The sequence below is a fragment of the Kutzneria kofuensis genome, assembly GCF_014203355.1.
Taxonomy (GTDB): Bacteria; Actinomycetota; Actinomycetes; order Mycobacteriales; family Pseudonocardiaceae; genus Kutzneria; species Kutzneria kofuensis.
Window position 1 is genome coordinate 225,973 of the sequence record NZ_JACHIR010000003.1, and the last position, 377,829, is coordinate 603,801.

328 protein-coding genes and 3 pseudogenes (1 of these 331 only partly in view) are annotated in these 377,829 nt (G+C 71.1%); 150 read left to right on the top strand and 181 right to left on the bottom strand.

The window, feature by feature from the left end; translation table 11 throughout:
* The 6 genes from BJ998_RS43265 to BJ998_RS43290 all read right to left on the bottom strand — a co-directional run.
* A protein-coding gene (locus tag BJ998_RS43265) for a (Fe-S)-binding protein (RefSeq protein WP_184869975.1) crosses the window boundary here: on the bottom strand, positions 1–959 show its start. 1,135 nt of this gene lie to the left of the window's left edge; 959 of the gene's 2,094 nt are visible here — the first part of the coding sequence; the start codon lies at positions 957–959; the stop codon falls past the left edge of the window.
* Positions 960–965: 6 nt separating this feature from the next.
* Entirely contained in the window at positions 966–1,319 is a 354-nt protein-coding gene (locus BJ998_RS43270) for a hypothetical protein (protein ID WP_184869976.1), read from the bottom strand.
* Between the two features lie 188 nt (positions 1,320–1,507).
* Entirely contained in the window at positions 1,508–1,957 is a 450-nt protein-coding gene (locus tag BJ998_RS43275) for a peroxiredoxin (RefSeq protein ID WP_184869977.1), read from the bottom strand.
* Positions 1,954–2,673 carry a DUF1295 domain-containing protein gene (locus tag BJ998_RS43280; RefSeq protein WP_184870288.1) on the bottom strand — a complete coding sequence of 240 codons (720 nt, stop codon included), beginning with the start codon at positions 2,671–2,673 and terminating at the stop codon, positions 1,954–1,956. Before BJ998_RS43280 ends, BJ998_RS43275 begins: the two co-directional genes overlap by 4 nt.
* A 56-nt stretch (positions 2,674–2,729) precedes the next feature.
* On the bottom strand, positions 2,730–4,016 hold the full coding sequence (locus tag BJ998_RS43285) for a class I SAM-dependent methyltransferase (RefSeq protein ID WP_312890663.1): 1,287 nt from the start codon (positions 4,014–4,016) through the stop codon (positions 2,730–2,732).
* Between the two features lie 63 nt (positions 4,017–4,079).
* Positions 4,080–4,553, bottom strand: a complete 474-nt coding sequence (locus BJ998_RS43290; RefSeq protein ID WP_184869979.1) for a MarR family winged helix-turn-helix transcriptional regulator — start codon at positions 4,551–4,553, stop codon at positions 4,080–4,082.
* 80 nt (positions 4,554–4,633) lie between these two features.
* Between BJ998_RS43290 and BJ998_RS43295 the strand changes: the two genes are divergently transcribed.
* Together BJ998_RS43295 and BJ998_RS43300 are read left to right on the top strand one after the other, a co-directional pair.
* Positions 4,634–5,989: an MFS transporter gene (locus BJ998_RS43295; protein ID WP_221339626.1), complete on the top strand. Its 1,356-nt coding sequence runs from the start codon at positions 4,634–4,636 to the stop codon at positions 5,987–5,989.
* Between the two features lie 61 nt (positions 5,990–6,050).
* The gene (locus tag BJ998_RS43300; protein WP_184869980.1) at positions 6,051–7,154 is read left to right on the top strand and encodes a sugar ABC transporter substrate-binding protein; all 1,104 of its coding nucleotides are present in this window, start codon (positions 6,051–6,053) and stop codon (positions 7,152–7,154) included.
* On the opposite strand, the gene BJ998_RS43305 is transcribed toward BJ998_RS43300, so the two are convergent.
* From BJ998_RS43305 to BJ998_RS43335, 7 genes are all read right to left on the bottom strand, one after another.
* A complete protein-coding gene (locus BJ998_RS43305) occupies positions 7,129–8,247 on the bottom strand; it encodes an XdhC family protein (protein WP_184869981.1) in 1,119 nt (372 codons plus the stop codon). The genes BJ998_RS43300 and BJ998_RS43305 overlap by 26 nt on opposite strands.
* Entirely contained in the window at positions 8,244–9,665 is a 1,422-nt protein-coding gene (locus tag BJ998_RS43310) for an NCS2 family permease (RefSeq protein ID WP_184869982.1), read from the bottom strand. The genes BJ998_RS43305 and BJ998_RS43310 overlap by 4 nt, the downstream gene beginning before the upstream one ends.
* Positions 9,666–9,771: 106 nt before the next feature.
* The gene (locus BJ998_RS43315) at positions 9,772–10,254 is read right to left on the bottom strand and encodes a nucleoside deaminase (RefSeq protein ID WP_184869983.1); all 483 of its coding nucleotides are present in this window, start codon (positions 10,252–10,254) and stop codon (positions 9,772–9,774) included.
* 43 nt (positions 10,255–10,297) lie between these two features.
* Positions 10,298–12,565, bottom strand: a complete 2,268-nt coding sequence (gene pucD, locus BJ998_RS43320; RefSeq protein ID WP_184869984.1) for a xanthine dehydrogenase subunit D — start codon at positions 12,563–12,565, stop codon at positions 10,298–10,300.
* The gene (locus BJ998_RS43325; protein ID WP_184869985.1) at positions 12,562–13,908 is read right to left on the bottom strand and encodes an 8-oxoguanine deaminase; all 1,347 of its coding nucleotides are present in this window, start codon (positions 13,906–13,908) and stop codon (positions 12,562–12,564) included. Before BJ998_RS43325 ends, pucD begins: the two co-directional genes overlap by 4 nt.
* On the bottom strand, positions 13,905–14,363 hold the full coding sequence (locus tag BJ998_RS43330) for a (2Fe-2S)-binding protein (protein WP_184869986.1): 459 nt from the start codon (positions 14,361–14,363) through the stop codon (positions 13,905–13,907). Before BJ998_RS43330 ends, BJ998_RS43325 begins: the two co-directional genes overlap by 4 nt.
* Positions 14,354–15,211 (bottom strand): FAD binding domain-containing protein, encoded by an 858-nt coding sequence (locus BJ998_RS43335; RefSeq protein WP_184869987.1) that lies wholly within the window; start codon positions 15,209–15,211, stop codon positions 14,354–14,356. The genes BJ998_RS43330 and BJ998_RS43335 overlap by 10 nt, the downstream gene beginning before the upstream one ends.
* 108 nt (positions 15,212–15,319) lie before the next feature.
* On the opposite strand from BJ998_RS43335, the gene BJ998_RS43340 reads away from it, so the two are divergent.
* Complete coding sequence (locus tag BJ998_RS43340; protein WP_184869988.1) at positions 15,320–16,813, top strand: PucR family transcriptional regulator; 1,494 nt, start codon at positions 15,320–15,322, stop codon at positions 16,811–16,813.
* On the opposite strand, the gene BJ998_RS43345 is transcribed toward BJ998_RS43340, so the two are convergent.
* From BJ998_RS43345 to BJ998_RS43360, 4 genes are read right to left on the bottom strand one after another with little or no spacing between them, the layout of a single operon-like run.
* Positions 16,810–17,046 carry a DUF6480 family protein gene (locus BJ998_RS43345; protein WP_184869989.1) on the bottom strand — a complete coding sequence of 79 codons (237 nt, stop codon included), beginning with the start codon at positions 17,044–17,046 and terminating at the stop codon, positions 16,810–16,812. The genes BJ998_RS43340 and BJ998_RS43345 overlap by 4 nt on opposite strands.
* A gap of 47 nt (positions 17,047–17,093) precedes the next feature.
* A complete protein-coding gene (locus BJ998_RS43350; protein ID WP_184869990.1) occupies positions 17,094–18,557 on the bottom strand; it encodes a serine/threonine-protein kinase in 1,464 nt (487 codons plus the stop codon).
* A gap of 35 nt (positions 18,558–18,592) precedes the next feature.
* Complete coding sequence (locus tag BJ998_RS43355) at positions 18,593–19,660, bottom strand: NADH:flavin oxidoreductase/NADH oxidase (RefSeq protein ID WP_184869991.1); 1,068 nt, start codon at positions 19,658–19,660, stop codon at positions 18,593–18,595.
* Positions 19,657–20,169, bottom strand: coding sequence for an MOSC domain-containing protein (locus BJ998_RS43360; protein ID WP_184869992.1), 513 nt, complete (start codon positions 20,167–20,169; stop codon positions 19,657–19,659). Before BJ998_RS43360 ends, BJ998_RS43355 begins: the two co-directional genes overlap by 4 nt.
* Positions 20,170–20,489: 320 nt before the next feature.
* Between BJ998_RS43360 and BJ998_RS43365 the strand changes: the two genes are divergently transcribed.
* Entirely contained in the window at positions 20,490–21,650 is a 1,161-nt protein-coding gene (locus BJ998_RS43365; protein WP_184869993.1) for a phenylacetate--CoA ligase family protein, read from the top strand.
* Positions 21,651–21,778: 128 nt separating this feature from the next.
* Here BJ998_RS43365 and BJ998_RS43370 read toward each other — a convergent pair whose 3' ends face one another.
* Both BJ998_RS43370 and BJ998_RS43375 read right to left on the bottom strand, forming a co-directional pair.
* Complete coding sequence (locus tag BJ998_RS43370; RefSeq protein WP_312890664.1) at positions 21,779–23,089, bottom strand: M1 family metallopeptidase; 1,311 nt, start codon at positions 23,087–23,089, stop codon at positions 21,779–21,781.
* Positions 23,086–26,913: a Pls/PosA family non-ribosomal peptide synthetase gene (locus BJ998_RS43375; RefSeq protein ID WP_184869995.1), complete on the bottom strand. Its 3,828-nt coding sequence runs from the start codon at positions 26,911–26,913 to the stop codon at positions 23,086–23,088. The genes BJ998_RS43370 and BJ998_RS43375 overlap by 4 nt, the downstream gene beginning before the upstream one ends.
* A gap of 310 nt (positions 26,914–27,223) precedes the next feature.
* On the opposite strand from BJ998_RS43375, the gene BJ998_RS43380 reads away from it, so the two are divergent.
* The 12 genes from BJ998_RS43380 to BJ998_RS43435 all read left to right on the top strand — a co-directional run bounded on the left by BJ998_RS43380 (position 27,224) and on the right by BJ998_RS43435 (position 38,301).
* Positions 27,224–27,937 (top strand): hypothetical protein, encoded by a 714-nt coding sequence (locus tag BJ998_RS43380; RefSeq protein ID WP_184869996.1) that lies wholly within the window; start codon positions 27,224–27,226, stop codon positions 27,935–27,937.
* Positions 27,925–28,305 carry a hypothetical protein gene (locus BJ998_RS43385; protein WP_184869997.1) on the top strand — a complete coding sequence of 127 codons (381 nt, stop codon included), beginning with the start codon at positions 27,925–27,927 and terminating at the stop codon, positions 28,303–28,305. The genes BJ998_RS43380 and BJ998_RS43385 overlap by 13 nt, the downstream gene beginning before the upstream one ends.
* The gene (locus BJ998_RS43390; RefSeq protein WP_184869998.1) at positions 28,268–30,703 is read left to right on the top strand and encodes a beta-glucosidase family protein; all 2,436 of its coding nucleotides are present in this window, start codon (positions 28,268–28,270) and stop codon (positions 30,701–30,703) included. Before BJ998_RS43385 ends, BJ998_RS43390 begins: the two co-directional genes overlap by 38 nt.
* Before the next feature lie 28 nt (positions 30,704–30,731).
* Positions 30,732–31,103, top strand: coding sequence for a cold-shock protein (locus tag BJ998_RS43395; RefSeq protein WP_184869999.1), 372 nt, complete (start codon positions 30,732–30,734; stop codon positions 31,101–31,103).
* Between the two features lie 134 nt (positions 31,104–31,237).
* Positions 31,238–32,437: a cytochrome P450 gene (locus BJ998_RS43400; protein WP_312890665.1), complete on the top strand. Its 1,200-nt coding sequence runs from the start codon at positions 31,238–31,240 to the stop codon at positions 32,435–32,437.
* 456 nt (positions 32,438–32,893) lie between these two features.
* Positions 32,894–33,748 carry a GNAT family N-acetyltransferase gene (locus BJ998_RS43405; RefSeq protein WP_184870000.1) on the top strand — a complete coding sequence of 285 codons (855 nt, stop codon included), beginning with the start codon at positions 32,894–32,896 and terminating at the stop codon, positions 33,746–33,748.
* A complete protein-coding gene (gene menC, locus BJ998_RS43410; protein ID WP_184870001.1) occupies positions 33,745–34,857 on the top strand; it encodes an o-succinylbenzoate synthase in 1,113 nt (370 codons plus the stop codon). The genes BJ998_RS43405 and menC overlap by 4 nt, the downstream gene beginning before the upstream one ends.
* A 150-nt stretch (positions 34,858–35,007) precedes the next feature.
* Positions 35,008–35,421 (top strand): hypothetical protein, encoded by a 414-nt coding sequence (locus tag BJ998_RS43415; protein ID WP_184870002.1) that lies wholly within the window; start codon positions 35,008–35,010, stop codon positions 35,419–35,421.
* Between the two features lie 317 nt (positions 35,422–35,738).
* Positions 35,739–36,158, top strand: coding sequence for a helix-turn-helix domain-containing protein (locus tag BJ998_RS43420; protein ID WP_184870003.1), 420 nt, complete (start codon positions 35,739–35,741; stop codon positions 36,156–36,158).
* Entirely contained in the window at positions 36,155–36,958 is an 804-nt protein-coding gene (locus BJ998_RS48890; protein ID WP_312890666.1) for an alpha/beta fold hydrolase, read from the top strand. The genes BJ998_RS43420 and BJ998_RS48890 overlap by 4 nt, the downstream gene beginning before the upstream one ends.
* Positions 36,951–37,313, top strand: a complete 363-nt coding sequence (locus BJ998_RS43430; RefSeq protein WP_184870005.1) for a DUF4180 domain-containing protein — start codon at positions 36,951–36,953, stop codon at positions 37,311–37,313. Before BJ998_RS48890 ends, BJ998_RS43430 begins: the two co-directional genes overlap by 8 nt.
* Before the next feature lie 13 nt (positions 37,314–37,326).
* Positions 37,327–38,301, top strand: coding sequence for a serine hydrolase domain-containing protein (locus BJ998_RS43435; protein ID WP_184870006.1), 975 nt, complete (start codon positions 37,327–37,329; stop codon positions 38,299–38,301).
* Positions 38,302–38,612: 311 nt separating this feature from the next.
* Here BJ998_RS43435 and BJ998_RS43440 read toward each other — a convergent pair whose 3' ends face one another.
* Genes BJ998_RS43440 through BJ998_RS43450 form a run of 3 tightly spaced genes read right to left on the bottom strand, consistent with a single transcriptional unit; the run spans position 38,613 to position 44,388 of the window.
* A complete protein-coding gene (locus BJ998_RS43440; RefSeq protein WP_184870007.1) occupies positions 38,613–39,311 on the bottom strand; it encodes a cytochrome P450 family protein in 699 nt (232 codons plus the stop codon).
* 8 nt (positions 39,312–39,319) lie between these two features.
* Positions 39,320–42,661 carry a cytochrome P450 gene (locus BJ998_RS43445; protein ID WP_221339628.1) on the bottom strand — a complete coding sequence of 1,114 codons (3,342 nt, stop codon included), beginning with the start codon at positions 42,659–42,661 and terminating at the stop codon, positions 39,320–39,322.
* A gap of 14 nt (positions 42,662–42,675) precedes the next feature.
* The gene (locus BJ998_RS43450) at positions 42,676–44,388 is read right to left on the bottom strand and encodes a fatty acyl-AMP ligase (protein WP_184870009.1); all 1,713 of its coding nucleotides are present in this window, start codon (positions 44,386–44,388) and stop codon (positions 42,676–42,678) included.
* Positions 44,389–44,581: 193 nt separating this feature from the next.
* On the opposite strand from BJ998_RS43450, the gene BJ998_RS43455 reads away from it, so the two are divergent.
* The 14 genes from BJ998_RS43455 to BJ998_RS43520 all read left to right on the top strand — a co-directional run bounded on the left by BJ998_RS43455 (position 44,582) and on the right by BJ998_RS43520 (position 91,814).
* Positions 44,582–44,848, top strand: a complete 267-nt coding sequence (locus tag BJ998_RS43455) for a hypothetical protein (RefSeq protein WP_184870010.1) — start codon at positions 44,582–44,584, stop codon at positions 44,846–44,848.
* A gap of 88 nt (positions 44,849–44,936) precedes the next feature.
* The gene (locus BJ998_RS43460; RefSeq protein WP_184870011.1) at positions 44,937–45,770 is read left to right on the top strand and encodes a LytR/AlgR family response regulator transcription factor; all 834 of its coding nucleotides are present in this window, start codon (positions 44,937–44,939) and stop codon (positions 45,768–45,770) included.
* Positions 45,767–46,144, top strand: a complete 378-nt coding sequence (locus tag BJ998_RS43465) for a hypothetical protein (RefSeq protein WP_184870012.1) — start codon at positions 45,767–45,769, stop codon at positions 46,142–46,144. The genes BJ998_RS43460 and BJ998_RS43465 overlap by 4 nt, the downstream gene beginning before the upstream one ends.
* A gap of 3 nt (positions 46,145–46,147) precedes the next feature.
* Positions 46,148–47,875 (top strand): sodium/solute symporter, encoded by a 1,728-nt coding sequence (locus tag BJ998_RS43470; RefSeq protein ID WP_184870013.1) that lies wholly within the window; start codon positions 46,148–46,150, stop codon positions 47,873–47,875.
* On the top strand, positions 47,872–49,047 hold the full coding sequence (locus tag BJ998_RS43475) for a sensor histidine kinase (RefSeq protein WP_312890667.1): 1,176 nt from the start codon (positions 47,872–47,874) through the stop codon (positions 49,045–49,047). Before BJ998_RS43470 ends, BJ998_RS43475 begins: the two co-directional genes overlap by 4 nt.
* A 1,076-nt stretch (positions 49,048–50,123) precedes the next feature.
* Positions 50,124–67,460 carry a non-ribosomal peptide synthetase gene (locus BJ998_RS43480; RefSeq protein ID WP_184870014.1) on the top strand — a complete coding sequence of 5,779 codons (17,337 nt, stop codon included), beginning with the start codon at positions 50,124–50,126 and terminating at the stop codon, positions 67,458–67,460.
* 11 nt (positions 67,461–67,471) lie between these two features.
* Positions 67,472–67,672 (top strand): MbtH family protein, encoded by a 201-nt coding sequence (locus tag BJ998_RS43485; RefSeq protein ID WP_184870015.1) that lies wholly within the window; start codon positions 67,472–67,474, stop codon positions 67,670–67,672.
* A 90-nt stretch (positions 67,673–67,762) separates the two neighbouring features.
* Positions 67,763–69,004, top strand: a complete 1,242-nt coding sequence (locus BJ998_RS43490) for a serine hydrolase domain-containing protein (RefSeq protein WP_184870016.1) — start codon at positions 67,763–67,765, stop codon at positions 69,002–69,004.
* A gap of 38 nt (positions 69,005–69,042) precedes the next feature.
* Positions 69,043–87,420 (top strand): non-ribosomal peptide synthase/polyketide synthase, encoded by an 18,378-nt coding sequence (locus tag BJ998_RS43495; protein ID WP_184870017.1) that lies wholly within the window; start codon positions 69,043–69,045, stop codon positions 87,418–87,420.
* On the top strand, positions 87,417–88,625 hold the full coding sequence (locus BJ998_RS43500; RefSeq protein ID WP_184870018.1) for an MFS transporter: 1,209 nt from the start codon (positions 87,417–87,419) through the stop codon (positions 88,623–88,625). The genes BJ998_RS43495 and BJ998_RS43500 overlap by 4 nt, the downstream gene beginning before the upstream one ends.
* Positions 88,622–89,821 (top strand): cytochrome P450, encoded by a 1,200-nt coding sequence (locus BJ998_RS43505; protein WP_184870019.1) that lies wholly within the window; start codon positions 88,622–88,624, stop codon positions 89,819–89,821. The genes BJ998_RS43500 and BJ998_RS43505 overlap by 4 nt, the downstream gene beginning before the upstream one ends.
* Positions 89,822–89,903: 82 nt before the next feature.
* A complete protein-coding gene (locus BJ998_RS43510; RefSeq protein WP_184870020.1) occupies positions 89,904–90,428 on the top strand; it encodes a GNAT family N-acetyltransferase in 525 nt (174 codons plus the stop codon).
* A 34-nt stretch (positions 90,429–90,462) separates the two neighbouring features.
* Positions 90,463–91,044, top strand: a complete 582-nt coding sequence (locus tag BJ998_RS43515; RefSeq protein WP_184870021.1) for a TetR/AcrR family transcriptional regulator — start codon at positions 90,463–90,465, stop codon at positions 91,042–91,044.
* Positions 91,041–91,814 (top strand): alpha/beta fold hydrolase, encoded by a 774-nt coding sequence (locus BJ998_RS43520; protein WP_184870022.1) that lies wholly within the window; start codon positions 91,041–91,043, stop codon positions 91,812–91,814. The genes BJ998_RS43515 and BJ998_RS43520 overlap by 4 nt, the downstream gene beginning before the upstream one ends.
* Here BJ998_RS43520 and BJ998_RS43525 read toward each other — a convergent pair.
* From BJ998_RS43525 to BJ998_RS43535, 3 genes are read right to left on the bottom strand one after another with little or no spacing between them, the layout of a single operon-like run.
* A complete protein-coding gene (locus BJ998_RS43525; protein ID WP_184870023.1) occupies positions 91,807–92,742 on the bottom strand; it encodes a hypothetical protein in 936 nt (311 codons plus the stop codon). The two genes, BJ998_RS43520 and BJ998_RS43525, sit on opposite strands and share 8 nt — an antisense overlap.
* On the bottom strand, positions 92,739–93,077 hold the full coding sequence (locus BJ998_RS43530) for a PadR family transcriptional regulator (RefSeq protein ID WP_312890668.1): 339 nt from the start codon (positions 93,075–93,077) through the stop codon (positions 92,739–92,741). Before BJ998_RS43530 ends, BJ998_RS43525 begins: the two co-directional genes overlap by 4 nt.
* Positions 93,078–93,117: 40 nt before the next feature.
* A complete protein-coding gene (locus BJ998_RS43535; protein ID WP_184870024.1) occupies positions 93,118–93,519 on the bottom strand; it encodes a VOC family protein in 402 nt (133 codons plus the stop codon).
* A gap of 160 nt (positions 93,520–93,679) precedes the next feature.
* Here BJ998_RS43535 and BJ998_RS43540 point away from each other — a divergent pair, with 160 nt between their 5' ends.
* Both BJ998_RS43540 and BJ998_RS43545 read left to right on the top strand, forming a co-directional pair.
* Positions 93,680–94,354, top strand: a complete 675-nt coding sequence (locus BJ998_RS43540) for a DUF998 domain-containing protein (protein ID WP_184870025.1) — start codon at positions 93,680–93,682, stop codon at positions 94,352–94,354.
* Between the two features lie 98 nt (positions 94,355–94,452).
* Complete coding sequence (locus tag BJ998_RS43545) at positions 94,453–94,872, top strand: PPOX class F420-dependent oxidoreductase (RefSeq protein WP_184870026.1); 420 nt, start codon at positions 94,453–94,455, stop codon at positions 94,870–94,872.
* Positions 94,873–95,005: 133 nt separating this feature from the next.
* Here the strand turns inward: BJ998_RS43545 and BJ998_RS43550 are convergent, their stop codons facing one another.
* Positions 95,006–97,582 (bottom strand): fibronectin type III domain-containing protein, encoded by a 2,577-nt coding sequence (locus BJ998_RS43550; protein WP_184870027.1) that lies wholly within the window; start codon positions 97,580–97,582, stop codon positions 95,006–95,008.
* A 47-nt stretch (positions 97,583–97,629) separates the two neighbouring features.
* On the opposite strand from BJ998_RS43550, the gene BJ998_RS43555 reads away from it, so the two are divergent.
* A complete protein-coding gene (locus tag BJ998_RS43555) occupies positions 97,630–98,466 on the top strand; it encodes an LLM class F420-dependent oxidoreductase (RefSeq protein ID WP_184870028.1) in 837 nt (278 codons plus the stop codon).
* Between the two features lie 4 nt (positions 98,467–98,470).
* Here the strand turns inward: BJ998_RS43555 and BJ998_RS43560 are convergent, their stop codons facing one another.
* The 3 genes from BJ998_RS43560 to BJ998_RS43570 all read right to left on the bottom strand — a co-directional run bounded on the left by BJ998_RS43560 (position 98,471) and on the right by BJ998_RS43570 (position 102,306).
* Complete coding sequence (locus BJ998_RS43560) at positions 98,471–100,513, bottom strand: NEW3 domain-containing protein (protein ID WP_184870029.1); 2,043 nt, start codon at positions 100,511–100,513, stop codon at positions 98,471–98,473.
* Positions 100,514–100,910: 397 nt separating this feature from the next.
* Positions 100,911–101,375 (bottom strand): hypothetical protein, encoded by a 465-nt coding sequence (locus BJ998_RS43565; protein WP_184870030.1) that lies wholly within the window; start codon positions 101,373–101,375, stop codon positions 100,911–100,913.
* 115 nt (positions 101,376–101,490) lie between these two features.
* Complete coding sequence (locus BJ998_RS43570; RefSeq protein WP_184870031.1) at positions 101,491–102,306, bottom strand: IclR family transcriptional regulator; 816 nt, start codon at positions 102,304–102,306, stop codon at positions 101,491–101,493.
* 32 nt (positions 102,307–102,338) lie between these two features.
* Here BJ998_RS43570 and BJ998_RS43575 point away from each other — a divergent pair, with 32 nt between their 5' ends.
* Positions 102,339–103,556, top strand: a complete 1,218-nt coding sequence (locus tag BJ998_RS43575; protein WP_246490110.1) for a 4-hydroxybenzoate 3-monooxygenase — start codon at positions 102,339–102,341, stop codon at positions 103,554–103,556.
* Positions 103,557–103,586: 30 nt separating this feature from the next.
* Complete coding sequence (locus BJ998_RS43580; protein ID WP_184870032.1) at positions 103,587–104,204, top strand: alpha-ketoglutarate-dependent dioxygenase AlkB; 618 nt, start codon at positions 103,587–103,589, stop codon at positions 104,202–104,204.
* On the opposite strand, the gene BJ998_RS43585 is transcribed toward BJ998_RS43580, so the two are convergent.
* Positions 104,170–105,087, bottom strand: coding sequence for an SDR family NAD(P)-dependent oxidoreductase (locus tag BJ998_RS43585; protein ID WP_184870033.1), 918 nt, complete (start codon positions 105,085–105,087; stop codon positions 104,170–104,172). The two genes, BJ998_RS43580 and BJ998_RS43585, sit on opposite strands and share 35 nt — an antisense overlap.
* Before the next feature lie 103 nt (positions 105,088–105,190).
* Here BJ998_RS43585 and BJ998_RS43590 point away from each other — a divergent pair, with 103 nt between their 5' ends.
* The gene (locus BJ998_RS43590) at positions 105,191–105,997 is read left to right on the top strand and encodes a helix-turn-helix transcriptional regulator (RefSeq protein ID WP_184870034.1); all 807 of its coding nucleotides are present in this window, start codon (positions 105,191–105,193) and stop codon (positions 105,995–105,997) included.
* A 35-nt stretch (positions 105,998–106,032) separates the two neighbouring features.
* Positions 106,033–107,445: a trypsin-like serine protease gene (locus BJ998_RS43595; protein WP_312890669.1), complete on the top strand. Its 1,413-nt coding sequence runs from the start codon at positions 106,033–106,035 to the stop codon at positions 107,443–107,445.
* Here BJ998_RS43595 and BJ998_RS43600 read toward each other — a convergent pair.
* On the bottom strand, positions 107,442–108,995 hold the full coding sequence (locus tag BJ998_RS43600) for a phytoene desaturase family protein (protein WP_184870035.1): 1,554 nt from the start codon (positions 108,993–108,995) through the stop codon (positions 107,442–107,444). The two genes, BJ998_RS43595 and BJ998_RS43600, sit on opposite strands and share 4 nt — an antisense overlap.
* Before the next feature lie 22 nt (positions 108,996–109,017).
* Here BJ998_RS43600 and BJ998_RS43605 point away from each other — a divergent pair, with 22 nt between their 5' ends.
* From BJ998_RS43605 to BJ998_RS43615, 3 genes are all read left to right on the top strand, one after another.
* Positions 109,018–109,656, top strand: coding sequence for an HAD family hydrolase (locus BJ998_RS43605; RefSeq protein WP_184870036.1), 639 nt, complete (start codon positions 109,018–109,020; stop codon positions 109,654–109,656).
* A 176-nt stretch (positions 109,657–109,832) separates the two neighbouring features.
* On the top strand, positions 109,833–112,157 hold the full coding sequence (locus tag BJ998_RS43610) for a ricin-type beta-trefoil lectin domain protein (RefSeq protein ID WP_246490111.1): 2,325 nt from the start codon (positions 109,833–109,835) through the stop codon (positions 112,155–112,157).
* Positions 112,158–112,223: 66 nt separating this feature from the next.
* The gene (locus tag BJ998_RS43615; protein WP_184870037.1) at positions 112,224–114,728 is read left to right on the top strand and encodes a glutaminase domain-containing protein; all 2,505 of its coding nucleotides are present in this window, start codon (positions 112,224–112,226) and stop codon (positions 114,726–114,728) included.
* 84 nt (positions 114,729–114,812) lie between these two features.
* Here BJ998_RS43615 and BJ998_RS43620 read toward each other — a convergent pair whose 3' ends face one another.
* A complete protein-coding gene (locus tag BJ998_RS43620) occupies positions 114,813–115,637 on the bottom strand; it encodes a S1 family peptidase (RefSeq protein WP_184870038.1) in 825 nt (274 codons plus the stop codon).
* A gap of 38 nt (positions 115,638–115,675) precedes the next feature.
* Positions 115,676–115,987 (bottom strand): ArsR/SmtB family transcription factor, encoded by a 312-nt coding sequence (locus tag BJ998_RS43625; RefSeq protein ID WP_312890670.1) that lies wholly within the window; start codon positions 115,985–115,987, stop codon positions 115,676–115,678.
* Between the two features lie 67 nt (positions 115,988–116,054).
* On the opposite strand from BJ998_RS43625, the gene BJ998_RS43630 reads away from it, so the two are divergent.
* The 4 genes from BJ998_RS43630 (at position 116,055) to BJ998_RS43645 (ending at position 120,774) form a co-directional block, all read left to right on the top strand.
* Entirely contained in the window at positions 116,055–116,933 is an 879-nt protein-coding gene (locus tag BJ998_RS43630; protein WP_184870039.1) for an NAD(P)-dependent oxidoreductase, read from the top strand.
* Positions 116,934–117,145: 212 nt separating this feature from the next.
* Positions 117,146–117,643 carry a pyridoxamine 5'-phosphate oxidase family protein gene (locus BJ998_RS43635; protein ID WP_184870040.1) on the top strand — a complete coding sequence of 166 codons (498 nt, stop codon included), beginning with the start codon at positions 117,146–117,148 and terminating at the stop codon, positions 117,641–117,643.
* 154 nt (positions 117,644–117,797) lie between these two features.
* The gene (locus BJ998_RS43640) at positions 117,798–120,041 is read left to right on the top strand and encodes an ATP-binding protein (RefSeq protein ID WP_184870041.1); all 2,244 of its coding nucleotides are present in this window, start codon (positions 117,798–117,800) and stop codon (positions 120,039–120,041) included.
* Positions 120,042–120,201: 160 nt separating this feature from the next.
* Entirely contained in the window at positions 120,202–120,774 is a 573-nt protein-coding gene (locus tag BJ998_RS43645) for an RICIN domain-containing protein (protein ID WP_184870042.1), read from the top strand.
* 50 nt (positions 120,775–120,824) lie between these two features.
* Here the strand turns inward: BJ998_RS43645 and pucL are convergent, their stop codons facing one another.
* Genes pucL through BJ998_RS43665 form a run of 4 tightly spaced genes read right to left on the bottom strand, consistent with a single transcriptional unit; the run spans position 120,825 to position 122,988 of the window.
* Positions 120,825–121,703 carry a factor-independent urate hydroxylase gene (gene pucL, locus BJ998_RS43650; protein WP_184870043.1) on the bottom strand — a complete coding sequence of 293 codons (879 nt, stop codon included), beginning with the start codon at positions 121,701–121,703 and terminating at the stop codon, positions 120,825–120,827.
* A gap of 4 nt (positions 121,704–121,707) precedes the next feature.
* On the bottom strand, positions 121,708–122,025 hold the full coding sequence (gene uraH, locus BJ998_RS43655; protein ID WP_184870044.1) for a hydroxyisourate hydrolase: 318 nt from the start codon (positions 122,023–122,025) through the stop codon (positions 121,708–121,710).
* On the bottom strand, positions 122,022–122,456 hold the full coding sequence (gene uraD / locus BJ998_RS43660) for a 2-oxo-4-hydroxy-4-carboxy-5-ureidoimidazoline decarboxylase (protein ID WP_184870045.1): 435 nt from the start codon (positions 122,454–122,456) through the stop codon (positions 122,022–122,024). Before uraD ends, uraH begins: the two co-directional genes overlap by 4 nt.
* Before the next feature lie 55 nt (positions 122,457–122,511).
* Positions 122,512–122,988 (bottom strand): helix-turn-helix domain-containing protein, encoded by a 477-nt coding sequence (locus BJ998_RS43665; protein WP_184870046.1) that lies wholly within the window; start codon positions 122,986–122,988, stop codon positions 122,512–122,514.
* 101 nt (positions 122,989–123,089) lie between these two features.
* Here BJ998_RS43665 and BJ998_RS43670 point away from each other — a divergent pair, with 101 nt between their 5' ends.
* Genes BJ998_RS43670 through alc form a run of 6 tightly spaced genes read left to right on the top strand, consistent with a single transcriptional unit; the run spans position 123,090 to position 130,011 of the window.
* The gene (locus BJ998_RS43670) at positions 123,090–123,899 is read left to right on the top strand and encodes a hydroxypyruvate isomerase family protein (RefSeq protein WP_184870047.1); all 810 of its coding nucleotides are present in this window, start codon (positions 123,090–123,092) and stop codon (positions 123,897–123,899) included.
* The gene (locus tag BJ998_RS43675) at positions 123,896–124,765 is read left to right on the top strand and encodes an NAD(P)-dependent oxidoreductase (RefSeq protein WP_184870048.1); all 870 of its coding nucleotides are present in this window, start codon (positions 123,896–123,898) and stop codon (positions 124,763–124,765) included. The genes BJ998_RS43670 and BJ998_RS43675 overlap by 4 nt, the downstream gene beginning before the upstream one ends.
* A gap of 3 nt (positions 124,766–124,768) precedes the next feature.
* A complete protein-coding gene (gcl, locus tag BJ998_RS43680; protein ID WP_184870049.1) occupies positions 124,769–126,463 on the top strand; it encodes a glyoxylate carboligase in 1,695 nt (564 codons plus the stop codon).
* Positions 126,464–126,467: 4 nt separating this feature from the next.
* The gene (locus BJ998_RS43685; protein WP_184870050.1) at positions 126,468–127,547 is read left to right on the top strand and encodes a glycerate kinase; all 1,080 of its coding nucleotides are present in this window, start codon (positions 126,468–126,470) and stop codon (positions 127,545–127,547) included.
* 29 nt (positions 127,548–127,576) lie between these two features.
* Positions 127,577–128,905, top strand: a complete 1,329-nt coding sequence (allB, locus tag BJ998_RS43690) for an allantoinase AllB (protein ID WP_184870297.1) — start codon at positions 127,577–127,579, stop codon at positions 128,903–128,905.
* Positions 128,902–130,011, top strand: coding sequence for an allantoicase (gene alc / locus BJ998_RS43695; RefSeq protein ID WP_184870051.1), 1,110 nt, complete (start codon positions 128,902–128,904; stop codon positions 130,009–130,011). Before allB ends, alc begins: the two co-directional genes overlap by 4 nt.
* On the opposite strand, the gene BJ998_RS43700 is transcribed toward alc, so the two are convergent.
* From BJ998_RS43700 to BJ998_RS43710, 3 genes are read right to left on the bottom strand one after another with little or no spacing between them, the layout of a single operon-like run.
* The gene (locus tag BJ998_RS43700) at positions 129,992–130,903 is read right to left on the bottom strand and encodes a 5'-nucleotidase (protein ID WP_184870052.1); all 912 of its coding nucleotides are present in this window, start codon (positions 130,901–130,903) and stop codon (positions 129,992–129,994) included. The genes alc and BJ998_RS43700 overlap by 20 nt on opposite strands.
* A 4-nt stretch (positions 130,904–130,907) precedes the next feature.
* Complete coding sequence (locus BJ998_RS43705; RefSeq protein ID WP_184870053.1) at positions 130,908–131,441, bottom strand: DinB family protein; 534 nt, start codon at positions 131,439–131,441, stop codon at positions 130,908–130,910.
* A gap of 29 nt (positions 131,442–131,470) precedes the next feature.
* Complete coding sequence (locus BJ998_RS43710; protein ID WP_184870054.1) at positions 131,471–132,589, bottom strand: glycosyltransferase; 1,119 nt, start codon at positions 132,587–132,589, stop codon at positions 131,471–131,473.
* A 77-nt stretch (positions 132,590–132,666) separates the two neighbouring features.
* Here BJ998_RS43710 and BJ998_RS43715 point away from each other — a divergent pair, with 77 nt between their 5' ends.
* From BJ998_RS43715 to BJ998_RS43725, 3 genes are all read left to right on the top strand, one after another.
* Positions 132,667–133,047 carry a DUF302 domain-containing protein gene (locus tag BJ998_RS43715; RefSeq protein WP_246490162.1) on the top strand — a complete coding sequence of 127 codons (381 nt, stop codon included), beginning with the start codon at positions 132,667–132,669 and terminating at the stop codon, positions 133,045–133,047.
* A 43-nt stretch (positions 133,048–133,090) separates the two neighbouring features.
* Positions 133,091–133,531 (top strand): permease-like cell division protein FtsX, encoded by a 441-nt coding sequence (locus BJ998_RS43720; protein ID WP_184870056.1) that lies wholly within the window; start codon positions 133,091–133,093, stop codon positions 133,529–133,531.
* Between the two features lie 161 nt (positions 133,532–133,692).
* Positions 133,693–135,516 carry a S8 family serine peptidase gene (locus BJ998_RS43725; RefSeq protein ID WP_184870057.1) on the top strand — a complete coding sequence of 608 codons (1,824 nt, stop codon included), beginning with the start codon at positions 133,693–133,695 and terminating at the stop codon, positions 135,514–135,516.
* A gap of 91 nt (positions 135,517–135,607) precedes the next feature.
* On the opposite strand, the gene BJ998_RS43730 is transcribed toward BJ998_RS43725, so the two are convergent.
* Together BJ998_RS43730 and BJ998_RS43735 are read right to left on the bottom strand one after the other, a co-directional pair.
* Entirely contained in the window at positions 135,608–136,537 is a 930-nt protein-coding gene (locus BJ998_RS43730; RefSeq protein ID WP_184870058.1) for a Gfo/Idh/MocA family protein, read from the bottom strand.
* A 12-nt stretch (positions 136,538–136,549) separates the two neighbouring features.
* Positions 136,550–138,232: a bifunctional 3'-5' exonuclease/DNA polymerase gene (locus tag BJ998_RS43735; protein WP_312890671.1), complete on the bottom strand. Its 1,683-nt coding sequence runs from the start codon at positions 138,230–138,232 to the stop codon at positions 136,550–136,552.
* Between the two features lie 92 nt (positions 138,233–138,324).
* On the opposite strand from BJ998_RS43735, the gene BJ998_RS43740 reads away from it, so the two are divergent.
* The 4 genes from BJ998_RS43740 (at position 138,325) to BJ998_RS43755 (ending at position 145,678) form a co-directional block, all read left to right on the top strand.
* A complete protein-coding gene (locus BJ998_RS43740) occupies positions 138,325–141,087 on the top strand; it encodes a DEAD/DEAH box helicase (RefSeq protein ID WP_184870059.1) in 2,763 nt (920 codons plus the stop codon).
* A gap of 145 nt (positions 141,088–141,232) precedes the next feature.
* A complete protein-coding gene (locus BJ998_RS43745; protein WP_184870060.1) occupies positions 141,233–141,928 on the top strand; it encodes a DUF4333 domain-containing protein in 696 nt (231 codons plus the stop codon).
* A 41-nt stretch (positions 141,929–141,969) separates the two neighbouring features.
* Complete coding sequence (locus BJ998_RS43750; protein ID WP_184870061.1) at positions 141,970–143,157, top strand: GNAT family N-acetyltransferase; 1,188 nt, start codon at positions 141,970–141,972, stop codon at positions 143,155–143,157.
* Between the two features lie 22 nt (positions 143,158–143,179).
* On the top strand, positions 143,180–145,678 hold the full coding sequence (locus BJ998_RS43755) for an MprF family protein (protein ID WP_184870062.1): 2,499 nt from the start codon (positions 143,180–143,182) through the stop codon (positions 145,676–145,678).
* Here BJ998_RS43755 and BJ998_RS43760 read toward each other — a convergent pair.
* Complete coding sequence (locus tag BJ998_RS43760; RefSeq protein WP_184870063.1) at positions 145,668–146,561, bottom strand: oxidoreductase; 894 nt, start codon at positions 146,559–146,561, stop codon at positions 145,668–145,670. The genes BJ998_RS43755 and BJ998_RS43760 overlap by 11 nt on opposite strands.
* Positions 146,562–146,626: 65 nt before the next feature.
* On the opposite strand from BJ998_RS43760, the gene BJ998_RS43765 reads away from it, so the two are divergent.
* Positions 146,627–147,193, top strand: coding sequence for a TetR family transcriptional regulator (locus BJ998_RS43765; RefSeq protein WP_184870064.1), 567 nt, complete (start codon positions 146,627–146,629; stop codon positions 147,191–147,193).
* Here BJ998_RS43765 and BJ998_RS43770 read toward each other — a convergent pair.
* Entirely contained in the window at positions 147,183–147,458 is a 276-nt protein-coding gene (locus tag BJ998_RS43770) for a YggT family protein (RefSeq protein ID WP_184870065.1), read from the bottom strand. The genes BJ998_RS43765 and BJ998_RS43770 overlap by 11 nt on opposite strands.
* A 79-nt stretch (positions 147,459–147,537) precedes the next feature.
* Between BJ998_RS43770 and BJ998_RS43775 the strand changes: the two genes are divergently transcribed.
* On the top strand, positions 147,538–148,803 hold the full coding sequence (locus tag BJ998_RS43775; protein ID WP_184870066.1) for an MFS transporter: 1,266 nt from the start codon (positions 147,538–147,540) through the stop codon (positions 148,801–148,803).
* Entirely contained in the window at positions 148,800–149,297 is a 498-nt protein-coding gene (locus BJ998_RS43780) for a GrpB family protein (RefSeq protein WP_184870067.1), read from the top strand. Before BJ998_RS43775 ends, BJ998_RS43780 begins: the two co-directional genes overlap by 4 nt.
* Before the next feature lie 6 nt (positions 149,298–149,303).
* Here the strand turns inward: BJ998_RS43780 and BJ998_RS43785 are convergent, their stop codons facing one another.
* The 3 genes from BJ998_RS43785 to BJ998_RS43795 form a co-directional block, all read right to left on the bottom strand.
* Positions 149,304–150,233 carry a hypothetical protein gene (locus tag BJ998_RS43785; protein ID WP_184870068.1) on the bottom strand — a complete coding sequence of 310 codons (930 nt, stop codon included), beginning with the start codon at positions 150,231–150,233 and terminating at the stop codon, positions 149,304–149,306.
* 95 nt (positions 150,234–150,328) lie between these two features.
* The gene (locus BJ998_RS43790) at positions 150,329–153,289 is read right to left on the bottom strand and encodes an NACHT domain-containing protein (protein ID WP_184870069.1); all 2,961 of its coding nucleotides are present in this window, start codon (positions 153,287–153,289) and stop codon (positions 150,329–150,331) included.
* 22 nt (positions 153,290–153,311) lie between these two features.
* The gene (locus BJ998_RS43795) at positions 153,312–154,253 is read right to left on the bottom strand and encodes a 5'-3' exonuclease (RefSeq protein ID WP_184870070.1); all 942 of its coding nucleotides are present in this window, start codon (positions 154,251–154,253) and stop codon (positions 153,312–153,314) included.
* Positions 154,254–154,349: 96 nt separating this feature from the next.
* Between BJ998_RS43795 and BJ998_RS43800 the strand changes: the two genes are divergently transcribed.
* Together BJ998_RS43800 and BJ998_RS43805 are read left to right on the top strand one after the other, a co-directional pair.
* Entirely contained in the window at positions 154,350–154,901 is a 552-nt protein-coding gene (locus tag BJ998_RS43800; protein WP_184870071.1) for a winged helix-turn-helix domain-containing protein, read from the top strand.
* Positions 154,898–156,148, top strand: coding sequence for an MFS transporter (locus tag BJ998_RS43805; protein ID WP_184870072.1), 1,251 nt, complete (start codon positions 154,898–154,900; stop codon positions 156,146–156,148). The genes BJ998_RS43800 and BJ998_RS43805 overlap by 4 nt, the downstream gene beginning before the upstream one ends.
* Here BJ998_RS43805 and BJ998_RS43810 read toward each other — a convergent pair.
* Complete coding sequence (locus BJ998_RS43810; RefSeq protein ID WP_184870073.1) at positions 156,116–156,403, bottom strand: hypothetical protein; 288 nt, start codon at positions 156,401–156,403, stop codon at positions 156,116–156,118. The genes BJ998_RS43805 and BJ998_RS43810 overlap by 33 nt on opposite strands.
* Positions 156,404–156,634: 231 nt before the next feature.
* Here BJ998_RS43810 and BJ998_RS43815 point away from each other — a divergent pair, with 231 nt between their 5' ends.
* From BJ998_RS43815 to BJ998_RS48320, 3 genes are all read left to right on the top strand, one after another.
* Positions 156,635–157,780, top strand: a complete 1,146-nt coding sequence (locus tag BJ998_RS43815) for a M24 family metallopeptidase (RefSeq protein WP_184870074.1) — start codon at positions 156,635–156,637, stop codon at positions 157,778–157,780.
* Positions 157,777–158,229, top strand: coding sequence for an Lrp/AsnC family transcriptional regulator (locus tag BJ998_RS43820; RefSeq protein ID WP_184870075.1), 453 nt, complete (start codon positions 157,777–157,779; stop codon positions 158,227–158,229). Before BJ998_RS43815 ends, BJ998_RS43820 begins: the two co-directional genes overlap by 4 nt.
* Positions 158,230–158,508: 279 nt before the next feature.
* Complete coding sequence (locus tag BJ998_RS48320; RefSeq protein WP_184870076.1) at positions 158,509–159,816, top strand: ricin-type beta-trefoil lectin domain protein; 1,308 nt, start codon at positions 158,509–158,511, stop codon at positions 159,814–159,816.
* 16 nt (positions 159,817–159,832) lie between these two features.
* Here the strand turns inward: BJ998_RS48320 and BJ998_RS43830 are convergent, their stop codons facing one another.
* Positions 159,833–160,372: a TetR/AcrR family transcriptional regulator gene (locus BJ998_RS43830; protein ID WP_184870077.1), complete on the bottom strand. Its 540-nt coding sequence runs from the start codon at positions 160,370–160,372 to the stop codon at positions 159,833–159,835.
* Between the two features lie 148 nt (positions 160,373–160,520).
* Here BJ998_RS43830 and BJ998_RS43835 point away from each other — a divergent pair, with 148 nt between their 5' ends.
* Positions 160,521–161,426 carry an MBL fold metallo-hydrolase gene (locus tag BJ998_RS43835; protein ID WP_184870078.1) on the top strand — a complete coding sequence of 302 codons (906 nt, stop codon included), beginning with the start codon at positions 160,521–160,523 and terminating at the stop codon, positions 161,424–161,426.
* Positions 161,427–161,490: 64 nt separating this feature from the next.
* On the opposite strand, the gene BJ998_RS43840 is transcribed toward BJ998_RS43835, so the two are convergent.
* The 4 genes from BJ998_RS43840 to BJ998_RS43855 all read right to left on the bottom strand — a co-directional run bounded on the left by BJ998_RS43840 (position 161,491) and on the right by BJ998_RS43855 (position 165,202).
* Positions 161,491–162,159, bottom strand: a complete 669-nt coding sequence (locus BJ998_RS43840) for an ArsR/SmtB family transcription factor (protein ID WP_184870079.1) — start codon at positions 162,157–162,159, stop codon at positions 161,491–161,493.
* Positions 162,160–162,202: 43 nt separating this feature from the next.
* A complete protein-coding gene (locus tag BJ998_RS43845; protein WP_184870080.1) occupies positions 162,203–163,243 on the bottom strand; it encodes a GDSL-type esterase/lipase family protein in 1,041 nt (346 codons plus the stop codon).
* A 185-nt stretch (positions 163,244–163,428) separates the two neighbouring features.
* Positions 163,429–163,974 carry a hypothetical protein gene (locus BJ998_RS43850; RefSeq protein ID WP_184870081.1) on the bottom strand — a complete coding sequence of 182 codons (546 nt, stop codon included), beginning with the start codon at positions 163,972–163,974 and terminating at the stop codon, positions 163,429–163,431.
* Between the two features lie 268 nt (positions 163,975–164,242).
* Positions 164,243–165,202, bottom strand: coding sequence for a LuxR C-terminal-related transcriptional regulator (locus BJ998_RS43855; RefSeq protein ID WP_184870082.1), 960 nt, complete (start codon positions 165,200–165,202; stop codon positions 164,243–164,245).
* A gap of 354 nt (positions 165,203–165,556) precedes the next feature.
* Between BJ998_RS43855 and BJ998_RS43860 the strand changes: the two genes are divergently transcribed.
* Positions 165,557–166,705 carry a neutral zinc metallopeptidase gene (locus BJ998_RS43860; RefSeq protein WP_184870083.1) on the top strand — a complete coding sequence of 383 codons (1,149 nt, stop codon included), beginning with the start codon at positions 165,557–165,559 and terminating at the stop codon, positions 166,703–166,705.
* 51 nt (positions 166,706–166,756) lie between these two features.
* On the opposite strand, the gene BJ998_RS43865 is transcribed toward BJ998_RS43860, so the two are convergent.
* Positions 166,757–168,163, bottom strand: coding sequence for a KamA family radical SAM protein (locus BJ998_RS43865; protein ID WP_184870084.1), 1,407 nt, complete (start codon positions 168,161–168,163; stop codon positions 166,757–166,759).
* A gap of 102 nt (positions 168,164–168,265) precedes the next feature.
* Here BJ998_RS43865 and kdd point away from each other — a divergent pair, with 102 nt between their 5' ends.
* The 9 genes from kdd to BJ998_RS43910 all read left to right on the top strand — a co-directional run bounded on the left by kdd (position 168,266) and on the right by BJ998_RS43910 (position 178,176).
* A complete protein-coding gene (gene kdd / locus BJ998_RS43870) occupies positions 168,266–169,306 on the top strand; it encodes an L-erythro-3,5-diaminohexanoate dehydrogenase (protein ID WP_184870085.1) in 1,041 nt (346 codons plus the stop codon).
* Between the two features lie 5 nt (positions 169,307–169,311).
* Positions 169,312–170,901 (top strand): amidohydrolase, encoded by a 1,590-nt coding sequence (locus tag BJ998_RS43875; protein WP_376776075.1) that lies wholly within the window; start codon positions 169,312–169,314, stop codon positions 170,899–170,901.
* The gene (gene kamD, locus BJ998_RS43880; protein WP_184870087.1) at positions 170,898–172,466 is read left to right on the top strand and encodes a lysine 5,6-aminomutase subunit alpha; all 1,569 of its coding nucleotides are present in this window, start codon (positions 170,898–170,900) and stop codon (positions 172,464–172,466) included. The genes BJ998_RS43875 and kamD overlap by 4 nt, the downstream gene beginning before the upstream one ends.
* Positions 172,463–173,209, top strand: coding sequence for a lysine 5,6-aminomutase subunit beta (gene kamE / locus BJ998_RS49460; protein ID WP_184870088.1), 747 nt, complete (start codon positions 172,463–172,465; stop codon positions 173,207–173,209). The genes kamD and kamE overlap by 4 nt, the downstream gene beginning before the upstream one ends.
* Positions 173,206–173,592, top strand: coding sequence for a 3-aminobutyryl-CoA ammonia lyase (gene kal / locus BJ998_RS43890; RefSeq protein ID WP_312890672.1), 387 nt, complete (start codon positions 173,206–173,208; stop codon positions 173,590–173,592). The genes kamE and kal overlap by 4 nt, the downstream gene beginning before the upstream one ends.
* Before the next feature lie 234 nt (positions 173,593–173,826).
* Positions 173,827–174,561 (top strand): ANTAR domain-containing protein, encoded by a 735-nt coding sequence (locus BJ998_RS43895; RefSeq protein ID WP_184870089.1) that lies wholly within the window; start codon positions 173,827–173,829, stop codon positions 174,559–174,561.
* Positions 174,562–174,635: 74 nt separating this feature from the next.
* Positions 174,636–175,721, top strand: coding sequence for a hypothetical protein (locus BJ998_RS43900; protein ID WP_184870090.1), 1,086 nt, complete (start codon positions 174,636–174,638; stop codon positions 175,719–175,721).
* A 61-nt stretch (positions 175,722–175,782) separates the two neighbouring features.
* Positions 175,783–177,384 carry an apolipoprotein N-acyltransferase gene (lnt, locus tag BJ998_RS43905; protein WP_312890673.1) on the top strand — a complete coding sequence of 534 codons (1,602 nt, stop codon included), beginning with the start codon at positions 175,783–175,785 and terminating at the stop codon, positions 177,382–177,384.
* A 30-nt stretch (positions 177,385–177,414) separates the two neighbouring features.
* Positions 177,415–178,176: a polyprenol monophosphomannose synthase gene (locus tag BJ998_RS43910; RefSeq protein WP_184870091.1), complete on the top strand. Its 762-nt coding sequence runs from the start codon at positions 177,415–177,417 to the stop codon at positions 178,174–178,176.
* A 150-nt stretch (positions 178,177–178,326) separates the two neighbouring features.
* On the opposite strand, the gene BJ998_RS43915 is transcribed toward BJ998_RS43910, so the two are convergent.
* Both BJ998_RS43915 and BJ998_RS43920 read right to left on the bottom strand, forming a co-directional pair.
* Complete coding sequence (locus BJ998_RS43915) at positions 178,327–178,671, bottom strand: RNA polymerase-binding protein RbpA (protein WP_043714016.1); 345 nt, start codon at positions 178,669–178,671, stop codon at positions 178,327–178,329.
* 451 nt (positions 178,672–179,122) lie between these two features.
* Entirely contained in the window at positions 179,123–179,836 is a 714-nt protein-coding gene (locus tag BJ998_RS43920; RefSeq protein ID WP_184870092.1) for a thymidine kinase, read from the bottom strand.
* A 46-nt stretch (positions 179,837–179,882) separates the two neighbouring features.
* Here BJ998_RS43920 and hypF point away from each other — a divergent pair, with 46 nt between their 5' ends.
* Positions 179,883–182,048: a carbamoyltransferase HypF gene (hypF, locus tag BJ998_RS43925; RefSeq protein WP_376776076.1), complete on the top strand. Its 2,166-nt coding sequence runs from the start codon at positions 179,883–179,885 to the stop codon at positions 182,046–182,048.
* On the opposite strand, the gene BJ998_RS43930 is transcribed toward hypF, so the two are convergent.
* From BJ998_RS43930 to BJ998_RS44020, 19 genes are all read right to left on the bottom strand, one after another.
* Positions 182,049–182,651 carry a hypothetical protein gene (locus tag BJ998_RS43930; protein ID WP_184870094.1) on the bottom strand — a complete coding sequence of 201 codons (603 nt, stop codon included), beginning with the start codon at positions 182,649–182,651 and terminating at the stop codon, positions 182,049–182,051. It abuts the gene before it with no gap.
* A gap of 262 nt (positions 182,652–182,913) precedes the next feature.
* Positions 182,914–183,888, bottom strand: coding sequence for a hypothetical protein (locus BJ998_RS43935; protein WP_184870095.1), 975 nt, complete (start codon positions 183,886–183,888; stop codon positions 182,914–182,916).
* On the bottom strand, positions 183,873–184,541 hold the full coding sequence (gene hypB / locus BJ998_RS43940) for a hydrogenase nickel incorporation protein HypB (RefSeq protein ID WP_184870096.1): 669 nt from the start codon (positions 184,539–184,541) through the stop codon (positions 183,873–183,875). Before hypB ends, BJ998_RS43935 begins: the two co-directional genes overlap by 16 nt.
* Positions 184,519–184,887, bottom strand: a complete 369-nt coding sequence (locus tag BJ998_RS43945; RefSeq protein WP_184870097.1) for a hydrogenase maturation nickel metallochaperone HypA/HybF — start codon at positions 184,885–184,887, stop codon at positions 184,519–184,521. Before BJ998_RS43945 ends, hypB begins: the two co-directional genes overlap by 23 nt.
* Before the next feature lie 42 nt (positions 184,888–184,929).
* Positions 184,930–186,138, bottom strand: a complete 1,209-nt coding sequence (locus tag BJ998_RS43950; protein ID WP_221339630.1) for an RNA-guided endonuclease InsQ/TnpB family protein — start codon at positions 186,136–186,138, stop codon at positions 184,930–184,932.
* Between the two features lie 155 nt (positions 186,139–186,293).
* Positions 186,294–187,367: a hydrogenase expression/formation protein HypE gene (gene hypE / locus BJ998_RS43955; protein ID WP_184870099.1), complete on the bottom strand. Its 1,074-nt coding sequence runs from the start codon at positions 187,365–187,367 to the stop codon at positions 186,294–186,296.
* Positions 187,364–188,491, bottom strand: coding sequence for a hydrogenase formation protein HypD (gene hypD / locus BJ998_RS43960; protein WP_184870100.1), 1,128 nt, complete (start codon positions 188,489–188,491; stop codon positions 187,364–187,366). The genes hypE and hypD overlap by 4 nt, the downstream gene beginning before the upstream one ends.
* A gap of 11 nt (positions 188,492–188,502) precedes the next feature.
* Positions 188,503–188,775 (bottom strand): HypC/HybG/HupF family hydrogenase formation chaperone, encoded by a 273-nt coding sequence (locus tag BJ998_RS43965; protein ID WP_184870101.1) that lies wholly within the window; start codon positions 188,773–188,775, stop codon positions 188,503–188,505.
* A complete protein-coding gene (locus BJ998_RS43970) occupies positions 188,753–189,220 on the bottom strand; it encodes a hydrogenase maturation protease (RefSeq protein WP_312890691.1) in 468 nt (155 codons plus the stop codon). Before BJ998_RS43970 ends, BJ998_RS43965 begins: the two co-directional genes overlap by 23 nt.
* A 2-nt stretch (positions 189,221–189,222) precedes the next feature.
* On the bottom strand, positions 189,223–190,476 hold the full coding sequence (locus tag BJ998_RS43975) for a hypothetical protein (protein ID WP_184870102.1): 1,254 nt from the start codon (positions 190,474–190,476) through the stop codon (positions 189,223–189,225).
* Positions 190,473–191,105, bottom strand: a complete 633-nt coding sequence (locus BJ998_RS43980) for a DUF6084 family protein (protein ID WP_184870103.1) — start codon at positions 191,103–191,105, stop codon at positions 190,473–190,475. Before BJ998_RS43980 ends, BJ998_RS43975 begins: the two co-directional genes overlap by 4 nt.
* Positions 191,098–191,685 carry a DUF5947 family protein gene (locus BJ998_RS43985; protein WP_184870104.1) on the bottom strand — a complete coding sequence of 196 codons (588 nt, stop codon included), beginning with the start codon at positions 191,683–191,685 and terminating at the stop codon, positions 191,098–191,100. The genes BJ998_RS43980 and BJ998_RS43985 overlap by 8 nt, the downstream gene beginning before the upstream one ends.
* Positions 191,682–192,542: a NifU family protein gene (locus BJ998_RS43990; RefSeq protein ID WP_184870105.1), complete on the bottom strand. Its 861-nt coding sequence runs from the start codon at positions 192,540–192,542 to the stop codon at positions 191,682–191,684. The genes BJ998_RS43985 and BJ998_RS43990 overlap by 4 nt, the downstream gene beginning before the upstream one ends.
* Positions 192,543–192,545: 3 nt before the next feature.
* Positions 192,546–194,327, bottom strand: a complete 1,782-nt coding sequence (locus BJ998_RS43995) for a nickel-dependent hydrogenase large subunit (RefSeq protein ID WP_184870106.1) — start codon at positions 194,325–194,327, stop codon at positions 192,546–192,548.
* A gap of 12 nt (positions 194,328–194,339) precedes the next feature.
* A complete protein-coding gene (locus BJ998_RS44000; protein ID WP_184870107.1) occupies positions 194,340–195,383 on the bottom strand; it encodes an NADH-quinone oxidoreductase subunit B family protein in 1,044 nt (347 codons plus the stop codon).
* Positions 195,380–196,033: a D-sedoheptulose-7-phosphate isomerase gene (locus BJ998_RS44005; protein ID WP_184870108.1), complete on the bottom strand. Its 654-nt coding sequence runs from the start codon at positions 196,031–196,033 to the stop codon at positions 195,380–195,382. The genes BJ998_RS44000 and BJ998_RS44005 overlap by 4 nt, the downstream gene beginning before the upstream one ends.
* Positions 196,030–196,257, bottom strand: coding sequence for a HypC/HybG/HupF family hydrogenase formation chaperone (locus BJ998_RS44010; RefSeq protein ID WP_184870109.1), 228 nt, complete (start codon positions 196,255–196,257; stop codon positions 196,030–196,032). Before BJ998_RS44010 ends, BJ998_RS44005 begins: the two co-directional genes overlap by 4 nt.
* Positions 196,254–196,859 carry a D-sedoheptulose-7-phosphate isomerase gene (locus tag BJ998_RS44015; RefSeq protein WP_184870110.1) on the bottom strand — a complete coding sequence of 202 codons (606 nt, stop codon included), beginning with the start codon at positions 196,857–196,859 and terminating at the stop codon, positions 196,254–196,256. The genes BJ998_RS44010 and BJ998_RS44015 overlap by 4 nt, the downstream gene beginning before the upstream one ends.
* A gap of 115 nt (positions 196,860–196,974) precedes the next feature.
* Positions 196,975–198,333: an MFS transporter gene (locus BJ998_RS44020; RefSeq protein ID WP_184870111.1), complete on the bottom strand. Its 1,359-nt coding sequence runs from the start codon at positions 198,331–198,333 to the stop codon at positions 196,975–196,977.
* 138 nt (positions 198,334–198,471) lie between these two features.
* Between BJ998_RS44020 and BJ998_RS44025 the strand changes: the two genes are divergently transcribed.
* Positions 198,472–199,068, top strand: coding sequence for a transglycosylase family protein (locus tag BJ998_RS44025; protein WP_376776077.1), 597 nt, complete (start codon positions 198,472–198,474; stop codon positions 199,066–199,068).
* On the opposite strand, the gene BJ998_RS44030 is transcribed toward BJ998_RS44025, so the two are convergent.
* A complete protein-coding gene (locus tag BJ998_RS44030) occupies positions 199,065–199,847 on the bottom strand; it encodes a glycerophosphodiester phosphodiesterase family protein (RefSeq protein ID WP_184870112.1) in 783 nt (260 codons plus the stop codon). The two genes, BJ998_RS44025 and BJ998_RS44030, sit on opposite strands and share 4 nt — an antisense overlap.
* A gap of 69 nt (positions 199,848–199,916) precedes the next feature.
* On the opposite strand from BJ998_RS44030, the gene BJ998_RS44035 reads away from it, so the two are divergent.
* From BJ998_RS44035 to BJ998_RS44045, 3 genes are all read left to right on the top strand, one after another.
* Positions 199,917–200,264, top strand: coding sequence for a hypothetical protein (locus tag BJ998_RS44035; protein WP_184870113.1), 348 nt, complete (start codon positions 199,917–199,919; stop codon positions 200,262–200,264).
* A gap of 66 nt (positions 200,265–200,330) precedes the next feature.
* A complete protein-coding gene (locus tag BJ998_RS44040) occupies positions 200,331–202,349 on the top strand; it encodes a putative bifunctional diguanylate cyclase/phosphodiesterase (protein WP_312890675.1) in 2,019 nt (672 codons plus the stop codon).
* 37 nt (positions 202,350–202,386) lie between these two features.
* Positions 202,387–203,082 (top strand): VOC family protein, encoded by a 696-nt coding sequence (locus BJ998_RS44045; RefSeq protein WP_184870115.1) that lies wholly within the window; start codon positions 202,387–202,389, stop codon positions 203,080–203,082.
* Between the two features lie 384 nt (positions 203,083–203,466).
* Here the strand turns inward: BJ998_RS44045 and BJ998_RS44050 are convergent, their stop codons facing one another.
* Both BJ998_RS44050 and BJ998_RS44055 read right to left on the bottom strand, forming a co-directional pair.
* Positions 203,467–203,922, bottom strand: coding sequence for a PPOX class F420-dependent oxidoreductase (locus tag BJ998_RS44050; protein ID WP_184870116.1), 456 nt, complete (start codon positions 203,920–203,922; stop codon positions 203,467–203,469).
* A 27-nt stretch (positions 203,923–203,949) separates the two neighbouring features.
* On the bottom strand, positions 203,950–204,576 hold the full coding sequence (locus BJ998_RS44055) for a class I SAM-dependent methyltransferase (RefSeq protein ID WP_184870117.1): 627 nt from the start codon (positions 204,574–204,576) through the stop codon (positions 203,950–203,952).
* Positions 204,577–204,611: 35 nt separating this feature from the next.
* Between BJ998_RS44055 and BJ998_RS44060 the strand changes: the two genes are divergently transcribed.
* Positions 204,612–205,205 carry a TetR/AcrR family transcriptional regulator gene (locus tag BJ998_RS44060; protein WP_184870118.1) on the top strand — a complete coding sequence of 198 codons (594 nt, stop codon included), beginning with the start codon at positions 204,612–204,614 and terminating at the stop codon, positions 205,203–205,205.
* On the opposite strand, the gene BJ998_RS44065 is transcribed toward BJ998_RS44060, so the two are convergent.
* The 8 genes and pseudogenes from BJ998_RS44065 to BJ998_RS44095 form a co-directional block, all read right to left on the bottom strand.
* Complete coding sequence (locus BJ998_RS44065) at positions 205,200–206,108, bottom strand: winged helix DNA-binding domain-containing protein (protein WP_184870119.1); 909 nt, start codon at positions 206,106–206,108, stop codon at positions 205,200–205,202. The genes BJ998_RS44060 and BJ998_RS44065 overlap by 6 nt on opposite strands.
* Complete coding sequence (locus BJ998_RS44070; RefSeq protein WP_184870120.1) at positions 206,105–206,539, bottom strand: MarR family winged helix-turn-helix transcriptional regulator; 435 nt, start codon at positions 206,537–206,539, stop codon at positions 206,105–206,107. The genes BJ998_RS44065 and BJ998_RS44070 overlap by 4 nt, the downstream gene beginning before the upstream one ends.
* A complete protein-coding gene (locus BJ998_RS44075) occupies positions 206,536–207,153 on the bottom strand; it encodes a DJ-1/PfpI family protein (RefSeq protein ID WP_184870121.1) in 618 nt (205 codons plus the stop codon). Before BJ998_RS44075 ends, BJ998_RS44070 begins: the two co-directional genes overlap by 4 nt.
* Positions 207,154–207,198: 45 nt before the next feature.
* Positions 207,199–208,413 carry an RNA polymerase sigma factor gene (locus BJ998_RS44080; RefSeq protein ID WP_184870122.1) on the bottom strand — a complete coding sequence of 405 codons (1,215 nt, stop codon included), beginning with the start codon at positions 208,411–208,413 and terminating at the stop codon, positions 207,199–207,201.
* Entirely contained in the window at positions 208,410–208,772 is a 363-nt protein-coding gene (locus BJ998_RS44085; RefSeq protein WP_184870123.1) for a YciI family protein, read from the bottom strand. Before BJ998_RS44085 ends, BJ998_RS44080 begins: the two co-directional genes overlap by 4 nt.
* Before the next feature lie 21 nt (positions 208,773–208,793).
* Positions 208,794–209,810, bottom strand: a complete 1,017-nt coding sequence (locus BJ998_RS44090) for a tyrosine-type recombinase/integrase (RefSeq protein ID WP_184870124.1) — start codon at positions 209,808–209,810, stop codon at positions 208,794–208,796.
* A 14-nt stretch (positions 209,811–209,824) separates the two neighbouring features.
* Complete coding sequence (locus tag BJ998_RS48910) at positions 209,825–209,947, bottom strand: hypothetical protein (RefSeq protein WP_281393511.1); 123 nt, start codon at positions 209,945–209,947, stop codon at positions 209,825–209,827.
* 80 nt (positions 209,948–210,027) lie between these two features.
* Positions 210,028–210,348 (bottom strand): annotated as a pseudogene (locus BJ998_RS44095) (carboxymuconolactone decarboxylase family protein); the annotation flags it as partial.
* A 426-nt stretch (positions 210,349–210,774) separates the two neighbouring features.
* Here BJ998_RS44095 and BJ998_RS44100 point away from each other — a divergent pair.
* Positions 210,775–211,398, top strand: coding sequence for a Uma2 family endonuclease (locus BJ998_RS44100; RefSeq protein WP_184870125.1), 624 nt, complete (start codon positions 210,775–210,777; stop codon positions 211,396–211,398).
* Here BJ998_RS44100 and BJ998_RS44105 read toward each other — a convergent pair.
* Positions 211,349–212,155, bottom strand: a complete 807-nt coding sequence (locus BJ998_RS44105; RefSeq protein WP_184870303.1) for a putative protein N(5)-glutamine methyltransferase — start codon at positions 212,153–212,155, stop codon at positions 211,349–211,351. The two genes, BJ998_RS44100 and BJ998_RS44105, sit on opposite strands and share 50 nt — an antisense overlap.
* A gap of 65 nt (positions 212,156–212,220) precedes the next feature.
* On the opposite strand from BJ998_RS44105, the gene BJ998_RS44110 reads away from it, so the two are divergent.
* Positions 212,221–213,033 (top strand): phosphotransferase family protein, encoded by an 813-nt coding sequence (locus tag BJ998_RS44110; RefSeq protein ID WP_184870126.1) that lies wholly within the window; start codon positions 212,221–212,223, stop codon positions 213,031–213,033.
* Here BJ998_RS44110 and BJ998_RS44115 read toward each other — a convergent pair.
* A complete protein-coding gene (locus tag BJ998_RS44115) occupies positions 213,020–213,757 on the bottom strand; it encodes an SRPBCC family protein (RefSeq protein ID WP_184870127.1) in 738 nt (245 codons plus the stop codon). The two genes, BJ998_RS44110 and BJ998_RS44115, sit on opposite strands and share 14 nt — an antisense overlap.
* A 93-nt stretch (positions 213,758–213,850) precedes the next feature.
* Between BJ998_RS44115 and BJ998_RS44120 the strand changes: the two genes are divergently transcribed.
* A complete protein-coding gene (locus tag BJ998_RS44120) occupies positions 213,851–214,330 on the top strand; it encodes a GNAT family N-acetyltransferase (protein ID WP_312890676.1) in 480 nt (159 codons plus the stop codon).
* A gap of 55 nt (positions 214,331–214,385) precedes the next feature.
* Here the strand turns inward: BJ998_RS44120 and BJ998_RS44125 are convergent, their stop codons facing one another.
* Positions 214,386–215,036, bottom strand: a complete 651-nt coding sequence (locus tag BJ998_RS44125) for a VC0807 family protein (RefSeq protein WP_246490112.1) — start codon at positions 215,034–215,036, stop codon at positions 214,386–214,388.
* Positions 215,037–215,207: 171 nt separating this feature from the next.
* Between BJ998_RS44125 and BJ998_RS44130 the strand changes: the two genes are divergently transcribed.
* Positions 215,208–216,599, top strand: coding sequence for a protein kinase domain-containing protein (locus BJ998_RS44130; protein WP_246490113.1), 1,392 nt, complete (start codon positions 215,208–215,210; stop codon positions 216,597–216,599).
* Positions 216,600–216,675: 76 nt separating this feature from the next.
* Here the strand turns inward: BJ998_RS44130 and BJ998_RS44135 are convergent, their stop codons facing one another.
* Both BJ998_RS44135 and BJ998_RS44140 read right to left on the bottom strand, forming a co-directional pair.
* Positions 216,676–219,726 carry a UvrD-helicase domain-containing protein gene (locus BJ998_RS44135; protein ID WP_221339632.1) on the bottom strand — a complete coding sequence of 1,017 codons (3,051 nt, stop codon included), beginning with the start codon at positions 219,724–219,726 and terminating at the stop codon, positions 216,676–216,678.
* A gap of 4 nt (positions 219,727–219,730) precedes the next feature.
* Complete coding sequence (locus BJ998_RS44140; protein WP_312890677.1) at positions 219,731–221,272, bottom strand: acyl-CoA carboxylase subunit beta; 1,542 nt, start codon at positions 221,270–221,272, stop codon at positions 219,731–219,733.
* Between the two features lie 55 nt (positions 221,273–221,327).
* Here BJ998_RS44140 and BJ998_RS44145 point away from each other — a divergent pair, with 55 nt between their 5' ends.
* A complete protein-coding gene (locus BJ998_RS44145; protein ID WP_184870131.1) occupies positions 221,328–222,212 on the top strand; it encodes a ferredoxin family protein in 885 nt (294 codons plus the stop codon).
* On the opposite strand, the gene BJ998_RS44150 is transcribed toward BJ998_RS44145, so the two are convergent.
* From BJ998_RS44150 to BJ998_RS44160, 3 genes are all read right to left on the bottom strand, one after another.
* Positions 222,213–222,500 carry a hypothetical protein gene (locus BJ998_RS44150; protein ID WP_184870132.1) on the bottom strand — a complete coding sequence of 96 codons (288 nt, stop codon included), beginning with the start codon at positions 222,498–222,500 and terminating at the stop codon, positions 222,213–222,215.
* A gap of 59 nt (positions 222,501–222,559) precedes the next feature.
* On the bottom strand, positions 222,560–223,195 hold the full coding sequence (locus tag BJ998_RS44155; RefSeq protein WP_184870133.1) for a TetR/AcrR family transcriptional regulator: 636 nt from the start codon (positions 223,193–223,195) through the stop codon (positions 222,560–222,562).
* 117 nt (positions 223,196–223,312) lie between these two features.
* The gene (locus BJ998_RS44160) at positions 223,313–224,047 is read right to left on the bottom strand and encodes an SDR family NAD(P)-dependent oxidoreductase (protein WP_184870134.1); all 735 of its coding nucleotides are present in this window, start codon (positions 224,045–224,047) and stop codon (positions 223,313–223,315) included.
* A gap of 125 nt (positions 224,048–224,172) precedes the next feature.
* On the opposite strand from BJ998_RS44160, the gene BJ998_RS44165 reads away from it, so the two are divergent.
* Both BJ998_RS44165 and BJ998_RS44170 read left to right on the top strand, forming a co-directional pair.
* Positions 224,173–224,532 (top strand): DUF1707 SHOCT-like domain-containing protein, encoded by a 360-nt coding sequence (locus BJ998_RS44165; protein ID WP_221339634.1) that lies wholly within the window; start codon positions 224,173–224,175, stop codon positions 224,530–224,532.
* Positions 224,533–224,554: 22 nt separating this feature from the next.
* The gene (locus BJ998_RS44170; RefSeq protein WP_184870136.1) at positions 224,555–225,967 is read left to right on the top strand and encodes an amidase; all 1,413 of its coding nucleotides are present in this window, start codon (positions 224,555–224,557) and stop codon (positions 225,965–225,967) included.
* On the opposite strand, the gene BJ998_RS44175 is transcribed toward BJ998_RS44170, so the two are convergent.
* Entirely contained in the window at positions 225,964–226,842 is an 879-nt protein-coding gene (locus BJ998_RS44175; RefSeq protein WP_184870137.1) for a LysR family transcriptional regulator, read from the bottom strand. The genes BJ998_RS44170 and BJ998_RS44175 overlap by 4 nt on opposite strands.
* Before the next feature lie 71 nt (positions 226,843–226,913).
* Here BJ998_RS44175 and dapA point away from each other — a divergent pair, with 71 nt between their 5' ends.
* Both dapA and BJ998_RS44185 read left to right on the top strand, forming a co-directional pair.
* Positions 226,914–227,774, top strand: coding sequence for a 4-hydroxy-tetrahydrodipicolinate synthase (gene dapA / locus BJ998_RS44180; protein WP_246490115.1), 861 nt, complete (start codon positions 226,914–226,916; stop codon positions 227,772–227,774).
* Positions 227,775–227,834: 60 nt separating this feature from the next.
* Entirely contained in the window at positions 227,835–228,275 is a 441-nt protein-coding gene (locus BJ998_RS44185) for a phage tail tube protein (protein WP_184870139.1), read from the top strand.
* On the opposite strand, the gene BJ998_RS44190 is transcribed toward BJ998_RS44185, so the two are convergent.
* Positions 228,276–229,589, bottom strand: a complete 1,314-nt coding sequence (locus BJ998_RS44190; protein WP_184870140.1) for an MATE family efflux transporter — start codon at positions 229,587–229,589, stop codon at positions 228,276–228,278. It lies immediately after the preceding gene.
* 69 nt (positions 229,590–229,658) lie between these two features.
* On the opposite strand from BJ998_RS44190, the gene BJ998_RS44195 reads away from it, so the two are divergent.
* A complete protein-coding gene (locus tag BJ998_RS44195; protein WP_184870141.1) occupies positions 229,659–230,180 on the top strand; it encodes a CGNR zinc finger domain-containing protein in 522 nt (173 codons plus the stop codon).
* Here BJ998_RS44195 and BJ998_RS44200 read toward each other — a convergent pair.
* Positions 230,177–231,439: a hypothetical protein gene (locus tag BJ998_RS44200; protein ID WP_184870142.1), complete on the bottom strand. Its 1,263-nt coding sequence runs from the start codon at positions 231,437–231,439 to the stop codon at positions 230,177–230,179. The two genes, BJ998_RS44195 and BJ998_RS44200, sit on opposite strands and share 4 nt — an antisense overlap.
* A 320-nt stretch (positions 231,440–231,759) precedes the next feature.
* Between BJ998_RS44200 and BJ998_RS44205 the strand changes: the two genes are divergently transcribed.
* A complete protein-coding gene (locus tag BJ998_RS44205; RefSeq protein ID WP_184870143.1) occupies positions 231,760–232,524 on the top strand; it encodes a class I SAM-dependent methyltransferase in 765 nt (254 codons plus the stop codon).
* A gap of 134 nt (positions 232,525–232,658) precedes the next feature.
* Here BJ998_RS44205 and BJ998_RS44210 read toward each other — a convergent pair whose 3' ends face one another.
* From BJ998_RS44210 to BJ998_RS44225, 4 genes are all read right to left on the bottom strand, one after another.
* Entirely contained in the window at positions 232,659–233,825 is a 1,167-nt protein-coding gene (locus BJ998_RS44210) for an SPFH domain-containing protein (protein WP_184870144.1), read from the bottom strand.
* Complete coding sequence (locus BJ998_RS44215) at positions 233,825–234,256, bottom strand: NfeD family protein (protein ID WP_184870145.1); 432 nt, start codon at positions 234,254–234,256, stop codon at positions 233,825–233,827. The genes BJ998_RS44210 and BJ998_RS44215 overlap by 1 nt, the downstream gene beginning before the upstream one ends.
* 67 nt (positions 234,257–234,323) lie before the next feature.
* The gene (locus tag BJ998_RS44220; RefSeq protein ID WP_184870146.1) at positions 234,324–235,130 is read right to left on the bottom strand and encodes a DUF3097 domain-containing protein; all 807 of its coding nucleotides are present in this window, start codon (positions 235,128–235,130) and stop codon (positions 234,324–234,326) included.
* Between the two features lie 11 nt (positions 235,131–235,141).
* Positions 235,142–235,987, bottom strand: coding sequence for an acyl-CoA thioester hydrolase/BAAT C-terminal domain-containing protein (locus BJ998_RS44225; protein WP_184870147.1), 846 nt, complete (start codon positions 235,985–235,987; stop codon positions 235,142–235,144).
* Positions 235,988–236,090: 103 nt separating this feature from the next.
* Between BJ998_RS44225 and BJ998_RS49465 the strand changes: the two genes are divergently transcribed.
* Positions 236,091–237,245, top strand: a complete 1,155-nt coding sequence (locus tag BJ998_RS49465) for a bifunctional transcriptional activator/DNA repair enzyme AdaA (protein WP_184870148.1) — start codon at positions 236,091–236,093, stop codon at positions 237,243–237,245.
* Here the strand turns inward: BJ998_RS49465 and BJ998_RS44235 are convergent.
* Both BJ998_RS44235 and BJ998_RS44240 read right to left on the bottom strand, forming a co-directional pair.
* A complete protein-coding gene (locus BJ998_RS44235) occupies positions 237,188–237,961 on the bottom strand; it encodes an isocitrate lyase/PEP mutase family protein (protein ID WP_184870149.1) in 774 nt (257 codons plus the stop codon). The genes BJ998_RS49465 and BJ998_RS44235 overlap by 58 nt on opposite strands.
* Before the next feature lie 26 nt (positions 237,962–237,987).
* A complete protein-coding gene (locus BJ998_RS44240) occupies positions 237,988–238,530 on the bottom strand; it encodes a TetR/AcrR family transcriptional regulator (protein WP_184870150.1) in 543 nt (180 codons plus the stop codon).
* A gap of 42 nt (positions 238,531–238,572) precedes the next feature.
* Between BJ998_RS44240 and BJ998_RS44245 the strand changes: the two genes are divergently transcribed.
* The 3 genes from BJ998_RS44245 to BJ998_RS44255 all read left to right on the top strand — a co-directional run bounded on the left by BJ998_RS44245 (position 238,573) and on the right by BJ998_RS44255 (position 245,004).
* A complete protein-coding gene (locus BJ998_RS44245) occupies positions 238,573–239,043 on the top strand; it encodes a GNAT family N-acetyltransferase (protein WP_184870151.1) in 471 nt (156 codons plus the stop codon).
* Between the two features lie 67 nt (positions 239,044–239,110).
* Complete coding sequence (locus tag BJ998_RS44250; protein WP_184870152.1) at positions 239,111–241,954, top strand: GH92 family glycosyl hydrolase; 2,844 nt, start codon at positions 239,111–239,113, stop codon at positions 241,952–241,954.
* An 11-nt stretch (positions 241,955–241,965) separates the two neighbouring features.
* Positions 241,966–245,004: an AfsR/SARP family transcriptional regulator gene (locus BJ998_RS44255; RefSeq protein WP_184870153.1), complete on the top strand. Its 3,039-nt coding sequence runs from the start codon at positions 241,966–241,968 to the stop codon at positions 245,002–245,004.
* Between the two features lie 39 nt (positions 245,005–245,043).
* On the opposite strand, the gene BJ998_RS44260 is transcribed toward BJ998_RS44255, so the two are convergent.
* Positions 245,044–246,012, bottom strand: a complete 969-nt coding sequence (locus BJ998_RS44260; RefSeq protein ID WP_312890678.1) for an aldo/keto reductase — start codon at positions 246,010–246,012, stop codon at positions 245,044–245,046.
* A gap of 159 nt (positions 246,013–246,171) precedes the next feature.
* Positions 246,172–246,675 (bottom strand): GNAT family N-acetyltransferase, encoded by a 504-nt coding sequence (locus BJ998_RS44265; protein WP_184870155.1) that lies wholly within the window; start codon positions 246,673–246,675, stop codon positions 246,172–246,174.
* 86 nt (positions 246,676–246,761) lie between these two features.
* Between BJ998_RS44265 and BJ998_RS44270 the strand changes: the two genes are divergently transcribed.
* From BJ998_RS44270 to BJ998_RS44280, 3 genes are read left to right on the top strand one after another with little or no spacing between them, the layout of a single operon-like run.
* Positions 246,762–247,337: an ArsR/SmtB family transcription factor gene (locus BJ998_RS44270; RefSeq protein ID WP_184870156.1), complete on the top strand. Its 576-nt coding sequence runs from the start codon at positions 246,762–246,764 to the stop codon at positions 247,335–247,337.
* On the top strand, positions 247,334–248,017 hold the full coding sequence (locus BJ998_RS44275; protein WP_184870157.1) for an SRPBCC family protein: 684 nt from the start codon (positions 247,334–247,336) through the stop codon (positions 248,015–248,017). The genes BJ998_RS44270 and BJ998_RS44275 overlap by 4 nt, the downstream gene beginning before the upstream one ends.
* 13 nt (positions 248,018–248,030) lie before the next feature.
* Positions 248,031–248,786, top strand: coding sequence for an SDR family NAD(P)-dependent oxidoreductase (locus tag BJ998_RS44280; RefSeq protein ID WP_184870158.1), 756 nt, complete (start codon positions 248,031–248,033; stop codon positions 248,784–248,786).
* On the opposite strand, the gene BJ998_RS44285 is transcribed toward BJ998_RS44280, so the two are convergent.
* From BJ998_RS44285 to BJ998_RS44295, 3 genes are read right to left on the bottom strand one after another with little or no spacing between them, the layout of a single operon-like run.
* Positions 248,783–249,646 (bottom strand): alpha/beta fold hydrolase, encoded by an 864-nt coding sequence (locus BJ998_RS44285; protein WP_184870159.1) that lies wholly within the window; start codon positions 249,644–249,646, stop codon positions 248,783–248,785. The genes BJ998_RS44280 and BJ998_RS44285 overlap by 4 nt on opposite strands.
* A gap of 57 nt (positions 249,647–249,703) precedes the next feature.
* On the bottom strand, positions 249,704–250,012 hold the full coding sequence (locus tag BJ998_RS44290; protein WP_184870160.1) for a PASTA domain-containing protein: 309 nt from the start codon (positions 250,010–250,012) through the stop codon (positions 249,704–249,706).
* Between the two features lie 58 nt (positions 250,013–250,070).
* Positions 250,071–251,492 (bottom strand): aminotransferase-like domain-containing protein, encoded by a 1,422-nt coding sequence (locus tag BJ998_RS44295; protein WP_184870306.1) that lies wholly within the window; start codon positions 251,490–251,492, stop codon positions 250,071–250,073.
* Between the two features lie 65 nt (positions 251,493–251,557).
* Here BJ998_RS44295 and BJ998_RS44300 point away from each other — a divergent pair, with 65 nt between their 5' ends.
* Positions 251,558–252,727 carry a trans-sulfuration enzyme family protein gene (locus BJ998_RS44300; RefSeq protein WP_184870161.1) on the top strand — a complete coding sequence of 390 codons (1,170 nt, stop codon included), beginning with the start codon at positions 251,558–251,560 and terminating at the stop codon, positions 252,725–252,727.
* Here the strand turns inward: BJ998_RS44300 and BJ998_RS44305 are convergent.
* From BJ998_RS44305 to BJ998_RS44315, 3 genes are all read right to left on the bottom strand, one after another.
* Positions 252,724–254,430 carry a sigma-70 family RNA polymerase sigma factor gene (locus BJ998_RS44305; protein WP_184870162.1) on the bottom strand — a complete coding sequence of 569 codons (1,707 nt, stop codon included), beginning with the start codon at positions 254,428–254,430 and terminating at the stop codon, positions 252,724–252,726. The genes BJ998_RS44300 and BJ998_RS44305 overlap by 4 nt on opposite strands.
* Positions 254,427–254,753 carry a YciI family protein gene (locus tag BJ998_RS48340; RefSeq protein WP_184870163.1) on the bottom strand — a complete coding sequence of 109 codons (327 nt, stop codon included), beginning with the start codon at positions 254,751–254,753 and terminating at the stop codon, positions 254,427–254,429. Before BJ998_RS48340 ends, BJ998_RS44305 begins: the two co-directional genes overlap by 4 nt.
* Before the next feature lie 63 nt (positions 254,754–254,816).
* Entirely contained in the window at positions 254,817–255,350 is a 534-nt protein-coding gene (locus tag BJ998_RS44315; protein ID WP_184870164.1) for an alpha/beta hydrolase, read from the bottom strand.
* Positions 255,351–255,423: 73 nt separating this feature from the next.
* On the opposite strand from BJ998_RS44315, the gene BJ998_RS44320 reads away from it, so the two are divergent.
* From BJ998_RS44320 to BJ998_RS44330, 3 genes are all read left to right on the top strand, one after another.
* Positions 255,424–255,939, top strand: coding sequence for a TetR/AcrR family transcriptional regulator (locus tag BJ998_RS44320; protein WP_312890679.1), 516 nt, complete (start codon positions 255,424–255,426; stop codon positions 255,937–255,939).
* A 367-nt stretch (positions 255,940–256,306) separates the two neighbouring features.
* Positions 256,307–257,350 (top strand): trypsin-like serine peptidase, encoded by a 1,044-nt coding sequence (locus BJ998_RS44325; RefSeq protein WP_184870165.1) that lies wholly within the window; start codon positions 256,307–256,309, stop codon positions 257,348–257,350.
* A gap of 98 nt (positions 257,351–257,448) precedes the next feature.
* Positions 257,449–257,898 carry a hypothetical protein gene (locus tag BJ998_RS44330; RefSeq protein WP_184870166.1) on the top strand — a complete coding sequence of 150 codons (450 nt, stop codon included), beginning with the start codon at positions 257,449–257,451 and terminating at the stop codon, positions 257,896–257,898.
* A gap of 18 nt (positions 257,899–257,916) precedes the next feature.
* Here the strand turns inward: BJ998_RS44330 and BJ998_RS44335 are convergent, their stop codons facing one another.
* Both BJ998_RS44335 and BJ998_RS44340 read right to left on the bottom strand, forming a co-directional pair.
* On the bottom strand, positions 257,917–258,711 hold the full coding sequence (locus BJ998_RS44335) for an Rv2133c family protein (RefSeq protein WP_184870167.1): 795 nt from the start codon (positions 258,709–258,711) through the stop codon (positions 257,917–257,919).
* Between the two features lie 7 nt (positions 258,712–258,718).
* Entirely contained in the window at positions 258,719–259,285 is a 567-nt protein-coding gene (locus BJ998_RS44340; protein ID WP_184870168.1) for an Rv2134c family protein, read from the bottom strand.
* A gap of 109 nt (positions 259,286–259,394) precedes the next feature.
* Between BJ998_RS44340 and BJ998_RS44345 the strand changes: the two genes are divergently transcribed.
* The 3 genes from BJ998_RS44345 (at position 259,395) to mihF (ending at position 262,844) form a co-directional block, all read left to right on the top strand.
* The gene (locus tag BJ998_RS44345) at positions 259,395–261,338 is read left to right on the top strand and encodes a prolyl oligopeptidase family serine peptidase (protein ID WP_184870169.1); all 1,944 of its coding nucleotides are present in this window, start codon (positions 259,395–259,397) and stop codon (positions 261,336–261,338) included.
* A gap of 215 nt (positions 261,339–261,553) precedes the next feature.
* The gene (locus BJ998_RS44350) at positions 261,554–262,426 is read left to right on the top strand and encodes a S66 peptidase family protein (RefSeq protein ID WP_312890680.1); all 873 of its coding nucleotides are present in this window, start codon (positions 261,554–261,556) and stop codon (positions 262,424–262,426) included.
* A 106-nt stretch (positions 262,427–262,532) separates the two neighbouring features.
* Complete coding sequence (mihF, locus tag BJ998_RS44355) at positions 262,533–262,844, top strand: integration host factor, actinobacterial type (protein ID WP_184870170.1); 312 nt, start codon at positions 262,533–262,535, stop codon at positions 262,842–262,844.
* Here the strand turns inward: mihF and BJ998_RS44360 are convergent.
* Together BJ998_RS44360 and BJ998_RS44365 are read right to left on the bottom strand one after the other, a co-directional pair.
* Positions 262,837–263,925, bottom strand: a complete 1,089-nt coding sequence (locus tag BJ998_RS44360) for a hypothetical protein (protein WP_184870171.1) — start codon at positions 263,923–263,925, stop codon at positions 262,837–262,839. The two genes, mihF and BJ998_RS44360, sit on opposite strands and share 8 nt — an antisense overlap.
* Positions 263,926–263,956: 31 nt before the next feature.
* A complete protein-coding gene (locus BJ998_RS44365) occupies positions 263,957–264,580 on the bottom strand; it encodes a class I SAM-dependent methyltransferase (protein WP_184870172.1) in 624 nt (207 codons plus the stop codon).
* Positions 264,581–264,830: 250 nt separating this feature from the next.
* Between BJ998_RS44365 and BJ998_RS44370 the strand changes: the two genes are divergently transcribed.
* On the top strand, positions 264,831–265,211 hold the full coding sequence (locus tag BJ998_RS44370; protein ID WP_184870173.1) for a hypothetical protein: 381 nt from the start codon (positions 264,831–264,833) through the stop codon (positions 265,209–265,211).
* A gap of 55 nt (positions 265,212–265,266) precedes the next feature.
* On the opposite strand, the gene BJ998_RS44375 is transcribed toward BJ998_RS44370, so the two are convergent.
* The gene (locus BJ998_RS44375; protein ID WP_184870174.1) at positions 265,267–265,587 is read right to left on the bottom strand and encodes an antibiotic biosynthesis monooxygenase family protein; all 321 of its coding nucleotides are present in this window, start codon (positions 265,585–265,587) and stop codon (positions 265,267–265,269) included.
* A gap of 61 nt (positions 265,588–265,648) precedes the next feature.
* On the opposite strand from BJ998_RS44375, the gene BJ998_RS44380 reads away from it, so the two are divergent.
* The 3 genes from BJ998_RS44380 (at position 265,649) to BJ998_RS44390 (ending at position 267,630) form a co-directional block, all read left to right on the top strand.
* The gene (locus tag BJ998_RS44380; RefSeq protein WP_184870175.1) at positions 265,649–266,089 is read left to right on the top strand and encodes a MarR family winged helix-turn-helix transcriptional regulator; all 441 of its coding nucleotides are present in this window, start codon (positions 265,649–265,651) and stop codon (positions 266,087–266,089) included.
* A gap of 5 nt (positions 266,090–266,094) precedes the next feature.
* On the top strand, positions 266,095–267,099 hold the full coding sequence (locus tag BJ998_RS44385; RefSeq protein ID WP_184870176.1) for an acyl-CoA dehydrogenase family protein: 1,005 nt from the start codon (positions 266,095–266,097) through the stop codon (positions 267,097–267,099).
* A gap of 87 nt (positions 267,100–267,186) precedes the next feature.
* Positions 267,187–267,630, top strand: coding sequence for a DoxX family protein (locus tag BJ998_RS44390; RefSeq protein ID WP_184870177.1), 444 nt, complete (start codon positions 267,187–267,189; stop codon positions 267,628–267,630).
* A 173-nt stretch (positions 267,631–267,803) separates the two neighbouring features.
* On the opposite strand, the gene BJ998_RS44395 is transcribed toward BJ998_RS44390, so the two are convergent.
* Genes BJ998_RS44395 through BJ998_RS44405 form a run of 3 tightly spaced genes read right to left on the bottom strand, consistent with a single transcriptional unit; the run spans position 267,804 to position 271,885 of the window.
* Positions 267,804–268,388, bottom strand: a complete 585-nt coding sequence (locus tag BJ998_RS44395) for a PadR family transcriptional regulator (protein WP_312890681.1) — start codon at positions 268,386–268,388, stop codon at positions 267,804–267,806.
* Between the two features lie 29 nt (positions 268,389–268,417).
* The gene (locus BJ998_RS44400) at positions 268,418–269,050 is read right to left on the bottom strand and encodes a class I SAM-dependent methyltransferase (RefSeq protein WP_312890682.1); all 633 of its coding nucleotides are present in this window, start codon (positions 269,048–269,050) and stop codon (positions 268,418–268,420) included.
* A gap of 60 nt (positions 269,051–269,110) precedes the next feature.
* On the bottom strand, positions 269,111–271,885 hold the full coding sequence (locus BJ998_RS44405) for a glycoside hydrolase family 3 C-terminal domain-containing protein (RefSeq protein ID WP_221339637.1): 2,775 nt from the start codon (positions 271,883–271,885) through the stop codon (positions 269,111–269,113).
* Between the two features lie 125 nt (positions 271,886–272,010).
* On the opposite strand from BJ998_RS44405, the gene BJ998_RS44410 reads away from it, so the two are divergent.
* On the top strand, positions 272,011–272,565 hold the full coding sequence (locus BJ998_RS44410; RefSeq protein WP_184870178.1) for a hypothetical protein: 555 nt from the start codon (positions 272,011–272,013) through the stop codon (positions 272,563–272,565).
* Between the two features lie 46 nt (positions 272,566–272,611).
* Complete coding sequence (locus BJ998_RS44415) at positions 272,612–273,157, top strand: AAA family ATPase (protein WP_184870179.1); 546 nt, start codon at positions 272,612–272,614, stop codon at positions 273,155–273,157.
* Here BJ998_RS44415 and BJ998_RS44420 read toward each other — a convergent pair.
* On the bottom strand, positions 273,154–273,996 hold the full coding sequence (locus BJ998_RS44420) for a phosphotriesterase family protein (protein WP_312890683.1): 843 nt from the start codon (positions 273,994–273,996) through the stop codon (positions 273,154–273,156). The genes BJ998_RS44415 and BJ998_RS44420 overlap by 4 nt on opposite strands.
* Positions 273,993–274,532 carry a DUF4865 family protein gene (locus BJ998_RS44425; RefSeq protein WP_184870180.1) on the bottom strand — a complete coding sequence of 180 codons (540 nt, stop codon included), beginning with the start codon at positions 274,530–274,532 and terminating at the stop codon, positions 273,993–273,995. The genes BJ998_RS44420 and BJ998_RS44425 overlap by 4 nt, the downstream gene beginning before the upstream one ends.
* A 108-nt stretch (positions 274,533–274,640) precedes the next feature.
* Here BJ998_RS44425 and BJ998_RS44430 point away from each other — a divergent pair, with 108 nt between their 5' ends.
* From BJ998_RS44430 to BJ998_RS44440, 3 genes are read left to right on the top strand one after another with little or no spacing between them, the layout of a single operon-like run.
* Positions 274,641–275,210: a TetR/AcrR family transcriptional regulator gene (locus BJ998_RS44430; protein ID WP_312890684.1), complete on the top strand. Its 570-nt coding sequence runs from the start codon at positions 274,641–274,643 to the stop codon at positions 275,208–275,210.
* Positions 275,207–276,622, top strand: coding sequence for an FAD-dependent monooxygenase (locus BJ998_RS44435; protein ID WP_184870181.1), 1,416 nt, complete (start codon positions 275,207–275,209; stop codon positions 276,620–276,622). Before BJ998_RS44430 ends, BJ998_RS44435 begins: the two co-directional genes overlap by 4 nt.
* 19 nt (positions 276,623–276,641) lie before the next feature.
* A complete protein-coding gene (locus BJ998_RS44440) occupies positions 276,642–277,109 on the top strand; it encodes a hypothetical protein (RefSeq protein ID WP_184870182.1) in 468 nt (155 codons plus the stop codon).
* A gap of 46 nt (positions 277,110–277,155) precedes the next feature.
* Here BJ998_RS44440 and BJ998_RS44445 read toward each other — a convergent pair whose 3' ends face one another.
* From BJ998_RS44445 to BJ998_RS44455, 3 genes are read right to left on the bottom strand one after another with little or no spacing between them, the layout of a single operon-like run.
* Positions 277,156–278,379: an acyl-CoA dehydrogenase family protein gene (locus tag BJ998_RS44445; protein WP_184870183.1), complete on the bottom strand. Its 1,224-nt coding sequence runs from the start codon at positions 278,377–278,379 to the stop codon at positions 277,156–277,158.
* Entirely contained in the window at positions 278,380–279,405 is a 1,026-nt protein-coding gene (locus BJ998_RS44450; protein ID WP_184870184.1) for a phosphotransferase family protein, read from the bottom strand.
* The gene (locus tag BJ998_RS44455) at positions 279,402–280,046 is read right to left on the bottom strand and encodes an HAD family hydrolase (protein WP_312890685.1); all 645 of its coding nucleotides are present in this window, start codon (positions 280,044–280,046) and stop codon (positions 279,402–279,404) included. The genes BJ998_RS44450 and BJ998_RS44455 overlap by 4 nt, the downstream gene beginning before the upstream one ends.
* Positions 280,047–280,108: 62 nt before the next feature.
* Here BJ998_RS44455 and BJ998_RS44460 point away from each other — a divergent pair, with 62 nt between their 5' ends.
* Positions 280,109–280,543: a VOC family protein gene (locus BJ998_RS44460; protein WP_184870185.1), complete on the top strand. Its 435-nt coding sequence runs from the start codon at positions 280,109–280,111 to the stop codon at positions 280,541–280,543.
* Here the strand turns inward: BJ998_RS44460 and BJ998_RS44465 are convergent, their stop codons facing one another.
* The 5 genes from BJ998_RS44465 to BJ998_RS44485 all read right to left on the bottom strand — a co-directional run bounded on the left by BJ998_RS44465 (position 280,544) and on the right by BJ998_RS44485 (position 287,381).
* Positions 280,544–282,910, bottom strand: a complete 2,367-nt coding sequence (locus BJ998_RS44465; RefSeq protein ID WP_184870186.1) for an ATP-binding cassette domain-containing protein — start codon at positions 282,908–282,910, stop codon at positions 280,544–280,546.
* A gap of 85 nt (positions 282,911–282,995) precedes the next feature.
* Positions 282,996–283,805: a universal stress protein gene (locus BJ998_RS44470; RefSeq protein WP_184870187.1), complete on the bottom strand. Its 810-nt coding sequence runs from the start codon at positions 283,803–283,805 to the stop codon at positions 282,996–282,998.
* A 101-nt stretch (positions 283,806–283,906) separates the two neighbouring features.
* Positions 283,907–284,770: a putative universal stress family protein gene (locus BJ998_RS44475; RefSeq protein WP_184870188.1), complete on the bottom strand. Its 864-nt coding sequence runs from the start codon at positions 284,768–284,770 to the stop codon at positions 283,907–283,909.
* Positions 284,771–285,361: 591 nt separating this feature from the next.
* Positions 285,362–286,246 (bottom strand): class I SAM-dependent methyltransferase, encoded by an 885-nt coding sequence (locus BJ998_RS44480; RefSeq protein WP_184870189.1) that lies wholly within the window; start codon positions 286,244–286,246, stop codon positions 285,362–285,364.
* 61 nt (positions 286,247–286,307) lie between these two features.
* A complete protein-coding gene (locus BJ998_RS44485; RefSeq protein WP_184870190.1) occupies positions 286,308–287,381 on the bottom strand; it encodes a winged helix DNA-binding domain-containing protein in 1,074 nt (357 codons plus the stop codon).
* Between the two features lie 62 nt (positions 287,382–287,443).
* On the opposite strand from BJ998_RS44485, the gene BJ998_RS44490 reads away from it, so the two are divergent.
* Both BJ998_RS44490 and BJ998_RS44495 read left to right on the top strand, forming a co-directional pair.
* Positions 287,444–288,409, top strand: coding sequence for a helix-turn-helix transcriptional regulator (locus BJ998_RS44490; protein ID WP_184870191.1), 966 nt, complete (start codon positions 287,444–287,446; stop codon positions 288,407–288,409).
* A gap of 98 nt (positions 288,410–288,507) precedes the next feature.
* On the top strand, positions 288,508–291,624 hold the full coding sequence (locus BJ998_RS44495; protein ID WP_184870192.1) for an amidohydrolase family protein: 3,117 nt from the start codon (positions 288,508–288,510) through the stop codon (positions 291,622–291,624).
* 59 nt (positions 291,625–291,683) lie between these two features.
* On the opposite strand, the gene BJ998_RS44500 is transcribed toward BJ998_RS44495, so the two are convergent.
* Together BJ998_RS44500 and BJ998_RS44505 are read right to left on the bottom strand one after the other, a co-directional pair.
* Positions 291,684–291,989: an SH3 domain-containing protein gene (locus BJ998_RS44500; protein WP_184870193.1), complete on the bottom strand. Its 306-nt coding sequence runs from the start codon at positions 291,987–291,989 to the stop codon at positions 291,684–291,686.
* 109 nt (positions 291,990–292,098) lie between these two features.
* Positions 292,099–292,365, bottom strand: a complete 267-nt coding sequence (locus BJ998_RS44505; protein ID WP_184870194.1) for a helix-turn-helix domain-containing protein — start codon at positions 292,363–292,365, stop codon at positions 292,099–292,101.
* 77 nt (positions 292,366–292,442) lie between these two features.
* Here BJ998_RS44505 and map point away from each other — a divergent pair, with 77 nt between their 5' ends.
* Positions 292,443–293,210: a type I methionyl aminopeptidase gene (gene map, locus BJ998_RS44510; protein WP_184870195.1), complete on the top strand. Its 768-nt coding sequence runs from the start codon at positions 292,443–292,445 to the stop codon at positions 293,208–293,210.
* On the opposite strand, the pseudogene BJ998_RS49685 reads toward map, so the two are convergent.
* The 4 genes and pseudogenes from BJ998_RS49685 to BJ998_RS44535 form a co-directional block, all read right to left on the bottom strand.
* A pseudogene (locus BJ998_RS49685) lies at positions 293,194–295,109 on the bottom strand (dipeptide ABC transporter ATP-binding protein). The gene map and the pseudogene BJ998_RS49685 overlap by 17 nt on opposite strands.
* The gene (locus BJ998_RS44525; RefSeq protein ID WP_184870197.1) at positions 295,109–295,993 is read right to left on the bottom strand and encodes an ABC transporter permease; all 885 of its coding nucleotides are present in this window, start codon (positions 295,991–295,993) and stop codon (positions 295,109–295,111) included. Before BJ998_RS44525 ends, BJ998_RS49685 begins: the two are co-directional and overlap by 1 nt.
* On the bottom strand, positions 295,990–297,009 hold the full coding sequence (locus tag BJ998_RS44530; RefSeq protein ID WP_376776073.1) for an ABC transporter permease: 1,020 nt from the start codon (positions 297,007–297,009) through the stop codon (positions 295,990–295,992). Before BJ998_RS44530 ends, BJ998_RS44525 begins: the two co-directional genes overlap by 4 nt.
* A 3-nt stretch (positions 297,010–297,012) precedes the next feature.
* Positions 297,013–298,806, bottom strand: a complete 1,794-nt coding sequence (locus BJ998_RS44535; protein WP_184870198.1) for an ABC transporter substrate-binding protein — start codon at positions 298,804–298,806, stop codon at positions 297,013–297,015.
* Between the two features lie 104 nt (positions 298,807–298,910).
* On the opposite strand from BJ998_RS44535, the gene BJ998_RS44540 reads away from it, so the two are divergent.
* Together BJ998_RS44540 and BJ998_RS44545 are read left to right on the top strand one after the other, a co-directional pair.
* Positions 298,911–299,738, top strand: coding sequence for a M55 family metallopeptidase (locus tag BJ998_RS44540; protein ID WP_184870199.1), 828 nt, complete (start codon positions 298,911–298,913; stop codon positions 299,736–299,738).
* A 6-nt stretch (positions 299,739–299,744) separates the two neighbouring features.
* Positions 299,745–301,028 (top strand): M20/M25/M40 family metallo-hydrolase, encoded by a 1,284-nt coding sequence (locus BJ998_RS44545; RefSeq protein WP_184870200.1) that lies wholly within the window; start codon positions 299,745–299,747, stop codon positions 301,026–301,028.
* A gap of 13 nt (positions 301,029–301,041) precedes the next feature.
* On the opposite strand, the gene BJ998_RS44550 is transcribed toward BJ998_RS44545, so the two are convergent.
* The 3 genes from BJ998_RS44550 to BJ998_RS44560 form a co-directional block, all read right to left on the bottom strand.
* Entirely contained in the window at positions 301,042–301,716 is a 675-nt protein-coding gene (locus tag BJ998_RS44550; RefSeq protein WP_184870201.1) for a L,D-transpeptidase family protein, read from the bottom strand.
* 142 nt (positions 301,717–301,858) lie between these two features.
* A complete protein-coding gene (locus BJ998_RS49470) occupies positions 301,859–302,848 on the bottom strand; it encodes a LuxR C-terminal-related transcriptional regulator (protein WP_184870202.1) in 990 nt (329 codons plus the stop codon).
* 67 nt (positions 302,849–302,915) lie between these two features.
* Entirely contained in the window at positions 302,916–303,722 is an 807-nt protein-coding gene (locus BJ998_RS44560; protein WP_184870203.1) for a TrmH family RNA methyltransferase, read from the bottom strand.
* A 106-nt stretch (positions 303,723–303,828) separates the two neighbouring features.
* Between BJ998_RS44560 and BJ998_RS44565 the strand changes: the two genes are divergently transcribed.
* On the top strand, positions 303,829–305,313 hold the full coding sequence (locus BJ998_RS44565; protein ID WP_184870204.1) for an FAD-dependent monooxygenase: 1,485 nt from the start codon (positions 303,829–303,831) through the stop codon (positions 305,311–305,313).
* Here the strand turns inward: BJ998_RS44565 and BJ998_RS44570 are convergent.
* Positions 305,303–305,737, bottom strand: coding sequence for a YybH family protein (locus BJ998_RS44570; protein ID WP_184870205.1), 435 nt, complete (start codon positions 305,735–305,737; stop codon positions 305,303–305,305). The genes BJ998_RS44565 and BJ998_RS44570 overlap by 11 nt on opposite strands.
* Positions 305,738–305,849: 112 nt before the next feature.
* Between BJ998_RS44570 and BJ998_RS44575 the strand changes: the two genes are divergently transcribed.
* Together BJ998_RS44575 and BJ998_RS44580 are read left to right on the top strand one after the other, a co-directional pair.
* The gene (locus BJ998_RS44575) at positions 305,850–306,224 is read left to right on the top strand and encodes a YciI family protein (protein ID WP_184870206.1); all 375 of its coding nucleotides are present in this window, start codon (positions 305,850–305,852) and stop codon (positions 306,222–306,224) included.
* Positions 306,221–307,438 carry an RNA polymerase sigma factor gene (locus BJ998_RS44580; protein ID WP_184870207.1) on the top strand — a complete coding sequence of 406 codons (1,218 nt, stop codon included), beginning with the start codon at positions 306,221–306,223 and terminating at the stop codon, positions 307,436–307,438. Before BJ998_RS44575 ends, BJ998_RS44580 begins: the two co-directional genes overlap by 4 nt.
* Here the strand turns inward: BJ998_RS44580 and BJ998_RS44585 are convergent.
* Positions 307,401–308,306 (bottom strand): sigma-70 family RNA polymerase sigma factor, encoded by a 906-nt coding sequence (locus BJ998_RS44585; protein ID WP_184870208.1) that lies wholly within the window; start codon positions 308,304–308,306, stop codon positions 307,401–307,403. The two genes, BJ998_RS44580 and BJ998_RS44585, sit on opposite strands and share 38 nt — an antisense overlap.
* Positions 308,307–308,380: 74 nt before the next feature.
* Between BJ998_RS44585 and BJ998_RS44590 the strand changes: the two genes are divergently transcribed.
* Complete coding sequence (locus tag BJ998_RS44590; protein WP_184870209.1) at positions 308,381–308,716, top strand: VOC family protein; 336 nt, start codon at positions 308,381–308,383, stop codon at positions 308,714–308,716.
* Here BJ998_RS44590 and BJ998_RS44595 read toward each other — a convergent pair.
* Together BJ998_RS44595 and BJ998_RS44600 are read right to left on the bottom strand one after the other, a co-directional pair.
* Entirely contained in the window at positions 308,697–309,362 is a 666-nt protein-coding gene (locus BJ998_RS44595) for an HAD family hydrolase (RefSeq protein WP_312890686.1), read from the bottom strand. The genes BJ998_RS44590 and BJ998_RS44595 overlap by 20 nt on opposite strands.
* Positions 309,350–309,775, bottom strand: coding sequence for a PPOX class F420-dependent oxidoreductase (locus BJ998_RS44600; protein WP_184870210.1), 426 nt, complete (start codon positions 309,773–309,775; stop codon positions 309,350–309,352). The genes BJ998_RS44595 and BJ998_RS44600 overlap by 13 nt, the downstream gene beginning before the upstream one ends.
* Before the next feature lie 105 nt (positions 309,776–309,880).
* On the opposite strand from BJ998_RS44600, the gene BJ998_RS44605 reads away from it, so the two are divergent.
* Positions 309,881–310,468 (top strand): ArsR/SmtB family transcription factor, encoded by a 588-nt coding sequence (locus BJ998_RS44605; protein WP_184870211.1) that lies wholly within the window; start codon positions 309,881–309,883, stop codon positions 310,466–310,468.
* The gene (locus BJ998_RS44610) at positions 310,465–311,631 is read left to right on the top strand and encodes an MFS transporter (protein ID WP_184870212.1); all 1,167 of its coding nucleotides are present in this window, start codon (positions 310,465–310,467) and stop codon (positions 311,629–311,631) included. The genes BJ998_RS44605 and BJ998_RS44610 overlap by 4 nt, the downstream gene beginning before the upstream one ends.
* Here BJ998_RS44610 and BJ998_RS44615 read toward each other — a convergent pair.
* Positions 311,618–312,772, bottom strand: coding sequence for a tyrosine-type recombinase/integrase (locus tag BJ998_RS44615; protein WP_184870213.1), 1,155 nt, complete (start codon positions 312,770–312,772; stop codon positions 311,618–311,620). The genes BJ998_RS44610 and BJ998_RS44615 overlap by 14 nt on opposite strands.
* 132 nt (positions 312,773–312,904) lie before the next feature.
* Entirely contained in the window at positions 312,905–313,636 is a 732-nt protein-coding gene (locus tag BJ998_RS44620) for a dienelactone hydrolase family protein (protein WP_184870214.1), read from the bottom strand.
* Positions 313,637–313,948: 312 nt separating this feature from the next.
* Here BJ998_RS44620 and eno point away from each other — a divergent pair, with 312 nt between their 5' ends.
* The 3 genes from eno to BJ998_RS44635 all read left to right on the top strand — a co-directional run bounded on the left by eno (position 313,949) and on the right by BJ998_RS44635 (position 318,034).
* Positions 313,949–315,232, top strand: coding sequence for a phosphopyruvate hydratase (gene eno / locus BJ998_RS44625; RefSeq protein WP_184870215.1), 1,284 nt, complete (start codon positions 313,949–313,951; stop codon positions 315,230–315,232).
* A gap of 355 nt (positions 315,233–315,587) precedes the next feature.
* Positions 315,588–316,493: a carbon-nitrogen hydrolase family protein gene (locus BJ998_RS44630; protein ID WP_246490116.1), complete on the top strand. Its 906-nt coding sequence runs from the start codon at positions 315,588–315,590 to the stop codon at positions 316,491–316,493.
* A 410-nt stretch (positions 316,494–316,903) separates the two neighbouring features.
* Complete coding sequence (locus BJ998_RS44635) at positions 316,904–318,034, top strand: coiled-coil domain-containing protein (protein WP_312890687.1); 1,131 nt, start codon at positions 316,904–316,906, stop codon at positions 318,032–318,034.
* 5 nt (positions 318,035–318,039) lie between these two features.
* On the opposite strand, the gene BJ998_RS44640 is transcribed toward BJ998_RS44635, so the two are convergent.
* The 9 genes from BJ998_RS44640 to BJ998_RS44680 form a co-directional block, all read right to left on the bottom strand.
* On the bottom strand, positions 318,040–319,479 hold the full coding sequence (locus BJ998_RS44640; protein WP_184870217.1) for a flavin monoamine oxidase family protein: 1,440 nt from the start codon (positions 319,477–319,479) through the stop codon (positions 318,040–318,042).
* Positions 319,472–319,675 (bottom strand): tautomerase family protein, encoded by a 204-nt coding sequence (locus tag BJ998_RS44645; RefSeq protein WP_184870218.1) that lies wholly within the window; start codon positions 319,673–319,675, stop codon positions 319,472–319,474. The genes BJ998_RS44640 and BJ998_RS44645 overlap by 8 nt, the downstream gene beginning before the upstream one ends.
* A 13-nt stretch (positions 319,676–319,688) precedes the next feature.
* Positions 319,689–320,099 (bottom strand): MerR family transcriptional regulator, encoded by a 411-nt coding sequence (locus tag BJ998_RS44650; protein ID WP_184870219.1) that lies wholly within the window; start codon positions 320,097–320,099, stop codon positions 319,689–319,691.
* Positions 320,096–322,399, bottom strand: a complete 2,304-nt coding sequence (locus BJ998_RS44655; RefSeq protein WP_184870220.1) for an ATP-binding cassette domain-containing protein — start codon at positions 322,397–322,399, stop codon at positions 320,096–320,098. Before BJ998_RS44655 ends, BJ998_RS44650 begins: the two co-directional genes overlap by 4 nt.
* Before the next feature lie 111 nt (positions 322,400–322,510).
* Positions 322,511–324,304 carry a gamma-glutamyltransferase family protein gene (locus BJ998_RS44660; protein ID WP_184870221.1) on the bottom strand — a complete coding sequence of 598 codons (1,794 nt, stop codon included), beginning with the start codon at positions 324,302–324,304 and terminating at the stop codon, positions 322,511–322,513.
* A 19-nt stretch (positions 324,305–324,323) separates the two neighbouring features.
* On the bottom strand, positions 324,324–325,181 hold the full coding sequence (locus BJ998_RS44665) for a PhzF family protein (protein WP_184870222.1): 858 nt from the start codon (positions 325,179–325,181) through the stop codon (positions 324,324–324,326).
* Positions 325,178–326,065 (bottom strand): LLM class flavin-dependent oxidoreductase, encoded by an 888-nt coding sequence (locus tag BJ998_RS44670; protein ID WP_184870223.1) that lies wholly within the window; start codon positions 326,063–326,065, stop codon positions 325,178–325,180. The genes BJ998_RS44665 and BJ998_RS44670 overlap by 4 nt, the downstream gene beginning before the upstream one ends.
* Before the next feature lie 22 nt (positions 326,066–326,087).
* Entirely contained in the window at positions 326,088–327,023 is a 936-nt protein-coding gene (locus BJ998_RS44675; protein ID WP_184870224.1) for a 3-methyl-L-tyrosine peroxygenase-related protein, read from the bottom strand.
* Positions 327,020–327,523, bottom strand: a complete 504-nt coding sequence (locus BJ998_RS44680) for a VOC family protein (RefSeq protein ID WP_246490117.1) — start codon at positions 327,521–327,523, stop codon at positions 327,020–327,022. The genes BJ998_RS44675 and BJ998_RS44680 overlap by 4 nt, the downstream gene beginning before the upstream one ends.
* 223 nt (positions 327,524–327,746) lie before the next feature.
* On the opposite strand from BJ998_RS44680, the gene BJ998_RS44685 reads away from it, so the two are divergent.
* Positions 327,747–328,415 carry an O-methyltransferase gene (locus BJ998_RS44685; protein ID WP_184870225.1) on the top strand — a complete coding sequence of 223 codons (669 nt, stop codon included), beginning with the start codon at positions 327,747–327,749 and terminating at the stop codon, positions 328,413–328,415.
* Positions 328,416–328,462: 47 nt separating this feature from the next.
* On the opposite strand, the gene BJ998_RS44690 is transcribed toward BJ998_RS44685, so the two are convergent.
* The 6 genes from BJ998_RS44690 to BJ998_RS44715 are packed head-to-tail and all read right to left on the bottom strand — an operon-like array spanning position 328,463 to position 340,084.
* On the bottom strand, positions 328,463–329,986 hold the full coding sequence (locus BJ998_RS44690; protein ID WP_184870226.1) for a 4-hydroxyphenylacetate 3-hydroxylase family protein: 1,524 nt from the start codon (positions 329,984–329,986) through the stop codon (positions 328,463–328,465).
* A 16-nt stretch (positions 329,987–330,002) separates the two neighbouring features.
* A complete protein-coding gene (locus tag BJ998_RS44695) occupies positions 330,003–330,548 on the bottom strand; it encodes a flavin reductase family protein (RefSeq protein WP_184870227.1) in 546 nt (181 codons plus the stop codon).
* A complete protein-coding gene (locus BJ998_RS44700) occupies positions 330,535–332,409 on the bottom strand; it encodes an anthranilate synthase family protein (RefSeq protein WP_184870228.1) in 1,875 nt (624 codons plus the stop codon). Before BJ998_RS44700 ends, BJ998_RS44695 begins: the two co-directional genes overlap by 14 nt.
* A complete protein-coding gene (locus BJ998_RS44705) occupies positions 332,406–333,629 on the bottom strand; it encodes a 3-deoxy-7-phosphoheptulonate synthase (protein ID WP_246490118.1) in 1,224 nt (407 codons plus the stop codon). The genes BJ998_RS44700 and BJ998_RS44705 overlap by 4 nt, the downstream gene beginning before the upstream one ends.
* Before the next feature lie 52 nt (positions 333,630–333,681).
* Positions 333,682–338,223 carry a non-ribosomal peptide synthetase gene (locus tag BJ998_RS44710; protein ID WP_184870229.1) on the bottom strand — a complete coding sequence of 1,514 codons (4,542 nt, stop codon included), beginning with the start codon at positions 338,221–338,223 and terminating at the stop codon, positions 333,682–333,684.
* Between the two features lie 43 nt (positions 338,224–338,266).
* Positions 338,267–340,084, bottom strand: coding sequence for a non-ribosomal peptide synthetase (locus BJ998_RS44715; RefSeq protein WP_184870230.1), 1,818 nt, complete (start codon positions 340,082–340,084; stop codon positions 338,267–338,269).
* Positions 340,085–340,842: 758 nt separating this feature from the next.
* Between BJ998_RS44715 and BJ998_RS44720 the strand changes: the two genes are divergently transcribed.
* From BJ998_RS44720 to BJ998_RS44730, 3 genes are all read left to right on the top strand, one after another.
* On the top strand, positions 340,843–341,985 hold the full coding sequence (locus tag BJ998_RS44720) for an FAD-dependent monooxygenase (protein WP_184870231.1): 1,143 nt from the start codon (positions 340,843–340,845) through the stop codon (positions 341,983–341,985).
* Between the two features lie 110 nt (positions 341,986–342,095).
* Complete coding sequence (locus tag BJ998_RS44725; protein WP_184870232.1) at positions 342,096–342,578, top strand: MarR family winged helix-turn-helix transcriptional regulator; 483 nt, start codon at positions 342,096–342,098, stop codon at positions 342,576–342,578.
* Between the two features lie 61 nt (positions 342,579–342,639).
* Positions 342,640–343,593, top strand: a complete 954-nt coding sequence (locus BJ998_RS44730; RefSeq protein WP_184870233.1) for a phosphotransferase family protein — start codon at positions 342,640–342,642, stop codon at positions 343,591–343,593.
* On the opposite strand, the pseudogene BJ998_RS44735 reads toward BJ998_RS44730, so the two are convergent.
* The 3 genes and pseudogenes from BJ998_RS44735 to BJ998_RS48355 all read right to left on the bottom strand — a co-directional run bounded on the left by BJ998_RS44735 (position 343,590) and on the right by BJ998_RS48355 (position 345,753).
* Positions 343,590–344,581: pseudogene (locus BJ998_RS44735) on the bottom strand (IS481 family transposase). The gene BJ998_RS44730 and the pseudogene BJ998_RS44735 overlap by 4 nt on opposite strands.
* Before the next feature lie 132 nt (positions 344,582–344,713).
* A complete protein-coding gene (locus tag BJ998_RS44740) occupies positions 344,714–345,193 on the bottom strand; it encodes a DinB family protein (protein ID WP_184870234.1) in 480 nt (159 codons plus the stop codon).
* A gap of 50 nt (positions 345,194–345,243) precedes the next feature.
* A complete protein-coding gene (locus tag BJ998_RS48355; protein ID WP_184870235.1) occupies positions 345,244–345,753 on the bottom strand; it encodes a hypothetical protein in 510 nt (169 codons plus the stop codon).
* Between the two features lie 131 nt (positions 345,754–345,884).
* Between BJ998_RS48355 and BJ998_RS44750 the strand changes: the two genes are divergently transcribed.
* Together BJ998_RS44750 and BJ998_RS44755 are read left to right on the top strand one after the other, a co-directional pair.
* Positions 345,885–346,421: a PadR family transcriptional regulator gene (locus tag BJ998_RS44750; RefSeq protein ID WP_184870236.1), complete on the top strand. Its 537-nt coding sequence runs from the start codon at positions 345,885–345,887 to the stop codon at positions 346,419–346,421.
* Positions 346,418–347,263, top strand: a complete 846-nt coding sequence (locus tag BJ998_RS44755; RefSeq protein WP_184870237.1) for an NAD(P)H-binding protein — start codon at positions 346,418–346,420, stop codon at positions 347,261–347,263. The genes BJ998_RS44750 and BJ998_RS44755 overlap by 4 nt, the downstream gene beginning before the upstream one ends.
* A gap of 95 nt (positions 347,264–347,358) precedes the next feature.
* Here the strand turns inward: BJ998_RS44755 and BJ998_RS44760 are convergent, their stop codons facing one another.
* From BJ998_RS44760 to BJ998_RS44775, 4 genes are all read right to left on the bottom strand, one after another.
* Positions 347,359–348,174: an SDR family oxidoreductase gene (locus tag BJ998_RS44760; protein ID WP_184870238.1), complete on the bottom strand. Its 816-nt coding sequence runs from the start codon at positions 348,172–348,174 to the stop codon at positions 347,359–347,361.
* 19 nt (positions 348,175–348,193) lie between these two features.
* Positions 348,194–348,778, bottom strand: coding sequence for a TetR/AcrR family transcriptional regulator (locus BJ998_RS44765; protein ID WP_312890688.1), 585 nt, complete (start codon positions 348,776–348,778; stop codon positions 348,194–348,196).
* A 113-nt stretch (positions 348,779–348,891) separates the two neighbouring features.
* On the bottom strand, positions 348,892–349,791 hold the full coding sequence (locus BJ998_RS44770; protein WP_184870239.1) for a GNAT family N-acetyltransferase: 900 nt from the start codon (positions 349,789–349,791) through the stop codon (positions 348,892–348,894).
* A 36-nt stretch (positions 349,792–349,827) separates the two neighbouring features.
* Positions 349,828–350,265, bottom strand: coding sequence for a nitroreductase family deazaflavin-dependent oxidoreductase (locus BJ998_RS44775; protein WP_184870240.1), 438 nt, complete (start codon positions 350,263–350,265; stop codon positions 349,828–349,830).
* A gap of 112 nt (positions 350,266–350,377) precedes the next feature.
* On the opposite strand from BJ998_RS44775, the gene BJ998_RS44780 reads away from it, so the two are divergent.
* Complete coding sequence (locus BJ998_RS44780; protein ID WP_184870241.1) at positions 350,378–350,935, top strand: TetR/AcrR family transcriptional regulator; 558 nt, start codon at positions 350,378–350,380, stop codon at positions 350,933–350,935.
* 4 nt (positions 350,936–350,939) lie between these two features.
* Here the strand turns inward: BJ998_RS44780 and BJ998_RS44785 are convergent, their stop codons facing one another.
* Genes BJ998_RS44785 through BJ998_RS44795 form a run of 3 tightly spaced genes read right to left on the bottom strand, consistent with a single transcriptional unit; the run spans position 350,940 to position 353,210 of the window.
* Positions 350,940–351,752 (bottom strand): pentapeptide repeat-containing protein, encoded by an 813-nt coding sequence (locus BJ998_RS44785; RefSeq protein WP_184870242.1) that lies wholly within the window; start codon positions 351,750–351,752, stop codon positions 350,940–350,942.
* Between the two features lie 59 nt (positions 351,753–351,811).
* A complete protein-coding gene (locus tag BJ998_RS44790; protein WP_221339640.1) occupies positions 351,812–352,645 on the bottom strand; it encodes a class I SAM-dependent methyltransferase in 834 nt (277 codons plus the stop codon).
* A gap of 4 nt (positions 352,646–352,649) precedes the next feature.
* Positions 352,650–353,210 (bottom strand): TetR/AcrR family transcriptional regulator, encoded by a 561-nt coding sequence (locus BJ998_RS44795; protein WP_312890689.1) that lies wholly within the window; start codon positions 353,208–353,210, stop codon positions 352,650–352,652.
* Positions 353,211–353,262: 52 nt separating this feature from the next.
* On the opposite strand from BJ998_RS44795, the gene BJ998_RS44800 reads away from it, so the two are divergent.
* Complete coding sequence (locus BJ998_RS44800) at positions 353,263–354,279, top strand: FAD-dependent monooxygenase (RefSeq protein WP_184870244.1); 1,017 nt, start codon at positions 353,263–353,265, stop codon at positions 354,277–354,279.
* A gap of 40 nt (positions 354,280–354,319) precedes the next feature.
* On the opposite strand, the gene BJ998_RS44805 is transcribed toward BJ998_RS44800, so the two are convergent.
* Positions 354,320–354,793 carry a hypothetical protein gene (locus BJ998_RS44805; protein WP_184870245.1) on the bottom strand — a complete coding sequence of 158 codons (474 nt, stop codon included), beginning with the start codon at positions 354,791–354,793 and terminating at the stop codon, positions 354,320–354,322.
* Between the two features lie 19 nt (positions 354,794–354,812).
* On the bottom strand, positions 354,813–355,265 hold the full coding sequence (locus BJ998_RS44810; protein WP_184870246.1) for a hypothetical protein: 453 nt from the start codon (positions 355,263–355,265) through the stop codon (positions 354,813–354,815).
* A 139-nt stretch (positions 355,266–355,404) separates the two neighbouring features.
* Between BJ998_RS44810 and BJ998_RS44815 the strand changes: the two genes are divergently transcribed.
* From BJ998_RS44815 to BJ998_RS44825, 3 genes are read left to right on the top strand one after another with little or no spacing between them, the layout of a single operon-like run.
* Positions 355,405–355,842 (top strand): helix-turn-helix domain-containing protein, encoded by a 438-nt coding sequence (locus BJ998_RS44815; RefSeq protein ID WP_184870247.1) that lies wholly within the window; start codon positions 355,405–355,407, stop codon positions 355,840–355,842.
* The gene (locus BJ998_RS44820; protein ID WP_221339641.1) at positions 355,839–356,339 is read left to right on the top strand and encodes a hypothetical protein; all 501 of its coding nucleotides are present in this window, start codon (positions 355,839–355,841) and stop codon (positions 356,337–356,339) included. The genes BJ998_RS44815 and BJ998_RS44820 overlap by 4 nt, the downstream gene beginning before the upstream one ends.
* On the top strand, positions 356,332–357,369 hold the full coding sequence (locus BJ998_RS44825; RefSeq protein ID WP_184870248.1) for an MAB_1171c family putative transporter: 1,038 nt from the start codon (positions 356,332–356,334) through the stop codon (positions 357,367–357,369). Before BJ998_RS44820 ends, BJ998_RS44825 begins: the two co-directional genes overlap by 8 nt.
* Here the strand turns inward: BJ998_RS44825 and BJ998_RS44830 are convergent.
* From BJ998_RS44830 to BJ998_RS44845, 4 genes are read right to left on the bottom strand one after another with little or no spacing between them, the layout of a single operon-like run.
* A complete protein-coding gene (locus BJ998_RS44830; RefSeq protein ID WP_184870249.1) occupies positions 357,366–358,472 on the bottom strand; it encodes a macrolide family glycosyltransferase in 1,107 nt (368 codons plus the stop codon). The genes BJ998_RS44825 and BJ998_RS44830 overlap by 4 nt on opposite strands.
* A 1-nt stretch (position 358,473) precedes the next feature.
* Positions 358,474–359,652 (bottom strand): macrolide family glycosyltransferase, encoded by a 1,179-nt coding sequence (locus BJ998_RS44835; RefSeq protein ID WP_184870250.1) that lies wholly within the window; start codon positions 359,650–359,652, stop codon positions 358,474–358,476.
* An 18-nt stretch (positions 359,653–359,670) separates the two neighbouring features.
* Positions 359,671–360,975 carry an amidohydrolase family protein gene (locus BJ998_RS44840; RefSeq protein ID WP_184870251.1) on the bottom strand — a complete coding sequence of 435 codons (1,305 nt, stop codon included), beginning with the start codon at positions 360,973–360,975 and terminating at the stop codon, positions 359,671–359,673.
* On the bottom strand, positions 360,972–361,673 hold the full coding sequence (locus BJ998_RS44845; protein WP_221339642.1) for an alpha/beta fold hydrolase: 702 nt from the start codon (positions 361,671–361,673) through the stop codon (positions 360,972–360,974). The genes BJ998_RS44840 and BJ998_RS44845 overlap by 4 nt, the downstream gene beginning before the upstream one ends.
* 210 nt (positions 361,674–361,883) lie before the next feature.
* Between BJ998_RS44845 and BJ998_RS44850 the strand changes: the two genes are divergently transcribed.
* On the top strand, positions 361,884–363,458 hold the full coding sequence (locus BJ998_RS44850) for a M4 family metallopeptidase (RefSeq protein ID WP_221339643.1): 1,575 nt from the start codon (positions 361,884–361,886) through the stop codon (positions 363,456–363,458).
* Positions 363,459–363,586: 128 nt separating this feature from the next.
* Here BJ998_RS44850 and BJ998_RS44855 read toward each other — a convergent pair whose 3' ends face one another.
* A complete protein-coding gene (locus tag BJ998_RS44855) occupies positions 363,587–364,279 on the bottom strand; it encodes a histidine phosphatase family protein (protein ID WP_184870254.1) in 693 nt (230 codons plus the stop codon).
* A 15-nt stretch (positions 364,280–364,294) separates the two neighbouring features.
* Complete coding sequence (locus tag BJ998_RS44860; protein WP_184870255.1) at positions 364,295–365,341, bottom strand: LLM class F420-dependent oxidoreductase; 1,047 nt, start codon at positions 365,339–365,341, stop codon at positions 364,295–364,297.
* Between the two features lie 72 nt (positions 365,342–365,413).
* On the opposite strand from BJ998_RS44860, the gene BJ998_RS44865 reads away from it, so the two are divergent.
* From BJ998_RS44865 to BJ998_RS44875, 3 genes are read left to right on the top strand one after another with little or no spacing between them, the layout of a single operon-like run.
* Positions 365,414–366,370, top strand: coding sequence for an aldo/keto reductase (locus tag BJ998_RS44865; RefSeq protein ID WP_184870256.1), 957 nt, complete (start codon positions 365,414–365,416; stop codon positions 366,368–366,370).
* A gap of 59 nt (positions 366,371–366,429) precedes the next feature.
* Positions 366,430–367,464: a YncE family protein gene (locus BJ998_RS44870; protein WP_184870257.1), complete on the top strand. Its 1,035-nt coding sequence runs from the start codon at positions 366,430–366,432 to the stop codon at positions 367,462–367,464.
* The gene (locus BJ998_RS44875; RefSeq protein WP_184870258.1) at positions 367,461–367,685 is read left to right on the top strand and encodes a DUF5703 family protein; all 225 of its coding nucleotides are present in this window, start codon (positions 367,461–367,463) and stop codon (positions 367,683–367,685) included. Before BJ998_RS44870 ends, BJ998_RS44875 begins: the two co-directional genes overlap by 4 nt.
* On the opposite strand, the gene BJ998_RS44880 is transcribed toward BJ998_RS44875, so the two are convergent.
* A complete protein-coding gene (locus tag BJ998_RS44880; RefSeq protein WP_184870259.1) occupies positions 367,678–368,535 on the bottom strand; it encodes an alpha/beta fold hydrolase in 858 nt (285 codons plus the stop codon). The genes BJ998_RS44875 and BJ998_RS44880 overlap by 8 nt on opposite strands.
* Positions 368,536–368,617: 82 nt before the next feature.
* On the opposite strand from BJ998_RS44880, the gene BJ998_RS44885 reads away from it, so the two are divergent.
* From BJ998_RS44885 to BJ998_RS44895, 3 genes are read left to right on the top strand one after another with little or no spacing between them, the layout of a single operon-like run.
* Positions 368,618–368,872 (top strand): DUF6412 domain-containing protein, encoded by a 255-nt coding sequence (locus BJ998_RS44885; RefSeq protein ID WP_184870260.1) that lies wholly within the window; start codon positions 368,618–368,620, stop codon positions 368,870–368,872.
* A 45-nt stretch (positions 368,873–368,917) separates the two neighbouring features.
* Complete coding sequence (locus tag BJ998_RS44890) at positions 368,918–369,562, top strand: YidC/Oxa1 family membrane protein insertase (RefSeq protein WP_184870261.1); 645 nt, start codon at positions 368,918–368,920, stop codon at positions 369,560–369,562.
* Entirely contained in the window at positions 369,559–370,056 is a 498-nt protein-coding gene (locus tag BJ998_RS44895) for a tetratricopeptide repeat protein (RefSeq protein WP_184870262.1), read from the top strand. Before BJ998_RS44890 ends, BJ998_RS44895 begins: the two co-directional genes overlap by 4 nt.
* 89 nt (positions 370,057–370,145) lie before the next feature.
* Here the strand turns inward: BJ998_RS44895 and BJ998_RS44900 are convergent, their stop codons facing one another.
* Positions 370,146–371,483 carry a M20/M25/M40 family metallo-hydrolase gene (locus BJ998_RS44900; RefSeq protein ID WP_184870263.1) on the bottom strand — a complete coding sequence of 446 codons (1,338 nt, stop codon included), beginning with the start codon at positions 371,481–371,483 and terminating at the stop codon, positions 370,146–370,148.
* 142 nt (positions 371,484–371,625) lie between these two features.
* Positions 371,626–371,970, bottom strand: a complete 345-nt coding sequence (locus BJ998_RS44905) for a hypothetical protein (protein WP_184870264.1) — start codon at positions 371,968–371,970, stop codon at positions 371,626–371,628.
* Between the two features lie 149 nt (positions 371,971–372,119).
* Here BJ998_RS44905 and BJ998_RS44910 point away from each other — a divergent pair, with 149 nt between their 5' ends.
* Positions 372,120–375,242 carry a TIM-barrel domain-containing protein gene (locus BJ998_RS44910; protein WP_246490120.1) on the top strand — a complete coding sequence of 1,041 codons (3,123 nt, stop codon included), beginning with the start codon at positions 372,120–372,122 and terminating at the stop codon, positions 375,240–375,242.
* Positions 375,243–375,374: 132 nt separating this feature from the next.
* On the opposite strand, the gene BJ998_RS44915 is transcribed toward BJ998_RS44910, so the two are convergent.
* Positions 375,375–377,576 (bottom strand): right-handed parallel beta-helix repeat-containing protein, encoded by a 2,202-nt coding sequence (locus tag BJ998_RS44915; protein ID WP_184870265.1) that lies wholly within the window; start codon positions 377,574–377,576, stop codon positions 375,375–375,377.
* Positions 377,577–377,829: the final 253 nt, after the last annotated feature.

The window sequence follows — 377,829 nt, forward strand, 5'->3', positions numbered from 1 at the left end:
TCCATGATGACCATCTTGGGGGACAACGGCTTCCCGGTGTTCCAGGCCGGGCACTGGGACTGGCAGCGCCCGCACTCGGTGCACGTGGCGAAGTCGAGCATGCCCTTCCAGGTGAAGTCCTCGATCTTGCCGCGGCCGAAGATGTCGTCGTCGCCGGGATCGGTGAAGTCCACCGGCTTGCCGCCGGACTCGACCGGCAGCAGCGGCCCGAGCGCGTTGGGCAGCCGCTTGGTCGACACGTTCAGCGGCGCCACGAAGATGTGCAGGTGCTTGGAATGCACCACCAGCACCAGGAAGCCCATGATCACGGCGATGTTGGCCAGCAGGAACACCGTCTCGATCACGGCGTTCACAGTCGTGCCCAGGGGCGCCAGCGCGTGCGCGATGAGCCAGGTGGCGAACGGCCAACCGCTGTCGCCGAACGGGAAGTTGCCGGTGTTGTACTGCCCCGCCCGGTACAGCAGCAGCGTCACCATCACGCCGGCGATCATCGCCAGCACCAGCCACGCCGGGCCGGTGTGCGAGCCGTAGAACCGGGAGGCGCGCTCCTTGCGTTCGGGCGCGTTGCGCACGCGGATCACGGCGAAGGTGGCCAGCGCCACCAGCACGGCGACGGTGAAGAAGTCCTCCAGGAAGCCCAGCCAGGGTTGCCGGCCGATCCACCAGAACGCGAAGTCCCGCTCGAACAGCGCGCCCCACGCCTCGACGATGGTGAACAGCAGGATGACGAAGCCCCAGAAGGTGAAGAAGTGGGCCAGGCCCGGCACCGACCACTTGAGCAGCTTGCGCTGGCCGAACACCTCACGCAGCTGGGCGCCGACGCGGGCGCCGAGCCGGTCGGTGCGGCCCGAGGCGGGCTGCCCGGACCGGATGAGGTTGGCCAGCCAGAGCACGCGGCGACCGGCGAGCGCCAGGCCGACCACCGTGATCAGCAGACCGAGGACGAGACGAACGATCACCAGGGCTCAGCTCCACTCCGGTCGGAACCAGCCGGCGTAGTACCGGCATGCCTTGCACGCGTAGCGCATCTTCCGCACCCGCCAGTGCCGCTGGTACAGCTCGAAGCCGCGCCAGGGCGCGCTGTGCAGGCCGAGCTGGTCGTAGTGCCGCAACGACGAGCTCGTGTCGCCCTCGAACTGCTCGGTGGCCCAGCCCAGGTGGGCCCGGCGCAGCGCGACGCCGCAGTCGGGCAGCAGGTGCTGGTTGCAAAACCGGTGCAACAGCACCAGGTCGGGCAGGCCGCGGCCGGACGGGCTGTTGTCGAGGTAGTCGACGACGACGTGGCCGGGATGGAACTCGGCGACGTCGTCGACGAGCACGGGTAGTCCACAGTAGACGCACGGGTGCCGAAAGCCCCGCTGAGCCGCAGACGCCGTTGTGATCAAGGCCACAGACCGGAGGTTACTGGTGAGTTGTGACCGGCGCTACTCCCATCCGTATGGCGATGATCGAGAACGGAGCGGCCGTCCGGCCGCTCCGATTGCTCCGTAAGGGTCAACCTGCCTGCTCAGAGGGCGCGCAGGGCCTCCAGCGCCTTGTCGGCGTGTACGGCCATCCGCAGCTCGCTCTTGATGGACGTGATCAGCCGGCCGTCGGCGCCGATGACAAAGGTCTGCCGGCGGGTCAGCAGCGGCCCGAACTTGCGCCGCACCCCGAACTGCGTCGCGACCACGCCGTCCGGGTCGGACAGCAGGGGATAGTCGAACGAGTTGATCGCCGAGAACTCGCGCTGCTTGCCCACGGCGTCGGGGGAGATGCCGACGCGCTGCGCGCCGACGGCCTCGAACTCCGCGCCGAGGTCCCGGAAGTGGCAGCTCTCGGCCGTGCAGCCGCCGGTCATCGCGGCCGGGTAGAAGAACAGCACGACCGGCCCCTTGGCCAGGAACTCGGACAGTCGCCGGGGCTCGCCGTGGTCGTCGAGCAGCTCGAAGTCCGCGACCACGTCGCCGTTGTTCATCGGGTTCCCTCCGGTTTCGGCGGCAGCGGGAAGAACCCGCTGGTCCGCTGCACGTACTCGGCGTAGCCGGGCCTGCCGGCCATGGCCCGCTCGGTCATCGCCTTGCCGGTGCCCCTGGTCAGGAAGAACGTCATGACCAGCGGCGACAGCACGGTCAGCGCGCCGATCCAGTGCTGGCAGGCCACGAGGTAGAGACCCCACCACACGCAGGCGTCGCCGAAATAGTTGGGGTGGCGGGTGTAGCGCCACAGGCCGCGGTCCATGATCCGACCCTTGTTCGCGGGGTCGGCCTTGAACCGGGACAGCTGCCAGTCGCCCACCGACTCGAACCCGATGCCGACGGCCCACACGACCACGCCGAGCCAGGTCAGCGGCCCCGGCGAGGTCTCGTACTGGGCCGCCTGCACCGGCCAGGACACGAACCACATGATCACGCCCTGGACCAGGTAGATCTTCCGGAAGGCGTACCAGTGCGGGTTGCCGGTGACCCGCTTCATCAGCGCCACGTACCGCGGATCCTCGGGCCGGCGGCCGTTGCGCAGCTGGATGTAGACGGCCAGCCGCACTCCCCAGGCCACGGTCAGCGCCGTCACCAGCCAGCCCGAGCCGGAGACGATCAGGCCGACCACGGCGATCACCGCGAAGCCCAGGCCCCACACGGTGTCGACGCCGTCGTGTCGACCTCGGGCGATGGCCACGCCCAGCGCGATCAGCATCACCACCAGCACGGCACCGGCGGTGATGCGCAGGTTGACGAGCAGCCCGGCCAGGTTCACGCGGCGACCTCCCAGTTGCGGCGGGTCCGGGGCATGCCGCTGCGGCCGGACGTCGTGGGCCGGACGGCGAGGATCTGGTCCACACCCATCCGGTTCTCCTGGAACGCCAGCGCGCCGCCGGCCAGGTACAGCCGCCACACCCGCAGCTGCCCCTCGCCGACCAGCGCCGTCAGCTCCGCGGCTCGCTCCTCCAGCGTCCGCGCCCAGGCGTCGACGGTCCAGACGTAGTGCTCCCGCATCGCCTCGACGTCCCGAACCTCGAGACCGGCCCGCTCCAGCATGGCGATGGTCTCGCCGACCGGTCGCATGTGCATGTCGGGGGCCACGTAGCGCTCGATGAACGCGCCGCCGCCGGGCGCCTTCGGGGCGCTCGCGACCCGTGACATCTGCTGGAGCAACAGCCGCCCCTCGGGCTTGAGCAGCCGGAACAGCTGCGCCGCGTACGTGGGGTAGTTGCCGAGGCCGACGTGCTCGCCCATCTCCACGGTCCCGATGGCGTCGAACCCGTCGTCCCGGACGTCGCGGTAGTCCTGCAGCCGCACCTCGACGCGGTCGGCCAGGCCGCGCTCGGCGATCCGCGCCTGGATGAACTCCCGCTGCTGCGCCGCCAGCGTCACCCCGGTGGCGTGCACGCCGTAGTGGGAGGCGGCGTGCAGGATCAGCGAGCCCCAGCCGCAGCCGACGTCCAGCAGCCGCATCCCGGGCTTCAGGTCGAGCTTCCGGCAGATCAGGTCCAGCTTGTCCCGCTGCGCGTCGGCGACGGTGTAGTCCGGCGCATCGGACGTCCAGTACCCGCAGGAGTAGGCCATGCTCGGGTCGAGCAGCGTCCGGTAGAAGTCGTTGGACAGGTCGTAGTGGTGGGCGATGGCGGCCCGGTCCCGGGCCCTGGTGTGCTCGGTCCCGGCCAGCCGCGCCTCCTCGGGCGGCGGCGCCGGCCGGGGGCCGATCACGCCCAGCCGCAGCGCCTGGCCGACGGCCGTCAGGCGGTCGCCCGGTGTAAGTTTCACCCTGCCGAGGCCCTCGCGGCGGGCCAATCCCCAGAACCTCGACAGCCCGTCCCGGAGATCGCCCTCGACGTCGAGGTCACCGGACACGTAGGCGCGGGCCAGGCCCAGCTCGTCGGGGTCCCAGAGCAGGCGGCGCAGCGCCCGCCGGGAGCGGATCACGACCACGGGGGCGTCGGCGGGGCCGGCCACGCTGCCGTCCCACGCCCGCAGCCGCACCGGCAGCTCGACGCCGAGGAACCGGCGCACCAGCGCCGCCAGGGTCTGGGCGATCGTCACTTCAGGCCCCTTCCGCACAACCGTCACGTCGCGTGTTCGCGCGGGACCGACCGCCCGGTTCGATCAGGGCGTGACGAGGTGGTCCACCAGCAGGTTCAGCGCCGGCAGCGCGTCGGCGACGGCCGCCCGGGCCTGCGGCGGGAGCTTGTCCAGCGCGGCCGAGATCCGGCGCTCGTGGGCCTGCTGCCACTCGGCCAGCTGCTTGCGGCCGGCGTCGGTGAGCGACACGCGGGCCACCCGGCGGTCGGACGGGTCGCTGTCCCGGATCGCCAGCCCGCCCTCGACCAGCTGCTGGACCAGGCCGCTGACGGTGTTCGGGGCGAGCCGCTGCAGCGAGGCCAGCTGGCCGATCTTGGCGGGGGCGTGGTCGGCGAGCGCCATCAGCAGCTCGACCTGCGCCATCGGCAGCGCTTCCCACGGGTAGTCGGTCCGGATGCTGGTGCGCAGGGCGCGGCGCAGTCTGGTGACCACCTCGGTCAGGGTTCGGGCGTCGTTCGCGCTCGACGGGGCCTCGTGCTCGGGCGTGACCTGCGACATCCCCCAAGCGTATCGAGGTGGTGACACTTCCCATATCTGTCGGTCCCAGATTATGTCGGTGACCGAGATAAAATGGGCCGGTGGACACCGCGCTGCTGCGCCGCCTGGGCGTCGAACCGGCTCGTCCCCGCGTCGTCGCCCGCTGGCCGCACGCGCACTGGCTGGCCGTCGCCGCCGTCTGCCTCGGCGCCTTCATGGGGCAGCTCGACGCCAGCATCGTCACGCTCACGTTCCCGGCCCTGAGCAGGGAGTTCGGCGCCTCGCTGGCCGGCGTTCAGTGGGTGTCGCTGAGCTACCTGCTCACGCTGGTCGCCCTGCTGCTGCCGGTCGGCCGACTCGCCGACGCCGTCGGCCGCAAGCTGCTCTACCTCTACGGCTTCGCCGTGTTCACGGTCGCCTCCGCGGCCTGCGGGTTCGCCGACTCGCTGCCGCTGCTGGTCGGGCTGCGCGTGGTGCAGGCCGTCGGCGCGGCCATGCTGCAGGCCAACAGCGTCGCCCTGGTGACGACGAGCTCGCCGCGGCAGTCGATGCGGGCGGCGCTCGGCGTGCAGGCGGCGGCCCAGGCCGTTGGGCTGGCGCTGGGGCCGACCTTGGGTGGCGTTCTGGTGGCGAGCGTCGGGTGGCAGTGGGTGTTCTGGGTGAACGTCCCCATCGGACTGGTCGCGATCGCGGCCGGCCGGTATTTGTTGCCGCGCACCCGGCAGCGCACCGCGATGCGGTCGGTCGACTGGCCGGGCGTCGCCCTTTTGGGCAGTTCCTCGACCGGCCTGTTGCTCGGCCTCTCGGCTCTGTCCGGTTTGGACGCCCCGGTCTGGGCTGTAGTAATGCTTTTCATCGTTGCCGCCGCAACAGGTGTCGGCTTCGTGCTCCGGCAGCGCCGCGCGGCCGAGCCGTTGGTCGACCTGAATTTGTTGCGGGACGGCGTGATCGCCAGTGGTCTGGTCGCGGCGATGCTCGGCTACCTGGTCCTGTTCGGCCCGCTCGTGCTCGTACCGGTACTTGGCGGTTCCGTTGTCCGGGCGGGCTTCGTGCTGACCAGCCTGCCGGTCGGCTTCGCCCTGGCCGCGACCTTCGGCGGCAGCCGCTGGCCGGACCGGCTGCGGGCGCTGGCCGGCGGTCTGGTCTGCGTCGCGGCGCTGATCCCGTTGTGTCTGCTGCCTTTGACGGATCCGGTGCTGGCGATCTCGTTGGCGGCGCTGGGGATCGGGCTGGGCCTGTTCACCCCGGCGAACAACGCCACCGTGATGGCGGCGATCCCGGCCGCCTGCTCCGGCGTCGGCGGTGGCCTGGTGAACATGGCGCGGGGCCTGGGCACCACGCTCGGTGTCGCGTCCGTGACACTGGCGTTGCATGGCCACGGCCCGCGCGCCGCCATGATCGTGTTACTTGTCGCCGCATTCGGACTGGTCGTTGTTTCCCGGCGACAGCCAGCTTGACGGGCGTAAGGCTGAGGGGGTGAACTACCGCATCTCAGCCAACGTAGTGGAGGCATAACGGATGCGCACCGTCGTCGCCGTAGCCGGTTGTGCACTCGTGCTTGTCGCCTCCGCCTGCGGCAGCACCGGTTCCAACAGCGCTGCCACCGGACCCGCGACAAACACCCCCAAGCCCAAGGTGGGCGTGATCCTGCCGGACACGGCCTCGTCAGCCCGTTGGGAGGACTCGGACAAGCCACTGCTCACATCCCAGCTCAGCTTCGCCGGCATCGACCCTGACATCCAGAACGCGCAGGGCGACGAGAAGCGGTTCGCCGAGCTGGCCGACAAGATGATCGCCGAGAAGGTGAACGTGCTCATGATCACGCCGCTGTCCACCGACGGCGGCGCGGCCGTGGAGCGCAAGGCGAAGGCGGCCGGAATTCCGGTCATCGACTACGACCGGATCAGTCTCGGCGGCACCGCCGAGTACTACGTCTCCTTCAACAACATCGCGGTCGGCCAGCTCCAGGCCGACGGCCTGCTGCAGTGCCTGGGCAACAAGTCCGGCGCGTCCATCATCGAGATCGAGGGCGCGTCCACCGACAACAACGCCACCCAGTTCCACGAGGGGCACGAGCAGGTGCTCAAGCCGCGCTACGACTCCGGCAGCCTGCGCCTGGTCGCCAGCAAGTCGATCGACAAGTGGTCGCCGGACATCGCGGCCGCCACCTTCACACAGGTGCTGGACGCCAACGGCGGCCACGTCGACGGCGTGCTGTCGGCCAACGACGGCATGGCCGCGAGCATCGAGGCCGTGCTCAAGCAGCGCAACATCACCGTGCCGGTCACCGGTCAGGACGCCACCCTCGGCGGCCTGCAGGCGGTGCTGCGCGGCACCCAGTGCATGACCGTCTACAAGCCGATCGACATCGAGGCGGAGGCCGCCTCGCGGCTGGCCATCGCCCTCGCGACCGGTCGGCACGGCGACGCGGACGACCTCGCCACGGGCAACACCAAGGACCCGAAGGGCAACCGGGACGTCAAGTCCGTCCTGCTGGGACCACAGTCCATCAGCAAGTTCGACGTGCAGGGCCTGGTCGCCAAGGGCGTGGTCAAGACCAGCGAGCTGTGCGCCGGCGACATGGCCGGTTTCTGCTCTAACGCGGGCATTCCCGTCCAGTAGCGGCGTTGTCGTGACCACGTGAGTGGCTCACTTGGCTTCCGTGGCCAAGTGAGCCACTCACGTGCATCGGGGCGTGAATGGGGCCGGAGCCTCCCGTGAGCGCCAGTCCGCTGCCGCCCCGGCCCAGCGCGACGATCTCCGCGGCGATGGCGACCGCGGTCTCCTCGGGCGTGCTGGCGCCCAGGTCGAGCCCGATCGGGGCGCGGAGCGAGGCCAGCTCACGGTCGGTCAGCCCGACCTCACGCAGGCGTGACAGGCGTTGTGCGTTCGTCCGCCGGGAACCCAGCGCGCCGACGAACGCCAGCGGCCGCCGCAGCGCGTCCGCCAGCAACGGCACGTCGAACTTCTCGTCGTGGGTGAGGACGCAGACCACGGTCCGGCGATCGGTCGGCGTTCGAGCCAGGTACCGGTGCGGCCAGTCCACCACGACCTCGTCGGCGTCGGGGAAGCGGGCTGCCGTGGCGAAGACCGGCCGCGCGTCGCAGACCGTCACGTGATAGCCGAGGAACTTGCCCATGCGCGCCAGCGCGGCCGCGTAGTCGATGGCCCCGAAAACCAGCATCCGCGGCGGCCGCGACCACGGTTCGACGAACAGCTCCAGGCCGCCGTACCCCGGACTTCGGTGATACTGCCGGCCGGTCGTGGTCGCGTGCCTGACCAGCTCGGGGTCGATCACCAGGTCACCGACGATCCGGTCGGCGAACACGGCCATGCCCTTGCCCAGCAACGACTCAGGGCCGCCGATCACCCGGACCAGCACCACCGGCTCCGGATCGGCCAGGGCGGCTTCGATCGCCGGGGTTGCCGGCTGCACGAACACCTCCAACTCGCCGCCGCAGGTGAGGCCGACGGCGAACGCGTCGGCGTCGGAGTAGCCGAAACGTTGCCGCTGCGGCAATCCGGTCGACAGCACCTCCCGCGCCAGCTCGTACACGGCGCCTTCCACGCACCCGCCGGAGACGCTGCCGAACGCCTCGCCGTCCGCGGTGACCGCGAGCGCCGAGCCGAGCCCGCGCGGCGCGCTGCCGCTGACGTCGACCACGCTGGCCACGGCGTACGTGCGCCCGGACAGCGCCTCCGACAGGTCTCTCATCGGGCCAGGGCCTCGATCCCGGCAATGCCGAAGTAGGCGACGAAGATCGCCGCGATGACCGCCACCAGCCAGTGCACCTCGCGCCACTGGCCCTTGCCCAGCTTCACCACCACGTAGCTGACGATGCCCGCGCCGACCCCGTTGGTGATCGAGTACGTGAACGGCACGATCGCCATGGTCAGGAACACCGGGATGGTGAAGTCGCTGTCCTGGAACGGGATCCGCCGGCACTGCGCCATCATGATGCCGCCGATCACCACCAGCGCCGGGGCGGCCGCCTGCGCCGGCACGATGGACGCGATCGGCGTGACGAGCATGGTCGCGCCCAGCAGCGCGCCGGTGACGACGCTGGCCAGCCCGGTGCGGGCGCCCTCGCCGACGCCGGCCGCCGACTCCAGGAACACGGTGTTCGGGGCGGAACCCGTGCCACCGCCGACGACCGCGCCGATGCCGTCGACCAGCAGGATCCGGCCCATGCCGGTGACCTTGCCGTCCTTGGTCATGCCGGCCTCGTGGCAGACGCTGGTGATGGTGCCCATCGCGTCGAAGAACCCCGACAGCACCAGCGTGAACAGGAACACCGTGGCGGTGATCGCCCCGGCGGAGGCGAAGCCGCCGAACAGGTCGACGTGTCCGAACAGGGCGAAGTCGGGCGCGGCGACGAGGGTGGTGGGCAGCTTCGGGGTGACCAGGCCCCAGTCCTGGCCCGGCCACAGCGCGTTGGCGATCACGGCGACGACCGTGGCGACGACGATGCTGATCAGCACCGCCCCGGGCACCGCCCGGGCCATCAGCACGATCATCAGCAGCAGGCCGATCGCGAAGACCACCATCGGCCAGCCGACGAGATGCCCGCCCTCGCCCATCCGCACCGGCACGGCGGAATGGGCGGAATCCGGTGTCCTGGTGACGAACCCGGCGCTGACCAGGCCCACCAGCGCGATGTAGAGGCCGATGCCGACCGAGATCGCCGTCTTCAGCGCCGCCGGGATCGCGTTCATGATGCGTTCCCGGATGCCGGAGACGGCCAGCACGACGATGCAGAGCCCCTCCAGCACGACCAGCCCGAAGGCCTGCGCCCACGTCATGGTCGGGGCCAGCTGGAACGCGACGATGCCGTTCACGCCGAGACCGGCGGCCAGCGCGAGGGGAGCGTTGCCGACCAGTCCCATGAGGACGGTCATGACACCGGCGGCGAGGGCGGTCGCCGTGGTGACCTCGGTGATGGTGAGCCGGGCGCCGGTGATGTCGGCCGAAGCCCCTAATATCAACGGGTTGAGCAACACGATGTAGGCCATCGCGACGAACGTGGTGATGCCGCCGCGAACCTCGCGGGCGACCGTGGTTCCTCGTTCCTTCAGGCGGAAACGTCGGTCCAACAGGGCAGTCGTGGGGCGGCGGTCGCGCAACTGGGTCATGACGTACTCCCATGCCGGTGGGCGCGCGGAATCAGGCCGTCCTCGATGACGGCCTGATTCGCGAACGTTTAAGCGGGGGTGCTCCGGTCAGCACGCGCGGCGAGGATCAGTACTCGACGCGGTCGGTGCGGGAAAGCCACGCGGAGAACGGGGTGGTGTTGTCCGCGGTGGACACTTGCAGCACGGGGACGGGCCAGGTGACCCGGGGCTGCTCGAACAGGTCGTAGAAGGCGCGGTCGTCGAAGCCGGCCGCGGCGGCGTCGTCGCGGTCGGCCGCGAAGACCACCCGGTCCAGCCGGGCCCACAGCGAGGCGGCCAGGCACAGCGGGCACGGCTCGCACGAGGAGAACAGGACGCAGCCGGTCAGCCGGAAGTCACCGACCTGTTGGCACGCCTCGCGAATCGCCACGACTTCGGCGTGCGCGGTCGGGTCCAGCGTCGGCACGACGCGGTTGACGCCGGTGGCGATCAGTTCGTCGCCGCGCACGATGACGGCGCCGAACGGCCCGCCTCCGGTGGCGACGTTGGCGGCCGCCAGCCGAACGGCCTCGTCGAGCCACGCCTGGTCGGTGGTCGCAGCGGTGGTCATCGGGAAGTCTCCTGGGTGTTGGCCATGTTGTGAGGTGGGTGGGTCAGGATCGAACCTGTGTCGTCAGGTGTTCCGGCCGGACCGGAACCCGGGTGAGCGCGAGGCCGGTGGCGGCGCGGATGGCCGCGACGACCGCCGGCGTCGACGAGATCGTGGGCGGCTCGCCCACCCCGCGCAGCCCGTACGGGGCGTGCGGGTCGGCCAGTTCGAGCACGTCCACCGGCATCGGCGGGGTGTCGAGCACGGTCGGGATCAGGTAGTCGGTGAACGACGGGTTGCGGACCTTGCCCTGCGAGACCTGGATTTCCTCCATCACCGCCAGGCCGAGGCCCTGGGTGCTGCCGCCGTGGATCTGGCCGACCACCGCCTGCGGGTTCATCGCCTTGCCCACGTCCTGCGCGCACGCCAGCTCGACGACCTTGACCAGGCCGAGGTCGACGTCCACGTCGACGACCGCCCGGTGCGCCGCGAAGCCGTACTGGACGTGGGCGAAGCCCTGGCCGGTGTCGGGATCCAGCGCGGTGGTCGGCCGGTGCCGCCACTCCACGGTCTCCTCGATCACGTCATCGCCCAGCACCGCGACGATGTCCTCGGCGGTGAGCTCCGAGCGTGGCTCGCCGAACCGGGACACCGCCAGCTTGAGCAGCTTCTCCCGGACGGCCTCGCAGACGGCCTTCACCGCGCCGCCGGTGACGTAGGTCTGGCGGGAGGCCGAGGTGGAGCCGCCGTTGCCGACGGTGGTGTCCGCCGGGTGCACGGTCACCTGGTCGATGCCCAGCTCGGTGCGGACGATCTGCTGCTGGATGGTGACGAGGCCCTGGCCGACCTCGGCGGCGGCGGTGTGGATCACGGCGGCCGGCTCGCCGTTGATGACTTCGAGGCGCAGCCGGGCCGTCGAGTAGTCGTCGAAGCCTTCGGAGAAGCAGATGTTCTTGATGCCGACGGCGTAGCCGACGCCCCGGACCACACCTTCGCCGTGGGTGGTGTTGGAGACGCCGCCCGGCATGGCCGTGAGGTCCAGGGGGCCGTCGTGGGCTTCCGGCAGCGGGCGTTCCTTGACCAGCCGGAGCAGTTCGGCGACGGGTGCGGCGGAGTCGACGACCTGCCCGGTCGGCATGACGCTGCCTTCGCTCATGGCATTGCGTACTCGCACCTCGACCGGGTCCAGGCCGAGTGCCGCGGCGAGTTTGTCCATCTGCGACTCGTACGCGAAACCCGCCTGCACTGCGCCGAATCCGCGCATCGCCCCGCAGGGCGGGTTGTTCGTGTACGCGCCCCAGCAGTCGATGGTCACATTGTCCACATTGTACGGACCGATGCCCAGCGTCGCGGCGTTCGCCACCACCGCCGGGGTGCTCGACGCGTACGCGCCGCCGTCGAGGTAGATCCGGCTGCGGACGTAGACCAGCTTGCCGTCCCGGTCCGCCCCGTGCTCGTAGTACAGCTTGGCCGGGTGGCGGTGCACGTGGCCGTAGAACGATTCCTCGCGGTTGTAGACCATCTTCACCGGCTTGCCGGTGTGCAGGGCCAGCAGGCACGCGTGCACCTGGATGGACAGGTCCTCGCGGCCGCCGAACGCGCCGCCGACCCCGGCCAGCGTCAGCCGCACCTTGTCGGTCGGCAGGTCCAGCGCGAAGCAGATCTGCTTCTGGTCCACGTGCAGCCATTGCGTGGCGACGTACAGGTCGACGCCGCCGTCCTCGGCCGGGACGGCCAGGCCGGACTCGGGGCCGAGGAAGGCCTGGTCCTGCATGCCGACCTCGTACACGCCGCTGACCACGACGTCGGCGGTGGCGTGTTGGTCGCCGCGCTCGATGTGCACCTTGCGCACGATGTTGCCGCCGTGGTGCAGCAGCGGCGCATCCGGACCGACCGCCTCCTCGGCGTCCACGATCGGCGTCAGCACGTCGTAGTCGACCTTGATCTTCTTGATCGCCCGCCGGGCCGTCTCCGGATGGTCGGCGGCGACCAGCGCGATCGCCTCCCCGTGGTAGCGGACGACATCCACCGCCAGCACCGGCTGATCGGGGTGTTCGAGGCCGTACAGGTTCGTGCCGGGGACGTCGGTGTGGGTGAGAACCGCCGACACGCCAGGGACTTTCAGCGCCTCGCCGATGTCCACCGACCGGATCCGGGCGTACGGGTGCGGGCTGCGCAGGGTCGCGCCCCACAGCATGTCCTCGTGCCACAGGTCCGACGAGTACGCGAACTCGCCGCGCACCTTGAGCGTGCCGTCCGGGCGGAGCGGGCTGTCGCCCACGCCCCCTGCGGATCGAGTCGATACCGGGGATTCCCTGGTGGGGGAGGTCATCGCAGCACCTCCGCGGCGTTGGCGAGGTCACGGGTGATGGAGTCGAGGTCGGCGGTGCGCAGCTCACCGTCGGCGACGACGCTGCGGCCGCCGACCAGCAGCCGGTCCACCTCCGGCGCGGTGCTGAGCACCAGCGCCGCCACCGGGTCGGCGATGCCGGCGTGCGCGAGGTCGTCCATCCGCCACACGGCGAGGTCGGCGACCTTGCCCGGCTCGATGGAGCCGATCTCGTGCTCCCGGCCGAGGCAGCGGGCGCCACCCATGGTGCCCATCCGCAACGCCTCCCGTACGGTCAAAGCCGTGGGGCCGCCGCGGAAACGGGCCACCAGCAACGCCTGCCGGAGCTCCTCGCCGAGGCCGCCGGACTCGCTGGACGCGGCGCCGTCGACGCCGAGCCCGACCGGCGCGCCGGCGTCCAGCAGCTGCCGCACCGGGGCCATGCCGGCGGCCACGCGGCCGTTGGAACTGGGGCAGTGCGCGCAGCCCGTGCCGGTCTGGCCGAAGCGCTTGATCGCCTCGTCGGAGAGGTGGATCGTGTGTGCCAGCCACACGTCGTCGCCGAGCCAGCCCAACTGCTCGGCGTACTGTGCCGGCGTGCAGCCGTTCTCGGCCAGGCACTGCTCTTCCTCGTCGGTGGTTTCGGCGAGGTGCGTGTGCAGCCGGACGCCGTGGCGACGGGCCAGGACCGCCGCCTGTTCCATCAGCTCGCGGCTGACGGAGAATGGCGAGCACGGGCCTACGGCGATGCGGATCAGGCCGAGCGGATCCGGGTCGTGGAAGTCGGCGATGGCCTTTTCCGTGCCCAGCAACGCCTCTTCGAGATCCTCGACGATGTTGTCCGGCGGCAGGCCGCCCTGCGACTGGCCCCGGTCCATGGAGCCGCGCACGGCGTGCAGCCGCACGCCGAGCCGTTTCGCTTCTCCCACCAACGCACCGATCTGGTCGCCGCCGTTGTCGGGGAACACGTAGTGGTGGTCGGCGATCGTGGTGCAGCCGGTCAGCGCCAGCTTGGCCATGCCGGCGGCGCCGGCCGCCCGGGTGACCTCCTCGGTCAGCCGGCCCCACACCGGGTACAGCGTGGTCAGCCACTGGAACAACGTGGAATCCTGCGCGTAGCCGCGGGTTGCCCACTGGTAGAGGTGGTGGTGCGTGTTGACCAGACCGGGCGTCACCAGGCGGCCGCTGGCGTCGATGTAGTCGTGGTCCTCGGTGGGGCGCTCCGCCTTACCGGCGCCGACGGCCTCGATCATGCCGTCGCGGATGACGATGTGGCCGCCGGAGTGCTCGGTGCCGTTCGCGTCGACGGTGGCGATCGCCGCGTTGTCGATGACGACAAGGCTCATCGGGTGGCCGCCAATCGCACGGCGTCCAGGATCTTCTCGTACCCGGTGCAGCGACAGAGATTCCCGGCCAGCGCCTCCCGGATCTCCGGATCCGACGGGTTCGGCACGCGCTTGAGCAGGTCGTGCGCGGCGACGACCAGGCCCGGCGTGCAGAAGCCGCACTGCACCGCGCCGGCGTCCACAAAGGACTGCTGCACCCGGTCCAGCTGGTCGCCCTCGGCCAGCCCCTCCACGGTGCGGACCTCGCGGCCCTCCGCCTGCCCGGCCGCGACCAGGCAGGCGCACACCGGCGTGCCGTCGAGGTACACCGTGCAGGATCCGCACTCACCCTGCTCGCAGGCGTTCTTCGAGCCCGGCAGGCCGAGCCGCTCGCGCAGCACGTAGAGCAGGCTCTCGCCCTCCCACACGTCGTCGGCCTGCCTGGCCTCCCCGTTGACCGTGACGTTCAGGCGCATCGCGCGTAGTCCTTCCATGCCCAGGTGAGCGTGCGGCGGGCCAGCACGGACAGCGCGTGCCGGCGGTAGGCGGCGGTGCCGCGGACGTCGTCGATCGGCGTGGCCGCCGTGGCGACGAGCTCGCCGAAGCGCCGGGCCACCGCGTCGGCCAGCGGCTTCGGCGAATCCCACGAAAGCTCCTCGGCGGCGAACCGCTCCGCCTCGACCGCGCGGATCGGCGTCGGCCCGGCCGACCCGATGCCCGCGCCGACCCGGTTGCCGTCCGGATGCAGCGCCAGCCCGAACGAGCAGACCGCGATCACCATGGCGTTGCGCGTTCCCACCTTGCTGAACTGCTGCGGCCCGGTGCCCTCGGGCAGGTGGACCGCGGTGATCAGTTCGTCCGGCTCCAGCGCGTTCCGCTTCACGCCCCGGTAGAACTCGCCGATCGGGATCTCCCGCGTGCCCCGCACCGACGCCACCTCCACGGTGGCGTCCGTGGCCAGCAGCACCGGGTGCGTGTCGCCTGCGGGGGAGGAGGCGCCGAGGTTGCCGCCGACCGTGCCGCGGTTGCGGATCTGCGGCGAGCCGACCGTGCGGGAGGCCATCGCCAACCCCGGCAGCCGGTCGCCCAGCTCGGCGATGATCCGGGTGTACGGCACGCACGCGCCGAGCCGGGTGCCGTCCGGCGTGGCCGTCCACTCGGCCAGCTCGCCGACCCGGTTCAGGTCCAGCAGCGCGGCCGGCCGGCGGTGGTCGAAGTTCAGCTCCACCATCACGTCGGTGCCGCCGGCGATGGGCACCGCGTCCGGGTGCTCCGCCTTGGCGGCCAGGGCGTCGGCCAGCGAGGTCGGTCGTAGGAATTCCACGTGACGTAGTACACAGTCCGGCCGCGACGGCTGCTAGCGGCGAAGACGACGAAACGCCGACCCGATCGGGCGGGTCTTTTGGAGGATCCTCCAAGTACCCTGCTCGGCGTGCGCCTGGGCGAACTGCTGGCCGACCCCGGGCTCGGGCTCCGGCTGCTGGTCGGGGACGTCGAGCCGGACCCGGAGTTCCGCTGGATCTACATCACCGACCTGCGCGATCCGCGCCGCTACCTGGGCGGCGGCGAGGTCGTGCTGACCGGCATGCTCTGGTACCACGACCCGCGCGACGCCGAGGCGTTCGTGTCCGCGATCGCCGAGATGGGCGTGGTCGCGCTGGGCGTCGGCACCGCCGAGATCGGGCCGGTCACCTTCGACGTGGTGATGGACGCCTGCCGGCGGCACGGCGTCCGGCTGTTCACCGTGCCGCTGGACGTGTCGTTCACGTCGATCACGCAGCGTGTCGTCTCCGCGCTGGCGGCCGAACATGTTCGCCGGTCGAGCGCCGTGTTGGAGCACCACCGGCGGCTCGTCGCCGCGCTCGGCGCCGGCGGCGGCCTGGACGGCCTGGTCGCCGCCGGCGCCGTCGAGCTGGGCGTGCCGTGCTGGGTGATCACACCGACCGGCCGGGTCGTGGCCGGCGCGACGCCGCTGCCGGACAGCGCTTCGATCGCCGCCGGCTTCGTGTCGGCCGCGCGGCTGCCGGGCCAGGTCGGGTCGTACCGGGTGCTGCCCGTCGGCACCGGTCACCGGCTCGCCGGCTGGGCCCTCGTCGTCGCCGACTGGACCGCCGACCAGCACGACGTCGCCGTCGAGCTGGCCACGCTGATCGGCTTGGAGCGGTCCGCGCTGGCCGCCGGGCGGGTGGTCGAGCGCCGGGCCGCCACGCAGCTGCTGTCCCTGCTGGCCGACGAGTCGACTCCGGCGGCCGACATCAGCGCCCGCTTGACCGCCGCCGGCTTCGGGGCCGAGGACCGGCTGTGCGTGGTGTCGATGACCATCACCGGCGAGCCCGGCCTGGCCCTCGACGTCCTGGACGAGCTGGTCGACGGCCTCGTGGCCGAAGTGGACGGTGAAGCCGTCGCGATCACCTTGTTCGGCAACGATCTGCTGGAGTCGCTGCGTTCCGGCGTCCGGGCCATCGAGCCCGGCCTCGGCCCGTGCCGGCTGGCCCTCGGGGTCAGCGGTCCCGGCCCGGGATCACGCCTGCGGGCGTCGATCGACGAGGCCCGCTACGCCAGGGGAGTGGCCGGGCACAACGCCAACGGCAATGGGGGAGTTCGGGCCGCCGTCGTCGCCGGCTCCGAGCTCGCCTCGCACCAGCTGCTCTTCGGCGCCCTGCCCGACGAGCTTCGCCAGTCCTTCTGCCGGCGGCTGCTCGGTCCCGTCCGGGCCTACGACCGGGAGCACCACTCCGAGCTGCTGGAGTCGCTGCGGGTGTTCCTCGACTGCTCCGGCTCGTGGAGCCAGGCCGCCGCCCGGCTGCACCTGCACGTCAACACCCTGCGTTACCGCATCGGCCGGGTCGAGGAGCTCACCGGCCGTGACCTCTCCCGCTTCTCCGACCGCGTCGACCTGTTCCTGGCCCTGGAGTTGTCCCGCTAGAGGACGCCGGTCAGGTCCAGCGCCGCCCACACCGCCAACGCCACGATGATCACCGCGCCGACGACGATGGCGATGACCGAGGCCATCGGCAGCATCCTGGGCGGATCCGGCTCGTGGAACGAGACGGCCTGGGTCGCGCTGGCGGAGTCGGGCGGCGTCTCACCCGGCGGGACGCCACCGCCGGCTTCGAGGCCCGGGGTGCGGTCGGGTTGGGGGTCGGGCGGAACGGTCATGGCGGTGGGCTACCCGGTTGACGGGGCGCGAACCGCCGGGCCCGCGCTCAGGTGCCGACCACCGAGGAGGCGATCTTCCAGATGCCGTCCTCCTGGACCAGGCCGAACGTGGTCCGCTCGACCGGATTGGTGCCGTTCTTGTAGTGGTAGCTGATCGTCACCACGACGGTGCCGGGCGGCGTCGCCGACATGTTGCTCAGGTCGACACTGGCGATCTGGCCCCAGAACTGCTGGTAGCCGGCGAAGCCACCGGCGGTCCGCTGCTGGTAGGCGGCGGTGAGGCGGCGCCAGCCCTCGGTCAGGTTGCCCGGCATCAGCTTGTAGTAGTCGGTGATCGCGCTGGTCAGCTGGGTGGCGACGTCCGGTGGCGGTGGAGCGGCGCTCGTGGCCGTGGTGGTCGTCGTGGTGGTGGTCGTCGCCGAGGGGGTGGTGCTGGTGGGGGCCGGCGTCGTGGTCGAGGTCCTGGCGGTCGTCGAAGCCGCCGTCGAGGAGGTCGACGGCCCCCCGGCGGTGACGGACGGCTGGGGCTGGTTCAGGGCGTACACGACAACCGCGATGGCGACGACGACCGCGCCGACGACCAGCGCGACGGCGACGAACCGCCGCCGGTCGGGCGGTTCCGGGGAGGCGACGACCGTGGGCTCGTCGACGGGCACGGGCGCGGGGGCCGGCATCTCGGCGGGCATGGTCTCGGCCAGCGCCCCGAGCGCGTCCTGGACCTCCTTGGCCTCGGGGCGGTGCTTGGGATCCCGGCGCAGCATCCACACCAGCGTGGCGGTCAGCGGCACGGCGTGCTCGGGCGGCGGCACCTCCTCGGTGGCGATGCGGTGCAGAAGCGCGACGGCGTTGTCGTTGGTGCCGAAGGGCGGCTGCCCCTCGACGGCGGCGTACAGCATCGCGCCGAGGGAGTAGACGTCGCTGGCGAAGGTGGCGTCCTCGCCCTGCGCCACCTCGGGCGGCAGGTACGCGGGCGTGCCGGCGAGCAGGCCGGCGGCGGTCACGGTCGCGTCGCCGTCGGCGCGGGAAATGCCGAAGTCGGTCAGCTTGGCCACGTTGTCGCCGGTCAGCAGCACGTTCGCCGGCTTGACGTCACGGTGCACGATGCCGGCGGTGTGCGCGGCGGCCAGCGCGGAGGCGATCTGCGCGCCGATCCGGGCGACGGTGCCGACCGGCAGCACGCCGTGCTCGGCGATCAGGTCGGCCAGGCTCTTCGACGGCAGGTACTCCATGATCAGGCACGGCCGGCCCTCGTACTCGACCACGTCGTAGATGGAGATGACGTTGGGGTGGTGCAGCCGGGCCGCCAGCCGCGCCTCCCGCATCGCGCGGTTGCGCCCCTCGTCGGTCTCCAGCTCGGTCATGCCGGTGCGGACGAGCAGCTCCTTGACCGCGACGTCCCGCCGCAACAGCTGGTCACGGGCCTGCCAGACGGTGCCCATCGCGCCACTGCCGACCTTCCTGACCAGCTTGTAGCGCTCGGCGATGAGGTCACCCTCGGTGGCCACAGCCATTCCTCCACTATGCAGACGACGTCGCGGTGTGGCTCCTATCTTTCCAGCCGCGCCCTGACGTACTGGATCGGCCACTCGATGTCGCCGCCGAGCACGCGGGCGGCGTTGAGCGGCCAGTGCGGGTCACGCAGCAGGGCCCGGGCCAGGAACACGACGTCGGCGGCGCCGGTCGCGACGATCTGCTCGGCCTGCCGCGGCTCGGTGATCAGGCCGACGGCGGCGGTCGGCACCTTCGCCTCGGCCCGGACCCACTGCGCGAACGGCACCTGGTAGCCGGGGACGAGCGGGATCCGCTGCGCCGTGGACACGCCACCGGAGGAGACGTCGATCAGGTCCACGCCGTGGTCGGCGAGCAGCCGGGACAGCCGGACGGTGTCGTCACCGGTCCAGCCGCCGTCGGCCCAGTCGGTGGCGGAGAGGCGGGTGAACAGCGGCACCTCGTCGCCGATCGCGGCCCGGACGGCCGTCGCCACCTCCAGCAGGAAGCGGACGCGGCCGTCGAAGTCGCCGCCGTAGCCGTCGGTACGGAAATTGGACAGCGGCGAGTAGAACTGGTGGATCAGGTATCCGTGCGCGGCATGCACCTCGATGGCGTCCACGCCGGCCTGAAGCGCCCGTTTCGCTGCGGCGGCGAAGTCGGTCACGACGCCCTGGATCTCAGCCTCGGTCAGTTCCCGCGGCGTGGCGTAGTCGCCGAATGCCACCGCGCTCGGGGCCACGGACTGCCAGCCGCCCTCGGACGACGGCACGCTGGCGCGGCCGAGCCACGGCGGCCGCGTGGAGGCCTTGCGTCCGGCGTGCCCGAGCTGCATCCCCATCTTCGCGCCCTGACCGTGAACGAAGTCGACGATCCGCCGCCACGCCCGCACCTGCTCGTCGTTCCAGATGCCGGCGTCACGCGGGCTGATCCGGCCCTCCGGCGACACCGCCGCCGCTTCCGTCATCACCAGGCCCGCGCCGCCGGTCGCGAACTGTCCGAGATGCACGAAATGCCAGTCGTCGGGCACGCCATCGGTGGCGGAGTACTGGCACATCGGCGATACCCAGATGCGGTTGCGCGCGGTCAGGCCGCGGACCGCGAACGGCGACAGGAGTGTGCTCATGCCTTGGCCAACACGCGTTCCGTCGACGATGTTTCCAGCACCGCCGGGCCCAGCCTGAGCACGCCGTCGTCCAGCGGCACGCAGCGCACGCCGCCGTGCCCACGCAGGCCGCGGAACGCGCCAGGTGCGACCACCACGTCCATCCACTTGCACGGGTTCGCCGGCCGGTGGCCCTGGAACCGGATCCCGTCGAGGGTGAACTCCTGCCCGACCAGCTCGTCCACGGGAAAGCCACGCAGCACGATGTTGCGGCGCACGGCATGCGGATCCACCGGCTGGGCCAAGTGCAAGGCGTCCAACGATTCCGCCGCGAACAGCGTGACGGCGGCGTTGCGATGCGCGCGGTGGTCGAAGTAGCGGTCGCCGACCAGCCCGAGGCCCGCTCGCACCTCCACGTGATCACGCTCCGCCGGCACCGGGTCCGGCCGCGGCCCGTCCTGCGGACGACCCTCGAAGGCGTGCGTGGGCGAGACGAGCAGAGCGATGATCTCCACCTCGTGCCTGCTCATCAGTCCAGTGTAGGGGAACAGCCGTTCGCCGACGATGTTCGAGCCGAGATCGATGCTGGAGCAACTCCTTGCGCACCAACGGGCACCCGGCCTCGAGCCGAACGGTCGGGCCGGAGAATTTCGTGGGCGTGACTCTTCCCGGGGGACGGTCGCTGATCGATTAAGGTCGGAAGCGACGGAGGGGAGGCCGTTTCATGGGGCGACGTGAGGGCGTTGCGGCTGACGCCGTGCGCCACGGCCGGCTGTTCGGCCGTACCTAACAGGCGTTTCTGGACTACCGCGACCGAACCGGGTCGTTGCGTGAACTGCAACGTGAGCGGTTGTCGGCGCTGTTGGGCCGGATTCTGCTGACGGTGCCGGTGTTGCGGGCTCAGGGCCTGGAGCCGGCCGATGATCCGTTCGACACGCTGGCGCGGCTGCCGATCGTGACCAAGCAGCAGATCCGGGACGACTACCGCGGGCACTTCGCCGAGGACATCGACCCGTCCGACTGTGCCTCGGTGGTCACCTCGGGGACCACCGGCGTGCCGCTGAAGATCGTGCACAATTCCGAGCACTTCGTCCATGTGAACGCCCTCGCGCTGCGGCGCGCCTTCGACTACGGGCTGCCGCTGGACCGGAAGATGCTGCGCCCCTTCAAGTCCGAGTCCGACGACTGGTTCGAGTACACGCTGCCGTCCGCGGGCTTCCTGCGGTTCGCCGAATTCGGGTTCGTGACCGACGAGGCCGAGATCGCCCGCCGCTGCCGAGAGTTCGCCCCCGACGCGGTGTTCACCCACCCCTCACGGGCGTTGGCCTTGCGGGACATGGTTCCCGGCCTGCGGCCGCGGATCGTGCAGACGTTCGGCGAACAGCTCACCGACGGCGGCCGCGCGGCGATCGAGGAGCACTTCCAGGCCCCGGTCCGCGACTGCTACGGGACCAACGAGGCCGGCACCATCGCCGCCCAGTGCCCGGAATTCGGTTCGTACCACATCGAAGGCGAGCGGCTGTGCGTCGAGATCGTCGACGCGGACGGCCGGCCGCTGCCGGACGGCGCCGAGGGCGACATCGTCGTGACCAACATGTTCAACACCGTGATGCCGTTCGTCCGCTACAACACCGGCGACGTCGGCGCCCTGTCGTCCGGGCGGTGTCCGTGCGGGCGGGACCAGAAGGTGTTGCGGCTCATCGCCGGCCGCCAGTACGGCGCCATCACGCTGCCCGACGGAACCCGGATCGACGTGCTGCGGCTGGTGAAGCAGCTCGACCGGTTCCCGCTGGAGCGGCTCCAGGTGGTGCAAGCCGACACCACCGAGCTCACCGTGCTCGTGGTGCCCGCCGCGGGCTGCACGGACGACGACCTGCGCCGGGCGACCGACGCGGCCAACGCCGCGCTGCACCACCGGCTGCCCGTGCGCCTACGCCGCGCCGCGGCGGAGGAGTTCGCGGAGTCCAGTGCCGGCAAGCACCTGAACTTCGTGAACCTGCTGGAGAACTGACCAAGGAAGGAGGGACGGATGTCCATCGAGGACTGGACCAAGATGATCGACGAGATCGACTCGGCCGAGGCCAACGGCGACGCGAGCTGAGCTCGGCGGTGAACCGGGGCGGGAGCGCCCGCCCCGGTTCACTCGAAGCCGCGGGGAAGCGCCGTGTCCTGCAGCCAGGAGCGGAAGAACCGGTCCAGCGGCTTGAGCGAGTGCTCCTGGGCGACGGCGATGAACTTGTCCGTGGTCACCGTCGAGTGCCGGTGCTTCTCGGTCCATTCCCGCAGCACGGCGAAGAACGCGTCGTCACCGAGCCGGACACGCAAGGCGTGCAGGGTGAGAGCACCGCGCTGGTAGACGCGATCGTCGAACATGCGGCGCACGCCCGGGTCGCCGATGCGGATGTCCTGACGCTGGCGGGCCATCTCGGCGTGGGACCGCGCGGCGAGCACAGCGGCGGACAGGCCGCCGGACGCCTCGGACCAGAGCCACTCGGCGTAGGTGGCGAAACCCTCGTTGAGCCAGATGTGCCGCCAGTCGGCGATGGTCAGGCTGTTGCCGAACCACTGGTGCGCCAGCTCGTGCGCGACGAGATGCTCGCAGCCGCGATGCCCGTCCACGTGGTTGGCGCCGAAGATGGACAGCCCCTGCGCCTCCACCGGCACGTCGAGGATCTCGTCGGCGACGACGACGTGGTACTCGGCGAACGGGTAGGCGCCGAACATCGACACGAAGGCGGCCATGATCTGCGGCTGCCGGCCGAAGTCGTGCCCGAACACGCCGACCAGCCGCGGCGGCACGGCGGCTCGCTGCCCGGCGGACACCTCGACTTCGGCGTAGAGCCCGATCTGCACGGTCGCGAGATACGTGGCCATCGGCGCGAGCTGTTCGAACACCCAGGTGGTGCTGCTGCCGCCGACCCGCCGCGACACCAGCGAGCCGTTGGCCACCACGGTGTACGGCGACGGCGTGGTCACCGCGATCCGGTAGGTGGCCTTGTCTCCGGGCTGGTCGTTGCACGGGAACCAGGACGGCGCCCCGATCGGCTGGCTGGCCACCAGCGCGCCGTCCTCCAGCTGCTCCCAGCCGATCTCGCCCCAGTGCGGGCTGCGCACCGGCTTGGGCGTGCCGACGTAGCGGACCTCGACGGTGAACGCCGCCCCGACCGTGACCGGGCGGGCCGGCGTGACGCGCAGCTTGTTGCCGCGATGGCTGTAGCGGGCCGACTTGCCGTTGACCAGTACCCGGTCCACCCGCATGCCGTGCAGGTCGAGGCTGAATCCGGCGAGGTCGGCCCGGGCCTGCGCGGTGATCCGGGCCCGGCCGGCGAGGCGGCCGGGACCCGGCTTGTAGTCCAGTTCCAGGTCGTAGTGCGTGACCCGGTAGCCCCCGTTGCCGTGCTGGGGCAGGTACGAGTCGGCGGACCGGTCCGCGCCGATCGTGCCCCTCACCCGCGCTTGCTCCACGCGGCGATCGGGTTGCCCAGCCAGCGGGTGTTGGCCGGCACGCTCTCGCCGCGCATCACCAGCGAGGCCGGGCCGACGGTGGTGCCCGCGCCGATGGTCGCCCCCGGCAGCACGATGCCGTGCGGGCCGAGCGTCGCGCCCTCGGCCAACGTCACCTCGTCCATGCGCATGATTCGATCATGGAACAGGTGGGTCTGCACCACGCACCCCCGGTTCACGGTCGCACCCACGCCGACGCTCACCAGGTCGGCCTCCGGCAACCAGTATGTCTCCACCCACGCGCCACGGCCGATCCGGGCCCCGAGACCGCGCAGCCAGGCGTTCATCACCGGCGTGCCGGCGACCGAGCCGGCCAGCCACGGCACCGCCAGCACCTCGACGAACGTGTCGGCGAGCTCGTTGCGCCAGACGAAGGAGCTCCACAGCGGGTGCTCGACCGCCTTGAACCGGCCCACGAGCAGCCACTTCGCGGCCACGGCGACGGTCGCGGCGACCAGCCCGCAGGCGATCAGCACGACGCCGCTGAGCAGCGCGGCGACGCCGAACCCGCCGAACCCGGCGACGCCGGCGATGGCGAACAGCGCCAGCACGCCCAGCGCCACGGAGGCCATCACCGGCAGCACGCGGCAGATCTCCACCAGGCCGCGGGCGACGACCAGCTTGGTCGGCGGGTCGAAGGTGCGGCTCTGGTCGCCGTCCTCGACCGCCCGCGGCAGCTTGATCGGCGGCATGCCCAGGTAGGAGCTGCCGGCCTTGGCGCCCTTCGGGGTGGACGACAGCACGCCGACCAGGCCCCGCTTCGGCACCGCCCGGCCCGGCGCGGTCATGCCGGAGTTGCCCAGGAAGGCCCGCTTGCCGATACGCGCGTTGGCGATGCGCAGCCAACCGCCGCCCAGCTCGTAGCTGCCGACCATGGTGTCGTCGGCCAGGAACGCGCCGTCGCCGACCGTGGTCATAGACGGCAGCGCCAACACCGTCGACGCCTCCACCCGACGGCCGACCTTCATGCCCAGCGCCCGCAGCCACACCGGCGTGAACAGGCTGGCGTACAAGGGGAACAGCGTGGTGCGGGCCATGTTCATCAGCCGCTCGGTGGTCCATGCCTGCCAGGCGATCCGGCCGAACACCGGGTGGTAGCCGGGCCGCAGGCCGATCGAGCACAGTCGCACGCCGACCAGCACCAGCAGCGCGTACGCGAGCAGCGAGGCGACGGTCGCCGCCGGCACGGCCAGCAGCGCCGAGCCCAGCGTCGGATTCTCACGCAGGAACAGCGCGACGATGGCCAGGCCGGGCAGCGCGGCCGCGACGGGCAGCAGCCCGAGCGCGAAGGTGGCGGCGCCGTAGGCGAACGCCCAGCGGCGCAGGCGCGGCGGGCGGCTGCTCGGCCAGCGGCGCTCGGCCTTGCCGTCCCGCACGGCCGGCACGCCGGACCAGCGCTGGCCGGCCGGGACCGAGCCGGTGACACCGGAGCCGGGGGCGATCTCCGCGCGCTTGCCGATGCGGGCGCCGGGGAACAGGGTGCTGCGCGCGCCGACGGTCGCGCCGGCGCCGATGCGGATCTTGCCGATGTGCAGCACGTCGCCGTCCAGCCAGTGGCCGGACAGGTCCACCTCCGGCTCGACGGCGCTGCCCTTGCCCAGCTTGAGCAGGCCGGTGACGGGCGGCAGCGAGTGCAGGTCGACGCCGTCGGCGATCTTCACGCCGAGCGCGCGGGCGTACCGGGTCAGCCAGGTGCCGGTGAGGTTGGTGGCGCCGACGGCGTTGGCCAGCTGCTCGGCCGTCCAGAGTCGCAGGTGCGTCTTGCCACCGCGCGGATAGCGGCCCGGCTTGACCTTGCGCAGCAGCAGTCGCGCCCCGCCGGCGGCGATCGCGACGCGGCCGGCCGGATGGAACAGCACCAGCCAGGCCAGCGCGATGGCCCACCACGGCAGGGTCGGTGCCCAGGCCGCACCCAGCAGGTTCAGCAGCGTGCTGCCGGCCGCCGCCGCGACCGTCCAGCGGAGACCGATCAGCGTGGTCAGCGGCAGCATCAGCAGCAGCTGCTTGAACTGCGCGGAACGGGGCGTCGGCGCGACCGTGCGGGCCTTCGCCTCCTTGGCGTCGAACTCGTCGAGGCGCGCGGCCATCGCCCGGAGCGTCGGGAACTGGTAGATGTCGCTGACCGAGCCGCTCGGGTACTTGGCCCGGATCAGCCCCACCAGCCGGGCCGCCGCGAGGCTGCTGCCGCCGCTGGCGAAGAAGTCGGCGTCGGCCTCGGCCGGCGCGACGCCCAGTACGGCGCCCCACTGCTCAGCCAGCCACGCCTCGGTGCCCGCGAGCTGGGAAGTGTCAGTTGCCTGCGGCAGCGGCCACGGCAACGCGTTCCGGTCCACCTTGCCCGACGTGCGCGTCGGCAGCGTCTCCACCTCGGCCAGCAGTGGCACCAGGGCCGCCGGCAGCGCCGACCGCAGCCGCTCGATGGCGGTCTCCCGGTCGAACTCGGCGGTCGGCACGACGTAGCCGACCAGCAGCGTGCCGTTGCGGACGGCCGCCGCGGCGCCGGCGACACCCGGCAGCGCCTGCAGGGCGGCGTCGACCTCGCCCAGCTCGATTCGCCGGCCGCCCAGCTTGACCTGCTCGTCCGCCCGCCCGACGAACAGCAGGCCGGCCGGCTCCGCGCGGACCAGGTCGCCGCTGCGGTAAGCACGGTCCCAGCCCATCGACGGCAGCGGCGCGTACTTCTCCGCGTCCTTGGCGTGGTCCAGGTAGCGGGCCAGGCCCACGCCGCCGATGACCAGCTCGCCCTGCTCGCCCATCGGCACGACCTCGCCCTGCTGGTCCACCACGGTCAGCTCCCAGCCGTCCAGTGGCAGGCCGATGCGCACCGGGCCCTCGCCGGTCAGCTGCGCGGCGCAAGCCACGACCGTCGCCTCGGTGGGGCCGTAGGTGTTCCACACCTCGCGGCCCTCGACCGCGACGCGCTCGGCCAACTCCGGCGGGCAGGCCTCGCCGCCGAAGATGAGCAGCCGCACCTCGTCCAGGGCCTCCGCCGGCCACAGCGCCGCCAGCGTCGGCACCGTGGAGACGATGGTGATCTCCCGCTCGACCAGCCAGGGGCCAAGGTCGATGCCCGTGCGCACGAGGGCACGCGGCGCCGGCACCAGGCACGCGCCGTGCCGCCAGGCCAGCCACATCTCCTCGCAGGAGGCGTCGAACGCCACCGACAGGCCGGCCAGCACCCGGTCGCCGGGGCCGATCGGCTCGTCCACCAGGAACAGCTCCGCCTCGGCGTCCACGAACGCCGCCGCCGCGCGGTGTGACACCGCGACGCCCTTCGGCTTGCCGGTGGAGCCGGAGGTGAAGATGATCCACGCGTCGTCGTCCAGACCCGGCGCGCCCAGCACGCCCAGCGGCGTGCCGCACACGGTGATCTCGCGGTCCGCGCCGATCACCGCGCACACGTCCGCCTCGCCGAAGACCAGGTCGGCACGCTCCTGCGGGTCCTCGAAGTCCACCGGCACGTACGCCGCGCCCGCCGCCAGCACCGCGAGGATGCTGACGTACAGGTCGACCGTGCCCGAGGGTGCGCGCACGCCCACCCGGTCGCCCACCCCGATGCCGTGGCCGGTCAGGGTTTCGCGCAGCCGGTCCACCTCCGCCGCCAGGGCGCGGTAGCTCAGCGTCGTCGTGCCGTCGTCCACCGCCGCCGCGGTCGGGTGTCGCAGCGCCGTCTCACCCAGAATGTCGAGCAGCGTGCGGGCCTTCGCCGCGCCCCGCGTGGTGAACACCGCGTTCTCGACGAGAACGCGCGGATCCTGAACTGCGGTCAATTCAAGCCTCTCCGAGGTGCCGGGTAGCCCGGCGCACCGGTTAGCTTCGTCCACAGTGGACGCACAGCGATCTTGTTCACCGTCGCGGGCCGACGTTGTACTTTACCGGTAGTTGACGGCGAAGTCGCTGTCGGCGTCGTCACAACGGCGTGTCGCGCGTCCCGTGTCAGCTCCTTCCCCTTTCGTGGCAACGGGTTCGGCCACGCGTCGTTCACCCCGATCGGACGAATCGGAGTCCGGTTTTCGGGGAGACCTCCGCCGATCGTGGACCCACACTCGCCGCCACCATTCGAACCGACGGGGAGCGCACATGGCCGAACCGGTGGATCTGCGGGACGAGAAGTTCATCCCGACCAAAGCCGCTCCGGACAGCACGGCCACCAACGAGGCCACCGGCGATCACCACGCGGTGGTTCAGGCCAACACCATCAACGGCGGTGTGGAGCAGCATCACCACGAGCACCAACACCTGCACGCCACCAGCGGTCCGGTCGAGCCGGAGCTGGTCTCCGGCGGCCCGACCCCGGACGAGGTGGCGGCCGCGGGGGAGTTCTTCGTCGAGCGCCACGGGATCGACGAGGCGGAATGGCGGCTGGAACGACGCCAGGTGGTGCTGCTCTCCGGCAACGGCAACGGGTGGTACATCGCCGCGCTCCGGCTGCTCGACAAGAGAAGTCCGAACGGCATCGCCCACCTGAATCCGCCCCGCTCCCTCAAGGAGGAACGCAACCGCAACCTCAAGTCCGGCGTCGGCTACGTGTGGCATGCGCGGCAGCCCTTCGCGGAGTTCGATTTCACCGAGGTGTGTGGGGCCGTCAAGAAAGCCGGCGGGTGGCTCGTGGTGCTGGTGCAGCATCCGGCGGAGGTGCCGTCTGCCTCGACTGGTGGATCGAGTCGCGCACCGGCGTGTGGCGGAAGACCACGGCAGCGATGGTGTACGGGCTGCCGTACGGACTCAGATCGCCGACGGAGTCCCTGGCTCACCTGGAGCGGATCGGCCGCACCGGGAGCGTGCAGCAACTGAACGCGGTCGTGTGGGCCGTGTGCCGGCTGTTCCGCCGCCCCGCCAACCAGATCACGGTGCTCCAGGCGATGTGCCGATGGGTGTACGTGGCGGACCGGACGGAGGGCCTGCGGACGATCCCGCTGTCCGTGGGCTTGCAGTTGGTCGGGATCGAGCCCGATCCGGACTTCGACTTTCCGCCGGCGGAGGCTGACCGGCCGACCGTGCGCCGACTGACGGTCGCGTTGTTCTGGCATGTGCTGCGGGACGAGGGCAGGATTCGACGGTTGTTCCGGCTCGTGCGGCTGCTGGACGGCCGGCCGTGGTGGACGGTCGTGGCAGGGTGGGCGCATGGATCTCGACGAGCTGATCAAGCGGCTGGATCTTGACACGAAGGCCGCCCTGCTGGCGGGGCAGGACCGGTGGTCGCTGCCGGCGGTGCCGGCGATCGGGCTGGCCTCGCTGGTGATGTCGGACGGGCCGATCGGGGTGCGGGGGACGAGGCAGACGCCGGACGACCCGTCGGTGGCGCTGCCGAGCCCGACGGCGCTGGCGGCGTGTTGGGATCCGGAGCTGGCGCGGAGCGTGGGAAGGCTGCTGGCGCAGGAGGCCCGCCGCAAGGGAGTGCACGTGTTGCTGGCGCCGACGGTGAACCTGCACCGGACGCCGCTGGGCGGCCGGCATTTCGAGTGCTACTCGGAGGATCCGCTGCTGACGGGCCTGGTGGGGGCGGGTTACGTGCGGGGCGTGCAGGACGGCGGCGTGGCGACGACGGTGAAGCACTTCGTGGCCAACGACTCGGAGACGCAGCGGTACACAGTGGATGTCCGGGCCGACGACCGCACGCTGCGGGAGCTGTACCTGGCGCCGTTCGAGATCATCGTGAAGCAGGCGCGGCCCTGGGGCGTGATGGCGGCGTACAACTCGGTCAACGGCGCGACGATGACCGAGCACGGCCCGCTGCAGAACGGAATCCTGCGCGACGAATGGGGATTCGACGGGTTCATCGTCTCGGACTGGACGGCTACCCGGCACACCGAACGCGCCGCGCTGGGCGGGCTGGACGTGGCGATGCCGGGCCCGATCACGCCGTTCGGCCCGGATCTGGCGCAGGCGGTCCGTGACGGCCGAGTGCCGGAGGAGGCCGTCGACGCGATGGTGCGGCGAGTGCTGCTGCTGGCGGCGCGGGTGGGAATTCTGGACGGCTTCGAGCCGGCAGTGGCAACGCTGCCGGAGCCGATCGCCGGTGACGGCCTGGCCTGCGAGGTGGCGGCGCGGTCGTTCGTGTTGCTGCACAACAGGGCGGATCTGCTCCCACTGGACGCAACGAAGGCGGCCAAGGTGGCGGTCCTCGGCGGCGCGGCGAAGGACGCCCGGATCCTCGGCGGCGGCAGCGCGGTGGTGTTCCCGGCCGAGGTGATCTCGCCGCTGGACGGCCTGCGGCAGGCGTTCCCGGACGTGACGTACGAACTCGGCGCGGACCCGCGCACGCAGCTGCCTCCGTTGGGAGACAACGCAGATCTCCGCTGGATCGCGCTCGACGGCAACGGTGTCGAGGTGGCGACCGGGCCGCTGGAGCGCGGCGAGATCCGCTGGATCGGCGAGGCGCCGCAAGGCGTCGACCCGAAGCGGGTGCGGTCGGTGGAGATCGCCGGCACGTTCACGCCGGTCGAGACGGGCAAGCAGACGTTCGGCTTCATCGGCCTCGGCCAGGTCCGGCTCACCGTCGGCGACACGGTCCTGTTCGAGGACTCGAACATGCCGGCGGGCGACGACCCGTTCACGGCGATCCTGAACCCCCAGGAACACCGGTTCGACATCGACCTGCCGGCGGGGGAACCGGTCCAGGTGAGTTTCCGGCTCACGCCGCTGGGGTTGGAACGCGGCATCAACAAGTACGTCTGGATCGCCCTCACGCTGGGCCACAGCGGCCCCGAGGCGGACCCGGAGCGGCGCATCGAGCGGGCGGTCGCTGTCGCGCGGGACGCCGATGTGGCGGTGGTCGTGGTCGGCACGACGGACCAGAGCGAGAGCGAGGGCTTCGACCGCACGACGCTGGCGCTGCCCGGCCCGCAGGACGAGTTGGTACGGCGCGTGGCGGCGGCGAATCCGCGCACGATCGTGGTGGTGAACGCCGGTTCGCCGGTGGAGATGCCGTGGGCGGACGACGTGGCGGCGGTGCTGCTGACGTGGTTCCCGGGCCAGGCGGCCGGCGCCGCGCTGGCGGACGTGCTCCGGGGCGTGCGGGAGCCGGGCGGCCGGCTGCCGACGACGTGGCCGAAGCGGACCGAGGACGCTCCCGTGCTGAACGTGACGCCGACCGACGGCGCGCTCCGCTACGACGAGGGCGTGTTCATCGGCTACCGGGCCTGGCAGCGCGGCGACGTGGAACCGGCGTACTGGTTCGGCCACGGAATCGGCTACACGGACTGGGAGTACGAATCCGCCGAATTCGCGCCGGCCGACGACGAGCACATTCTCGGCACCGCGACCATTGTCGTTCGGAATGCCGGTGCGCGGGCGGGACGGGAGGTCGTGCAGGCCTATCTGGCGCCGGCGGAGGCCGATTCCGAGCGGCCGGCGCGCTGGCTGGCCGGCTTCGCGTCGGTGACCGCCGAGCCGGGGCGGCGGGCCACCGCGGTGATCACGGTGCCGCGCCGGTCGGCGCAGGTGTGGCGGGACGGCGGCTGGCGCGACGCGGCCGGCGGGCACGTGCTGGAGGTCGGACGCTCGGTGGCCGACCGGCGACTCACCGTCGATCTCCGGAACGGTACAGTCGCCGGTTGACGGTTGATCGAGGCGAGAGTTGGTGGGTGTGGCGACAGGGCGGGTGCTGCGGTTCGACGACGTGCGGGGCTTCGGGTTCATCGCGCCGGATTCCGGCAGCGAGGACGTTTTTGTGCACGCGAACGACCTCAGCGAGGACAAGTCGGTGTTCAAGCCGGGCACCACGGTCGAATTCCAGATCGAGGAGGGCGACCGGGGCCTGAAGGCCGTCGACGTGCGGCGGACCGGGCGGTCGGCAGGCCGGGGCGGCTCCGGCGGCTCGAGCGGCTCGACGTCCGGGTTCGGCGCGGAGTTGACGGAGGCGCTGCTCGTCGAGGTCCCGGACCTGACCGGCGCGCAGATCCTGCGCATCCGCCAGACGGTGGCGGACGTGGCGCGGGCCCGCGGCATCTCGCTGTAGCGGACGCGGGCGGCGGCCACGGCCGCCCGCCTCCCGGCCGATCGGGCACACTTCGCCCCCCATTGAGTAAACGGTGCTAACTTCCCGATAGACTCCTGGGTGGTTAACGGCGTTTAACTACTGAGGGGAATATTGTGACCACCGGTGAACTGACGGCGTGCCCGTACCCGTTTCCCGAGGCGCCGGCCCTGGAGCTCGCGCCGGAATACGGGGAGTTCCGCCGCGCGTCCGGGCTGGCGCGGCTGGAGATGCCCTACGGCGGCCAGGCCTGGCTGGCGACCCGGCTGACCGACGTCAAGCTGGTGCTGGCCGACCCGCGGTTCAGCCGGGCGGCGGCGCTGGGTCGGGACATCCCGCGGACCATGCCCATGATCGAGTCGACGACAAACATCCTGGCCATGGACCCGCCCGAGCACAGCCGGGTGCGCCGCGTGGTGGCCAAGGCGTTCACCGCGCGCAACGTCGAACGGCTGCGGCCACGGGTGGCCGCGATCATCGACGACCTGCTGCGGCGGATGACCGACGGCAGGACGAGCGCGGACCTCGTCGCCGAGCTCGCGCTGCCGATGTCGGTCACCACCATCAGCGAGCTGCTCGGCGTGCCCGAGGACCAGCGGGACGAGTTCCACGAGTGGTCGACCACGGCCAGTGCGATCTCGGGCGCGAGCATCGACGAGATCGTCGCGGCCACCACCGCGCTGCGGGAGTTCCTGGCCGGACTGGCCGCCGAGCGCGCGAAGCGGCCGGCCGACGACCTCATCAGCACCCTGGTGACCGCCCGTGACGAGGACGGCCGGCTGACCGAGGAGGAAATGGTCTCCCTCGGTACGACGATCCTGTCGGCCGGCCACGAGACCACGGCCAACCAGCTCTCCGGCCACGTCTTCACGCTGCTGACCCAGCGCGAGTTGTGGCAGCGCCTGGTCGACGATCCCGACCTGGTTCCGTCGGCGGTCGAGGAGCTGCTGCGCCTGACGCCGCTGGGTGTCGTGACGTTCGCCCGCATCGCCAAGGAGGACGTCGAGGTCGGCGGCACGCTGGTGCGCGCGGGCGAGAGCGTCGTCATGCAGATCGCCGCGGCCAACCGGGACGAGGAGGTCTTCCGGCACGGTGACGAGCTGGACTTCGACCGCGAAGCCAACCCGCACATCGCGTTCGGTCACGGCGCGCACCACTGCCTCGGCGCGCCGCTGGCGCGGCTGGAACTCAACACCGCGCTGACGGAGCTGGTGCGCCGGCTGCCCCGGCTGCGGCTGGCGGTGCCGCCGAGCGAAGTCGTGTTCAAGAAGGGCGGCCTGCTGCGGGGCCCGGAGTCGCTGCCCGTCGCCTGGTGAACGCGAAACACGGCGCCGTCCACACTGGGACGGCGCCGTGTCTCGTTCCGCATCGGTCGATGTTCCGACCGACTAGTGACGAGGGGCACCTCCGACGAGCTTGGCCAAACGATCGAACAAGCGGGCCGCCCGGGTGGCGGGCCGGGTCGGGCGGCACACGGGCTCGTACGTCCCGCAGTGCAACCGCTCCGCGCCGGTGCTGGTGGTCGCGACCACGGTCGCGTGGCCACAGCCCGGGCACGGGGCGAGAGTGCCATCCGGATCGGGAATGCCTAATACACTCACCAGGCGGCCTCCAGGACCAGTCTGTCCATGCCCCCAGTGTCCCATCCCGGCCGTGGCGGCGGGCGTGGATCCCGCTCCCGGGCGCGTCGCCGGTCCGTGATCAACGCCGGATCTCCCGGTCGGGCCCGACGGTCACTGCTCGGTCCGCGTTTTCTGTGCTAGGCATGACGGATGATCGAGGCGGCGACGGAAGTCCACGAGGCGGCGCGCCGGCGCGCCGAGTCCGCGGCCGAGCTTGCCGGCGTGACCGTGCGGATGCCGCACGAGTTACCCGAGCTGGAGCAGATCGCCGCTCTGTGCAACAAGGTGTGGCGGCCGGATCCGACGATGCCCGTGGTGACCGTGGAGTGGCTGCGCGTGCTCGCCCACGTCGACAACTATGTGGCGGCGGCGTATCGCGGCGAGCAGATGGTCGGCGCAACGGTGGCGTTCTTCGGCCCGCCGAACACCCGCAGCCTGCACTCGCACGTGACCGGCGTGCTGCCGGACGGCCAGATCCGCGGTGTCGGGTTCGCGCTCAAGACGCACCAGCGCGCATGGGCGCTGGACATCGGCGTCCGCACGATCGGCTGGACGTTCGATCCGCTGGTGTCCCGCAACGCGCACTTCAACCTGGCCAAGCTGGGCGCGCGCGGCCGCGTGTACCTGGAGTCCTTCTACGGCGACATGCCGGACGAGCTGAACGCCGGCGACGAGAGCGACCGCCTGCTGGTGGAATGGGATCTCGCCGATCCGACGGTGGCGCGGGCACTGGACGGGAATCCGGCCGAGCGCGCGCCGGAAGCCTTGGTGGCGCTGGACATCGCCGGCGACGAGCGGCCGGTGCCGGGCGAGATCAAGGGCCGCTACGTGGAAGTCCGCATCCCGTCGGACATCTACGCCGTCCGCAAGGCGCGGCCGGAGACGGCGCTGCGCTGGCGGCTCGCGGTGCGGGACGTGCTCGGCGGCCTGCTCGCCGACGGCGCCGTGATCACGGGATTCAGCCGTGAGGGTGGGTATCTGCTGGACCGCGGGGAGGACGCGTGAAGATCGAGGGCCTTGAGCTGCGCTGGGCGTCGCTGCCGCTGGTGGGCACGTTCCGGACGTCGTTCGGCAGCGAGGACCGCCGGGACCTGTTGCTGCTGCGGCTGGTCACCGATCAGGCCGAGGGCTGGTCGGAGTGCGTGGCGATGGCGGCGCCGGTGTATTCGCCGGAATACGTGGACGCGGCGGCCCATGTGATCGAGCACGTGCTGTTCCCGGAGGTGGCCGCACTGTCCGATCCGGACGTTCACGCGGTTTCCCGTGCCATGCAACGGTTCCACGGGCACCAGATGGCGAAAGCCGCGCTGGAAACGGCTTTCCTGGACGCGGAGCTGCGCTCGCTCGACCTGTCGCTGGCCCGCTATCTCGGCGGGGCTGTGGATCGGGTCGCCTCCGGGGTGTCGGTCGGCATCATGGACACGATCCCGCAGCTGCTCGACGCCGTGGCCGGCTATCTCGACCAGGGCTACGTGCGGATCAAGCTGAAGATCGAGCCCGGCTGGGACGTGGAGCCGGTGCGCGCGGTGCGGGAGCGGTTCGGCGACGCCATCCCGCTGCAGGTCGACGCCAACACCGCCTACACCGTCGGCGACGCCCGGCAGCTGGCCAAGCTGGACGACTTCGACCTGCTGCTGATCGAGCAGCCGCTGCCCGAGGACGACCTGCTCGGCCATGCCCAGCTGGCCCGGCAGGTGCGCACCCCGATCTGCCTGGACGAGTCGATCACCTCGGCCAAGGTCGCGGCCGACGCGATCAGCCTCGGCGCGTGCTCGATCGTCAACATCAAGCCCGGCCGGGTCGGCGGCTACCTGGAGTCCCGCCGGGTGCACGACGTCTGCCGGGCCCACGGGGTGCCCGTGTGGTGCGGCGGCATGCTGGAGACCGGCATCGGGCGGGCGGCCAACCTGGCGCTGGCCTCGCTGCCCGGGTTCACCCTGCCGGGCGACACCTCGGCGTCCGACCGGTACTACCACCGGGACGTGACCGAGCCCTTCACGCTGGAGAACGGGCACGTCCGCGTGCCGACCGGCCCGGGAATCGGTGTCACGCCCGTACCGGAGATTCTGCACGAACTGACGACGGACACCCGCTGGCTGCCGGCAAACGGGTGACGAAAAGGAATTGATTGTTCTAGACCTCCGGTGAGCTGGCCGATTCATAAATGTATACGTGGGTGTGTGCTGGGTCTCTCCGCCTTGCGCCACTGAATCGAGTCTGCTCGAATAATGAGGTACAGTCGCCTTGTCACTGGGGGCAAGAAAATGCAGTACCTTCGCCGGGCCGGCGTTCTCGCCGCGTCCGCCGCCGCCGTCATCGCCCTCTCCGCCGGGGCAGCGCACGCCAACCCGCCGTCGCTGTCGGACGTCGTCACGGACGCCACCCTGTCCACGACGACTTTCGTTCCGGGCCAGCAGGTCCACGCGACCTGGAAGTTCAACACCGCGTACGCGCCACAGGTGACCGCCGTCCAACTGTGGCTCGCCCACTCCACGGGGATGGGCCACGCGCCCAACACGCTCATCACCGCGAGCGTCGATCCGAAATCCGGGGAAGCCGACTTCACGGTGCCGAACGTGACGCCGAGCAAGCCCGGCAACATCTGGATTTTCGACGTCATCTGGGACGACAACGGCCGCCAGACCGAGTTGTCGCTGACGAACGTCACCGTGGCGTGAGATGACCGGGTCGGCGTAGCCGCCGCGCCCGCCCGGTCACGACATTCTTCCCCTTTTTCGTCGGCCGCGTTAGTTCAGGCGATTTACTTTGCCCGAGCGGTCGGCGCCAATAGCCGAATACGACAGCGAGGCCGCGGGGCACACGCCCCCCGCGGCCTCGCTGCTGTGCGGGCGGCCTTTTCGGCGCCTCATGGGCGCGCCTCCGCGCCCGCGCCGCGGCCCGAGATCGCACTCGGCCTGCTGCGGACACTACCTTATCCTTCCCTATCCGTCCCTATTTGATTGCAGATGGGGAAGGATGAGGTATTCTGCCCCACGTGTCCCAGGAGATGTACTCGGTCGAGCAGGTCGCGGACCTGCTGGGCCTGCACGTGCGCACCGTCCGCAACTACGTGCGGGAGGGGCGGCTCAAGGCCGTGCGGATCGGCAAGCAGTACCGGATCGCCCGCGACGACCTCGACGCCTTCACCGGCGCCGAGTCCAAGGTCCGGCGCACCCGGCACGTCGAGGTGTCGAGCATCGTCGAGATCGACGCGATCAGCCGGGAGGACGCCGGCCGGATCGCGATGGGCGCGGTGGGGGCCGCCAACACGCGCGGCTACCAGGAGCGGCCGCTGCGGATCGAGACGGCCTACGACGAGGTCCGCGGCCGGCTGAAGCTCATCGTCCTGGGGGACCTGACCACCACCGCGGAGCTGCTGCGGTGGGTCGCACTGCTCGCGGAGGGGGAGACGTGACCGCCACGATCTACAAGACCGAGGCCGGGGGCCACCGGATTCGTCGCCAGTACGAGGAGTGGCTGGCGCACTGGCCGGTCCCGGCCGACCGCCGCACGCTGCCGACCCGGCACGGCGACACCTTCGTCATGGTGTCGGGAACGGAGACCGGCCCACCGGTGCTGTTGCTGCACGGCTCGGGCGGCAACACGCTGACCTGGATGTCGACGGTGGGCCGGCTGGCGGACCGGTTCCGGCTGTACGCCGTGGACGTCATCGGCGAGCCGGGCCTGAGCGCCCCGTCGCGACCGCCCTTGGGCTCTCCGGCCTACGGCGAGTGGCTGGACGACGTGCTGGCGGGGCTGGGGCTGACCGAGGTACAGGTCGTCGCCACGTCGCTGGGCGCGTGGTTCGCGATCGACTACGCCACGCGCCGGCCGGGACGGATCTCCCGCATGGTGCTGACGGTGCCCGGCGGTATCGGACGGCAGCGGTTCGGCAAGATGGCGGCGTTCTTCCTCGGCCGGCTGCTCGGGCGCAAGCAGCCGGAGCCCACGTCGCCGGGGGAGAAGTACGTGCGCATGGTGTTCCAGCACTTCCGGCCGCGGCTGATCATGCCCCTGTTCCCGACGGCCAGGCTGCGGCTGCTGACGATGCCGCTGCTGGTGATCGTCGGCGACCAGGACGAGCTGCTCGACTCGCGGGCCACCCGGCGGCGGCTGGCCGCCGCCGCGCCGCACGCCACCGTGGTGACGCTGTCGGGCGCGGGACACATGCTGCCGGACCAGGCCGAGCGGATCGGAGGGTTCCTCCATGACTGACGGCCTGATCGACATCGACGGGACGAAGGTGTACGTGCTGGCGCCGGACGGCCCGAAGGTGTCGACCGAGCAGGACGCGGTCGACATCATCGGGCAGCTCTGGGGGCAGTCCGTGACGCTGGTGTCGATCCCGGTGGAGCGGTTCGCGGACGGCGTGTTCGACCTGCGGACCACCCTGCTGGGGCACTTCACGCAGAAGTTCATCGGCTACGGCCGCACCCTCGCCGTGGTCGGTGACCTCGGCGAACACCTCGCGGCCAGCGAGCCGCTGCGGGCGTATGTGCGGGAGTCCAACCGGGGCAGGCACATCTGGTTCGTGGACGACATGAACCAGCTGGCGGCCCGGCTCGGCTGACTATCCTGGCCCGATGGACGAACTGGGGGCCGAGATCGACCGGGTCGCGGCGGCGACGTCGTTCTCGGGCGTGGTGCGGCTGGATGAGGCCGGCACGACGGTGTTCGAGCGCGCGTACGGCCTGGCGCATCGCGGGCTGGGCGTTCCGAACACTGTGGACACCCGGTTCGCGATCGCCAGCGGCACCAAGCCGTTGACGGCGCTGACGGTCATGAGCCTGGTCGAGGACGGCACCCTCGACCTGTCGACGACGGCACGGTCCGTGCTGGGCGCGGACCTGCCGTTGATCGACGACGCCGTGACGGTCGAGCAGCTGCTGGCTCACCGTTCCGGCATCGGCGACTACTACGACGAGCACAGCGACCCGTCACTGCCGTTGCCGGCCCAGGACCTGGAGACGACCGAGCAGTACGTGCCCGTCCTCGACGGCCATCCGATGAAGTTCCCGCCCGGCACGGACTTCCGCTACAACAACGGCGCCTTCGTGGTGCTGGCCCTCATCGCGGAGCGGACCAGCGGCGTGCCGTTCCACGACCTGGTGGCGCGACGGGTGTGCGCACCGGCCGGCATGGCCGACACCGCGTTCCTGCGCACCGACGAGCCGGACCGCCGGACGGCGCTCGGCTACCTCGACCGGGATGGCTTGCGCACCAACGTGTTCCAGCTTCCAGTGCGCGGCAACGGCGACGGCGGCATCTACACCACCGCAGCCGACTTCCACGCGCTGTGGCGGGCCTTCTTCACCGGCCGCATCGTGTCGGCGAAGTGGGTGGACGAGATGGTTCGGCCCCGCAGCGTCCACACGGAATCGGCGCGCCGCTACGGTCTCGGGTTCTGGCTGCACGAGTCGTCCGATGTGGTGCTCGTGGAGGGCTATGACCCGGGCGTGTCGTTCCGGTCGGTGTGCGATCCGTCCGGCGCGTTCGTCCGGACTGTGGTGGGCAATACCGCCTCCGGTGCGTGGCCGGTCGCGCGCCTGTTCGGTTGACACCGTTGGAGGTGTCGGCGGCCCCCGGGCGCTGGCTGACATTGCGAGTGGGCGCCGGCACGGTGGAGTTGACGGAACCCGGCGAATCCCGCACTCGGGCAAGCATGGTGTGGGTCGGGGGCGGTGTCGGGTCGGCGGCTCCGGGTGGCGCGAGTCCCGCTCTCGGGCACCGCGCCGAGTCCCGCCCTCGGGCATTTTTCAGCGTGGTTGCGTGGATGGGTGGGCCCGAGGACGGGACTCGCCAGCCCGAGAGCGGGACTCGCGTTCTCGCCGGCCTGGCGATATCCGCTCACGGTGTCGGGGGCATCTGTTCACCGGGACTGCGGCGCCGGACCGACCTGGCCCGCATTGACCGGCACGGTCGCGTAGCCGTTGATGACCACGTCGTCGAGGCGGGTCGGCTCGCCGCTCAGCGCCAGGTTCGGGAACCGTTGGCGCAGCTTGGTGATCGCGGCCCCGACCAGCTCCTCGTGATCGCCGAGCGTGAGGTGGCCGGTGGTGTTGCGGCCGAGATCGAGCTCGTCGGGCCGGTCGAACATCACCGGGTCGCGGTTGGCCGAGCCGACCAGCACGGCGATCGTCTCGCCGGCCTCGATGTCGACGCCGGCCAGGCTGATCGTCTCGTGCGCGGTGCGCAGCGCCATGCCGTAGGGGCCGTCGTGCCGGGAGAGCTCGGCCACGTTCACCCCGACCTGCTCGGGATGCCGGAGCAGGTCGACCACGCCGTTGGCGATCAGGTGCGCGACCGCGTTGTCGCCGGCGACGGGCCGGGCGAAGTCCGCCAGCAGGTCGAAGTCGCCGTCCAGCCGGGCCAGGACGGCGTCGACGTCACCCGGCACCGGCACCGCCGGTGACGGCGTGAGGGCGGCAAGAACGTCGGCGTACCGGCTGATCAGCCACACCCGCCGCCCGTCCGGCAACACGGCCTCGCAGATCGGCGCCTGCGACCGCAGCCACCGGTGCATGGTGTGCCGGTCGTGGATGTACTTGTCGTCGAGCATCACGGCCACGCGGCATGCTATCCCTGCGTCGACAACGGAAGGCCGGCCAGGCCACGAAGCGCCGGGTCCGGCCGGAACACGGGCTCCTCGGCCAGCCGCAACCGGGGGAACCGCGCGGCCAGCGCCGGGAACAGCACCTGGCCCTCGATGCGGGCCAGCGCCGCGCCGATGCAGTAGTGCACGCCGGCCCCGAAGGTGAGGTGCCCGGCGGCGTCGGGCCGGCACAGGTCGAGTCGGTCCGGGTCGGGGTAGCGGCCGGGATCGCGGTTGGCCGCGCCGAGCACTGGAAACACCAGCTCACCGGCCTTGATCCGCTTCCCGCCGAGCTCAAGGTCGACGGTCGCCTGCTGCGGCGTGATGATCGGGGCCGGCGTGTCGTAGCGGAGCAGCTCCTCGGCGGCGGTGCGGGCGATGGACGGATCGGTGCGCAGCAGTTCGAACTGGTCGGGGTTGCGCAGCAACGCCAGCACACTGTTGCCGATGTAGTTGGCGGTGGTCTCCAGGCCGGCGTTGATCAGCGAGATCACGTTGGCGACCATTTCGTCCTCGTTCGCCCAGCCGCCGGCGAACCGCTCGTCGACGGTCAGCCCGCGCACGTACGTGGTCAGCTCGTCGGCCGCGGCCATCGCCCGGTACGCCACCGCCGCCGGATCCTCGCCGAACTGGGCCTGACCCAACACGGCCATGATCTCGCGACCCCACCGTGCGACTTGTGGCTGGTCGGCTCGCGGCACGCCGACGAGATCCATCACCACGCGGCCGGGCAACGGGTACGCCACCTCGGACATGAACTCCACCGGCCCCGGCCGGTCGATCTGGGCCAGCATCTCGGCGACGGTCTTCTCGACGTCGGCCCGCAACGCCTCCATCGCCCGGCCGGTGAAGCTGCCGGCCAGCACCCGCCGCATGCGCTCGTGCCGCTCGCGGTTGCTGAACGGCAGGCTGGAGTCGAGCCAGTCGATGAACGGCCGCAGGTCGTCCAGGACGTCCGCGGGCAGCCGGGGCAGCAGCGTCGACGTCGACGGGCGGATCACCGACGGGTCGCGGAGCAGCGCCGACACCTCCGCGTGCCGGGTCAGCACCCAGCCGTCGAGCGCCTCGTCGCGGTACACCGGCGCCAGGTCGCGCAGCAGGTGATAGAAGGGGTAGGGATCCCGCAGGAAGTCCGGGTCCATCGGGTTGAGGTGGATGCTCGACTCGATCCGGGCCTGCTCCGGCGGTCGGGGCGCGGGGATCCGGGTGATGCAGTCGCGGACGGCGGCGGCGAGCGCGGTCAGGTCCGGCGGCGCGAACGCCGTGAAGTGGTTGCCGGGCACGGTGATCACCGACAGGCGGCCGAGGGACACGTGTTCCCAGCCGTTGGCCGGATCGTCCAGGCGCAGCTGGATGTGCCGGTCGTCGAACAGCACCTGTGGGAAGCCGCCCGCGGCCTTGATCAATGTGACGGCAAGATCGGACGGCCCCGGCTCGTAGCGCACGACCGCTTCGAGTTGGGCCTGGTAGACGCGCATGATGGCGGCGATGTGCTCGTCCGCCGGCCCGCTCGCGCCGAGGAACCGGCCCAGCTCGCGGCGCTGCTCGGCGGGGGAGAGCGACTGGTCGACGCGCCGGCGCGGGGCGTCCGCGCCGCGGAAGGCGAGGGTGCGCATCCGCCACAGTTCCTCGATGATGGCCACGTCGTCGGCCGGCGGCTCGGGCTGGCCGGGCTCGGCCAGGTAGGTGTCGATCAGGATCACCTGCGCGACCTCGTCGCCCTGCGCCCGCAGCACGCGGCCGACCTCGTACGCCACAAGGCCGCCGAAGGAGTGCCCGCCGACCAGGTACGGCCCGTGCGGCTGGATCGCCTTGATCTCCTCGACGTGGCGCCGGGCCAGTGCCGACACCTCGTCCAGCGGCTCGTCGACGCCGTCGAAACCGGGGCTCTGCAAGGCATAGAACGTCTGCTGCTGGCCGATCGCCCGCGCCAGCGGCAGCAGGTAGTAGGCCGCGCCGACCGCGCCGCCGACGCAGAAGAACGGCCGGGGCGGCGTCAGCGCCAGCGCCAGGCTCTGCGGTCGGGCGACTTCGGCGCCGTGCTCGTCGAGATGCCGGGCGACAGCGTCCAAAGTGGGCAGTTCGAGCAGCAGCGAATGCGGAATCCGATAGCCGAGCCGCTCCGACAGGTCGGCCAGCACCGTCGCCATCGACAGCGACTCCAGACCCAGCGTCGCGACCGGCGCGTGTGGGTCGACCGGGCGCTTGGTTTCGGCGGAAACGCGCCGTGCCAACCACTCCGTGAGGTCGGTGCCGAAGTGGCGGGCGACGAACTCCTGGGCATAGTCGAGGTTGCACTCGACCAGCTCGAACGCCGGCAGGCTGCCGACGTGATACGTGCGGTGCCGGCCCTGGAGTTCCTCGATCCTGTCGTAGATGCCGTCGGCGAGGTCGGCGCAGCCGAAGCGCGGCATGTACTTCCACCGCCGCTCCTCGAACACCTCGGCGACGTCCGCCGGCCCGTAGGAGTAGCAGGCACACACCTCGCTGTCGGGATACCGGTGGTGGAACGAGACGTCGCCGTACAGCGTGAAGGCGAGCCGCGGCTGGTGCGGCGCGGTGCAGAACGTCGTGCGGTAGTCGTGATAACGGATCCTCGACGCGATGTCCCGTTCGTCCTCGCGGGCGTCCAGCACCGGCAACAGCTGGTCCAGCGGCACCGTCAGCACAAGGTCGTCGAACTGCAGCGTCTCGGCGCCGACGGTCACCAGCACCCGGTTGCCGTGCCGGCGGATCGCGGAGATCGTCACCCCGCAACGGACATCCTTCAGCGAGGCGGCGACGCGGTCCCACACCTGCCCGAAGCCGCCGGCGACGGTGAACGGGCGGGTCAGCCGGTCGCACAGCAGGCCGGTCATCTCGGCGTACTTGACCAGGTACAGAGCCGGCAGATCGCCGCGGAGGCGGCCGTAGCCGGAGGACGTGTAGCCCAACCCGAACGCGTCCTCGAACTCCGGCAGCTCGGTGAGCCACTCCCGCGCCGGCATCGCCAGCGCACGGGCCGAATGCGCCAACCCGGCCGTCGCGATGTCCGGGAACCGCTCGGCGCGCAGCTCCTTGTACCGCTGCCGGCCCTCCTGCGAGAGGAACGGCTGCCGGGTGACCGGCGTGATGTCCTCAGTGGACAGGCCGAGCTCGGTGAGCAGTTCCCGCAGGCGTTTGTACATGCCGGTGCACACGTGGCCGCCGACATCGAACACGTGCCCGTCCAGCGTCACCGAAGCACACTTGCCGCCGACATGTCCGGCCGCTTCCAGCACCGTCACGGCATGCCCGAGCCGCTCCAACTCCCGGGCGACGGTCAGGCCGCTGACTCCCGCCCCCACAACACAAACTCGCCTCACGCGGGCACGCCCTCCCGGGACAGAAACTCCTCCCGGCACGCGCTGCGCCGGATCTTTCCGCTGGTCGTCTTGCGCACCAACCCCTGGGGCCCGACCACCACCCGTGCGCACGCCAGCTGGTGATCCCGCTGCACGCACTCCGTCACGGCCTCGACGATCGCCCGCTCGTCGGCCCGGCGGTTCCGCGTCTCCACCAGCACGACCAGCCGCTCGCCGTCCTCGGCCGGCACCGAGAACGCCGCCACCCCGCCCGGCCGGATCGCCGGATGGCAGTCGCGCACGCTCGCCTCGATGTCCTCCGGGTGCAGGTTCCGGCCACGCACGATGATCAGGTCCTTCAGCCGCCCGGTGACGAACAGCTCGTCCCCGTGCAGGAAACCGAGGTCACCGGTGCGCAGGTAGTGGGTCGGGTCCTCGCCGCCGGCCACCCGGGCCCGGAAGGTTCGCTCGGTCTGCTCGGGCCGGCCGTGGTAACCGAGGGCCTTGGTCGCCGAGCTGACCCAGATCTCCCCGACCCGGCACGGCGGCAGCACCTCGTGCGTGTCCGGATCGACGATGCGCAGCCGGGCGTCGAACTTGGTCAGCCGCCCGCAGCCGACCAGGGTCGTCGCCGGCCGGTCGGGCAGCGCCGGCACCGCGCGGCCCGCTTCCAGGCTGACCCGGTCCAGGCGCAGCGTGCCGCGGCCGCCCATGGTGACGCTGACCGTGTGCTCGGCCAGCCCGTACGCGGCGTAGAAGGCGTCCCGGCGCAGGCCGGTGCCGGCGAACGCGTCGAAGAAGGCCGCCACGGTGTCCGGCCGGATCGGCTCCGCCGCCGACATGAACACCCGGACGGAGCCCAGGTCCCAGCCGGCCCGTTGTTCCACAGTCGTCTTGCGTACCGCCAGGTCGAAGGCGAAATTCGGGGCCGCGGTGTGCGTCGCCCGCACCCGGGACATCACCTCGAACCACACGGCCGGGCGACGCAGGAACGCCAGCGGCGACAGCAGGCGGGTGTGCGCGTTGCCGGCCAGCGTGGACATGATCACGCTGATCAGGCCGAGGTCGTGGTACTGCGGCAGCCAGAACACGCCGCGCGCCCGCTCACCCAGCCCCAGGTCGACGGCGTTCGCGGTGACCTCGGCGATCAGGTTGCCGTGCGTGACGACCACTCCGCGTGGCGATCCCGTTGAGCCGGACGTGTACTGCAGCAGCGCCGGCTCGTCGGGATCCACCGGCGAACGCCACCCGACCGGAGCAGTCGCCGGGCGGCAGTTGTCGGTGTGCCGCCAGGTGATCCGCGGCCAGCTCGGCTTCGTCCGGTCGAACACGCCGGCCACCGCGCCGACGCTGCGCGCCCGGTCGTACGCCCTGGTGGTGAGCACCGCCCGCGGCCGGCAGTCGGCCAGCACGGCCGCGAAGGCCGGCAGCGTCTGGCGCAGCCGGAACGGGTCCGGCGGGTACACCGGCACCGGCACGGCGCCGGCGATCAGGCAGCCGACCAGGGCGATCACGAACTCCGGGCCGGGCGGGTAGACCAGCACCGCGCGGTCGCCGGGCTCGAAACCCCAGCGCCGCAGGGACTCCGCCACCGCCTCGCCCCGGGCCACGGTCCCGGCGGCGGTCAGCGACACGCGGTCGGCGCCGTCGTCGTCGACGAAGGTGAACAGTGTTCGGTCCGGGCTGTCCTGGGCGAGCGCGCGCAGCGACGCCACCGCCGAATACTCCAAGCCAGTCACCGTCCTCGACAACACCGTCACGACCGCTCGCCCGCTGATCGCGCCCCCGTCCCCGCACACCGTGCGGCAGGTGTCGTCCGGCGCGCAAGCACCCCGGCCGGTCGTGTCGCCGAAAGCTACATCTCTACTGTTGGTGTGCTCGACGGTCGTCCACTGTGGAACATCTGGGGGAGTGGCGGTGCGGATGGACGAGGATCTATCCCTCCCGGACGCGTGCCCGGGCAGCGCTCGGGAGCTGATGGCGGCGATCGCGGACGCGGCCCGGATGGCCTGCGCGCTCACCGACCTATTGACCACGCTGCGGGCGCCGACCAGACGGCTGGCCGGGACCGGCGCGGCCGCCTCGGTCGAGGTGGCCCGGAGGCGGTCCGAAGAGGCACTTCTGGAGCTCGAAATCGCCCTGGGTGACGTGCGGGCGGCTTGTGGACGTACGATACGTCCGAACGGGTGAGCACCCTGGCGGACCCGTCCGCCCGGGGCGAGTGTCGATCCCCTGCTGGCCGCCGCTCAGGGTTGCGTGGTGACTAAGGTTGCGAGACATGAGTCCAGCGTCGTGTCCGGAGTGCGACGGGCCGTCGGCCCGGCCGCTGCGAGTGCTGGCCGTGGACGACGAGCTGCCCGTGCTCGAGGAGATCGTCTACCTGCTCGGCGCCGACCCGCGGGTGGGCACCGCCGAGGGCGCGCAGGACTCCACCGAGGCGCTGCGGCTGCTGCACCGCGCCGCCGACGCCGACCGGCCGGTCGACGCCGTGTTCCTGGACATCAAGATGCCCGGCCTCAACGGCATGGAGCTGGCCCGGGTGCTGACCCGGTTCGCCAGCCCACCGGCGCTGGTCTTCGTCACCGCCGACGACCAGTCCGCTGTGGAGGCGTTCGAGCTGAAGGCGCTGGACTACGTGCTCAAGCCGATCCGGCCGCAGCGGCTGTCCGAGGCCCTGCACCGGGTGGCGCACAAGGTGATCGCCAGTTCGGTGCACGTGCCGGCGCAGCAGGTGGCCGAGCCGCCGGCCGTCACGCCCGACGACGTCATCCCGGTCGAGCTGGGCGGCATCACCCGCTTCCTGCGGCTGGCCGACGTGCGCTACGCCGAGGCGCAGGGCGACTACGCGCGGCTGCACACCGCGAACGGCAGCTACCTGGTCCGGACGCCGCTGACCGGGCTGGAGGAACGCTGGCGCGACGCCGGCTTCGTGCGCATCCACCGCAGCCACCTGATCGCGCTGGCGCACGTCGAGGAGCTGCGGCTGGACGGCGGGCAGCTGTCGGTGAAGATCGGCGGCGCGATGCTGACCGTGAGCCGGCGGCACACCCCGCAGCTCCGGGACCTGCTGATCAAGCGGGCCCGGCCGCACGCGATGCGAGCGGGCAAGTGAACGGCGAGCGGCCGAAGCGAGTCGTCGTCACCAGCCCGTGGACCCGGGCGGCGCGGCGGTCGCGGTCGTACCCGATCGTGCGGGAGATCGACGAGCAGTCCGAGGTCGGCGCGCTGTACATGCGGTCGCTGATGCGAACCCAGCTGCGCCTCGGCGTGCTGGTCGTGCTGCTGGTGTGCGGGCCGCTGGCCGCGCTGCCCGTGCTGTTCAGCGTGTTCCCGCTGACGAAGACGGTGGTGGTGCTGGGGCTGCCGCTGCCGTGGCTGGTGCTCGGGCTGGCGGTGTACCCGGTGGTCGTGCTCGTCGGCTGCTACTACGTGTGGCGGGTGGAGCGCACCGAACGGGAGTTCGCCGACCTAGTCGAGCAGTCCTGACCGGTGAGCAGCACCTACTCCGCGGTCTTCGTGGCCCTGGTGCTCGTCGCCGCCGTGCTGATCGGCGGCTACGGCCTGCGGATCTCCCGCACGACCTCGGACTTCTTCGTCGCGTCGCGGAGCGTGTCGCCGTGGTGGAACGCCTCGGCGATCGGCGGCGAGTACCTGTCGGCGGCGTCGTTCCTCGGCGTCGCCGGGCTGATCTTCGCGTACGGGCCCGACATGCTGTGGTACCCGATCGGCTACACGGTCGGGTATCTGGTGCTGCTGGCGCTGGTCGCGGCCCCACTGCGGCGGTCGGGGGCGTACACGGTGCCGGACTTCGCCGAGGCGCGGCTGGAGTCGCGGCGGGTGCGGCGGATGGCCAGCGTGCTGTCGGTCGGCATCGGGTGGCTGTACCTCGTGCCGCAGCTGCAGGGCGCCGGTTTGACGCTGACGACGGTGACCGGCGCGCCGGGGTGGCTGGGAGCGTTGCTGGTGGCGACGGTGGTCGCGGTGAACGTGATGGCCGGTGGGATGCGGAGCATCACTTTCGTGCAGGCCGTGCAGTACTGGCTGAAGCTCACCGCGTTGGCGGTGCCGGTGGTGTTCCTGGTGCTGGCGTGGCGAGATGCGGGCGCGCCGTCCCTGGACGGCTCGGTGCCGGCGGTGTTTTCCAGCGACACCAAGGTGACCGTGCAGACCACTGTGGACGTCGAGGTGCCGTCCCGGGTGTCGGTGGTCGTGAACGGCACCGTGGACGGGCATTCGGTGGCCGGCTCCACGGTGTCGCTGGGGCCGGGACCGCATCGGGTTTCCGCCGGAGCTGTGTTGGACTTTCCGGCTCACTCCGTTGTGCCGCAGGTGAAGGGCATTCCCACCGACACGAACGCGATGTGGGCGCAGCCGCTGGGCGGCGAGGGACACGGCGACCCGTTCTACGTCACGTACTCGCTGATCATCGCGACCTTCCTGGGGACGATGGGTCTGCCGCACGTGGTGGTTCGCTTCTACACCAACCCGAACGGCCGGCAGGCCCGGCGGACCACTGTCGTCGTGCTGGCCCTGCTCGGCGTCTTCTACCTGCTGCCGCCGGCCTATGCCGCCCTCGGGCGGCTCTACACGCCCGAGCTGTTGTTGACCGGGCAGACCGACGCCGTGGTGCTGGTACTGCCGTCCCGGCTCGTCGGCGGCACGTTGGGGGAGTTGCTCGGCGCGCTGGTGGCCGGCGGGGCGTTCGCGGCGTTCCTGTCGACGTCGTCGGGGCTGACGTTGTCGGTTGCCGGCGTGCTGTCGCAGGACGTGTTGCTGCTGCGGGGACTTCGCGGGTTCCGGCTGGCGGCGTTCTTCGCGGCCGTCGTGCCGTTCGGCGCGGCGCTGCTGGTCTCCGGGATGTCGTTGGCAGACGTGGTCGGGTTGGCGTTCGCCGTCGCCGCGTCGTCGTTCTGCCCCTTGCTGTTGCTGGGGATCTGGTGGCGGCGGCTCACCCCGTTCGGCGCGATCGCCGGCATGGCGGCCGGCGGGGGACTGGCGTTGGCGGCGGGGCTGGTGACGCTGCTGATCCCGCCGCGTTCGGGGCTGGTCTACGATCTGCTCAGCCGGCCGGCGGCGTGGAGCGTGCCGCTGGGCTTCGCGGTGATGATCGTGGGGTCGCTGCTGACGCCCCGGTCCGTGCCGGCCTCGGTGAACCGGACCATGGTGCGGCTGCACGCCCCGGAGGCGCTCGGGCTGGCCCAGGAGGAGACGCCGTGACGACCGCTGTGCTGGCGGGGCTGCTGTGCGTGATGACTCTTGCCGTGCTGGCTTTGCTGTGGCGGCTGCGGAGCGCGCTGCGCGAGTCCGGCAATGCCATCGACCGGGCCACGTACGAGACTCTGCACACGGCCTGGTCCGCCGCGCCGCCGCTGCGGGCCGGGCTGGTGCCCGAGGCCGCCCGCCGGTCCGCGCCGCATCTCCGTGCCCTGCTGGACACGCCGGCGCTGGCCTTGACCGACGGCGAACGGGTTCTGGCCTGGGACGGCATAGGTGAGCAACACTCGGATCAGGTTCTGGAGATCATAGCGCCGGCGTTCACCCACGGCCGTTCCCACGTGACGCGGGTCGAGTGCGACGATCCCGAGTGCCCGCTGCACTTCGCGGTGATGGTTCCGTTGCATGTGGACGGTCGCATCGCCGGCGTGCTCATCGCCTACGCCGTCGAGGCCGCCGCCGGGCTCGTCCGCGCCGCCAACGAAGTCGCCCGGTGGGCCGGCGGACAGCTGGAGTTGGCCGAGCTGGACCGGTCCAAGCAGCGGTTGATCGAGGCCGAGGTGCGGGCGCTGCGGGCGCAGATCTCCCCGCACTTCATCTTCAACTCGCTCACCGCCATCGCCTCGTACGTGCGGACCAACCCCGAGCGGGCCCGCACCCTGCTGCTCGACTTCGCCGAGTTCACCCGCTACTCGTTCCGGCGGCACGGCGAGTACACCACCCTCGCCGAGGAGCTCAGGTCCATCGACCAGTACCTGTCGCTGGAGCGCGCCCGCTTCGGCGACCGGCTCCAGGTCACCCTGCAGATCGCCCCCGAGGTGCTGCCCGTCGCCGTGCCCTTCCTGTGCATGCAGCCGCTGGTGGAGAACGCCGTGCGGCACGGCATGGAGGGCAAGGTCGGGCCCGGCCACATCGCCATCCAGGCCGCCGACGCCGGCGCCGAGGCCCACATCAGCATCGAGGACGACGGCGTCGGCATGGATCCGGACCGGCTGCGCCGCACCCTGGCCGGCGAGCCCGACGAGCAGACCGGCATCGCCCTGGGCAACATCGACGAGCGCCTCCGCCAGGTCTACGGCGACGAGTACGGGCTGGTGGTCGAGACGGCGGTCGGCGCCGGCACCAAGATCCACCTGCGGGTGCCCAAGTACCGCCCCGGCATCCACGCCGACTGACACCTCGGCGACCAACTCCCCCCGGCTGCGGGAACGACCCACGAGTCCCGCATTCGGGTAGCCCTGGTGCGGGACGCCGTGGGCGTGGTGATACCCGGCCTTGGCCCCGCGTAACCGCCCCGAAGCCGCAATGTCGCCGCCCGAAGCCCTAACGCCTCCGCATCGAAGCCCTAACCTCCCGACCGAAGCCCTAACCTCCCCGGCCCGAAGCCCTAACGTCCCGCCCTGACGTTCTAACACGCCCGCGCCGAAGCCCTAACGTCCCGCCCCGGCGCTCTAACACTCCCGCCCCGAAGCCGCAACGCGAGCCTCGCGGTTGGTTGCGGAGTGAAGTAACGGTGTTCGTTGCCGGAATGAGGCTTTCGTGATTGGCATGTGGCTCGGCCGTCACAAATTCCACGGGAATGCGATCTGTGTCACTGTAACGGCACGTTCGTGACCTGCTGCACGTGCATACTTCCTACTCGCGGGTAGGAAGTGTAGGATTTACCTGGCGTCAAGTCGGATGACCTTGAACTAGGGGTCCGAATAGATAGCAGGGCGTGAGCGAATCCCCGATGGGGTTACCTCTAGCGGGTTAGGCCGTGCGAGCGGGTGTGGATGTCTTATGCTCCACGTCGGTGTTACGCGTTTTAAACCACCCCGATGGAGTAATCTGCCACGCCAGAGTGAAGTTCGATCATTTCGATCGAGTTCCCACCTGCGTGTTCCGGCTCTCGAACTGAACCCCCGGGGATACTCCATTCGGCGGTAGAATTGGCTGCATTCCTTGGGCACCGTTGCCTACGGATCTCGATGGTTGTGGTGGCCCCAACTGTCGAGTTCATCGATCGCGGTCCGGTGACGACGGGACCCGGCTTGTCCTTTCCGTGGCACCCAGGCGAAGGGGAATCGCCGCAACGGTGGCGCACGTGGAGGACCCGGGTGGGCGTCGGCGCGTGGCCGTGAATTGACCTCACCCTCCGGGCAGGCACGCGCCCACGAATGCGGTACCGGCGCGCCCTTCCCACCCGCTCGGACGACCAGTGCCGTGACCGGCTCTGGTGATGCCCTGTGCCCGAAAGGTGCCCTGATCGATGTCGGTCCCACCGGAGTGGAACGCCACTGACCGGCCCGTCCCCGCCCGCACCCTGGCCCAGCTGGTCGAGGCGCAGGTCGCGCGCACCCCCGGCGCGGCCGCGTTGCTCGGCGCGGACGGCACGGTCAGCTACGCCGAGCTGAACGCCCGCGCCAACCGGCTCGCGCACCTGCTCGCGGGCGGCGGCGCGGGGCCGGAGCGGGTCGTGGCGCTGGCCCTGCCGCGGTCGGCCGACCTGGTCACGGCGCAGCTGGCGGTGGCCAAGACCGGGGCGGCGTTCCTGCCGGTGGATCCCGACTACCCGAGCGAGCGCATTTCGCTCATGTTCGACGACGCCGATCCGGTGCTCGTTGTCACGCGGCGCGCACTGGCCGACCGGCTGCCCGCTGTGCCGATGATCACCATGGACACCCCGGGCCTGCTGGACGAGCATCCGGACCGGGACCTCCAGTGTCCACAGTGCACCGACCACCCCGCGTACGTGATCTTCACCTCCGGATCCACCGGGCGGCCCAAGGGTGTTGTGGTCACGCACGCCGGCCTGGCCAGCTTCGCCGCGGCCGAGATGGACCGCTACGAGGTCCGGGCCGGCGACCGCGTGCTGCAGTTCTCGTCGCCCAGCTTCGACGCGTCCATCCTGGAACTCTGCATGTCGCTGCCGGCCGGCGCGGCGCTGGTGGTGCCGCCGCCGGGGCCGCTGCTCGGCGAGCGGCTGGCCGAGGTGCTCCGCAAGGAGCGCGTCACGCACGCCCTGATCCCGCCGGTGGCGCTGGCGACGGTGCCGGCCACCAAGCTGCCCGACTTCCGCACGCTCATCGTCGGCGGCGACGCGTGCACGGCCGACCTGGTCCGCCGCTGGGCGCCGGGCCGCCGGATGATCAACTCATACGGACCGACCGAGTCGACGGTCGTCGCCACCTGGAGCGACCCGCTGACGCCGGGCGGCACCCTACCCATCGGCCGCCCGATCTGGAACACCAAGGCCCATGTCCTGGACGAACGTCTGCGCCCGGTCGGTGTCGGCGTCACCGGGGAGCTGTACGTCGAGGGTATCGGCCTGGCCCGCGGCTACCTTGAGCGTCCCGGCCTGACGGCTTCCCGGTTCGTCGCCAGCCCGTTCAGCGCCAACTCCTCTGGGCCAGGCGGCCGCATGTACCGCACCGGCGACCTCGTCCGCTGGACCGCCGGCGGCGTGCTGGAGTTCGTCGGCCGCGCCGACCACCAGGTCAAGATCCGCGGCTTCCGGGTCGAGCTGGGCGAGATCGAGGCGGCGCTGCGCCGGCACCCGCACGTCCGCGACGCGGTGGTGATCGCCCGCGAGGACCGCCCCGGCATGAAGCGGCTCGTCGGCTACGTGATCGCCGACACCGACGCGGACCTGCGCGCCCACCTCGCCACCTCGCTGCCGGACTACATGGTGCCGGCGGCGGTCGTGCGGCTGGACCGCTTCCCGCTGGGCCCCAACGGGAAGCTCGACCGCGAGGCGCTGCCGGAGCCGGACTGGTCGGCCGCGCGCCGCACCCAGTACGTGCCGCCGCGCACCGAGGCGGAGGCCGTGCTCGCCGGGCTGTGGGGAGAGCTGCTCGGCGTGTCGGAGGTCGGCGTCCACGACGACTTCTTCGAACTGGGCGGCGACTCCATCCTCGGCGCCAAACTGCTGGCCCGGATCCGCACCAGCTTCGACGTCGACCTGTCGCCGCGGATCGTGTTCGACGCCCGCACGGTCGCCGGCATCGCCGAACTGCTGCCGCCGCAGGCCCGCGCCGCCGAGGACCGGATCCGCCGGGTGCCGCGGACCGAGCCGGTGCCGATCTCGCCGGCGCAGCGGCGGTTGTGGCTGATGAACGACCTGACGGCCGGCGACACCGAGTACAACTCCGGCATCGGCCTGCGCCTGCGCGGCCCGCTCGACGAACCGGCGCTGCAGGCGGCGCTGAACACCTTGGTGGAGCGGCACGAGTCGCTGCGCACGACGTTCGACACCGTCGACGGCGAGATCGTGCAGATCATCCACGCGGCCGGAACCGTTCCGCTGCAGCGCGTCGACGATGTCGAGGCCGAGCTGGAACGGCCGTTCGACCTGCGCGAGGGCCCGCTGACCCGGGCCTCGCTGATCGAGCTCGGCGAGAACGACCACGTGTTGTTGCTGTGCCAGCACCACATCATCACCGACGGCTGGTCGGTCGGCCTGCTCGTGGACGAGCTGATCACCCTCTACGCCGGCGGCGAGGTGCCCGCGCCGACCATCCAGTACGCCGACTTCGCGCTGTGGCAACGGGAACGACTGACCGGGCGGCTGCGGGAGCGTCAGCTGGCCTACTGGCGGCGCAAGCTCGCCGGCCTGGCCCCGCTGGAGCTGCCGACGGACCGCCCCCGGCCACAGGTCCGGACCACCGCCGGCTCGATCCGCCGCTACGACCTGCCGGCGGATCTCGTGCGGCGGCTGTCCGAGATCGGCCAGGACCACGGCGCCACGCTGTTCATGACGCTGACGGCGGCCGTGCAGCTTTTGTTGGCCCGCCACAGCAATCAGCAGGATGTCGCCGTCGGCACCGTCGTCTCCGGCCGTGACCACGCCGAGCTGGAGCGGGTCGCCGGCTTCTTCGTGAACACGCTGGTGCTGCGCTCCTGGGTGGACCCCGCGCAGAGCTTCCCCGACTTCCTCGCCGACGCGCGGGAAACCGTGTTGGAGGCGTTCGCCTACGCCGACCTGCCGTTCGACCAGGTGGTGGCCGATCTCCAGCCGGTGCGGGACCCGAGCCGAACCCCGTTGGCGCAGGCCCTGATCATTCTCCAGAACGCGATGGTGCCCGCCCGGACGGTCGGCGAGCTGGACGTTCGCGACCACGACCTGCCCCGGCCGCGGGCGCGGTTCGACCTGGTCTTCGAGTTCGTGCCGCGCGACGGCGGCCTGGTCGCCGCGGTGGAGTACAACACGGATCTGTTCGACGCCAGCACGATCGACCGCATCGCCGGCCACCTGCGGGTGCTGCTGGAGGGCATCGCCGCCGACCCGGCGCGCACGGTCGGCGAACTGCCGCTGCTGAACGACGTCGAGCGCCGGCAGGTGCTGACCGAGTGGCAGGGCCCGGTGATCGACGTCCCGGCGGTGACGCTGCCGGAGCTGTTCGAACAGCAGGCCGAGCGCACGCCGGACGCGGTCGCGGTGGTGTGCGAGGGCCGCCGCCTGACCTACCGCGAGCTGAACGAGCGCGCGAACCGCCTGGCCAGACGGCTGATCGAGCAGGGCGCTGGCCCGGAGCGGCTGGTCGCGATCTCCATGCCGCGCACGGAGCAGATGATCACCGCGGTGCTGGCCGTGCTGAAGTCCGGCGCGGCCTATCTGCCGGTGGATCCGAAGTACCCGACGGAGCGCCGGGAGCTGATGATCGCCGACGCGCAGCCGGTCGTCGTGCTGACCGAGATCGGCGAGTTGGGGGAGCGCTCCGACAACCTCGGCGATGTCGGCCTGATCCCGGCTCATCCGGCATACGTCATCTACACCTCGGGTTCGACCGGCCGCCCGAAGGGCGTTGTCGTCACCCACGGCAGCGCGGTCGAGCTGATGGCATGGGCGGCCAAGGACTTCGGTGTCGACGGACTGTCCACTGTGGTCGCGTCGACGTCGCTCAACTTCGATGTCTCCGTGTTCGAGATCCTCTGCCCGCTGATGATCGGCGGCAGCATCGACGTCGTCCGCGACGTGTTGGCGCTGGGCGAAAGACCCGGCGCCGAGTGGAAGGCGAGCCTGGTCAGCGGCGTGCCGTCGGCGTTCGCGCAGCTGCTGGCGCAGGGCGCGGTGTCGGTGACGCCCGAGCATGTCGTGCTTGCCGGCGAGGCGCTGACCGCCAGTGCGGTGCAGGATGTTCGGGCGGCGCTGCCCGGCGTGAGGATCGCCAACATCTACGGCCCGACCGAGGCGACGGTCTACGCCACCGCCTGGTACGACGACCTCGACGATCGGGGCGTCGACCGGAACCCGCCGATCGGCCGGCCCATCGCCAACACGAGGGCGTACGTGCTGGACTCGGCGTTCCGGCCGGTTCCGCCGGGCGTGACGGGCCAGCTGTGCCTGGGTGGCACCGGGCTCGCCCGTGGCTATCTCAACCGCGGCGGCCTCACCGCGGACCGCTTCGTCGCCGATCCGTTCGGCCCGGCGGGAAGCCGGATGTACCTCACCGGTGACCTCGTGCGCTGGACCGCGGACGGCGAGCTGGAGTACCTGGGCCGCGCCGACCACCAGGTCAAGATCCGCGGCTTCCGGATCGAGCTCGGCGAGATCGAGAACGCCCTGCGCGCGCACCCCGACGTCACCGACGCGGTCGTGATCGTCCGCGAGGACAACGGGCACAAGCGGCTCGTCGGCTACGTCGTCGGCGACCAGGAGGCGGACCTCCGCGTGCACCTGGCGAAGTCGCTGCCGGAGTACATGGTGCCGGCCGGCTTCGTGTGGCTGGACAAGTTCCCGTTGAACCCCAACGGAAAGCTCGACCGGGCGGCGCTGCCCGCCCCGGACTGGGAATCCCACGGCACCGACCACGTCGCCCCGCGCACCGACACCGAGCGGGTGCTGGCCGAGGTCTGGGCCGAGGTGCTGGGCATCGCCCGCGTCGGTGTGCTGGACAACTTCTTCGAGCTCGGCGGCGACTCGATCCTCAGCATCCAGGTCGTGTCGAAGGCGGCGCGGGCCGGGCTGACCGTCACGTCCAGGGACATCTTCCTCAACCAGACGATCGCCGCGCTGGCCACGACGGTCGTCGCGGGACAGCAGATCGAGCGGGGGCCGGCGACCGGTGAAGTGCCGCTGACCCCGGTCCAGCGGTGGTTCCTCGACACGAACCCGGCGAATCCCGGGCACTTCACGCAGAGCGTGGTGGCTCGCTTCGACGAGCCGATCGACGCCGAGCGGCTGTCGCGGGCGCTGCAGGCCCTGGTCGACCACCACGACATGCTGCGGGCACGGTTCGTCGACGGTCGCCAGGAGATTGCCGCCGGTGGACCGGCGACCGTACTCGGTGAGCAGGATGCTGTATTCAATCTGGCGGCCGGGCCGCTGATCAGAGCGGCGATCACCGGCGACGACCAGGTCACCCTGTACGTGCACCACCTGGTGGTGGACGGGGTGTCGTGGCGGATCCTGCTCGACGACCTGATGACCGTGTACCGCGACGGCGAGCTCGGCCCGCGCACGACCTCGTTCCAGGAGTGGGCGAGCCGGTTGAGCGCCCACGCCTTCGGCGACGAGGAGCACTGGCGGGCGATCGAGGACGTGCCGGTCCCCGTCGACGGCGACGGCCCGGACACTGTCGCCGACACGCGCGAGGTCAGCGTGCGGCTCGACTCCGAGCAGACCCGGACGCTGCTGCAGGACGTGCCGGGCGTGTATCGGACGCAGGTCAACGACGTCCTGCTGGCGGCGCTGGGCCGGGTGTTGTCGGAGTGGACCGGCAGCCCGCGGGTGGTCGTGGATCTCGAGGGGCACGGCCGCGAGGACCTGTTCGACGGTGTCGACGTCTCGCGCACGGTCGGCTGGTTCACCTCGATCTTCCCGGTGTCGTTGGAGATCGACGGCGACTGGGGTCGGGACCTCAAGGCCGTCAAGGAACAGCTGCGGTCGGTGCCGCACAAGGGCGTCTCGTACGGCGCGTTGCGGTACCTCGCCGGGACCGTGCCGCCGATCGAGCCATCGGTCAGCTTCAACTACCTCGGGCAGTTCGACGGCGCCAGTGAGATGGCGCTGTCCGAGGACCCGACCGCGCCGCGCCGGCACCTGCTGGACGTGGTGGGTCGCGTGGAGAACGGCTGCCTGGAGTTCACGTGGTTCCACGGCGCGCGGCATTCGACGGCGACCATCGAGGGGCTGGCCGCCGCGATGCGCACCGCGCTGCTGGAGATCATCGAGCACTGTGGACAGCCGGGCGTCGGCGGGCGGACGCCGTCGGACTTCCCGCTGGCGGGCCTCGACCAGTCCACCCTGGACCGGCTGGTCGGCGACGGCCGGGGCGTCGAGGACATCTACCCGCTGACGCCGACGCAGGCCGGCATGGTGTTCCACCGACTCGTGGAGCACGGACAGGGCGCGTATTTCCAGCAGGTCAGCTTCACTGCCGATGCTCGTGCCGACGAGCTGGCGGCGGCCTGGCAGACCGTGGTCGACCGGACGCCGGTGCTGCGCAGCGAGATCGTGTGGGAGGGCGTCGACCGTCCGCTGCAGATCGTCCGGCGCGGCGTCACGCTGCCCGTTCGCCGCTACGAAGACGACTTCTCCACGCTGCTGGCCGAGGACCGGGCCGCCGGCCTGGACCTGTCGGCCGCTCCGTTGATGCGCGTCACGCTGGTCGAGCGGGGCGCGGAGACGCAGGTGCTGTGGACGTTCCACCACCTGCTCCTGGACGGCTGGAGCCTGTTCCAGGTGCTGGCGGACGTCATGGCGGCCGTGCACGGCGACGAGCCGCCGGCACGGCGGCCGTTCCGCGACTACGTCGCCTGGCTGTCCGAACAGGACACTGCGGCGGCGGAGGAGTTCTGGCGGCAGCACACCTGCGAGCGCACGCCGCTGCCGTACGACCGGCAGCCCGCGGGTGTCACGGAGTCGACAGCCAGCCTGCGGATCGACTTCCCGGCCGACGGCCTCCGGGAGATGGCCCAGCGCAACGGTTTGACCGTCAACACGGTCGTGCAGGGAGCCTGGGCATTGTTGCTGGCGCGGCACAGCGGTCAGCGGCACGTCTGCTTCGGCAGCACGGTGTCGGGCCGGCCGGCGGACCTGCCCGGCGCCGACGAGATCACCGGCATCTTCATCGCCACCCTCCCGTCCGTTGTGGACGTCGATGAGTCGCAGACCCTGGTGCCGTGGCTGCGGCGGATCCAGGACGAGCAGGCGGCGGCCCGGCGGTTCGACTACGCGCCGCCGACCGGCACCCTGTTCGACAGCATCCTGGTGTTCGAGAACTACCCGGTGGACGCCGAGTTGGGGCTGCGGGACCTGCGCGGCGTCGAGACGACGAACTACCCGCTGGCGGTCGTCGCCTACCCGGGTGACCGTCTGACGCTGGCGTTCGGCTACGACCCCCGGTGCTTCGACGAGACGACGATCGCCGGCCTGGCCGACCGGCTGCGGATGTTGATCGAGAAGATCGCCGCCGACGCCGGTCGGCCGCTGTCGGCATTGCCGATGCTCACCGACGCCGAGCGCAACCTGCTGCTCCGCGAGTACACCGACACCGCCCACCCGCTGCCGGAGCTGAGCGTCGTCGACCTGTTCGCCGCGCAGGTGCGCCGCCGGCCTGCGGAGCTGGCCGTCGACGACCTGACCTACGCGGAGCTGGACCGCCGGTCGAACCGCCTGGCGCATCGGCTGATCGAGCTCGGCGTGGAGCGGGACAAGCCGGTGGCGCTGCTGCTGGAGCGGTCGCCGGAGCTGGTGGTCGCCGAGTTGGCGGTGCTGAAGGCCGGCGGGGCGTACCTGCCGCTGGATGCGCGGGCGCCAAAGGACCGGCTCCGCACGCTGGCCGCCGGCGCAACGGTGCTGATCACCGACGACAAGTGGCGCGCCACCGCGGAAGACGTTCACACCGGCCGGATTGCCATGGTCGGCGAGGGCACTGACGACACATCGGTGAACCTGCCGCTCCACCCGGCCAACCTCGCGTACGTGATGTTCACGTCCGGGTCGACGGGCGTGCCGAAGGGTGTCGCCGTCACGCATCGGGACATCGTGGGGCTGGCGGCCGACCGGTCGTTCCGCCGCGGCCACAACACCGTGCTCCTGCACTCGCCGCAGGCGTTCGATGCCTCCACCTACGAGGTCTGGGTGCCGTTGCTCAACGGTGGCCGGGTGGTTGTCGCTCCGTCGGGTGATGTGGACGCTGCGGTGATTCGGTGGGCGGTCGGTCGGGGTGTGACCGGGATGTGGTTGACGGCTGGTCTGTTTCGGTTGATCGCGCAGGAGGATCCGGAGTGTTTTGCGGGTCTGAGTGAGGTGTGGACCGGCGGTGATGTGGTGCCGGCCGATGCCGTGCGCCGGGTGATCGCGACCGGTGTGTCCGTTGTGGACGGTTATGGCCCGACGGAGACCACGACCTTCGCCTCCCGACACCGCATGTCCGAGCACGTCCCCGACTCGGTGCCGATCGGCTCGCCGTTGGACAACATGCGGCTGTATGTGCTGGACGGCGACCTGCGGTTGGTGCCGCCGGGCATGGTGGGGGAGCTGTTCATCGGCGGCGTCGGCGTGGCTCGCGGCTACTACGGCCAGCCGGGCCTGACCGCCACCCGCTTCGTGCCCGACCCCTTCGGCAGCGGCGACCGGCTCTACCAGACCGGCGACCTCGTGCGATGGCGCGACGGCGTGCTGGAATTCGTCGGCCGCGCCGACGATCAGGTGAAGGTCCGGGGTTTCCGGATCGAGCTCGGTGAGATCGAGGCGGCCATGGCCGCGCACCCGGCCGTTGAACAGGCGGTTGTCGCCGTGCGGACCGACGACGGCCGCAAGCGGCTCGTCGGTTACGTCGTCGGTGAAACCGCTGGGCTGAAGGAGTTCCTGGCCGAGTCGCTACCCGACTACATGGTGCCCGCGGTGATCGTCAGGCTGGCGTCGCTGCCGCTCAACGCCACCGGCAAGGTCGACCGGAAGGCGCTGCCCGCCCCGGACATCGCCGACACGACCAGGGGACACGTCGAGCCGAGCACCGACGCCGAGCGGACGCTGGCCGGGATCTGGGCCGAGGTGCTGCGCCTGGAGCGCGTCGGCGTGGAGGACAACTTCTTCGAGCTCGGCGGCGACTCGATCGTCAGCATCCAGGTCGTCTCCCGCGCCCGCCAGGCCGGCCTGAGCCTGATGCCCGGCGACCTGTTCACGCACCCCACGATCGCCACCCTCGCCGCGGCCGCCGGCACGGCCACCACTGTGACGGCCAGCCAGGACACGGTGACCGGCGACGCGCCGCTGACGCCGGTGCAGCACTGGTTCCTCGACGCCGAGCCGGTGCACGCCGAGCACTTCACCCAGTCCATGACGCTCGATGTCCCCGAGGACAGGGAGGCGCTCGACCGGGCGCTCAACGTCCTGCTGGCGCACCACGACGCCCTGCGCACCACCTTCGGCGCGCGGCAGACCACCCGGCCGGTCTCGGCTGGCCAGGTCCTCGACGGCGCGGAGTTCGACCTGGTCAACGGCCCGTTGTTCCGGGCGGAACTGGTCGACGGCAAGCTGCTGATCGAGGCCCACCACCTGATCGTCGACACTGTGTCGTGGCGGATCCTCGCCGAGGATCTACGGTCGGCGCTTCGCGGCCAGGCCCTGCCGGCCAAGACGACCTCGTTCCAGGAATGGTCCCGGCGGCTGGCCGCCTTCGCCGAGGCCGGCGGCTTCGACGACGAGCTGTCGCACTGGAAGTCCCTGACCGGCGCCACGGAACTCCCGACCGACGCCGACGGCGTCAACACCATGGGCTCGGTGCGGACGATCACCGTCAGCCTCGACGCCGAGCACACCCGGGCGCTGCTGCAGGACGTCCCGGGCGTCTACCGCACGCAGGTCAACGACGTCCTGCTCAGCGCCCTCGGCCGGACGCTCGCCGACTGGACCGGGCGTGACCGCGTGCTGGTCGACCTCGAAGGTCACGGCCGCGAGCAGCTGTTCGACGACGTCGACCTGTCCCGCACGGTCGGCTGGTTCACCTCGATCTTCCCGGTCGAGCTGACCACCGGCGCCGACTGGGACGAGACCCTGAAGGCGGTCAAGGAACGGCTGCGGGCGGTGCCGCGCCGCGGCGTCGGCTACGGGGCGTTGCGCTACCTCGCCGGCTCCGCGCCGGAGATCGACCCCCAGATCAGCTTCAACTACCTCGGTCAGTTCACCGACGACGGCTCGATCGGCGGCTCCGCCGACCCCGGCCAGCGCCGTCCGCACCTGCTCGACGTCGTCGCGCTGGTGCAGCACGACCGCCTCGACCTGACCTGGTACTACTCGGACCAGGTGCACACCGAGGAGACCGTGCGCTCCCTCGCGGACGCGATGGTCGACGCGTTGACCAGGATCGTCCGGCACTGCGCCCGGCCCGGCGTCGGCGGCCGCACCCCGTCCGACTTCCCGCTCGCGCGGCTCAGCCAGTCCGATGTGGACGGACTTGTCGGCGACGGCCGTGGCGTGGAGGACGTCTACCCGCTGACGCCGCTGCAGGCCGGCATGATCTTCCACAGCCTGGTCGACGGCTCCTCCGGCGCCTACTTCAACCAGGTGCAGCTGCGGCTGACCGGCATCGACGACCCGACAGCGTTCGCCACCGCCTGGCAGCGGGTCGTGGACCGGACACCAGTGCTGCGCAGTCGGATCGTGTGGGACGGCCTGGCCGAGCCGGTCCAGGTCGTGCAGCGGGACGTGACGCTGCCGGTCACCGTCCTGGACTGGACCTCGGACGACGTCCACGCCAAGCTGCGCGAGCTGCTGGACAACGACCGCGCACTGGGTATGGATCTCGCCTCCGCGCCGCTGATGCGCGTGACCCTGGCGAAGCTGGCAGCCGGCGAGGTGCTGCTGGTCTGGACGTTCCACCACGTGCTGCTCGATGGGTGGAGCTGCGCGCAGTTGGTGCAGGAGGTGTGCGCCGACTACAAGGCTGCCGGCCCGCTGCCGCGCCGGACGCCGTTCGCCGAGTACCTGCGCTGGCTGTCCACACAGGACGTGGACAAGGCGGAATCCTTCTGGCGCAATGCCCTGGACGGCGTCGAAGGCCCGACGGCGCTGCCCTTCGACCGGCAGCCGGTGGAATCCCACCGGGCCCAGTCGTGCGCGACCGTGCGCGTCGACTACGCGGCCGAGCCGCTACGGGAATTGGCGCACCGCCTCGGGTTGACCGTGAACACGATCGTTCAGGCGGCGTGGGGCCTGCTGCTGGCCCGCCGCAGCGGCGGCGCCGACGTCGTGTTCGGCACCACTGTGTCGGGACGTCCGGCCGACCTGCCGGGCGTCGAGTCGATGGTCGGCATGGTGATCAACACGCTGCCGAGCCGGATCCGGGTGGCCGACGGCGAGTCCGTCGCCGACTGGTTGCGGGCCGTCCAGCGGGAGCTGTCCCAGGCCCGGCAGTACGACTTCGTGTCGCTGGCGCAGCTGCAGGGCTGGATCGGCGCGACCCTGTTCGACAGCCTGCTGGTATTCGAGAACTATCCGTTCGACGAAGAAGCCATTGCCGCGCACGGCATCGGCATGCAGGGCCTGGGCGAGGTGCAGCCGACCAACTATCCGCTCAGCGTGGTCGTGCAGCCCGGCGACACGCTGGCGGTCAGCTTCGACTACGACCCGACCCTGTTCGACGAGCCCACCATCCACGGCCTCGCCGACCAACTCGATCTTGTCCTGAAGGCGATCGTGCGCACGCCCGAGCGGTCGGTCCGGGAGCTCGACCTGCTCACCGACGTCGAGCGCCGGCTCGTGCTACGTGAGTGGAACGCCACGGCCACCGCGCCGAGCTTCGACACCGTCCTGACGGCCTTCGCCCGTCAGGATCCCGAGGCCCTCGCGGTGGATTCCCTGACCTATGCCGAACTCGACGCCCGCGCGAACCGCCTGGCCAACAGGCTGGTCAAACTGGGGGTGGGCATCGAGGACCGCGTCGGCCTCCGGATCGAGCGGTCGGTCGACCTGGTGGTTGCCGAGCTGGCTGTGCTGAAAGCCGGCGCCGCGTACGTGCCGATCGACCTCCGTGCCCCGGCCCAGCGCCAGCAAGCCGTCCTCGACCAGGCCGGCGTGCGCATTGTTCTGAACGATGGCGAGATCGACGTCGACGAGCCGTCAACCGCGCCCGAGGTGCGGGTCAACCGGGCGAATCTCGCGTACGTGATGTTCACGTCCGGGTCGACCGGCGTGCCGAAGGGCGTCGCCGTCACCCACGCGGACATCGTCGACCTGGCCCGAGACCGCTCCTTCGCCACCGGGCACGGCACCACGCTGCTCCACTCGCCGCAGGCGTTCGATGCCTCCACCTACGAGGTCTGGGTGCCGTTGCTCAACGGTGGCCGGGTGGTTGTCGCTCCGTCGGGTGATGTGGACGCTGCGGTGATTCGGTGGGCGGTCGGTCGGGGTGTGACCGGGATGTGGTTGACGGCTGGTCTGTTTCGGTTGATCGCGCAGGAGGATCCGGAGTGTTTTGCGGGTCTGAGTGAGGTGTGGACCGGCGGTGATGTGGTGCCGGCCGATGCCGTGCGCCGGGTGATCGCGACCGGTGTGTCCGTTGTGGACGGTTATGGCCCGACGGAGACCACGACCTTCGCCTCCCGGCACAAGATGAAGGGACAGGTTCCCGACACCGTCCCGATCGGCTCGCCACTGGACAACATGCGGCTGTACGTGCTGGACGGCGACCTGCGACTGGTGCCGCCGGGCACCGTCGGCGAGCTGTACATCGGCGGTGCCGGCGTCGCCCGCGGCTACATCGGCCGCCCCGGCATGACGGCGTCGCGTTTCGTGGCGGACCCGTTCGGCAGCGGTGAGCGCCTCTACCGCACCGGTGACCTGGTGCGATGGCGTGACGGCGTCGTCGAATTCGTCGGCCGTGCTGACGACCAGGTGAAGGTGCGGGGTTTCCGGATCGAGCTCGGCGAGATCGAGGCGGCGCTGGCCGCGCACCCGGCCGTCGAGCAGGTCGTTGTCACGGTGCGGAACGACGACGGCCGCAAGCGGCTCGTCGGTTACGTCGTCGGTGAAACCGCTGGGCTGAAGGAGTTCCTGGCCGAGCGGCTGCCCGACTACATGGTGCCGGCGGCGGTGGTCCAGCTGGACGAACTCCCGCTCAGCCGCAACGGCAAGGTCGACCGCAAGGCGCTGCCGGCCCCGGAGTTGGTGGCCACCGCCGGCTACCTGCCGCCGCGCACCGACAACGAGCGCATCCTCGCCGAGATCTGGGCCGAGGTGCTCGGCGCCGACCGGATCGGCGTGGAGGACAACTTCTTCGAGCTCGGCGGCGACTCCATCCTCAGCATCCAGGTCGTCTCCCGGGCCCGCGCCGCCGGCCTCAACCTGACGCCGCGGGACCTGTTCGCGCACCCGACCGTCGCCGGGTTGGCGGTCAACGCCACCGCCGCCGTCCAGATCGTCGCCGAACAGGGCGCGGTCAGCGGCGAGGTGCCGCTGACGCCGATCCAGCGCTGGTACCTCGACGGCGATCCGACCACACCCGAGTCGTTCACCCAGTCCATGCGTATCGAGTGGCCGCAGGACTTCGACCTCCCGCAGCTGCGCCAGGCACTGTCCACAGTGGTCGCGCATCACGACGCCCTGCGCATGCGGTTCCACCGGATCGACGGCAAGTGGTGGCAGCACAACGCACCCGACGAGCCGGCGGAGATCCTCGACGCCGAGATCGACCTCGCCGACGGCCCGGTGCTCAGCGCCGAGCTGGTCGAGCCGAACGTGCTCGTGCTGACGGCACACCACCTGGTGGTCGACGGCGTCTCCTGGCGCGTCCTGGTCGAGGACCTGGAGGCCGCCTACCACCGGAAGGCGTTGCCGCCCAAGACAACCTCCTTCCGCGAGTGGGCGCAGCGGCTGGACAGGCACGACTTCGGCGCGGAGATCCCGTACTGGACGGGCCTGACCGCCGACCCGACCCTGCCGACCGACGGCAACGGCCCCAACACCTTCGCCACCACCACGACCGTGACCGTCGGCCTGGACGCCATCCAGACCAGGGCGCTGCTGCAGGACGTGCCGGGCGTCTATCGGACGCAGGTCGACGACGTGCTGCTGGCGGCGCTCGGCCGGGTCCTCGCCGACTGGACCGGGCGCGACCGCGTGCTGGTCGACCTGGAAGGCCACGGCCGGGAGCAGCTGTTCGACGACGTCGACCTGTCCCGCACGGTCGGCTGGTTCACCTCGATGTACCCGGTGGAGCTGACCGTCGGCGCCGATTGGGCCGACACCTTGAAGTCCGTCAAGGAACAGCTGCGGGCCGTGCCGAACAAGGGCGTCGCCGGCCTGATCCACGCCACCGCCGAACCGCGGATCAGCTTCAACTACCTCGGCCAGTTCACCGACGCCGGCACGCTCGACTCGTCGATCGGTCCGGACGAGCGACGTCCGCACCAGCTCGACGTCGTCGGCCTGGTGCAGGGCGGCAAGTTGGAGCTGACCTGGCAGTACTCCACGGAACTGCACCGTGAGTCGACCGTGCGCCGGCTGGCGGGCCAGCTCGTCGCCGCGCTGCACGAGATCATCCGGCACTGCGCCGAGCCCGATGCCGGCGGCCGCACGCCGTCCGACTTCCCGCTCGCCGGCCTGGCCCAGCACCAGGTCGACCGGATCGCCGGCGACGGTCGGGAGATCGAGGACATCTACCCGCTCACCCCGATGCAGGCCGGCATGGTGTTCCACGGACTGTCCCAACAGGACCGTGGCCTCTACTTCGAGCAGATCGCCTTCGTGCTCGAGGATTGGCCGGACGTGCAGCGGCTGGCCGAGGCGTGGCAGCGGGTCGTGGACCGGACGCCGGTGCTGCGCAGCCGGATCGTGTGGGACGGCCTGCCGGAGCCGGTGCAGGTCGTCGACCGGCACGTGAAGGTGCCGGTCACCAGGTACGACTGGCGGGGCCTCAACCGCGAGACGCTGCTGGCCGACCTGCTCGACGCCGACCGTGCGCAGGGCTTCAACCTGAGCTCCGGGCCGCTGTTGCGGATCACCCTGGCGCGGCTGTCGCCGACCGAGGTGCAGCTGGTCTGGTCCTTCCACCACGTGCTGCTCGACGGCTGGTCGGTGTTCCAGGTGCTGTCCGACGTGCTCGCCACCGCCGCCGGCCGCGAACTCCCGGTGCGCCGGCCGTTCGCGGACTACGTGGGCTGGCTGCGCCGGCAGGACCTCGACGCCGCCGACCAGCACTGGCGCGAGGCGCTGGCCGGCATCGAGGGTCCGACGCCGCTGCCGTTCGATCGGACGCCGACCACCAGCCACGACACGGCATCCACCGAGTGGGTGTCGGCCCGGCTGGACGAGCGGGCGGCCGGCCGGGTGCAGGAGTTCGCCCGCAGCCGTCGGCTGACCGTGAACGCGGTCGTGCAGGGCGCGTGGGCGCTGCTGCTGTCCCGCTACAGCGGGCAGGGCGACGTCTGCTTCGGGGCGACCGTGTCCGGCCGGCCGGCCGACCTGCCCGGCGCCGACGACATCACCGGCATCTTCATCAACACCCTGCCGGTCCGGGCGTCGGTGGACCCCGGTGTGTCCGTTGCGGACTGGCTGCTGGAGATGCAGCAGGCGCAGGCGGAAGCCCGGCGCTTCGAGTACGTTCCGTTGTCCCGCCTGCAGTCCCTGGCCGGCGTGCCGACGCTGTTCGACAGCGCCGTGGTGTTCGAGAACTACCCGGTCAGCGAGCAGCAGGGCATTCGCGACCTCGACGCCACGGAGGCGACCAACTACGCGCTGACCGTCGTCGGCGTGCCGGGGGAGACCCTGACACTCGGCATCGGCTACGACCCCGAGCTGTTCGACGCGGAGACCGTGCGGCGCATGGTCGGCCACCTCGTCCGCGTCGTGGAAGCCATGTGCGACAACCCGACCCTCGGCGCGATCGACGTGCTCACCGCCGACGAGCGGGAACACCTGCTGACCGGCGTGAACGCGACCGGGCGGGTCGTGGCGCCGGCGGCGCTGCCGGAGCTGATCGAGGCGCAGGCCGCCCGCACGCCGGACGCGATCGCCGTGCTCGCCGACACCACGCTGACGTTCGCTGAGCTCGACCGGCGGGCGAACCGCTTGGCCCGCAGGCTGATCGCCGCCGGCGCCGGACCGGAGAAGATCGTCGCGCTTGCGCTGCCGCGGTCGCTGGAAATCATCGTGGCGCAGCTGGCGGTGCTCAAGACCGGCGCCGCGTACCTGCCGGTCGACCCGGCCTATCCGGCGGAGCGCATCGAGTTCATGCTCGCGGACGCCAAGCCGGTGCTGGTCGTCACGATGCCGGACAGCAACGTGCCTTCGGGCTTCGTGATGGACGGCTCCGAGGAGTCCTGCTCGGACGAGCCGGTGACGCGGTCGCTGTCGCCGAGCAGCCCGGCGTACGTGATCTACACGTCCGGTTCCACCGGCCGTCCCAAGGGCGTTGTCGTGACGCACGCCGGCCTGGCCAGCTTCTCCGCCGCCGAGATCGAGCACTTCGACGTCCGCCCCGGCGACCGGGTCCTGCAGTTCGCCTCGCCGAGCTTCGACGCGTCCGTGCTGGAGCTCTGCATGTCACTGCCGGCCGGCGCGGCGCTGGTCGTCCCGCCGCCGGGGCCGCTGCTGGGCGAGCACCTCGCCGCGGTGTTCAGCGGCCGCGAGGTCACGCACGCGCTGGTCCCGCCGGTCGCGATGGCCACCGTGCCGGAGGTTGCGCTGCCGGCGCTGCGGACGCTGATCCTCGGCGGCGACGCCTGCACGCCGGATCTCGTCGCCCGCTGGGCTCCCGAACGACGGCTGATCAACGCGTACGGACCGACCGAGTCCACTGTGGTCGCGACCTGGAGCGACCCGCTCGAACCCGGCGGCACGCCGCCGATCGGCCGGCCGATCTGGAACACCCGGGTGTACGTGCTGGACGACGAGCTGCGGCCGGTTCCCGTCGGCGTGCCGGGGGAGTTGTACGTCGCCGGCGTCGGCCTCGCCCGCGGCTATCTCGACCGGCCCGGCCTGACGGCCGCCCGCTTCGTGGCGAACCCGTTCGAACCCGGCGCCCGCATGTACCGCACCGGCGACCTGGTCCGCTGGACCGCCGCCGACGAGCTGGAATTCCTCGGCCGCGCCGACAACCAGGTCAAGATCCGCGGCTTCCGGGTCGAGCCCGGCGAGATCGAGGCGGTCATCACCGCCCGCCCGGACGTCAGGGCGGCGGCCGTGATCGCCGCCGACCAGCGGCTGGTGGCGTACGTCGTGGGGGAGACCAGCGGCCTGCGCGAACACCTCGCCGGCCGGCTGCCCGAGCACATGGTGCCGTCGGTGTTCGTGCCGCTGGCGGAACTCCCGTTGACCCCCAACGGCAAGCTCGACCGGCGGGCGCTGCCGGCCCCGACGGCGGCGGAGCTGCCGAGCACCGGGTACGTGGCGCCGGAGACCGAGACCGAGGAGGTGCTGGCCGGGATCTGGGCGGAGGCGCTGCAGCTGGACCGGGTCGGCGCCACCGACAACTTCTACGACCTGGGCGGCGACTCCGTGCGCAGCCTGCACATCACCTCGATGGTCCGCACCGCGTTCGACGTCGAGCTGACGCCGCGCGACGTGCTGGCCAGCGGGACCGTGGCGACGCTGGCCGAGCTCATCGAGGAGCGGGTCCTGCTCGAACTGGAACGCGTCGCCTTCGGCGACGAGGAAATCTGAGAGGAAGTTCCATGCGCGACGACATCGACTACCAGGTGCTGGTCAACGACGAGGAGCAGTACTCGTTGTGGCCGCTGGCCAACGAGGTGCCGGCCGGCTGGCGGCCGACCGGTTTCCAGGGCGGCAAGCAGGAGTGCATGGACCACGTCGACCAGGTGTGGACGGACATGCGGCCGCGCAGCCTGCGGGAGTGGATGGCCGCCAACCAGTAGCACTATCACTTCAGTGACGACTAAAAGAAACCGCGAACGCAATGGCCGGCGGAACGCCGTGACCGGCCGAACAAGCTGGGGAGGACAACCGTGACCTCGACGGTCCGGTCCGCTGTGGACAGAACAACCCTGGAAGGAGCCCTGACCGACCTGCTGGCCCGGCACGACGTGCCGGCGGCGCAGCTGTCCGTGCACACCGGCGGCGAGACGATCACCGTCGGCGTCGACGGCAAGTATCCGATCGGCTCGATCACCAAGCCGTTCACCGCGACGCTGGCGATGCTGCTGGTCGCGGACGGCGACCTCGACCTGGAGGACCGGCTCGGCGAGCACCTGGGGGACCTGGGGCCCAGGGTCGGCCGGCTGACCGTGCGGCAGCTGCTCAGCCACACCAGCGGCCTGCCGGCCGCGCTGGGCGGCGAGACCTCCTCGACGCGCCAGTACCTGCGGGCCTGCCGGGACGCGGAACTGGTGCTGCGCCCCGGACTCGGCTTCTCGTACTCGAACGTCGGCTACGTGCTGCTGTCCCGGCTGGTGGAGGAGATCACCGGCATGGACTGGTGGGAGGCCGTCGACGCGCTGCTGCTCACGCCGCTGGGCATCGAGCCGGCGTTCACGGTCGAGCCCGGCGGCAAGCGGTCGGTGCACACCTTCATGTCGGGACACGCGGGTCGCGGCATCCCCGTCGACCAGACGCTGCAGGAAGTCGAGGCCGGCGCCGGCGCGTTGGCGCTGAGCGCCGAGGACCTCGTGACCTTCGGGCTGATGCACGTCACCGGCGACGGCCCGCTGTCGCCGCAGCTGCTGCGCACGATGCGCCGGCAGGTGCCGGGCGTCGTCCCGTTCGGGCTGGCCAACGGCTGGGGCCTGGGCCTCGCGGTGTTCGACGGCTGGGTCGGCCACGACGGCACCGCCGACGGCACGTCCTGCCACCTGCGCATCGATCCCGCCGGCGGGCAGGTCGTCGCGCTCACCACCAACGCGGTTTCCGGTGCGGCGCTGTGGGTGGATCTTGTCGAGCGGCTTCGCGGGCTCGGCCTCGACGTCGCCGACTACGACCTGTCGCACCGGCCCGACGAGATGCCGATGCCGGCCGGGCTGACCGGCAGCTACGCCAACGGCGACATGGAGTACTTCGTCGACGCCGGCGACGGCGTGCTGCGCGTCGGCGGCGAGCTGTACCCGGAGCTGACGGTGCACGCCGACTGGGCGTTCTCGGTGCTGGAGCCCGAATCCGGCCGGCGCGTGCTCGGCGGCCGGTTCCTGCGCGACCCGTCCACCGGCGTGATCAACGGCCTGCAGACCGGCGGCCGCGTCGCCGCCCGCCGCTGAAACCCGCCGCATCGACTGATTTGGGGAAAACGGACATCATGACGACATCGAGGCAGAGCCGCATCGACGCGCTGCCGGCGGAACTGCGGGAGCAGCTCAGGCGACGACTCGCCGGGCGGGCGAAGGCGGCCGACGGCATCCCGCGCGCCGACCGGTCCTCGGCGCTGCCGCTGTCGTACGCCCAGCAGCGCCTGTGGTTCCTCGACGAGCTGCGGCCGGGGGAGTCGGAGTACAACAGCGCCGTCGCGCTGCGGCTGTCCGGCGACCTCGACGTGCCGGCGCTGACCGCCGCGCTCGGCGCACTCGTCGCCCGCCACGAGTCGTTGCGTACCACGGTGACCGTGGTGGACGGCGTCGCGGTGCAGGCGATCGCGGACGTGGTCGAGGTCCCGCTGCGGGTGGTCGAGGAGCCGGCCGAGCTGGACCAGGTGCTGGCCGACGAGTACTCGCGGCCGTTCGACCTGCGCGAAGGCCCGCTGCTGCGGGCGCTCCTGGTCCGGCTGGCCGCTGAGGACCACGTGCTGCTGCTGACCGCGCACCACGTCGTCACCGACGGCGCCTCGATGGGTATCATGATCGACGAGTTGGGTCGCCTGTACGGCGGCGCGACGCTGGCCGAACCCGCGGTGCAGTACGCGGACTACGCGGTGTGGCAGCGCGGCCGCTCGCTGGACAAGCACCTGGAGTACTGGACTTCGCAGCTGGCCGGCGTGGAGCCGCTGGACCTGCCGACCGATCGCCCGCGCCCGGCGGTGCGGACCTCGGCCGGCGCGGTGCACGACTTCCTGCTGCCGGCGTCGGTTTCCGCCCGCCTGTCGGAGCTGGCCCGCGAGCACGAGACGACCCTGTACGCGGTGCTGGTGGCGGCCTGCCAGGTGTTGCTGGCCCGGTACACCGGCCGGCCGGACATCGCCGTCGGCTCGGTGGTGAACGTCCGCAACCGGCCCGAGCTGGAGCGGATGGTCGGCTTCTTCGTCAACACCGTGGTGCTGCGCTCCACAGTGGACGACGAGGTGTCCTTCGGCGACTTCCTGGCGCAGGTCAGGGAGACGGTGCTGGCCTCGCTGGCGCACGCCGAGGCGCCGTTCGACAAGGTCGTGGAGGCGCTGCGGCTGGAGCGGGACCCCAGCCGGAACCCGCTGTTCGACGTGCTTGTGCTGCTGCACGGGGCTTCCGGCACGCCGCCGGAGTTCGGCGCGCTCGCGGTGGAGCCGGTCGACGTGAGCCGGCGGTCGGCCACCTTCGACCTCAGCTTCGAGTTCCAGGACACCCCCGACGGCCTGGCCGGATCCGTGGAGTACAGCACCGATCTGTTCGACGCGGGCACCGTCGCGCGGATGGCCGAGCACCTTTCCACGCTGTTGATGGAGATCACTTCGGTCCGGCGGGTCGGCGACCTGCCGCTGCTGACCTCCGGCGAGCAGCGTCAGCTGCTCGTGTCGGCCAACGACACCGCGCTGGACGTGACGGCCTCCACCATCGTCGAGGTCTTCGAGGAGACCGTCGCCACGGCGCCGGCGGCGCGTGCCCTTGTGTTCCAGGACACAGAGTTCACCTACGCCGAGCTCAACGCCCGCGTGAACCGGTTGGCACACCACCTGATCGCATTGGGCGCCGGGCCGGAGCGGGTGGTTGCCCTTGCGCTACCCCGTTCGGCCGAACTGGTCATCGCCATGCTCGCGGTGTGGAAGACCGGCGCGGTCTACCTTCCGGTGGACCGCGGACTGCCGAAGGACCGGGTTGGTCTGCTGCTTCGCGACGCCGGCACCACACTTGTGGTGGTCGACCCGGACGACACCACCACACCTGTGGTGGGCGGCCGGGTGGTGCTCGCGGACGCCGACGGAAGGCCCGAGACCAACCCCGAACGTCCACTCCGGACGGACAGCACCGCGTACGTCATCTACACCTCCGGCTCCACCGGCGCCCCGAAGGGCGTCGCGGTCGAGCACCGGAACCTGGTGAACCTGCTGTTCAACCACCGCAACGACTTCGCCGCCGGCCGCCGGCTGCGGGTGGCGACCACCGCGGTGTTCTCCTTCGACACCTCGCTCGAGGGCCCGGTGCTGCTGGCCGACGGCCACGAGCTGCACGTGATCGACGACGAGACCCGGATGGACGCCGACGCGCTCGTGGAGTACGTGGCGGCCAACGGGATCGACTTCCTCGACCTCACCCCGACCTACCTGCGCCAACTGCTCCCGGCCGGCCTGCTGGCCGACCCCCGCCACCGGCCCGCCGTGCTGATGCTCGGCGGCGAGGCGCTCAGCGACGAGCTGTGGCGGGAACTCGCGGCCGTCGACGGGACGACGGCCTACAACTTCTACGGCCCCACCGAGTGCACGGTCGACGCCCTGTCCTGTGTTGTCGCCGGTGATCAGGCTTCGCTCGGCCGCCCGCTGCGGAACATGCAGGCGTACGTGCTGGACGGCTACCTGCGGCCGGTGCCCACCGGCGTGGTGGGGGAGCTGTGCCTCGCCGGCGCCCAGGTTGCCCGCGGCTACCTCAACCGGACGGGCCTGACCGCGGATCGGTTCGTGGCCAACCCCTTCGGTGACGGCGACCGTCTCTATCGGACCGGTGACCTGGTGCGTTGGCGCGCCGACGGCCGTCTGGAGTACGTCGGTCGGGCCGACGACCAGGTCAAGATCCGCGGCTTCCGCATCGAGCCCGGCGAGATCGAGCAGGCACTGCTGGACCTGCCCGCCGTGACGGAAGCCGTGGTGGTGGCGGTCACTTCCGCCGGCCACAAGCGACTCGCCGCGTACGTCGTGAGCAGCGCCGACGGCGACGAGCTGCGCGCCGCGCTGAAGGCCAAGCTGCCCGACTACATGGTGCCGTCGGTTTTCGTGCCGATGGACCGGCTGCCGGTGACGAGCAGCGGCAAGGTCGACCGCAAGGCGCTGCCGGCGATCACCCACGAGCCGACGACCGGACACGTCCCGCCGCGCACCGACAACGAGCGGCTGCTCGCGGAGATCTGGGCCGGCGTGCTCGGGGCTTCGACCATCGGCGTGCAGGACAACTTCTTCGCGCTCGGCGGTGACTCCATCCTGAGCATCCAGGTGGTGTCCCGGGCTCGCGCCGCCGGGCTGCGCCTGACCTCGCGGGACTTGTTCACCCACCAGACGATCGCCGAGCTGGCGCTTGTGGTCCGGACGGACTCCGTCGACGCCGCCCCCGTGATCGCCGGCCCGGCGCCGCTGACCCCGATCCAGCACTGGTTCTTCGAGACCTACGGGCCGCTGAACCACTTCACCATGTCGATGCTGCTCGAACTCCCGGCCGACGTGGACCGGGACCGGCTGGGCCGCGCGATCGACACCGTGATCGCCCACCACGAGGCGCTGCGCACCCGTTTCACCCGCGTGGACGGCGGTTGGCAGCAGGAGCCGGTGGCGGCGCCGACCGGCGTGCTCGAAGTCGGCACGGAGATCAGCCGCGACGGCCTCGACATCACCGCCGGCCGCATGGTGAAGGCGATCTTCCTTCCCGGCGGGACCCCGTTGCTGTTCCTGGCGATCCACCACCTCGTCGTGGACGGCGTGTCGCTGCGGCTGCTGCTCGGCGACATCGAGGCCGCATACGACGGGCAGGCGCTGGAGCCGACCGGCACGGCGTTCTCCCAGTGGTCGCACCGGCTCGGCGGATACGACTTCCAGGAAGATCTGCCGTACTGGCAGAACATCCCCGCCGGTGAGCCGCTGCCGACCGACCGCGTCGGCGAGAACACGTCCGGCTCGACCCGGACGATCACCGTCGGCCTCGGCCGCGAGGAGACCGACGCGCTGCTGCACAAGGTCCCGGACGTCTACCGCACGCAGGTCAACGACGTGCTGCTCGCCGCGCTCGGCCAGGCGCTGGCCGACTGGACCGGCCGGGACGACGTGCTGATCGCGCTGGAGGGCCACGGCCGCGAGGACCTGTTCGACGGCGTCGACCTGTCCCGCACGGTCGGCTGGTTCACCACGCAGTTCCCGGTCTCGCTGGCGATTCCGGCCGGCCGTGACTGGGGCAGCACGCTCAAGTCCGTCAAGGAGCAGCTGCGGGCGGTGCCGCGCCGCGGCCTGAGCTACGAGGCGCTGCGCTACCTCGGCGGGCACCAACTCGGCTCACTCCCGGGCATCTGCTTCAACTACCACGGTCAGTGGGATTCCGGTGCGGCCGGGCTGTTCCGCGGCCAACGCGAATCGACCGGCTTCGACCTCGCGCCGACGGAGCGCAACGGCTACCTGCTCGACGTCGCCGGCATGGTCGAGGAGGGCGAACTGACCCTGACCTGGCTGTATTCCGACAATCTGTACGAGTGGCAGACCGTCCGGCGGGTCGCCGAGGCGATGCTGCGCGCCCTGCGGGAGATCATCGATCACTGTGCCTGGCCGCTGGCCGGCGGCCGCACGCCGTCCGACTTCCCACTGGCCCGGCTCGGCCAGTCCACTGTGGACCAGCTCGTCGGTGACGGCCGGGACGTCGAGGACGTCTACCCGCTGACCCCGCTGCAGGCCGGCATGCTGTTCCACAGCCTGGTGGAGCCGGAGATCTACGTCGACCAGGCCCGGATGGTGCTGGATGGGATCTCCGACCCGGTGGCGTTCGGCCGGGCGTGGCAGGCGGTGGTGGACCGCACTCCGGCGCTGCGCACCCGGCTGGCCTGGGACGGGCTCGACGAGCCGGTGCAGATCGTGCAGCGGCACGTCACCGTGCCGATCAGCTACCACGACTCGGACGACACGGACCTCGACCTGACCCAGGCTCCATTGATGCGGCTGGCGATCGTGCCGCTGGGTGGCGACCGGGTCCGGCTGACCTGGACGTCGCACCACATCATGCTGGACGGCTGGAGCCTCGGGCAGGTGTTCGAGGAGGTCTGCGCCCAGTACGGCGGCCAGGTCGGCACGGTCCGCCGGCCGTTCCGCGACTACCTGTCCTGGCTGGCCACGCAGGATTCGTCCGCCGCGGAGGCGTTCTGGCGGGAGGCGCTCGGCGGGTTCGATGCGCCGACGCCGCTGCCGTACGACCGGCAGCCGTCGCAGGCGCACCAGGCCTGGTCGGCGCAGCCGGTGAAGGTGTCGCTGTCCGAGGAACAGTCCATCCGCCTGCGGGAGTTCGCGCAGCGCAACGGACTGACCGTGAACACCGTCGTGCAGGGCGCGTGGGCGCTGCTGCTGTCGCGGCAGAGCGGCTCGACGGACGTCGTGTTCGGCACCACCGTCTCCGGCCGCCCGGACGACCTGCCCGGCGTCGAGTCGATGATCGGCATGTTCATCAACACCGTCCCGACGCGCGTTCAGGTGCACAGCCAGGAACGGCTGGTGCCGTGGCTGCGGTCGCTGCAGGAGCGGCAGACCGAGGCCCGCCGCTACGACTTCGTGGCGCTGAGCAAGCTGCGCGCCTACAGCGACGTTCCGGCCGGTCAGAGCCTGTTCGACAGCATGGTGGCGTTCGAGAACTACCCGTTCGACGAGCGGGCCGGCGTCGCCGTGCAGCACGTGGAGGCCAAGGACAGCACCAACTTCCCGGTCGTGCTGCGGGCCTACCTCGACCGCCGGCTGAGCTTCGAGCTGGCCACGGATCCCGACCTGTTCGACGTGAGCACGGCCCGGACGATGGCCGACCGGTTGGAGACGCTGATCGTCGGCTTGGCTGACGACCAGCTGCGCAACCTGCCGTGGATGTCCGACGCCGAGCGCCACAACGTGCTCGCCGGCTGGCAGGGCACGGCCGTGGATCTCCCGGCCCCGACCATCACCGAGCTGTTCGCCGCCCAGGTGAGGGCCACGCCGGACGCGGTCGCGGTGACGTTCGAGGGGACAAGTCTGTCCTATGCGGACCTGAACGCCCGGGCGAACCGGCTGGCGCACAAGCTGATCACCGCCGGCGCCGGCCCGGAGACCTTCGTCGCCCTGTGCCTGCCACGAACCGCCGACCTGGTCATCGCCGTGCTGGCGGTGCTCAAGTCGGGCGCGGCCTACCTGCCGATCGACCCGGACTACCCGCACGACCGCATCGAGCGGATGGTGGCGGACAGCAACGCCCTGCTGATGCTGACCTCGGTCGAGGCCGTCGGTGAACCGGACATCGATCCGGCACCGCGGGTGACGCCCGACAGCCCGGCCTACCTGATCTACACGTCCGGCTCGACCGGCGTGCCCAAGGGCGTGGTTGTCACGCACGCCAACGTGACCCGGCTGTTCGCGTCGACCCGCGACCTGTTCTCCTTCGGCGACGATGACGTCTGGACGCTGTTCCACTCGTACGCGTTCGACTTCTCCGTGTGGGAGCTGTGGGGGCCGCTGCTGCACGGCGGCCGGCTGGTCGTCGTCCCGCACGCGATCTCCCGCTCGCCGCGTGACTTCCTGCGTCTCCTGGTCGACGAGCGCGTGACCGTGCTGAATCAGACCCCGTCGGCGTTCTACCAGCTGGAACCGGTCGACGGGCTGGCCCTGCGGTACGTGATCTTCGGTGGCGAGGCGCTCGACGCGCGCCGGCTGGACGCGTGGTGGGGCAAGGTCGAGCTGGTCAACATGTACGGCATCACCGAGACGACCGTGCACGTCACCCACCGGGCGCTCGACCGTTCGGCCGGCAACACCATCGGCGTCGGCCTGCCCGACCTGCGTGTCTACGTGCTGGACGCCGATCTGAACCCGGTCCCGGCCGGGGTGGTCGGCGAGATGTACGTGGCCGGCGCCGGCCTGGCGCGCGGCTACCTGAACCGGCCGGGGCTGACCGCGTCCCGGTTCATCGCCAACCCGTTCGACCCGGGCACGCGGATGTACCGCACCGGCGACCTGGCCCGCTGGCGGGCGGACGGCGAGCTGGAGTACTTCGGCCGCGCCGACCACCAGGTCAAGATCCGCGGCTTCCGGATCGAGCTCGGCGAGATCGAGGCGGTGTTGCTGAAGTCGCCGCAGGTCGCCGCCACCGCGGTGATCCCGCGCGAGGACACTCCCGGACACCACCGGCTGGTCGCCTATGTCGTCGGCGACACCGACGGGCTGCGGGAGCACCTGGCGAAGACGTTGCCGGAGCACATGATCCCGGCCGCTTTCGTCCGGGTGGACGAGATTCCGCTGACCCGCAACGGCAAGCTCGACCGGCGGGCGCTGCCCGCGCCGGAGGTCGTCAGCCGCGGCTACGTCGAGCCGGTCACCCCGGAGCAGCGCAAGATCGCCGCCATCTGGGCCGAGACCCTCGGGGTCGAGCGGGTCGGCCTGGCGGACAACTACTTCGAGCTCGGCGGCGACTCCATCCTCAGCATTCGGATCACCTCCCGGCTGCGCGCCGAGTTCGGCGTCGAGGTGTCCCCGCGTGTCCTGTTCACCGCGCCGACCGTCGCCGCGCTGGCCGCCGCGCTGCCGGAGTCGAGCGACGCCACCGTGATCCCCGTGGTGCCCCGCGACGGCGAGCTGCCGCTTTCCTACGCGCAGCAACGACTGTGGTTCCTGCACCAGTTCGACCCCGACAGCACCGAATACACCACCGTCTTCGCGGTTCGGCTGCTCGGCGACCTGGACCTGCCGAGGCTCCGGTCCGCCCTGACCACCTTGATCGCCCGGCACGAGTCCCTGCGCACCACGATCTCCGACCGTCCGAGCCTGGTCGTGCATCCGCCCCACGAGGCCGAGTTCACCGACGCCGACGGCCCGTTCGACCTGGTCAACGGCCCGCTGCTGCGCATTCGGCTGACCGCGTCGTCGCCGCGTGAGCACGAGCTCGTGCTGTCGATGCACCACATCATCACCGACGGTTGGTCCATCGGCGTCCTCGTCGACGAACTCGCTGCCCTCTACAACGGGCTCGAGTTGCCTGCCGTCGGCATCCAGTACGCCGACTTCGCTTCGTGGCAGCGCGGGCAGAACCTGGACGACCAGCTGTCCTACTGGCGCGACCGCCTCCGGGACGTCCCCGCGCTGGAGCTGCCCACCGACCGTCCGCGCCCGGCCAGCCAGACCCACAACGGCGCCGCCATCGAGTTCGACCTGCCCGTTGTCCGTGTCGCCGACTGCACCCTGTTCATGACTCTCGTCGCCGCCTGCCAGGCGCTGCTGTCGCGGTGGACCGGTCAGGACGACATCGCCGTCGGCACCGTGACGTCCGGCCGTGACAACCCGGAGCTGGAGCGGGTTGTCGGCATGTTCGTCAACACCGTCGTGCTCCGGTCCACCGTGGACGGTCACCTGACGTTCCGTGAATTCGCCTCCGCGGTCCGGGAAACCGTCCTGGAGGCTTTCGCTCACCAGGACGTGCCCTTCGAGCGGGTCGTCGACGAGGTGCAACCCTCCCGCGACACCAGCCGCTCGCCCCTCTTCCAGGCCATGGTCACCCTGCAGAACAGCGGCGCGAAGCTGCCGTCCCTCGACGGCCTCACCGCCGCCGAACTCGCGCTGCCCATGACCACCGCCAGCTTCGACCTCACCTTCGAGTTCGCCGAGGCCGATGCCGGCCTGCGGGGCCTGGTCAACTACAACACCGACCTCTTCGACGCCGCCACCATCACCCGCCTTGTCGGACACCTCCGCACCCTGCTCACGGCTGTCGCCGACGACCCCGACCGCCCGCTGCGCGAGCTGCCGCTGCTCACCTCCGCCGAGGTCGCCCAGCTCGTCGAGTGGTCCGGCACCTCCGCCGAGGTCCCCGCCACCACCTTCCCCGAGATCTTCACCGCCCAGGCGCTGGCCACCCCGCACGCCCTCGCCCTCGTGCACGACGAGACGCGGCTGACCTTCGCCGAGCTCGACTCCCGGTCCTCCCGCCTGGCCGCCGACCTGGTGGATCGCGGTGCCGGTCCCGACCGTTTCGTTGCGGTGTCCATGCCGCGCTCGGCGGAAGCGGTGATCGCCATCCTGGCCGTGCACAAGGCCGGCGCGGCGGTGCTGTATCTGGACCCGGAGTTGCCGGCCGACCGCGCCGAGTTCATCAAGGCCGACGCCGAACCGGTGTTCGTGCTGACCTCCGCAGCCACAGACGCCGAGCCGAGGCCGCTGCCCGCGCCGCACCTCGACAGCGCCGCCTACGTCATCTACACCTCCGGCTCCACCGGCACGCCCAAGGGCGTGGTGATCAGCCACCGCGCCCTCGCCAACCTCCACCACGACCACGGCGACGACTTCGCCGACGGCCGGTGGCTGAAGGTCGCGCTCATCGCCTCCTTCTCGTTCGACGCCGCGTGGGAGGGCCTGCTGCTGATGGCGGCCGGCCACGAGCTGCACATCGTCGAGCCCGAGACCGTGTTGGACCACGACGTCGACCTGATCAACTCGACGCCGTCGTTCATCCGGCACCTGCTCGCCACCGGCCGGCCGATGCCGTCGGTGCTGGTGCTGGGCGCCGAGGCGGTCGACGAGCAGTTGTGGCATGACCTGCGACAACTTCCGGACACCAGGGCCTACAACCTGTACGGCCCGACCGAGTGCACCGTCGACGCGACCATCGCGCCGATCACGGGATCGCGGCCGGTCATCGGCAAACCGGTGACCAACCTCCGGGCCTATGTCCTCGACGATTCGCTGCGGCCCGTGCCCGTCGGCGTCGCCGGGCAGCTGCACATCGCCGGCGTCCAGCTGGCCCGCGGCTACCTCAACCGCCCCGGCCTCACCGCCGCCAGCTTCATCGCCAACCCGTTCGGCACCGGCCGTCTCTACGCGACCGGCGACCGCGTCCGCTGGACCGCCGACGGATCGCTGGAGTACCTGGGCCGCGTCGACGAGCAGGTCAAGATCCGCGGTTTCCGCGTCGAACCGGGCGAGATCGAGGCCGCGCTGCTCCGCTTGCCGGAGGTCGAGCAGGCGGCGGTGGCGGTGCGGGACAACAGGCTGGTCGGATACGTCGTCGGCGACGCCCTTCACCTCAAGGACAAGCTCCGTGAGGCGTTGCCCGACTACATGGTCCCGGACGTCTTCGTGTCCATGGGCCAGTTGCCCACCACTACCAGCGGCAAGATCGACCGGAAGGCCCTGCCGGCGCCGGTGGTCGAAATCGAGGAGTGGGTCGCGCCGCGCACCGAGAACGAGCGGTTGCTGGCGGGAATCTGGGCGGAGGTGCTGGGGGTCGACCGCGTCGGCGTGACGGACAACTTCTTCGCGCTGGGCGGGGACTCGATCCTCAGCATCCAGGTGGTGTCCCGGGCCCGCGCGGCGGGGCTGGCGCTGGTGTCCAAGGACGTGTTCCGGCACCAGACGGTCGCGGAGCTCGCGCGGGTGGTGCGAGCGGAGCAGGCGATCGTCACCGACGCCGGCGGCACCGCGCCGGTCACGCCGATCCAGGCCTGGTTCCTCAACAGCGGCATGGATGCGTTCACGATGTCGCTGGTGGCCGAGCTCGGCGAGGAGATCGACCTCCAGCGGCTGCGGACAGCCCTGGACACGGTGATCAACCACCACGATGCGCTGCGCACCAGGTTCACGCGGGTCGATGGCGGATGGCAGCAGGAGGTCCAGGCCGAGAGTGAGCACGTCGCCTGGAGCTTCGACGCGCCGAAGCTCGCGTTGACGATCAACCACCTGGTCGTCGACGGCGTATCGTGGAGGATAATCCTCGAGGACATGGAGTCGGCGTACCACGGCCGGCCGTTGCCGGCGAAGACCACGTCCTATGTGGACTGGGCTCACCGGATCGCCGCCCACGACTTCTCGGCCGACCTGGCCTACTGGGAGAGCGCGGCCGAGACCGACGGCAGCTTGCCGACGGACCGCCAGGGGACGCCGACCACCAGCGAGACGATCACCGTCCGGCTGGACCCGGAAACCACGGATGCGTTGCTGCGCAAGGTGCCGGAGGCGTATCGGACCCAGGCCAATGACGTGCTGCTGAGTGCGCTTGGTCGGGCGCTGGCCGAGTGGACCGGGCGCAACGAGGTGCTGGTCGGCCTGGAGGGACACGGCCGTGAGGACATTGTGGACGGTGTCGACCTGTCCCGGACGGTCGGCTGGTTCACGGCGGAATACCCGGTGGCGCTGGACATTCCGGCGGGGGACTGGGGCGAGACGCTGAAGGCCGTCAAGGAACAGCTGCGGGCGGTGCCGTCGAAGGGCCTCGGCTACGGTGCGCTGCGGCACCTGCACGGCACGGCGCCGGAGATCAGGCCCGGGATCAGCTTCAACTACCACGGCCAGTGGGGCGACGACCCGAGCGGCTTCTACCGGTCGATCACCGGCGGCGACCAGGAAGGCTCCCGCACCTACCTGATCGACGTGATCGGCATCGTGCAGGACGGCCGGCTGGAACTGGGCTGGACCTACTCACCGGAGGTTCACCATCCGCGAACCGTCGAGAACCTGGCCGAGGCGATGCTGGCCGGGCTGCGGGAGATCGTCGCTCACTGCGCCGAGCACGGCGGCCGCACGCCGTCGGACTTCCCGCTGGCCCGACTCAGCCAGTCCGAAGTGGACACGATCGTCGGCGACGGTCGGGATGTGGAGGACATCTACCCGCTCACGCCACTGCAGAAGGGTCTGCTGTTCCACAGCCTGGTCGACCCCGACCTGTATGTGGACACGCTCCGGATCCGCATGGCCGGCATCGACGACATCGCCCGGTTCCGCCAAGCCTGGCAACGGGTCGTGGACCGGACACCGGCGCTGCGCACGAGGCTGGTGTGGACCGGGGTCGACGAGCCGGTGCAGGTCGTCGACCGGACCGCGGTGCTCACCGAAGGGCCGATCAGCCTGGACAGGTCGCCGCTGACCGGGATCGAGATCGCCCGGATCGGCGACGAGATCGAGCTGGCGTGGACCTCGCACCACGTGCTGATGGACGGCTGGAGCCTGGCCCAGGTGTTCACCGAGGTCTGTGAGGAGTACTGCGGCCGCACGCCGACGATCACCCGCCGGCCGTTCCGCGACTACCTCGAATGGCTCGCCGAACAGGATCACGAGGCCGCCGGGGAGTACTGGCGCGAGGTGGTCGACGGCGTGGCCAGGACGCCGCTGCCGTACGACCGGCAGCCGGCCGAGGCGCACCGATCGCGGTCGAGCGCGTCGACGCGGATCACCGTCGAAGGCCTGTCGGAAGTCGCGCGGCGTAACGGGATCACCGTCAACACCATGATCCAGGCGGCGTGGGGCCTGCTGCTCTCGCTGTACTCGGGGGAGCGGACGGTGCTGTTCGGCACCACGATCTCCGGGCGGCCGGCCGAGCTGGCGGGTGTCGAGTCGATGATCGGGTTGTTCATCAACACGGTGCCGACGCGGGTGGATGTCAGGGACGAGACGGTCCGCGACTGGCTGCGGCGGTTGCAGGACGAGCAGAGCGAGGCCCGGGACAACGGGTTCGTGCAGGTCGGCAGCCAGTTCGACAGCATGGTGGTGTTCGAGAACTACCCGATCAGCGAGCCCGGGGTGTCGGGCGCGCCGCGGGTGCTGTCGGTGGAGTCCGGCGATGTCACGAACTTCCCGCTGTGCCTGCGGGCGTCGATGGACGCCGAGCTGACGCTGGACCTCGGCTACGACCCGGCGCTGTTCGACGCGGAAACGGCCGTTGACCTGCTGGAACGGCTCGGCTTCCTGACCAGCCAGATGGTCCGGGACATGAGCGCCCCCGTTTCGGGTCTACGGTGGGTTCCCGAGAGTGAGCGGGCGCGAGTGCTCGCGGAGGCGGCGGGCAAGCAGACTGCCGTTCCGACGTCTACGATCGCCGCCCTCTTCGCGGAGCAGGCGGCGCGGACGCCGTCGGAACCGGCCGTGACCTGCGGCGATACCACCCTCACCTACGCGGAGCTGGACGGCCGGGCCAACCACCTGGCGCACCGGCTGCTCGCCATGGGAGTGCGGCCCGAGGACCGGGTCGCGCTGTTGCTGGAACCGTCCATCGAGCACGTGGTCGCGGAGCTCGCGGTGGTGAAGGCCGGCGCCGCCTATGTGCCGCTGGACGTCCGCGCGCCGGAGGAGCGGCGCCGGGCCATCGCGGGGGACAGCATCGTCATCGGCCCGGACATGATCACCCGCGACATGACGGCGACGGCCCCGGTGGTCGAAGTCCACCCGGACAACCTCGCCTACGTCATGTACACGTCGGGGTCGACGGGAACGCCGAAGGGCGTGGCGGTCCGGCATCGCGACGTCGTGGCGCTGGTGCACGACGGCCGGTTCGACCAGGGGCACGAGAGGGTGCTGGCGCACTCGCCGCTGGCGTTCGATGCCTCCACGTACGAGCTGTGGGTGCCGCTGCTGCGCGGCGGCGAGGTGGTGCTGACCGGCAACCCGGACCTGACCGTCGAGGACCTGCGGCGGGTCGACGTCACGAGTGTGTGGCTGACCGCCGGCCTGTTCCGGATGATCGCCCAGGACGCGCCGGACTGCCTGACCGGCGTCACCGAGGTGTGGACCGGCGGCGACGTCGTGCCGGCGAACGCGGTCCGGCGGGTGCTCGACGCATGCCCGGGCATCGCGGTCGTCGACGGCTACGGCCCGACCGAAACCACGACCTTCGCCACCGCGCACCGGATGACGAGCGAGGTCCCGGACTCGGTGCCGATCGGCCGCCCGCTGGACAACATGCGTGCCTACGTCCTCGACGCAGACCTCCGGCCCGTCCCGGACGGCGCACCCGGCGAGCTGTGCATCGCCGGCGCCGGCCTGGCCCGCGGCTACCACGAGCAGCCCGGTCTTACGGCGGAACGGTTCGTCGCCGACCCGTTCGACAGCGGGGCCCGGATGTACCGGACCGGTGACATCGTGCGTCGCGTGCACGGCGAGTTGGAGTTCCTCGGCCGCGTCGACGACCAGGTCAAGCTGCGCGGCTTCCGGATCGAGCTCGGCGAGATCGAGACGGCCCTCACCGCCCAGCCGGCCGTCGACCAGGCGGTGGTGATCGTCCGGGACAAGCGGCTCATCGCGTACGTGGTCGGCACCGCCGACCTGGCCGCGCTGCGGACCGTGCTGCCCGAGTACATGGTGCCATCGACCGTCGTCACCCTCGACGAGCTCCCGTTGAGCCGCAACGGAAAGGTCGACCGCCGCGCGCTGCCCGAACCGGCCGCCACCGACGCCGACTTCGTCGCCCCGCGCACCGACCTCGAGGCGACCGTCGCCGGGATCTGGGCCGAGCTGCTCGGCGTGCCGAAGGTCGGCGTCGACGACAACTTCTTCGAGCTGGGTGGCGACTCCATCCTCAGCATCCGGCTCGTGTCCCGGCTGCTGGCCGACTGCGGCGTGTCGATCTCCCCGCGCGCCCTGTTCACCCACCCCACCGTCGCCGAGCTGGTCACGACGTTCGGCGGCGTGGACAGCGAAATCCCCACGGCCCCACGGGATGTGCCGCTGCCGCAGTCGTACAACCAGCAGCGGCTGTGGTTCCTGGACAGCTTCAACCCCGGCGGCAGCGAATACGTCACCTCGCTGGCGATCCGCCTGCGCGGCCCGCTGGACGCCGACCGGCTCGCCGACGCGTTCACCGAGGTCGTCGCCCGGCACGAGGCGCTGCGCACCACCTTCGACGACGGCGTGCAGATCGTGCACCCGCCGCACGAGGTCCGTCTCAACGACACCCGGCCGTTCGACCTGCGCCGAGGCCCGCTGATCCGGCCGCGCCTGGAGCGGACCGGCGACGACGAGCACGTCCTCACCCTGGAGATCCACCACATCGTCACCGACGGCTGGTCCAACGGGGTCATCCTGGACGAGCTGATGGCCTGCTACCGCGGCGAGACCCGGGACGAGCCGAAGATCCAGTACGCGGACTTCGCCGCCTGGCAACGGAACCGCGACCTCGACGGCCAGCTGGCGTACTGGACCGAGACCCTGGCCGAACTCCCGTCGGCCGACCTGCCCACCGACCGGCCCCGCCCGGCCGTCCGCACCACCACCGGCGCCGTGCACGAGACCGTTGTCCCGCAAGAGGTCACCACGAGGCTGCGAGCGATCAGCCGCCGCCACGAGACGACGCTGTTCACCACGCTCGCCGCCGCCTGCAACATCCTGCTGTCCCGCTGGACGGGTCAACGGGACGTGGCCATCGGCACCGTCACGAACGGCCGCGACCGCGCCGAGCTGGAACGGGTTGTCGGCTTCTTCGTCAACACCCTGGTCCTGCGCTCGGCCGTCGGCGGCACCTTCGACGGCTACCTCGACACCGTCCGCCGCAACGTCCAGGATGCCTTCGCCCATCAGGACGTTCCGTTCGAACGGGTCGTCGACGCCGTGCAGCCGCAGCGCGATCCCAGCCGCACGCCGCTGTTCCAGGTGATGGTCGTGCTGCAGAACGCCCCGCAGGCGACGCCGCAGCTGCCGGGCATCGAGGTCGAGGACGTCGCGCTGCCGCTGACGACCGCCAACTTCGACGTGACCATCGAGTTCCAGGAGCAGGACGGCGAGCTGCTCGTCGCCGTCACCTACAACGCCGACCTGTTCGAGGCCGACACCATCGCCCGGCTCACCGAACACCTCGGCATCCTGCTCGACGGCATCGCCGCCGAACCGTCGGCGACGATCGCCGAGCTGCCGATGCTCACCGACGCCGAGCGCCGGCAGCTGGCCGCCTGGAACAACTCGACGATCGCCACCAAGCCGTGCACGTTCGCGGAACTGGTGGAGGACCAGGCGGTCAAGACGCCGAACGCCACCGCCGTCACCGGCGCCGAGACCCTGACCTACGCCGAGCTGAACGCCCGCGCCAACGCCCTGGCCCGGATGCTCATCGACCGGGGCGTCGGGCCGGAGAAGATCGTCGCGCTGGCGCTGCCTCGGTCCGTGCAGATCGTCGTCGCACAGCTCGCGGTGGCCAAGGCCGGCGGCGCGTTCCTGCCCGTCGACCCGACCTACCCGGTCGAGCGCATCACCTACATGCTGGCCGACGCCAAGCCGCAACTCGTTGTCACGCAACGAGACCTCGCCCCGGAAACCGACCTCCCGGTGGTGCTGCTCGACGACTTCGCCGGCAGCGACGAGACGAACCCGCAGCGCCCCAACCGGATCGACCAGCCGGCCTACGTGATCTACACGTCCGGCTCGACCGGCCGACCGAAGGGCGTTGTCGTCACGCACACCGGCCTGGCCAGCTTCGCGGCGGCCGAGGCCGCGCACTTCCGGGTCCGGCCCGGCGACCGTGTGCTGGCGTTCTCCTCGCCGAGCTTCGACGCGTCGATCCTGGAGCTGTGCATGGCGTTGCCGGTCGGCGCCACGCTCGTCGTCCCGCCGCCGGGTCCGCTGCTGGGGGACCAGCTCGCGGAGGTGCTGGCAGACCAGCGGATCACGCACGCGCTGATCCCGCCGGCCGCCCTCGGCACGCTCCCGGACGTCGAACTGCCGGCGTTCGGCACACTGATCGTCGGCGCGGACGCCTGCCCGGCCGAACTCGTCGCCAGGTGGGCCCCGGGCCGGCGCATGATCAACGCGTACGGGCCGACCGAGTCCACCGTGGTCAGCACCTGGAGCGATGAACTGGAGCCGGGCGGCGTTCCGCCCATCGGACGGCCGATCCGCAACACCAAGGCGTACGTCCTCGACGATGCGCTGAAGCCGGTCCCGGTCGGCGTGCCCGGCGAGCTGTACGTCGCCGGCGTCGGCCTCGCCCGTGGTTACCTCGACCGGCCCGGCCTCACGGCGGCGCGGTTCGTCGCCAATCCGTTCGAGGCCGGCAAGCGGATGTACCGCACCGGGGACGTGGTGCGCTGGCGGCGGGACGGCCAGCTGGAGTTCCTCGGCCGCGCCGACGACCAGGTCAAGATCCGTGGCTTCCGGGTGGAGCTCGGCGAGGTCGAGGCGGCGATCCGCCAGCACCCGGACGTCCGGGAGGCGGTGGTGATCGCCCGGGACAAGCGGCTGATCGCGTACGTCGTCGGCGAAACCGCCGGCCTGCGGGACTTCCTGGCCGAGACGCTGCCCGACTACATGATCCCGGCCGCGTTCCAGGAGCTGGACTCCCTGCCGCTCAACCCCAGCGGCAAGGTCGACCGCAAACGGCTGCCGGACGTCACGGTCGTCGCGAGCGGCGAGCGCGTGGAGCCGCGCACCGAGATCGAGCAGGCGCTGGCCAAGATCTGGTCGGACGTGCTGGGCGTCGACGACGTCGGCATCACCGACAACTTCTTCGAGCTGGGCGGTGACTCCATCCTGAGCATGCAGGTGGTGTCCCGGGCCCGGCGGGCCGGCCTGCACCTGGCGTCCAAGGACGTCTTCCTGCACCAGACCATCGAGCAGCTGGCGCCGGCGGTGACCGCCGTGACCAACGCCGACGAGCGCCGGCAGCTGGTCACCGGCCCGGTGCCGCTCACGCCGATCCAGCACTGGTTCTTCCAGCACCACACCGTCAATCCGCACCACTTCAACCAGTCCATGCTGGCCGAGCTCGTCGAGGACGTGGACGAGCAGGCACTGCGGCGGGCGCTCGACGCGCTGTGGCGCCAGCACGACGCGCTGCGGATGCGGTTCGACGGCGAGCAGTACAACGCCCCGCTGGAGCCGATGCCGCAGCTGATCCGACACGAGTTCAGCGAGGACTTCGCCAACGAGGTGCATGCCGGCTTCGACCTGACCACCGGCCCGCTGTTCCAGGCCGTGCTGTTCAACCGGGACGGCAAGCCGTGGCTGTTCCTCGCCGCCCATCACGTCATCGTCGACGGTGTGTCGTGGCGGATCCTCCTCGACGATCTCGACACCGCCTACCGCCAGGCGGCGCGCGGCGAGGAGATCGACCTCGGCCCGAAGACCACGTCGTTCCAGGAATGGTCCAACCGGCTGACCGAGCACGTGCGCGGCGGCGGCCTGGACGAGGAGTACTGGCAGGGCGTCGAGGCCTCCGACCTGCCGGTCGATCACGACGGCGACGACCCGGCGACCGACACCGTGTCGATCATCCTCGACGAGGCCGACACGGATGCCCTGCTGCGCAAGGCGCCGGCGGCCTACCGCACCCGGATCAACGACGTCCTGCTGACCGCGCTGGCGTCGGCGTTGGCGACGTGGACGGGGGAGGAGCGCGTCACCATCGACCTGGAGGGCCACGGCCGCGAGGACGTGCTGGACGACGTCGACCTGACCCGGACCGTCGGCTGGTTCACCACGATCTTCCCCGTCACGCTCAGGGTCGGCGACGGGGACTGGCGCACCCGGATCAAGTCGGTACGCAAGCAGCTGCGGGCCGTGCCGGACAACGGCTTCGGCTACGGGGCGCTGCGTTACCTCGGCGGCGACGTGCCGGCCGTCGAGCCCGGCATCGCCTTCAACTACCTCGGGCAGTGGGACGCGTCCGACGGCCAGGCCGGCGGCGGCTTGTTCGCCGCCACCCACGGCTCCTTCGGCCGCGACCACGATCCGGCCGAGCGCAGGGCGCACCTGCTCGACGTGGTCGGCGCCGTGCAGGACGGGAAGCTGGCCTTCTCGTGGCTGTTCCAGCCGGCCAGACACGAACGATCCACAGTGGAACGAGTGGTGCACGAATTCGCCGAGGCCCTGCGGGCGATTGCCGAGGACTGCCGATGAACCGCTCCTACCGCCTGCTGTGGGCCGGGCAGGCGCTGTCCACCGCCGGCTTCAGCGGCTCCATGATCGCGTTTCCGCTGCTGGTGCTGGCGATCACCGGCTCGCCGGCGGTCTCCGGCTTCGTGCTGGGCGTGGACGCGGCGGCCCAGCTGATCGCCGGCCTGCCGGCGGGCGCGCTGGTGGACCGGTGGAACCGCAAGATCGTGATGCTCTGTTGCGAGGCGGCGCAGGGGATCGTGGTCGCCAGCCTGGTGGTCGCGCTCTGGCTGAACACGGCGACCGTGCCGCACATGATCTTCGTGGCGGCGACGATGGGCGTGTGCCGGGCGTTGTTCCTGCCGGCGGAGAACGCCGCCGTGGCGCAGATCGTGTCGCAGGAACAGCTCTCCACCGCCGTGGCGATGAACTCCGCCCGAGGCGCGCTCGGCCAGCTCACCGGCACCGCGGCCGGCGGGTTCCTGTACGCCGTCGGCCGTGCGGTCCCGTTCGCGGTCGAGGTCCTCACCCACCTGATCAGCTTCGTGGCGCTGCTGTTCGTCCGCGTTCCCTATCAACGGCCCGAACAGCTCGAAAACGGCCACCTGGCCAAGGAGATGGTCGAGGGGCTGCGCTGGGTCTGGCAGCAGCGGCACGTCCGTGCCACCGTGGCCTGCGCGGTCAGCCTCAACTTCTTCTTCTCCGCCTACTACGTGATCCTCGTCGTGCTGGCCAAGGAACGCGACGTCCCGTCCGGCGAGATCGGCATCATGGCGGCGATGCTCGGCGTCGGCGGCCTGCTCGGCGCCCTGCTCGCCCCGACGCTCCAGCGGGCGATCAGCCCGTACCTGTCGATCGCCGGCGTGTTCTGGGTGCTGACCCTGCTCACGCCGCTCGCGTTGTTCATCGACAACGGCTACCTGCTCGGCATCCTGTTCGCGGGCATGGCCCTGCTGCCGCCGACCGCGAACACCACGATCAACACCTCCCAGCTGCTGCTCACCCCGGACCGGCTGCGCGGCCGGATGACCGGCGTGATGGCGGTGATCTCCGGCGTGTCCGCCGCCACCGGCCCGGCCTTCGGCGGCGTGCTCGTGCAGCAGTTCGGCGGCGCCAACGCGATCCTGCTGTGCGCCGCCGGCATCGCCGTGGTCACCGTCGCCGTCACGGTGAGCCCCACCATGCGCGCCTTCCCCGTCACCGACCGAGTCAAGGAGCCCACCCCATGACCCTCGCCCCGCCCCGGTACGCCTTCGAGGACCGCCTTGACCAGTGGATCGAGCGGCGCGCCGCGGAGCCGGTCTACCTGGACGAGGAGAACGGCATGTGGCGGCTGCTCGACCACGCCACCGTCTCCCGCGTGCTGTCCGACCCGGCCACGTTCTCCAGCGACTTCTCCGGTCTCACCCCCGTGCAGGAGGACTTCGAGGCCTTCCGCACCGGCATGTTCCTGACCATGGACCCGCCCAACCACCGCAAGCTGCGCACGCTGGTCAGCCAGGCGTTCACCCCGCGCACGGTGGCCGGCCTGGAGCCGCGGATCCGGGAGATCACCGAGGAGCTGCTGGACGGCGTCGCCGGCCGCGGCCGGTTCGACATCGTGGACGTGCTGGCCTATCCGCTGCCGATCCTGGTGATCGCCGAGCTGCTCGGCATCCCGGCGCAGGACCGGGAGCTGTTCGAGAAGTGGGCGAAGGTGCTGTTCAGTGGTGACCAACTGACCGAGAGCTCCACCATGGCGGAGATCGAGGCGGCGCTGCAGATGATCGCGCCGACCATCCGTGAGATGAACGAGTACGTGCTGGCGCACATCCGGTACCACCGGGCGAATCCGAGCGACGGCCTGACCAGCAAGCTGGTCCGCGCCTCGGTGGACGGGGAAAGCCTGACGGACCAGGAGATCGTCGGCTTCGTGGCGCTGCTGCTGGTGGCCGGGCACATCACCACCACCGCGCTGATCGGCAACGCCACGATCAGCTTCGACCGCCACCCGGCGGCGGCCGACACGCTGCGCGGCGACCCGTCGAAGCTGCCCGCGGCGCTGGAGGAGGTGTTGCGCTGCCTGCCGCCGTTCAACGAACTCGGCCGGCGCACCACCACCGAGGTGGAACTCGGCGGTCGCACGATTCCGGCGAATTCCATCGTCATGGCCAACATCGCGTCCGCGAACCGCGACCCCGGGGTTTTCGCCGACCCCGAGGGCTTCGACATCGCGCGCACGCCGAATCCGCATCTGACGTTCGGCCACGGCATCCACTTCTGCCTCGGCACGCCGCTGGCGCGGATGGAGGGGCGGATCGCGTTCGAGGCGTTGTACCGCCGCTACTCCGCGCTTTCGGTGGCCCGCGACGAGCCCGTGGAGTTCCAGAATCCGGCTATGATCGTGAGTGTTCGCAAACTCCCTCTTGAGGTCGAGCCGCGCTGACCCTCGTTACTCACCCCGTCGGGTATTTTCCTTGCACGATGGGATGATTGCCGCGGTTTCGGCCCGCGGATAGCGTTCGGCCGTGACTCCCACGCTGCGCTCCGAGCGCCTGCTGCTGAGCCCCTACACGCCCGAGGACGAGACCGACTTCGTCGCGCTGTTACGCGACGAAGAGGTGTGCAAGTGGATGGGACAGGAACGACAGCCCGAGGAGACGATCAGATCGCTCTTCGGGCTGCTGTTCACCGAGGTGTACCCGAAGAACATGTTCGACGTGTGGGCGGTGCGGCTGGACGGCCGCTACATCGGCCACGCGGAGCTGAAGAAGACCGGCAACGTCGACGGGCACGAGGTGATCTGCGCCCTGGTCCGGGACGTCTGGCGGATGGGCCTGGGCACCGAGCTGTCCTACCGGGTCGTCGACTACGGCTTCGACGAGCTGGGCCTGGACGCCGTGCACGGCTGCGTGGCCGCCGAGAACACCCGGTCGCTGGCGATGGCGCTGAAGGCCGGCTTCGAGATCGTGCGGGACGTGACCGGCGAGGACGGCAAGGTCACCCGCGTCGTCACGCTGCGCGCCGCCGACCGGCAACTGGCCCGTCAATAATTGCGTGCCCCGCAACTTTTGCTAGGGTGGTGGGGTGTCCGGACTTCGTGAACGCAAGAAGCAGGCCACCCGGGAGGCGTTGAGCTGGGCGGCGCTGCGGCTGGCGGTCGAGCGCGGGCTGGACAACGTGCTGGTCGAGGACATCGCCGCCGAGGCGGGAGTGTCGCCGCGCACGTTCAACAACTACTTCTCCAGCAAGTACGAGGCGATCTCGTCCCGGGCCACCGACCGGATCTTCCGGGCCGGCCAGGTGCTGCTGGACCGGCCGGCCGACGAGCCGCTGTGGGACGCGATCACCGCCGCCGTGCTCGAGGTGCACGCCGAGGCCGCCACGCTGCCGACGCCCGAGTGGCTGGCCGGCCTGCGGCCCGTGCTGTCGTCGCCGGCGATGGCCGGCGAGCTGCTCAAGACCTACGTGAAGATGCAGAAGGGCCTGGCCGCCGCCATCGCCGACCGGCTCGGCGACGGCGACCACGGCATGTACCCGGAGATCGTGGCGGCGGCGGTGGCCGCCGCCGCCCAGGTCGCGTCCGACCACTGGCTGCGCGCGGACCCGCCGGTGCCGATGCTCGGCCTGCTGGAGACGGCGCTCAAGCAGTTGAGGGGGATGCAATGACCTTGTACACCAAGACGTTCGGCCGCGGACCGGTGCTGCTGTTCATCGTCGGCGGCAACGGCGACAGCACCGTGTTCGAGGGGGTCGCTTCGGAACTCGCCGACCGCTACAAGGTGGTGCTGTACGACCGGGCCGGCTTCGCCCGCAGCCCCGTCGACGCCGTGCCGGCCGACAAGCTGGCCGCCGACGTCGAGGACGCTCGGGCCCTGCTGGCCGACGAGCCCGGGTACGTGTTCGGCAGCAGCTCCGGCGCCATCGTCGCGCTGGAGCTGCTGGCCAGGCATCCGTCGGTGGTGCTGAAGGCGGTGCCGCACGAGCCGCCGCTGATCTCGGTGCTGCCCGACCGGGACGAGTGGCTGGCCCGCATGGACGGCGTCTACGACCTGTACGTCAGCGACGGCCCCGACGCCGCCATGGCGTTGTTCGGGCAGCTCGTCGGCATGCAGCGGCAGGCGCCTCCGCCCGGCTTCGAGCCGCCGCCCGCCATGCGGGAGATGTTCGAGCGGATGAAGGTCAACGTGCCGTTCTGGTTCGACCACGAGTTCCGCCCGTACCCCCGGCACGAGCCCGACCTGGACGCGCTCGCCGCCAGCAAGGACAAGCTCGTCCTCGCCAGCGGCGTCGAGTCGCGGGGCCTGCTGCCGTACCTGCCGAACGTCGTGCTGGCCGAGAAGCTCGGCGTCGAGGTGGTGGAGTTCCCCGGCGACCACCTCGGCTACACGCGGCACCCGGCCGAGTTCGCCGCGCAGCTGCACAAGGTCCTCAGCTAGGCAGCGACCGCCAGACCTGCCGGAGAATTCCGAAGCCCGCCAACACCATGAGGACCGGGATGCCGTAGAAGAGCGCGTTCGCGGCAACCGGCGTCCAGAAGAGCGCCGGCCCGAGGATCCCGATCAGGACGTGGTTCACCAGGTTGGAGATGATCGGCAGCGCGAGCACGAACGCCGCGTGCCGGCCGGTCCGCCGGTCCGGCACGCGGCGGCAGGCCAGGTAGCCGCCGAACACGAATGCGGCCGACGCGAGCCAGGGACCCAGTTGGTAGGCCCGGAATCCCACGGCGTACAGGCTCGGCGTGATTGCCGGCAGCACGGCCGACAGGGCGACGCCGGCGAACGCGAACCGGATGCCCCGCCGGCCGACCAACTCCCGGCCGCGCGCCGGACCCGCGGACCACGTCAGGGCGACAGCCGTGAACACGCCGAGCAGCAGCAGGCCGATGTTCTCGTGGTTCGCCGCGTAGTTGACCCGCACCGCCGAAATGATCACCAGGTGCGCCGCGCACGCCACCCAGGCCATCGCCGCGGCGGGGCGGCGCACCCCGAACAACGTCAGGACGGCCACCACCAGCCAGGCCACCCAGGCCGGCCAGTCCGGAACCTGCGTGTACGGCACGGTGACGAAGAGGCCGTCCGTCGTGAACCACCAGGCGATCTCGTGCAGGTCGGGCGCCGCGCCGGCGAGCAGCAGGATCGGACCCAACAGGCCGACGACCGCCATCACGTCCCGCAGTTGGACGCCACCGTCCATGTTGAACATCCGCCGCAGGTGCAGCGCGGCCGCGCCCCGCACGATGTCGAGGTCGTCCCGCCGGCCGCCGTTCGCGGCCATCAGGACCCCGAGCATCTCCTCGCCGTGCCGCTCGCGGTGATCCCGCGGGTACAGGGCCAACAGCCGCCGGTAATGCCGTTCCCTGGTCATGCCGTCCCCCCGACGGTCCGCGCGCGCAGCCGCGTCTCGGCGGCGTGGGTGGTCACCCGCAGCCGGTCCACTTCGGTCGCCAGCCGGGCCGCGCCCTGGTCGGTCAGGCGGTAGTAGCGGCGGAGCCGCCCGTCGACGACTTCCTCGCGGTCCACCGCCACCCAGTCGTCGGCGACCAGGCGGTCGAGGGCGGTGTAGAGCGTGCCGGCGCGCAGCCGGACCCGGCCGGCCGAGATCTGCTCGACGTCGAGCAGGATCCCGTAGCCGTGCTGGGGCCCGGCCGCGAGCGCGGTCAGCACGAGGAACGTCGGCTCTCTCAGCGCGCCGTCTGTCACGTGATCGGTATATACCGATCACCGGACTATGGGCAAGGGGTCAGCCGGCGATGTTGACCAGCCAGTGGATGCCGAACTTGTCCTGGCAGGAGCCGAACACGTCGCCCCACATCTGCTTGTCCAACGGCACGTTCACGGTGCCGCCGTCGATGAGCTTCTCCCAGTAGCCGCGCAGCTCCGCGTCGTCGTCGCCGGACAGGCTCACCGTGATGTTGCTGCCCGGCTTGTACTCCATGCCGGGCGGGGTGTCGGCCGCCATCAGCGTGTAGCCGCTGGGGGTGGTCAGCTGGCCGTGCATGATCTTGTCGGCGAGCTCGCCGCCCTGGCCGAACTGCCCGAAGGTGTTGAGGTTCAGGTCGCCGCCGAACACTGCCTGGTAGAACTCCATGGCCTGGCGGGCGTCGCCGTCGAAGCTGATATAGGGGTTGAGCTGTGAGCCCATGGGGTGCTCCTCGGGTAGGGAACAGGCCGCCATCCTCGCACCGCGGGTGGGGCCCGACAACGCGGCGTGTCCGCCGATCACGTGAAAACCCGAGGTCAGGACTAAGGTCCCTGGCGTGATGCGCCGATCAAGTGGACACCGACTGCGCGCGGAGGCGGCCATGAGCCCGACTGCTCGATCCCCAGAGGACACACTCGTCCACTCGTACCTGTACCTGCGGCGTGCCATCGGCATCATCGGCACGGCGCTGCCGGCGGTGCTGATCATCGGCAAGCTGATCGTCGAAGGCGGCGGACTGCAGGACTCGATCAGCGCCTACTTCTACACCGACATGCGCGGCGTGTTCGTCGGCAGCATGTGCGCGGTGGGCGCGTTCCTGTTGTCCTACCGCGGATACGACGTCATCGACGACGTCGCCGGCAACCTCGCCGGCATCGCCGCCATCGGCGTCGGGCTGTTCCCCACGGCGCCCGAGAACCCGTCGAGCACCGCCGCGCTGATCGGCGTGCTGCACCTGGTGTTCGCGTCGATCTTCTTCCTGACCATCGCGTTCTTCGCCATCTTCCTGTTCCGCCGCTCCAGCGAGATGGGGCCGACCGAGCGGAAGCTGCAACGCAACCGGCTCTACCTGACCTGCGGGGTCGTGATCATCGGGTGCCTGCTGGCGATCGCCGCCGTGCACCAGTTCTTCAACGCGGCGACCGCCGCCGTGCACCCCGAGCTGTGGCTGGAGTCCATCGCCGTGATGGCCTTCGGGATCGCGTGGCTGACCAAGGGCGAGGCCATCCTCGGCGACGTCTTCCCGACGCCCGCCGCGGCCGTGACCGAGGCGTGATCCTTTCCCGGGCCTGAATCCTCCCTGGGCTTGATCTCCAGGATGGTGGAGGTTGCAGACTGGGTTCGCAGCCTCCACCACAGGAAAGGTCGGCCATCGTGTCCTTCACCGACGTCGAGTTGGACTACCTCGCCGCTCAGCCGCTCGGGCGACTCGCCACCGTCCAGCCCGACGGCACCCTCCAGGTGAGCCCCGTCGGCTTCCGGTACAACGCGGCGACCGGCACCATCGACATCGGCGGCTACAACATGGCCGCCAGCCGCAAGTTCCGCAACGTCGCCGCCAACGGCCGCGTCGCCTTCGTCGTCGACGACGTCGTCTCCACCTCGCCGTGGCGGGTGCGCTGCCTGGAGATCCGTGGCTCCGGCGAGGCCCTCCTCGACCCCTCCGACGGCGGCAGCCAGCTGTCCGGCCCCATCATCCGCGTCCACCCGCGCCGCATCATCAGCTTCGGCCTGCAGCCCGAGGACCAGGACCGCGAGCCGCACACCCTCCGCCCCAACAACAGGAACGTCTGATCCGGCCGGATGAGAACTCGGCCGATGACCGGATCTGCCCCGGGTAGAAAAGACCACCACGCCGGCTCGGGCCGGCGTGGTGGCGGGTGTTCTCGTCGGCTCGGCGAGGATCGTGCGAACCTCGCCGCCGACGCTATGAGTTGGTCGTCGCCTTCACGGTCACGGCGGCGCCGGGGCCGTCGGCGGTGACGGCGGCGATGGTGAAGGTGTAGTCGGTGGCCGGCTTGAGGCCGTCGACCACGCGGACCATGCCCTTGGCGGTCGGCTGCGTCACCAGGGCGTCCCGGCCGTTGACGGTGATGGTGCGACCGTCGGACACGGTGATGACGTAGGCGATGACGGGCGTGTCACCCATGTTCGCCGGGGGAGTCCAGTGCAGGCTGACGGCGCTGGACGAGGGGAGGGCCCTGCCGCCGGTGGGGGCGTCGGACAGCTTGCCGGCCAGCGGGCCGGGCGTGACCGGTGCGGCGGGCAGCGAGGGAGTGCTGGCGCCGAAGCGGTTGTGGGCCCGAACGGTGACCACATAGGACGTTCCGTTGGTGAGCCCGTCGACCACGGCGTACCCCTGCTTGCTGAACTGCGCGGCGGGAATGCTCACGGTCTTCCCGCCGGCGGTGATCAGGTAGCTGTCCAGGGGAGCGTTGTTGAAGGCGTACGTGGGGTTCCACGTCACGTAGACCTTGCCGTCGGCGGCGAAGGAGCCGACCCGGGTCGGCTGGGCCGGCGGACCGTCACCGCCGACGTGACGGGAGAGCAGCCCACGGTAGGCGGGCTCGAGGCCGGCATTGTCCACAATGGACTTGGGGGCGGCGGAGGGGTTGTCCAGCAGGTGGTTTCCCTGAGTGATGACGCCCTTGTTGTTGCCGTCCTTGTCGCCCTGGTCCCAGTAGTTGCCCTGGATCAGCGTCGGGTCGTTGTTGCCCAGCTTGTCCCGGTAGTCCACGTGCGTGCTGCCGACGTTGGCGTAGGGCGTGCCGTACACGACGTTGCCGACGATGTTCTCGTAGGTGTTGCCGTTGTCGGTGTAGATGCCCTTGCCCAGCCCCAACTGCCCGTAGATCACGTTGCCGGTGACCTTCTCGCCGGTCTCCAGCGAGCTGCCGGTGATGCCCTGGGTGTAGATGCCGCCGCCGTCGTCCAGCGACAGCATGTAGTCGTGGATCAGGTTGTCCGACACGATGTTGTCGTGCGAGTTGTTGGGCGTCGCGGCGACCTGGATCTTGTCGGGCCAGCCGCCCCAGCCCATCGAGATCGCGGAGTACGCCACGTGGTCGATCTGGTTGTGCGAGATGACGTCGTGCTGGCTGTAGCCGTTGAGGATCGCGACCCCGCCGTGGAACTCCCGCGGCAGGCCGTAGAGGTGGTTGTCCAGCACCTGCACGTCGTGCGTGCTGCCGGTGGTGGGCTGGTCGACCCCGCCGATCTCGATGCCGTTGCCGGAGATGTCGGTGAAGATGTTGCCGCGCACCAGGGTGTTCGCGGTGTTGCCGGCCAGCCGCAGCCCGGCCGCGCCGAGGTGGGTGAACACGGAGTCGCTGAACTCCAGGCCGGTGCTGTCGGTCACGGTGACGTTGCCCGGTTCGGGCGTCCACGACGCGTAGGGGCACTTGCCGTTGGGGACGAACTGGCACAGGCCCTGCACGGCCCAGCCGTCGGGGCCGGTGTTGGTGTAGCCGGCCTGGATCTCGGAGAAGCCCTCCGGCGACGACGGCGTCAGCCATGTCGCGTACGAGTACTGGATCCCGCGGAACGACACGTCGCGCAACCCGGAGGCGGTGATCAGCTGCTCCAGCGCCGGCGCCTCGACGTCGGCGGTGCGCAGGTTCTCACCCGGCCGGGGCATGTAGTAGACGGTGTGCGACGACCGGTCCAGGTACCACTCGCCGGGCGTGTCCAGCACCTCGAACGCGTTCTCCACGTACGTCGGGTGCCGGCCGTTGGTCAGGTCGTACGGGCCGACCATGTTGACGCTGCGTCCGGGAATGTTGGGGAACACGACACGTTTGGTGGAATTGTCCCAGCACGGCTGGGCCATGGTGATGGTGGTGCCGCTCATGGACCCGATCGGGCAGCGCGGTTCGGTCCACTGCCCGAGGCCGTCACGCTGGATGTTCCACAGCGCCTCGCCGGCGGTGTAGACGAACTCGATGTCCGACGGATTCCGCCAACCGGCCATGGTCGGCGCGGACGCGGTGTAGCCGGTCGCGGTCGCCTTCACCGTGACCGGGAGTGGGCCTTGCGCCCGCTGCTCACGCACACCGTTGACGTACAGCTGCCGCGTGTTGTCCAGGCCCTTCGGCGCCGGCGCGGCGAACAGGCCGGGCTTGCCCGGCACCGCGTGCCAGCCGGTGACCTGCTTGCCGCCGCTGATCTCGGTTCCGGGGCTGCCCTGCCAGATCACGCGATGACCGTTGACACCGGAGTCCCGCGCGTCCAGCCGCAGCGGCTGTGACAGATCGAACACCCCCGGCGCGAGGTGCACGGTGATGTCCCCGCCGGCGTGGGGCGCCCGCTCGCGCACCAGCGCCTGCGCGCGTTGCAGCGTGCGGACCGGCTGCTGCGACGTGCCTGGTAGCCGGTCGTTCCCGCTCGGGGACACGTAGACGTCCGCGCCGCGTGACCCGGACGCGTCCGCCGGGGTGGCGGTCAGCGCGACGGCGGAGATCACCGCCGCGGCCGCACCGACCGCCAGCTGGACTGATCGTTTCATGAGGACTCCACATCGTGATCGCACAACGATCGGCGTACGGTGCGTCCATGGACATCGGTGTTGCCGTCTTCGCCACGCCCGATACCGTCGCCCCAGGGCCGCTCGCGCGGCTGGTCGAGGAGCGCGGGTACGAGTCGCTGTTCTTCCCGGAGCACACCCACATCCCGGCGGACCGTCGCTCTCCTTACCCTGGCGGCGGCGAGCTTCCCCGCAAGTACGCCCACACCTACGACCTGTTCGTCACGCTGGCGGCGGCGGCCGCGGCGACGACGAGCCTGCGGGTGGGCAGCGGGATCTGTCTGGTGAACCAGCGCGACCCGATCACCACGGCCAAGGAGGTCGCGAGCGTCGACCACCTCTCCGGTGGGCGGCTGGAGTTCGGGGTCGGCGCCGGCTGGAACCGCGAGGAGATGGAGAACCACGGCACCGACCCGCGGACCCGGATGCGGCTGATGGCCGAGCGGGTCGAGGCCATGAAGGCGATCTGGACCTCGGAGGAGGCCTCCTACGCCGGCGAGTTCGTCAAGTTCGACCGGATCTGGTCCTGGCCGAAGCCGGCGCAGCGGCCGCACCCGCCGGTGCTGATCGGCGGCAACGGTCCGACCGTCGGCGACCGGGTGGTCGAGTTCGGCGACGGCTGGATGCCGAACTACGGTGGCCGAGCCGACGACATCGTGGGCCGCGCGCGGGAGATGCAGGTGCGGACCGACCGGAAGCTGGACTTCGTGCTGATGGGCGCGCCGGCCAAGGCGTCGTCGCTGGAGCGGTTCGAGGCGGCCGGTTTCCGACGCGTCGTGTTCTGGCTGCCCTCGGCCGGCCGCGGCCCGATCGAGCGGGCGCTCGACCGGTTCGAGACGGCGGTGGCTGAGCTGCACGGCGAGTAGGCCCTCAGCCGACGGTGAACGAGCCGAAGTCGGCCCGGCCGTCGACGTATTTGTTGTGGGACGTGGTGAACACGCCGACGTCCTCGGTTCCGGTCGCGGACGGCACGGTGATCGTCGCGACGGTGCTCCAGGTGGTTCCGTCCACCGAGTACTGTCCGGTGAACGCCGTGCCGTCGCGCACCAGCCGCAGCCCCACCGGCGCGGTCACGCCAGCCACGGTCCTGGACGACTCCAGTTGGCCGTTGCCATCGGCGTCCCACTGGAGCTGGATGCCCTTGCTCGGCGTCACCTCCAGCGTGACATAGCCGGCGGAGCTGTCCGCTTTGGACAGATCGTCGCGCGCGATCAGGCCGGACTTGGTGGCGGCGTTGCGGTTCTGCTGCGACAGCACCTGCACGGTGGCCGTGCCGGTGGTGTCGAGGCCCTGCGGCAGGTAGATGGCGCCGTACTGGTTGTTGGTGCCGGACACGTCCGAACCGGCGGCGATGACCGCCAGGCGGCTGCCGAGCTGGCCGAACTGCGGTCGGGTCGTGGAGTCGACGGCGGCGAACGTCTTCAGCGGGGCCTGCACGGGCGTCGGCCGGTGCAGATCCTCGGTGAAGGACTGCCTGCCGTTCAACGAGATCGTGAACTGTTCGGTCGGCAGCGGGGTGTCAACGGCCGGCGGGATCAGCCGGTACGTGACCGAGCGGCTCGCGCCGGGCGGGACAACCGGGATCAGCTCGTCGTGGGAGGGCCGGGCCGACCAGCCGGCCGGCAGCGTCAGGTGCAGCTGGTTCCAGACCGCCGGCAGCAGGCCGTCGTTCGTCACGGTCGCGGTGACGCTGCTGGTGTCCACAGCGGACAGTCCTACCACCACATGCGGCTGCGCCAGGCGCCGGCTGGGGGAGATCCGGTACATCGCGGACGCATGCGCCGGCAGCGCGGCGGTGATCCTGCCGGCGGACTCGGACGTGGTGTGCGCGAACAGGTCCCGCACCTCGTAGTCGAACGCCTTGCCGAGGCCGACCTGCCCAGCCGTGGTGGTGATCGTCGCCGGCGCGTCGGTCTCGTTGAACAGTGTGACCGCACGGCTGCCGTCGACCAGGGGCTTGGTCAGCACCCACAGGCCGTTGGCCGACGACACCGGCCGTCCCTGCGCACCGAGCGGATCCTGGTCCACCGCGATGATCTCCCGGTTGGTCAGGATCTCCTTGGTGGCGGCCGACATCGTGCGCACGTCGGTGCCGACGATCAGCGGCGCGGCCATCTCCGCCCACAGTGCGAAGTGCGACCGGTACTCCACGTCCGACATGCCGCCGTTGCCCACCTCCAGCATGTCCGGGTCGTTCCAGTGGTCCGGACCGGCCAGGTCGGGCAACGTGACGTTGGTGTGGAACAGCGACACCATGCGGGCGTAGTTGTCGTGGATGTCGCCGGTGGTGCGCCACAGGTTGCCGACCGTCGGCCAGGCCGAGTTCGGCACGCCGAAGTCGGTCTTCTCGCAGATGCTGAACACGATGCCGTGGCCGGTCAGCGCGTCCCGCATGGCCTTGTAGCGGGCGATCGTCGCGTCGACGTTCTGCCCGTCGGCGGGGACGTTGCAGTCGTCGTACTTGAGGTAGTCGACGTGCCAGTCGGCGAACAGCCGCGCGTCCTGCTGCTCGTGGCCGAGGCTGCCGGGGAAGCCGCCGCTCTTGGAGCACGTGCGCGTGCCGGAGTCCTCGTAGATGCCCAGCTTGAGGCCGCGGGCGTGCACGTAGTCGGCGAGCTTGGCGATACCGTCCGGGAACTTCTGCGGATCGGCGACGAGGTTGCCGTTGACGTCCCGGTCGGGCAGGGCCCAGCAGTCGTCGATGTTCACGTACTGGTAGCCGGCGTCCCGCATGCCGGTGGACACCAGCGTGTCCGCGGTCTGCTCCACCAGCTGCTGGTCGACGCTGCACCCGAAGGCGTTCCAGTCGTTCCACCCCATCGGCGGGGTCTCGGCCAGCCCGTTGTCCAGCGCGGCGGCCGGGGCCGCCAGTCCGGCCAGCAGGACCGGTACGACCGCTAAGACCCGGAACACATCCGACCTCCTCGCCCGTGACTGAGGTGAAACTAGGGCGGAGAACCTTTACAAGCAACCGTGACCGGCGGTTTTTAGGCCGAACGGCTCAGGCGATGCTGTGATACATCGGATCACTGGCCGGCTGAGTACCACTCGGAGACTCTGGTCAGGCCAGCCCGGCCAGCGCTTTGCGCACCGCGTCGGTGAGCTCGCCCGTCACGTGGTCCCAGGTCGAGGACGCTGAATCGTGTGAGCTGAGGGCGGCGACGATGTAGCGCCGGCCGTCGCCGACGACGCCGGTTGTCGGCGGCGTACTTCGACGTGGTGGACAGTGCCTTCATGACGACGGCACGGATCTTCTCGGGCGCCTGGTCGAGGATGTACCGATAGACCTTGACCACGTCGTCGGCGGTGATCAGGGTGTCGCCCCACCGGCCCGGATCCTCGGGGGCGGCACGTTCGGCAGGCCCATCAGCTGGATCGACCGGCGGATGATCGCGACGTCGCCGTATCGCGTCCACAATTGGTTGGCGATATGGTCATCGCTGCGCACCAGCATCGACGATATCTCGTTCTCGTCGGCGCCGTTCTGCAGTGCGTCGACCGCGATGAGCAGCTTCACGACCGATTCGGCGGGATATCGTGCCGTCGCATTGTCGCTCGTGACGACCTGGCCGGTCGTACGGTCGAACACCACCAGGGAGAAGCGGCCATCGGCTTCCGCTTCGGCGGCCGCCCACCCGGCGGCGCCAGGATCACCGGTGGAAGAGGTGGTCGTCACTCCGGCGGAGGTGGTTGAAGACGACGCCGTCACGACCACGGGGGACGGCTGGCTGCTGGTGGCGCGCACGTGCCCACAACCCACGAGCTCCAGCGACACGACCGCCAATACGAGGCTCGCTGGGATTCGCATGCCGGTTCAGTCGCGGGCATCGCGGAAAGGGGTGTCTGATCTGGTGAAACAACAACGTCACAGGGGTTGTGACATTGTTGTTTCACAATTGGAGGTCCCGGCGGTGGGTCTCGCGACGGACAGTGCGCGCCAGCCGCTGGCTGCTCGGCGCGCCCAGTACCCGGGAAATGCCGCGGGCCGCCGCGACGACCGCCGGCACGATCTCACGCGGCTGCGCGGACTCCGCCGGCACCACCACGGAGATGGCCGCCACCACGGTGTCGTCCGGCCCGCGCACGGGGGCGGCGACCGAGAGCGCCACCGTCTCCACGGTGCCGTCGGTGATCGCGTAGCCGTCGCGACGGACGTCGGCCAGAATTCGTCGGAGCTCCGATGGCCTGGTCTCGGTACGGGGCGTGAGCCGGCGCAGCGGCCCGGCCAGGATCGCCTCCTGCACGTCGACCGGGGCGTGCGCCAGCAGGACCACGCCGACGCCGGTGGCATGCGGGGCGAGGCGGCCGCCGACCCGGGAGATGATCGACACGGCGTCGCGGCCGGACAGCCGCTCCAGGTACAGCACCTCGTGCCCCTCCAGCACGGCGAGCTGCACGTGCTGGTGCGTCGCCTCGTAGAGGTCTTCCAGGAACGGCATCGCGGTCTCCCGCAGGCCGACGCCGCGCGGCGCGAGCGACGCGATCTCCCACAGCCGCAAGCCGATCCGGTACCGGCCGTCGTCGCCGCGTTCCAGCAGCCCGCCTGCGGCCAGCTCGGCGACCAGCCGGTGCGTCGACGTCAGCGGCAACCCGGTCCGCCGGCTGAGCTCGGACAGCGTCAGCGCCGACGCCCGCGCGGAGAAGGCGTCCAGCACGGCGATCAGGCGCGCGCCGACGCTGGCCGGCGAGGTGGTGCGAGGCGGCACGGAGCAACCCTTCCGTTCAACGGAAATCCGCGATGACCGGATCGAGTCTGGCTCCCATGCTGGACGCCGGCAACCAGGAGGAACGAGTGCGCACACAAGTCGGGATCATCGGGGCCGGTCCGGCCGGGCTGCTGCTGTCGCATCTGCTGCACCTGGGCGGCGTCGACTCGGTGGTGATCGAGGAGCGCAGCGAGGACTACGTGCGGCAGCGCGTGCGCGCCGGCGTGCTGGAGAACACCACCACCGACCTGCTGCGCGAGGTCGGTCTCGGCGAGCGGATGGACCGCGAGGGCCTGGTCCACGGCGGCATCTCGCTCCGCTTCGACGGCGCCGACCACCGGGTCGACTTCGAGGAGCTGGTCGGCCGCAACGTCACCGTGTACGGGCAGCAGGAAGTCGTGAAGGACCTCATCGCCGCCCGCAACCGTGACGGTGGCCAGCTCCTGTTCGACGTCAGCGACACCGCCGTGCACGACATCGACACCGACCGGCCGCGCATCACCTTCCGCGATTCCGCCGGGCAGCCACGGGAACTGCTCTGCGACGTGATCGCCGGCTGCGACGGGTTCCACGGCGTGAGCCGGAAATCCGTGCCGCACGAGGCCTACGACCACGCCTATCCGTTCGCCTGGCTGGGCATCCTCGCCAAGGCCGCGCCGACGCGGGAGGAGCTCGCGTACACCTACCACGAACGCGGCTTCGCCCTGTACAGCATGCGTTCGCCGGAGATCACCCGGCTCTACCTCCAGGTCGCTCCGGACGAGAACCTCGACGAGTGGCCGGACGACCGCGTCTGGGCCGAGCTGCACACCCGAATGGCCGTCGACGGTGAGAGTCCCGTCCTCGAAGGGCCGTTGCTGGACAAGGGAATCACCGCCATGCGCAGCTTCGTCGCCGCGCCCATGCGGCATGGCCGACTGTTCCTGGCCGGCGACGCCGCCCACATCGTGCCGCCCACCGGCGCCAAGGGCATGAACCTCGCCGTTGCCGACGTCCGGCTGCTGTCGCAGGCGTTGACGGAACTCCTCCGGCGCAACGACTCCAGGCTCGTCGAGTCCTATTCGGACACCGCACTGCAACGCGTCTGGCGGGCCGAGGCCTTCTCCTGGTCCATGACGTCCATGCTGCACATCCGGCCCGGCGCCGACGCCTTCCAGCGCCAGGTGCAGCTCGCCCAGCTGCGCTACACCGCCGGCAGCCGGGCCGCACTGACCAGCATCGCCGAGAACTACGTCGGCTTGCCCTGGTAATTCGAACACGCGTTCGATAGTGTCGAGGGTATGGCGTTGCAAGCTTCACTGTTCGACCAGGCCGAGGCGCCCGCACTCGGGCCGCTGACCGGCGTCCGCCGCACCCAGCTCACCGAGGGCGCGTGGATCGACGTGCTGCCGGGCTGGCTCACCGGTGCGGACCTGCTGTTCGAACGGCTGGTCGGGCACGTGCCCTGGTACGCCGAGCGCCGCCAGATGTACGACCGGATCGTCGACGTGCCGAGGCTGGTCTGCTTCTACCGAGAGCACGTCCCGCTGCCCGATCCGGTGCTGGACCGGGCCCGGGACGCGCTGACCGACCACTACGGCCCGGAGCTGGGGGAGCCGTTCCGCACGGCCGGCATGTGCTACTACCGCGACGGCCAGGACAGTGTCGCCTGGCACGGCGACAACACCGGCCGCAAGGTGGACCGAACCATGGTCGCCATCGTGTCGCTGGGCGCACCGAGGGCGCTCCTGCTCCGCCCCAAGGGCGGCGGCGAGAGCATCCGGCACATGCTCGGCCACGGCGACCTGATCGTCATGGGCGGCACCTGCCAGCGCACCTGGGAACACGCCGTGCCCAAGACGGCCAAGCCGGTCGGCCCGCGGATCAGCGTCCAGTTCCGGCCACGGGGTGTGCACTGAGCATCTGCTCGGTGACCTCCCACAGCCGCTCGGCGTTGGCCGGGTCCAGCGCCCACGCCGCGACGCCGTGCAGCAGGTCCTCCTCGCCGGAGGCCTCGTTGCAGTCCTCGAAGTACCGCCCGCCGACGCCTTCCAGCAGCGGCGACACCGCCAGCAGCACCGACGTCGCCGCGCCCTGCTGCGGCGTCTTCCAGTCAGAGGTGGAGCTGCGCACCTGGCCACCGACGTAGCGCTGGAGGTTGGTGGCGATCGCGCCCGGCATGAGGGCGTTCGCGGTGATGCCGTCGGCCGCCCACCGCCGGGTCGCCTCCACCGCGAACAACACGTTGGCGGTCTTGGACTGCCCGTAGGCGGCCCACTCCTCGTACGGGCGGTACGCGAAGTGGATGTCGTCGAAGATCACCGGCGACCGCTTGTTGGCGCTGGAGCTGACCACCACGATCCGGGCGTTCCCGGCCGCTGCCAAAGCCGGATGCAGGCCGGTCGCCAGCGCGAAGTGGCCGACGTGGTTGGTGGCGAACTGCATCTCCCAGCCCTCGGGCGTGTGCTGTTCCGGCATCGCCATCACGCCGGCGTTGTTGACCAGGATGTGCAGCGGCCCGTCCCAGCCCGCCACGAAGTCGGCGATGGTGCGCCGGTCGGCCAGGTCCACATGCGCCACCCGGACGTCGCCCCCGATCTCGGCGGCGACGCGCCTGCCGGCCTCGACATCACGGACGGCCAGCGTGACCTCGGCGCCGGCGCGGGCCAGCGTGCGGGCCGTCTCGACGCCGATGCCGGACGCCCCGCCGGTGACGATCGCGCGCCGACTGGACAGCGAGATGCCGGCGGCCACCTCGTCGGCGGTGGAGGCGAACCCGAACGGAGTCGTGATACGTGTCATGGGCATCAGCCTGCGACCGTCCACATGGGCCAGCCAGTGCTCCGTGGATCCTGGTACCGCCAGGGACAGTCACACCGGCCGGACCCGACCTAACCTGGAAAGCATGGACACGCGACTCGGCGAGTACCTGCGGGCCCGCCGCGAACTGCTGCGCCCGCAGGACGTGGGGCTGCCCGAGCAGGGCCGGCGCCGGGTGCCGGGGCTGCGCCGCGAGGAGCTGGCGATGCTCGCCGGCATCAGCAGCGACTACTACCTGCGGCTGGAGCAGGGGCGCGACCAGAACCCGTCCGAGCAGGTGCTGGAGTCCATCGCGCGAGCGTTGCAGCTGGACCAGGAGGCGACGGCGCACCTGCACGCCCTCGCCCGGCCGCACGTGCGGAAGAAGCCGGCCCGCAAGGTGGAAAAGGCGTCCGAGGGCATCCGGCAGCTGGTGATGTCGTGGACGGACACGCCCGCGTACGTGCAGAGCCGACTCCATGACGTGCTCGTGGCCAACCCGATGGCCACCGCGCTGTGCCCCAGCTACCGCGAGGGCGTGAACATGCTCCGGGAGGCGTTCCTCAACCCGGCCGTGCGCGCGATGTACCGGCGGGACTGGGATGCCATCCTCGCCGGCACCGTCGCCGGGCTGCGGGCCCTGGTCGGCCCCGACGTCGACGACCCCGCGTTGGCCGAGCTGGTCGGGGAGCTGTCCGTACGGAGCGAGGAGTTCCGCCGGCTGTGGGCCCGGCACGACGTCCGTCGCCGCACCAGCGGCGTCTCGTACCTCATGCACCCGATGGTCGGCGAACTGGACCTACGGCACGAAAAGCTCGCCGTGACCGGCGCCGACGGGCAGATTCTGGTGGTTTATCACGCCGAACCGGACAGTCGGTCCGCCCAGGCGCTGTCCCTGCTGCGGGCTCTGTAGAGTTCTCCCGTCGTCTCAACGACGAAGGGGGAGAAGTGCGCCGATTAGTCGTGCTCACCGCGGCGGTCGCGGTGGCCGTGCCGGCATTGGTCGCGTCCACGGTGAACGCGTCGGCCGTCGGGGGGAAGCCGACGCTCGACCCGGCCGCGGTGGCCGGCTCGATGAGCTATCTGGAGCAGGCCTACGGCGTCAGTCCGGCCGAGGCGCTGCGCCGATTGGAGCTGCAGCTCGACGCCACGCGGTTGGACACCACGTTGCGCGCCAAGGCTTCCGCCAGCTACGGCGGCATGGCGCTGGACCAGCAGCACGGCGGCGTGCTCACTGTGGACGCCACGGATCCGGCCGCGGTCAAGCCGTTCCTGGCCCAGCTGCCGGACCGCTCGCACGTGCGCACCCGAACCGTGGCGCATTCCCTGGCGGAGCTGACCAGCACCCGCGATCAGCTCGCCCAGCAGGTCGCCGCCGGCGCGGATTCCGAGTACCTGCCGGCCGTCGACCAGCAGGACAACAACGTCGTGCTGTGGCGGCGCACGCCGGGTGCCGCCGCGCCCAGGGCGATGGCCCAGGGCGGCGTCGTCGTGAAGGACCTGCCGATCCCGAAGCCGTTGTCCGGCCCGGTCGACTGGGGCTACTGCCATCCGCTGTTCTGTAGCGACTACGGTCCGATGCGCGGCGGCCTGCGGCTGGACTACACCCGTGACGACGGCAGCATGGGCGGCTGCACCACCAGCTTCAACGTGCGGTCCACCGGCGGCGGCTTCCCGAACAACACCGCCTGGGTCCTCACCGCCGGGCACTGCGCCCAGAACAAGTCGAACTTCACGCCGACCCAGCACAACGGAACGCCGGTCGTGAACCAGCACGGCGTGGAGAAGTACGCCTACCCGTACGACTACCAGTTCGTGCAGTACGTCGACCAGGCCACCGCCGACAAGTGGCTCAACAGCCAGACCCCGCACAACGAGGTCCTGCTGTACTGCCGCCCCGGCGGCCTGGACTCCACGCAGGCGTGCGACGGCGCGGACTCGGTGTCGGCGAACCAGTCGATCACCGGCATCCACCCGCTGGCCGACATCAAGCCCGGCTGGGTGGTCTGCGCCGACGGTTCGGCGTCGAACAGGCGGAACTACCCGCAGGCCGTGGACAGCGGCGCCGGCGTCGACTACCTGCCCGGCACCCGCTGCGGCCAGGTGACGTCCACCGACGTCGGCATCAACACCAACATCTGCGCCCGCCCCGGCGACAGTGGCGGTCCGCTGTTCAGCCAGGTCGACAACACCGCGCTCGGCATCCTGGAGGGCAACCTGCCCGGCCAGAACTTCAGCGGGCCGTGCACCAGCGGCGAGGCCAACAACTACTCGCCGATCGGCACGATCCTCGACGACGTCAACGCGTTCAGCGGCGGCAAGGGCGCGCACTTCGAGGTGATCACCACCCCGAACGGCTAGAACACGAGCCGGTTGGCGGCGCCGATGACCGACTTGTAGGCGCCGCCCCAGGTGGCGCGGGCCAGCGCGGCCCGCGCCGCGTTGCCGCCAGGGCCGCCGTGCACGCCGCCGCCGGGATGGGCCGAGGAACCGGCCAGAAAGAGGCGGTCGACGGGCGTGTCGGCGCGGCCGAGTCCCGGCGTGGGCCGGAAGACGAGCTGCTGACCGATGATCGCCGAACCGCCGCTGACGGTGCCGGTGAAGTCGTCCGGGCCCTGTACGTGCCGGGCGATGATCCGGTCGGCGAACCCGGGGGCATGCTTCTCCACGACCTGCTGGATCTTGTCCGCGAACCGCGTGACCCGGTCCTTGGTCCAGCGTTGTCCTTGCGGCACATGGGTGTACGCCCAGACGGACTCGGTGCCGGCGGGGGAGCGGGTCGGGTCGGCGGTCGTGGTCTGGCCGAGGAGCAGGAACGGGTTGCGGGGCGTGCGACCCATCGCCAGGTCCATGGAAGTGCCGGACATCATGTCCATGTCGCCGCCGAGATGCACGACACCCGCGTGCGCGGCTTCCTCTGCCGTCCACGGAATTGGGCCGCTCAGTGCCCAGTTCACCTTGATGGTGGCCGGATCCCAGTGGAACTTCTGTAGGTCCTTGAGCAGTCGTGACGGAAGGTGTTGCGCCGCAACGAGGTCTCGGTAGAGATGCGGCGCGGGAACATCGGCGAGCACCGCCTTGGTCGCCCGGACGGCGTCGCCCTCGTGGTCCCGGACGCCGACCGCCGTCCCGCGCGCGATCAGGACCTCGGTCACCCGCCGACCACATTCCACCTGTCCGCCAACGGATTCCAGCCTTCTCAGCAAGGCCGCCGTCAGTTGACCCGCGCCGCCCTCGGGCGTCGGATAGCCGAGGTCCTGGCCGACCATCGCCAGCAGCCAGCCGAACACCCCGCTGCCGGCGCTGTCGATCCCGGCGTCGGCGTGCATCGCGTTGCCGTTCACCAGAAGCTTCGCGCCTTCGCCGGCGAACCGCTCCTCGACCAGCACTCGCGACGACAACGTCAGCATCCTCGCCAGCCGCAGCGCGTCCGCGGATCCCGCCGCCCGTAACAACTTCCCGGCCGCGGCCACCGGCGGGAACGGCCGCAGCAGCGCTTCCACCAGCGGCGTCCGCACCTTCAGCCACTCGTCGTGCATCGCCCGCCAGGCGTCCGCGTCACCGACGTCGAACTGAGCCACCGACGCCATCGTCCGCGCGATGTCCCTCGCCAGCACGACCCCGCGCCCGTCCGGCAGCACGTGCGCCAGCACGTCCTCGGCGTGCCGCCACCGCAGCCCGTGCCGCTCCAACTGCAGGTCCGCGAACACCGGCGACGCCGCGGCCAGCGGGTACGACGAGCTGTACAGGTCCGTCACGAAGCCGGGCGCCGTCACCTCCGCGCTGCGCACCGAACCGCCCGGCTCGTCGGTCGCCTCCAGGACCAGCACCCGCCAGCCCGCGTCGGCCAGCAGGTTCGCCGCGACCAACCCGTTGTGCCCGGCCCCGACGATCACCGCGTCGAAGTCCATGCCCCCTCCTAGGATCGGCCTCATGCTCGCCCTCTTCGATCTTGACGGTACGCTCGCCGACCGCCGTGCCGGCCAGCACGCCTGGTCGGTGGAGTTCTGCGCCGACCACGGGTTCGATCCCGCCGAGGTCGACTGGCTCATGGCGGCCGACGGCAACGGGATGGTGACCAAGGAGGAGTACTTCGGCCGGGTCCGTGAGCGCTACGGGCTGGCGAGGTCCGTCGACGACCTGTGGCGGCAGTACCGCGACCGGCAGCCGACGCTGGTCCCCGCGTACGAGGGCATGCTCGACGGCCTGGAGCGGCTGCGCGCCGCCGGCTGGCGCATCGGCGTGGTCACCAACGGCTACGAGGACGTGCAGACCCTCACCCTGACCAGCTCCGGCATCGCCGAGCACGTGGACGGCTGGGCGATCTCCGCCGCCGAGAACGTCCGCAAGCCGGACGTCCGCCTGTTCGAGATCGCGGCCGCGCGGGCCGGCGCGCCGCTCGGGGACGGCTGGATGGTCGGCGACAACGCAGGCGCCGACATCGGCGGCGGCCGCGCCGCGGGCCTGCGCACCGCCTGGGTGCACCACGACCGCTCGTGGCCGGCCGAACTCGACGTGCCGGATCACATCGTCGCCGGGGCGGTGGAGGTGGTTCCGCTCATTCTGCGCTGACGGCGGCCCGGGATCATCCATACTCAACCGGACGTTTCGGACGAGGGGGGTGACGTGCGGGCCGGCCTCAACTGTCAACGCGTCATCCTTGTCCGCCCCTGGGGGACCGGGCAGCATGAGGGGTGCGCCATCGCTGACAACGATGTCAAAGCACCGCCGCCACGGTGCCAGGATGAATGGGGACAACCGTGGCCAGGATGTGGGCGATGCTGCTCGCCGCCGTGACGGCCGTCACGCTGGCGGGACCGACCACCGCCGATGCGGCGACCACCATCACGATCGACGGCACACACGGGGGCCGAACCTTCGACGGCATCGGCGCGATCAGCGGTGGCGGCGGCAACTCGAGGCTGTTGATCGACTACCCCGAGCCGCAGCGCGGCCAGGTGCTGGACTACCTGTTCAAGCCGGGCTACGGCGCGGACCTGCAGGTGCTGAAGCTGGAGATCGGCGGCGACGCCAACTCCACGGACGGCTCCGAGCCGAGCATCGAGCACACCAAAGGCGCGGTGAACTGCGACGGCGGCTACGAGTGGTGGCTCGCCGAGCAGGCCAAGGCCCGAAACCCGAACATCGAGCTGTACGGACTCGCCTGGGCGGCCCCGGGCTGGATCGGCGGCGGCAACTTCTGGTCTCAGGACATGGTCGACTACCTGATGACCTGGCTGGGCTGCGCCAAGCAGCACGGCCTGGCGATCAGCTTCCTCGGCGGCTGGAACGAGCGCGGCTACGACAAGGGCTGGTACGAGAACCTGCACAACACCCTGGCCGCGAAGGGCTACGGCGGCGTCAAGGTGGTCGGCGCGGACTCCGGCTGGGAGATCGCCGACGACATGGTGTCGGACCCGACCTTCGCCAGGTCGGTGGACATCGTCGGCGCGCACTACCCGTGCCGCGGCGGCGACGGCGGCGACGCGATCTCGTGCGGCACGACGTCGAACGCCCTGGCCACGGGCAAGCAGCTGTGGGCCAGTGAGAACGGGTCGCAGGACATCAACACCGGCACCGCCGCCCTGATCCGGTCCATCACCCGCGGCTACATCGACGCGAAGATGACCGCCTACCTGAACTGGCCGCTGCTCGCCGCGATCTACCCCAACTTGCCGTACAGCACGGTCGGCCTCGCGGTCGCGGCGTCGCCATGGTCGGGCGCGTACCGCACCGGCAAGAGCACGTGGGCGACCGCGCAGGTCACGCAGTTCACCAAGCCGGGCTGGCGCTTCATCGACTCCGCCAGCGGCTACCTCGGCACCAGCGGCAGCTACGTCACCCTGACCGACGGCCACGACTACAGCACGATCATCGAGACGTCCACGGCCACCGCCGCCCAGCAGGCGAGCTTCACGATCACCGGCGGCCTCAAGACGAGCACCGCGCACGTCTGGACGACCAGCCTCGGCAGCGGCCCCGACTTCCAGCACAGCGCCGACGTGAACGGCACCGCCTACTCGCTCACCCTGCAGCCGAACACGATCTACACCATCTCCACGACAACGGGCCAGGGCAAGGGCACTGCGGCCAGCCCGGCCGAGCACGGCCTGGCTTTGCCGTACCAGGACAACTTCGACGGCTATGCCAACGGCACGGAAGCCAAGTACCTGTCGGACATGCAGGGTTCGTACGAGGTCCAGCCGTGCACCGGTCGTAGCGGCAAGTGCCTGACCCAGATGGCGCCGGTCCGGCCGATCGAGTGGCAGGACGACTCCGACGCGTTCACCCTGATCGGCGACCAGGACTGGGGCAACTACACGGTTTCCGCCGATGTCCGGCTGGCCGGCGCCGGAACCGTGGAGCTGATGGGCCGTGCCAACGCCCAAGCCCGCCCGCAGTCCCACCAGGACGCCTACTACTTCCGCGTGAGCAACACCGGCGCGTGGTCGATCGCCTCCGGCGACACCACCGGCACGCTCACCACGCTGGCCAGCGGTACCACCACCGCCCTCGGCACGAACACCTGGCACACCCTCGCCGTCACCTTCCAGGGCTCGACGATCACCGGGTCGGTCGACGGCCACCAGGCCGGCTCGGCCACCGACGGCCGGTGGACCAACGGCCAGGCCGGTGTCGGCATCGTCGGCTACGCCACCGACCAGTTCGACAACCTGGCGATCACCCCCGGCACCGGCTCGCCGGCCCGATCCGGGCCGATCACGTCCGGAATCATGGGCAAGTGCGCCCAGGCCGGCGCCCAGGTCGTGATCTCCGACTGCGACGGCTCGGCCGCGCAGACGTGGACCGTCCGCAATGGAACGCTCGTGAACTCCGGGCAGTGCATGGACGTCACCGGCCAAGGCACCGCGAACGGCACGCTCGTCGAGCTGTGGGAGTGCAACGGCGGCAGCAACCAGCAGTGGACGCAGGCGTCGGACGGCAGCCTGCGCAGCGCGCAGTCCGGGAAGTGCCTGGACGATCCGGGATTCTCCACGACCAACGGCACCCAGCTGGAGATCTGGGACTGCAACGGCGGTTCGAACCAGCGGTGGCAGTTGCCGGCGGCTTGACCGGGCGAAACGGCCCGCTCCAACGGACTATAGATCAGGCTGATCAAAGGGGGCACAGTGGAACACATGTCACGACGCTCGGTGCTGAGACTCGCAGGCATGATGGCGGCGGCCGGCGCGCTGCCGATGATGACGGCGCCGGGTGCCGCGGACGCGGCGCCGGCCGGCACCTTCACACCACTGCGCCCGCCGGCGACGCCGCTGGCGGTACGGTCGCCGTACCTGTCGGCGTGGCACGCCGCCGACAACCTGCCCGGGGCTTGGTCGAGTTTCTGGAACGGCCGCACCACCGCGATCTGCGGCATCGTTCGCGTGGACGGGACATCGTACGTGTTCGCGGGCGCGCCGTCGCAACCGGCGATGCCGCAGCTGACGCAGACGTCGTTGCAGGTCACCGCAACCCGGTCGATCTACACGCTGACCGGCGGCGGCGTCACGCTGACGGTCACGTTCTTCTCCCCGGTCGACCCGGAGAACGTGCAGCGGCAGTGTGTTCCGCTCAGCTACGTCACGGTCGGCGTCGCCAGTGCCGACGGCAACCCGCACCGGGTGAGCGTGTATCTGGACATCTCCGCCGAGTGGGCCCACGGCGACAACAACCAGCTGGTGACCTGGCGTGAGCAGCAGACGGGTTCGACGACCGCGCTGACGTTCACGCCGGCCTCGCCCAGCCCGCTGGCCGAGAACAACGACCAGGCGTCGTGGGGAACGGTCGTGCTGGCCGGCGTGAACCGCAGCGGCCTGACGTGGCAGATCGGCCAGGACACCGTCGTGCGCGGCAACGCCGCCGCCACCGGCGCGCTGCCCGGCACGATCGACACGGACATGCCACGCCAGATCTCCAATCGCTGGCCGGTGCTCGGCCTGAACGCCGACCTCGGCTCCGTCGGGTCGAGCACGGCCGAGTTCACCGCCGTGCTCGGCCACATCCGCACGCCGGTCGTGAGCTACCTGACCAACTCGCTGAGTCCATGGTGGACTCACTACTGGTCGACCTGGCAGTCCATGATGGACTGGTTCGTCGCCGACCGGTCCGCCGCGCTGTCCCGAGCGGTCGCGCTGGACGCGCAGCTCAACCAGGACGCCACCGCCGCCGCCGGGCCCAAGTACGCCGCGATCTGCGCGCTGGCCGTTCGGCAGGCCATGGGCGCCACGGAACTGGTGGACCGCAACGGATCCCCGTGGGCGATGCTGAAGGAGATCTCGTCCAACGGCAACATGTGCACGGTCGACGTGATCTATCCGGCGTTTCCGGGCTACCTGTACCTCGGCCCGGCCTACCTGCGGCTGCTGCTGGAGCCGCTGTTCGACTACGCCGAGCACGGCGGCTGGCCGAAGGTGTTCGCCGAGCACGACCTCGGCACACACTACCCGAACGCCACCGGGCACAACGACGGCGAAGAGGAGGACATGCCGGTCGAGGAGTCGGCCAACATGCTGATCATGTCCGCCGCGCTGACCCAGCACCTGCCGGCGGCCGACGCGCGGTCCTTCGCGCAGGCGCACTACGCCATCCTCAAGCAGTGGGCCGACTATCTCGTCGACAACACCCTGGATCCCGGCTACCAGAACCAGACCGACGACTTCACCGGCTTCATCGCGCACAGCGCCAACCTCGCGCTCAAGGGCATCGTCGGCGTCGGCGCGATGAGCCTGATCGCGCGGTTCCTCGGCAACGCCGTCGAGGCCGACCACTACCTGTCGGTGGCGCGGTCGTACATCAGCCAGTGGTTCGACCTCGCCCAGGACCCGTCCGGCACGCACCTGAAGATGGCGTACGACCAGAACAACACCTGGAGCCTCAAGTACAACGGGTATCCCGACGAGCTGCTGGGGCTGGACCTGGTGCCGGAGGCCGTGCACGCCCAGGAGGCCAGCTGGTACCAGGCCAACGCCGGCGCGTACGGCGTGCTGCTGGATCCGCGCAACGACTACACCAAGGCCGACTGGGAGATCTGGACCGCCGCGTGGCTGGCGGACCGCCCGGCGCGGGACACGCTGATCAACGGCGTGTTCAACTTCGCCAACTCCACCAGCGGTCGGGTGCCCGTGTCCGACTGGTACCGGGTCGCCAACGGCACCGTCGTGACCTTCGCCGCGCGTCCGGTCGTCGGCGGCTTCCTCGCGCTGCTGCCGCAGCGACAAACCGGTGTGACGCAATGGGTTCGTATTCAGAACAAGCACAGCGGCAAGCTGCTGGCCGTGCAGGACCAGTCCACCGCCAACAGCGCCGAGGTCACCCAGTACTCGGACAACGGCACGCCCGACCACCTGTGGGCGATCGTCCCCGACGGCCCCGGCGTCGTGCGGATCGTCAACCGCCACAGCGGCAAGGTGCTCGCCGTGCACGTCCAGTCCACCGACGACGGCGCCCATGTGCAGCAGTACGTCGACAACGGCACCCCCGACCACCTGTGGCGCATCGTCGACGCCGGCGACGGCTGGTCGAAGATCGTCAACGTGCACAGCGGCAAGGTGCTGGCCGTGCAGGACCAGTCCACCGCCGACTCCGCCCAGGTCACCCAGTGGTCCGACAACGGCACCGAGGACCACCTCTGGCGCCTCCTCTGACCCCCGCGAGTCCCGCTCTCAGACACACCGAATGGAGGTTTCGGGCAGCCGTGACACGGGTTCACGGCTGCCGGAGGGCCTTGATCAGGTGGTGATCGTCCTCAGGATCCAGGCGAGGTGGGCCGGCACGCTCGTGTAGAAGTTCGGAGCCGTGCCCGGCTCGGTCTGCGGGAACTTGTCGCCGACGGCGGGGCCATGGCTGCACACGCCGAGGAGCAGCCACTGGCCGCCCGCCTTCGCCAGCACGGGACCGCCGGAGTCGCCCGCGGCCGCGTTGGCGTGTCGCGAGACGCTGCCGACACAGGGTTCGTACCACGGGTTCTGCTTGGTCGGGATCGCCGAGTCCATGCACTGCTCCGGCGACAGGATCTCGGTGTCCAACTGCTGGAGCATCTTCGGTGCGGTGTACGTCGTGCAGCCGGCGTCAGCACACATCTTGCCCCAGCCGATTGCCCGGACCGGCTGCGGCTGCGTGGACAGTCCGAAGTGGACGGGCCGCTCCGGCACCGGCGTGTTCAGCTTCACCAGGGCCATGTCGGCCTCGTACCGGTCGGTGCCGTCCTCGGGCCAGCTGCCGTAACCGGGATTGGTGACGATCTTCGTCACGCTCCGCAGGTCGCCGCCGGTGCTGTTGTCGGCCGAGCCGATCCGAACCTGGTACAGCTCCGGGTGTTCCTCGGCGCCGTGGACGCAGTGCCCGGCCGTGATCACCCACTGCGGGGCGATCAGGGAGGCGCCGCACCACTGCCCGAACGGGGAGCCCGGCGGGAACTTCGTCTGCAGCGACGCCATGAACGGATAGGCTCGGTCGGCCGGTCGGCCGCCGATGATCGCCTCCGCCGGCGGGGCAGCGCTCAGGCCGATGAGCAGGGTGACCGTCAACAGCGCGATCATGCGCAGGGTTCGCATGCCGGCGACGCTAGGGTCGCCGACATTTCACCGGCGTATCACCGGGCGAGCGCCGCCAGCACCGCGTCGAGCAGACCGGGAAAGCGGGCGTTGAGGTCTTCGGTGCGCAGCCGCACCACCCGGTTGCGCCCCTCCATGGTCGTCAGCGTGACGCCGGCCTCGCGCAGGACCCGGTAGTGGTGGGAGATCGTCGACTTGTGCAGGTCCAGGTCGGTGCCGGCGTGGTTGCAGATCTCGCCGTCGGTCGAGGCCAGCATCGCGACGATGGCCAGCCGCGCCGGGTCGGACAGCGCGTGCATGACCGCGGCCAGGCTGATGTCGGCCGCGGCCGGGTGGAACGAGGTACGCACGAAACCGACGCTAGCAGACCGTTTTATGGTTTGATGGTCTTGCAACCGTCAAACCAGGGGGAGTGACATGACCAGCGTGACCGTGCTCGGCCTCGGACCCATGGGCCAGGCTTTGACCAGCGCATTTGTCGCCGCCGGCCATCAGACGACGGCTTGGAGCCGCAGTCCGGGCACGCCGGCTCCGGTTGGCGCCGCCCGAGCCACTTCGGCGACCGAGGCCATCGAGGCCGGCGAGTTGACCGTCGTGTGCGTACGCGGGGAGGCGGCCGTGGCGGCGGTGCTCGACCCCATCGACGACCTCGCCGGCCGCGCCGTGATCAACCTGACCTCGGGTTCGCCGGTCCAGGCCCGAGCCCGCGCAGCCTGGGCCGCCGAGCGGAAGGTCGACTATCTCGCCGGCGCGATCATGACGCCCACGCCGAGCATCGGCACGCCCGCCGCGCTGACGCTCTACAGCGGTCCGGAGTCCCTCCACCGCCGCTGGGCCGACACCCTCGCCGCCCTCGGCGGCACCGCGCGCTACCTCGGCGCGGACCCCGGCCGCGCCGCCGCCTTCGACGTCTCGCTGCTGGACATGTTCTGGCAGTCCGTCTCCGGCATCGTCCACGGCCTCGCTCTGGCCCGGGCCGAGGGCATCTCCGGCTCGGATCTCGTTCCGTTCGGCCGAACCATGGCCGGCCTGCTGCCCGACATGGTCACCCGCTTCGCCGGCCAACTCGACCGGGGCGAGTTCCCCGGCACCCGCTCCACCATCGCCTCCGCCGAGCCCGGCCTCGCGCACATCGCCGAGACCGCCGAGTACCACAACATCGATGCCTCGTCCCTGCACGCCGGCCTGACCCTGATCCGGCGTGCCATCGCCGCCGGCCACGCCACCGACGGCCTGGCCCGCCTGGCCGACGTCCTGAACCCCCGCGAGTCCCGCTCTCAGGCACACCGAATGTAGGTTCCCGGCACCCCGCGAGTCCCGCCCAGCGTCACACCGAAACGACGAATCCGTTTCACGCATTCGGTGTGACGGTAAGCGGGACTCGCGGGGGCTCGACCGGTCGCTGCTGCCGGCGAAAACTCGTCGAGAAGAAGTCGCGCCCGGTTGTCGAGAACGTGTCGGCGGCTCCGTCCCAGGGGCGACAGACAACGACAACCGGAGGAGCCGTCATGCAGCCGAACGAGGTCGCCGAGATCCTGAACCGCCCGCTGAGCCGGGAACTGCTGGCTCGGGACCTGTGCCGGCTGGCCTACGTGGCCAAGGACGGCACGCCTCGCACGATCCCGATCGCCTTCACCTGGAACGGCTCGGAGATCGTCCTGTGCACGACCAAGAACGCGCCCAAGTTGCACGCCCTGCGCCACAACCCGGCGGTGGCGCTGACCATCGACACCGAGGTCCACCCGCCGAAGATCCTGCTCATCCGCGGTCGGGTCGAGTTGGACGTCGTCGACGGCATCCCCGAGGAGTACCTGCAGATGAACGGCTCCTACGAGATGACGCCCGAGCAGCGGGTCGAGTGGGAGGCCGAGGTCCGGTCGCTCTACGACGGCATGGTGCGCATCGTCGTGACGCCGACCTGGGCCAAGCTGATCGACTTCGAGACGACCCTGCCCTCGGCGGTCGAGGAGCTGGTCAAGCGGCGAGCCGAACGTCAGAGTGCTTAAGTAACTATGACTTCAGTGACGAGTGAAATCAAATCTGGCGGACTCGAACTACCACGGCCTGACAACGCATGCCGAGTAGCCGCTGCCCACTCATCCCGCGTCCGCGATCGATGGGCGGGCGTGAACTCGCGAGTTTCGCAGGCATCTTTACTATGTGTCGGTGCACGGGGGCCGGATGTCGCTCGGCGAGATGGTGGCAAGACTGCGAAGCAGCCGCGGCTTGTCACAGGAGCAGTTGGCGGAGCAGAGCGGGATCAGCGTCCGCGCGATCGGAGAGATCGAGCGCGGCGCCACCCGGCGTCCGCACCGCGAGACGCTCCGCGCCCTCGCCGGCACACTGGGCCTGACGCCGGAGGAGCACGAGGCGTTCGCGGGGGCCGCCCGGTCGACACCACCGCCGGACACCCGCCGCCGGCGTACGGCGACCCGCCCGGCGCTGCCGGCGCCGGTGACGTCGATCGTCGGCCGGTCCGACGACCTGTCCGCGGTGCTGCGGCTGGTCCAGGACTCCGCGGTCCGGCTGGTCACGATCACCGGTACCGGCGGGGTCGGCAAGACCCGGCTCGCGCTGGAGGTCGGCTGGCGCGCGGCGGGACGGTTCGAATCCGTGCGCGGCCTCGACCTGAGCCCCCTGCGACACCCCGACGACGTCCCGCAGGCGCTGGCGGAGTCCCTGCGCACCCCCGACCCGGCCGCGCTGATCGGCGACGGGCGATGGCTGCTGGTGCTGGACAGCTTCGAACACGTGGCCGCGGCGGCCACCACCGTGGCCACGCTGCTGGCCGGATGCCCGCGGCTGACCGTGCTGGTGACCAGCCGTTCGCCGCTGCGGCTGCGCGGGGAGCACCTGTGGCCGCTGGTTCCACTGTCCACTCCGGACGGTGACGACGCGGCCGGCCTGGCCGACAACGCGGCGGTCCGGCTCCTGGTCGAACGCACCGCAGCGGTCCGGCCGGGATTCACGCTCACCGTGGACAACGCCGCCGCGGTCGCCGCGCTGTGCCGGCGGCTGGACGGTCTGCCGCTGGCCCTGGAACTGGCCGCGGCCCGGCTGCGCACGCAGGCGCCGGCACAGGTGCTCGCCCAGGTCCGCGACCTGCACGGCGACACCGTGGACTTGGCCGACCGGCACCTGAGCCTGCGCCGCACGGTCGAGTGGAGCACGCGCGGGCTCACCGATCTCGACCGGCGGTTGTTCGGATTGCTGGGTGCGTTCGCGGGTGGCGCCGACCCGGTCGACATCGAGGCCGTGCTCGGCGCACCGTCGCTGTCACTGGCGACGCTCGCCGCGCACAGCCTGGTCACTGTCACGGAGCAGGCCGGCTACCCCCGGATCGGCATGCTGGACACCATCCGGGAAGTGGTGGAGGACCAGCTCACCAGCGGCGATGATCGCGACGCGCATGCCGGCCACTTCCTACGCCTGGTCCGCGACGGCGATCCCCGGCTGGCCGACGAGCAGGAGAACGTACGAGCCGCCATCCAGCACGCGGTCGACGCCGCCCCCACGTTGCTGCAGGTGGCAACCGTGCGTGCCCTGACCAACCATTACGTGGCCCGGGGCCGGTTCGCGGAGGGGCGCCGGATGCTGACCGGGGCGGCCGGTGTCGCGCCCACCGAGCAGGCCCGAGCCTGGGCCTTGCACGGCGCCGCGGTCACCGCGAACCAGAGTGGCGACCCGCAGGCGGCTCTGGCCTTGGCCACGGCCGCCGCCGAGACCTTCGGCGCCGACCCGGAGGGCCGGGCCGCGACGCTGACCCTGATCGGCAACGCCCACAAGTTCGCCGGGCGGTACGAGGAGGCCGCGGCCGCCTACACCGGTGTGCTCGATCAGGCCCGGATCACCGGCGATGCCCGCCGGGAGACGATCGCGCTGAACAACTTGGGCGCGCTCGCGCACGACCGCGGCGCGTATGCCGAGGCGATCGGCTATCACTCCGCCGCGCTGAGCCGCAAGCGCGAGATCGGCGATCGGCGCGGCGTCGCGGTGGCTCAACTCAACCTCGGCGCGGTACGGAACGACACGGGTGATCACACCGGCGCGGCAACCCTGTTGACCGAGTCTGCCGCGACGTTCGCCGCCCTCGGCGAACCCGGTTCCGAGGCGTTCGCGCTGGCCCTGCTGGCCCAGTCCCAGGCCGGCCTGGCCCGCTGGGAAGACGCCGCGGCCACCGGTCGGCGGGCGCTGGAACTGGCCCGGAGGGCCGAGCACGCCCAGGCGATGGGGCTCGCGCTGCTCGCACTCGGCCTGACCGCGGCCGCCAACGGCGACCCGGGCGACGCCGACCGCTTGTTCCGCGAGGCGCTGACCTTCCCCATCGGCCTGCCGGACCAGGCTCGCATCCGCGAGCACTTGGACGGCCGGGCCCCGGCCGTGCTCCGGGCCGGCGACCGCTGAGCCGGCCCGGCTCCGGTCGTGCCGTGCGCCGCGACCGCTGAGCCCGGCCGGTTTGATTCTGCCGGCTTTTCCGCCGGTTCGGCCTGGAGTCCGGATTCGGTGATCTCTACTGTTCCCCGCGTCGAGGCGGGCCATCGGCCCGTGTTCATCAAGGAGACGCATGCTGCTTTCACCCCGCGCGATTCGCACCGCGGTGCTGGTTCCGCTCGCGATCGCCGCCGTGGCGCTGACGGGTCTCAGCCCCGCCCACGCCGACCGGACCTATCCACCGCCGGAGAGCGGCGATGTGGTGTTCTTCCAGACCAACAGCGGCACCACCGGCGCCGACATCAGGTGCATGCAGGTCGACAAGGGACGCATGGACGACTTCGCCCCGGTCGATCAGTTCGGGTGCGAGTACGGAGCCAACCAGGCCTGGCGGATGGGCCAGGTCAACGGCGACCCGAACGTGTTCTGGCTGCAGAATGTCGGCACCGGCAAGTGCCTGGACGACTACGCGTTCGGCACGGCCCAGGGCAACCCGATCATCCAGTACACCTGCCTCGTCGGCACGAACCAGCAGTGGCGGATGACCTGGAGCTACAACGACGGGTACGCGGAGTTCCAGAACGTGAACAGCGGCCTGTGCCTGTCGGTGGACGGCCTCAACACCAGCAACTACCGCCGTTTCGTCCAGAACCCGTGCTACGGCTTCAGCAATGAGCGGTTCGACCCGATCTGGCCGGCGCACTGAGTCCGAAACACAAGCCACGCCTGCTCACTGTGCAGGCGTGGCTTGTGTGTCTAGAACGCCGGCAGCGTGTGCCAGGCCAGGCCGGCGTCAGGCGCGTCGTCGCGCAGCACGGTTCCCTCGATCAGCCCGTACGGTCGGTCGGCGGCGTAGAAGACCTCGTTGTTGTTCTCCAGCCCGAACTTGCTGAGGTCCACGACGAAGTGATGCTTGTTGGGCAGCGACAACCGAACCTCGGCGATCTCCGGCCGAGCCTCCAGCACGGCCTCACCCATGGCGTACAGCGTCTGCTGCAAGGACAGGCTGTGCGTGGAGGCGAAGGCGGTCAGCATCGCCTCACGAGCATCGGTGAAGCTCTTGGACCAGTCGACGTCCAGCGACGAGAACCGCCACTGGGCGCTGACGGCGGTGGCGAGGATCCGGTCGTTGGTCTCCGGCAAAGTCGTGTACTTGTCCCGCGGGTAGCCGTGGAACTCGGACCCGGTCGTCTTCAGCACGACCAGATCCCGCAGCCCCGAAACGACCCACGCCTGCGAACCGTCGACGGTCACGGCGGTGGTGCGCTTCTCGTCGGAGCCACGGACGAAAGAGTGGTCGTTGGCGGCGATCCGTCCCCACGGGTGCTCCTCGATCAACACGCGAGCGCCGGTGATCTGCTCGAACGAGCCCACGAAGTGCCGGCCCAGCCGCAGCGCGAACTCCTCGATCTCGCCGACGGGCGCCTCCTTGGCGAAGGCGTAGACGGTGTTCTTCTGCGTGTCGGTCGGCACGACCCCGGAGTTGTCGCCGGTCAGGTGGGTGGCGGCGAGCTCGCCGCGCAGGGACGTGCTCACGGTCAGGTCCCGCAGCTGATGCACGGAGCCGTTGCGGGACACCGTCACCAGGCGGTTCTCGGCCTTGCCGTACTGGTTGGGACCAAGGTGGACGGCCACGCGATCAGCTCCCTCGGTAGCTGGTGAAGGAAAACGGGCTCAGCAGGACCGGCACGTGGTGGTGCCGGCCGGTGTCGGTGATCCGGAACGTCACGGTCACCTCGGGGAAGAACGCCTCGCGCCCGACCCGCGCGAAGTAGGTGTCGGTGTCGAAGACCAGCCGGTAGACGCCGGCCTCGACGTGCTCGGGACCCAGCGAACGGCAGCGGCCGTCGTCGTCGGTGACGCCGTCGCCGATGGTCCGGCCGCCGGACTCCAGCCGCACCAGCACGCCCGCAGCGGGCTGTCCGGAGGTGGTGTCGAGGACATGCGTTGTGATCATGAGACGACCTTCGCCAGGCGCAGCAGCGCGATCTTGCCGAGTTCTCGGACGGTGACGGCCAGTTCGGTGTCGGGATCGTTGGCCAGCCGTGACCGCAGGTCGGCCAGCAGCTCCGCGCCGCCGCGGCCGGCGGCGCAGACGAGGTAGATCCGGCCGAACCGCTGTTCGTACTCGCGGTTGGCGGCGACGAACTCGTCGGCGTTGTCCACTCCGGACTGTTCGGCCCGGGAGGCGGCGCTGCCGGTCTTGTCGCCGATCCGCGGATGGTCGGCCAGCGCGAGCTCGACTTCCTCGGCGGTCAGCGTTGCCGCCTCCCGCTCGGCCACCGCGAGCAGCGCCGCGGGGGAGTCGTAGGGCTGCCCGTCGAGCACCGCCCGCACCCACCGCGGCACGGCCAGGCACGCCGACAGCGCCGCCTCGTCGAGTTTCATGTCCAGCGACGGTAGGAGCGGCGCGACGCTCGTGTCAACAATTTGTTGAAGTCGATCATGAACCGGACCTGTTCAGGTAGTTGTAGACGGTGAATCGGGTGACGCCGAGCGCCTCGGCCACCGCGGGCACGGACCGGCGCATCTCGAACGCGCCGCGCTCCTCCAGCAACCGCACGGCCCGCTGCTTGTCGGCCCGGGACAGCGAACTCAGCGAACCGCCGAGTTCGGCCTCCACTTCGGCGATGACCCGCTCCAGTGAACCGATTCCGGCCGGCGCGGAGTCCTCGCCGCCGGGCACGCCGAGTCGTAACGTCACGCGGGTCGCCCCACCGGCCAGCGCCGCGCGGAAGATCTCCGGCAGCGCGTCCAACACCTGGTCCGACGAGCCGCGCACGGTCGTGCCGAGCGGCCCGAACGTCGTGTCCAGCCCCGACTTTCGCGCCTGCTCGGCGGCCTGCGCCGCGTGCGCGGGCGGCTCGCCGCCGGCCTCGGCGCGGAACGGCTCGGTGGTGAACTCGGCCTCCAGATCCACCGCCGAACCGTAGCGCCGACCGTTGACCGGCCGCAGCGGCGCGTTCTACTCTCTCACTAATCGGAAAACTAATTCCGCGATACGGAAATCGGAGTGATCCGGTGCTTCTCGACGCCAACCTCTCGATCCTGTTCACCGAACTGCCGCTGCTGGAGCGGCCGCGGGCGGCCAAGCGGGCCGGCTTCGACGCGGTGGAGTTCTGGTGGCCGTTCGACACCGCGGACCCGACCCCGGCCGACGTCGACGCCTTCGTCGACGCGCTGGACGCCGCCGGCACGAAACTCGTCGGCCTCAACTTCTTCGCCGGCGACATGCCCGCGGGCGACCGCGGCGTGGTGTCCTGGCCCGGCCGGCAGACGGAGTTCACCGCCAGCGTGGAGATCGCCGTCGACATCGCCCGCCGCACCGGCTGCCGGATCTTCAACGCCTTGTACGGCAACCGGGTCGCCGGCTTCACACCGTCCGAACAGGACGAGCTGGCGACCGCCAACCTGACCGTCGCCGCCACGGCCGTGCAGGCGATCGGCGGCACGATCGTGCTGGAACCGCTGTCCGGCGCGCCGGACTACCCGCTGCTGACCGCGGCGGACGCGCTGGCCGTCGCCGACCGGGTGTCGCTGGACAACGTGACCCTGCTCTGCGACCTCTACCACCTCGCGGTCAACGGCGACGACCTCGACATCGTGACCACCAAGCTGGTCGAGCGCATCGGCCACGTCCAGTTCGCCGACGCCCCCGGCCGCGGCGAGCCCGGCAGCGGGCAGCTGGACCTGCTGCGACACCTGACCACCCTGGCCGCCAACGGCTATCGCGGCCACGTCGGCGCCGAGTACCGGCCGACCGGCGCGACCGCCGACAGCCTCGGCTGGCTGCCGGAGTTCGGCCGCCAGGAATTCCGGGAGGACCAATGAGCAAGATCGGCTTCATCGGCCTGGGCATCATGGGCTCGCCGATGGCCGGCCACCTGGCCGCCGCCGGCCACACCGTGACCGGCTTCGACCTGTCCGAACCGGCCATGGCCAAGCTGGTCGAGGCCGGCGGGCAGCGCGCGGGAGGCGTCACCGAAGCGATTGCCGGCGCCGAGGTCGTGATCACCATGCTGCCGCAGGACGAGCACGTCGAGGCCGTGACCACCGAGGTCATCGCGGCCGGCGGCGACGGACTGCTGCTGATCGACATGAGCACGATCCGTCCGGAGACGTCCATCGCCGTCGCGGAATCGGCCGCACGCAAGGGAATCCGCGTGCTGGACGCGCCGGTGTCCGGCGGCGAGGCCGGGGCCAGGAACGCGGCACTGTCCATCATGGTCGGTGGTGCGGACGAGGACTTCGCCGAGGCGCTGCCGCTGTTCGAGGCGCTGGGCAAGACCATCGTGCACGTCGGCCCGCACGGCGCCGGCCAGGTCGTGAAGGCCGCCAACCAGCTGGTCGTCGGCGGCATCTACGCCCTGGTCAGCGAGGCGATCGTGCTGCTGGAGGCGGCCGGCGTCGACGCGAGGGCGGGCCTGGACGTGCTCGCCGGCGGCCTGGCCGCCAACCGGATCCTGGACCTCAAGCGCGAGTCCATGATCGCCCGCGACTTCCGGCCGGGCTTCCGGATCGACCTGCACCACAAGGACATGGGCATCGTGCAGGCCGCCGCCCGACAGGCGGGAGTCTCGCTGCCGATGGCCGGCCTGGTCGCCCAGCTGGTGGCCGCCGCCCGCGCCATGGGCCACGGCTCGCTGGACCACTCCGCGCTGCTCAAGGTCGTCGAGACCATCTCAGGAAGGGCCTAGCCGATGCCGAAGATCCCCGTCATGCAGGCGGTCGTCGAGGTCCTCGCGTCCGAGGGCGTCGACGTCGTCTACGGCTGCCCCGGCGCCGCGATCCTGCCGTTCTACGCGGCCCTGGAGCAGAGCTCGCTGAACCACCTGATCGTGCGGCACGAGGAGGGCGCCACGCACATGGCCGACGGCTGGGCCCGCACCACCGGCAACGTCGGCGTCGCCGTCGGCACCTCCGGCCCGGCCGGCACCAACATGATCACCGGCCTCTACACCGCGCAGGCCGACTCCGTGCCGATCCTGTGCATCACCGGCCAGGCCGTCTCCACCAAGCTGCACCAGGAGGCGTTCCAGGCCGTCGACATCGTCGAGATCGCCAAGCCGGTCACCAAGTGGGCGGTGCAGGTCAAGGAGGCCGCGCAGGCGCCGTGGATCTTCCGTGAGGCGTTCCGCGTCGCCCGCTCCGGCCGGCCCGGCCCGGTCCTCATCGACCTGCCGCTGGACGTGCAGAAGCAGGAGATCGAGTGGGACGGCGCGATCGACGCCCCGCTGCCGGTCGAGTCCGTCGCCCCGCACCTGCCCCGCGTCGAACGGGCGCTGGACATGCTGCTCGCGGCCGAGCGCCCGCTGCTACTGGCCGGCGGCGGCGTGATCGGCGGCGAGGCGTCCGGCGTGCTGCGCGAGGTCGCCGAGTTGCTGGGCGTCCCGGTGCAGATCACGTTGATGGGCAAGGGATGCCTGCCCGAGGACCACGAGCTGTTCGCCGGCATGGCCGGCATCCAGACCAGCCAGCGCTGGGCCAACGCGCTGTTCCTGGAGTCCGACTTCGTCCTGGCGCTGGGCGCGCGCTTCGGCGACCGGCACACCGGTGATCTGTCGGTCTACCGAGGGGACCGGAAGTTCGTGCACGTGGACGTCGACCCGCTGCAGATCGGCCGCGTCTTCGGGCCGGATCTCGGCGTCGTCTCGGACACGAAGCTGTTCCTGGAGGCGCTGCTGGCCGCCGCCCGTCGACGGGAAGCAAGGCGGTCCTGGCCGCGGTGGGTGGCACGAATCGCGGAGTTGCGCACCGAGCTGCCGCGCCGCGACGACTTCGACACCGTGCCGATCAAGGCGCCCCGGGTGTTCCGGGAGATCAACGAGTTCTACGGTCCGGAGACCTACTTCGTCACCGCGATCGGGCTGTACCAGATCTGGTCCGGCCAGTTCCAGCGCGCGCACCTGCCCCGGCACTACCAGGTCTGCGGCCAGGCCGGCCCGCTCGGCTGGGAGATCCCGGCCGCGATCGGCGTGCGCACGGCCAAGCCGGACGCCGAGGTGGTCGCGGTCGTCGGCGACTACTCGTTCCAGTTCCTGGTCGAGGAGCTGGCGGTGGCCGCCCAGTACGACGTGCCGTTCGTGCTGATCATGCTGAACAACGAGTACCTGGGCCTGATCCGGCAGGCCGAGACCGGTTACAACATGAACTACCAGGTCGACATCCACTACGACGAGTACGGCACGGACAACGTCAAGATCATGCAGGCCTACGGCTGCACCGGCCGCCGCGTCACCGAGCCGTCGGAGATCACCGACGCGCTGGCCTGGGCCCGCAAGGAGGCCGACCGGACCAGCCGGCCGGTGCTGGTGGAGATCATGATCGACCGGGCCGCCAACGCGTCCATGGGCAGCGCGCTGAACACCGTCGTCGAGTTCGAGCCGGTCAGCTGAGGCGATGAAGGTCCTGCTGGCCCCGGACAAGTTCAAGGGCACGCTCGCCGCGGGCCAGGTCGCCGACCACCTGGCGGCCGGCCTGCGGCGGGCCGACCCGGCGCTGGAGGTGCGGGTGGTGCCGGTGGCCGACGGCGGCGAGGGCACCGTGGACGCGGCCTGCGCCGCCGGCTTCGACCGGCTGGTCACCACCGTGACCGGGCCGCTCGGCACGCCGGTCCGCGCGATGCTGGCGACGCGATCGAACACCGCCGTCGTCGAACTCGCGCAGGCGGCGGGCCTCGGCTGGGGCAGCTCGCCGATGACCGCCACCAGCTACGGCGTCGGCGAGCTGATCAGGGTGGCGATGGACCTCGGCTGCTCCCGGATCGTGCTCGGGCTCGGCGGCAGCGCCTGCACCGACGGAGGCGCCGGCCTGCTGCGGGCCCTCGGCGCCCTGGTGCTGGACGTCGACGGAGTGCCGGTCGCGCCGGGTGGTGGCGGCCTGGCCCGCGTCGCCCGGCTGGACCTGGGCGGTCTCGACAGCCGGTTGTCGCAGGTGGAGCTCGTGTTGGCCACCGACGTCGACAACCCGCTGTCCGACGCCGCGCCGGTCTACGGACCGCAGAAGGGCGCCAGCCCGCACCAGGTCGCGGTGCTGGCCGAGGCGCTCGACCGGTGGGCTTCGGTGGTCGGTGGCGATCCCACGCTGCCCGGATCCGGCGCGGCCGGGGGAGTGGGCTACGCGGCGATGGCGGTGCTCGGGGCCGTCCGCCGTGCGGGCGTGGACGTGCTGCTCGACCTGCTCGGATTCGGCGATGCCGTGCATGACGCGGCGCTCGTGATCACGGGCGAGGGCTCGCTGGACGCCCAGTCGCTGCGCGGCAAGGCGCCGGTCGGCGTGGCGCGGGCGGCCAGGGGAGTGCCGGTGGTCGCGGTCGCCGGGGTGTGCTCGCTGACGGCGGCTGACCTGGTCGGCACCGGGATCAGCGCCGCGTACGCGCTGACCGACCTCGAACCCGATCCGGCTCGCTGCCGGGCGCGACCGGGCCCCTTGCTGGAGCTGACCGCTGAGCGCATCGTGAGAGATCACCTATGCTGCTGAGCGGTGGCGAGGAGGATCCCATGTCCACAATGGATCTGACACTGCTGGCGGCTCGCGCGGTCACGCCCGCGGGCATCGTTCCGGTCGCGGTCGGCGTGCGGGACGGGCGGATCGCCGCGGTGGAGCCGCTGGGGACGTCGATACCGGCGGCGAGAACCGTGCAGCTCGGCGACGACGAGGTGCTACTGCCGGGCTTGGTCGACACGCATGTGCATGTCAACGATCCCGGCCGCAGCGAATGGGAGGGCTTCGACACCGCGACCCGTGCGGCCGCGGCCGGCGGCGTCACGACGATCGTCGACATGCCGCTGAACAGCCTGCCGCCGACCGTCGACCCGGACGCGTTGCAGGTCAAGCGCAAGGCGGCGGACGGCCGGGTGCACATCGACGTCGGGTTCTGGGGCGGGGCCGTGCCGGGCAACCTGGCTTCGCTGCCTCGGCTGCACGAGGCCGGCGTGTTCGGCTTCAAGTGCTTCCTGCTGGACTCCGGCGTGCCGGAGTTCCCGCCGCTGACCCACTTCGAGCTGGCCGACGCGCTGCGGGTGCTGCGGGAGTTCGACGGGCTGATGATCGTGCACGCCGAGGACGCCGAGGTCATCGACGCCGCGCCGCCCTCGTGCGGCCGCCGCTACCGCGACTTCCTCGCCTCCCGGCCCCGGCGGGCCGAGAACGAGGCGATCAAGGCCGTGATCACGTTGGCCCGCCGGACCGGGGCCCGCGTGCACATCCTGCACCTGTCCTCGGCCGACGCGCTGCCGCTGATCGCCGACGCCAAGGCCGAGGGGCTGCCCGTCACCGCCGAGACGTGCCCGCACTATCTGTCGTTCCACGCCGAGGCCATCCCCGACGGCGCGACCCAGTTCAAGTGCTGCCCGCCGATCCGTGAGGAGGCCAACCGGGACGCGCTCTGGCAGGGGCTGGCCGACGGCGTGATCGACTGCGTGGTCAGCGACCACTCGCCGTGCACCGAGGACCTGAAACTCCTGGACACCGGCGACTTCGGGCACGCGTGGGGCGGCGTCGCCAGCCTCCAGCTCGGGCTGCCGGCCGTCTGGACCGAGGCCCGTCGGCGCGGCCACGACCTGTCCCACGTCGTCTCGTGGATGGCCACGAATCCCGCCTTGCTGGCTGGATTCGCCCGCAAGGGGCGCCTTGCCGTCGGCGCCGATGCCGACCTGAGCGTGTTCGCGCCCGACGAGCCGTTCACCGTCGACGTGCACAAGCTCGCCCACCGCAATCCCGTCACCCCCTATCACGGTCGGGACCTGATCGGCGTCGTGCGCACCACCTGGCTGCGCGGCCGCGAGGTCACCGGGACCGACCCGTTCGGACAGCTGTTGACCAGAGGAGATTCATGACACCGGCTTGGACCGCGCTTCCCGACCTCGCCTCCCGCCGGTTGGGCGGCGGCGTGCCGTGGGCGAACGACGAGTTCTTCGCGGAACGGGAGAACCTGATCAAGCCGGAACCGCCCGTGTTCCAGACCCACACGTTCGGGCACAAGGGCCAGGTCTACGACGGCTGGGAGACCCGGCGGCGCCGGGAACCGGGCGTCGACCAGGCCATCGTCCGCCTCGGCGTGCCCGGCGTCGTGCGGGGCGTCATCGTCGACACCGCGTTCTTCACAGGCAACTACCCGCCCGAGGCGTCCGTCGAGGCCTGCGCCCTCGAGGGCTATCCGAGTCCGGCCGAGCTGGCCCTGGTGCAGTGGCACCCCATCGTCTCCCGGGCCAAGCTGGCCGGCGACGCCGAGAACGTCTTCGACGTCGACTCCGACCGGCGGTGGACCCATGTCCGGCTCACCATCTACCCCGACGGCGGCGTCGCCCGGCTCCGCGTGCACGGTGATCCGGTCGCCGACCCGCGCCTGCTGGTGGGCACCGTCGACCTGGCCGCGCTGGAGAACGGCGGCGAGATCCTCGACGCCAGCAACGTCTTCTACTCCAAGCCCACCAACCTGATCTCCCCCGGCCTGGCCGCCGTGATGGGCGACGGCTGGGAGACCGCCCGCCGCCGGGACGACGGCAACGACTGGGTGCTGCTCCGGCTGGCCGCCGAGGGCGTTGTCACCCTGGCCGAGCTCGACACCAGCCACTTCAAGGGCAACGCCCCCGGCTGGGCTTCGCTCAGCGGCTGCGGCGACCGCGTCGACGACCCCGGCTCGTGGTTCGAGCTGCTGCCCAAGACCCGGCTTCAGCCCGACACCCGCCACCGCTTCGTACTCGACGGCGACCGCCCCGTGAAGCACGTGCGGTTGGACGTCTTTCCCGACGGCGGCATGGCCAGGCTGCGCCTCACCGGCACACCGACCGAGGCCGGCCGGTCGTACCTGCTGCGCCGCTGGTTCAACGCTCTGCCGGCCGACCACGCCATGGCGGTCTTCGACAACAAGGCCGTGGTCGACGCCCGGCCGCTCGACGCGGACCAGCCGCTGCCGCACGTGCTCAGTCGGCTGATTCGTTGATCACCCCGAACGGCACGTGCACGCCCGGCACCTCCCGCGAGGTGAGGTTCAGCGGCTGGTCGTCGAAGAAGATGTGCGGCTTCAACACGTCCAGGATCGCCGCTTTCCCCACGCCGCCAAGGAAAAACGCGTCATTGACCATCACGCCCCAGCGCTTGAGGCTCAGCACGGCCCGCTCGTGCGCGGGCGCGCCGCGGGCCGTGACGATGGAGACCCGAACCCGGTTGCGGTAGGACGGGTTGGCCAGCCGGTGCTGCTCCTCGCGCCGCTGGATCCGGTACACCGCCGCGAGGAAGTTCTGCAGCGGTCCCGGTTCCAGCGGCGTGACGGCGTTGGCGGCCTCGTGGCTCTGGAAGCCGTCCAGCCCCTCCGCCTGCATCACCCGCTCCGACTCGTCGCTCGCCAGCACGCCGTCGAAGTCGAAGGCGATCCGCAGCTCGTCGTCCTCGTCGTCGACGAAGGTGGAGTCCAGGACTCGGCCGGCCGGCAGGCCCATGTCGACGGCCTGCCGCACGTCCTTCTCGTTGGCGGACAGGAAAAGGCACATGTTCAGCGCCGGCATGAACCGGTACGGCGCACGCCCCTGGGTGAAGATCGCCCGCGAGATCGGCAGTTGGTGATGCGCGATCGACCTCATCACGCGAAGCCCGGTGTCGGGGTCGTTCTGCGACAGCACGATGACGTCCACCGGGCTGATGTCATTGAGCGACAACAGCCTGCGCACGAACGGGTACGCGACCCCGGTCTTCAGCGGCTCGTCGCGGTGCTCCTCCTGGAAACGCCGGTACGCCTCCTCGCCGTCCTCCCGGAACACCCGGTCGGAGTCGGCGAGGTCGAACAGCGCGCTGGAGGCGACCCCGACGACCAGGTGATCCCCGAGGTCGTACGCCATCCGCCTATTCTGCCCCGGCGGCGTTGACCGCGTCGACCAGGTCCGGGGCCTTCGCGCCGTCCAGGGACTCGCGGATGATGTCGGCGTGGCCGGCGTGCCGGGCGATCTCCTCGATCAGGTGCAGCAGCACCCAGCGGGCGTTCCACTGCGGGGCGAGCTTGTTGCGGCACATGACGTCCAGCGACGGCAGCGCGTTGACGATCTCCTCGGTGCGCGCGGCCGTCTCGCGGTAGGTGGCGATGTGGCCGGCGACGGTGTCCTCGGGGCCGAGCACGAACTCCTTCGACCAGTCCGACGGCGGCCACTCGCCGGGCAGGTCCTGGCCGTCGAGGCCGGCGAGGATCCAGCGGCGCTCGGTCCGGATGGCGTGCCGCAGCAGCGCGAGCACCGACAGTTCGCTGGCGGTGGTCGTCTTGCCGGCGTCCGCGTCGGTCAGCCCGTGCACGCTGGCGATCAGCGCGTTGCGCTGCGTGGTCAGGAACAGCAGGAGAGCCGCACGCTCGTCATTGCCGGTCGGGGGAGTCATCAGTGTTGCCATGCGCTCATCCTCACCTAGGTACCTGACAACTACTGGCAGGTTTTCGCGGTACGTCCCTTCCACGCGCCGCCCCTGCCCAGCCAGTGCCGGCGTGCCGAGTCGACCGTCATCGCCGTGTACAGCACCGCGACGACCGGCAGCGCCGGCGCCAGCCACACCGGCAACCGGTAGAACCTCAACATAGGCAAATACGTGCCCGCCATGACCACCCAACCGAGTAGTCCCAGCAGCCGTACGTCCGTCGGGCCGACCACCACCGCCAGCGGCGGCGCCACGAAGATCAGCAGCAGCCCGAGCACGCACCCGGTCAGCAGCAGCGGTGACTTCCGCAGCTGTGTGTACGCCGAGCGGGCCACCATGGTCCACAGGTCGGCCAGCCTCGGGTACGGCCGCCGGCTCGTGATCGACGTCGTCAGCCCCAGCCAGGTCCGGTGGCCGCCCCGCTTGATCAACCGCCCGAACGCCACGTCGTCGATCAGGGCGTCCTTGATCGCCGCCAGCCCGCCGGCCGCCGCCAGCGCCTCCTGCCGCACCAACATGCAGCCGCCCGCCGCCGCCCCCACGCGGGACCTCGGGTCGTTCACCTTGCCGAACGGGTACAGCAGACTGAAGAAGTAGACGAACGCCGGCACGATCAGCCGCTCCCACACGGTTTCCGTACGCAGCAACGCCATCTGCGACACCAGCGCCCGGTCGTCGGCCAAAGCCGCCGCCACCAGCTTCCGCACCCCGTCCGGCGGATGCGCGATGTCGGCGTCCGTGAACAGCAGGTACTCCCCGTCGCTGGCGGCGCCAACCCCCGTCGCCATCGCCGCCACCTTGCCCGCCCACCCCGGCGGCGGTCCCTCACTGCGCACGATGTCCAGCCGCCCCGTGCCCACCGCCAGCGCTGCCTCCGCCGTCCCGTCCGTGCTCGCGTCGTCCACCAACACCACTCGGAACGGCCCCGGATAGTCCTGCCCCAGCAGCGTCGGCAGCGTCTCCGGCAGGATGTCGGCCTCGTCCCGGGCCGGCACCACCGCCACCACCGCCGGCCACCTCTCCGGCGCCCCGCCCGCCGGCAGGCGCCATGCCGTCCGCCAGAAGCCCCCGTGCGCCAACAGCAGATACAGCCACGCCAGCGCCGCCACCCCGGTCACGATCACCACGCCGGCGAGTATTGCCGATCATGACCGGTTTCACCCGTCGCGACAGACCCCGGCCCGGGGTGGAGACTGGGCCCGTGATGATCCGGAAGAGCACTCTCGGCCAGAGATCCACCGTCGCCCGGCTGATCGCCGCGATCGAGCACCGCAAGCTGACGATCTTCGCCCACATCGACCACGCCGAGCACGCGCGGCAGGCCGAGCTCGAACTGCCGCCGATCAACGTGGTGGTCTTCGGCAACCCGCACGCGGGCACGCCGCTGATGGCCGCCGATCCGCGCGTCGGCCTCGACCTGCCGCTGCGGATGCTGGTCTGGGAGGACGGGCCGGGGTTGGCTTTCGTCGGCCACCACGATCCGCGGGAGCTGGCGGGCGAGTACGACCTGGCCGAGCAGAAGGAGACGCTGGACCGGATGGCCGAGCTGCTCGACGCGATCTCGGCCGAGGCGGCCGGCTCCTGAATCCCGGGACGCGGCCGCCCCGGCCGTGACAGAGTGGCCTTTCGTGCGCACGAAGTACGTGGTGATGGCCGTTGCCCTCGGCGTGGCGGCGGTCGTGGGGATCGGGCTGATGGTCTGGTCCTCGGTGACGACGTCGACCCGGGCGACCGGCACGCAGCGGTGCCTGAAGCCGGACGAGGTGGACATCTACCTCCACACCGACGACGAGTTATCCCAGGCGCAGGCCAAGGTTCGGGCCAGCCACCCCGACGCCGAGTCGGACACGCAGACCAAGCAGCAGTCGTACGAAGAGTTCCTGCAGCTGTTCAAGGACCAGCCGGACGTGCTCAGGACGGCGCGGCCGGAGGCGATGCCGGCGGTGGTGAAGGTGCGGCCCGAGCCCGGCGCCTCTGCCAGCGCGCTGGGCGACGCGCTGGCGCAGGAGTTCCCGCCGCCGGCGGAGATCCACCGCCTCATCTGCAGCGAGCTGCAGGGGTCGCACTGAGGTCGGTGAAGCAACGGGGATCGATGTAACCATCGGCCACGGCTTTGGCGGTCCGTGTAGCGAAGCCCCGTCGGGAAAGGGATCAACCCGACGAATGGCCGGTTCCCGGTGGTCATACCCGCTCATAGAGTGCCCCCAACGGGTGACTCTGAGGAGGGAATATGACAGGGCGGTTACGCGCGCTCGTGGCCGGCGTCGTGCTGGTGGCACCCTTGCTCACGGTGACGGGGGCACCGGCGACGGCGGCCGAGGACACGTCGTACAAGGTCCCGTCGATGCTGCGGCAGCAGGCCGATCAGGTCGCCCATCTGGGTGTGGCCAGGGCCAGACAGCTGTCCGCGAACACGGTGGAGGTCGACCAGGCCGGCATCGGCGTCCAGGTGTACGCCGCCGACCCGGTGACCGCGGACCAGGAGAACCAGCTGCGGTCGCTCGGCGTGACCGTGAAGACCAACGCGGCCAAGCTCGCCCCGGTTCCGGGGGCTGACCTGCCGAACGCCGGTCTGGTCAGCACGGTCGTGCCGGCCGACAAGCTCGACGCGGTGGCCGCGCTGCCGTGGGTGGCGACGCTCCGGCCGAGCCTGCGGCCGGTCACGGACGTCGGACCGAGCACGGCGGAGGCCGTCAAGCTGCACAAGGCGGACGTCGCCCAGCAGCGCGGCCTGACCGGGTGGGGCGAGACGGTCGGCGTGATGTCGGGGGATGTCGACCACGTCGCCGACGCCATCGCCCGCGGTGAGCTGCCCGCCGACGTGAAGGTGCTCAGCCAGGCCTCGTACGACGACGACGAGGGCACGGCGATGATGGAGATCGTCCACGACATCGCGCCGGACGCGAAGCTGATGTACGCCACCAGCGGCGAAACCCTGGCCGACTACGTCAAGGGCTTCCACGACCTCGCGGCCGCGGGCGCCACGATCATCACCGAGGACCTGGCCTTCGACGACGAGCCCGCCTTCCAGCAGGGCCTGGGCGCGACCACCGCGGAGTCCCTGGCCAAGCACGGCATCTGGGTCTCCTCGTCGGCCGGCAACCTCGGCAACCGGCACGCCCCGCGCGTCCCCGCGAAGGGCACCGGACGCACCCCCGACGACCAGGCCAGTCCGCAGACCAACTGCCCGTCGCCGATCCACAACACGGTGGACCTGCGCGGCACGGACAACACGTACAACCTCAACCTGCTGCCCGGCGCCTCGGTGATGCCGACGCTGCAGTGGAGCGAGCCGCGCGCGGTCTACCCGACCACGGGCCAGGGCGGTTTCACCGACCTCAACCTCTACCTGGTGGACGCGGCCGGCAACTGCCTGGCGTGGAGCAACGCCAAGCAGGCCAACGGCGTCGGCGACACGCTGGAGCAGTTCACGTACACCAACACCACCGGCGTGGCCCAGGCGGCGCGGCTCGTGGTGGACGTGGCCGGCACCTCGTCGGCCCGGGCCGTGCCCACCCTCGACCTGCGCTGGCGCGCCCTGTCGTCCGGCGTGCAGACCATCGACCCGCCGGACCGCGCGGGCTCGCTGAACCCGGACTCCAACTACCTGGGCTACGCCACGAGCGCGGCGGCCACCAACGCGAGCGTCTCCGTCGACCCGACGACCAGCCCGCTGGAGGCCTACAGCGCGGCCGGCCCCGTGCAGTTGATCACCACGACCCACTGCCCGGGCAAGGGAATCGGCCCGTGCAAGGGTGTCCCCGGCGGGCACGCGCGGACGGCCCCGGCGCCGAGCTACACGGCGAGCGACGGTGTTCAGGTCAGCGGTGTCGGTCCGTTCGGCTCGGGGACCTGCCCTGCGGTGAAGGCAGGTGACTGCCGCTTCTACGGCACGTCGGCGGCCACTCCGAGCTCCGCCGGTGTCGCGGCGCTGACCAGGCAGGAGTTCGGCGGGAAGTGGGTGTCGCCGGTGCTGCTGAACGTGATCCTGAAGGCGCGGGCCGTGCACCGGGACGGTGACGGCTGGGGCGCGGGCGTTCTGAGCGCAATCTAGTCGTGGCGGAAGGGTGTTCAGGATCGGTTGCCGGCCTGAACACCCTTCCACGAGGCGCTCGACCAGATCGTGCACCGCGGACGCTGGTGACTCACGCGTAGAAGGCCTCGACCGCCTCCTGCACCCGCAAGGCGTCGGCGAAGTCGGCGAGGTCCGCCGGACGGGTTCCCCGAATCGCCTGCGCGAACAGGGAGAGCCGGGTCGACTCGGCGCCGGTGCCGTCACCGCTGAGCTCGACCGGCGTCCACGGCCCACCGTCGGAAGTGGACAGGTGGACCCAGTTTCGCAGCCGGTAGGAACGCTTGGTGCCCCACAGGATCCACTCGTAGCTCTCCGCGGCGGCGACGCCAGCGTATCCCGACACCTGCACGGACACGTCGCCGGCGCGCAGCAGACCCCGTGCGGCGACCTCGCTTCCCTCGGCCGGATAGTCCACAGTGGCCTGAACGGTTCGCACCGGGCCGACCAGGCGGTCCGTCAGATAGGCGAAGTGGGAGAACACCTCCCGGATGAAGCCGCCCTCGGCCCGCTCGCCGACCCACGCCGCCGGCGCCTGGAACGGCCGCGGCCACTGCGGAAACGTCATCCGCACGTCCACGCCGAGCAGCCGACCGGCGTCCGGGATCGCCTTCTCCAGGTACAGGGTCGCGTTCGTGTTGGACAGCGGGAAGTTCACGGCGGTCACCCCGCCCGCGGCGACCATCTCCCGCCCCTCGGCGAGGTCCACGGCCAGCGGCTTCTCGCAGAACACGGCGACGCCGGCGCGAAGCGCCTGCAGCGCGTACTGGGCGTGCAGGGAAGGCGGAGTCGCCACGTAGATCGCGTCCACGCCGTCCACGACCTCGGTCGGTGCGACGAAGGCGACGTCGGGATGCTCGGCCCGCAATGCCGCTACGACCGCGGGATTGGCGTCGGCCGCCCGCGTGACGACGAAGTCGGGATGCTGGAGGGCCTGGTCGAAGGTGCGGCGGCCCATCACGCCGAGACCGATGACACCCAGCCGGATCGGTGTTGCTGTCACGAACGCATTCTCCTATTTGGCGTCGGCGTAGCACTCGACGGCGGCGATATCCAGCGGAAACCGGGCCGGCGTGTCGCCGAAGACGACGCGGCCGGCCGTCGCGGCCGCCTGTTCGAGCACGGTCGTCACCTCGGCGGCGTCCTCGGCCCGGCAGTGCACGATCACCTCGTCGTGCTGGAAGAACACCAACTCCGGCCGCGCCCCCTCGACGCCGACACCGGTCAGCGCGGTCCGCAACGTCGCCAGCAGCGCCAACGCCCAGTCGGCGGCGCTGGCCTGCACCACGAAGTTCCGGGTGAACCGCCCCCGTGCCCGATTCCGGGCGCCGGAGTCGGCGACCTCCTCGACGGGCTCGGGGTCCAACGAGCCCCCGGTCCACCCCGACGTCGCCGGGGGACAGGTGCGCCCCAGCCACGACCGCACCAACCCGCCGGACTCGCCGACCTGCGCGGCCTTCTCCACGTAGTCGACGGCCCGAGGGAACTTCCGCCGCAACGCGGCGACCAGCGCCCCGGCCTCGCCGCTGGTCTGCCCGTACAGCGCGGCCAGCATGCCGATCTTGGCTCGCGGCCGGTCCCCGCCGAACGCCTCGTCGGCGAGCGCCCGGTACAGGTCGCCGGAACTGCCCGCCCGCGCCAGTTTGTCGTCACCGGCCAGCGCCGCCAGCACCCGCGGCTCCAACTGTCCGGCGTCCGCGACCACGAGGACCCACCCGGGATCGGCGATCGCCGCCCGCCGGACCCGCTTGTGGATCTGCAGCGCCCCGCCGCCGCGGGTGGCCCATCGCCCGGACACGACGCCGCCGGGCACGTACTCGGGCCGGAACCGGCCGTCGTGCACCCACGCCGACAGCCAGGCCCAGCCGTGCGCGGTGTAGATCCGGTACAGCTCCTTGTACTCCAGCAGCAGCGGCACCGCCGGGTGATCCACTTCCTTCAGCACCCACGACCGGGTGGACGACAGCCGGATGCCGACCCGCGCGAACGCCTTGAGCACCTCGGCCGGCGAGTCCGGGTGCAGCCGGTGGTCGCCGAGCGCCGCCGCGATCCGCTCGGACAGCTCGCCCAGCTTCCGTGGCGGCACCCCGTACGCCTGACGCGCCCCCAAGATCTCCGTGAGCAGCGCCGAGTGCACGTCCGCCCGCCACGGCAGTCCCACGTGCCCCATCTCCGCCGCCGCCAACGCGCCCGCCGACTCCGCCGCCACGAGCAGCCGGAACCGCCCCGGCAGCGCCGTCTCATCGATCCGCCGCAGCTGCGATGCGTGCACGGCGACCAGCACGTCCAGCGGATCCGCCCCGCCCAGCGGGTCCGCCGGCTGCTCCGCGTCGAACAGGGTCGGCTGGGTGTCCCGGGACCGGGGCGGTTTGTCCGCCGGCACCGGCCCGCCGGTCAGCCGCGCCCACGCCGCCGGCACGCTCCGCGGCTCGCCCCACCGACCGATATATCCCAGGAGGAGCGTCTCGGTCAGTTCCACGTCGTGGCAGCGCTCCACCCGCACCCCGGCGGCCAGCAGGCGGGGATAGATGTCCATCGTGTGCGCCCACACCCAGCGGGGCGCCGACTCCTGCTCCACCTCCGCGACCGCCGCCACGAGGTCGTCCCAGGCGCGCGCGGCGCCGACCGGCTCACCGTCCTCGGTCAGCTCCTGCGTCAACGCCCCACCTGCGTCGATGGGCACCACGGCAACCCGCACGGGGACATCTTGACAACAACCCCTGACAGTTTGGGACCACGCCCGTGTAGATCTTGGACGCAACTGTCGGGCTTGTATGAAACTCTGGTGTCGTGGCTTCCAGCGCATCACCGGGCCGGTCCCCGGCCGAGGCATACGCGGCGTCCAAGCGCCGCGCCGCCCGGCCCCGGCTGACCGACTTCGTCTCGGTGCTCTCCTTCGAACTCGACCCGTTCCAGCGCGAGGCCTGCGAGGCCCTCGAGGACGGGCACGGCGTGCTGGTCTGCGCCCCGACCGGGGCGGGCAAGACCGTGGTCGGCGAGTTCGCCGTGCACCTCGCGCTGGGCCAGGGCGCGAAGTGCTTCTACACGACGCCGATCAAGGCGCTGTCCAACCAGAAGTTCGCCGACCTGACCGCGCGCTACGGCGCCGACAAGGTGGGCCTGCTGACGGGTGACTCCTCGATCAACGGCGACTCCCCGGTGGTGGTGATGACCACCGAGGTGCTCCGCAACATGCTCTACGCGGGCTCCTCGACCCTGGACAACCTCGCCTTCGTGGTGATGGACGAGATCCACTACCTGGCGGACCGGTTCCGCGGCGCGGTGTGGGAGGAGGTGATCCTGCACCTGCCGGAGACGGTGAAGGTGGTGGGCCTGTCCGCGACGGTCAGCAACGCCGAGGAGTTCGGCGAGTGGCTGGTCGAGGTCCGCGGCGACACCGCTGTCGTCGTCGACGAGCACCGCCCGGTGCCGCTGTGGCAGCACATGATGCTGGGCGGCCGGGTCATCGACCTGTTCGCCGACGACGGCGGCAACGAGGCCCGGATCAACCCGACGCTGCTGCGCCGGGCCGAGGAGCTGGGCCGTCACCACGTGCCGTTCAGCCACGGCCGCGGCCCCCGAGCCGCCCGGGCCAGGGGCGGTGGTCCGCGGTTCCGCCCGCCGTCACGGGTGGACGTGGTCGGCCGCCTGGAACAGGCCGGCCTGCTGCCGGCGATCGACTTCGTGTTCAGCCGCGCCGGCTGTGAGGCGGCCGTCACGCAGTGCGTCCGGGCCGGCATGCGGCTGACGTCCCCGGAGGACGTCGAGGTCATCCGCGGCATCATCGACGAGCGCACGAAGGACCTGCCCGAGGGCGACCTGATGGTCCTCGGCTACTGGGAGTGGCGGGAGGCCCTGGAGCGGGGCATCGCCAGCCACCACGCCGGCCTGCTGCCGGCGTTCAAGGAGACCGTCGAGGAGCTGTTCGTCCGCGGCCTGGTCAAGGTCGTCTTCGCCACGGAGACGCTGGCGCTGGGCATCAACATGCCGGCGCGCACGGTCGTGCTGGAGAAGCTGGTCAAGTACAACGGCGAGGCGCACGTCGACCTCACGCCGGGGGAGTACACGCAGCTCACGGGGCGGGCCGGCCGGCGCGGCATCGACGTGGAGGGCCACGCCGTCGTGGTGTGGCAGCCGGGCATCGACCCCAAGCAGGTCGGCGGCCTGGCCTCCACCCGCACCTATCCACTGCGCTCCAGCTTCCGGCCCGGCTACAACATGGCCGTCAACCTGGTGCACCAGGTCGGCGCGCAGGCGGCCCGGGAGATGCTGGAGCAGTCCTTCGCCCAGTTCCAGGCCGACCGCTCGGTGGTGGGCCTGGCCCGCCGGATCGAGCGCGGCAAGGAGGCGCTCGCCGGCTACGCCAAGTCCATGACCTGCCATCTCGGCGACTTCAGCGAGTACGCCGAGCTGCGCCGCAAGCTCACCGACCGGGAGAAGGCGCTGTCCCGGCAGAACAGCGCCACCCGCCGCGCGGCGGCGGCCGAGTCGCTGGAGCGGCTGCGCAAGGGCGACGTCATCGCGGTGCCGTCGGGTCGCCGGTCGGGCATCGCCGTGGTGATCGACCCGGGCCTGGACCCGCTGGGCGAGCCCCGACCGTTCGTGCTGACCGAGGACCGCTGGGCCGGCACGCTGTCGGTGGCCGACTTCCCGGCCCCGGTGGAGGCACTGGGTCGGATGCGGCTGCCGAAGAACGTCGACTGGCGGTCTCCGCGCATCCGCCGGGACCTGGCCGCCAGCCTCCGTGAGACGGGGATCACCCCGCCGCACCGGCAGGGCCGCCGCGGTCGGGCCGACGCGCATGACGACGTCGAGCTGGCGGCGCTGCGCCGGGCCATGCGTGCCCACCCGTGCCACGGGTGCAGCGACCGGGAGGCGCACGCCCGCTGGGCCGAGCGCTACCACCGGCTGCTGGCCGAGACCGAGCGCCTCGAACGCCAGGTCGCGTCCACCACGCACTCCCTGGCCCGGGCGTTCGACCGCATCCGCGGCCTGCTCCGGGAGCGCGGCTACCTGGAGGCCAACGGCGACGGCGTCACGTCGGACGGCCGTCGGCTGGCCCGCCTGTACAGCGAGTCGGACCTGCTGGCGGCGGAGTGCCTGCGGCACGGCGTCTGGGAGAGCCTGACGGTCCCGGAGCTGGCGGCGGTCGTGTCGTCGCTGGTGTTCGAGGCCCGCCGGGACGGCCCGATGGACCCGCGGCTGCCCACGCCGGAGGTGGCGGCGGCGATGCAGGAGACCATGCGGCTGTGGGCGTCGATCGAGGACGACGAACGCCGCCACAAGCTGGACCGCACGCGGCAGCCGGACACCGGCTTCGCCTGGCCGGTGTACCGCTGGGCCCGTGGCGAGGCGCTGGAGAAGGTCCTCACGGCGGCCGAGACCAACGGACAGGAGGTGTCGGCGGGCGACTTCGTGCGCTGGTGCCGGCAGGTGATCGACCTGCTCGACCAGCTGCGGGACGTGGTCGGCAAGGGCGAGCCGGTCGGCGCGACGGCCGCCGAGGCGGTCAAGGCCCTGCGCCGCGGGGTAGTGGCGATGGGCACCCTCTGAACGGCGGATTCGGGCCCGCTCCGATGGTGGCAGCGTGCGGGGGCGACACGCGTTTGTCCAGGGCGGCCACGCGGTGGGGGCGGGCTGTGGTTTGATCGCGGCCAAGCGGCCGGATGTCGGAGTTCAGCAGAGCACGGAGGCAACAATGACCAGCCCGTACGGACCGTCCGGGGGCAACGACCCGCAACAGTGGGGCCAGCAGCCCCAGGGTGGGTACCCCGGCACACCGTCCGGTGGCTTTCCGGCCCAGCCCCAGCAGCCTCCGCAGCAGTGGGGCCAGCCCAACCCGTACGGCCAGCCCCAGCAGCCGCAGCAGCCCCAGCCGGGGCAGTACCAGCAGCCCAGCCCGTACGGCGGCCAGCCCGCCTACCCCCAGCAGCAACCGCAGCAGCCCGGTTTCAACCCCTACGGCCAGCCGGCGCAGCAGACCGCGCAGTGGGGCCAGCAGCCGGTGCCCGGCCAGCAGCCGCAGTGGGGGCAGCAGCCCGGCCAGTTCGGCGGCGGCTTCCCCGGCGCGCCCGCGCCCAAGGGCAACCGCAAGGGCCTGGTCATCGGCATCGTCGTGGTCGCCGTGCTGATCGTGATCGTGGTCGTCGTGCTGCTGGTGGCCGGCGTGTTCACCAAGAAGGTCTTCGACACCGCCAAGGTGGAGCAGGGCGTCACCGGCGTGCTGACCGACAACTACAAGCTCAAGGCCAGCGACGTGAAGTGCCCGGACAACGAGCCCGTGAAGGCCGGCACCACCTTCACCTGCCAGGTGACCGTGGACGGCGCGCAGAAGAACGTGCAGATCACGGTGAAGAGCGACGACGGCCACTACGAGGTCGGGCAGCCCCAGTAATCCCCGGTGATTCGGTTACCTGCCGTAAGTAGAGTCGGGTCATGACGATGCCGCCGCACGATGTCCGCACGCTCAGCGGCGAGGAGGAGCTGCGGGCCGCGCACGCTCTGTTCCGGTCCTGCCTGCACACCCCGCCGGCCACCGACGAGGACTGGCCGGCCGCGTACGGCTCGATGGACCGGGCGACGGTGCTCAGCGCGTTCGACGACTCCGGGATGATCGGCACGCTCACCGCCAACAGCAGCGTGCTCGCGCTGCCGGGCGGCAAGGTCGTGCCGATGGACGCGGTGAGCCGGGTCGGCGTGCGGGCGGACCGCACCCGCCGCGGCGTGCTCAGCGAGGTGATGCGGACGCACCTGGACGGCACGTCCGCGCCGATCGCCACGCTGCGCGCCACCGAGGGCGCGATCTACCGGCGGTTCGGCTACGGCGTGGCCACCCGGACCCGCACGGTGCAGATCGACACCGGCCGAGCGCGCCTGCACGATCGCGCGCCGGTGGCCGGCGATGTCCGGCTGGTGCGGGACCAGGACGAGGTCCGGCGGCTGCTGCCCGAGCTGCTGGAGCGGTGGGGCACGGTCCGGCCGGGCGGCATCGTGATGTCGGCCGGGTTCTGGCAGCTGGTGCTGAAGCGGGAGGGCTACCTCCGCCTCGCCGTGCACGAGGACGGCGTCGCCTGCTTCAAGGTCGAGGAGGACAAGGGCGGCGAGCACTACTCGTACTCGATGGAGGTCGGCGCCCTGTTCGCCGCCACCCCGACGGCGACCGCGACGCTGCTGAAGTTCCTGCTCGGCATCGACCTGGTCCGGCGCGTCGAGTTCGTGAGCCGGCCGCTGGACGAGGAGTTCGAACTGCTGCTGGCCGACCCCCGGGCGGTCAGAACCACCGAGATCGAGGACGAGACCTGGCTGCGGCTGGTGGACGTGCCGGCGGCGCTGGCCGCGCGTACCTACGGCGAGGCCGAGCCGGTGGTGATCGAGGTCGTGGACGACCTGCTGCCGGCCAACCGGGGCCGCTACCTGGTCGGCCCGGACGGCGCCGAGCGCACCGACCGGGACGCCCAGCTCCGGCTGGGCGTCGCCGACCTCGGCGCGGCCTATCTCGGCGACCGGCCGCTGAGCCAGTTCGCCGACGCCGGCCTGGTCGACGTGCTCGACGCGGCGGCGCTGCCGGCCGCCGACCGACTGTTCCGGCTCGACCGCGCCCCCTGGTGCGGCACCTACTTCTGACGACTTTCCCGCCTGGAGCCTCATGACCACGCTCGCCAGCTGGCGGCACGGTATCGATCGGATACTGGGGCCGGACCGGGTGCTGGTGGCACTGCGGCGCGCCCCGTTCACCGTCGGCCTGATCGGCTTGCTGTGGCTGACCGCGATCGGCACCGGCAGCCTGCCCGGCGGCCCGCCGGACAACCTGTTCGACGTGGTCGCCGTGTCCTGGGACGACCTGGCCGGCGGCCGGCTGTGGACCGTCATCACCAACGGCATGTGGTGTTTCGACCTCGCCGGCTACCTGGCGACCACGGTGCTGCTGCTGGTGATCGGCGTGCCGGCGGAGCGCCGGCTCGGTGCCGGGCGCAGCATGCTGGTGCTGCTGGCCTGCCAGGTCGCCGGCGTGCTGCTGGCGATCCCGCTGGTGCAGCTGGCGGCGCTGACCGGCGAGCCGTGGACGTCGTCGATCGCCGCGGACACGACACTCGGCATGTCGCCGGGCATCGTCGGCCTCGGGCTGGCGCTGAGCGGCCGGCTGGGCGCGCTGTGGCGCCGGCGGCTGCGGCTGTTCCTGCTGGTCGGCGCCGGCGTGATGGTGCTGTACTCCGGGACCATCCAGGACGTGGCGCGGCTGGCCGGCGGCCTGGTCGGGCTGGTGATCGGGCTGACGATGCTGGGCCGGCCGCCCCGCGTCGTGATCAACGCGTCGTCGCGGTCGGAGACGAAGGTGCTGGTCGCGCTGCTCGTCGCGGCGACCGCGCTCGGCCCGATCGCGACCCTGTTCTCCAAGACGGCGAACGGCCCGCTCGGGCTGCTGCAGATCATGTTCGCGTCGCCGGCCGTCGACGCCGCGACGGTGGCCGAGAACTGCGCCAACGGGTTGCAGGACACCTCCGGCTGCCGCCTGGTCACCGCCGAGACGCTCGGCACCGGCATCGGCTCCGCCGTCACGTCGATCGGGCCGGCGCTGCTGCTGCTCGCCGTCGCCGAGGGGCTGCGCCGCGGCCGCCGGTTCGCGTGGTGGCTGGCGCTGGTGTTCAACGCCATGCTCGGCCTGAGCTGCGTCGTCTTCATCGGCGGCTACCTGTACGGCACGGACGCCAGCCTGAACGACGTCATCCCGAACATCCCGCCGATGCTGCTGCCGTTCGCGGTGTGCGGGCTGTTGCTGGGGACGCGCGGCCTGTTCACGGTGACCGCGCCGCAGCGGACCTACCGCCGCCTGGTGGTCGGCCTGTTCGCGACATTCGTTGTCACATCAGCGGTGTACGTCGGCGTCGGCTACCTGGACCGGGCGCACTTCAAGCCGGTGCCGGACCTGACACTGCTGCTGACCGACCTGCCGTCCCGCTACCTGCCGCCCGGCTACGCCCTGCTGGCAGACATCGACTTCCTGCCCACCGGCGGGTTGGCGATCCTGGTGTGGGAGTACACCGGCACGGTGTTCTGGGTGGTGCTGCTGATCGGGCTGCTGATCAGCTTCTGGCGGGCCAAGCCCGTGCAGGACGCCGAGGCCACCGTCGCGGCCCGCAAGCTGATGGAGCGCAATGGCGGCTCCTCGTTGGCGTACATGACAACCTGGCCCGGCAACCAGTACTGGTTCACGCCCTGCCGGCAGGCCGCGCTGGCCTTCCGGGTGTCGGCGACGGTCGCGTTGACCACCGGCGGCCCGATCGGCGAGCCGGACCAGCATCGCGAGGTCGTCCTCGGCTTCCAGCAGTTCTGCGCCGACAACGGCTGGACGCCGTGCCTGTACAGCGTCACCGACGAGGTGCGGGACGCGGCCGTGGCGCTGGGCTGGCGGGCCGTGCAGGTGGCCGAGGACACCGTGGTTCCGTTGGCGGACCTGGAGTTCACCGGCAAGAAGTGGCAGGACGTGCGCACGGCGCTGAACAAGGCCGGCAAGGAGGGCATCACCGCCGAGTGGCTGTGCTACCCGGACGCGCCGCTGGCGATCACCGACCAGGTGCGGGCCATCTCCGAGGAGTGGGTGGCCGACAAGGGAATGCCCGAGATGGGCTTCACCCTCGGCGGGCTGGACGAACTCGCCGACCGGTCGGTGCGGTGCCTGATCGCGGTGGACCGGGACCGGACCGTGCACGGCGTCACCAGCTGGCTGCCCGTGTACGAGGACGGCGAGGTCGTCGGCTGGACCCTGGACTTCATGCGCCGCCGCGGCGCCGGCTTCCGCGGCGTCACCGAGTTCATGATCGCCTCGGCGGCGCTGTCGCTGAAGGAGGAGGGCGCCCGGTACCTCAGCCTGTCCGGTGCGCCACTGGCCCGGCTGGACCGTGGCGAGGACGTCTCGTCCCTGCAACGGATTCTGGACGTCACCGGGAAGGCGTTGGAGCCGGTGTACGGGTTCCGGTCGCTGCTCAGCTTCAAGGCCAAGTTCCAGCCCGAGTACCGGCCGCTGTTCATGGCGTATCCGGACGCCTCGGCGCTGCCGGCGATCGGCAACGCCATCGGCCGCGCCTACCTGCCGCACCTCACGGCGCGGCAGGGGCTGCGGCTGGTGTCCAAACTGCTCAAGAACTGAGGTAGCGCACGTCGGTCAGCTCCTCGGACAGCTCCCACAGCCGGCGGCCCACCCGCGGGTCCGTCGCCTTGGACGAGGGCTTCTCCGGGCGCGGGGCTCCCTTGGTGCGCAGGAGATTGCCGGGGCCGACCAGGGTTCCGCCGGGCAGGTTCGGCACCGTCGCCGCGTAGAGCGTGGGCATCGCGCCGCCGGCCATGTCCTGCACGAGCGGCTTGGCCAGCACGTCGACCACCGGGTTGCCCAGGCTCTGGCCCGGCTCGAGGGCGAAGCCCGGGTGCGCGGCGTAGCTGTGGACGTCGGCGCCGGCCAGCCGGCGGTCCAGCTCCAGGGTGAAGATCATGTTGGCCAGCTTGGAGTTGCCGTAGGCGCGGCCGGCAAGATACCGGCGCTCGTGCTGCGGGTCGGCGAAGTCGAACGGGAAGAACTTGTGGGCCAGGCTGGTGATGTTGACGACCCGCGAGCCCGGGCGCAGTGCCGGCAGCAGCAGGCCGGTCAGCGCGAAGTGGCCGAGGTGGTTGGTCCCGAACTGGGCCTCGAAGCCGTCCTTGGTGGTGCGGCGCTTGGGCACCATCTTCTCGCCGGCGTTGTTGACCAGCAGGTCGATGTGCTCGTGCGCGGCCAGCACCGCCTTGGCCGTCTCCCGGACCCCGGCCAGGTCGGCCAGGTCGAGGTGCACCAGGTCGACCTTGGCCGCCGGCAGCTTGCGCTGGATGCTCGCGACGGCCTTCTCGCCGCGCTCCGGGTTGCGGGCGGCGAGCAGCACGTGCGCGCCGTGCTCGGCCAGGCCCAGCACGGCGTGATAGCCGATGCCGCTGTTGGCGCCGGTCACCAGCGCGGTCTTACCGGTGAGGTCGGGCAGGTCGGCGGGACGCCACGAAGTCATGACCCAAAAGTGGCACAAGCTGCCACTTGGCGTCAAATGACACTTTCTCCGGTAGCATGACCCGGGTGACGAAGCTGTGCGGGCTGCGGGAGCGCAAGAAGCAGCAGACCAGGATCGCCCTGGTCGACGCCGCGCTGGCGCTGTTCGAGGCCAAGGGCTTCGAGGCCACCACCGTCGAGGAGATCGCCGCCGCCGCGGACGTCTCGCCCCGCACCTTCTTCCGGTACTTCACCGCCAAGGAGGGCGTGCTCCTCGCCGTGCACGACGAGGAGTTCGACGGGCTCCTGACCGCTCTCGACGGCGCGGCCAGCCTGGCCGAGGCCGTGATCGGCACCATCGGCGGCGACCACGAGCGGTTCCGCCGCGTGCAGGAGCTGCTCGCCCGCACCCCGGCGCTGCGCGCCGTCTTCCTGGAGCGGGCCGTCGAGCAGGAGCGGCAACTCGTCGACAAGCTCGTACCCGCCGAGGCCTCCGGCGAACAGATCCTGCGCACCCGGCTGCTCGTCGCCGCCACCTACGCGGCGCTGCGGGTCGCCATCGAGAACTGGCTGACCACCCCCGACTCCAACTGCGCGTCTCACGTCAGCCAGGCCCTGGCCATGCTCGACCAGGGCCTCGCCGTCACAGGCTGAACAGGATGCCGCGCAGGATGAGCGCGGCGACGAACACCACGGTGAAAGCCAGGTCGATGCCGATGCCGCCGGCGCGGATCGGCGGCATCACCCGGCGCACCGGCGCGATCACCGGCTCGGTGCCGGCGTGGGCCAGCCTCCGGGCGCGGACCGTCCAGTACGGGCCGCGACCGGCGAGCGACACCCAGTCCAGGATCATCCTGACGATCAGCAGCAGGATGAACAGCGTCACCACGAACCCGAGCAGCGTTGCGATCAGGCCCATCTCGTCTCCTTCGTCTCACCCGTCCAACGTTCGGGCCGGTGGGGAAGTGTCCGATTCGACCTGTCGATACGCTCAGCGAATGATCTCCGGCGACGTGGGGGAGCGGGCCGTGGCCAGGGCCACCTGGCGGCTGGTCCCGCTGATGGCCGTCTGCTACTTCTTCGCCTACCTGGACCGGACCAACCTGTCCGTGGCGGCGTTGACCATGAACAAGGAGCTGGGCCTGTCCGCCACGGCGTACGGGTTCGGCGCGGGGCTGCTGTTCGTCGGCTACGTGCTGCTGGACGCCCCGAGCAACCTGATCCTGCACCGGGTCGGCGCGCGGGTGTGGATGGCCCGGATCATGGTGGTGTGGGGGATCGTGGCCGCCGCGTGCGCCGCCATCCAGGGCGAGGTCAGCTTCTACGTGCTGCGCTTCCTGCTCGGCGTCGCCGAGGCCGGCTTCTTCCCGGGCATGATCCTCTACCTGAGCTACTGGTTCCCGGCGGCGCGGCGGGCCACCGTCACCGGCCTGTTCATGATCGCCGTGCCGCTGTCCACGGCAGTGGGCGCGCCGCTCGGCGGGCTGCTGCTCGGCCTGGACGGCGCTTGGGGGCTGTCCGGTTGGCGGTGGTTGTTCCTGCTGGAGGGCGTGCCGTCCATCCTGCTCGGCGTGCTGCTGCTGTGGTTGCTGCCGAACCGGCCGGCCGACGCCCGCTGGCTGAGCGCCGACGAGCGGGCGTGGATCACCGAGACGCTGGCCCGCGAGGAGTCGGCGGTGCCCGAGCTGCCGGTGCGGCGGGTCGTGCTGCACCCGCGGGTGATCACCCTCGGCCTGGTGTACTTCGCCATCGCGTTCGGCCTGTACGGGCTCGGGTTCTGGATGCCGACCATCCTCAAGTCGTCGCTGGGTCTGGGGAACCTGTCCGTCACTCTGTTGACGGCGGTGCCGTACGCCATTGGGGCCATCGCGATGGTCTGGTGGGGTCGTCGGTGTGACCGGATCGGGCGACCTGTGCCGCACACCCTGGCCCCGATGGCCGCTGGCGGCGTACTGCTGGCCGTGTCCGCCTTCCTGACGTCCGCCCCGTGGCTCGGCTACGCCGGGCTGTGCGCGTGCGCGATCGGCGTGATGGCCGCGTTCCCCTGCTTCTGGACGCTGCCGTCCGCGTTCCTGTCCGGCGCCGCCGTGGCCGCCGGCATCGGGGTGATCAACTCCATCGGCAACCTGTCCGGCTTCCTCGGGCCGTACTGGGTCGGGTGGATGACCGACCTGTTCGGCTCCAGCCAGTGGGGCCTGGTCACCATCGGGGTGGTCATGGTCGCCGGCGCCGTGCTCGTGTCCCGGCTGCGGGTGGCGTCGTGATCGAGATCGTCGTCTACGACCCGCGCTGGCCGTCGCTGTTCGCCTCCGTGCGCGACCGGCTCACCGGGCCGCTCACCGGCCTGGTCGACCGCATCGAGCACGTCGGCAGCACCGCCGTGCCCGGCCTCGCCGCCAGGCCCACCGTCGATCTCACCGCGGTCGTCGAGTCGCTTGATCATCTGCCGGCGGTGATCGGCCGCCTGGCCCCGCTCGGCTACTGCCACGAAGGCGACCTCGGTGTCCGAGGGCGGCACGCATTCACCACCCCTCCCGACGCCCCGCCCCATCACCTCTACGTCTGCGCCGCGGACGACCCCGGTTTCGCCGACGTCCTCGCGTTCCGCGACTACCTCCGCACGCATCCCGACACCGCCCGGGCCTACGCCGAGCTCAAGTACTTCCTGGCCGAGCGGTTCCGGGACGACCGGGCCGGCTACACCGCCGCCAAGTCCGCGTTCATCAACCGCATCGTCGCCACCGCGACCAGGAGCTGACCGCTGTCACTGGTAGCTGACGAACTCCGGCTGCGGCCTCATGCCCAGCACGTCCGGCGCGCCCAGCAGCGGGTGGTCCTGGGTGTAGAACAGCTTGAATCCCATGTGGAACTTCTCCGGCGCGGCGATGGCGTGGTAGATGTCCATCTTGGTCTCCACGCCGCCGAAGCCGTCCAGGTGCTGCACCAGCGCGAGCTCCGGGTGCTCGGCGATGCCCTGCAGGTCCGTGACCATCGAGGCGCGGAACATGTGCAGCACGACCACCTTCTGCGGCAGGTCGGCGGTCCTGGTCAGGTCCGCGAGCCAGTCCAGCACCTGGTTGACCTCGGGCGCGCCGACGTGGCCGATCACCGATCCCGGCACCTCGCCGGGATCCATCCGCCACTCCGCGTCCAGCGCCAGGCCCACGTCCGGCTGGGCCAGCAGGTCCCGCCACGGCCGCACCGCCGACATGAAGTCCCGGCTGCCCGGCTGCACGTCCACAATGAACAGTTGGTGGTGCTGGCGGGCCACGTCCAGATACCGCTGGACCTCAGCCATTTCCACCTGGTGGCTGTACGCCCCGTCCGGGCCCGGGTAGTCGTCGGCCACCGTCGCGATGAACTCCATCGCCGGCTGCACCGTCCGATCCGGGGTCGCGAACTGCTGCGCCGCCTTGTCGATCGCGTCCGCCGCCTGCTCCGGCGAGCCCTGCCCCAGCACCCCCAACGCCGGCGTGCCCCCGGTTCCGTAGTACGCCACCACCCGGTAGTGCGGGAACACCGTCCTGCCGCCCAGCGGCAGCTCCTTCTGTGGCGGTGGCGGCGCGCTGCTCGTCGGCGGCACCAGGTGCGCAGCCTGCTGCGGCGGCCCCGCCGCCTCCCTCGGCGCCCCGCACCCCGCCATCGTGATCACCAGCAACGCGGCCCCGGCGGCCGTCCCCAGTCGTCCGTCCATAATGGCGGGTACCCGACGTCAGCGTGCTTTAACGCGACCAATCGAGGAAGCGCCTCGTCCGTCCCAGTAGGACGGTTCCGACGGGGCGCGTAGGCCTAGAGCACGTCGCGGTCGTCCTGGCTGTCGGGCAGTCTCTCGACCCTGGTCAGGTCGTACACCCTCCGGAACATGCGCTGGGACAACCGGGGTCTGTCGTACTTGAGCTGGTGTACGACGAGGTCACGGAAGATACGCCGGGTCCGCGCGTCGTCGGGCGCGAAGCCGTTGACGGCGATCTGCAGGCAGGTCTCGTACCGGTCGGCCAGCGTGTCCCGATCCTCCCGCTGCCCCGAGGCGAGCCACAGTTCGATGAGCGCCCGAGCGGCGCTGACCACACCCTTGCCGTCCACGTGATGGAACGTCATGAGCAGGGTGCCGAGCTCGCCGGTGAACGGCTCCAGGTTGTGCAGCCCCACTTCCTGGAGGCGGCCGCCCGCGAAGTCGACCTCGGCTCGCATGACCCAGTCGTTGTCGTACATGAAGCCGATCGTGTCCCGCCGTTTCTCCGGCGGCCGGTTGTACGTCCAGTTCGGGTCGATGGTGCGTCCGGCGACGTCGCCGCCGGGAACAAGGCGCACGACGCGCCGGTCGCCGTCCCACTCCCGGAAGGCCGAGAACGCGGTGACCATGGTCGTCCAGCCCTCGGACGGCAGCTGCGATCGCCACAGCTGCGCGGTGCGCGTCCACTCGATGGCGTGATCGGGGGAGTCCGGGAAGAGCCGGGCGCTGGTGAGTTCGCCGGCGGCCAGCGATGCCAGCACGAACAGGTTGGCCGAGTAGGTCGCCGCCCGGGCCGGCACCGACATGCCTGCCGGTCGGTAGTCCAGCGCCGGCAGATGCCGGGGCTGCAGCGCGGTGTGGAACAGGTCGAGCAGCAGGTCGGTGATCTGCGCGGCGTCCGGCCGGTTGTCGATCATGGTTCCGATGAACTCGACCACGGTCAGCCGCATCGTCAGCGGGGCGAAGGACAGCACCGCGTGCAGGAACCGGTCGTCGATCGACTGCGGACGTCCCGGCGGGCTCGGCACCGCCGCGGTGGCGGCCAGGTTCTCCAGCTCCTGCACGACCAGCCGGGCGACCAGGAACTCGCCGAAGGTGGCGTGCAGGAACTCGTAGGTCTTCAGCAGCTTCCGGTCGTGCGTGGCCTGCGCGACGTAGACGAAGTAGAACCGGCCGACCAGCAGCTCCGCGGCGGTCGGGTCGGCCACCAGCTCCTGGAGATCGTCGTCCAGTTCCGGCTCGGTGACCCACTGCTGGTTGCGGTTGAACATGGCGAACGCCACCACCGACAGCTGCAGCATCTCCCGCGCCACGGCCCGGTCCAGCTGCTCGTCGGTGAGCGATGCGTTGGACTTCAGCACTTCGCGGCGGGTGAATCCGGTGAGGAGGCGCTCGTACAGTTCCGCCTCGTTCAGACGTGCCTCGCTGTGCAGCTCGTTGGCGGCGGAGTCGTACAGGGCAAGCAGCAGGAGCAGCAGTGGCTGGCGGGCCAGGTCCTCGTAGCGCAGGGCGATGTCCGCCGGTAACGGGCGCACGCCGCGGGCCGCCAACGCCGCCGCGTTGCACTCGGCCCATGCGGTCAGCCACAGGTCGATCTGCTTGTCGTCGAAGGAATCCAGCAGGAGCGTGACCACGCCGAATACCGGCCGCGCCCGGTCGGCGACGGTCAGCCGGCTGGTGACGACCACGGCCACCGGACGGCCGAGATCCGCTTCGCGCTGCTGGAACGCCGCGATGCGCTCCAGGTAGTCGGACTGGCTCTGGCCGGTCGCCTGGAGCAGTTCGTCGAAACCGTCCAGCAGCACCACCGGCATGGCGTCGCCGGCGGTCGCCACCAGCTCCGGCCAGGTCGTGGTGGCTCCGGTGTCGGCGCGGACGATCATCTCGACCTGCGTCTGCAGGTCGGCGTCGGCCGGCACGTCGCGCAGCGGCACCCGGACGGTGAGGAAGTCGCTGGCCGGGAGCCGGGCGGCGAGCATCTGGGTCAGCAGGGACTTGCCGGCGCCGGGATGTCCGAGCACCACCAGCGGCGCCTCGGCCGCGGCCGGCGAGGTGAGGTGACCGACGAGGAAGTCCTGGAGGTCGGTGCGCAGCGGTTGGCCCTCCCACCAGTCGGTGCTGGTGATCTCGTCCGGACGTGGCTGGCCCACCCGGAAGTTCGGGTTGACGTAGCAGCGCTCGATCGCCGGCACGCGCAGGTCGTCGAATGCCAGGCCGGGGCGCCGGAGCGCGGCCTGGTAGCTGCGCGCGAGGTTGAGACGGGCGCCGTCCGGATCGCGGCCGATGCGCATGCGGTCGAGTGCCGCGGCCAGGCCGGCGAAGGCGATGTCGACGTGGGCTCTGGTCGCCTGGTGGTCGAGCTGGTTCGCCCAGAAGCCGAACTCGGGAAACTCCAGGGCCAGGCGGCGAAACATGCCCTCGTAGCGCGCGGTGGCCCGGTCGGGCAGGGCTTCGAAGGCGCGCGTGATCGATTCGTGCTGGGTGGGCGTCAGCTCACCCCAACCAGCCAGGCCGACGACGAACTCCCACAGCATGGTCACGAAGTGTCGGTAGAGGCCGCTCAGCTGGGTCCTGATCTGCTCCTGCGACAGGTGGGGCGCCGGCATCGTCGGCGGCGTCTCGAGGAGAGAACGACACAGATCTCGGGCGCGGACCGTGCCGGTGGCCAGCGCCAACTGTTCGGTCTTCGTCGGGCGCAGTTCGGCCGGCATGTCCACCTGCTGCACGCATTCGAAGAACGCGGCCATCACCGCGACGGCGTGCGCCGCCTCCAGGCGCCGGGTGCGGTCGTAGCGGTTGAGGCCACGGATCCGCTCACCCAGCCCACCGATCAGCTCGTTGCTCAGCCGGAACAACTCGCCCTTCGCGTCGAACAAGCTGAGTGCGAAGCCCGAGCCCAAGGCGGTCGCCACCAACAGCGCCCCGCCGCACGTCCGGTCCAGGGCGGCGACCACCTTGGCCTCGGGGCCGCCGCCCAGCAACACCGCCGCGTCCCGGTATGACAGACCACGAGCCATCCGGACCTCCCCAGTTGCCGCCCTAACGCTTCAGCGCGGCGATGAGACGGTCGACGGAGCTGCCCAGGTTCCACCGCCTCTTCAACTCCAGCAGCCGATCCACGTCGGCGGCGCCGGCCGGCACCTGGTCCGGGCGGTCGAGCACCACGGGGGCGTCGACGGCGACCCGGACAACCGTGGGGGCGGCGGCGAGGTAGTCGGCGGCCTCGGAGAGCTTGGTACGGACCCGAGCGGTGAGGCGGCGATCGCGGCCGTCGTAGACGGCGGCGACGAGGGAGTCCAGGGAGCCGAAGTCGGTGATCAGCTTGGCGGCGGTCTTCTCGCCGATGCCGGCCACACCGGGCAGGCCGTCGGAGGGATCGCCACGGAGCACGGCCATGTCGGCGTAGGCGTCGCCGGCGAACTCGGCGGGCAGCGCGTACTTGGCGGCGAGCTCGGCCGGGCCGATGATCTCGACCTTGTTCCACCCCCGGCCGACGTACATCACCGTGACGGGGGTGGGGGCGTGGCGGACGAGCTGGAACAGGTCGCGGTCGCCGGTGACGACCTCGACGGGGTCGGTCTTCTCGGCGTGAGCCAGGGCCCCGATGACGTCGTCGGCCTCGTAGCCGGTGGCCTCGGCGGTCGCGAGCCCGGCGGCGTCGAGCAGGTCGAGGATGATCGGCACCTGCGGGGTGAGCGCGTCGGGCACCTCCTCCTCGGCGCCGTCCCCGGCCTCGGCGACCCGGTGCGCCTTGTACGACGGCAGCGCGGCGACCCGGAAAGCGGGACGCCAGTCGGCGTCGAGACAGGCGACCAGCCGCGAGGGACGCCGGTCGACGAGGATGCGGGCGACGGTGTCGGCGAAGCCGCGCACGGCGTTGACCGGCTGGCCGTCGGGGGAGGTCATCGAGTCCGGCAGCGCGTAGAACGACCGGAAGTACAGGCTGGCCGAGTCGAGGAGCACCAGCGGGGCAGCGGTCATCGGACAAGTCAACCAGCTACCCCCGACAGCGCCGAGCCGAGGGCAATCGCAGAGAAACCTCTGCAAAGGATCCTCTGCATCCGTACCGTCACCCTCGTGACCGAGATCAGGCTGGACGCGAAGACGCTGCGCGCGCTGGCGCATCCGTTGCGGATCAGGCTGCTGGGCCTGCTGCGGGCGGACGGCCCGGCGACGGCGACGGGCTTGGCGCAGCGTGTGGGAGAGACGAGCGGCACGACGAGCTGGCACCTGCGGCAGCTCGCCGACCACGGCCTCATCGAGCAGGACAGCGACCGCGGCAACAAGCGCGAACGCTGGTGGAAGGCCGCATACGAGTCGACCGAAGTGCGGATCGAGGACTTCCGTGACGACGACGACTCGGCGGGCGCGCTGAACGCGTACCTGTACGAGATCGCGTCCGGCAACTACCGCCGGATGACGACGTTCCTGGCCGAGGACTGGCCGCACGAATGGCGGGAGGCGTTCACGATGTCGGACCAGGACGTGTCGCTCACGCCGGAGGAGCTGGTGGCGCTGCGGACGGAGCTGCACGAGGTGATCGCCAAGTACCGCCGCCCGGAACGGTCGGGGGACGAGACGGTGATCGTGCAGATCCAGGCGTTCCCCCGCACCAGGCGGTCCGGGTGAGGACGCCGCTGTTGGCCCTGCTCGCGGGAACGACGGTGTCGCTTGTCGGCACGGCGATGACGGTGCTCGCGATCCCGTGGTTCGTCCTGCACACGACCGGCAGCGCGGCCCAGACGGGCCTGGTCGCGGCGGCGGAGGTCGCGGGCCTGACGGTCGCGGCGGCACTCGGCGGTCCGATCGTGGACCGGATCCAGCCGAGATCGGTGAGCGTCGGCTCCGACGTCCTGGCGGCGATCGCGGTCGGCCTGGTGCCGGCGCTGACCATGCTGCAGGTGCTCCCGTTGTGGGCATTGGTGCTGCTCACGGCGCTGCTCGGGCTGACCCGAGGGCCGGGTGCGACGGCGCAGGACGCGCTGCTGCCGTCGACGGCGAAGCTGGCGGGCACACCGATATCGCGGGCGTCGAGCTGGTTCGAGGGTTCGGCGCGAGCCGGGCGACTGGTGGGCGGCATGTCCGCCGGCGCGCTGATCGCGTTCCTCGGACCGGCGCAGGTGCTGTACGTGGACTCGGCGACCTACCTGGCATCGGCACTGCTCACGGCGGTGTTCATCCGCGTCCGCCTGGCCCGGGAGGAGCCGAGCGCCTGGTCGGCGCGCGGGCACTTCGCCGAGCTCCGGGAGGGGCTGCGCTACCTCCGCGGCGACGGGCTGCTGGCCGCCGTCGTCGGCATGGTGATGCTGACGAACGCCCTGGACGGTGCTTACACCTCGGTCCTGCTGCCGGCGTTCGGCGAGCAGGTCCTGCACAGCAGCGTCCTGCTCGGCCTGGTGGCGGGCACGTCAAGCGCGGCCGCGCTGTGCGGAGTCATGGCGTACGGCGCGGTCGGCGACCGATTACCGAAGTGGGGGACCTACGCGACCGCGTTCCTGTTGGCCGGCGCGCCAAGGCTGCTGGTGATGGCGTCCGCCCCGCCGGTGCCGGTGTTGCTCGCGGTCATCGCGGTGACGTCGTTCGCCTTCGGCATGATCAACCCGATCCTGCTGAGCCAGCTGTTCACGCGCGTTCCGGAGACGATGCGCGGCCGGGTGTTCGGCGTGGTGGCGGCGGGAGCGCTGGCCGGCATGCCGGTCGGGGCGCTGCTGGGCGGCGTGGTGGTGCAACTCGCGGGACTGACCGCTGCGCTGCTGGCGGCCGCCGCGCTCTACCTGACGGCGACGCTGTGCCCGTTCGTGTTCCCGGTGTGGCGGCAGCTGGACGGGAAAGTGGGCGAGTCGTCAGGCGACCACGTCGGGGGTGCGGTCGCCTGACGACTCGGGCTCGGGGGAGGGCTTGCGGTTCACGATCGTCACCCTGCCGCTGGCCAGCGCGTCGTCCTCGCGCCGCGGCAGCGGCGGCACCAGCTGCCCGGACTCGGCCAGCTCACGCAGCAGCCGGTCGGTGGACCGGCGGGTCCGCCACAGGCTCAGCGGCCTGGTCACGGCCCGTGTCGGCGCCGGGTGGAGGATGTGCGCCCAGCATCCGAGCGCCACCACTACGAGCACTGACGTCCACAAAACGAACATCATTTACTCCTCGCGGTCACTCTCTGTTTACTGGCTAGCTGGCTGCCGCCAACTTGAGCCCCCAATCGGGTGACAGCTATGGAGTTAACCGGGGTCCGGCGGTAGAAACATCCGCCATCTGGACGCGTGCCTCGTCGGTGACCGGAAAGTTATCCGGAAGTACCCCTTCGGGCGGACGCCGATTCGAACGCATGATCCGCATGCGGCCCGACCTCGCTAGGCTCTTGCCTCATGTCCGTCAGCGCAGCCCCGATCGACGTCGAGTCGCTCCGTGACCGCTTCCGCCGGGCCGCCGAGGCGGCGGCCGCGGCCGGTGTCGACGCACTGCTCGTGTCCCCCGGCTCCGACCTGCGCTATCTGCTCGGCGCGGGTGGCTCCTCGTTCGAGCGGCTGACCTGTCTGGTCCTGCCGGCGGCGGGCAGCGCGGCCGAGCCGGCGCTGGTGGTGCCGAAGCTGGAGCACCCCGGCTACGCGGGTGTGCCGACCGACGAGCTCGGCGTACACGTGGCGACGTGGGTTGACGGCGAGGATCCGTATCGACTAGTCGCGGACCTACTCAAAGGCGCGCCTAAGTCGGTGGCCGTGACCGACATGATGCCGGCGCTGCACACCCTCGGCCTCCGCGACGCGCTACCGGACGCCCGGCAGAGCCTCGCCGGCCCGGTGCTGCGTGAGCTGCGGATGCGCAAGGACGTCGGCGAGATCGAGGCGCTGCGCAAGGCGGGGGCGGCGATCGACCGCGTGCACGCGCGGATGGGCGAGTGGCTGCGCCCCGGCCGCACCGAGGCCGAGGTGGGCGCGGACATTGCGGCGGCGATCGTCGAGGAGGGGCACACGGTGGCGGAGTTCGTCATCGTCGGCTCCGGCCCGAACGGCGCCAGCCCGCACCACGGCGTCTCCGACCGGGTCATCGAGAAGGGCGACGTCGTCGTGGTCGACATCGGCGGCCCCGTGCCGGAGGGCTACAACTCCGACTCCACGCGCACCTATTCGGTCGGTACGCCCGGCTTCGGCGACGTCGTCGACACGTACGGGGTGCTCAAGGCCGCGCAGCAGGCGGCGGTCGACGCCGCCGGCCCGGGCGTCACCGCCGAGGCGGTGGACGCGGCGGCGCGGGATGTCATCGCGGACGCCGGCTTCGGCGAGTTCTTCGTGCACCGCACCGGCCACGGCATCGGCCTGGACGTGCACGAGGACCCGTACATCGTCAGCGGCAACGACCTCGTGCTCGAAACCGGCATGGCGTTCAGCATCGAACCCGGCATCTACCTGCCGGGCCGCTGGGGCGCCCGCATCGAGGACATCGTCGTGGTCGGCGAGCGGGGCGCGGAGCGGTTGAACAACCAGCCGCACGACCTGGTGGTGCTGCCCTCGTGACAACACCGCTGGAGCCGATCGACCGCGCCATCCTGCGGGAGCTGACCCAGGACGGCCGGTGCAGCTTCACCGACCTCGCCGAGCGGGTCGGCCTGAGCGTGTCCGCCGTGCACCAGCGGGTTCGGCGGCTGGAGCAGCGCGGCGTGCTCAAGGGGTACGCGGCGCGGGTCGACGGCGAGCAGGTCGGGCTGCCGCTGACGGCGTTCATCTCGCTGACGCCGATCGACCCGGCCGCGCCGGACGACTACCCGCACCGGCTGGAGCACCTGGCGGCGATCGAGGCGTGCTACTCGGTCGCCGGCGACGCCTCGTACGTGCTGAAGGTGCGGGTCGCGGGCCCGACCGCGCTGGAGGACCTGCTGCGGCAGATCCGGGAGCAGGCCAACGTGTCCACCCGCACCACCGTCGTGCTGTCGACGCCGTACGAGGACCGCCCGCCGGGCGTGTGAGCGAACAGGTCCGATCATCACTCGATGAGCCGATGATTCGACGCCGCGTAGCCGGGAGAGTGGCCGGTGGCGCGGCGTCGCCCGTCTGGATGGGGGTCCTGTCGCGGTCGGCGCCGTGCCCTTTCCGCTGTTCCGCGCCGCATGTCCGGATTTTCTGGGCCGATAGGTCGAACGGGCTATTGCCGTCGCGCTATGGGAGCGCTTCCATCGGTTTTGGCAGCTCCTGCCCCTGCCGCGTCGGCCGCCACCGACCCGACCGCCGACCCAGTGGAGTCAACGATGACCCTGCCTGCGAGACCCCTGCTCAGACGGTGCGTAGCCCTGCTTGCCACCGGCGCCCTCACGGTGCTGCTCACCGCGTTCGCCGGCCCCGAGGCACAGGGCGCCGTGCCCGCGCCGCCCGCCGGCTGGACCACCGTGTTCAGCGACGACTTCAACGGCCCGGCCGGCAGCCCCGTCAACTCGTCGAACTGGATGTACAACACCGGTCCCGGCTCGAACTTCGGCACCGGCGAGATCGAGACGATGACCAACTCGACCAGCAACGTCCATCTCGACGGAAACGGCAACCTGAACATCACCGCGCTGGGCTCCGGCAACAACTGGACCTCCGGCCGGATCCAGACCCCGTCGGCCGTCGCCGGCGCGCCCGCGGGCGGCAAGCTCGAGGTGACGGCGTCCATCCAGCAGCCCAACCCGGGCAGCGGCCTCGGCTACTGGCCGGCGTTCTGGATGCTCGGTCAGGGGCAGTGGCCGGAGAACGGCGAGATCGACATCATGGAGGACGTCAACGCGCGGTCCCAGGTCGCCGGCACCATCCACTGCGGTGTGTACCCGGGCGGCCCGTGCAACGAGGGCAACGGCATCGGCAGCGGGCTGCGCGACTGCGGCGGCTGCCAGACCGGCTTCCACACGTACACCATGATCCTGGACCGGACGAACACCTCGAACGAGTCGATCACGTTCTACCTGGACGGCGCCGCGTACTTCACGGTGACCGAGGGCCAGGTCGGCGCCAGCACCTGGCAGCAGGCGTTCGACCACAACCTGACGATCCTGTTCGACCTGGCGATGGGCGGCGGCTTCCCGAACGGCGTGTGCGGATGCACCACGCCGACCGGCGCGACGACCTCCGGCGGCACGATGACCGTCCAGTACGTCGCCGCGTACACGACGACCGGTGGCGGCACCAACCCGCCGCCCGGCGGCGGCGCGATCACCGGCTACCAGGGCCTGTGCCTCGACGACCGTTCGGCGAGCACCGCCAACGGCAACCCGATCCAGGTCTACACCTGCAACGGCACCGCCGCGCAGCAGTGGACCTTCGTCCAGGCCGGCACCACCCTGCACGTGCTGGGCAAGTGCCTGGACATCGCCGGCGGCGGCACCGCCAACGGCACCAAGGTCCAGCTCTACGACTGCAACAACACCGGCGCGCAGGTGTGGATACCGCAGTCCAACGGCGCCCTGTACAACCCGCAGTCCAACAAGTGCCTGGACGACACCGACTTCTCCACGACGCCGGGCACCCAGGTGCAGATCTGGGACTGCGCCGGCAGCGCCAACCAGGTGTGGCACCTGCCGTGACGAACGCGGGCGGCCGTCAGTCGGCGGTCGCCCGCTCCAGCAGGGCGATGGCCCCTTCGACGGCGTCGCCGAACGGCTCGGTCGAGTTGGCCGCCCGCGCCAGCACGTAACCGCCCTGCAGCACTGCCAGGAGCGTGTCGGCGAGCCGGACGTCCAGGCCGTCCTCGGCGAGAATCTCCCGCAGCCGCCCGCGTAGCCACTCGAAGTGCTCGGCGATGGGGGAGCGGAGCGTGTCGCTGGCGATGATCTCCGGGTCCTGCACGAGCACGCCCATCGGGCAGCCGCGCAGCACCTCGCGCTCCCGGCGCAGCCAGGTCGCGATGCGCTCGACGGGCGCGCCGGGGGAGGACAACTCCTCCGATGCGAGTGCCGTGAGGTCCTCGGCGTTGCGCTCGATCGCGGCCAGCGCGAGGTCCTGCTTGCCGGCGAAGTGGTGGTACATGCTGCCCTGGCCGGCGTCCGCGCGCTGCTGGATGGCCTTCGGGCTGGTGCCGACGTAACCACGCTCGCGCAGCAGCTCCCGGGTGCTCTCGACCAGCCGGTCGCGGGTGGACATGCGGAAAAGTGTACCTACCACTAGGTACGTACAGCAGCACTATGACTTCAGTGACGACTGAATACAGCCGTATGAGACGGGTCTCAGGTCTCGCTGAACGACACGAACATCGGCCAGGAAGACCCGGCGGGCCGGTACAACAAGATCCATGGCTGAACTGGGGTTGTTGAACGAGCAGTCCGCTGTGCGCCGGCTGCGGCTGGGCGATGTGCGCCTGACCTACGTGGTCGACGGCGCGATGGCGATGGTGGCGGGCGCCTTCTTCCCGACGACGCCGACGCAGTACTGGCGCGACCACCCCGAGGCGCTCGACGCCCACGGGCGGGTCGCGGCGTCCGCCGGCGGCCTGCTGGTCGAGCGGGGCGACCGCAAGCTGCTCATCGACGCCGGCCTCGGGCCGTTCCGGGGCCCGCTGTCGGTGGGGAAGGAGCCGTTCGGCGCGGCCGACAGCGGTTCGCTGCCGGACATCCTGGCCGAGCTGGGGGTCGACCCCGGCGAGATCGACACGGTCGCCTACACGCACCTGCACCTGGATCACGTGGGCTGGGCGTTCGTCGACGGCCGCAAGTTCTTCCCGAACGCGCGCTACCTGGTCGCCGCGCAGGAGTGGGCGCCGCACGACCACGGCGTCACCGTGCCGGGCGTGATCGCCGAGACGACCGTGGTGCCGATGCGCGGCAACCACGAGCTGATCGGGGAGGGGGAGGAGGTCTGGCCGGGTGTGCACGCCATCGTGACACCGGGCCACACGCCGGGGCACTCGTCGTTCATCGTGTCGGCGGAGGCCGGCCGGATCGTCGTGTTCGGCGACAGCTTTCACACGCCGGCACAGATCACGCATCCCGAGTGGGGGTCGACGCCGGACACCGACAGCGAGGGAGTGCTCAAGGCGCGGGCGCGCGTGCTGGGGGAGTTGGAGCGGCCCGGCACGCTCGGCTTCGGCGCTCACTTCGGGGACCAGGCGTTCGGCCGGGTGGTGCGCGACGGGGACGGGGCGGCGGTCTGGGAGCCGGTGGCGACGGAGTTCCTGCGGGCGGCACCTCGTGATCTCTAGGTGGATAATATCACTATAGCTTCAGTGACGACTAAATACAGTGCTCTGACAAGCACAAAAACAACTACAAGCCCTCGACGCCAAGGGCGGCGAACGCCTCGGCGTCGAGGAGCTTGACGCTGCGGTCGGCACCGCGTTCCACCCAGCCGTGGTCGACGGCGTGCTGCAGCAGTGCGGCGGGCAGCGAGCCGCCGAGGTGTTCGCGGCGCTCGGTCCAGTCGAGGCAGTCCTTGAGCAGCGGGCGGCGGCCGCCGGGCAGCTTGATCTCCAGGTCGTCGAGCACCCGGTGGCCCTTGGCGGTGAGCGCGAGGCCGCTGGCGGTGTCGATCAGGCCGGCGGTGAGCATGCCGGTGCGCAGGGCGACGCCGAGATGTCCGGCGAGGTGGTCGTAGCAGGTGCGGGCGTACGCGAGGCGTTCGGCCCGCTTGGAGGCGCGGAGGCTGGTCGGGCGGGGCATCGGGTTCTCGGCCAGCTCGGTGAGCTGTTCGATCAGCTCCGCCACACGGGAGTCCGTCAGCCGCACATAGCGGTGTCGGCCCTGGCGGACCGTCTCGACGAACCCGGCGTCGGCAAGCCGGGAGACCTGCTCGGTGGCCGAGGGCGGCGTCACGCCTGCGATCTTGCCGAGTTCGCCGACGGTCCAGGCCCGGCCGTCGATCAGGGCCAGGCACATGGCGGCCCTGGTGGGGTCGGCGAGGACGGCGGCGACTTCCGCCAGCGGGTTGGCGCGCATGCACCCAAGCTAGGCAACTTTGAGTTCGGCGGCCGCCGAACCGTCAGGTGCTGGGCAGGGCCAGCTGCAGCGAGCCGTGGCCGTCGGGCACGCATGCGGCTTGGCGCTGGGTGAGCGTGAGGAACTGGCTCATGCAGCGGGCGAAGGCGGTGTAGCCGGCGGCGTTGGGGTGAAAGGACTGCTGCAGGGCGTGCGCGTAACGGTTGTTGTCCTGGAAGTCGCCCCAGTTGACGGTGAGGCGGGTGAACCATTCCTGGCCGCCGGTGCAGGCCTCGTGGCCGACGCCGGCGCGGGACAGGTCGAGGAAGCGGGCGCCGCCCTGTTCGGCGGCGCGGCGGACACCGTCGTTGAGGATGGGGACGCCGCGGTCCTGGACCCAGCGCAGGTCGTCGCTGCGCAGCGGGCAGCCGCCGACGTTCTGCAGGCTGCGCAGCATGTCGGGGGCGACGGGGGCGGCGTAGGACTGGAGCACGAGTTGGTAGGCGCTGTCCGGGTAGCCGTGCTCGATCATGACGCGGCGGATGTCGCGGAGGGCGGCGACGACCTTGGGCACCATCGCGTTGACGCGGCCCGGCCAGGTGGGGTCGACCTCCTTGCCGCAGCCGGGTTTGGTGACGGCGAAGATGGCGTTGACGCAGTTGGTGAGCAGGGGGCCGAACTGGGGGTCGTCGTTGGCGCCGACGGCGACGACCACGGCGTCGATGCGGTAGGTGCCGGCGATCGCGGCGAGCTGGGCGGCCTGGCTGGGTTCGATGCCGTGCGGGCCGTTGAGGCGGATGGCCTGGGCTCCTGCGCCGGAGCAGGCGAAGTTGAAGATCTTGGTGACGTCGGCGAGCTTGATGTGCTGGACCATCGCCTGGGGTGAGCGGTGGCACCAGTCGCCGCCGGGGCCGTCGGTGTCGGGGGTGTAGTTGCCGGCGCCCTCGCCGGACATGGTGGAGTCGCCGAGCGCGACGACGGCGTGCGGGGCGTTCTCGGGTGGCACGGGTGGGGCCGTGATGCGGTTGTCGCCGGTGAGCAGGAGCAGGGCGAAAACCGGGAAGACGATCAGGATGATCGCGGCCCGGCGGAGGAAGTTCCGCATCGGTGCCAGAGTCTAGGCCACCGGCTTGTGAGGCTGGGAAGGGACCATTCCTCCGCTCGGAGTGGAGGAATGGTCCCTTCCCGGCTTCGGATGGTGCTGCCTGGCAGGCCAGGGTTGGGGCGGAGGGCCGTGCGCTGGGGTGGGGCGCGCCGGCCCGGACCGCCTGCTCGGGTCACCGGGGGTTCCTACGCGGGAAATATGTAGGCCGCGACGCCTTCGTACTTGTAGCCGTTGTTCTGGATGGACTCGATCACTTCACTCCACACCTGGGTGTAGAAATGGTCCTGGGCTATCGGATGCCACAGTCGGTAGAGTTCGATGGTGCCGGCGGCCTTTGTCGGATAGACGTAGGCGGCGACGCCTTCGTACTTGTAGCCGTCATGTTGGATCGCTTCGATCATCTCTTCCCATGAGGCGGTGTAGAGATGGTCGGCGCCGCTGCGAAGTCGGTAGAGTTCGACCGTTCCGGGGACCTTCGTCGGGTAGACGTAGCCTACGGAACCTTCGTACTTGAATCCCAGGTCCTGGATCGACCTGAGCACTTCGGCCCATGACGTGGTGTAGAGGTGGTGTTCGGTGGTCGGGTTCCAGAGCCGGTAGAAGGCCACCGTTCCGGCGGGTGGCGTCGGAACTGCGTGCTGTCCGTGCTGGGCGGGCGCGGCTTGGCCGGCGGCGTGGGCGGAGACGGTCGAGGTCCCCAGGAGCAGGGCGGCGACGGTGGCGACGATCATGACGGCAAGCCGACTGAGAACGGCGGACGTGGTTCGGGCATGTGGCGCTGTTGTGGCGGCTGGCGTCACCGCTTTGTGTGGGACCACGAATTCCTCCTCTCGTGAACTTTTCGACCGACGTGATTTCGGTGCGGAGGTGGTCGCCTCTCCGTGGGGAGAAGGCGACTCCGGCCTCTGCCGTTGAGGTATCCCTTCACGGTAGAGGTGAAATGTTCACGGGTGAGGGGCCGCTACTGGCCACAGTGCGTCGATGGCACGCGGTGGGAACTCACAGCCATCCCTGTCGGGACGCCTGGACGCCGAGCTGGAACCGGGTCTGTGCGCCGAGGGTCTCCTGCAGGCGGCTGATCCGCCGGGCGATGGTCCGTTCGCTGACCCCGAATTCGCGGGCGATGGACTCGTCGGTCAGGCCCGCGCTCAGACAGGTCAGCAGCCGTTTCGTCTCCGGGCTCAGACCGCCGCCCGGGTCGGCGTCGGCGGACAGCGGCACGGCCATCCGCCAGAACGCGTCGAAGACGCCGACCAGGCCTTCCAGGAACGGGGACTGGTGCACCACGACGGCCGCGACGGTGTGCTGGCTGCCCAGCCGCACCTCGCTGCGGGCCGAGACCAGCGCCCACCGGTCGTCGACGATCGTGACGTTCAACGGGATGTGGGGGAATACCCGGGCCTGTTCGCCGGCGTCCACGCACTGCTGGATCTTGTGCAGCGCCTCGGGATCTTCGAGCACGTGCGCGCCGTAGATGACTTCGAGGACTATGCCGCGCTCGAGCGCTTCGAAGAGGCCGTCGACGATGCGGTGCTGTGCGGTCGCCTGGTTGCCGATGGTCATCGCCCGGACCCGTTCGCCGGCTTCTCCGAACGCGGAGTCGAGAACGGCCCGGGCCGCTGCGAAGCCGGGCAGGATCTCCAGGTAGCGGCGCTGGCCGGCTCCCGCGGACCACAGCTCGGTCAGCTTTGTCGCGCTCTGCCGTGCCAGTTCGGCCTGGCGTGCGTGGCGCTGGGCGAAGGCCTCGAGCGCCAGCTGCGGCGGGCGTGGTCCCACCTTGTCCTCGCGCTGTTCGACCAGGGCGATCGCCGTGAGCTCCAGCAGTAACGGTTCGAGGTCCGTCTCGATGAGCCCGCGGCGCTCGGCGAGCTCTGCTTTGGTCGACTCGCCGTGCTCGATCAGGTCGAGGTAGATCGCCTCGGCGCCGACCGAGACACCCAGAGCCTGCAGCGATTCCACGTGTGCTGTTCTACCACGCCGCATACCGCCGGTGACCTGGTCAAACGGGTCGGTCGCCGTGGGTGGCGACGCGTTCACGCCGGGCCTCGGCGGCAGCAGCATCGCGGGATCCTCCTCGCCGGCCGCTCCGCTGACGACCGGGCCCAGTGTCGGAAGGACTTCGGGCGGGTGGAAGGGGGACGACTGGCGGAATCCGGCATGGCGGGAAGGTGACGTCAGTTTCCTGCCACGCCGGATTTCGCCAGTGTCGGGCACCACCACCTGGCTGAACTCGGCCGCACACTGAGCCGCACGCACCGCCTCGTCGCCAGATGCGCGGTTGCCCAAGCCGTTCTCGATCTCTGGAGTGCCCTCATGAGAAGAGCCATCGCCTCGGTCGCGCTCGGTGTCGCGCTGACCGCCGGGCTTTCGGCCGTCCCCGCTCAAGCGGCGACGGTCGCCCCGGCCGGGTCCGCGATCCTCGCCGGCGATTCGGCTGACATCCAGTCCGCGGTGGACGAGATCCGGGCCCTGGTTCCCGATCTGGAGTCCAGGGCTGCGGCAGCCGGCGTGCCGGCTTCGGACGCGGTGCAGGTTGTCCGCCAGTTGATCAATCCGGGGGACTACGACTGCCCCGCGTCGACGCCGCTGCAGGATTGGCTTCGGGGCACGCTGCAGGGTCTCAACCAGCAACAGCTCGGCGCTGCCCTGACGCTGTTGCTGCTCGACGTGGTCACCTGGGACTCGCGGGTGAACGATCCCCAGGACCCGGCCGTCTACGGCCCGGCCGGCGAGTTCACCATTCCGGTCACCCACACGTTCAAGGATCTGCGGCGGTTCTGGGACATCGACTCGAACGGCGTTCTGCTGGTGCCGATGCACGGCTCGGTGATGGTGGACAAGGCCCGGATGACGCGGGTGTTCCAGGTCGTGTACGGGGCGTCGGCCGCGAATGCGGCTCGCCTGGCCGACCTCGTCGCGCAGTTGGTCCGGTCCGTCCCTCAGTTCAACGGGGGCGACTTCCCGCTGTTCACGTTCAACTCGTACGCGACGTCGGCCGAGGAGTTGGGCGGTCGCCGGATCGCGATGGGGGACGGCGTTCTCGCCGGTTACGCGGCCATCGGCTTGGGTGACGTGGCGCCGCAGGCGATCTTGGCTCACGAGTACGGCCACCAGGTGCAGTTCGCCGACGACCTGATCGGGTCGGAAACCTCGCCGGAGGCCAGCCGTCGGGTCGAGTTGATGGCCGACGCCTTCAGCGCGTACTTCCTCTCGCACGCGCGGGGCGCGGCCATGCAGACGAAGCGGGTGACACAGTTCCTGGGCGTGTACTACAACGTGGGCGACTGCGGGTTCGCCTCGCTCAGCCACCACGGCACGCCGGCCCAGCGCCAGCGCACCGGGGAGTGGGCGTACTCGGTCGCCGACTCGGCCCGGCCGCAGGGTTTCATCCTGCCGAGTCCGACCTTCGGGCGGATGTTCGACGCCGAGCTGCCTGTGTTGGTCGCCCCGGACGCGAGCTGATCCCGTCGACCGAGCGGGCCGCCGACGTGGGCGTCGGCGGCCCGCTGCTGGTCAGCGTTCCTGGTTGCTCCACCAGGTCTGGCCGGCCTGGTCGAGCGTGTAGATCGGGTCGTAGTAGGGGTAGTGGCGGGTCAGTGCCTCGGCGTCGTCGCGTTCGATGCCGGTGCGGTAGTTCTTGGTCCAGTACGAGATGCCGAGCTCGCGGTCGTACTCGGACAGCTGGTGGACCCAGCGCTTGCCGACGTAGGGGACGTCGCAGACGATGCGCGGGGTGGCGTAGCCGGGCAGGTAGCCCATGATGGCGTGCTGGAGTTCCTGTGCTTCCCAGACGGCCAGCCGCCAGTGCTCGGCGTTGGGGATCATGTCGCACATGTAGAAGTAGTACGGCAGGATGTTGGCCTCGCCCTGGAGGGCGAAGCACAGGTCGAGCAGCTTGTCCGGGGTGTTGTTGACGCCGCGCATGAGCACACCCTGGTTGCGGACGTCGCGGACGCCGACGTCGAGTGCGGTGCGGGCGGCCTCGGCGACCAGCGGGGTGACCGACTGGGCGTGGTTGACGTGGGTGTGGATGGCGAGGTTGACGCCGCGTCGGTGGGCGGTGCGGGCGACGCGCTCGAGTCCCTCGACGACCTTGGGCTGGATCCAGTGCTGGGGCATGCCGGCGAGGGCCTTGGTGGCGAGTCGGACGTCGCGGACGGTGGGGATGTCCAGCAGGCGCATGAGGAAGGACTCGAGCTGGGGCCAGGGCATGTTGGCGACGTCGCCGCCGGAGACGACGACGTCGCGGACGCCGGGGGTGCGCTTGAGGTAGTCGATCATGGCGTCTTGCCGGTCGACCGGTTTGAGTAGGAGTTTGTGCTTGTCGATCTGTGGGGTGGAGTTGCCGACCAGGTCCATGCGGGTGCAGTGGCCGCAGTACTGGGGGCAGGTCGACACCATTTCGGCGAGGACCTTGGTGGGGTAGCGGTGGGTGAGGCCTTCGACGACCCACATCTCGGCCTCGTGCAGTGAGTCGCGGGCGCTGTGGGGGTGGCTGGCCCAGGTGGTCATGCGGTCGCTGGCCACGGGGAGCATGTAGCGGCGGACCGGGTCGGCGTAGAAGGCCTCGGTGAAGGCCGTGGCTTCCGGTTCCGCGTCGATGGCCATGGTGTTGAGCATCTGGGGCGGCAGCAGCATCGACATGGTGGCGAGGTTCTGCTGGTCGGCGGCCAGGTCGTCGTAGAAGCGCTCGGTGAGCAGGTCGCCGACGACGGTGCGGAGCTGCTTGATGTTCTTGACGCAGTGTGACCGTTGCCACTGCGCGTCGCGCCATTGGGCGTCGGTGACGTCGCGCCAACCCGGGAAGCGTCGCCAGTCCGGTTCGACGAGTTCGCGGCGTACGTACTCGTACGGCTGCTGGTCGGCGGCGGTGGCCGCAGTGGTAACCGCGGCGGCACGGGTCTCGTACAGCGCTGTCATCCCTACTCCTCGCCCTCAGGGTTCCGTAAAGATATGCTGCCAGAGCGTCGGCTGAACGTAAATCTTCCGGCGTGGCCGCGTCTAGTGACAAAGGAGTTCGGGATGGCAGGTGACGTGACCGGGTCGCCGATCGGGTTGCACCGGGTGCTGGCGCCCGCGGGCGTGCTGCCGCAGCAGGCCGACGTGCTGGACGCGGATCCGTCGCCGTGGCCGGACGAGGTCGTGGTGGCGGTGGAGCGGTTGAACCTCGACGCCGCGTCGTACCGGCAGTTGAGGGAGGCGCACGGCTCCGGGGCTGCCGTGCGCCAGGCCGTGCTCGACATCGTGGCGAAGCGCGGGAAGATGCAGAACCCGGTGACGGGGTCGGGTGGGATGCTGTTGGGCACGGTGTCGGCGGTCGGTCCCGACTCTCCTCTCGGGTTGAAGGTCGGTGACCGGATCGCGACGTTGGTGTCGTTGACGTTGACGCCGTTGCGGATCACCGATGGTCTGTCGCGGTGGGACGGTCTGGGTGAGCAGGTGCCGTGTGAGGGGACGGCGGTCCTGTTCGGACGGTCGATCGCCGCGGTGTTGCCGGAGGACATGCCCGACGAGTTGGCGTTGTCGGTGTTGGACGTCTGTGGCGCCCCCGCCCTGACGGATCGGGTCGTGCGGTCGAAGGGCGCGAAGTCGGTCTGTGTGCTCGGTGGCGGCGGCAAGTCGGGTTCGCTGTCGCTGGCGGCCGCCCGTGCCGCCGGCGCGACGCGGCTGGTGGCGCTCGTGCCTACCCAGGGCGAGGCGGATGCCGTCCGTGGGACGGGTCTTGCTGACGAGGTCGTGGTTGCCGACGCGCGGAACCCGGTGGCGGTCGCGGAGGCGGTGGGTGAACCGGTCGAGGTGACCGTGGTCTGCGTGGACGTCTCGGGCTGCGAGCACGGGGCGATCCTGGCCACGGCGCCGGGTGGGACTGTGATCTTCTTCTCGATGGCGACGTCGTTCTCCGCGGCCGCGTTGGGGGCCGAGGGGGTGGCGGCGGACGTGGAGATGCTGATCGGCAACGGGTATGTGCCAGGGCATGCGGAGTTCGCGCTGGATCTGGCGCGGCGGACGCCGGGGGTGCTGGCGTTGTTCCGTGGCCGGGAGCGGCAGACTGCCGGGTCGTGAGCATCGTGCAGACAACCCTGTTGGTCGGCGGCCGGATCTACTCCTCGGCGTCCCCGGACGCGACCGCGATGGCGGTGGCGGACGGGACCGTGGTGTGGGTGGGTCAGGACACGCCTGGTGTCGCGTTGTACGGCGACAGCGCCGAGGTCGTGCATCTGGACGGGGCGTTCGTGGCGCCGGCGTTCGTGGATGCGCACGTGCACGCGACGTCGGCGGGGTTGTTGCTGACCGGGGTGGACCTGACCGCCGCCGCTTCCATCGCGGACGTGCTGTCGGCGGTTCGGTCCGCGCCGGGGGCGGCGGTGTGGGGGCACGGTTGGGACGAGACGCGGTTCGCCGAGGGCCGTGCGCCGTCGCGCGCGGAACTGGACGAGGCGGCTGATGGCCGTCCGGTGTACTTGTCCCGTATCGACGTGCACTCAGCGTTGGCGTCCTCCGCGCTGATCGCCTTTGCGCCCAAGGCCCGTGACTGTGATGGCTGGTCGGAGTCGGGCCCGTTGTCGCGGGCGGCGCATCACGAGGTGCGGCGTGCGGCGAAGGATGCGGTGTCGCCGGCGCAGCGGCGGCAGGCGCAGGAGGCGTTCCTGGCGCTGGCGGCGTCGCGTGGCGTGGCGAGCGTGCACGAGTGCGCTGGGCCGGACATCTCCAGCGCCGACGACCTGACGGAGCTGCTCGCCCTCGGCACGGGCCCGCAGGTTGTCGGCTACTGGGGTGAGCTTGGCGGCGTGGAGACCGCGAAGGCGCTCGGCGCTCGCGGCGCCGCCGGCGACCTGTTCGTTGACGGCGCGCTCGGATCGCGGACGGCGGCGTTGTGCTCGCCGTACGTGGACGATCCGGGCAACTCCGGCGCGCTGTACCTGGACGCGGCGGCGATCGCCGAGCACGTGCTGGCGTGCACCGCCGCCGGGCTGCAGGCGGGTTTCCACGTCATCGGTGACGCCGCGGTGGCCGAGGTGATCGCGGGCTTCGAGTTGGCGGAGAAGCAGGTGGGCGCGCCGGAGTTGGCGGCGTGCCGGCACCGGCTGGAGCACGTGGAGATGGTCACCGCCGAGCAGGCCGCGCGGTTGGCGAGCTGGGGCGTGGTGGCGTCGGTGCAGCCGCTGTTCGACGCGACGTGGGGCGGCCCGGACGGCATGTACGTGCAGCGTCTCGGGGCGGAGCGGGGCACGCGGTTGAACCCGTTCTCGCAGCTGGCGGCCTCCGGTGCGCTGTTGGCGCTGGGGTCGGACACGCCCGTGACGCCGGTCGACCCGTGGGAGACCGTCCGTGCGGCGGTGCATCACCGCACTGACGGCTTCGGTGTGTCGCCGCGTGCGGCGTTCACGGCGCACACGCGTGGCGGGTGGCGTGCGGCCGGGGTGGATGACGGCGTGACGGGCACGTTGGTGCCGGGTGCGCCGGCGACGTACGCGGTGTGGCGTGCGGACGAGCTTGTGGTGGGGGCGTCGGACTCGCGGGTGCAGCGGTGGTCGACGGATCCCCGGTCGCGGGTGCCGGCGCTGCCGGTGCTGGAGCCGGGGGCGGCGCTGCCGGAGTGCCTGCGCACGGTGCTGGGCGGTCGGGTGATCTACGAACGGGAAGGGGCGCTTGGGTGACGTTGCTGGATCTGGACCCGGAGGTCACCGGGCGGGCGCGGGAGCTGGCGGCGCGGGCGGCGGAGCCGGTGATCGCGCTGGCGCGGGCGCACACGACGGTGGCCGTGGAGCGGGCGACGCTGCGGTTGGCGGGCATCACCGGTGCGGACACCACACATCGGGCGGGTGACGTGCCGTGGGTCAACCGGGTGGTGGACACGATCCGCGAGCAGTGCGGGCTGGAGCACGGGTCGGTGCTACCGGCGTTCCATGCGCTGCGGGAGCACGACCTGGGCTCGCTGACCGAGTTGGCCGAGGCGACAGCCGCCGGGCAGATCCAGTTCACGGTTCCCACCGGCAAGGACGCCGCGCGCGCCGAGAAGGCAGCCAGGACCGCCGTCGCGAAGGGCCTGCGCACGGTCGACCGGAACCGGGCGCAGCGGGACAAACTGGTGTCGAAGCTGGGGGATCCGCCGCAGCGGCCGTGGATCTACCTGATCGTGGCCACCGGTGACATCGACGAGGACGTCGTGCAGGCGTGCAACGCCGCGCGCGCCGGGGCGGACATCATCGCGGTGATCCGGTCGACCGGGCAGTCGCTGCTGGACTACGTGCCGGAGGGCGCCACCCATCACGGCTTCGCCGGCACGTATGCCACGCAGGAGAACTTCCGGATCATGCGGGCGGCGTTGGACGACGTGTCCAAGGAGGTCGGCCGGTACGTGCGGCTGACCAACTACGCGTCGGGCCTGTGCATGCCGGAGATCGCCGTGCTGGCCGGTCTCGAGCGGCTCGACATGATGTTGAACGACTCGATGTACGGGATCCTGTTCCGCGACATCAACCCGATCCGGACGTTCGTGGACCAGCGGTTCTCCCGTCAGGTGCACGCGCGGGCGGGGATCATCATCAACACCGGCGAGGACAACTACCTCACCACCGCCGACGCGGTCGAGGCGGCGCACACCGTCACCGTGTCGCAGCTGTTGAACGAGCGGTTCGCGCACGAGGCCGGGCTGCCGGACGAGCTGCTGGGGCTCGGGCACGCGTTCGAGATCAACCCGAAGGTGCCGGACTCGTTCCGCCTCGAACTGGCGCACGCGTTGCTGGCGCGCGAGTTGTTCCCGGACGCGCCGCTGAAGTGGATGCCGCCGACCAAGCACATGACCGGCGACGTGTTCAACGGCTACCTGCTGGACGGGTTCTTCAACCTGGCCGGTGTCCTCACCGGACAGTCGATCCTGTTGGTGGGCATGATGACCGAGGCGGTGGTGACGCCGTTCCTGTCCGATCGGGACCTGGCGCTGGCCAACGTGAAGTACGTGCTGGGCGCGGCCGGCAACCTGGCCGAGGACTTCCGGCCGTCGCCGGACGGGTTCATCGTCAAGCGGGCCAAGCAGGTGCTGGGGGAGGCGGTGGACCTGCTGGAGCGGATCGTGGACGACGGCCTGCTGCGGGCGATCGCCGAGGGCACGTTCGGGCTGATGAAGCGTCCCGCCGACGGCGGCAAGGGCGCGGACGGTGTGGTGGCCAAGGCCGACGGGTACGTGAACCCGGCGAGTGAGCTGTTGGAGGCGGGCCAGTGAGCGAGAAGCGGTACGTGCGGCCCTACGGCGACACCACCGGCGACGGCATGGTGCAGATGTCGTTCACCCTTCCCGTTCCGCACGGGCCTCGGGCGGAGGGCGCCGCCCAGCAGTTGGCCAACAAGATGGGCATGGACCCCGCGATGGTCGTGCACTCGCACGCCATCGGCTCCGACTTCACCTTCGTCGTCGTGTACGGGTCGGTCAGCCACCTGGTGGACCTCGACGAGGTGAAGGTGGTGGAGCGGGAGTATCCGCTGCTGTCGCCGCACGAGGTCAACTCCACCGTGAAGAACTCCTTGGGGCGCAAGCTGGTTGTCGTCGGGGCGTGCATCGGGACCGACGCGCACACCGTCGGCATCGACGCCATCCTGAACATCAAGGGCTTCGCCGGGGAGAAGGGCCTGGAGTACTACCGCGAGCTCCGGGTGATCAACCTGGGCGCTCAGGTGTCCGTGCCGGAGCTGGTGAAGCGGGCCCGGGCGGAGAAGGCCGACGCCGTTCTGGTGTCGCAGGTCGTCACCCAGCGGGACGCGCACATCCTCAACACCCAGGAGATGTCCGCCGCCTTCCGTGAGGCCATGGGCTCGCAACGGCCCACGCTCGTCGCCGGCGGCCCCCGCTTCGACCCCCTGATGGCCGGGGAGCTCGGCGTGGACCGGGTTTTCGGCCGGGGCACCACCCCTGGCGAGGTCGCCAGCTATCTCGTGCACACCATCGCGCAGAAGGGCGTTGCAGCGTGAGCTTGGTCGAGGGTTTCTCCGTCACGCACCGGCGGTACGTTCCCTACTCGCATGCGCACTACGGCGGCAACCTCGTCGACGGCGCCTACGGTCTCGGCATGTTCGGCGACGTCGCCACCGAGCTGTGCATCCGCACCGACGGCGACGAGGGCCTGTTCGCCGGCTACGACTCCGTGCAGTTCGTGGCGCCGCTGCGGGCCGGCGACGTCGTCGAGGCCACCGCCACCCTGACCCGCATCGGCACCCGCTCCCGTGGCGTCTCGTTCGAGCTGCGGGTCGTGTGCCGCGCCACCCCCGACAAGGGCGCCTCCGCCGCCGAAGTGCTGTCCGAGCCCATCGTCGCCACCCGCGCGACCGGCACCGTGGTGGTGCCGCAGGCGTGAAGTGGCGCGGCGAGTTCACCGCCACAGCCTCGGCTGGGTCTGCGCCGCTTCTACTTCGACGCCTGCGGCTTCCACCCGACCGCAGCCGGCCTTGTCGAGCTCTAGTTAGGCCGGATGCGCGCGACGGACTCGGCCGAACGGGTGGAACCGTCCGAACGACTCCTTCCGGTCGCCGTGAACCGCCATCCTTACCCCGGGGAGTTGGGGCGTTGCGGCAGAAGGAAGGACCTCGGCATGCCCCGGGCGGTACGCGCCTCCCGCGACCACGTCCCCACTCGATCGCTGGCCCAGTTCTCCGAGGCGCTGGCCCGCGCCGGTTCCCTGCGTCCCCTCATGCGCCTGGTGGCCGACAGGTCTCGTACTTTGCTTGGTGTTCCGGCGGTCGGGGTGCTGCTGCACGACTGCACCGGCGCTCCCATCACGGAGGGATCGGCCGCGGATCAGCGGTTCACGCCGCTGTTCGCCCTGCAGGACCGACCCGGGCCGTCCCAGGAGTGCTACCGCGCCGGCCAGTCCGTGGCACTCACCTACGAGGGCGCCATTCAGGAGGGCAGGTCCGAGGTGGCGGCCGTGATGGAAGGCTGCGGGGTTGCCGCCATCGAAGCCCTGCCACTGCGCACGCACGCGGAGACCTCTCGCGGAGAGACCGTTGGCGCGCTGACGCTGTTCTGTGAGACCCAGCTCACGTCAGCACATCGGCGCCTTCGATGCGTGGTGCAGGGCATGGCCACTCTCGGCCTCACGGCATTCACCCTGCGGCACGATGCGGACCTGGCAACGGAACTCGTCGAACGACTCCAGGACAGGGTGCGGCAGAATGCCGTGATCGCGCAGGCCACCGGGGTGCTGGCCGAACGGCACCGCATCAGCATCGCGCAGGCGTCGGAGCTGCTGGTGACGATCTCCCGGGAGTACAACCTGCCCCTGCACCAGGTTGCGTGCGACGTGCTGACCGACATGGAGGGCTGATCTGTCGGCGAGGACCGCCGCGCTGCGGCCGGCCGACGATTCGTCCCACGGCCGGGGGCTTAAGCTGCCTCGCCATGGGGGAGATCGTGTTGGCGGCGGTGATCGTCGCGGCGACGGTGGCGGGTGTGTGGTGGGTGCCGCGCGGCGGTGCGCCGGAGCGGCCGGGCGGGGGCTGGCTGCGGCACCCGGGCACGTGGTTGGCGGCGGTGATCGCCCTGTTCTTCGTCAACCAGATGCTGTTCACCGCCTACGTGCAGCAGGCGTGGCACGGGGACACCTCGTCGATCGCGCGGTACATGCCGCCGGGCTGGTTCGACCTGGCGGACCTGGGCTCGCTGTCCTATGCCCTGCCGGCGTGGCCGTGGACGGTGCTGCACGCGCAGTCGGCGGTGGAGCTGCCGTTCGGGTTGCTGGCGTACCTGCTGGTGTGCCGGTGGTTCGGGGCGGAGGCGTTCCGGCGGGCCATTCACGCGCGGTGGCTGGTGTCGGCCTCGTACACGGTGACGTTCTGCCTGATCGAATGGGATCTGTACAGCCCGTACACGGTGGGGGACCTCGTGATCCGGGTGGTCTCCGGTCTCGTCACGCCGCTACTGCTGCCGCTGCTGTCGGAAGGTGCTCCAACACCGCCCAGGCTGGCGCCGTTCGTGGCGTCCGTGGGGGCGTTGGGGTGCATCGTGCTGGCGGTCTACGACACGGTGACGCTCTACAACCTCGGCCACACCGTCTCCTGGCTGCCGCTCGTGGCGGTGGCGCTGGTCGTGTTGGCGGCGGCGCGGGTGTGGGCGCGGCGTCCGGTCAAGCACGGGCCGACCATGGCGTCGGTCGCCGGCGCCCTGGGGTGGTTCCTGGTGCTGTTCTTCGTGCCGGCGCTGCCGCTGCGCTACGGCTTCAACTTCGGCACCACGGCCGTGTCGCTGCTCGCCGGCGCGGTCATCGTGGCGGCGGCGGTGTGGCGCGGGTGGGACCACCGGCTGCTGGGCCGCCTGGCGCTCGCCGCAGGGGCGGGCGTCGTTGGGGCGGCGATCGGCTATCTGCTCGCCCACGGCTACCCGGAGGCCCGCCTGCTCGCGGCCGCCGTCGGCTTCCTGCTGGCCGGGGCCGGCGTGTGCGCGGCGCTGGACCGGGTGTTGGCCGACCGGCTGCACAACCCGGCGTGACCTACGCCGCGCGGCAGCCACACCGGACAGGGGTCTCACACCCGGGCCGTAGGCTGAACGGGTGGTCGCCCCCGCTGTGACGTCGGAATCCGACATTCCGCTCGCGCTGCCGTCCCGACGTCGCCGCGCAGTCCCCGTGCTGATTCGCGCCGCCGCCGCCCTCGCCGGCGGCGGCATCTTCTACGCCAGCTACCCGCCGCGCACCCTCTGGTACCTGGCGCCGCTGGCGTTCGCGCTGCTCGCGGCCGCCCTTCGCCACCGCACCGCCCGCGGCGGCTTCTTGTACGGCCTGCTGTTCGGCCTGGCGTTCGTGCTGCCGCTGTTGCAGTGGCTGCAGAGCTTCCTCGGCGCGGACTTCGGCCCGTTCCCGTGGGTCGGCCTGTCGTTCGTGGTGTCGCTGTACATGGCGCTGGCCGGCGCGGCGATGGCCGTGGTGAGCAAGCTGCGCGGCGGCCCGGTGTGGATGGCGGCGGTGTTCCTGGGCAGCGAGGTGCTGCGCACGTACTTCCCGTTCGACGGGTTCCCGTGGGGCAAGGTCGCCTACGGCCAGCCCGAGGGCCTGTTCCTGCCGCTGGCCGCGATCGGCGGCACGATGCTGCTCGGCTTCGCCGTCGTCGTCACGGGCGCCGGCGCCACCGAGCTGATCGCCCGCTGGCGGGCCGGCGACCGCCGCCGCGCCCTGGTGCTGCCGGCCGTGCTGCTCGTGCTGCCGGTGATCGCCGGCGCGGCGAGCTGGTCGCTGGTCGGCACCGACGCCCAGGCCGGCACCCGCACGGTCGCGATCATCCAGGGCAACGCCCCCGACGACGGCATCAACCTGATGTACGACACGCCGATCCTGCGCCGCAACCACATCGCCGCCACCGAGAAGCTGGCCGCCGACATCAAGGCCGGCAAGGTCGCCAAGCCCGACCTCGTGGTGTGGCCGGAGGTCGCCACCGACCTGGAGCCCGATCCCCGCTACGACAGCGAGCTGTCCAAGGCCATCTCCGACGTCGGCGTGCCGTTCCTGATCGGCGGCCGGCTCATCCAGAACCCCACCACCATCCAGAACGTGGTGCAGGTGTGGGACCCGAACACCGGCCCCGGCCCCCGCTACGCCAAGCAGAAGCTGGTGCCGTTCGCCGAGTTCATCCCGCTGCGCGACATCTCCGCGGCGGTGACGCCGTTCGTGGCCGACACCCGGGACATGATCCCCGGCACCGAGCCCGGCGCCCTGCCGGTCGACGGCACGACCGTCGGCGTCGCGATCTGCTACGAGGTCGCCTACGACCAGGTGGTCGGCGACGCCGTCCGCGACGGTGCGACAATGCTCGCCGTCCCCACCAACAATGCCTGGTACGGGCCTGGCGAGATGAGCTACCAGCAGCTGGCCATGTCCAGGGTCGCGGCGGTGGAGTACGGCCGCGCGGTGGCGGTCTCGGCGACCAGCGGGGTGAGCGCCATCGTCCAGCCCGACGGATCGGTCACCCGGCAGAGTGAGCTGTACACGGCGGCGACGCTGGTGGCGACGGTGCCGCTGCGCACGACCGCTACGCTGGCCACCCGGCTCGGCGCCTGGCCCGAATGGGCGGCGTCGGTGGCCGGTCTGGCGGCACTGGCACTGGCGATCGGCTCACGCCTGCGGAGTCGGTCCGGCAGCCGCCGCGCCAGCACGACCTGACGACACGAGAACACCGGAAGAGGATCTTTGATGGCGGACCAGCGGGACAGCCGCGCGGAGCTCGGCCAGGTGCTGGTGGTGATCCCGACCTACAACGAGCGGGAGAACCTGGGCCCCATCGTCGCTCGGCTGCAGGAGGCGCTGCCCGAGGCGCACGCCCTCGTCGTCGACGACGGCAGCCCCGACGGCACCGGCCAGCTCGCCGACGAGATGGCCGCGGCCGACGAGCGGGTGCACGTGATGCACCGCACCGAGAAGGCCGGCCTCGGCGCCGCCTACGTCGCGGGCTTCGGCTGGGCGCTGGACCGCGACTACGGCGTGATCGTCGAGATGGACGCCGACGGCTCGCACGCGCCGGAGGACCTGCCCCGGCTGCTGGACGCCCTCACCGACGCCGACCTGGCGCTGGGCTCCCGCTACGTGCCGGGCGGCCGCGTGGTGAACTGGCCCAAGTACCGGGAGCTGATCTCCCGCGGCGGCGGCTTCTACTCGCGCATCGCGCTGGGCGCGAAGATCCGCGACATCACCGGCGGCTTCAAGGCGTTCCGCCGTGAGGTCCTGGAGAAGATCAACATCCAGTCGGTGGCCTCGCAGGGCTACTGCTTCCAGATCGACCTCACCTGGCGCACCATCGAGGCCGGCTTCGAGGTCGTCGAGGTGCCCATCACCTTCACCGAGCGCGCCATCGGCCAGTCCAAGATGAGCGGCGCCATCGTGCGCGAGGCGCTGTGGCGCGTCACCAAGTGGGGCGTGCGCCGCCGCCTGGAGCAGGTCGGCATCATCAAGCGCTAGCTTGGTGCGGACGGCGAACGACCCCCTGGCCACGAAGGCCAGGGGGTCGTTCTCACTTCGTGGTGGGCTCAGAGTCGCGAGGCCACGCGCGGAGCCGAACCCGGCAACACAGGAGTGTGCTCGGCCGCGCCGCCCGAAGGCGGCGCCACGTCACGCCGTGCGGGTCCGGCGGCCCTTGAGCTCCTCGAGGCGCTCGGTGAGCAGTTCCTCCAGCTCGGGGATGCTGCGGCGCTCCAGCAGCATGTCCCAGTGCGTGCGCGGGGCCTTGATCTTCTTCTGCTCCGGCTCGTTGCCGTCCATGATCTTCGACTCAAGGCCGTGCAGTCGGCACTCCCAGACCGGCGGGATCTCGGCGTCGTCGGAGAACGGCACCTCGAAGTCGTGCCCCTTCGGGCACGCGTACCGCACCGACCGGCGCGGCGCGAGGTCGTGGTTGCGGTCGGTCTCGTAGCTGACCGCACCGAGCCGGCTACCACGCAGAACGCGGTCGGCCATGACGGTGTCCTTTCGCTCGGCTCGGGGCTGACGCCCCGGGTTGTGCTTACCGAGTGCAACGACGGGACTGGTCCAATCGTTCCCCGGCGAGGGGTTTCGGCACCCAGGGTGACGTCGTTCACGTGTCAACCAGAGTGTCCCGTCTCAGAGATGCAATCGGTCGGACGTCGTGACGCGTTATCCAGCCACCGAGTGCAACTATCACCCGATTAGCCTAGTCCGGGCCGCTTCCAGCCGACCCGGCCGGCCATCTGACTGCATTCCGCAACCAAGCGTGCCGACAAGACCATCAACGAGTGACATTTTCCCCGACTTCTGATGACAGAGCGTAGCATATATGGCCCACGCGAAGCTGTTCACGGTCCGTGGTTACCCGCGGAAGCTGCCCGAACTACATCGGCGAGACGTGGGATCGAGCACAAACGCGCACCCGGACCCGCCCCGAACCCGCTCAACTGAAGCTCAGCTGCGCCGGGGACACCGGCTCGGCCGCCAGCTCGCCGGTCCGGAAGTGACGCCGGCACAGCACCTGGTACCGCACCTCGTCGGCGAAATCGGTGTCGGCCACCATCACCGTGTCGCCCTCGCGCAGCACCCGGCCGCCCGAGACCCGGGCGTTGAACCGACCCTGCAGCCCGCACCAGCACAACACCTCCACCTGCACCGGGTGCAGCTCGTCGGCCAGCTCGAACAGCCGCCGCGCGCCGGGGAACATGCGGCTGCGGAAGTCGGTGGCGATGCCGAAGCAGTACACGTCCACCTGCGCGTCGTCGGCCAGCTCGGCCAACTGCTCGACCTGCTCGGTGGACAGGAACTGCGCCTCGTCCACCACCAGGTAGTCCACCCTCTGTCCCGACGCCCACCGCGAGCGCACCAGCTGGCGCAGGTCGGCGTCGTCGGCGACCTCGGTGGCCTGCCGGCTGATGCCGATCCGGCTGGAGATCTGCGGCCGGCCCGACCGGTCGTGCCGCACCAGCACCAGGCCGTGCCGGCCCTGCCGGGCCTGGTTGTGGTCGATCTGCAGGGCCAGCGTGGACTTGCCGCAGTCCATCGGCCCGAAGTACCAGCGGATCCGGCCGGTCTGCGGGGCGCAGCGGCGCGAGCCCGCCGCGGGCACCGAGGACAGCGCGTCGGTGGCGTCGATGATCGATCCGGGTTCGCTCACGGCGGGTGACCCTAACGGGTGCGACACTACGGCCGTGGACCGGCGTATCCGCAGGGACGTTCGGGTCGACGGGGTCGTGCAGGGGGTCGGCTTCCGGCCCTACGTCCACGCCCTGGCCACCCGGCTGCGGCTGGCCGGCCGGGTCGGCAACGACGTCGCCGGTGTGTTCGTCGAGGTCGAGGGCGCGCCGGAGGACGTGGGGGAGTTCCTCACCGCCCTGGAACGCGACGCGCCGCCGCTGGCCCGCATCGAGCACGTCCACGTCAGCGAGGCCGCCCCGCGCGGCCTGGCCGGCTTCGAGATCGCCGCCAGCGACGCGCACGGCGTCCGCAACACCCTCGTCTCCGCCGACTCGGCGACCTGCGCCGACTGCCTGCGCGAGCTGTTCGACCCGGCGGACCGCCGCTACCGGTATCCGTTCGTGAACTGCACCAACTGCGGGCCGCGGTTCACCATCGTCCGCGACGTCCCCTACGACCGGCCGCTGACGACCATGGCCGGCTTCGCCATGTGCGGGCCGTGCCGGACGGAGTACGAGGACCCCCGTGACCGCCGCTTCCACGCCCAACCCACCTGCTGCCCCGCCTGCGGGCCTCGGCTGGCGCTGGGGGACGCCGCCGACCCGCTCGCGGAGGCCGTGCGCCGGCTGCGCCGCGGCGAGATACTCGCGGTCAAGGGACTCGGCGGATATCACCTGGCCGTGACCGCATCTCACCCGACCGGGGCGGCGACGCTACGGGCCCGTAAGCACCGGGAGGACAAGCCGTTCGCGGTGATGGCCGCCGACGTGGCGCAGGCGCGGGGACTGTGCGAGGTGGACGAGCGGTCGCTGCGGGACCTCACCGGGCACCGCCGGCCCATCGTGCTGATGCCCAGACGCTCCGACGCCCCGATCGCCGACGCCGTGGCGCCCGGGAACCGCTACCTGGGCGTGATGCTGCCGTACACGCCGCTGCACCACCTGCTGCTCCGCGACCTCGGCGAACCGATCGTGCTGACCAGCGGCAACCTGTCCGAGGAACCCATCGCCTACCGCGACGCCACTCCGCTGGCCGGCATCGCTGACGCCGTGCTCGACCACAACCGGCCCATCCACATCCGCACCGACGACTCCGTCGTCCGCGCCGGTGCACTGCTGCGCCGTTCCCGTGGCTACGTCCCCGAGCCGGTGACGCTCGCGCAGCGCTGCCGACGCCCCGTGCTGGCCTGTGGCGCCGAGCTGAAGAACACGTTCTGCCTGGCCAAGGACGACCACGCGTTCCTCTCGCACCACATCGGCGATCTGGAGAACCTGCAGACCTACCGCTCGTTCACCGAGGGCATCGAGCACTTCTGCCGGCTGTTCGAGATCACTCCGCGCGTCGTCGCCCACGACCTGCACCCCGAGTACCTGTCCACCAAGTACGCCCTCGGCCTGGACGGCGTCGAGTTCGTCGGCGTGCAGCACCACCATGCCCACATCGCCTCCTGCCTGGCCGACAACCGCGAGGCCGGGCCCGTGATCGGCGTGGCGTTCGACGGCACCGGCTACGGCACCGACGGCACCATCTGGGGCGGCGAGTTCCTCGTCGCGTCGCTGCACGGTTTTGAGCGGATCGGACACCTGGCGCCCGTGCCCATGCCCGGTGGCTCCGCCGCGATCCGCCAGCCGTGGCGGATGGCCGCCGCCTACCTCGGCTCCGAGATCCCCGGCTGGCGACCCGAGTGGGACGCGGTGGTTTCCTTGGCCCGCAACGGAGTCAACGCCCCGCTCAGCTCCAGCGCCGGCCGCCTGTTCGACGCCGCCGCCGCGCTGCTCGGTGTCCGCGACGAGATCAACTACGAGGGTCAGGCCGCCGTCGAACTCGAACAACTCGCCGATCCCACGATCGTCGACGCCTACCCCGTCCGCGTCGATGAGCTGATCGTGCAAGGCGTCGACCTCCTGCGCGCCATCGTCGACGACCGTGCCGCCGGTGTCCCGCGCCCCGTGATCGCCGCCCGCTTCCACCACGGCGTCGCCTCCGCCGTGGTGAACGGCTGCTGCCAGGCCCGGGACCGCACCGGCCTGGACACCGTCGCCCTGTCCGGGGGCGTCTTCCAGAATGTGCTGCTCCAGACCCGTGCCGTGAACCTGTTGGCGGACAATGGCTTTCGAGTGCTCACCCACCGGCGCGTGCCCACCAACGACGGCGGCATCAGCCTCGGCCAGGCCGCCGTCGCCGGGGTTTGATCACCGGCGTTCCAGCTCCTCGGCCCGGCGGAGGTCCTTCGGCCGTCCGACCGCGCGGCGCATCGCGATCAGGTCCTCCCGGCGCAGGTAGTGCACGGCCAGCCCGTCCGAACTCGACACGGTCAGCGCCCGGTCGAGGAACTCCCGCACCGGCAGCGTCCCCCATGGCAGCGCCACCGTGCAGCAGTCGCCGCTGGCCTGCCGTGACTCGAACTGGACCTTCGGTAGTAGGAACGCCTGCGGTGTCAACGGGACCGGCCGGCGGTCGTCGTCCAGCAGCTCGGCGCCCACCGCCGCGAAGGCGTGCGCCAGTGCCTCCGCCTGTGCCGGATCGCCATCCCACAGCAGATCCAGGTCCCCGGTCAGCTCGCGCGACCCGTGCAGGATGCCCGCCACCTGCCCGATCACCGCCACCCGCGCGCCCGCCTCGTGCAGGGCGCGCAGCAGCGGGAACGGGTCGAAGTCCCGGGCGCTGTCGGTGTCGATCGTGCCGGCCCGGTCGTCGGCGTCGTCATGGCTCAGCCCCGTCAGCGGCCGGTCCCGCGTCACCGCCCTGGTCCGTTCCACCGCTTGCCGCAACGCTGCCAAGGGTCCCTCGATCACTCCGTCATGCAACAGCAGGACCAATCCCGCCCGCACCCGGTTTTGTCGATGCCATCCTCGACGGGTGCGCCTTGCGCTGCGGATCGCCCTCGGCCTCTCGTGCTACGCCCTGGCCTGCGACGGCGGACGGCCGCCGGTGATCACTGCCAACGGCCGGCAGTTCGACGGCGTCACCGAGGGGCAGCGCATCAGCGTCCGCTACGACCCGCCGGCAGCGCCACGACCACCCGGTTGCGGGACGCCAGCGACGGCCAGGTCGAACTCATCGTCGCGGCGGTCGCGCTCGGGGTTCTTGTGCTGCAAGGCGTGGGAATCGCGGGAACCGCCTGGAGCCGCGCGCGGCGAGAGCAAGCGCGGCGGCGCCGGGGGAGGTCATGGGTTCGGTGAAGGGCAGCCCGGAGCGGATGACCACGCCTTCGGCGTTGACGGGCACGGCGTCGTCCAGGGAATCGACGACGGCCATGGTCAGGATGCTGGCGGACAGCGTCAGCGCGTCGACGCCGATGCCGAGGAAGAACAGCGGCATCGCCCGGAACGGCTCGTAGAAGGAGGCCGCCGGGTCGCGCAGTTCGGGTACGCCCAGGATCTCCTCGGCGTACTCACGGGCGATCAGGCGCCGGAGGTCCAGGTCGCCGAGAAGATCGGTGCCGGACGGCTGGAACTCGCCGGTGGGCACCAGCCCGTGGATGCCGCCGTTGGCGGCGACCTTGGCGGGGTCCCGCCACTGCAGCAGGAACCGCCCTTCCCGGTCGACGAGCAGGGTCTGCACGTCGGGGAGCACGGGCCGCCGCCCGAGATCGAACGGATCGCCGATGGCGGCTCGCAGCGCGGATGTGCCGGCGCAGTGCTCGTGGGCCAGTGCCTCGGCGGAGTCGAGCTTGTCGAAGTAGCTGCCGGGGCCGAAGGTGAGATGTCCGGGAGACACCGCGAGCAGCCGGTAGCAGGGGCGGTTCTCGAACAGGGTGGGCCGGTCGAGGGCGCCGATGGCGGCGCTGTAGGAGGACAAGCCCGCAGGCAGGAAGTCGGGGACGACGGGGTCGACCGGCGGGGAGAGAGCCCACGACAACCGCAGGTCGTCGAGGGGGATGGGCTCGTCCGGTACCGACAGGGTCAGGAAGGGAGTGCCGGCCACGGACCAGTCGGCCGGGTACAACCGGGCGGCGGAGTGGGAAAGTGGGCCGCGCGAGCGGTTGAGACAGCGGCGGACGGCGAGCCACTGGTCTACCGGGACAACCACGCGTACCAGTCTGGCAGCCCCTCACCGGTCCGGGCGGACACCGGCAGCACGGGGGCGTGCGGATTGACCTGGCGCAGGCACCGCAGGAACCGGCCCGAGGAGAAGTCCAGGTACGGCAGCAGATCCACCTTGTTGAGCAGCACGACGTCACCGGTGCGGACCAGGTGCGGGTACTTGAGCGGCTTGTCCTCGCCCTCGGTCACGGAGAGGATCACGACCCGGGCGGTCTCGCCGAGGTCGAACAGGGCGGGGCAGACGAGGTTGCCGACGTTCTCGACGAACACGAGCGAGCCGGCGGGGGGTTCGAGTTCGGCCAGGGCCTTGCGCACCATGACGGCGTCGAGGTGGCAGCCGGCGCCGGTGTTGACCTGCACGGCCGGAACCCCGGTGGCGCGGATGCGGTCGGCGTCGTAGGTGGTCTCCTGATCACCCTCGATCACCGAGCACGGCACGCCGAGCTCACGGACGGTCCGCTCCAGCAGCGTGGTCTTCCCGGAGCCGGGAGAGCTCATCAGGTTGTAGGCCCGAACGCCCAGCGAGCCCAGCCACTCCCGGGTGTGGGCGGCCAGGTGGTCGTTGCGGGCCAGCAGCCGCTCCTCCAGGTTGATCACCGTGCCATGGGAGTGATCCTCACACCCGCACGTCGCGCACATCGGGCAGCACCTCCCCGGGAGCCAGTTGAACGGCCTTGATCAGCAGCTCCGTGCCGGCCAGCACCTCGACGTCGCTGGAACCGCACGGGCACAACAGGATCGGGTCGTCGGAGGCGAAGGAAGCGGAGCAGTCCCGGCAGCGCGCCCGGCCGCCGGGCTCCTCGATCTCCAGCCGGGCGCCCTCCAGCGGCGTGCCTGCGACGACGAGGTCGAAGCAGAACCGCACGGAATCCACCACGACGCCGGACAGCTTGCCGATCTCCAGCCGCACCATCACCACCCGGCGCGGGCCGAGCCGATCGGTGATCGCCTCCACGACCCCCTGCGTCAACGACAACTCGTGCATTTGACATCCTCCCCGGTGTGAACGCTGGGGATTCCCACGCGGCTACTCCGCGTCCGGGATGGTTCCTGCTTCCTCACCCTGCGCCTCCCCGCAAGGAGGACTTACCCAGGCTCCGCAGGCGTTTCGCCTCTCCGCCTGTCCGGCGGCGAGGATGTTCCGCGCGGCGTTCGCGTCCCGATCGTGCGCGGCCGCGCACCCGGGGCACGTCCACGCGCGAACGCTCAGCGGCATGGTGTCCATGACATGCCCACAGGCCGAGCACGTCTTGCTGGATGGCAGCCAGCGGGACACCGTCACCACGGTGCGACCGTACCGCTCGGCTTTCTCCTCCAGCAGCCGCACGAACTGCGCCCACCCCGCATCGTGGATCGCCCGCGCCAGCCGCCGGTTGCGCACCATGCCAGTGATGTTCAGGCCCTCGATGTGGACCGCTTGGTTGTCGCGGACCAGAGTGAGGGCCTGCTTGTGGTGGTAGTCCCGCCGGGCACGGGCCACCTTGCCATGCTGTATTGCGACTTTGCGACGGGTCTTCGCCCGATTGCTGCCGCTTTTGGCGCGGCGGGCCTTCTCCCGCTCCAGCCGGGCCAGCTTCCGCAGCTTGCGCGCCAGGTGCTTCGGGTTGGGAATGTCCAGCCTCGCCCCGTCGCTGGTGGCGACCGTCGCCAACCGTGCGATCCCCAGATCCAGACCGGCTTCCCGATCCAGCGGCGGCAGCGGGGTTGGGGCGACCTCCACCACGAACGAGGCGTAGTAGTGCCCGTCCGGCTCGCGGATGATCGTGACCGACGACGGCTCCGATGGCAGATCCCGGGACCAGCGGACCGTCACGTCCCCGATCTTCGCCAGGCACAGCCGACCGTTCGGGCGCAGGCTGAACCCGTTGCGAGTGAGCCGAAACGACTGCCGAGTGTCCTTGCGGGACTTGAACCTCGGCCGCCCCACCTTCCGGCCTGCGCGGCGCTTGGCCAGCGAGTCGAACCAGTTCTGGTAGGCGCGGTGCGCGTCCCGCACCGACTGCACCAACGCCACGCTGGCCACCTCGGACAACCACGCCCGCGCCTGGCCGGTCTTGGCGTGGGTGATCACCCTGCGCTGCACCTCGGTCGGGGACAGCTTCTCTCCGGCTTGCCACGCCTGCTCCCGGCAGCGGATAGCGTCGTTGAACACCACCCGGGCGCAGCCGAACGTGCGCGCCAGCATCTGCCGTTGAGCCGGGGTAGGCTCGATCCGGTAGCGATACCTGGCCTGCACCATCATAGTATATCGAACGCGGGTTCGACCCGATCGCTGGGGTGTCCCTGTTTCCGCGGCTCGCCCAGCATGCCGGCCGCTCTGCGGGCCGGACGGGCACGGAGCGACTATCCCCGGCCTGAAGAAGGCCGGGGATAGCGCCGATTCAAGCTCGGTCAACAGATCCGTGGCAGGGGGTCGCCGACGAGCATGTCCACGATCCGCGTCCCGCCGAAGGCGGTGTTGAGCAGCACCATCCCGGGCTGGTCGGCCTCGACCCGCCCGATCACGGCCGCCTGCGCGCCCAGCGGATGCGCCCGCATCGCCGTCAGCGCCGCATCGGCGTGGTCAGCGGCGACCGCCGCGACCAACCGGCCCTCGCACGCCACGTACAGGGGGTCGATGCCCAGCAGCTCACTCGCGCCCCGGACTTCGGCCTTCACCGGGATCGCGTCCTCGTCGACGATCACCGACACCTGCGCGTCGGTGGCCATCTCGTTCAGGATCGTCGCGACCCCGCCACGAGTGGCGTCCCGCATCGCGTGCACGCCGCCGCACGCCGCCAGCAGCTCCGCGACCAGCCCGTTCAACGGGGCGGTGTCCGACGACAGGTCGGCCTCGATGTCCAGCTCGCCCCGCGCCAGCATGATCGTCACGCCGTGCTCGCCGATCGGCCCCGACACGATGACCACGTCGCCGGGTCGGACCGCCGCCATGCCCAACTCGCCGGAACCCTCGACCACGCCGACGCCAGCGGTGTTGACGTAGCAGCCGTCGGCCTTGCCACGCTGCACGACCTTGGTGTCCCCGGTGACGATCGCGACCCCCGCGCGGTCCGCCGCGGCCCGCATGGACGCCACGATCCGGGTCAGCTCCGCGATCGGGAAGCCCTCCTCCAGGATGAACCCGCAGGTCAGGTACAGCGGCGTCGCCCCGGACACGGCCAGGTCGTTCACGGTCCCGTTCACCGCGAGATCCCCGATGTTCCCGCCGGGGAAGAACAGCGGCGACACCACATAGGAATCGGTGGTCAGCGCCAGCCGCGCGTCCCCGACCCGCAGCCGGGCGGCGTCCTCCAGCGGCGCCAGCAGCGGATTGCCGAACGCGTCCAGGAACACCGCCTCGATCAGGGTGTGGGTGGCCTTGCCGCCGGAGCCGTGCGACAGCGTGACCCGCTCCTCCCGGACCTTCGCCGGCCGCCGCCGCTGCCGCTCGATCCGGTCCAGCACCTGCCGCTCACGATCGATCATCCGATCGACACCTCCTGCACCCGCTTGCGGCTGAACCGGCCGAAGTTGTAGTACGCGGCGCAGGCGCCCTCCGGGGAGACCATGCACGTGCCGATCGGGGTCTCCGGCGTGCAGGCGGTGCCGAACACCTTGCACTCCCACGGCTTCAACACGCCCTTGAGCACCTCGCCGCACTGGCACGCCTTCGGATCGGCCACCCGCAGCCCCGGCACCTCGAACCGCGCCTCGGCGTCGAACGCCGCGTACTCGTCGCGGATGCGCAGCGCCGAGTGCGAGATGAACCCCAGGCCCCGCCACTCGAAGTACGGCCGCAGCCGCATCGTCTGGTTGATCACCCGCAGCGCCACCGGGTTGCCCGGCCACGGCACCACCCGCGAGTACTGGTTCTCCACCACCGACCGGCCCTCACGCAGCTGCAGCATGAGCAGGTAGACCGACTGCAGGATGTCCAGCGGCTCGAACCCGGACACCACCACCGGCTTGCCGTACTCGGCGGCGATGAACTCGTACGGCCGGCAGCCGATCACCGTCGACACGTGCCCGGGGCCGATGAAGCCGTCCAGGCGCAGGTCGGGGGAGTCCAGGATGGCCTTGATCGCCGGGATGATCGTGACGTGGTTGCAGAACACCGAGAAGTTGTCCAACCCCTCGGCGGCCGCCCGCAACAGCGTCATCGCCGTGGACGGCGCGGTGGTCTCGAACCCGATCGCCATGAACACGACCTGCCGGTCCGGGTGCTGCCGGGCCAGCTTCAGCGAGTCCAGCGGCGAGTACACCATCCGGATGTTCGTGCCCTCGGCGTTGGAGTCGAAGAAGTTCCCGCCGCTGCCGGGCACCCGCATCATGTCCCCGAAGGACGTCATCAGCACGTCGGGCCGGCGGGCGATGTGGATGGCGTCGTCGACCCGGCCCATCGGGATCACGCACACCGGGCAGCCCGGTCCGTGCACGAGCTGCACCTGCTCGGGCAGGTAGTCCTCCAGGCCGTGCTTGTAGATGGTGTGGGTGTGCCCGCCGCAGACCTCCATGAACTTGTAGCGGCGGCCCGGCTGGCACAGCCCGGCGATCTTCGACGCCAGCGCCCGGGCCTTGTCGGCGTCGCGGAACTCGTCGACGAAACGCATCGCGACCCCTCCTATTCGATCCGGGAGGCGGCCAGCGCGGCCATCTCGTCCTCGTAGGCCTTGCCGATGGACTCCAGGAATTCCATCGCCGCCCGCGCCTCCGCCTCGTCGATCTTGGACAGCGCGAAGCCGACGTGGATGAGCACCCAGTCGCCCGGCGCCACCTCCTCGCCCTCCAGCAGCCCGATGTTGATGGCCCGCTTCACGCCGGAGACGTCGACCTTGGCCAGGTCGGGCCGGTCGGCCATGATCTCGATGACCTCACCGGGAATCCCCAGGCACATCACACACCTCCACGAGTTCGAGCACCGTCCTGACGGCCGCGTCCACCGCCCCCGCCACCGCCGGGGACAGTCCGATGTGGCCGGTCACGCTCGCCGGCTCGCACCCCACCAGCAGCACCCGGCCGCTCGAGCCGCCCAGCATCGCCAGCAGCTGCATCACCACGTCCGGCTGCATGCCGTGCGCGTCGATGAAGCCGGTCGGCTCGTCGACGGGGTCCAGCTCGACGACGTAGACCGTGCCGGGGGCGTCGCCGCGGCAGGTGGCGTCGACGAGGATGGTGGTGTCGTAGCTGTCGAGCAGGTCGAACGCCAGGTGCATGCCGGACACGCCGTAGTCGCGGACCTGCACCCCGTCCGGCAGGTCCAGAGTGGACAGTCGCCGCGCCACCTCGACGCCGAAACCGTCGTCGCCGAGGAAGATGTTGCCGACGCCCGCGATCAGCACATTCACAGCGGCTCCACCTCCTCGGTGGAGAAGTAGCGGAACCGGCCGTAGGCGGGGTCCAGGTCGCCGTCCACGGTCACCGCCACGTGCAGCTCGCCGTCCACGTCGTGCAGCACGGCCTGCACGGTCGCCTCCCGCCCGGTCAGGAACATGTCCTGAGCGTCGGCGCGCCGCATCCCCGGCCGCAGTCGCACCCGCGAACCCCGCGCGACCCGGACGCCGCCGACGGTCACGCTGTCAGTGTCGGGATCCACGGTCGTGTCCGCGCCAGGATCCCACCACGGCTGGTCGCCCGAGACGGAGCGCAGGTAGCGGACGGCGCCGTGCAGGCGGTCCAGCAGCTCCGGCGGCATGGTGTCGACCCGGTCCACCAGCCGCGCCGCCCGCGGATCGGTGGCGCGGGCCTCCCGCTTCTCCTCGTCGGTCAGCGCCATCGTGCGCAGGGTGAGGATCTCGTCGATCTCGGTGCCGTCGAACAGCTCGCCGGCGCTCTCCGCGGCGATCGCCGGGTGGTCGTAGAGGATGATCGGCGAGGACAGCACCGTGTCGTCGTCGCCGACCAGCACCGGCCACGTCCGCTCGCACCGGCACTCCGCGACCGCCGGCTTCGCCCACTCCGGCGGGTCCAGCATCGACACGAACCGGCCAGGGGACACCGACATCACCGTGTGCGCGGCGATCAACGCGTGCCGGAGCGCTTCGTCACGACTGGAGCCCGCCCACCCGGACATATTGGTCACGGTGACGGTAAGCCGGGAGGCCCCGTACGGACCGGGCAGGGCGTCGGCGCGCACCCGCAGCTCACCGGCCAACGGGCACCGCCGCCGCACCAAAGACACCGTGTCGGACAGCGCCGTGGTCTCCACGCCGCCGTCGATCGAGAACGGCACGGTGTTGTCGCCGGCCAGCAGGTCGGCGAACCGCAGCACGGCGTCGACCTCCCGCTCCACCGCCTCGTCCCAACTGGTCCACTCCGTGTCGCCGACCACCGTCGACGGCACCGCGGTGCCGTCGACCTCGACGGTGCGGGCCTGCACCTGCAGGAACCGGACCCGCAGGTGCACCGTGCTGTGCAGCGCCGGCTCCACCAGCAGCTGCGTCACACAGCTCGACGGCTCCTCCGCATAGGAAGGCGGCATCAGCACGCCGAACTGCCAGCGCAGCTGGTTCTTGGTCGCCGAGGCCCGGTACGGGTAGAGCAGGTAGCCCTCGTACAACACGGCGTCCGCGACCGCCCGCGCCTGCTCAAGGCTCATGGCGCCGTCTCCTTCAGCAGCGCCCGGATCGCCTCGTCCCAGGTGGGGATCGCGTGCGTGGACTTGTAGCGCAGCATCGCGTCCACGGTGTCGCGGTCCAGCCGGATCCACGCCTCGTGCGGGAAGTAGGCGTCCATCAGCTCCCGCCACACCGACACCGGCATCCGGTACGACGCCTGCTGGTGCCAGGGGATCGGATGCACCCAGAACCCCTTCTCGCCCTTGGCGAACACCGTCCCGGAGAACAGCAGCACCATCGGCACCGCGCCGTCGTCAAGGGCGTGGAAGTACTTGCCGGCCGCCACCTCCAGGTCGTAGGTGCACGGCACCTCCAGCTCCACCTCCGTGGCGCCGGTGAAGCTGGGGACCATCACCGACGCGGCGGTGAACTGCATCGGCTTGAGCGTCTCGCCCCACCGCGACCGGTCCCCGAACAGGTACGTCAGCAGCTCCGCCTCACGCTCGGCGTAGTGGCGCAGCTGCGGCTCGATGCGGATCTGCACCCGCAACGCGATCGCGTGCACGGCGGCCGCGTTGACCTCGGCGATGTGCAGCCGGAACACCAGCGCCGGCCCCACCCCGTAGCGCAGGGGGTGCACGTCCAGGCACTCGAAGGCCAGCTCAGCCATGATCGCGCAGATCCTCGAAGAAGGCGTCGATCTCCCGCCACGCATCGGCGCCGCCGTCGAAGCCCTTCCAGTTCAGCCGCACGATGCCCACCAGCCGGTAGCAGGCGTCGATCGGCACCACGAACGCCTCGAACCGGTCACCGTCGACGTTGACCAGCAGCGCCTCCACGTCCGGCGCCAGATCCAGCACCGGGTTGTCCTCGACCAGCCGGGTCCACGACTCCAGGGCCAGCAGGCACTCGGTCGCGCCGGCGGGGCTGGGGTAGAACGCCACCGGCGTGCCCAGTTCGGAGTTGGTGAACACGAACGCGATCCGCACCGGAATGCCCGCCGACTCCCACCACGCCCGGCCGCCCACCAGGTCCGGCACGTGCACGTACCGCTCGGGGACGGCGCGGTGCTTGCCGGCGCCGGAGTGCGTGAACAGCAGGTAGCAGGGCCGGCACGCGCACAGGATCGCCCGCGACGCCACGTTGACCACGTGCGAGTGCTCGTGCTCGATGGGCCGGGAGCACAGCTCGCACCGCTCCTGCGGATCCGCCGGAGGCCGCTGCGCGAAACGCCTGAGACCCGAGTTCATGCCGGCACCGCGACCCGGATCGTGCCATCGGATGTCAGCAGCGGCAACGGATCCAGGTGACCGTCGCCGCTGACCGCCCGCCCCGCCAGCACCACGTCGTAGCTCACTGCGCATGACGGACACGACAACACTCGCCCGTCGAAGTGCCCACCGGACAACGCCTCTTGACAAGCCGAGCATTGGTCGCGATAGGCGTAGAGCGTGCCGTCGGCGTTGCACACCACCGTCGCCGTGCCCCGCGCCCGCACCGACGAGACGGCGCCCGGCGCGACCATGTCGACGTCGCCCAGTTCCACCCACGACGCCTTCTCCGCCGGCACGACCGGCAGCAGCGGTCGACCGCCCGGCCCGGTCTGCGCCGGACCAGGTTGCGTCGGCCCAGGTTGCTCCAGCACAGCACCCTCGACCTCGATGCGCGTGATCTCCGGCGCCGCGTGCGCGATGGCCTGCTCGATCGCCAGCTTCACGGTGACCATGGAGGAGGGGCAGCCGTCGCAGCTGCCCCCGAGCGCCAACCGCAGCACACCCTCGTCGGTGATCTCCACGAAACTCACGTCACCCGAGTGCGACCCCAGATAGGGCCGTACGGCGTCGAGGGCGTGCTGGACCCGCTGATGGAGGCTGTGCGGGTGCAGGTCGTGCACCACCAGCACGCCGGAGACGAGCTGGTCGGCGGCCAGCCGCTCCAGCACCGCCTCCGGCAGCAGCTCCACGACCCGTTCCAGCGCGGCCCCGTAGAACTCCACGACCGTGCGGACCAGTTCCTCCGCGCGGGAGGCCAGCGCCGGGTCGGCGAGCGCCTCGAACTCGGCCAGCAGCCGCTCGACGCGATCGCCCACCTCACCCGCGGACGCCACCCGTCACTCCCCGAGCGCGGAGCCGAAGGCGTGCGGGGTGTGCACCTTGTCGATCACCTTGCCGGTGGACAGGTTCATGTGGACCCCGCACGGCAGGCACGGGTCGAAGCTGCGCACCGTGCGCATGATGTCGATGCCCTTGAAGTTCTCCTGGGTGTTCTCCTCGAAGATCGGCGTGTTCTGCACGGCGTCCTCGTACGGGCCGGGCGTGCCGAACGAGTCGCGGACGCTGCCGTTCCACGGCGTCGGCGGGTACGGGTGGTAGTTGGCGATCTTCCCGCCGCGGATGACCATGTGGTGGGACAGCCCGCCCCGCACCGCCTCGGTGAACCCGCAGCTCACGGCCTCGTCGGGGACGGTGAACTTCTCCCACGTCTTGGTGTGGCCGCCGCGGATCTCGCCCAGCGCCTGCTCCACGAAGTACAGCGCCATGGCGGCGGCGTAGGCCTGGAAGTAGGTGCGGGCCCGGTTGCGCTCCAGCGCGTTGCTCCACTGTGGAATCTTCCACTCGAAGCCGGCCGCCGGCCTGGTCGCGGTCCGCGGCAGGTCGATGCGCACGGAATGCCCGGTGGAGTTGACGTACGGCGTGTGCACCAGATCCGCCAGCGCCGTGGTCCACAGCCGGGCGAGCGGTCCGCCGCCGGTGTCCAGCGCCAGGTGGTCCGTGCCGTCGAACCAGCGCGGCGACATCGTCCACGAGTACTTGTCGTCGAAGTCCCGCTTGGCCGGCCGTGGGATGGTGTGCTGGTTCCAGGGGTGGCGGCGGTCCACCGGGTTGCCCAGCGGGTCGGCGGCCACGAACATCTCCTGGTCCTCCCAGTCCTCGTAGAACGAGGAGCCGAGCAGGATCCGGATGCCCAGGTTGATGTCGACCAGGCTGGTGGTGACCAGCTCGCCGTCGATCACGACACCCGGCGTGACGAACATCTTGCGGCCCCAGTCGGCCATGTTGCGGTAGGTGAAGTCGCAGAACCTCGGGTCGTTGAGCGAGCCCCAGCAGCCCAGCAGCATCCGGCGGCGGCCGACCTCCTCGTAGCCGGGTATCGCCTCGTAGAAGAAGTCGAACAGGTCGTCGTGCATCGGCACGACCCGCTTCATGAACTCCACGTACCGCATCAGCCGGGTCAGGTAGTCGGTGAACAGCTGCACCGTCGCGACCGTGCCGACCCCGCCCGGGTACAGCGTGGACGGGTGCACGTGGCGGCCCTCCATCAGGCAGAACATCTCCCGGGTGGTCCGCGACACCTGCAGCGCCTCGCGGTAGAACTCGCCCTCCAGCGGGTTCAGCGACCGCATGATGTCGCCGATGGTGCGGTAGCCGTGCTCGCCGGCGTGCGGCGCCTCGGCCCGGTTGGCCTGCTCCAGCACGCCGGGGTTGGTCTCGCGGACCATGCGCTCGCAGTAGTCCACGCCGACCAGGTTCTCCTGGAAGATGTTGTGGTCGAACATGTACTCGGCCGACTCGCCGAGGTTGATGATCCACTCGCCCAGGTGCGGCGGGCGGACGCCGTAGGCCATGTTCTGGGTGTAGACCGAGCAGGTGGCGTGGTTGTCGCCGCAGATCCCGCAGATCCGGCTGGTGATGAAGTGCGCGTCGCGGGGGTCCTTGCCCTTCATGAAGATGCTGTAGCCGCGGAACACCGACGAGGTGGAGTGGCACTCCACGACGCGCTTGGCCGCCCAGTCGATCTTGGTGTAGATGCCGAGGCTGCCCACGATCCGGGTGATCGGGTCCCACGACATCTCGACGAGGTTGTCGCCTGTCGCCGTTTTCGGGGTTGTCATCGCGGGCGCTCCCTACCGCCAGGACGAGGTGTAGCCGGTGTGCAGTTCCCGGCCCTTGGCCCGCCACTTGGGCTCGCGGTCGGCCTTGCGCAGCGTGATGCCGCGCAGCCGGCGGATCACCGACCCGTACGCGCCGCTCGCGGCGGCCGACACCCGGGCGCCGGGCGGCTCGTCCATGAACGGCATGAACTGGTCGGGGAAGCCCGGCATGGTGCAGCCGATGCAGATGCCGCCGACGTTCGGGCAGCCGCCGATGCCGTTGATCCAGCCGCGTTTGGGCACGTTGCACTTGACCACCGGGCCCCAGCAGCCGATTTTGACCAGGCAGCGGGGCGAGCCGTACTCGTCGGCGAACTGGCCCTGCTCGTAGTAGCCGGCCCGGTCGCAGCCCTCGTGCACGGTCGCGCCGAACAGCCACTGCGGGCGCAGCTGGTCGTCCAGCGGGATCATCGGCGCCTGGCCGGCGGCGAGGTAGAGCAGGTACAGGATGGTCTCGGACAGGTTGTCCGGGTGGATCGGGCAGCCCGGCACGCACACGATCGGAATGCCGGCCTTGGACTTCCAGTCCCACCCGAGATAGTCGGGCACGCCCATGGCGCCGGTCGGGTTGCCGGCCATCGCGTGAATTCCGCCGTAGGCGGCGCACGTGCCGACGGCCAGCACCGCCAACGCCTTGGGGGCGAGGCGGTCCAGCCACTCGCTGGTGGTCATCGGCTGACCGGTGTCCGGGTTGTTGCCGAACCCGCACCAGTAGCCCTCGGACTTGATCGACTCGTTCGGGATCGAGCCCTCCACCACCAGCACGAACGGCTCGAGCTCGCCCGCGTCGGCCTGGTGGAACCAGTCGATGAAGGTGTCCGCGCCCTGCGCCGGGCCGCACTCGAAGTCGATCAGCGGCCAGTGCACGGCGATCCTGGGCAGCCCGGGTAGGGCGCCGAGCACGATCTCCTCGATGCTGGGCTGCGTCGCCGCGGTCAGCGCGACGGAGTCCCCGTCGCAGCTCAGCCCGGCGTTGATCCAGAGGATGTGGATGGGCTGTTCGTCGGTGGTGCTCACTGGTCATCACCCCTGAGCCGGTCGAGAACGAGTTCCCACAGCACGTGGTAGACGGTGGTCTGGGCCTCCTGCACCCGGTGCACGGAGGCGGAGGGCACGGTGAACAGGTGGTCGATGGAGTCCAGCTCGGCCATCCGCCCGCCGTCGTAGCCGGCGATGCCGACCGTCAGCAGCCCGCGCCGGCCGGCCTCGTCGAAGGCGGCCAGCAGGTTCGCCGAGTTGCCACTGGTGGACAGCCCCACCGCGATGTCGCCGGGCCGGGACAGCGCCGCGAGCTGCCGGGCGAACACCACGTCGAAGCCGATGTCGTTGGACAGGGCCGTCACGACGGCGATGTCGTTGGTCAGGCAGAACGCCGGCAGCGGCCGCAGCCCGCCGCCGGGGGACAGGAACAGCCCGGCGACCTCCTGGGCGTCGGTCGCGGAGCCGCCGTTGCCGAACGACAGCAACCGCCCGCCCGCGGCGAACCGCTCGGCCATCTCCGCCGCGCACCGGGCGAGCCGGTCGCCGTCGGCGGCCAGCACCCGGCGGCGCAGCTCGGTGATCTCCCGCGCCTTGGCCGCCGTGGACGCGCTGACCTGCGCCAGCACCGCGCCCAGGTCGACCTTGTCGGCGTAGAGGAAGGGGTAGAGCGACTCCACATCGGTCATGAGGGTTCCTCGATGACGGCGATCGCCTCGCTGGCATGCACCAGCACTGTCGCGCCGACCCGGGCGTCGACCAGGGCGACGCTGATCTCCTCCCGGCCCGACCCGGTCTCCACCACGGCCAGGTCGTCGGGCAGCAGCCGCACCACGGTCACCTCGACCGCGGTGTCGCCGCAGGTGATGCAGCGGTCGCCGTCGCAGTTCGACGCAGCCCTGGGACCGGTCATCGCAGCACCGCGGGATCGAGCACGCCGGGCTGCTCGAAGAACACGTGCACCAGCTCCCACAGCACGTGATAGGTGGTGACGTGCACTTCCTTGACCACCCGGGGGTCGCCGGAGCGGGCCACCAGCACGTGCTCGGCGGCCCGCTCCGCCGCGATCCGGCCGCCGTCCCCGCCGACCAGCGCCACGGTCAGCATGCCCAGCGCCCGCGCCTGCTCCAGGCCGCGCAGGATGTTGGGGCAGTCGCCGTCGACCGACAGCGCCAGCGCGATGTCGGCGGGCTCGGCCAGGAACCGGATCTGATGGGCGAAGACCTCGTCGATGCCGGCCCCGGTGGCCACGCCGGTCAGCGTGGCCACGTCCGAGGTCAGCGACACCGCCGGCAGGGCTCGCTTGCCGACGATCACCGGGTGCACGAACTCCACGGCGACGTGCTGGGCGTCGGTGCAGGAGCCGCCGTTGCCGAACACCACGAGCTTGCCGCCGCGGTGGAAGCGCACGGCCATGGCGTGGCAGGCGCGGGCGACGTCCTCGGCTCGCCCGGCCAGATCGTCGACGGGAGCGGTGCGGCGGTCGAACAGCGCGCGGGGCGTCACGCTGCCCATGTGGAGGTCACTTCCCTTGTGGTCCTCGTAGTGGGAGCGCAGGGAACAGCGACCTCAGCGTAGAACTGTCGCCAAAGTCATACAACCGGGGAATTGATTGTGAAAGGTCAATTTGCTAGCGGCTCTGCTCCAGGGTGGCCGGCAGCTCGTTGCCCGCGGCGGTGATCGCCTTGCGGACGTTGACCAGCAGCAACAGCACCAGGCCCAGCACGAAGAAGGCGATCAGCGAGAAGATGGCCGACCGGTAGCTGCCGGTGTTCTGCAGCACCAGCCCGAACACCAGCGGCCCCAGCGCGGACGTGCCCGAGCTGGAGATCTCGAACAGGCTGAAGTACTCCGCCTCCTTGCCGCGCGGGATCATGCTGGCGAACATCGACCGGGACAGCGCCTGGCTGCCGCCCAGCACCAGCGAGATGCCGATGGCCAGCAGGTAGAACTGCACCGGCTGGCCCGGCTGGAGGAAGTACGCCAGTGTGATCAGCACCGACCACACCACCAGCGACCCCGCCACCACCCGCTTGGCGCCCCACCGCTGCGACAGCCTGCCCAGCAGCAGCGCGCCGCCGAAGGAGGCGAACTGCACCAGCAGGATCGCCGACAGCAGCGTCGTCTCGCCCAGCTTCAGCTCGTTCTGCCCGTAGTCGGCGGCCAGCGTGGTGGTCGTCGCGATGCCGTCGTAGTAGACGAGGTAGGCCAGCAGGAACAGCAGCGTCCACGGGTAGAGCCGCAGGTGCCTGAGGGTGTCGCCGAGCTCCTTGAAGCCCGCGGTGAACGCCGAGCCGGCCTGCGGCGCGTGGGCGTCGGCCGTCGTCGGCATCTTCCGCAGGATCACCGCCGGCACGATCATGAACGCCGCCCACCAGACCCCGGCGCTGCACAGCGACAGCCGGGCCAGCACCGCGCTGTCGTCGATCAGGAACGAGGCGACGAAGTTCAACGCCAGCAACGACCCGCCGCCCAGGTAGCCGGCGGCCCAGCCGATCGAGGACACCGCGTCCCGCTCGTCGGGGCCGGCCAGGTCCGGCAGCAGCGAGTTGTAGACCACCCGCGCGCACTTGTACGCCAGGAACGCGAGCATGAACAGCACCGAGCCCAGCACCCAGTCGGTCAGCCCGACGAACACCATCGCCGCACACGACAGCGCGCCCAGATAGGCGAAGGCGAACAACAGCTGGCGCTTGCGCCCGGTGCGGTCGGCGAACGCGCCGACGATCGGCATCAGCACGACCAGCAGCACCGACCCGAACGAGATCGTGTAGGTGAACAGCGAGCCCGGCGCGATCGGGATGCCCAGCACGTGCAGCCGCCCGGTCTCGCCGACCGCGTGCTCGGCCACCGCCGGCAGGTAGCGGCTCATGAACACCGCGAGCACCGTCGTCTCGAACACCTGGGCCGCCCAGCCGTAGCTGTACCAGCCGAAACGCAGCCGCTTGGCCGCCGGGTCGCCGGCAGCCCGTGTGGTGGCCTCAGTCATCGCTGCCTTCCGGCGTCGTCGTCGGTTGGTGCCGGACAGTATCGGTGATCATCGGCCGTCAGCCATGCGGGTCACCAAGTTGTGACTGCACCGCAGCGGATCTACCGTCGCTTCGTGATCGCCCGATCGCCGCTGGTCATCGCGGCACTGCTGATCGTGTTCGCGGGCGTGTGCGGGGGCGCCGCCGTGGCCGATCCGAGCAAGCAGGACTGGGCGCGGCTGCGCATGTGCGAGTCCAGCGACTCCTACACCGCCGTCTCGGCGGACGGGAAGTACTACGGCGCCTACCAGTTCGACCTGCCCACCTGGGCCAGCGTCGGCGGCACCGGCCTGCCCAGCGAGGCCAGCCCCGCCGAGCAGGACTACCGGGCGCTCTACCTGTACCGGATGCGCGGCTGGCAGCCGTGGGAATGCAGCCTCAAGCTCGGGCTCACTCCCGACACCGACGCCGCGTCCCGCCGCGTGCCCACCACCGCCGACGCCGCCTACATCGCCGTGCCCATCTGGCCCGGCAAGGTCTACCTAGCCGGCGACTGCGCCCCGGCGCTGGCCATCTGGCAGCAGCGCATGGCGACTTTCGGGTACCTCTTCCGCAGCGCCGGCTGCTACGACGGCGCCACCCGCCAGGCCGTCCACGACCTGCAGGCCGCCAACGACATCACCATCACCGGCCAACTCGGCCGCCTGACCTGGAAGGCCGCCTGGCTCGGCAACCCGCCCCTGGGGGTGGGCTAGGCGGCCCAGGCGTCCCGCGACCGCAGCACATCGCGCAGCAGATCCGGCCGGTCGGTGACGATGCCGTCCACGCCGAGATCCAGCAGCCGCCGCATCCGCTCCTCGGTGTTGACCGTCCACACGTGCACCTCCAGCCCCGCGCGGTGCGACGCGTCCAGGAACCGCCGGTCCACCACCCGCAACGGCCCCTGGTACTCGGGCACCTGCGCCAACTGCCCGCGCACGAACCGCTTCGTGCCCAGCACGGGCCACCGGCCCGCCGCCCACAGCGACCCCACCGCCCGCGGCCCCATCGACGTCAGCAGGCGCGACCCGGCCGCTCGCCGCAGCCGCTCCAACCGCCCGTCGGAGAACGACGCCAGGCACACCCGGTCCCAGGCGTCGCACCGCTCCAGCAGCCGCAGCACCGGCTCCACCGCGTTGTCGGCCTTCACGTCGATGTTGAGCAGCGCCGTCGGCAGCTCCTCCAGCACCGACTCCAGCGTCGGGATCTGCTCCCGCCCGCCGACCTGGGCCCGGCCGACCTCCGACCACGGCAGCCGCGCGATCACCCCCTGCCGGTCGGTGGTCCGGTCCAGCACGTCGTCGTGCTGCACCACGACCACCCCGTCCGTGGTGGCCTGCACGTCGGTCTCGATGTACCGGTAGCCCTCCTCGACGGCCCGCCGGAACGCGCTCAGCGAGTTCTCCATGCCGGCCAGGTCGCCCACGTGCCAGCCGCGGTGCGCCAGCGCCCGCGGGTACGGGCCGTCGTCGAGGTAGGGATGTCCACTTCGCACAGTGCGCAGTCTGCCCTAGCGGCGTGGCGCTTTCGATGACCAACAGATGTACGGATAATCTCGCCCGCCATGGAGGTCACGAGCACCCGGCGACGGGAGGCGGCGCGGCACTGCGCCTGGTGCGGCCAACGGCTGCCCGCGGACGGCCAGTTCGGGCGGCGCCGCCAGTACTGCGCCCAGACCTGCCGGCAGCGCGCCTACGAGCGGCGCAGCGCCGTGCAGCGCGGCGGGCTGCCCGAGGACGCCGTGGTGCTGTCCAGCACCGAACTGGCCAACCTCCAGGACAGACTGTTCCAGCTCCGGTGCGCCGCCGAGGACATCGCGACCGCGGTCGCCGACGGGGCGCAACCGGACGAACTGCACTCGATGGCGCGGGCACTGCTGGGCACCGCCACCGGGTTGGAACGCCTACGGTGACCGGCTCGGGCTTGCCCAGTGACCGGTGAACCGACAACTATGGCGCCGGGTGGCAAGGAGGAGCTGGTGGCGGACCACGGCGCCGTGCACAACCACGTCCTGCGCTGGGCGGACGTCGGATTCGGGGTCACGGACCTGCACGGCAAACTGAGCTGGGCGAACCCGGCGCTGGGCACGCTCATCGGCGTGCCCTCCGACCAGGCGTTGGGCCGGTCGCTGCCGGCGCTGCTGCCCGGTGCGCCCGAAACCCCGCAGACCGGCATGGTCGTGCAGGCCGCGGGCCAGGACGGCGACGACCACCGCTGGCTGGAGATCAGCTGCACCCCGCTGCCCGGCGGCGAGCAGCTGCTCTACCGGATCATGGACATCACCTCGTGGCGCGACCGCGAGCTGGAGGCCACCCAGCAGGCCAACGCGCTGCGCCGCGCCCAGGTGCTGGGCCGCATGGGCAACTGGGAATGGGACATCACCACCGACCGCGTGCTGTGGTCGGACGCCCTGCTGGACATGTTCGGGCTGGAACCCGGCACCGAGCTCGACTACGCCGGCTACATCTCCCTGGTCAACCCCGACGACCGGGAGATGATCGAGACCACGCTGGCCGTGGCCCGCGCCAACGGCGACCGGTTCACCTACTCCCACCGCATGTTCGTCGGCGTGGACAACGAGCGCTTCTTCGAGTGCTTCGGCGAGGTCATCTGCGACGAGGACGGCACGCCGGTGCGCATGATGGGCACCTGCCACGACGTCACCCAGGACCGCCGACTACAGGACGAGCTGCGCCAGCTGGCCGAGGAGGACCCGCTCACCGGCCTGCCCAACCGCCGCGCCCTGACCCGCGAGCTGGAGCGCCAGCTGGCCGCCGGCGGCACCGGCTCCCTGCTGCTGCTCGACCTGGACAACTTCAAGGACGTCAACGACCTGCGCGGGCACGCCGTCGGCGACCGGCTGATGCGCACCATGGCCGCCGCGCTGCGGGAACGCCTCGACCCCGGCCAGCTGCTCGGCCGCCTCGGCGGCGACGAGTTCGCCGTCGTGCTGCCCGGCTGCGAGGAGCAGGACGCCGCCGAGGTCGCCGGCCGGCTGCGCGACGCCGTCGCCGGCCTGCCGCTGGTCGCCGGCGGCGCGACCACCCGGATGACGGTCAGCACCGGCGTCGCCGGCTTCACCTCCGGCGAGGGCTGGGAGGCCGTGCTGGCCAACGCCGACCTCGCTCTGTACGCGTCCAAGGCGGCCGGCCGCAACCGCGTCACCGTCTACGACCCCGGCCACTACGCCGACACCGCCAAGCGCGTCTCGGTGCAGGACCGGCTGCGCAAGGCCCTCGAACACGGCGACCTGGCCCTGCACGCCATGCCCATCGTCGCCCTGTCCTCGGGCCGCACCCTGGGCTACGAGCTGCTGCTGCGCCTGGAGGACGGCCAGCTCCCGCTGCTCGGGCCGGCCGACTTCCTGCCCGCCGCCGAACGCAGCGACCTCGTGCTGGAGATCGACCGCTGGGTGTTCGGCAAGGCCATCGACACCCTCGTCGCCCACCCCGACCCCAACCTGCGCTTCGACGTCAACGTCTCCGGGCGAACCCTGGAGGACGAGGACTTCGCCGACTTCGTGCTGGACCGCCTCGCCTCCTCCGGCGTCGCGCCCGGCCGGCTCGGCTTCGAGATCACCGAGACCGCGGCCGTCACCAACCTCGACGCCGCCCGCAGCCTCGCCCACCAGGTCCGCGCCACCGGCTGCCGGATCGCCCTGGACGACTTCGGCGCCGGCTTCGGCTCCTTCGTCCACCTCAAGCACCTGCCCATCACCGGCCTGAAGATCGACGGTGAGTTCGTCCGCGGCATCGACTCCGGCACCCGCGACGCCGTGCTGGTCTCCGGCATCCTGGAGATCGCCCGCGGCTTCGACCTGTCCGTCGTCGCCGAATGGGTGGAGCGGCCCGCGCAGGTGGAGATGCTGTCCAAGCTCGGCGTCTCCGTCGGCCAGGGCTTCCACCTGGGCAAGCCGAAACCCCTGGGCAGCGTGCTCAAGCCGCCGGATGGGGCCTTGTCCGGCGAGCTGCCCACGGCAGAGGATGGGCGTTCCTGAGCCTGCCCGCACGCGCCCCGAGAGAGGGACCCGCCCCGTGCCCGAGGACGTCCCCGTCAAGGGACTGCGCCGCATGGAACTGCGCAGCAACGACCCGGCCGGGTCGGCCGAGCACTACCGCAGCCTGTTCGGCTGGATCGTCATGCCCGCCGACGACGGCACCCTGCGCTGCTGGGTCGGCGACCGGCTGGCCGCCCTGATCCGAAGACCCGCCGACTGGGAGACCCCCGGCTGGCACCCCGTCCTCGGCGGCCGGCCGACCGCGCTGCTGACCGACCCCGCCGGCGTGACGGCCACCCTCGACCCCGGCCGCGTCCGGCACGGACCGTGGGCCCCGCCGCCCCGCCACGGCGAGCCGTGCTGGATCGAGCTCATGACCGCCGACACCACCGACGACTACTGGTCCCGGCAGCTCGGCTGGTCCCTGCGGGCCGGCACCGACATCAAGCCCTTCGCCCTGTTCGATGCCGCCGACGACACCGGCACCCGCGCCATCGCCGGCCGGCTGCTCGTCGACGAGGCCACCGCCGCCCAGGTCGGGGCCAGCTGGATGTGCTACCTCGCCGCCACCGACATCACCCTCGTCACCGACACGGCCGTGGCCGGCGGCGCCACCCTGCTGATCGAGCCCCGTGAGGTCCCCACCGGCGTCATCGCCGCCATCGCCGATCCGTACGGAACGGTCTGCACCCTGCTGGAGGACCCCATCGGCTGGGGCGGCGCCTGGAGCTAGTCCCCGACGGGAAGGCGGCGGCGCGGAACCACCTAGTGCGATCCGCCGTACCTGACGTCCACACAGACAAGGTCGATGCCATGGGCACCCCCGGACCCGCCGGGCGTGTGCTTGAGCCTGCCCGGTGACTTCTGCGATCCACTTCTTCGCATTCACCAGGAGTTCCCACCTTGCCGTGGCACACGGACTTCTTCACCGAGCTCGCCAACTGCTGATCGACTCGCCGGTTATCGGGAGGTCGAGTTGTACGGCGACACCGACCGCGGCGAGTTCCGCATCGGCAGCCACCGCCTGCTGGTCGTCGCCCGCACGTAGGCAGAACGGAGCGGGCTCCCGTTCAGCGGGAGCCCGCTGCACTCAGCCGCTACGCGGTGACGTGCCTGATCACGCCAGGCGCGCCGGGAAACCACCCGTCGACACCGGGCCCCAGCGCGTGGGCTCCACCCGGATCAGGCACTTACCCTGGCGGACCATCGCCGCCCGGTACTCGTCCCAGTCCGGATGCTCACCCGAGATGCCCCGGAAGTAGTCCACCAGCGGCTCCAGCGCCTCCGGCAGGTCCAGCACCTCGGCCCGGCCCTCCACGTGCACATAGGGGCCGTCCCACTCGTTCGACAGCACGCAGAACGACACCCGGGGATCCCGCCGGGCGTTGCGGACCTTGGCCCGCTCCGGGTACGTCGACACGACGATCCGGCCCTGCCCGTCCACCCCGCACGTCACCGGCGAGGACTGCGGGCTGCCGTCGGCCCGCGTGGTGATGATGATCGCCCGGTGCCGGGTGCGCAGGAACTCGGTCAGCTCGGCCCGGTCCACCGACTGGTTGGTCGCAACAGCCATGATCTAGACCCTAGGCGCTCGCGTTCATCAGCACCGGGTCGGCGCAGGTCGCCACACCGTCGTCGGCAACACCGTCACGCCTTCCAGTGACCGCGGCACCGGCACCTCGTACGCGGCGACCCGCTCGAACCGGTCCTTCGGCAGGTACGGCCGGCTCGGATCGCCCACCAGCACCAACGCGCCGTTCGCGGTGGCCCGGTGCAGGAACGGCTCCACCGCGGCGGCCATGTCCTTGTCGTAGAACACGTCCCCGGCCAGCACCACCTCGGCGTCCACCGTGGTCGCCAGCACGTCCGCGACCAGCGGCGCCAGCGACACCCCGTTCGCCTCGGCGTTGATCCGCGCCGCCACCAGCGCCATCTCGTCCACATCGCACGCCGTCACCGTGGCCGCCCCGGCCAGCGCCGCCGCGATCGCCACCAGCCCCGACCCGCAGGCCAGGTCGAACACCCGTTTGCCGGCCACGACGTGCGGATTGTCCAGCACGTACCGGGCCACGCCCTGGCCGCCGGCCCAGGGGAACGCCCAGAACGGGGGTTCCGATGCGCCGGTCAGCTCCCACAGCGGCGTCACGTCCTCGGCGACGCGCAGCACCACCTCCGGCACGAACTCCGTCGTCCGGGCAGTGGTGTGCTGCCGCACGAACGCCTCCACGCGACCTCCTCGCTCGCTCGTGCTAAATATTGCTCATGCCGGCAAACACCACCAAGGGGAGGACCTTCACCGAGAACGCGCGCCGCGCCCAGATCGTCGCCGCCGCCATCGCGGTGATCGCCGACCACGGCTACGCCGCCGCCTCCTTCACCCGCATCGCGCGGCAGGCCGGCCTGTCCAGCACCGGCATGATCTCTTACCACTTCGCCAACAAGGACGACCTCATCGGCGAGGTGCTCACCGAGGCCACCACCGTGGCCCACCACTTCATCAGCCCGCGCATGGAGGCCGTCACCGGCTACCGCGCCAAGCTGCGCGCCCGGCTGGAGTCCAACATGGAACTCGTCCGCGCGCACCCCGCCCACGTCCGGGCCCTGATGGAGATCGCCCAGAACGCCCCCAAGACCCCCGACTTCGTCGACGAGCGCTTCGGCCTGTTCACCCGCCACCTGCGCGCAGGCCAGGAGGCGGGGGAGTTCGGCGCGTTCAACACCGACGCCATGGCCGTGGCCATCATCGGCGCCATCGACGCCATGGTCATCGGCCTCGTGCTGCACCCCGACGTGGACGCCACCGAGTTCGGCCACGAACTGGCCGACACCTTCGACCGGGCGACCCGCCCGTCATAGGAACCGTTCGATGTCGGCGATCTCCTCGGCGATGCCGGCCCGCACCACATCGGACAGCGGCTCGTACGCCTCCACCGCGAGGGTCTTCCCACGGCCTCGCCACGTGCCGACGACACGACCACCCACCAGCACCGCGGAGCGGATCACGCCGCCGGCGGACCGATAACCGGGGTCCCTCGACCGCCATCCCAGCAGGTACTCGTCGTACGCCGGCAGCAACCGCACCCCGTCGCCAGGCTCACCCTCCACAGTGGAATCCCCGCCCCAGGCGGCGCGGATCTCGCCGAGCGGCAAACCCGACCACTGAGCCAGATCCTCCGGCTCGGACGGATCATGGGCAGCCCGATACCGCGCGACCAGGGCACGGACGGCAGCGTCCCGATCGGACAGCGAGGTCGGCAGGGGAGCACCCAGCCAGTCACCTGCGTGCACATACGTCGCCTTGCCCGACCGCTCCGGACCGAGCACCACCAGCCCGCGGGCCGCCGCCAGCGCCGCCAGGTGCACGATGGCCTGCCCCTCAACGCCCAGCAGCGCCCCCAACTCCGCCTTCGTCACCGGCCCTCGACCCTTGAGCACCGCGGCCGCGTCCAGCCCGGGATCGACACCCAGCTGACGCAGCCGGCGCAGCGAACCCGCAGGTGAGGGCGCAACCAGCGGATACAGCCACTCGAGGTCCTCCACGGCGACCAGATGCAACGTGCCACGCGGCCCCCAACACCGCACAACCTCCCGCCGCTCCCGCGCCGCCGCCACATCGGCCGCGCTCAGCCCGGCCGAACGCACGCGAATGGCCAGCGGAAACGCCGACACGTCCTGCGCCTGCACGGCCAGCAGATGCCGCACCACGTCCACCACACCACCCGGTGGACGGTGCAGCAGTTGCGATCGGAACCTGCTCATCGGAGCTTGTCCAGCGCCGCGACCAACTTCTCCAACGCGGCCGCCACCTGCTCGAACTCCTCGGCTCCCAACTGGTCCGACAGCCGCTGCGCGAACTCCCGGTGCGCCGGCTGGATCCGATGGACGGCGGCCAGCCCCGCCTCGGTGACGGCCAGCAGCTTGGCCCGCTGGTGCGCGGGATTCGGCCGGTACTCCGCCAAACCCTGCTCCACCAACAGATCCGCGATCCGCTGCACGCCCTGACGGGTCAACCCCATCGCCCGCGCGATGCCCGACACGGGCAGCGGCTCGGGCAGCACGGCGCCCAGCACCTGCCAGCGTGCGGCGGTCAACCCGACCGGACGGGACAGGTCCTCGGAGACCTCCAGGATCTGGCCGTGCACCCGGAACACCGCCAACGCGGTCCGGGACAGCAACTCCGCCGGGGTCACGCGGCCATCAGCTCGTAGTACGCGGAGGCGTCGCCGTGCGCGTGGAGGCGGAACCACGCGTCCAGCTTGGCGGGGGAGTAGACCCCGAGCCGGGCGAAGATCTCCCGCGCGAACGGCACGGGCTCCGTCGGGCCGGCGGTGATCAGGTCCCGGTCGGTCACCGCGTCGGCTTCCCGGTACAGCGCGCCGCCCGCGTAACCGGTCGACGCCAGGAACTCCGCGGCCGCGCCGGTGTGCGCACGGTCGTCCAGCAGGCCCTCCCGCGCGAGCCCGGCCACCGCGCCGCAGATCGCCGCCACCGGCACGCCGGCGTCCAGGAACGCCCGGGCAGTCCGCGCGAACGGCTCCGTCACGGCGTCACCGGCCAGCCAGCCGGTCGAACCGCCCAGCACCAGCATCGCGCTGTCCGCCGGCCGCAGCTCCGCCAGCACCATGTCCGGCACGACCCGCAGCCCGCCCATCGTGACCACCGGATCCGTGGTCGGCCCCACGGTCCGCACCTCGAACCGGCCGGGGGAGGCCTGACCGACGCCGCCGCGCAGGTTCGCCAGCGTGTGGCCGATCTCCCAGTCCGACAGCCCTTCGTACACCGCGACGTGCACCGTCTCAGTCATGACAATATGCTGTCAACTTGACAACATGTTGTCAAGGCCGGCCGGTCATGCCAAGTTGGCGGCCTTCGCCAGCAGATACCGCTGCTCCGGCATGCTCAACGTCAACCGCGCGGCCGCCAGATACGACTCCCGAGCCGCCGCGGCGTCACCGGCCATCTCCAACAGATGCGCCCGCACCGCAGCCACCCGGTGATGCGCCGACACCCGGTCGTCACCCTCCAACCCGGCCAGCATCGCCAACCCCGCCTCCGGCCCACGCACCATCGCCACCGCCACCGCGTGGTTCAACGTCACCATCGGATTCGGCGCCATCTGCCCCAACAACGCGTACAGAGCGGCGATCTCCGCCCAGTCCGTCTCCGCCGCCGTCGGCGCCTCCGCATGCACCGCCGCGATCGCCGCCTGCAGCTGGTACGGCCCCAACCGCGTCGTCGACAACGCGTCACTGACCAGCTTCACGCCCTCCGCGATCGCCGCCGCGTTCCACAGCGACCGGTCCTGCTCCTCCAACGGCACCAGCGACCCGTCCGGCCGCGACCGCGCCGCCCGCCGCGACTCCGTCAACAGCATCAACGCCAACAACCCGGCGACCTCCCCGTCCTCGGGCAGCAACTCCCGCACCGCCCGCGTCAGCCGAATCGCCTCACCCGTCAGCTCACCCCGCAGCAGCTGGTCGCCCGCGGTCGCCGTGTACCCCTCGTTGAAGATCAGGTACAACACGTGCAGCACCGCCCGCAGCCGCTCGTCCCGCTCACCCTCCGGCGGCATCGAGAACTTCGCCCCGGCCGCCTTGATCTTCTGCTTCGCCCGCGAGATCCGCTGCGCCATCGTCGCCTCCGGCACCAGGAACGCCCGCGCCACCTGGGCCGTGGTCAACCCGCCCACCGCACGCACCGTCAACGCCACCTGCGACGCCGGCGTCAACGCCGGATGGCAACACAGGAACAGCAGCGTCAACGTGTCGTCCCGAGCCGGGACCTCCACGTCCTCCAGCTCCGCGGCGAACACCGCCTCCTCACGCCGCCGCCGCGCACTCTCGCTGCGCCACAGGTCCGCCAACCGCCGCGAACCCACCGTCACCAACCACGCCCGCGGATTGTCCGGCACACCCTCCGCCGGCCACTGCGTCGCCGCCGCGAGCAACGCCTCCTGCACGGCGTCCTCACACGCGTCGAACTGACCGTGCCGCCGCACCAACGCGGCGAGGACCTGCGGCGCCAACTCGCGCAGCAGGCCCTCCACCTCGAGTACCGGACTCAAACGTCCACCCCAGCTGAGAACATCACCGGCCAGACCTCCGTCGCGTTGTACCGGGAGTCCGGGATCATCGCCGCCAGCTCCACCGCCCGCTCCCTCGACTCACAGTCCATCAGGTAATACCCCGCCAGGTACTCCTTCGTCTCCAGGAAAGGGCCGTCGGTCACCACCGGGTCGCCGTCGCGCACCCGCACCACCGCCGTCGTCGACGGACTGCCCAGCGCGTGGGTGTCCAGCAGCTCCCCGGACTCCCGCGTCAGCCGCTGGAACTCGTCGTGCCCGGCCATCACCGCGTCCCGCTCCCGCTCGGACAGCCCCGCCCAGGTCTCGTCGTTCATGTAGATCATCAGCAGGTACTTCACTCGATCCTCCTCGCGAACCCGTCACGACGAGGTCGGAGCCGGCGAATCCGTCTCGACATCGGCGACGCCCTCCAGCGCACGGTACGTCCGGTTGCTGGCCACCGCCGCCCGCTGCTCCCGGCCCGTCGCCTCGATGTAGTTCTGGCTCGTCGCCAGGCTCGCGTGCCCCAGCAGCGCCATGATCTCCGACGCCGTCGCCCCGTCCTCCGCCAACCTCGTCGCGAAGGTGTGCCGCAACGCATGGAGGCTCGCACCCACCGGCACCCGGTCGTGCAGACCGGCCCAGCGGTAGCAGGACTTCACCAGATACTCCAACGCGCCACGGCCGATCGGCCCGCCCGAGCGGTCCCGCAGCAGGGGAGCGCCCCGCCCGAACCGTTCCTTCGGGAACCGCGTCCGGCACGACGCCAGATAGGCGTCGATCACCTTCTCCATCGACGGCTCCACCGGGATCGACCGGTCCCGGCTGCCCTTGCCGTGGACGTGCAGGCGCATCTCACCGGACCGTCCCACCAGCGAATTCACCGTCAGAGTGCGCATCTCCGCCGACCGTAGCCCCGCCAGCAGGCCCAGCGCGATCACCAGCACGTCCCGCTCCGGCCACGGATCCCGCGCCTTGCGATCCCCGTGCGCCACCGCCGACAGCAACTTCTCCGGCGTGTCCTCACCCCGTAGCGGCTTGGGGGACAGGGGAGGAGTGCGCGGCCGCGCCACCGCCCCGATCGGGTTGCCCGGCAGCAGCCCGTCGGCCACGCAGAACGTCAGGAACTGGTTCCACGTCGACCACGCCCGCAGCACCGAGGACTTCGCGTGGGTGTCCGCGAACGCGCCGAACGCCGCCCGCAACGCGGGCCCGGTCAGGTCCTCGACCTCCAGCATCTCCGCGTCGCCGCCGATCTCGTCGACCAGCAGCGCCGTGATGCCCGCCAGGTCGCGCCGGTAGGCGTTCGTCGTGTGCGGCGAGTCCTTGCGCGGCCGGCGCGCCGCGAAGAACGCCTGCTGAGCGTCCACAAGCCTCATGTGGATCTTGTACCGCACGACCCTGACAGTTTTCAGCGCAGGACGGTGAGCTTCGCGATCTTCCCGCCGGTCGTGTCGGCCTGGGCCGAGGCGACGAGCGTGCCGTTGGCGTCGCGGAACAGCGCCACCGCCGTGTTCGGGCCCGTCGTGAGCACCTGGACCTCGTGGGAACCGGACAGCTCCCGCAGTTCTTCGTCTCGGCGAACAGGTCCGGCAGCTTCGACGCCGCGCTCACCGCACGCGGGAAGCCGGCGTAGGCGGCCGTCTCCACCAGGATCTCGCTGATCTCCGCCGGTGTAAGGCCCGCCGACAGACCCGTCCGGACGTGCACGGACAGGGGAGACTCCCAGCAGCCGGCCGCCACGATCGCGGCGATGGCAACCGCCTCGCGGGTGCGCTCGTCGAGAGCGGGGCGGTGGGAGAGATGTCCGTGGACGGTGCCGACGACCAGCTCGGCGAGGCCGGGGGGCGGCGCGGAACAGCTGGTCAGGCGGTCCCGGCCACCGTCCACAAGGGAGGCGAAGGTGTCCCGGCCACGCTCGTGCAGCCGTGCCATCTCGTCCGACGTGCGTGACTCCCCTGTGCTCGCTGGTCTACACTGGACGATCAGTGTCCGTTTTCATGCATAATGGCGATTATGCATGAAAAGTCCGCTTGTCCCGGCGTGGCCGAGCGGCGGCGCCTCCAGGGGGATCCGGGTCGCTCACAGCGCTTCTGAGCGCCCCGTCGGCCCGTCCGATCCGCCTCCGACGCCGTCACAGCGCCGACGACAGCTGTCAGCGCACACACGTCGGCGTCGTTTGCCCGTAGAGGTGATTCTGACGCTCGGATCGCCGCCCAGAACGTCTTCCGCGCAGGTTGAGACGCCTGGCCGCGTTAGGCCGATAATCTACATTATGTTAAGTAGTGGCGATATTGATCTCCCCGATGCGGCCGGACGGTCCTACTCCATTCGGCCCAGGCTTGCCGCTAGAGTTGCGGCATGCTGAGGGTGTCCCCGCTGACCGAACCGATCGGAGCGTGCCCGATGAGCACAGCACTCGCACGTGAGGGCCATCCGATCAGCATCGAAGAGTTCGATGGGCTGGCTGACGACAGCTCACACCGCTTGGAGATCGAGGATGGTCGGCTGCTCGTGATGAACCGCCCCGCTGGCCCCCACATCGCGGCGGCGCAGCGTTTGGTCAGTTATCTCAATGACCAACTGCCGGATGAGCTGGAAGCAATGATGGAGTTCCAGGCCGAACTTGCCGGCCCATCTCCGCGGCGTATACCGGACCTCGTTGTGTGCATGACCGAGGCCCGTGACCAGGTCCGTGTGCGCGCCGACCAGGTCCTGCTCGCCGTCGAGATCGTGTCGCCCGGCGAGTCTGCGGCCCGCGACTACATCAAGAAGCCGGCCGAGTACGCCGCCAACGGCATTCCGAACACCTGGGTGATTGACATCCAGGAGAATCCCCTCAGCCTGACCGTCTACACGCTGGACGACACGGGCCAGTACCACTTCTCGTCGCCGATCACTGGCAGCTATACCGGTTCTATCGGCAGCCATGAGGTCACGATCGACCTCGACGCACTGACTGGTCCGCGTCGTCGCCGAAACTGACGGCTCGGCGGCCGATCGCGACGGTGCCGTCAACCTCCTCCGAGTGCTCGACCCGAGTCGTCAGGCCGGCGTCGGCGAGCAAACGCTGTGTGGAGGCCGCTTGGCGCACGCTCGTCTCGATCAGCACGTGCCCGCCCGGCTTGAGCCACGCTGACGCGTCCGCGGCGACTCGCCGGTGCACCTCCAGGCCGTCCGAGCCGCCGTCCAGCGCCACCCGCGCCTCGTGGTCGCGTGCCTCCGGCGGCATCATGCCGATGTCGTCGGTCGGCACGTACGGCGCGTTCACCACCAGCACGTCGACGCGGCCACGAATCTCCGGTGGCAACGCGTCGTACAGATCGCCCTCGAACACCTGGCCGCCGACCGGTTCGACGTTCCGCCTCGCACAACGCACCGCCGCCGGGTCGATGTCCGCGGCGTACAATGAGAATTCGGACATACCGGCCACGGTGGCGACGCCGATCGCGCCGGTGCCGCAGCACAGGTCCACCACCACACCGCCCGGTGAAACCAGCGCGGAAGCCTGCTCCACCAGGAACTCCGTACGGCGACGCGGCACGAACACGCCCGGTTCGACGGCGATGCGCAGCCCGCAGAACTCGGCCCAGCCGACGATCTGCTCCAGCGGCAGGCCGGAGACGCGTCTGTCCACCATGGACTCGAGGTCTTCCGGCGACGACGCCGCGGCGGTCAGCAACTCGGCCTCGTCCTCGGCGAACACACAACCGGCGGCACGAAGCCTGGTGACGATGTCGATCGGGAACTCCCCTGGGGTGAAAATGGATGGCTCCCAGTATGGGGCCTCCCCTATGGTCCGCGATCATGTGGCCGGAATCCGAAGTGGTCTCGCGCGAAGGTCTGCGTGAAGGCGGCTCGCCGTGGCTGTTGACGTTCGCCGACGGGCGGCAGGCGGTGCTGAACGATCGAGGCCCGTTCGAGACGGAGGTCGCCGCGCTGCAGGTCGCCGCCGAGCACGGTGTGCCGGCGCCTCGTGTGCTCGACGTCAGCGACAAGGGCCTGCTGCTGTCGGTGGTCCACGGCATCAGCAAGATCCCGCAGACGCCTCCCCCGGCCCGGTTGCACGCGCTCGGCGCCGCCGCCGCGACGATCCACGCCGTTGAGCTGGCTCCCACCAGGGACTTGCCGGTGCGACACCGTCCGATCGAGGGCGAGGACTTCGAGGCCTGGCGGGCGCGGGAGGGCGCCTCTCCCCTGCTGCTGGAGGCCGAACAAGCGGTCCGCGAGCGCCCGGCGCCGCCGCATCCGACCGTGTTGCTGCACGGGGATCTGTGGCAGGGCAACACGATGTGGCACGACGGGGAACTGTCGGCGGTCATCGACTGGGACTGCGCGGGCGTCGGCCACCCCGGTGTGGACATCGGTGAGCTCCGGTGTGAAGTGAACCTGATGTACGGCGGTGAGGCGGCCGACCTGGTGGTGGCCGGCTGGGAGGAAGCGGCCGGTCGGCCGGCCCCGGACCTGGCGTACTGGGATGTGGTGGCGTCGCTGAGCACGCCGCCGGACGTGTCGGCCTGGCTGGCGGTGGCCGCGGATCAGGGGCGGACCGATCTGGACGGCCCGACCCTGAATGCGCGTCGGGACGAGTTCCTGAAGGCGGCGCTCAACCGGCTGTGACGCGTCGGACCAGGTCGTTGATGCGCTGACGCCAGCTGTCGAGGTCGGCGTCGGCCTCGCTGGAGACGGTCCGGGTGAGTTCGAGCCGGGCGCCGTGGCCGGTGCCCGGGGACAGCTCGATGTGCACGGACGGATCGGCGGCCAGGTCCCCCAGGGCCGCCCGGACGTCCTCGATGGGACGGGTGAGCTGGCGTTCGAAGCGGACCTGGTAGCCCTCGCCGACGCGCTCGACCCTCCCCTTGTCCAGGCCGAACTGGTGGATGAGCTGCTCGTGGTGGGCGTCGGAAGGCCGCTCCATGCGGATCTCCTCGCCGTCGACCGAGGCCTCCAGCGCGGTGAGGCAGACGGCCCAGCCGGAGCCGTAGCTGGCGGCGGCGGGGCGGTCGTCGAAGACGTGGGTGAAGACGAGCCGGCAGCCGTCGCCGTCCGGGGTGAGCTCGAAGTGGATGAGGTCGTCGCTCTCCCGGTGCATCTCGGGCGGGGCGTGCTCGGAGAAGGCGAAGACCTTGGGCGGGTCGAGCTGGGTGACCACGGCGTCCATGCCCTCGAACCGGATGTGCCCGCCGACGCGGAGGTCGATGGTCAGTGCGCGGAACGGGTACCAGGCGCTGAGCTGCTCGGGTTCGGTGATGGCCCGCCAGACGACCTCGAGCGGGTGCTTGAGGTGGCGTTCGAAGCGGAGCGCCGGACGGCCGTCGGTGTGGGTGCCGAGTGTCGGGTCCATGGCGGCGAATATAGCCCGACAGGAATATGCTGGCAACGGCATGTTCGGGAAATTCGGTCGTCCCGAAGACCGGCGGTCGGTCAGGATGCCGCCGTGACGTGGACAGTCGAGGCGGTGGACCCGAACGGACCGGTGGGCGCGAGCCTGCTGCGCGAGTACTACACGGAGATCGTCGCCCGGTATTGGGGCCGCCCGGCGCTGCGGTCCGAGGTGGAGCAGGTGCTGCTCGAGGAGCCCAGTGACGACCTCGTGCCGCCGACCGGCCTGCTGCTGGCCGCCTCCCACGACGGCGAGCTCGGCGGTTGCGGCGGGTTCCGGGTGCTCTCCCCCGGCGTCGCCGAGCTGACCCGGGTGTTCCTGCGGCCGTCGATGCGCGGACGCGGCGGCGGGGTGGCGCTGCTGACGGCGTTGGAACGCGCGGCCGTCGGGATGGGCCTGACCACGGCCCGGTTGGACACCCGGAAGGACCTGGTCGAGGCGCGGCGGCTGTACGCGCGCAACGGCTACGTGGAGATCCCGGCGTACAACAGCTCCCCCTACGCCGACCACTGGTTCGAGAAGCGGCTGGCCTGAACACGAGAATCGGGCGCCGTCCCGGTGGACGACGCCCGATTCGTCGGAAGGAGGCTCAGGCGGCGGCGACCTGCTTGTGGCCGCCGAGGCGCAGGGTGATGCCGTGGGCCCGCAGGGAGCGGCGGAACCACACCAGGGAGACGCCGGCGGCGATGGCCACGACGCTGTAGGAGCCGGCGGTGCTGACCATCAGGAAGTTGCCGACGGTGGCGCTGGCCAGGGCCCACAGCGTGGTGACGCCGTTGGTGATGAACACCAGCGCCCACAGGAACGAGACCTGCCGGAAGAAGCGCTGCACGTGGGGGTGGCCGCTGATGACGGTCGGGAAGGCGCAGAAGTCGTCGGCCAGCTTGGCCAGCAGCGGCCGGTTGAGCGGCAGCGTGGCCAGCAGGATCGCGGCGAAGGCGAAGTTCTGCACGGTCGGTTGCAGGAAGTAGAGGAAGACGCTGCCGGTGAGGTAGCCGACGAGCGTGCGCACGCACAGCAGCGCGGTGGTCACCCACAGCACCGCGGGGATGTCCTTGCGTAGCACGACGCGGCGCGCCAGCGCCGCCAGCGACCAGCCGAGAGCGGCGAACAGCGCGCCCTGGAGGCCGACGATGGTGAAGACGATGTAGAACAGGCCCAGCGGGACCAGTGTCGACTCCAGCAGGTGCTGGGCGCCACGGCGCAGCAGGGCCAGTGGTGCGGGGAGGTGGACCGTCATGTGCTCGGGCATGTGTGGTCGGCCGTCTCGCAGTTGGTGTCGGGGGTGGGCGAATGCTAGCGGACCCGGGTGCGGGGTTCCTGTGAGGGAGGACGTTCAAACCCGCGATCGGGTTCACTGATCCGGTCGGTCGATCTCCGCGTAGGAACCGGTGTGCCGGACAGTGGTGAGTTGATCGACGGGCGATACCGCCTGGTGTCGTGCATCGGCCGTGGCTCCATGGGGGCGGTGTGGCGGGCGCGCGACGAGCGGCTGGACCGGGTGGTCGCGCTGAAGCTGGTGATGGTGCGCGGGGTGTCCCCGGACGACGTGAGCGAGCAGGAGGCGGTGGCGCGGGCGCGGCGGGAGGGCCGGATCACCGCCCGGCTGCAGCATCCGAACGCGATCTCCGTGCACGACGTGGTGGAGCACGACGGGCGGCCGTGCCTGGTGATGGAGTACCTGCCGTCGAAGAGCCTGTCCGAGGTGGTGGAGACCAAGGGTGTGCTGTCGCCGACGGAGTTGGCGACGATCGGTTTCCAGATCGCGTCCGCGCTGGCCGCCGCGCACGAGCTGGGGATCGTGCACCGGGACGTGAAGCCGGACAACGTGCTGCTGGCCGAGGACGGCACGGCCAAGATCACTGATTTCGGGATCGCGCGGGCGCCCGACGACGGGGCGGTGACCGCGGTGGGGATTCTCGCGGGCACGCCGGCCTACCTCGCACCGGAGGTGGCGACCGGGTCGGAGAGCAGCCCGCGTTCGGACGTGTTCTCGCTGGGTTCGACGCTGTACGCGGCTTTCGAGGGCAAGCCGCCGTACGGGATGGACCAGAACACGATCGCGCTGCTCCACCAGGTCGCCTACGGGGAGATCACGCCGCCGAGGCGCGGCGGCGCCGTGGCGGACCTGCTGGTGGAGATGTTGCGGCGCGATCCGGAGACGCGTCCGACGATGGCGGAGGTGGCGGACCGGTTCGAGAAGGTGTTGGCCGGTTCGTCCCCTCTGCCCGCTGTGTTGCCGCAGGCGGCGGCCGCCCCGCCGCCGGGGACGCGGCGGATGCCGTCGTTGCCGGAGCCGCGTCGGGGTTCGCCGGTGGGGCGGTGGCTGGCGTTGGCCGTGCCCGTGACGGCGGCCGTGGTCGCCGTCGGCCTGGTGGTGGCGCAGCAGTTCGGGGTGCGTCCCGTGGCCTCCCCCGCGCCGTCGACCGTCCCGTCGGCGATCGCTCCGCCGGTCACGACGACAACCGCCGCGGACCCGGTGTCGTCGTCGGCGGGCTGCTCGGCTCGCTACGACGTGATGAACAGCTGGTCGACCGGCTACCAGGCGGCGGTGACGATCACCAACCTGACCGGCGAGCAGCTGACGGGCTGGCAGGTGAGCTGGCGGCTGCCCGGCGGCCAGCGGGTGACGAGCCTGTGGAACGGCACGTTCTCGCAGCAGGGGTCGGTGCTGGTGGTCCGCAACGCGTCGTGGAACGCCGTGCTCGACGCCAACACCTCCACCAGCTTCGGCCTGGTCGCGGGCACTCCCGGCACCTCGCCACCCCAGCCCAAGCTCACCTGCACCACCCTGCCCCAGTGACGCTGGGTAGTTGTTCGGAAAGGACCATTCCACACGTTGAACGTTAGGAATGGTCCTTTCACAGCACCTGAAGCGCTTAGAAAAGGCTTTCTTGCTTGGGTTTGCGCTTCTTGGGGACAGCCTCGCCGATGCGTTCGGTGACTGAGGGGCTGATGGATGAGAGGAACGGGGACGGGGCGGCCTTGCGGGTGGCGCCGTTGCGGACCCGGGACGCGGCGTGGCTGAGGTAGAGGTGCTGCTGCGCGCGGGTCATGCCGACGAAGAACAGCCGACGCTCCTCGTTGACGGCCTCGGGGTCGGGGTCCTCCCCCGGCCACCGCATCGGCAGCAGCCCGTCCTCGCAGCCGACGAGGAACACCACCGGGAACTCCAGCCCCTTGGAGGCGTGCAGGGTCAGCAGCGACACCCGGTCGGCGCGCGGGTCCCAGGTGTCGACCTCGGCGCCGAGGGCCAGCCCGGACAGGAACTGCGCCACGTCGTCGCCGCAGCGCGTGGCCAGGGGCATGAGCAGTTCCAGCGCGCTGAAGGCGTCCTCGTCGTCGATGCCATGTGCTGCCTGGCGGACGCGGTCGACGACGGAGCCGTGCAGGCCGACCAGGCCCAGTTCCCGAGCCACGGCTCGGACGCCGGGACGGTCGGTGAGCCGGTCGTGGGAGCGTTTCTGGAAGGGCACGCCGGCGCGGGTCAGGGCCTCCATGACCGCGCGGGCCTGGCTGCTGGTCCGGTACAGCACGGCGAAGTCGTTGAACGACAGGCCCTGTGTGCCGTCGCCGGCGACGCGGCCGCTGTCGAGGGAGTGGAACGAGGAGCCGCCGAGCAGCTGGTCGATGGTGCGGGCGACGAAGCTGGCCTCGGCCTGCTCGTCGATGGCGTGGTGCACGCCGATCAGCGCGTGTTCGGCGTGCGAGCCGCACGGCTCCAGGGAACGGTCCTCGACCAGCGTGGTCGGGGTGATGGCCTGCACGGCGCCGGCGAGGATGTGCTTGCTGGAGCGGTAGTTGCGGCCCAGCTGCACGCGGGTGGCGCCCGGGAAGTCCTCCTGGAATCGCAGGAAGAAGCCGACGTCGGCGCCGCGGAACCGGTAGATGGCCTGGTCGGGGTCGCCGATGGCGGTGAGATTGCCGTCGGCGGCGCACAGCAGGCGCAGCAGCCGGTACTGGGTCTCGTCGACGTCCTGGTACTCGTCGACGCTGACCCATGGCCAGCGGGCTCGGTAGTGCTCGATCAGCGAGGTGTCGCCGGCCAACAGGTCGACCGGCATCTCAATCAGGTCGTCGAAGTCGACGAGGTCGCGGGCGTGCAGCTCCTTCTTGTACGTGTCGCCGTGCTCGTCGCGCAGTTCCTGGACGACGGTCTCGTCGGCGATGCCGAAGCGTGCGGTGAGGCCGACGCGGGCGTGCTGCTCGCGCAGGATCCGGACGCCGAGCGAGTGGAAAGTCGCCACGGTGAGGTCCCGCGCTTGTGGCCCGACCAGGGCTTCCAGGCGTTCGGCCAGCTCCGCTGCGGCGCGGCGGGTGAAGGTGATGGCCAGGCACTGCGAGGCCGGCACGCCGCGTTCGGTGACGAGGTGAGCGATGCGGTGGGTCAGGGTGCGCGTCTTGCCGGTGCCAGGACCGGCGATGATCAGGAGCGGCCCGGACGGCACGGCCGCAGCGGCCCGCTGGTCGGGGTCGAGGCCATCGAGCAGGGAGGCGGCCTCACCGGCCTGGGGCTCCGGCTCGAACAGCTCGGGCTCGCTGTCGGCCGGCACCGGCTCGGCAGCGATCGGTTCCTCGGCCGGAGCCGGCTTCGTCACGCGCTTCGGCTTGGCCGGTTCCGGCGCTGCGAACAGGTCGTCGTCGAACAGCGACACCGATCCGGACGCCTTGGACAGCTCCCCCGGCTCGAACAGCCGGATCACGCCGTACTCGCCGTCGTAGCCGGCCTCGCGGACGACCTCGCCGCGGCGCAGCCGGCCGATCGCCTCGCCCAGCAGCGGGTTCGAGGCGCTGAGGTCGTCCAGTGGCACGTCGTCGAGAATCGCCAGCTCGGGGCCGTGCGCCGCGGTCAGCGTGGCGATCTCGGACAGCACCTTCTTGCTCTTGGGGCCGACGCCGAGCAGCTCGCTCATGATCTCCGGCAGCGGGATGAGGCTGCGGAAGTCGACGGCGTCGGCGGGCCGGTAGCCGACCTCGCGGTCGGCCAGCTCCTGGATGCGGCTGAGCACGCCGACCGTGAGCGGCTTGCCGCACTCGGGGCACAGGCCGTTGTGGGCGATGGTCTCGGCCGGGTCGAAGCGCACGTCGCACTTGCGGTGCCCGTCGGAGTGGTATTTGCCCTCCTCGGGGAAGAACTCGACGGTGCCGGCGAAGCCCTGCCGGGTCTCCAGCGCGCGGCGCACGGCGTAGTAGTCCATGTCCGTGTCGAAGACCGTCGCCTCGCGGCCGAGCACCGGCGGCGAATGCGCGTCGGAGTTGCTGACCAGCGTGTACTGGTCCAGGCCGGAGACGCGCCAGTTCATCTCGGGGTCGCTGGACAGGCCGGTCTCGGCGGCGAACACGTGGTCGGCCAGGTCGGCGTAGCAGTCGGCGATGGCGTCGAAGCCGGACTTGGAGCCGAGCACCGCGAACCACGGCGTCCAGACGTGGGCGGGCACCAGGTAGGAGCCCTCGCCGCTCTCCAGGGTGATCTCCAGCAGGTCGCGGGAGTCCAGGCCGAGGATGGGGCGGCCGTCGGAGCCGAGGTTGCCGATCTTGCCCAGCCGCTTGTTGAACTCGGCGGCGGCGTCGAAGGAGGGCATGTAGATCAGGTGGTGCACCTTGCGGGTGCGGTCGTCCCGCTTGTAGATCGTGGAGATCTCGACGCTGAGCATGAAGCGGACGTCGCCGACGCAGCTGGGCGGCAGCGTGCGGGCGATGTCGCGGTCGAGCTCGGGACGCAGCTTGAACAGGCCGGGCTCGGCCGGCACCAGGGTCTCGCGCAGGTGGTCGTACCAGGCGGGATGGGTGAAGTCGCCTGTGCCGACGAGGCTGATGCCCTTGCGCTGGGCCCACCAGGTCAGGTGCTCGAGATCGCAGTCGCGGCTGCATGCCCGGGAGTACTTCGAGTGGATGTGCAGGTCGGCGTAGAAGCGCACCGGGGCGATCATGCCACTAGGGCCGGGTTCCCCAACTGGGTGACCCCACCACCGCGGGCAGTAGCCGGTAGGCGTCGTGCACCCACTCGCACAGCAGGGCCCGGCTCTGCCTCGGGTCGATGATGTCCTGCACGCCGAAGTGCTCGGCGGTGCGGAACGGTGACGTCAGCGCGGCCAGCCGGGTCTGGATGGCTTCCAGGTCGGCCTCGGGGTCTTGTGACTGCGCCAGCTCGGCGCGGTAGGCCGCCTCGATGCCGCCCTTGGCCGGCAGCGAGCCCCAGTCGCCGGACGGCCAGGCCCAGCTGCGGCCGCCGCGGTGGCGGTTGACGATGCCGGCGCCGCCGACCCCGTACACGCGGCGCAGGATCAGCTCGGCCTGCGGCACGCGCGCCTGGTAGACGGCGCTGATGGCGCGGGCGCCGACCCGCAGCGTGCCGGCGCGTTCGGCGGCGGTGCCGATGGTCATGCCGCCCTGGTCGGTGAGGCTGACGATGGGCAGGTGGAACGTCTCGCACAGGTCGACCAGGCGGGTCAGGGCGAGCGCGCCGGCGGCGGACAGCGTGTTGCCGCGGTAGGGGTCCGTGGCGACGACGCCGACGGGGTGGCCGTCCAGGCGGGCCAGTGCCGTGACGGTGGCGCCGCCGTAGTCGGCGTAGCGGAACACGGAGCCCGTGTCGAAGACGGCGTCGAGGATGGGCGCGATGCGGTACGGGCGACGCGGGTTGCGCGGGATCGCCGACAGCAGGGTCTGCTCGGCCCGTGAGGTCGGATCGTCGCAGGTCGTGACGGGCGGCAGCTCGTGCACGCTGGACGGCAGGTAGGACAGGAACCGCCGGATCACGGCGAACGCCTCGGCCTCGGTGGCCACGAAGCGGTCCACGTTGCCGTTGCGGCGGTGCACCTCCGCGCCGCCGAGCTGTTCCTTGTCGACGTCCTCGCCGATGCCGCCGCGCACCACCGGCGGGCCGGCGACGAACAGTTGCGCGAGGCCCGCCACGAACACGCACAGGTGGGACATCACCGCCCGTGCCGCGCCGATGCCGACCACGGGCCCCAGGCAGGCCGACACCACCGGCACCGTGGACAGGTTGTCGACGACGTGGTCCCAGCCCGGGTTGACCGGCACGTAGCTGTAGCCGGCCCGCTCGATCATCTTCACGCTGCCGCCGCCGCTGGCCCCGTCGAGCAGGCGGATCAGCGGCAGCCGGAACTGGCCGGCCAGCTGCTCGGAATACACCTGCTTGGCGTGGATGGCCGCGTCGCCGGAGCCGCCGCGCCCGGTGAAGTCGTCCGCGCCGAGCACCACCTTGCGGCCGTCGACGCGTGCCGTGCCGGCGACGAAGTTCGCGGGCGTGACGGTTCCGTCGGCGTTGGCGAATCCGGCCAGCGCCCCGATCTCGGCGAAACTGCCCTCGTCGGCCAGCGCCGCGATCCGTTCCCGCACGGTCATCCGGCCGCTGGCGTGCTGGCGGGCGATCTTGTCCGGTCCGCCGAGGCCGGCCGCGTGCTCGCGGCGGCGCTGGATCTGGGTTACCTCGTCGGACCAGTCCTCGATCACGACCGCCAGCCTAAAGCGACGGCACCGGAGATCACCCGGTTGTAGCCTTGCGTAGGTGCATGACACATCCGGCAGCTGCTCGGCACTGTCCGCGGTGCTGGGTGAGCCGCCCGCCGGAACCGCATCCGTGGCCACCGCCTGGCTGTGCATCGAGCAGCCGGGTCCGTGGGGCCACGACGCCTTACGTGACAGCCACTTCGACGGCGCTCTGGCCGCTGAGCTGACTGAGCACGCGGCGGGCAGCGGAGTGCGCATCGTGCTGATCCGTCGGCCCGGCACGCATGCCGACCACCACCACGCCCAGCCCCGCCAGGTCTACCTCGCCTCCACGCGGCCCGGGGCGTGCTGGCTGGAGTCGACAGTGCTGACCGACCCGAAGCAGCTGCTGGACCTGGACTTCCGCGCCGCCGGCGCCGGGCAGCACGTCGGTCTGGGCAGCCAGGTCGAGGAGTCGGTGCTGCTGGTGTGCACCAACGGCCGCCGGGACGTGTGCTGCGCGGTGCAGGGCCGCCCGCTCGCCGGTGCGCTGGCCGCGGCGAATCCAGGCCGGGTCTGGGAGACCACCCACACCGGCGGCCACCGTTTCGCGCCGACCGCCGTCCTGCTGCCGACCGGATATCTCCACGGCCGGGTAACACCGGCCGACGGGCAGCGGCTGCTCGATTCCGGCGACGTCGTGCTGGCCGGCAACCGGGGACGTTCCTGCTGGTCACGGCCGGCGCAGGTGGCCGAGCTGGCAGTGCGGGAACTGCTGGGAGAAGTGGACGCCGAGTCGTTGTCGGTATCCGCCGACGGCACCGTCGTCTCTCATTCGGATGGCCGGGAATGGGCCGTCACCGTGACGGAACACCCGCTGCCGCCGGCCCGTCCGACCAGTTGTGGCAAGGCGCCTTCCGTGCCGAGCGCCTTTGTCGCGGACACCGTCATTCGCACGCGCTGATCAGCCGGCGCGCAACCATTCCGTCCCGCCGTCTTCACCGGAAATCCACCCGGCCGCGGTCGCCGCCTCCACGGCCAGTCGGCGGGCCTGTTCGATCGGCAGTCCGTTCGCCGCCACGATTTCATGCATAATCTGACGGGCAATGCCCATCAGGGCCGCCGCGGCCAGCAGTCGCTCCGCGGTCTCGGCATCGCCCAGTAGCTGGGCGGCCGGGGTGGAAACCACGTCGCCGCCCAGTACGTAGACCACGTCCACCAGCACGGACGTGCTCACCTGCCGGTCATGCACGAACGCCAGGATGACACAGGAATGCGTGAAAACAATTCGTCCAGCCGGGTGAAATGCGTTTAGGAGCATTCCTGTCCGGCGATCTCGGTATCGCCGCCCGCGGGCCGGGAGACGGTCGCCGCGAACGCCCCGAGACCGAGCGAATAGGGGTCGTCCAACCCGATCCTGCGCAGCGCGTCCGGCGGCAGAGCCAGAAGCGACAACGAGATTCCCAGCAGATAGGCGTCGAGCACGCCGACATCGCGGGTCGAGCTGTCCAGTCCCGCCACCCGGTGCAGCGCCACCGCCGACTCCGCATTGGCGATCGCCATTTCCCCCAGCGCCTGCCGCACGCCCGGGCGGCGGACCGCCTCCAGGTACAGCTCCGCCATCGCCAGCAGCTGCGTCGGATCGCCGTTGACGGCGCGGTGCAGCAGCGCCGGGTACAGCTCCCCGAGCTGGCTGGGCGACACGTGTTCGGGCGTCGTGCTGTGCAGCCGCTCCACGGCCGCGCGATGCTCCTCCGCCATTCGCCGTGCCGCCGCCTCCAGCAGCGACTCCCTCGTCGGGAAGTAGTTCTTGGTCGTGCCCTGCGGCACGCCTGCCTCCCGGTCCACCGCGCGATGGGTCAGGCCACGGCCGCCCTCGCGCGCGAGGATCGCGATGGCGGCATCCCCCAGCAGCGCTCGCCGGGACCCCGGACGTCGATCACCCACATGATCACCCTAGCTGTGGTACCACGCCTGTGGTGCCCGCGACGCGCCGCAGGCCAGCAGGTATGTCGATCACGGGTGAAGATCACACGAGACGGGCGGCAGACTCGCGGCGGAGGCTCAGCTCTCCTCCGCCAGCTCGGCGATCACGCCGTCGGCGGCGTGCCAGGTCTGGCCGGTGTCGTCGCCGGCCAGGCGGGCCAGCAGGTAGCCGGCGCTCTGGTCGGGGGTGAGCAGGTCGCCGCGATCCTGCACGTCGGCGAAGAACTCGTGGACCTTGGGATCCATCCGCCGGCCGCCACCGTCGCGGACCCAGGTCATCATCGACGTGTCGACGGTGCCGGGGCGGTAGATGTTGACCGTGACGCCGGTGTCGGCCAGCTCCGCGGCGAGGTTGACGCTGTGGCCCTCGACGGCGGACTTGGTGGTGGTGTACGCGTTGCCGCCGTTGAGGAAGGCGGGCACCTGCGCGGCGCCGCTGGAGAGGTTGACGATGCGGCCCCACCCCCGCTGCAGCATGCCAGGCAGCAAGTGGATGGTCAGAGCGGCGACGGCGGTGACATTCACGGCGACGGCGTAGGCGAACTCGGCCGGATCCACCGTGGCGGTGGGGCCGGCCGGCCACGGCACGGCGGCGTTGTTGATAAGAATGTCGACAGGGCCGGCCTCAGCGGCGACCTCGGCCACCTGCGCCAGGTCGCCGAGATCGGCGGGGATGACCCGCGCGTTGGTGCCGACCAGGGCGGCAGTGTCCTCGAGCTGGTCCCGGGACCGGGCGACCAGCACCAGGTCGGCGCCCTCGGCGGCCAACCCGACCGCCAGCGCCCGGCCGATCCCCCGCCCCGCGCCGGTCACGAGCGCGGTCCTTCCAACAAATGTCTGACCCATGCCCCGATCATGGACCTACGTCGCTCGACGTACGCGGACATGCCGCTTTCGAGCCGACGTCTGTGCCCTATGGGGCGCGGAGCATGGACGCCATGACCACTCAGATGAGGGCGTCCGACCAGGACCGGGAACAGGTCGTCGACCGGCTCAACGCGGCCGTCGGCAAGGGCCTGCTCACCCTGCCCGAGGCCGAGGAGCGCATCGCCGCCGCCTACGCGGCCCGGTATCTCGACGACCTGACCCCGTTGACCGCCGACCTGCCCGACCCGAAACCGACGCCACCGCCCCAGCGGGACCGCCGGCCGCGCTTCGACCCCCGTGTGCTGCCGGTCCTGGCGGTGCTGGCCGCGGTGATCGTGGTCACGCACGGCTTCGCGTTCCCGCTGATCCTGGTGGCTTTCCTGGCGATGAAGTTCGGCATGTGGCGGCACGGACGCCCTGCCCGGATGTAGGAAACGGCCCTACTGTCGACACATGGACCTCGCCGACGCGTGTTTCGCCGGCGCCGCCGCCCAGGCCGACCTGCTGCGCGCCGGCGAGTTGTCGTCACGTGAGCTGGTGGACGCCACGCTGCGCCGCATCGACCGCCACGACCGCGAGCTCAACGCCTACCGCCTGGTGTTCGCCGAACAGGCCCTGGAACACGCGGCGGCGGCCGACGAGCGCCGGGCGCGCGGCGAGGATGCGCCGCTGCTGGGTGTGCCGATCGCCGTGAAGGAGGACTCGGCGATCGCCGGGCTGCCCACGACGACCGGCACGTACGCGGTGGACCAGCTCGAACCGTCCGACTCGGAGGTGGTGCGCCGGCTGCGCGCGGCGGGTGCGGTCATCGTGGGCCGCACGCGGATGCCGGAGCTGGGGCTGTGGCCGTACACCGAGTCGGCGTTCGCGGGCGCGACCCGCAACCCGTGGTCGCCCGCCCACACCTCGGGTGGCTCCAGCGGCGGCTCGGCCAGCGCCGTGTGCGCGGGGTTGGCGGGCGCGGCGATCGGCTCCGACGGGGCCGGCTCGATCCGCATCCCCGCCGCCTCCACCGGCGTCTACGGCCTCAAGCCGCAGCGTGGACGAGTGTCGCTGCATCCGTCCGGCGAACTGTGGACGGGCATGGTCGTGGCCGGGCCGCTGAGCCGGCACGTGCGGGACTGGGCGCTGGTCGCCGACCAGATCCGCGGCTCGCTGCCCAGCGACCCGGTGGCCGCGATCCCGCCGCGAACGAGCTTCGTCGAGGCGGCCGCGACGCCGCCGGGCAAGCTGCGTGTCGCGGTGTCGCTCAAGCCGTGGGTCGCCGGCGTGACCGTCGACCAGCGCGTGCGGTCGGCCGTGCTGGGGATGGCTGAGCTGCTGCGGGAACTGGGGCACGAGGTCATCGAGCGGGACCCGACGCTGCTGGACCCGACCACGCAGCTCGCGCTAGCCCCGCGCTACCTGTCCAGCGCCGCCGAGGCCGTCGCCGCGCTGGACCGTCCCAGCGCCGTGGAGCGCCGCACCCGGCAGGTCGCCGCGATGGGACGGGCCGTGCCGCGCTGGCTGGTCGTGCGCTCCCGGCGGTTCGGGGAACGGTTCTCCCAGGTCGCCAACCAGATCTTCACGCACGCCGACGTGCTGCTGACGCCCACGCTCACACGGCCACCGATCCGCGTCGGCGAGTGGCAGGGCCGGTCCACGCTGACCACGCTGCTGGCCGCCAACCGGTACACGGCGTTCCTGCCGCAGTGGAACATCGCCGGCAACCCCGCCGCGTCCGTGCCCGCCGGGTTCACCCCCGACGGCCTGCCGCTCGCCGTGCAGCTCGTCGGCCGTCCGCACGACGAGTGCACGCTGCTGTCCCTTTCGTCCCAGATCGAGCAAGCACGTCCCTGGGCCGACCAGCGGCCGCCGGGGTTCTAGAGACCCTCGGGAACTGCCGACTCCATCGCCTCCGCGAAGGCCTGAACCGCCGGGTGGTCCTCGGCGCCGCTGCGGTGCGCGATGCGGGTGTGCCGGCCGACCGACAGCCGGGTCAGCGTCACGCCGTCCGGCCGATCGACCAGTCCCAGCTCCGGCACCAGCGCCACGCCCTGACCGGCGGCGACCAGCGCGAGCACCGTGGCGAAGTCGTCGACCTGGTGCCGGGTGCGCGGGGTGAAGCCGGCGGCCTGACAGGCGTGCACGGTCATCCGGTGGCACAGCGTCCCGGTCACGGCCAGGATCCACGGCTCGTCACGGCAATCGGCGACCGTCGCGAGCGCGGGGTCGGCGGTGGCCAGGTACATCGCCTCCCGGCACAGCGGTATCACGGCGATACCAGGCTCGGCGGGAACGGGCGCGAAGTCGTACTCGTGCACCAGCGCCACGTCGAGATCACCGGCGCGCAGGGCGTCGGCCACCCGCGCGGGATCCAGCTCCACGACCATCGGCTCCAGCCCCGGATGCCGCCGAGCCAGCTCGGCCAGCGCCGCCGGCACCATCACGCGACCCGCGCTGGGGAACGCGCCGATCCGCAGCGACCCCGACAGGCCGGAGCGTGCGCCCGCCAACTCGGCGGTGGCGCGTTCCAACTGCGCCAGCACGGCCTCGGCGTGCCGGACGAGGTTGCGGCCGGCCGGTGTGAGCACGACCCGGCGGCCGCTACGCGTCAGCAGCGGCACACCTGCCTCCCGCTCCAGGGCACTGAGCTGCTGCGACACCGCCGACGGCGTGAACGCGACCGCCTCGGCGACCGCGGCGATGGTGCCGCGATGGGCCAGTTCCCGCAGCAGTCGCAGCCGACGCACATCAAGCATCAGCTCAGCTTACGTATAGCCGTACAAATACGAACTGGACCTGCATGATCGCCGCCCGCAGGCTGAACAGCATGGAAGGCATCCTCGTCCCCCTGATCACGCCGTTCGCCGCTGACGGCAGCATCGCCACCGACGCGCTCGCGGCGCTGGCCGACGACGTCCTCACGCAGGGCGCAGCCGGCATCGTCGCGCTGGGCACCACGGCGGAGGCCTTCGCCCTCGACGCCGACGAGAAGCGCATCGTCCTCGACATCTGCGCGCAGGCCTGCGCCGACCACGGCGCCTCCCTCATCGTTGGCGCCGGCAGCAACGACACCCGCTCCAGCGCCACAGCCCTCGCCGAACATCCGCACGTCGACGCCGCGCTCGTGCCCGTGCCGTACTACGTGCGCCCTGGCGAGGCCGGCGTCCTCGCTCACTTCACCCGGCTCGCCGCCGACACCCCCGTGCCGCTGCTCGTCTACCACGTGCCGCACCGCACGGCCCAGCCGCTCAGCGCCGCCACCCTGCTGACGCTCAGCCGGATTCCCGACATCGTCGGGGCCAAGGTCGCCAGCGGCATGACCGAGGACGCCGTCGCGCTGCTCGGCGACTGCCCGCCGGACTTCGCCGTCTTCGCCGGCGACGACACGTACCTGTCGCCCATGCTCGCCCTCGGCGCACGCGGCGGCATCACCGCCTCCGCGCACCTGGCCACCGCGCAGTTCGCCCGGCTCGTGTCGGCTTGGCACAAGGGCGACATGGCCACCGCCCGCCCGCTCGGCCACACCCTGGCCCGGCTGGCGACCGCCCTGTTCGCCGAGCCCAACCCGACCGTGCTCAAGGGCGTGCTGCATGCCCAGGGCCGCATCCCCACCCCGGACGTGCGCCTGCCCCTGCTGCCCGCGAGCCCGGAGTCCGTTGCCGCCGCGCTGACCGAGGCAACCGAATAGCCCTGTCGAAGCGTTCACTTCCCAGCGATCGATCCCATGTGCGACACAAGGGGAAACATCATGCGACGCAGAGAAGTGATCGTCGGCCTGTTAGGCGTCACCATGCTGATGGGCGCGTCCGCCGCGGCGGCCCAGCCGGTGTCCGCCTACACGCTGACGTTGTACCCGAGCGAAGTGCGGCCGGGCGGCGAGATCCGGGTCGAACTGCAGTCGCAGGACGTCCTCGACCCCTGCGGCGGGATGGCGACCTCGCCCGGTTTCGTCGCTCCCATCGAGCTGCAGCTCAGCTCGCACACCGTGCACAGCGGCACCGGTCAGGTGATCACGAAGCCCGGCGTCTACCAGGTGACGGTGTCGTGCCCGCCGGGCGGCTCGGTGACCCAGACCTTCACCATCACCGGTGGACCGTCGACCACACCGAAGCCGCCGGCCACCGCGCCGCGGCCGAAGCGCGTGACACCGGTCGGAGCGCCGGAGACCGGGGGCGGCGGCACCGCCTGATCAGCGCACGGCCCCCAGCACCGCCCAACGGCCCGAGCGCAGGCGCAGCACGCCGTTGGCGAGGCGGATCAGCAGGAACACTGTCAGGGCGGACCAGATGCCGACCAGTCCCCAGTGCAGGCTCAACGACGCCCACACCACCGGCAGGAAGCCGAACACTGCGGCGCAGGCGTTGCCGGTGCGCAGGAACTTCGCGTCGCCGGCGCCGAGCAGCACGCCGTCCAGCACGAACACGATGCCGCCGACGGGTTGCAGGGCGACGAAGAACCACCACGCCTTGGGCATCTGGGACAGCACCGCGGCGTCGGTGGTGAAGGCGTGCGGCAGGACGCCGGACAACGCGGCGAACAGCGCGGACAGGGCGATGCCGAAGACGAGGCCGCAGCCGGTGACCTGCCAGGCGACGCGGTAGGCCCGGTCGCGGTCGTCGGCGCCGAGGGCGGAGCCGACCAGGGCCTGCGCGGCGACCGCGAGGGCGTCGAGCACGTACGCCAGGAACATCCACAGCTGGAACACGACCTGGTGCGCCCCGACAGCCGCGGCGGAGGTGTGCGCGGCGACGGCCGTGGCCGACACCCAGCACGCCTGGAACGCCAGGCCGAGCAGCGCCAGGTCACGGCCGTAGGTCAGCTGCGCGCGCAGCTGGGACGGCACCGGCCTGAGCGACACCCCCTCGGCCCGCAGCGCCCGCACGAACAGGCTCGCCGAGATCAGCTGCGCGACGACGTTGGCGATCGCCGAGCCGTTCAGGCCCCACCCGAGGCCGTGCACGAGCACCGGACACAGCACCGCCGAGATGCCGTTGCCCGCCAGCACGAACCACAGCGGCCGACGCATGTCCTGCACGCCGCGCAGCCACCCGTTGCCGGCCATGGTGACCAGCACCAGCGGCGCGCCGAACAGCGCGATCCGCAGCCATCCCACGGCGGCCGCGGCGGACCGCGCGTCGCCGGCGAGCAGCCTCGCGATCGGCTCGGCCAGCAGCTGCCCGACCACGAGTAGCAGCAGCCCGGCGATCACGGCGAACCACGTCGCCTGCACGCCCTCGGCCACCGCGTCGGCCCGCCGCCCGGCGCCGTGCAGGCGGGCCGAGCGCGCGGTGGTGCCGAAGCTCAGGAACGTCATCTGCTGGCCGATCTGCGCCAACACGATCGCGCCGACCGACAGCCCGGCCAGCTGCGCCGCTCCCAGGTGGCCCACCACCGCGGTGTCCACGAGCAGGTAGAGCGGTTCGGCGGCGAGCACGCCCAGCGCCGGCACGGCCAGCGTCAACAGCTGCCGTAACTGCGACGACCGTTCGGTCGACAGCGCCATGCGCCCCTCCGGTAATGAGCCATATCCGCTTTCATCCCTGACGGCGGGAGCCTACGGTAAGGTGCGCTCGTGGACAATGCCGCTTACCTCGACGTCGCGCTGCGGCTGGCCAACGCCGACCTGACCGAGGTCGACGGGCTGCGCGAGGCCCTGTACGAGGAACCGTGGTGGGCCGACCGCGTGCACGAGGCCGACCTGCGCGCGCTGCGCCCGGTCGCCGACGGCCTGCGCCGCACGCTGGCCGCGGCCGTCGCCGCCGACCGGGCGGCCGTCCAGAAGGAAGCCAACGCACTGCTGGCCGCGCACCCGCTACGCCCGCAGCTGTCCTCCGGCCACAGTGAGAAGGAGAACTGGCACGTGCACGTGGCCGACCCCGGCCAGCCGCCGGCCACCGAGGTCGCCGCCGCCGCGTCGTGGGGCATCGCGCAGGGCATCGTCCACTACGGACTGGAGCGCTGGGGACGCTGCGCCGCCGAGGACTGCGGCAAGTTCTTCCTGGACACCTCGACCAACCGCGCCAAGCGGTTCTGCTCGGCCCGCTGCGCCAACCGCGTGCACGTGGCGGCGTTCCGTTCCCGCAAGCGCGACTAGAGGCCGCGCTTGGTCAGCTCGTCCAGCAGCTGCCGGTCGGCGACGTGGCGGCCCTTCACGCCGTCGAGGTAGGAGTTGAACGCGTCCTGCCGGCCGGTCCGCGTGAACAGCGTCCGCAGTTGCGCCAGCAACTCCACCACCAGTGCCTCGTTGTGGGCGTGAGTGTCGTCATCCAGCGCCTGCTCCACCAAACCTCGGTACACCGCGATCGCGTCGCCGGGGTGATCGGCCGACCGCACGCGCGCCAACTCCGCCCACACCTCGTCGGTGCAGCCGTGCGCCACGGCGGTCTGCCACGCCGCCTCCGGCTGGTCGTCGTGGATGAGCACCCGCACCAGCACGGAGTTCACGGCCACATCCGAGGCTCCCTCGGCCAGCCGCCGCACGACGGCGTCACGATGCTCCGGCCAGCTGCCGGCGTGCTCGGCGACGGTGCGCAGCCGCAGGTAGGTCTCCATCGCCGGCTGGTTGCTGAAGATCCGCATCCGCATCGCGACCGCCCGGTCGAACCAGCCCATCCGCACGCACTCGTCCACGGCGACGTCCACCAGCCGCGAGGCCACTCCGCGCCAGCCGCTGGCCGACAGCCCGCGGCCGACCCACTCCAGCACCTGCTCGGACCGCCCGGCCTCCTGCAGCAGTGTCGCGATCCGCAGGTAGTGCCAGCCCGAGGACAGGTCCTTGGCCAGCGCCGCCACCTGCAAGTCGACATCGCCCAGATGGTCGGCGAGATCCTCGGTCACCCGCAGCACCGCCCACCGGTGCCGGTCGAACACCGGCCGCTGCGCGAACTCCAGCACCGGCAGCGGCGCGCACAGCGACTCCACCGCCTCCCGATACGCCGCCAGCCCTGCCGAGCCCAACGCGCCGGCGTAGTCGGTCAACCGGACCTGCGGCCCCTCCGGGTGCTCCACCTGTAACGACAGCAGCCACCGGGCCAGCCGCAACGGGTCACCCTGGTGCAGCCGGCAAGCCGTGGCATGCGCGGCCAACGCCCGATCGGCCAGCCCCCGCAACACCGGAACCCGCTCGGGCAGCCGCGCCAGCGCCGAGGCCAACGCCTCCACGACGTACTCGGCGAGCTCCACCGCGTCGGTGGCCTTGGCCGCGCGGACCAGGCCCTCCAGCGCCGACACAACGTCGGCCAGCGCATGCCCCGGATCGTCACTGCCCGTGAGCGCGGCCTCTACGGCGACGCGGGTGCGCACCGCGTCCCCGACCTCCTCCGCCCCCGGACCACCGGGTTGGCCGCTGATCACCGAACAATCAAACCCCACATCACACGACAGGTGAACGCAGTCGAACCGTTCGGAGCAGTCCGGTCACCGGGCGGACGCGAAACAGCGCGGCGCGTGACCGACCGTGGCCGCCACCCGCGCGGCCGCCCACCGAATTGGCGGGCACCCTTCGATAGCACGTGTGCGCCGATCGTGACGCGTATTTCACGTCCGGAAGAACCGTCAATTGTTGCCGTCCGGTCACGATGGTGAAGCGCATGCAACCATTTTCACCCTTATCACTCGTCCGGAGCAGTGCGGCGGCATATCGGTAACTCTAGGGTTGTTCCATGCATATTCACGTGGATTACGACGAGGGGCTGCACGCAGTCTACGAACGAGGACGCGCGCTGCCGCCCAAGACTGTCGTCACGTGGATGACCGCGCTGGAGCGCAACGCATCTGAGCGCCGCCCGCTGACCGTGCTCGACCTGGGTTCCGGAACCGGTCGGTTCAGCGATGCGCTGGCCGACACCTTCGGCGGCCCCGTCTACGGCGTGGAGCCCTCGGCCCGTATGCGCGAGGTCGCGGCGGCCGCGCACCCGCACCCCGCCGTGACCTATCTGGACGGTCGCGCCGAATCGATCCCATTACCGGACAACAGCTGCGATTTGTCCGTAATGTTCCTGGTCCTGCACCACATCGAGCACCGCATGCTGGGCGTGAAGGAGCTGGCCCGGGTGCTCAAGCCGGGCGCCCGGCTGTGCGTGCACAGCGGGTTCTCCGGCCAGATGCACGACCACGTCTGGTACCGCTACTTCCCGCGCGCCCGCGAGGTCGACGACATGGTCTTCCCCCGGCTCGACGAGGTCATCGCCCAGTTCGCCGAGGCCGGCCTCGGCTACGTCGGGCTCGACCAGGTCGACCAGCAGGTGGCCGCCAGCCTGCCCGCCTATTTCGAGCGATTTCGACACCGTTCCTTTTCCACCCTGCAACATATGTCGGAAGAGGAGATCGCCGAGGGCATGGCCGCGATGCAGGAGGCCGCCCGGCGGGCCGAAGGGGCGCCGCCGGAGCCGGTAATCCAAACGGCGGACCTCCTCGTCCTGGAGCGTCTCGACGCGTAGTCGGACACCCACGGTCGGTGTGGCGGAAATCTCGGTAATGCTTTGCAGACCGGCCGGGCGGGCGAGCCTCGGCCGGAAATCATGGAAATGTGGAAGCCCCCGAACCCGACCGGGTCCGGGGGCTTCGGTCCGCCTCAGGAACGCGGGCCGTCCGACAACTCCGTGTAACCGCCGTGCGGCTCCGGCGGGTCGGCGGTGATCTCCGCGGCCGCCCGCTCGGCGGCCCGCACCGCCTGCGTGGCCTCCGTCGGCTGCGGCGGGTCGAACCAGTTGGCCACCGACTCGTCCATCTCCTCGGCCGCGGGCGCGGCCGGCTCCGCCGCCGGCGGCTCGTAGCGGAACACCCCGTCCTCGCCGGGCGCGCCCAGCAGCCGGGCGAAACCCTCCAGCGCCTTGCTGTAGTCGGTCGGCACCAGCCACACCTTGTTGGCGTCGCCCTGCGCCATCTGCGGCAGCGTCTGCAGGTACTGGTAGGCCAGCACCTCCGGCGTCGGCCGGCCCGCCTTGATCGCCGCGAACACCTTCTCGATCGCCTTGGCCTGGCCCTGGGCCTGCAGGAAACGGGCCGCCCGCTCGCCCTCCGCGCGCAGGATCCGGGACTGCCGGTCGGCCTCGGCGGCCAGGATCGCCGCCTGCTTGGCGCCCTCGGCCGCCAGGATCTGGCCCTGCTTCTGGCCCTCGGCCGTCTTGATCGCCGACTCCCGCTGGCCCTCGGCGGTCAGGATCATCGCGCGCTTCTCCCGGTCGGCGCGCATCTGCTTCTCCATCGAGTCCTGGATGGACGGCGGCGGGTCGATCGCCTTCAGCTCGACCCGGGCCACCCGGATGCCCCACCGGCCGGTCGCCTCGTCCAGCACCCCGCGCAGCTGGTTGTTGATCGAGTCACGGGAGGTCAGCGTCTGCTCCAGGCTCATGCCGCCGACCACGTTGCGCAGCGTCGTGGTGGTCAGCTGCTCCACGCCGACGATGTAGTTGGAGATCTCGTAGACCGCCGCCCGCGGGTCGGTCACCTGGAAGTACACGACGGTGTCGATGGAGACCGTCAGGTTGTCCTCGGTGATCACCGGCTGCGGCGGGAAGGACACCACCTGCTCCCGCAGGTCGATCCGGGCCCGCACCCGGTCCAGGAACGGCATCAGCAGCTTCGGGCCCGGCGTGGCGGTGGTCCGGTACCGGCCCAGCCGCTCGATCACCGCCGCCTGCGCCTGCGGGATGATCAGCACGGACTTCACCGCGATCGTCAACACCACCAGGATGATGACGATCACGACGATGATCGTGGTCACTGTCGCTGCCTCCATCAGTTCTCCGCCCACACGATTGCCGTCGCTCCCGAGATGTCCATGACGATCACCTGCCGGCCCGGCTCCAACCGCTGCGTCGGCTCGAACGCCCGAGCCGACCACACCTCACCATTGATGCGCACCCGGCCGTCGTGCTCGTCGACCGTCGACAGCACCACCGCCTGCACGCCCTTGAGCGCCTGCACGTTGGTGCTCAGGTGCTCGTGACCCGACATCAGCCGGCTGCGCAGAATCGGCCGTACGGCGAAGATCCCCACCAGCGCCGTGGCCGCGAAGACGATCGCGTCGACGACAAGGCTGCCGCCGATCACGTCGGCCAGCGCGGCCGCCAGCCCCGCGACGCCCAGCATCACGAGGACGAAGTCCCCGGACACCACCTCGGCGAGCACCAGCGCGACGCCGAACAGGAGCCACAACAGAGCGGCCATACCCCCATCGTGGCAGAACCGGGCCGCCGCCATCGGGCGACCACCCCGCACGTGACACGCGTGTGACCTACACCGGTTCCGTGACGAAGTCGATCAACCGCTCGACCGCCCCCAGCAGCGGCGTCTCCAGGTCGCGGAAGCCGTGCACGCCGGCCAGCACCCGCCGCCAGCCCTCGGTCGGGTCGCCCCAGCCGAGCGCCTCGCAGACGCCCTCCTTCCACGGCACCCCGCGCGGCACCACCGGCCACGCCCGGATGCCGACCGAGGCCGGCTTCACCGCCTGCCAGATGTCGACGTAGGGATGGCCGGTCACCAGCACGTTGTCGTCCCGGATCGACGAGACCAGCCGGGATTCCTTGGAACCTTCGACCAGGTGGTCCACCAGCACGCCCAGCCGCCGGTTCGGGGCGGTGCCGAACTCCTCGATCCGCCCGGCCAGCACGTCCACACCGTCCAGCGGCTCCACCACGACACCCTCGACCCGCAGGTCGTGCCCCCACACGCGCTCCACCAGCGTCGCGTCGTGCAGGCCCTCCACCCAGATCCGGCTGTCCCGGGCCGTGCGGGCCCGCAGGCCCTCGACCTTCACCGACCCGGACGCCGACATTTGGCGCTGGGGCGGCTCGGCCTTCGGCCGGACCAGCGTCACCGGCTCGCCGTCGATCAGGAAGCCGGCCGGTGTCAGCGGGAACAGCCGGTGCCGGCCGTGCCGGTCCTCCAGCACCACGTGGCCCGACTCGAACCGGACGACCGCGCCGCAGAACCCGGACGCCGGGTCCTCCACGACCACGCCCGGTTCGGCCACGACCTCGGGGATCTGCCTGCGCTTCTTCGGTCCGGCCAGCACGTCGCGGCCGTAGTCGTGGGAACGCACAGCGCCGGACCCTATCGGGTGACGCCGATGTTCTCGTGGAGGAACTCCAGCGTGGCGGACCACGCGGCGGCCCGCGCCTTGGTGTTGATCTCCGGCGTGCCGCCCATCTCGAACCGCACGCCCGGCCCCGGCGCCAGCGTGTCGGTGTAGGGCTGCCCGGGCGGGCCGTTGAGCGGGTGGCCCGCGCCCTCGTAGATCCGCAGCTCGACGTTGTCCGCGTCGTCAGCGGCGGCCTGGCTGTATTCGACCGTTGGCCAGTTCTGGTCGTCGCTGCCGCAGAGCATCAGCACCGGGCCGCCGATCCGTTCCACCGGGATCCGGTACGGGGTCACGTCTTCCGGCACGTCCGGGAACGCCAGCCGCAGTCGCACCGGCTCGTCGTTCGCCACCTGCTCCCGCAGTTCGTCGCGGATCTCGTACGGCAGGTAGTCCAGCGGCTTGCGGCGCAGCGTCCACGACGCCGCCGGTGTGGCGAGAATGTCCAGCAGCGACCCGGCCCGATAGTCGATGCCCTGCGTGATGAGCCCGCCGCCGGCCACGCTGACCACCGCGCCGACCCGGTCGTCGTGGGCGGCGACCAGCAGCGCCGCCTCGCCGCCGCGCGAACCGCCGACGATGCCGATCTTGCCCGCGGCGAACGAGGCGATCTTGTCCACGGCGGCGAAGAAGTACTCCAGCGGGATGTCCACCAGCCCCGGCGGCAGCGTCGGCGCGCCGAAGTAGGCCAGTGCCAGCACGTTGTAGCCCTCGGCGTGCAGCGCCCGCGCGTCGCGTTCGTGCAGGCCGCCCTCGGCGCCGCCGAGCAGCAGCACACCGGGCGCGGACACGGGCTGGGTGAGGAGCACGCTCTCGGTCACCGGTCGAGTGTCCCGGGCCGGGCAGCCAACCCATCATCGGGCCCGCACGGCCAGGTCCGAAAACGGCTGGACCCCGATCGGGTCACGCGCCGAGCATGGGCCGGTGACCACGTACTCCGCCGTCCGCACGACCGGCATCTACTGCCGGCCCGGCTGCGGCGCCAAGCCCCTCGCGGAGAACGTCCGCACGTTCGAACTGGCCGCCTCGGCCGAGGCGGCCGGCTACCGGGCTTGCCTGCGGTGCCGGCCGTACCGCGTGGCGGGCACGGTCCCCGACGACGCGCCCGAGCTGGTGTGCCGGGCGGTGCAGTTGATCATCAATGGTCTGCTGGACGAGGCCAACGAGGACGCGGTCGGGGCCCGGCTGGGCATCTCGGCCCGGCACCTGCGCCGGCTGTTCGCCGACCACCTGGGCGTCACGCCGGACGGGTTCGCGCGGTCCAGGCGGGCGCACTTCGCCCGGCGGCTGCTCGACGACACCGACCTGAGCATCGCGGAGGTGGCGTTCGCCTCGGGGTTCGGCAGCCTGCGCCAGTTCAACCGGGCGATGCGTGAGGTGTTCCGGGCCGCGCCGAGCGACCTGCGGGCCCGCCGCCGTCGGGCGGACCGGCTGGTCGCCGACGGCGGCCTGCCGCTGCGGATGCCGTTCAGTCCTGGGTACGACTGGACGGCGATGCTGGCGCACCTCAGGGCCGACGCGGTGCCGGGCGTGGAGTCCGTCGTGGACGACACGTACCGGCGGACGATCACCCTCGACGGCGACCCGGGCATGTTGGAGATCGGGCCCGCCGGGCAGGACCACCTGCTGCTGCGCGCCCATCTCCCGTACTGGGAGGGCGTGATCCACGTGGTGGAGCGCGCGGCCCGGCTGGTCGGCATCGACCAGGACGCCGATGACCGGACGCCGGGCGCCTGGGCGCCGCTGGAGATCGCCGTCAACGCGGTCGCGGACGACGTCGCCGACCTGGTCCGCCGGCACGGCACGCCGGTCGACGGACTGGGCCATGGGCTGACCCACGCCTTTCCCGCCGCGGCGGTGCTCGCCGACGAGCCGGGGATCGTCGGCGAGCTGGCCCGGGCGGTGCTGGCCGACAAGATCCGGCTGGACTGGGCGGAGCCGCGGGACGACCTGCTCGCCGCGCTGGCCGCCGTCGGCGTGCCGGGGCCGGCGGCGAACAGGATCGCCTGGCGGCTGGGTGTTCACCGCAGCAAGTCGTTGAGCTCCCCGTACGCCATCGCCGCGCCCAGCGACTCGTAGGTGCCGGCGGTCAGCAGCTCGCGCGCCGCCGCGGCCGCCAGCCCGTAGGCGGCCTGGGCGATCCCGGTGCCGACGCTGATCCGCGCCACGCCCAGCGCCGCCAGCTCGGCCACGGTCGGCGCGCCGGGATGGGCCATGACGTTGAGCGGCAACGGGCCGTCGACCAGCACCTTGATCACCGCCGGGTCGACCACGCCCGGCACGAACAGCACGTCCGCCCCGGCCGCGGCGTAGCGCTCCGCACGGGCCAGCGTCTCGTCCACACTGCGCGAGCCCATCAGGAACGTGTCGGTCCGGGCATTGATCACCAGGTCGCCGGCCGCTCGCGCCGCGGCGAGCCGATCAACCTGCGCCTCGACATCCAGCACAGTTCCATCGGCACTGTCCTCGATGTTCACGCCGAGCGCCCCGATCGACGCCACCTCCGCGACCGTCCAGGCGACTTCCTCGGGCGTGTCGCCGTAGCCGCCTTCGATGTCGGCCGTCACCGGCACGGTGACGGCCTGCACGATCCGGCGCAGCGCCTCCAGCGCAACACTCCTGTTCATGCCGCCCGCGTCGGGCACACCCCTCGACCACGACACCCCGCCGCTCGTGGTCGCGATCGCCTGCGCGCCGGCGGCCTGGATCGCGGCCGCGGACGCCGGATCCCAGGCGTTGGGCAGCACCAGCGGAGTCGGCAGCGCGCGCAGCGCGTTCTCGTTCTTTCCTGACATGCGACCAGGATTTCCGACCGGGACGCTCAGGTCTGGCCATATCCGGTCATGATCGACCGGACCGCTGCCGTGGTCCGGTCGACGTCGCCGGTGGCGAGCAGATCCAGCAAGGCGCCGCGCAGCACCGCCAGCACGAGCGTCCGCTGCGCCTCGGCCTCGGCGGTGTCGTGGACCGGCTGGGCGTCGGCGAGGACCTTGAGCCAGTCCTCGACCGTCGTACGGGCGAACTCCGCCCACGGCCCGTCCGGCGCGACCAGGGAACGGCTGTACCCCTCCAGCCACAGCGTCAGCAGCGCCCGGTGCTCAGGGGCGGCCAGCCACGACCACACCGTGGCGGCGACCTCGGACAGGCCGCCGCCACGGGCCCGCTCCAGCAGCACGAGCTGGTCGGCGCGGGCACGGGCCAGCAGCTCGCGGACCAGGCCGTCCTTGCTGCCGAACAGGAACAGCAGCACCCGCGGGCTGGAGCCGATCGCGGCGGCCAGCGGGCGCAGCGACAGGTCGGCGAGCCCGTGTTCCAGCGCGTAGGCGTAGGCCTGGCGCAGGAGATCGTCGCGTCGGTCGGACATGACGGCTATCCTACTGAAACACTCGTTTCAGTGGAGGCCCCCATGGTGGTGATCCGATCAGCCGACCAGCCCGGCGACCTGGGCTGGATGGTGCAGGCGCACGGCGAGCTCTACGCCGCGGAGTACGGCTGGGACAGCAGCTTCGAGCGGCTGGTCGCCGGCATCGTCGGCGAGTTCGACCCGAAGCGGGACGCCGGCTGGATCGCCGAGCTGGACGGCCGCCGGGTCGGCTGCGTGCTGTGCGTCGCCGGCGATGACGGCGAGGCGGTGCTGCGCATCCTGCTGGTGCACCCGGACGGCCGCGGCCAAGGCATCGGCGGCCGGCTGGTCGACACCTGCCTCGAGCACGCCCGCGCGCGTGGCTGCCGGGTCATACGGCTGTGGACCAACGACTGCCTGGACGCCGCACGGCGCATCTACCTGAGCCGTGGCTTCGGCCTCGTCGACGAGCAGCCGCACCACAGCTTCGGCGCTGACTTGATCGGACAGACCTACCGCCTGACTCTTGTCTAGACCAATCAAGTGCCCGTACCGTCCCGCCGACCCCGTGTGACATCGATGTCAGCGAAGGCGGTAACGGATGAGACCCCCTGCTCTCGTCGTTTCGGTCCTGATGGCCCTGTCGGTGCTGGTCGGCGTGCCCGCCGCGGCGGCCGCCGACCCGGTCGGCTCGGTCAACCCGTTCATCGGCACCCAGAACAACCCGAACGCCAGCTACCCGCCGTTCGGCAAGGGCTACGGCAACACCTTCCCGGGCGCGACCACACCGTTCGGCATGGTCCAGTTCAGCCCGGACACCTACAACACCGCCTCCGGCGCGGACAACTGGGGCGGCTACGAGTACCCGGCCGACCAGATCCGCGGCTTCAGCCTCACCCACCTCGACGGCACCGGCTGCGAGGGCTCGTTCGGCTTCCACGACCTGCCGTTCATGCCCTACACCGGCAGCCTCAACGGCAACGGTTCCCTGCCGTCCTCCCCCGCCACCAACGCCGCCGCCTACCGCTCCGGCTTCAGCCACAGCACCGAATCCGCCAGCCCCGGCCGGTACGGCGTGACGTTGGCCAACGGCGCCAAGGTGGAGCTCACCGCGACCGCCCGCACCGGCATGGCCCGGTTCACCTTCCCCGCCGGCAAGCCCGCCACCGTGCTGATCAACGCCGGCGGCTCGGCCAACGGCACCAGCGCCTCGTCGGTGTCGATCAGCGGCAACATCGTCACCGGGTCCGCCCGCACCACCGGCACCTGCGGCGGCGGCAGCTACACCGTGTACTTCTCGGCGACGTTCGACCAGGCCGTCAGCAACTACGGCACCTGGAACGGCGGCACCGTCACCGCCCGCGGGGCCTCGGCGTCGGGAACGAACACCGGCACCTACCTGACCTTCCCGGCCGGTTCCACCGTCACCGTCCGGGTTGGACTGTCCTATGTGCGCACGTCCAACGCCGCCGCCAACGTCGCCGCGGAGAATGCGTCGGCCGGCTTCGACACCGTCGCGTCGAACGCCGCGAACACCTGGGCGGCCAAGCTCGGCGCCGTCCGCACCGCCGGCGGGTCCGCCACCCAGCAGACCGTGTTCTACACGGCGCTCTACCACGCGTTGCTGCACCCGAACGTCTTCGACGACAGCAACGGCGAATACCTCGGCATGGACGGCAAGACGCACACCGTCGCCGCCGGGCACCACCAGTACGCCAACTTCTCCGGCTGGGACGTCTACCGCTCCGAGGTCCAGCTGATCACCCTGCTGTTCCCGAGCGTCGGCTCCGACATGGCCCAGTCCCTGGTCAACGACGCCTCGCAGGCCGGGAGTTGGTACAACTGGCCGTACGCCAACGTGCCGGTCAACATCATGAACGGCGACTCGCTGCAGTCGGTGGTCTCCAGCATCTACTCCTTCGGCGGCACCGGATTCGACGCCGCCGGCGCGCTGTCGAGCATGGTCGCCACCCAGTCCCTGCCGGCGACCCGCACCATCCGCGGCGGCCTGTACGAATACGCCGGCGCCGGCTACATCCCGCGCGGCACCGGCAACGTGTGGGGCCCGGCGGCCACGACGCTGGAGTACGCCATCGACGACTTCGGCATCGCGCAGCTGGCCGGCCGGCTCGGCGACACCGCCGACCACACCGCCTTCATGCAGCGGGCCCAGAACTGGCAGAACCTGTTCAGCCCGGCCACGAAGTCGATCACGCCCCGCTACCAGAACGGGCAGTTCGCCACCGACTACAACCTCAACTCCGACAACAACGACCAGTACGTGGAGGGCACCGGCACCCAGTACAGCTGGATGGTGCCGCAGAACGTCGCCGCGCTGGTGGCCAAGATGGGCGGCAACGCGGCCGTGAGCAGCCGGCTCGACACGTTCTTCAGCCAGCTCAACGCCGGCGTGGTCAACGGCGCCTACGCGTGGCTGACCAACGAGCCGACCATCGGCACGCCCTACCTGTACGACTTCGTCGGCGCGCCGAGCAAGACACAGGCGCTGGTCCGGCGGGTGCTGAGCAGCCTGTTCAGCAACGCCCCCACCGGGCTGCAGGGCAACGACGACCTCGGCGAGCTGTCCGCCAGCTACGTCTGGGGCGCGCTGGGCATGTATCCGTCAATCACCGGACGGGCCGAGCTGGTGCTGGCCAGCCCGATCTTCACCCAGGCCGTGATCACCCGGGACAACGGCCGCGTGATCACCGTCAACGCGCCGGCTTCGTCGGCCGGAAACCAGTACGTGTCGGCGCTGGCGGTCAACGGCGTCGGGCAGTCCCGGACGTGGCTGCCGGAGTCGTTCGTGGCCAACGGCGGCACCGTCGACTTCACGATGACCGGCTCGCCCACCTCGTGGGGCACCGGCGCCGCCGACGCGCCGCCGTCGTTCTCCGACGGGCAGAACGGCTTCAACAACATCGGCACCTCCAACGACGGCAGCGCGAACACCGCCAACCTCGACTCGTCCGGGCACAGCTACTCCGCCCAGGCCCTGGCCGCGGCGGGGATCCAGCCCGGCGGGACCGTCAGCGCCAACGGGATGAGCTTCACCTGGCCGTCCGCGGCGGCGGGCAAGCCTAACAACTGGCTGGTCAACGGCCAGGTGATCGACCTCGGCGGCCGGTCGGCCAGCCGCATCTCGTTCCTCGGCTCGGCCAGCAACGGACCGGCCACCGGCACGGCGACCGTCACCTACACCGACGGCAGCACCTCGTCGGTGTCGATCACCATGACGGACTGGGCCGTCGGCACTCCCCAGTCGGGCAACACCATCGCGGCGACCATCGCGCACTGGAACGCCGTCGACGGCTCCACCCTGCGGACCTACGTCTTCGCCACCACACCCGTGGCACTCACCGTGGGCAAGCAGGTGCGCAGCGTCACACTGCCGGCGTCCACCAACCAGGGATGCATGCATATTTTCGCGGTGTCGGCGGCCTGAATAATGGATCAATGCGGTTCGGTGTCCTCGGCTCGACTCTGATGTGGTCCGCCGACGGGGAGCAGGTCTCCGTCGGCGGACCACGGGTGCGGACCCTGCTCACGTGGCTGCTGCTGGACGCCGGCCAGATCGTCACGACCGACCGGCTCATCGACGGCCTGTACGGGGAGGACCCGCCGGCCAACGCCACCAACGCGCTGCAGGCGCAGGTGTCGCGGCTGCGGCGGGCGCTGCCCGGCGAGGTCGAGTTCCACCCCGCCGGCTACCGGCTGGCCGTCGGCTGGCACGAGATCGACGCGCACATGTTCGCCCGCCTCGCCGCCGACGGCCGGCACGCCCTGGCCGGCGGCGACCACCAGCGGGCGGCCAAGCTGCTGCGGGAGGCGCTGCGGCTGTGGCGGGGGCCGGCGCTGTCCGACGCGCCGCTGGCCGAGGCCGAGGCGTCCCGGCTCGAAGAGCTGCGGATGACCGCCACCGAGGACCTGTTCGAGGCCGAGCTCGCCGCCGGCGAAAACCCGAGCGTCGTCGCCGAGCTGCGGCAGCTCATCGCCCGCAACCCGCTGCGGGAGCGGCCGCGGGCGCTGCTCATGCGGGCCCTCTACGCCGCCGGGCGGCAGGCCGAGGCGCTGGAGGTGTTCGAGGAGGCCCGCACGCTGCTGGCCGACGAGCTCGGCACCGACCCGTCGCCGGAACTGACCGAGACGCACATGGCCGTGCTGCGGTCGGAGGCCGGTCCGAAGACGCGGCGGCGTGGGCTGCCCGCCCAGCTGACCAGCTTCGTCGGCCGCGCCGAGGAGCGCGACTACGTCGCCGCCCTGCTCGGCACATGCCGGCTCGTGACGCTGCTCGGGCCGGGCGGCGCCGGCAAGACCCGGCTGGCCGTGGAGGCCGCCGGCACCCTCGACGGTGAGATCTGCTTCGTCGACCTCGCCGCGCTGGCCGAGGACGACGAGGTCGCGCACGCCGTCGTCGCCGCTCTGGGGCTGCGTGACGCCGGCGTGTTCTCCGCCGCCCCCACCGGCGACATCGTCGACCGTCTCACCACGGCACTGGCGGACCGGCCCGTGCTGCTGCTCATGGACAACTGCGAGCACGTGATCGCCGACACCGCGCTGCTCGTGCACGAACTGCTAGCCGCCTGCCCGCGACTGCGCGTGCTGGCCACCAGCCGCGAGGCGCTGGGCATCACCGGCGAGACGATCCACCCCGTCAGCCGGCTCAGCGCCGAGGCCGCCCGCAAGCTGTTCGCCGACCGTGCTCAGGCCGTGCGGCGGGATTTCGTCCTGGACGAGCGGCTCGTCGACCGGATCTGCGCCGGTCTGGACGGGTTGCCGCTGGCCATCGAGCTGGCCGCCGCGCGGCTGCGCACCCTGTCGTTGGCCGACATCGACGCGCGGCTGGACGACCGGTTCCGGCTGCTGTCCCGCGGCGACCGCACCAAGGCGCAGCGGCACCAGACCCTGCACGCCGTCGTCGACTGGAGCTGGGACCTGCTCAGCCCCGACGAGCAGGCCGTCGCGCGACGGCTGACCGTGTTCACCGGCGGCGCGAGCCTGGCCGCCGCCGAACGCGTGTGCGGGCTGCCCGACACCATCGACCTGCTCGCCGACCTCGTCGACAAGTCGCTCATCGAGGTCGCCGACGGCCGCTACCGGATGCTCGACACCATCCGCGCCTTCTGCGCCGGGCACCTCGCCGCGTCCGGCGAGGAGGACGCCGTCCGCGACGCGCACCTGGCGTACTTCCTGGAGCTGGTGCAGACCGCCGAGCCGCATCTCCGTGGCGAGGAGCAGCTGAGTTGGCTGGCGCTGCTCAACACTGAGCACGCCAACATCCTCGCCGCGCTGCGCCGGGCCGTGCACACAGCGCCGCTGACCGCGCTGCTGCTGGCCGGTGAGCTCGCGTCGTACTGGTACCTGCGGGGGCTGCGGGCCGAGGTCGCGCCCATCGCCACCGAACTGCTCGACAAGATCGGCACCACACCGCCGCCCGAGCTGTCCGAGGAGTACGTGCTCTGCGTGCTCAACGCCGTGCTCGTGCACGGCGCCGAGACCCCGTGGCTGCTGCCGCACATGGCCGCCGCCCGCGCCATCGTCTTCGCGCAGACCACCACGCCGCGGCTGCCGGCCATCGTCGTGCTGTGGGCGCTGACCGCCGGGCCGCTCGACGTGCCCGACGACCGCCCGTCCGAGAGCTACTTCGACGATTCCGACTGGCTGCAGGCGCTTCGGCACTTCTCCATCGGCTGGAACGGCCTGTTCACCGGGAACGTGCCGATGGCCCGGGAAGGCTTCGAGCAGTCCCTCGCCGGCTACCGCGCCGTCGGCGACCGGTGGGGCATGTCCAACGCCGTCGACGCGCTGGCCATGCTCGCCCACTGGCGTGGCGAGTTCGACGAGGCGCTGCGGCTGACCGATGAGGCCATCGAGCTCGTGTCGCAGTTGGAGGCCATGGAGGACATGGCCGACCTCACCTGCCGGCGCGCGGCCCGGCGGCTGCACTCCGGCGACCTTGCCGGCGCGCAGGAGGACTACGCCCGCGCCGAGATCCTCGCCCGGCGCACCGGCATTCCCGAGACCATCGCCAACGCCCAACGGGGTCTCGGCGACATCGCCCGGCTGCAGGGCCGGCGCGACGACGCCCGTCGCTACTACGAGCTCGCCCTGGCCGGCAGCCGGGCCGACACGGTTGGCGCTTCCGGCGTTCGGACCGCTGTGCTCGTCGGGCTCGCCCACCTTGCCGAGGGCGACCCCGAGCGGATCCGCGAGTTGCACGCCCAGGTCCGGGCCACCGCCCAGGGCCTGCACCTCGTCGCCGCCGAGATCGCCGAGGGCCTCGCCAGCCTGTTCGTCCTGGAAGGCGACGGCACCCAGGCCGCTCTCATGCTCGGCGCCTCCGTCGTCGTCCGTGGCACCGAGGCCGTCGGCGACACCGAGGTCGCCCGCACCATCGCCGGCGCCCGTGACCTCATCGGTGACGACTTCGACGCCGCCTACCGCCGTGGGCTCTCCCTCTCCCGGCCGGAGGCGCTGTCACTGGCCGGGATCTGACTGCCATCACGGTGATCTCGGGCGCAGGTGGGGCCGGGGTCAGGCGGCGTCGTCGAGGCGGCGCTGCAACTCGTCGTCCAGCTCCAGTTCCAGGGCGCCGAGGCACTCGTCGAGCTGGCTCACCGAGCTGACGCCGAGCACGGGCAGCACGGGCGGGTCGGAGCGCAGCAACCAGGCGAGGACAACCTGGTTCGGGGTGGCGCCGAGCTCCTTCGCGACATCGGCGAGCACGGCGAGGCGGCGGTGGCTGTCGGGGTGGTCGTACTGCTCGGGCAAGGGGCGGTCGGGACGGGTGTAGGCGCCGGAGAGCAGCACGGAGTAGCCGAGCACGGTCAGGTCCGGTTCCTCGCGGGCGTAGTCGAGCAACTCCGCGCTGATGTGCGGGTTCGAGCCGAACTCGGCGCCGGGCCGGGGCCGCAGGTAGGTGTGCCGCTGCTGGACGCAGGTGAAGCCGGGCAGGCCGGCGGCCCGGGCGATCTGCCGGGCGGTGGCGAGCCGCCAGGCGGCGTGGTTGCTGCACCCGGTTACCCGGACCAGGCCGTCGGTGACCAAGGAGGCGAAAGTAGCGACGGTGTCGTCCAACGAGGTGCGACGGTCCTCGATGTGGGCGTAGTAGACGTCGAGGTGATCGGTGCCCAGGCGACGCATGCTGGCTACGGCCTGGGTCCGCACGACGTCGTGGGACAGCCCTTCGGCGTGCTCGGGCCAGGCCGCGCCGGGCGGGTCGGGCAGCGCGCCGACCTTGGTGGCCAGCACGACCCGGTCTCGGACCCGCCGGGACGCGAGCCACCGACCCAACAGGGCCTCGCTCTCCACGCCGGTCCCGCCGGGCACCCAGAACGAGTAGGTGTTGGCGGTGTCGATGAATGTGCCACCGGCCTCGATGAACCGGTCGAGGACGGCGAAGGCCCGCTGTTCGTCGACGGTCGTGCCGAAGTACATGGTGCCCAGGCACAGCGTGCTCACACCGAGCCCGGCACCGCCGTCGGACAGTGTCCTCTGCTCCACATCCACCTCGTCAGCTGTTTGGTCCGCGGCGACAGCGCGGGCAGGGCGACTCACGACCAGAAACGGCCGCCCCATGCCTACTACACCAACCTCGCTGGCGGGTTCGAGATCGACAAAGAGTCGCCGCCCCGCCTCTGCCCGGATCATCTCGGCGGTGATTCAGACCCGGGAGAACGGGTCCGCGTAGGTGAAGGCGCCTCGAAGCGACGGGCTGTACGCAGTGAGGGGGCGGACCTGGAAGTGGGGCTGCCAAGCCGGAACGGGCGGCTGGATGCCGTACGCGGAGCTGAGGCGGAAGCCGAAGCGGTGGTAGTAGGCGGGACTGCCGAGCAGGGCGACGAGGGGCTCGGAGAGGGCGTCGGCGGCGCCGAGGACGGCGTGCATGAGGGCGCTGCCGACACCACGGGCGTGGTGGTCGGGATGGACGCTGAGAGGGCCGAGACCGAGGACGGGAGCGGAGTCGACGTGGCCGCGGGTGGCGACGACGTGGCCGATGACGGCGCCGGATGAGTCGGTGGCGACCAGGGAAAGTGCTGGTAGCCAGCCTGGATCGGCCCGGAGCTCGTCGACGAGCCGGGGCTCGGCGGTGGACGGGGAGAACGCGGCGGCGGTGACGGCGCGGATGGCGTCGACGTCGGCCGGGGTCTCACGGCGGATCAGCACGGTGACAGATCTAACCAGCGGCGATGGTCGGGGCAACCGGATTACCGGCCTTGACAAATAAAGTTGTCAATGGGTTGGGTGGGGGCATGCGGGACGTGGAGGTGATCGCGGAGCCGGCGGCTGCGGTGGTGGCGCTGGACCCGGTGCGGGCGCGGCTGCTGGCGGAGCTGAGGGAGCCGGCATCGGCGGCGACGCTGGCGGCGAAGGTCAGCCTGACCAGGCAGAAGGTGAACTACCACCTGCGCCAGTTGGAGGCGCACGGCCTGGTGGAGGTCGCGGAGACGCGCACCTGGGGCGGCCTGACGGAGCGACTGCTGGTGGCGACGGCGGCGGGCTTCGTGATCGCGCCGGAGCCGCTGGGGGCGCCGGCCCGGGCCAACCCGCTCTCGGCGGCGTACCTGATCGCGCTCGCGGCACGGATGGTCCGCGAGGTCGGCCGCCTGGCCCGGCGGGCGGGCAGCGCCGGCAAGGCGGTGCCGGTGTTCGCGCTCGACACGGAGATCCGGTTCGCGACCCCGGCCGACCGCGCCGCGTTCGCCGACGAGCTCACCGCGGCGGTCTCTCGGGTCGCGGCGAAGTACCACGACGAGCAGGCGCCCGACGGCCGCTGGCAGCGGCTCGTCCTCGCCGTCCATCCCCGTCCGAAGGACGCCGACACATGAGTGCCGAAGAGATCGAGATACCGGCCGGCCCGGAGCAGGTCTGGGCGGCAATCACCACCGACAGCGGGGCGTGGTCGTTCCAGGTGGACGTCGACGGCGACACGGCGCGCTTCCACCGAGAGCCGTTCGCGCCGGACGCGACCGCGACGGTCACGGCGTGGGAGCCGCCGTACAGGTTCGCCTACGAGGATCCGACCTTCGCAACGGAGTACCTGGTGACGGCCCGCGATGACGGCAGCTGTGTGGTGCGGGTGGTGAGCAGCCTCCGCGTGCAAGGCGAGGGATGGGACGACATCGCGGAGGAAGCGGCCAAGGGCTGGCGGATGACGTTGCTGGTACTCCGTGTCTACGCCACGTACTTCGCGGGGCTGCCGGCGGCGCGAGTCGACCTCATGATGCCGGTCGACGCGCCGCCGTCGGCGCGAGCGGAGATCGGGGCGTTGCTCGCTGACTTCCCGATTCGCGCGGGAGTGGTTGAGCATCGCGGGCCGTACTTCACGCTGCTGCGCACGACCGAGCCAAGCCCCGGGATGTTCGCGATCTCCTGCTTCCCGATGGACGCCGTCACGCTCTCGGTCAACGTGACGGGACGGCTGTACGGCCCCGAAGCCGAGGCCGCCGCGGCCCGGGAACGTCCGCGTTGGCACGAGTGGCTGACCCGGCTGACCACAAGCATCTGAGAGGAGAACGGCCATGTTGCTGGCCGGAAAGAACGCCATTGTGTACGGAGCGGCAGGCGGGATCGGCACGGCGCTGTCGACGGCTTTCGCCCGAGAGGGAGCGAAGGTCCACGTCACGGGGCGGACGGCGAAGACCCTCGACGTGCTGGCGGAGCGGATCCGCGCCGAGGGTGGCCAGGCAGTACCCGCCGTCCTCGACGCGCTGGACGAAGATGCCGTCAACTCCCACGCCGACGCGGTCGCGGCGAAGGACGGCAGCGTGGACATCTCCGTCAGCGTCATCGACATCGCCGACCACCAGGGCACGCCACTGGTGGACATGGCGCTGGAGGACTTCGAACGGCCGATCCGCATCGCGGTGCGGTCGACGTTCCTCACCGCCCGCGCGGCGGCCCGGCACATGATCCGCCAGCGCTCGGGCGTGATCCTCACGTTCGGCGGTGACGGCGGCGGCGAACCGATCCGGGACTACTCGATCGGCGGGCTCCAGGTCGCGCTCAACGCCGTCGACTTCCTCCGCCGCCAACTGGCCGCCGAGCTCGGCCAGCACGGCATCCGCGTGCTCGGCCTGCACACCGGCGGCATCACCGAGGGCCTGCCCGACGACCTCCGCGAACCCGTCACCGAGATGATCGTCGGCAAGACGATGCTCAAGCGCGGGGCCACCTTCGCCGACGTCGGCAACGTCGCCGTGTTCGCCGCCTCCGACCTGGCCGCGTCGATGACGGCGACCTCGCTCAACATCACCTGCGGCGCGGTCAGCGATTAGAGCGTCCCGACGAGTTCGTCCAGCATGGCGTCCAGGGAGCCGACGCCGATCGACAGGTGTCCCTCGCCGGCCAGCAGGTGGGCGGTGACGCCGGGGATGTGCCCGGCGAGCCACTGGCCGTGCGAGAAGGGGACCATCAGGTCGGCGTCGCCGTGCCAGACGAAGGTCGGCACGGAGATCCGGGCCAGGTCGAAGCCCCACGGCTTGACGAAGGCGAGGTCGTCGTCGATCCAGCCGTCGGGCCCGGGGGCGAGCCCCTCGGCGAACTGGAAGGCGATGTCCTCACCCAGCTCGGCGGTCATCAGCGGCAGGTCGACCGGCGGCAGCAGGGTCTTCATGCCGTTGGCGACGGCCTCGGGATCACTGGTGAGCAGCGCGGGCCGCTCCCGGTCCATCCACGGCCGCAGCGCGTCCTCGCCCCGCATGGCCAGCCCGAACTCCTCGACGTTGGCCTCCCCCATGCCGGCCAGGAAGTCCACGGCGTCATGAGGCGCGCAGCCGGCGATGACCAGGGCGCCGGCGACGCGGTCGGGCAGACCGGCGGCGGTGGCCAGCGAGTGCGGCCCGCCGCCGGACCAGCCGGCGACGAGGCAGCGGGAGGCGTCCAGGTGGTCCAGCACGGCGGCCACGTCGGCGGCGACGTCGAACACCGACCGCCCGGCCTTGCGCGTGGACGCGCCGTAGCCGGGACGGGCGAGCGTCACCAGCCGCAGACCACGGGCGTGCACGGCCCGCTCGATGGCACGCACCGGCCGCGCCGCCCCGGGCGTGCCGTGGTGGAACACCAGCGGCGTGCCGGCGGCCGGACCGGTCACCACGATCTCCAACTCGCGGCCGCCGGAAACCTCGATGACTGTCATGCCACCACCCTGCCCCGAACGGCCGGCCGACGCCGCCCCGACTGACCGTTCAGGCAATCAGCACTTCTCCTCGCGCTTGACCACGGTGAGCGTCACGGTGTCGGCGGAGGTGATCTGAGCCCCGGCGGCGGGATCCTGCTTGCACACCTGCCAGTTGGCCGGCCACACCACCTTGCGGTGCCGGCCGGTGCCGTCGACGTACACGATGCGGGTGCCGAACGGCACGGCCTTGTTGGCGTCGAACGCGGTCTTGCCGACCAGGTCCGGCATCGCGTCGTGCGGCGTGACGGGCGCGGCGGCGGCCGGGACGGCAGTCAGCGGCAGCATCGCGAACACGGCGACCACGACAAATCGAGCTTTCCTCATGCGTCCGGCCTACCAGCACCCCGAGCCGCCCCGGAAGACCGCTCCACTCGGTCGTGCCTCAAACCACCAGGGCGTGCAATGCGGGCGCGGGCCCGATGGACGGGCGGTAGTCACGCCACGCGGCCGCGACCCGCTGCATGGCCAGGCTCAGCTCCGAGACCGGAGCGGTGAACGGGATCCGCAGAAACGAATTCCCGCCGCCGAGCGCGGTCCCGGGCAGAACGGCGACACCGTGTCGCAGCGCGACCTGCGCGAACGCCGACGCGTCGCCGGCCGGCAGCCGCACCCACAGGCACTGGCCGCCTTCCGCGCGTGCGAACGACCAGTCGGGCAGGAGTTTCCCCAGCTCGGCGCACAAGTGGTCATGCCGCACGCGGAGCTCGGCGACCCGGCCGGCGACGATCGAGTCGAGCCCCGGCAGCAGGTCGGCGACCGCGAGCTGCTCCAGCGCCGCGCAGCCCAGGTCGTGGATCGTCTTGAGCCGCCCGAGCTGCGCGATGTCGCCGGCCGCGCCCCGGATCCACCCGACCCGCAGACCGCCCCACAGCAGCTTGGTCACGGAGGCGACGGTCAGCACCGGCCCGTGCCCGTACGACGCCAGCCCCGGTGGCCGGACGCCGTCGAAGGACAGGTCGGCCAGCACCTCGTCGTCGATCAACACGGTGTCGGTGGCGGCCTCGACCAGCCGCCGCCGGGCCAGCCCGGACATGGTGGCGCCGGTCGGATTGTGGTTGGTGGCGTTGACGTACGCCAGCCGCGGTCGCGTCGAGGAGATCGCCGACGCCAGCTCGTCGGCGGCAACGGGAGTGACCACCGCGGCGGCGTGCCGGACCAGCTCCAAGGCGCCGGGATAGGTCGGCGCCTGCACCACCACGTGATCACCCGGCGCGAGGAACAGCTGGGTGATCAGCGACAGCGCCTGCTGGCCGCCGGTGGTCACCAGGATCTCGTCGGACGTCGTCGGCAGCCCGGAACGGCAGTAGCGGTCGGCGATCGCGGCCCGCAGCGCCGGCAACCCCAGCGGGTAGTAGCCGATGTCGCCGGTGGGCAGCCGTCCGATCGCCCGGCCCAGCGCCGAAGCCAGCTCGGGCGGCGGGTCCTGCGGCGCGGCGCAGGCCAGCGACATCACGTCGCCCATCGGCTCCAGGTAGTTCACGAACAGCGAGTTCACCGCCGGCACCGCGCTCGGCCGCACGCCGGCGAGCACGGCCGGCTTCACCCAGGTGCCGCGGCCCTGGTGTCGGTCGACCTTGCCGTCCTGGCGCAGCCGCTCGTACGCGGCGACGACCGTGCTCCGGCCGACGGCCAGCCGCTGCGCCAGCGTGCGGTCCGGCGGCAGCATCGCCCGGGGCGGCAGCTGCCCGGAGTCGATCAGCTGCCGCAGCCGCTCGGCCAGCAGCAGGTACAGCGGCCCCCGGCTGGCCGACCACCGGCCCAGCTGGGCCACGAGCCGGTCGACCGGCCACGGGATTGGCTCCATCACCAAACCAATCTAGCCGGGATTGGCGCTGTCCCCACACCGGAGACCCGAGCAGGCTCGAAGCCATGGACCAGCACCCAGCCACCCGCGTCGTCCACCAGCACACGCCGGCCCTGCCCAACTCGCACCCGATCAGCGTGCCCCTCTACCAGGCGTCCAACTTCGGCTTCGACGACCCCGACGCCCTCGCCGACGCGCTCAACGCGCCGGACCGCGGCTTCGCCTACAGCCGCTACGGCAACCCGACGACCCGGGCGCTGGAGGAGACCGTCGCCGCGTTGGAGGGAGGCGCGGCGGCGGTGGCCACCGCCTCGGGCATGGGCGCGATCTGCTCGGCGCTGACCGGCGTGCTCAAGACCGGCGACCACGTGATCGCGCAGAGCTGCCTGTACGGCGGCACCTACGCGACGCTGACCTACCTGCACGAGCACTTCGGCATCGAGGTCAGCTACCTCAGCGGCGAGGACCCGGCCGAGGTCGCCGCCGCGGTGCGGCCGACCACGAAGATGCTCTACCTGGAGACGATCAGCAACCCGGTGACCCGGGTGGTGGACCTGCCGGCGTTCCTCCGGGCCGGCAAGGACGCCGGGCTGCTCACGGTCGTGGACAACACCTTCGCCACGCCGCTGCTGTGCCGGCCGATCGAGCACGGCGCCGACGTCGTGCTGCACTCGATCACCAAGTACCTCGGCGGCCACTCCGACGTCACCGCCGGCATCCTGGTGTTCGCCGACGACCGGCACTACCGGTCCGGCTGGCACCACACGATGGAGATGGGCGCGGCGATCGATCCCTTCGCGGCCTGGCTGACGCTGCGTGGCATCCAAACGCTGGCGCTGCGCATGCGGCAGCACTGTGACAACGCGGCCCGCATCGCCGAGCTGCTCGCCGCGCACCCCGCGGTCGAGAAGGTGCACTACCCCGGCCTGCCGACGCATCCCGACCACGAGGTGGCCAAGCGGGTGCTGGCCGGCTTCGGCGGCATGGTCAGCTTCGACCTGGCCGGCGGCCGCGACGCCGGCTACACGTTCACCAAGGGCGTGCGGCTGGTGAAGCTGGCGGCGTCACTCGGCGGCGTGGAGAGCATGGTCCTGCACCCGGCCAGCACCTCGCACCGGCAGCTCGACGCCGACGCGCTGCGGGCCGCCGGCATCGCCGAGGGCACCATCCGGCTGTCGGTCGGCATCGAGCACGTGGACGACATCTGGGCCGACGTCGAGCAGGCCCTGCCCTAGTCGGCCAGCTTGAACGCCAGCTCGGTCTCCCACGCGTCCATGTCCGGCTGCGTGCGTGGATCGGTGTGGTAGATCTCCAGCCGGCAGCCGAACTTGTCGCCGTCCGGGGTCTGCTCGACGTCCCAGCGCAGGCCCTGGGCGTCGGCCCACTCGTTCAGCCGCCGGGTCGCGTCGAGCAGGCCGCGCGGGTGGCCGACGTGGACGGCCGACACGTATCGGCCGGCCGGCAGCACGCCGGAGAACACCTCGCCGTCGCCCTCGACCGGGCCGGCCACCGGGAACCCGGCCTCGACCACCAGTTCCCGGTCCATGTCGATCACGACGTAGCGGAGGAACGGGGCGCTGTGGGGCGAGATGCCGCGCCGGCCGAGCCAGCCGGCGAGCACCGGGATCTGGTCCGCGATCTCCGCGATGCTCCGCATCGTCACAGCGCGCCTGATGCCGACGTAGGGCTGCTCGTCCCGCTCGATCACGCTGGGCTCCATCGCCCGTCCTCTCGTCTCGTCCAGTCGTCTCGTCAAGAACCGGCGGTCGGCCTCGGCGGTAGCCAACCCCAGTGCCTGCTCGTACGCCAGCGCCGCCTCGGCGTGGCGGCCGAGCCGGCGCAGGAAGTCGGCGCGGGTCGCGGGCAGCAGGTGATAGCCGGGGATGTCGATCCCGTCCAGGAGTTGGAGACCGGCGGCCGGGCCCTCGGCCATCGCGACCGCCGCCGCCTGATTGAGCCGGACCACGGGCGACGGCACGACCGTGGCCAGTCGCTCGTACAGGCCGGCGATCAGCGGCCAGTCCGAGCCGGCGGCATGGCTCTCCGCGATGGCCGCCTGCAGCTGGTACGGCCCCAGCCGCCCCAACCTCGTCGCCCGCGCCAGCGCCGCCCGCCCCTCGGCGATCTGTGAAGCGTCCCAACGGCTCCGATCCTGGTCGGCCAGCAGCACCACGTCGCCGGAAGCGTCGAGACGGGTGTCGCGGCGGGAGTCGTGCAGCAGCATCAACGCCAGCAGCCCGGCCGCCTCCGGCTCGTCCGGCATCAGCTGCGCCAGCAGCCGGGCCAGCCGGATCGCCTCGTCGCACAGCGGCCGCCGCTCGGGCGTGCTGTACCCCTCGTTGAACATCAGGTACAGCACGCCCAGCACCGCGGTCGTGCGTTCCGGCAGCAGATGCGCCGGCGGCACCCGGTACGGGATGCCGGCGTTGCGGATCTTCGCCTTCGCCCGCCCCACCCGCCGTGCCATCGTCGGTTCCGGCACGAGGAACGCACGGGCGATCTCCGCCATGCTCAGCCCGGCCAGCGTGCGCAGCGCCAGCGCCACCTGCGCCTCGAACGCCAGCGCGGGGTGGCAGCAGGTGAAGATCAACCGCAGCCGGTCGTCCTCGATGCCCGCCTCGTTCAACAGCACTGCGTCGACGGGTTCCGAAGGCTCGTACGCGGTCACCGCGACCTCCCGGAGCTTGGCCGCGCCGACCGCCTCCCGGCGGATTCGGTCCGTGGCGCGGTGCCGGGCGATCGTGGTCAGCCACGCGCCCGGCTTGCGCGGCACGCCCTCGACCGGCCACTGCCGGACCGCCGCCGCGAACGCCTCCTGGGCGCACTCCTCGGCCAGGTCCCAGTCGCCGGTGAGCCGGATCAGCGTCGCCACGACCCGGCCCCACTCCTCGCGGAACGCGGCCGCGACCGGCCCCGGATCAGCCGGCACGTCGGTCACGGCTGCCAGAGCGGCCGCACCTCGATCATCCCGTAGCCGGCGGCCGGGTGCTTCGACGCGATCTCCACCGCCTCGTCCAGGTCGGCGCACTCGATCAGGACCAGGCCGCCGATCTGCTCCTTGGTGTCGGCGAACGGGCCGTCGGTCAGCAGCACCTGCCCGTCCCGCACCCGCACGGTGGTCGCCTCGGTCGGCGGCCGCAGACCGGCCCCGCCGCGGACGACACCGCGGGCTTCCATCTCCTCCGACCACCCGCCGCAGCCCTGGGCCAGCTCCTCGGGCGTGGGCTCGCGGTCACCGGCGATCAGCAACGCGTACTGCATGGTGGGTCCCTCCTCGGATCGGTTCGCACCGATACGTCGAATGGAACCATCCGGGTCGGACACTCACGCGCCGGCGACTTCGAGCGTGTCGTCGAGCCAGTCGCAGATGCGGGTGAACGCCAGCCGCTGCGCCCCGACGTGGCAGTGCGCGTCGGCGCCCTCGGCCGCGGTGAACTCCAGCAGCGTCTTCGGACAGGTCAGGTGTTCGTAGAGGGCCTCGGGCTGGCCGGCGAAGAACAGGTCGGACTCGGCCTTGCAGACCAAGGTCGGGCACGTGATCCGCTCGGCGATGCCGTCGGCCACGTGGTAGTCGATCATGCTCGCCAGGAACTGCCGTGGCGTCCGCGTGGCCGTGACGAACATGCCGTGGTTGAGCGCCCACCGCATCGACTCGTTGGACGCCATCGCGGTTGTGAGGGTTTCGTCGAGCTCGGGGTCGGACTCGGCGCGCAGCCGCCGCACTGTGTCCTCGTCGGGCACGCCGTTGAGGAACGCCACCCGTGCGTCGTAGACGCCGTCGTTGGCGATCACCGCGGCCAGTCGGTGCTCGAAGGCGGCCGCCCGTGGCGCGAGCACGCCGCCGAGGCTGACGCCCATCAGCGCGATCCGCCGGTTGGGGGTGGCAGATGGCGAACCGATCCGGCGGACCGGCGGGCGCAGTGCGCGTGTCGTGGCCGCGGTCCACCAGGCGGCGCTCGAGCTGCTGGAGGACCCCGGGGCCGAGGTGACGATCCCGGCCGTCGCGCGGCGCGCCGGCGTCAACCCGGTCAGCGTCTACCGGCGCTGGGGCACCCGCGAGGGCCTGCTCGCCGACGTCGCGATCACGCGGCTGGAACGGGACTCGCCGCCCGTCGACACCGGCAGCCTGCGCGGCGACCTCATCGCCTGGGCGCAGTCGGCGGTCGAGGACCTGGGCACGCCCCTCGGTCACGCCTTCCTGCACGCCCTGGTCGGCTCGCTGCCGACGACGCCCGAGGCCGACGCCGAACGCAGCTCGCACCTGCTGCGCCGCATCGTCACCATCCAAGAGGGGATCTTCGACCGTGCCGCCGCGCGCGGCGAGCATGTGCCCGCGCCGGAGGACGTCTTCGACATCGTGCTGGCGCCGCTGTACCTGCGGGTGCTGTGGGGCGCGCCGCAGGCCGACCCGGTCGTGCTGGTCGACCGGCTGCTCAAACTGGGCTGACAGACGCCGAACCTTGCTACGGATGCCGTCCGTAGCGACGCGGTGACTGTCGCCATCCGGCGTGAGACGACCGGCTCACACCCTTGCGTCCGCCGGCGACCGTGACCGACGCCCGGCCGGCCGGGGCCGTTCGTAGGGTCGAATCAAGGCGAATCACGTCGGTAATTCCCGTACCCGCCACCCGGTCGGCGGAATTGCCGTGCATGCATCGTACGGGCCAGCGCATTGTTTGCTCATTGTGAACGACCCTTGACGCTTTCGGCCCGGCCGTCCGGAATATCCGAACGGAGTCGTTTCGGTGCGCCGTGACGCCGCTAGCGTTGGCCGGGCAAATTTCGAGTTCATTTCTCCGGAGGGGAACGAATTCATGAAATTATCCGCATTCGGCGCGGCGGCCGCGGCCGCCCTGCTCGGGACGGCGCTGACCGCCGCCGGCGCGAGTGCCGCGACCGGCGGCGACGTGGTGTCCGGGGCGGCCGGGCTCAGCCCGGACGTGGCCGCCACGGCGCACGGTTCCGGCGTCGACGCGCACGAGCAGGCGCTGGCCGCGTACTGGACGCCGGACCGCATGAGACAGGCCAGACCGGAGAGCGAGATCCCGGCCGTGCAGAACCGGACCGGGACGGTGTCGGCGGCGCCGACGGGCCCGGCCGGACCGGCCGGCCAGGTCGCCGCGGCCGCGCCGAAGGCCGAGCCCAAGGCGGCGAGCGGTGGCGGCTCGCCGGACGTCGCGCCGGCGGCGTACTACCCGAACTACCCGGTCGGCCACCCGGTCGCCCGCACCTACGGCAAGGTGTTCTTCACCAGCTTCGGCCTCAACTACGTCTGCTCGGCCACGATCGTCAACACCGAGGGCAAGTCCGAGGTCTGGACGGCCGGCCACTGCGTGTCCGACGGCCAGGCCTGGAACAGCAACTGGACCTTCGTGCCGAACTACGCCAGCGGCTCCGCGCCGTACGGCTACTGGTACGCCTACCAGCTGTGGACCACAACGGCGTGGTTCAACAACAACAACGACTTCGCCAACGACGTCGGCTCCGCCGTGCTCTACCGCACCAACGGCTGGCGGATCACCGACTACCTCGGCGGCCAGGGCATCGCGTGGAACTACCCCATCGGGCAGTACGTGTACGCCTTCGGCTACCCGCAGGCCGCGCCGTTCGACGGCTGCTGCCTGGTCGGCGAGAACGGCCCCACCTACAACGGCGGCGGCAACACCATCTACATGGTCAACTACATGACCGGGGGCTCCTCCGGCGGGGCGTGGCTGATGTCGTTCGACGGGAATTGGGGCTACATCAACGGGCACAACGACTTCAAGTACAACGCGTCTCCGCAGTACATGTACTCCCCCTACTACGGAAATCAGGTGTTGAGCCTCTACAACACCGTCCGCAACATTTCCACGTGATGACACGGTAGACCGATCGGATGACCCGGGGATGCCGGCCGCCGGCATCCCCGGCATTGGTGCAACCGAAAGCCGGCCGGCCCCGTCCGGGAGACATGATGCGAAGAATTCACGCCGGCGCCGCGCTGGGCCTGCTGCTGCTCCTGGCGGGCTGCGGCGCCGCGAACACCGGCGTCGGCAACGGCGCGAGCCAGGTGACGTCCACCAGCCTGCCGCCGCCCACCGGCGCCGCGCCGATCGGGCCCAACCGGGCCACCCCCGACCCGACCGTCGTCGAGCTGCGCAAGACCCGGTTCGACCGGGCCGCCGCGGGCACCGGCAACGAGCTCGTGGTCCAGTACACCGCGGGCGGCCGCGCCGACTGCTCCAAGCTGGGCCGGGTGGACGTCGTCGAGGCCGACGACGCCGTCACCGTCACCGTGCTGCTGGGCCAGGTCCCCGGCGCGGACTGCGGCGGCGAGCAGCCGATGATCGCCGCCACCTTCGAGACGACCGTGACCCTCAAGGCCCCGCTGGGCAGCCGCCAGATCCGCGACGGCGCCAGCTAGCCGTTGATCACCGGCGGGTCAGAAGGCCGGCCACGGGATCGCCGGCCACTCGCCGGACGGCTCCGGATAGACGCCGGCGGCCAGCAGCAGATCGGTGCGGGTGATCAGCGCCGACACCTCGCGCCGGGTCAGGTGCTCGGCGACCTGCTCGGCGACCTCGCCGTCCAGACCGGCCCGCAGCTTGCGCAGCGCCTCCACGGCCTCGGCCGGCAGCGGCTCGCCGAGCCAGCCCCACAGCACGGTCCGCAGCTTGTTCTCGGCGTGCATGCAGATGCCGTGGTCGACGCCGTACACCGCGTCGGTCGCGGTGTGCAGCACGTGCCCGCCCTTGCGGTCGGCGTTGTTGACGACGACGTCCATCGCCGCCATCAGCCGCATCCGGGGGTGGTCGGCGTGCGCGAGCACGGCCGGGTCGCCGTACCGGTCGGTGGCGTGCAGCACGGCCCGCCAGCCCTCGGGCACCTCGTCGGCCGCCACGATGTCGATCAGGTCGGCGTCCTCGTCGGTGTCCACCCACAGCTGCACCATGCCGGGCCCGAACGGGCCCGGCCGTAACACCGTGGGCGGCACCAGGTCGAAGCCGGCCGCCTTGGACACCAGGTAGGTGGCGACCTCGCGGCCGGCCAGCGTGCCGTCCGGGAAGTCCCACAGCGGCCGCTCGCCGTTGATCGGCTTGTACACGCAGTTGGCCTGCACGCCGTGGTGGCTGATGGTGCCGAACAGCGTCGCGTTCGACGCGTCCACCAGCCGGCCCGTCACCTCGATCCGACCGCGCTCGACCAGCTCCAGCGCCCCGGGGTCGGTGGGCAGCACCGCGGGCTCAGCTGTCCTCGGTGCGGCGGTAGCCGTTCTGCCTCGGGCAGACGTGACCACTGGGGTCGAGCGGCTCCTCGCACAGCGGACAGGGTTTGCGGCCGGCGTTGACGACCCGGTCGGCGCGCACGGCGAAGGCGCGGGCGGCCGGCGGCGTGAGGAACACCCGGACCGCGTCCGGGCCCTCCTCGGTGTCGTCGAGCACGACGGCCTCGTCCACCTCGTCCTCGGTGGCGGCCAACAGCTCCACCACCACCGCGGTGGACTCGGCGTCCCAGCCCAGGCCCATCGTGCCGACGCGGAACTCCTCCTCGACCGGCACCGTGAGCGGCTCGGTGTCGACCAGGTCGTCGGGCGCGCTTTCGGGCACCTCGGCGCCGAACCGCCGCTGCACCTCCTCCAGCAGCGAGCCGATCCGGTCGGCGAGCACGGACAGCTGCGTTTTCTCCAGCACCACGCTGACCAGCCGGCCGTCCTCGGCCGCCTGCAGGTAGAAGGTGCGGTCACCAGGTTCCCCGACGGTTCCCGCTACGAACCGGTCGGGCTGGCGGAATACATGAATGACACGAGCCATGGCGCTTACGACCCTAAGGTATGCGGCCCGCGGCGGCCGCATGTCCCCTCCCGTTCACAGTTGTGGATGGGCCCGCCATGGGGTGGCCAGGGTTGGCTAGGGTCGTGTCGTGGTGAAGATCGCGTCGTACGGAACCTGGGTGTCCCCGCTCGCCGCGCAGGACGTGGCCGCGGCCGGCGGGTCGGTGCAGTGGGTCGACCTGCGCGACGGGGAGACGTGGTGGGCCGAGAGCCGGCCCGACGAGGGCGGCCGGGTTGCCCTCATGCGTGCCGGCAGGCCGGGCGAGCAGCCGCGGCAGGTCCTCGGCGCGCCGTGGAACGTCCGCAACCGCGTGCACGAGTACGGCGGCCGGCCGTGGGCCTTCGTCGGCGGCAAGATCGTTTTCACCCATTGGGTCGACCAGCGGGTGTACGCAGTGGACCCGGACGACGCCGACGCCACGCCGGGACCGATCAGCCCGGAGCCGGCCCGCGAGCACGGCGACCGCTACGCCGACCTGACCGCGAGCCCCGACGGCACCGAGTTGTGGTGCGTGCGGGAGACGCAGCTCAGCGACGCCTCCGTGGACGTGCGCCGGGACCTGGTGGCGCTGCCGCTGGACGGCTCGCAGCAGGTGCGGGTGCTGGCCGCCAGCCACCACTTCATGTCCGCGCCGAAGCCGTCCCCGGACGGCCGGCACGTGGCGTGGCTGGGCTGGAACCACCCGGCGATGCCGTGGGACGGCACCGAGCTGTGCGTGGCCGAGCTGACCGAGGACGGCAAGGTCGGCGAGCACCGCGTGATCGCCGGCGGCCCGGCCGAGGCGGTGTGCCAGTTCCGCTGGGAAGGCCCGGATTCGCTGCTGGCGCTGACCGATCCGCAGGGCTGGTGGAACCTGCACCGGGTCACGCTGGACGGCGCCGCGACCAACCTCGCGCCGTGCGAGGAGGAGCTGGGCGGGCCGCTGTGGCGGCTGGGCAGCAGCTGGTTCGCGCCGCTGGGCAACGGCCGGCACGTCATCGTGCGCGGGACCGCGCTGGCCGTGCTGGACGAGCGCAGCGGCACCGTCACCGACGTGGAGACGGACCTGCCGGTGTGGGTGGGGCAGATCGCCGCCGAGAACGGCGTGGTCGTCGGCATCGCCGCCGGCCCGCACACCGAGGCCGTGGTCGTCCGGCTGGACCTCGCCACCGGCGAGTCGACGGAGCTGACCGCGGGCGAACCGCTGCCGCTGGACGAGGCCTACCTGCCGACGCCGCAGGAGCGGATCTTCACCAGCCCGGACGGAGAGCGCATTCCCGCGTTCGTGTACCCGCCGACCAACCCGGACTACGCCGCCCCCGAGGGCGAGCTGCCGCCGTACCTGATCCACGTGCACGGGGGCCCGACCGGCAGCGTGGAGGGCACGCTCAGCTTGAACTTCGCGTACTTCACCAGCCGCGGCATCGGCGTGGTCGCGGTCAACTACGGCGGCTCCACCGGCTACGGCCGGCAGTTCCGGGAGCGGCTGCGCGGCCAGTGGGGCGTGGTCGACGTGCAGGACTGCGCCGCCGTCGCCCAGGCGCTGGCCGACGAGGGCACCGCCGACCCGGCGCGGCTGGCGATCCGGGGCGGCAGCGCCGGCGGCTACACCACCGCCGCGGCGATGACCATGCCGTCGCCGTTCGCCTGCGGCAACGCGATGTTCCCGGCCATCGACATGGTCTCCTTCGCCAGCGGCGAGACCCACGACTTCGAGTCGCGCTACCTGGACGGGCTGATCGGCCCGCTGGACACCGCCCGTGAGGTCTACATCGAGCGGTCGCCCAGCGAGCGGCCGGAGCGGCTGACCGGGCCGATCCTGCTGCTGCAGGGCCTGGAGGACGAGGTCTGCCCGCCGGCGCACACCGAGGCGTTCGCGCGGGCCATCGAGGGCAGCGGCATCCGGCACGCCTACATCGGCTTCCCCGGGGAGCAGCACGGCTTCCGCCGGGCCGAGACGATCAAGGCCGCGCTGGAGGCGGAGCTGTCGTTCTACGGGCAGGTGCTGGGCTTCGAGCCGGACAACGTGCCGCGGCTGGCGTTGCGCACGTGACCGGAAACGACGGCGGCGGGCCCGAATCGGGCTCGTCGGCGGTGATCGGGCGGCTCGGGCCGGCTTCGGCACCGGGTCGGTCGAGTGTCATCGGGCGGCGTGGCCGAACCTCGGAATCGGGCTCGTCGAGCGTCATCGGGCGGAGCGGCCAGACCTCGGGAGCTGCCGAGCGTATCCGACCCGAGCGGCTGCGCCCCGGAGACCTTGTCGCCCTGGTGGCGCCGGCCGGGCCACCGCCGCCCGAGGTGCTCCAGGCCGGCATCGACATCGTGCAGTCGTGGGGGCTGCGGGTGCGGGTCGGCAAGCACGTGCTGGACCGGCATCCCACGCTGGACTACCTCGCCGGCTCCGACGCCGACCGGGCCGCCGACCTCCAGGACGCCTGGTGCGACCCGGAAGTGGCGGCGGTGTTCTGCGTCCGCGGCGGCTACGGCTGCCTGCGGATGGTGGACCTCGTCGACTGGTCGGCGATGGCCGCCGCCGGGCCGAAGGTGTTCGCCGGCTCCAGCGACGTGACCGTGCTGCACGAGTTCATCGGCGCCCGGCTCGGCCTGGTGACGTTGTTCGCGCCCATGCTGGCGACGCTGGCGTTCACCGCCGACGAGCAGGCCCAACGACACCTTCGCTCGACCCTGTTCGATCCTGACGCCGTTCGGGTGTTGACCCGGCCGGGCGCGGGCCCGCTGGTTGCGGGCAAGGCCTCCGGTGTGGTTGTGGGCGGCAACGCGAGCCTGCTGGCCGCCGGCCTGGCCGCGAAGGCGGCCTTGCCGGCGCCGGACGGCGCCATCGCGGTCCTCGAGGACGTGAACGAGGATCCGTACCGGTTGGACGCGATCGTCACGAAGCTGCTGCGTGCCGGCTGGTTCGACGGCGTCACCGGCATCGCGCTCGGGTCGTGGGCCGACTGCGGCGAGCTCGCGCACGTGCGCGCGACGCTGCTCGACCGGCTCGGCGGCCTCGGCGTGCCCATCGCGTGGGAACTGGGCTTCGGACACTGCCCCGCGGCGCTCACGGTGCCGCTGGGGCTGGTCGCGGACCTGGACGCGGTGGCCGGAACTCTCACCATGAGGTCATCCGCATTGCGCTGACCGGGTGGTTTCTTGCGCAGATCGTCGAATGTCCGTGCCGGCGGCCCGGTCGAGGCCATTATCGGAGGTCGCCGCAAGGCACAGCATCGACGTCGAAGGGATCACCATGGCTCTGCCCGCACTCACGGCCCAGCAGCGTGCCGACGCGCTGGCCAAGGCTCAGCGAGCCCGCAAGGCCCGTGCCGAGCTGCTGGCCGGCCTCAAGGCGGGGACCGTGCAGCTGCCGGAAGTGTTCGAACGCGCCGAAACCGACGAAGTGGTCCGGAAAACGCGGATCATCGCCGTCATCAAGGCGTTACCGGGGGTCGGCCCGGTGCGGGCCGCCGAGCTGATGCGCGGCTGCGAGATCGCCGAGTCGCGCCGGGTGGGCGGCGTCGGCTCCGCGCAGCGCAGCGCCCTGCTGGCGGCGGTCAGCTGAGCAGCACGTTGTCGATCGACCACATCATCGAGCGGTCGCCGCCCCAGCACCGGAGCAGCCGGTCGCGGTGGCCGGCGAGCGCGGCCGCGTAGTCCAGGTCGCCGTCGTGAAGGAGCGTCGCGGCGTCGAGCAGTTCCGGCAGGTCCGCCCGGACGCGGGCGGCCGACATGCTCGGCGTGCGCGGTCCCTCGTCGTCGACGAGCTCCGGGTCCGGACCGAGAAGGGTGTAGCTGGGGAATCGGGCGCGGTCCGGCAGGACGGAGTAGAACGGCACGCCGTCGTTGAACCAGAACTCGGGCCAGCGGTTGCCCGCGAGGCACAACCACGGAGTGCCGGTGGCCAGCGCGGCCATGCCGAACCCGGTGTGCGGTGACAGGAAGACCTTCGACGCGCCGACCAGGCACAACTGGTCCCGCAGCGGTAGGTCCAACGCCAGCCGCGCACCGGGCACCGCCGCCGCGAGCCGCTCGTACTCGTCGCGGCCGTAGGTGGTGCTGGTCCGGCCGTCCTCGGCCAGCTTGCCCAGCAGCCGGAACTCGGTGCCCGGGAAGCGGTCCGCCAGCGCGGTCAGGATCAGCCGCCAGGACGTGACCGTCGGGTACATGTGGCGCTCCGCGCTGCCGCCGAGCAGCACCGTGAACCCGCTCCTGGCTTCCGCTCGGGGAAGGTCCAGCCGCAGCGGCTGTCTCGGTTCGTATGACGGCGGCTGCCGGCCCGCCCAGCCCCTCGTGCCGGTGAAGTAGGCGTCCGCCTGGTCGTAGTACGCCGCCAGCCCCGGGAAGAACTCCCGCTGCGCCGGCTGCGCCGACCGGATGTCGCTGACGACGTGCTCCCAGTCCTGGCCGATCTTGCCGAGCTGGTCCCGGGTGTCCGTGGCCGGGTCGAACAGGTCGAGCCGGATCGTGTGGACCTCGTCGATGAACGGGCACCACGTCGCCATCTCCGCCGGCGTGTCCGCGTTCAGCACCACGCCGATCCGCCGGGTCGGATCCGCCGCGTGGTAGTTGAGCGCGTACTGCAGGGCCTCGACCGCGTGCCCCACCGCGTGCGCGTACACGAAGTTGACCAGAACCGACCCCATGACGCCGATTCTGGCCACCCCGTCGATCGATTTACGGCTTGCGGGCGGCCATGAACAGGTCCTGCTCGGGGCTCGCGGTCATGTGGTTGGGCTGGAACTCGACGACCCGGTCCCGCACGACCTCCAGGCCGAGGGCGGTGAGCCGGTCGCGGAACACCTCCACCGGATAGCTGCTCACGCCGGCGACCGGCTGGCCGAGGAACTCGATCTCGATGCCCTCGATGTCGGCGGGCACGGTGGCCATCAGGAAGACCCCGCCGGGCGTCAGCCAGTCGGCGAACCTGGCCAGGGCGGCGTCGATCTCGGCGCGGGTGAGCTGGAGCAAGGGGTAGAACGCGATCACGGCGTTCCACGTGCCGGCGGGATAGGCCAGCGTGCGCAGGTCGGCGACCTCGAAGTGGGCGGCCGGGACCTGCTCACGGGCGATCTCGACCATGCGCGGCGAGACGTCGACGCCGGTGACGTCGTGGCCGGCGGCGGTCAGCAGCTCGGCGGTCGGGCGGCCGGTGCCGGAGCCGACGTCGAGCACCCTGGCGTGGCCGGGCAGCTCGGTGAGCAGCCAGTCGAGTTCTTCGCGCTGCGCGGCGAAGCCGGCGAACGCCTTCTCGTAGTCCTTGCCGAGTTCGTCGAAGAGTTCTGCCGCGGAGAGCCCCATGGCGTCCACGCTAGCGTGTCCCGCGCCGCCAGATCACGGCAATGCCGGAACGCCCAACGCGTTGAGCCATCCGTCCGAGTGACCCGCCTCGAACCCTTTCCCTCGCACGTCTGATCGGGTGACTTCATGGTTTGTTCACGAAAACGTCCCGAAAGCCGCGGACGCGGTGCAATGATCGAGAAGACGGGAGAGGGATAGGGGTCCCGTCGCCATTCGAACGACCCATTCAGTCGAAAGACGGGGGTACACAGTGATCAGTGGGGCATTGCGCGCCGGCCTGCTCGTGGCGATTCCGGCCGCGGCGCTGTTCGGCGTCGGCGCGGCGACCGCGGTGGCCGCGCCCGCCGCGACGACCTGCTCGTCGACCACGGGTTCCAGCGTCTGCTACACGACGGGATCGCACCACCTCAGCGTGTGTGACACCAACGCGGACGGCTGGGCGCCGTACGCGTGGTGGAATCCGGGCAGCAGCCACAGCCAGCCGACCAACCGCGCCGAATTCACCGGCGGGAACGGGCACTGCGGCTCCTATCCGGTGACCGGTTCCGGCGGCAAGATTTCGTTCCAGGCGTGCCGGGACGTCCGGCACGACCCGGACAACTGCGGCAGCTGGCAGACCGTGACGTACTGATTCCGGAAAGGCCCGGTCGGCGCGACGCCGGCCGGGCCTTTTCAATTCGTTGAATTCAGTGCACGGATTCCACGGCGTAGAGGTGCGGCTCGTAGGACTCGGCGATCTCGGCGGCGGCGGCCAGATGGGGCTGGGCGACGGGGTTGGCGAGCATGGCCCGGAAGGCCGCGGCGTCGGTCCACTGGGCGTAGTTGACGACCCGCACGCCGTCGGTGCTGGCGTGGATGTTGGCGGACACGAACCCGGGCAGCCCGGCCATGACCTCCTCGGTGGCGCGGGCCAACAGTTCGACGAGCTCGGCCTGCCGCTCCGGGCGCACGGTGAAGATGTTGATCAGGGTCGTCACCGGCTGGTCGACGGCGATGGTGGTGGCCACGGCGTCCCACTCCTTGGATGTCAGGTTCCTTACATGGCCGATTGTGTGTCAGGATCCTGACATGAGTCAAGCCCGGCACACCGAGCTCCGCCCCGGCTACCTGGTCAAGCGCGTCCAGCAGCTGCTGCGGCACGCCTCGGACGAGGAGTTGCGCCACACCGGCCTGTCGGTCGCCCAGTACGCGGTGCTCAACGCGCTGTCCGAACACCCCGGCGCGTCGTCGGCGGAGCTGGCCCGGCTCTGCTTCGTCACCCGGCAGTCGCTGCAGGACGTGCTCTCGGGCCTGCGCGGCAACGGCCTGGTGGTGGTCGCGGACAAGGCAGTCACCGGACGGGCCCGCCCGGCCCGGCTGACGGACCTGGGCCGGCAGCGACTGGAACAGGCCGAGAAGGTGATGACGGCGGTGGAGGGCCGGATGCTCGCCGGGCTCGGCCCGGACGACCGGGGCCGGCTCACAATGTTGCTGATCCGGTGCGCGGAGAACCTGACCGACCTAAGTTGACGGATGTGACTGAGCTGGTCGCCCGCGCACGGGCCATCGCAGACGAGGTGCTGTTCCCGGCCGCGGCCGAGGTGGACCTGGCCGGCGTGGTGCCGCGCGGTCACTTCGACCTGCTCGCGGCGGAGGGCTTCTACGGCATCTCGGTGGACGACGCCCTCGGCCTGCCGGAGACGGTGGCCATCCTGGAGGCCTTCGCGGGCGGCTGCCTGAGCACGATGTTCACCTGGATCCAGCACCTGGGCCTGACCCGCGGCATCTACGCGTCGACGAACGAGCCGCTGCGCGAGCGGTACCTGGACGAGCTCGCGGCGGGCCGGCTGCGCGGCGGCGTGGCGTACGCGGCGGTGATCCCGCCGGAGCCGAGGATGCGGGCCAGACGGGTCGACGGCGGCTACGTGTTCGACGGCGAGGCGCCGTTCGTCAGCGGCTGGGGCATCATCGACCTGCTGCAGCTCGCCGGCCGCGAGGGCGACACGGTGATCAGCGCCGTGATCGACGCGGTGGAGGCCCCGGGCCTGACGGTGCGGCCGCTGACGCTGGTCGCGGCGCAGGGCACGGCGACCGTGCACCTGACCCTCACCGACTTCTTCGTCCCGGACGAGCGGATCTACGCGACGGTGTCGCACGAGGAGTTCATCGCCGGCAACGCGGCCTTCGCGTCCCGGCTCAACGGCTGCGCCCCGCTGGGCCTGGCCGAGCGGGCGGCCCGGTTGGTCGAGGAGGCCGGTCAGGGCGCGGTCGCGGACCGGCTGCGCAAGGAGATCGGCGACGCCCGCGACCGCCTGGACGGCGGACTGATCGACCAGGCGTCGATGCCGGCGGCCCGGGTCGCGGCCGCGGAGTTGGCCTACCGGTCGGCCGGCGCGGTGGTCGCGGCGACCGGCAGTGCGGCGATCCTGGCCGGCCAGCACGGCCAGCGGCTGGTCCGTGAGGCGACGTTTCTGCTGGTCGCGGCCGGTCGGCCGGAGATCAAGGCGGGCCTGCTGGCGACGTTCGGAAAGATCTCCTGAAAAAGTTCAGGCGGCTTGTCGATCCGGGGAGGGTGTCGTTCGACGCAGGGGTGAGAGCCGGACAGACCCCGTGAACGGAGCCCCGAGATGACCGCGATCGCCAGCACCGCCGCCGTCACCACCGCCAAGACCGTCAAGACCCCCGTCGCCACCAAGATCGGCCGTGGCATCAGCGTCGCCGCCGTGGCGTTCCTGCTGTTCGACGCCACGCTGCACCTGATGAACCCCGACTTCGTCGTGCAGGCCTTCCAGCAGGCCGGCTTCCCCGCCTACCAGGCCACCGTCATCGGCCTGCTGGAGCTGGGCTGCCTGGTGCTGTACGTGATCCCGAAGACCGCGGTGCTGGGCGCGATCGTGCAGACCGCGTATCTGGGCGGCGCGTTCTGCTCGAACCTGCGGCTGGAGGCGCCGCTGTTCTCCACCCTGCTGTTCCCGGTCTACATCGCGATCCTGGTGTGGGCAGGCCTGTACCTGCGCAACGCCGCGCTGCGCGCCGCCCTCGGCGTCGACATCCTGGCCAAGCGCCGCTAGAAACCCGGTCCTACGCCCTGGCCGCCGTGGTCAGGGCGTTTCGGCGTCGCGCCACTTGAGCTTCACCTCATCGGCTTCGCGTCGGCGAGTTCCACCCAGTCCGCGGTGATCTCGACGGTCAGCGGATCGCGACGGTCCGTCAGGCGGAGCCCCCACGGTTCAGCGTCGGGAGATCACCCGGTCGGCGGCATCGGCCAATCGAGTGATCCGTTGCCGAGGTCGGCGACGACTCCCCGTACCCAGGACAGCTCGGCGGCGGTGACGTCTTGCAGGTATTCGTGCTCCAGCAGGTGCAGCCGCGGCACGTGGGCGGTGCGGGAGGCGTCGAGCACGGCTCGCGTCGCGCCGAGGGTTTGCTCCAACGCCTCGGCGCGACGCTCCAGCTGGGTCCGTGCGTCCTGTGGGTCGAGCAGATGCAGGAACGACACGACCGCCGGGAACAGCGGAAACTCCTGCGCCGGGGCGGCAATGCTGTCCTTCAGTCCGGTCAGCAGCGCATCGCGGCCGGCGTCGGTGACCGCGTAGACGGTGCGTTCGGGATGGCGGGAGTCGCGCTCGACGGCGTGCACCCGGATCAGCTCGTCCCGGGCCAGCCGGTCGATCGCGGCGTGCAGGCCGGACCGGTTGCGGACGTTGACCACCAGCTGCACGCCGCGTTCCTTCATCAGCTGCTGCATCCGGTAGGCGTGCATCGGCTCCTCGACCAGCAGCGCGAGGACGGCGATGGTCAGTGGTGTGAGCTGCCCGCGGGTCGGCACGGATTCGTACTGTACTAGTCCGTCACGGACTACTTCCGGGCGAGCAGGTAGCCCTGAGGGCCCTTCTCCATCGCGCCCGGCGCCCGGGTCAGCATCGCGACCTCGGTGAGGCCGGCCGCGGCGGCCAGCTCGCTCATCCGCCGCGGCGGGTGCCAGTACACCTCCAGCGACAGATCATGGCCGTACGCATGGGAAAGATGGGTCTGGAGCTCGCCCGCCTTGAACGCGACCATCAGGTAGCCGCCGGGCCGGAGCACCCGGTGGAACTCCGCGAAGGCCTTCGGCAGCAAGTCCAACGGCGTGTGCACGAGCGAGTACCACGCCAGCGCGCCGGCCAGACTGTCGTCGGGCAGGTCGAGGTCCAGCATCGAGCCGACCTCGAACCGCAGTTGCGGGTAGTCCCGGCGGGCCACCTCGACCATGCCCGGCGACAGGTCGATGCCGAACACGTCCACGCCGAGCTTGTGCAGGTAGATGGCGACCCGGCCGGGGCCGCAGCCGATGTCGGCCACCGGGCCGTGCCCGACGTGCTCAGCGAACACCGTGAGCATGGCCCGGTCGAAGGGCATCTCGTCCATCGCGCCACGGAGCATGTCGGCGTAGGCGGCCGCTGCGGTGTCGTACGAAGTCCTTGTGCTGTCGAGGTAGTCGGATTCGATCACGTACGGCACCGTAGCGGCCGAGCCCCGGGCCGACGGGGTGCCGGCCCGGGGCGTGTTGCGTCAGGACGGCAGCTGCCAGCGCTGCTGCGGCTGACCGTTGCAGTCCCAGATCTGCAACTGCGTGCTGTTCGTCGTCGACGCCGACGGATCATCCAGGCAGCGCCCGGAATTCGTGTTCACCAGCGCGCCGTTGGCCTGCGGCTGCCACTGCTGCGCGCCGGTGCCGTTGCAGTCGTAGAGCTGGACCTTGGTGCCGTTCGCCGTGCCGGCGCCGGAGACGTCCATGCACTTGCCCAGCGCCTGCACGGAGCCGTCCGAGCCGACGGTCCAGCTCTGCGCGGTCGTGCCGTTGCACGTGTAGATCTGCACCGGGGTGCCGTTGTCCGTGCTGGCCGAGCGGACGTCCACGCACAGGTTGGTTCCGACGCCGGCGACGATCGCACCGGTGTGCCCGGTGCCGCCGCCGTTGCCGGTCGTGGCCGTCCAGACGAACGTGGTTTCGCCGGAGGCGCCGGTGGTGTCGGTCGCCGTGACGGTCACGGTGCTGGTGCCGCCGGTCGTCGCGGTGCCGGAAATCGTGCCGTTGCTGGCGATCGTCAGCCCGGCCGGCAGGCCCGTCGCGGTGAAGGTCAGGGTCTGCCCGGACGCCGAATCCGTGGCCTGGACGGGCAGGCTGACCGCGGTTCCGACCGGGCTGCTCATGCCCTGGGGATTCGTCACGGTGACGGTGTTGCCGGCGTTGGTGCTGTTGACCGTCAACGTGCCGGACAGCTGCGGGTTGGCGGAGGTGTCGCCGACGGCGATCCGGTACGAGCCCACAGCCGTGGTCCAGCCGTTGTTCCAGTACGCCAGATCACGCAGCGTCAGCGGGAAGCTGATCGTCGTGCTGGCGCCGGGTTGCAGGGTGACGCGGTCGAAACCCTTGAGCTGCAACGGCGGTTCGCCGGTGGTGGCCGGATCCCCCACGTACAGCTGCGCGACCTCGGAACCCGCGCGGCTGCCGGTGTTGGTGACAGTGGCGGTCACCGTCGCCTTGCCATGGCCGTCCAGAGCGCCGACCTGGAGGTTGCTGAAGGCGAAGCTGGTGTAGGACAGACCGAAACCGAATGGGAAAAGCGGGGCGATGTTCTGCGCCTGGTACCAGCGGTAACCGACCTTCACACCCTCCGAGTACTGCACGGTGCCGTTGCTGCCCGGCCACTGCGCCTGGGTGTGCGCCGGCACGTCGGCCAGGCTCTTGGGGAAGCTCACCGGCAGCTTGCCGGACGGGTTGGTGTCGCCGAACAGCACCGAGGCGATGGCGTTGCCGTCCTCCTGGCCCGGGTACCAGGCCTCCAGGATGCCGGCGACGTTGTTCACCCACGGCATCGTCACGGCCGAGCCGGTGTTGAGCACCACGATGGTGTTCGGGTTGGCCGCGGCCACCTGCGTGATCAGCTGGTTCTGCACGCCGGGCAGGTCGATGCCGCCGATGTCGCTGCCCTCGGACTCGTTGTAACTGGCGAACACGATCGCCACGGTCGAGTTCTGCGCCAGCGTGACGGCCTGGCCGATGTTGCCGGAGTTGTCGCCGGGCGCGTACTGCACGCTGACGCCGGAGCCGGCGCGGCTGGTGATGCCCTGCAGCGGCGTGACCGTGCCGGAGGAGTTGACCCTCGCGCTGCCGCCGCCCGCGGTCTGCGGCGAGGCGCTGGCGTCCGCGCCGATCACGGCGATCGAATGCACAGAGGAGGTGTTCAACGGCAGGACATTGTTGTTACGCAACAACACCGTGCCCTCGGCGGCGATCTGCCGGGCCGCCGTCTTGTGCCCGGTGGACGTGACCGTCGCGCCGGTGTTGCCGGTGTGCGGGTTGTCGAACAGGCCGAAGGCGAACATCTCGGTCAGGATCCGGCTCACCATGGTGTTCAACGTCGCCTGCGAGACCTGGCCGTTCTGCACGGCCGTCTGCAGCGCGTTGCCGAAGTAGTCGCCGCCGGGCATCTCCTGGTCCATGCCGGCGTTGGCCGACGCGACCGTGGAGTGCGTGGCGCCCCAGTCCGAGGTCACGAAGCCGGGGAAGCCGAACTGCGTGCGCAGCGGGCCGTTGAGCAGTGCCGAGTTCTGGCACGCGTAGGTGCCGTTGACCGTGCTGTAGGAGCACATCGCCGACGACGCCGCGCCCTGCTGCACGCCGATCTGGAACTGCGGCAGGTAGATCTCCTGCAGCGTGCGGTTGTCGACGATGGCGTTGTCGGACGGCGTGTTCCGGTTGGTTTCCTGGTTGTAGACGCCGATGTGCTTGATCTGCGCCATCACCCCGGTGCCCTGCACGCCGCGGATCTCGGCGGCGCCGAGCTGCCCGGCCAGGTACGGGTCCTCCGACAGCGACTCGAAGGCGCGGCCCCAGCGCGGGTCGCGGATGATGTTGACGGTCGGGCCGAGGTTGACGTTGGCCCCCTTGCCGGCCTCCTCGCTGCCGACGAGCTGGCCGTACTGGCTCTCGGCGTCGACGTCCCAGGTCGCGGCGGCCGCGACCGGCGCGGGCAGCTGGGTGACGCCGCCCAGGTTCTCGCCGACGCCGGCCGGGCCGTCCTCCAGTCCCAGGGCCGGGATGCAGAGCGCGGGAATGGCCGGCGTGTTGCCGACGTAGCCGCCGCCGGAGCCGTGCAGCAGGCTGATCTTCTGGGCCTGGCTCATCTGGGCCAGCACCTGGGCGACTCGCTGCGGCACCGGTGCGGTCGAGCCGACCCACGGGCAGGCGGCCTGGGGTGCGGCGGACACGGATGTCGGGATCAACGCGGTGGCGGCAAGGCTCATGGCTGCGGCTACGCCCAGCCAGCGACGTGCGAACACGGTCTCTCCTCACTGAGCACACACGGACAGGCGCGCAGTGGCGGCTGGAAGCGCTCTCATAAGGTGGCATATGTTGTCGACCACAACGAGCACGAATCGATAAAGATGGCGGAGGGTGCGACCAGATGCCCCATGTGAGGGATGCTGCGGCCCGGCTGGCCGCACTGGACTGCTGCCGGCTCACGCCCGGACTCACCGACGACGAGTTCGCCCAGGTCGAGGCCGCGTACGGGTTCACATTCGCCGACGATCACCGTGCCTTCCTCGCCGCCGCGCTCCCCGTGGACGACGACCGGCAGCGCGGCTGGCCCGACTGGCGGGGCGGCGATCCGGCCGAGCTGCGGCGCATGTTGGACTGGCCGGTCGAAGGGGTGCTGTTCGACGTCGAGCACAACGTCATGTGGGACACCGCCTGGGGTCCGCGGCCACACACGGTCCCCGAGCGCCTGGCCGTCGCCCGCCGGCACCTCGCCGACGTGCCGCAGCTCGTGCCGGTGTTCGCCCACCGCTACCTGCCGGCCGGTAGCGGCAGTTGTGGCCATCCCGTGCTCTCGGTGTACCAGACCGACATCATCTATTACGGCGTCGATCTCGCCGACTACATCCACCGCGAGTTCGGCGGCCCCGTATCGGAGGCGGACCCGGTGGCGACGGTCCCGTTCTGGCGGGACTTCCTGTGAGTGCTCGGTAAAGGAACCATTACTCTGGCCGGCGCGTTGTCCGGGCATGAGGGAGCGCATCACCATCGAACTGGGCCGGCGCGATCTCCTGGTCGTGGCCGGGTTGCCCGGCGCGGGCAAGAGCACCTTGCTCGGCCGCTTCGCCGACGCCATGACCGTGCTGGACCCCGACCAGGTGCGGGCGGGACTGGCCGCGCTGCTGCCGGCCGGGACGCCGTACCGGTACTACCGGCCGGTTGTCCATGTGTGGCAGCGCATCCGCGTCGCCCGCGCCGCGTTCGGCCGGGGCCCGCTCGTCGTGCAGGAGCCGTCGACCCGGGCCACGACCCGAGCCTGGCTCGTGGCTCTCGGCCTGGTGACCCGCCGCCCGGTCCGCATGCTGTGGCTGGACGTCACCGCCGAGCAGGCGATCCGGGGCCAGCACAGCCGCGGCCGAGTGCTGCGCCGGCGCTCGTTCGACCGGCACGTGCGCCGGGCCGCCCGATTCCGGGAATCCCTGCTGGCACAGCAGGTTCCGGCCGGCTGGCACAGCGCGCAGGTGCTCACCCGCTCCGCCGCCGACACCACTGCGTTGGTCGGGGCGGCCGCCTAGAACGCCCGTCTGGGGTTCGTGACGAAGATCTGGGTCGCCAGTTCGGGTTCGAGGCGCGGGCGGATGTGCGTCAGCAGGTACGACATGCCCGGCGCTCCCCTTGCCGCGGCTGTCGTCGTGTCGCCACCCAACAAGAGTTGGGCGGCGTGCCCGGCGTCGGCGAGGTCGGCCAACGAGGTCGGCAGCATCCAGTCGGTGGCGTGGTTGGCGCGGGAGGGCCCGTCGAACGCCAGGAACGCGCCGGCCTCGGCGGCCCGGTGCTGCACCCAGCGGTCCGGGAACCGGTTGAGGTGCCCGAGGATCACCCGGTGCGGCGGCACTTCGAGTCTGTCGCACAACAGATCCAGCACGTCCAACGCCGCGGTGCCCAGTTCCAGGTGGACGCTCACGGGCACGCCGGTGGCGTGGTGCGCGCGGGCGGCGGCGGTCATCGTGTGCACGGCGTGCGGGTCGAGGCCGTGGAAGCCGCCGGCCACCTTGATCAGGCCGGCGCGGCGCTCGGTGATGTCGGCTACGAACAGTTCTTCCAGCCGTGGCAAGGACTTCCGGAGCCACTCCGGGTCGTAGTGCTGGGGCTGGTGCAGGCCCGTCGCCGCGACGATCGTGACTCCGGTGCGCCGGGACAACTCCGGCAGGGCGTCGAGGCGCCGCCCCATACCGGCCGGCGTCCACTGCACGACGGTGTGCCCGCCGGCTTGGCGGAACCGTTGCAGCTCAACGAAAGCCGCCTCGACGTCGTCCAGCTCCTGGCCCGGGAGCACTCGACTGGCCAGGAACAGGTGGTCGTGCGAATTGGTCACGCCCAGCTCGTCGACGTCACCGAGGACCGTGCGGATCACCAGTGCCTGCCAACCGGCAGCTGATCCAGCTCCGGCGTCGACAGGTGGCGGACCGTGTACTCCGCCGCCGGATTGTCCTCGTACAGCGTGAACCGGACGAGCTCCCAGCCCCGGGTGTCGACCGCCAGCGCCACGGAATGCACGCCGTCCTCGACCTTCAGCTCGGCCACTGCGTCCGGAATCTCCTCCGGCGTGATCCTGCGCGTCACCTTGCCCGCCCGAGTCGGCGTCGTGGCTGGTCCGCGCAGGAACGCCAGGCCCGTCCACTGCTGCACCACCGGCCGTCCGAACGACTCACACAGCCCGCGAAACCCGTCGCCCCACAGGAAGGTGTTCATGCCCGCCACCGTCCGCCAGAGATAGAACGGCGAGTACTGATTCACCGGCGAGCCGTCGGCGCGCTCCCGCACCAGGTACGCCTTCAGGCCCAGCCCCGGGAAGTCGTCCAGCAGCGGCCCCTTGGTCGCCACCCGCTCCCGGATGATCCCCATGTCGTAGTCCGCCGGCAGCGTGATCTCGTACTGCATCGCCTGCATGCCGTCACTGTACATACCACTAGGTACAGAACAAGGGGATATCGCACGCAACGGCGGGCCTTCCTTGATCGCTTGAAGTGTACGAAACCGTTTCGTACACTACGGCTCGTGGTGAGAGGGAAGGAACGAGAGGACGCCATCCTGGCGGCGGTGATCGAGCTGCTGGGTGAGGCGGGGTACGCGGCGCTGACGATGGACGCGGTGGCGGCGCGGGCGCAGGCGAGCAAGGCGACGATCTACCGCCGGTGGCGGAACAAGGCACAGCTGGTGAAGGCGGCGCTGGACGCCTACGACGCGAGGCAGAGCGAGGCGCTGCCGGACACGGGTGAGCTGCGGTCGGACCTGTACGCGGTGATGAGGTCGCTGCGGGAGCGGGCGAGCGAGAGCTACCTGGCGATGATCACGGGGCTGATCGCGGCGGCGAAGCACGACGCGGAGCTGGACGCGGCGCTGAAGGAGCATGTGGCCAACGAAGAGGTGTCGCCGTTCCTGACGAGCCTGCAGCGGGCGGTGGACCGCGGGGAGCTCGCGGCCGACGCGGACAGCGAGCTGGTCCACGACGTGGCGGAGGCGATGGTCATGCGCCAACTCACGGTCGGCACGTTCGACGACGCGTTCATCGGCCGGGTCGTCGACGACGTGTTGCTGGTGTTGTTGAAGCAAGGGGGAGAAAAGTGACCGTGCTGATCGCGGGGGCCGGACCGACCGGCCTCACGCTGGGCATCGAACTGGCCAGGCGCGGCATTCCGTGCCGGATCTTCGAACGCGCGCAGCGGCTGTTCCTCGGCTCGCGTGGCAAGGGACTCCAACCTCGAACGCTGGAGGTGTTCGACGACCTCGGGGTGCTGGACGCGATCCGGGCCGGCGGCATGCCGTTCCCGAAGTTCCGCCTCTACTCCGGCACGGAGATCGTCTGGGAGCGGCCGCTGCACGAGATGCTGGGCATCGAGGAAACGCGGCCCTCCCCCAGCGTCCCCTACCCGCAGCCGTGGCTGATCCCGCAGTGGCGCACCGACGAGATCCTGCACGACCGGTTCGTCCAGCTGGGCGGCAAGGTGGAGTTCGACTCCGAGGTCATCGGCGTCGAACAGGACGACGACGAAGTGCGAATCACCGTGCGCCGCAACGGAATCGACGAGGTGATCACCGGCGATTACCTGGTCGGCACCGACGGCGGCCGCAGCACGGTGCGCAAGCTGCTGGGCGTCGGCTTCGAGGGCGAGACGTACGAGACGGAGCAGACCCTCGTCGGGGATGTGCGGGTCGACGGCCTGACCGGCACCGCCTGCCACATCCTGACGCACTCCGGCGACGTGATGAAGCGGTTCTCGCTGTGGAACCTGCCGGGCAGCGACCACTACCAGCTCGTGGCCACCGTGACGGACGCGGCGATCCCGACACTGGCGAATGTCCAACAGCTCTTGGCCGACAGGACCGGCCGTACCGACATCCGGCTGCACGACCTGCGGTGGATCTCGGTGTACCGGATCAACGTGCGCATGGTGGACCGGTTCCGGGTCGGCCGGGTGCTGCTCGCCGGCGACGCGGCCCACGTGCACTCCTCGGCCAGCGGCCAGGGCCTGAACACGAGCGTGCAGGACGCGTACAACCTCGGCTGGAAGCTGGCCGGGGTCATCGGCGGGGCCCCGGACGAGCTGCTCGACAGCTACGAGGCCGAGCGGATGCCGGTCGCCGCGCAGGTGCTGGGCCTGTCCAGCGCCATGCACGCGCGGAACTTCCGGCCCACAACCGGCTCGGCGCCGGCGATCCACCAGCTCGACATCACCTACCGCGGCGGCCCGCTGGCGAAGGACGACCGGGCAACCCCGGGCGAGCTGCGGGCCGGCGACCGCGCCCCGGACGGGCTGCTGCCGGACGGCACCCGGCTGTTCGACCTGTTCCGCGGCCCCCACTTCACACACCTGACGTTCGACCGCCCGGCCGAGGGCTACGACGTCGAGCCCGGCACCCACGTCCTGGTCCGCCCCGACGGGTACATCGCGGTCATCAGCCCCGAAACGGACGCCGTCGAGCAGTGGCTGGCGCGATTCGGCACGGCCCCTGTGCGCAGGATGCAACCCGTGGCCTGACCGGTTCCGTCTGCAGGACATGGTCGCAATCACGCGTTCGATACTGCTGGCGGGAGTGCTGCTGTCGGTCGCTGCCTGCGCCTCACCGCCGCACCAGACGGAGACAGCCACGCAGCTGGTGAGCGCGCCGGTGTGCCCGGACGCCCTGCCGTCGCACCCGGCGGCCGGGCCGGCGTCGCCGATGGTGCCGGGCACGCCCGCGGCCGCGGTGGTCTGCCACTACGGCCCCCAGCAGCCGAACCTGATCAAGTCCGCGCAGGTCAGCGACGTCAAGGGGCTGCAGTCGGCGCTGAACTCCGCCGACACCGCGCCGCCGCCGCGCGGCGTCATGTGCCCGATGGACGACGGCCGCACCGACCTGGTGATCTTCGCCTACGCCGACGGCGGTCCGGTCGACGTCACCGTCAAGCCGACCGGCTGCGCCACCGCCACCAACGGCACGGCCAAGGCGTACCGCCTCACGGGCGCGGTGCTGAACAAGCTCTGATTGCGGGATTGGCGCTCACCCCGCACCGGGGTGAGCGCCAATCAGTTCAGCGGGCCGGCCGGTACGGGCGGAGTTCCCGCCGCGCCAGCGACATCTTGTGCACCTCGTCCGGACCGTCGGCCAGGCGCAGCATGCGGGCCGAGGACCACAGCGTGGTCAGCGGGAAGTCCTGGCTGACGCCACTGCCGCCGTGCGCCTGAATCGCCCGGTCGATGATCTTCTCCGCCATCGCAGGAGTGGCGATCTTGATGGCCTGGATCTCGGTGTGCGCGCCGCGGTTGCCGACCGTGTCCATCAGCCACGCGGTCTTGAGCACCAGCAGCCGGGCCTGCTCGATGGCCACCCGCGCCTCGGCGATCCACTCCTGCACCACGCCCTGGTCGGCGATCGGCTTGCCGAACGCCACCCGGCCCACGGTCCGCTTGCACATCAGCTCCACCGCGCGCTCGGCCATGCCGATCAGGCGCATGCAGTGGTGGATGCGGCCGGGGCCCAGGCGGGCCTGGGCGATGGCGAAGCCCTCGCCCTCACCGGCGATCACGTTGCTGACCGGGACGCGCACGTCGGAGAACTCGATCTCCGCGTGGCCGCCGTGCGCGCCGTCGGTGAAGCCGAAGACGTGCATGCCCCGCTTGACGTTCACGCCGGGTGTGTCGCGGGGCACCAGCACCTGGCTCTGCCGGCGGTGCCGGTCGGCGTTGTCCGGGTCGGTCTGCCCCATCACGATGAAGATCTTGGCGCGCGGGCTCATCGCGCCGGAGGCGAACCACTTGCGGCCGTTGATCACGTACTCGTCGCCGTCGCGCTCGATGCGGGTGGCGATGTTGGTGGCGTCCGAGGAGGCCACGTCCGGCTCGGTCATGCAGAACGCGGAGCGGATCTCGCCGGCCAGCAGCGGCCGCAGCCACTGCTCCTGCTGCTGCGGGTTGCCGAACATGGCCAGCACTTCCATGTTGCCGGTGTCCGGGGCGGCGCAGTTGGTGGCCTCCGGGGCCAGCGCCGGGCTGCGGCCGGTGATCTCGGCCAGCGGCGCGTACTGGAGGTTGGTCAGGCCGGCGCCGTGCTCCTTGTCCGGCAGGAACAGGTTCCACAGCCCGCGCCTGCGGGCCTCGGCCTTGAGCGTCTCGATGACCGGCGGCGCGTCCCACGAGGTCGGGTTGTCCAGCACCCACTGCCTGTGCTCGGCCTCGGCCGGGTAGACGTGCGACTCCATGAACTCGGTCAGCTGACCGACGAGCTCCTGGGTCCGCTGGTCGTACTCGAACTCCATTCAGTCCTCCTTGACTGCGGCGACCGCGGCGGCGCCGTGCTCGACGAGCGGTCCGACGAGGGCGCCGATCCGCTCGAACCCGGCGCCGACCGTGCCGCCCTGCACGAACCGGTAGTGGATGCCCTCCAAGATCACCGCGAGCTTGAAGTAGGCGAAGGCGACGTACCAGCCGAGGCCGGCGACGTCGATGCCGGTGCGCCGCGCGTAGCGCTCGATCAGCGCGTCGACAGCGGGGAAACCGGGGGTGGCACTGACCCCGTTGGTGATCGGGTCGTCCTCCTGGCCCACGCCCTGCCAGTAGACGACGAACAGGCCCAGGTCGGACAGTGGGTCGCCGAGGGTGGACATCTCCCAGTCCAGCACCGCGCTGATGCCCAGCGGCTCGGTCGTCACGAGCGCGTTGTCCAGCCGGTAGTCGCCGTGCACGATCGTCGTGCGCTGCGCCGGCGGCACCGAGGCGGCCAGCCGGGCGTGCAGCTCCTCGATCCCGGGCAGGTCCCGGCTGCGGGAGGCGTCCAGCTGCTTGCGCCAGCGGGCGACCTGCCGGGTCATGAAGCCCTCGGGCCGACCGAAGTCGCCCAGCCCCACCTGCTGCGGGTCGACCTCGTGCAGCTCGGCCAGCACGTCGATCAGCTCGTCGGCGACCCGGGCCGCCTGGTCCTCGGACAGGCCGGCCGTGTCGGCGCGGGACCGCATCGGCGTACCCTCGACCCGTTCCATCAGGTAGAACGGCGCGCCGATGACGGAGTCGTCGGCGCAGTACAGCTCGGTCCTCGGCACCGGGACCTTGGTCGGGGCCAGCGCGGAGATCACCCGGAACTCGCGGCCCATGTCGTGCGCGGTCGCCAGCACGTGGCCCAGCGGCGGGCGGCGCAGCACCCAGTTGTGCGTGCCGTCGCCGACGCGGTAGGTCAGGTTGGACCGCCCGCCCGGGATCAGCTCCGCGGTGAGCGGGCCGGCCAGCACGCCCGCGGCGTCCAGGTGCTTGGCCAGGGCGTCGACGTCCAACCCGGGCAGCGCGTTCACAGGGCCTCCCCCAGCAGTTCGGCCAGCGCCGCGCGGGTGCTGGCGGGATCGACATGTCGGATGCCGTGCATGCCGATCGCCTGCGCGGCCCGCACGTTGGCGGTGAAGTCGTCGACGAAGACCACCCGCTCGGCCGGCAGTTCCAGCCGGTCCAGTAGCAGCCGGTAGATCGGCTCGTCCGGCTTGCGCAGGCCGACCTCGCCGCTGATGACGATCACGTCGCACAGCTCGGCCAGCAGGTGGTGCGGGTAGTCGTTGCCCCAGCTGTTGGACAGCAGCCCGGTGCGCAGCCCGAGTTTCCGCAGGTCGCGGACGAGCTCGGTCATCTCGTCGCTGGGTTTCATGGCGGCGAACAGCCGGGTGAGCACGCCGGCGGCCGGCACCGGGGCGCCGCTGGTGGTGACCAGCCGGTCCGCGAACCGCCGCTCGAACTCCGGCACGTCGAGCTCGCCGGTCTCCAGCAGGTGGATCGGGTTGCCGGGCTCCGCGTCGCGGCCGAGCCAGTCCCGCATCAGGGTGGCGAAGCCGTCCGGATCGATGCCGTCGGCGCGCAGCCAGCTGCCGGTGGTGGCGCTCAGGGGCGTGGTGAGGACGCCGCCGTAGTCGAAGACGACGGCGTCCACCTGGTCACGTGTCGGCACGCCGCGATGGTACCGACCAGTCGGTATGTGGACAACACGACGCGACCGGGCAGGATGCGAGCATGCTGCGCGTTGATCACATCGGCGTGGTCGTCGACGACCTCGACGCCGTCACCGACTTCTTCGTCGCCCTGGGCTTCGAGCTGGAGAACCGCTGGTCGGCCGACGGCGAGGAGCTCGGCCAGATCGTGGGGCTGTCCGGGGCCCGCACCGAGGCGGCGATGGTCCGGGCCCCGGACAGCAGCGGCAAGCTGGAGCTGGTCAAGTTCGTCACGCCGGCCGACGCCGAGGGCGTGCCGGCGGCGCAGCCGGCGAACCGACTGGGCTTCCGGCACATCGCCATCGAGATCAAGGACCTCGCCACCGTCGTCGACGGCCTGCGCGGGCAGGGTTTCGCGACGGTGGGCGAGGTCGTCGACTTCGCCGGCAGCTACCGGCTCTGCTACGTCCACGGACCCGAGGGCCTCATCGTCGAGCTGGCCGAGAAGCTGACCTGATCAGGCCCCGACGTAGGCGGCCAGGTGCTCGCCGGTCAGGGTCGACTTCTTGGCCACCAGTTCGGCCGGCGTGCCCTCGAAGACGATCTGCCCGCCGTCGTGGCCGGCGCCCGGGCCGAGGTCGATGATCCAGTCGGCGTGCGCCATCACGGCCTGGTGGTGCTCGACGACGATCACCGACTTGCCGCTGTCCACCAGCCGGTCCAGCAGGCCCAGCAGCTGTTCGACGTCGGCCAGGTGCAGGCCGGTGGTCGGCTCGTCGAGGACGTAGACCCCGCCCTTCTCCCCCATGTGCGTAGCCAGCTTGAGCCGCTGCTGCTCGCCGCCGGACAGCGTGGTCAGCGGTTGGCCCAGGCTGAGGTAGCCCAGGCCGACATCGGCCAGCCGGTCCAGGACGGCGTGCGCGGCCGGGGTGTGGGCCTCGCCCGCGCCGAAGAACTCCTCGGCCTCGGTCACCGACATGGCCAGCACCTCGCTGATGTCCTTGCCGCCGAGCTTGTACTCCAGCACCGAGGCCAGGAACCGCTTGCCCTCGCACACCTCGCACGTGGTGGAGACGGTGGCCATCACGCCCAGGTCGGTGTAGATCACGCCGACGCCGTTGCAGTTGGGGCAGGCGCCCTCGGAGTTGGCGCTGAACAGGGCCGGCTTCACGTTGTTGGCCTTGGCGAAGGCCTTGCGGACCGGCTCCAGGAGGCCGGTGTAGGTGGCGGGGTTGCTGCGCCGGGAGCCGCGAATCGGGGTCTGGTCGACCGACACCACGCCCAAATCGGCCGGGATCGAGCCGTGCACCAGCGAGCTCTTGCCGGAGCCGGCCACGCCCGTGACGACGGTGAGCACGCCGAGCGGGATGTCGACGTCGACCTTGCGCAGGTTGTGGGTGGTCGCGCCGCGGATCTCCAGCTTGCCGTTGGGCGTGCGGACGGACTTCTTGACCGCCGCGCGGTCGTCGAAGTGCCGGCCGGTGACGGTGCCACTCTTGCGCAGCCCCGCGACCGTACCCTCGAAGCACACGGTCCCACCGGCCGCGCCGGCACCGGGGCCGAGGTCGATCACGTGGTCGGCGATGGCGATCGTGTTCGGCTTGTGCTCCACGACCAGCACGGTGTTGCCCTTGTCGCGCAGCCGGAGCAGCAGCTCGTTCATGCGCTGGATGTCGTGCGGGTGCAGGCCGATCGTCGGCTCGTCGAAGACGTAGGTGACGTCGGTGAGCGAGGAGCCGAGGTGGCGGATCATCTTCACCCGCTGCGCCTCGCCGCCGGACAGCGTGGCCGCCGGCCGGTCCAGGGACAGGTAGCCGAGGCCGATCTCCACGAACGAGTCGAGGGTGTGGCCGAGCTTGTCCAGCAGCGGCGCCACCGACGGCTCCTTCAGGTCCCGGACCCATCGGGCCAGGTCGCTGATCTGCATGGCGCAGGCGTCGGCGATGCTGATCTTCTTGATCTTCGAGGAGCGCGCGCCCTCGTTCAGCCGGGTGCCACCGCAGTCGGGGCAGGTGGTGAACGTGACGGCCCGGTCCACGAACGCCCGGATGTGCGGCTGCATGCCCTCCTTGTCCTTGGACAGGTAGGACTTCTGGATCCGAGGGATGAGCCCCTCGTAGGTCATGTTGATGCCCTCGATCTTCATCCGCACCGGTTCCTTGTGCAGGAAGTCGTTGAGCTCGCGCTTGGTGTACTTGCGGATGGGCTTGTCCGGGTCGACGAAGCCGGAGGAGGCGTAGAGCCGGTAGTTCCAGCCGCCCGGGGTGTAGCCGGGGATGGTCAAGGCGCCGTCGGCCAGGGACTTGCTGTCGTCGTAGAGCTGGGTGAGGTCGATGTCGGTGACCGAGCCCCGGCCCTCGCAGCGCGGGCACATGCCGCCGGTGATGCTGAAGGTGCGCTTCTCCTTGACCTGCCGGCCGCCCTTCTCCAGGGTGACCGCGCCGGCGCCGCTGACCGACGCCACGTTGAAGGAGTAGGCCTGCGGGGAGCCGATGTGCGGCTTGCCCAGGCGACTGAACAGGATGCGCAGCATCGCGTTGGCGTCGGTGGCCGTGCCGACTGTGGAGCGCGGGTCCGCGCCCAGCCGCTGCTGGTCGACGGTGATCACGGTGGTCAGGCCGTCCAGCACGTCCACGTCCGGACGGGCCTGGTTGGGCATGAAGCCCTGGATGAACGCGCTGTAGGTCTCGTTGATCATCCGCTGCGACTCGGCGGCGATGGTGGCGAACACCAGCGAGCTCTTGCCCGACCCGGAGACGCCGGTGAACACCGTCAGCCGTCGCTTGGGGATCTCGACGCTGACGTCGCGCAGGTTGTTCTCGCGCGCGCCCAGCACCCGGATCAGGTCGTGGCTGTCGGCGACATGGGTGCTGGCCTTGCTCATCGTCTCTCCATCTTCTCCGGCGGACGCGGGCAACTGCCCACTGTCTACCTGACGGATGGGGAGACGGTGATGTGACGCGAGAAAATCAGCCGCGGACGACGAGCACCGGGCACAGGGCGTGGTGGAGCGCGTCCCGGGTGACGCCGCCGAGGCGGCCGGGGCCGCCGGAGCCGACGACGATCAGGTCGGTGTGGGTGCGAGTGGCCACCAGCTCGTACGGCTGCGCGCGGACCGCCTCGAAGTTGGCCGACAGCTGCCGGTTGACGGTGGCGAGGTAGTCCTTGGCCAGGTCCAGGACCCGGCCGTGGACGTCGCCGGACGGGCTGGCGGTGCGGCCGGACGGGGTCGGCCACGCGTGGGCGACGTGCAGCTTGGCGTGGAAGGTCTCGGCCAGTTCGGCGGCACGGCGCAGCACGGGGCGGTCCTCGGCGTCGCCGCTGACCAGCGCGGTGATCACCGAGTGCATGCCGTGCACGGCGGCGTCCAGGCCGCGCACCACGACGGTGTCGCAGTGCGCGGCGGCGACGACGGGCACCACCCAGCGGCCGAGCCCGATGGTGACGTGCTGCCTACCGCGGCAGCCCAGCACCACCAGCTCCGCCTGCTCGCTGGCGGGCACCAGCGTGCGCAGCGGATCCGAGGAGTTCTCCACGATGCTCACCGGCAGCGGCTGCATCGTGGCCAATTGGTCTTCCGCCGAAGGTTCACCCGGACGAGTGGTGTCGGCGTACACGGTCAGGGATTCTCCGCGCAGCCAGGCATACCTGGCCGCCCAGCCGAGGGCGGCGGAGCCCCACGGCGACCCGTCGGCGCCGACCACGACGCTCGGCCCGAACCCTTCCGGGGAGACGTGACGGGGACGAGTCGTCGTCGCGCTCGGCAGCACTCTCGCCATGCGAACCCTCCTGGCGGCACAGGGAATCTCGCACGTACTGGGATACCTGACACACTCTGCACCCCGACCGCGTTGATCGCCAGGGGCCTAGTTGGATTGGTTCAGTTGCGGACCACCAGTACGGCCGATCGGGAATGGTACAGGGCCGCTTTGGTCATGGGATCAAGGTGGTTCCGATCAGTGAGACGCGTGTCGCCGATCACCAGCAGGTCGGTGTCGGGGCAGGCGACCGCGGCCTCCGGCGGCTGGCAGGCGAGCGACCGCAGCTCCGGAGTGATCTTCGGCGCCAGCGAGGCCAGCCGCGCGGCCGCCCGCTCCAGCACGGTGGCCGAGCCCAGCTGCTCGGGCAGCCAGCGCGGCCCGGCCGGCGGGGTGACGTGCACGACGCGGACCTTGGACTGCAGCGACGTCGCCAGCTTCGCCACCTTGGCCAGCACGTCGATGTCCTCGGCGCTGCCCCGGACCATCGCGGTGATCCAGCGGGTGCGGCCGTGCAGCGACGCCGGCATCCCCCGCACCACAACCGTGTCGCAGTGGGCGCGGGTGACGACCGGCACCACGCTGCGGCCGACGCCGAGCGTGCCGTGGTGGTGGCCGCGGCAGCCGAGCACCAGCAGGTCGGCGTCCGCGCTGGCGCCGACGAGCGTGCCGACCGGGTCGGGGCCGCTGCGCAGGATGCGCACCGGCAGCATCGGCATGGAGCGCAGCGTCGCCCCGATGCCGGCGTCGGTGGGGATGTCGGCCGGGATGTCGACGTAGCGCCGGTCGGCCTGGTGGACCTCGAGTTCGGCGCCGACGACGCAGGCGTGCCGGGCGGCCCAGCCCAGTGCGGCGTCCCCCCAGTAGGACCCGTCGGTGCCCACCGCTATCCGTTTGGTCACGACGGGCGCGGCTACCGCGGTGACGAGTGTGGTTCTGGTGACGATTGGTGCGTTGAGCGTTGCGGCGGCGTGCGCTTGCGCCATGACCATCCTCCTGGCGCCGATGACGGCGATCTCTCCCGGGATGTCTCTACCTTGGCCCGTTCTCATGACCAATTCCAGTGGCCAGACGTTACGAAGCATTTAACTCTGGCGCTCGTGTACGCCCGTATGTCCCAGGTGGACGGACCGGGGCGATCGGTCCGAACACCGCGTTTGCCGCCGGGCTCGCCGGCCGGCCGGGCCGGCGGCGACGGCCTCGTGACGTCCGCCTCACGCGCCGACGTCACCCGTTCGACCCCGGCGCGATGCTCGTAGTGATGAGGAAGTGCTCGTCCCACCAGCGGATCCCCCTCTGTCCGAGACGCGGTGCGCGAAGCCTAACCGCGGCGGACTAGGCGTTCCGGTAGAGCGGCAGTCCTCTTGGGACTCGACGTTGTGCGAGGCAGGGTCACGCTCAAGGGTCTGGCGGCACGCGCGTGCGCCGGGTGGGTAATCCACCCGGCGCATCGCGGTCGGAATTGGCCATCAGCGTGTGACAACGCTGTCAGAAAGCAATTGCTTCCCAGGGGAAAACAAAAGTGACCGGGCGCACCGAGAACGATTCAGCGCGCGCATTCTGCAAAGTGCACGAACTCAGGCGTCGCCGAGCCGCCGGGCCGAGTGGACGGTCCGTGCGTTGAGCACGAACGCGTCGGGCCGCCACAGCAGGCTCTCCCGGTCGTCGTCGTGCACCAGCCGGTCGATCACCGCGTGATCCTCTGCATCGATCCGGTCGCCGAGCATCTCCCGTTGGTGCACAAGCATGTCCCGCAGCATCAGCCGCGGCTCGGTGTCCAGCGGCGCCGGCAGGTCGAGCAGGAAGGTGCGGCTGGCGCTGGGCATCAGGCCGGCCTTGGCCAGCATCGCCGGCCAGTCCTCCACCGTGCGCGCCGAGCCGGGCAGGCCCGCGCGCATGTCGCTGAACCACGCGTCGTTGGCCGCCTCCAGCCGGGACTGCAGACCCGGCCGGCCGATGCCGATGTCGCGCGGCAGGAACCGCATCGGCAGCCCGCCCTCCACGACCGCCAGCACGCCGCCGGGCCGCAGCAGCGCCGCGAGCCGGTTCAGCGCGTCCTGCTGGTCGCCGATGTGGTGCATCACGCCGCTGGTCCAGATCAGGTCGGCCGGGCCCAGATCACCGAAGGCCGCCGGCAGGTCGGCCTTGATCGTGGTGATCTCCACGCCCAGCCGTGCCGCCCGCTTTGCGGCCAGTGCCAACAACTCCGGCGACCGGTCGGCCGCCACGACCTCGGCGCCGCCGAAGGTCTCGGCCAGCGCACAGGCCGCGACGCCGGGGCCGCTGCCCACGTCGATCACCCGCGCCGGCTCGTCGACCTGCACCCGCAGCCAGTCCATGGCCTGGTCCAGGAAGTCCCGGTGCACCTCGGCATTGCGCTCCAGCGTCTCGCCGAGCGACGCCCAGTCGTAGTCGTCGTCCCGATGCCCGTGTCCGTGCCCATGCCCGTGTCCGTGGCCCATCGCGTCCCTCCTCGGTGTCTTCTGTCGTACACCGTGGGCCAAGCCCGGACCATCCGGCAAACTATGTTGCTGCTTTGGCAACGAACTGAACCGGCACGTCCGCGCCGGCGAAGGCGGCCAACCGGTGCGCCTCCGCCTCGACCTCGTCCCGCTCGGAAAGGTTGCCGAACGGCGTGACGGTGAGCGCGTCGGCGCCGAGCTTCCACGTGGCGGCGACGAAGCCGTCGACCAGGACCGTGCCGCGGATGATGCCGTTGTTGGTGAAGACGCGCGGACGGTGCTCGGTGGCGATGATCCGGGTGCGGTCGGCGTGCGAGAGCAGCGAGTTGTCGAACTCGGGCAGGAAGCGGACCGGCGCCGGGGTGTCCGAGTGCGGGCGGCGCGCGTCGGGCAGGTCGAACAGCCGCACGCCGGCCTCGTCGGTGAAGGTCCGCAACTCGAGGCGGTCGAAGACCTTGCGCAGCCGGGTCAGCCCCGACCACGCCTGCGCGTCCTGGACGCTCGCCGGCCCGAAGGCGGCGAGGTAGCGCAGCACGAGATCGTCCGGGCTCATCGGCGCGAACGGTCGACCCAGCCAGGTTTCAGCGGTCGTTCCGGTCGGCTGGCCGCCGACGCCCCAGAGCCCGCGCGGCGGGAGCTGCACGATGGCGAGCCTGGCCCGGACGGCCTGTAGCAGCGCGGTGACGTCCCGTCCTGGCCAGCGGTCGGTGAGCGCGCGGCCGAGGGCGGCGTTGGTCAGCGGCTCCGCCTCGATGAGCTCCCGTGCGACCTTGACGACCTCGTCGAGGTCGAGTCCCTGCGTCTCACGGGCGTGGAAGCTGCGGGCGTACGCCGTCTCCAGCATCGGCTGCAGCACGGGCCGGATGGCCAGGCAGTCGTCGGCGGTGACCAGGTGCAGGGTCGAGCGCATCAGAGCCAGCCGAACCACCCGTCGGTCGCTGAGCATCCGGCTGAGCTGCTCGCGCCGAAAGCCGTCGAGCCGGGTCCACAGCGCGAAGTACGGCGGGTTCGTCGCCTGCGCCTGCAGTCCGACCAGTCGCTCGATCGCCTTGGCCGGGGTCAGCTTCCAGCGCCGCAGCAGCAGCTGCCGGTGCAGCAGCGCCCGGTTGAGGGCTCGGCGGGTCAGCACGGTCATGGCGACAGCCTAGGCAGCCTTGCGGGCAGGAACTGTCCTGAATGGGTGGCAGACTGGGCCTCGTGTTGGAGACCTCCGCCCGGCTGCTGCGCCTGCTGTCGCTGCTCCAGGCCCGTCAGGACTGGTCCGGCGCCGAGTTGGCGACCCGGCTCGAGGTGGACGTCCGGACCGTGCGCCGGGACGTCGACCGCCTGCGCAACCTCGGCTACCCCGTGGACGCCTCCCCCGGCGTCGCCGGCGGATACCGGCTCGGGGTCGGGGCGTCGCTGCCGCCCCTGCTGCTGGACGACGAGGAGGCCGTCGCCGTGGCGATCAGCCTGCGCACCGCGGCCGCCGGCAGCGTCACCGGCATCGAGGAGACCTCCATCCGGGCGCTGACCAAGCTGGAGCACATGCTGCCGTCGCGACTGCGACACCGCGTGTCGGCGCTGCAGGCGGTGGTCGTGCAGACCTCCTCGTACGGGCCGAGCGTGGACGCCGAGGTGCTGGCGCAGGTGGCCGGCGCGTGCCGGGAGCACATGCGGCTGCGCTTCGACTACCGCTCCCACGACGGCACCGCCAGCCGGCGCCAGGTGGAGCCGCACAGCCTCGTCAACATCGGGCGGCGGTGGTACGTGCTGGCGTGGGACCTCGACCGGGCCGACTGGCGGACGTTCCGCCTGGACCGGGTCGAGCCGAAGACGCCGACCGGTCCCCGGTTCCAGCCCCGCACCCCGCCGGCCGACGCGGCGACGTTCGTGTCCAAGGGCGTGACCGGCCGGGCGTACAAGTTCGAGGGCAAGTTCCTGCTGCACGCGCCGATCGACCGGGTCGCCGAGCGGGTCACGCCGACCTCGGGCCGGCTGGAACCCGTGGACGACAACAGCTGCATCCTCCACGCCGGCGCGGACTCGCTGGTCGGCATGGCCGTGTTCATCAGCATGTTCGGCTTCGAGTTCGAGGTGCTGGAGCCGGTCGAGCTGGTCGGCTACCTGCGCGAGCACATCGCCCGGATGCAGCGGGCGGTGGCTCGCCACTCCGAGGGTTGATCAGGTCATGGTTGGCCGCCAATGAGTCGGAAGCCCGGTGACCCGTCGCCCAGTTGATCTAGCCTGACGAAAACGGCTCACTTGGGGGTGGGGACGTCATGTCCGCTGTCAACAGGCGGGAATTCCTGGCCGGGGTCGCCGGCGCCGTCGCGATCACCGGTGTCGAGCTGGCGAGTCCGCCCGTGGCGGCGGCGCAGCCCGACCGCGCCGGCACGCCGCTGGCGATCAGGCAGGGCACCAACGTCGCCGGGCAGCTCTCTCCCGACGGCGCCACCATCGCGATGGACCTGCTCGGCGTGCTCTGGCTGCTGCCGGCCGGCGGTGGCGCGGCCAAGCGCATCACCGACGACCTGATGGACATCGCGCAGCCGGACTGGTCGCCGGACGGCAAGCGGCTGGCGTTCCAGTCCTACCGCGACGGCAACTTCAACATCTGGACCGTCAACCGCGACGGCACCGGCCTCCGGCAGCTCACCGAGGGCCCGTTCGACCACCGGGAGCCGCGGTTCTCGCCGGACGGCGGCAAGATCGTCTTCTCCTCGGACCTCACCGGCAGCTACGGCATCCACCTGCTGGACCTGGCCACCAACAAGATCACCCAGCTGACCGACACGCCGGTCGAGGAGTACGAGCCGGCCTGGTCGCCGGACGGCGCCAAGGTCGCGTTCGTGGCGGCCGGCACCCGCATCGACGTCGTCACGGTGGCCGACGGCAGCCGCAGCACCGCGATCACCGTGGCGGCGACGCAGCAGCTGCACAGCCCGGCGTGGACGCCCGACGGCAAGGACCTCGTCTACAACCTGGTCACCGCGGCGGCGCCGCCGAACGCCCCGGCCAGTTCCGAGCTCTACCTGTCGGGCAAGCCGCTGGTCACCGGCGAGGAGGCGTTCCCGTTCCGGGTTTCCTGGCGTGGCAACGAGTTCCTGTACAGCTCGGACGGCGCGCTGCGGCGGCGGTCGCTGGCCGGCGGACCGGCCACCGAGGTCGCGTTCACCGCGCCGGTGGACGTCCGTCCGGCCGAGTACACCAAGCGCCGCCGGGACTTCGACTCGCCGCGACCCAAGCCGGTGGTCGGCATCGGCAGCCCCGTGCTGTCGCCGGACGGCGCCAAGGTCGCCTTCCGCGCGCTCAACGACATCTACACGATGACCGTCGGCGAGCCGCCGAAGCCGCTGACCAGGGACGAGTGGTGGAAGTCCGACCCGGCGTGGTCGCCGGACGGCCGCTACCTGTCGTACTCCACCGACCGAGCCGGCAAGCTCGACATCTGGTTGCGGGACCTGACCACCGGCCAGGACCGTCAGCTGACCAACCTGCCCGGCGCGGCGGCGGTGTCCGGCTCCTGGTCGCGTGACGGCAAGTTCCTGGCGTTCCTGGACCAGACCGGCGCCCTGTTCACCGTCGAGGTCGCCACCGGCGCGGTGCAGAAGGTGTTCACCGCGACGTTCGAGCCGGGCCGGCCGACCTGGTCGCCGGACGGCACGGTGATCGCGCTGGCGGCGATCGTGCCGTACTCCACCCGCTACCGCGAGGGCCTGAGCAAGATCCTGCTGGTCAACCGGGTCACCGGCGCCGCGCAGTACGTCGACCCGCTGCCGCACCGGTCGCTGCAGACCCGGGGCGACGACGGCCCGGTGTGGTCGCCGGACGGCAAGAAGATGGCGTTTGTCGTCGGCAGCCTGCTGCACGTGGTCGACGTGCACCCGGACGGCACCTTCGCCGGCACCCCGAAGCCGGTCAACGACGAGGTCACCGACGCGCCGACCTGGCACGGCGACTCGAAGCACCTGCTGTACCTGAACAACGGCCGGCTGCGGATGATCGGTCTCGACGGCGGCGCGCCGCGCACCATCCCCGTCGGGCTGAGCTGGACCAACACCCAGCCCCGCGGCCGGCTGGTGATCCGGGCCGGCAAGCTCTGGGACGGCCAGAGCCCGACCCTGCAGTCCGATGTGGACGTCGTCGTCGAGGGCCACCGGATCAGGTCCGTGCACCCCAGCGGCCCCGGCGTCGACGGACAGCTGATCGACGCCCGCGACGGCGTCGTCATGCCCGGCATCGTCGACATCCACAATCACCGCGAGATGCAGGGCTACAGCTACGGGGCGCGGCAGGGCCGGCTGTGGCTGTCGCTGGGCATCACCACCACGCGGTCGCCGGGCAGCCCGGCGTACCACATGGTGGAGGAGCGCGAGTCCATCCAGTCCGGCCGGCGGGTCGGGCCGCGGTACTTCGCCACCGGCGAGGCCATCGACGGTTCCCGCATCTTCTACAACTTCATGCGGCCCACCTACGACACCCGGCAGCTCGCGCTGGAGCTGGAACGGGCCGGGGCGCTCGACTACGACCTGATGAAGTGCTACGTGCGGCTGCGCCCGGAATGGCAGAAGCAGGTGATCGGCTGGGCCCACGGCCGCGGCCTGCTGTCCACCTCGCACTACCACTATCCGGCGCTGGCGTTCGGCGGCGACGGCATGGAGCACATCGGCGCCACCAACCGGCTCGGCTACTCCCGCACCATCACCGCGCTCGGCGCCGGCTACCAGGACGTCATCGACCTGTTCAACCGGACCGGGGCCGGCCGCACGCCGACGCTGTTCCTGTCGGGGGCGCTGCTCGGCGAGGACCCGAGCCTGGTCACCGACCGGCGGGTCAAGACGCTGTACCCGACGTGGGAGTACGCCTCGCTGGTCGCCTCGGCGCAGAGCGCCGCCACCACCGACCAGACCGCGAACCTGAACGACCTGGCCAAGCAGGTCGCGCAGATCGCCGCCACGATCCGGGGCGGTGGCCGGATCGTCACCGGCACCGACTCCCCGATCGACCACACCGCCGTCAGCACGCACATGAACCTGCGGGCCATGGTGAAGTACGGGCTCACCCCGTACGAGGCGCTGGTGACCGCCACCCGCAACGCCGGCGACCTGCTCGGCGAGCCGCTGGGTCGGATCGCTCCCGGCATGTACGCCGACCTGTCCGTCCTCGGCGGCGATCCGCTGACCGACATCAAGCAGGCCGCGAACGTGCGCAGTGTGGTCAGCAACGGTCGACTGTTCACTGTGGACGATCTGCTGAAGCCGTTCGCCGCTTCGTCGACCGGCGTCACGGCCAACCGGATCGTCGCCCCGGTGCCGGACCACCCGTCCAACGCGGCGTTCTGGTGGCACGACGAGCACTACGTCGCGCACAGCCGGCACGCCTGCTGCACGGGCTGATCAGAACGTGACCGGAGGGCTGCGGACCCACGAGTCCGCAGCCCTCCAGTCGGCCGTCGCTACTGGCAGCGGAGCAGATCCGACCGGATCCAGACGTCGTCGGCACCATTGACCAGGCCCCCGTAGACCCACCACCTGCCGTCCACGGGATTGTCGCCCCACGCGCCGCCCTGGTTGTACATCAGTGCACCCGCATAGGTGGTGGCGCGCAAGTTGTACGCGGTGCCCGGACCGGTGCGGGCTTTGACGTTGTCCCCTGTGACAGTGCACAGACCGTCCGCGGACGCCGCCGGTGCCGTGACGACCGCGAGCGACACGCATGTGGCGAGCCCGACCATGGCGATGGTTCCCAACTTCGACAGCATTCGCCAACCCCCATCGAGTAACCGTGTTCCTCGTGGCCGAACGCTAGTGGCGCGTGGCCGGGGATTGCCTGGAATGCCGCGAAGTTGCCGGTGTCGTGCGTGGGCCGCGTCAGGAGGCGTTCTTCAGCCGCAGCGCCGCCGTCCACGCCTCGGCGAGGTCCTGGACGGACAGCCCGAGTGCCTCGCTGAGGCAGGCGATGGTGCCGAAGGCGGGCGTGGGCAGGCGGCCGGTCTCGATCTTGCGCAGGGTCTCCGGGGAGATGCCGGCGGTCAGCGCCACCTCGGCCAGGGGCCGGTCGCCCCGGGCGGCGCGCAGCCGCTGGCCGAGTCGCCGGCCGGCTTCGAGCTGTTCCGGGGTGAGCGGGTTGCGGACCACCCGACCAGGATAGGGCTGGTATTTCTATACCGGCAAGAGCTAGAGTCGGTATAGAAATACCGAACCGAGGGGTGTCCGTGATCGAGTTGAAGTCGCCCGCCGAGATCGAGCGGATGCGTGTGGCCGGCGGCTTCATCGCCACCGTGCTGGGTGAGCTGGCCAAGCTCGCGGAGCCGGGCGTCAACCTGCTGGACCTGGAACACCGCACCCGCGAGCTGATCCGCGAGCGCGGCGCGGAGTCGTGCTACTGGGACTACGCCCCGTCCTTCGGCAACGGCCCCTTCCGCAACGTCATCTGCCTGTCGGTCAACGACGCGGTGCTGCACGGCCTCCCGCACGACTACGTGCTGCGGGACGGGGACGTGCTCAGCATGGACATCGCCGTGAGCATCGACGGCTGGGTCGCGGACTCGGCCCGCACGGTCATCGTGGGCACGCCGGCCGACGAGGACGTGCGACTGGTCCGCGCCACCGAGGAGGCGCTGGCCGCCGGCATCAACGCGGCCCAGCCCGACAACCGGCTGGGCGACATCTCGGCGGCGATCGGGGCCGTGGCCGCCGACTACGGCTATCCCGTCAACACGGAGTTCGGCGGCCACGGCCTGGGCCGGACCATGCACGAGGAGCCGCACGTCCCCAACCGCGGCCGCGCCGGCCGGGGCCTCAGGCTGCGGCCGGGCATGACGCTGGCGCTGGAACCCTGGTTCGCCCGCACCACCGACCGCATCGTCTTCGACCCCGACGGCTGGACGATCCGCTCCGCGGACGGCTCCCGCACGGCCCACTCCGAGCACACGGTGGCCATCACCGAGGACGGCCCCCGCGTGCTCACCGTGGAGCCGTGACCCCGACGGCGTGACAGGCGACGTCCTCGGCGGAACCGTCCACAATGGGCAGATCGACCGTCCGGCACCGGTGAGCCACCTCGTCGGGCAGCCCGGACGCCAGCAGCGGGCAGCGGGGGTGGAACCGGCAGCCGGCCGGCACGCGGCTCGGGTCGGGCGTCTCCCCCGCCAGCACCATCGCCGGTGTCTCCGACTCGGGCAGCACCGACAGCAGGGCCTGGGTGTAGGGATGCCGGGGCGCGGTCAGCACCTGCTCGACGGGGCCGCTCTCGACGATCCGCCCGAGGTACATCACGGCGACCCGGTCGGCGATGTTCCACGCCAGCCCGAGATCGTGGGTGACGACCAGCGCCGCCAGCCCGAGCTCGTCCCGCAACCGCAGCAGCAGAGCCAAGATCTCGCCACGCACCGAGGCGTCCAGCGACGCCACCGGCTCGTCGGCGATCAGCACGCTGGGGTCCAGCGCCAGCGCGCCGGCGATGACCACCCGCTGCCGCTGGCCGCCGGACAGCTCGTGCGGGACGCGCCCGAAGAACCGCTCCGGCGGCCGCAGACCGGCCCGGGACAAGGCATTCGCCACCAGTTCCCGTTCGTCGCCGGGGACGCGGTGGATGCGCAGCCCTTCGGCGATGGCCTCGTACACGCTGTGCCGCGGGTTCAAAGCACCGGTCGGGTCCTGCAGCACCAACTGCGCGTGCCGCCGGTACTCGCGCAGCCCGCGGCTGCCGGTCGGCAGCGGCTTTCCCTCGTACAGCACGCGCCCGGAGGTGGGCTTCTGCAGCCCCAGCAGGGTCCGGGCCAGGGTCGTCTTGCCGCAGCCGGACTCGCCGACCAGCGCGATGATCTCGCCCGCCCGGATGTCCAGCTCCACGCCGTCCACGGCGCGAGCGCCGCCGAAGTGCACGGCGACGTTGTCGGCACGAAGCAGCGTCACGGCTGCACCTCCAGCAGGCACGCCGAGATCCGGTCGTCGCCGACCGGCCGCAGCAGCACGTCGGTGGTCGAGCACTCGGGCATCGCGGCCGGGCAGCGCGGGTGGAACGGGCAGCCCGACGGCAGGTCGGCCGGATCCGGCGGATCGCCGGCCAGCCCGCGCGGGGCGAGTCGGGACGAGGCGTCCCCGATCGTCGGGAACGCCGCCGCCAGCGCCTTCGTGTACGGATGCGCCGGGCGCCGCAGGACGTCGGCGGCCGGGCCCTGCTCGACGATCCGGCCCGCGTACATCACGGCCAGCCGCTGACAGGTCGACGCCAGCACGGACAGGTCGTGGCTGATCATCAGCAGCCCGATGTCCAGCTCGTCCACCAGCTTCGACAGCAGGGTCAGCACCTGCGCCTGGACCATCACGTCCAGCGCGGTGGTCGGCTCGTCGGCGATGATCAGTCCCGGCGAGCAGGCCAGCGCCATCGCGATCATCACCCGCTGCCGCTGCCCGCCGGACAGCTCGTGCGGGTACGCCCGCGCCCGCCGCGCCGGCAGGCCCACCTGCTCCAGCAACTCGCCGACCCGCTGGTCCACACCGGTCACAGTTCCCTTGGCGTGCAGGCGGATCGGCTCGGCGATCTGCTCACCGACGCGCTGGACCGGGTTCAGCGCGTGCATCGCGCCCTGGAACACCACCGACGCTTCGGCCCAGCGCACAGCCCGCAGCCGGCCCCAGCTCATGTCGGTCACGTTCTCGCCGCCGAGCAAGATCTCCCCGCCGATGACCGCGGTGCGGGGCAGCAGCCGCAGCACCGACATCGCCAGCGTGGACTTGCCGCAGCCCGACTCTCCCGCCAGCCCCAGTGTTTGCCCGGCGTCGATACGCAGGTCCACGCCGCGCACGGCCGGCACGAGGCCGGTCGACGTGCGGTAGTCGACGGTCGCGGACCGCAGTTCCAGCAACGGCTCGCCCATCACCGCTCCCTCAGCCGCGGGTTGAGCACGGCCTCCAGGGCCCGCCCGCACATCATGAACGCCAGCACCACCACGCCGATCGCCACGCCCGGCGGCAGCAGGTACCACCAGGCCCGGGCGGTGACCGCGCCGCTCTGCAGGGCGTTGTGCAGCATCTCGCCCCACGACGGCGAGTTGGGGTCGCCGAGGCCGAGGAACGACAGCGTGGACTCGGTGATGATCGAGTTCGCCACGTTCAGCGTCGTGTTGGCGAACACCAGCGGCGCCACCGCCGGCAGCACGTGCTTGCCGATCACGTGCAGGTGCCCGGCGCCCAGCGCCCACGACCGCTCGATGTACGGCCGCGACTCCACCGCCAGGGTCTGCGACCGGACCAGGCGGGCGGTGGTCGGCCACGCGGTCGCGCCGATGGCGATGATGATCGACCCGATGCCGGGCGTCAGCACCGTGGACAGCACCGCGGCCAGCACCAGCGACGGCAGGATGAGGAAGAAGTCGGTCACGCGCATCAGCACGGCCTGCGTCCAGCCGCCGAAGTGGGCCATCAGCACGCCGACGATGGTGCCGACGCCGACCGACAGCAGCGTGGCGGCCAGGCCGACCAGCAGCGATACGCGGGATCCCCACAGCAGCAACAGCAGCACGGACCGGCCGCTCTCGTCGGTGCCGAGCAGGAAGCCGTTACCGGGCGGCTTGAGGATGCCGCCCGTGGCCTGGGTGACGTCCAGCCCCGACGAGTTGGTGATCAGCGGGGCGAGCACGGCCAGCAGCACGATCACGCACAGCACGGCCAGGCCGACCAGCCCGCCGCGGTCGGTGCGGAACTGGGCCCACACCCGGTTGGCGGCGGCGCGGCGGCGCTGCCAGGCAATGGAAGCGGTCATGCGGCACGCACCCTCGGGTCGATGACCCGCAGCAGCAGGTCGCCGATCAGGTTCATCACGAGCACCGCGCCGGCCAGCACCAGCAGCAGTCCCTGCAGCAGCGGGCCGTCGTGGTCGGTGATCGCCTCGTACAGCAGTTGGCCGAGGCCGGGCCAGGAGTAGACGGCCTCGACGGTGACCGCGCCGCCGACCACGAAGCCCAGGTTGATGAAGATCAGGGTCACGGTCGGCAGCAGCGCGTTGGGCACCGCGTGCCGGCCGCGCACCAGGTCGTCACGAAGGCCCTTGGCGCGGGCGGTGGTGAGGTAGTCGGAGTTCATCTCCTCCAGCAGCGAGGACCGCATCACCAGCAGGTACTGCGCGTACAGCACGGCGACCAGCGTCAGGCACGGCAGCACCAGGTGGTGCAGCACGTCGAAGACCTGCGGGAAGAACTCCGGCGGCGTGTCCGGGTCGAGGATGCCCTGAGTGGGGAACCACGAGCCGGCCACCGCCAGCAGGATCATGCCCAGCCAGAACGTCGGCGCGGACCACAGCGTCAGCGCGAAGCCGGTGGAGAACCGGTCGAAGCCGCTGCCGCGCCGCCAGCCGGCCCGCGTGCCCTGCCACAGTCCCAACAGGATCGAGATGACGGTGGCGACGCCGACCAGCAGCAGGGTCGGCCACAGGCGCTGCAGGATCAGCTGGGACACCGGCTGCTGGAACTTCAGCGACGTGCCGAGGTCGCCGCGGGCGAGGTTGGCCAGGTAGTCCACGAACTGCGCCGGCACCGGCTTGTCCAGGCCGAAGTCGTGCCGCATCTGGGCGACCTGCGCGGCGCCGACCGAGGTGTTGCGGGTCAGCAGCCGGACCGGGTCGCCCGGCAGCACGCGGAACAGGAAGAAGCCCAGCACCAACACCACGAAGAGGCTGACCACCGCGCCGCCGACCTTGCCGAGCACGTACCGCGTGCCGCCGGAGCGGCGCGCGGACGTGCTCGGCTCGGCCAGTGCCGGCGCCGTTGCCGGTGAGGTCACGGGCTACTCCCGCTCGTCGGCGCCGGCCCGACGCCGACGGGACAGCAGGAACGCGCCGACGCCCAGCACCACGACGACCACAACGACGATGCCGACGATCAGGCCCGTGTTGGCGCCGCCGCCGGACGACGCGGAGTCGGCCGGCTTGGCCAGCAGGTAGCCGTAGTAGCCGTTCTGGTGCGTGATCGAGCCGCCCTGGGAGGGCTGCAGGCCGAAGCTGGCCCAGCGGTCGGAGCGGTAGGCCTCCAGCGAGTTCGGGTAGGCGATCACGATGGAGCTGTCCAGCGCGTACAGCCGGGCCTGCAGGTCCTTGACGTCCTGGACCCGCTTGGCCTGGTCCATCTCGGACAGCTGCGCCTTGTACAGCTGGTCGATCTGCGGGTCGCACATGTAGTTCTCGGTGTTGCCGTTGCCGTCGGCGTCGGGCAGCACCCCGCAGGTCTGGATGGACAGCAACGCGTCCGGGTCGGGGTTGCCGGTCCAGGCGTTCATCTGCAGGTCGTACTTGCCGCTGGTGCCGGCGTCGGTGACCGCCTCGGAGCTCAGCGCCTGCAGGGTCACGCCGAGGCCGATCTGGTTCAGCCAGCCCTTGATGAAGTTGGCCGACGCGGTCTGTGCCGGGATGCCGCTGTCCACGAGGAGCCGCAGGTTGATCGGCTTGCCCTGCTTGTCCAGCCGGACGCCGTCGGGGCCCTTGGCGTAGCCGGCGTCGTCGAGCAGCTTGCCGGCGGCGGCCAGGTCGAACTTCTGCTCCTGGCCGGGGCCCGGGCTCCAGTGCCACTGCCCGAACACCGCCGGCACGAAGCCGCTGCCCGGCTCGGCCAGGCCGCCGTAGGCCTTGTCCACCAGGGTCTTGACATCCACCGACTGCGCGATGGCCTGCCGCACCTTCGGGTCCTTGAGCACCGGGTTGGCGTCGCCGATCGGCTGGTGGGTGTTGGTCTGCGCCTGGTAGTTGATCAGCAGGTCGTTCTGCCGGCCCTGGCGCGCCTTGACCGTGGTGACGTTGGGCGTGCTCTGCAGCGCGGTGTACTGGGCCGGGGTCAGGCCGCTGACCACGTCCACGTCGCCGTTCTTCAGGCCCTGCACGGCCGCGTCGGCGTTGTCGTAGTGCCGGAACTGCAGCTGGTCGTAGGCCGGCTTGTCGCCGTAGTAGTCGGGGTTGGTCTTGAGCGTGATCGACTGGCCCTGGGTGAAGTTGGTCAGCGTGAACGGCCCGCTGCCCACAACCGGGTACTGCAGGTTGTCGTACTTGCCGATGTCGGTGACCTTGGACCAGACGTGCTCGGGCACGATCGGCACGTCCAGCGCCAGCATGGTGGCCTGCGGCGTCTTGGTCTTGATCACGACGGTGTTGTCGTCGGACGCGGTGACGGTGTCGAAGTTGGCCACGAAGTTGCCGTTGGCGGTGGCGGCCGTCTTGTCCGTCATGATCTTGTTGAACGTCCAGGCGACGTCCTTGGCGGTGATCGGCTGGTCGTCCGACCACTTCATCCCGGACCGGATGTGGTAGGTCCAGGTGAGCTTGTCGTCGGAGACCTGCCACTTGTCGGCCAGGCCCGGCGCGGGGCTGAAGTCGTCGCGCGAGTAGGAGGTGAGGAACGCGTACATCACCCGCCCGATCTCGGTGTCACCGAGGTGGTAGGCCATGAACGGGTTCATCGTCGCGATCGTGCCGGTGACCGCCACCCGGAGCACCTTGGGCTGCGGTGTGTCCTGCGCCTGCGCCACAATGGGCGCGCTCAGCACCGCAAGGCCCGCCGCGATCAGGCCGATGCCGATCCGTCTGATGCGCATCACCGCGCACCTCCCCTTCCCCGTGTTTGGCAAGAAGTAACCACCCAGTAAGGCAATGTGTCAACAATTGTCGACAACGGCAGCCAACCCGTAACGTACCGAGCGTGCGAATCCTCATCTCGGCGGACATGGAAGGCGCGACCGGAGTCACCTGGCCGGCTGACGTCGAACCCGGCACCGAGCAGTGGCAGCGGTTCCGCCGGATGTTCAACGGCGACGTCAACGCGTGCGTGCGCGGGCTGGTCGACGGCGGCGCCGACGACGTGCTGGTGAACGAGGCCCACGACACGCAGCGCAACCTGCTGCTGGAGGACCTCGACGAGCGGGCCCGGATGCTGACCGGCAAGCACAAGCCGCTGTCGATGATGCAGGGCATCGACTCCGGCGTGGACGGCGTGGTGTTCCTGGGCTACCACACCGGCGCCGGCGCCGAGGGCGTGCTGTCGCACACCTATCTGGGCAACTCGGTCACGGGTGTGTGGCTGGACGGCGTGCGGGCCAGCGAGGGCCGGCTCAACGCCGCCGTCGCCGCCGAGCACGGCGTGCCCGTCCTGTTGGTCACGGGCGACGACAAGACCTGCGACGACGCCGACGAGTACGTTCCCGACGCGCGCAAGGCGGCGGTGAAGGAGTGCGTGAGCCGGTACTCGGCCATCTGCCTGCCGCCCGCGCGGAGCTCCAAGCTGATCGAGGAGCAGGCCCGGCTGGCGATGTCCCGTGCCGGCCGCGTCGAGCCGGTGGTGTCCAGTCACCACATGGAAGTCGCCTTCGACGCCGCGCACCTGGCCGCGGCCGCCGCCGTGATCCCGACCGTGGAGCGGGTGTCCCTGTTGCGGGTCGGCTACGACGCCCCGACGATGACCGAGGCGATGAAGGCGTTCAAGATCGTGACCGCGATCGCGAGCGGCGCGGTGGAGAAGGTCTACGGGTGAGGGTGGATGGACGTCGTCGAGCGGTGTGCCCAGCTGATCAGGTTCGACACCACCAACCGGGGCGGCGGCGACAGCGAGGGTGAGCGGGAGGCGGCCGAGTTCGTCGCCGCCGAGCTGGCCGCGGCCGGTGTGGAGCCGACGCTGCTCGAGCGCAAGCCCAGGCGCACCAACGTGATCGCCCGCGTCCCGGGTGGCGATGCGTCGCTGCCACCGGTGTTGGTGCAGGCGCATCTGGACGTGGTGCCGGCGCAGGCGGCGGACTGGGACATGGATCCGTTCTCGGGCGAGATCAGCGACGGCTACCTGTGGGGCCGCGGCGCGGTGGACATGAAGGACATGGTCGCCGAGGTCCTGACGGTGGTCGCCGGTTGGCACGCCGAGGGACGGCGGCCGCGCCGGGACGTGGTGCTGGCGTTCGTCGCGGACGAGGAGGACGCCGGCGACTACGGGGCGCACTGGCTGGTGTCCGAGCACCCCGACCTGTTCCGGGACTGCGCGGCGGCGATCGGCGAGTCCGGCGGGCACACGCATCGGGTGGACGGCATCCACTTCTACCCGGTCGGCACGGCCGAGCGCGGCTCCTCGCACCTGCGGCTGACCGCCCGCGGTCGGGCCGGTCACGGCTCGCGCCGCAACGACGAGAACGCCGTGACCCGGCTGGTCCAAGCGGTGCAGCGGCTGGCCGAGCACCGCTGGCCGGTGCGGCTCATCCCGTCCGTGCAGGCCTACATCGAGCGCGTCGGCGCGGCGCTGGGCGTCGAGGTTGATCTGTCCGATGTGGACGCAACGGTGGCCAGGCTGGGCGGAGCGGCTTCGCTGGTGGAGATGACGATCCGCAACAGCACGACGCCGACGGCGCTCACCGCCGGCTACAAGGTCAACGTCATCCCCAGCAGCGCGGAGGCGCTGATCGACACGCGGGTGCTGCCGGGCGGCGAGGAGGAACTGCTGGCAGGAGTGGACGAGCTGATCGGCCCGCACGTGACCAGGGAGCTGATCAACCCGCAGCCGGGGGTGCAGGCGCCGGTGGACTCGCCGTGGTTCGACGCCATCGCCGACGCCCTGCGCTGGGCCGACCCGGCGGCCGTGGTGGTGCCGTACTGCCTGGGCGGTGGCACGGACGCCAAGGCCTTCGCCCGGTTGGGCATCCCCGGCTATGGCTTCTCCCCCCTGTGGGTGCCCGAGGGCTTCGACTACCGCGCCATGGCGCACGGCGTCAACGAGCGGGTCCCGGTCGAGGGCCTGCACTTCGGCGCGAAGGTCCTCGACCGGTTCCTGTCGACCTGCTAGTGAACCGCCCCGGTCAGTGAACGGCGATGTCGATCACGGGGTGCTGGGCCGGGTCGAGCCAGGCCATCACGGCCTTGAGGTCGTCGGCCGGGATGGACACGCAGCCCGCGGTCGGCTTGCCGGCGGAGACGTGCAGGAAGAACGCCGAGCCGGCGCCGGGCACGACCGGCTGGCGGTTGTAGTCGATGACCACGGCGTGGTTGTAGACCGGGCCGGCCTTGCCCAGGTCCTCGCCGGCGGCCTCGTTGAACGGGCACGTGCCGGGGTCGCAGTGGTAGTAGGTGTTGTAGAGCGGGGACTTCGCGTCCGACACCCACCAGTCGGAGGTGCCGACCTGGCGGTAGGGCAGCCGGGTGCCGTCATTGGCCTGGATGCCGAACGCCTCGGTCAGCGTCCACACGCCGGCCGGGGTCTTGGCCGTGGTCTCGCTGGCCTGGCCGATGCCGTCGGAGCCGACGTTGGCCGTGATCGGGCCGTGCACGACCTGCCACTGGTCCCACAGCGGACCGGTGCGCTGCCACGCGGTGAGCACCGCGGTGGTGGCCGTGGGGCTGTCGGCGATCACCGTGATGACCTGGCCGGCGCTGCCGTGGTACGGCACGGGCAGCACGGACGCGTCGGCGGTGGCTCCGGTCATGGCGAGCAGCACGGCGGTGGCCGCCGTCGCCGTGACAACACGGTTGGGCATCGGGTGACTCCAGGATCGTGGAACGGCGGTTCCGCGCGATCGTAGAGGAAGATCACCAATTAGGGCAGCAGGTCACCAAATTCCGGCGGTTCAGGTTATTTCCGCACGGGGCCACGCGCCGGCCCCGTGCGGGCACGGTCCCTCAGTGGACGAGTTCGGCGTCCATCTTGCGCAGTGGTGCGGCCAGCGCCGTCCGGCACGGCACCCCCAGCTTGGTGAACACCCGCGACAGGTGACCCTCGACCGTCTTCACGCTGACCACCAGCTTCTCCGCGATCTGCCGGTTGGTCAGGCCGCGCACGGCCAGCTCGGCCACCTCGTGCTCGCGGACGGTCAGCGTGTCCATGCTGCGGACCTGCGGCGCGCGGCGGACGGACAGGCTGAGCTGGGAGTCGACCAGCTCGGCGGCCAGCGCGCGGGCGCCGCAGCTCTCGGCCAGCCGGCGGGCCACGCTCAGCTCGCGCAGCGCCGCGTCCCGCTCGCCCATGCCGATCAGGGCGGCCCCGACCACGGCGTGCGCGCGGGCGGCGTAGCCGGGCATGCCGGCCTCGGTGAACGCCTCGGCAGACCGGCCGGCGCGTAACTGCGCGACCTGGAGGTCGTTGCGGGCCAGCGCGACCTGGCCGTTGGCCAGGTGCATCACCGCGGTGTGGCCCCACATCGACGGCGCGGCGGTCTCCGCGGCGTGCTCGGCCCACAGGGCGGCGCGAGCCGGCCGGCTGCGGGTCAGCTCCACGTTCACCATCGACTCGCAGACCCAGGGCCGCAGCACCGGCGCCACCCGGCCCGGGTCGGTGTCCACGCCGGCGGCGTTGGCCAGCCGCTGGCAGCCGTCGACGTCGCCCAGGTGCAGCCGCGCCCCCAGTAGCTCCACCAGCAGTCGACGGGTCCAGTTGGCGTCCAGCTGGGTCATCGCGCGGACCGACGCCTGGTCGGCCAGCTGCGAGTCGCCGCGCCATGCGGCGGCCCAGGCCTGCACGGCGAGCGCGGCGGGCAGCTCGTCCCCGCCGGTCTGTTGGGCGGCGGCCACCGCGTGCGCCGCAAGTTCCGTGGCCCGGCTCAGCCGGCCCCGGAGCACCTGGTTCCGAGCAGCCCCCGTGCTGCGTTCGGCCGGCCTCGTCTCGTCGTCCACCTTCTCGACCTCCCCATGGTGAACACTCAATGTAAACCAAGATGAATGGAGAGGGCTCGCAGATACATCACAGTCTGCGCTGTCGTGCTACCTCATAGAGAACAATGGACGCCGCGTTGGCGGCGTTCAGCGAACTGGCCGCCCCGCCGATGGGGATGCTCAGCACGTCGTCGCAGGCCGCGCGCCAGGCGTTGCTCATGCCCGCGGTCTCGTTGCCGACCACCAGCAGCGTCGGTCCGGTCAGGTCGTGCCGGTCGACAACCGCTGTGCCGTGCTCATCGGTGCCCACGATGCGAACCGTTACGGGTTGGGCTCGAATCCATTCGAGTACATTTCCGGCCGACTCGGCGCGGACCACCGGCAGCGCGAACAGCGAGCCGGTGCTGGCCCGCACGGTCCGGGGGTCGTAGACGTCGGCGGCGTGACCGGCGACGATCACGCCGTGCGCCCCGAAGGCGTCGGCGGAGCGGATGATCGTGCCGATGTTGCCGGGGCTGGCCGGCCGGTCGAACACGACGCCGAGGAAGTCCTCGGGCACCGGGATGCGGTCCAGGTCGTCCGGCGGCAGCTGGGCGACGGCGATCAGCTCCGGCGCCTCGTCCTCCTTCTCCCCCAGCTCGGCCAGTAGATCCGGGTCCATCGACACGCGGGTCGTCCGCACGGTGTCGAGCAGCTCGCCGGCCCACTTCGACAGCCGCCGGCCGGCCGGGTAGAGCAGCGCCGACAGCGGCCAGCCGTGCTCGACCGCCAGCGTGATGGGCCGGACGCCGTGCACCAGGAACTCGCCGGTGCGCTGCCGCTTGGTCCGGTTGCCGAGCAACGCCTCCCACTGCTGGAACCGGGCGTTGCGGGTCGTCACCCGCAGATCACTCACGCCGGCAACCCTGGCACAGGTTCGCCTCAGTCAGAAATCCGCCGGGGCATCAATTTGCGCGGCACGCATCTTTGCGTGATGCGCAACTTTCTGTACGGTGGACGCCATGGACTTCGACGTGGTGATCGCCGGTGGCGGACCGAACGGGCTGATGCTGGCCGCCGAGCTGCGGCTCGCCGGGGTGCGGCCGCTGGTGCTGGAGCGGCTGGCGGAACGGGCGGCCGTGCCCAAGGCCAACGGCCTGGCCGGGGTCGTGGCGCGGCTGATGGACGCCCGCGGCCTGTACGAGAAGGTCAGCGGCCAGGCCGGGCCGCCGGTGCCGACGCCGTTCTACATGTTCGGCGGCATGCGGCTGCACCTGCGGGACCTGGCCGCGAACCCGATGTACACCGTCCTCATCCCGCAGACGCGGCTGGAGCAGATCCTCGAGGAGCACGCCGTCGGGCTCGGCGCCGAGATCCGCCGCGGCGTCGAGGTCACCGGCTTCGTCGACCACGGGACCCACGTGACGGTGCAAGCCGGCGCCGAGGAGATCACCGCCCAGTACCTGGTGGGCTGCGACGGCGGCCGCAGCACCGTCCGCAAGCTGGCCGGCATCGACTTCCCCGGCGTGACCGACGACGACGTCATCAGCCGATCCGCCAATGTTCGGCTGCCCACGGCCCGCCCCGACGGGCTGCCGGTGGAAGGCCACGGCGACATCCCGCCGTTCTTCTTCTACCGCACCACAACCGGGGTGTTCATCTGGGCGCGGCTGGCGGACTCCCTCACCGTGAACACCATGGAGTGGGGCGAGGGGCCCGACGAGGACGTGCCGATGACGCTGGACGAGCTGGCCGCCAGCGTGAAGCGGGTGCTCGGCGCGGACGTGCCGCTGGAGCCACCGGTGCTGGACCGGCCGCCGCTGCTCCGACGCATCAGCGGCAACAACACCCGGATCGCCGCCCGGTTCCGGCTCGGACGGGTGCTGCTGGCCGGCGACGCCGCCCACGTGCACGCCGGCATCGGCGGGCCGGGGTTGAACATGGGGCTGCAGGACGCCGCCAACCTGGCGTGGAAGCTCGGCGCCTCGGTGCACGGCTGGGCGCCCGAGGGGCTGCTCGACACGTACCACTCGGAGCGGCGTCCCGTGGCCGAGCGGGTCGCCATGCAGACCCAGGCCCAGTCCGCCCTGCTCGCGCCCGGGTCGAAGGTCACCGCCCTGCGCACCCTGTTCGGCGAGCTGCTCGACTCCGACGACACCAGGCAGCACATCGTCGACACCATGTCCGGCAACGACGTCCGGTACGAGATGTCCACGGTGGACCACCCGCTGGTCGGCCACCTCGCGCCGGAGCTGTCGGTGACCACCACCGCTGGGGTGGTCCGGCTGGCCGAGCTCCTCCGCACCGGCCGGCCGCTGCTGCTCGACCTCGCCGGCGTCGGCGCCGTGGCCGGCGGCTGGCGGGACCGGGTGGACGTCGTGTCCGCCACGGGCCCCGACCAGCCGGCCCTGCTGATCCGCCCGGACGGCTTCGTCGCCTGGGCCGGCTTTGACTCGACCGGCCTCGCCGACGCGTTGACCCGCTGGTTCGGCGCTCCTACGGCTTGAGGTCCGTCGCCGCGCGCAGCGAGCCGTCCATGTAGAACGGCGTCGAGCTGTGCTCGTGGGCGATCCGCCAGCCGTCCTCGGTGCGGCGCAGGCCGTACGTGGCCCGGAACCACATCTCGAAGGCGAAGTCGGTCCCCTTCGGCGTCGCCGACATGCGGTTCAGCGAGTGCGCCCAGGCCAGGTCGCCGCTGACCTCGATCTCCAGCTGCGTCACCTGGAAGTCCACCGGCCCGTCGAAGGTGCCGAACCACGCCTGCTGTGCCGGCACGTCGCGGGCGGCCTCGCCGCGGCGGCCCAGCGGCGGCGCCAGGTCGAACTTGACCACGTCGGCGGTGTACCGGCCGATCAGCCGCTGCGCGTCGCCGTCCTTCATGGCCGCCTCGGACGCGGTGATGATCTCACGGATCTCGTCGGTGCTGCTCATGGCTGGGGTGTCCCCTCTGCTCGGGTGCTCGGTCGCCCCTGTGTCGAAGCTGCCCTCCCGGTTTCGACACTGCCCCGGTGAGAGGATTTCCGCGACGTTCGGGAGGCAGCCCATGAGGTACCTGATCTTGATCCACAGCAACCCGCGGTCGCGGGCGCTGTGGGAGACGCTGACCGACGAGCAGCGGATGGAGTTCGGCCGCGGCTACATGCAGCTGACCGAGGAGCTGGCGGCCTCCGGCGAGCTGGTGGTGTCACAGGGGCTGACCGATCCGGCGCTGGCCAAGCGGGTGTGGGTGCAGGACGGCGAGACGATGTCCAGCGACGGGCCGTTCGCCGAGGTCAAGGAGTACCTGGCCGGCTTCTACCTGGTGGACTGCGAGTCCGAGGCGCGGGCGCTGGAGTGGGCGGCGAAGGCGCCGGACGCGCAGCTGGGCGGCCCGGTGGAGGTCCGGCCGATCCTCGACATGAGCACCCTGGACCTGTGAACGTCACGACGGAGGTCGAGGACCTGCTGCGCTCACTGGCGCCGCAGGTCCTGGGCGTGCTGGTGCGGCGCAACGGCGGCTTCGACACCTGCGAGGACGCGGTGCAGGAGGCGTTGCTCGCGGCGGCGCAGCAGTGGCCGAACGACGGCATTCCCGCGAACCCGACCGGCTGGCTGATCACGGTGGCGCAGCGCCGGCTGACGGAGGTGTGGCGCAGCGAGGCGGCGAGGCGCCGGCGTGAGGAGGCGGTGTTCACCGCGGAGGTGGACGACGCCGAGGTGCCGGCCGAGGACGACACGCTGACGTTGCTGACGCTGTGCTGCCACCCCTCGCTGACGAGGGTGTCACAGGTGGCGCTGACGCTGCGCGCGGTCGGCGGCCTGACCACGGCGGAGATCGCGCGGGCGCTGCTGGTGCCGGAGTCGACGGTCGGGCAGCGGATCAGCCGGGCCAAGGCGAAGATCAAGGCCGCTGGCGCGCGGTTCGCTCCGCCACCGGCGGCGGAGCGCGACGAACGGCTCGCGGCGGTGCTCGCCGTGCTGTACCTGATCTTCAACGAGGGACACACGACCAGTTCCGGCTCCGCTTTGAACCGCGTGGAGCTGACCAGCGAGGGGATCCGGCTGACCCGGCAGCTGTACCAGCGGATGCCCGAGGACGGCGAGGTCACCGGGCTGCTGGCGCTGATGCTGCTCACCGACGCCCGCCGCCCGGCCCGGACGCTGCCGGACGGCACATTGGTGCCGCTGGCCGAGCAGGATCGCCGGCTGTGGGACCGGGCGGCGATCGCCGAGGGCACGGAGCTCATCACCCGGGCCTTGCAGACGGCGACCATCGGCCCGTACCAGCTGCAGGCGGCGATCGCGGCCGTGCACGACGAGGCCGAACGACCCGAGGACACCGACTGGACACAGATCCTCGGCCTGTACGAGCTGCTCAACGCCGCCGCGCCCGGGCCGATGGTGACGCTGAACCGGATCGTCGCCGTGGCGATGGTCCGCGGCCCGTCGACGGCACTGGCCGAACTGTCCCGGGCCGAGTCGGAACTGGCCGGCCACTACCGGGTGGACGCCGTGCGGGCGCACCTGCTGGAGCTGGCCGGCGACCCCGAGGCGGCGCGCGTCCACTACGAGTCGGCCGCGCGCCGCACCCTGAGCCTGCCCGAGCAGCGCTACCTCACCGCGAAGGCAGCACCTCGACCTCGGCGGCCCTGACCCGGTCCTGGTCGTTGACGAGCTCGAGGCCGACGATCCGGTCGTCCTCCACCTCGAACACGAACAGGCCCATGATCTCGCCCCGGTACATCCACACCGCGCCGACGTTGCCGTCGATGAGGGCCGGCAGCGCGCCGCGGGCCCTGCCGGCGAACGCCGTGGCCACCTCGCGGGCGCCGGTCATGCGGGCCGACAGCAGCGGCGCGCCCTTGGCGTGGTTGGCGACGGACGCCGCGACCGTCGTCTCGTCGGCGCGCAACTCGACGTCCGGGGCGAGGACCGACAGCAGCGCGTCGAAGTTGCCGTCCCGCGAGGCGGCCAGGAAGGCGTCCACGACCTGACGCTGCCGGCCGAGGTCGGACTCCGGGCGGTCCGCGCCCTGGACCCGACGCCGCGCCCGGCTGGCCAGCTGCCGGGTCGCCGCCGGCGTGCGGCCGACGATCGGCGCGATCTCGTCGAACGGCACCGCGAACAGGTCGTGCAGCACGAACGCCAGCCGCTCGGCCGGGGCCAGGGTCTCCAGCACCACCAGCAGGGCCGGGCCGACCGAGTCCGCCAGCAACGCCTCCTGCTCGGGGCCGGCGACCGCCGCCTCCTGCCGCGGCGCCTCGTGCGATCCGAAGTCCTCAAGGGAGTCCTCACGCCGGGACTTGCGGGACCGCAGCATGTCCAGGCACACCCGGGCGGTCACCGTGGTCAGCCAGCCGCCGAGGTTCTCCACCTCGCTGGTGTCGGCGCGGGACAGCCGCAGCCACGACTCCTGCACCGCGTCCTCGGCGTCGCTGGCCGAACCGAGCATGCGGTAGGCCACCGAGCGCAGGTGGTCCCGATTGGCCTCGAACTGTCCGGCCAGCCATTCTTCGTTCACGGTCACATCCTCCGTCCGGGCTTCGTCATAGCAGTGACGGGCGGCAGGCGCCCGATGTGACCGAGGAGGAAACCATGGCGATGATCCAGACCATCCTGTTCCCGGTGAAGGACGTGGAGAAGGCCAAGGCCGTCTACACCGCGCTGCTGGGCGCGGCCCCCAGCGTCGAGTCGCCGTACTACGTCGGCTTCGACAGCGAGGGCCAGCACATCGGCCTGGTGCCCAACGGCAGCACCAACGGCCCGGCCTGCTACCGGCACGTGGACGACCTGGAGGCCGGCCTGGACGCGCTGCTGAAGGCCGGCGCGACCATCGCGCAGGAGCCCAAGGAGGTCGGCAACGGCCGGACCGTGGCCAGCGTGCTCGACGTCGACGGCAACGAGATCGGTCTCATCCAGGACCGGCACTGACCGTGACCACGAGGCCGTCCGCGACGCGGTCGACCCGGCACGACGTGAGGTCCTCGACCACCGCGTCCGCCGTGAGCTCGGCCGCGTCGTGGGAGGTCGCGACGGCCAGCGTGCGGGCGCCGGCGGCGCGGCCGGCCCGCAGCCCGGCGGGGGCGTCCTCGACGACCAGGCAGTCCGCGATGTCGTGGCCGAGGGCCGCGGCCGCCTTGAGGTAGCCCTCGGGATCGGGCTTGCCGGCGCTCACGTCGTCGGCGGCGATCAGCACGTCCGGCACCGGCAGGCCGGCGGCGGCCAGCCGGGCGCGCATCAGCTCCTGCGAGCCGGAGGTCACCGCCGCCCACCGGTCCGCGGGCAGCTCGCTCAGCAGGGTCTTGGCCGCGGGCAGTGCGACGACGTCGTCGAGGTCGGCCAGCTCCATCCGGGCCAGCTCCCGCACCGCGGCGTCCCGTTCGGACGGTGGCAGCAGGTCGGCGATCGTGTCCTCGCTGCGCCGGCCGTGGCAGACCCGCAGGATCGCGTCGGCGTCGCGACCGTGCTCGGCCGCCCACGCCCGCCACGTCCGCTCCACCACACCGGTCGAGTCCACGAGCGTGCCGTCGATGTCGAACAGGATGGCCTGGACCTCGAACCGCATCAGCTCGCCCACGGGCCCACGCCGCCGATGCGCTGCACCTTGTAGCGCACGATGAAACCGGGCCGGCGCTCCACCGGGAAGGTGGCGTCCGGTCCGATGTAGACCTTCGCCAGCCGGTCCAGCAGATCCCAGGCGCCGTCCGTCGGCTCGACGACCGCCTCGGCGCGCAGCACCGCGTTCTCGTCGAGGAACACGCCCGGCACCCTCGGCGCGTCGAAGGACAGCACCACCCGCGGGTCCCGCTCCATGTTCCGGATCTTGGCGCCGTAGTGCTGGTGGCCGCTGACCAGGTCGTCCCCGTCCAGGCCGATCCAGATCACCGAGACCTGCGGGCTGCCGTCGGCGTTCACCGTGCTCAGGTGGGCCATCGGTCCGCTGCTGATCAGGGCGCGCAGCGAATCGGGCAGCGTGATCGTTTCTGGCACGTCGCCACCGTACCAACCGGACGGCCGACCTTCGGCGGGATTGCCGGCGACGGCGAATGCTGACAGGGTGGGTCTGAAAGAAGTCTTTCAGATCTGGGGGCGGCGATGGCCGAACTGCCGGCCCGGACACGGGTCCGGGACGTGGAACTGATGCGCGCGCTGGCGCATCCGCTGCGGTCGGCACTGCTGAACTACCTGATGGCGGTCGGCCCGCGCACGGCGAGCGAGTGCGCGGCGGCGGTGGACTCGACGGCGTCCAACTGCAGCTGGCACCTGCGGCAGCTGGGCACCTGGGGCCTGGTGGAGCGGGTGGAGGCCACCGACGGCCGGGAGCGCCCGTGGCGGGCCACCCAGGTCGGCCTGGACTTCGGCGATCTCGACGGCGACCTGGACGTCCGCGCCGCGCAGCTGGCGGCGGCCGGCACGAGCATCGGCGCCGACCGGGAGCTGACCGAACGCTTCCTGGACACCGCCGGCTCGCTGGATCCCGAGTGGCAGCGGGCGGCCACGTTCAGCACGTACTCGCTGCGGGTCTCCCCCGACGAGCTGGCCGCGCTGAACGCGGCGATCGACGCGCTGGTCCGCCCGTACGTGACGACGATCCGCACCGACGCCCCGGCGGACGCGCGGACCGTGCACGGCAGCTGGCGGTCGTTCCCGAGAATCGAGGCCGACGGAACGTTCAGCTCATGACGACCCTGCTGCGCCATGGGGCGTTCATGCGGCTATGGGTGTCCGGGCTGTTCGCGGAGACCGCGGAGTGGATGCTGCAGGTCGCGCTCCCGGTGTACGTCTACCAGGCGACCGGGTCGGCGGGCTCGACGGCGCTGGTGATGGTGACCGGCATCCTGCCGATGCTGCTGGTCAGCCCGGCGGCCGGGGTGATCGCGGACAGGTTCGACCGGCGGCGGGTGCTGTACCTCGTATGCCTCGGGCAGGCGGCGGTGTCGGTACCGCTGCTGTTCGGCAGTCACGAGGTACTGATCTACGTCGTGATGGCGGCACAGTCGGCGCTGGCGTCGCTGTTCGAGCCGACCCGCAACGCGCTGGTGCCGGCCCTGGTGGGCCCGGAGCGGCTGGCGTCGGCGAACGGGTTGATGGGCTTCAACAGCAGCATCTCCCGGCTCGCCGGCAGCTCGCTGGGCGGGCTCGTGCTGGGTGTGTGGGGCCTGGGCTGGGTGATCGTCGGCTACCTGGCGGCGCTGGTGATCGCCGCCCTGCTGCTCGTGCCCCGGTTCGGGGTGCACGTCGAGCCCGAACGGGCCAGCCCCGGCAGCTGGCTCGACGGCGTGAGGGCGTTCCGGGACCCGGAGCTGCGGGCGACCGGCGTGACGTTGGCGCTGATGTCCCTGGGACAGGGCATGTTCCTGGTCCTGTTCGTGGTGTTCGTGACCGGCCCGCTGCGCGGCGGCGACGCGGATGTCGGCCTGCTGCGCGGAATCCAGGCCGTCGGCGGGCTCGCCGCCGGGCTGCTGATCGCCGCCGTGGCCAACCGGATCAGCGCGGTGCGGATGATGGGACTGGGCATCCTCACGTTGGGCGTGTGCTCGGCGCTGATCTGGAACCTGCCGCACCTGACCATCGTGTTCTGGCTCTACGTAGTGCTTTTCGCCGCGGTCGGCGCGCCGGCGGTGGTGGCGAGCTCCGCCGCGCTGACGGCCGTGCAGCTGCGGGTCCCCGACGAGCAGGCCGGCCGCGTGCTCGCGACCGTGTTCGCCGGCATCGCCGGGCTGACCACGGTCGGCACGCTGCTCGCCGGCTTCCTGGTCGACGTGGTCGGGTTGGACGTCCTGTTGGACGTGCAGGCGGGAATGCTGGTGGCCGCCGGGATCGCGGCGCTGCTCAGGAGGAAGTAGCCAGCCAGCCACGGTGCAGCGCCGGGGCCAGCTCGTGTGCGGCGGAGTTGCGGACGTTGTCCTCGTCGTGCAGGTAGCCCTCGGTGGTGGCCAACGCCGCGTGGCCGAGGTCGCGCTGCACCTGCCTCGGCGGCACGCCCCGTTCCACGGCGTGCGTGGCGTAGGAGTGGCGGGCCGAGTGCGGGTGGATGGTGTCGCGCAGCGGGCCCAGGTGGGTGGCGATGAACTCCGCCTCCGGTGTGGCCATCAGGTCCCGCAGCCATTGCTGGCGCGGCGTCTCGGTGAACGTCCGGCACAGCCTCGTGAGCACGGCCTGCAGGTGCGAGGCGTGGACGCGCCGGCCGGTGCTGGTGACGAAGATCGGCCGGACGGCGGCGTTGACCTGGCCCGGCAGCGCCGGCACCGCAGGTTCGGCACGGACGCGCAGGTAGTCCTCCAACGCGTCGGCGACCGGCGGGGCGAGGGCGACTTCGCGATCCTTGCCGCCCTTGCCGTGCACTCGGAGGATGCCGATGTCGTGCGCGGCGGCGCGGCGGTAGTCGTCCAGGTTCACGCCGACGAGTTCGTCCGCGCGGACCCCGGTGCCGACCAGGATCTCGATCATGGCCCGATCACGGACGCCGTCCCGGCGGTGCTCGGCCAGCAGGTAGGCCGCCATCAGCAGGGCCCGGCAGGCCTGGAACGACCAGCGTTTCGTCGTCGACGGCGTGCCGGCGGGCTTGTTCAGGTGCTGGGCCCGCCGGTCCACAAGGGACACCGGGTTCTGCGTGGCGAGGCCCTCCCGCAGCAGGTACTTGGCGTAGAACGCCGACACCGCCGACAACATCCGGCCGCGGGTGGCGTCGCTGTAGCCGGCGCCGGCGAGTTCGTCCAGCCAGCGCTCCACGTGCTCGACCCGGACGTCGGCGAACCGGAAACCGTTGGCGCCGCACCAGTTCAGCCATTCCAGGCCGGTGGGCTCGGCCCGCCTGCGGCCCCGCCGGCGGCTCGGGTCCGGCGGGGTGTAGCCGGGCACCCAGTCCAGGGGGATGCCCAGGTCGGTCGCGTAGGCGAGGCGGGTGTTGACGGAGGCGTAGATCCGCAGGAACTCCCGCAGGCGCTCGCGGGCGGTCTTGTCCTCACCGACCAGCGCCAGCGTCACGCCTCGACTCCTCTCAGGATGATCAAGGCGAGTCTGCCATGCCAGCCGCTCATCGAGGCCGGGACCTGGTCTCGATGAGCGGCATCCTGGTCGACAGCTCCTACCGCCTGCTGCCGGCCTGGCGGGCTGGCCTCACTTCAGGTGCCGGGCGAAGAACCGGTTCCCGTCCTCCCCCGCGAACAGCGGGACGCCGGTGTGCCCGCCCATGTTGGCCTGCAACGTCTTCTCCTTGGAACCGAAGGCGTCGAACAGGTCGAGGGCCAGCTGCCGGTCGTTTCCCTCGTCGTCCCACTGCAGCAGGACCAGCAGCGGAATGGTGACCTGCCGGGCCTCCTCGAGCATGGCGCGGGGCACGAAACTCCCGGCGAACAGAAGGGCGGCCGAGATGCGCGGCTCGACCACCGCCAGCCGGAGGCCGATGCCGATCACCCCTCCCGCGTACCCGACCGGGCCGCCGATCTCGGGGAGCGTCAGGAGGGCGTCCAGGGTGGCCTGCCATTCCGGGACCGCCTTGTCGACCAGCGGGAGGATGAGCCGGCAGACGATCTCGTCGTCGACCGGGTCGCCGGCTTCCAGCGCCCGGCGCAGGTCGGCGCGGGCCTGCTCGGCGGCGGCGTCACGGGGCCGGTCGCCGCTCCCGGGGAGCTCGATGGTGGCCGTGGCGTAGCCCTGCGCCGCGGAGTGCTGGGCCCGGGCCGCCAGTCGGGGGTACATCTTGGACAGTCCGCCGGGGTGGCCGAGCAGGATCAGCGGGGCCGGTGCGGATGCGGTTCCGGGCGTCCACAGGATGCCGGGGATCTCGCCGAGGGTGAATTCGCGTTCGAGGACGTTGTCGTCGAGGCGCTGTTCGGAAGTGAATCGCACGGTCGTGCCTTTCGGGAGTGCTCGCGAACGGCGCTCCCGGACGACCTATCGCCCGACCGTGACCCCAGAGGGGAGCACCCATGTCGATACGTTCACGGGTACCACCTCCTCGTTCTCTCGCACGGCCTCGGGAAAGCTAGCAGTGGCCGCCGTGGTCCGCCAACGGGTTTTGGGGTGGCTCCGCGACCGGATGCCATGGAGCCACTCGCCCAAGCCCGAGCGACGGCCGTTCGATGCATGATCTTGGTGGCTCGGTGCGCCGGGTACGGGCAAGATGGTTCTTGACCGATACACCCCCACCTGAGGAGTGAGATGACCGCGATCGTGCGCGCCGTGGGACGCCAGGTCCTGGACAGCCGTGGCAATCCGACCGTCGAAGTCGATGTCCAGCTCGAGGACGGCTCGTTTGGCCGTGCCGCGGTGCCGTCCGGCGCGTCGACCGGCACCAACGAGGCCGTCGAGCTTCGGGACGGCGACAAGTCCCGGTACCACGGCAAGGGCGTACGCAAGGCGGTCGACGCGGTGAACGGCGAGATCGCCGACGCCGTGCGCGGCCTCGACGCCGAGGACCAGGCGGTCGTCGACCGGACCATGATCGAGCTGGACGGCACGCCGAACAAGGGTCGCCTGGGGGCCAACGCCACCCTCGGCGTCTCGCTGGCCGTGGCCAAGGCGGCCGCCGCCGCGCACCGGCAGCCGCTGTACCGGTACGTCGGCGGCGTGTTCGCGCACGTGCTGCCGATGCCGATGATGAACATCATCAACGGCGGCGCCCACGCCGACAACGCCATCGACTTCCAGGAGTTCATGATCGCGCCGGTCGGCGCGGAGAACTTCGAGGAGGCGGTGCGGGTCGGCTCGGAGGTGTTCCACACCCTGCGCAAGACGCTGCACGACGCCGGTCACAACACCAACGTCGGCGACGAGGGCGGCTTCGCGCCGAACCTGAACTCGGCGGACGAGGCGCTGGAGTTCGTCGTCGGCGCGATCGAGAAGGCCGGCTACACCCCGGGCGAGGACGTCGCGCTGCTGCTCGACCCGGCCGCGTCGGAGTTCTACGTCGACGGCGTGTACGACTACAAGGGCGAGGGCCGCAAGCGCTCCGTGGAGGAGCACGTCGCCTACCTGACCGAACTGGTCGACAGGTTCCCCATCGTGTCCATCGAGGACGCCATGGCGCAGGACGACTTCGACGGCTGGAAGCAGATCACCGACGCCATCGGCGACCGCTGCCAGTTGGTCGGCGACGACCTGTACTGCACCAACGTCGAGCTGCTGCGTAAGGGCATCGACCTGGGCATCACCAACTCGATCCTGGTCAAGGTCAACCAGATCGGCACGCTCACCGAGACGCTGCTGACCGTGAACACCGCCTTCAAGGCCGGCTACTCGGTCGTCATGTCGCACCGCTCGGGTGAGACCGAGGACTCCACCATCGCCGACCTCGCGGTGGCGGTGAACTGCGGCCAGATCAAGACCGGCTCGCTGTCCCGGTCCGACCGGACCGCCAAGTACAACCAGCTCATCCGCATCGAGCAGGAGCTGGGCTCGCAGGCCGAGTACGCGGGCCGCACCTCGCTCGCCGGCCGCCGCTGAGACCGTCGGGTCGGGTGTGCGCCGGCGGTCCACACCCGACCCGACGCACGGGCATGGAGGTTGACGGAGCCGGTGGGCGACGGCAGGATGACAACCCGCGTGGCCTACGCCGAACCTCCTGCGACCGTCCCCGGCACGGTCTCCCATCGGAGGCAAAGGGACCATGGTCTCAGGTCGCTGTCGCAGCCCGATCGCCTCGGGCGAGGTTGCCGGGGAACCGTCGCTCCAGGCGTGGAAGGCCGCGATGACAGCCCGCAGGAACTTCAAGCGCCAGGTGCGCGCTCGTGCCGCCAAGACCGGCGAGTCCTACACATCTGCCCTCCGGCACTTCCGTCCGACTCCCTCAGGAGAGGTCATGCCGGAAGCGAACACCCTCAAGAGCGTGCGGCTCGCCGTCGCGCAGACTCCCGCGCGCGAAGACCCCCGAGATGTGGACGCGCTGCGCGAAAGCGGCCGTCAGGTCCGGGCACTGATGCGTGAGGCCAGTGCCCGGGACGCGAGGATCGTGCACTTCCCGGAAGGCGCGATCTGCTTTCCGAACAAGCTCATCATGTCCGTCGACGGCCCGGACACGGTCGGGCCGGCGGACTGGGACCGGTACCAGTGGGCGGTCGCGCAAGCGGAGTTGGCTGCGATCGCCGAGCTGGCACGCGAGTTGCGGCTGTGGACGGTGATCGCCGCGGTGCACCGCTTGACCGAGCCCAACCGCCCGCACAACAGTCTCTACGTCCTCTCCGATCGCGGCGAGGTTGTCACGCGATACGACGAGCGCCTGCTGTCGAACACGAAGGTCTCGTACATGTACTCGCCGGGTCTCGCACCGGTGACCTTCGACCTGCAGGGTATGCGCTTCGGCTGCCTGCTCGGCATAGAGATCCACTACCCGGAACTGTTCGCCGAGTACGAGACGCTGGACGTCGACTGCGTCCTGTTCTCCACGACCGGAGTCTCCCCGGGCAACGCCGCCGTTCAGGCTCAAGGGCACGCCGCGAGCAACAGCTACTGGGTCAGCTTCTCGGTGCCGACGCAGCACGGCGCCACCGCGCCGTCCGGGGTCATCGCCCCCAACGGTGATTGGCTTGGGCGATGCCCCGCAGACGGGTCACCGTCGGTCGCGGTCGTGGACCTCGACGACCGGTCCGAGGCCGCTGCCGAATCAGTGGTCTACGCGCGTCCCTGGCGTCGTAAGTCGCGCGGGGGCATCTACACCGGGCACCAGGTGGCCGACCAACGCAGCGAAGACCGTACTGCGGCGTTCTAGCGTAGAGAACCGACGGGCGCGCGGCGCGGATGGCCCCCACGCCGCGCGACCGCAAACCGGTCGAGCGACTCCAGAAGGCGAAGGTCGGTCATGCCGACTGGTGAGGTTGCGTATTCGACAGTGGGTGCGCACCTCGCCGTCCGCCGTTGACGTACGACATCACGACCATACGGCGACCCGCTCTCCGACTCCTTCGCCCGACCTCTTCCGCGCCCTCCAGTTTCGTCACCGTGACGATCGCGGGCCTGGTGACGGCCTTCAGCCCCGCCGCAAAGGCCTGTTCGTAGTTCATATCAATAATCTTGCTTATCCATATAAGTCACCTCACCCCGCCCGGTCGTATGGTTTGGGTTTGATAAGTCGAACCACGCAGTTTCAGTTCTGAAACCTATTGCTGTAGGGTCTCCAATGTGAGCGTTGATGCTGGTGAACGGCACCTCTCCCCTCCGGCGCGGCGGGGGACGCGGGACGAACGGCGCGAGGCGACGCTGCGGGCGTTGACGGCGGGCATGGGGGCGCAGTGCGCGTACTGCGGGCGACCGCTGCCGGAACTGTCGCCGCGTGGCGGTCGGCCGACGCCCTACTGCCCTGCGGACCCGGAGCGGTACGGGAACTGGGGCGCCAAGGTGATCACCTGCGCGATGCTGGACGAGCAGCGCGAGATCTGGGTGCACCTGTACGGCCCGGACCAGCCGATGACGCCGCTGGATCTGGGGGCCCTCGATGGCAGCCTGACGACCGTGCTGGCGGCGCTGGATCCGTTGCGGTCGGTCGTGGGCGAGCTGAGTGACCGTGTCACCGGCGAGGCCGCTGACGCGCTCGCGGCCAAGGAAGCGGCCGAGAACCAGCAGAGTGAGGCCCGGGCGGAGGCCGATCGGGCCATGGCGGAACGGGACCGCGCGCTGGCGGAGGCCGCCGAGGCGCGTGAGCAGGCTGCCGACGCCCTCGCGGTGAAGGACGCCGCCGAGCGGCTGGCGGCGGAGGCGTTGGCGGCCCGTGACCAGGCGCTAGCCGATCAGCGTGCCGCCGAGCAGGTCCGAGACGAGGCGGTGCGGACCAAGCAGGAGGCGCTGGACAAGGTGGCGCAGTCCCAGGACCGCGTCGCCGACCTGCAGCAGGTGCTGGAACGCGAACGGCAGGAGTCGGCGCGGCAACGCGAGCAGCTCCGCGTCGACCACCTGCAGGCGATGCAGGAACTCCAGGCGTCGCTGGCCAGCCGGCACGACGAGCGCATCCAGGCGCAGGCCGACGAGTTCCGCAAGCAGGCGCAGGCGGCGACGGCGGCCGCCGAGGCACGGATCGACGACCTCACCGGACAGCTCGCCCGCGCCAGCCAGACGTACGCCGAGTCCCTGGCGCCGCTGCACCAGCAACTGAGCAGCCTGCGCCAGGAACTCGACCGGGAGGCCGCCGCCAAGCAGGCCGCGGAGCAGCGCGTAATGGACCTGCGCGCCGCCCTGGCCCACCGGCTCGACCAGGCCGGCGACGACGAGGCCCTCCGCCAAACCCTCCGCGACCTGCTCCAAACAGCGGAGAAGTGAACCGGTCAGACCGGTTGGCCCAGCTCCACCACGGTGCGGGCGGCTGACTCCAGGGCGAAGGTCATGGAGCCGCCGTTGGGTTCGAAGCCGGCGTGCTCACCGGCGAAGTGCACCCGGCCCTCGGGCCGGCGGATGACCGGCATGAGCCGCTCGTGGCCGACCTCGGGAAGGATGTACGACCCCTCGATGTGCGGCTGTTGGTCCCACACCACGGAGGTGCCGAGCTCGAAGTGCTCGCGGGTGCCGGGCAGCACCGTCTCCACCTGGTCGATGGCGAAGTCGACGCGCTCCTCGGCGGTCATGGCGGCGACGGCCCGGGCGCGCCAGCCGGTGAGCAGGCACTCGAGGATCTTGCGCGGGCCGGGCCCGTGCGGGGTGGCGTCACGCAGCCACCGCACGGGCAGGTCCGTGGAGTAGCTGACGGCGCTGCCGGCCCAGAACTGGCGGCGGACCTGCAGGTAGATGCGCACGATGGACGAGTACTTGAGCCGCCGCATGACGTCGATCTTGTCGGCGCGCAGCCGGGCCTCGCCGAGGTCGATGTGCCGGATCGCGCTGAACGGCACGGTGACGACCACGTGCTCGGCCCGGATGGTCTGGAGCCGGCCGTGGGCGAGGAAGGTGACCTCGACGTCGTCGTCGGACTGGCTGATGCGGACGACCGGCTTGCGGTAGTGGATGCGGTCGCGCAGCCGCTCGGCGAAGGCGTACGGCAGCCGGTCGGTGCCGCCGCGGATCTTGGACCAGCGGTGGTCGGCGTGGGAGAGCGAGTGCGGGCTGGCCTCGTGCCGCAGCCACGCCAGCGCGGAGGCGGACTTGAGGTCGCCGCCGCGCATCTCCAGGAACAGCGGCTCCATCAGGTCGATCGCCGCCGGCGAGGCGCCACGGGCGCGCAGAACCTCGTACACGGACTGCTCGTCGTACGGTGCGAGGCGAGGCGTGCAGTGCCACTCGGCGGCGGCGATGTCGGGCTGCAGCTCGTCGGCCAGCGACGTCACGTACCGCTTGATCATGCCGGGCACGTCGAGGTGCCGCTCCTCCTCGGTCAGCGGCAGGTCGCAGCCGGCGATGGAGTCCCGGTCCGGTCCGAAGAAGCCGCCGCGCATGAAGTAGGCGAACTGGCTGTCCACGAGGTCGGCGACGTCCATCTCCACGCCCAGCTCGCGGGCGTAGTGGTGCACGTAGTGGCAGTGCGGGGTGATGGTCATCGCGCCGGCCTCGACGTGCATGCCGTCGGCGAAGGGCTGCCGCAGCGTGTACGCGCGGCCGCCGGGACGGTCGGCGGCCTCCAGCACGGTGACCTCGCAGCCGCGGCGGCTCAGTTCGTACGCGGTGGCCAGCCCGGCGAGCCCGGCGCCGACCACGACGACGCTGCGGGGCGGCGTGAAGCCGGGCAGCCCCTCGTCGAGTTCGCGGCGCACCTGCGCCTGAGTCGGCTCACGCATGACCGGTTCCCCTCCGCTGCGCCATCGACTCGCCGCCGACGAACCAGTTGGTGGGCTCGCATTCGACGACGCTCACCCGCACCACCTCCGGTGCGACGGCCAGGGCCGACGCGGCGGCCTCGGTCAGGGCCTTGCCCAGCGCGGTGATCTCCTCCTGCGGGCGACCCTTGAGCAGGGTCACCTGGATCTGTGGCATGGCTACTCCCCCTTCAACAGGCGTGCGACCGGGTCAGCGTGGAGACCCGCAGCCGCAGTTCGCGGTCGCATTCCGGGCAGGACAGCTGGTCCGGCTCGGAATGGTCGATGTGGTGGCGCAGCAGGCGCAGGGCGGCGCAGGTGCTGTCGACGTGCGCGCGGAGCTCGGTGAGGCGCTGCTCGGCCAGCCGCCGGGCGGCCGGTGCGGCGGCGACGAGCGCCCGCACGTCGTCGAGGCTGAGCATCGCCCCCTCGATGTAGGTCCGCACGAGCGTCAACCGGCGCAGGTCGGCCGGGGTGAAGTGGCGGCGGCCGTTGCGCCGCTGGGTGGTCAGCAGGCCCTCGTCCTCGTAGTACCGCAGCGCCGAGACACGCATCTGGAACCACTCGGCGACCTGCCCGATCGGCACCAGCTCCTCAGTCATTCCGCCTCCCGGCGGGAGTACTCCTCCAGATCCCCGGCCAGACACCGCGCGGTGTGCGAGTTCTTGGCCCGCAACAGGTCCCGCGGTGTTCCCTCGAACACGACCCGGCCGCCGTGGCGACCGGCCTCGGGGCCCATGTCGATGATCCAGTCGGAGTGCCGGACGACGTCGAGGTCGTGCTCGATGGCGATGACCGTGTTGCCCGCGTCGACCAGCCGGTCCATCAGCGCCAGCAGCCGCCCCACGTCGGACATGTGCAGGCCGGTGGTGGGCTCGTCCAGCACGTACACGGTGCCGGTCTCGCGTAGCCGGGTGGCCAGCTTGAGGCGCTGGCGCTCGCCGCCGGACAGGGTGGACAGCGGCTGCCCCAGCGTCAGGTAGCCGAGGCCGACCTCGGACAGCAGCGCGAGCCGCTGCTTGATGTCGGGCTCGGTGAAGAACCGCAGCGCGTCGTCGGTGGTCATGGCCAGCACGTCGGCGATGGTGCGGTCGCCGACGGTGTGCGCGAGGGCCTCCGGCCGGTACCGCTTGCCGCCGCACTCCTCGCACGTCGTGGTGACGGGGTCGAGGTAGGCCAGGTCGGTCTGGATGATGCCGCGGCCCTTGCAGTTGGGGCAGGCGCCGGCGGAGTTGAAGCTGAACAGCCCCGCGTCCTGGCCGGTGGCCGCCGCGAACATCGCCCGGATCGGGTCCATGACATCCAGGTAGGTGGCCGGCACCGAGCGCAGCGAGATGCCGATCGCCGACTGGTCGACGATCACCACGTCGGGGTGCTGGCGCGGCAGCACCGTGGACACCAGCGTGCTCTTGCCCGAGCCGGCGACGCCGGTGACGGTGGTGAGCACGCCGGTGGGGATGTCCACGGAGACGTCCTGCAGGTTGTGCACGCGGGCGTGGCGGATCGGCAGCTTGCCGGTGGGCATGCGGAAAGTGTCCTTGAGGCCGGGCACGGAGCGCAGCGCGCGGCCGGTGGCGGTGCCGGCCTTGCGCAGCTGGGCGACGGTGCCCTCGAAGACGACCTCGCCGCCCTCGGTGCCGGCGCCCGGGCCCATCTCCACCACGTGGTCGGCAATGCGCAGCACGTCCCGGTCGTGCTCGACGACCAGCACGGTGTTGCCCTTGTCGCGCAGCGCGAGCAGCAGCTCGTTGAGCCGGTGCACGTCCCGGGGGTGCAGGCCGACGCTGGGCTCGTCGAAGATGAACGTCAGGTCGGTCAGGCTGCTGCCCAGGTGCCGCACGGTCTTGAGGCGCTGGCTCTCACCGCCGGACAGGGTGGGTGTCTCGCGGTCCAGGCTGAGGTAGCCCAGGCCGATGTCGGACACCCGGCGCAGCGCGGCCAGGGCGGCGCCGACGATCGGCTTGGCCGCCGGCACGTCCAGGTCGGCGAGCACGTCGATCAGCTCGTCCACCTCCAGCCGGGTCAGGTCGGCGATGGAGTAGCCCTTGATCTTGGACGCGAGCGCCTTCTTGTTCAGCCGGCCGCCGTGGCAGACCGGGCACGGCCCCTCGCTGACCACCTCGTCCACGGCCGCCCGGTCGCGTTCGTTGAGCGCGTCCAGGCCCTTCTTCAGGTAGCGCCGGGTGAAGCGCAGCACGACGCCCTCGTACTCGTTCTTGTAGACGCCGTTGCGGCCGCTGCGGTCGACCTTGAACCCGCTGCCGTGCAGCAGCTTCTCCCGGTCTTCCTGGCTGAACTTGCCGATCGGCAGGTCCGGGTCGAACAGGCCGGACTCGGCGTAGAGCTGCCACTGGAAGGTGCCCTTGGCGAACGACGGGTGCCGGATCGCGCCCTCGTTGAGGCTCTTGGACTCGTCGATGAGCTTGTCCAGGTCCAGCCGCACGGTGCGGCCGAGGCCCTCGCACTCCGGGCACATGCCGTTGGGGTCGTTGAACGAGAACGACGTGGACGGGCCGGCGGTCGGCTTGCCGTGCCGGGAGAACAGCACCCGCAGCACCGAGTAGATGTCGGTCATGGTGCCGACGGTGGAGCGGGAGTTGCCGCCGACCGGCTTCTGGTCGACCACGATCGCCGTGGACAGGTTCTCCATCACCTCGGCGTCCGGCCGCTCGTAGCGGGGCAGCCGGTTGCGGATGAACGCCGGGAAGGACTCGTTGAGCTGGCGCTGCGACTCCACGGCGATGGTGCCGAACACGACGGAGGACTTGCCGGAGCCCGACACGCCGGCGAACACGGTGAGCTCCCCCTTGGGGATGCGCAGGGAGACGTTCTTGAGGTTGTTCTCCCGGGCGTTGCCCACCTCGATGTGCCCGCCGGCGCGGGCCCCGTCCCGACTGCTCATCTCACCCTCCTCAACTCGGATGATTTCCGTCAGGAAATCATAGGGTGGACGTGTTGTCCATTCGAACCGGCCTGACCAGGTGCAGGGATACCCGGTTCAGGCCGACTTGATTCACCGGGCGATGGCATACGCCTGCTGACCGCGCGGACTGGCCGCGGCCAGCACCAGGTCGTCGCCGGCACGGCCCGTGACACACACCTTGCCCAGCGTGTTCGGCTCGACCTCGACCACCTGGTGGCCGCGGCGGCGCAGCTCGGCCAGCACGGCCTCGTCCCGCCCGGCCTCGGTGACCAGCGCGAGCGGCCGGGCCTTGCGCGGGGTGAAGGACGAGGGCACGTGGTCGGTGTGGAAGGCGGTCGCCTCCACCGCCTGCTGCGGGCTCATGCCGAACTCGACGTGGTTGAGGAAGAAACCCAGCGTCCACTGGTCCTGCTGGTCGCCGCCGGGCGTGCCGAAGGCCAGGTACGGCTGGCCGTCACGCAGCGCGATGGTCGGGCTGAGGGTGGTGCGCGGGCGCTTGTCCGGGGCCAGCGTGTTGGGGTGGCCGTCGACCAGCCACGCCATCTGGCCGCGCGTGCCGAGCGGGAAGCCCAGGCCGGGCACCACGGGCGAGCTCTTGAGCCAGCCGCCGCTGGGCGTGGCGGCGACCATGTTGCCCTCGGCGTCGGTGGCCGTCACGCAGCAGGTGTCGCCGTTGGCGGCGGTCCGGCGCACCACGGCCGGCACGCCGTCGTCGAGCTGGGCCAACCAGGACGGCTCGTCCGGCGGCACGGTCACGTCGAGCACGGGCGGGATGAACGGCTCGCGGCCGTCCGGCGAGCCGGGGCGCAGTGTGCCGGAGGCCGACTCGCCGATCAGCGCCCGGCGCTCCTCGGCGTAGCCGCGGTCCAGCAGCGCCTTGAGCGGCACCTCGGCGTGGTTCGGGTCGCCGTACCAGGCCTCGCGGTCGGCGAACGCGAGCTTGGCGCACTCGACCACGGTGTGCAGGTGCTCGGCGCTGCCGGCGCCCATGGCGGCCAGGTCGTAGCCCTCCAGCAGGGCGAGCTGCTGCAGGAACACCGGGCCCTGCGACCACGGGCCGGGCTTGTGCACGGTCAGCCCCCGGTAGTCCAGCCACACCGAGTCCTCCACGGTCGGCTGCCAGCGGGCGAGGTCGGCGCCGGTGAGCAGGCCGCCGTTGCGGCGGCCGGTCGAGTCGACCATCTCGGCGGTGCCGGCGAACTGGTCGATGGCCTCGGCGACGAAGCCCTCGTAGAACGCGCGGTGCGCGGCGTCGATGCGGTGCTCGCGGGTGCCGCCCGCGGCCTGCGACTCGGCCAGCAGCCGACGGAAGGTGGCGGCCAGGGCGGGGTTGCGCAGCCGCTGGCCGGGCGCGGGCACCGCGCCGTTGATCAGATAGGTGCGGCCGGACTCGGCCCACTCGTCGCGGAACAGCTCGGCCAGCGAGCCGATCATCTCGGCGGCCTTGGGCAGCACCGGGTAGCCGTGCTCGGCGTAGTGCACGGCCGGCGCGAGCACGTCGGCCAGCGCCAGCCGGCCGTAGTCGCGCAGCAGCCGCAGCCACGCGCCGAACGCGCCCGGAACGCACGCCGACAGCAGGCCGGAGCCGGGCACCACGTCCAGCCCGCGGGAGCGGAACTCGGCCGGGGTGGCGCGCAGCGGCATCGGCCCCTGCCCGCACACCACCTCGACGCTCTCCGAGCCGGCGCGGTGCACCATGATCGGGACGTCGCCGGCGGGGCCGTTGAGGTGGGGCTCGACGACCTGGATGACGAACGCGGCGGCGGTGGCCGCGTCGAAGGCGTTGCCGCCGAGGTCGAACATGGCCATCCCGGCCGCCGAGGCCAGCCAGTGGGTGGCGGACACCGCGGCCTGGGTGCCGCGGAGCTCGGGTCGTGTCAACACGGTGCTTCCCTTCTGTGCGCTAGAGGCGGGCCGGTTCGGGGACGGTCAGGTGGCCGCTGGCGGCCGGCAGCACGGCGCCGGTGACCGTCGCGGAGACGACGCGGCCGTCGGCGACGTGCACCTGTCCGTGCAGAGTGGACGGTCGCCGCAGCTCGATGCCCTGGCGCACACGGTATTCGTGGCAGCCGGTGTCGGCGGGCAGCAGGCCGTTGTCCACCAGCCACGCGCCGAGCGCGAGCGCCGCGGAGGCGCAGGCGGGGTCCTCGGGCATGCCGTAGCCGGGGGCGAACATGCGGGCGTGGGCGGTGCGTTCTTCGGGATGCCACGCGAACACGAACAGGTCCTTCTCCGTGCGCCACACGGGGTGTTCGGGGCGCAGCGCGGCCACTGCGAGGGCGTCCGGGTCGATGGGCATCAGGTGGAAGGCCGGGCCGAAGCCGGCGGTGGCGGCGAGCCCGTGCGGCGGCACCGAGCACGCTTCGGCCAGCGACGTGGCGTCGAACCTGGTCGTGTCCAACGGCCGGCTGGCGGTGAGGGTGGCGTGCTCGGCGTCGGCGTCGACGGGCAGCACGCGTTCCCCGCACTCCTGCACGAGCCGACCGGGGGCCAGCCGCCCCAGGCGCACGAGAGTGCAGGCGGTGCCGACCGCGGAGTGGCCGCCGAACGGTGATTCGCCTTGGGGCGTGAAGATTCGCACGCGGTGCGTGGCCTCCGGCAGGGTCGGCGGCAGCACGAACGCCGTCTCCGAGGTGCCGAGCTCCCGGGCGATCGCGGCCATGGTCTCGTCGTCGAGGTGTTCGGCGTCGGGCACGACGGCGAGCGCGCAGCCGGTCAGCGGGCCGTCGGCGAACATGTCGACCAGGTGGTAGGCGATCATGCGTGTGCTCCCGTCAGGTCGCAGGCGATGTCGGCCAACACGCTTTCGTCGCCCGCATAAGGGAAGTCGGCGCGCGGCCAGTGCACGACGAGGTCGGTGACGCCTACCTCGGCGAACCGGCCGGCGGCGTCGCGCCAGGACTCGACCGACGCCAGCACGCCGCCGACCGCGGCGCCGGTGAGCAGCAGCCGTCGTAGCGTCGCCGGATCGCGGCCGACCGCCACGCACGCGTCCTCGGCGGCGCGCACCTGGGCGGCGATCTCGGGCAGCACCTGCTCGTACGGGTGGGCGTCGAAGGTGGCCGGCGGGCCCGCGGTGATCCAGGTCTGGGCGTACTTCGCGGCCAGGCGCATGCCGCGTGGCCCGGTGGCGGCGATGGCGAACGGGGTGCGTGGCGTCTGCACGCAGCCGGGGCTCATCCACACCTCGTCGGCGCTGTAGTGCTCCCCCAGGTACGACGTCACGTGCTGGCGCAGCAACAGGTCCGTCAGTGCGACGAACTCCGCGAAGCGGTCGGCCCGCTCCCGGGACGTGCGCACGGTGCTGTCGACCACGAGGTCGTCCACCGCGCCGGCGCCGGCCCCCAGCCCGCACACGAACCGGCCGCCGCTGATGTCGTCCAGCGTCATGACGTCCTTGGCGAACGGCACCGGGTGGCGGTAGGTGGGGGTGGCCACCATCGTGCCCAGCTTGATGCGCTCGGTCGCGGCGGCGGCCGCGGTCAGCGTCGGCACGGTGCCGAACCACGGCTTGTCCCGCAGCCACCGCCACATCAGCTGGTCGTAGGTCCAGGCGTGGTCGAATCCGTACTGCTCGGCGCGGACCCATCGGCGCCGCGCGTCCTGCCAGCGGTGCTCGGGCAGGATCAGCACTCCGTGTCGCACAGTCGGCTCCCCAGGCTCTCGGTCAGGCGGCGCCGGTGACCAGCGCGGCCAGTCCGGTGACGGTGTCGGTGAAGGTGCGTTCCCGGGCCACCACCGAAGGCGTGCGCAGTTCCGGCGGGAGCTCGGGCGAGTCGGCGTCGCGGCCCGGGTAGAGGCCGTTCTCGGTGACGTCGAGCGCGATGGCCTTGAGGCGGCGCACCAGCTGCCGGATCACCTCGGCGTTGCCGACCGGGGCGCGCAGCGTCAGGAAGTAGTTGTCGTAGACGACGGCTCGCATCTCGGGGTGCAGCAGGCGGGTCTGCGCGGCGGTTTCCTGCAGCAGCGACCTTCCGCCGGGCACGAGCCGGGCCGCCACTCCCATGTGCACGTCGTGGTAGGCGCGCACCTGCTGGGCCAGTTCCTCGCCCTGCGGGGTGTCGGACCAGGGGAACTCGCGCCCGCGCAGCAGCCGCCGCACCGGGCCGAAGTCCGGCGCCCACGCGCCGCTGAAGCCGCGGTGCTGCAGGTACATGCTGGGTCGGATGACCTCGTGGTACAGCTCGTTGGGGCAGGAGCCGGTGTAGAGCAGCATCGCGGTGTACGCGCCGACCAGCTGCGACATCACCTCGACGTGCTGGCGCCGGTCCGGCTCGGCCAGCGCGTCGTTGAGGGTGCGGGCCAGGCACTGCCACACCGCGAACGTCGCCTGGTGGCCGGTGATCCAGCGGAACCAGAACACCTGCTGCGCGTGGTCGGCGTCGGCCAGCGGCGGGGCGTTGCGCCGGCACGGCGGCAGCGCGCCCAGCTCCCGCAGCAGCTCGGCCGAGTCGGCGTCGAAGTCCCGGCCCGGCGGGCCGCCGCGCTGCCCCTGACGCAGCGGGTCGGGCAGCACCAGCGGCTCCAGCCCGTACGGGAAGTCGCCGAAGTCCCAGCCGCTGCGCGCCGGCAGGTCGGCCAGCACGGCGGTGGCGGGGCTCACCGGTCACCGCCGGGCACGTAGGTCAGCTCGAACTCCAGGCCGTTGACGTCCATGACGTAGCAGCTCTGCACGCCGTCGGCGTCGGTGACGATGTCGGTCGGCGGCTCGTCGGTGGCGAAGTGGTAGCGGCCGGACTCGTACAGCGCCAGCCACCGGTCCCGCCAGGCCCTGAGGTCCTCGGGCGAGCCGACGGCCAGGCACACGTGCTGGAACTGGGTCTTGTTGCCGCCGGGCAGGTCGGGCCGGTCCTCGTCCCGGTCGAACAGGTGGAAGCGCAGGTCGCCGACCTTGACCTCGGTCAGCCGCCGGATGCCGGGCAGCCGGCTGTGGGTCAGCTCGGAGAACTCGGCCAGGCTCCATTTCTCGGCGCAGCCGAAGAAGTCCCGATACCAGGCGACGCAGTTGGCCAGGTCCCGGGTCTGGATGCCGACGTGGTGCAGCAGGGGCGCGGGCGGCGGCGCGGCGGGAAGGGTCTCCGGCGATGTCATCGATCGGGTCATGGCAATTCCCCTTCGGGTGTCGGAAATATGCCCCAGCAATGGGAGCTAAGCAGGCGTCCGGCGTCGCGGTCAACAATCTTCGGTCATTTTTCGGCAATCACTTGTGCACGTCAGAAATGGGCGCGTTTGTGCCCGCGAGCTGCAGGTTTGCCCGCTTGATCGGTTGACTTCAATTGTGGCTCACGCTTGGCTTCCGACGATTTCCTCCGTAAAATCAGGAGCCATGGAGCAGAAGAATTGGCACGCAGTGGATGATTACGTCAACCCGCTTCTCGTCGAGTCCGACGCGGCGCTGGACCAGGCGGCGCAGGCCAATGTCGGCTTCGAGTTGCCCGACATCGCGGTGTCGCCGAACCAGGGCAAGTTCCTGCACCTGCTCGCACTCGTGCGCGGGGCCCGGACCATCCTGGAGATCGGCACCTTCGGCGGGTACAGCACGATCTGGCTGGCCCGTGCGCTGCCGCCGGACGGCACCCTGGTCACGCTGGAGTACGAGCGCTCCTTCGCCGAGACCGCCGGCCACCACCTCGCGGCCGCCGGCGTCGGCGACCGGGTGCGCCAGCGGGTGGGCCGGGCGCTGGACATCCTGCCCGAGCTCACCGCCGACCCGGCCGCGCCGTTCGACCTGGTGTTCGTCGACGCCAACAAGCCCGACATCCCCGAGTACTTCGAGTGGGCGCTGAAGCTGACCCGCCCCGGCTCGCTGATCGTCGTGGACAACGTGGTGCAGGGCGGCGCCGTCGCCGACGCGGACCACCCCGACCGCGGGGTGCAGGGGGTGCGCCGGTTCCTGGAGGGCCTGCGGCACGAGCCGCGGGTCACGGCGACCTACCTGCAGACCGTGGGGGCCAAGGGCCACGACGGGTTCGCGCTGGCGCTGGTCACCGGCTGACCCGGTGTGCGGGCGGCTCGCGAGCCGCCCGCACACCACCGTGGCGGTCATGGCCGGCCCGGGTTGACCAGGTCCGGCGCGGTCCACCCGTCCAGGTCGTACTCGGCCATGCATTCCTCGGCGAAGCCGCGGTAGGCGTCGACCTGGCCGGAGGCGGTCTGCGCCAGCAGCAGCTCGATGCGCACGTTCTCGTGGTTGCCGGAGTAGTTGCGCTCGTACAGCTCGTGCCGGCCCGCGAACTCGGTGCCCACGGAGTCCCAGATCAGCTTCATCAGCTTGGCCCGCGACACCGCGTCGTAGCCGTTGGAGCCGCGCATGAAGCGGTCCAGGTACGGCCGCAGCTCCGGCTCCTGGAAGTCGCGGGCGTGCGAGTTGAGGTAGATCAGGGCGCTGCTGAGGTCCTGCATGATGATCTCCCGCACCCGCGGGTAGCCCAGCGTCATGAACCACCGGTAGGCCATGCCGTAGTCCAGGTTCGGCAGCACGGCTCCGTCGTGCCACTCGTTGGGGGTGCGGGCCATCGCGTCGCCCAGGCCCCAGAACAGGTTGCGCCAGGCCAGCACCTCCCCCACCCGGGTCTGCACGCCGCGGAAGTCCTTGGTTCCGGTCACTTCCAGGCCCTTGAGCAGCAGGCCGGCCAGGAAGTCCAGCTTGACGCCGAGCCGGGTGACGCCGTGGAAGGTCAGCCGGTGGGTGAAGCCGGAGCTGGTCAGGAACGTGCCGGCCTTGGCGGTGTCGCCGTAGATGAACACGTTCTCCCAGGGGATCTTCACCCGGTCCAGGACGAAGATGGTGTCGTTCTCGTCCAGCCGGCTGGACAGCGGCTGGTCGAAGGGGCTGCCCATGCGCTGCGAGGCCATCTCGTAGGACTGGCGGCAGATCAGCTTCAGGCCGGGCGAGTCCATCGGGAAGGTGGCCACCAGCGCGTACTCCCGCTTGCGCACCGGCAGTCCGTAGTGGGCGATGAAGTTGAAGTGGGTCAGGGCGGAGCCGGTGGCGACCACCTTGGCGCCGCTGACGATCAGGCCGTCGTCGCGCTCCTCCTCCACGTGCACGAAGATGTCGTCGACCTCGTCCGGCGGCCGGTTCCGGTCCACCGGCGGATTGATCACGGCGTGGTTCCAGAACAGCACCTGCTCCTGGGCCTGCTGGTACCAGCGGCGCGCGTTGTCGGCGTACTCGCCGTAGTAGTCGGGGTTCGCGCCGAGGGTGGCCAGGAAGCTGGCCTTGTAGTCGGGGCTGCGGCCCAGCCAGCCGTAGGACAGCCGGGCCCAGCGGGCGATGGCGTCCCGGTCGTGCACCAGGTCGTCGACGCTGCGGGGCACGCGGAAGAAGCTGTGCGTGTAGCCGTCGCTGCCGGTGTCGGTGGGCACGGTGAGCGTGTCGTGGTGCTCCGGGTCGTGCAGCGCGTCGTACAGGCGGGCCATCATGCGGGCGGTGTTGCGGAACGCAGGGTGCTTGGTGACGTCGTCGACGCGTTCGCCGTAGGCCCACACCTCGCGGCCGTCGCGGATGCTCTCCAGGTACTCGTCGCCGGTCAGCGGTCGGGTCACACGCTGCTCGGTGCTCATGCGGTGTCTCCTTCCGTCAGCGGATGGTCGTGAACTGGGGCGCGTGCCCGTCCAGCGACAGCGACCAGACCGGGTCGCCGTCGGCCAGGCGGGGGAACTCACCCCGGTGGAACAGCAGCGGCCGCCCGCCGCGCAGCGCCAGGTCGGTCACCTCGGCCACGTGCAGCACGTGGTCGCCGCCGTCGTAGTTGCGCCACACGCGGCAGAACAGGTGGCCGACCGCGCCCGCCAGCCGCGGGTGGTCGCCGTGTTCGTCCAGCCACGGCACGGGATCGGCCATCGGCCGGCCGGCGAAGTGCATGGCCACGTCGCGCTGCGCCTCGCCGAGCACGTTCACCACGAACGCGCCGTCGGTCAGGTGGGCGCAGGCGCGGCTGTTCCGGTTGAGCGCGGTGAGGATCAGCGGTGGGTCCAGCGACACCGAGGTGAAGGCGTTCACGGTGGCGCCGTGCACGACGTCGCCGCGGCGGCAGGTCACGACGGTGACGCCGGTCGGGAAGTTGCCCAGGAACCGGCGCAGTGCGCCGGCCGGCACCCGCACGGCCGTGCTAGGCGTGCTCATGGACCTGGTCTCCCTTCACGTGGCTGGTGGTCAGGGCGTCGCGGAGCAGGGTGCGCAGGATCGTCGGGCTGTCCTCGGTGAGGAACGACTCGGCGTGGAACTGCGCGGTGGCCAGCCCGGGGGCGGTCAGCGCGAGCACGTGTCCGTCGGGGTCCCGGGTGATCTGCGCCGTCGTGATGGGGCCGTCGCCGGCGACGTAGCTGTTGTAGAAGCCCAGCCACTGCTCACGGCCGTGCAGCCGGACCCGGGCGCGGCGGCCCTGGTTCGAGTGCGGCAGCTGGATCAGCGGCAGCCCGAGCAGGTCGCAGACGATCTGGTGGCCGAGGCACACGGCGATCAGCGGGCGGTGCCGCAGCAGCGCGTCGGCCGCGAGTTCCCGCAGCACGGCCATCTTCGGGTTGTCCCGGTCGTCGGGCGCGCCCGGTCCGGGGCCCAGCACCAGGATCTCGTCGCCGTCGGTGCTGGCCTGCCGCCACGGCTCGATCCTCACCGCACAGCCCAGCGCCCGGAGTTGGTACGCCAGCATGGCGCTGAAGTCGTCCTCGGCATCCACGACGACCACCCGCACGCCCTGCAGCGTCGGATCCGCGACGCGCTGCGCAGCGGCGGAACGCCAGAACGTCGACACGCCCTCGTTGCGTTCGTGCAGCGCGTGCACGACGGCGCCGTCCATCGGCACGCTGTCCTGGTCGGCACGGCGGCCACCGGTCATCGCCCGCAGCATGCCCGCCGCCTTCGCCGCGGTCTCCGCGGCCTCGCCCTCCGGGTCGGAGTGGCGCACGATCGTCGCGCCGGCGGTGAGCCGCACCGAGCCGTCGGTGGTGATGTCGGCGGTGCGGATCAGGATCGCCGAGTCCAGGGCACGCTGTCCGTTCTCGGCGCCGACGAGGGCGATCGCGCCGGCGTAGTAGCCGCGGCCGTTCGGCTCGTGGTGGGCGATGGCACGGCACGCGTTCCGCATCGGGCTGCCGGTGACGGTCGGCGCGAACATGCTGCCGCGCAACACTTCCGCCAGCGTCCGCGAGGAGCGGCCGGTGAGGTGGTAGCCGGTGTGCGCGACGTGCGTCATCCACGTCAGCGACGGCCCGCGGGCGACCAGGTCGCGGTCGCACAGCGCGGCCATCATCTTCAGCTCCTCGTCGACGACCATGTACAGCTCGTCGATCTCCTTGGTGTCGTGCAGGAAATCCAGCAGGCCCTGCCGGTCGGTGCCGTCGGCCCGCAGCCGGTAGGTGCCGCTGATCGGGTTCATCGCCACCTCGTCGCCGTGCACACCGACGTGCAGCTCCGGCGGGCTGCCGACCAGGTAGCGGTCGCCGGTGTGCACCAGGAACGTCCAGTGCGCGCCGCACTCGTCGGCGAGCAGGCCCCGGAACACCGCCAGCGCGGCGTCCCGGTCGAACTCGCGGAACCGGCCGCGCAGGCTGCGCGACAGCACGAAGTTCGAGCCCTCGCCGGCCTCGATCTCGGTGCGCTGCACGCGCCGCACGAGCCGCCCGTAGTCCAGGTCGCCGATGTCGAAGCCGATCCCGTCCAGCGGCGGCACCGTGCCGGGCAGGGCGGCCAGCGCCTGCTCGACCGGCACCTTGTGGTGGCTGTGGACGTCCATCAGCAGCAGCGGCTCGCCGTCGTCCGGGCACGGGTAGCCGCGCTCGGCGATCTGCCGGTACGGCAGCAGCACCAGCGCGGCGGGCCCGTCGCCGGCGCGCGCCGCCCGGCCGTCCAGGTCGAGGTCGGCCAGCAGGTCGGCGCGATGCACCGGGCCGGCCAGCACCTCGACCACGTTCGGGTTGCCGCTGCCGGGGCGGTGCAGCAGCGCGAACGGGCCGTGCTCGGGCAGGCCGGGCAGGGAGGCACTCACGCCGCCACCGCCATCCGCTCGCGATGCCAGTGCGCGACGGCGGCGACCGCCTGCGTGGTGTTCAGCCGAGGGTCGCACAGCGTGCGGTAGTGCTCGCCGCGCTGCACGACGACGCCCGCACCCTCGCACTCGGACACGTCGGCGGCCGAGGCCTCCAGGTGCAGGCCGGCCGAGGTGCCGCCGTTGGCGCCGACGACCGCGACGAACCGGTTGATCTCGGCCATCACGTCGTGCAGGCGTCGGGTCTTGAGGCCGTGGTCGCCGACGATCGTGTTGCCGTGCATGGGATCGCACATCCACAGCACCGGGTGGCCGGCGCGGCGCACGGCCCGCACCAGCGGCCCGAGGCGGTCGATGTGGGCCGCGCCGAAGCGGGAGATCAGCGTGAGCCGGCCGGGGGTGCGGTGCGGGTCCAGCACGGCGCACAGCTCCAGCAGCTCGTCCACGGTCATGGTGGGCCCGACCTTGCAGCCGACCGGGTTGTCCACAAGGGACAGCAGCCGCACGTGCGCGCCGTCGACCTGGCGCGTGCGCTCGCCGATCCACGGCCAGTGCGTGCTGGCCAGGTACACCCGACCGTCGGTGGTCGGACGCACCTGCGGCACCTCGTAGTCCAGCAGCAGCGCCTCGTGGCTGGTCCACACGCGACGCTCCGGCTCACAGCCCGCGCCGCGACCGAGGGTGTCGATGGCCGCCACGGCGCGGCGGGCCGAGACGTGGCCCAGCAGCATCCGCTCCGGGTCGGCCCGGCGTGCGGTGGGCGACGGGGCGGGGCCGTTGACGATCGAGCCGCGATAGACCGGCAGCCGCACGCCGTCGCGCACCTCGTGGTCGGAGGAGCGCGGTTTGGCGTACTGGCCGGCGATCCGGCCGACGGTCAGCACGGACGCGTCGGCGCCGACCCGCATGATGTCGGCGAGCAGGTCCAGCAGCTCGACCTTGGGGCGGATGTCGTCGAGGCCGCACTCGGCCGGGTCCTCGGCGCAGTCGCCGGCCTGCAGCACGCAGAACTCGCCGTCGGCGGCGCGGGCCAGCAGGCCGGCCAGCTGCCGCACGGTGTCGTCGCCGACGATCGGCTCGGCGATGGACAGCCTGGTGCGGGCCTCGGCGAGCCGACCGGCGTCGCACCACTGGGGTTGCTGCCGCGCGGGCCGCCGGGCCGCGGCGAGCGCGTCGCCGAGCAGGCGGTCGACGCGCGCGTCACGCATCGTCGTCGTCATGCTGGTTCCTCCGAGTCCCTCGGGACGGGACGGATTGGTGGTGACGGGTGGGTCAGCCGACGGGTACGGCGGCCTCGGCCAGCTCGCCGACGCTTTCGAAGAAGCGGACGAGCCGGGACACCGCCGCCGCGTTGACGGCCGGGAACGGCAGCCCCAGCCGGCGCAGCAGGCCCTCGGTGGCCTCGTTGCGGTAGGTGTTGTCGCCCAGCTCCAGCGCGCCCTCGCGGAACAGGGGCACGGTGGCGGCCAGCGCGTTGCCGCCGGGCGCGGCCGCGGACTCCTCCAGCAGCGCCCACCACTGGTCGGTCGGCACGACCCGCACGGGGTAGCCGCAGGCGCGAATGCCCTCGTAGACGGTGTCGAAGTCGGCGCCGCGCGGGTGGAACAGGTGCAGCGTGCGGCCGTTGGCGGCCGGTTCGCGGGACAGCGCCACCACCGCGCGGGCGACGAAGTCCACCGGCAACAGGTCCGTGGTCATGGTGTCGCCGGGAGGGGCGGCGGCGAGCTGGATGAAGGTCTTCACCTGCCGCCACAGGAAGTCGTCGGCCTGGCAGGCGCCGGTGACGCTGTCGCCGGAGATGCGGCCGATGCGGTAGACGGTCGCGGGCAGGCCCCGGTCCCGGGCGGCGGCCACGATCCGCTCCGCCACCCACTTCGTCTGGGTGTAGCCGATGCCGAGCGCCTCGGGGGCGCAGGGCGTGGACTCCTCGGTGAGCACACCGGCCGGCTCCGCGGGAGAGAACACGGCGATGGTGGACATGTGGTGCAGCGGCTTGACCCGGCCGCGGGCCGCGAACTCGACGATGCGGCGGGTGCCGGCCACGTTCGTCGCCTGCACGGAGGCGTACGGCAGCACGAAGTTGATGTGCGCCGCGGCGTGGAAGACGACCTGCACGGTGTCGGCGAGGGCGTCGACGTCCGCGACGCCCATGTCCTCGGCGGCGAGGTCGCCGGGCACGGCGACGACCCGGGTCGGGTCCAGCGCCTGCTCGATGCCGTAGCCACGGGCGGTGTCGAGGATGCGCCGCCAGCCGTGGTCGGCGTCGTCGGCGCGGACCAGGCAGTGCACCCGCCAGTTGGTGGTGGTCAGCAGGTCACGCAGCAGGAACGCGCCGAGGAAGCCGGTGGCGCCGGTCAGCAGCACGTCGGTGACCTCGTCGTCGGGCACGGGCGTGCCGTGCACGGCGAAGCCGTCCGGGAGCGTGACCTGCGCGGGCAGGTCCAGCGTCGGCACGGCGGTCGAGCCGGACTCCAGGCGCTCGGCCATGCCGGCGATGGTCGGGTTGTCCAGCAGCATCCGCAGCGGGATGTCGGCGTCGTGCTCGCGCCGCAGCCGGTAGACCAGCTCGGTGGCCATGATGGAGTGGCCGCCGACGGCGAAGAAGTCGTCGTGCCGGCCGATGCCGTCACGGCCGAGCAGCTCCGCCCAGTGCCGGGCGACCGACCGTTCCATCGGCGTGGCCGGCGGCTCCGACGGCGTCTCGACGGTGTCGGCGAGGGTGAAGCCGGCGCGTAGCGCCTTGCGGTCCACCTTGCCGGCGGGCGAGAGCGGCAGTTGTTCCATCGGCACGATGTGCGCGGGCACCATGTGGTCGGGCAGCACGCCGGCCAGCGCGCGGCGGACGGCGCCGGTGTCGGCCGGGCCGCCGACCACGAACGCCACCAGGCGACGGTCGCCGGGCGCGATGTCGACGGCGATCACCGCCGCCGCCTCGACCAGTTCCAGCGCGTCGATGGCCGCTTCGACCTCGGCCGGCTCCACGCGGTAGCCACGGATCTTGATCTGGTCGTCGATGCGGCCGAGGTATTTCAGGCCCTCGCGCGTCTGCCGGACCAGATCGCCCGTGTGGTAGAGGGTTTCGCCCGGGTGGAACGGGTCCGGCCGGAATCGGTAAGCGGTTTCCGATTCACGGTCGTGATACCCGGGCGACAGCAGCGGGCCGCCGATGCACAGCTCGCCCGGCACTCCCGGCGGCACGACGGCGTCGCGCTTGTCCAGCACGAGCAGCCGCAGGCCCGGGATGCCCACGCCGATGCCGGGCGCCTCCGGCCACTCGGCCGGGTCGCCCGCGACCTCCTGCCAGGTGGCGAGGTGCGTCTCGGACGGGCCGTACATGTTGAGCAGCCGCGCGTCGGGGTGGGCGGTGAAGAAGGCGCGGATCTGCGGGGAGACCGCCAACTGCTCGCCGACGGACGCCACCTCGCGCAGCCCGGGGATGCGGATGCCGGCGTCCACGGCGATCGCCGCGAGCCCCTGTAACGCCACGTACGGCAGGTAGACGCGCTGGATGTCGTTGTCGCGCAGGAACTCTGCGAGCGCGTGCAGGTCCTTGCGGACCTCCTCGGCGATGAGCACCAGCGTGCCGCCCGCGCACAGCGTGCCGAGGATCTCCATCACCGACACGTCGAACGACAGCGACATGTACTGCAGCGTGCGGCCGGTGGCGCCGACCGGGGACACCTGGTCCTGCACCTCGACCAGGTTGGCGATGGTCTCGTCGTGGATGACCACGCCCTTGGGGCGGCCGGTGGAGCCGGAGGTGTAGACGACGTAGATGTCGTCCTCGGGCCGCTTCACCCGGCCGAGGTCGTTGCCCGGCCACACCGACAGGTCGGTGGGCACCAGCCGGTCCACGCCCAGCGGCAGGTCGGTGTCGGCGTCGGTGACGACCAGCCGAACACCGGCGTCGGACAGCATGTCGGTGACGCGCTCGCTCGGATAGGAGGGGTCGATCGGCACGTACGCGGCGCCGGCCTTCACCGTGCCCAGCAGTGCCGCGATGGCGTTCACCGAGCGCGGCAGGCACAGCCCCACGCGGTCACCCACGCCGATGCCGCGCGAGCGCAGCGCGTGCGCGAGCTGGTTGGCCCGGACGTTGAGGTCACGATAGGTGGTGTGGACGCCGTCGAATTCCACGGCGACGGCGTCCGGGGTGGCGGTGACGCGCTCCTCGAACAGCTCCGACACCGGTCTCGGCGCGGAGCGCGCCGCCACGCGGTCCTCACGGGAAAGCTGCTCGCGCTCCTCTTCGGGCGACAGCAGCCGCAGCTCCCCCAGCGGGGCCTCCGGCCGGCGCGTGAACTCCGCCAGCACGTGCACGAGGCGCTCCCCCATGCCGCGCACGGTGTCGGCGTCGAACAGGTCGGTGTCGTACTCGAACACCGCGCACAGCTCGCCGTCGTCACCGGGCTGCAGCACGAGCGAGACGTCGTACTTGGCGCCGTGCCCCAGATCGCGTTCGATGCGCAGCCGACGACCGCCGCGCTCGATGTGCGCGGAACCGGGCGGCGTGAGCACGAGCATGGTCTGGATCAGCGGCGAGTAGCCGCCCCCGCGCCGGGGCCGCACCCTCTCCACGACCTTCTCGAACGGCGTCCACTTGTGTCGCATCGCCTCGCCGGTCTCGGCCCGCACGGCGTGCAGCAGCTCCCGCACGGTCATCGCGTCGTCCACCTGGTGACGCAGCACGACCATGTTGACCAGGTAGCCGATCAGGTCCTCGGCCTCGGCGACGTCGCGCAGCGACACCGGCGTGCCGACCGCCACCGTGTCCTGGCCGCTGTACCGGCTCAGCAGAACGGCGTAGGCGGCGTGGGCGATCATGAACAGGGACACGCCCTGCGCCGCGCCCAGCGCCTCCAGCTCGCGGACCAGCGGCGCGGGCACGGTGAACGGCAGCACGTCGCCGGCGAAGGTGCGGTTGGCCGGGCGGGGGCGGTCCAGCGGCAGGTCCAGCGCGGGCAGCTCGTCGCCGAGCTTGCGCTGCCAGTGGTCCAGCAGCGCCGGGTCGGCGGCGCGTAATTGCTGCCAGTACGCGAAATCGGCGTACTGGGGCCGGTCCCGGCCGTCGTCGCCGGGAGCCCCGGCGACGACCTCGTCGTAGCGGGCGAACAGGTCGGTCAGGAACACCCCGGCCGAGGCGGCGTCGGAGGCGGCGTGGTGGATGTTGCACACGACGGCGGTCTCGCTGCCGTCGTCCTTGGCGGCGCACACGACCGACATCACGGGGCCGGTGGCGAGGTCGAGCCGGGTGCGGGCGAGTTCGGTGGCGATGGCAACCAGCTCGTCGTTCGTACGGTAACTCCGCACCTGGTAGGCGAAATCGGCCTCCGGCGACACCACCTGCGTCAACACGCCCTCGTGCAGCTGCAGCGTGGTGCGCAGGACCTCGTGCCGCACGGCCACCCGCCGGACCGCCTCGCGCAGCGCGGCCGGGTCGAGGACCTCGGGCACCCTCACGTAGAACGGCCCGTTGTAGGCGGTGGACGTGTCGGAGTACTGGTCCGCCAACCAGATCCCGCTCTGCCCGGACGACGCGGGCGCGCCGCCGGCCGGCCGCGGCGCCAGGCCGGCGCGCAGCGTGGGCTGCGCGGGGGTGGCGCGGTTGGCCTCGATCGCGGCGGCCAGGTCGGCCACCGTGTCCGCGGCGCGGATCTGCTCGTCGGTGAGGTCGGCGGCGAACACCGTGCGCACCGCCTGCCCGACCCGGTCCGCGGCACCGTCGCGGTGCAGGGAGTCGGTCGCGGTCAGGTCGGCCACGCCGGTGACCGTGCGCGCCAGCTCCAGCACCGCGGCTTCCATGACTGGGTTCACAGTTGCGTCGCCTCCGTCTTTGCTCTCCCCCAGGGCGGTCGGGTCAGCGGCCGACCGACTGGCGCTCGCGCGCGCCGTCGATGAACGCGGCCAGCTGCTCGACGGTGCCGTGCCGGAACACGTCCTCGGTCTCCACGTCCACCGCGAAGATCTTCTGCAGCCGGTGGGCCAGCTGGACGAAGTGCAGCGAGTTGCCGCCGTGGCCGAGGAAGGAGTCGGTGGTGGTGAAGTCGGCGGCGCCGGAGATGTCCCGCCAGGCCTGCAGGACGACCGGCTCGATCAGGGCTGCGGAGTCGCTCATGGTGATGTCGCCTTTCGCGGTCGGGCGCAGCGCGTCGGTCTCGGTCAGCGCGGCGCGGTCGATCTTTCCGTTCACGTTGTGCGGCAACTGGTCCAGGTGACGCAGCTGCGCGGGCAGGGCGTAGCGGGGCACCCGCTCGGCCAGGTGGGCCAGCAGCACGGCGGGATCGCCGGCCTGTCCGTCCACAGTGGAGTAGAAGGCGACCAGCCGCTTCTCCTCGGTGTGGTCGCCGAACGCCTTGACCACCGCCTGCCGGACGGCCGGGTGCTCCCGCAGCGCGAGCTCGACCTCGCTGGTCTCCACCCGGAAACCGCGGATCTTGACCATGCTGTCGGCGCGGCCGACCAGGATCACGTCGCCGTCGGCGGTGCGCCGGGCCAGGTCGCCGGTGCGGTAGAGCGGGCCGTCCTGGCCGTCGGCGAACTTCTCGGCCGTCAGGGCGGGATCGAGGTAGCCCAGTGCGACGCCGGCGCCGCCCAGGCACAGCTGCCCGACCTCGCCGGGTGGGCAGGGGCGCAGGTCGTCGTCCAGGATGAGCGCCTCGACGCCGGGCAGCGGCCGGCCGACGGGCACGCGGTCGTGGCGGGTGACGTCCTCGGCGGTGCGCATCGGGTAGACCAGGGAGATCGTGGAGTTCTCGGTGCAGCCGTAGCCGTTGTAGACGACGTCGACCAGCTCGGTGGCCCGCGCCAGGTGCGACGGCGAGGGGAAGTCGCCGCTGAGCAGCACCGCGCGCAGCCCGCGCAGCGTGTCCGGCTCCTCGCTGACGACCAGATTGAACAGTCCACCCGGCATGCTCAGGACGGTGACCCCGTTGCGGCGCACCAGATCCCGCAACGCGCCCAGCGACGGCAGGCCCGGCGGCGGCACGACCAGCGTGGCGCCGTGCAGCAGGCTCAACCAGATCTCGATGGTGGAGGCGGCGAAGGAGTACGCCGCCAGCTGCACCAGGGTGTCGTGCTCGGTGACGGCCAGCTCGCCCTGGTCGGGACCGAGGCGGGCCAGGCCGCGGTGGGCGATGCGGACGCCCTTGGGGCGGCCGGTCGAGCCGGAGGTGAACATCAGGTACGCCGGGCTCTCGCCGGTCAGCGGCACGGTCTGCGGCGGTGCGCCGTCGCCGCTGACGGCGTCCTCGACGGGGATCGTGCGCAGCGGCGGGTCGAAGCTGCGGGCGTCGTCGTGCACGAGCACGCGCAGGCCGGCCTCGGCCACGATGCGGTCGACGACCAGCGCCGGGTGCTCGGGATTGAGCGGCACGACGCACGCGCCGGCCTTGAGCACGCCCAGCATCACGGCGTAGAGCTCGGTGCGGCGAGCGAGATGCACGCCGACCGGCTCGCCGACGGCGACGCCGTTGTCGCGCAGCCGCGCGGCGACGCGGTCGGACATCGCGTCCAGCTCCGCGTATGTGGTTTTCCGGTCGCCCTCGACCAGCGCGGTCCGGTCGGCGAACGCCTCCGCGGACCGGGCGAACAGGGTTGTCAGCACCGGCTGGTTCGCGCGGTCGGCCCCGCCGGCGATCGTGTCTAGTTGTCGGTGGCGCACAGCCTCAATCGGCACGTCAGGACCTCCTCGCGTCGAGGTACGACGGAGTTACCGTGGGTAAAACGCATTCACGGGGTCCGGACAACGATCTCCGGACTCTCCCGTCGACCCCCATCTGGTTGTCTGACAGAAACCATCCTGCCTCCCGCTGGCTTGAGGTGTCAACTCGAACGAGGGGCGGCAAGGGCCGAAAGAGTGGGGGTTCAACAGCGTGTAACTAACGATGCCCGCCGTCTTCCTGAAGTCACGTTTCGCGCGTTTGACTCTGCATCTGCGCAGTTCAGCATGCCGAGATCAACCGGGGCGGCGACCCGCGACCGTCGGCATCGGATGTCGTTCCCCTTGCTCCGTCCGGCGGAGGCAGGGCCTTTCGGGCACATTTCGAAGTCCGATCGACCATTCGCTCTGTCGTCATAGATGATTAACGCCTGGAAATGATGTTGAGGGCGTGCGTCATTGCTACAGCGTTGCCGGCCGGATTTGTGCGCACCCCTCACGACGCACTCCGAGCCCCCAGTGGCACGTCGAGTACCCGGAATCGACGCGGGCGAATCGCCGGGGACGATCGAGCGGCGCGATCTGCCCGCCCGACTCCCCCCCGATCGCGCCGTTCCGGTCAACCGGTTGTCCGTGGGCAAGGGGGAGGTCGCAATTTCGTGCAGCCGTCACGCAGATTCCCTTGCATGCCAACACTTTACGACACACGGGTTGCACGGTCGCGTTGCCAGTGTTTTCCTGTTGGCAACGATACGACCGCACGGGAGGGAAACCCCATGCGCATCGCCGTCATCGGTGGAGGTCCAGGCGGGCTGTATCTGTCGGCCCTGGTGAAGAAGGTCGCCCCACGGCACGAAGTGGTCCTGTGGGAGCGGGGCGCGGCCGGCGACAGCGTCGGCTACGGCGTCGTGTTCTCCGACGGCGCCCTCGGCGGCGTGCAGGCCGCCGATCCGGAGCTGTTCGACCGGCTCATCGAGAGCTTCGTGCGCTGGGAGTCCGTCGACGTGACCTATCGCGGCCGGACGCTGTCGCATCCGGGCTACAGCTTCTCCGCGATCGAGCGCCGGCAGCTGTCCCGGTTGCTGCGGCTACGGTGCGAGAGCCGGGGCGTGGACCTCAGGTTCGGCACCGCCGCTCCCCCGTTGCCGTTGCTACGCAATGACTTCGACGTCGTGGTGGCGGCCGACGGCGTGGGGTCGTCGGCCCGCAACACGTACGCGGACGCGTTCGGCGCCCGGGTGGAGCCGCGTGACTCACGCTACCTGTGGCTGGCCACCGACCGCGTCTTCGACGCCCTGACGTTCGCGGTGGTGGAGACCGAGCACGGGCCGATGCAGGTGCACGCCTATCCGTACGCGCCGGGGCGCAGCACCTTCATCGTGGAGACCACCGACCGTGTGCTGCGCGCCAGCGGCCTCGAGGACCCCGGCCGCGTGCCCGAGGCGATCGCGAGGCAGTTCGACGAACTCCTCGACGGCCACCAGCTGTTCTGCGCGAACCCGCGGTGGGGCCGGTTCCTCTCCGTGCACAACGAGCGGTGGAGTCACGGCAACCTCGTGCTGCTCGGCGACGCCGCGCACACCACGCACTTCTCCATCGGCTCCGGCACCAAGCTGGCCATGGAGGACGCCGTCGCGCTGGCGATGGCGCTGACTGACCACCGCCGCGTCCCCGACGCCCTCGCCGCGTACCAGGCGGCGCGGCAGCCGGCGGTGCAGCGGTTGCAGCACGTCGCCGAGACGAGCCGGGACTGGTTCGAGCACGTGCACGAGCACGTGGGCCGCCCGCCCGAGGAGTTCGCGCTGCACCTGCTGACCCGCAGCGGCCGCATCAGCCACCGGGACCTGCCGCTGACCGACCGGGCCCAGGTGGACCGGGTCCGGGCCTGGTTCGCCGAGGCCCTGGCCACCGCGTCCTGACGGCTGGCGCCGTTCGGCGGCGTCGCCGCCGCCGCGCTGCTATATTTTCCCTGCGGAAATCGTAAGGCGTGGGCCCGATCCCCGCCGCGAACGCACATTGCGAGGCGTCTATGACCACCGTGGGTGAACCTCAGGCAGCAGCGTCGGCCGTGCCGTCGGAGCTGGAGGACGCGCTGACGCACCTGCAGTGCGTGCTGGTGGCTCGCCGGACCAGGACAAATCCGGAGCACGTCAGCTGGCAGCAGTACGACGTGCTGGAGAACCTGCGGCTGCGCGGTCGGATGACGCCGTCCCAGCTGAGCAGCGCGCTGGGGGTGTCGCGGCAGAGCACGTCCAAGGCGCTTCGTTTCCTCAAGGACCACGAGTTGGTCACGCAGATCGCCGACGGCGTGGACCGGCGGGAACTCACCACCACGCTGACGCCGGCCGGCCTGGAGTTCCTGCACCGCGCCGCCGACAGCCGCCGGGACGCGGCCGCCATCGCCGCGGCGGTGCTGTCGCCGGGTGAGCGCAGCATGTTCGCCGAGCTGTGCAAGAAGGTCGCCGACGCCCTCTACACGCACGCCGAGGACCCGCTGGAGAAGGACGAGTAGGCGCCGGTGTTCGCGCCGTAATGGGTTCGCGGGGCGGCGGCGGGCGTGACAGGGTCGGCGGGTGCGATTCGAGTCGATCACGCGTGGCGACGGGGCGTTCCAGCGGTCGTTGACCGCCGAGCAGGTCGCGGCCGTGTGCCGTCGGGGGTTCGGGCGGGAGCCGGTGTCGGCGGTGGAGCTGGCCGGCGGCTCGTTCAACACGACGTACCGGGTGGATTTCGGCTCGGAGCCGGTGATTCTGCGGGTCGCGCCGCAGTGGTCGTACCGGATCGAGCGGGATTTCATGCGGCACGAGCATGCTTCGCTGCCGTTCTTCGCTCCCATCGCCGGCCTGATGCCGCGCACGCTGTTCGTGGACTTCACACATGATCTCGTGCCCCGGGACTACACGTTCCAGACGATGCTGGGCGGCGTGTCCGGGCCGGACGGCTTCCGGGCGCTGACCGACAAGCCCGGCTTCTTCCGTCAGCTCGGCGAGATCGTGCGGACCGTCCACGGCGTGCGCGGCACCCGCTTCGGCCGCCCCGCCGGGCCCACCTTCGCCACCTGGAGCGAGGCGGTGCTGTCCATTGTGGATGACACCGTCGCCGACCTGCGCGACGCCGGCCTCGACGCGTCGGACATGCTCGAGGTCGCCGCCCTGGCCGCCAAGAACACCGCCGTGCTGGACGAGATCACCGAGCCCCGCCTGCTGCACGGCGACCTCTGGGTTCCCAATGTTCGTTTGGACGGCGAACGCATCGTCGGCGTCTTCGACCACGACCGGGCGTCGTGGGGCGATCCCGCCGCCGACTGGAGCATCTACGAGGCCGGCCGCCGCCCCGGCACCGACCGGGACGCGTTCTGGGACACCTACGGCCGGCCCTCGGACTCCCCTGCCGCCGCCTGGCGCTCCGCGCTGTACCGGGCCGTGCACACCGGCGCCGTGCGCATCGAACGGCACCGGCTGGGCCTGGCCGACACGATCCCGGCCAGCTATGAGGAGATGGCGAAGATAGTGGCGGAGCTGCGCTAGGTGTATTGACCGGAGAGGTTGGTCAACCTGCTGATCGGTGGGTGGCCTCCGATGGCGGTGTGGATGCGGTGATGGTTGTACTGGTGTAGCCATGCCGGCAAGGCTTTGCGTCGGGCCTGCTCGCCGGGGTAGTGGCGGGCGAAGGCCCATTCCTGGGCGAGCGTGCGGTTGAAGCGTTCGACCTTGCCGTTGGTCTGCGGCCGGTAAGGACGCGTGTGTTTGGGGCGGATGCCCAGCTCGGCGCAGGCCTCGCGCCAGAGTTTGCCGCGGTAGCAGGAGCCGTTGTCGGTCAGCACCCGTACTGGTCGGACTCCGCGTGCGGCGAACCAGGCGACCGCTCGTCGTAGGACAGCGGCCGCGGTGGCGGCGGTCTCGTCGTTGTGGATCTCGGCGTAGGCCACGCGGCTGTGGTCGTCGAGCACGACGTGCACGAACCCGTGGCCGAGTTTGGGGTTGTAGTGGGCGTTGCGGGCGGTGCCGGGGGTGGCGGATCGGTTGTGTTTGCCTTGGACCCGGCCGACGAACCGCCAGCCGCCGCCGTCGGGGATGTTGCCCAGTTTCTTGACGTCGGCGTGCAGCAGGTCACCGGGCGCGGGGTGCTCGTAGCGGCGGATCGGTTCCCCGGTGCGGCGGTCCAGCGTGGAGAGGCGGTTGATCCGACACCGCCGCAGGATCTGGTGGGCGGTCGAGGGGCGATGCCGACCATGCGGGCGATCGCGACTGGGCCGAGCCGGTGGCGCCACCGCAGGTGCACGACCGTGCGTACGACCGGTGCCGGGGTTCGTCGGGGGCTGTGGTGGGGCCGGCTGGAGCGGTCGTTCATGCCGGCGTGGCCCGCGGTCAGGTATCGGTCGGCCCAGCGTTTGGCGGTGGGCCAGGAGACCGCGAACCGCTCGGCGGCGCGGGCGATCGGCCAGCCCTGCTCGACGATGAGTTGGGCCAGGCGTAGCCGGGCGCGCGGGGTCAGCGCTGCGTTAGCGTGGGACACGAAGACCTCCCGGTCGTGGTCGGATGCCGTCAGACAGCTCCACACCACCCGGGAGGTCTTCCCGGATCAAGATCAGTCAGATCGTGTCGTCACACAACCAACGTCCCCGGTCAATACAGCTAGGCCGGCGGGCTAGACCCCCGGCCGCTCACCCGCCGCGCCGTCGGCCTGTTCGCGCAGCAGGTCGAGGTGGCCGAGGTGGCGGGCGGTCTCCTCGATCATGTGCAGCATGATCCAGCGCAGCGACCGGTCGCGGTGCACGGCGAGGTCGTCGAGGGACTCGGCGGCGAGGATGACCTCGTCGCACCGCTTGGTCTCGGCGGCGTAGTCGGCCAGCAGCTGGGCCATGGTGACGTCGGGGGACGGCTTGAAGTCGGCGTCGGGGTCGTCCTCGGTGTAGTCGAACATCAGGGCCGCCTTGTCGGCGAAGGCCCAGCGGAACCAGCTGCGCTCGCAGTTGGTCAGGTGCAGCACGATGCCGTGCGCGCTCAGGCCGGTCGGGGTGCGCACCGCGCGCAGCACGTCGTCGTCGGCGTCCTGGACCTTCCACGGCACCAGGTCCCGCTGTCGTTGCAGGAATTCCAGCAGTGATTCGCGTTCGATGTCGCTCATGGCCGTGCACGCTACGGCGATCGGTCGATGCCGACGACCGAGTTTCGCGCTCAGAACGCGTGCAGGAACAACTCGTTGCTCGCCATGATGATGCCCAGGACGAGCGCGAGGCTGGACAGCACCAGGCCGATCGCGGCGGTGGTCCCGCCGCGGCCGCGTCCGTTCAGGCACATGATCGACAGCACGATCCCGGCCACCGCGAACGGGAACGGCAGGAAGTGCCGCGCCCTGTCCTCGTCGATGGGGAGCGCCCACACGATGCAGCCGAACAAGCCGACGAGCAGCGCGACCACGGCCAGCCCGGGGCCCGTGGACGGGGCGGTCTGGGGCGGGGGGACGTGGGGGGTGGCCCACGGCTGTTGCGGCTGTCCGTACGGCGGCGTCGGCGCGCCGTACGCGGCCGTGTCCGGCTGCGGTGCGATGGGATCGGACGCCGGAGTTTGCTGGGCGTAGGCGGCGGGGTCCGGTGCCGGCGAGGCAGGCTCTGGGTGCCGTGGGGGCGTCGGAGCGCTGTCCCCGGAATCAGGCGTGGCCGGTTGGGACGGCGGACCGTAGCTCATGAGGACCCCTTCGCTGGCAGGACAGCGTCGTGTTCCAGGCAGAGCACACCGTACTAGCCGCGTCGGCGGAGTCGATCTCCGGTCCATAGTCGCGTTTGACTACGGATTCATAGTCGTGTTTGACTACGAGCGTGAACAGCACGCGTCTCTTCGCCCTCAGCGCACTGGCCCGGCGCGGGCCGCTGCACGGCTATGCGATCCGGCAGGCGGCCCAGCTCGACCGCACCGAGCTGTGGACGGACGTCAAGCCGGGCTCCCTCTACAACGCGTTGAAGCGGATGACCGAAGAGGGCCTGGTCCGGGTGGCGCGCACGGAGCGTGACGGGAATCCGCCGGAGCGGACGGTCTTCGAGATCACGGCGGCCGGCCGGGCGGAACTGGTGGCGCAGCGGGACGCCGCCCTGGCGGACGTGCGGCTGCTGCCGGACCCGGTGGACCTGGCGCTGCAGTTCACGCCCGACCTGTCCCCCGACGAGCTGACGACGGCGTTCACCGCGCGGCGACGGACGGTGGCCGACCGGTTGGCGCAGTTCGAACGGGAACGGGAGACGGCCGCGCCGGATCTGGTGGGGCTGGAGCCGCTGATCTTCGAGCACTGCGTGGCACGGCTGCGTGCCGAGCTGGCGTGGCACGACGACGTGCTCGACCGACTGAAGGAGACGACATGATTCTGGTGACGGGCGCGACCGGGGAGATCGGCCGCACGGTGGTGGACGAGCTGCTGGCTCGGGGCCTGAAGGTGCGGGCGACCACCCGGAACCCGGAGCGGGCGCGGCTGCCCGACGGCGTCGAGGTGGTGCGCGCCGACCTGGGCGACCCGGAGGCGGTGGCAAGAGCGGTGTCCGGTGTGGACGGTGTGTTCCTGCTGACCGGCGGCTCGCAGATTCCCTTGCACGACAAGACTGTCGCCCACGCGGCGGCACAGGCGGGCGTGCGGCGGATCGTGAAGCTGTCCAGCGGACGGGTCGGCGACGACACCGCGACCGACCCGATCCCGGCCTGGCACCGTGCGGGCGAACGGGCGGTGCGGGAATCGGGCGTGCCGTGGATCATGTTGCGGCCCATGGGGTTCATGTCGAACGCCCTGATGTGGGCCGGCCCGATCCGGGAGCAGGGCGCGGTGTTCGCCCCCTACGCCGACGGCCGCGTCACCGTGATCGACCCGGTGGACATCGCAGCGGTGGCCGCGGTCGCGCTGACCACCGCCGACACCGGGCAGGTGCTGACGCTGTCGGGGCCGCAGGCGCTGTCCCCGGGCGAGCAGGTGGAGATCCTCGGCGCGGCGCTCGGGCGGCCGCTGCGGTTCGTCGAGGTCGAGCCGGCGGCCGCCCGGCAGGCGATCATCTCCCACGGCGTGCCCGACGAGATGGCCGACGCGATCATGGCGCTGCGGGCGACGGCGTTGGAGGACTTCACCTCCGTGGTGCATCCGACCGTGCAGCGGGTGACCGGCCGGCCGGCGGGCACGTTCCGCGCGTGGGCGGAACGCAACCGCGCCGCCTTCGCCTGACACCCCCGGCCCCAGCATCTCGCCGCACGTGAGTGGCTCACGTGCGCTGCTGGCGCGAAGTGAGCCACTCACGTGAAGAACCAGGGGCGGTGTTGTCAGGCGGAGCGGGAGGTTTCCTCCCACTCCGACCAGGTCTTCACCCGCTCCGCGTAGACGTTCTGCGCGATGTCGTAGGCGATGCCGGACAGCAGCAGCCGCCGCGGCGGGTTCTCGGCGTCGATGGCCGCGAACACCGCCGCGGTGGTGTCGTCGGGTCCGGGCTGCGCGGCCGTCAGCGAGGAGCGGCGCTCGGCCATGGCGTCGCGCATCGGCTGGTAGGCCGGGTGCGGCTCGGAGTGCACGGCCGAGGCGGTGCCCCAGTCGGTGGCGTAGCCGCCGGGCTCGATCATCGTGACCTTGATGCCGAAGCCGGCGACCTCCTGGGCCAGGGCCTCGCTGAAGCCCTCCAGCGCCCACTTCGAGGAGTTGTAGATGCCGACGGTCGGGAACGCGGCGACGCCGCCGATGCTGGAGATCTGCACGATGTGGCCGGAGCCCTGCTCGCGCATCAGCGGGATCGCCGCCTGGGTGACCCACAGCGCGCCGAACAGGTTGGTGTCGAACTGGGCCCGCGCCTCGGCCTCGGTGACCTCCTCGACGAAGCCGAAGTGGCCGTAGCCGGCGTTGTTGACCACGACGTCGAGCCGGCCGAAGTGGGCGTGGGCCTGCCGCACGGCGGCGAAGTCGGCGGCGCGGTCGGTCACGTCGAGCTGGATCGGCAGGATCGCGTCGCCGTAGGTGTCGACGAGGTCCTTGAGCTTGCCCAGGTCGCGGGCGGTGGCGGCGACCTTGTCGCCGCGCTCCAGGGCGGCGACGGTCCAGCTGCGGCCGAAGCCGCGGGAGGCGCCGGTGATGAACCAGATCTTGCTCATGCAGACGTGTCCTTAGCGGTCAGGAGAATCCGTGGCTCGCCCGCGCGAAGCAGTCACGGGCGATGTCGAGCAGGCGGTCGAAGCCGTCGTCCGGCGACCACATGGTGTAGGCGGTGGCCAACACCGCCTGGGCGGTGTTGAGCATGAGGGTGGTTTCGATCTCGTGGCCGGGAGCCGTGCGCTCGGCGGCCCAGGCCCGCAGCTCGGCGGCGAACTGCTCGCCGTGGTCGCGGGCCGACTCCGCCAGCTTCGGCGACGTCGCCTTGAGGCGCTTCTGCACGGCGAGGCGGTCGGAGAACGTCGCCATGTAGGCGAGCAGCATCGCCTCCAGTGCCGGCCACAGCGGCTCGTCGGCCGGGCGGTCGCGCATCAGCGCCCGCCAGACCTCCGGCTCCTCCGGGTCGGGGTCCAGCACGATGGCTTCCTTGCTGGGGAAGTAGTTGAACATCGTGCTGCGGGAGACGTTGGCCGCGGCGGCGATCTCCTCCACGCTCACCGCCTCGTAGCCGCGCTCCTCGATCAGCCGGAACGCGGCGGCCCGGATGGTGCGCCAGGTCTGCAGCTTCTTGCGTTCCCGCAGGCCCGGTCCGTCGGTGTCGGCCACGTCGCCACCGTACGAGAATATTGGACTGGGTGCAAGTTTGGTCGCGGTGCAAGTTGTCGTGGTGTTGGCGCAGCAGGACGTCGCGCGGCGGCAGGTGCTGGCCGAGGCGTTGGTCAGCGGGTCAGGTACGCGGTGAAGTCGTCGGGGTCGGTGGCGGCGTCGAAGTCGGCGGGGCTGGCGTCGGTGTTGTCGTAGTCGACGGCGATGCGCCAGTGGCCGTAGATCTTGCGGGCGAAGGTGTGGAAGTGGCCGTGGAACACCTTCTGGTCGCCGTCGGCGCGGGTGGCGGTGAGGCGGTAGACGCCGCGCTCGCTGGCCAGTTCGCCGTCGGTGATGCGCTCGGTGAACCGGAACTCGATGGCGACGCGGCTGCCCCGCTCGTCCATCTCGGCCCGCCAGGTGCGGCTAGCGGCGGCGTACTCGTCGAAGCCCTGCACGGTTTTCCCGGGCCCGCCGGCGCGGATGAGTTCCGGGGTGTGCAGGGCGAGGAACGCCTCGGTGTCGCCGGCGGCGTAGGCGTCGCGGTAGGGCTGCCAGATGTCGGCGTTGAGCTCGGCCAGGAACCGGGCGGTGGGGCCGGCGTGCACCATGGTCAGCCGGTCGCCGACCTGCTGCTCGTCGACGAAACCGTTGCGGCGGTAGAGATCCCGGGCGTGGGTGTTGGACGTGACGACCTCCAGCCGCACGGTCCGCTCCCCCGCCCAGTCCACCAGGCCGTCGATGAGCGCCTCGCCGACGCCCCGGCCGCGGGCGTCGGGAGTGACCCACAGCGTGCCCAGTTCCAGGGTGCCGTCGGGGTTGTCGAATCCGCTGACCATGCCGGCCGGCTTGTCGTCGAACTCGGCGACGAGGTTGCGGCCCACCGCGAGTCGGTCGCGCCAGCGCTGCTCGTCGGCGTCCTGCCACTCCCGCAGCGTCGCGCCGAACGCGTCCGGGGCGTCGGCGAGCGCGGCCAGCCGCAGCTCGCGCCAGGTGGCCCAGTCGTCGACGCCCACGGCACGCACGGTGATCATGCCGGCAACCCTAGCCAAATCGGCCAGCGGTTTTCCTCAGTTCACGGGCTCCAGCACGAACACCGGGATCTGCCTGTCGGTGCGGGTCGTGTACTCGTCGTAGGCCGGCCAGACCTCGGTGGCGCGCCGCCACCACAACTCGCGTTCCTCGCCGGTGACCTCGCGGGCCCGGTAGTCCTTCTTGACGGTCTTGTCCTGCAGCTCGACCAGCGGGTTGGCCTTGAAGTTGTGGTACCAGACGGGGTGCTTGGGCGCGCCGCCGTAGGAGGCGACCGCGGCGTAGACGCCGTCGTGCTCGACCCGCATCACCGGGCTCTTGCGCAGCTTGCCGGACTTCGAGCCGACGGAGGTGATCACGACGACCGGCACGCCCTGCAGTTCGGTGCCCTCGGTGCCACCGGACCGCTCGTACTTGTCGACCTGCTCACGCACCCACTCCTGGGCGCTGGGCTCGTACTCGCCCTGCAACGGCATGGTTTCTGCTCCATCGTGAGAGGGGGTTACCCATCCCACCTTCCCCTGTTCACCTGCCGAGCGTCAAGTGACTCACTTGTCGCCCGGCAGGTGAAAGTGGGAGGCTGACGGGGTGAGCCCAGGAGTCCGGGCCGAGCAGGCCCGCCGCACCCGCGCCGGCATCCAGGACGCGGCGCTGGCGCTGTTCGCCGGCCGCGGCTACGACGCGACGTCGCTGCAGGACATCGCCGACGAGCTCGGGCTGACCAAGGCCGCCGTGTACTACCACTTCCCGTCCAAGCTCGAGCTGCTGCAGTCGATCTGCGAGCCCGTGTACGCCCGGGTGTCCGCGATCATCGACGACGCCGCCGCGCAGACCAGCCGGCAGCGCCGCATCGACGCCGTGGCCGACGGTTTCGCCGATCTGACGGTGTCGCGCCGGGCCACCATCAGCGTGCTGGCCGCCGATCCGGTGATGCACGGCCGGATGAAGGCCGCCAGCAAGATGGACGACCTGCTCATCCGGGCCGCCCGCGTCATCTACGGCGACTCCCCTACGCCCGACCAGATTCTGGCGGTTCGGGCGATCGCCGTGCTCAGTGACACCATCTCCGCGCTGCCGGAGTTGGCGGACGAGGAGGCGCGGGAGGTGCTGTCCCGCGCCGTGAAGCGGCTGCTGCCGCGCCGGTGAAGACCTACTTTCCCCAGTGCGCCGGGCGGGTCACCGTGTCCGGGATCTTCGTGCTCTTGTCGCCGCGGGCCGCATTGACCTGGGCCTGGGTGAGGAACAGGGCGTCGGTCAGGTCGGCGCCCCGCAGGTCGGCGTCGCGGAAGTCCGCCCCGATCACGTCGGCGAGACGCAGGTCGGCCTGGCGGAGGTCGGCGGCGATCAGATACGCGCCGCGGAGGTTGGCGCCGGCCAGGTCGGCTCCCTTGAGCTTGGCGCCCATGAGGTCGGCGCCCCGGCGGTCCGGCTTCTTCCCCTTGACGGTGGCGCGGGTGAGTTCGCTGGCGCGCAGCAGGAGTTCGTTCACCTCCTCGCGGTGGGCGGGGACGTCCACGGCCAGCAGAGTGTCCGGTTCGGACAGTGTGATGCCCTCGACCTTGTTGTAGGCGGCGGTGATCCGGTCGTGCAGGGAGCGGGCGGGCCGCAGGGTGCGGGCCTGGGCGAGGTACCAGAGCAGCTCGTGCAGCTGCCGCATGATCATGAACGCGCTGAACACGCGCTGGCGGTCGCCTTCGGCGGCGTCGCGCCAGCCGTGCCCGGCGAAGGTGGTCCGCGAGACCTTCTGCCCGGCGCCGAAGCAGTCGAACACGGTGCAGCCGGGGAATCCCTTGGCGCGCAGGTCGGAGTGGACGCCGCAGCGGTGGTCGGCGAGCAGGTTGCGGCAGGGCGTGCCGGCGGCCTTGGTGATCGCGAAGTCGGCGGACGCGGTGAAGGGCAGCGCGACGCAGCACAGGGCGAAGCAGTTCGGGCAGTCGGCGCGCAGGTCGTCGGTCACACCCATCAGTCAACCGCACGTCGGAGGAGCCGGCTGATCCGGTGCACCGTGATGCCGACGGAGATTCAGCGGCCGGCGACGATCGTGTACGCGGGCAGGGCGGCGTTGCCTCGGTCACGGGCGGTGGCGCGGATCAGGTCGGCCTGGGTGGCGACGAGGCGGCGGACCTCCGTGGGCAGGGCGGCCATGCGGTCGTTGTCGGAGACGTAGTCCAGGCAGGCGGCGATCTCCCAGTCGGCGTCCTGCATGTCGGCGGCGTCGACAGTCTCGGTGCGCTCCACATGCCAGCCGGCGTCGGCCAGGACACGGTGGATGTCGTCGCGGCCGAAGACCGTGCGGACGTTGCCGTCGCCGTGCGAGCCGGCGGCCTCGATCTGGCCCTGGGCGAGCACTGCCAGCAGGTGCGGGACCTGCTCGACGGCGGTCGGCCGCAGGTCCCATTCGGAGAAGCACAGCCGCCGCGCCCACGGCCGTACGTGCGCGAGGGTGTCGCGCAGCTGCTCGTAGGAGGCGAAGTACCAGGAGCATTGGGACAGCACGACGTGGTCGAAGGCGTCGGCGGGGAAGCTCGCGGCGAGGACGTCGGTGGAGAACCGGATCTCGATGCGTTCGCCCAGGTCCGTGGCGAGCAGGTGGTCGGCGGACTGGCCGAGGGTGACCGGCGCGCCGTAGTCCGGGTGGGCGATGTCGATGCCGAGCACGCGCCCGTCGGGGCCGACCGCGTCGGCGAGCACGGCGGTCATGTCGCCCTGGCCGCAGCCGATCTCCAGCACCGACGCGCCGGCGGCGAGTCCCCAACTGTCGGCGAGCGCCATGCGGAACCGGGTCAGCACGACCTGTCCCGGCAGGTCGGTGACGCTGGTCGCCATGAGCCTGGCGATCGACTCGGCATGATCCATGGCGTCAGACGCTACGCAGGCCGAGACCACGCAGCACAGTGACTATGCCGGGCAGTGGGTCGAAGTCGGGCAATGGCATGGCGATCTGGTGCAGGATCACGCCGTCGAGGAAGTCCAGCACGATCCGCGCGTGCGCGGTGGCGTCGGCGGAGCCCACGGCCCGCAGCCAGTCGCCGCCGCGCACGACCAGCGCCTCGCGGCTGCGGGTGAGGGCGTCGCGGAGCTCGGGGCGGGCCAGGGTTTCCAGGAACAGCGCGTAGCGGGCGACGATGCGCGGCCGGCCTGGTCCCAGGGCGTGGTGGACGAACCCGGCGAGCGTCATGGCGAGGCCGTCGACCCCGTCGGCGGCCAGCGCCATGTGCGCGATGTCGGCGCGGTCGAGCGCCTCGATGTGGTCGACGATGCCGTCGAGCAGGGCGTCCCGGCTGCGGAAGTAGTTGGAGGTGGTGCCGGCGGGCACCCCGGCGCGGGCGTCGACCGCCTGGTAGGTCAGCCGCCGGATGCCGTCGGTGCCGAGCACGTCCACGGCCGCGTCGAGCACCTGGTCCCGTCTGCGAGCAAGCACCGGGGCACTATATCCGTAGTGAAATCTACTATGTTCATAGTATCGTCGGGGCATGACGAGGACGGCGATGGTGGTCGGGGGCGGCATCGGCGGGCTGGCGGCGGCCGCACGGCTGCGGATGGACGGCTGGGACGTGCGGGTGCTGGAGCGCGCCGGCGGGCTGCCGGAGACGGGAACGGCCCTGGGCCTGTGGCCGGCCGCCGTGAAGGCGCTGGACGCGATCGGGGTCGGCGACCTGGCGCGGGAACAGGGGCGTCCGCAGCTGAGAACGACGCTGTTACGCCCCGACGGGACGCGGATCGCGTCGATGTCCCAGAAGGATCCGATCCATCTGCTGTCGCGGCCGCCGCTGCTTCGCTTGCTGCACAAGGCCGCCGGCGAGGTGGAGTTCGGCGCGTCGGCGCCGGACGTGCGGGAGCTGCGCGGCTACGACCTGGTGGTGGCGGCCGACGGCATCAACAGCGCGGCTCGCACGGCCCTGTTCGGCGACGCCTATCGGCCGGTCTATGTGGGGGCGACGGCGTGGCGGGGCACCGTGGACGGGGACACCGCCGACTTCGCCGAGACTTGGGGCGAACGAGCGCGGTTCGGCGTCACGCCACAGGAGGGCAACCGCACCAACTGGTACGCCTGCGTGCTGGCGCCGGAGCGGCAGCGCTTCCCCGGCGGCGAAGCGGCCGCGGTGCGGGGGCATTTCGGGCACTGGCACGGCGAGGTGCGACGTGTGCTGGCGCAGCTGACCGAGGACACGGTGGCACGTAACGACTTGTACTACCTCAAGCGACCGCTTCCGTCCTATGTGGCCGGTCGGGTGGCGTTGATCGGCGACGCCGCGCACGCGATGACCCCGGACATGGGCCGTGGCGCGTGCGAGGCGCTGGTGGACGCGGTGACGCTGGCGGAATCGGTGTCGACGCTGGGGGTCGCCACCGGTTTGCGCCGCTACGACAAGCTGCGCCGACGGCCGACGCAGCGGATGGCCAAGGCGTCGCTGCTGGTGAACCGGGCCGCTCATGCCCGCCGGTTCACCGGGATCCGCGACACCGTGCTGGGGCTGGCGGTGCGCTAGGAGGGAGCGGTCCGGGGGCGCGCCCGCGCCCCGGGACCGGTCAACGCGGCTTGGTCGTGTAGCCGAAGGCGAGGGTCGTGTTGGTGTGGCTGCTGGTCAGCGATCCTGTGGCCAGGAAGGTGTAGGCGCCGCTGAGCCCGGTGAGCTTGGGGGTCCAGCACCGAGTCTGTCCGGACCGCACGATGTGGTTGCCGCCCGGGCTGTCGCAGTCGACAAAGCTCGGCATGCCGTCGCGGTCCCGTTCGAGCACCACGTTGCCGTACTGACTCACGGTAGGCGAGTGGTCGAGCAGGAGAAAGCCCCAGTAGTTGTAGTTGCCGTCCCGGCACAACTGCACCTGGCCGACCAATGTTCCGCTGTCGGTTTTCACATAGCCGCGGTCGACGCGGTAACCGTAGGTGTCGCCGAACTCGCAGTCCGGCGCGGCCTGCGTGGACGCGCCCGCGACCGCGGGAGAAAGCGTGCCCGCCACCACCAGTGCCGCGCCCGCAACGATTTTGAGGGCCTTGAGCATTTCGTGTCCCCCGGAGCGGTCAGTAACTGAAGGACAGGATCGCGTGCGCCGAGCAGATGTCGGTGGTGAGATTGATGTCCTCGCACACCTTGATTTCCGCGCGTGCCTGGGTGGCCGCGGAGTGCAGCCGTGTGGACAACGGAGCGCCCACGGGCTTGAAGCGGGAGGACCGGGTGCTCTGCACGGCCTTGTCATTCACCCAGCGCCACTTGCCGTCGGTGTCCTCTTCCCAGAAGGAGAACCACACCTCCACGTAGATGGGATTTCCGTCGTTGCGCATGTCGACCCAGTTCGCGCCGACCGTCGCGTACACGCCGCCGTTGTTGGCGAAGTCGCCATACGCGGCGCCCACCTTGTCGCCACGGTCCACGACGTATATCGTTCCCCAATGCTGGCCGGCCGCGTTTGCGGCTGGCGCCGCCAATGACGCCGTCACCAATGCCGCCGCGGTTGCGGCCACTGTCGTGGCCAAGCGCATACGAGACATCGACAATTCCTCCCCTTGAATCGGAATGGCACGACGGTAACCGACACCACCGGGTCCGTCAACTGGCGTGAACCAGCCGCACCGAGACCGCTTCACGCCAGCTGGGCGGCGGTAGGATGCGCGCATGGCAGACGACATCGCCAGGGGCGCGCTGGCGACGAAGGTGAACCACCTGTTCAGCGTGGTGCGCCCGGCCAGTGGGGCCGAGTACACGTTCGACGAGGTCGCCGAGGCGATCAGGGCGCAGGGCGGCCCCACCATCTCGGCGACCTACCTGTGGCAGTTACGCAAGGGCCTGCGCGACAACCCGACCAAGCGCCACCTGGAGGCTCTCGCCGGATTCTTCGGCGTGCCCCCGGCGTACTTCTTCGACGACGCGGAGGCCGAGCGCATCGACGCCGAACTCGCACTGCTCAGCGCGCTGCGCGACGCGCCGGTGCGGCAGATCGCGCTGCGCGCGCGGGGGTTGTCGACCAAGAGCCTGGAGGCGATCAGCGACATGGTCGACCGGGTGCGTGAACTCGAGGGACTACCCGACCCCGAGGGCGACGTGGACCGATGATCCGGATCAGCCGGCGGAAGTTGCGGCGCCGCTGCGCCGAGGTGCTGCGGGACCTGGGCCTGCCGGATTCGTTCGACGTCCCGACGCTGTGCGCCGCGCTCAGCGCGCGGCGCGGGCGGCCGATCCAGCAACTGCCGGTGCCCAACCTGTTCGACGTGTGCGGGTTGTGGATCGCGACCGACACCGCCGACCTGATCGCGTACGAGCAGCACACGAGTGCGCCGCACCAGAACCACATCGTGCTGCACGAGATCGGGCACATGCTGTGCGACCACTACCCGGCCACGGTCAGTCCCGCCGAGCAGGCCCGGCTGCTGATGCCCAACCTCGACCCGAACATGATCCGCCGAGTGCTGGGCCGCACCGGCTACTCCAGCGTCGAGGAGCAGGAAGCGGAGTTCCTGGCGTCGCTGCTCGGCCAGCACACCCGCCCGGCGCGGCACGACGACTCCGTCACCGGCCGGCTCCGGTCGGCCCTGGAGAACGACCATGGGTGAACTGGTTCGCCGCTACGGCCCGGCCGTGCTCGCCTGGGGCATGTTGCTGTGGCTGCGGCCAGGTCCGGCGCCCGGCCGCCGGCTCGTCCGGCTCTGCGTGCTCGGCCTGGCCGTCTCGCAGACGGCTCTCACACCTGTCGTCGTCACCTTCACGCGTGACATCGGCGTGCCCAACGCCGAACGGCTCGTCGGCCACCTCGCCATGCTCGCCGCGGTCTGGGCCGGGGCACAGATCCTGTTGCGGCTGAACGGATGTAAGACGCGCGCCCGCGCGCACACGGCGTGGGTGATCTTCGCCGGCACCGTGATGGGCCTGCTGTTCGCTCTCGCCCCGAACCTGCTCCCGCAGTCGCCGTGGGTGATGGAGTACTGCATCGCCTACGCCGTGGCGTTGATGCCCGAGTTCGCCGTCATCGCACGGCTGTGCCTGCGGGACGCGGTCAGGGCGCCGGACCGGACACTGCGTCTGGGTCTCGGCCTTGTCGTCGCCGGAATCGTCGCCGCGGCCTGCTACATGACGAGCAGAACCGTCGTCGCGATCTCCGCCCGTGCCCCCGTCGATTTCGAGGTCGGGCGAGGGTTTCTGCTGAGCAAGGCCCTGCCGACGGCGGCCCACCTGCTGGTGCTGGCCGGGGTCGCGGCGCCGGCGATCACCGAGTGGGTGCGCCGGTGCCGGCGCTACCGGCGGCTCGGCCCGCTGTGGTTCGCCCTCTACCGGGCCGAGCCCGCCATCGCGCTGGAACCCCCGGGCCTGGCCACGCTCTTTCCCACCCGGCTGCAGCTGTACCGGCGGGTGATCGAGATCCGTGACGGTCTGCTGGCGATACGGCCCTACCGCCCCGCCGACGAGTCGCTCGAGGGTGAGCAGCGGGAAGCCGCCGAGATCGCGGCCGCCCTGCGGGCCCGCGAGCAGGGCACGCCGCTGCGTTCGGCGGAGATCACCGTGGCGGGCGGCCACGATCTGGGCAGCGACACCGAGTACCTGTGCCGGCTCGCCGACGCGTACCGCGAGACGGTGAAGCGGACTTAGGGCAGCGCCGCCTCCACCGCGTCGGCCGCGGCCGGGGCGCCGCCGGCTCGGCGAAGGTCGTCGGCCATGGCGGCGAGGTTGGCGCGAATGTCCTTGTCGGCGGCCACTTTCGTCACGGTGACGGCCAGTTCGGACAGGTCGGCCAGCACCCGGCCGAGGCCGAGTTCCTCGACCCGGCGGGCGTTGGCGGCCTGCTCGGGCGTCTGCGGGTAGCCGATCAGGGGGACCTGCCGGGCCAGGGCCTCCATGACCGAGTTCATGCCGGCGTGGGTGAGGAACGCCGCCGCGTACTTGAGCACGTTCTGCTGCGGGAAGAACGGCCGCACCTCGAAGTTGGCCGGGATCGGCCCCAGCCTGGCCGGGTCGACCCGGTCCCCCAGCGCCATCGCCACGTGCCAGTCGGTGCCGGCGAACGCCCGCGTGACGGCCCCGAAGAAGTCGGGCCGGTCGTTGACCACGGTGCCCAGCGACACGAACAGCACCCGCCGCCCGGGCGGCGGCCGCCAGTCCTCGTGCTGATCGGCCAGGGTCGGTCCGACGAACGCGTAGGAGTCGTCGAAGGTGTCGCCGGCGATCTGGAACCGGCGCGGCACGAACACGATCTGCCGCGCCGGAGTCGGCGCGTCGACGGGCACGCCGAGGTCGGCCGCGAGCTTGGCGCGGGCGGCGACGTACTCGCTCGGGTCGAAGTCCTCGGGGATGAGCAGCTTCATCAGGTCGAACGAGTCGTTGCTGGCATGGGTGGGCACGGTGACGACGGTCGGCACGCCGAGCCGGTGCGCCAGCAGCGGCGCGTACGGGGTGAGCACGTCGTAGCAGAGCAGGTCGGGCGGGTCGGCGCGGAACACCTTCTCCAGCGCCGGCACCACCGTCCGGCACGTCTCCACCCCGGCCAGCATCATCTCGTTCAGGCTGCCCGAGGGCCGGACCGATCCGGCGCGGGTGGACAGTGCGGTGGCGCCGGCGGCGGCGACCGCCTCGGCGTGGTCGGAACCGGCGGAGTAGGTGACGCGGTGCCCGCGCCGGACGAGCTCGGCCACCAGCGGCAGGGTCGGGTTGACGTGCCCGGCGGCCGGCAGCACGACAAAGGCGATGTGGGCCATGTCAGCGCACCATCTCCTCGATCGCGTCCGCCCCGGCCGGCGGGCCGCCGGCGTTGCGGATGTGCTCGGCCATCATGGCGAGGTTGGCGCGGATCTCCTTGTCCACAGCCACTTCCTCGACCGTGCGGCGCAGCTCGTCCGGGTCGACGTCGCGGCTGATGTCCAGCAGCCGGCCGAGTCCGAGTTCCTGCACGCGGCGGCCGTTGGCCGACTGCTCGGGGATCTGCGGGTACGACACGATCGGCACCTGCCGCATCAGGGCCTCCATGGTGGAGCCCATGCCGGTGTGGGAGAGGAACACCTCGGCGTGGCGCAACACCGTCGGCTGCGGGAAGAACGGCCGCACGTCGAAGTTGGCCGGGATCTCCCCCAGCTCGGCGATGTCGACCTGGTGGCCCACGGCCATCGCCACGTGCCAGTCGCTGCCGCCGAACGCCTTGATCACCGTGGCGAAGAAGTCGGCGCGGTCGTTGACGACGGTGCCCAGCGCCACGAACAGCACCCTCCTGCCGGCCGGCGGCTGCCAGTCATCGCCATCGTCGCGGATGCCGAAGGACGGGCCGATGAACTTGAACTCCTCGCCGAACAGCTCGTTCGACGGCTGGAACTCGCGGGGCAGGAACACCAGGTTCAGCCCGGCGTAGGCCGCCGGGCCGCCCATGGACTCCACCGGCACGCCGAAGTCCGCGGCCAGCTGGTTGCGGTCGGCGACGAACTGCTGGAACCGCGGGCGCATGGGGTCGAAGTCCCGGGGCGTGAACAGCGGCGTGAGGTCGAACTTGTCGTTGCCGGCGAAGTTGGGAAACGTCGAGGCCAGCGGCAGGCCCAGCTTGTGCGCGACCATCGAGCCGATCACGGTGACGGCGTCGTGCACGAGCACGTCCGGACGGTCCGCTGTCAGCCAGTCCACCACGGACGGCAGCACCCGCCGGGTGGCGCTGATGCTGGCGACCAGCATGTCGGCCAGTTCCTCGGTGGTCTGCCCGCCCTTGGACGCCGCGACCTGCGCCGGCTCCCAGTCCAGCGGGAACAGCTCCGCGCCGGAGGCGGCGATCATGTCGCCGTAGGCCGCGCCGGTGGCGTAGCCGACCCGGTGGCCGCGCCGGGTCAGCTCCTGCACCAGCGGCAGGGTCGGGTAGACGTGGCCGGACGCGGGCGCGGTGATGAACGCGATGTGCATTGTGAGTCCCCCAAACAGTCACTCCGATTCTGTCGGGGGACGCCACGTGCCGTCGAGCGCGATGCCGGCGGCCGCGGCAATGCGGTTGCGCGATTCGAGCAGCCGGGCCTGCAGCGCCGGCAGGTCCACGCCGACCAGCCGGCCGTCGCGTTTGACGACGCGGCCGGCAACGAGAACCGTGTCGACCAGGCCCGGATGGCCCGCGGCGACGATCGTGCCGGCGGGGTCGGTGACCGGGAAGACCGTCGGGTCGTCGGCGCGCAGCAGGATGACGTCGGCGTCCTTGCCCGGCGTGAGACTGCCCGTTCGGGCGGAAAGTCCGCACGCCCGGGCGCCGTCGACGGTGGCGAACTCCAGCAGGTCACGGGAGTTGAGGCTGCCGTCGAGACCGCGCTGCACGACGTAGGCGGTGCGCATGGTGGCGAACATGTCGCCGCCGGCGGACGGGCAGTCGTCGATGGAGAACGTGGGCCGCACGCCGGCGGCCAGCATGCGGCCGGTCATCGGCCAGCCGAAGCCCATCTTCAGCTCGACGTCCGGGCTGATCGACACCGAGCTGCCGGCGTCGGCCAGCATCAGCAACTCGTCGTCGTCGATCCCGTTGGCGTGCACGAACGTCGTGGTCTCCCGCAACAGGCCGTTGTCATGGAACTCGGCGATCGGCCGGCTGCCGTTGGCGCCGCCGGACCCGACGTGCACGCTGGCCCGCAGCCCGAGTTCGGCCGCCACCTTCAGATCCGCCGCGACGACGTCCACTGTGGTCAGTAGCGGGCCGCGCAGCCCCAACGCCATCGTCACCAGGCCGCCGTCGGGGACGCCGTCCCGGATGCGGCGGAGCTCCCCGTCGACCGGATCGGGCGAGCCGAACTCCCCGCCCAGGCAGAAGATCGACCGTGCCGGCGCGTCCCGCAGTCCGGCCAGCGCGGCGTCGGAGTGCTCGGGACTCTGCGCGGCGTGGAACCAGTCCAGCATCGTGGTCACGCCGGAGTGCAGGGCCTCCAGCCGGCCGAGCAGATTGCCCAGGTAGATGTCCTCGGGCCGGTAGTGCGGCTTGAGCGTGCCGTGCATGGCGACGCGGTACTCGGCGAACGTCCAGTCCGCGCCGATACCGCGGAACGCCGTCTGCCAGGTGTGGCGGTGGGTGTCGACGAAGCCGGGCAGCACGATCCGGCCGGTCGCGTCGATCACCTCGGCGTCGGGGGCGTCGATCCGCTCGGCCACCTCCGTGATCACGCCGTCGGTGATCAGCACGTCGCCGCGGGCGAGGTCGCCGACGGCCGGGTCCATGCTGACGACAATGCCGCCGGAGAGCAGGGTCCTCATCGGGTGAGCGCCTCCACGAACGCCTTCGGGTTGTCCAGCATCATGTTGTGGCCGCCGCCGGGGATCACCGACACCGTCACGCCGGCCTCGACCAGCTCGGCCTCGTCGGCCGGGCGGTCGCTGCGCTCCCCCAGCAGGAACGTGCGCGGGATCGGCAGCGCGCACAGGCTGTGCAGGAACCAGCGCTCGCGGGGGCCGGCCAGCGACACCGCGCTGCGGTGCATCGCCACCGGGTCCGCCTGCCGCGCGGTCGCCGCCCACTCCGTGCCGATCACGTTGAGGATCCGGCCGTGCATGGTCTGCACGTACTCGTCCTCCGCGTAGCCGGCGATGCGCGCACTCAGCGCACGGGGTTCGGCCGGACGGAGGTTCGGCTCGGCCAGAACCAGCTCCCCGACCAGCGCGGGGTGACGCTCCGCAAGCACGATCGCGATCGCCCCGCCCATGCTGTGCGCGACCACCCGCACCCCGTCCAGATCCACGGCGCGTAGCAGCGTGGCGACCGTGTCGGCGTGTTCCTCCATCGTGTAGCCGAAGCCGGCCGGCCGGTCGCTCAGCCCGAAGCCGAGGAGGTCAACCAGCAGCGAGCGCCGGCCCGTCGCCGTCGCGACCTGCGCGAAGTAGGCCGGCGACGACGAGCCCAGGCCGTGCAGGTAGACCGTCGGCGGTTCGGCCCCCGGCAGCTCCACCCACCGCATGCGGGCCCCGTCCGGACCCACCTCAAGGTGACGCACAGTGATCCCCCTCCAGGAAAACGCGGTCTTAACTGTCAACGAAGCACGGTCACAGCAAGGGATTTCCCTATTACGTACCGTGTTCGGTTCTCGGCAGGATCGAACTCGTTCCCGATGTCCGTTCCGTCCGATCCCGACGGCACGGACACCCTGCACCAGGAACGAGGAGACTCGATGAAACGTGTGACCCTGTGCTGCGCCGCCGCCGTCACGGCGGCTCTGCTCAGCTCCGTCGCCGGGTTCACCACTGCCACCGCAGCGCCGGCCAACCCGCTCGTCGCCCACCAGGCGGCGCTGCAGGCGGCCGCGGACCAGGCCCCGGCGCTGGCCGGCACGCTCGGGCTGGGCAGCCAGGAGAAGCTGGTCGTCAAGGACGTCGTCACCGACGCGAACGGTACCCGGCACCTGCGCTACGACCGCACCTACGCCGGCCTGCGCGTCATCGGCGGCGACCTGATCGTCGACGAGACCGCCGCCGGCTCGGTCAGCCACGTCACCTACGCCAACAGCGCCCGCATCGCGCCGGCCGCCACCCCGAAGCTGTCGGCCGACGCCGCCGCTTCCGCGGCCGCCGCGACCGTGGCCGGCTCGAACCTGGCCAAGTCCGCGCCGCAGCTGGTGGTCTACGCGGTCGACACCGCGCCCACGCTGGCGTACGAGACCGTGGTCACCGGCGTGCAGGCCGACCAGACGCCGATCCAGCAGCACGTGATCACCGACGCCGCCACCGGCAAGGTGCTGTACTCCTACGACGGCATCGAAGAGGCCACCGGCACCGGCAACACCGAGTACTCCGGCAAGGTCACCCTGACCACGACCCAGTCCGGCAGCACCTACCAGCTCAAGGACGGCTCGCGGGGCAACCAGCAGGTCAACACCCTCAACCACGGCTCCGGCACCGGCACCCTGGTGACCAGCAGCAACAACGTCTTCGGCGACGGCAACGCCACCACGGTCAACACCGCCGCCGCGGACGCCGCCTACGGCGCCGCCGAGACGTGGGACTTCTACAAGAACACCTTCGGCCGCAACGGCATCAAGAACAACGGCGTCGGCGCGCTGAGCAAGGTCCACTACGGCAACGCCTACGTCAACGCCTTCTGGGACGACAGCTGCTTCTGCATGACCTACGGCGACGGCAGCGGCAACGCCCACCCGCTGACCGCGCTGGACGTGGCCGGGCACGAGATGTCGCACGGCGTCACCTCCGCCACCGCCGGCCTGGTCTACTCCCGTGAGTCCGGCGGCCTCAACGAGGCCACCAGCGACATCTTCGGCACCGCCGTCGAGTTCTACGCCAACAACGCCAGCGACCAGGGCGACTACCTGATCGGCGAGAAGATCGACATCTTCGGCAACGGCAAGCCGCTGCGCTACATGGACCAGCCCTCCAAGGACGGCCAGTCGGCCGACTACTGGTCCTCCACCGTCGGCAACAAGGACGTGCACTACTCCTCCGGTGTCGCCAACCACTTCTTCTACCTGCTGTCCGAGGGCAGCGGCGCCAAGACCGTCAACGGCGTCAACTACAACAGCCCGACGTCCAACGGCCAGAAGGTCACCGGCATCGGCCGCGACAAGGCCGCCGCGATCTGGTTCCGCGCCCTGACCACGAAGTTCGTCTCCACCACGAACTACGCCCAGGCCCGCACCGGCACCCTCGCCGCCGCGGCCGACCTGTACGGCGGCACCAGCAGCGCCGAGTACAAGGCCGTCGCCGCCGCGTGGAGCGGTGTCAACGTGAACTGACCTCGCGTTGGGAAAGCCCCGTTCCTCTACTCCGAGTAGAGGAACGGGGCTTTCCCGCACTCACAGTCGACATCGCCGTCCCCCCGAGTTCGATGTGAGCCGATGATACGGAGTGATCGCTCCGGTTATCAAGCGCCGGTGGTGCCACCCACGACCGCGTCGGAGGCGTTCTCCTCGTCCTTCGGCTTCACCGGAACGATGGCGGCGTACTCGGAGCCGTGGTCGTTCATCCGCACCACGAACGGCCGCGTGTGGGTGTAGCGGACGACGGAAACCGAGCACGGGTCGGCGACGATGCGCTGGAACGAGTCCAGGTGCGTGCCCAGGGCATCGGCCAGGACAGCCTTGATCACATCGCCGTGGCTGCACGCCAGCCACACGGCTTCGTCACCGTGCTCGGCGGTGATCCGAGCATCGTGCCGCCGCACGGCGGCGACGGCCCGAGCCTGCACCGACGCCAGGCCCTCGCCGCCGGGAAACACCGCCGCGGACGGGTGCTGCTGCACGACCGTCCACAACGGCTCCTTCAACAGATCCTTGATCGCCTTGCCGGTCCACTCGCCGTAGTCCACCTCGGACAGATCGTCCTCGATCACCGGCTCGATCCCGCGATCGGCGGTCAACGGCGCGATGGTCTGCTGGCACCGCAGCAGCGGCGACGACACGACGCCGGCCAGCTCCACCCCGGCCAGCCGCTCCACGAGCTTGGCCGCCTGGGCCTGACCGGCCTCGGCCAACTGCACGCCGGGAGACCGACCGGCCAGCACCCCGGAACCGTTCGCGGTGGACTGCGCGTGCCGCAGGAGAATCAGAGTCGCCACACCCGCAGCCTACGGTCAGGCCACGCCCGACTTGTCCAGCGCCTCCGCCGCAGCCCGCAACGCCTGCACGTTCAGCTCCAAGTCGAAGTGCATCGGCGACACCGTCAAGGTCGTCACCCCGGCCCCGGCCAGCGCCTGCATGCCGTCGGCGATCCGCTCCACCGGCCCCAGCAGCGAGGTGGCGTCCAGGAACTCCACCGGCAGCGCGGCCATCGCGCCGGCGTAGTCGCGGGCCAGGTACTTCTCCTGCACCTCGGCGGCCTGCGCCTCGAAGCCCATCCGACACGCCAGGTTGTTGTAGAAGTTCTTCTCCCGGCTGCCCATGCCGCCCACGTACAGCGCCGCATACGGCCGCACCTTGTCGGCGGCCGCCTTCCAGTCCTCACCCAGCACCAGCGGCGCGGTCGGCACGACATCGAACCCGTCCAGGGTCTTGCCGACCTTCTCCCGACCGGCCCGCACCTGCGCCAACGACTCCGAGGCGAACTCCGCCGAGTAGAACACCGCCAGCCAGCCGTCCGCGATCTCCCCGGCCAACTCCAGGTTCTTCGGCCCCACCGCCGCCAGATAGATCGGGATCTGCTCCCGCACCGGATGCACGGTCAACGTCAGCGCCTTGCCCGGACCGTCCGGCAGCGGCAGCGTGTAGTGCCTGCCCTCGTACCGCAGCTTCTCCCGCCTCAGCGCCGACTTCACGATGTCGACGTACTCACGGGTCCGCGCCAGCGGCTTGTCGAACCGCACCCCGTGCCAGCCCTCCGACACCTGCGGGCCCGACACGCCGAGGCCGAGGCGGAACCGACCACCCGACAGGGTGTCGAGTGTCGCGGCCGTCATCGCCGCCATCGCCGGCGTCCGCGCCGGGATCTGCAGGATCGCCGACCCGACATCGATCCGCGAGGTGTGCGCGGCCACCCAGGACAACACCGTCGGCGCGTCCGAACCGTAGGCCTCCGCGGCCCACACCACCGCGAAGCCCAGCCGCTCGGCCTCCTTCGCCAGCTCCAGGTTGTCCGCGTCGTTACCCGCGCCCCAGTATCCGAGGTTCAGCCCAAGTCGCACGAGCGGACCCTACCCGTCAGTAACCTTCGCGGCAACAGGCCCACCGGCCAAGATCGGAATAGGCTCGCACCCGTGCAGCAAAGACACCTCGGCCGCAGCGGCCTTCGGGTCTCCCGGCTGGCGCTGGGCACCATGACCTGGGGCAAGGACACCGACCCCGAAGAAGCCACCAGGCAGCTCACCGCCTACATCGAGGCCGGCGGCACCCTCGTCGACACCGCCGACGTCTACACCGACGCCGAACAGATCCTCGGCTCACTCGTCGGCGACGTCGTCGAACGCGACGACATCATCATCGCCACCAAAGCCGTCGCCCGCCGCGACGACGGACCCTTCGGCGGCGGTGCCAGCCGCGGCGCCCTGCTCACCGCCCTCAACGGCTCCCTGCGCCGACTCGGCGTCGACCACATCGACCTCTGGCAGCTGCACGCCTGGGACAGCACCGTCCCCCTCGACGAAACCCTGTCCGCCATCGACGCCGCCGAGAAAGCTGGCAAGATCCGCTACGCCGGCGTCTCCAACTACACCGGCTGGCAACTGGCCACCGCCGCCCTCACCAGCCCCCTGCCGATCATCTCCACCCAGGTCGAGTACTCCCTGCTCGAACGCGGCATCGAACGCGAAGTCGTGCCCGCCGCCGACCACCACGGCATCGGCATCCTCTGCTGGGCCCCACTCGGCCGCGGCGTCCTCACCGGCAAATACCGCAACGCCACCCCCTCCGACTCCCGAGGCGCCTCCCCGCACTACGCCCCGTACGTCGAACACCACCGCAGCGAACGCGCCGCCCGCATCGTGCAGGCCGTCGTCACCGCCGCCGACGGACTCGGCACCACCCCGCTCGCAGTGGCCCTGGCCTGGGTCCGAGACCGACCCGGCGTCGTAGCCCCGGTGGTCGGCGCCCGCGACACGACACAACTGCAGGCCAGCCTCGCCGCCGAAGACCTCGTACTCCCACCGGCCATCCGAGCCGCGCTCGACGACGTGAGCGATATCGAACTCGGCTACCCCGAACGACCGCTCGGCTGACCGGGTGTCGTACATGACACGCAAGTGACCCCCACGTGACCACGGAGCGCCGGTCGGGGATGCTGGAGACAGCACAGCACCACGAGGAGGCCCCGTTGCGCCGGCTCGCCGTCGTCCTGATCGCCGGATCAACCCTGGTCACGGGGTGTTCGTCCGGCACCAACAGCGGGGACGACCTGCAGGTTGCCGACACCGTCACCGCCGCCACCCCGGCCGATTCGCCCGCACCCGCGAAAACCCCCGCCGGGACCGTGCTGCCCCTGAGCCAGAACGCCACGGCCATCGCCGTCGACACCGCCCACCACACCGCGGCCGTCGCCGTCGACAACCCACCCGCGCTCCGCCTCTACGACCTGACCAGCATCGATACGCCGCCCCGCACCATCGACCTGCCCGGCCGCGTCGACAACCTCAGCACCGCCGGCGACACCCTCCTGGCCCCCGTCCGCACGGCCAACCAACTCCTGCGCATCACCCTCCCCGCCGGCACCGTGGACAAGATCACACTCACCGGCGGACCCGTCGCCGCCAACACCAAGGGCGACCAGACCCTCGTCGCCCTCCACGACACCAAATCCGTCGCCGTGCTGACCGGCGACAAGACCGACCGCACCATCACCGGCCTCGCCAGCGCCGACCAAGCCCTCCCCGTCGGCGACAAGGCAGTCGTCCTCGACCGCCTCCGCACCGCCGTCTTCGACCTCGACCCCACCGCCGGCACCGTCGGCGCCGGCCTCCGCGCCGGCGACGGCGCCACCAACGCCGTCACCGACAAGTACGGCCGGGTCCTCGTCACCGACAGCCGCGGCGGCGAACTCCTCGTCTACAAACCCGACACCCTCGTCGAACTCCAGCGCTACCCCGTCCCGGGCACGCCCTACGGCATCGCCTACGACCCCGACCGCGACCTCGCCTGGGTCACCCTCACCGCGACCAACCAGGTGGTCGGCTACGACATCGCCGGCGGCGAACCAGTCGAACGCCACCGCCTGCCCACCGTCCGCCAACCCAACTCCGTGGCGGTCGACCCCACCACCGGACGCGTCCTCGTCGCGTCCGCCGACGGCGGAGGAGTACAGGTGATCACACCATGACAGCAGCCACCAACGAGGTGGTCGACGGCGACTGGGAATACCGCGGGCTGCGCCTGCCGCCCGGTGTCTCCCGCCGCACCGCCGCCACCCAGCTCGCCATCCACGCCGAATTCGCCGGCTGGGAACTCTCCCGGGTCCTGCTCTACGGCGACGGCACCCGCAAGGTCTGGCTCCGCCGCAAGCGCAGCGCCGCCACCCTCGCCCCCGGCCCCATCACGTAACAACCAGGCCCCGCACCAACCGCACCACCTCGGCGGGACGCTCCAACGGCACCATGTGCCCGGCGCCCGGCAGCACGACCGCGTCCCCGGACCCCACCGCCTTCACCAACCCCTGCGCGTTCGACGCCGGACACAACCGGTCCCGCTCACCCACCGCGGCCACCACCGGCACCCGCGACGCCACCGTCAACGCCGCCTCCCGGTCGTACCGGTCGAAGGCCGGCCGGAACAACGCCACCGTCGCCGGCCAGTGCTCGGCCACCATCTCGGCCGTCAGCGCGGCGTCCTCCTCGTTCGGATCGTCCCCGAACAGCCACCACTTCAGGCCCGCGGCCTTGGCCGGCTCGATCCGCCCACGGATGTGCCGCACCACCGGACCGAACACCTTCTCCAACTCCTCCACGAGCTTGCCGACCGCCTGCGGCCACGCCAGCGACGTCTCACCCCGCCGACCCACCGCCGTCGACAGGAACGCCAACCCCGACACCCGCTGCGAGAACAGCCGCGGATGCCGCTCCACCAGCGCCATCGTCGCCATGCCACCCATCGAATGGCCCACCACGACCACCCGCTCCGAGTCCACGCCCCGATCGATCAACTCGGCCAGGTCGTCACCCAGCTGCTCGATCGACGCGGTCTCCGGTGTCGCCGGCCCCGACTGCCCGTGCCCGCGATGGTCATAGGCCACGACCTGCAGCTCGTCGTGCGCCAACTCCGGGATCACCCGATGCCAGCTGCGGTGATCCAACGCGTAACCGTGGGCGAGCACCACGGTCACCGGTGCGTCCGGAGCACCGGACCGAACCACGTTCAGCCCGACTCCGTCTTCCAGCGGGAAGACTTCATCCATTCGGGAATCGTGTCATGTAGTCAGGACACCTGCGACCGATGTCGTACGCTCTGGGTAGCGACCTGACGAGAACAGGGGGTGGATGTTGCACGATCTCGTGACGACCTTCACCACCCTGATGACCGCCGGCCCCGGCCTGGCCACCATCGTCCTGCTCGCCGGCTTCCTCATCGCCGCCCTGGCGATCCATCTCTGCTCCACCCGCCACGCCGACCACGCGATCCGCCGCACCATCGGCCTGGCCACCCGCGAGCAGGCCCGCAGCCGCCACGTGCTGCGCCAACTCGATCCCGACGCCGCCGGACACACCCGCCCCCGAGCACCTTCAGCCGCCTGATCCACCCCAGGCACCCGCACCCACCCTCCGCTGAAGGGCTCATTCATGCTGTCCGCACTCTTCGACCCGTTCGTCGACGCCGCCTACCACTTGGTCTCGTTCCTGGCGCCGCTGACCGGAACCGCCGGCGCCATCGTCGTCTTCGTCATGATCGTCCGACTCTGCCTGCACCCGCTGGCCCGCATCCAGGTCCGCGGCGAACGGGCCCGCGCCGAGATCATGCCCAAGCTCAAGGAGATCCAGGACCGGCACAAGGGCAACCCCGACCGGCTCAACCAGGAACTGGCCGCCTTCTACGGCGGCGAGGGCAAGGGCATGTTCGCCGGCTGCCTGCCCATGCTCATCCAACTGCCGATCTTCTCCGTGATGTACCGGCTGTTCCTGTCGCCGACCGTCGGCGGCCACCCCAACCTGCTGCTCACCCACACCCTGCTCGGCACGCCGTTGAGCACGGTGTTCATCACCTCGCCCAGCATCGCCGCGGTGGGCCTGTTCGCGCTGATGGCCGGCGTGGCCACGTGGTCGGCGATGCGGATGACCGGGCCCAAGCTGCTGCGGGTCCTGCCGTACGCCACGGTCGTGTTCGCCATGTTCGTGCCGCTCGCGGCCGGGCTGTACCTGCTCACCACCACCGCGTGGACGGCCTTCGAGCGCGCGCTGCTGACGCGGCGTGAGAAGGTCGCCGGGTGATCGATGTTGCGGAGCAGTTGGCCCGGGCCGTGTCCCTGCGTGAAACCGGTTCGGTGGACGAGGCCCGGGACCTGCTGCTGAAGTTGTCGTCGGCGGCGCCCGACGACAGCCGCGTCGCCTACCAGACCGCATGGGTCCACGACGTCCTGGGCCTGGAACGCGACGCGATCCCGTTCTACGTGCGGGCGCTCGACGGCGACGGACTGTCGGCCGTCGAGCGCCGCGGCGCGATGCTGGGCCTGGGCAGCACGTATCGCACGCTGGGCCGGTACGCCGAGGCGGTGAGCGTGCTGTCCGCCGGCGTCGCCGAGTTCCCGGACGACCGCGCGCTGGCCGTGTTCCTGGCGATGGCCCTGTACAACGCCGGCAACGCCAAGGAGGCCGTCGCCGGGCTGCTCACCGTGCTCGCCGACACGAGCGCCGATCCGGAGGTCAGGCGGTACGAGCGGGCGATCAGGCTGTACGCCGAGGACCTGGACCGAGTCTGGGACTGATCCCTTTCCTGTCCAGGAGGTCTTTGTTGCTGCTCGGGCGAGCTACCTTTTTAGTGTCTTTTTTAGTCGTCACTGAAGCTATAGTGATATCATGCCTCTTGAATGAAGCGGTCCAGGACCCGGGTTCCGAACTCCAGGGCCTCGACCGGGACCCGCTCGTCCACGCCGTGGAACAGCGCCGTGAAGTCCAGGTCGTCGGGCAGCTTCAGCGGCGAGAAGCCGAAGTTGCGGATCCCCAGCCGCTGGAACGACTTCGCGTCCGTGCCCGCCGACAGCATGTACGGCAGCAGCTTCGCCTCCGGATCCTCGGCCAGGATCGACCGGTGCATGTGGTCCACGATGGCGCCGTCGAACGAGGTCTGGACCGGCGGCAGGCTCATCCACTCCCGCTCCACGTCCGGTCCGAGGATCTCGGCCAGCTCCCGCTCGAACGCCTCCTCCCGGCCCGGCAGGATCCGGCAGTCCACGCTGGCCTCGGCGATCGACGGGATCACGTTCGACTTGTAGCCGGCCGAGAGCATCGTCGGGTTGGCGGTGTCGCGCAGCGTCGCGCCGACGATCCGGGAGATGCCGCCGAGCTTGGCGATCGCGCCGTCCAGGTCGTCCTCGGGGAACTCGATGCCGGTCAGCTCCGTGACGCCGGCGAGGAACTCCCGCACCGAATCCGTCAGCACCAAGGGGAACCGGTGCCGGCCCAGCCGCGCCACCGCCTCGGCCAGCTTCGTGACGGCGTTGTCCTCGTGCACCATCGAGCCGTGCCCGGCGCGGCCGCGCACCCGCAGCTTCAGCCAGGCGATGCCCTTCTCGGCCGTCTCCACCAGGTAGGCGCGGACGCCGTCCTTGAGCGTGATCGAGTAGCCGCCGACCTCGCTGATGGCCTCCGTGCAGCCCTCGAACAGCTCCGGCCGGTTGTCCACCAGCCAGCTCGCGCCCTGCTTGCCGCCCGCCTCCTCGTCGGCGAGGAAGGCGAAGACGATGTCGCGTCGCGGCGTGATGCCGTCCCGCTTGAGCCGGCGGGCGACCGCCAGGCTCATCGCCACCATGTCCTTCATGTCGACGGCGCCACGGCCCCAGACGTAGCCGTCCTGGACCGCGCCGGAGAACGGGTGCACCGACCACTCCGCGGCGTCGGCCGGCACCACGTCCAGGTGGCCGTGGACCAGCAGCGCTCCCCTGCTCGGGTCGGCGCCGGCCAGGCGCGCCACCACGTTGCCGCGGCCCGGGCCCTGGTCGCCGGACTCCACGTAGGTGGTCTCGTAGCCCACCTCGGCCAGCTTCTCCGCCACGTACTCCGCGGCCGCCCGCTCCCCCACCAGCGTCGCGGGATCCCCGGTGTTGGTGGTGTCGATCTGGATCAGCTCACTGGCCAGCTCGACCGCTTCCCGCTCGGCCAGCCGCAACCCGTCCGTGTTCTGGTGCTCGGTCACCAGCCATTCCTATCACTGGAGCCGGGCCCGTCCCGCTCTCCGGGACCCGCCCGACCCCAGCGCCTCGCCTTCGCCGTCCTGGCGGGTCCGGCTTTTCGCTTTCAGAGTGCTTCGTTTCAGTTGTCACTGAAGTTATAGTGATTTAATCCTCCGCGAGCAGCGGGCCCTCGTGCAGCACCTCTCCCCCGGTGTCGTACACCCGGACCCGCAGCGGCCGCACCGCCTCCCTCGCGCGGTCGAGATGCGCCCAGGCCGCGGTGATCCGGTCGTCGACGGGAACCGAGTCGGGCAGCTCCTCGGCCGGCGGGATCACGTGCAGGTCCACGGCGAAGGTGTGCGCCACGATCTTCGCCGGGACCACTTCCCCGTCCTCGCGGATCACCTCGAGCCGACCCACGCCGTCGACGCACGTGCCGCAGATCCCCCGGTCGACGCCCCAGACCGAGAACGGGCGCTTCTCCTCGGGGCTGCGCCAGCCGTTCTTCACGATGTTGAACAGGGTGTATCGGGGACTTCCCTGACATTTCCCCCACGTCAGCTTCCTGTCCAGGGTGGACAGGAACCTTTACAACGTTGTGCCGACGTCGTAGAACCGATCCAGAGCGTCACCTCGAACCCTGCCGCCGAGGAGCGACCATGAGCTCTGTCCGCCCAATCGCGCTCGCGATCGCCCTGCTGATGGCCGCGGGCACGGCCCCGGCGATCGCCGCGCATCCGTCCGTCCGACCACATGCCGTGACATCGGGCAACGCCAGATTCGAGGTCCTCTCACCAACGCTGATCCGCACGGAGTACGCCGGTGACGCGCACTTCGTGGACGCGCCGACGTTCAACGCCATCGGGCGGGACGGCTTCCCCGCTACCCAGTACAGGACGAAGACCGTCGACGGCTGGCTGACCATCGACACCGGGTCGATGACCCTGCGGTACAAGACGGGTTCCGGGGCGTTCAACACGGACAACCTGCAGGTGCAGCTGAAGGCCGGCGCGCAGGACGTGACCGCGCGGCCGTGGCTGGTGCCGTCCTGCTCCCCCGGCGTGCTGTGCGAGGCGGAGAACCTGACGCTGAACGGCATCGCCGTGGCCAACGACCACACCGGCTACACCGGGCGGGGCTTCGCCGCGGGCTTCCAGGGCACCGGCAACTCGCTGTCGTTCCAGGTCACGGTGCCGGCCGACGGCTCGTATCAGCTGGATGCCCGATACGCCAACGCGACCGGCGGCGACGGGCAGACCACCACCCGCACGCTGACCGCCTCCGCGGACGGCGTTTCGCACACTTTGACGCTGCCGACGACCGCCGACTGGAACACGTGGGCGCTCGCGTCGACGACGTTCACGCTCACGGCCGGCACGCACACCGTGACGATCGCCCGCGGCGCCAACGACTCCGGCAACGTCAACATCGACAGCGTAGCGCTCGTGACGCCAGGTGCGGGCTACCCCGCTCCTCCCCCGCCGGTCGCGAGCAACTGCCCGTACGGCGGCGTCTGCGAGGCCGAGGCCGGGACGTTCGGCGGCTCCGCCGCGACGGCCACCGACCACAACGACTACTCCGGCGCGGGCTTCGTCGCCGGGCTGGGCACCGGCGCCAGCGACAAGATCCACGTGACCGGAGTGCCGGCCGCCGGGGCGTACTCCTTGCAGCTGCGGTACTCCAACGCCCAGTCGGCGCCGCGACCCGTGACCGTGCAGGGCACCTCGGTGTCGTTGCCGACGACGAGCAGCTGGGACGCCTGGCGCACCATCGCCACGCCGGTCACGCTCGCCGCCGGGACCAATGACGTGACCATCGGCTGTCCGGATGCTTCGAGCTGCCAGCTCAACATCGACACCGTCGCGGTCACGCCGAGTGGATCACCGCTGCTCGCGCCGCACGCTCCCCTGGGCGGCTACCGCCGTGGCCTCGACGGCGTGAACGGCTACGCGGTCACCACGCCCGGCCTGCTCTACCAGGACGGTTGGAGCCTGCTCGACGACACGACCTCGGCGCTCTACACCAACGGTTCCGCCACGCAGCGCCCCAGCCACAACGGACTCCCCTACCAGGACGGCTACGTCTTCGGCTACGGGCACGACTACCAGCGCGGGCTCTCCGACCTGGCCAAGCTCACCGGGCCGTCCGAGCTGCTCCCCCGCTGGGCGTACGGCGTCTGGTACTCGGAGTACTACGACCGGACCGCCGCCCAGTACGAGAACACCATCCTGCCGAAGTTCCGTGCCGACGGGGTGCCGCTGGACGTGCTCGTGACCGACACCGACTTCAAATCACCGTCCACCTGGGACGGCTGGGAGATGGATCCGGCCAAGTTCCCCGATCCCAAGGCGTTCTTCGACTGGTCGGCGGCGCAGGGCCTGCACAACACGTTGAACATCCACCCGAGCATCGTGCCCAACGACCCGCAGTACCCGCAGGCGCAGGCGACCGCCCACAACGGGCTGACGTTGCAGGGCGACAACTACGTCTTCGACTGGGGCAAGCCGGATCAGCTCAAGGCGTACCTCGACCTGCACCAGACGATGGAGCAGCAGGGCGCGGACTTCTGGTGGCTGGACTGGTGCTGCGAGGGCTCGTACTCCTCGCTGCCGGGCGTCACGCCGGACGCGTGGATCAACCAGCAGTACGCCACCGACGCCAACAAGCAGATCGGCCGCGGCTTCGCGTTCTCCCGGGCGTACGGGTCGCTGCAGGCCGGCGGCTACAGCGGCCAGGCGGGATTGCCGACCGGGCCGTGGGCCGACAAGCGCAGCACCGTGCACTTCACCGGCGACACCACGTCCAACTGGACCGTGCTGAAGTGGGAGGTCGGCTACACCCCCGGCGAGTCGGCCTCGACCGGGCTGTCCGCCGTCAGCCACGACATCGGCGGCTTCAACAACGACGGCACGCAGGCCGCCGGTTCGGAACCCGGCAGCACCAAGGAGGCCGACGACCTCTACGCCCGCTGGGTGCAGCTCGGCACGTTCCAGCCGATCGACCGCCTGCACAGCAACCACAGTGACCGCCTGCCCTGGCAGTACGGCACCGACGCCAAGAACTCCGCCGAGAAGTTCCTCAACCTGCGGGAAAACCTCGTGCCGTACACGTACACCTTGGCGCAGCAGGCCAACGCCACTGGCATCCCCGTCGTGCGGCCCTTGTATCTCCAGTACCCGGATTCGCAGGACGCCTACGCCCAGGACGGCGCCGAGTACCTCTACGGCCCCGATGTGCTGGTCGCCCCGGTGACCACTCCGGGCAGTACCGCCACCACCTCCGTCTGGTTCCCGCCCGGCAGCAGTTGGACGGACTACCTCACGGGCAAGACCTACGCCGGCGGCACCACCCAGGACGTGACCACGGACCTCAGCACCATGCCCGTGTTCGTTCGCTCCGGCGGCATCGTGACCACTCGCAGCGGGAACGTCGCCAACGACGTGCAGAACCCGTTGTCCCGCGCCACGGTCACGGTCGCCGGCGGTGCCAATGGGCAGACGTCGCTGTACGAGGACAACGGCACCGACGCCAGCCGGAGCTCCTCGACGCCGATCCGCTTCACCGGTCAGCAGGTGACCATCGGCCCGGCCGTCGGCAGCTTCCCCGGCCAGGTCACGCAACGGCAGTGGACCGTGGCGTTCACCAACGCTTCGGCGCCCACGTCCGTGACGGTCAACGGCCGCTCGGTCAGCACGTGGACGTGGGACGCCACCCGGCGGACCATCACCGTCACCACGCCCACGCAGTCCACCGGTCAGCCACTGGTCGTCTCCTACCGCTAGCCACGTCCAACCCCGGCGAGTCCCGCTCTCAGGCACACCGAATGTCGGTTTCGGACAGTTCTGAGCCTGGAGTCTCAGTTCTGCTCGAAACCGGCATTCGGTGTGCCGCTGAGCGGGACTCGCGGGGGTTTCCTAGTGGCGTGGTCCCGCCGCGGCCATGATCGCCTTGGCCGCGGCCGGCCAGTTGCCGTCGCTCACCACCGTCGTGTTGGTGATCACCACGTTGGTGCCGAGGTTCTTCACCACGGTGTTGTCGGTGAAGTTGTCGTGGATGGTGATGTCGTGAATGGTCGGCGTCCACATGCCGACCCACCGGCCGGTCTTGTTGCTCACCACGTTGTCGTGGGTGTCCCAGTACGAGCTGCCCTCGTCGTGGTAGAGCATGTTGTTGTTGTTCGGGGCGTCGTGCACCCAGTTGCCGACGACAGTGCTCTCGGCGCGAGGATCCTGGCCGCCGAGCGTGTAGATGGGGCCGCCGTCGAGCAGGGTCCGCATCACGTCGTGGATGTTGTTGCCGAGGATGTGGTTGTCGCCGGAGTAGATGGTGCCGCGCCGGCACACCGCGAGCCCCTGCTTGGCCTGCAGCTCGCACGGCGAGGCCCAGCCCCAACCCCAGCCCAGCGAGATGCCGGAGTACGGCGTGTGGGCGATCTCGTTGTGCTCGATGACGGTGTGCCGGCCGTGCCCGACCCAGATGCCGACGGCGTCGTGGTAGTCCTGCCCGACCGAGGTGATCGTGTTGTCGGCGATGGTGGTGTTCAGCGTCATCCGCGACGGATCGGCCAGGTAGTAGTCGTCGACCTCGCCGACGGCCACTCCCCCGGCGCTGGTGTCGGTGATGACGTTGCGGGCGATGGCCGAGTTCTGCGTGCCGTCGGTTAAGGCGACGCCGACATCGCCGAGGTGCGTGAACGTGTTGCCGGTGACGGTGATGTTCTTGCCACGGTGGATTTCCAGCGCGGCGGGCGGCCGCAGCGGCGCATGCGGTGCGTTGACTGCCCATTGCACGCCGGCCTGGTTGTCGATGTAGCCGACGTGCGTGGGCAGCGTCCAGGTGGTGCCGGTGAAGGTCAGGCCGGAGATGCTGACGTCGTGCACCGGCCGAACCGCCTCCGGCGTCACCGCGAACGCGTCGACGAGAAGGCTGGCGCTGCCGGTGTTCGTCAGCGTGACGGTGTGCCGGCCGGGGCGGAGGTTCTGCACCGAGTACACGACCTGCTGCGCCAGCCGGACGTCGCCGTGCTCGGAATGCGGTGCGGCGTCGGGCTTTCCGTCGACGGCGGCCGTGAACGCTCCCCCGTCGGTGTTGGTCTCTCCCAGCACGTCGAGCCCGGTGCCGGTGAACGTGTAGCTCACCGACGCGCCGGCGGTCTGGGTGGCGTGCACGCCGTCCTGGAAGTCACCGAGCTGCCGGCCCGTGGAGTTCGTCCACGCACCCGCGTACGTGCCAACGGAATCATCGACCGGCTCGATGTGACCGGGCGTGCCGCTGGCGGAGATCAGCGTCTCCAGTAACGGAAGCTCGACATCGGCCTGGCCGAGGTTCTGGCCGGGCAACGGGATGTAGTAGAGCTTGCCGGCGTTCTTGTCGAGGTACCACTGCCCCGGCTTGGTCAGGAACTGGTACGCGTTCTCCACCCAGCTGACGCCGTCCAGCTTCGGCAGTCCGTTGCCGTTGAACGGGAACTGCCTGTTGATCACGGCGACGTTGTTGTCCTGCCAGCAGTCCGGCCGCACGACCAGGTTCGAGCCGGCGCCGGCGGCGGTGATCGAGGCCAGCGGGCAGCGCATGTGCTTCCACTTGTTCTCCTGCACCACCTCCACGTCGCTCTGGTTGGTGACCTCGGCGAACGACGGATCCGGTGTGGTGAAGCCGGTCGCCGTCGCGGTGAAGGTGGCCGAGTTCAGTTCGGTGCGAGCCCGCTCCGCCCGCACCCCGTCGACGAACAGCTGCCGCGTGTCGGTGCCACGCGGCACCCGCGCGACGTAGATGTTCTTGGCGGGATCGGACAGCGTGAACCCGGTGACCCGCTTCGCGCCGGTCAGCACCGGCTGCTCACCCGGGTACGCCCGGATCGAGACGCCGCTCCGGTTCAGTTCGATCGTGTCGGTCAGCCGGTAGGTGCCGCCCCGCAAGTAGAGGACGGAACCGCTGTGCAGGCGGTCGACCGCCGTCGGCAGGGTGCAGGGCAGGAACCTCACGCAGGATCTGCCGAAGCCGTCCGGGGCGGCGTAGATCGCGTTGTCCGCAGCCGCCGTTGCCGGCGCCGCCAGGCTCGCAGCGGCGAGAACCGCCGCCGCCGCCGTGCCCAGAGCCAGCCGTAAGTGCCTCATGACCAGCGCCTTTCGCCAAGTCGCATGGAAGGGTCACTCGCGGCGGCGCCATCACGCTAGGCAGGCAGACATCGGATGTCAAGAGCCCTTAAACCGCCTTGATTAGGCGATTCGCCCGTATCTAGCGGCCAGTCATCTGATGATTCACCCTGGCCGCGATCGAGTCCATGATCAGCCGCAGCCCGTACGTGAAGTGGTCGAAGTCGAACGGCGCCGCCGTGAACGCGCCGGACTCCACCATCTCGGCCAGCGC

Bases quoted from the DNA above. Each gene is read 5' to 3' on its own strand.
- BJ998_RS43275 (WP_184869977.1), bottom strand. From the start codon at position 1,957: ATGAACAACGGCGACGTGGTCGCGGACTTCGAGCTGCTCGACGACCAC.
- BJ998_RS43280 (WP_184870288.1), bottom strand. From the start codon at position 2,673: ATGCTGATCGCGCTGGGCGTGGCCATCGCCCGAGGTCGACACGACGGC.
- BJ998_RS43290 (WP_184869979.1), bottom strand. From the start codon at position 4,553: ATGTCGCAGGTCACGCCCGAGCACGAGGCCCCGTCGAGCGCGAACGAC.
- BJ998_RS43300 (WP_184869980.1), top strand. From the start codon at position 6,051: ATGCGCACCGTCGTCGCCGTAGCCGGTTGTGCACTCGTGCTTGTCGCC.
- BJ998_RS43305 (WP_184869981.1), bottom strand. From the start codon at position 8,247: ATGAGAGACCTGTCGGAGGCGCTGTCCGGGCGCACGTACGCCGTGGCC.
- BJ998_RS43310 (WP_184869982.1), bottom strand. From the start codon at position 9,665: ATGACCCAGTTGCGCGACCGCCGCCCCACGACTGCCCTGTTGGACCGA.
- BJ998_RS43315 (WP_184869983.1), bottom strand. From the start codon at position 10,254: ATGACCACCGCTGCGACCACCGACCAGGCGTGGCTCGACGAGGCCGTT.
- pucD (WP_184869984.1), bottom strand. From the start codon at position 12,565: ATGACCTCCCCCACCAGGGAATCCCCGGTATCGACTCGATCCGCAGGG.
- BJ998_RS43325 (WP_184869985.1), bottom strand. From the start codon at position 13,908: ATGAGCCTTGTCGTCATCGACAACGCGGCGATCGCCACCGTCGACGCG.
- BJ998_RS43330 (WP_184869986.1), bottom strand. From the start codon at position 14,363: ATGCGCCTGAACGTCACGGTCAACGGGGAGGCCAGGCAGGCCGACGAC.
- BJ998_RS43345 (WP_184869989.1), bottom strand. From the start codon at position 17,046: ATGACCGTTCCGCCCGACCCCCAACCCGACCGCACCCCGGGCCTCGAA.
- BJ998_RS43350 (WP_184869990.1), bottom strand. From the start codon at position 18,557: ATGGCTGTGGCCACCGAGGGTGACCTCATCGCCGAGCGCTACAAGCTG.
- BJ998_RS43355 (WP_184869991.1), bottom strand. From the start codon at position 19,660: ATGAGCACACTCCTGTCGCCGTTCGCGGTCCGCGGCCTGACCGCGCGC.
- BJ998_RS43360 (WP_184869992.1), bottom strand. From the start codon at position 20,169: ATGAGCAGGCACGAGGTGGAGATCATCGCTCTGCTCGTCTCGCCCACG.
- BJ998_RS43380 (WP_184869996.1), top strand. From the start codon at position 27,224: ATGGCCGAACCGGTGGATCTGCGGGACGAGAAGTTCATCCCGACCAAA.
- BJ998_RS43390 (WP_184869998.1), top strand. From the start codon at position 28,268: ATGGATCTCGACGAGCTGATCAAGCGGCTGGATCTTGACACGAAGGCC.
- BJ998_RS43405 (WP_184870000.1), top strand. From the start codon at position 32,894: ATGATCGAGGCGGCGACGGAAGTCCACGAGGCGGCGCGCCGGCGCGCC.
- BJ998_RS43415 (WP_184870002.1), top strand. From the start codon at position 35,008: ATGCAGTACCTTCGCCGGGCCGGCGTTCTCGCCGCGTCCGCCGCCGCC.
- BJ998_RS43430 (WP_184870005.1), top strand. From the start codon at position 36,951: ATGACTGACGGCCTGATCGACATCGACGGGACGAAGGTGTACGTGCTG.
- BJ998_RS43435 (WP_184870006.1), top strand. From the start codon at position 37,327: ATGGACGAACTGGGGGCCGAGATCGACCGGGTCGCGGCGGCGACGTCG.
- BJ998_RS43455 (WP_184870010.1), top strand. From the start codon at position 44,582: ATGGACGAGGATCTATCCCTCCCGGACGCGTGCCCGGGCAGCGCTCGG.
- BJ998_RS43460 (WP_184870011.1), top strand. From the start codon at position 44,937: ATGAGTCCAGCGTCGTGTCCGGAGTGCGACGGGCCGTCGGCCCGGCCG.
- BJ998_RS43480 (WP_184870014.1), top strand. From the start codon at position 50,124: ATGTCGGTCCCACCGGAGTGGAACGCCACTGACCGGCCCGTCCCCGCC.
- BJ998_RS43485 (WP_184870015.1), top strand. From the start codon at position 67,472: ATGCGCGACGACATCGACTACCAGGTGCTGGTCAACGACGAGGAGCAG.
- BJ998_RS43495 (WP_184870017.1), top strand. From the start codon at position 69,043: ATGACGACATCGAGGCAGAGCCGCATCGACGCGCTGCCGGCGGAACTG.
- BJ998_RS43500 (WP_184870018.1), top strand. From the start codon at position 87,417: ATGAACCGCTCCTACCGCCTGCTGTGGGCCGGGCAGGCGCTGTCCACC.
- BJ998_RS43505 (WP_184870019.1), top strand. From the start codon at position 88,622: ATGACCCTCGCCCCGCCCCGGTACGCCTTCGAGGACCGCCTTGACCAG.
- BJ998_RS43520 (WP_184870022.1), top strand. From the start codon at position 91,041: ATGACCTTGTACACCAAGACGTTCGGCCGCGGACCGGTGCTGCTGTTC.
- BJ998_RS43525 (WP_184870023.1), bottom strand. From the start codon at position 92,742: ATGACCAGGGAACGGCATTACCGGCGGCTGTTGGCCCTGTACCCGCGG.
- BJ998_RS43535 (WP_184870024.1), bottom strand. From the start codon at position 93,519: ATGGGCTCACAGCTCAACCCCTATATCAGCTTCGACGGCGACGCCCGC.
- BJ998_RS43540 (WP_184870025.1), top strand. From the start codon at position 93,680: ATGAGCCCGACTGCTCGATCCCCAGAGGACACACTCGTCCACTCGTAC.
- BJ998_RS43550 (WP_184870027.1), bottom strand. From the start codon at position 97,582: ATGAAACGATCAGTCCAGCTGGCGGTCGGTGCGGCCGCGGCGGTGATC.
- BJ998_RS43555 (WP_184870028.1), top strand. From the start codon at position 97,630: ATGGACATCGGTGTTGCCGTCTTCGCCACGCCCGATACCGTCGCCCCA.
- BJ998_RS43575 (WP_246490110.1), top strand. From the start codon at position 102,339: ATGACCGGATCGAGTCTGGCTCCCATGCTGGACGCCGGCAACCAGGAG.
- BJ998_RS43580 (WP_184870032.1), top strand. From the start codon at position 103,587: ATGGCGTTGCAAGCTTCACTGTTCGACCAGGCCGAGGCGCCCGCACTC.
- BJ998_RS43585 (WP_184870033.1), bottom strand. From the start codon at position 105,087: ATGACACGTATCACGACTCCGTTCGGGTTCGCCTCCACCGCCGACGAG.
- BJ998_RS43590 (WP_184870034.1), top strand. From the start codon at position 105,191: ATGGACACGCGACTCGGCGAGTACCTGCGGGCCCGCCGCGAACTGCTG.
- BJ998_RS43600 (WP_184870035.1), bottom strand. From the start codon at position 108,995: ATGGACTTCGACGCGGTGATCGTCGGGGCCGGGCACAACGGGTTGGTC.
- BJ998_RS43605 (WP_184870036.1), top strand. From the start codon at position 109,018: ATGCTCGCCCTCTTCGATCTTGACGGTACGCTCGCCGACCGCCGTGCC.
- BJ998_RS43610 (WP_246490111.1), top strand. From the start codon at position 109,833: ATGGGGACAACCGTGGCCAGGATGTGGGCGATGCTGCTCGCCGCCGTG.
- BJ998_RS43615 (WP_184870037.1), top strand. From the start codon at position 112,224: ATGTCACGACGCTCGGTGCTGAGACTCGCAGGCATGATGGCGGCGGCC.
- BJ998_RS43620 (WP_184870038.1), bottom strand. From the start codon at position 115,637: ATGCGAACCCTGCGCATGATCGCGCTGTTGACGGTCACCCTGCTCATC.
- BJ998_RS43630 (WP_184870039.1), top strand. From the start codon at position 116,055: ATGACCAGCGTGACCGTGCTCGGCCTCGGACCCATGGGCCAGGCTTTG.
- BJ998_RS43635 (WP_184870040.1), top strand. From the start codon at position 117,146: ATGCAGCCGAACGAGGTCGCCGAGATCCTGAACCGCCCGCTGAGCCGG.
- BJ998_RS43645 (WP_184870042.1), top strand. From the start codon at position 120,202: ATGCTGCTTTCACCCCGCGCGATTCGCACCGCGGTGCTGGTTCCGCTC.
- uraH (WP_184870044.1), bottom strand. From the start codon at position 122,025: ATGATCACAACGCATGTCCTCGACACCACCTCCGGACAGCCCGCTGCG.
- uraD (WP_184870045.1), bottom strand. From the start codon at position 122,456: ATGAAACTCGACGAGGCGGCGCTGTCGGCGTGCCTGGCCGTGCCGCGG.
- BJ998_RS43675 (WP_184870048.1), top strand. From the start codon at position 123,896: ATGAGCAAGATCGGCTTCATCGGCCTGGGCATCATGGGCTCGCCGATG.
- gcl (WP_184870049.1), top strand. From the start codon at position 124,769: ATGCCGAAGATCCCCGTCATGCAGGCGGTCGTCGAGGTCCTCGCGTCC.
- BJ998_RS43685 (WP_184870050.1), top strand. From the start codon at position 126,468: ATGAAGGTCCTGCTGGCCCCGGACAAGTTCAAGGGCACGCTCGCCGCG.
- allB (WP_184870297.1), top strand. From the start codon at position 127,577: ATGGATCTGACACTGCTGGCGGCTCGCGCGGTCACGCCCGCGGGCATC.
- alc (WP_184870051.1), top strand. From the start codon at position 128,902: ATGACACCGGCTTGGACCGCGCTTCCCGACCTCGCCTCCCGCCGGTTG.
- BJ998_RS43700 (WP_184870052.1), bottom strand. From the start codon at position 130,903: ATGGCGTACGACCTCGGGGATCACCTGGTCGTCGGGGTCGCCTCCAGC.
- BJ998_RS43705 (WP_184870053.1), bottom strand. From the start codon at position 131,441: ATGGCAACACTGATGACTCCCCCGACCGGCAATGACGAGCGTGCGGCT.
- BJ998_RS43715 (WP_246490162.1), top strand. From the start codon at position 132,667: ATGATCCGGAAGAGCACTCTCGGCCAGAGATCCACCGTCGCCCGGCTG.
- BJ998_RS43725 (WP_184870057.1), top strand. From the start codon at position 133,693: ATGACAGGGCGGTTACGCGCGCTCGTGGCCGGCGTCGTGCTGGTGGCA.
- BJ998_RS43745 (WP_184870060.1), top strand. From the start codon at position 141,233: ATGACCAGCCCGTACGGACCGTCCGGGGGCAACGACCCGCAACAGTGG.
- BJ998_RS43750 (WP_184870061.1), top strand. From the start codon at position 141,970: ATGACGATGCCGCCGCACGATGTCCGCACGCTCAGCGGCGAGGAGGAG.
- BJ998_RS43755 (WP_184870062.1), top strand. From the start codon at position 143,180: ATGACCACGCTCGCCAGCTGGCGGCACGGTATCGATCGGATACTGGGG.
- BJ998_RS43760 (WP_184870063.1), bottom strand. From the start codon at position 146,561: ATGACTTCGTGGCGTCCCGCCGACCTGCCCGACCTCACCGGTAAGACC.
- BJ998_RS43770 (WP_184870065.1), bottom strand. From the start codon at position 147,458: ATGGGCCTGATCGCAACGCTGCTCGGGTTCGTGGTGACGCTGTTCATC.
- BJ998_RS43775 (WP_184870066.1), top strand. From the start codon at position 147,538: ATGATCTCCGGCGACGTGGGGGAGCGGGCCGTGGCCAGGGCCACCTGG.
- BJ998_RS43785 (WP_184870068.1), bottom strand. From the start codon at position 150,233: ATGGACGGACGACTGGGGACGGCCGCCGGGGCCGCGTTGCTGGTGATC.
- BJ998_RS43790 (WP_184870069.1), bottom strand. From the start codon at position 153,289: ATGGCTCGTGGTCTGTCATACCGGGACGCGGCGGTGTTGCTGGGCGGC.
- BJ998_RS43795 (WP_184870070.1), bottom strand. From the start codon at position 154,253: ATGACCGCTGCCCCGCTGGTGCTCCTCGACTCGGCCAGCCTGTACTTC.
- BJ998_RS43810 (WP_184870073.1), bottom strand. From the start codon at position 156,403: ATGTTCGTTTTGTGGACGTCAGTGCTCGTAGTGGTGGCGCTCGGATGC.
- BJ998_RS43815 (WP_184870074.1), top strand. From the start codon at position 156,635: ATGTCCGTCAGCGCAGCCCCGATCGACGTCGAGTCGCTCCGTGACCGC.
- BJ998_RS48320 (WP_184870076.1), top strand. From the start codon at position 158,509: ATGACCCTGCCTGCGAGACCCCTGCTCAGACGGTGCGTAGCCCTGCTT.
- BJ998_RS43830 (WP_184870077.1), bottom strand. From the start codon at position 160,372: ATGTCCACCCGCGACCGGCTGGTCGAGAGCACCCGGGAGCTGCTGCGC.
- BJ998_RS43835 (WP_184870078.1), top strand. From the start codon at position 160,521: ATGGCTGAACTGGGGTTGTTGAACGAGCAGTCCGCTGTGCGCCGGCTG.
- BJ998_RS43840 (WP_184870079.1), bottom strand. From the start codon at position 162,159: ATGCGCGCCAACCCGCTGGCGGAAGTCGCCGCCGTCCTCGCCGACCCC.
- BJ998_RS43845 (WP_184870080.1), bottom strand. From the start codon at position 163,243: ATGCGGAACTTCCTCCGCCGGGCCGCGATCATCCTGATCGTCTTCCCG.
- BJ998_RS43850 (WP_184870081.1), bottom strand. From the start codon at position 163,974: ATGATCGTCGCCACCGTCGCCGCCCTGCTCCTGGGGACCTCGACCGTC.
- BJ998_RS43860 (WP_184870083.1), top strand. From the start codon at position 165,557: ATGAGAAGAGCCATCGCCTCGGTCGCGCTCGGTGTCGCGCTGACCGCC.
- BJ998_RS43865 (WP_184870084.1), bottom strand. From the start codon at position 168,163: ATGACAGCGCTGTACGAGACCCGTGCCGCCGCGGTTACCACTGCGGCC.
- kdd (WP_184870085.1), top strand. From the start codon at position 168,266: ATGGCAGGTGACGTGACCGGGTCGCCGATCGGGTTGCACCGGGTGCTG.
- BJ998_RS43895 (WP_184870089.1), top strand. From the start codon at position 173,827: ATGCCCCGGGCGGTACGCGCCTCCCGCGACCACGTCCCCACTCGATCG.
- BJ998_RS43900 (WP_184870090.1), top strand. From the start codon at position 174,636: ATGGGGGAGATCGTGTTGGCGGCGGTGATCGTCGCGGCGACGGTGGCG.
- BJ998_RS43910 (WP_184870091.1), top strand. From the start codon at position 177,415: ATGGCGGACCAGCGGGACAGCCGCGCGGAGCTCGGCCAGGTGCTGGTG.
- BJ998_RS43915 (WP_043714016.1), bottom strand. From the start codon at position 178,671: ATGGCCGACCGCGTTCTGCGTGGTAGCCGGCTCGGTGCGGTCAGCTAC.
- hypB (WP_184870096.1), bottom strand. From the start codon at position 184,541: ATGTGCGCGACGTGCGGGTGTGAGGATCACTCCCATGGCACGGTGATC.
- BJ998_RS43945 (WP_184870097.1), bottom strand. From the start codon at position 184,887: ATGCACGAGTTGTCGTTGACGCAGGGGGTCGTGGAGGCGATCACCGAT.
- hypE (WP_184870099.1), bottom strand. From the start codon at position 187,367: ATGATCGATCGTGAGCGGCAGGTGCTGGACCGGATCGAGCGGCAGCGG.
- hypD (WP_184870100.1), bottom strand. From the start codon at position 188,491: ATGCGTTTCGTCGACGAGTTCCGCGACGCCGACAAGGCCCGGGCGCTG.
- BJ998_RS43965 (WP_184870101.1), bottom strand. From the start codon at position 188,775: ATGTGCCTGGGGATTCCCGGTGAGGTCATCGAGATCATGGCCGACCGG.
- BJ998_RS43975 (WP_184870102.1), bottom strand. From the start codon at position 190,476: ATGAGCCTTGAGCAGGCGCGGGCGGTCGCGGACGCCGTGTTGTACGAG.
- BJ998_RS43980 (WP_184870103.1), bottom strand. From the start codon at position 191,105: ATGGCTGAGCTGGCCTTCGAGTGCCTGGACGTGCACCCCCTGCGCTAC.
- BJ998_RS43985 (WP_184870104.1), bottom strand. From the start codon at position 191,685: ATGAACTCGGGTCTCAGGCGTTTCGCGCAGCGGCCTCCGGCGGATCCG.
- BJ998_RS43995 (WP_184870106.1), bottom strand. From the start codon at position 194,327: ATGACAACCCCGAAAACGGCGACAGGCGACAACCTCGTCGAGATGTCG.
- BJ998_RS44005 (WP_184870108.1), bottom strand. From the start codon at position 196,033: ATGACCGATGTGGAGTCGCTCTACCCCTTCCTCTACGCCGACAAGGTC.
- BJ998_RS44010 (WP_184870109.1), bottom strand. From the start codon at position 196,257: ATGACCGGTCCCAGGGCTGCGTCGAACTGCGACGGCGACCGCTGCATC.
- BJ998_RS44015 (WP_184870110.1), bottom strand. From the start codon at position 196,859: ATGGGCAGCGTGACGCCCCGCGCGCTGTTCGACCGCCGCACCGCTCCC.
- BJ998_RS44020 (WP_184870111.1), bottom strand. From the start codon at position 198,333: ATGACTGAGGCCACCACACGGGCTGCCGGCGACCCGGCGGCCAAGCGG.
- BJ998_RS44035 (WP_184870113.1), top strand. From the start codon at position 199,917: ATGGAGGTCACGAGCACCCGGCGACGGGAGGCGGCGCGGCACTGCGCC.
- BJ998_RS44050 (WP_184870116.1), bottom strand. From the start codon at position 203,922: ATGGCTGTTGCGACCAACCAGTCGGTGGACCGGGCCGAGCTGACCGAG.
- BJ998_RS44060 (WP_184870118.1), top strand. From the start codon at position 204,612: ATGCCGGCAAACACCACCAAGGGGAGGACCTTCACCGAGAACGCGCGC.
- BJ998_RS44065 (WP_184870119.1), bottom strand. From the start codon at position 206,108: ATGAGCAGGTTCCGATCGCAACTGCTGCACCGTCCACCGGGTGGTGTG.
- BJ998_RS44075 (WP_184870121.1), bottom strand. From the start codon at position 207,153: ATGACTGAGACGGTGCACGTCGCGGTGTACGAAGGGCTGTCGGACTGG.
- BJ998_RS44100 (WP_184870125.1), top strand. From the start codon at position 210,775: ATGCTGAGGGTGTCCCCGCTGACCGAACCGATCGGAGCGTGCCCGATG.
- BJ998_RS44110 (WP_184870126.1), top strand. From the start codon at position 212,221: ATGTGGCCGGAATCCGAAGTGGTCTCGCGCGAAGGTCTGCGTGAAGGC.
- BJ998_RS44115 (WP_184870127.1), bottom strand. From the start codon at position 213,757: ATGGACCCGACACTCGGCACCCACACCGACGGCCGTCCGGCGCTCCGC.
- BJ998_RS44125 (WP_246490112.1), bottom strand. From the start codon at position 215,036: ATGACGGTCCACCTCCCCGCACCACTGGCCCTGCTGCGCCGTGGCGCC.
- BJ998_RS44135 (WP_221339632.1), bottom strand. From the start codon at position 219,726: ATGATCGCCCCGGTGCGCTTCTACGCCGACCTGCACATCCACTCGAAG.
- BJ998_RS44165 (WP_221339634.1), top strand. From the start codon at position 224,173: ATGACCACTCAGATGAGGGCGTCCGACCAGGACCGGGAACAGGTCGTC.
- BJ998_RS44170 (WP_184870136.1), top strand. From the start codon at position 224,555: ATGGACCTCGCCGACGCGTGTTTCGCCGGCGCCGCCGCCCAGGCCGAC.
- BJ998_RS44175 (WP_184870137.1), bottom strand. From the start codon at position 226,842: ATGCTTGATGTGCGTCGGCTGCGACTGCTGCGGGAACTGGCCCATCGC.
- dapA (WP_246490115.1), top strand. From the start codon at position 226,914: ATGGAAGGCATCCTCGTCCCCCTGATCACGCCGTTCGCCGCTGACGGC.
- BJ998_RS44185 (WP_184870139.1), top strand. From the start codon at position 227,835: ATGCGACGCAGAGAAGTGATCGTCGGCCTGTTAGGCGTCACCATGCTG.
- BJ998_RS44190 (WP_184870140.1), bottom strand. From the start codon at position 229,589: ATGGCGCTGTCGACCGAACGGTCGTCGCAGTTACGGCAGCTGTTGACG.
- BJ998_RS44210 (WP_184870144.1), bottom strand. From the start codon at position 233,825: ATGGAGGCAGCGACAGTGACCACGATCATCGTCGTGATCGTCATCATC.
- BJ998_RS44215 (WP_184870145.1), bottom strand. From the start codon at position 234,256: ATGGCCGCTCTGTTGTGGCTCCTGTTCGGCGTCGCGCTGGTGCTCGCC.
- BJ998_RS44235 (WP_184870149.1), bottom strand. From the start codon at position 237,961: ATGTCAGGAAAGAACGAGAACGCGCTGCGCGCGCTGCCGACTCCGCTG.
- BJ998_RS44240 (WP_184870150.1), bottom strand. From the start codon at position 238,530: ATGTCCGACCGACGCGACGATCTCCTGCGCCAGGCCTACGCCTACGCG.
- BJ998_RS44245 (WP_184870151.1), top strand. From the start codon at position 238,573: ATGGTGGTGATCCGATCAGCCGACCAGCCCGGCGACCTGGGCTGGATG.
- BJ998_RS44250 (WP_184870152.1), top strand. From the start codon at position 239,111: ATGAGACCCCCTGCTCTCGTCGTTTCGGTCCTGATGGCCCTGTCGGTG.
- BJ998_RS44255 (WP_184870153.1), top strand. From the start codon at position 241,966: ATGCGGTTCGGTGTCCTCGGCTCGACTCTGATGTGGTCCGCCGACGGG.
- BJ998_RS44270 (WP_184870156.1), top strand. From the start codon at position 246,762: ATGCGGGACGTGGAGGTGATCGCGGAGCCGGCGGCTGCGGTGGTGGCG.
- BJ998_RS44275 (WP_184870157.1), top strand. From the start codon at position 247,334: ATGAGTGCCGAAGAGATCGAGATACCGGCCGGCCCGGAGCAGGTCTGG.
- BJ998_RS44280 (WP_184870158.1), top strand. From the start codon at position 248,031: ATGTTGCTGGCCGGAAAGAACGCCATTGTGTACGGAGCGGCAGGCGGG.
- BJ998_RS44285 (WP_184870159.1), bottom strand. From the start codon at position 249,646: ATGACAGTCATCGAGGTTTCCGGCGGCCGCGAGTTGGAGATCGTGGTG.
- BJ998_RS44290 (WP_184870160.1), bottom strand. From the start codon at position 250,012: ATGAGGAAAGCTCGATTTGTCGTGGTCGCCGTGTTCGCGATGCTGCCG.
- BJ998_RS44295 (WP_184870306.1), bottom strand. From the start codon at position 251,492: ATGGAGCCAATCCCGTGGCCGGTCGACCGGCTCGTGGCCCAGCTGGGC.
- BJ998_RS44300 (WP_184870161.1), top strand. From the start codon at position 251,558: ATGGACCAGCACCCAGCCACCCGCGTCGTCCACCAGCACACGCCGGCC.
- BJ998_RS48340 (WP_184870163.1), bottom strand. From the start codon at position 254,753: ATGCAGTACGCGTTGCTGATCGCCGGTGACCGCGAGCCCACGCCCGAG.
- BJ998_RS44315 (WP_184870164.1), bottom strand. From the start codon at position 255,350: ATGGGCGTCAGCCTCGGCGGCGTGCTCGCGCCACGGGCGGCCGCCTTC.
- BJ998_RS44325 (WP_184870165.1), top strand. From the start codon at position 256,307: ATGAAATTATCCGCATTCGGCGCGGCGGCCGCGGCCGCCCTGCTCGGG.
- BJ998_RS44330 (WP_184870166.1), top strand. From the start codon at position 257,449: ATGCGAAGAATTCACGCCGGCGCCGCGCTGGGCCTGCTGCTGCTCCTG.
- BJ998_RS44340 (WP_184870168.1), bottom strand. From the start codon at position 259,285: ATGGCTCGTGTCATTCATGTATTCCGCCAGCCCGACCGGTTCGTAGCG.
- mihF (WP_184870170.1), top strand. From the start codon at position 262,533: ATGGCTCTGCCCGCACTCACGGCCCAGCAGCGTGCCGACGCGCTGGCC.
- BJ998_RS44360 (WP_184870171.1), bottom strand. From the start codon at position 263,925: ATGGGGTCGGTTCTGGTCAACTTCGTGTACGCGCACGCGGTGGGGCAC.
- BJ998_RS44365 (WP_184870172.1), bottom strand. From the start codon at position 264,580: ATGGGGCTCTCCGCGGCAGAACTCTTCGACGAACTCGGCAAGGACTAC.
- BJ998_RS44380 (WP_184870175.1), top strand. From the start codon at position 265,649: ATGAGTCAAGCCCGGCACACCGAGCTCCGCCCCGGCTACCTGGTCAAG.
- BJ998_RS44390 (WP_184870177.1), top strand. From the start codon at position 267,187: ATGACCGCGATCGCCAGCACCGCCGCCGTCACCACCGCCAAGACCGTC.
- BJ998_RS44410 (WP_184870178.1), top strand. From the start codon at position 272,011: ATGCCCCATGTGAGGGATGCTGCGGCCCGGCTGGCCGCACTGGACTGC.
- BJ998_RS44415 (WP_184870179.1), top strand. From the start codon at position 272,612: ATGAGGGAGCGCATCACCATCGAACTGGGCCGGCGCGATCTCCTGGTC.
- BJ998_RS44425 (WP_184870180.1), bottom strand. From the start codon at position 274,532: ATGCAGGCGATGCAGTACGAGATCACGCTGCCGGCGGACTACGACATG.
- BJ998_RS44440 (WP_184870182.1), top strand. From the start codon at position 276,642: ATGGTCGCAATCACGCGTTCGATACTGCTGGCGGGAGTGCTGCTGTCG.
- BJ998_RS44445 (WP_184870183.1), bottom strand. From the start codon at position 278,379: ATGGAGTTCGAGTACGACCAGCGGACCCAGGAGCTCGTCGGTCAGCTG.
- BJ998_RS44460 (WP_184870185.1), top strand. From the start codon at position 280,109: ATGCTGCGCGTTGATCACATCGGCGTGGTCGTCGACGACCTCGACGCC.
- BJ998_RS44465 (WP_184870186.1), bottom strand. From the start codon at position 282,910: ATGAGCAAGGCCAGCACCCATGTCGCCGACAGCCACGACCTGATCCGG.
- BJ998_RS44470 (WP_184870187.1), bottom strand. From the start codon at position 283,805: ATGGCGAGAGTGCTGCCGAGCGCGACGACGACTCGTCCCCGTCACGTC.
- BJ998_RS44475 (WP_184870188.1), bottom strand. From the start codon at position 284,770: ATGGCGCAAGCGCACGCCGCCGCAACGCTCAACGCACCAATCGTCACC.
- BJ998_RS44480 (WP_184870189.1), bottom strand. From the start codon at position 286,246: ATGGGCCACGGACACGGGCATGGGCACGGACACGGGCATCGGGACGAC.
- BJ998_RS44485 (WP_184870190.1), bottom strand. From the start codon at position 287,381: ATGACCGTGCTGACCCGCCGAGCCCTCAACCGGGCGCTGCTGCACCGG.
- BJ998_RS44495 (WP_184870192.1), top strand. From the start codon at position 288,508: ATGTCCGCTGTCAACAGGCGGGAATTCCTGGCCGGGGTCGCCGGCGCC.
- BJ998_RS44500 (WP_184870193.1), bottom strand. From the start codon at position 291,989: ATGCTGTCGAAGTTGGGAACCATCGCCATGGTCGGGCTCGCCACATGC.
- BJ998_RS44525 (WP_184870197.1), bottom strand. From the start codon at position 295,993: ATGACCGCTTCCATTGCCTGGCAGCGCCGCCGCGCCGCCGCCAACCGG.
- BJ998_RS44535 (WP_184870198.1), bottom strand. From the start codon at position 298,806: ATGCGCATCAGACGGATCGGCATCGGCCTGATCGCGGCGGGCCTTGCG.
- BJ998_RS44545 (WP_184870200.1), top strand. From the start codon at position 299,745: ATGGACGTCGTCGAGCGGTGTGCCCAGCTGATCAGGTTCGACACCACC.
- BJ998_RS44550 (WP_184870201.1), bottom strand. From the start codon at position 301,716: ATGCCCAACCGTGTTGTCACGGCGACGGCGGCCACCGCCGTGCTGCTC.
- BJ998_RS44565 (WP_184870204.1), top strand. From the start codon at position 303,829: ATGGACTTCGACGTGGTGATCGCCGGTGGCGGACCGAACGGGCTGATG.
- BJ998_RS44570 (WP_184870205.1), bottom strand. From the start codon at position 305,737: ATGAGCAGCACCGACGAGATCCGTGAGATCATCACCGCGTCCGAGGCG.
- BJ998_RS44575 (WP_184870206.1), top strand. From the start codon at position 305,850: ATGAGGTACCTGATCTTGATCCACAGCAACCCGCGGTCGCGGGCGCTG.
- BJ998_RS44590 (WP_184870209.1), top strand. From the start codon at position 308,381: ATGGCGATGATCCAGACCATCCTGTTCCCGGTGAAGGACGTGGAGAAG.
- BJ998_RS44605 (WP_184870211.1), top strand. From the start codon at position 309,881: ATGGCCGAACTGCCGGCCCGGACACGGGTCCGGGACGTGGAACTGATG.
- BJ998_RS44610 (WP_184870212.1), top strand. From the start codon at position 310,465: ATGACGACCCTGCTGCGCCATGGGGCGTTCATGCGGCTATGGGTGTCC.
- eno (WP_184870215.1), top strand. From the start codon at position 313,949: ATGACCGCGATCGTGCGCGCCGTGGGACGCCAGGTCCTGGACAGCCGT.
- BJ998_RS44630 (WP_246490116.1), top strand. From the start codon at position 315,588: ATGCCGGAAGCGAACACCCTCAAGAGCGTGCGGCTCGCCGTCGCGCAG.
- BJ998_RS44640 (WP_184870217.1), bottom strand. From the start codon at position 319,479: ATGCGTGAGCCGACTCAGGCGCAGGTGCGCCGCGAACTCGACGAGGGG.
- BJ998_RS44645 (WP_184870218.1), bottom strand. From the start codon at position 319,675: ATGCCACAGATCCAGGTGACCCTGCTCAAGGGTCGCCCGCAGGAGGAG.
- BJ998_RS44650 (WP_184870219.1), bottom strand. From the start codon at position 320,099: ATGACTGAGGAGCTGGTGCCGATCGGGCAGGTCGCCGAGTGGTTCCAG.
- BJ998_RS44655 (WP_184870220.1), bottom strand. From the start codon at position 322,399: ATGAGCAGTCGGGACGGGGCCCGCGCCGGCGGGCACATCGAGGTGGGC.
- BJ998_RS44665 (WP_184870222.1), bottom strand. From the start codon at position 325,181: ATGATCGCCTACCACCTGGTCGACATGTTCGCCGACGGCCCGCTGACC.
- BJ998_RS44680 (WP_246490117.1), bottom strand. From the start codon at position 327,523: ATGACCCGATCGATGACATCGCCGGAGACCCTTCCCGCCGCGCCGCCG.
- BJ998_RS44685 (WP_184870225.1), top strand. From the start codon at position 327,747: ATGGAGCAGAAGAATTGGCACGCAGTGGATGATTACGTCAACCCGCTT.
- BJ998_RS44690 (WP_184870226.1), bottom strand. From the start codon at position 329,986: ATGAGCACCGAGCAGCGTGTGACCCGACCGCTGACCGGCGACGAGTAC.
- BJ998_RS44695 (WP_184870227.1), bottom strand. From the start codon at position 330,548: ATGAGCACGCCTAGCACGGCCGTGCGGGTGCCGGCCGGCGCACTGCGC.
- BJ998_RS44705 (WP_246490118.1), bottom strand. From the start codon at position 333,629: ATGACGACGACGATGCGTGACGCGCGCGTCGACCGCCTGCTCGGCGAC.
- BJ998_RS44720 (WP_184870231.1), top strand. From the start codon at position 340,843: ATGCGCATCGCCGTCATCGGTGGAGGTCCAGGCGGGCTGTATCTGTCG.
- BJ998_RS44725 (WP_184870232.1), top strand. From the start codon at position 342,096: ATGACCACCGTGGGTGAACCTCAGGCAGCAGCGTCGGCCGTGCCGTCG.
- BJ998_RS44740 (WP_184870234.1), bottom strand. From the start codon at position 345,193: ATGAGCGACATCGAACGCGAATCACTGCTGGAATTCCTGCAACGACAG.
- BJ998_RS48355 (WP_184870235.1), bottom strand. From the start codon at position 345,753: ATGAGCTACGGTCCGCCGTCCCAACCGGCCACGCCTGATTCCGGGGAC.
- BJ998_RS44755 (WP_184870237.1), top strand. From the start codon at position 346,418: ATGATTCTGGTGACGGGCGCGACCGGGGAGATCGGCCGCACGGTGGTG.
- BJ998_RS44760 (WP_184870238.1), bottom strand. From the start codon at position 348,174: ATGAGCAAGATCTGGTTCATCACCGGCGCCTCCCGCGGCTTCGGCCGC.
- BJ998_RS44770 (WP_184870239.1), bottom strand. From the start codon at position 349,791: ATGATCACCGTGCGTGCCGTGGGCGTCGACGACTGGGCCACCTGGCGC.
- BJ998_RS44775 (WP_184870240.1), bottom strand. From the start codon at position 350,265: ATGCCGTTGCAGGGCGAGTACGAGCCCAGCGCCCAGGAGTGGGTGCGT.
- BJ998_RS44785 (WP_184870242.1), bottom strand. From the start codon at position 351,752: ATGGGTGTGACCGACGACCTGCGCGCCGACTGCCCGAACTGCTTCGCC.
- BJ998_RS44790 (WP_221339640.1), bottom strand. From the start codon at position 352,645: ATGGATCATGCCGAGTCGATCGCCAGGCTCATGGCGACCAGCGTCACC.
- BJ998_RS44800 (WP_184870244.1), top strand. From the start codon at position 353,263: ATGACGAGGACGGCGATGGTGGTCGGGGGCGGCATCGGCGGGCTGGCG.
- BJ998_RS44805 (WP_184870245.1), bottom strand. From the start codon at position 354,793: ATGCTCAAGGCCCTCAAAATCGTTGCGGGCGCGGCACTGGTGGTGGCG.
- BJ998_RS44815 (WP_184870247.1), top strand. From the start codon at position 355,405: ATGGCAGACGACATCGCCAGGGGCGCGCTGGCGACGAAGGTGAACCAC.
- BJ998_RS44820 (WP_221339641.1), top strand. From the start codon at position 355,839: ATGATCCGGATCAGCCGGCGGAAGTTGCGGCGCCGCTGCGCCGAGGTG.
- BJ998_RS44825 (WP_184870248.1), top strand. From the start codon at position 356,332: ATGGGTGAACTGGTTCGCCGCTACGGCCCGGCCGTGCTCGCCTGGGGC.
- BJ998_RS44830 (WP_184870249.1), bottom strand. From the start codon at position 358,472: ATGGCCCACATCGCCTTTGTCGTGCTGCCGGCCGCCGGGCACGTCAAC.
- BJ998_RS44835 (WP_184870250.1), bottom strand. From the start codon at position 359,652: ATGCACATCGCGTTCATCACCGCGCCCGCGTCCGGCCACGTCTACCCG.
- BJ998_RS44840 (WP_184870251.1), bottom strand. From the start codon at position 360,975: ATGAGGACCCTGCTCTCCGGCGGCATTGTCGTCAGCATGGACCCGGCC.
- BJ998_RS44845 (WP_221339642.1), bottom strand. From the start codon at position 361,673: ATGCGGTGGGTGGAGCTGCCGGGGGCCGAACCGCCGACGGTCTACCTG.
- BJ998_RS44850 (WP_221339643.1), top strand. From the start codon at position 361,884: ATGAAACGTGTGACCCTGTGCTGCGCCGCCGCCGTCACGGCGGCTCTG.
- BJ998_RS44870 (WP_184870257.1), top strand. From the start codon at position 366,430: ATGCTGGAGACAGCACAGCACCACGAGGAGGCCCCGTTGCGCCGGCTC.
- BJ998_RS44875 (WP_184870258.1), top strand. From the start codon at position 367,461: ATGACAGCAGCCACCAACGAGGTGGTCGACGGCGACTGGGAATACCGC.
- BJ998_RS44880 (WP_184870259.1), bottom strand. From the start codon at position 368,535: ATGGATGAAGTCTTCCCGCTGGAAGACGGAGTCGGGCTGAACGTGGTT.
- BJ998_RS44885 (WP_184870260.1), top strand. From the start codon at position 368,618: ATGTTGCACGATCTCGTGACGACCTTCACCACCCTGATGACCGCCGGC.
- BJ998_RS44890 (WP_184870261.1), top strand. From the start codon at position 368,918: ATGCTGTCCGCACTCTTCGACCCGTTCGTCGACGCCGCCTACCACTTG.
- BJ998_RS44910 (WP_246490120.1), top strand. From the start codon at position 372,120: ATGAGCTCTGTCCGCCCAATCGCGCTCGCGATCGCCCTGCTGATGGCC.
- BJ998_RS44915 (WP_184870265.1), bottom strand. From the start codon at position 377,576: ATGAGGCACTTACGGCTGGCTCTGGGCACGGCGGCGGCGGCGGTTCTC.